Origin of the sequence: Nakamurella panacisegetis (assembly GCF_900104535.1) — a bacterium.
Lineage (GTDB): Bacteria > Actinomycetota > Actinomycetes > Mycobacteriales > Nakamurellaceae > Nakamurella > Nakamurella panacisegetis.
In genome coordinates this window covers 3,653,949-4,115,321 of record NZ_LT629710.1, presented here as the reverse complement: position 1 = coordinate 4,115,321, position 461,373 = coordinate 3,653,949, and the positions used below count along the sequence as shown (strand labels likewise).

The 461,373-nt window shown below is 68.5% G+C and carries 402 protein-coding genes, 2 tRNA genes, 1 other RNA gene, 23 pseudogenes, 2 riboswitches and 5 other annotated features (2 of these 435 running past the window's edge); of the genes and pseudogenes, 148 read left to right on the top strand and 280 right to left on the bottom strand.

Features of this window, described 5'->3' with window-relative positions:
- Both BLS97_RS18470 and BLS97_RS18465 read left to right on the top strand, forming a co-directional pair.
- Positions 1–117: the final stretch of a thymidine kinase gene (locus tag BLS97_RS18470; protein WP_090478814.1), read on the top strand. The gene continues 573 nt to the left of window position 1, outside the view; 117 of the gene's 690 nt are visible here — the last part of the coding sequence; its start codon lies beyond the left edge, outside the window; it ends in the stop codon at positions 115–117.
- Between the two features lie 438 nt (positions 118–555).
- On the top strand, positions 556–897 hold the full coding sequence (locus BLS97_RS18465; protein WP_090478812.1) for an RNA polymerase-binding protein RbpA: 342 nt from the start codon (positions 556–558) through the stop codon (positions 895–897).
- Positions 898–987: 90 nt separating this feature from the next.
- On the opposite strand, the gene BLS97_RS18460 is transcribed toward BLS97_RS18465, so the two are convergent.
- The 7 genes from BLS97_RS18460 to BLS97_RS18430 all read right to left on the bottom strand — a co-directional run bounded on the left by BLS97_RS18460 (position 988) and on the right by BLS97_RS18430 (position 10,623).
- Positions 988–1,779, bottom strand: a complete 792-nt coding sequence (locus BLS97_RS18460) for a polyprenol monophosphomannose synthase (RefSeq protein ID WP_197676263.1) — start codon at positions 1,777–1,779, stop codon at positions 988–990.
- Positions 1,780–1,866: 87 nt separating this feature from the next.
- Complete coding sequence (gene lnt, locus BLS97_RS18455) at positions 1,867–3,570, bottom strand: apolipoprotein N-acyltransferase (protein ID WP_090478809.1); 1,704 nt, start codon at positions 3,568–3,570, stop codon at positions 1,867–1,869.
- Between the two features lie 55 nt (positions 3,571–3,625).
- A complete protein-coding gene (locus BLS97_RS18450) occupies positions 3,626–5,257 on the bottom strand; it encodes an amidohydrolase (RefSeq protein ID WP_090478806.1) in 1,632 nt (543 codons plus the stop codon).
- Positions 5,258–5,304: 47 nt separating this feature from the next.
- Entirely contained in the window at positions 5,305–6,657 is a 1,353-nt protein-coding gene (locus BLS97_RS18445; protein WP_090482609.1) for an MDR family MFS transporter, read from the bottom strand.
- Between the two features lie 164 nt (positions 6,658–6,821).
- A complete protein-coding gene (locus tag BLS97_RS18440; RefSeq protein ID WP_090478802.1) occupies positions 6,822–8,936 on the bottom strand; it encodes a prolyl oligopeptidase family serine peptidase in 2,115 nt (704 codons plus the stop codon).
- 38 nt (positions 8,937–8,974) lie between these two features.
- On the bottom strand, positions 8,975–9,469 hold the full coding sequence (locus tag BLS97_RS18435) for an Lrp/AsnC family transcriptional regulator (protein ID WP_090478799.1): 495 nt from the start codon (positions 9,467–9,469) through the stop codon (positions 8,975–8,977).
- A complete protein-coding gene (locus tag BLS97_RS18430) occupies positions 9,466–10,623 on the bottom strand; it encodes a M24 family metallopeptidase (protein WP_090478797.1) in 1,158 nt (385 codons plus the stop codon). The genes BLS97_RS18435 and BLS97_RS18430 overlap by 4 nt, the downstream gene beginning before the upstream one ends.
- Before the next feature lie 129 nt (positions 10,624–10,752).
- Between BLS97_RS18430 and BLS97_RS18425 the strand changes: the two genes are divergently transcribed.
- Positions 10,753–11,700, top strand: coding sequence for a 5'-3' exonuclease (locus BLS97_RS18425; RefSeq protein ID WP_090482606.1), 948 nt, complete (start codon positions 10,753–10,755; stop codon positions 11,698–11,700).
- 65 nt (positions 11,701–11,765) lie between these two features.
- Here the strand turns inward: BLS97_RS18425 and BLS97_RS18420 are convergent, their stop codons facing one another.
- The 21 genes from BLS97_RS18420 to arc all read right to left on the bottom strand — a co-directional run bounded on the left by BLS97_RS18420 (position 11,766) and on the right by arc (position 40,949).
- Positions 11,766–12,731, bottom strand: a complete 966-nt coding sequence (locus BLS97_RS18420; protein ID WP_090478794.1) for a DUF4333 domain-containing protein — start codon at positions 12,729–12,731, stop codon at positions 11,766–11,768.
- A gap of 181 nt (positions 12,732–12,912) precedes the next feature.
- A complete protein-coding gene (locus BLS97_RS18415; RefSeq protein ID WP_090482602.1) occupies positions 12,913–15,729 on the bottom strand; it encodes a DEAD/DEAH box helicase in 2,817 nt (938 codons plus the stop codon).
- Positions 15,730–15,815: 86 nt separating this feature from the next.
- Positions 15,816–16,802, bottom strand: coding sequence for a twin-arginine translocase subunit TatC (gene tatC, locus BLS97_RS18410; protein WP_231988185.1), 987 nt, complete (start codon positions 16,800–16,802; stop codon positions 15,816–15,818).
- 165 nt (positions 16,803–16,967) lie between these two features.
- Complete coding sequence (locus BLS97_RS18400; RefSeq protein WP_090478786.1) at positions 16,968–17,948, bottom strand: helix-turn-helix transcriptional regulator; 981 nt, start codon at positions 17,946–17,948, stop codon at positions 16,968–16,970.
- A complete protein-coding gene (locus BLS97_RS18395; RefSeq protein WP_090478783.1) occupies positions 17,945–19,015 on the bottom strand; it encodes a helix-turn-helix transcriptional regulator in 1,071 nt (356 codons plus the stop codon). The genes BLS97_RS18400 and BLS97_RS18395 overlap by 4 nt, the downstream gene beginning before the upstream one ends.
- Before the next feature lie 73 nt (positions 19,016–19,088).
- Positions 19,089–20,447 (bottom strand): Pup--protein ligase, encoded by a 1,359-nt coding sequence (pafA, locus tag BLS97_RS18390; RefSeq protein WP_090478780.1) that lies wholly within the window; start codon positions 20,445–20,447, stop codon positions 19,089–19,091.
- Between the two features lie 10 nt (positions 20,448–20,457).
- Positions 20,458–21,657 (bottom strand): hemolysin family protein, encoded by a 1,200-nt coding sequence (locus tag BLS97_RS18385; protein ID WP_090478777.1) that lies wholly within the window; start codon positions 21,655–21,657, stop codon positions 20,458–20,460.
- Complete coding sequence (locus tag BLS97_RS18380) at positions 21,654–23,090, bottom strand: hemolysin family protein (RefSeq protein WP_090478774.1); 1,437 nt, start codon at positions 23,088–23,090, stop codon at positions 21,654–21,656. The genes BLS97_RS18385 and BLS97_RS18380 overlap by 4 nt, the downstream gene beginning before the upstream one ends.
- A 172-nt stretch (positions 23,091–23,262) precedes the next feature.
- Positions 23,263–25,845, bottom strand: coding sequence for a CHAT domain-containing protein (locus tag BLS97_RS18375; protein WP_090478771.1), 2,583 nt, complete (start codon positions 25,843–25,845; stop codon positions 23,263–23,265).
- A gap of 127 nt (positions 25,846–25,972) precedes the next feature.
- Positions 25,973–28,561 carry a CHAT domain-containing protein gene (locus BLS97_RS18370; RefSeq protein WP_157695519.1) on the bottom strand — a complete coding sequence of 863 codons (2,589 nt, stop codon included), beginning with the start codon at positions 28,559–28,561 and terminating at the stop codon, positions 25,973–25,975.
- 10 nt (positions 28,562–28,571) lie between these two features.
- Positions 28,572–29,072 carry a carboxypeptidase regulatory-like domain-containing protein gene (locus BLS97_RS18365; protein WP_157695518.1) on the bottom strand — a complete coding sequence of 167 codons (501 nt, stop codon included), beginning with the start codon at positions 29,070–29,072 and terminating at the stop codon, positions 28,572–28,574.
- Positions 29,069–29,767 (bottom strand): RNA polymerase sigma factor, encoded by a 699-nt coding sequence (locus tag BLS97_RS18360; RefSeq protein WP_090478761.1) that lies wholly within the window; start codon positions 29,765–29,767, stop codon positions 29,069–29,071. The genes BLS97_RS18365 and BLS97_RS18360 overlap by 4 nt, the downstream gene beginning before the upstream one ends.
- On the bottom strand, positions 29,767–31,374 hold the full coding sequence (locus BLS97_RS18355; protein WP_157695517.1) for a S8 family serine peptidase: 1,608 nt from the start codon (positions 31,372–31,374) through the stop codon (positions 29,767–29,769). Before BLS97_RS18355 ends, BLS97_RS18360 begins: the two co-directional genes overlap by 1 nt.
- 108 nt (positions 31,375–31,482) lie before the next feature.
- A complete protein-coding gene (locus tag BLS97_RS18350; protein ID WP_157695516.1) occupies positions 31,483–32,907 on the bottom strand; it encodes a S8 family peptidase in 1,425 nt (474 codons plus the stop codon).
- An 84-nt stretch (positions 32,908–32,991) separates the two neighbouring features.
- Positions 32,992–33,882: a proteasome subunit alpha gene (gene prcA / locus BLS97_RS18345; RefSeq protein WP_090478752.1), complete on the bottom strand. Its 891-nt coding sequence runs from the start codon at positions 33,880–33,882 to the stop codon at positions 32,992–32,994.
- A 55-nt stretch (positions 33,883–33,937) separates the two neighbouring features.
- A complete protein-coding gene (prcB, locus tag BLS97_RS18340) occupies positions 33,938–34,768 on the bottom strand; it encodes a proteasome subunit beta (protein WP_090478749.1) in 831 nt (276 codons plus the stop codon).
- Positions 34,769–34,771: 3 nt separating this feature from the next.
- A complete protein-coding gene (locus tag BLS97_RS18335; RefSeq protein WP_090478745.1) occupies positions 34,772–34,969 on the bottom strand; it encodes a ubiquitin-like protein Pup in 198 nt (65 codons plus the stop codon).
- 152 nt (positions 34,970–35,121) lie between these two features.
- Positions 35,122–36,633 carry a depupylase/deamidase Dop gene (gene dop / locus BLS97_RS18330; RefSeq protein ID WP_090478741.1) on the bottom strand — a complete coding sequence of 504 codons (1,512 nt, stop codon included), beginning with the start codon at positions 36,631–36,633 and terminating at the stop codon, positions 35,122–35,124.
- A gap of 75 nt (positions 36,634–36,708) precedes the next feature.
- Complete coding sequence (locus BLS97_RS18325; protein ID WP_090478737.1) at positions 36,709–37,347, bottom strand: TetR/AcrR family transcriptional regulator; 639 nt, start codon at positions 37,345–37,347, stop codon at positions 36,709–36,711.
- A 45-nt stretch (positions 37,348–37,392) separates the two neighbouring features.
- Positions 37,393–39,093, bottom strand: a complete 1,701-nt coding sequence (locus BLS97_RS18320; protein ID WP_172832302.1) for a serine/threonine-protein kinase — start codon at positions 39,091–39,093, stop codon at positions 37,393–37,395.
- 125 nt (positions 39,094–39,218) lie between these two features.
- A complete protein-coding gene (arc, locus tag BLS97_RS18315; protein ID WP_172832391.1) occupies positions 39,219–40,949 on the bottom strand; it encodes a proteasome ATPase in 1,731 nt (576 codons plus the stop codon).
- Positions 40,950–41,227: 278 nt separating this feature from the next.
- On the opposite strand from arc, the gene BLS97_RS18310 reads away from it, so the two are divergent.
- Entirely contained in the window at positions 41,228–42,121 is an 894-nt protein-coding gene (locus tag BLS97_RS18310) for a hypothetical protein (RefSeq protein ID WP_090478731.1), read from the top strand.
- A gap of 25 nt (positions 42,122–42,146) precedes the next feature.
- Here the strand turns inward: BLS97_RS18310 and BLS97_RS18305 are convergent, their stop codons facing one another.
- A complete protein-coding gene (locus tag BLS97_RS18305) occupies positions 42,147–43,016 on the bottom strand; it encodes a tRNA (adenine-N1)-methyltransferase (protein WP_090478728.1) in 870 nt (289 codons plus the stop codon).
- 34 nt (positions 43,017–43,050) lie between these two features.
- Positions 43,051–44,205, bottom strand: a complete 1,155-nt coding sequence (locus BLS97_RS18300; protein ID WP_090478725.1) for a site-2 protease family protein — start codon at positions 44,203–44,205, stop codon at positions 43,051–43,053.
- A 119-nt stretch (positions 44,206–44,324) separates the two neighbouring features.
- Here BLS97_RS18300 and BLS97_RS18295 point away from each other — a divergent pair, with 119 nt between their 5' ends.
- Positions 44,325–45,116: a thioesterase family protein gene (locus BLS97_RS18295; RefSeq protein ID WP_197676262.1), complete on the top strand. Its 792-nt coding sequence runs from the start codon at positions 44,325–44,327 to the stop codon at positions 45,114–45,116.
- 58 nt (positions 45,117–45,174) lie between these two features.
- Here the strand turns inward: BLS97_RS18295 and hisG are convergent, their stop codons facing one another.
- From hisG to uvrA, 4 genes and pseudogenes are all read right to left on the bottom strand, one after another.
- Positions 45,175–46,020: an ATP phosphoribosyltransferase gene (gene hisG / locus BLS97_RS18290; RefSeq protein ID WP_090478719.1), complete on the bottom strand. Its 846-nt coding sequence runs from the start codon at positions 46,018–46,020 to the stop codon at positions 45,175–45,177.
- Between the two features lie 100 nt (positions 46,021–46,120).
- Positions 46,121–46,384 carry a phosphoribosyl-ATP diphosphatase gene (locus BLS97_RS18285; RefSeq protein WP_090478716.1) on the bottom strand — a complete coding sequence of 88 codons (264 nt, stop codon included), beginning with the start codon at positions 46,382–46,384 and terminating at the stop codon, positions 46,121–46,123.
- Between the two features lie 102 nt (positions 46,385–46,486).
- Complete coding sequence (locus BLS97_RS18280; protein WP_090478713.1) at positions 46,487–47,656, bottom strand: GNAT family N-acetyltransferase; 1,170 nt, start codon at positions 47,654–47,656, stop codon at positions 46,487–46,489.
- A 348-nt stretch (positions 47,657–48,004) separates the two neighbouring features.
- A pseudogene (uvrA, locus tag BLS97_RS18275) lies at positions 48,005–50,840 on the bottom strand (excinuclease ABC subunit UvrA); the annotation flags it as partial.
- A 155-nt stretch (positions 50,841–50,995) separates the two neighbouring features.
- Between uvrA and BLS97_RS18270 the strand changes: the two are divergent.
- Together BLS97_RS18270 and BLS97_RS18265 are read left to right on the top strand one after the other, a co-directional pair.
- Positions 50,996–52,042: a Gfo/Idh/MocA family protein gene (locus tag BLS97_RS18270; RefSeq protein ID WP_090478707.1), complete on the top strand. Its 1,047-nt coding sequence runs from the start codon at positions 50,996–50,998 to the stop codon at positions 52,040–52,042.
- Between the two features lie 48 nt (positions 52,043–52,090).
- Positions 52,091–52,786, top strand: coding sequence for an MBL fold metallo-hydrolase (locus BLS97_RS18265; RefSeq protein WP_090478703.1), 696 nt, complete (start codon positions 52,091–52,093; stop codon positions 52,784–52,786).
- Positions 52,787–52,867: 81 nt separating this feature from the next.
- Here the strand turns inward: BLS97_RS18265 and BLS97_RS18260 are convergent, their stop codons facing one another.
- The 3 genes from BLS97_RS18260 to BLS97_RS18250 all read right to left on the bottom strand — a co-directional run bounded on the left by BLS97_RS18260 (position 52,868) and on the right by BLS97_RS18250 (position 57,382).
- Positions 52,868–54,445, bottom strand: coding sequence for an MFS transporter (locus BLS97_RS18260; RefSeq protein WP_197676261.1), 1,578 nt, complete (start codon positions 54,443–54,445; stop codon positions 52,868–52,870).
- 206 nt (positions 54,446–54,651) lie between these two features.
- Positions 54,652–55,335, bottom strand: coding sequence for a TetR/AcrR family transcriptional regulator (locus tag BLS97_RS18255; protein WP_157695515.1), 684 nt, complete (start codon positions 55,333–55,335; stop codon positions 54,652–54,654).
- A 106-nt stretch (positions 55,336–55,441) separates the two neighbouring features.
- Entirely contained in the window at positions 55,442–57,382 is a 1,941-nt protein-coding gene (locus BLS97_RS18250) for a S9 family peptidase (protein ID WP_090478696.1), read from the bottom strand.
- A 116-nt stretch (positions 57,383–57,498) separates the two neighbouring features.
- Between BLS97_RS18250 and BLS97_RS18245 the strand changes: the two genes are divergently transcribed.
- Both BLS97_RS18245 and BLS97_RS18240 read left to right on the top strand, forming a co-directional pair.
- Positions 57,499–60,462: an alpha/beta fold hydrolase gene (locus BLS97_RS18245; protein WP_231988183.1), complete on the top strand. Its 2,964-nt coding sequence runs from the start codon at positions 57,499–57,501 to the stop codon at positions 60,460–60,462.
- A complete protein-coding gene (locus BLS97_RS18240) occupies positions 60,459–61,412 on the top strand; it encodes an ABC transporter permease (RefSeq protein ID WP_197676260.1) in 954 nt (317 codons plus the stop codon). The genes BLS97_RS18245 and BLS97_RS18240 overlap by 4 nt, the downstream gene beginning before the upstream one ends.
- 12 nt (positions 61,413–61,424) lie before the next feature.
- Here the strand turns inward: BLS97_RS18240 and BLS97_RS18235 are convergent, their stop codons facing one another.
- The 5 genes from BLS97_RS18235 to rpsA form a co-directional block, all read right to left on the bottom strand.
- Entirely contained in the window at positions 61,425–61,865 is a 441-nt protein-coding gene (locus tag BLS97_RS18235) for a VOC family protein (RefSeq protein WP_090478693.1), read from the bottom strand.
- A 52-nt stretch (positions 61,866–61,917) separates the two neighbouring features.
- On the bottom strand, positions 61,918–64,098 hold the full coding sequence (uvrB, locus tag BLS97_RS18230) for an excinuclease ABC subunit UvrB (protein ID WP_090478690.1): 2,181 nt from the start codon (positions 64,096–64,098) through the stop codon (positions 61,918–61,920).
- Between the two features lie 83 nt (positions 64,099–64,181).
- Complete coding sequence (coaE, locus tag BLS97_RS18225; protein ID WP_090478687.1) at positions 64,182–65,129, bottom strand: dephospho-CoA kinase; 948 nt, start codon at positions 65,127–65,129, stop codon at positions 64,182–64,184.
- Positions 65,130–65,573: 444 nt separating this feature from the next.
- Positions 65,574–66,314 (bottom strand): hypothetical protein, encoded by a 741-nt coding sequence (locus BLS97_RS18220; RefSeq protein ID WP_090478683.1) that lies wholly within the window; start codon positions 66,312–66,314, stop codon positions 65,574–65,576.
- A gap of 185 nt (positions 66,315–66,499) precedes the next feature.
- A complete protein-coding gene (gene rpsA, locus BLS97_RS18215; protein ID WP_090478680.1) occupies positions 66,500–67,963 on the bottom strand; it encodes a 30S ribosomal protein S1 in 1,464 nt (487 codons plus the stop codon).
- A gap of 267 nt (positions 67,964–68,230) precedes the next feature.
- On the opposite strand from rpsA, the gene BLS97_RS18210 reads away from it, so the two are divergent.
- On the top strand, positions 68,231–69,052 hold the full coding sequence (locus BLS97_RS18210) for a class I SAM-dependent methyltransferase (protein WP_231988182.1): 822 nt from the start codon (positions 68,231–68,233) through the stop codon (positions 69,050–69,052).
- Between the two features lie 21 nt (positions 69,053–69,073).
- Here the strand turns inward: BLS97_RS18210 and BLS97_RS18205 are convergent, their stop codons facing one another.
- Together BLS97_RS18205 and polA are read right to left on the bottom strand one after the other, a co-directional pair.
- Positions 69,074–69,667 carry an ASCH domain-containing protein gene (locus BLS97_RS18205; protein ID WP_090478676.1) on the bottom strand — a complete coding sequence of 198 codons (594 nt, stop codon included), beginning with the start codon at positions 69,665–69,667 and terminating at the stop codon, positions 69,074–69,076.
- Positions 69,668–69,726: 59 nt separating this feature from the next.
- On the bottom strand, positions 69,727–72,579 hold the full coding sequence (gene polA / locus BLS97_RS18200) for a DNA polymerase I (RefSeq protein WP_090478671.1): 2,853 nt from the start codon (positions 72,577–72,579) through the stop codon (positions 69,727–69,729).
- A 98-nt stretch (positions 72,580–72,677) separates the two neighbouring features.
- Between polA and BLS97_RS18195 the strand changes: the two genes are divergently transcribed.
- Complete coding sequence (locus BLS97_RS18195) at positions 72,678–73,106, top strand: hotdog fold thioesterase (RefSeq protein ID WP_090478667.1); 429 nt, start codon at positions 72,678–72,680, stop codon at positions 73,104–73,106.
- A 64-nt stretch (positions 73,107–73,170) separates the two neighbouring features.
- Here the strand turns inward: BLS97_RS18195 and BLS97_RS18190 are convergent, their stop codons facing one another.
- From BLS97_RS18190 to BLS97_RS18165, 6 genes are all read right to left on the bottom strand, one after another.
- Positions 73,171–73,887, bottom strand: a complete 717-nt coding sequence (locus BLS97_RS18190; protein ID WP_090478664.1) for an ABC transporter ATP-binding protein — start codon at positions 73,885–73,887, stop codon at positions 73,171–73,173.
- Positions 73,884–74,801, bottom strand: a complete 918-nt coding sequence (locus tag BLS97_RS18185; RefSeq protein ID WP_090478661.1) for an ABC transporter ATP-binding protein — start codon at positions 74,799–74,801, stop codon at positions 73,884–73,886. Before BLS97_RS18185 ends, BLS97_RS18190 begins: the two co-directional genes overlap by 4 nt.
- Positions 74,798–77,077 carry a branched-chain amino acid ABC transporter permease gene (locus BLS97_RS23605; RefSeq protein ID WP_197676259.1) on the bottom strand — a complete coding sequence of 760 codons (2,280 nt, stop codon included), beginning with the start codon at positions 77,075–77,077 and terminating at the stop codon, positions 74,798–74,800. Before BLS97_RS23605 ends, BLS97_RS18185 begins: the two co-directional genes overlap by 4 nt.
- The gene (locus tag BLS97_RS18175) at positions 77,074–78,021 is read right to left on the bottom strand and encodes a branched-chain amino acid ABC transporter permease (protein WP_090478656.1); all 948 of its coding nucleotides are present in this window, start codon (positions 78,019–78,021) and stop codon (positions 77,074–77,076) included. The genes BLS97_RS23605 and BLS97_RS18175 overlap by 4 nt, the downstream gene beginning before the upstream one ends.
- A 160-nt stretch (positions 78,022–78,181) precedes the next feature.
- Positions 78,182–79,426, bottom strand: a complete 1,245-nt coding sequence (locus tag BLS97_RS18170) for a branched-chain amino acid ABC transporter substrate-binding protein (RefSeq protein WP_090478653.1) — start codon at positions 79,424–79,426, stop codon at positions 78,182–78,184.
- Positions 79,427–79,784: 358 nt separating this feature from the next.
- Positions 79,785–80,369 carry an ANTAR domain-containing response regulator gene (locus BLS97_RS18165; protein ID WP_090478650.1) on the bottom strand — a complete coding sequence of 195 codons (585 nt, stop codon included), beginning with the start codon at positions 80,367–80,369 and terminating at the stop codon, positions 79,785–79,787.
- A gap of 225 nt (positions 80,370–80,594) precedes the next feature.
- Here BLS97_RS18165 and BLS97_RS18160 point away from each other — a divergent pair.
- Positions 80,595–80,668 (top strand) — tRNA-Leu (locus BLS97_RS18160).
- Positions 80,669–80,788: 120 nt separating this feature from the next.
- Here the strand turns inward: BLS97_RS18160 and BLS97_RS18155 are convergent.
- The 11 genes from BLS97_RS18155 to BLS97_RS18105 form a co-directional block, all read right to left on the bottom strand.
- Positions 80,789–81,949: a cation:proton antiporter gene (locus tag BLS97_RS18155; RefSeq protein ID WP_090478645.1), complete on the bottom strand. Its 1,161-nt coding sequence runs from the start codon at positions 81,947–81,949 to the stop codon at positions 80,789–80,791.
- The gene (locus BLS97_RS18150; protein WP_231988181.1) at positions 81,946–82,854 is read right to left on the bottom strand and encodes an acyl-CoA thioesterase; all 909 of its coding nucleotides are present in this window, start codon (positions 82,852–82,854) and stop codon (positions 81,946–81,948) included. The genes BLS97_RS18155 and BLS97_RS18150 overlap by 4 nt, the downstream gene beginning before the upstream one ends.
- Before the next feature lie 132 nt (positions 82,855–82,986).
- Positions 82,987–84,405 carry a pyruvate kinase gene (gene pyk / locus BLS97_RS18145; RefSeq protein WP_090478642.1) on the bottom strand — a complete coding sequence of 473 codons (1,419 nt, stop codon included), beginning with the start codon at positions 84,403–84,405 and terminating at the stop codon, positions 82,987–82,989.
- Between the two features lie 240 nt (positions 84,406–84,645).
- The gene (locus BLS97_RS18140; protein ID WP_090478637.1) at positions 84,646–86,097 is read right to left on the bottom strand and encodes a glutamate synthase subunit beta; all 1,452 of its coding nucleotides are present in this window, start codon (positions 86,095–86,097) and stop codon (positions 84,646–84,648) included.
- On the bottom strand, positions 86,090–90,673 hold the full coding sequence (gltB, locus tag BLS97_RS18135; RefSeq protein WP_090478635.1) for a glutamate synthase large subunit: 4,584 nt from the start codon (positions 90,671–90,673) through the stop codon (positions 86,090–86,092). Before gltB ends, BLS97_RS18140 begins: the two co-directional genes overlap by 8 nt.
- Positions 90,674–91,009: 336 nt before the next feature.
- Positions 91,010–92,125, bottom strand: a complete 1,116-nt coding sequence (gene lgt / locus BLS97_RS18130; RefSeq protein WP_090478630.1) for a prolipoprotein diacylglyceryl transferase — start codon at positions 92,123–92,125, stop codon at positions 91,010–91,012.
- Positions 92,122–92,928 carry a tryptophan synthase subunit alpha gene (trpA, locus tag BLS97_RS18125; protein WP_090478627.1) on the bottom strand — a complete coding sequence of 269 codons (807 nt, stop codon included), beginning with the start codon at positions 92,926–92,928 and terminating at the stop codon, positions 92,122–92,124. The genes lgt and trpA overlap by 4 nt, the downstream gene beginning before the upstream one ends.
- Complete coding sequence (gene trpB / locus BLS97_RS18120) at positions 92,928–94,238, bottom strand: tryptophan synthase subunit beta (RefSeq protein ID WP_407938068.1); 1,311 nt, start codon at positions 94,236–94,238, stop codon at positions 92,928–92,930. Before trpB ends, trpA begins: the two co-directional genes overlap by 1 nt.
- Before the next feature lie 193 nt (positions 94,239–94,431).
- The gene (trpC, locus tag BLS97_RS18115) at positions 94,432–95,262 is read right to left on the bottom strand and encodes an indole-3-glycerol phosphate synthase TrpC (RefSeq protein WP_090478620.1); all 831 of its coding nucleotides are present in this window, start codon (positions 95,260–95,262) and stop codon (positions 94,432–94,434) included.
- Between the two features lie 127 nt (positions 95,263–95,389).
- The gene (locus BLS97_RS18110) at positions 95,390–96,127 is read right to left on the bottom strand and encodes a Trp biosynthesis-associated membrane protein (protein WP_090478616.1); all 738 of its coding nucleotides are present in this window, start codon (positions 96,125–96,127) and stop codon (positions 95,390–95,392) included.
- Between the two features lies 1 nt (position 96,128).
- Positions 96,129–97,724 carry an anthranilate synthase component I gene (locus BLS97_RS18105; RefSeq protein WP_090482580.1) on the bottom strand — a complete coding sequence of 532 codons (1,596 nt, stop codon included), beginning with the start codon at positions 97,722–97,724 and terminating at the stop codon, positions 96,129–96,131.
- Between the two features lie 74 nt (positions 97,725–97,798).
- On the opposite strand from BLS97_RS18105, the gene BLS97_RS18100 reads away from it, so the two are divergent.
- Positions 97,799–98,560, top strand: a complete 762-nt coding sequence (locus BLS97_RS18100; RefSeq protein ID WP_090478611.1) for a GNAT family N-acetyltransferase — start codon at positions 97,799–97,801, stop codon at positions 98,558–98,560.
- A gap of 22 nt (positions 98,561–98,582) precedes the next feature.
- On the opposite strand, the gene hisI is transcribed toward BLS97_RS18100, so the two are convergent.
- The 6 genes from hisI to BLS97_RS18070 all read right to left on the bottom strand — a co-directional run bounded on the left by hisI (position 98,583) and on the right by BLS97_RS18070 (position 103,366).
- On the bottom strand, positions 98,583–98,912 hold the full coding sequence (hisI, locus tag BLS97_RS18095) for a phosphoribosyl-AMP cyclohydrolase (protein ID WP_090478607.1): 330 nt from the start codon (positions 98,910–98,912) through the stop codon (positions 98,583–98,585).
- Positions 98,909–99,697, bottom strand: a complete 789-nt coding sequence (gene hisF / locus BLS97_RS18090; RefSeq protein WP_090478604.1) for an imidazole glycerol phosphate synthase subunit HisF — start codon at positions 99,695–99,697, stop codon at positions 98,909–98,911. The genes hisI and hisF overlap by 4 nt, the downstream gene beginning before the upstream one ends.
- A 96-nt stretch (positions 99,698–99,793) precedes the next feature.
- Positions 99,794–100,513 carry a bifunctional 1-(5-phosphoribosyl)-5-((5-phosphoribosylamino)methylideneamino)imidazole-4-carboxamide isomerase/phosphoribosylanthranilate isomerase PriA gene (gene priA, locus BLS97_RS18085; protein WP_090478601.1) on the bottom strand — a complete coding sequence of 240 codons (720 nt, stop codon included), beginning with the start codon at positions 100,511–100,513 and terminating at the stop codon, positions 99,794–99,796.
- Positions 100,514–100,519: 6 nt separating this feature from the next.
- Positions 100,520–101,746, bottom strand: coding sequence for a THUMP-like domain-containing protein (locus tag BLS97_RS18080; RefSeq protein ID WP_172832301.1), 1,227 nt, complete (start codon positions 101,744–101,746; stop codon positions 100,520–100,522).
- Positions 101,743–102,528: an enoyl-CoA hydratase/isomerase family protein gene (locus tag BLS97_RS18075; RefSeq protein ID WP_090478598.1), complete on the bottom strand. Its 786-nt coding sequence runs from the start codon at positions 102,526–102,528 to the stop codon at positions 101,743–101,745. Before BLS97_RS18075 ends, BLS97_RS18080 begins: the two co-directional genes overlap by 4 nt.
- A gap of 37 nt (positions 102,529–102,565) precedes the next feature.
- Entirely contained in the window at positions 102,566–103,366 is an 801-nt protein-coding gene (locus BLS97_RS18070; protein WP_231988577.1) for an ABC transporter ATP-binding protein, read from the bottom strand.
- A gap of 109 nt (positions 103,367–103,475) precedes the next feature.
- On the opposite strand from BLS97_RS18070, the gene glgX reads away from it, so the two are divergent.
- The gene (gene glgX, locus BLS97_RS18065) at positions 103,476–105,638 is read left to right on the top strand and encodes a glycogen debranching protein GlgX (protein WP_090478590.1); all 2,163 of its coding nucleotides are present in this window, start codon (positions 103,476–103,478) and stop codon (positions 105,636–105,638) included.
- A gap of 73 nt (positions 105,639–105,711) precedes the next feature.
- Here glgX and glgP read toward each other — a convergent pair whose 3' ends face one another.
- Positions 105,712–108,291: an alpha-glucan family phosphorylase gene (gene glgP, locus BLS97_RS18060; RefSeq protein ID WP_090478588.1), complete on the bottom strand. Its 2,580-nt coding sequence runs from the start codon at positions 108,289–108,291 to the stop codon at positions 105,712–105,714.
- Positions 108,292–108,588: 297 nt separating this feature from the next.
- Between glgP and BLS97_RS18055 the strand changes: the two genes are divergently transcribed.
- The 6 genes from BLS97_RS18055 (at position 108,589) to BLS97_RS18030 (ending at position 118,849) form a co-directional block, all read left to right on the top strand.
- On the top strand, positions 108,589–110,622 hold the full coding sequence (locus BLS97_RS18055; RefSeq protein WP_090478586.1) for an alpha-1,4-glucan--maltose-1-phosphate maltosyltransferase: 2,034 nt from the start codon (positions 108,589–108,591) through the stop codon (positions 110,620–110,622).
- Between the two features lie 95 nt (positions 110,623–110,717).
- Positions 110,718–112,514, top strand: a complete 1,797-nt coding sequence (gene treS, locus BLS97_RS18050; RefSeq protein ID WP_090478583.1) for a maltose alpha-D-glucosyltransferase — start codon at positions 110,718–110,720, stop codon at positions 112,512–112,514.
- Positions 112,515–112,518: 4 nt separating this feature from the next.
- Positions 112,519–113,955: a maltokinase N-terminal cap-like domain-containing protein gene (locus BLS97_RS18045; RefSeq protein WP_172832300.1), complete on the top strand. Its 1,437-nt coding sequence runs from the start codon at positions 112,519–112,521 to the stop codon at positions 113,953–113,955.
- On the top strand, positions 113,952–116,213 hold the full coding sequence (glgB, locus tag BLS97_RS18040; RefSeq protein ID WP_197676257.1) for a 1,4-alpha-glucan branching protein GlgB: 2,262 nt from the start codon (positions 113,952–113,954) through the stop codon (positions 116,211–116,213). Before BLS97_RS18045 ends, glgB begins: the two co-directional genes overlap by 4 nt.
- 151 nt (positions 116,214–116,364) lie before the next feature.
- Complete coding sequence (locus tag BLS97_RS18035; protein ID WP_090478581.1) at positions 116,365–117,498, top strand: neutral zinc metallopeptidase; 1,134 nt, start codon at positions 116,365–116,367, stop codon at positions 117,496–117,498.
- A 124-nt stretch (positions 117,499–117,622) separates the two neighbouring features.
- Positions 117,623–118,849 carry a chloride channel protein gene (locus BLS97_RS18030; protein WP_157695514.1) on the top strand — a complete coding sequence of 409 codons (1,227 nt, stop codon included), beginning with the start codon at positions 117,623–117,625 and terminating at the stop codon, positions 118,847–118,849.
- Between the two features lie 42 nt (positions 118,850–118,891).
- Here the strand turns inward: BLS97_RS18030 and BLS97_RS18025 are convergent, their stop codons facing one another.
- The 3 genes from BLS97_RS18025 to BLS97_RS18015 form a co-directional block, all read right to left on the bottom strand.
- Entirely contained in the window at positions 118,892–119,833 is a 942-nt protein-coding gene (locus BLS97_RS18025) for a tetratricopeptide repeat protein (RefSeq protein WP_090478575.1), read from the bottom strand.
- Positions 119,830–120,711: an exonuclease domain-containing protein gene (locus BLS97_RS18020; protein WP_090478572.1), complete on the bottom strand. Its 882-nt coding sequence runs from the start codon at positions 120,709–120,711 to the stop codon at positions 119,830–119,832. The genes BLS97_RS18025 and BLS97_RS18020 overlap by 4 nt, the downstream gene beginning before the upstream one ends.
- Before the next feature lie 208 nt (positions 120,712–120,919).
- The gene (locus tag BLS97_RS18015; protein WP_407938067.1) at positions 120,920–122,671 is read right to left on the bottom strand and encodes an acyl-CoA mutase large subunit family protein; all 1,752 of its coding nucleotides are present in this window, start codon (positions 122,669–122,671) and stop codon (positions 120,920–120,922) included.
- A 155-nt stretch (positions 122,672–122,826) separates the two neighbouring features.
- Here BLS97_RS18015 and BLS97_RS24280 point away from each other — a divergent pair, with 155 nt between their 5' ends.
- Entirely contained in the window at positions 122,827–123,339 is a 513-nt protein-coding gene (locus BLS97_RS24280; RefSeq protein WP_090478569.1) for a MarR family winged helix-turn-helix transcriptional regulator, read from the top strand.
- Positions 123,340–123,348: 9 nt separating this feature from the next.
- Here the strand turns inward: BLS97_RS24280 and BLS97_RS18005 are convergent, their stop codons facing one another.
- From BLS97_RS18005 to BLS97_RS17990, 4 genes are read right to left on the bottom strand one after another with little or no spacing between them, the layout of a single operon-like run.
- A complete protein-coding gene (locus tag BLS97_RS18005; protein ID WP_231988179.1) occupies positions 123,349–124,413 on the bottom strand; it encodes an ABC transporter permease in 1,065 nt (354 codons plus the stop codon).
- A complete protein-coding gene (locus BLS97_RS18000) occupies positions 124,410–125,312 on the bottom strand; it encodes an ABC transporter ATP-binding protein (RefSeq protein WP_090478566.1) in 903 nt (300 codons plus the stop codon). The genes BLS97_RS18005 and BLS97_RS18000 overlap by 4 nt, the downstream gene beginning before the upstream one ends.
- Positions 125,313–125,351: 39 nt before the next feature.
- Positions 125,352–126,302 (bottom strand): methylmalonyl Co-A mutase-associated GTPase MeaB, encoded by a 951-nt coding sequence (gene meaB / locus BLS97_RS17995; protein ID WP_090482563.1) that lies wholly within the window; start codon positions 126,300–126,302, stop codon positions 125,352–125,354.
- A 17-nt stretch (positions 126,303–126,319) separates the two neighbouring features.
- Positions 126,320–127,504 (bottom strand): acetyl-CoA C-acyltransferase, encoded by a 1,185-nt coding sequence (locus tag BLS97_RS17990; RefSeq protein WP_090478563.1) that lies wholly within the window; start codon positions 127,502–127,504, stop codon positions 126,320–126,322.
- Between the two features lie 74 nt (positions 127,505–127,578).
- Between BLS97_RS17990 and mce the strand changes: the two genes are divergently transcribed.
- A complete protein-coding gene (gene mce, locus BLS97_RS17985) occupies positions 127,579–128,043 on the top strand; it encodes a methylmalonyl-CoA epimerase (RefSeq protein ID WP_090478560.1) in 465 nt (154 codons plus the stop codon).
- A gap of 65 nt (positions 128,044–128,108) precedes the next feature.
- Positions 128,109–129,671, top strand: a complete 1,563-nt coding sequence (locus BLS97_RS17980) for a coiled-coil domain-containing protein (protein ID WP_157695513.1) — start codon at positions 128,109–128,111, stop codon at positions 129,669–129,671.
- 34 nt (positions 129,672–129,705) lie between these two features.
- On the opposite strand, the gene BLS97_RS17975 is transcribed toward BLS97_RS17980, so the two are convergent.
- From BLS97_RS17975 to BLS97_RS23985, 3 genes are all read right to left on the bottom strand, one after another.
- Positions 129,706–131,319 carry a hypothetical protein gene (locus BLS97_RS17975; RefSeq protein ID WP_090478554.1) on the bottom strand — a complete coding sequence of 538 codons (1,614 nt, stop codon included), beginning with the start codon at positions 131,317–131,319 and terminating at the stop codon, positions 129,706–129,708.
- Entirely contained in the window at positions 131,295–132,140 is an 846-nt protein-coding gene (locus BLS97_RS17970; RefSeq protein ID WP_090482560.1) for an ABC transporter ATP-binding protein, read from the bottom strand. The genes BLS97_RS17975 and BLS97_RS17970 overlap by 25 nt, the downstream gene beginning before the upstream one ends.
- 141 nt (positions 132,141–132,281) lie before the next feature.
- On the bottom strand, positions 132,282–132,479 hold the full coding sequence (locus tag BLS97_RS23985; protein ID WP_231988178.1) for a hypothetical protein: 198 nt from the start codon (positions 132,477–132,479) through the stop codon (positions 132,282–132,284).
- A 172-nt stretch (positions 132,480–132,651) separates the two neighbouring features.
- Between BLS97_RS23985 and BLS97_RS23020 the strand changes: the two genes are divergently transcribed.
- Entirely contained in the window at positions 132,652–133,419 is a 768-nt protein-coding gene (locus BLS97_RS23020) for a hypothetical protein (RefSeq protein ID WP_157695512.1), read from the top strand.
- Between the two features lie 43 nt (positions 133,420–133,462).
- Here BLS97_RS23020 and BLS97_RS17955 read toward each other — a convergent pair whose 3' ends face one another.
- From BLS97_RS17955 to rpsB, 5 genes are all read right to left on the bottom strand, one after another.
- A complete protein-coding gene (locus BLS97_RS17955) occupies positions 133,463–134,296 on the bottom strand; it encodes a phosphatidate cytidylyltransferase (RefSeq protein ID WP_090478545.1) in 834 nt (277 codons plus the stop codon).
- A 29-nt stretch (positions 134,297–134,325) separates the two neighbouring features.
- Positions 134,326–134,883: a ribosome recycling factor gene (frr, locus tag BLS97_RS17950; protein WP_090478543.1), complete on the bottom strand. Its 558-nt coding sequence runs from the start codon at positions 134,881–134,883 to the stop codon at positions 134,326–134,328.
- 42 nt (positions 134,884–134,925) lie between these two features.
- Positions 134,926–135,690: a UMP kinase gene (gene pyrH / locus BLS97_RS17945; protein WP_090478540.1), complete on the bottom strand. Its 765-nt coding sequence runs from the start codon at positions 135,688–135,690 to the stop codon at positions 134,926–134,928.
- Between the two features lie 134 nt (positions 135,691–135,824).
- Positions 135,825–136,643, bottom strand: a complete 819-nt coding sequence (gene tsf / locus BLS97_RS17940; protein WP_090478537.1) for a translation elongation factor Ts — start codon at positions 136,641–136,643, stop codon at positions 135,825–135,827.
- Between the two features lie 213 nt (positions 136,644–136,856).
- Positions 136,857–137,765 carry a 30S ribosomal protein S2 gene (rpsB, locus tag BLS97_RS17935; protein WP_090478533.1) on the bottom strand — a complete coding sequence of 303 codons (909 nt, stop codon included), beginning with the start codon at positions 137,763–137,765 and terminating at the stop codon, positions 136,857–136,859.
- Positions 137,766–138,128: 363 nt separating this feature from the next.
- Between rpsB and BLS97_RS17930 the strand changes: the two genes are divergently transcribed.
- Complete coding sequence (locus tag BLS97_RS17930; protein ID WP_090478530.1) at positions 138,129–138,674, top strand: M23 family metallopeptidase; 546 nt, start codon at positions 138,129–138,131, stop codon at positions 138,672–138,674.
- Between the two features lie 77 nt (positions 138,675–138,751).
- Here the strand turns inward: BLS97_RS17930 and BLS97_RS17925 are convergent, their stop codons facing one another.
- Positions 138,752–139,723: a tyrosine recombinase XerC gene (locus BLS97_RS17925; RefSeq protein WP_269457458.1), complete on the bottom strand. Its 972-nt coding sequence runs from the start codon at positions 139,721–139,723 to the stop codon at positions 138,752–138,754.
- 125 nt (positions 139,724–139,848) lie between these two features.
- On the opposite strand from BLS97_RS17925, the gene BLS97_RS17920 reads away from it, so the two are divergent.
- The gene (locus BLS97_RS17920; protein ID WP_090478527.1) at positions 139,849–142,410 is read left to right on the top strand and encodes a hypothetical protein; all 2,562 of its coding nucleotides are present in this window, start codon (positions 139,849–139,851) and stop codon (positions 142,408–142,410) included.
- Positions 142,411–142,463: 53 nt separating this feature from the next.
- On the opposite strand, the gene BLS97_RS23015 is transcribed toward BLS97_RS17920, so the two are convergent.
- The 12 genes and pseudogenes from BLS97_RS23015 to BLS97_RS17870 all read right to left on the bottom strand — a co-directional run bounded on the left by BLS97_RS23015 (position 142,464) and on the right by BLS97_RS17870 (position 154,086).
- Positions 142,464–142,610 (bottom strand): hypothetical protein, encoded by a 147-nt coding sequence (locus BLS97_RS23015; protein ID WP_157695511.1) that lies wholly within the window; start codon positions 142,608–142,610, stop codon positions 142,464–142,466.
- A gap of 191 nt (positions 142,611–142,801) precedes the next feature.
- Positions 142,802–143,302, bottom strand: coding sequence for an Lsr2 family DNA-binding protein (locus BLS97_RS17915; protein WP_197676256.1), 501 nt, complete (start codon positions 143,300–143,302; stop codon positions 142,802–142,804).
- Between the two features lie 446 nt (positions 143,303–143,748).
- Positions 143,749–145,050 (bottom strand): DNA-processing protein DprA, encoded by a 1,302-nt coding sequence (gene dprA, locus BLS97_RS17910; RefSeq protein ID WP_090478524.1) that lies wholly within the window; start codon positions 145,048–145,050, stop codon positions 143,749–143,751.
- Positions 145,044–145,643 (bottom strand): annotated as a pseudogene (locus BLS97_RS24595) (ATP-binding protein); the annotation flags it as partial. The gene dprA and the pseudogene BLS97_RS24595, both read right to left, overlap by 7 nt.
- A 145-nt stretch (positions 145,644–145,788) precedes the next feature.
- Entirely contained in the window at positions 145,789–146,862 is a 1,074-nt protein-coding gene (locus BLS97_RS17900; protein WP_157695510.1) for a hypothetical protein, read from the bottom strand.
- A 340-nt stretch (positions 146,863–147,202) separates the two neighbouring features.
- Positions 147,203–148,201 (bottom strand): IS481 family transposase, encoded by a 999-nt coding sequence (locus BLS97_RS17895; protein ID WP_090482552.1) that lies wholly within the window; start codon positions 148,199–148,201, stop codon positions 147,203–147,205.
- Positions 148,202–148,516: 315 nt separating this feature from the next.
- A complete protein-coding gene (locus tag BLS97_RS17890) occupies positions 148,517–148,726 on the bottom strand; it encodes a DNA-binding protein (protein WP_231988176.1) in 210 nt (69 codons plus the stop codon).
- A gap of 208 nt (positions 148,727–148,934) precedes the next feature.
- The gene (locus BLS97_RS23010; RefSeq protein WP_157695509.1) at positions 148,935–149,105 is read right to left on the bottom strand and encodes a hypothetical protein; all 171 of its coding nucleotides are present in this window, start codon (positions 149,103–149,105) and stop codon (positions 148,935–148,937) included.
- Positions 149,106–149,291: 186 nt separating this feature from the next.
- Positions 149,292–150,173 (bottom strand): GmrSD restriction endonuclease domain-containing protein, encoded by an 882-nt coding sequence (locus BLS97_RS17885; RefSeq protein WP_197676255.1) that lies wholly within the window; start codon positions 150,171–150,173, stop codon positions 149,292–149,294.
- Positions 150,174–150,346: 173 nt separating this feature from the next.
- Positions 150,347–151,595, bottom strand: a pseudogene (locus tag BLS97_RS17880) (IS3 family transposase).
- Positions 151,184–151,312, bottom strand: a sequence feature (AL1L pseudoknot). (Overlaps the previous pseudogene by 129 nt.)
- A 220-nt stretch (positions 151,596–151,815) precedes the next feature.
- Complete coding sequence (locus BLS97_RS17875; protein ID WP_090478515.1) at positions 151,816–152,886, bottom strand: IS630 family transposase; 1,071 nt, start codon at positions 152,884–152,886, stop codon at positions 151,816–151,818.
- A gap of 546 nt (positions 152,887–153,432) precedes the next feature.
- Positions 153,433–154,086, bottom strand: coding sequence for a GIY-YIG nuclease family protein (locus tag BLS97_RS17870; protein ID WP_090478511.1), 654 nt, complete (start codon positions 154,084–154,086; stop codon positions 153,433–153,435).
- Between the two features lie 8 nt (positions 154,087–154,094).
- Here BLS97_RS17870 and BLS97_RS17865 point away from each other — a divergent pair.
- Positions 154,095–154,495, top strand: a pseudogene (locus BLS97_RS17865) (transposase); the annotation flags it as partial.
- Here BLS97_RS17865 and BLS97_RS24660 read toward each other — a convergent pair.
- From BLS97_RS24660 to fdxA, 4 genes and pseudogenes are all read right to left on the bottom strand, one after another.
- Positions 154,494–154,693 (bottom strand): annotated as a pseudogene (locus BLS97_RS24660) (IS30 family transposase); the annotation flags it as partial. The pseudogenes BLS97_RS17865 and BLS97_RS24660 sit on opposite strands and share 2 nt — an antisense overlap.
- Positions 154,694–154,819: 126 nt before the next feature.
- Positions 154,820–155,242 carry a hypothetical protein gene (locus BLS97_RS17855; RefSeq protein ID WP_090478506.1) on the bottom strand — a complete coding sequence of 141 codons (423 nt, stop codon included), beginning with the start codon at positions 155,240–155,242 and terminating at the stop codon, positions 154,820–154,822.
- Between the two features lie 3 nt (positions 155,243–155,245).
- Positions 155,246–155,944 carry a helix-turn-helix transcriptional regulator gene (locus BLS97_RS17850; RefSeq protein WP_090478502.1) on the bottom strand — a complete coding sequence of 233 codons (699 nt, stop codon included), beginning with the start codon at positions 155,942–155,944 and terminating at the stop codon, positions 155,246–155,248.
- Positions 155,941–156,285, bottom strand: coding sequence for a ferredoxin (gene fdxA / locus BLS97_RS17845; RefSeq protein WP_090482546.1), 345 nt, complete (start codon positions 156,283–156,285; stop codon positions 155,941–155,943). Before fdxA ends, BLS97_RS17850 begins: the two co-directional genes overlap by 4 nt.
- A gap of 179 nt (positions 156,286–156,464) precedes the next feature.
- Between fdxA and BLS97_RS17840 the strand changes: the two genes are divergently transcribed.
- The 6 genes and pseudogenes from BLS97_RS17840 to BLS97_RS17820 form a co-directional block, all read left to right on the top strand.
- Positions 156,465–157,031, top strand: a complete 567-nt coding sequence (locus BLS97_RS17840; RefSeq protein WP_090478498.1) for a universal stress protein — start codon at positions 156,465–156,467, stop codon at positions 157,029–157,031.
- A gap of 175 nt (positions 157,032–157,206) precedes the next feature.
- Positions 157,207–158,970, top strand: a complete 1,764-nt coding sequence (ctaD, locus tag BLS97_RS17835) for an aa3-type cytochrome oxidase subunit I (RefSeq protein ID WP_090478494.1) — start codon at positions 157,207–157,209, stop codon at positions 158,968–158,970.
- 66 nt (positions 158,971–159,036) lie between these two features.
- Positions 159,037–159,477 (top strand): annotated as a pseudogene (locus tag BLS97_RS24590) (universal stress protein); the annotation flags it as partial.
- Between the two features lie 124 nt (positions 159,478–159,601).
- Entirely contained in the window at positions 159,602–159,949 is a 348-nt protein-coding gene (locus tag BLS97_RS23975; protein WP_231988174.1) for a hypothetical protein, read from the top strand.
- Between the two features lie 1,350 nt (positions 159,950–161,299).
- The gene (locus BLS97_RS17825; protein ID WP_090478490.1) at positions 161,300–163,300 is read left to right on the top strand and encodes an aconitate hydratase; all 2,001 of its coding nucleotides are present in this window, start codon (positions 161,300–161,302) and stop codon (positions 163,298–163,300) included.
- 327 nt (positions 163,301–163,627) lie between these two features.
- Positions 163,628–163,987 (top strand): annotated as a pseudogene (locus BLS97_RS17820) (DUF488 domain-containing protein); the annotation flags it as partial.
- Positions 163,988–164,367: 380 nt separating this feature from the next.
- Here BLS97_RS17820 and BLS97_RS23600 read toward each other — a convergent pair.
- The 7 genes from BLS97_RS23600 to BLS97_RS17790 all read right to left on the bottom strand — a co-directional run bounded on the left by BLS97_RS23600 (position 164,368) and on the right by BLS97_RS17790 (position 171,660).
- Positions 164,368–164,556: a globin family protein gene (locus BLS97_RS23600; protein ID WP_197676254.1), complete on the bottom strand. Its 189-nt coding sequence runs from the start codon at positions 164,554–164,556 to the stop codon at positions 164,368–164,370.
- 1 nt (position 164,557) lies between these two features.
- Complete coding sequence (locus tag BLS97_RS24585; protein WP_197676253.1) at positions 164,558–164,746, bottom strand: globin domain-containing protein; 189 nt, start codon at positions 164,744–164,746, stop codon at positions 164,558–164,560.
- A 724-nt stretch (positions 164,747–165,470) separates the two neighbouring features.
- On the bottom strand, positions 165,471–167,810 hold the full coding sequence (gene metE / locus BLS97_RS17810) for a 5-methyltetrahydropteroyltriglutamate--homocysteine S-methyltransferase (protein ID WP_090478479.1): 2,340 nt from the start codon (positions 167,808–167,810) through the stop codon (positions 165,471–165,473).
- 272 nt (positions 167,811–168,082) lie between these two features.
- Positions 168,083–169,318, bottom strand: coding sequence for an NAD(P)/FAD-dependent oxidoreductase (locus BLS97_RS17805; protein WP_090478476.1), 1,236 nt, complete (start codon positions 169,316–169,318; stop codon positions 168,083–168,085).
- Positions 169,319–169,320: 2 nt separating this feature from the next.
- Complete coding sequence (tal, locus tag BLS97_RS17800) at positions 169,321–170,454, bottom strand: transaldolase (RefSeq protein ID WP_090478471.1); 1,134 nt, start codon at positions 170,452–170,454, stop codon at positions 169,321–169,323.
- A gap of 88 nt (positions 170,455–170,542) precedes the next feature.
- Entirely contained in the window at positions 170,543–171,196 is a 654-nt protein-coding gene (gene folE, locus BLS97_RS17795) for a GTP cyclohydrolase I FolE (protein WP_231988173.1), read from the bottom strand.
- A complete protein-coding gene (locus BLS97_RS17790) occupies positions 171,193–171,660 on the bottom strand; it encodes a hypothetical protein (RefSeq protein WP_090478465.1) in 468 nt (155 codons plus the stop codon). Before BLS97_RS17790 ends, folE begins: the two co-directional genes overlap by 4 nt.
- A gap of 91 nt (positions 171,661–171,751) precedes the next feature.
- Between BLS97_RS17790 and BLS97_RS17785 the strand changes: the two genes are divergently transcribed.
- Positions 171,752–172,459 (top strand): helix-turn-helix transcriptional regulator, encoded by a 708-nt coding sequence (locus BLS97_RS17785; protein ID WP_090478460.1) that lies wholly within the window; start codon positions 171,752–171,754, stop codon positions 172,457–172,459.
- A gap of 29 nt (positions 172,460–172,488) precedes the next feature.
- Here BLS97_RS17785 and BLS97_RS17780 read toward each other — a convergent pair whose 3' ends face one another.
- A complete protein-coding gene (locus tag BLS97_RS17780; protein WP_407938066.1) occupies positions 172,489–173,043 on the bottom strand; it encodes a DUF2249 domain-containing protein in 555 nt (184 codons plus the stop codon).
- Between BLS97_RS17780 and BLS97_RS23970 the strand changes: the two genes are divergently transcribed.
- Genes BLS97_RS23970 through BLS97_RS17770 form a run of 3 tightly spaced genes read left to right on the top strand, consistent with a single transcriptional unit; the run spans position 172,945 to position 174,244 of the window.
- Positions 172,945–173,214, top strand: coding sequence for a hypothetical protein (locus tag BLS97_RS23970; RefSeq protein ID WP_231988603.1), 270 nt, complete (start codon positions 172,945–172,947; stop codon positions 173,212–173,214). The two genes, BLS97_RS17780 and BLS97_RS23970, sit on opposite strands and share 99 nt — an antisense overlap.
- Positions 173,163–173,939, top strand: coding sequence for a helix-turn-helix transcriptional regulator (locus tag BLS97_RS17775; RefSeq protein WP_157695507.1), 777 nt, complete (start codon positions 173,163–173,165; stop codon positions 173,937–173,939). The genes BLS97_RS23970 and BLS97_RS17775 overlap by 52 nt, the downstream gene beginning before the upstream one ends.
- A gap of 8 nt (positions 173,940–173,947) precedes the next feature.
- Complete coding sequence (locus BLS97_RS17770; RefSeq protein WP_157695506.1) at positions 173,948–174,244, top strand: hypothetical protein; 297 nt, start codon at positions 173,948–173,950, stop codon at positions 174,242–174,244.
- A gap of 207 nt (positions 174,245–174,451) precedes the next feature.
- On the opposite strand, the gene BLS97_RS23005 is transcribed toward BLS97_RS17770, so the two are convergent.
- A complete protein-coding gene (locus BLS97_RS23005) occupies positions 174,452–174,652 on the bottom strand; it encodes a hypothetical protein (protein WP_157695505.1) in 201 nt (66 codons plus the stop codon).
- A gap of 125 nt (positions 174,653–174,777) precedes the next feature.
- Between BLS97_RS23005 and BLS97_RS17765 the strand changes: the two genes are divergently transcribed.
- A complete protein-coding gene (locus tag BLS97_RS17765; protein WP_090478446.1) occupies positions 174,778–177,642 on the top strand; it encodes a helix-turn-helix transcriptional regulator in 2,865 nt (954 codons plus the stop codon).
- Here BLS97_RS17765 and BLS97_RS17760 read toward each other — a convergent pair.
- The 7 genes from BLS97_RS17760 to BLS97_RS17730 form a co-directional block, all read right to left on the bottom strand.
- Positions 177,614–178,348 (bottom strand): hypothetical protein, encoded by a 735-nt coding sequence (locus BLS97_RS17760; RefSeq protein ID WP_090478441.1) that lies wholly within the window; start codon positions 178,346–178,348, stop codon positions 177,614–177,616. The two genes, BLS97_RS17765 and BLS97_RS17760, sit on opposite strands and share 29 nt — an antisense overlap.
- Positions 178,345–179,556: a zinc ribbon domain-containing protein gene (locus BLS97_RS17755; protein ID WP_157695504.1), complete on the bottom strand. Its 1,212-nt coding sequence runs from the start codon at positions 179,554–179,556 to the stop codon at positions 178,345–178,347. Before BLS97_RS17755 ends, BLS97_RS17760 begins: the two co-directional genes overlap by 4 nt.
- Positions 179,553–181,058 carry a S53 family peptidase gene (locus BLS97_RS17750; RefSeq protein ID WP_157695503.1) on the bottom strand — a complete coding sequence of 502 codons (1,506 nt, stop codon included), beginning with the start codon at positions 181,056–181,058 and terminating at the stop codon, positions 179,553–179,555. Before BLS97_RS17750 ends, BLS97_RS17755 begins: the two co-directional genes overlap by 4 nt.
- A gap of 113 nt (positions 181,059–181,171) precedes the next feature.
- Positions 181,172–183,580 (bottom strand): hypothetical protein, encoded by a 2,409-nt coding sequence (locus BLS97_RS17745; RefSeq protein WP_090478433.1) that lies wholly within the window; start codon positions 183,578–183,580, stop codon positions 181,172–181,174.
- Positions 183,577–184,965, bottom strand: coding sequence for a hypothetical protein (locus BLS97_RS17740; protein ID WP_157695502.1), 1,389 nt, complete (start codon positions 184,963–184,965; stop codon positions 183,577–183,579). Before BLS97_RS17740 ends, BLS97_RS17745 begins: the two co-directional genes overlap by 4 nt.
- A 399-nt stretch (positions 184,966–185,364) precedes the next feature.
- Positions 185,365–186,375: a YeiH family protein gene (locus tag BLS97_RS17735; protein WP_090478425.1), complete on the bottom strand. Its 1,011-nt coding sequence runs from the start codon at positions 186,373–186,375 to the stop codon at positions 185,365–185,367.
- A gap of 138 nt (positions 186,376–186,513) precedes the next feature.
- Positions 186,514–188,277, bottom strand: coding sequence for a chloride channel protein (locus tag BLS97_RS17730; protein ID WP_090482540.1), 1,764 nt, complete (start codon positions 188,275–188,277; stop codon positions 186,514–186,516).
- Positions 188,278–188,469: 192 nt separating this feature from the next.
- Between BLS97_RS17730 and BLS97_RS17725 the strand changes: the two genes are divergently transcribed.
- Together BLS97_RS17725 and BLS97_RS24580 are read left to right on the top strand one after the other, a co-directional pair.
- The gene (locus BLS97_RS17725) at positions 188,470–188,889 is read left to right on the top strand and encodes a MarR family winged helix-turn-helix transcriptional regulator (RefSeq protein ID WP_090478420.1); all 420 of its coding nucleotides are present in this window, start codon (positions 188,470–188,472) and stop codon (positions 188,887–188,889) included.
- A gap of 284 nt (positions 188,890–189,173) precedes the next feature.
- Positions 189,174–189,494, top strand: a complete 321-nt coding sequence (locus tag BLS97_RS24580) for a DUF2180 family protein (RefSeq protein WP_090478416.1) — start codon at positions 189,174–189,176, stop codon at positions 189,492–189,494.
- A 378-nt stretch (positions 189,495–189,872) separates the two neighbouring features.
- Here BLS97_RS24580 and BLS97_RS23965 read toward each other — a convergent pair whose 3' ends face one another.
- Positions 189,873–190,115, bottom strand: coding sequence for a hypothetical protein (locus BLS97_RS23965; protein ID WP_231988172.1), 243 nt, complete (start codon positions 190,113–190,115; stop codon positions 189,873–189,875).
- A gap of 127 nt (positions 190,116–190,242) precedes the next feature.
- Positions 190,243–190,509, bottom strand: a pseudogene (locus tag BLS97_RS24575) (recombinase family protein); the annotation flags it as partial.
- A gap of 184 nt (positions 190,510–190,693) precedes the next feature.
- Between BLS97_RS24575 and BLS97_RS17710 the strand changes: the two are divergent.
- The 3 genes and pseudogenes from BLS97_RS17710 (at position 190,694) to BLS97_RS17700 (ending at position 194,367) form a co-directional block, all read left to right on the top strand.
- Positions 190,694–192,072: pseudogene (locus BLS97_RS17710) on the top strand (Mu transposase domain-containing protein).
- Positions 192,069–192,902, top strand: a complete 834-nt coding sequence (gene istB, locus BLS97_RS17705) for an IS21-like element helper ATPase IstB (protein WP_090478411.1) — start codon at positions 192,069–192,071, stop codon at positions 192,900–192,902. Before BLS97_RS17710 ends, istB begins: the two are co-directional and overlap by 4 nt.
- A gap of 19 nt (positions 192,903–192,921) precedes the next feature.
- A complete protein-coding gene (locus BLS97_RS17700; RefSeq protein WP_090478408.1) occupies positions 192,922–194,367 on the top strand; it encodes a sensor domain-containing diguanylate cyclase in 1,446 nt (481 codons plus the stop codon).
- On the opposite strand, the gene BLS97_RS17695 is transcribed toward BLS97_RS17700, so the two are convergent.
- The 10 genes and pseudogenes from BLS97_RS17695 to BLS97_RS17650 all read right to left on the bottom strand — a co-directional run.
- A protein-coding gene (locus tag BLS97_RS17695) for an IS3 family transposase (RefSeq protein ID WP_231988056.1) occupies positions 194,330–195,579 on the bottom strand; the annotation gives its coding sequence in 2 pieces (ribosomal slippage) (positions 194,330–195,294 and positions 195,294–195,579; 1,251 coding nt in all). The two genes, BLS97_RS17700 and BLS97_RS17695, sit on opposite strands and share 38 nt — an antisense overlap.
- Positions 195,167–195,295 (bottom strand) — a sequence feature (AL1L pseudoknot). (Overlaps the previous gene by 129 nt.)
- Before the next feature lie 49 nt (positions 195,580–195,628).
- Positions 195,629–196,138: pseudogene (locus BLS97_RS17690) on the bottom strand (helix-turn-helix domain-containing protein); the annotation flags it as partial.
- Between the two features lie 243 nt (positions 196,139–196,381).
- Complete coding sequence (locus BLS97_RS17685; protein WP_407938065.1) at positions 196,382–196,963, bottom strand: DUF1345 domain-containing protein; 582 nt, start codon at positions 196,961–196,963, stop codon at positions 196,382–196,384.
- 80 nt (positions 196,964–197,043) lie between these two features.
- Positions 197,044–197,448 (bottom strand): DF family (seleno)protein, encoded by a 405-nt coding sequence (locus BLS97_RS17680; protein ID WP_197676249.1) that lies wholly within the window; start codon positions 197,446–197,448, stop codon positions 197,044–197,046.
- Between the two features lie 469 nt (positions 197,449–197,917).
- Positions 197,918–199,312, bottom strand: coding sequence for an Nramp family divalent metal transporter (locus BLS97_RS17670; RefSeq protein WP_157695499.1), 1,395 nt, complete (start codon positions 199,310–199,312; stop codon positions 197,918–197,920).
- A gap of 263 nt (positions 199,313–199,575) precedes the next feature.
- Positions 199,576–201,180, bottom strand: a complete 1,605-nt coding sequence (gene thiC, locus BLS97_RS17665; protein WP_090478388.1) for a phosphomethylpyrimidine synthase ThiC — start codon at positions 201,178–201,180, stop codon at positions 199,576–199,578.
- A gap of 15 nt (positions 201,181–201,195) precedes the next feature.
- A riboswitch (TPP riboswitch) is annotated at positions 201,196–201,307 on the bottom strand.
- A gap of 67 nt (positions 201,308–201,374) precedes the next feature.
- On the bottom strand, positions 201,375–202,184 hold the full coding sequence (locus BLS97_RS17660) for a thiazole synthase (protein WP_090478385.1): 810 nt from the start codon (positions 202,182–202,184) through the stop codon (positions 201,375–201,377).
- A gap of 1 nt (position 202,185) precedes the next feature.
- The gene (gene thiS / locus BLS97_RS17655) at positions 202,186–202,386 is read right to left on the bottom strand and encodes a sulfur carrier protein ThiS (protein WP_090478382.1); all 201 of its coding nucleotides are present in this window, start codon (positions 202,384–202,386) and stop codon (positions 202,186–202,188) included.
- The gene (locus BLS97_RS24570; RefSeq protein ID WP_407938024.1) at positions 202,377–202,766 is read right to left on the bottom strand and encodes an FAD-dependent oxidoreductase; all 390 of its coding nucleotides are present in this window, start codon (positions 202,764–202,766) and stop codon (positions 202,377–202,379) included. The genes thiS and BLS97_RS24570 overlap by 10 nt, the downstream gene beginning before the upstream one ends.
- A gap of 119 nt (positions 202,767–202,885) precedes the next feature.
- Positions 202,886–203,698 (bottom strand): annotated as a pseudogene (locus BLS97_RS17650) (FAD-dependent oxidoreductase); the annotation flags it as partial.
- On the opposite strand from BLS97_RS17650, the pseudogene thiE reads away from it, so the two are divergent.
- Positions 203,586–204,240 (top strand): annotated as a pseudogene (thiE, locus tag BLS97_RS24565) (thiamine phosphate synthase). The pseudogenes BLS97_RS17650 and thiE sit on opposite strands and share 113 nt — an antisense overlap.
- A gap of 706 nt (positions 204,241–204,946) precedes the next feature.
- On the opposite strand, the gene selB reads toward thiE, so the two are convergent.
- From selB to BLS97_RS17630, 3 genes are all read right to left on the bottom strand, one after another.
- Positions 204,947–206,710 carry a selenocysteine-specific translation elongation factor gene (selB, locus tag BLS97_RS17640; protein ID WP_090478379.1) on the bottom strand — a complete coding sequence of 588 codons (1,764 nt, stop codon included), beginning with the start codon at positions 206,708–206,710 and terminating at the stop codon, positions 204,947–204,949.
- Positions 206,701–207,999: an L-seryl-tRNA(Sec) selenium transferase gene (selA, locus tag BLS97_RS17635; RefSeq protein WP_090478376.1), complete on the bottom strand. Its 1,299-nt coding sequence runs from the start codon at positions 207,997–207,999 to the stop codon at positions 206,701–206,703. The genes selB and selA overlap by 10 nt, the downstream gene beginning before the upstream one ends.
- Before the next feature lie 41 nt (positions 208,000–208,040).
- Positions 208,041–208,134 (bottom strand) — tRNA-Sec (locus BLS97_RS17630).
- A 100-nt stretch (positions 208,135–208,234) separates the two neighbouring features.
- Here BLS97_RS17630 and selD point away from each other — a divergent pair.
- A complete protein-coding gene (gene selD / locus BLS97_RS17625; protein ID WP_090478373.1) occupies positions 208,235–209,242 on the top strand; it encodes a selenide, water dikinase SelD in 1,008 nt (335 codons plus the stop codon).
- A gap of 9 nt (positions 209,243–209,251) precedes the next feature.
- Here the strand turns inward: selD and nrfD are convergent, their stop codons facing one another.
- The 4 genes and pseudogenes from nrfD to BLS97_RS24265 form a co-directional block, all read right to left on the bottom strand.
- Positions 209,252–210,301: an NrfD/PsrC family molybdoenzyme membrane anchor subunit gene (gene nrfD / locus BLS97_RS17620; RefSeq protein ID WP_231988168.1), complete on the bottom strand. Its 1,050-nt coding sequence runs from the start codon at positions 210,299–210,301 to the stop codon at positions 209,252–209,254.
- Positions 210,298–211,197, bottom strand: coding sequence for a 4Fe-4S dicluster domain-containing protein (locus BLS97_RS17615; RefSeq protein WP_090478370.1), 900 nt, complete (start codon positions 211,195–211,197; stop codon positions 210,298–210,300). The genes nrfD and BLS97_RS17615 overlap by 4 nt, the downstream gene beginning before the upstream one ends.
- Positions 211,194–214,514 carry a formate dehydrogenase gene (fdh, locus tag BLS97_RS17610; protein ID WP_269457457.1) on the bottom strand — a complete coding sequence of 1,107 codons (3,321 nt, stop codon included), beginning with the start codon at positions 214,512–214,514 and terminating at the stop codon, positions 211,194–211,196. Before fdh ends, BLS97_RS17615 begins: the two co-directional genes overlap by 4 nt.
- A gap of 80 nt (positions 214,515–214,594) precedes the next feature.
- A pseudogene (locus BLS97_RS24265) lies at positions 214,595–214,822 on the bottom strand (DJ-1/PfpI family protein); the annotation flags it as partial.
- A gap of 318 nt (positions 214,823–215,140) precedes the next feature.
- Here BLS97_RS24265 and BLS97_RS17595 point away from each other — a divergent pair.
- The 4 genes from BLS97_RS17595 (at position 215,141) to BLS97_RS17580 (ending at position 218,458) form a co-directional block, all read left to right on the top strand.
- On the top strand, positions 215,141–215,455 hold the full coding sequence (locus BLS97_RS17595; protein ID WP_090478356.1) for a TetR/AcrR family transcriptional regulator: 315 nt from the start codon (positions 215,141–215,143) through the stop codon (positions 215,453–215,455).
- Positions 215,455–215,754 carry a hypothetical protein gene (locus BLS97_RS17590; protein WP_157695498.1) on the top strand — a complete coding sequence of 100 codons (300 nt, stop codon included), beginning with the start codon at positions 215,455–215,457 and terminating at the stop codon, positions 215,752–215,754. Before BLS97_RS17595 ends, BLS97_RS17590 begins: the two co-directional genes overlap by 1 nt.
- A gap of 448 nt (positions 215,755–216,202) precedes the next feature.
- On the top strand, positions 216,203–216,973 hold the full coding sequence (locus BLS97_RS17585) for a GAF domain-containing protein (protein WP_157695497.1): 771 nt from the start codon (positions 216,203–216,205) through the stop codon (positions 216,971–216,973).
- A 660-nt stretch (positions 216,974–217,633) separates the two neighbouring features.
- On the top strand, positions 217,634–218,458 hold the full coding sequence (locus tag BLS97_RS17580; protein ID WP_090478345.1) for a GAF and ANTAR domain-containing protein: 825 nt from the start codon (positions 217,634–217,636) through the stop codon (positions 218,456–218,458).
- Here BLS97_RS17580 and BLS97_RS17575 read toward each other — a convergent pair.
- Positions 218,444–219,796: pseudogene (locus BLS97_RS17575) on the bottom strand (ISL3 family transposase). The gene BLS97_RS17580 and the pseudogene BLS97_RS17575 sit on opposite strands and share 15 nt — an antisense overlap.
- Before the next feature lie 311 nt (positions 219,797–220,107).
- Here BLS97_RS17575 and BLS97_RS23000 point away from each other — a divergent pair.
- On the top strand, positions 220,108–220,269 hold the full coding sequence (locus BLS97_RS23000; RefSeq protein ID WP_157695496.1) for a hypothetical protein: 162 nt from the start codon (positions 220,108–220,110) through the stop codon (positions 220,267–220,269).
- Between the two features lie 4 nt (positions 220,270–220,273).
- A complete protein-coding gene (locus tag BLS97_RS17570) occupies positions 220,274–221,137 on the top strand; it encodes a DUF72 domain-containing protein (protein ID WP_090478342.1) in 864 nt (287 codons plus the stop codon).
- On the opposite strand, the gene BLS97_RS17565 is transcribed toward BLS97_RS17570, so the two are convergent.
- The 3 genes from BLS97_RS17565 to BLS97_RS17555 form a co-directional block, all read right to left on the bottom strand.
- Positions 221,123–221,305 (bottom strand): hypothetical protein, encoded by a 183-nt coding sequence (locus BLS97_RS17565; RefSeq protein WP_090478339.1) that lies wholly within the window; start codon positions 221,303–221,305, stop codon positions 221,123–221,125. The genes BLS97_RS17570 and BLS97_RS17565 overlap by 15 nt on opposite strands.
- A 563-nt stretch (positions 221,306–221,868) precedes the next feature.
- The gene (locus BLS97_RS17560; protein ID WP_197676246.1) at positions 221,869–222,696 is read right to left on the bottom strand and encodes an MIP/aquaporin family protein; all 828 of its coding nucleotides are present in this window, start codon (positions 222,694–222,696) and stop codon (positions 221,869–221,871) included.
- A complete protein-coding gene (locus BLS97_RS17555) occupies positions 222,693–223,544 on the bottom strand; it encodes an HAD family hydrolase (protein ID WP_090478336.1) in 852 nt (283 codons plus the stop codon). The genes BLS97_RS17560 and BLS97_RS17555 overlap by 4 nt, the downstream gene beginning before the upstream one ends.
- A gap of 1,012 nt (positions 223,545–224,556) precedes the next feature.
- On the opposite strand from BLS97_RS17555, the gene BLS97_RS17545 reads away from it, so the two are divergent.
- From BLS97_RS17545 to BLS97_RS17530, 4 genes are all read left to right on the top strand, one after another.
- Positions 224,557–224,979: a hypothetical protein gene (locus tag BLS97_RS17545; RefSeq protein ID WP_090478327.1), complete on the top strand. Its 423-nt coding sequence runs from the start codon at positions 224,557–224,559 to the stop codon at positions 224,977–224,979.
- 325 nt (positions 224,980–225,304) lie between these two features.
- Complete coding sequence (locus tag BLS97_RS23940) at positions 225,305–225,802, top strand: hypothetical protein (RefSeq protein WP_231988166.1); 498 nt, start codon at positions 225,305–225,307, stop codon at positions 225,800–225,802.
- 451 nt (positions 225,803–226,253) lie between these two features.
- Positions 226,254–226,937, top strand: a complete 684-nt coding sequence (locus BLS97_RS17535) for a TetR/AcrR family transcriptional regulator (protein WP_090478321.1) — start codon at positions 226,254–226,256, stop codon at positions 226,935–226,937.
- A gap of 183 nt (positions 226,938–227,120) precedes the next feature.
- A complete protein-coding gene (locus BLS97_RS17530; protein ID WP_090482531.1) occupies positions 227,121–228,290 on the top strand; it encodes an IS30 family transposase in 1,170 nt (389 codons plus the stop codon).
- 73 nt (positions 228,291–228,363) lie between these two features.
- On the opposite strand, the pseudogene BLS97_RS17525 reads toward BLS97_RS17530, so the two are convergent.
- From BLS97_RS17525 to BLS97_RS17485, 9 genes and pseudogenes are all read right to left on the bottom strand, one after another.
- Positions 228,364–228,684 (bottom strand): annotated as a pseudogene (locus BLS97_RS17525) (alcohol dehydrogenase catalytic domain-containing protein); the annotation flags it as partial.
- Positions 228,685–229,012: 328 nt separating this feature from the next.
- Positions 229,013–229,291 (bottom strand): hypothetical protein, encoded by a 279-nt coding sequence (locus BLS97_RS23585; RefSeq protein WP_197676245.1) that lies wholly within the window; start codon positions 229,289–229,291, stop codon positions 229,013–229,015.
- Between the two features lie 716 nt (positions 229,292–230,007).
- Positions 230,008–230,772, bottom strand: coding sequence for a TetR/AcrR family transcriptional regulator (locus BLS97_RS17515; protein WP_090478318.1), 765 nt, complete (start codon positions 230,770–230,772; stop codon positions 230,008–230,010).
- Complete coding sequence (locus BLS97_RS17510) at positions 230,772–231,905, bottom strand: YihY/virulence factor BrkB family protein (protein WP_090478315.1); 1,134 nt, start codon at positions 231,903–231,905, stop codon at positions 230,772–230,774. Before BLS97_RS17510 ends, BLS97_RS17515 begins: the two co-directional genes overlap by 1 nt.
- An 84-nt stretch (positions 231,906–231,989) precedes the next feature.
- On the bottom strand, positions 231,990–232,577 hold the full coding sequence (locus tag BLS97_RS17505) for a DUF3618 domain-containing protein (protein WP_090478311.1): 588 nt from the start codon (positions 232,575–232,577) through the stop codon (positions 231,990–231,992).
- Complete coding sequence (locus tag BLS97_RS17500; protein WP_407938064.1) at positions 232,574–232,975, bottom strand: phage holin family protein; 402 nt, start codon at positions 232,973–232,975, stop codon at positions 232,574–232,576. The genes BLS97_RS17505 and BLS97_RS17500 overlap by 4 nt, the downstream gene beginning before the upstream one ends.
- A gap of 89 nt (positions 232,976–233,064) precedes the next feature.
- Positions 233,065–233,874 (bottom strand): hypothetical protein, encoded by an 810-nt coding sequence (locus BLS97_RS17495; protein WP_090478307.1) that lies wholly within the window; start codon positions 233,872–233,874, stop codon positions 233,065–233,067.
- Positions 233,875–233,921: 47 nt separating this feature from the next.
- Positions 233,922–234,734 (bottom strand): DUF2382 domain-containing protein, encoded by an 813-nt coding sequence (locus BLS97_RS17490; RefSeq protein WP_090478304.1) that lies wholly within the window; start codon positions 234,732–234,734, stop codon positions 233,922–233,924.
- Positions 234,735–234,821: 87 nt separating this feature from the next.
- The gene (locus tag BLS97_RS17485; protein ID WP_090478301.1) at positions 234,822–235,001 is read right to left on the bottom strand and encodes a hypothetical protein; all 180 of its coding nucleotides are present in this window, start codon (positions 234,999–235,001) and stop codon (positions 234,822–234,824) included.
- Between the two features lie 283 nt (positions 235,002–235,284).
- Between BLS97_RS17485 and BLS97_RS17480 the strand changes: the two genes are divergently transcribed.
- Together BLS97_RS17480 and BLS97_RS17475 are read left to right on the top strand one after the other, a co-directional pair.
- A complete protein-coding gene (locus BLS97_RS17480) occupies positions 235,285–235,470 on the top strand; it encodes a CsbD family protein (protein ID WP_090478298.1) in 186 nt (61 codons plus the stop codon).
- 348 nt (positions 235,471–235,818) lie between these two features.
- Positions 235,819–237,414 (top strand): serine/threonine-protein kinase, encoded by a 1,596-nt coding sequence (locus BLS97_RS17475; RefSeq protein ID WP_157695494.1) that lies wholly within the window; start codon positions 235,819–235,821, stop codon positions 237,412–237,414.
- 97 nt (positions 237,415–237,511) lie between these two features.
- On the opposite strand, the gene BLS97_RS17470 is transcribed toward BLS97_RS17475, so the two are convergent.
- Both BLS97_RS17470 and BLS97_RS17465 read right to left on the bottom strand, forming a co-directional pair.
- Positions 237,512–237,859: a hypothetical protein gene (locus BLS97_RS17470; RefSeq protein WP_157695493.1), complete on the bottom strand. Its 348-nt coding sequence runs from the start codon at positions 237,857–237,859 to the stop codon at positions 237,512–237,514.
- Positions 237,849–238,721, bottom strand: coding sequence for an AI-2E family transporter (locus BLS97_RS17465; RefSeq protein ID WP_231988164.1), 873 nt, complete (start codon positions 238,719–238,721; stop codon positions 237,849–237,851). Before BLS97_RS17465 ends, BLS97_RS17470 begins: the two co-directional genes overlap by 11 nt.
- Before the next feature lie 369 nt (positions 238,722–239,090).
- On the opposite strand from BLS97_RS17465, the gene BLS97_RS17460 reads away from it, so the two are divergent.
- The 4 genes and pseudogenes from BLS97_RS17460 to BLS97_RS17445 all read left to right on the top strand — a co-directional run.
- Positions 239,091–240,065, top strand: coding sequence for a DDE-type integrase/transposase/recombinase (locus BLS97_RS17460; RefSeq protein ID WP_172832296.1), 975 nt, complete (start codon positions 239,091–239,093; stop codon positions 240,063–240,065).
- A 217-nt stretch (positions 240,066–240,282) separates the two neighbouring features.
- A complete protein-coding gene (locus BLS97_RS17455) occupies positions 240,283–240,789 on the top strand; it encodes a PAS domain-containing protein (RefSeq protein ID WP_157695492.1) in 507 nt (168 codons plus the stop codon).
- A pseudogene (locus tag BLS97_RS17450) lies at positions 240,753–242,001 on the top strand (IS3 family transposase). The gene BLS97_RS17455 and the pseudogene BLS97_RS17450 overlap by 37 nt, the downstream one beginning before the upstream one ends.
- Positions 241,037–241,165: a sequence feature (AL1L pseudoknot), on the top strand. It overlaps the preceding pseudogene by 129 nt.
- A pseudogene (locus BLS97_RS17445) lies at positions 242,002–243,729 on the top strand (putative bifunctional diguanylate cyclase/phosphodiesterase); the annotation flags it as partial.
- Positions 243,730–243,789: 60 nt separating this feature from the next.
- On the opposite strand, the pseudogene BLS97_RS24560 reads toward BLS97_RS17445, so the two are convergent.
- A pseudogene (locus BLS97_RS24560) lies at positions 243,790–244,080 on the bottom strand (ATPase); the annotation flags it as partial.
- A 176-nt stretch (positions 244,081–244,256) separates the two neighbouring features.
- On the opposite strand from BLS97_RS24560, the gene BLS97_RS17440 reads away from it, so the two are divergent.
- Together BLS97_RS17440 and BLS97_RS17435 are read left to right on the top strand one after the other, a co-directional pair.
- Positions 244,257–244,898, top strand: a complete 642-nt coding sequence (locus BLS97_RS17440) for a maleylpyruvate isomerase family mycothiol-dependent enzyme (RefSeq protein WP_269457454.1) — start codon at positions 244,257–244,259, stop codon at positions 244,896–244,898.
- Between the two features lie 247 nt (positions 244,899–245,145).
- A complete protein-coding gene (locus tag BLS97_RS17435; RefSeq protein WP_090478274.1) occupies positions 245,146–245,880 on the top strand; it encodes a GAF and ANTAR domain-containing protein in 735 nt (244 codons plus the stop codon).
- Positions 245,881–246,713: 833 nt separating this feature from the next.
- On the opposite strand, the gene BLS97_RS17430 is transcribed toward BLS97_RS17435, so the two are convergent.
- Positions 246,714–247,256, bottom strand: a complete 543-nt coding sequence (locus BLS97_RS17430; RefSeq protein ID WP_090478270.1) for a hypothetical protein — start codon at positions 247,254–247,256, stop codon at positions 246,714–246,716.
- Positions 247,257–248,757: 1,501 nt separating this feature from the next.
- Between BLS97_RS17430 and BLS97_RS17420 the strand changes: the two genes are divergently transcribed.
- Positions 248,758–249,144 carry an EAL domain-containing protein gene (locus BLS97_RS17420; RefSeq protein ID WP_090478264.1) on the top strand — a complete coding sequence of 129 codons (387 nt, stop codon included), beginning with the start codon at positions 248,758–248,760 and terminating at the stop codon, positions 249,142–249,144.
- 196 nt (positions 249,145–249,340) lie between these two features.
- Here BLS97_RS17420 and BLS97_RS17415 read toward each other — a convergent pair whose 3' ends face one another.
- The 3 genes from BLS97_RS17415 to BLS97_RS22995 all read right to left on the bottom strand — a co-directional run bounded on the left by BLS97_RS17415 (position 249,341) and on the right by BLS97_RS22995 (position 251,101).
- Positions 249,341–250,105, bottom strand: a complete 765-nt coding sequence (locus BLS97_RS17415; protein WP_157695491.1) for a DUF4386 domain-containing protein — start codon at positions 250,103–250,105, stop codon at positions 249,341–249,343.
- Between the two features lie 246 nt (positions 250,106–250,351).
- The gene (locus BLS97_RS17410) at positions 250,352–250,609 is read right to left on the bottom strand and encodes a DUF2188 domain-containing protein (protein WP_090478258.1); all 258 of its coding nucleotides are present in this window, start codon (positions 250,607–250,609) and stop codon (positions 250,352–250,354) included.
- A gap of 321 nt (positions 250,610–250,930) precedes the next feature.
- A complete protein-coding gene (locus BLS97_RS22995; RefSeq protein WP_157695490.1) occupies positions 250,931–251,101 on the bottom strand; it encodes a hypothetical protein in 171 nt (56 codons plus the stop codon).
- A 255-nt stretch (positions 251,102–251,356) separates the two neighbouring features.
- On the opposite strand from BLS97_RS22995, the gene BLS97_RS23935 reads away from it, so the two are divergent.
- On the top strand, positions 251,357–251,701 hold the full coding sequence (locus tag BLS97_RS23935) for a transposase (RefSeq protein WP_231988163.1): 345 nt from the start codon (positions 251,357–251,359) through the stop codon (positions 251,699–251,701).
- Positions 251,623–252,678, top strand: a complete 1,056-nt coding sequence (locus BLS97_RS17405) for an IS3 family transposase (protein ID WP_331710777.1) — start codon at positions 251,623–251,625, stop codon at positions 252,676–252,678. The genes BLS97_RS23935 and BLS97_RS17405 overlap by 79 nt, the downstream gene beginning before the upstream one ends.
- Positions 251,656–251,787: a sequence feature (AL1L pseudoknot), on the top strand. Its footprint overlaps the gene before it by 132 nt.
- Here BLS97_RS17405 and BLS97_RS17400 read toward each other — a convergent pair.
- The 5 genes from BLS97_RS17400 to BLS97_RS17380 form a co-directional block, all read right to left on the bottom strand.
- A complete protein-coding gene (locus tag BLS97_RS17400) occupies positions 252,572–253,375 on the bottom strand; it encodes a DeoR/GlpR family DNA-binding transcription regulator (protein WP_090482525.1) in 804 nt (267 codons plus the stop codon). The genes BLS97_RS17405 and BLS97_RS17400 overlap by 107 nt on opposite strands.
- Before the next feature lie 451 nt (positions 253,376–253,826).
- Positions 253,827–254,849: an aldo/keto reductase gene (locus BLS97_RS17395; protein ID WP_090478253.1), complete on the bottom strand. Its 1,023-nt coding sequence runs from the start codon at positions 254,847–254,849 to the stop codon at positions 253,827–253,829.
- Between the two features lie 78 nt (positions 254,850–254,927).
- Positions 254,928–255,977, bottom strand: a complete 1,050-nt coding sequence (locus BLS97_RS17390) for an alcohol dehydrogenase catalytic domain-containing protein (RefSeq protein WP_090478250.1) — start codon at positions 255,975–255,977, stop codon at positions 254,928–254,930.
- Between the two features lie 42 nt (positions 255,978–256,019).
- The gene (locus BLS97_RS17385; RefSeq protein ID WP_090478247.1) at positions 256,020–256,802 is read right to left on the bottom strand and encodes a carboxymuconolactone decarboxylase family protein; all 783 of its coding nucleotides are present in this window, start codon (positions 256,800–256,802) and stop codon (positions 256,020–256,022) included.
- Between the two features lie 3 nt (positions 256,803–256,805).
- Entirely contained in the window at positions 256,806–257,219 is a 414-nt protein-coding gene (locus BLS97_RS17380; RefSeq protein ID WP_090478243.1) for a (R)-mandelonitrile lyase, read from the bottom strand.
- 128 nt (positions 257,220–257,347) lie between these two features.
- Here BLS97_RS17380 and BLS97_RS17375 point away from each other — a divergent pair, with 128 nt between their 5' ends.
- Positions 257,348–258,262: a helix-turn-helix transcriptional regulator gene (locus tag BLS97_RS17375; protein WP_090478241.1), complete on the top strand. Its 915-nt coding sequence runs from the start codon at positions 257,348–257,350 to the stop codon at positions 258,260–258,262.
- Between the two features lie 80 nt (positions 258,263–258,342).
- Here the strand turns inward: BLS97_RS17375 and BLS97_RS24555 are convergent.
- Positions 258,343–258,555 (bottom strand): annotated as a pseudogene (locus tag BLS97_RS24555) (MmyB family transcriptional regulator).
- Between the two features lie 204 nt (positions 258,556–258,759).
- On the opposite strand from BLS97_RS24555, the gene BLS97_RS17370 reads away from it, so the two are divergent.
- A complete protein-coding gene (locus tag BLS97_RS17370; protein WP_090478237.1) occupies positions 258,760–259,650 on the top strand; it encodes an aldo/keto reductase in 891 nt (296 codons plus the stop codon).
- A 91-nt stretch (positions 259,651–259,741) separates the two neighbouring features.
- On the opposite strand, the gene BLS97_RS17365 is transcribed toward BLS97_RS17370, so the two are convergent.
- Positions 259,742–260,035, bottom strand: coding sequence for a sugar phosphate isomerase/epimerase family protein (locus BLS97_RS17365; protein WP_090478234.1), 294 nt, complete (start codon positions 260,033–260,035; stop codon positions 259,742–259,744).
- Positions 260,036–260,426: 391 nt separating this feature from the next.
- On the opposite strand from BLS97_RS17365, the gene BLS97_RS17360 reads away from it, so the two are divergent.
- The 7 genes and pseudogenes from BLS97_RS17360 (at position 260,427) to BLS97_RS17330 (ending at position 268,009) form a co-directional block, all read left to right on the top strand.
- Positions 260,427–261,122 carry a response regulator transcription factor gene (locus BLS97_RS17360; protein WP_090478230.1) on the top strand — a complete coding sequence of 232 codons (696 nt, stop codon included), beginning with the start codon at positions 260,427–260,429 and terminating at the stop codon, positions 261,120–261,122.
- On the top strand, positions 261,119–262,543 hold the full coding sequence (locus BLS97_RS17355) for a HAMP domain-containing sensor histidine kinase (RefSeq protein WP_090478226.1): 1,425 nt from the start codon (positions 261,119–261,121) through the stop codon (positions 262,541–262,543). Before BLS97_RS17360 ends, BLS97_RS17355 begins: the two co-directional genes overlap by 4 nt.
- A 24-nt stretch (positions 262,544–262,567) precedes the next feature.
- Positions 262,568–263,644 carry a lysylphosphatidylglycerol synthase transmembrane domain-containing protein gene (locus BLS97_RS17350; protein ID WP_090478222.1) on the top strand — a complete coding sequence of 359 codons (1,077 nt, stop codon included), beginning with the start codon at positions 262,568–262,570 and terminating at the stop codon, positions 263,642–263,644.
- 108 nt (positions 263,645–263,752) lie between these two features.
- The gene (locus tag BLS97_RS17345) at positions 263,753–264,679 is read left to right on the top strand and encodes an ABC transporter ATP-binding protein (RefSeq protein ID WP_090478218.1); all 927 of its coding nucleotides are present in this window, start codon (positions 263,753–263,755) and stop codon (positions 264,677–264,679) included.
- Positions 264,676–265,512, top strand: coding sequence for an ABC transporter permease (locus BLS97_RS17340; protein ID WP_090478215.1), 837 nt, complete (start codon positions 264,676–264,678; stop codon positions 265,510–265,512). The genes BLS97_RS17345 and BLS97_RS17340 overlap by 4 nt, the downstream gene beginning before the upstream one ends.
- A gap of 865 nt (positions 265,513–266,377) precedes the next feature.
- Positions 266,378–267,625 (top strand): annotated as a pseudogene (locus tag BLS97_RS17335) (IS3 family transposase).
- Positions 266,661–266,789, top strand: a sequence feature (AL1L pseudoknot). It overlaps the preceding pseudogene by 129 nt.
- A 177-nt stretch (positions 267,626–267,802) precedes the next feature.
- Entirely contained in the window at positions 267,803–268,009 is a 207-nt protein-coding gene (locus tag BLS97_RS17330; RefSeq protein ID WP_157695489.1) for a hypothetical protein, read from the top strand.
- Here BLS97_RS17330 and BLS97_RS17325 read toward each other — a convergent pair.
- Together BLS97_RS17325 and BLS97_RS23930 are read right to left on the bottom strand one after the other, a co-directional pair.
- The gene (locus tag BLS97_RS17325; protein ID WP_231988561.1) at positions 267,987–269,540 is read right to left on the bottom strand and encodes a recombinase family protein; all 1,554 of its coding nucleotides are present in this window, start codon (positions 269,538–269,540) and stop codon (positions 267,987–267,989) included. The genes BLS97_RS17330 and BLS97_RS17325 overlap by 23 nt on opposite strands.
- Before the next feature lie 10 nt (positions 269,541–269,550).
- Complete coding sequence (locus BLS97_RS23930) at positions 269,551–270,624, bottom strand: ATP-binding protein (RefSeq protein ID WP_090482522.1); 1,074 nt, start codon at positions 270,622–270,624, stop codon at positions 269,551–269,553.
- 296 nt (positions 270,625–270,920) lie between these two features.
- On the opposite strand from BLS97_RS23930, the pseudogene BLS97_RS17315 reads away from it, so the two are divergent.
- Positions 270,921–271,283 (top strand): annotated as a pseudogene (locus tag BLS97_RS17315) (ABC transporter permease); the annotation flags it as partial.
- Between the two features lie 250 nt (positions 271,284–271,533).
- Positions 271,534–271,803, top strand: coding sequence for a hypothetical protein (locus BLS97_RS17310; RefSeq protein ID WP_090478199.1), 270 nt, complete (start codon positions 271,534–271,536; stop codon positions 271,801–271,803).
- Here BLS97_RS17310 and BLS97_RS17305 read toward each other — a convergent pair.
- From BLS97_RS17305 to BLS97_RS17290, 4 genes and pseudogenes are all read right to left on the bottom strand, one after another.
- Positions 271,764–271,994, bottom strand: coding sequence for a Panacea domain-containing protein (locus tag BLS97_RS17305; RefSeq protein ID WP_090478195.1), 231 nt, complete (start codon positions 271,992–271,994; stop codon positions 271,764–271,766). The genes BLS97_RS17310 and BLS97_RS17305 overlap by 40 nt on opposite strands.
- A gap of 202 nt (positions 271,995–272,196) precedes the next feature.
- Positions 272,197–272,424 (bottom strand): annotated as a pseudogene (locus BLS97_RS17300) (peptidase); the annotation flags it as partial.
- 25 nt (positions 272,425–272,449) lie between these two features.
- The gene (locus BLS97_RS17295) at positions 272,450–273,118 is read right to left on the bottom strand and encodes a hypothetical protein (RefSeq protein WP_157695488.1); all 669 of its coding nucleotides are present in this window, start codon (positions 273,116–273,118) and stop codon (positions 272,450–272,452) included.
- A gap of 50 nt (positions 273,119–273,168) precedes the next feature.
- Positions 273,169–273,402: a dihydrofolate reductase family protein gene (locus BLS97_RS17290; RefSeq protein ID WP_090478184.1), complete on the bottom strand. Its 234-nt coding sequence runs from the start codon at positions 273,400–273,402 to the stop codon at positions 273,169–273,171.
- Between the two features lie 32 nt (positions 273,403–273,434).
- Here BLS97_RS17290 and BLS97_RS23925 point away from each other — a divergent pair, with 32 nt between their 5' ends.
- Positions 273,435–273,620, top strand: a complete 186-nt coding sequence (locus BLS97_RS23925) for a hypothetical protein (protein ID WP_090478179.1) — start codon at positions 273,435–273,437, stop codon at positions 273,618–273,620.
- A 231-nt stretch (positions 273,621–273,851) separates the two neighbouring features.
- On the top strand, positions 273,852–274,730 hold the full coding sequence (locus tag BLS97_RS17280) for a ZIP family metal transporter (protein ID WP_090482519.1): 879 nt from the start codon (positions 273,852–273,854) through the stop codon (positions 274,728–274,730).
- 142 nt (positions 274,731–274,872) lie between these two features.
- On the opposite strand, the gene BLS97_RS17275 is transcribed toward BLS97_RS17280, so the two are convergent.
- The gene (locus tag BLS97_RS17275) at positions 274,873–275,715 is read right to left on the bottom strand and encodes an oxidoreductase (RefSeq protein WP_090478174.1); all 843 of its coding nucleotides are present in this window, start codon (positions 275,713–275,715) and stop codon (positions 274,873–274,875) included.
- 7 nt (positions 275,716–275,722) lie between these two features.
- Here BLS97_RS17275 and BLS97_RS17270 point away from each other — a divergent pair.
- A protein-coding gene (locus BLS97_RS17270) for an IS3 family transposase (protein ID WP_090482516.1) occupies positions 275,723–276,885 on the top strand; the annotation gives its coding sequence in 2 pieces (ribosomal slippage) (positions 275,723–275,990 and positions 275,990–276,885; 1,164 coding nt in all).
- On the opposite strand, the gene BLS97_RS24550 is transcribed toward BLS97_RS17270, so the two are convergent.
- The 5 genes from BLS97_RS24550 to BLS97_RS17240 all read right to left on the bottom strand — a co-directional run bounded on the left by BLS97_RS24550 (position 276,800) and on the right by BLS97_RS17240 (position 282,284).
- Complete coding sequence (locus BLS97_RS24550; RefSeq protein WP_407938063.1) at positions 276,800–277,111, bottom strand: oxidoreductase; 312 nt, start codon at positions 277,109–277,111, stop codon at positions 276,800–276,802. The genes BLS97_RS17270 and BLS97_RS24550 overlap by 86 nt on opposite strands.
- Positions 277,112–277,227: 116 nt before the next feature.
- On the bottom strand, positions 277,228–279,000 hold the full coding sequence (locus BLS97_RS17260; RefSeq protein WP_157695487.1) for a pectate lyase family protein: 1,773 nt from the start codon (positions 278,998–279,000) through the stop codon (positions 277,228–277,230).
- A 464-nt stretch (positions 279,001–279,464) separates the two neighbouring features.
- Positions 279,465–279,761 carry a hypothetical protein gene (locus BLS97_RS17250; protein WP_090478162.1) on the bottom strand — a complete coding sequence of 99 codons (297 nt, stop codon included), beginning with the start codon at positions 279,759–279,761 and terminating at the stop codon, positions 279,465–279,467.
- 463 nt (positions 279,762–280,224) lie between these two features.
- Positions 280,225–280,785 carry a SigE family RNA polymerase sigma factor gene (locus tag BLS97_RS17245; protein ID WP_090478158.1) on the bottom strand — a complete coding sequence of 187 codons (561 nt, stop codon included), beginning with the start codon at positions 280,783–280,785 and terminating at the stop codon, positions 280,225–280,227.
- A gap of 305 nt (positions 280,786–281,090) precedes the next feature.
- Entirely contained in the window at positions 281,091–282,284 is a 1,194-nt protein-coding gene (locus BLS97_RS17240; RefSeq protein WP_231988159.1) for an epoxide hydrolase family protein, read from the bottom strand.
- Between the two features lie 77 nt (positions 282,285–282,361).
- On the opposite strand from BLS97_RS17240, the gene BLS97_RS17235 reads away from it, so the two are divergent.
- Entirely contained in the window at positions 282,362–282,970 is a 609-nt protein-coding gene (locus BLS97_RS17235) for a TetR/AcrR family transcriptional regulator (RefSeq protein ID WP_172832295.1), read from the top strand.
- A gap of 72 nt (positions 282,971–283,042) precedes the next feature.
- Here the strand turns inward: BLS97_RS17235 and BLS97_RS17230 are convergent, their stop codons facing one another.
- A complete protein-coding gene (locus BLS97_RS17230; protein ID WP_090478141.1) occupies positions 283,043–283,969 on the bottom strand; it encodes a LysR family transcriptional regulator in 927 nt (308 codons plus the stop codon).
- Positions 283,970–284,098: 129 nt separating this feature from the next.
- Here BLS97_RS17230 and BLS97_RS17225 point away from each other — a divergent pair, with 129 nt between their 5' ends.
- The 5 genes from BLS97_RS17225 to BLS97_RS17205 all read left to right on the top strand — a co-directional run bounded on the left by BLS97_RS17225 (position 284,099) and on the right by BLS97_RS17205 (position 289,955).
- A complete protein-coding gene (locus BLS97_RS17225; protein ID WP_090478136.1) occupies positions 284,099–285,043 on the top strand; it encodes an NAD-dependent epimerase/dehydratase family protein in 945 nt (314 codons plus the stop codon).
- A 551-nt stretch (positions 285,044–285,594) separates the two neighbouring features.
- The gene (locus BLS97_RS17220; RefSeq protein ID WP_090478132.1) at positions 285,595–286,356 is read left to right on the top strand and encodes an SDR family oxidoreductase; all 762 of its coding nucleotides are present in this window, start codon (positions 285,595–285,597) and stop codon (positions 286,354–286,356) included.
- A gap of 9 nt (positions 286,357–286,365) precedes the next feature.
- On the top strand, positions 286,366–287,190 hold the full coding sequence (locus BLS97_RS17215) for a helix-turn-helix transcriptional regulator (RefSeq protein ID WP_090478129.1): 825 nt from the start codon (positions 286,366–286,368) through the stop codon (positions 287,188–287,190).
- Between the two features lie 239 nt (positions 287,191–287,429).
- Positions 287,430–288,713, top strand: coding sequence for a multidrug effflux MFS transporter (locus tag BLS97_RS17210; RefSeq protein ID WP_090478124.1), 1,284 nt, complete (start codon positions 287,430–287,432; stop codon positions 288,711–288,713).
- A gap of 231 nt (positions 288,714–288,944) precedes the next feature.
- Positions 288,945–289,955, top strand: a complete 1,011-nt coding sequence (locus BLS97_RS17205) for a glycoside hydrolase family 26 protein (RefSeq protein ID WP_090478120.1) — start codon at positions 288,945–288,947, stop codon at positions 289,953–289,955.
- 30 nt (positions 289,956–289,985) lie between these two features.
- Here BLS97_RS17205 and BLS97_RS17200 read toward each other — a convergent pair whose 3' ends face one another.
- The 7 genes and pseudogenes from BLS97_RS17200 to BLS97_RS17175 form a co-directional block, all read right to left on the bottom strand.
- On the bottom strand, positions 289,986–291,173 hold the full coding sequence (locus tag BLS97_RS17200; protein ID WP_090478117.1) for an alkaline phosphatase family protein: 1,188 nt from the start codon (positions 291,171–291,173) through the stop codon (positions 289,986–289,988).
- Between the two features lie 116 nt (positions 291,174–291,289).
- Complete coding sequence (locus tag BLS97_RS17195) at positions 291,290–292,921, bottom strand: M28 family peptidase (RefSeq protein WP_172832294.1); 1,632 nt, start codon at positions 292,919–292,921, stop codon at positions 291,290–291,292.
- A 243-nt stretch (positions 292,922–293,164) separates the two neighbouring features.
- Entirely contained in the window at positions 293,165–293,374 is a 210-nt protein-coding gene (locus tag BLS97_RS23920; RefSeq protein WP_231988158.1) for a DUF4260 family protein, read from the bottom strand.
- Positions 293,375–293,426: 52 nt separating this feature from the next.
- Positions 293,427–293,579 (bottom strand): annotated as a pseudogene (locus tag BLS97_RS24545) (hypothetical protein); the annotation flags it as partial.
- The gene (locus tag BLS97_RS17185) at positions 293,572–294,153 is read right to left on the bottom strand and encodes a TetR/AcrR family transcriptional regulator (protein WP_090478110.1); all 582 of its coding nucleotides are present in this window, start codon (positions 294,151–294,153) and stop codon (positions 293,572–293,574) included. The gene BLS97_RS17185 and the pseudogene BLS97_RS24545, both read right to left, overlap by 8 nt.
- Positions 294,146–294,973, bottom strand: a complete 828-nt coding sequence (locus BLS97_RS17180) for an alpha/beta fold hydrolase (protein ID WP_090482513.1) — start codon at positions 294,971–294,973, stop codon at positions 294,146–294,148. The genes BLS97_RS17185 and BLS97_RS17180 overlap by 8 nt, the downstream gene beginning before the upstream one ends.
- 146 nt (positions 294,974–295,119) lie before the next feature.
- Entirely contained in the window at positions 295,120–295,494 is a 375-nt protein-coding gene (locus BLS97_RS17175; protein ID WP_090478105.1) for a nuclear transport factor 2 family protein, read from the bottom strand.
- Between the two features lie 131 nt (positions 295,495–295,625).
- Between BLS97_RS17175 and BLS97_RS17170 the strand changes: the two genes are divergently transcribed.
- Together BLS97_RS17170 and BLS97_RS17165 are read left to right on the top strand one after the other, a co-directional pair.
- Positions 295,626–296,585, top strand: coding sequence for a helix-turn-helix transcriptional regulator (locus BLS97_RS17170; RefSeq protein WP_197676239.1), 960 nt, complete (start codon positions 295,626–295,628; stop codon positions 296,583–296,585).
- A 204-nt stretch (positions 296,586–296,789) separates the two neighbouring features.
- Positions 296,790–297,914 (top strand): TIGR03118 family protein, encoded by a 1,125-nt coding sequence (locus BLS97_RS17165; RefSeq protein ID WP_090478102.1) that lies wholly within the window; start codon positions 296,790–296,792, stop codon positions 297,912–297,914.
- Between the two features lie 365 nt (positions 297,915–298,279).
- Here BLS97_RS17165 and BLS97_RS17160 read toward each other — a convergent pair whose 3' ends face one another.
- Positions 298,280–299,032 carry a GAF and ANTAR domain-containing protein gene (locus tag BLS97_RS17160; RefSeq protein ID WP_090482507.1) on the bottom strand — a complete coding sequence of 251 codons (753 nt, stop codon included), beginning with the start codon at positions 299,030–299,032 and terminating at the stop codon, positions 298,280–298,282.
- A 407-nt stretch (positions 299,033–299,439) separates the two neighbouring features.
- Between BLS97_RS17160 and BLS97_RS17155 the strand changes: the two genes are divergently transcribed.
- Positions 299,440–299,622 carry a hypothetical protein gene (locus BLS97_RS17155; protein WP_090478098.1) on the top strand — a complete coding sequence of 61 codons (183 nt, stop codon included), beginning with the start codon at positions 299,440–299,442 and terminating at the stop codon, positions 299,620–299,622.
- Between the two features lie 977 nt (positions 299,623–300,599).
- On the opposite strand, the gene BLS97_RS17150 is transcribed toward BLS97_RS17155, so the two are convergent.
- Positions 300,600–301,034: a hypothetical protein gene (locus tag BLS97_RS17150; RefSeq protein ID WP_157695486.1), complete on the bottom strand. Its 435-nt coding sequence runs from the start codon at positions 301,032–301,034 to the stop codon at positions 300,600–300,602.
- 150 nt (positions 301,035–301,184) lie between these two features.
- Here BLS97_RS17150 and BLS97_RS17145 point away from each other — a divergent pair, with 150 nt between their 5' ends.
- Positions 301,185–303,224: a bifunctional polysaccharide deacetylase/glycosyltransferase family 2 protein gene (locus BLS97_RS17145; RefSeq protein WP_197676238.1), complete on the top strand. Its 2,040-nt coding sequence runs from the start codon at positions 301,185–301,187 to the stop codon at positions 303,222–303,224.
- A gap of 55 nt (positions 303,225–303,279) precedes the next feature.
- Here the strand turns inward: BLS97_RS17145 and BLS97_RS17140 are convergent, their stop codons facing one another.
- Positions 303,280–304,320: an ABC transporter ATP-binding protein gene (locus BLS97_RS17140; protein ID WP_090478089.1), complete on the bottom strand. Its 1,041-nt coding sequence runs from the start codon at positions 304,318–304,320 to the stop codon at positions 303,280–303,282.
- Complete coding sequence (locus BLS97_RS17135; RefSeq protein ID WP_090478084.1) at positions 304,304–305,320, bottom strand: ABC transporter ATP-binding protein; 1,017 nt, start codon at positions 305,318–305,320, stop codon at positions 304,304–304,306. Before BLS97_RS17135 ends, BLS97_RS17140 begins: the two co-directional genes overlap by 17 nt.
- 208 nt (positions 305,321–305,528) lie before the next feature.
- Between BLS97_RS17135 and BLS97_RS17130 the strand changes: the two genes are divergently transcribed.
- From BLS97_RS17130 to BLS97_RS17100, 7 genes are read left to right on the top strand one after another with little or no spacing between them, the layout of a single operon-like run.
- Positions 305,529–306,737, top strand: coding sequence for a dipeptidase (locus tag BLS97_RS17130; RefSeq protein ID WP_090478081.1), 1,209 nt, complete (start codon positions 305,529–305,531; stop codon positions 306,735–306,737).
- Positions 306,737–308,383 carry an ABC transporter substrate-binding protein gene (locus BLS97_RS17125; protein WP_090482504.1) on the top strand — a complete coding sequence of 549 codons (1,647 nt, stop codon included), beginning with the start codon at positions 306,737–306,739 and terminating at the stop codon, positions 308,381–308,383. The genes BLS97_RS17130 and BLS97_RS17125 overlap by 1 nt, the downstream gene beginning before the upstream one ends.
- Positions 308,384–308,408: 25 nt before the next feature.
- Complete coding sequence (locus BLS97_RS17120; RefSeq protein ID WP_090478078.1) at positions 308,409–309,371, top strand: ABC transporter permease; 963 nt, start codon at positions 308,409–308,411, stop codon at positions 309,369–309,371.
- Positions 309,368–310,303 carry an ABC transporter permease gene (locus BLS97_RS17115; RefSeq protein WP_090478073.1) on the top strand — a complete coding sequence of 312 codons (936 nt, stop codon included), beginning with the start codon at positions 309,368–309,370 and terminating at the stop codon, positions 310,301–310,303. Before BLS97_RS17120 ends, BLS97_RS17115 begins: the two co-directional genes overlap by 4 nt.
- Before the next feature lie 13 nt (positions 310,304–310,316).
- Complete coding sequence (locus BLS97_RS17110) at positions 310,317–311,507, top strand: M24 family metallopeptidase (RefSeq protein WP_090478070.1); 1,191 nt, start codon at positions 310,317–310,319, stop codon at positions 311,505–311,507.
- A 41-nt stretch (positions 311,508–311,548) separates the two neighbouring features.
- On the top strand, positions 311,549–312,409 hold the full coding sequence (locus BLS97_RS17105) for an alpha/beta fold hydrolase (RefSeq protein WP_090478067.1): 861 nt from the start codon (positions 311,549–311,551) through the stop codon (positions 312,407–312,409).
- Positions 312,409–313,407, top strand: a complete 999-nt coding sequence (locus BLS97_RS17100) for an Lrp/AsnC family transcriptional regulator (RefSeq protein WP_090478062.1) — start codon at positions 312,409–312,411, stop codon at positions 313,405–313,407. The genes BLS97_RS17105 and BLS97_RS17100 overlap by 1 nt, the downstream gene beginning before the upstream one ends.
- Positions 313,408–313,541: 134 nt before the next feature.
- Here the strand turns inward: BLS97_RS17100 and BLS97_RS17095 are convergent, their stop codons facing one another.
- Positions 313,542–314,210 (bottom strand): TolB family protein, encoded by a 669-nt coding sequence (locus tag BLS97_RS17095; RefSeq protein ID WP_197676237.1) that lies wholly within the window; start codon positions 314,208–314,210, stop codon positions 313,542–313,544.
- A gap of 290 nt (positions 314,211–314,500) precedes the next feature.
- A complete protein-coding gene (locus BLS97_RS17090) occupies positions 314,501–315,529 on the bottom strand; it encodes an NAD-dependent epimerase/dehydratase family protein (RefSeq protein WP_090478057.1) in 1,029 nt (342 codons plus the stop codon).
- Between the two features lie 173 nt (positions 315,530–315,702).
- Between BLS97_RS17090 and BLS97_RS17085 the strand changes: the two genes are divergently transcribed.
- Positions 315,703–316,785: a LacI family DNA-binding transcriptional regulator gene (locus BLS97_RS17085; RefSeq protein ID WP_090478054.1), complete on the top strand. Its 1,083-nt coding sequence runs from the start codon at positions 315,703–315,705 to the stop codon at positions 316,783–316,785.
- A gap of 59 nt (positions 316,786–316,844) precedes the next feature.
- Here the strand turns inward: BLS97_RS17085 and BLS97_RS17080 are convergent, their stop codons facing one another.
- Genes BLS97_RS17080 through BLS97_RS17065 form a run of 4 tightly spaced genes read right to left on the bottom strand, consistent with a single transcriptional unit; the run spans position 316,845 to position 322,407 of the window.
- Positions 316,845–317,816, bottom strand: coding sequence for an ABC transporter ATP-binding protein (locus BLS97_RS17080; RefSeq protein WP_090478051.1), 972 nt, complete (start codon positions 317,814–317,816; stop codon positions 316,845–316,847).
- Positions 317,813–319,738: a dipeptide/oligopeptide/nickel ABC transporter permease/ATP-binding protein gene (locus BLS97_RS17075; RefSeq protein WP_090478047.1), complete on the bottom strand. Its 1,926-nt coding sequence runs from the start codon at positions 319,736–319,738 to the stop codon at positions 317,813–317,815. Before BLS97_RS17075 ends, BLS97_RS17080 begins: the two co-directional genes overlap by 4 nt.
- Positions 319,739–320,773 carry an ABC transporter permease gene (locus BLS97_RS17070; protein WP_090482497.1) on the bottom strand — a complete coding sequence of 345 codons (1,035 nt, stop codon included), beginning with the start codon at positions 320,771–320,773 and terminating at the stop codon, positions 319,739–319,741. It abuts the gene before it with no gap.
- 29 nt (positions 320,774–320,802) lie between these two features.
- Entirely contained in the window at positions 320,803–322,407 is a 1,605-nt protein-coding gene (locus BLS97_RS17065) for an ABC transporter substrate-binding protein (protein ID WP_231988559.1), read from the bottom strand.
- A 434-nt stretch (positions 322,408–322,841) separates the two neighbouring features.
- Here BLS97_RS17065 and BLS97_RS17060 point away from each other — a divergent pair, with 434 nt between their 5' ends.
- The 12 genes from BLS97_RS17060 (at position 322,842) to BLS97_RS17005 (ending at position 335,010) form a co-directional block, all read left to right on the top strand.
- Positions 322,842–323,675 (top strand): RraA family protein, encoded by an 834-nt coding sequence (locus BLS97_RS17060; RefSeq protein WP_090482494.1) that lies wholly within the window; start codon positions 322,842–322,844, stop codon positions 323,673–323,675.
- Positions 323,672–324,829 carry a mandelate racemase/muconate lactonizing enzyme family protein gene (locus tag BLS97_RS17055; protein WP_090478039.1) on the top strand — a complete coding sequence of 386 codons (1,158 nt, stop codon included), beginning with the start codon at positions 323,672–323,674 and terminating at the stop codon, positions 324,827–324,829. Before BLS97_RS17060 ends, BLS97_RS17055 begins: the two co-directional genes overlap by 4 nt.
- Positions 324,830–324,866: 37 nt before the next feature.
- Positions 324,867–325,739, top strand: coding sequence for a fumarylacetoacetate hydrolase family protein (locus tag BLS97_RS17050; protein ID WP_231988156.1), 873 nt, complete (start codon positions 324,867–324,869; stop codon positions 325,737–325,739).
- 8 nt (positions 325,740–325,747) lie between these two features.
- The gene (locus tag BLS97_RS17045; RefSeq protein ID WP_197676234.1) at positions 325,748–327,253 is read left to right on the top strand and encodes an aldehyde dehydrogenase (NADP(+)); all 1,506 of its coding nucleotides are present in this window, start codon (positions 325,748–325,750) and stop codon (positions 327,251–327,253) included.
- 38 nt (positions 327,254–327,291) lie between these two features.
- Positions 327,292–328,260 (top strand): aldo/keto reductase, encoded by a 969-nt coding sequence (locus BLS97_RS17040; protein WP_090478030.1) that lies wholly within the window; start codon positions 327,292–327,294, stop codon positions 328,258–328,260.
- Positions 328,257–329,261: a Gfo/Idh/MocA family protein gene (locus tag BLS97_RS17035; protein ID WP_090478027.1), complete on the top strand. Its 1,005-nt coding sequence runs from the start codon at positions 328,257–328,259 to the stop codon at positions 329,259–329,261. The genes BLS97_RS17040 and BLS97_RS17035 overlap by 4 nt, the downstream gene beginning before the upstream one ends.
- Before the next feature lie 88 nt (positions 329,262–329,349).
- Complete coding sequence (locus tag BLS97_RS17030) at positions 329,350–330,039, top strand: bifunctional 4-hydroxy-2-oxoglutarate aldolase/2-dehydro-3-deoxy-phosphogluconate aldolase (protein ID WP_197676233.1); 690 nt, start codon at positions 329,350–329,352, stop codon at positions 330,037–330,039.
- Between the two features lie 34 nt (positions 330,040–330,073).
- Entirely contained in the window at positions 330,074–331,264 is a 1,191-nt protein-coding gene (locus tag BLS97_RS17025) for a mandelate racemase/muconate lactonizing enzyme family protein (protein WP_090478021.1), read from the top strand.
- Positions 331,265–331,313: 49 nt separating this feature from the next.
- Positions 331,314–332,255, top strand: coding sequence for a sugar kinase (locus BLS97_RS17020; RefSeq protein WP_090482491.1), 942 nt, complete (start codon positions 331,314–331,316; stop codon positions 332,253–332,255).
- A gap of 83 nt (positions 332,256–332,338) precedes the next feature.
- Entirely contained in the window at positions 332,339–333,442 is a 1,104-nt protein-coding gene (locus BLS97_RS17015) for a zinc-binding dehydrogenase (RefSeq protein ID WP_090478018.1), read from the top strand.
- Complete coding sequence (locus BLS97_RS17010) at positions 333,430–334,242, top strand: SDR family NAD(P)-dependent oxidoreductase (RefSeq protein ID WP_197676231.1); 813 nt, start codon at positions 333,430–333,432, stop codon at positions 334,240–334,242. The genes BLS97_RS17015 and BLS97_RS17010 overlap by 13 nt, the downstream gene beginning before the upstream one ends.
- Before the next feature lie 138 nt (positions 334,243–334,380).
- On the top strand, positions 334,381–335,010 hold the full coding sequence (locus BLS97_RS17005; protein ID WP_197676230.1) for a peptidoglycan-binding domain-containing protein: 630 nt from the start codon (positions 334,381–334,383) through the stop codon (positions 335,008–335,010).
- A 76-nt stretch (positions 335,011–335,086) separates the two neighbouring features.
- Here BLS97_RS17005 and BLS97_RS17000 read toward each other — a convergent pair whose 3' ends face one another.
- From BLS97_RS17000 to BLS97_RS16980, 5 genes are all read right to left on the bottom strand, one after another.
- Positions 335,087–335,920 carry a DNA/RNA non-specific endonuclease gene (locus tag BLS97_RS17000; protein WP_090478012.1) on the bottom strand — a complete coding sequence of 278 codons (834 nt, stop codon included), beginning with the start codon at positions 335,918–335,920 and terminating at the stop codon, positions 335,087–335,089.
- Between the two features lie 62 nt (positions 335,921–335,982).
- Complete coding sequence (locus BLS97_RS16995; RefSeq protein ID WP_090478010.1) at positions 335,983–336,231, bottom strand: hypothetical protein; 249 nt, start codon at positions 336,229–336,231, stop codon at positions 335,983–335,985.
- 402 nt (positions 336,232–336,633) lie between these two features.
- A complete protein-coding gene (locus BLS97_RS22990; protein ID WP_157695484.1) occupies positions 336,634–336,780 on the bottom strand; it encodes a hypothetical protein in 147 nt (48 codons plus the stop codon).
- 157 nt (positions 336,781–336,937) lie between these two features.
- Entirely contained in the window at positions 336,938–337,225 is a 288-nt protein-coding gene (locus BLS97_RS16985) for a putative quinol monooxygenase (protein ID WP_090478004.1), read from the bottom strand.
- A 29-nt stretch (positions 337,226–337,254) separates the two neighbouring features.
- Complete coding sequence (locus BLS97_RS16980; protein ID WP_090482484.1) at positions 337,255–338,085, bottom strand: helix-turn-helix transcriptional regulator; 831 nt, start codon at positions 338,083–338,085, stop codon at positions 337,255–337,257.
- A 221-nt stretch (positions 338,086–338,306) separates the two neighbouring features.
- Here BLS97_RS16980 and BLS97_RS16975 point away from each other — a divergent pair, with 221 nt between their 5' ends.
- Positions 338,307–339,194, top strand: a complete 888-nt coding sequence (locus BLS97_RS16975) for an SDR family NAD(P)-dependent oxidoreductase (protein WP_090478001.1) — start codon at positions 338,307–338,309, stop codon at positions 339,192–339,194.
- A 25-nt stretch (positions 339,195–339,219) separates the two neighbouring features.
- Here the strand turns inward: BLS97_RS16975 and BLS97_RS16970 are convergent, their stop codons facing one another.
- Positions 339,220–339,882: a TetR/AcrR family transcriptional regulator gene (locus BLS97_RS16970; RefSeq protein ID WP_090477998.1), complete on the bottom strand. Its 663-nt coding sequence runs from the start codon at positions 339,880–339,882 to the stop codon at positions 339,220–339,222.
- Positions 339,883–339,944: 62 nt separating this feature from the next.
- Between BLS97_RS16970 and BLS97_RS16965 the strand changes: the two genes are divergently transcribed.
- Positions 339,945–340,250, top strand: coding sequence for a hypothetical protein (locus tag BLS97_RS16965; protein ID WP_090477994.1), 306 nt, complete (start codon positions 339,945–339,947; stop codon positions 340,248–340,250).
- Between the two features lie 246 nt (positions 340,251–340,496).
- Here the strand turns inward: BLS97_RS16965 and BLS97_RS16960 are convergent, their stop codons facing one another.
- The 8 genes from BLS97_RS16960 to BLS97_RS16925 form a co-directional block, all read right to left on the bottom strand.
- Positions 340,497–341,531: an aldo/keto reductase gene (locus tag BLS97_RS16960; protein ID WP_090477989.1), complete on the bottom strand. Its 1,035-nt coding sequence runs from the start codon at positions 341,529–341,531 to the stop codon at positions 340,497–340,499.
- Positions 341,532–341,694: 163 nt separating this feature from the next.
- Positions 341,695–343,749, bottom strand: a complete 2,055-nt coding sequence (locus BLS97_RS16955) for a hypothetical protein (RefSeq protein WP_090477985.1) — start codon at positions 343,747–343,749, stop codon at positions 341,695–341,697.
- Positions 343,746–344,363, bottom strand: a complete 618-nt coding sequence (locus BLS97_RS16950) for a prepilin-type N-terminal cleavage/methylation domain-containing protein (RefSeq protein ID WP_157695483.1) — start codon at positions 344,361–344,363, stop codon at positions 343,746–343,748. The genes BLS97_RS16955 and BLS97_RS16950 overlap by 4 nt, the downstream gene beginning before the upstream one ends.
- Positions 344,360–344,827 (bottom strand): prepilin-type N-terminal cleavage/methylation domain-containing protein, encoded by a 468-nt coding sequence (locus tag BLS97_RS16945; protein ID WP_090477979.1) that lies wholly within the window; start codon positions 344,825–344,827, stop codon positions 344,360–344,362. The genes BLS97_RS16950 and BLS97_RS16945 overlap by 4 nt, the downstream gene beginning before the upstream one ends.
- Complete coding sequence (locus BLS97_RS16940) at positions 344,824–346,029, bottom strand: type II secretion system F family protein (RefSeq protein WP_090477976.1); 1,206 nt, start codon at positions 346,027–346,029, stop codon at positions 344,824–344,826. The genes BLS97_RS16945 and BLS97_RS16940 overlap by 4 nt, the downstream gene beginning before the upstream one ends.
- Before the next feature lies 1 nt (position 346,030).
- Positions 346,031–347,812 carry a GspE/PulE family protein gene (locus tag BLS97_RS16935; protein ID WP_197676228.1) on the bottom strand — a complete coding sequence of 594 codons (1,782 nt, stop codon included), beginning with the start codon at positions 347,810–347,812 and terminating at the stop codon, positions 346,031–346,033.
- The gene (locus BLS97_RS16930) at positions 347,809–348,939 is read right to left on the bottom strand and encodes a type IV pilus twitching motility protein PilT (protein WP_197676227.1); all 1,131 of its coding nucleotides are present in this window, start codon (positions 348,937–348,939) and stop codon (positions 347,809–347,811) included. Before BLS97_RS16930 ends, BLS97_RS16935 begins: the two co-directional genes overlap by 4 nt.
- Before the next feature lie 106 nt (positions 348,940–349,045).
- Complete coding sequence (locus BLS97_RS16925) at positions 349,046–349,384, bottom strand: competence type IV pilus major pilin ComGC (protein ID WP_090477968.1); 339 nt, start codon at positions 349,382–349,384, stop codon at positions 349,046–349,048.
- 394 nt (positions 349,385–349,778) lie between these two features.
- Between BLS97_RS16925 and BLS97_RS16920 the strand changes: the two genes are divergently transcribed.
- On the top strand, positions 349,779–350,570 hold the full coding sequence (locus tag BLS97_RS16920; RefSeq protein ID WP_090482478.1) for a prepilin peptidase: 792 nt from the start codon (positions 349,779–349,781) through the stop codon (positions 350,568–350,570).
- A 321-nt stretch (positions 350,571–350,891) separates the two neighbouring features.
- On the opposite strand, the gene BLS97_RS16915 is transcribed toward BLS97_RS16920, so the two are convergent.
- The 3 genes from BLS97_RS16915 to BLS97_RS16905 form a co-directional block, all read right to left on the bottom strand.
- Positions 350,892–351,341: a hypothetical protein gene (locus tag BLS97_RS16915; protein ID WP_090477965.1), complete on the bottom strand. Its 450-nt coding sequence runs from the start codon at positions 351,339–351,341 to the stop codon at positions 350,892–350,894.
- A 15-nt stretch (positions 351,342–351,356) separates the two neighbouring features.
- Positions 351,357–351,701, bottom strand: coding sequence for a hypothetical protein (locus tag BLS97_RS16910; protein WP_157695482.1), 345 nt, complete (start codon positions 351,699–351,701; stop codon positions 351,357–351,359).
- A 110-nt stretch (positions 351,702–351,811) separates the two neighbouring features.
- Entirely contained in the window at positions 351,812–352,546 is a 735-nt protein-coding gene (locus BLS97_RS16905; RefSeq protein ID WP_090477958.1) for a VOC family protein, read from the bottom strand.
- A gap of 54 nt (positions 352,547–352,600) precedes the next feature.
- Between BLS97_RS16905 and BLS97_RS16900 the strand changes: the two genes are divergently transcribed.
- Entirely contained in the window at positions 352,601–353,350 is a 750-nt protein-coding gene (locus tag BLS97_RS16900; RefSeq protein ID WP_090477955.1) for a hypothetical protein, read from the top strand.
- 5 nt (positions 353,351–353,355) lie between these two features.
- Here BLS97_RS16900 and BLS97_RS16895 read toward each other — a convergent pair whose 3' ends face one another.
- The 9 genes from BLS97_RS16895 to rpsP all read right to left on the bottom strand — a co-directional run bounded on the left by BLS97_RS16895 (position 353,356) and on the right by rpsP (position 358,928).
- Positions 353,356–353,721 carry a YraN family protein gene (locus BLS97_RS16895; RefSeq protein WP_090482477.1) on the bottom strand — a complete coding sequence of 122 codons (366 nt, stop codon included), beginning with the start codon at positions 353,719–353,721 and terminating at the stop codon, positions 353,356–353,358.
- Positions 353,722–353,847: 126 nt separating this feature from the next.
- Positions 353,848–354,168, bottom strand: coding sequence for a DUF2469 domain-containing protein (locus tag BLS97_RS16890; protein WP_090477952.1), 321 nt, complete (start codon positions 354,166–354,168; stop codon positions 353,848–353,850).
- A gap of 135 nt (positions 354,169–354,303) precedes the next feature.
- A complete protein-coding gene (locus BLS97_RS16885; protein ID WP_090477949.1) occupies positions 354,304–355,026 on the bottom strand; it encodes a ribonuclease HII in 723 nt (240 codons plus the stop codon).
- Positions 355,023–356,183, bottom strand: coding sequence for a signal peptidase I (lepB, locus tag BLS97_RS16880; protein ID WP_090482473.1), 1,161 nt, complete (start codon positions 356,181–356,183; stop codon positions 355,023–355,025). Before lepB ends, BLS97_RS16885 begins: the two co-directional genes overlap by 4 nt.
- A gap of 113 nt (positions 356,184–356,296) precedes the next feature.
- Positions 356,297–356,644: a 50S ribosomal protein L19 gene (gene rplS / locus BLS97_RS16875; RefSeq protein ID WP_090477946.1), complete on the bottom strand. Its 348-nt coding sequence runs from the start codon at positions 356,642–356,644 to the stop codon at positions 356,297–356,299.
- Positions 356,645–356,767: 123 nt separating this feature from the next.
- Positions 356,768–357,571: a tRNA (guanosine(37)-N1)-methyltransferase TrmD gene (gene trmD / locus BLS97_RS16870; protein WP_172832386.1), complete on the bottom strand. Its 804-nt coding sequence runs from the start codon at positions 357,569–357,571 to the stop codon at positions 356,768–356,770.
- A 64-nt stretch (positions 357,572–357,635) separates the two neighbouring features.
- The gene (gene rimM, locus BLS97_RS16865; RefSeq protein ID WP_090477940.1) at positions 357,636–358,148 is read right to left on the bottom strand and encodes a ribosome maturation factor RimM; all 513 of its coding nucleotides are present in this window, start codon (positions 358,146–358,148) and stop codon (positions 357,636–357,638) included.
- Between the two features lie 97 nt (positions 358,149–358,245).
- Positions 358,246–358,485, bottom strand: a complete 240-nt coding sequence (locus BLS97_RS16860) for an RNA-binding protein (protein ID WP_090477935.1) — start codon at positions 358,483–358,485, stop codon at positions 358,246–358,248.
- Positions 358,482–358,928, bottom strand: coding sequence for a 30S ribosomal protein S16 (rpsP, locus tag BLS97_RS16855; protein WP_090477932.1), 447 nt, complete (start codon positions 358,926–358,928; stop codon positions 358,482–358,484). Before rpsP ends, BLS97_RS16860 begins: the two co-directional genes overlap by 4 nt.
- Positions 358,929–359,270: 342 nt before the next feature.
- Here rpsP and BLS97_RS16850 point away from each other — a divergent pair, with 342 nt between their 5' ends.
- A complete protein-coding gene (locus BLS97_RS16850) occupies positions 359,271–359,966 on the top strand; it encodes an RCC1 domain-containing protein (RefSeq protein ID WP_197676225.1) in 696 nt (231 codons plus the stop codon).
- A 36-nt stretch (positions 359,967–360,002) separates the two neighbouring features.
- Here BLS97_RS16850 and BLS97_RS16845 read toward each other — a convergent pair whose 3' ends face one another.
- The 22 genes from BLS97_RS16845 to nadA form a co-directional block, all read right to left on the bottom strand.
- The gene (locus BLS97_RS16845; RefSeq protein WP_090477929.1) at positions 360,003–361,079 is read right to left on the bottom strand and encodes an amidohydrolase family protein; all 1,077 of its coding nucleotides are present in this window, start codon (positions 361,077–361,079) and stop codon (positions 360,003–360,005) included.
- A gap of 3 nt (positions 361,080–361,082) precedes the next feature.
- The gene (gene ffh / locus BLS97_RS16840; RefSeq protein WP_090477925.1) at positions 361,083–362,642 is read right to left on the bottom strand and encodes a signal recognition particle protein; all 1,560 of its coding nucleotides are present in this window, start codon (positions 362,640–362,642) and stop codon (positions 361,083–361,085) included.
- 9 nt (positions 362,643–362,651) lie between these two features.
- Positions 362,652–364,997, bottom strand: a complete 2,346-nt coding sequence (locus tag BLS97_RS16835) for a [protein-PII] uridylyltransferase (RefSeq protein WP_090482468.1) — start codon at positions 364,995–364,997, stop codon at positions 362,652–362,654.
- A gap of 19 nt (positions 364,998–365,016) precedes the next feature.
- Positions 365,017–365,355, bottom strand: coding sequence for a P-II family nitrogen regulator (locus tag BLS97_RS16830; RefSeq protein ID WP_090477921.1), 339 nt, complete (start codon positions 365,353–365,355; stop codon positions 365,017–365,019).
- Positions 365,352–366,767, bottom strand: coding sequence for an ammonium transporter (locus BLS97_RS16825; protein WP_231988155.1), 1,416 nt, complete (start codon positions 366,765–366,767; stop codon positions 365,352–365,354). Before BLS97_RS16825 ends, BLS97_RS16830 begins: the two co-directional genes overlap by 4 nt.
- Before the next feature lie 163 nt (positions 366,768–366,930).
- Positions 366,931–368,412, bottom strand: a complete 1,482-nt coding sequence (ftsY, locus tag BLS97_RS16820; RefSeq protein WP_090477914.1) for a signal recognition particle-docking protein FtsY — start codon at positions 368,410–368,412, stop codon at positions 366,931–366,933.
- A gap of 12 nt (positions 368,413–368,424) precedes the next feature.
- A complete protein-coding gene (locus tag BLS97_RS16815; protein WP_090477910.1) occupies positions 368,425–371,475 on the bottom strand; it encodes a bifunctional [glutamine synthetase] adenylyltransferase/[glutamine synthetase]-adenylyl-L-tyrosine phosphorylase in 3,051 nt (1,016 codons plus the stop codon).
- Positions 371,472–372,215: a type 1 glutamine amidotransferase gene (locus BLS97_RS16810; RefSeq protein ID WP_197676224.1), complete on the bottom strand. Its 744-nt coding sequence runs from the start codon at positions 372,213–372,215 to the stop codon at positions 371,472–371,474. The genes BLS97_RS16815 and BLS97_RS16810 overlap by 4 nt, the downstream gene beginning before the upstream one ends.
- Positions 372,212–373,009, bottom strand: coding sequence for an exodeoxyribonuclease III (locus tag BLS97_RS16805; protein WP_090482462.1), 798 nt, complete (start codon positions 373,007–373,009; stop codon positions 372,212–372,214). The genes BLS97_RS16810 and BLS97_RS16805 overlap by 4 nt, the downstream gene beginning before the upstream one ends.
- A 41-nt stretch (positions 373,010–373,050) precedes the next feature.
- Complete coding sequence (locus tag BLS97_RS16800) at positions 373,051–373,557, bottom strand: hypothetical protein (RefSeq protein WP_090477907.1); 507 nt, start codon at positions 373,555–373,557, stop codon at positions 373,051–373,053.
- A gap of 118 nt (positions 373,558–373,675) precedes the next feature.
- Positions 373,676–377,005 (bottom strand): error-prone DNA polymerase, encoded by a 3,330-nt coding sequence (locus tag BLS97_RS16795; protein ID WP_090477901.1) that lies wholly within the window; start codon positions 377,003–377,005, stop codon positions 373,676–373,678.
- A complete protein-coding gene (locus BLS97_RS16790; RefSeq protein WP_090482458.1) occupies positions 377,005–378,747 on the bottom strand; it encodes a DNA polymerase Y family protein in 1,743 nt (580 codons plus the stop codon). Before BLS97_RS16790 ends, BLS97_RS16795 begins: the two co-directional genes overlap by 1 nt.
- Before the next feature lie 244 nt (positions 378,748–378,991).
- Complete coding sequence (locus BLS97_RS16785) at positions 378,992–379,729, bottom strand: hypothetical protein (protein ID WP_090477898.1); 738 nt, start codon at positions 379,727–379,729, stop codon at positions 378,992–378,994.
- A gap of 10 nt (positions 379,730–379,739) precedes the next feature.
- Complete coding sequence (gene hisH / locus BLS97_RS16780) at positions 379,740–380,378, bottom strand: imidazole glycerol phosphate synthase subunit HisH (protein ID WP_090477894.1); 639 nt, start codon at positions 380,376–380,378, stop codon at positions 379,740–379,742.
- A complete protein-coding gene (locus tag BLS97_RS23270; RefSeq protein WP_172832293.1) occupies positions 380,366–380,518 on the bottom strand; it encodes a hypothetical protein in 153 nt (50 codons plus the stop codon). Before BLS97_RS23270 ends, hisH begins: the two co-directional genes overlap by 13 nt.
- A complete protein-coding gene (hisB, locus tag BLS97_RS16775) occupies positions 380,515–381,120 on the bottom strand; it encodes an imidazoleglycerol-phosphate dehydratase HisB (RefSeq protein WP_407938062.1) in 606 nt (201 codons plus the stop codon). Before hisB ends, BLS97_RS23270 begins: the two co-directional genes overlap by 4 nt.
- Positions 381,114–382,217: a histidinol-phosphate transaminase gene (locus BLS97_RS16770; RefSeq protein WP_090477886.1), complete on the bottom strand. Its 1,104-nt coding sequence runs from the start codon at positions 382,215–382,217 to the stop codon at positions 381,114–381,116. Before BLS97_RS16770 ends, hisB begins: the two co-directional genes overlap by 7 nt.
- The gene (gene hisD, locus BLS97_RS16765; protein ID WP_090477883.1) at positions 382,214–383,530 is read right to left on the bottom strand and encodes a histidinol dehydrogenase; all 1,317 of its coding nucleotides are present in this window, start codon (positions 383,528–383,530) and stop codon (positions 382,214–382,216) included. Before hisD ends, BLS97_RS16770 begins: the two co-directional genes overlap by 4 nt.
- Positions 383,531–383,593: 63 nt before the next feature.
- Positions 383,594–384,322, bottom strand: coding sequence for a carbon-nitrogen hydrolase family protein (locus tag BLS97_RS16760; RefSeq protein ID WP_090477878.1), 729 nt, complete (start codon positions 384,320–384,322; stop codon positions 383,594–383,596).
- On the bottom strand, positions 384,319–385,215 hold the full coding sequence (gene nadC, locus BLS97_RS16755) for a carboxylating nicotinate-nucleotide diphosphorylase (RefSeq protein WP_090477871.1): 897 nt from the start codon (positions 385,213–385,215) through the stop codon (positions 384,319–384,321). Before nadC ends, BLS97_RS16760 begins: the two co-directional genes overlap by 4 nt.
- Positions 385,212–386,804, bottom strand: coding sequence for an L-aspartate oxidase (locus BLS97_RS16750; RefSeq protein ID WP_090477867.1), 1,593 nt, complete (start codon positions 386,802–386,804; stop codon positions 385,212–385,214). The genes nadC and BLS97_RS16750 overlap by 4 nt, the downstream gene beginning before the upstream one ends.
- Complete coding sequence (gene nadA, locus BLS97_RS16745; RefSeq protein WP_090477864.1) at positions 386,801–387,814, bottom strand: quinolinate synthase NadA; 1,014 nt, start codon at positions 387,812–387,814, stop codon at positions 386,801–386,803. The genes BLS97_RS16750 and nadA overlap by 4 nt, the downstream gene beginning before the upstream one ends.
- A 41-nt stretch (positions 387,815–387,855) precedes the next feature.
- Here nadA and BLS97_RS16740 point away from each other — a divergent pair, with 41 nt between their 5' ends.
- From BLS97_RS16740 to BLS97_RS16730, 3 genes are all read left to right on the top strand, one after another.
- On the top strand, positions 387,856–388,548 hold the full coding sequence (locus BLS97_RS16740) for an NUDIX hydrolase (RefSeq protein WP_090477861.1): 693 nt from the start codon (positions 387,856–387,858) through the stop codon (positions 388,546–388,548).
- 90 nt (positions 388,549–388,638) lie between these two features.
- Positions 388,639–389,340, top strand: a complete 702-nt coding sequence (locus BLS97_RS16735) for a response regulator transcription factor (protein WP_172832292.1) — start codon at positions 388,639–388,641, stop codon at positions 389,338–389,340.
- A gap of 5 nt (positions 389,341–389,345) precedes the next feature.
- Complete coding sequence (locus BLS97_RS16730; protein WP_090477849.1) at positions 389,346–390,365, top strand: sensor histidine kinase; 1,020 nt, start codon at positions 389,346–389,348, stop codon at positions 390,363–390,365.
- Here BLS97_RS16730 and BLS97_RS16725 read toward each other — a convergent pair.
- Together BLS97_RS16725 and dnaE are read right to left on the bottom strand one after the other, a co-directional pair.
- Complete coding sequence (locus tag BLS97_RS16725; RefSeq protein WP_157695481.1) at positions 390,343–390,900, bottom strand: DUF2567 domain-containing protein; 558 nt, start codon at positions 390,898–390,900, stop codon at positions 390,343–390,345. The genes BLS97_RS16730 and BLS97_RS16725 overlap by 23 nt on opposite strands.
- Complete coding sequence (gene dnaE / locus BLS97_RS16720) at positions 390,897–394,418, bottom strand: DNA polymerase III subunit alpha (RefSeq protein ID WP_090482452.1); 3,522 nt, start codon at positions 394,416–394,418, stop codon at positions 390,897–390,899. The genes BLS97_RS16725 and dnaE overlap by 4 nt, the downstream gene beginning before the upstream one ends.
- A 164-nt stretch (positions 394,419–394,582) precedes the next feature.
- On the opposite strand from dnaE, the gene BLS97_RS16715 reads away from it, so the two are divergent.
- Positions 394,583–396,199 carry a hypothetical protein gene (locus tag BLS97_RS16715; RefSeq protein WP_157695480.1) on the top strand — a complete coding sequence of 539 codons (1,617 nt, stop codon included), beginning with the start codon at positions 394,583–394,585 and terminating at the stop codon, positions 396,197–396,199.
- A 35-nt stretch (positions 396,200–396,234) separates the two neighbouring features.
- Here BLS97_RS16715 and BLS97_RS16710 read toward each other — a convergent pair whose 3' ends face one another.
- Genes BLS97_RS16710 through metF form a run of 4 tightly spaced genes read right to left on the bottom strand, consistent with a single transcriptional unit; the run spans position 396,235 to position 400,277 of the window.
- Entirely contained in the window at positions 396,235–397,116 is an 882-nt protein-coding gene (locus tag BLS97_RS16710; RefSeq protein WP_090477842.1) for an RluA family pseudouridine synthase, read from the bottom strand.
- A 37-nt stretch (positions 397,117–397,153) separates the two neighbouring features.
- Positions 397,154–397,789, bottom strand: a complete 636-nt coding sequence (gene lspA, locus BLS97_RS16705) for a signal peptidase II (protein WP_231988153.1) — start codon at positions 397,787–397,789, stop codon at positions 397,154–397,156.
- Between the two features lie 58 nt (positions 397,790–397,847).
- Positions 397,848–399,359, bottom strand: a complete 1,512-nt coding sequence (locus BLS97_RS16700) for a potassium/proton antiporter (RefSeq protein WP_090477834.1) — start codon at positions 399,357–399,359, stop codon at positions 397,848–397,850.
- 9 nt (positions 399,360–399,368) lie between these two features.
- Complete coding sequence (metF, locus tag BLS97_RS16695; RefSeq protein WP_090477831.1) at positions 399,369–400,277, bottom strand: methylenetetrahydrofolate reductase [NAD(P)H]; 909 nt, start codon at positions 400,275–400,277, stop codon at positions 399,369–399,371.
- A gap of 35 nt (positions 400,278–400,312) precedes the next feature.
- Between metF and BLS97_RS16690 the strand changes: the two genes are divergently transcribed.
- On the top strand, positions 400,313–401,449 hold the full coding sequence (locus tag BLS97_RS16690) for a polyprenyl synthetase family protein (RefSeq protein WP_231988152.1): 1,137 nt from the start codon (positions 400,313–400,315) through the stop codon (positions 401,447–401,449).
- A 13-nt stretch (positions 401,450–401,462) separates the two neighbouring features.
- Here BLS97_RS16690 and BLS97_RS16685 read toward each other — a convergent pair whose 3' ends face one another.
- Positions 401,463–401,834 (bottom strand): Rv2175c family DNA-binding protein, encoded by a 372-nt coding sequence (locus BLS97_RS16685; protein WP_090477828.1) that lies wholly within the window; start codon positions 401,832–401,834, stop codon positions 401,463–401,465.
- Positions 401,835–401,935: 101 nt separating this feature from the next.
- Between BLS97_RS16685 and pknB the strand changes: the two genes are divergently transcribed.
- Entirely contained in the window at positions 401,936–404,134 is a 2,199-nt protein-coding gene (gene pknB / locus BLS97_RS16680) for a Stk1 family PASTA domain-containing Ser/Thr kinase (RefSeq protein ID WP_090477825.1), read from the top strand.
- A 20-nt stretch (positions 404,135–404,154) separates the two neighbouring features.
- Here the strand turns inward: pknB and BLS97_RS16675 are convergent, their stop codons facing one another.
- From BLS97_RS16675 to BLS97_RS16665, 3 genes are read right to left on the bottom strand one after another with little or no spacing between them, the layout of a single operon-like run.
- The gene (locus BLS97_RS16675; RefSeq protein ID WP_090477822.1) at positions 404,155–405,543 is read right to left on the bottom strand and encodes a class II 3-deoxy-7-phosphoheptulonate synthase; all 1,389 of its coding nucleotides are present in this window, start codon (positions 405,541–405,543) and stop codon (positions 404,155–404,157) included.
- A gap of 10 nt (positions 405,544–405,553) precedes the next feature.
- Positions 405,554–406,081: a polyadenylate-specific 3'-exoribonuclease AS gene (locus tag BLS97_RS16670; RefSeq protein WP_231988151.1), complete on the bottom strand. Its 528-nt coding sequence runs from the start codon at positions 406,079–406,081 to the stop codon at positions 405,554–405,556.
- A 16-nt stretch (positions 406,082–406,097) separates the two neighbouring features.
- Entirely contained in the window at positions 406,098–406,859 is a 762-nt protein-coding gene (locus BLS97_RS16665; RefSeq protein WP_090482446.1) for a lysophospholipid acyltransferase family protein, read from the bottom strand.
- 221 nt (positions 406,860–407,080) lie between these two features.
- Between BLS97_RS16665 and BLS97_RS16660 the strand changes: the two genes are divergently transcribed.
- Both BLS97_RS16660 and BLS97_RS16655 read left to right on the top strand, forming a co-directional pair.
- Positions 407,081–407,881: an alpha/beta hydrolase gene (locus BLS97_RS16660; RefSeq protein ID WP_090477818.1), complete on the top strand. Its 801-nt coding sequence runs from the start codon at positions 407,081–407,083 to the stop codon at positions 407,879–407,881.
- Positions 407,878–408,447 carry a hypothetical protein gene (locus BLS97_RS16655; protein WP_090477815.1) on the top strand — a complete coding sequence of 190 codons (570 nt, stop codon included), beginning with the start codon at positions 407,878–407,880 and terminating at the stop codon, positions 408,445–408,447. The genes BLS97_RS16660 and BLS97_RS16655 overlap by 4 nt, the downstream gene beginning before the upstream one ends.
- A gap of 16 nt (positions 408,448–408,463) precedes the next feature.
- Here the strand turns inward: BLS97_RS16655 and BLS97_RS16650 are convergent, their stop codons facing one another.
- The 9 genes from BLS97_RS16650 to BLS97_RS16610 form a co-directional block, all read right to left on the bottom strand.
- Positions 408,464–409,495, bottom strand: coding sequence for an ROK family protein (locus BLS97_RS16650; protein WP_090477812.1), 1,032 nt, complete (start codon positions 409,493–409,495; stop codon positions 408,464–408,466).
- Complete coding sequence (locus tag BLS97_RS16645) at positions 409,492–409,875, bottom strand: hypothetical protein (RefSeq protein ID WP_090477809.1); 384 nt, start codon at positions 409,873–409,875, stop codon at positions 409,492–409,494. Before BLS97_RS16645 ends, BLS97_RS16650 begins: the two co-directional genes overlap by 4 nt.
- Complete coding sequence (locus BLS97_RS16640; RefSeq protein ID WP_090477806.1) at positions 409,872–411,254, bottom strand: ArsA family ATPase; 1,383 nt, start codon at positions 411,252–411,254, stop codon at positions 409,872–409,874. Before BLS97_RS16640 ends, BLS97_RS16645 begins: the two co-directional genes overlap by 4 nt.
- On the bottom strand, positions 411,251–411,688 hold the full coding sequence (locus BLS97_RS16635) for an SRPBCC family protein (protein WP_090477801.1): 438 nt from the start codon (positions 411,686–411,688) through the stop codon (positions 411,251–411,253). Before BLS97_RS16635 ends, BLS97_RS16640 begins: the two co-directional genes overlap by 4 nt.
- Before the next feature lie 44 nt (positions 411,689–411,732).
- Positions 411,733–412,527: a metallophosphoesterase family protein gene (locus BLS97_RS16630; protein ID WP_090477798.1), complete on the bottom strand. Its 795-nt coding sequence runs from the start codon at positions 412,525–412,527 to the stop codon at positions 411,733–411,735.
- A 28-nt stretch (positions 412,528–412,555) separates the two neighbouring features.
- Positions 412,556–413,680, bottom strand: a complete 1,125-nt coding sequence (locus BLS97_RS16625) for a glycosyltransferase family 4 protein (RefSeq protein ID WP_090477795.1) — start codon at positions 413,678–413,680, stop codon at positions 412,556–412,558.
- 190 nt (positions 413,681–413,870) lie between these two features.
- A complete protein-coding gene (locus BLS97_RS16620) occupies positions 413,871–415,184 on the bottom strand; it encodes a C40 family peptidase (RefSeq protein WP_090477792.1) in 1,314 nt (437 codons plus the stop codon).
- A riboswitch (cyclic di-AMP (ydaO/yuaA leader) is annotated at positions 415,183–415,339 on the bottom strand. (Overlaps the previous gene by 2 nt.)
- 232 nt (positions 415,340–415,571) lie before the next feature.
- Positions 415,572–415,718, bottom strand: coding sequence for a hypothetical protein (locus tag BLS97_RS16615; protein WP_231988149.1), 147 nt, complete (start codon positions 415,716–415,718; stop codon positions 415,572–415,574).
- 131 nt (positions 415,719–415,849) lie between these two features.
- A complete protein-coding gene (locus BLS97_RS16610) occupies positions 415,850–417,178 on the bottom strand; it encodes an NYN domain-containing protein (RefSeq protein WP_090477786.1) in 1,329 nt (442 codons plus the stop codon).
- A gap of 227 nt (positions 417,179–417,405) precedes the next feature.
- Between BLS97_RS16610 and BLS97_RS16605 the strand changes: the two genes are divergently transcribed.
- Together BLS97_RS16605 and BLS97_RS16600 are read left to right on the top strand one after the other, a co-directional pair.
- Positions 417,406–419,160, top strand: a complete 1,755-nt coding sequence (locus BLS97_RS16605) for a DEDD exonuclease domain-containing protein (RefSeq protein ID WP_231988148.1) — start codon at positions 417,406–417,408, stop codon at positions 419,158–419,160.
- Between the two features lie 83 nt (positions 419,161–419,243).
- Positions 419,244–419,525 (top strand): Lrp/AsnC family transcriptional regulator, encoded by a 282-nt coding sequence (locus BLS97_RS16600; protein ID WP_090477783.1) that lies wholly within the window; start codon positions 419,244–419,246, stop codon positions 419,523–419,525.
- Positions 419,526–419,587: 62 nt separating this feature from the next.
- Here BLS97_RS16600 and trpD read toward each other — a convergent pair whose 3' ends face one another.
- Both trpD and BLS97_RS16590 read right to left on the bottom strand, forming a co-directional pair.
- Positions 419,588–420,649: an anthranilate phosphoribosyltransferase gene (trpD, locus tag BLS97_RS16595; RefSeq protein ID WP_090477781.1), complete on the bottom strand. Its 1,062-nt coding sequence runs from the start codon at positions 420,647–420,649 to the stop codon at positions 419,588–419,590.
- 3 nt (positions 420,650–420,652) lie between these two features.
- Positions 420,653–421,063 carry a response regulator transcription factor gene (locus BLS97_RS16590; RefSeq protein ID WP_172832291.1) on the bottom strand — a complete coding sequence of 137 codons (411 nt, stop codon included), beginning with the start codon at positions 421,061–421,063 and terminating at the stop codon, positions 420,653–420,655.
- A gap of 203 nt (positions 421,064–421,266) precedes the next feature.
- On the opposite strand from BLS97_RS16590, the gene ctaE reads away from it, so the two are divergent.
- Genes ctaE through qcrB form a run of 4 tightly spaced genes read left to right on the top strand, consistent with a single transcriptional unit; the run spans position 421,267 to position 425,450 of the window.
- Positions 421,267–421,881: an aa3-type cytochrome oxidase subunit III gene (gene ctaE, locus BLS97_RS16585; protein WP_090477774.1), complete on the top strand. Its 615-nt coding sequence runs from the start codon at positions 421,267–421,269 to the stop codon at positions 421,879–421,881.
- A gap of 58 nt (positions 421,882–421,939) precedes the next feature.
- Positions 421,940–422,719: a cytochrome bc1 complex diheme cytochrome c subunit gene (qcrC, locus tag BLS97_RS16580; protein ID WP_090482437.1), complete on the top strand. Its 780-nt coding sequence runs from the start codon at positions 421,940–421,942 to the stop codon at positions 422,717–422,719.
- Positions 422,716–423,840 carry a cytochrome bc1 complex Rieske iron-sulfur subunit gene (qcrA, locus tag BLS97_RS16575; RefSeq protein WP_090477771.1) on the top strand — a complete coding sequence of 375 codons (1,125 nt, stop codon included), beginning with the start codon at positions 422,716–422,718 and terminating at the stop codon, positions 423,838–423,840. Before qcrC ends, qcrA begins: the two co-directional genes overlap by 4 nt.
- Positions 423,837–425,450 (top strand): cytochrome bc1 complex cytochrome b subunit, encoded by a 1,614-nt coding sequence (gene qcrB, locus BLS97_RS16570; RefSeq protein ID WP_090477768.1) that lies wholly within the window; start codon positions 423,837–423,839, stop codon positions 425,448–425,450. Before qcrA ends, qcrB begins: the two co-directional genes overlap by 4 nt.
- Positions 425,451–425,574: 124 nt before the next feature.
- Here qcrB and BLS97_RS16565 read toward each other — a convergent pair whose 3' ends face one another.
- The 6 genes from BLS97_RS16565 to ctaC all read right to left on the bottom strand — a co-directional run bounded on the left by BLS97_RS16565 (position 425,575) and on the right by ctaC (position 431,188).
- A complete protein-coding gene (locus BLS97_RS16565; RefSeq protein WP_090477764.1) occupies positions 425,575–426,699 on the bottom strand; it encodes an iron-siderophore ABC transporter substrate-binding protein in 1,125 nt (374 codons plus the stop codon).
- A 10-nt stretch (positions 426,700–426,709) separates the two neighbouring features.
- The gene (locus tag BLS97_RS16560) at positions 426,710–427,513 is read right to left on the bottom strand and encodes an ABC transporter ATP-binding protein (RefSeq protein WP_090477760.1); all 804 of its coding nucleotides are present in this window, start codon (positions 427,511–427,513) and stop codon (positions 426,710–426,712) included.
- Entirely contained in the window at positions 427,510–428,547 is a 1,038-nt protein-coding gene (locus tag BLS97_RS16555) for a FecCD family ABC transporter permease (protein ID WP_090477755.1), read from the bottom strand. Before BLS97_RS16555 ends, BLS97_RS16560 begins: the two co-directional genes overlap by 4 nt.
- Positions 428,544–429,542: a FecCD family ABC transporter permease gene (locus tag BLS97_RS16550; protein WP_157695479.1), complete on the bottom strand. Its 999-nt coding sequence runs from the start codon at positions 429,540–429,542 to the stop codon at positions 428,544–428,546. The genes BLS97_RS16555 and BLS97_RS16550 overlap by 4 nt, the downstream gene beginning before the upstream one ends.
- Positions 429,543–429,746: 204 nt before the next feature.
- Complete coding sequence (locus BLS97_RS16545) at positions 429,747–430,214, bottom strand: cytochrome c oxidase subunit 4 (RefSeq protein ID WP_231988147.1); 468 nt, start codon at positions 430,212–430,214, stop codon at positions 429,747–429,749.
- Positions 430,214–431,188: an aa3-type cytochrome oxidase subunit II gene (gene ctaC, locus BLS97_RS16540; protein WP_090477749.1), complete on the bottom strand. Its 975-nt coding sequence runs from the start codon at positions 431,186–431,188 to the stop codon at positions 430,214–430,216. The genes BLS97_RS16545 and ctaC overlap by 1 nt, the downstream gene beginning before the upstream one ends.
- Positions 431,189–431,516: 328 nt before the next feature.
- Between ctaC and asnB the strand changes: the two genes are divergently transcribed.
- Positions 431,517–433,436: an asparagine synthase (glutamine-hydrolyzing) gene (asnB, locus tag BLS97_RS16535; RefSeq protein WP_407938061.1), complete on the top strand. Its 1,920-nt coding sequence runs from the start codon at positions 431,517–431,519 to the stop codon at positions 433,434–433,436.
- Positions 433,437–433,460: 24 nt separating this feature from the next.
- Here the strand turns inward: asnB and BLS97_RS16530 are convergent, their stop codons facing one another.
- The gene (locus BLS97_RS16530) at positions 433,461–434,405 is read right to left on the bottom strand and encodes a carbohydrate kinase family protein (RefSeq protein WP_090482430.1); all 945 of its coding nucleotides are present in this window, start codon (positions 434,403–434,405) and stop codon (positions 433,461–433,463) included.
- Positions 434,406–434,619: 214 nt separating this feature from the next.
- The gene (locus BLS97_RS16525) at positions 434,620–435,009 is read right to left on the bottom strand and encodes a HesB/IscA family protein (RefSeq protein WP_090477746.1); all 390 of its coding nucleotides are present in this window, start codon (positions 435,007–435,009) and stop codon (positions 434,620–434,622) included.
- Between the two features lie 152 nt (positions 435,010–435,161).
- On the opposite strand from BLS97_RS16525, the gene BLS97_RS16520 reads away from it, so the two are divergent.
- From BLS97_RS16520 to hmgA, 4 genes are read left to right on the top strand one after another with little or no spacing between them, the layout of a single operon-like run.
- Positions 435,162–435,794: a DUF3043 domain-containing protein gene (locus tag BLS97_RS16520; RefSeq protein WP_090482426.1), complete on the top strand. Its 633-nt coding sequence runs from the start codon at positions 435,162–435,164 to the stop codon at positions 435,792–435,794.
- Between the two features lie 2 nt (positions 435,795–435,796).
- Positions 435,797–436,099: a DUF2087 domain-containing protein gene (locus tag BLS97_RS16515; RefSeq protein WP_197676221.1), complete on the top strand. Its 303-nt coding sequence runs from the start codon at positions 435,797–435,799 to the stop codon at positions 436,097–436,099.
- Between the two features lies 1 nt (position 436,100).
- On the top strand, positions 436,101–436,694 hold the full coding sequence (locus BLS97_RS16510) for a TetR/AcrR family transcriptional regulator (RefSeq protein WP_090477739.1): 594 nt from the start codon (positions 436,101–436,103) through the stop codon (positions 436,692–436,694).
- A 21-nt stretch (positions 436,695–436,715) separates the two neighbouring features.
- Positions 436,716–438,011, top strand: a complete 1,296-nt coding sequence (gene hmgA / locus BLS97_RS16505) for a homogentisate 1,2-dioxygenase (protein ID WP_090477736.1) — start codon at positions 436,716–436,718, stop codon at positions 438,009–438,011.
- A gap of 43 nt (positions 438,012–438,054) precedes the next feature.
- Here hmgA and BLS97_RS16500 read toward each other — a convergent pair whose 3' ends face one another.
- Positions 438,055–439,461, bottom strand: coding sequence for a glucose-6-phosphate dehydrogenase (locus tag BLS97_RS16500; protein WP_090477732.1), 1,407 nt, complete (start codon positions 439,459–439,461; stop codon positions 438,055–438,057).
- Between the two features lie 157 nt (positions 439,462–439,618).
- Between BLS97_RS16500 and BLS97_RS16495 the strand changes: the two genes are divergently transcribed.
- Entirely contained in the window at positions 439,619–440,605 is a 987-nt protein-coding gene (locus BLS97_RS16495; protein ID WP_090477728.1) for a GlxA family transcriptional regulator, read from the top strand.
- 70 nt (positions 440,606–440,675) lie between these two features.
- Complete coding sequence (locus BLS97_RS16490; protein ID WP_090477724.1) at positions 440,676–441,314, top strand: DJ-1/PfpI family protein; 639 nt, start codon at positions 440,676–440,678, stop codon at positions 441,312–441,314.
- Position 441,315: 1 nt separating this feature from the next.
- On the opposite strand, the gene BLS97_RS16485 is transcribed toward BLS97_RS16490, so the two are convergent.
- Positions 441,316–441,687 carry a glyoxalase superfamily protein gene (locus BLS97_RS16485; RefSeq protein ID WP_090477721.1) on the bottom strand — a complete coding sequence of 124 codons (372 nt, stop codon included), beginning with the start codon at positions 441,685–441,687 and terminating at the stop codon, positions 441,316–441,318.
- 85 nt (positions 441,688–441,772) lie between these two features.
- On the opposite strand from BLS97_RS16485, the gene BLS97_RS16480 reads away from it, so the two are divergent.
- A complete protein-coding gene (locus tag BLS97_RS16480; protein ID WP_090477718.1) occupies positions 441,773–442,759 on the top strand; it encodes a helix-turn-helix transcriptional regulator in 987 nt (328 codons plus the stop codon).
- On the opposite strand, the gene glnA is transcribed toward BLS97_RS16480, so the two are convergent.
- On the bottom strand, positions 442,737–444,077 hold the full coding sequence (gene glnA, locus BLS97_RS16475; protein ID WP_090477716.1) for a type I glutamate--ammonia ligase: 1,341 nt from the start codon (positions 444,075–444,077) through the stop codon (positions 442,737–442,739). The genes BLS97_RS16480 and glnA overlap by 23 nt on opposite strands.
- A 77-nt stretch (positions 444,078–444,154) precedes the next feature.
- Between glnA and BLS97_RS16470 the strand changes: the two genes are divergently transcribed.
- From BLS97_RS16470 to BLS97_RS16460, 3 genes are read left to right on the top strand one after another with little or no spacing between them, the layout of a single operon-like run.
- Positions 444,155–445,180 carry an alpha/beta hydrolase gene (locus BLS97_RS16470; protein ID WP_090477713.1) on the top strand — a complete coding sequence of 342 codons (1,026 nt, stop codon included), beginning with the start codon at positions 444,155–444,157 and terminating at the stop codon, positions 445,178–445,180.
- A complete protein-coding gene (locus BLS97_RS16465) occupies positions 445,177–445,923 on the top strand; it encodes an esterase family protein (RefSeq protein WP_090477709.1) in 747 nt (248 codons plus the stop codon). Before BLS97_RS16470 ends, BLS97_RS16465 begins: the two co-directional genes overlap by 4 nt.
- A 13-nt stretch (positions 445,924–445,936) precedes the next feature.
- On the top strand, positions 445,937–447,184 hold the full coding sequence (locus BLS97_RS16460; RefSeq protein WP_090477705.1) for an ATP-grasp domain-containing protein: 1,248 nt from the start codon (positions 445,937–445,939) through the stop codon (positions 447,182–447,184).
- A gap of 4 nt (positions 447,185–447,188) precedes the next feature.
- Here the strand turns inward: BLS97_RS16460 and BLS97_RS16455 are convergent, their stop codons facing one another.
- From BLS97_RS16455 to BLS97_RS16440, 4 genes are all read right to left on the bottom strand, one after another.
- Entirely contained in the window at positions 447,189–448,916 is a 1,728-nt protein-coding gene (locus tag BLS97_RS16455; RefSeq protein ID WP_197676220.1) for an alpha/beta hydrolase, read from the bottom strand.
- Positions 448,917–448,994: 78 nt separating this feature from the next.
- Complete coding sequence (locus tag BLS97_RS16450; protein ID WP_197676219.1) at positions 448,995–449,960, bottom strand: DMT family transporter; 966 nt, start codon at positions 449,958–449,960, stop codon at positions 448,995–448,997.
- Positions 449,961–449,995: 35 nt separating this feature from the next.
- A complete protein-coding gene (locus tag BLS97_RS16445) occupies positions 449,996–450,196 on the bottom strand; it encodes a hypothetical protein (RefSeq protein WP_090477702.1) in 201 nt (66 codons plus the stop codon).
- 4 nt (positions 450,197–450,200) lie between these two features.
- Complete coding sequence (locus tag BLS97_RS16440) at positions 450,201–451,667, bottom strand: RNB domain-containing ribonuclease (protein WP_090477699.1); 1,467 nt, start codon at positions 451,665–451,667, stop codon at positions 450,201–450,203.
- A gap of 70 nt (positions 451,668–451,737) precedes the next feature.
- On the opposite strand from BLS97_RS16440, the gene BLS97_RS16435 reads away from it, so the two are divergent.
- The gene (locus BLS97_RS16435) at positions 451,738–452,004 is read left to right on the top strand and encodes a hypothetical protein (RefSeq protein WP_090477696.1); all 267 of its coding nucleotides are present in this window, start codon (positions 451,738–451,740) and stop codon (positions 452,002–452,004) included.
- Between the two features lies 1 nt (position 452,005).
- Here BLS97_RS16435 and BLS97_RS16430 read toward each other — a convergent pair whose 3' ends face one another.
- Positions 452,006–453,868: a phospholipase C gene (locus BLS97_RS16430; protein WP_231988145.1), complete on the bottom strand. Its 1,863-nt coding sequence runs from the start codon at positions 453,866–453,868 to the stop codon at positions 452,006–452,008.
- 380 nt (positions 453,869–454,248) lie between these two features.
- On the opposite strand from BLS97_RS16430, the gene BLS97_RS16425 reads away from it, so the two are divergent.
- The 4 genes from BLS97_RS16425 (at position 454,249) to BLS97_RS16410 (ending at position 456,751) form a co-directional block, all read left to right on the top strand.
- Complete coding sequence (locus tag BLS97_RS16425) at positions 454,249–454,656, top strand: VOC family protein (protein ID WP_090477693.1); 408 nt, start codon at positions 454,249–454,251, stop codon at positions 454,654–454,656.
- On the top strand, positions 454,653–454,931 hold the full coding sequence (locus BLS97_RS16420) for a hypothetical protein (protein WP_090477689.1): 279 nt from the start codon (positions 454,653–454,655) through the stop codon (positions 454,929–454,931). The genes BLS97_RS16425 and BLS97_RS16420 overlap by 4 nt, the downstream gene beginning before the upstream one ends.
- 46 nt (positions 454,932–454,977) lie before the next feature.
- Positions 454,978–455,425, top strand: an RNA gene (gene rnpB, locus BLS97_RS16415) — RNase P RNA component class A.
- 72 nt (positions 455,426–455,497) lie between these two features.
- Entirely contained in the window at positions 455,498–456,751 is a 1,254-nt protein-coding gene (locus tag BLS97_RS16410; protein WP_090477686.1) for an SLC13 family permease, read from the top strand.
- Between the two features lie 6 nt (positions 456,752–456,757).
- On the opposite strand, the gene BLS97_RS16405 is transcribed toward BLS97_RS16410, so the two are convergent.
- The 3 genes from BLS97_RS16405 to BLS97_RS16395 are packed head-to-tail and all read right to left on the bottom strand — an operon-like array spanning position 456,758 to position 459,492.
- Positions 456,758–457,885, bottom strand: coding sequence for a bifunctional RNase H/acid phosphatase (locus BLS97_RS16405; protein ID WP_231988144.1), 1,128 nt, complete (start codon positions 457,883–457,885; stop codon positions 456,758–456,760).
- Positions 457,879–458,604 carry a zinc ribbon domain-containing protein gene (locus tag BLS97_RS16400; protein ID WP_090477678.1) on the bottom strand — a complete coding sequence of 242 codons (726 nt, stop codon included), beginning with the start codon at positions 458,602–458,604 and terminating at the stop codon, positions 457,879–457,881. The genes BLS97_RS16405 and BLS97_RS16400 overlap by 7 nt, the downstream gene beginning before the upstream one ends.
- A 30-nt stretch (positions 458,605–458,634) precedes the next feature.
- The gene (locus tag BLS97_RS16395; RefSeq protein ID WP_090477675.1) at positions 458,635–459,492 is read right to left on the bottom strand and encodes a Nif3-like dinuclear metal center hexameric protein; all 858 of its coding nucleotides are present in this window, start codon (positions 459,490–459,492) and stop codon (positions 458,635–458,637) included.
- 75 nt (positions 459,493–459,567) lie between these two features.
- Between BLS97_RS16395 and BLS97_RS16390 the strand changes: the two genes are divergently transcribed.
- The 3 genes in view from BLS97_RS16390 to BLS97_RS16380 are tightly spaced (at most 49 nt apart) and all read left to right on the top strand, a layout consistent with a single transcriptional unit that may run on beyond the window.
- On the top strand, positions 459,568–460,056 hold the full coding sequence (locus BLS97_RS16390) for a low molecular weight protein-tyrosine-phosphatase (protein WP_090477671.1): 489 nt from the start codon (positions 459,568–459,570) through the stop codon (positions 460,054–460,056).
- Entirely contained in the window at positions 460,053–461,045 is a 993-nt protein-coding gene (locus BLS97_RS16385) for an SURF1 family cytochrome oxidase biogenesis protein (protein WP_090477666.1), read from the top strand. Before BLS97_RS16390 ends, BLS97_RS16385 begins: the two co-directional genes overlap by 4 nt.
- Positions 461,046–461,094: 49 nt before the next feature.
- Positions 461,095–461,373, top strand: the 5' portion of a protein-coding gene (locus BLS97_RS16380) for a glycoside hydrolase family 76 protein (protein WP_090477663.1). Its footprint extends 822 nt past the window's final position; only the first 279 of its 1,101 coding nucleotides appear in the window; its start codon is at positions 461,095–461,097; its stop codon lies beyond the right edge, outside the window.

Genomic DNA, 461,373 nt, shown 5'->3' with positions numbered 1-461,373 from the left:
GTGGCCGATACCGAGGCCGCGGCCGCGGTTCACTACAAGGTCCTGTGCCGGCGACACCATCGGCAGGGCGACCTGGGGCCGACCGCCGGAGCCGGTACGTTCCCGCTCGACAGCTGATCACGCGCCAACATCGGGGCCGCTACGCGACGACCTTCGACCTGACGGTCCTATTTCCAGACCGACCGGATTCCGGTCCCGGTGTGGAACCCATCACCATGTGCGGCGGTTCCTGGTACTGTGCGCCCGCTTGCGGTCGGCAGTGCGCTAACGTTCAAGGTCGCCGCTCATCGTGGGGCCGCCTTCGACATGGTCAGATTGCCGGGGGACGACAGGCGTGACGGACGACCGGATCGGTCGTCACATCATCGGGCGACGAGGGAACCATGTCGCAATTCCGCCGGCCGCCGGACCATCCGACGGTCGATCGGGAACGAACCACCCTCTGACAGCGTTACCACTCGGTAGCGCCCCAAAGGGCAACCAGCCGGTGAATTTTCGCCGGCCCCGGAACCACGCTCTTGCGTGGCCCCGGACGAACGATGCGAAAGGAACACCATGGCTGACCGCGTCCTACGCGGAAGTCGCCTCGGAAGCACCAGTTACGAGGCTGATCGCAATCACGACCTGGCACCGCGCCGCACGGCGACCTTCCGTTGCCCGAGGGGCCACGAGTTCACCGTACCGATGGCCGACGACGCCGAGGTTCCGGCGGTCTGGGACTGCCGGATGCACGGCCTCGAGTCCGCTCTGATCGACGGCTCGGCTCCCGAGGGCAAGGCGGTCAAGCCGCCGCGTACCCACTGGGACATGCTGCTGGAGCGTCGCTCCATCGCCGAACTGGAAGAGATCCTGGGTGAGCGTCTGGCCGAGCTCAAGGCCCGTCGTACCGCTTCCTGAACCAGAACGGCCAACTAGATCGGCCCCGCTCCGGACTTCCGGAGCGGGGCCGATCTGCATCTGGGGGTCGATCTCGGGCGGAGCCGCCGATCAGCGGCTGACCCGCTCGCCCGACCTGCTGAACAGCCCCTTGATCTGCTGCCAGCGATGCGCCGCACCCCAGAGCGTGACCTTGATCAGGGCCTCACGGACGATGTTCCCGCTCATCTTGGACACACCGATCTCGCGCTCGGTGAAAGTGATCGGCACCTCCACCACCCGGAATCCGCCCAGGATGGTCCGCCAGGCCAGATCGACCTGGAAGCAGTAGCCGTGGGAGGCGACCTCGTTGAGCGGAATGGCCCGGATCACCTTGGCCCGGTAGGCCCGGTAGCCGGCCGTGATGTCCTTGACCGATACGCCGAGGGCGAGCCGGGAGTACAGGTTTCCGCCCTTGGACAGCAGCTCCCGGCGTTTGGGCCAGTTGACGACCGAACCGCCCGGGACGTAGCGCGATCCGATCACCAGGTCCGCGTGATCCAGTGCGGTCAGCAGCCGCGGCAGTTGCTCGGGTGCGTGCGACCCATCGGCGTCCATCTCCACCAGCACGTCGAAACCGTGATCGAGGCCCCAGCCGAAACCGGCGAAGTAGGCCGGCCCGAGGCCGTTCTTCTCGGTGCGGTGCAGCACGGCGATCCGGTCATCCGCGGCGGCCCGCTCGTCGGCGATCAGACCCGTCCCGTCCGGGCTGCCGTCGTCCACCACCAGGACGTGGACATCCGGCACTGCGGCCCGGACCCGGTCCAGGATGCGGGGCAGATTCTCCCGCTCGTTGAACGTCGGGATGATCACGAGAACCCTCTCGCCGGTCTCGTTCGCGTCGACGCTTTCCTCGGAACTCACGGGTGTTGTTTCTCCTTCGAGGGCGTTGTCGAACAACCGCCCGATGACCGTCGTGTACCTGCCGCCTTGCCAAGCCAGGTTCCCAACCTATGCGGTCGCGGGACCGGGGGACGACTCGGCGCCCGTCGAATCGCCGGTGCCGGAGTTCCGACGGCGGCGTTCCCGCACCGTCACGAAAGCCAGGCCGGCCAGGAAGCCGATGGCCAGCACCCATTCCAGCGGACCCCCGATGACCGTTCCCGGCGTCGTGGCCGAGATCAGGGGCACCGAGGCGTCCATGTAGCCGGCGGTGAACAACCCGATGGAGGACTCCACGCTGCCGTCCGGCCGGATCACCGCCGACACCCCGCTGGTCGAGGAGATCAGCACCTCCCGCCCGTGTTCCACGGCCCGCACGCGACTCATCGCCTGCTGCTGGTAGGTCTCGTTGGTGTAGCCGAAGGTGGCGTTGTTGGTCTGCACCACCAGGACCTGCGCCCCACCCTTGACCACGTCGCGGACGATGCCGTCGTAGACCACCTCGAAACAGATGACGTCGCCGATCTTCACGCCGTTCATGGTGAGGTTGCCGGGACGCCGCCCGGGCAGGAACTCACCCTGCTGCAGGTCGACCTTGGCGGAGAAGATCCGGAAGAACGACCGCCACGGCATGTACTCGCCGAACGGCACCGGGTGCATCTTGCTGTAGGTCTGGTCCGACAGCTTGGCCGCCGGGCCGGTCACCGGATCCCAGACGATGCCCATGTTGTAGCTCTGCCCCGGCTGGCCGGCGCCGACCACCGCTCCGACCAGGGTGGGCACACCGATGTCCCTGACCGCCTGATCGATCTCGGCGAACGCGTCGGAATTGGTGTACGGGTCGATGTCGGAGGCGTTCTCCGGCCAGATGACGAGCTCCGGTTTCGGCGCCGTCCCCGCCCTCACCGCCGCCGCCAGCTTCTGCGTCTCCTTGACGTGCATGTCGGTGACGGCCCGCCGGCGGGCATTGAACTCCAGCCCGGGCTGCGGCACGTTCCCCTGGACGACGGCGATCGTCTTGTGGGGCGCGTCGGACCCGCTCTGCTCGGTCCGCAGGCCCACGACGCCCAGCACGAACGGCACGGCGACCAGCATCACCGGCGCCAGCAGCAGCATGGGGCGCAGGTGCCGGCGGTGGTTCCAGACGGCACGGGCCAGGCCGCTGAGAGCGAACCCGGCCAACGCGGTGAGGAAGGCCAGCCCCGAGGCCCCCAGGAGCGACGCGGCGGGCAGCAGCGGGCCGTCGGGCTGCGAGTAGGCGATGCCGCCCCAGGGGAAGCCGCCGAACGGGAACCTGGCCCGCAGCGCCTCAGCGGCGATCCAGGCCGCGGCGGCCCAGATCGGCCACAGCGGAAGGCGGCGCGACGCCGACGCGATCAGGGCACCGACGGGCATGGTCAGCAGCGCCTCGGCCACCGCCAGCGCGGTGGCCACCGGCCCGACGTACACCGTCGTCCAGTTGAGCAGCGGGAGGTAGAAGGCCAGGCCGAACAGAAGGCCGAGGCCAAGGGCCGGCCGGAGCCGGCGGCCGTGCACCGACAGGCCGAGCAGGGCCAGCCCGACGGGTGCCATCCACCACAACGTGGTCGGTGCGAAGGACAGATTGAGCGCATAGCCCCCGACGACGGCGGCCAGGACACGCAGTCCGCCCACACCGAGCAGCGAAGCCTTCCACCGGTGCAGGCGGCCGGGATGGCCCGACTGCTGCAGCCGTTTCCGGGTTAGCCGCACGAGGTCGGCGGACGGGGCGCGATCGACCGCGGGAGATGCCACCGGATCAGCGTAGTGCGACTCGGGTGATCAACTCGTCAGCCCGGAGATGATCTCCTCAGCCGACGGATTCGGTGAGGTCGGCCAGCAGGCCGGTGTCGAACGCCACCCGTCCGCCGACCAGAGTGGCGAGGGTGGTCGGGAGGCCCGCCCCCGGGGTGAGGTCCGGCAGCAGCGGAACCCGGGATCGCGGGTCGGTCGACCATCGCGCCACCCGCGGGTTCGCCGCCGGGCGCACCAGCTCGCCCGCGGCGAAGATCGCCAGGTGGGCCGGAGCGCCCACCGCAATGGTGCCCACTCCCCGGTCGGTGCGGCCGGCGGCCCGGTGGCCGCCGCGGGTGTGGGCCGTGAACGCGGCGCGGGGCGACAGGCCGGACCCGGCGGTGTGGTGATGGACCGCGGCCTGCACGGCCTGCCACGGCCGGGCCGCGGTGACCGGGGCGTCGGAGCCGAGGGCCAGGGCGACCCCGGCCGAGGCGAGGGCGGCGAACGGGTTCATCGGGCGGGCGCGGTCGGCCCCCAGCCGGCGGGCGTACATGCCTTGGTCTCCGCCCCATTCGGCGTCGAACATGGGTTGCACGCTGGCCACGGTCCCGGTCGCCGCGAACGCGGCGATGGCCTCGGCGTCGGCCATCTCGGCGTGCTCGATGCGGGGCACCACGCCGGCCAACTTCACCGTTCCGTTCGGGCCGAGCCGGTCGATCGCCCGGCGCAGGGCCCGGCCGACCGCGCTCACCCCGTCGTCGCCGATCGCGTGGAAGCCGGGCTGGACGCCGGCCACGGCGCAGGCCCACAGATGGTCGGTCAATTCGTCGTCGCTCAGGTACCGGGTGCCACAAGCCTGCGGGTCGTCGGCGTACGGAGAGGTCAGGGCGGCCGTCCGGGAACCGATGGCCCCGTCGACGGACAGATCGCCGGCCAGCGCCACGGCCCCGGTCAGACGCAGCAATGCGGTGGCCTCCGCCGGGTCGGCGACCGCCGAGGCCAGGTAGCCCAGCACCGAGATCGGCACGTCCAGCGCCAGCAGGGAAGCCAGGTCGGCGCGGCCGGGCTCGTCGCCGCTCGCACACTCGTGCACCTCGACGATGCCGGCCGCGGCCGCCGCCGTCAGGAACGCCGTCTGGGCCTGCGTGCGGCGCTCCGGGGTGAGCAACGCCTTGGCCCGGTTCCGGACCGCGTGGTGGGCGCCGCGGGTCGGCGGGATGTCGGGATGGAGGGCGAGATCGGGCAACCCGGCCGCCAGTGTCGTGCTGACCAGGGCGGAATGCACGTCGACCCGGCTCAAGTAGGTCGGGCGGTCCCCGACCGCGGCGTCGATCTCGGCCCGCGTCGGCGGCCGGTTCTCCGGCCACCGGGTCTCGTCCCAGCCGTGTCCCCACACCAGGCCTCCGGGCTCGACGGCGTTCGCCGCGCTCGCGATCCGGACCAGGCAGTCCGCGAGGGTCGTCGCGGCCGACAGGTCGAGGCCGATCAGGGCCAGACCGGCGTCCGTGCTGTGCACGTGGGCATCGACGAATCCCGGTGCGACCAGGGCACCGTCGAGCTGAACCACGTGGTCGGGGCGACCGGCCATCTCGACCGCGTGTTCCCCGCCGATCCAGCTGATCACCCCGTCGGTGACGGCCAGGGCGGTGGCCTCCGGGTCGGCGGCGGTGTGCACGCGCCCACCGCGGAACAGGGTCGTCGTCATCGGGTCACGCTCGTTCGTCCGGTGCTCACCGGGTCAGTCAAGCACGATCAGACGACCACCTGATTCCGGCGGGCCGGCAGCAGGACGGAGGCCAGCACCATGACGGCGCAGGCGACCACGATGGCGACGAACACGTGGTGGGACGCCACATTGACGGCCGCGGCCGACTGGTCGGGGTGGCCGGAGGCGTTCAGAACGGAGTTGGCCAGGGCACCGAACAGGGCCACGCCGACGGCGCTGCCGATCGATCGGCTGAACATGTTGGTCCCGGTCACGACGCCGCGCTCGGCCCACCCGACGCTGGACTGCGCGGCGACCAGCGTCGGGCTGGCCACCAGTCCGAGTCCGACCCCGATGACGAAGCAGTCGATTCCGACCGTCCAGATCGACGAGTGCCGTCCCAGCCCGACGGTCAGCGCCGTCCCGGCCAGAGCCACCGCGCCGCCGATCAGCACGGTGGACCGGAACCCGATGCGCAGGTAGAGCCGGCCGGCCAGGGAGGCCGCGATCGGCCAGCCGATGGTCAGGGTGGCCAGCGCGAACCCCGCGACCAGCGGACCGGCGCCGAGCACGGTCTGGACGTAGGTCGGGACATAGGAGGTCAGGCCCAGCAGCACCGCGCCGACGGCCAGCGAGACGGCGCTGCCACTGACCAGCACCCGGCGCCGGAAGATCCACAGCGGGAGGACCGGTTCGGCGGCCCCGCGCTCCACGAAGACGAACGCCGTCAGCGAGAGCAGTCCGATGACGAAGACGGAGATGCCAACGGCGGAGTCCCAGGCCCAGCTCTGACCGCCTTCCAGCAGGCCCAGGATCAGCAGGGAGCAGCCGACGGTGAGCAGGACGGCACCGAGGTAGTCGATCCGGTGCGGCTGGCGGACGACGTTCTCGTGGAACCGGCGCCACAGCATCCACCCGGCCAGGAAGCACATCGGGATGTTCACGAAGAAGATCCACCGCCAGGAGACCCACTCGCTGAACACACCGCCCAACGCCGGCCCGACGACGGCCGAGATGCCCCAGACGCTGGCCAGGTAGCCCTGCACCCTGGCCCGCTCCTGCAGGGTGTAGATGTCGCCCACGATGGTGATGCTCATCGGCTGCACCGCCCCGGCGCCGAGGCCCTGCAGGGCCCGGAACGCGATCAGGGCCGGCATGCTCCAGGCCACCCCGCACAGGATCGACCCGACGAGGAACAGCCCGATTCCCAGCAGGATCACCGGCTTCCGGCCGAACATGTCGGCCACCTTGGCGTAGATCGGCACCGACACCGCCTGCGCCAGCAGGTAGATCGAGAACAGCCAGGGGAACTCGGCGAAGCCACCCAGGGTCTTCACCACCGAGGGGACGGCCGTGGCGATGATGGTCGAGTCCAGCGCGACCAGGGAGGTCGCCAACATCAAGGAGATCAGCACCGGGCCCCGTTCGGAGCGGAACCCGACCCCGACGGGGACGTCGGTCGGACTGGTCTTCTTGTCGGTCGTCGTCACAGTCGGGGCTCGTTCGTCAGCAGGATCTCGGACATTTTCCCCATGCTAACGAAGCCCGCCGGGCCCGATGACCCTCAGTCCGACCTCAGCCCGGTCCACCGCGCGGCGAAGGCGAGCTGATCGGCGTACTCCTGGGCCAGCGCCCGGGCCGGCTTGCCCACGCCGTGCCCGGCCCGGGTGTCGATCCGCATCAGCACCGGACCCGGGCCGGCCTGGCAGAACTGCATCTGCGCCCCGAATTTCAGCGAGTGGGCGGGCACCACGCGGTCGTCGTGGTCGCCGGTGCTGATGAGCGTCGGCGGATAGCGGACACCCTCCCGGAGCGCGTGCAGGGGCGAGTAGGCGTGCAGCACCGGGAAGTCCTCCGCACGGTCGGGGCTGCCGTACTCGCTGGTCCAGGCCCAGCCGATGGTGAACCGGTGGAAGCGCAGCATGTCCATCACCCCGACCGTGGGCAGCGCCGCGGCGAACAGTTCCGGCCGTTGCGTGATGGCCGCGCCGACCAGCAGGCCCCCGTTGCTGCGACCGTGCACCGCCAGCTGGGCGGCACTGGTGGTGCCGTCGGCGATCAGGGCCTCGGCGCACCCGTACAGGTCGTCGAAGACCCGCTGCTTGTGCTGCCGCATGCCGGCCTCGTGCCAGGCGGTGCCGAACTCTCCCCCGCCCCGCAGGTTCGCCACCACCAGCACGCCGCCCGCGGCGATCCACCCGGCGAACAGGGCCGAGAAGCTGGGTGGCACCGCGATGTCGAATCCGCCGTACCCGTACAACAGGGTCGGGTGGGGTCCGGGCGGCAGGTCGGCCCGCCGGACGACGCTCATCGGTACCGGCGTTCCGTCGGACGACGGCGCCGTGCGGCGCTCGGCGGTCACCTCGGGCAGCACGACCGCTCCGGCCGGGCGCGGCAACTCGGTGACGACGCCGTCGGTGGTGATCCGGTAGTTCCGGGCCCGGTGGTCGAAACCGGTGGTGCCGACGAAGATCTCCGTGTCCGACGCCCGGGATCGGAGCGCGGTGAAGGACACCAGATCCCCCAGCTCGGGGGCGGCCACGACGACGCCGCGGCGGTCGGTGATCTCGAGTCGGGACGCGGTGTCCACCGACCAGACGGTGACGAAGGTGTCACGGGCCATGGCCACGTCGGACAGGATCCGGTCCGGCGTGCCGCTCAGAATCGTCCGCCAGGGCGCGTCCGGGTGCTCCAGATCGACGGCGACCAGACGGCCGGCCGGCGCGTGACGCTCGGTCCGCAGGTAGAGCACGTCGCCGTCGGCCCCGACCACCGAGTGGGCGTCGGCCAGCTCCGCGACCACCGGCGTCTCATCCGGACGCACCCGGCTGCGGCCATCGGCATCGGTCTCGATCCGCCGGACCGTGATCGTGGTCCGGGAGTCGGTGCCGGGCGAAGCGGTGAGCACCAGCCAGCGCCCGTCGTCGCTGACCCACGGGCCGACCATCCACTCCTTGGCCTCTGGCCTCGACCAGATCACCTCGTCGTCGGCCTGGGGCTGCCCGAGCCGGTGCAGGGCCAGTTGCCCGACCCCGGTCTCGTCCGTGTAGGCCCCGGAGTCGGTGGCGTCGTCGGACGGCACCGAGACCTCCGGGTAGTGCCAGTACAGGAACGAGGCGCCGTCGGGCATCCAGATCGGGTCGAGCCACTTCGCGCCGTCGAGCCGGTCCGGCCGTTCGGTGCCGGAGATGACGTCAACCAGCGCGATCGTCTTCCAGTCGGATCCGGCGTCGGAGCGGGTGTACCCGGCGAGGGTGCCGTCGTCGCTCACCTGGAGGCCGGTCAGAGCGGCGGTGCCGTCGGCGCTCCAGGTGTTCGGGTCGATCAGCAGGTGGCCGTTCCCCACGCTCAGTTCGTCCAGGGACGTGGACGCGAACACCTGATCCTGGTCCAGGTGGCCCGGATTGGCGATCATGAAGTAGTGGTCACCGCGACGCCAGGGCACGCCGAAACGGGGCGCGGTCAGCAGGTTCGTCATGTGGGAGGCGAATGCGGCCTGGGCCGGCAGCGTCGCGAGATACGGCCGGGACAGCGCGTTCTGGGCGTCGACGAAAGCCACCGTGCGGGGGGCATCCGGATCCTCCAGATACCGATAAGGGTCGGCGACCGTGATGCCGTGCAGTACGTCGCTCGTGTCGTCGCGGTCGGTATGGGGGTAGGTCAGAGCATGATCGGGCATGGCTCGATCAGATCACGCCCGGCCGTCGCGACGGTGCGTCAGGTGTGCTCGGCCCGCGTCGTCGACTCGGGGGTCGCACCGCCGACCGTGATCGGGCGGTCCTCGAACGGGGTGGACAGCACCACCGTGGTGCGGGTCGACACGTTCGCCGTGGCCCGGATCTGGGCCAGCAGGGCCTCAAGAGCGGACGGCGACGCCACCCGTACCTTGACGATGTAGGACTCGACCCCGGCCACCGAGTAGCAGGCCTCGATCTGCGGCAGCGGGAGCAGGCGCTGCGGGTAGTCGTCCGGTTCGGCCGGATCGATCGGGGTCAGCGAGACGAAGGCGGTCAGCGGCAGGCCGATCTGTTCACCGTCGATCCTCGCCGCGTAGCCGCGGATCACGCCCCGTTGTTCCAGCCGGCGTACCCGCTGGTGCACGGCCGACACCGACAGCCCGACCTTGTCGGCCAGTTCGGTGTAGGAGCAGCGGCCGTCGGCCGCGAGGACCGCGGCAATCCGGGCGTCGATGTCCTCGAGCATGCCGCTCATCCCCCCACGGTCCGCAGGGCTTTGTCGGCCCGGTTCATCAGGATGGCCCCGTCTGCACCGACGACCACGACGTCCTCGATGCGCACGCCGAATCGACCCGGTAGATAGATCCCCGGCTCGATCGAGAACGCCATGCCGACCTCGAGCGGCAAGGTGTTGCCGGAGACCATGTACGGGTGCTCGTGCACCTCCAGGCCGATGCCGTGGCCGGTGCGGGTGATGAAGTACTGGCCGTACCCGGCCGCCTCGATCACGGCGCGGGAGGCCCGGTCGATCGATTCCGCCGAGACCCCAGGGCGGACGGCGTCGATGCCGGCCTGTTGGGCTCGGCGGACGATCTCGTAGATCTCCTCGACGTCCGGATCGCTCGACGGACCGGCGACGCGGTAGGTCCGGGTGCAGTCGGAGTAGTACCCGGTCCGGTTCGGGCCGCCGATGTCGACGACCACCGGGTCACCCGGCTCGATCACCTTTTCGGACGCCTCGTGGTGTGGGCTGGCCCCGTTCACCCCGGACGCCACGATGACGAACTCGGCCTGCGTGTGGCCCTCCTCCACGATGGCCGCGGCGATGTCGGCCGCCACCTCGGCCTCGGTGCGGCCGGCGCGGAGGAACTCGCCGACGCGTCCGTGGACCCGGTCGATGGCGGCACCGACCTCGGCCAGGGCCGCGATCTCGTCCTCCTCCTTGCGCATGCGTAGCTCGCCGATCGCCTCGCCGGCCAGGGTCAGCTCCGAACCCGGTACGGCCCAGGAGATCCCGAGGGCATGGACCGCGGGCATGTGGTAGTCGACGGCCAGTACCCGGGCGCCGGCCGGAAGTAGCGCGACGAGCACCTGGTACGGATCCATGCCGTCGGTCCAGGTGCTGAACGGAACCCCGAGATGCTCGATCGGGCTGCCGGTCCAACCGGGCCGCTCCAGGGCCGGAACCACCATCTGCGGATCACCCTCGACCGGAACGACCAGCGCCGTCAGGCGTTCGTGCGAGGGCACCGAGTGGCCGGCGAAATAGGCCAGATCGGCCCCGGGCGAGATGATCACCACGTCGGCTCCGGCCTTCGCGGCCTGGGCGCCGAGGCGGGTCAGGCGATCGGCGAAGGCCGACTCTCCCCCAGCGGTGGGAATTCCTGCGGGAACCGAATCGGCGGACATGATCGGCAGCTTAACCGGCCGGTTGGACGGACTTATTGCCGTGGTCACCCCGACCGTCCCCCCGGATCCACCGGGATGGGTCGTTCCTCCGGCCGCGAGGTGACCCACGGGCCGGTAACGTCCCCGGACATGCTGCAACTGTTGGACTTGGCGGGCATCTACTTCCGGGCGTTCCACGGGGTGCCGGCATCGACGGTCGGTCCGGACGGGCGTCCGGTCAACGCCATCCGGGGGACCCTGGACATCGTGCGGCGGGTGATCCTGGACGGCCGACCGACCAGGGTCGTCGCCTGCCTCGACCTGGACTGGCGACCGGCCTGGCGGGTGGAGCTGATTCCCACCTACAAGACCCACCGAGTGGCCGAATCGGACAACTCTCAACCTCTGCTAGACGGTGGGACCGCCGTCGAGCAGGTACCGGACGAGCTGGCTCCGCAGATCCCGGTGTTGCTCGAGGTGCTGTCCGCGGTCGGTATCGCCATCGCCGGGGCGCCCGGTTTCGAGGCCGACGACGTCATCGGCACTCTGGCCGCCCGCGAACGCCGTGACCCGGTCGAAGTCGTCACCGGCGACCGGGACCTGTTCCAGTTGGCCCGTGACGAACCGACTCCGGTGCGGGTGCGGTACATCGGGGCCGGCATGAGCAAGGTGCAGGTGCTCGACACCGCCGGCGTGGCCGCCAAACACGGGATTCCGGCCGGGCGGTACCCCGACTTCGCCGCGCTCCGCGGAGACCCCTCCGACGGGCTGCCGGGCGTGCCCGGGGTGGGCGACAAGACGGCCGCCGGTCTCGTCAACTCATTCGGCTCCATCGAGTCACTGGTCGCGGCGCTCGTCGACCCCTCGTCGTCGATGACGCCCTCCCAGCGGGCCAAGCTCACCCCGGCCCTGGCCTACCTGCGGGTGGCCCCGAAGGTGGTCCGGGTGGCCACCGACGCCGGCGTCACGATCACCCCGTCCGGTGACGGGCGCCTGCCCGGTACCCCGGTCGATCCAGACCGGCTGGTGGAGCTGGCCGAGCAATACGGCCTCCATTCACCGGTGGCCCGGCTGATCGACGCCCTCGGGCGGGCGTAGACACCGCCGAACGACGAACGGCCCCACGCCGTCTGGCGTGGGGCCGTCGGAGGTCGGGCGCGGGGTCAGTTGGGGACGCCGACCTGGTACTTCCCGCTCGAGTCCTGGATGGTGTTCTGGATCGACTTCGTGGTGCCGTTGATCGTCGCCGTGCAGGTGAACGTGGCGCCAACGGTCACCTTCACGTCGGACGGGCAGGACACACCGGTGACGCCGGTCATGCCGTATCCGGCCGGCGGAGCCGACGTCAGGATCTTGGTGATGTCAGCCTCGACCTTCGTGTGGTCGAAGACCTTCTTGTTCAGCACACCCGGGTACAGGAACAGCACGACCGCGGCGATGGCCAGCACCACGACCGCGGCGCCGACGCCGATCATCAGACCGCGGTTCGACTTCTTGGCCGGCGCGGAGCTGCTCGGCTGGCCGTACCCACCGGGCTGGCCGAAGCCGCCCGGCTGGTTGTACCCGGCCGGTTGTCCGAAGCCGCCCGGCTGGCCGTAGGCCCCCGGCTGGCCGTACTCCTGAGTCCCCCCGTAGGTCGGAGCACCGGCCGGCTGGCCATAGCCCGGCTGGTCGTACGAGGGCGGGGCACCGTAGGTCGGGGCGTTGCCGTAGCTACCGGGCTGTCCGTACGCCGGCTGGGCGGGCTGGCCGTAATCGGCCGGCTGCCCGTACGCCGGCTGAGCCCCACTCGGTGCTCCGGTCGGCTGGCCGTAGCCGGGCTGCTGCCCGTAGGCGGGCTGGCCATAGGTCTGAGGCTGTCCGTAGTTCGGCGTCGGCTCGGCGGGCGGTTGCCCGTAGGCCGGCTGGCCGTAGGTCGGCGGCTGTCCGTAGCTCGGCGGTTGGCCGTAGGTCGGCGGTTGCTCATTCCCCTGGGCGCCACCCGGCGCCGGATACCCCGGCTGCCCGTACTGCGCCGGCTGCGCGCCACTGTCCGGAGACGCCGGCGGACCCGCCGGTGGCTGCTGCCCGTACCCCGGCCAGCCCTGCGCGGGATCCTGCTGGCCCGACGGACCGTATGGCGAGCTCATGCCTTGCCTCCTGTAAACAGTTCACGCAAACTCGACGTCACACCGGTGATCCAACCACGGCCGAGGCCCGCTGACATGGACCGGGCCGCGAACGGCCGAAAAATCTGGTGCGCCCTATGACATCAGGAACGTACCGGCTGGCGTGATCGCTGTCAGGCGCTTGGTGATACCCGCCGTGGCATCACACCGCACCCAGGGCGACCACTCCCCGGCGCAGGGCGGTCAGCGCGGCCCGGGCGGTGCCGGCCAGGGGCGGATCGGCCACCGTCCTGACCTGATCGAGCAGGTCGATCACCTGTCGGCACCAGCGGACGAAGTCTCCGGCCGACATGTCGGTCCCGGTGGCGTTGGCCACCTCGAGGGCGTCGGTCAGCGTCTCGCCGCGCGCCCAGGCACCGACCGCCGCCGCGAAACCGGCGTCCGGGTTGCGAGTGGCGGGCAGCCCCGCCGCCGCCTCGTCGGCACTGATCTCGGTCCAGATCCGGGTGGTCGCACTCACCGCGTCGGAGGCGGCACCCCCCGGAAGTCGCGGCGCTCCAACGCCTTCCCGTCGCGCTTCGAACACCAACACCGACACCACCGCGGCCAGGTCGGCCGGCCCGAGATGGTTCCAGACGCCGCGTTGCAGGCACTCGGCGACGACCAGGTCGCTCTCGGACCAGATCCGCGACAGCATCCGGCCGGCATCGGTCAGCTCGTCGCCCGTGACGTAGCCCCGGCGGTCGAGCAGCGCCAGAATCCGGTCGAGGGCATCTCCGAGGGAGTTCCGGGAACCCGCCACTCTCGACTCCAGGGCGGCGTTCTCGGTGCGCAGCCGCAACCATCGCCGCGCCCACTGCAGATGGTTGTCCCGATCGGCGCATCCGTGCACCGGGTGGGACCGCACCGCCTTCCGCAGGGCCACCAGGTCGATGTCGTCGCCGAGCGGACGAGGCGTGTTGTCCCCGGCGGACAGGCGCCCGCCGGTCGAGGCGGCACCGATCGCCGAGGCGACGTCCCGCCGCACTGCGGGCGACCGGTGGTCGACGAACTTGTCCAGCTTGATCCGGCCCAGCGGCGGGACCGACCCCCGGAAGTCGGCCGCGGTCAGCCGGCCGGCCCACCGTCCGGCGGTGATGACCAGAGGCCGCACGACGTCGTCGGCGCCGACGCCGGGGTCGAGGACGACGGCCAGACCCGCGCGTCGGCCGGACGGAATGGCGATCACGTCGCCTCGCTTGAGTGACATCAGGTCGTTGGTGGTCGCGTCGCGACGGCGCGCCGCACCCGCCTTGGCCTGGGTCTTCTCGTGCGCGTTGAGTTCGTTCAGCAGGTCCAGGTACTCGGCCACGTCGCCCAGGTGACAGGTCATCGCCTTGAAGTGCGACCGGATCGCCTCATCGTCCCGCTTGACCTGCCGGACCAGCCCGACCACGGCGGAGTCGGCCTGGAACTGGGCGAAGGACTGCTCCAGCAGTTCCTTGGCCGCCACCCGGCCCATCCGATCGGTGAGGTTGACCGCCATGTTGTAGCTCGGGCGGAACGAGGACCGCAGCGGATAGGTCCGTTTGGAGGCCAGCCCGCCGACCACGTGGGGGTCCATCCCGGGTGACCAGAGCACGACGGCGTGGCCCTCGATGTCGATCCCGCGCCGGCCGGCGCGTCCGGTGAGCTGGGTGTACTCCCCCGGAGTCAGGTCGACATGCCCCTCGCCGTTGTACTTGACCAGTTTCTCCAGCACGACCGTCTTGGCCGGCATGTTGATGCCGAGGGCCAGGGTCTCGGTGGCGAAGACGGCCTTGACCAGCCCGGCCACGAACAGTTCCTCCACCGTCTCCTTGAACGCGGGCAGCATGCCGGCGTGGTGGGCCGCGATCCCGCGTTCCAGTGCCTCCCGCCAGTCCCAGTAACCCAGGACGGCCAGATCGGCCTCGGGCAGGTCCGCCGTCCGCCGGTCGACGATGGCGCGGATCTGGACCCGTTCCTTCTCGCTGGTCAGGCGCATCCCGGACCGGACGCACTGCTGCACCGCGGCGTCGCAACCGGCGCGGGAGAAGATGAACGTGATGGCCGGCAGCAACCCCGACCCGTCCAGCCGTTCGATCACGTCGACCCGGGACGGCGGGCGCCAGCGCGTACCGCCCTGCGCTCCGCCGAATCCGGCCCGGCCGCCCCGGTTGCCACGGTTGTCCCGGTTCCGGCCGCCGGCGAACCGTTCGGCCAGCGCTTCGGCGTCCGACACGGCTCTGGCCAGTGCGGGTTCGATGCGGATCCGGGCTCCAGGGCGGGACGGGTCGTACGACTCGCTGGACGTGCTGAACAGGTCGTACAACCGGCGGCCGACCAGCATGTGCTGCCACAGCGGCACCGGACGGTGCTCGTCGACGACCACCGTGGTGTGCCCGCGGACGGTCTGCAGCCAGGCGCCGAACTCCTCGGCGTTGGACACGGTGGCCGACAGGCCGACCACCTGGACCGCGGTCGGCAGGTGCAGGATCACCTCTTCCCAGACGGCACCGCGGAACTTGTCGGCCAGGTAGTGGATCTCGTCCATCACCACGGCCGTCAACCCGTCCAGGTCGGGTGATTCCGCATAGAGCATGTTGCGGAGGACCTCGGTGGTCATCACCACGACGTCCGCGTGCGAGTTGATGGAGGTGTCGCCGGTCAGCAGACCGACCCGGTCGGCGCCGTACTCGGCGACCAGATCGGAGAACTTCTGGTTGGACAGGGCCTTGATCGGGGTGGTGTAGAAGCATTTGCCGCCGGTGGCCAGGGCCCGGTAGACGGCGAACTCGCCGACCACGGTCTTGCCGGCGCCGGTCGGGGCGCAGACCAGCACTCCGCGGCCCTCTTCCAGGGCGCGGCAGGAGTCCACCTGGAACGGGTCGAGGCGGAACGGCCGGCCGGCCGCGAAGTCGGTCAGGTATGGATGTCTCGCGCGGTCGCGGGATCGGGCGTAACGCTCGGCCGGCGACTCCGCCTCGTCATGGTCGTCGGGCGCGGGCTCGACGACCACGCCTCCCGGCTCGTTTCGCCGGAACTCGTCGCCGGTCGGGTCGTCCGGTTGCGATCGTCGCGCCCGTTCCGGTCCGCGCTGCCCGCTCACGTCGCGTCGCCGAAGTCCGGGGCGCTCGGGTCGTTCACCGTGATCGGAGTGGGCGCGGGGACCGGAGCCGGTCGTTCCACCGGAGGCGATGCGGCCGTGCCTCCGTGGTCGCCGGCCGTGGTGGGATCGGGCGACGCCTCGTCGTCCGACAGGTCACCGAGCCCCTCGGCGGCCAGTCGCGCGCCCTTGCGTTTGTCGTGCACCTTGGTGACCTGGACCGCCACCTCGTACAGGATGACCAGCGAGAGGGCCAGCGCCGACATGGTGATCGGGTCGTTGCCGGGCACCACCAGGGCCGCGAACACCACCAGGCCGAAGATCGAGTAGCGCCGGGCCTTCGCCAGCTTCTCGCCCTTGATCAGGCCGATGATGTTCAGCATGATCAACATCAGCGGCAGTTCGAAGGAGACGCCGAAGATGATGAGCATGGCCATCAGGAACTGGAAGTACTTCGATGGGTCCAGGCCGCTGACCACGCCGCTGCCGGCGAAGCCGAGGAGCACGGTCAGGCCCTCGCTGATCACGAAGTAGGCCAGGACGGCGCCGCCGGCGAACAGGACCGCCGCGAACGAGACGAAGATCCGGGCGAACTTGCGTTCCTTGTCGTACAGGGCCGGAGTGACGAACGCCCACAGCTGGTACAGCCAGACCGGGCAGGACAGCACGGCGCCGACCATGAACGCGGCCTTCAACCGGATCTGCAGCGGGCTGAAAACGTCGGTGGCCAGCAGGGCACACGCGTGGCCGGTGACGGCGAGCCGCTTGTCCGCCGGCACCTTGCAGTAAGGGCCGGTGAGGATGTCGCCGAGGTTCGCGATGTGCAGGGACGGGATGGCGACGGTGTACCAGATGAACCCGACCAGGGTCCCGAGGAACAGGCCGACGGCCGCCCAGAACAGCCGCTTCCGGAGCTCGTACAGGTGCTCCATCAAGGACATCGTGCCGTCAGGCTTCGGCTCGTCCTTCTTACGGCGAAGCAGCACGGACAACTCCTCGGAAGACGATCGGACCGACCGGGTCCGACCTCGATGATGCCATGGCCGGGGATCCGGCCAGGGTTGGGCGCCCGGTGTCGGCGGCGCCGGAGCCGATCCGGCCGGCCGGCCGGGGCGCGGACGCCAGGCCGCCCAGGTCGGCGAACGGCACGGTCAGCGGTAGGCGGCCAATGCCTGGGCCGCCCGCTCGGCCACCTGAACGGCCAGGTCCGGGCGGTCCTCGATGACCGCGGATCCGCCCAGGGAGAGCACCAATCGCACCAGCCACTCGTCACCTCCGCCGCGCAGCCGCACCCGCAGGCCACCGTCCCGCCCGTCAACCGGTTGCCGGCCGCGACCGGCAACCGGCAACTCGACGGCGTCCTCGGTCTGGTAGTACTCGGCCACCCAGCGCGCCGCCGGCTCCAGCCGCAGAGTCACCGGTGGGATCTGCGGATCGGGGTGGAACATCTTCTCCGGAATGTCGGAGTCGACCCACAGCTGCCCCTGGGCCGGCTCGTCGAGCACCCGGATCTCCTCGATCCGGTCCACCCGGAAGTGCCGCACCGCATCGGCGGCATGGCAGTAACCCTCCAGGTAGGAGTGGCCGTCGGTGACCAGCAGCCGGATGGGGTCGACGATCCGTTCGGTCAACGCGTCCCGGGACGCGGTGTAGTACCGCATCCAGATCTGCCGCGACTCGTCGATCGCCTGCCGCACCGCACCCAGCGCCGGGGCCGCGTCGGCCGCGGACACCCGGACGGCGTCGGCCGTCTGCGCCCCGGCCTGCTCCAGCTTGGCCAGCGCTGAGTAGACGGCGTCGGCATCGACCAGGCCGGGCAGGTCGGCGAAGGCGCGCAGCGCGACGGTCAGAGCGACCGCCTCGTCGGAGGTCAGGCGCACCGGCCGTTCGATACCGGCGTCGAAAGCGATCGAGACGGTGCCGCCCTCCTCGTCCAGCACGACGTCGATCAGATCGTCCGGGTAGTAGCCGGGCAACCCACAGACCATCAAGAGATCGAGGTCGGCGCTGATCTGCTCGGTCGACACCCCGAACTCAACGGCCAGGTCGGCCAGGGCGACCCCGGGACGTCGGGAGATGTACGGAACCAGGCCCAGCACGCGGGCCAGACGATCGGTGGCCGTCTCGCTCACGAGGCCACCTCCGGAACGTCGAGCCGCACGTCCTCCGGCTCGAACCGCGGCATCGCCTCCGGGTCCATTCCCGGGGCCGAGCCGGCCGCCCCGACCAGCAGCCGGATCACCGCCTCGCGCAGGTCCGGCGGTTCGACCACGAGCACGTCGGGACCCTGGCCGGCAATCGTCCGGGCCGTGTCCCAGAGATGGGCGAACGGCATCTGCACCACGTCCCAACCGGCGTGGCGACCGGCCGGGTCCAGGTCGATCGACGGCGTCGCGTCAGCGGTCGTCGTGGCCCGACGCCGCAGTCCGGCGGCCGAGCCCGGCTTGATCACAAGCGTGGTCGTGCGACCGGCCGGCAGTTCGACGCTCCCGGCGACCAGGGACAGGAGGTCAAGGCCGGCCGGGGCGGAAGCGACGCCGGCGCGGCCGACCGCTTTGACGCTCCCGGCGATCCGGGACAGCCGGAAGGTGCGGCGGGCCTTGCGGTCGGTGTCGAACCCGACCAGGTACCAGCGGCCCTTGTACGACACGAGTCCCCACGGCTGGACGTTGCGGCCGACCGGCGCACCGGCCGGATCCTTGCGATAGTCGAAGGTGACGGCCCGTCCGGCCCGCACCGCGGCGTAGAGCGGGGCGAACGACGGATCACCGGTCCGCACCCGCGGCTGCAGCAGACCGGCGGCCGAGCTCTGATGATCGTCGTCCTGGTCGCCTGGGGCCGCATCGCGGATCTTGCGGATGGCATTGGATCCCGGCCCGGCCAGTGCCGTCGTCTCCCAGAGCCGGGCCGCGAGCCCGAGGGCGGCCGTCTCGGCCGGTGTGAACGACAGCTGCGGGAGCGAGAACTCGCCGGGCAGGATCCGGTAACCGTCGGACCCGTCATCGGGCGTCTGCAACGGGATGCCCAGATCCCGCAGTTCGGTCTTGTCGCGCTCGAACGTCCGGAAGAAGGCTTCCTCGGTCGGCGCGTCGCTGTACCCGGCGACCTTGTCCCTGATCCAGTTCGCCGTCCGGAAGCGAGGCGAGTTCACCAGGGCGATCACCAGGTTCAGCAGTCGTTCCGCTTTCGCCGTCGCCACGTACTCCAGCCTTCCACAACCTGCACCGCCCGCTCGTCATCTCGGCGGTTTGCGGGGTGCCGGAGGCAGCCGCCTACAGCGACTCGATCAGTTTGGTGACCCGATCGTCGGTGTTGCGGAACGGGTCCTTGAGCAGGACGGTCCGTTGCGCCTGGTCGTTCAGCTTCAGGTGGACCCAGTCGACCGTGTAGTCGCGGCCGGCGTCCTGGGCCGCCGCCACGAATTCGCCGCGCAACTTCGCCCTGGTGGTCTGCGGGGCGACGGTCGTCGCGGCGGTGATCTCGTCGTCGGTGACGATGGTGGCGGCCAGGCCCTTGTTGACCAGCAACGAGTGCAGCCCGCGACCCGGCCGGACGTCGTGGTACGTCAGGTCGATCTGCGCGATCCGCGGATCGGCGAGATCCATCCCGTGCCGGGCGGCATAGGAGTCGATGAGCTTCTTCTTGATCACCCAATCGATCTCGGTGTCGACCCCCGACAGATCGCCGGTCTCGACGCCCTTGAGCGTGCGGCCCCACAGATCGAGCACCCGCTCGGAGATGGGGTCGGTGCCGCGGGTGGCGACGAAGTCAACGGCCTTGCTGTAGTACTCCATCTGCGCGTCCAGCGCGGAGATCTCGGCCCCGGAGGCCAGCCGCACCGTCCGGCGGCCGGTGACGTCGTGCGAGATTTCCCGGATGGCCCTGATCGGATTCTCGAACGTGAAGTCCCGCAACGGGATCCCGGCCTCGATCATCTCCAGCACCAGCGCCGCACTGCCCACCTTCAGGAACGTGGTGGTCTGGCTCATGTTGGAGTCGCCGACGATGACGTGCAGCCGCCGGTAACGCTCGGCGTCGGCGTGCGGTTCGTCCCGGGTGTTGATGATCGGCCGGGAGCGGGTGGTGGCGGAGGAGACCCCCTCCCAGATGTGGTCGGCCCGCTGGGACAGGCAGTACGACGCCCCCCGCGGGGACTGGAGCACCTTCCCGGCGCCGGCGATCAACTGCCGGGTGACCAGGAACGGGATCAGCCCGTCGGCGATCCGGGAGAACTCACCGGCCCGCGCGATGAGGAAGTTCTCGTGGCAGCCGTAGGAGTTGCCGGCCGAGTCGGTGTTGTTCTTGAACAGATAGATGTCCCCGCCGATGCCCTCCTCGGCCAGCCGGGCCTCGGCGTCGACGACCAGGTCCTGGAGAATCCGCTCGCCGGCCTTGTCGTGCGCGATCAGGGTGAGCAGGTTGTCGCACTCGGCGGTGGCGTACTCCGGGTGGGAACCGACATCGAGGTACAGACGCGACCCGTTGCGCAGGAAGACGTTCGAGGACCGCCCCCAGGAAACCACCCGCCGGAACAGGTACCGCGCCACCTCGTCCGGGGAGAGCCGACGCTGCCCGTGGAAGGTACAGGTGATGCCGAACTCGGTTTCGATGCCCATGATCCGCCGCTGCATGGCAAGAACCCTATGCCCCCGGACGTTGCGTCCCGGAAGGGTCCTGGGCCGGATGCACGGTCGGGCCGGATGTCTGCGGTCGCCGACGAGTGCTGTCGCGGACCTCTCCGATCAGCTCCTCGATCACGTCCTCCAGGGTCACCAACCCCAGCCGCGCCTCCGGCAACGGCTGCTCGGGCGGCCCGGCCGAGGTCGCCGCGATGGCATCGAGCACGGCGACCGGGTCGGCCGTCGACTCCGGCACGGTGACCGGGACCGGTGCCGCCACCTGGGCCAGGTGGGCACCGAGCCGTCTCATCCGGTCGAGGGCGAGCCGGAGGTCGGTTCCGGTGACGACCACCGGGAGGGGACGGATGCGTCCGGCCGGCACCGGCTCGTCGCGGTGCTCCGGCGGGATGTCGATGACGTCGCGGATGTGCACGTAGCCGACGAACTTCCCGTCGTCGCCCCGAACCGGGAATCGGGAGAACCCGGTCCGGGCGCACGCCTGCTCGATCTCGGCCGCTGTGACGCCGGTCTGCACGGACACCACGTCGGCGTCGGCCAGCAGCACCGAGTCCACCTTCGCGGTGTCGAACTCGAGGGCCGAGGTGATCAGGTCGTGTTCCTGGCGGTCCAGCAGACCTTCGGATCGGGATTCGGCGACCAGACCAGCGACCTCGTCCCGGGTGAAGGCCGAGGCGACCTCGTCCCTTGGCTCCCGGCCGAGCATCCGGACCACGCCATTGGCCACGTGGTTGAGCCCACGGACGATCGGGCCGAGGAACAGGGCGATCGCCCGCAACGGCGGGGCCAGCAGGATGGCGGTGTTCTCCGGTCCGGCCAGCGCGACGTTCTTCGGGACCATCTCGCCCAGAGCCACGTGCGCGGACACCACCAACAGCAGGGCGACCACCAGGGCCACCGGGTGCAGCGCCGAGGCGGGCACCCCCATGGCGTGGAAGACAGGCTCCAGCAGGGTGGCCACGGCCGGTTCACCCAGCGCACCGAGCAGCACGCCACAGACGGTGATGCCCAGCTGGGCGCAGGCCATCATCACCGAGATGTTCTCCATCGCCTTGAGGGTGGCCCGCGCGCGAGCGCTGGTCACCGCCCGTGGCTCGATGACGGTCCGCCGCGCCGAGATCAGCGAGAACTCGGCCGCGACGAAGAAGGCACTCAGCGCCAACAGGAACACGACGAGGGCGATCAGGCCCCAGGTCCCGTTCATCGAAGTTCGCCCTTGTCGTCGACCTGGGCCACGGCGGACAGCACCACCGATTCGATCCGGCGACGGCCCCGGGCCGCGACGGTCAGCCGGACCTTGACCACCCGGGGTAGGTCGTCCAGGGCGTTGACCGGAATCGGGACGTCGTCGGCCGACCCGTGCACGCGAGCGGTCAGCACGCCCAGCGAGACATCGGCCAGCACGGTCGCCGTCACCTCCACGGTGTCGGCGCTCTCGGGCATCCGGCCCAGCCGGGCGATGACCAGGCCGGCCACCGTTTCGTAGGCGCTGGACTCGGGCAGCGTCACCCCGGTGATCTCGGCGATCTGGTCCGGTCGCAGATCGCCCGGGAGCAGCCAGGTGCCGTCGTGCTGCCGCATGGCCCGGCGGTCGCCCATGTCGTGCTCGTCGGTGATCTCGCCGACCAGTTCCTCGACCACGTCCTCGAGAGTCAGGATCCCGGCCGTCCCGCCGTATTCGTCGGCCACCACGGCCATCTGCAGACCCTGCTCGCGCAACAGGTCGAGCAGGTCGTCCAGCGGCAGCGTGGCCGGGACGACGGGCACGTCGACCATCACCTGTTCCACTCGCACCCCGACGCGATCGTCCGGGGCGACCGCGACCGCCCGTTTGAGGTGGACCAGGCCGACGACGTCGTCCGAGTTCTCCCCCGACACCGGGAACCGCGAGTGGCCGGTCTCGGCGGCCGCCTCGATCACCGACTCCACCGGATCGGTGGCCTTGACGAACCGCACCCGGGGCCGCGGGGTGAGCACGTCCGCCGCAGTCTTGCCGGAGAACGAGATCGATCGGGCCAGCAGGCCGGCCGTCTCCCCCGGCAGCGTCCCCTGCGCGGCGGAGCGGCGGACCAGGGACTGCAGCTCGTCGGGCGACCGGGCCGACCGCAGCTCCTCCTGGGGTTCGATGGAGAAGATCCGGAGGACGCCGTTGGCGATGCCGTTGAGCGCCCAGATCAGCGGGCGGAAGATCAGCGTGGAGACCCGCAGCGGCGTGATGACGGATCGGGCGGTGCCCAACGGCTCGGCGATGGCCAGGTTCTTGGGGACCAGTTCGCCGAACACCATGGACAGCACGGTGGCGATGACGAGAGCGGCCACCACCCCGATGGAGTTCGCCGCCGCAGCCCCGATTCCGATGGCCCGCAACGGATCTGCAATCAGGCGGGCCAGCGACGGTTCCATCACGAACCCGAGGGCCAGGGTGGTGACAGTGATCCCGACCTGGGCGCCGGAGAGCTGGGTGGACAGGGACCGGAGACCGACGAGCAGTGACTTCGCCTTCGAGTCGCCGGTCGAGGCCCGTTGGGCGACGGTGGCCCGGTCGACCGTGACCAGGCTGAACTCCGCGGCCACGTAGATGGCCGTTCCGGCGATCAGCAGCAGGCCGACCGCGAGCAGGACGATCTGGGTGATCAACGCCGACCCTCCCGCGGACGAGAGCGGTCACCGGGCTTCGATATGTGAGTGTCCATGGGCTTGCCGGTCAGAATACCGGGCGGGCCACGGAGCACCGGCCTCCGACAACGACGGCCCGGCCCGCGTGCACGCCCCGGCGACGGCGGCCGAGACGGTCGGGTCGGGCCGCGGCTCAGGCGCCGACCCCGAAGCAGGTAAGAGCGACGGACCCGCCGTCGACGTCGGCGATCGCGGTGGCCAGGGCCCGCGCCGGGCCGTCTCCGGCGATCAACCGCCGGTGGTAGGCCAGCATGGTCGGCGCGGCCACGTCGTCGGCGATCCGGCTCACCCCGGCGATCACCGTCGAGACCCCGCTCCGCAACAACGCCGCCGCCAGCCCCAGCGGTTCCCCACCGGGCCGGTCGTCGTCGCTGCGTCCGACATCGCAACTGGAGAGCACCACGTGATCGGGCAGGGACGGGTTCGGCGCGATGTCGTAGCCGTACAGCGGTCCGTCGGCCAGCTGCACCCACGAGAACAGCGGAGACTCCACCTCGTGGTGCCCGTGGGCCGCGATGTGCAGCACACCCCCGTCGGGAATGGCCGCGAGCATCCGAGCCCCGGTGGCGTTGTCGTCGACCAAGGACGACGCATCCGGGTAGAGCGCGGCGATCTGCTCGGCTTCCGCCGCCGCATTGGACACCTCGGGTCCGGCCACGGTCAGCACCCGACGTTCACCGAGCGAACGCCCGGCCATCGCGCCGGTCACCGACGCCGTCACCGACACCGGCCGGCCGGCCAGGCTGGGCAACAACCCCCACGGCACCGTGGTCAGCACGCCCAGCCCGGTGATCAGCACCGGGCCCGCGCCGATCAATTGCTCGATCGGTCCGATCAAGGCGCCGGACAACCGCCCGAGACCGCCGGTCAGCGAGCGCCCGGCCACATCGCGGACGGGCTGGGGTATCCGCGGCATTGCCAGCAGGTCCAGGTCGGCCCCGACCCGAAGCGTCTGCTGCGCGATCTCGTCGAATCGGCCCAGCTGCCGAAAGGTGGCTCGTCGTGCGGTGATGACCAGGGCGTGCAGCACCCCGTCCCCCCGGATGTAGGCGATGACCGTCGGGTCCGTCGGGTCCGCGGCCAGGCGACGCCGGACCGCGGCCAGGGTGAGCGGACGACGGACGTCCCCGCCGCCGGACGCCGACCAGGCCAGGGTCTGTACCTGACGTCGCTGTTGTCGGACCCTGGCCTCCAACGCGGCGTCGCGACGGCCGGTCAGCACCGCTTGCCGGGCTTGCTGGTACCCGGCGCGGAACTCCCCCAGCTCGCGGGCGAATTCCGGGTCGGCCGGCGGACGGACCGCGCGGAGCCGGGAACTCACGCCGCGCGCCCGCTCCAGCCATTGGAAGATGGCCGCCGGTGAGCCCGTCTCGACCGCGGTCCGCAGACCGAGACGGGCCAGTTCCCGACCGTGCACCGCCGCTGCCGCCTGCAGGTCCTGGGAGCCGAAGGTGGCCTGGAAGTGCGACAGGTCGTCCAGGCCGCGGCGGATGTGGGCCAGTCCGGCCCGCCGGTCGCCCATCGCCAGTTCGACCTGGCCGTCGAGCAACCGGCCGTGCAACCGGGTGGCCAGCCGCGAGCCGGACCGGCGACGGACCTCCTGGGCCAGTGCCGCCGCCTGCGCTACCTCCCCGGCGTCCAACAGCGCTTCCGCGGCCAATAGCCGCGCCGTCTTGGCCTCCTCGACCAGACCGACCGCGTCCAGATCCGCCACCAGCCGGGCGGCGTCAGCAGCGTCGGCGCGGGCCCGTCGGAGCGACCCGGCCCGGTTCGGTTGCTCCCGGCGTTCGAGCCGGCGTTTGGCCCGGACCGCCTGGAGACGCAGGGTGCGGGCGGCCAGGGCGGCCGAGGTGTTGCCCCGCCGGCGCGCGGTCTGCTCGGCCCGCCGGGCGGCGATCGAGGCCGCGTCCGGATCGCCGGCCAGCAGGTCCAGTTCGGCGCGCACCGAATAGGCATCCACCAGGTCGGCCGTTGCCCGGTTGGCCCGGAAGAAGCCCAGGGCCTGGTCGACGTGCTCACCGGCCGCTTCGATCAGCCCGGCGGCGGCCAGGACGCGCGCCCGGTCCAGCGGCGACACCCCGTCCTGCGCGGCCCGCGGCCACGCGGCGGCCGCCGCCTCCATCGCCGACAATGCGGCCGGGAGGTCGCCGGCCAGGTACCGCACGAAGCCGAGATTGTGGTCGGCCATGAACGTGATGTCGCCGCGATGGAGCTCGCGGGCGATAGCGCCGGCGGCGGCCGTGTCGGCGGCCGCCTGCGCCAGCCGGCCGGCCACGATGTGGAGCAGCCCGCGGTTGATCAGCGCCCCGGCCAGATCCTCGAGCGCTTCCGGGGTGGAGGACACACGCAACTGGGCCACCGCCGCGTCGAGATCGGCCAACGCGGCATCCGGGCGACCGGTGCGGACCATGATCAGACCTCGGGCCACCCGGACCGCCGGCAGTACGGCGTCGGCCGTCGCGGCGGCGTCGAGCAGTTCCCGGGCCCGATCGGTGTGCCCCAGCTCGGAGTTGTTGTAGGCCAACGCGATCAGGATTCGGGACCGCAGCACCGGGTCCGGCGCCTCGTGTTCGTCGAGCCGACGCAGCGCCCGCTGGGCCAACCGGAGACCGAGCGACCACTGACCGTCATCACTGGCCGCCCGGGACTGCGACCACAGGGAGAACGCCGACTGCTCATGCCGATGGAGCGAACCGCGCGGTACGACCGGATTCACCCATCCAGTGTCACAGACGACGCAAGCCCTCCCATCTGGCCCAACCGGCGATCCGACACGTGGCTCCACGCAGGCCGAACGGCGCTGCGCGCCAACACGCTCCCAGCCGGACGAATTGGTTCCCCGCTCAGGAGCCGGAACCGAAGCAGTTCATCGGGGCCGGGGCCCCGTCCGCGGTGGCGATCGCCGTGGCCAGAGCAACGGCCGGACCATCGCCGGCCAGCAGGCGCTCGTGATACACGATCATGGTCGACGCCGCCACGTCGTCGGCGATCCGGCTGACCCCGGCCACCACGGTCGACACGCCGCTGCGCAGCAGGGCCGCGGCCAGTCCGAGCGGCTCCCCGCCCGGTCGGTCGTCGCTCCGGCCGACGTCACAGCTGGACAGGACCACGTGGTCGGGCCGGGTCGGGTTGGGAGCGATGTCGTACCCGTAGAGCGGGCCGTCGGCCAGTTGGATGGAAGAGAACAAGGGGCTGTCCGGCTCGTGATGGCCGTGTGCGGCGACGTGCAGCAGCCCACCGTCGGGCAGTTGCCCGAGCACGGCTTCGCCGGTCGCGTGCGCCCCGACCAGCAGACCGGCACCGGCATGCATGGCGGCGATGGCCGCCGCCTCGGCGCCGCCACCGGGCACGTCGGGACCGGCGACGGCCAGGACCCCGCGCAGATGGGCCCGGCCCGGCCGGCCGACGTCGGCCATGGCCGCCGTCACCGACGAACTCACCGACACCGGTCGTCCGACCAGGGAAGGCAGCAAGCCCCACGGCAGTGTCGCCATCGGCCCCACCGCGGCCACGATCACCGGCCCGTCGGTCATTCCCGTCCGGACCACGTCCAGGAGTTCGGCGTCCAGGTGGGCCAGTGCGGTCTGCAGCGACTGCCGGCCGACGGTGAGAACCGGTTTCGGTATGCGCGGCGCCGCCAGGAGGTCGAGGTCGGCCGCGACCCGGCGGATCAGGCCATGGAGGTGCGGCCAGTCCCCGAGCCGGTGGTGGGAGGCCCCGCGACCGGTGATGACCAGGGCGTGGGTTTCCTGCACGCCGTGCAGGTAGGCGATCACGGTCGGCCCGGACGGGTCGGCGGCCAGCAGCCGTTGTACGGCGGCCAGCGTCAGCGGGCGCTGGGCGGTGCCCGATCCGCTGACCGTCCAGGACCGGGTCCGGACGTGACGGCGAAGATCGGCCACCCGCCGCTCCAGGACGGGGTCCCGGTGCCCGGCGACCGCCGCCGTCCGGGCCTCGATGGTGGCCAGCCGGAGTTGTCCCAGTGTCTCGGCCAGTTCACGATCGGCCGGCGGATGCACGGCCGGAAGCCGGGTGCTGACGGCCCGCGATCGTTCGAGCCATTGCAGGATCGCCGCCGGCGAACCGCCGGACAGCGCGGTGCGCAGGCCGAGGCGGGCCAGGGCGGCGCCGTGGATGGCCGCGCCGGACTGCATATCCTGTGATCCGAACCGGCTCTGGAAGTCGGCCAGGTCGTCCAGTCCCCGGCGAACGTGCTCCAGACCCTGTGGCTGGCGCCGACGTCGCAGCTCGAGCTCCGCGGAGACCAACCGGATGTGCAGACGGGTGCCGAGCGGGACGTCCCGGGCGACCGGACCGGCTGCCGTCGCGGCGTCCAACGCACCGTCCGGATCACCGGCGTCCAGCAGCGCCTGGGCGGACAGCAGGTGCGCGACGGCCGCGTCGGCCGGCAGCCCGGCGTCGGCCAGAGCGGTCGCCAACTGCGCCGCACGGCGCGCGGCGGCCTTGGCCGTGGTGGCCGAGTTCGGGCGGCCGGACCGGGCGGCCGCAGCGGCCTTCAGTTCGGTCAACTCGGCCAGCAGGGCGGCATTGGGGTTGCCGCGCTTGGCGTTCAGTCGCCTGGCCTGCCGGGCCCGGGTCTGGGCACGCTGCCATTCCCCTTGCAGCAGATCGGTCTCGGCGGCGACGATCAACGCATCCGGCAGTTCGCTGAGGGCCTTGTTGCGGTCGAAGTCGCGCACGGCGATGTCGCCGAATTCGGCGGCCTCGGTGACCAGTCCCGCGGCCAGCAGCACCCGAGCCCGGTCAAGAGCGGGCATCCCGATCGGAGGGTCCTCGAGCGCCCTCTGGGCCGCGTCCATCGACGCCAGCGCGCCCGGCAGGTCGCCCGAGAGGAACTGGATGTACCCCAGGTTGTGCGCCGCCATGTGGACGCCCCAGGCATCGCCGGCCGCGTGGGCGGCCGCCCGGGCTTCGGCGGTGTCGGCCTCTGCTTCGGCCAGCCGACCCGCGTTCATATGCAGCCACCCGCGGTTCAGCAGGGCCGTGGACAGCAACCGGGGATCGGCTTCCCGCAGACCCGGGACCGCCTGGTCGAAGGCGGCCAGTGCCGCCGCGTCTTCGCCCGCCCGCATCAGCACCATGGCCCGGGTGCCGTCGATCGCAGGTCGCTGCGTCGGGTCGGTGGACTCGGCCTGCGCCAGCGCGGACATGGCCCGGGCCAGATCCCCGAGACCGGAGTGTTGGTACGCCGACGTGATCAGGATCCGGGCGGCGAGGGCGGCCCGGTCGGCCGATCGGTTCAGCTCGGCCGATCCGTTCCGGTCGGCCGACAGGACGGCGAGAGCACGATCGCAGAGGGCGAGCGCGCGCGCCGGCCTCCCGGCGTCACCTTCGGCCCTGGCCCGACCGAGCAGGGTCTCGACCGTCGCCACCAGGTCGGACGGTCGACGCTGAATCGAGCGGGCGGTCACCCACCCAGTTTCACAGGTGCAGGGCGGGCGTGACCACCGGGATCCGGATCGCCGGGTCGGAGGCGTCGGTCGGGTGCAGCACCAACTGCACCGAGCCCGATGGAACGGACTCGAAGACGAAGCGACCGGTCTCGTCGCACTCGGCGGTCAGGGTCTGCCCGCCCGTGCGGAGTTCGGCGTGCAGACCGCCGCCGGGCGCGGCCCATCCGTCGAGTCGCAACGCATGTCCGGGCTGGCTCTGCACCGAGATCATGACGGTCAGGTTCTCGCTGGAGAACGTGACGCGTTTGGCGTGCTCCACCGAGCGGGTTCCGGCCGCCCCGGCGAGGATGAGTTCGGAGTCGACCAGGCGAGCCACTTCCGCATCGAGATCGCCGATCTGCAGCCCGAACAGGATCAGATCCGGGAGCACGGCCGGCATCGGGTCGAGCGTGTCGTAGATGTCCACCAGGTCCCCCAGGATGTCCAGGTCACGCTGATCCATCGGATCGCCGTGTGCGGTGTCGTTCATGACCATTCCTCCCCCTGCAACCGAGTGCGGAGCTTGTCCAGGCAGCGGCCGCGGGTCGGGCCGATGGATCCAACGGGCATGCCCATGTCGTGGGCGATCGCGGCGTAGTCCGGCCGCGGCGCGAACGCGATGACGGCCAACAGCCGTCGGCAGCGTTCCGGCAGGGCCGACACGTGGGCCCACAGCCGACGCTGCTCGTCCGACAGCACGGCCGACTGCTCGGCCGATTCGGCGCTGGGCAGATCCTCGTCGGTGGGTTCGGTCCCCGAGCGCTGAGCGACCAGTGCCCGATCCCGCCAGGCCTGCCGGCGGAGCGTCACGGTGAGCCAGCGCACGACGGCCAACGGGTCGGAGATCGATTCACCGCGCCGGACCAGGGCCAGGAAGGTCTGCTGGACACTGTCCTCGGCCTCGGCGGTGGACAGGCCACACTGACGCGCGGTGTGCCAGAGCAGCGGACTGACCAATCGCACCAGACGGTCGATGCCACCGGGAACACCGAGGCGGTAGTCCTGGAAGGCCAGGGCCGCCTGGGTCACCAGATCCCCGAGATCCCGCGGGTTGCTGGTGGCGGTGCGCTGCGCCGGCACCGGGGCCGGCGCGACCGCGTCGGCCCCGCCCGTCTGGCTGTCCAGCCGCGCATCGCCCGTTGGTTTGTCCGAACCCGCCACCAACTCACTCGCTTCGGTCGTCATCACTGCTCCGATCGCTCGACCGACCGGGCCGGAACAAGCTTCCGCCGGTCGGCCACATCCTTCGGGCACCCGTGCCGGACGAGACCGGCCAGGAACTCACCGGCCAGCACCGGCGCGGCGAAACTGGTACCGCTCCAGGTCGCGAACCCACTGCTGAACTGATCCGGGTCTATCGTTCCACGACGCTCCCCGTTCGGACCGATCAGACCGGTGTCGGCGGCCCATGCGCCGGCCAGGTGCACCGGTGCGGTACTGACCACGTTGGCCCCGGGCGCTTCGCCGTTCACCCAGCATCCATCGTTGGAGAACAATGCGACCGATCGGTCGGGGTTCAGCGCGGCCACCGACAGCAGGGGCAGGGCTCCGTCATGGGTGAATTCGGGGTGGTCGGAGAACGCGGCGGGGTATGACCGGCGATCGGTGCAGTCGTTGCCGGCGGCGGCGAAGGTGACCACCCCGCGAGCGGCCAGGGTGACCAACAGGTCCTTCAGACCGGCCGTGAACGTGAGGTCGTCGGTCGTCTCGACGTAGTAGCCGAGCGAGAGCACCAGCGCGTCGACACTCCCGGGGTGCTGGGCCAGGCGAACGCCGAGTGCCGTCAGCGCTTGGGTCAATTCGTCCTCGGCGACCACCCCGTCGCCGCCCATGATCCGCACGGCGGTGATCTCGGCGTCCGGGCAACTCTGCCGGAGCAGACCCGCGATGAAGGTGCCGTGGCCGGTGTGGGTGTTCAACAACCCGGTCAGCGGATCGGCCACCGCCCCAGCGCCCTCGGGATCGGTGGCGCCGACCACCGGGTCATCGACGTCCAGCCCGATCGGGTCGCCGTTGTCGAGGGTCAACCGGCGTTGCACCGGATAGGCGTCGAACCACGGATGCTCCCCGGCGCCGGTGTCCATCACCACCACCTGCGGCCGGCACGAGCCGGGTGCCGGCTGCGGCGGCGCCAGTACAACGCTCACCGGGCCGTGGCCGCCGGAACCGCCCTGCAGGTACTGGTCGACACCGGACGACATGCCCCTGGTGTACGGATTCCCGCCGATCGCCGCCATCCCCCTGGTGTACGGGTCGCCTCCGATCAGGGACATGCCCCGCGTGTACGGGTTCCCCGAGATCGACGCCGCCGCGAACATCAGGTGATCGAGCCCGACGAACCCCACCAACTCGGCATCGCCGGCGGCCCTGACCGCCTGGAGCAGCGGCCAGACGTCGATCGCGGGGGCGGGACCGTCGGCCGAGGATTCGAACCGGACGGGCACGACGAGCGGGGTTCCGGTCTGCTCGGCCAGGCCCAGCAGACGGGCGAATCGATTGTGGGCCGACACGTCCACCGATGATCCGTCGCGGTCGATCTCGACGAACGGATCCGGCCCGGACCGGCGGAGACCCAGGTCCGTGGCCAGTGCGGCCACGGCGTCGATGCGAGCCGTGACCGTGGCCCGATCGGCGCCGTTGACCAGCAGGGTGTCGCCCCGGTAGACCGTGACGGTCGGGGCGGCCCCGCCCGGAAGCCGGACGGCGGTGGCCGGATCGAGGACTCTGGCCTCGTACCGGGCGAACGGATCATTCGGGGCGGACGATCCGGGCGTGGCGGCCGGGTCGGTCACAAGGTGCCTCCGTAGCGGTTGCGCAGCTGCAGGTGACGCCGCACCGGGCGGCATTCGACGACTAGGAGCGGACCGTCACCGGTCTGATACATGCTGTTCCGGCAGAAACTACCTGACGTGCGTCCGCCGGACACCCCGGCCGATCGGGACCAGCCGCGCACGCTCGGCGATCGGTGGAAATCCGGCCTCGGCCAGGGTGCGGAGATACTGGCCGGCCAGGACGGGCGCCGCGAACGAGGTGCCACTCCAGGAGGCGAATCCGTTCCCGAAGGCATCCGGGTCCACGCCGCCGCGCGGACGCCCCTGGGGCCCGCGAACGTGCACCCCCGCTCGGGCCGAGCCATCGCTGGTCACCGGAGCGGTCGAGACGAGATTGACGCCGAGCGCCTCGGCGGTCACCCATGGCCCGTCGTTGGAGAACAGGGCCACGGATCCGTCCGGATTCAAGGCCGCGACCGAGACCAGCGGCACCACGTCCGGAGCGGCGAAGTCCTCGTCGACCGCGAACGCCGCGGGGTAGGACGGTCGGTCCGTGGCATCGTTTCCGGCGGCACAGAACACCGCGACGCCCAGCCGGCCCAGCTCGACCAGGATCCGCTTCAGTGCCGTGTTGTAGGCGAGATCATCGGCCGTCTCGGCGTAGTAGCCGAGGGACAGCACCAGCGCGTCGGCCCAGCCAGGCTCCTCCCGCTGCCGGTCGGCCAGCAGGGTCAGGGCATCGGTCAGCGTCGATTCGGCGACGATGCCGTCCGCGCCCATCACGGCCAGGGCGACGATGTCGGCCTCGGGGCAGGCCTGACGAATGAGCCCGGCGATGAACGTGCCGTGGCCAGAATGACTGGCCAAGGTGCCGAGCAGTGCATTCGCGACCGCTCCGGTGCCGTCGGCGTCGATGCCCTTGATGGACGCCGGGTCGATCTCGGGCCCGATCGTCCGGCCGTCGTTCATGGTGACCACCGTCTTGGCCGGATACGCGGTGAACCACGGGTGGTCACCGAGCCCGGTGTCCAGCACCACCACTCGGGGCGCACGTTCCGGACTCCCCGGCCGCGGCGTCGGGACGACGAAGTTGACCGGCCCGCGCCCGGCGTACCCGGAGTCGCCGTATCGATCCAGGCCCGTCCGACCGTGACCGATGGCAAACGGGTTGCCGCCGAACTGTTCCGCCGTCGTCATCAGGTGATCCAGGCCGACGCCCGCGGCGACCTGGGGATCGACGTGACGACGAAGTTCGGCCACCACCTCCCGGGAATCGATCGGGCCGACCGAGGACTCGGCTGGGGCCAGCGAGACACCGGAGCGTCCGGCCGACACCACCCAGTCCCGGCGGGCGGCCACCTCGGTCACGGCCCGGCGGATACGTTCGCCCGCTTCGTCGTCCGGTGCGTGCAGCACCAGTCCGGTGCTTCGGTAGGCCGTCGCGGCCTGGGGCCATTCTCCGGTCGGGGTGCTTCCGGGCTCGGTGATGCTGCCGTGCCAGCGGTCCAACGCGGACCGACGTCCGGCGTGGGGGCGGGGTCCCGGACTGGTCACCATCTGTCCTTGCGGTCGGCGGAACACGGGCGGAGAGTCGTCCGGTGGCTGCAGGAGCCGAGCCGCCGGGTCCCTGATACCCGGCTAGTGGTCCGGCTGTTGCTCGTCGGCCGGCGGTCCGGGTTCGGGCGCGGTGTCGGCCGGGGCCGCGTCCGCGGCTTCCGCCGGTCCAACGGGCTCGGCCGATTCCGCCGGTTCCGTCGGTTCGGCGGGTGTCGCGGCCGGCTCGGCCGACGGCGGGGTCAGCAGCTGGTCGAGCAGGTCCCGGTCCAGACGACGAAAGGTCCGTTCGGGGACCGTGCGATCCAGTACAGCCACCTCGAGCTGGCCCGATTCGAGCTTCCGTGGGGCCCCCTCACCGCCCGCGCCGAGTGCGCTGACCGCGGCGGCCAAGGCGGTCGGCAGGTCCCACCCGGCCCGGAAGGACTTCTCCATGGCCGACGCGACCGGCTCGGTCACGCCGCCCATGACGACGTACCGGGTCTCCTCCATGATCGAGCCGTCGAAGGAGATGCGGTACAGCTGGTCTCGCTGCCCGGGGGCGCCCAGACGGGTCTCCCCCGGCGCCGGAACCGGTTCCCCGACCGAACGGGCCACTTCGGCCACGCACAGTTCGACCTCGTAGGGCTTCTGGTGTTCGGAGAAGATCGAGCCCAGCGTCTGGGCGTAGGCGTTGGCCAGCCAGCGCGCGGTGACGTCGCGACGGTCGTAGGAGTAGCCGCGCACGTCGGCCAACCGGATCCCGGCCGTCCGCAGGTTCTCGAACTCGTTGTAACGGCCGACCGCGGCCAGACCGATGCGGTCGTAGATCTCGCTGACCTTGTGCAACGTGGGCGAGTGGTTCTCGGCCACGAACAGCACACCCGCCGAGTAGGTGGTGACGACGACACTGCGGCCCCGGCCGATGCCCTTGCGGGCATATTCGGACCGGTCCCGCATGAACTGTTCGGGTGAGGCATAGACGGGCATCGTCACGGTGCTGGGACTCCTGGGTGTCGATCGGTTCGCGAGCGGGGCGGACGGACTCGGCTCAGCCGCCGGGGTTGATCATCCGGCCGGCGACCACCGACTCGGACACGGCCCCGACCTCGGCCTCGGGGAGACGACGAGCTCCGGCCGCCGTCACGACGATGACCATCGGATAGATCTTGCGAGTGAGATCCGGGCCGCCGGTGGCGCTGTCGTCGTCGGCCGCGTCGTACAGCGCCTCGACGGCCGCCTTGACCGCCACGTCGAGCGAGGCACCGCGCTCGAACCGCTTCTTCAGGGCTGACCGGGCGAACATCGACCCGGAGCCAACGGCGTAGAAGTCGTATTCCTCGTACCGGCCACCGGTGATGTCGTAGGAGAAGATGCGCCCGGCCTCGGAGGTCGGCACCCGGTCGATGTCGAAGCCGGCGAACAGCGGCACGACGGCCAGCCCCTGCATGGCCACCCCGAGGTTGCCCCTGATCATCGTGGACAGGCGGTTCGCCTTGCCGTCCAACGACAACCGGACGCCCTCGATCTTCTCGTAGTGCTCGAGTTCCAGTTTGAACAACCGGACCATCTCGACGGCCAGACCGGCGGTGCCGGCGATTCCGACCGCCGAGTGGGAGTCGGCGACGAACACCTTCTCGATGTCCCGCTGGGCGATCAGATTGCCCATGGTGGCCCGGCGGTCACCGGCCAGCACGACACCGTCGGCGCAGGTGAGGGCAACGATCGTGGTGCCGTGGGGTACCTGATCGGCCACCGGGTGCGCACGGTTACCCGGCAACAGATGTGGTTCGGCCTTGGCCAGGAATTCGGTGAACGAGCCAGGGCCTGGGGTCAGATAGGCCGCCGGGACCGCCGCGATCGGCCAGCTGGAATCCTTCAAAGCTCACTGCCCGCCCTTTTGCACGTACGAACGGACGAAGTCCTCGGCATTGGACTCCAGCACGCCGTCGATCTCGTCCAGGATGTCGTCGGTCTCCGCCGCGAGCTTCTCCCGGCGCTCCTGACCGGCCGCTCCGCTCGCGGCGTCGCCGTCGTCGTCGGAATCCCCGCCGCCCTGCCGCGTGGTCTGTTCCTGTGCCATGTCGATCTCCCAAATCTAGGGCGCCGCACTGCGTGAAAGACGAGAGGATACGGTCCGTTCGTCGGCGCTGTGTTCGACTTTACCCAGCCACCCCGACTGCGCCTCGGCGCTGCCGGACACGACCGGGTAACGCCCGCGCCGGAGCAGTCGGCTCAGGAGCGCTTGGTGAGGGCGTCGACCAACTCACCGGCGTCGGCGGCGGCGTCCAGCAGGGCCCCGACGTGCGCCTTGGTCCCGCGGGTCGGATCCATGGTCGGTATCCGGACCAGCGACTCCCGGCCGACATCGAAGATCACCGAATCCCAGGACGCCGCCGCCAGCCGGTCCGGGTACTTGGAGACACAGCGCCCGCGGAAGTAGGCCCGGGTGTCCTCGGGCGGAACCGTCATCGCGGTCAGGATCGCCTCGTCGGTGAGCAGCCGCTTCATGGCGCCGCGGGAGGCCAACCGGTTGTACAGGCCGCGGTCGAGCCGCACATCGGCGTACTGCAGGTCGACCAGGGCCAGCCGGGATGCCCCCCAGGCCAGCCCGTCCCGGCTCCGGAAACCTTCCAGCAGGCGGAGCTTGGCCGGCCAGTCCAGGGTGTCGGCCAGCCGCATCGGATCGTCCGCGAGCTTGTCGAGCACGTCGGCCCACGTGGCCAGGACGTCCTTGGTGTCCGCGTCGACGTCGTCGCCGTAGGTGTGCGCCACGAAGGCCCGGGCCGCCTCCAGGTACGCCATCTGGATGTCGACGCCGGTGAACGACCGTCCGTCGGCCAGTTTGACCGTCGTCTTCAGGGTCGGGTCGTGGGAGATCTGGTGTACCGCGGACACCGGATGTTCGAGTTCGAGCGGCATCGGCCAGCCCGCCTCGATCATCGACAGCACCAGGGCGGTGGTGCCGACCTTGAGGTAGATGGACGTCTCGGCCAGATTGGCGTCACCGATGATCACGTGCAGGCGCCGCCAGCGGTCCGCGTCGGCGTGGGGTTCGTCGCGGGTGTTGATCAGGCCGCGCTTGAGCGTCGTCTCCAGCCCGACCTCGACCTCGATGTAGTCCGACCGCTGGGCCAGCTGGAACCCCGGCGTGGCCCCGGACGGCCCGATCCCGACCCGGCCCGCTCCGGCGAAGACCTGCCGGGACGCGAAGAACGGCAGCAGACCGGCGATGATCGACGGGAAGGGGGTGTCCCGGCGGCACAGGTAGTTCTCGTGCGTGCCGTAGGACGCGCCCTTGCCGTCGGTGTTGTTCTTGTACAGCTGCACCGCCTTGGCTCCGGGCACCGACGCCGCGAGCATGGCCGCCTGCTCCATCACGCGCTCCCCCGCCTTGTCGTACAGGACGGCGTCGAGCGGGTTGGTCACCTCGGGCCCGGAGTACTCCGGGTGGGCGTGGTCGACGTAGAGCCGGGCCCCGTCGGACAGGATCACGTTGGCCGCGCCGATGTCGTCGATGTCCGGTTCGGATCCGCCGAACAGCGAGGACAGGTCGTAGCCGCGGGCATCGCGCAGCGGTGACTCCACCTCGTAGTCCCACCTCGGCCGCCGGGCCCGGGGCGCGGCCACCGAGGCGGCGTAGGCCAGCACGATCTGAGTGGAGGAGATGACCGGGTTGACGCCCGGCTCCCCCGGGACGGAGATGCCGTACTCGACCTCGGTGCCCATGATGCGGCGTACGGTCATGCGTTCGCGTCCTGTGCAGTCATGACCTTGAATCTAGTGCCCCGGGCCGAGAGCCGGCCGTGGCCGTGGTGGGCGTCAGGCCGTGATGTTCGGCTCCTGCGGCAGCGCCGGACGCCCCCAGCCGGCGAGCAGTGAGTTGATCACCATCCGCAGGGTGGCCGGCATGTCGACGGCCGCCGGGTCCAGCAGCCATTGGACCTGCAGTCCGTCCATGACGGCGATCACCGCCGACGCGCCCCGCTCCAGCTCCGCCTCGCCCACCTCGATGCCGCCGACGATCCGGAGGGCCTGGTACACCTCGGACCGCAGGTCGGCGAATCGCGTCCGGAACCAGCCCTGGGCCGGGTGTCCCGGCGTCACCGACTCGGCCGAGAGGACCGTGTACGCCTGGACTATCCCGGACCGCGTCGTGTTCAGCCGCGCGGTGTCGATCAGGTGCGACAGGAACGCGGCGCCGGTCAGGGTCTCGCTCCCCGGGCCATCTTCGATGTCCCTGTCCCGCAACACTTCCACCAGCAGCCGTTCCTTGCTGCCGAAGTGGTGGAGCACGCCCTGGTGGGTGATGCCGACGCGCTCGGCGATCTCGCCCAGCGACCCGCCCCGGAAGCCGCGGGAGGTGAAGACCTGTCGGGCCGCCTCGACGATCTCGGCTCGTCGCCGGGCGGCGCGGGCCGTCACCCGTGGTGTGCTCGTGCCCCCGGTTGGCTCGGTCATGCGCCCCACCTTGCCATGTCCGCTGACCGCGCGGTCAGCGGTCGATCAGCCGGCCCTGACCGAGCCGGTGACCTCACCCGCCCCGTCGCGGCTGGCGACGCAGTAGAACGCGCGATCACCCTGGGCGAAGGCGAGTTCCCGAGGCGGGACGACGTCGATGTTGAAGGTCCCGTGCACGTTCGCGCCCACGTAGGACTTGAGCGCCTTCTGGGTGCAGATCTGCTTCACCACCTTGTCCTTGGCCACGTCGTCGTCGTACGGCGTCGGGGTGGACGGGTCGAGCAGTCCGGCTGCGTAGGCCTCCCAGTAGTGCGGCTCGGAACAGGGGATCTGGCGGGCCGTCTTGGTGCCGCTGATGTCGACCAAGCCGCCCCAGCAGGAGCCGGCGACCGGAACGGAAAGCGATCGGGCCGAGCTCGCGATCGGGGTCGGCGACGCCGATCGGGCACTCGAACTCGTTGGGGCCGTCCGGGTCGGCGACGGGGTACCGCGCGTCACCGGCGATGTCGCCGAATGTGTCGGGGCGAGGCCGCTCAGGTCCGTGACCAGCGCGTGGGTGCGCGCGGACGTACCGGCCGAGGCGACTCCGCCGGTCGAGGAGCGGCCGCCGAACACGACCAGCCCAGCGACGAACAGGATCGCCACCACGGCCGCGGCGGCACCGATCCACCGCCGGCTCCGAGGCGCGCGGGTGTCGGACTCCCGCGGCGCCGCTTCCGGTCTCGCCGCAAAGAGGCCGAGGGGGCCGGACGAGGACGGGTCCGGGTCGCGCCCGCCGTCCGATCCGACCGCCGGTACGCCGGGGTTGCCGGTCGTGAACGGCCTGGTGTGCGGCGTGCCCACCGGGATGACGGACGATGCCGGGCGTCCGGCCTTGACCAGGGCCAGATCATCCCGCATGGCCGCAGCCGACGGGTACCGGTCCTCCGGCCGGAACGCGGTGGCCCGCCAGATGATCGGCATCAGGGTGGCTGCATCCGGTGCGTCGGGCAATGGCAGCGGATCGTTCAACAGGAACAGCAGACGCGCCAGCGGCGGTGCTGTGCCGGAGCGGTCGCTTCGCGGGGCCCGTCCCAGGAGCAGCGCGTAGAGCGTGGCCCCGAGGGAATAGATGTCCATGGCCGCGGTCGGGTCGGAACCGCTGAACGCTTCGGGCGGCGCGTACGACGGGGTCAGCGACTCCATCGTCACCGAGAACCCCTCGGCCGCCCGCGGCAGAGCCGCGAGGCCGAAGTCGGCCAGGGCGCTGGAGCCGTACCGGGAGATCAGGATGTTGCCCGGCTTGACGTCCCGGTGCAGGATGCCGTCGGAATGCGCCGCGGCCAGCGCGTCGGCGATGGCGAGCCCGACGTCCACCACCTCGGAGGCGGGGACGGGCCCGGATCGCCGGATCCGGTCGGCGTACGAGCCGCCCGGATACAACTCCATGACCAGGTACGGGTGGGCATCGGCAGTGGTGCCGCCGTCGTACACGGTCACGATGTGCGGATGGGCCGAGACCGCGCCCGCGGCGACGATCTCGCGGGTGAACCGTCGCTTGTCCCGATCGTCGAGCAGCCGACGGTCGTCGACCTTCACGGCGACGTCCCGATCGACCGAGAGCTGCCGGGCCCGGTAGACGGCGGCGTAACCGCCCCGGCCGATCTTCTCCTCCAGGCGCACGCCGGGCACGACCGGGAGCACGTCGTCCGGCACCGGTGAGGAGAAGTCCGGGGTCCATCGGCCCGTCGGATCGTCGGTGGTCACCGGACATCCCGGGGATGACACAGCCCGCGGTCGACACTGTCGGTCGCGGGCTGGGTCATGTCGAGCACTCTACAAAGGGCACGCCGTTCACGGGCCCGATTCGCGTTGTCCGCTACAGGTATTGGCTAGAGGTACTGGCCGGTGTTCGATGCCGTGTCGATGGCCCGCGACCCCTCGGACTGCTTACCCGAGACCAGCGTGCGGATGTAGACGATCCGCTCGCCCTTCTTGCCCGAGATCCGTGCCCAGTCGTCCGGGTTGGTGGTGTTCGGCAGGTCCTCGTTCTCGGCGAACTCGTCGACGATGGCGTCAAGGAGGTTGGTCACCCGCAGACCGCCCGAGCCCACCGCCCCGGCTTTCTCCAGGCGTTCCTTGATGGCCGACTTCTTCGCCCGGTCCACGATGTTCTGGATCATGGCGCCGGAGTTGAAGTCCTTGAAGTACAGGACCTCCTTGTCGCCGTTGGCGTACGTGACCTCGAGGAAGCGGTTCTCGTCGGTCTCGGTGTACATCCGCTCGACGGTGTGCTGGATCATCGCCTGCACGGTGGCCTGGCGGTCGCCGCCGAACTCGGCCAGATCGTCCGGGTGGATCGGCAGGCTGGGCACCAGGTACTTGGTGAAGATGTCCCGGGCCGCTTCGGCGTCGGGGCGCTCGATCTTGATCTTCACGTCAAGGCGGCCGGGCCGCAGGATGGCCGGGTCGATCATGTCCTCGCGGTTGGAGGCGCCGATGACGATGACGTTCTCCAACCCCTCGACGCCGTCGATCTCGCTGAGCAGCTGCGGGACGATCGTCGTCTCGACGTCGGACGAGACGCCGGTGCCGCGGGTACGGAACACGGAGTCCATCTCGTCGAAGAAGACGATGACCGGGGTGCCGTCGGAGGCCTTCTCGCGGGCCCGCTGGAAGATCAGCCGGATGGTCCGCTCGGTCTCGCCGACGTACTTGTTCAGCAGCTCCGGTCCCTTGATGTTCAGGAAGTAGCTGGTGATGTGCTCGACCCCGCGGGCGGCGGCCACCTTACGGGCCAACGAGTTCGCCACCGCCTTGGCGATGAGCGTCTTGCCGCAGCCGGGCGGACCGTAGAGCAGCACGCCCTTCGGGGGACGCAGCTGGAACTCGCGGAACAGCTCGGCGTGCAGGAACGGCAGTTCGACGGCGTCACGAATCTGCTCGATCTGCCGGGTCAGGCCGCCGATGTCGCTGTACTCGACATCCGGCACCTCCTCCAGGACCAGATCCTCCACCTCGGCCTTGGGCACCCGTTCGTAGGCGAAGCCGGCCTTGGTGTCCACCAGCAGGGAGTCACCCGGTTTCAACGCGATGTCCATCAGCGGCGAGGCCAGGTTCACCACGCGTTCCTCGTCGGCGTGGCCGACGACCAGCGCCCGCCCGTCCGAGATCAGTTCCCGCAACGCGCAGACCTCGCCGACCAGCTCGAACGCGCCCGCTTCGACCACGGTGAGCGCTTCGTTCAGTCGCACCTGCTGCCCACGGCGCAGGGCCGGGATGTCGATGGACGGCGACACGGTCAAGCGCATCCGACGCCCACCGGTGAACACCTCGACGGTGCCCTCCGGGCCGGAGCTGAGGTAGACGCCGTAGCCGCTGGGCGGCTGAGCCAGCCGGTCGACCTCCTCCTTGAGCTGCAGCAACTGGGTACGCGCCTCGCGCAGGGTGAGGACCAACTTCTCGTTGCGCTCGGTCAGGGCATTGATCCGGGTCATCGATTCCGACAGCTGACGCTCCAACGGGCGCGTGTCCATCGGGGCAACGGCCAGGCGGCGGCGAAGCTGGGCCACCTCGTCGTTGAGCACCCTGATCTGCGCGCTGAGCGCGGCCGGGCTCTGCACATAGCCGTGCTCCGGCCCGCGGTCGTCTCGTGCTGGTTCGTACTGGCCGCTGGAGTTGTCGCCGTCGGTCACATCGCCCTCCCGTTTTTCGTGGGCTCGTAGATCACTCAACCCTACCTGCGCGCCGCGGCCCGGATCGGGACCACCGCTCACCGGGACGCCCGCGCGGCCCGGCAGCCGATCGACGGAACCGCCGGCGATGTGGGGCCGTCACAGCCCCAGACGGCCGACCTCTCCGGTCGGCGCGGCAGACCCAGGGAAGGGCAGGGGCGACAACGATGAGCGGACCGTGGAGTGGCTACGGGCAGACGTCCGACGACGGGTGGGGCCGCCCGACGCACGAAGGGCACCTCAGCGGACATGGACAGCAGCCGGCGACCAACGTCTGGCCGGCGGCCCCGTCGGGGGCGCCCTCGTACGGCCAACCGCCATCGGCGTACCTGCCCTATGGGCCGCAGCCGACCGGGCAGCAGCCGTACCACCAGCAGGCGTGGAGCCAGCCGTCCTACGGAGGGCAGTTCGGACCGGGCCCGATGTGGGGCGGCGAGCCGGCGGCCGCCCCGCGCAACAACCGCCCGCTGCTGATCGGCCTGCTCACGGTGGTGGTGGTCGCGGCCGCGGTGGTGATCACCGTGCTGATGACCAGGAAGGGGTCGACCTCGGCCACACCACCGGCGGTTCCGGTGCCGGTGGCCACCACGTCGAGCTCGACCGGAGCCCGTCCGATGCCCGATCCAGCCGGCCCGGCCGCAACCGGGACCACGAACGCCCCGACCACCGAGGTCGCCGCCCCGCCCGGGACCACGGAGGCGAACCCCCCGGCTGATCCGGGGACGGACACCACGTCCGATCCGGGGACGGACACCACCACCGACGGCGGCGACACCTCGACGAATGATCAGAGCGCTGCGCTCGGTGCCGCCACCGCGTTCGCGGCGGCGGTGAACGCGCACGACCTGGCGGCCACCCAGGCGGCCTCCTGCCCCGCCCTGGCCGCCGCGGTGACGCAGTCCGACCTCGACTCCATCACCCGCATCCGGATCACCGGGGCGCCCGTGCTCACCGGACGGAGCGGCCGCGTGCCGATCTCGGTCACCGACACCGGCGGCACGCAGACCGACAGCCTCCCGGTCCGGGCGGAGGACGGAACCTGGAAGGTCTGCAAGAGCTAGCAGCGCGCCAGGCCTGCGGACGTGGCTACCGCGTGCTCATGGGCCGGCGCTGCGGCTTCGGTGCGGTGAATCCGGGCGCCATCCGGCGGGTGGTCAGCAGGAACGCGGTGTGGCCCTGCATCCGGTGTTCCGGCCGCACGGACAGCCCGACCACGTGCCACGGTCGGTGCAGCGACTCCCAGGCATCGGGCTCGGTGAAGCCACCATGGTCGCGGAGCGCCTCGGCCACCTTCGACAACTGGGTCGTGGTGGCCACGTACACCGTCAGGACCCCACCCGGGACCAGCGACGCGGCGACCACGTCGATCATGGACCACGGTTCGAGCATGTCCAGCACGATCCGGTCGACCTCACCGGTGTGCTCGGCCATGTCGGCCACCTTGATCTCCCAGTTCTCCGGGCGCGCACCGAAGAACCGGTCCACGTTCTTGATTGCGTGGTCGGCGTGGTCCTGCCGCACCTCGTACGAGAGCACCGACCCGGTTGACCCGACGGCCCGAAGCAACGAGCAGGTCAGCGCCCCGGACCCGGCGCCGGCCTCCATCACCCTGGCACCCGGGAAGATGTCTCCCCAGTGCACGATCTGGGCCGCGTCCTTGGGATAGATCACCGCCGCGCCGCGCGGCATCGACAGCACGTAGTCGGTCAGCAGCGGACGCAACGCCAGATAGTCGGTCTTGCCGGCCGACGTGACGACCGATCCTTCCGGCTGCCCGATGAGAGCATCGTGCTCCAGCGCCCCGCGATGGGTGTGGAAGGTGGCGCCCGTCTCGAGCACCATCGTGTACTTACGGCCCTTCGGATCGGTCAACTGGACACGATCCCCGACTACGAATTCCCTGCTCACAGCACTCCTGTCAAAAACGGACACCCAGAGCACGCGCTCGGGCGACATCCCCCGCCACTGCGCTCGCCCTGACGACGAGTGCCTATCGACGACGGCGCCCGCTCAGTATCCGGGCGATGTCGGCCGAGAGCACAACTCCGGCCGGACGGCCGTCGTCGTCGACGAGCAGGAAGTGCCGGGAACGAACCGTGCGGAGGCGCGCGGCCACGTCGGCCGGCTCGTCGTGACTGAGGATCACCATCTCCGGCGTGATCGGTTCCGCGACCATGGTGGCCGGGGCCTGCGGTTGCGTCCGGGCCAGGTTGATCGCCGCCTGCTCGTCCATCAGGCCAACGGCCACACCGTCGGTCCCGGTCAGGATGACGGCGCGGCCGGCGGCCACCTGATTCGCCAGCTGCACCGGCGATTCGGTGGGCAGCTGCACGACGGCGCGGGCCAGTCCGGCGATCGTCACGTCGGCCGGCCACTTCACGGCCCGGTCCGAATTCTGTTCCGACGCCGCCCCGACGCCGACGAACAACGCCATGACGACGGCGATGCCACCCTGCAACACGGCGGCCTTGGTCGATCCGGCGACCTCGACGATCCCCCAGACGATCAACGCGACGGCGATCAGGTAGCCACCCGCGACCGCGGACAGGGTGCCGAGCCGACGACGTCCGGACGCCTGCCAGACCCCGGCCCGCAGGACCCGGCCGCCGTCCAGCGGCAACGCGGGCAGCACGTTGAAGATGGCGACCACTAGGTTGGCCAGCGCGAGCTCGATCAGCAGCAACCAGGTCACCGTGTGCGGGGTCGTGCTGCCGATCAGCAGCCCGAACACGCCGGCCAGGATGAACGAGACGCCGGGACCGGCCGCGGCGATCACCGCCTCCTCCTTCGGGGTGTTCGGCAGGCGTCCCAGCTCGGACACCCCGCCCAGCAGGTAGAGCCGCACTTCCAGTACCGGTACGCCGAGCGAACGCGCGGCCAGACAGTGCCCCAGCTCGTGGGCCAGCACGCTGACACCGAGCAGCACCCCGAGCCCCACGGCCACGGCCACGGCCGGACCGGTGGTGATCCCGGGAATGGCCTGTTCGACCACCGGGGTGGCCAGGATCGCGACGATCAGCACCGAGATCAGCCAGGACAGGGACAGGACGACCGGGATCCCGCCGATGCGTCCGAGCGGGATGCCGAAACTGCGGCGCGCCCCGCGAGGCACGGGCCGGGCGACGCGGTTCGATTCGGCGGACACCCCAGCAGGGTAGTCGGCACGGCGGATCCACCGGCTCCCGCTTCACCGCGCCGGCTATGGCGTGGAGGCCGGGCCGTAGCCGTCCGGGGCCCGCTGGGTCACGCTCTACCCTGGGCCCGGTGAGCTCATCCCCGGCCCGCCCGACGGCCTACTACGAACCCATCGACGACGGGCGGTTCCGGTCCACCACGCACGCCCAGGGCGCCTGGTCGGCCGACCAGCAGCACATGGCTCCGGTGTCCGGTCTGCTGACCCATGTGCTGGAAACGTGCTCCCCCCGAGACGATCTGATCATGTCGCGGGTGGCCTTCGACATCCTCGGGTCGATCCCGGACGGCGAGGTCGAAGTGGCCGCGACGGTGGTGCGCGCGGGCCGCACCATCGAGCTGCTGGAGGCCGAGATGACGGCCGGCGGACGCGCGGTGGTACGAGCGACCGCCTGGCGCCTGGCCCGGTCCGACACCTCGTCCATCGCCGGGACCGAGATCGACCGCATCCCCGGCCCCGACGAATTGGAGCCGTTCGACATGGCCGCCCTCTGGCCGGGCGGGTACATCCGGTCGGTCGAGGTCAGGGCGGCCGACGAACGTCGGCCCGGGCGGGCCACGGTTTGGATCCGCCCGAAGTTCGACCTGATCGACGGCGTCGAGGCGTCGGACACGGCCCGGCTGTTCGGTGTCATCGACACCGCCAACGGCGTGGCGGTCCGGGCCCGCCCGGACCAGGTGCTGTTCCCGAACACGGACCTGACGGTGCACCTGTTCCGTCGCCCCGAGGGGGAATGGCTCGGGCTGGACACCGACGTCACCTTCGGGCCGGACGGTCTCGGCCTGACGTCGAGCGTCCTGCACGACGTGCGGGGCCCCGTCGGCCGGTCGGCCCAGACCCTCACGGTGCGGATCCTGGGCTGATCACCGGACCATGGCCGGCCCGGGACCGGACACATGGACGCCGGTCCCGGTCCGTGGCCTACAGGCGGCAGGACCGGATGTCGGAGGCGAGGATGGCCTTGGCGCCGAGGGCGGCCAGGGCATCCATCACCGGGTTCGACTTGCTCCGCAGCACCATCGCGCGGACGGCCACCCAGTCCGGGTCGGCCAACGGCGCGACGGTCGGCGATTCCAGGCCGGGGGTGATCTTGGTCGCCGCGGCGAGCAGCGCCTTCGGGCAGTCGTAGTCGAGCATCAGGTACTGCTGGGCGAACACCACGCCCTGCAGACGGCTGATCAGCTGCCGGGCCGCAGCCGAGACGTCACCCTCGGCCCGGGTGATCATGATCGCCTCGGAGGCGCAGATGACGTCACCGAACGGGGCCAGCGCGTGCTGCCGAAGGGTCCGGCCGGATCCGACGACGTCGGCGATCGCGTCGGCCACGCCCAGCTGGATCGAGATCTCCACCGCGCCGTCGAGCCGGATGACGTCGGCCGACAGACCCCGGTCGGCGAGGTTCTGCCGGACCAGGTTCGGATAGGCGGTCGCGATCCGCAGGCCGGCCAGGTCCTGCACCTTCCAGTCGCGGCCGGTCGGCGCGGCGTAGCGGAAGGTGGAGTGCCCGAACCCGAGCCCGAGCTGTTCGGTGACCGGGGCGCCGGAGTCGGCCGTCAGGTCGCGGCCGGTGATGCCCAGATCGAGTTCTCCGGACCCGACGTAGATGGCGATGTCTTTGGGGCGCAGGAAGAAGAACTCGACGTCGTTGGCGGCGTCGATCACCGTCAGGTCACGCGAATCGTGCCGCTGGCGGTAGCCGGCCTCGCGCAGCATGTCGGTGGCCGGCTCGCTCAGCGTGCCCTTGTTCGGAACGGCAACTCGCAACATGGATGGACGCTCTCTGTTTCGGGTGGGACGGGAGGGTGGGGTCGCAAGCGGGCCCGATGCGGACCGGTCGGCGCGGTGGAGCGCCGACGGCAGCACGGCCCTACAGATGCTTGTAGACCTGCTCCAGTCCGATACCGCGGCCGATCATGATCACCTGGGCGCGGTAGAGCAGCTGCGAGATCTCCAGAGCCAGCGCCTCGTCACTCTCGTGCTCGGCGGCGATCCACACCTCACCGGCCTCTTCGAGCAACTTCTTGCCCTGGGCGTGCACCCCGGCATCCAGGGCCTCGACGGTGCCCGAGCCCTCCGGACGCTCGCTGGCGCGGTCCAGCAACTCGGCGAACAGGGCGTCGAAGGTCTTCACGATGACCTATTCTCCCAGACTCCGGCAGTGCCTGCGCTCACCGGCTCCGGCGCCTCGCTCCGCCCACCCGGAACGCGGGTCAGAAGTAGTCGAGAACGCGGGTCAGAAGTAGTCGAGAACGGCCGGCCGGGGGCCGGCGAACGCGGCATCCAGCACGGCATCGCCGGCCCGGGTGCCCGCCGCCAGTAGCCCGCCTCGGCGCAGGGTGGCGGCTGGCACTCCCCCGGCGTAGAGAACGGCCAGTCCGCTCGGCGTCACGACGCAGGCCTCGTCATCCGGTTCGACCGATTCCAGCCGCGCCTGGCCGCCGTCCACCACGAGCCGGTACGACCCGGAGTTCCACGGACAGACGGGATCGTCGAGGGACAACGGCACGTCGGCGGTCAACCCGGTCGGCCACCCGCGAGCGGCGACGGCGCCGGCCACGTCGACCACCCGCAACATGTACGGCCGTACCTGCTCCACCGAGAATCCGGTACCCGGGATGAACCAGTGGATCGGGTCGGTGCCGGAGGTGCGGATCCGGATGGTCGGGGTGACGGCGTCGAACGACCCGACCACGGACAGCAACGCGCGGTACCCGTCGGCCGTGGTCGAGAGCAGGTCGACCACCGTCAGGGCGGCGGTCCCCGAGTAGCCGGTGCCGCGGTTCCAGCTGACGTACCCGACCACCCGGCCGTCCGCTTCGGCCACCGTGCACCCGTCGGTGGCGGCGATCGGATCGGCACCGGAGAAGGAGTCGCCGTCCCGGCTGAGCAGGCCGGAACCCTCGGCCGCGACCGCGGCATACACGGCGTGGACGGCGGCGGCATCGGCCCCGGTGGCCCGGCGGACCGTGGTGTGCGCGGCCCGGATCCCGCGCAGCGCCGCGGCCGGGAAGGCGGCGTCGGTGAGTTCGGCCACCTGCTCGAAGCCCAGCGACCGGTACAGCGCCGGGGCCGTGCGGAACAGGGTGGAGATCACCGCACCCCGCTGCCGGGCCTGATCCAGCAGGTGCGTCATCACCCGGCGGGCCAGTCCGCCGCCGCGGTACTCCGGGGCGACCGCCACCCCGGCGACGCCCGCCGTCGGAACGCGGCGGCCGCCGATCCAGGAGTCGTAACTTCGGTCGTTGGCCTTGGCGGCCAACACCTTTCCATCGAACAGTCCCCAGCGCCGGATGTGCGGACCGATGGTGAACGCGACCTGACCTCCGGTCGGAGATCCGAAGGCGTGGTGACTCATCAGGGTCGAACTGGCCTCGTCGGCCTCGGTCAGCAGTCGCAGTTCCATCGTCGGGACGCTACCGCCGGGCCCGAGGACGCGGCCCGACGGGTGGCGGCGCCGTGCCTCCGGTTCAGCGCAGTTTGGCCGCCCGTCGGCGGGCCTTGGCCGCGGCGGCCTTCGCCTCCGCCATGTCCGCGGTGACCACGGGCGCCGGGATGGTGACGGTGGCCATGGTGCGGGTCGCGGACTTCTTGGCCGGAGCCTTGGGGGCGCTGCCGTTCGTCTTGGCCGTCGCTCTGGTCACCGGGCCCTTGGTCGCGGCAGCGACCGCCTTGACCGGGGCCTTCTTCGCCGGGGTGCGTCCGTTGACCGCGCCGTCGGTCGGAGCGCCCCGGCCGCGAAGGATTCCGGCCAGGAATTCACCGGTGAACGAGTCCGGGTTGGCGGCGATCTCCTCCGGCGTGCCGGTGGCCACCACCAGGCCACCCCCGGATCCGCCTTCGGGGCCCATGTCGATGATGTGGTCCGCCGTCTTGATCACGTCGAGGTTGTGCTCGATGACGATCACCGTGTTGCCCTTGTCGACCAGCCCGTTGATGACGATCAGCAGCTTCTCGACATCGGCGAAGTGCAGACCGGTGGTCGGCTCGTCGAGGACGTACACGGTGCGTCCGGTTGACCTCTTCTGCAGCTCGCTGCCGAGCTTCACCCGTTGCGCCTCGCCACCGGACAGGGTCGGTGCCGGCTGGCCGAGCCGGACGTACCCGAGGCCGACGTCGACCAGCGTCTTGAGGTGCCGGTGGATCGCCCCGATCGGCTGGAAGAACTCGGCCGCCTCTTCGATGGGGGTGTTCAGCACATCCGCGATGGACTTGCCCTTGTAGTGCACGTCCAGGGTTTCGCGGTTGTAGCGGGCGCCCTTGCAGACCTCGCACGGCACGTAGATGTCGGGCAGGAAGTTCATCTCGATCTTCAGGGTGCCGTCGCCGGAGCAGGCCTCGCAGCGCCCGCCCTTGACGTTGAACGAGAACCGGCCCTGCTGGTAACCGCGGACCTTGGCCTCGGTGGTCGAGGCGAACAACTTCCGGACGTGATCGAAGACGCCGGTGTAGGTCGCCGGGTTGGATCGCGGCGTGCGTCCGATCGGCGACTGGTCGACCCCGACCACCTTGTCCACCAGGTCAAGGCCGGTGACGCGGGTGTGCCGGCCGGGCACGGTCCGGGCGCCGTTGATCCGATTGGCCAGCACCGAGTGCAGGATGTCGTTGACCAGCGTCGACTTGCCCGACCCGGAGACGCCGGTGACCGCGATGAGGGTGCCCAGCGGGAAGTCGACGGTGACGTTGCGCAGATTGTTCTCCCGCGCCCCGACGACCGTGAGCTTGCGGGCCGGATCGATCGGTCGCCGCACCGGCGGCACCGCGATCTCGCGCCGGCCGGACAGGAACGCGCCGGTGATCGACTCCTCCGAGTCGATCAGCTCCTGCACCGGGCCGGACACGACGACCTTGCCGCCGTGCTCGCCCGCACCGGGACCGATGTCGACCACCCAGTCCGCGGTGCGGATGGTGTCCTCGTCGTGTTCGACGACGATCAGTGTGTTGCCGAGGTCCCGGAGCCGGGTCAACGTCTTGATCAGGCGGTGGTTGTCCCTCTGGTGCAACCCGATCGACGGCTCGTCGAGGACGTACAGCACACCAACCAGCCCGGACCCGATCTGAGTGGCCAACCGGATCCGCTGGGCCTCGCCGCCGGACAATGTCGCGGCGGCCCGGGACAGGGACAGGTAGTTCAGCCCGACGTCGAGCAGGAACCCGAGCCGGGCCGCGACCTCCTTCAGCACCCGCTCGGCGATCATCCGGTCCCGCTCGGAGAGCACCAGGCCGGGGAAGAAGTCGAACGCCTCCTTGATCGACATGCCGGCGAGCTGCGCGATGTTGACGTCGCCCTGCTCGCTGTGCTCGATCGTGACGGCCAGGATCTCCGGCTTGAGCCGGGTGCCGTTGCACACCGGGCACGGCACCTCCCGCATGTACCCCTCGTACTTGTCGCGGGCCCACTCCGAGTCGGTCTGCTGGGCCCGCCGCTCCAGGAACGGGATGGCCCCCTCGAACTCGGCGTAGTAGGAGCGCTGCCGGCCGTACCGGTTGCGATAGCTGACGTGCACCTGGTCGGACGACCCGTTCAGCACGGCCTTGCGGGCCGCGGCCGGCAGGTCGTCCCACGGGGTGTCGACCGAGAAGCCCATGATCTTGGCCAGGCCGTCGAGCAGGCGGACGAAGTACTCGCTGGTGGTGCCGACCGACCACGGGTGGATCGCCCCTTCGGCCAGCGACAGGCGGCCGTCGGGGACGACGAGCTCCGGGTCGACCTCCTTGCGGGTGCCCAGCCCGGTGCACTCCGGGCAGGCGCCGAACGGCGAGTTGAACGAGAAGGCCCTCGGCTCGAGCTCGTCCAGCGCCAGCGGGTGATCATTGGGGCAGGCCAGGCGCTCCGAGTACCGGCGCTCGCGGCCCGGATCATCTTCGTCGAGATCGACGAATTCGAGGATCACCACTCCGTCGGCCAGTCCGAGCCCAGTCTCCACCGAATCGGTGATCCGCTGCTTCGCACTCTCCCGGATCACCAACCGGTCGACGACCACCTCGATGGAGTGCTTCTCCTGCTTCTTGAGCTTCGGCGGTTCGGTCAACTGGTGGACCGTTCCGTCGATCCGGGCCCGTGAGTAGCCCTTGGACTGCAGGTCGACCAGCAGGTCGACGTACTCGCCCTTGCGCTCCCGGATGACGGGGGCCAGGACCTGGAACCGAGTGCCCTCGGGCATCTCCAGCACCCGGTCGACGATCTGCTGCGGCGTCTGCTTGGAGATGATCTCGCCGCAGACCGGGCAGTGCGGATGCCCGACCCGGGCGTAGAGCAGACGGAGGTAGTCGTAGATCTCGGTGATGGTCCCGACGGTGGACCGCGGGTTCCGCGAGGTCGATTTCTGGTCGATCGACACCGCGGGCGACAAACCCTCGATGAAGTCGACGTCCGGCTTGTCCATCTGCCCGAGGAACTGGCGGGCGTAGGACGACAACGATTCGACATAGCGTCGCTGACCTTCGGCGAAGATGGTGTCGAAGGCCAGGGAGGACTTGCCCGAGCCCGAGAGGCCCGTGAAGACCACCATCGAATCCCGGGGCAGGGTGATGTCGACGTTGCGGAGGTTGTGCTCGCGGGCGCCCCGCACGATGAGGTGATCAGTCACGATTCCCCATGCTAGGTGCGACCACCGACAGCGCCTCATCGACGCAGGTCAGGCCGGTGACAGTGAGTTGTAGCCCTCAAGTCGGGGTCGACGGGCACCGGCGGCCGGTCCACCGGGGTGCCGACCCGCACCACCGGACCGGGCAGGATGAGCGCATGACGATTCCCCCCGTGCGCTGGGCCCTGGTCGGATACGGATCGGGCGGCCGGGTGTTCCACGCTCCGATGCTGGCCGGCGCCGACGGCGTCGAACTGGTGGCCGTCGTCACCGGCGATCCCGGGCGACGGGCCGAGGTGGCCGACCGGTTGCCATCGGCCCGAGCCGTGTCGGACCTGACCGAACTGCCCGACCTCGGGGTGGCCGCGGTGACGATCACCACCCCGCCGGCCACACACACGGACCTGGCTCACCGGGCGCTGGATCTGGGCCTGGACGTCGTGGTCGACAAGCCGTTCGCGCTGACCGAGGCGGCGGCCCGGCGCCTCGTGGACCATGCCCGAGACGCCGGGCGAATGTTGACCGTCTATCAGAACCGGCGCTGGGACACGGATTTCCTGACCGTCCGCCGGTTGATCGCGGACGGCCGGCTGGGCCGGGTGCACCGGTTCGTCTCCCGGATCGACCGGCTCCGTCCGGTGCGGCCGGGCTGGGCCACCGCGGTGAGCACCGGAGGCGGCACGCTGCTCGACCTCGGTCCGCACCTGATCGACCAGGCCCTGCAGTTGTTCGGTCCGGTCGCCCGGCTCCACGCCCAGTTGCGCGCGATCCGGCCCGGCAGCGGCGCCGAGGACGAGGTGGAGCTGCACCTCGAGCACGCCGGCGGGGTGTTCTCCACCATCGCCGCCGGGATGGCCAGCGCGGCGGAAGGCCCGCGACTCCAGGTCAACGGGGACCGGGGCGGGTATCTGGTGGACGGGTTCGACGTGCAGGAGGCTCAACTCAAGTCCGGCGCCAGCCCCCGCACGCTCGGTGACGCGTGGGGCGTCGAGCCGCCGTCGGGCTTCGGCCGACTGACCACAGCCGACGGCACGGTGGTGGTGCCCTCCGAACGTGGTCGCTGGGACTGGTTCTACCCGGCGGCGGCCGCCGCCGTTCGCGGCGAGGGTCCGGTACCGGTCGATCCGAACGACGCCGTGGCGACCGCCCGGATCATCGACCAGGCGCGCATCTCGGCCGCAGAGCACCGCGTCGTCGAGGTCTGACGCCAACCTCCGGCGGAGCCCGGAACACCGCGTTGTAGGTTTGGCCCCATGAGCTCAACCGCCCATGACGACGGAACTCCCTTGTACACCGGCCATGTCGAACCGCGGGGTGAACCATCGACCCGCCGTCTCGGCGCGATCAGCATCACCAAGATGTCGGTCGGCCCGACGGACAACAACGTCTACCTGTTGACCTGTCTGGAGACCGGTGACGCCCTGCTGGTGGACGCGGCCAACGACAGCGAGCGCATCGCGGATCTGCTCGGGGTCGGCCCGGACCGCCCGCGTCTGCGGAGCATCGTCACCACGCATTCCCATCGGGATCACTGGCAGGCCCTCGGCGCGATCGCCGGCCAGACCGGAGCCAACCTCTACGCGGGCGCTCCCGACGCGGCGGATCTGCCGGTCCCGACCGACGTACCGCTGGGCCAGGGCGACGCGGTACCGCTCGGGTCGTGCCAGCTCGAGTCCATCGCCCTGCGCGGGCACACCCCGGGCTCGGTGGCCCTGCTCTACCAGGACCCGGGTGGCACGGCCCACCTGTTCACCGGGGATTCCCTCTTCCCCGGCGGGCCGGGCCGGACCACGTCCCCGGCTGATTTCGCCTCCTTGATGAATGACCTGACCAAACGGGTCTTCGACCGGTTGCCCGACGACACGTGGGTGTATCCCGGGCACGGCGATGACACCACCCTCGGCGCCGAGCGCCCACACCTCGCCGAATGGCGGGCCCGGGGCTGGTAGGCGAAAACAGAGAGGGCCGGTGGCCGGAGTCTCCTCCGGCCACCGGCCCTCTCGTTCTCTTGGCGATCGGTCAGCCGACCGTCAGGCCATGGCCAGACCCGGCTCGACGGCCGCAGCGTCCGTCTTGCTGGCGTTGATCAGCAGCAACGACGCGACCGTGGCCAGAGCGAACAGACCCGCGGCCCAGGTGAAGGCAACGCTGTACCCGTGGGTGCTGGCCGCGTTGATCAGCACCATGGCCTTCTGTGCCGCACTATCCGGAACGGCCGCCGCGGCCGCGAAGGCGTTGGGATTCGTCTGGTAGAGCTGCACGGCGGCACCCGTTGCCGCGCTGTCGATGTGGCCGGCGATGTACGCCGTGGTGGCACTGACGGCGAATGTGCTCAGCAGGGCCGTTCCGAGCGAACCACCGATCTGCTGGGTGGTGTTGACCATCGCACTCGCCACACCCGAATCCTTGGCGTCGACCCCGTGCAACGCCACGTTGGTGGTGGACATGAAGATGAAGCCCATGCCCACGGACATCAGCAGCACGGCCGGCAGGATGGTGCCCACGTAGCTGGAGCTGAGCGTCAACCGGGAGAGCACGACCAGGCCGAGGACACCGAGGATGAGACCGGCCGGTACGACGATCTTGGCTCCGACCTTCAGCACCAGCTGTGACCCGACACCGGCACCGATGATGACTCCGGCGCTGAACGGCAGGAACGCGACGCCGGACTGGACCGGGCTCCACAGCTTGACGCCCTGCAGGAAGAAGGTGAGGAACAGGAACACCGCGAACAGACCGGTGCCGACCAGCAGGCCAACGACATAGGCGCCGGCTCGGTTGCGGTCCTTGAGGATGCGCATCGGCAGGATGGCATGCGGGTTGCGGCTCTCGAGCACCACGAACAGCACCAGCAGGACGACCGCCCCGACCAGCCAGCCCCAGGTGCTCGGCGATGACCACGAATGAGAGGCGGCCTGGTTGAAGCCCCAGACCAGCATGCCCAGCCCGATGGTTCCCAACAGGGCACCCAGGACGTCGTAGCTCCCCTGCCGTTCGGTGTTCGACTCGTGAAGGTAGATCGAGGTGCCGATGATGGCGACCACAGAGATCGGGACGTTCACCAGGAGGCACCACCGCCAGGTGGCGTACTCGGTCAGCAGCCCGCCGAGGACCAGACCGACGGCGGCGCCGCCGCCGGCGATCGCGCCGAACACGGCGAACGCCTTGGCCCGCTCCTTCGGGTCGCGGAACGTCACCGTCAGCATCGACAGGGTCGACGGGGCCAGCATGGCCGCGAAGACGCCCTGCAGGGCGCGCGCGCCGGCCAGCATCACGAAGTCCTGGGCGATGCCACCCAGGGCCGAGGCCAGGGCGAATCCGCCGAGGGCGATCATCAGGATCTTCTTGCGGCCGAGGTAGTCACCGATGCGGCCACCGAGGAGCAGCAGGGCACCGAAGGGCAGGGCGTAGGCGGTGACGATCCACTGCCGGTTGGCGTCGGAGATGTGCAGCGCGGTCGCGGCATCGGGCAGTGCGATGTTGACGATGGTGGCGTCGAGCACCACCATCAGCTGTGCGATGCCGATGACGATGAGCGCCAGCCATCGCTTCGGATCGAGGTCGCTGACGGACCCCGATTTTTCCAGGTCAGTCGTCGGACTGGTCACACGGGACTCCTTGTCGAGAGAGACAGTTCAGCAGTCGAGCTGAACCGAGAACATCATGTCGGTGAGCACCGACAGTCGCTTACGGCCGACATCGGCCCGGGTCTTGCTGCCGCTGACCGCGTCGTCATGGCACCGAAGCAGGGAACTACTCGTACGTCGAACCGGGCAACTGGATTTCGACAATCGCCCGGAAAATCAGGTGGGAATCAACTCGTCGGGATGGCCCCGGCGTGCCGGATCACCGGCATCAGCACGTCGTCGACCAGGTGCTGGACGTACCCGGCGTCGACGCACTTCGCGTCGACCCCGGTGCGGGCGCAGAACTGGGCCTGCGCGACCTCGAACACCAGAGCCGCATCGACCGGCCGTCGCACTTCTCCGCGGCGGAAGGCCCGGTCGAGCAATCCCTGCAACGCGGCGAACTGGGCATCACGAAGGGTTTCGCGAAGGGACGCCGCAAACGCCTCGTCGTCGGAGGCGGCGTAGACCAGGCTCTTGAGCGCCGCCGTGTTGGCTGACAGCAGGACCGGATCCTGCAACTGGCGCTGCATCCGGGCCACGATGTCGTCCCGCAGGCTCCCGGTGTCGATCAGGACGTCGTCCATACCCTCGAAGACCCGGCGCAGCGCATCGACCACCAGATCGTTCTTGTTGGACCAGCGGCGGTAGATGGTGGCCTTCGAAGCTTTCGCGCGCGCCGCCACGGCATCCATCGTCACGGATTCGTAGCTCGTCTCGTTCAACAGCTCGACCACGGCTTGACAGATCGCGGCCTCGCGGCCGGCACCACGGCGAGTGACCGTGCTGACCGGACAGCCGAGCTTCCCGATGGCCGCGAAACGGGACGACGCCGCTCGCGGCACGTTCGCTAGACCGACGATCTCCGACATGAACGAAACGGTACCGTTCACATCCGGCCCGCGTACGTGCTTTTCACATCTTGTGAGCTAGTTCACTGCGGACGCGATCCCGAGCCTCCGAACAGGCCACCGACGGTCAGGGTCGTTCCACCGGTAGGTACCGCTCCCACCAGGCGAGGATGGCCTCGAACCGCTGCAGGCGATGACGCGGTCGCCCCGACCGGGACAACTCGTGCCCCTCGGACGGGAACAACAGCATCTCCACCTCGGCCCCCCGCTTCTTCAGGGCGACGTACAGTCGCTGGCCCTGCTCGAGCGGACACCGCCAATCATGTTCGGAATGGATGATCAACAGCGGGAGCGAGATGTCGTCGGCGTAGGCCAGAGGCGAAGCCTGCCACTGGGTCTCGCGAGTCGGACCGGCGTACACCTCGGCGAAGTAGTGACCGATGTCGCTCGACCCGGCGAAGCTGTCCCAGGCGTTCACCGCTCGCTCGCTGATGGCCGCGGTGAACCGGTCCGGGGCGTGCGACGCCAGCCAGGACGTCATGAATCCGCCGTACGAACCGCCCATCACCCCGACCCTTGACGCATCGAGGTCGGGCCGGGCCAGGGCTGCGTCGAGCAACGCCAGGACGTCGTCGGCGTCGATGGTGCCCAGGCGCCCCAGCACCGACCGGCCGTGCTCGTGCCCGTACCCGGCCGAGCCGCGGGGATTGGGCAGCACCACCGCGTACCCGGCTCCGGCATACACCTGGGCCTCGTCGAACAGACCCCATCCGTAGGCGGCGTGGGGGCCGCCGTGCACATCCAACAGGACCGGATGCGGCCCCTCCCCCGACGGCAGCACCAAAAAGCCATGAACCGGATAGCCGTCAGGGGCGCTGGCCGTGATCTCGATCTGGCGGGCCAGCCCACCGGCCCGGACCTCGGCGCCCAGTTCGGTGAGCACCCGTTCCGACCCGGCGAGCGCACCGTCCGGCGCCAACCCGACGGTGATCACCTCGCCGGCACTGCTCGGGTCGGCCACCACCGCGGCCAGCACGCCCTGCGCAGCGGCAAAGGCCGAAACCACCCGCGGGCCGCCGAGAACCACCGGCAGGTCCTCGAGGTCGAGTCGGTCCGCCGACAGCGCCACGGTGCGTACACCGACGGTGCCCCGGTGAAGCACCGCGACCAGCATGTGGTCACCGTGCCGGACCGGCCGGCAGGTGCCGTCGACCTCGACGTCGCAGCCGGTCATCCGCCGGGGCGTGCCGGCGCCGGACGGGAGCGTCCACAGCGCCGTGGTCCGCCCCGACGAATCGATTCCGGCAAATTCCGCCCCCAGGTAGTACAGGTCGCCATCGACCGCGACCGCCTGTTCGGCGTTTCCCGGAAGCACACACAGCAACTCCCCGGGAGACGGCTCGGAGCCCCCGGGATCCGCGGCGACCACCGCGAACTCGGCCTGCGGAAGGTCGGGGCGGGCCGCCCGGACGTACGCCAGGCGATCCTGGTCCAGCCAGACCGGGACGCCCCGCAGATCCGGTTCCCGGGTGACGGCGACCGGCTCGCCGTCCCGGTCGCCGGAGAGATCGAGGACGAAGATCTGATCCGGCTGGTCGAGCAGGAAGCCCCGGCCGTCGCGCCGGTAGGAGAGGCGGTCGATCAGTCGGGGCGCTTCGGCTTCGGCGCCGACCTCGGCGTCGGTGCCGTAGCGACCCGTCTCGGGCACCGCGGTGACGTAGGCGATCCGATCACCGGACGGCGAGAAAGTCGGGTGCTGCACCGACATCGGGTGAGAGGTGAGCTTCGTCGCCTCGCCGCCGTTCAGGTCGATGACGTGCAACTGCGCGGGGCCGGTCGCCGGCGAACGGAGGAAGGCCAAGGTGTGCCCGTCCGGTGACAGCACGGGGGACGTGTCCCGCGGACCGAAGGTGAGGCGGCGCCCTCCGGCCGCTCCGAACTGCCACAACGAACCGCCGTAGCGGTCGGCGTCCAGTTCGCAGGTGGCGACAGCGACGAGTACCTCCCCGTTCGGAGTGATCGCGGGTCGACCGGGGATCTTCAGCTGGGCGATGTCATCGGGTCTCACACGGACGACCGTATCCCGCAGGGACAGTCACCGTCCGCCGCCGCTCTCTGGCACCCTTGACTGATGCGCCCCTTGATCATCGCCGCCGCGTCCACCACCCGGCCGCGCAGGTGAGGGTGCGCCTGGACCGTCTGCTCGCCGGTCGGACCCGGAAATTGCTCGCCTCGCTGGTGGCCCTGGTGATCGTGGCCGCCATCGTGCTCGTCGCAACACCGAAGAACGCCGAACCGTCGTCGGCCGTCCGGACGCAGGACGAGACGATCTCGGTGCCCGGCGGGCCGGGGGTCACCGGCCAGGTGAAGATCGACGCCACGCTCTACCTGCCGCCGGGATCCGGACGCGCCCCGGCCGTGCTGATGGCGCACGGTTTCGGTGGATCGAAGCAGTCCGTTGCCGGCGACGCCAGAACGCTGGCCGCTCGCGGTTTCGTGGTCCTTGCGTATTCCGCCCGTGGATTCGGCCACTCGTCCGGTCAGATCGCACTCGACTCGCTCGAATACGAGGTCCCCGACGCCCGAGCGCTGGTCAGCTGGCTGGCCACTCGCCCAGAAGTGCAGCTGGACGGGCCGGGTGATCCTCGGGTCGGTGTCACCGGCGCGTCCTACGGTGGGGCGCTGTCCCTCATGCTGGCCGGAACCGATCCCCGCATCGATGCCGTGGCCCCGTTGATCACGTGGAACAACCTGGCCACCGCGCTGTTCCCGAACGCGGTCGCCCCGCCCGGCGCCGTCGCCGACGGGACCCCGGCGCAGGCCGACGGCAGCTCGAACGGAGTATTCAAGAAGTCGTGGGCGGCGAATCTGCTGGCCTCCGTCATCTCCGGATCCGCTCTGAGCGGCGCGACCAGCACGACGGCGCCCAGCGACAACGGCGACGCCGGGTTCGGCCGGGGAAAGTCCACCACCGCGGCACCGCCGGACCCGAACGCCGGATCGGTCACCGACGGCTCGGCCTCCTCGTCGGCGACCACCACCGGCTGCGGCCGGCTGATGCCGGCTCTGTGCGCGGCCTATTCGACCGCCGCGCAGACCGGCATGCTCGACTCGACGCTGTCCGCCCTGCTGGCCCGCTCGAGCCCCTCCGCGGTGGTCGGCCGGATCACCGCCCCGACCCTGCTCGTCCAAGGCGAACGAGACACCCTCTTCGGGCTCGACCAGGCCGACGCCAACGCCCGCGCCATCGCCGCCCGCGGCACCACGGTCGCTGTGACCTGGTACAACGGCGGTCACGACGGCGGTAGTCCGGACCAGGTGACCCAGGACCGGATCACCAACTGGTTCTCGTACTACCTCTCCGGGATCGGCGCCAAGCCGTCAACGGCGTTCTCCTACAGCGTCGATGGCCCGCTGTCCGACACCGGGGTGGCCCGGACCCGGACGCTGCAGGTGCCGGCCTATCTGGGTGTGTCTGGAGCGGCCCGGACGCCGGAGGTAGCGATTCCGCTCACCGGCGCGACCCAGACCGTGCTGAATCCACCCGGCGGCGCACCAGCCGGGATCTCCGCCATCCCCGGCTTGTCCGCGTTGGCCGGCAACGCCTTGTCAGCGTTGTCGTCCGGTATCCCGGGCCAGGTGGCCCGGTTCACCTCGGCTCCGCTGAAGGCCCTGACGGTGATCGCCGGGACACCAACGGTGTCGGTCTCGGTCTCGTCCGTGTCGCTTCCGCAGAGCGCCGGGTCCGACCGTTCCGGTGCCGTCCTGTTCGCGTCGATCAGCAAGATCAGCGCCGGCGGTGTGCGAACCCTGGCCGGCAACGCGGTCGCGCCCGTCCGCCTGACCGGTCTTCCGGCCGACGGCAGCTCCAGGACCGTGACGATCAACCTCCCGGCCGTGGCCCTGCAGGTCGAGGCCGGTTCGCGGATCGAGATCACCTTGACCACCACCGATCAGGCGTATGCCGGGCCGACTGCTCCGGCGGTGTACCGCGTGGGGCTGGCCGGCAACGTCCACGTCGTCACCGTTCCCGAGGTCGGCGGGATCCGGGTGTCGGCCGGAGACATTCCGGTCGGCACGCTGGTGGCCCTGATCGTTCTGGCATTGATCGCCGTCGTGGCGCTGGTTCTGGGTGGCCGGGTCCGTACCCGCCGCCCGGCGCCGGCGGCCGCCGGTGCGCCGTCACCGTCGCCGGCGGACCGGTTGCCGTTGGTGATCACCGGGCTCGGAAAGTCGTATCCCGGGGGCGTGGCCGCGGTGACGGACGTCACCTTCACCGTGGGGGCGGGCCAGGTCCTGGGGTTGCTCGGGCCCAACGGGGCCGGCAAGACGACCACCCTGCGGATGGTGATGGGTCTGATCACCCCGACCTCGGGGGAGATCAGGGTGTTCGGCCAGCGGGTGCGCCCGGGGGCCGAGATCCTGGCCCGGATCGGGAGTTTCGTGGAGGGATCCGGTTTCCTGCCGCACCTTTCCGGCCGGGCCAACCTCGACCTGTACTGGCGGGCGACCGGGCGTCCGCGGGCCGACGCCCACCTCGACGAGGCACTGGAGATCGCCGCCCTCGGCAAGGCGATCAACCGCAAGGTCAAGACGTACTCGCAGGGCATGCGTCAACGATTGGCCATCGCCCAGGCCATGCTCGGACTACCCGACCTGCTCCTGCTCGACGAGCCGACCAACGGCCTTGACCCGCCCCAGATCCATGCCATGCGCGAGGTGCTCCGGGGATACGCCGCGACCGGACGCACGGTCCTGGTCTCCAGCCACATGCTTTCCGAGGTCGAGCAGACGTGCAGTCATGTCGTGGTCGTCCATCAGGGCCGCACGATCGCGGCCGGGACAGTGGCCGACATGGTCTCGGCCTCCGGTGACATGGTCTTCTCGGTCGACGATCCGGACCGGGCGATCACCGTGCTGAGATCCCTGCCCGGCGTGCGCGCGGTCGAGCTGGACGACCCCGACCTGGATCGGCGGGATGGTGGTCTGCTGCGCGCCGATCTCGGGTCGTGCCGGCCGGCCGACGCGGTCAGCGCGCTGGTCGGAGCCGGGGTGGGAATCAGGACGGCGGCCCCACGGAATCGTCTCGAGGACGTTTTCCTCGAATTGGTCGGCGCCGCCGACCCCATCGCCGGAGGTTCCCGATGACGAACGACCAGGCCCGTCCGGGCGCCGCCCATCGTCACGACCACTCGGGCGACGTGGCCGCCAGCACGATGGCCTCCATGGGACCGCCGCTCCCGGCCACTGCCTCTGGTGTACCGGCCGGTTACCGGGCCGGGCACACCCTGACCGTGCGGGTGGAACTCATGCGTCAGTTGCGCCGGCGGCGCACCCAGCTGTCCCTCGGCTTCATGGTGATCCTGCCGCTGATCCTGCTCGTGGCGTTCTCCTTCGGCAGCAGCAACTCCAACCGTTCCAGCACCAGCACGTCCTTCGTCGACCTGGCCAAGTCCGGCGCGGGCAACTTCGCCCTGGTGGCCCTGTTCTTCTCGGCCAGCTTCCTGCTGATCGTGGTGATCAGCCTGTTCTTCGGGGACACGATCGCATCGGAGGCGTCCTGGTCGTCGCTGCGGTACCTACTGGCGATGCCGGTACCCCGGGTGCGGCTCCTGCGTCAGAAGATCCTCGTCGCCGGATTCCTGTCCGTCTCAGCCCTGGTCATCCTGCCCACCACGGCCTACGTCGTGGGATTGATCGCGTATGGCAGCGGGCCGTTGTCGACGCCGATCGGCGACCAGTTCGACACCGGGACCGGACTGCTGCGCCTCCTGGTGGTCGTCGGGTATCTGGCCGTCCAACTCACCTGGGTGGCCGGGCTGGCCTTCCTCCTGAGCGTCGTGACCGACGCGCCTCTCGGTGCGGTCGGCGGAGCCGTACTGCTGTCCATCCTGTCGCAGATCCTCGACCAGATCACCGCGTTGGGCGGCATCCGCAACTGGCTCCCGACGCACTACTCGCTGGCCTGGACCGGGGCGGTGGTCGACCCGATCCGCTGGGACGACATGATCCGCGGCGCCTTCGCCGGACTGGCCTATGCGCTGGTGTTCGTCCTGATCGCGACGCTCCGGTTCCGGCGCAAGGACATCACCAGCTGAGCGGCGGGCAGGCTACTGCACGCAGAACTCGTTGCCCTCCGGATCAAGCAGCACCATCCAGCGGTCGCCCCATTCGCCTTTGCGTTCCTCGACCACCGTCGCCCCGACACCGACCAGGCGTTCGACGTGCCCCTGGACCGTTTCCCAGCGCACCTCGGGGTCGGCGATCCCGCGGCCTACACCGACATCGATGTGCAACCGGTTCTTCACTGCCTTGGCCTCGGGCACCTTCTGGAAGAACACCCGAGGCCCCGGGCCGTGCGGGTCGACGATCGCGCTGGCGTCGTCCCACCGGTCCGGCGGGACGTCCGAAGCGATCAGCGCTTCCTCCCAGGTCTCGAATCCGGGCGGCGGATCGTCGAGTCGGTATCCGAGGGCCACCGACCAGAATTCGGCGAGCACAGCCGGGCTCTTCGCGTCGATCACGATCTGGACCTGCACAGCGTTGCTCATGCCCAACTCCCTGTCCCGCACCGAGGTGGTGTCGTTCGGACGATGGCCGCCGTCACCGGGCTCCGACGCCAGCCGCGTCCATGTCCCTGATCTCCTTCTTCAACTCGTGGATCTCGTCGCGCAACCGGCCGGCGAGTTCGAACTGCAACTCGCGAGCCGAAGCCATCATCTGATCGGTGAGCTGCTGGACCAGATCGGCCAGTTCCGACCTTGCCATCCCAGCCGTGGAGTGACCGGCGAACACGCCCGAACTACCACCGACCTCTCCGGGCGCCTTCCGTCCACGGGAGGCGTTCCGTCCGGACCCACCGAGCTTCACCTTGGACCCGGAGGCGGTGATCTCGGCCGTATCCTCGGCCTCGGCGTACACCTGGGCCAGGATGTCGTTGATCTTCTTCCGCAGCGGCTGAGGATCCAGGCCGGCCGCGAGGTTGTAGGCCACCTGCTTCTCGCGCCGACGGTCCGTCTCCTCGATCGCCCGAGCCATCGACGGGGTGATCTTGTCGGCGTACATGTGCACCTGGCCGTTGACGTTGCGGGCGGCGCGGCCGATGGTCTGGATCAGTGCCGTACCGGACCGCAGGAACCCCTCCTTGTCCGCGTCGAGGATGGCCACCAACGACACCTCGGGCAGATCGAGACCTTCGCGCAACAGGTTGATGCCGACCAGCACATCGAACTCCCCCAGCCGGAGCTCCCGGAGCAATTCGACCCGACGCAGGGTGTCGACCTCCGAGTGCAGATACCGAACGCGAACGCCCATCTCCAGCAGGTAGTCGGTGAGGTCCTCGGACATCTTCTTGGTCAGAGTGGTGACCAGGACCCGCTCGTCCACCTCGACCCGCTTGCGGATCTCACCGATCAGGTCGTCGATCTGCCCGGTCGTCGGCTTGATGATCACCTCGGGGTCGACCAGGCCGGTCGGGCGGATGACCTGTTCGACGAACTCGCCGCCGGCCCGACCCAACTCGTACGGCCCCGGGGTGGCGGAGAGGTACACCGTCTGCCCGATCCGGCCGGCGAACTCCTCCCAGGTCAACGGACGGTTGTCCAGGGCCGACGGCAGCCGGAATCCGTGATCGACGAGCGTGCGCTTCCGCGACGCGTCCCCTTCGTGCATGGCGCCGATCTGCGGAACCGTGACGTGGGACTCGTCGATGACCAGCAGGAAGTCTTCGGGGAAGTAGTCGATCAGGGTGGCCGGAGCGGTTCCGGCGGCGCGCGCGTCGATGTGCCGGGAGTAGTTCTCGATCCCCGAACAGAACCCCACCTGGCGGATCATCTCCAGGTCGTAGGTGGTTCGCATCCGGAGGCGCTGCGCCTCCAGGAGGTCGCCCTGCTTCTCCAGTTCCGCCAGCCGGCCGGCCAGTTCGTCCTCGATGGCGGCGACCGCCTTGGCCATCCGCTCCGGACCGGCGACATAGTGCGTGGCCGGGAAGATCCGCAGGCCCGGGACCTCTCGCACGATGTCCCCGGTGAGCGGATGCAGATAATAGAGCTTCTCGATCTCGTCGCCGAAGAACTCGATCCGGATGGCCAGTTCCTCGTAGGCGGGGATGATCTCGACGGTGTCGCCGCGGACCCGGAAGGCGCCGCGCGTGAAGGCCAGGTCGTTGCGCGAGTACTGGATGTCGACCAGCGCACGGAGGAGGGCGTCCCGGTCCATCTGCATGCCGACGTTCACCGGCAGTGAGCGATCCAGGTACGACTGCGGGGTACCGAGACCGTAGATGCACGACACCGACGCGACCACGATCACGTCGCGGCGGGAGAGCAACGACATGGTGGCCGAGTGCCGTAGGCGTTCGACGTCGGCGTTCACCGACGAGTCCTTCTCGATGTAGGTGTCGGTCTGCGGGACGTACGCCTCGGGCTGGTAGTAGTCGTAGTACGACACGAAGTACTCGACGGCGTTGTTCGGGAACAGCTCCCGCAACTCGTTGGCCAGCTGGGCGGCCAGCGTCTTGTTCGGCGCCATGACCAGAGTCGGACGTTGCACCTTCTCGATCAGCCACGCCGTCGTCGCCGACTTGCCCGTACCGGTCGCCCCGAGCAGGACGATGTCCTTCTCGCCGGCCTTGATGCGGCGCTCGAGCTCGGCGATCGCCGTCGGCTGATCGCCGGCCGGGCGATAGTCACTGATGACCTCGAACCGCGCATTGCTGCGCGGAATGGCCCCCACCGGTCGATGTTCGGAGACGGCGAGTACTGGATGTTCGGTCGCGAATGCCACGTTTCACAGGCTACGCGGGGGCACCGACAGTCACCTGTGACCGAGCGTCGCCCCGGCCTCCGGCCCCGGTCTGCCGAACCGTTCTACCTCACCGTGAAGTAGAGATTGAGACTTCGTCCTGGGTCGGCGTTTCCGTGCGCGACGTCGAGCCGTCCCGGCGCCGGCTCCGGCGCGTCGGGCCGCCGCGGGAACCCGGCCTCGGCGAGCGCCGGTGCCCACGATTCGACCTGGTCCCGCCCGACCACCCCGACCTCCAGTTCGATGCAGTCGATCGCCGGCTGACCGGGACGCGACGTCGGTCCGACGTGACGGACCGGGCCGGCTCCGATGACTCGTTCGATCCGGTCCGACAGGAGTGCGGCGGCAAGCGGCCATTCCGGCCGGTAGGCGACCACGGAACCGTCACCGTCCGGCGCCACCCGGTGGGCATCGACGTTGGCGGCGAACTGGACCAACCGCGACCACAACAGGTCGGTCTGACGCCGGGCCTGGACCGGTGATCCGCCGTTGTCGATCCAGACGTCGCACAGAGACCGCCGGAGTTCGTCATCGATCTGGGTCGCCATCCGGGCCCTGGCATCGGCCTCGGTCAGGCCCCGATCGATCAGCCGGGCGACCCGGACGTTGTCCGGTGCGCGGACACCGACCACCAGGTGGAAGGCGGCGGCTACGTCACGGTTGGTGACCAACGGGATGTCGTTGACGACGACGCTGCCGGGGGGTGCCGCGGCCCGGAGGGCCTCGAACCGGGCCCGCACCAACGGGTGCGTGATGCCTTCGAGGTCTTTGCGCGCCCCGGCATCGGCGAACACGATGGCCGCCAAGGCGGCGCGGTCCAACGACCCGTCGCCGGCGATGATCGCCGACCCGAACCTCTGCTCGATGGCCAGCAGGCCGGGCGTGCCGATCCCGACCACCTCGCGGGCCAGCCGGTCGGAATCGACCACCACGGCACCCCTGGCGGCCAGCATCCCCGCGACCGTCGACTTGCCCGCCCCGATACCGCCAGTCACCGCGACCGTGATGGTCATCTCGTCCCTCCCTGCACTTAACGCCCACACGACACACCGAACGACATCCGACTGCGCCTTCAGACTCTCACGTAGCGTGATCAAAGGCTCTCGTGGGCGCTCTGATCGCGTCGATGATGCTCGACCCAGCGGGCTGGACCGGACCGCACCAGTAGGAGGACATCGTGACGAGTACCGTCGCCGCACCGCTCGTTCGAGGACGACACCGTCTCGGCCGCCCCGGGCTCGTCCATGTCGCCACCTTCGTCCAGGTCGTGTACCGGAGTGTGTTCACTTCCTGGCGTCATCCGGCGCGGCACCGCGCATACGTCGTACCGCGCCCCGTGACGGCAACACCGGCACCGCTCGCCGCGCACTGAACGACGCTCGCCCGGCCTTCGAGCCGGTCCCGACCGACAAAGAGCAAGGGGCCGACCCGCGGGCCGGCCCCTTGCTCGGCGTGGGTCAGCCGTTCTTCACCAGCCGAGTCAACACCTGGCCGGCCAGGTCCGGCAGACCACTGGTCAACTTGGCGTCACTGGCCAGCTTGTCACTGACGGCCAGGGACAACGTCCACGTGCCGTACTGCATCTCGATCACGCCGCCCGCCTTGAGCTGCAGCGAACTCGGATATCCCTCGATGGTCGGCGTGGTGACCTTCGCGCCCGCGTCCTGCGCCGCCGCGACGTCGACACCGATCTGCTTCTTGGCTGCGGCGGCCGACGAGTACTGGGTCAGCCGGACACGAACCGGAGCGGTCTTGCCCTTGTCCGTGCTGCCGTAGAGACAGCGGATGGCGCCCGTGGCCCCTCGGTCCCCGGCGCCGAGCCGGATGCGGTTGGTCGCGCTGCCGATGGTGGCGCCGATGGCCGCCTTGACGTCGTCCGCGGTCAGCAGATCGGTGCAGTCCGCCTTCAGTGGGTCGAGCTTCACGATCGGGGCCGCCGTGACACTGGTCTTGGTCGGGCTCGTCTTCGTGGGCTTCGGTGTGGTGCTGCTCGCCGGAGCGCTGGTCGAAGGCTTGGCCGAGGTCGGCGGACTGCCCACGACCACGCTCGAGGTCGGCTTCGACGCGGCCGCCCCGCTGGTCACCGTGTTGACCACGGTCACCGTGCGTTTGGTGGTTGATCCAGAAGTGCATCCGGCCAGGGCCAGCGCCAGGGCCAGCGTGGAAACGATTCCGATGTGTCGGGCAGTTCGGTACATGGCAACCACGCTAGGCCGCGAGCCGGTCAAACCTCGGTCAACCCGCCGTCCTCTCGGTGGCCGATGTCGGCAGATCCATCCGGTCCGGTTGATCGGCACAGCAAGAGGCGGGACCGACCTGATGGTCGGCCCCGCCTCTTGCTGCTGATGTCGATCACACCCGGCCCATCACGGCCGGGACGCGATCAGTTGCCCGCGAGCTTCTCGCGCAACTTGGCCAGCGCCTCGTCGTCGACCAAAGACCCGGCCGGGGCCTCAGCCGCGGCCTCGTCGGCCGAAACCGTCGCGGACGAGTAGTTGGCCGGCTCGGCCGCCTCGGCGTCGGCCTTGATGGCCGCCGCGATCTGCTTGAGGTGCGACTCGTAGACGGCGTGAGCGTCGGCGTACTGCTTCTCCCACGCGTCCCGCTGGCTGTCGAAGCCTTCCAGCCATTCGCCGGTGGCCACGTCGAAGCCCTCCGGCGGCAGGAAGTTGCCGGCCTCGTCGTAGTGGTCGACCACGCCGTACTGCGCGCGGACCTCGTCGAATTCGGTCTCCGGGGTGATGCCCTCGTTGGCCTGCTTCAGCGAGAGCGAGATCCGGCGACGCTCGAGGTCGATGTCGATGACGCGGACGAAGATCTCCTCGTCGACGGTGACGACCTGCTCCGGGATCTCCACGTGGCGACCGGCCAGCTCGGAGATGTGCACCAGGCCCTCGATGCCGTCGTAGACGCGGACGAACGCACCGAACGGAACCAGCTTGGTGACCCGACCCGGGACGATCTGGCCGATGGCGTGCGTGCGGGCGAAGTGACGCCACGGGTCTTCCTGGGTGGCCTTGAGCGACAGGGAGACGCGCTCACGGTCCATGTCGACGTCGAGAACCTCGACGGTGACCTCCTGGCCGACCTCGACCACCTCGGACGGGTGGTCGATGTGCTTCCAGGACAACTCGGAGACGTGCACCAGACCGTCGACGCCGCCGAGATCGACGAATGCGCCGAAGTTGACGATCGAGCTGACGACACCCTTGCGGACCTGGCCCTTGGCCAGCTGGTTGAGGAACTCGCTGCGCACCTCGGACTGGGTCTGCTCGAGCCACTGCCGCCGGGAGAGCACGACGTTGTTGCGGTTCTTATCCAGCTCGATGATCTTGGCGTCCAGCTGACGGCCGACGTAGGGCTGCAGGTCGCGGACGCGGCGCATCTCGACCAGCGACGCGGGGAGGAACCCACGGAGGCCGATGTCGATGATCAGGCCGCCCTTGACGACCTCGATGACGGTGCCCGAGACGACGCCGTCTTCTTCCTTGATCTTCTCGATCGTGCCCCAGGCCCGCTCGTACTGCGCGCGCTTCTTGGACAGGATGAGTCGGCCTTCCTTGTCCTCCTTCTGGAGGACGAGGGCCTCGACGTGCTCGCCGATCTTGACGACCTCGTTGGGGTCGACGTCGTGCTTGATGGACAGCTCACGCGAGGGGATGACACCCTCGGTCTTGTAGCCGATGTCGAGCAGAACCTCATCGCGGTCGACCTTGACGATGATGCCTTCGACGATGTCGCCATCGTTGAAGTACTTGATCGTCTCGTCGATGGCAGCGAGGAAGTCCTCGGCCGACCCGATGTCGTTGATGGCGACCTGCGGGGCGGTGCGGGTGGGTGCGGACATGTGTTGGGTTGCTCCGACGGGATGGGTTGGTGGGCGGGATTGCCCGGCTACTACGGCCGCGCGGACCGGGTGGACACGCACGGTGCGACCTGGGTCGATGTTGTGGAGCCGGCCCGGATCGAGACCCGGGACGACCGTGAAAGTTGCTGCCTACTCCATTCCGAGGCAGCCAGAACCCACATCGCAAGGGTCAGCTTACGCCAGAACGGGTCAGCGACAGGCATCACCCCGGCCGGAGCGAGCCCGGCCAGGTGTCAGGATATCGGCGTGAGCGAATCCGTCGGCCGTCAGCTGGGACCCACCCGACCGCGCCGGCGGGCGGCCGACCAACCGGTGTCCCGCTCGGCGAACCGCCGGTGGTGGGACGCGGACGCCGACGACTACCACGCCGAGCACGGGGCCTTCCTCGGTGACGCCGACTTCGTGTGGTGCCCGGAGAACGTGCGGGAGTCCGAGGCGCACCTGCTCGGGGACGTGACCGGGCGGCGCGTCCTGGAGATCGGCTGTGGCTCGGCACCGTGCGCGCGTTACCTCCGCCGTGAAGGTGCGGAAGTGGTCGCGTTCGACCTGTCGGCCGGGATGCTGCGGCATGCGACCGATGCTTCCGGCCGCACCGGCATCACCGTGCCTCTGGTGCAGGCCGATCTGTGCGAACTTCCGTTCCGGGACGGCAGCTTCGATATCGCGTTCAGCGCTTTCGGGGCGATTCCGTTCGTCGCCGATTCGGCCGGGGCGATGCGGGAGGTCGCCCGGATCCTGAAGCCCGATGGCCGGTTCGCCTTCTCGGCCACCCACCCGATGCGCTGGATGTTCCCGGACGATCCGGGCCCGAGGGGCCTGACGGTGATCCAGTCGTATTTCGACCGCTCCCCCTACGTCGAGGTGGACGCGGACGACGTACCGGCCTACGTGGAGCATCACCGGACCCTCGGGGATCGGATCCGGGAGCTGGTCGCGGCCGGATTCGTCCTCCAGGACCTGATCGAGCCCGAATGGCCGGAGGACTTCGACGGGGTCTGGGGCCAGTGGTCGCCCGAGCGCGGCGAGTTGTTCCCGGGGACGACGATCTACGTCTGTCGTCTCGGCTGACCGCTAGCCCGCCCGGGACCGCTAGCCCGCCCGGGCCGCGTCGTGCCAGGCGAGGTAGGCCGCTCCCCGTGGGGACAGCTCGTACCCGACGTCCAGGCTGATCGTCAGTCCGAGCGCCTTCATCTTCCGGATGTCGGTCTTCATCGGCTGGAGCTCGCGCTCCAGCCGGGCGGCCAGCACCTTGGACACGACGGCCGGGTTGTCCCGGATCCACCCGAGGATGAACCGGGTCCACGGGCCGGTGGGTTTGGCTGCGTCGAGCCGGTCCAGGGCCGCGTCGATCTTCCGCAGCTGCGCCTCGTCCGGCAGCTGTTCGCGCAGTTCCCACCGCGGATCCGGGCCGGCGTAGTGGAGGGAGATCTTGAAGATCCGGTCCTGGGGACGCTTCATGAGCCAGCGCGTCAGGGACGCCACCGACTGCTCGCCGGACGCGATCGCATCGGCCTCGGTGATCGACTCCACGCTCGGCACCTCCTCCACCGCGTCGATGGCGATCAGCCCGAGCTTCGTCAGCTGCCGGCCCCCCGCTCTGGCCCGCGGGACGTCCCATCGGCGGTAGACGTGCGTGACGCGCCCATCGACGATTCCTTGGACCACGAGGTTGGGCAGCAGCACGCGGCACTCCTTTGCTTCCGGCTCGGCGTACCCGACGGGCGGCGGTCAGCGGGTAGCGATCAGTGGGCGGCCGCGTCCCAGTTGCGGCCGACCCCGACCGACACGTCGAGATCGACGTCCAGCGGGAAGGCTCCGGCCATCTCCTCCCGCAGGGCCGCCGTCACCGCGGCCTGCTCCCCCGGCGCGACCTCGCAGACCAGTTCGTCGTGCACCTGCAGCAAGAGCCGGGAGGTCAGCCGCTCGGCGTCGAAACGGGCTTGCACGTTCAGCATGGCCACCTTGATGATGTCGGCGGCACTGCCCTGGATCGGCGCGTTGAGCGCCGCCCGCTCGGCCAGTTCCCGCCGCTGGCGATGGTCACTGGTCAGGTCGGGCAGATAGCGCCGTCGTCCGAAGAGCGTCTGGGTGTAGCCCTCCAGTCGCGCCGTGTCCACCGCCCTTCGCAGGTAGTCGCGGACGCCGCCGAACCGGGCGAAGTAGGCGTCCATCTGCTCCCTGGCCTCCTCGACGCTGATCTTCAGCTGACCGGACAACCCGAAGGCGGACAGACCGTAGGCCAGGCCGTAGCTCATCGCCTTGATCCGGCGGCGGAGCTCCGGCGTGACCTCGGACGCCGGGACGCCGAACGCACGGACGGCGACCGCGGTGTGCAGATCCTCACCCGACCGGAAGGCTTCGATCAGCCCTTCGTCCTTGGAGAGGTGGGCCATGATCCGCATCTCGATCTGCGAGTAGTCGGCGGTGATCAGGTTCTCGTAACCGGCCCCGGGCACGAAGGCGGCCCGGATCTGCCGGCCCTCGTCGGTCCGCACCGGGATGTTCTGCAGGTTCGGTTCGGTGGACGACAGACGGCCGGTGGCCGCCACCGTCTGCAGGTACGTGGTGTGGATCCGACCGTCCTCGCTGACCGCCTTCAGCAGCCCTTCCACCGTCGTCTTCAGCTTGGTGACGTCGCGGTGGCGCAGCAGGTGGGTCATGAAGGGGTGTTCGGTCTGCTCGTGCAGCCAGGTCAACGCATCCGCGTCGGTGGTGTAGCCCGTCTTGGTCTTCTTCGTCTTCGGCATGTTCAGCTCGTCGAAGAGCACCACCTGCAGTTGTTTCGGCGAACCGAGGTTCACCTCGTGCCCGATCTCCGCGTACGCGGCAAGGGCGGCGGTGTTCGCCTCCGACTCGAATGTCGAGCGCAGGTCCTGAAGGTAGGGCACGTCGACCGCGATTCCGGTGCGCTCCATCCGCCCGAGTACGGCCATCACCGGAAGTTCCATGTCGGTCAGCAGTGCCTGCTGACCGCTCTCGGCCAGCGAGGCTTCCAGAGCGGACGCCAGATCGATGACGGCCAGCGCCTTGATCATCTCCTTGCGGTCCTCCTCGGCGTCGAGGTCAGGCACCGCTCCGTCGGTCTCGAAGGACAACGTGAGCTGCTCGGGCTGGGGCGCGTCGTCCCCGGGGGCCGCGTCCAGGGTGCGGTGCAGGTACCGCTGGACCAGGTCACCCAGGTCGAACGCCCGCTGACCGGGGAGGGCCAGGTACGCGGCCAAGGCCGTGTCGCAGGTGATCCCGTTCACCGCCCAGCCACGGCCGAAGAGAGCGTTGACCGGCGTCTTCAGGTCGTGTCCGACCTTGTGCCGGTCCGCGTCGGCCAGCCAGGCCGCGACCGCGGAGTCGTCGTCGGGGTCGAGGGCGGTCACGTCGATCACCGCGCTGGTCCCGGCCGCGTCGGCCACGGCCATCGTGCTGACGTCACCACCACCGGGGGCCCACTGCCCCCGGATGGACAGCCCGACGGTGCCGGTGGCGTGGGCGGCCAGCCAGGGGCCGACCTGCCCGGGCCGCAGCCGGACGCCGCTGATGTCGAACCCGGCCGTGCTCGTGACATCGGCCTGCTCGAACGTCTCCAGCAGACGTTCGCGGAGCACCTTGAACTGCAGGTTGTCGAAGATCTCGTGCACGGCCTCCCGGTCGTAGGGCCGTGCGACGAGGGCCGCCGGATCGGCCGTCAGGTCGACGTCGCGCACCAGCTGCGTCAGCCGGCGGTTCTGCAGCACACTGGACATCGCGGAGCGCAGGGCGTCACCGGTCTTGCCGGGCACCTCGTCCACCCGGTCCACCAGTTCTCCCAGCGAGCCGAAATCGCGGATCCACTTCGCGGCTGTCTTCTCCCCCACCCCCGGGATACCGGGGAGATTGTCCGATGGGTCGCCGCGCAGGGCCGCGAAGTCGGGGTACTGAGCCGGGGTGAGACCGTACTTGTCCATCACCTCTTCGGGGGTGAACCTGGTCATGTCGGACACGCCTCGCTTGGGATACAGGACCGTCACCCCCGGGGTGACCAGCTGCAACGCGTCGCGGTCCCCGGTGCAGATCAGTACCTCCATGCCCTCGGCCTCGGCCTTGGTGGTCAGGGTGGCGATGACGTCGTCGGCCTCGAAGTTCTCCGCCGTCAGCACGTCGATGCGCAGCGCCGCCAGTACCTCCTTGATCAGCTCGACCTGACCTTTGAAGTCGGCCGGCGAGGTCGAACGGTTGGCCTTGTAGTCGGCGAACTCCTCGCTGCGCCACGTCTGCCGGGAGAGGTCGAACGCGACCGCGACGTGGGTGGGACGTTCGTCCCGCAGCAGGTTGATCAGCATCGAGGTGAAGCCGTACACCGCGTTGGTCGGCTGCCCGGTGGTGGTGGAGAACTTCTCGACCGGCAACGCGAAGAAGGCGCGGTAGGCCAGCGAGTGCCCGTCCAGCAGCAACAACAGCGGCGAAGTGCGCGGGGCGGCGGCCTTCGAGGCCGCGATCTTCGCCTCGGCCGGGGTCTGCCCGCGGGGGGCCTTCCGGCCCGGGGGGTTCGGACGCGCCACCGGCTTCTTGGGCGCCGCCGGCTCGGCGATCGTGGATTCGGTACCTGGTGCAGCAGTGGCCATCACGCGCCCGAGTCTAGGGTTAAACACCGACAGGGACCCGGGCCGCAGGCTCGGCGACCTGACATCGTCGACGCAGGGCAGACCTGGAGCGGAATCTGATGACCGAGGCAACCACGGACGGCTTGACCGTCGAGCAGGCGAACGCGATGCGCGGCGAACTGGCCGAACGCATCGGCATCGAATTGACCGAGGTGTCCACCGAGCGGGTGGCCGGGCGGATGCCGGTCGTCGGGAATCGGCAGCCGTTCGATCTGCTGCACGGCGGCGCGACCGCGGCGCTGGCCGAGACGCTCGGCTCGTTCCACGCCCAGGTGGCCGCCGGCCAGACCGGCACCGCGGTCGGGATCGAGCTGAGCTGTTCGCACCACCGCGCCGCGCGGGACGGCTACGTGTACGGCGTCTCGACCCCGTTGCAGGTCGGCCGGACCGTCGCGTCGTTCGAGATCGTGGTCAGCAACGAGGACCGGCAGCGGGTGTGCACGGCCCGCCTGACCTGCATCATCCGTCAGACCGTGAAGCCGACCTGAGCCCGGAACGGCTGCTGCCCCGCACCGGGGACGGAGCGGGGCAGCAGCCTGAGGATGAACCGACCTAGGAGGCGATCTCCTCGCCGAGGTAGGCCGCCCGTACCCGGTCGTCGGCCAGCAGGTCCTGGCCGGTACCGGTCAGCACGATCTCGCCGGTCTCCAGCACGTAGCCGCGGTTGGCCAGGCCGAGGGCCTGGGTGGCGTTCTGCTCGACCAGCAGCACCGTGACGCCTTCGCCGTTGATCTCCTTGATGATGTCGAAGATCTGTTTGACGATCAGCGGGGCCAGCCCCATCGACGGCTCGTCCAGGAGCAGCAACCGGGGCTTGCCCATCAGGGCCCGCCCGATGGCGAGCATCTGCTGCTCGCCGCCGGACAACGTCCCGGCCTGCTGCTTGTAGCGCTCCTGCATGCGAGGGAAGAGCTCCAGCACGTGCTCGAGCACCTTCTCGTCCGGCTTCTTGAACCGGAAGGCCCCCATCTCCAGGTTCTCCGCCACCGTCATCAGCGGGAACACGTGACGGCCTTCCGGCACGTGACAGATCCCGAGGTGGATCAGCTCGTGGGCCGGGATGCCGTCGATGCGCTGGCCGTCGTACCGGATCTGACCCAGGGCCGGGCGGAGCATGCCCGACACGGTCTTCTGGGTGGTCGTCTTGCCGGCGCCGTTGGCTCCCAGCAGCGCGACGATCTCGCCCTCCTCGACCTCGAAGCTGACGCCCTTGAGCGCCTTGATCGCGCCGTAGCGCACCTCGATGTCGTCGACCTCCAGCAGACTCATGCCTGACCCTCCGTCACGTCGTTGGCGCTGAGTTCGTTCTTGTCGAACGAGATCAACGCGGGCCCGGCCGACGGGAGGTCGCCATGAGCGAGCTCGTCGGCGGCCTCCTCTTCACTGCTGCCCAGGTAGGCGGCGATGACGGCCGGGTTCTTCTGGATCTGCTCCGGCGTGCCCTCGGCGATCTTCTGGCCAAAGTTGAGCACGATCAGGCGGTGGGCGATCGACATGACGAGCTTCATGTCGTGCTCGATCAGCAGGACCGACACCCCGTCGTCCTGGTTGATCTTCGTGATCAGCGCGGCCAGATCCCGCTTCTCGGCCGGGTTCGTCCCGGCGGCCGGCTCGTCGAGCAGGATCACGCCGGGGTTGGTGCCCAACGCCCGGGCGATCTCGAGCCGCCGCTGCTCACCGTAGGCCAACGACCCGGCCAGCTCGTTGGCCCGCGAGGTGAGGCCGACCTCGTGGAGCAACTCGAACGCCCGCTCGGAGCTCTCGCGCTCCTCCCGTCGCTGCCAGGGCATGCCCAGCATCGACGCGATCGGGCCGGACCGCTGACGCGTCTCGACGCCGACCTTGACGTTCTCCAGAGCGGTCAGTGCCGGGAACAGCCGAATGTTCTGGAACGTCCGGGCGACGCCGAGCCGGTTGACGACGTGCGTCTTCTGGCCCAGCACGCTGACCGGGTGGTCACCGACCCGGGCGGCGAGGTTGATGCTCCCCTCCTGGGGGGTGTACACGCCGGTCAGCGAGTTGAACAGCGAGGTCTTGCCGGCACCGTTGGGACCGATGACGGCCAGGATCTCGCCCCGGTACATCTTCATGGAGACGTTGTTCAAGCTGGTCACGCCGCCGAACCGGAGGGTGACCGAGTCGATGTCGTAGATGACATCCCTGGTATCTGTTGCGACGCTCATGCCTTCGCTCCCAAACCTTCGCCCTCGGGCACGGCTGTGACCTCTGAACTCTCGTCCGCGTGCAGGCCTTTGAGTTCGGCCTGCCGGCGCCGGGCCGGTATCAGACCGCCCGGACGGAAGATCATCATCAGCAGGACGATGAGACCGATCCAGATCTGGCGGTCCTCGGCCGGCACCTGATCCTTGAGGAACTCCGGGAGCCAGGTCAGCACGGCGGCGCCGGCGATGGCTCCGGGCAGCGAACCCATGCCACCGAAGACGACATAGGCGACCACCAGGATCGAGTTGTTCAACACGAAGTTGTCCGGGTTGAAGTAACCGACCTGACTGGCGAAGAACACACCCGCCAGGCCCGAGGTCGACGCACCGATGGCGAAGGCCATCAGCTTGACCCGGGTGGTGTTGATACCGGTGGCCTGGGCGGCGATCTCGTCTTCGCGGATGGCCGCCCAGGACCGGCCGACCCGCGAGTTCTCCAGCCGGCGGAACAGCACGACGACCACGACCACGAGGAACAGCAGCAGATACCAGTACTGCAGGTAGCTCTGACCCCACGTGATCTTGAAGAACCCGAGGTTGATGACCGGGTGCGGCACCGACGGTGAGGGCCCGCGGGTGGAGTTGGTCAGGCCGTCCGAGTTGACCGCGGAGATCCGGATGATCTCACCGAATCCGAGCGTGACGATGGCCAGGTAGTCACCTCGCAGCCGCAGGGTCGGTGCGCCCAGGAGTACGCCGGCTATCACACAGAGCAGGATCGCGAACGGGATGGCCAGCAACGGCGACATGTGCAGCCATGACGGCGGCTTCACCGGCAGGGACCCGACCAGATACGCCGTGGTGTACGAACCGATGGCGTAGAAGCCGATGAAGCCGAGGTCGAGCAGACCGGCCCAGCCGACGACCACGTTCAGGCCGACCGCGAGCAGCACGTACACCCCGATCTCGGTGACCAGCACGTTCTGCCAGAAACCGTTGGCCGTCGGCGGGTAGAACAGGGCGGCCGCCGCGGCCACCACGAACAGCGTCTTGGCACCACCCGGGGACTTCAGGAAACCGCCGCCGATCGCGTCGGAGGACTTCGAGCGGCGGACCACCGACGGCAACCTGACCGTACCGACCGACGCGACGATGTACCCCGCCCCGGCCAGCAGCAGGAACGTGGCCGCTCCCATCCAGCCGCCGGCCCCGAGGTTCTGCCACGGGCCGGTCGAGGAGTCGAGTCCGAGCGTCGCGCCCAGCGAGCTGATCAGATAGAGCACGTACACGGTGACCAACATCGCGACCAGCCCGACCCCGGCGGTGATCCACCCGAGCATGCGGCTGCGCAGGTAGGTCGCGGCGACGGCCAGCACAACGGTCACGGCGAACAACGCCCAGCCCAGCCAGGACAGGTAGGCCCCGGCGATGGGGGCGAGCCCCTTGCCGGTGAGCATCGTCGAGGTGTCGGTCAGCGTTGCGTTCTTGGCCAACGGGGAGAACCAGGTGGCCGAGCCGAAGCCGAGCACACCGACCACGACCCCGACGCCGGCCAGCGGAAGGCCGGGCCGGAATCCCATCACGGTGTCGGCGAACGCCTTGGAGTCGGCGATCTGCGACTGCGACAACGCCAGCGTCACCGCAGCTGCGACCACCGCCAGGTAGGCGAAGATGGTCGCGCCGCTGCCGAGGGAGTGATCGACCGCCTTGCCGACCTTGAGCACGTCGGCGTGCGCGGTGTAGGTCGCGTAGATGCCGAACAACGCGATGGCCACGGTCAGCCAGCCCAGCACGCGGAGCCCGAGGATGATCCCCACCCCGCACACCACCAGGACGGCGACGATCAGGGTCCAGGACAGCCACCCGAAGTAGGCCCGGGTGATCGGGCTGACCTGCGAGCTGGCCTTGACTCCGTCGGCCAGCGGCCCGAACTTGCCGAGCTGGTCGTACCAGTTGAGCAGGCTGTGCGCGGCGATCAGCGAGATCACGCCGATCAGCAGCGGCCGGACTCCGGGCCGCACCAGGAACGGCACGACCGACGGCCAGAACGTGATGGCCAGGAACACCAGCACGCCGATGGCCAGGAAGACGAACACGCGGGGGCTGAACACGGCCTGCCGGAAGGCCAGGCCGATGTCCTGGAAGTTGCCCTCCTGCGGCCCGATGATGACGGCCAGCACGATTCCCAGGGCCAGACAGGCCAGCAACCGGGTGACGATCGGGTTCTGGAAGAAGGTGGCGACCGGGTTCTTCGCGCCGACGTTCTTCGTCACGGGGCTCTTGCTGATCGACGTCATGCCGCACGTCCAAGGCGCTCGCCCAGCAGACCGGTCGGCCGGAACACCAGAACGCTGATGAGCAGCACGAATGCCACTGCATCGGTCCATTTGATGCCGATCCAGGGGCTCGACCACCAGGGGAAGGTCGGGATCAGGTTCTCGATGACGCCGAGCAGGAGTCCACCGATCATCGCCCCCCGGATGTTTCCGATGCCGCCGAGCACGGCCGCGGCGAAGGCCTTGATCCCTGGTTGGAAGCCCATGGTGTTGGACAGGGAGAACGCGGTGCCGAACAGGAACCCGGCGGCACCGCCCAGAGCACCACCGATGACGAACGTGCGCGAGATGGTCTTGTCGATGTTGATCCCCATCAGAGCGGCCGTCGGAGCGTCCTCGGCCACGCCGCGGATGCTGCGGCCGAGCTTCGTACCCGACACCAGACGGTCGAGAAAGATCATCATGATGACGGCCGACACGATCAGGATGACCTGGATCAGGTCGATGTGCACCTGGCCGACGTCGACGACGTGCTTGTTGATGTCGAAGTAGGACGGGAACGAGTTGTTCTGCAGACGGCCGAACAGCTTGCCGGCCAAGGCCGACAGGAAGAAGGACATTCCGATGGCGCTGATCAGGAATGCGAGTTTCGGAGCTCCCCGTCTTCGAAGCGGCCGATAGGCCACGCGTTCGAGCGACCACGCGACGGCGGCGCCGGTGGCCGCACCGGCCACCAGGCCGAGGACCAGGGCCACGACGACGACCCAGGTGGGTGTGTCAGCGCCGCTCCCGACGATCCAGTGCACGATGGCGTAGCTGCCGAAGGCTCCGGACATGAACACCTCGCTGTGCGCGAAGTTGATCAGCTGGAGGACGCCGTAGACCAACGTGTAGCCGAGCGCGATCAGCGCGTACATCGAGCCACGGGTCAGGCCGGCAATCAGGTAATTGAAGAATTCGGTCATCGGGAGAGGTCAACCTTCCAGGGGCCGATGAGAAGTAGGACGGGACCAGGCCGAGCGTTGTCCGGCAGTATGCACGAGAGGTGCCGCCGGTCCGCGGATGCAGACCGACGACACCTCTCATCACTTGCTTTGTCGTGCCGGAGCATTCACTGCTGGGCGATTACTTCTGGTCCTTGATGTTGCCCAGGAGCACGATCGCGCCGTTCTTCTGCTGGTACAGGTTGACGGTCTGCACCGAGGCGGAGACCTCACCCGACTTCTCGAACTTGACCTCGGTGGTGATGCCCTTGTAGTCCAACGCGTTGACCGCGGTCTCGACGCTGGCCTTGGTGATGGAACCGGCGCCCTTGGCCGCCTTGATCGCTTCGATCAGGGCGTTGGTGGCGTCGTACGCCTCCGGCGAGTAGGTCGACGGCGGGGTGTTGAACATCTTGGTGTACGCCGCGGTGAAGGCCTTGGCCGCCGGAGCCGTGGTGGCGTCGAGGCAACCACAGGTGAAGTACCAGCCGTTACCGGCCGCACCGGCGCCGGTGGTGAACACCGACGACTTGCCACCGTTGCCGGTGACGGTCAGACCCTTGTAACCGGCCGCCTTGAGCGCCTTGGCGAACAGCGCCGCCTGAGCGTCGTAACCGCCGTAGAACAGGGCGCCGGCACCCGAGGACTGCACGGCCTGAGCGGAGGCGGTGTAGTCGGTCGTCTTGGCGTCGACACCCTGGCGGGTGACCTTGACGCCCTTGGCCGTCAGTTCCTTCTCCATGGCGTCGGCGACGCCCTTGCCGTAATCGGACAGATCGTCGATGACGTAGACCGTCTTGATGCCCTTGGTGGCCAACCAGTCGGCGCCCTGGGTGCCCTCCACGTTGTCCGAGGGGACGATGCGGTGGAAGGTGGTGAAGCCGAGCGTGCTCAGCGTCGGGTTGGTGGCCGACGGGGTGATCATGGCCAGACCGGCGTCACCGTAGGTCTTGCCCACCGCCTTGGTGGCACCGGAGAAGCTCGGCCCGATGACGCCGACGACGGCGCTGTCCTGCAGGATCTTCGCGGCCGCGGCGGGAGCCTTGTCCGGGGCGCCCTGGTCGTCCGACTCGATGCCGGCCAGGGTGAAGCCGAGCTTGCCCGAGGCGTTGGCCTCGGAGATGGCCAGGCGGAAGCCGTTGACCTCGTTGATGCCGAGCTGCTGGTTGTCGCCGGACAACGGTCCCTGGAACGCGATCTTGATCGTGGTGCCGCCTCCGCCGAGCCCACCGCCGGCGGCGGCGCTGGACGGGGCCGAGCTGGCCGAGGCCGACCCGGAACTGGCGGCCGGGGCGGCGCTCGATGCCGGGGCACCGGGGCTGGCGGCCGGGGCGGCCGATGAGGACGAGCTCGCGGTGCTGGAGTTCGAGCACGCGGCCAGAGCCATCGCACCCACCACTCCGATTGCGGCGATTTTCGCCAGAGAACTACTCCGCACTGACGTTTCTCCTTCGTTTGTCGACCTTCGAATCGAAGATCGGACTTTCTAACGGACATAGCGGACGGGGATCAGCTATGTGTGTCACACAAGCCGGGCCACCGCAAGGGAGGACGGTAACGCTTTCGCGGCTATGTGGAACCGGTCCGGCCCACCGCGAGACCGATCGTGACCAAATCGCGTCCAACCAGCACACGGCCGTAACATTTGCGGGCGCCCGGCTGCCGTGCCACGTCCTTGCCTCCGGGCCCGCGATTTCGCCGCAGGGCCTGCACCCAACTGGGAGCAGGCCCGACGGCGATCGACGTCAGGCCTTCGCACCCAGCCCGTCGAGTACGGCCTGGGCGACGGCCTGCATCGACGTGCGGCGATCCATCGCCGTCCGCTGGATCCAGCGGAACGCCTCCGGCTCCGTCATCTTCTGGTTCGTCATCAGCAGGCCCTTCGCCCGGTCGATCAACTTCCGGGTCTCCAGACGCGCCGTCACATCGGTGACCTCTTCACGCAGGGCCACCATCTCGGCATAGCGCGCCACCGCCAGTTCGATGGCCGGCAGCAGATCGGCCGGCGAGAACGGCTTCACCAGGTATGCCATGGCCCCGGCGTCCCTGGCCCGTTCGATCAGATCCCGCTGCGAGAACGCGGTCAGCATCACCACCGGGGCGATCTGCCCGGCGACGATCTCCGCCGCAGCGTCGATGCCGTCCTTCTTCGGCATCTTGATGTCCAGGATCACCAGATCGGGTTTCAGCTTGATCGCGAGCGCGACGGCTTCCTCGCCGTCGCCGGCTTCGCCGACCACCTCGAACCCTTCCTCCGCCAACATCTCGGCGAGGTCCAGCCTGATCAGGGCCTCGTCCTCGGCGATGAGAACGCGACGCGGACTGGTCATCAGCCACCTCCTGCGTTTGTGCCCGGTTCTCGGACTGGGCCGCGAATTCGGCCGCGCAGGGAGCCTACCGAGGCGATGTAACTCCTGTGTGACGGTCAGCCTCCGCCAGGAGGCGAAACCGCCCCATCCGGTGTGACGATCGACTCCGCCTGACGGGTCGCAAACGACGAGTCGAATCCACGGTCGGAGGGCAGGTAAGCTTCCCCCGACCCGCTCGCGGGTCCTGCCCCCGTATCCCAATTGGCAGAGGAAACGGATTCAAATCCCGTGCAGTGTCAGTTCGAGTCTGACCGGGGGCACTGTGACAGGCCGGCCCGTCAACGACATGCCGACGCGTCAACCACGTGGCGGCACGTCCACCACCGGGCGCCGGCCGGTCCGGGCCGTCGCAGCCACCGCCGAGACCACACGCCGGGTCTTCAGCCCTCGGATGCGGGTGAAGCCGGCCCCGGCCCTCGGGGTGGCCGGGCCGCGAACGCGGAGGCCACACTGGTCACCGCGATGCTCACCAGCGCGGCCGCCAGGATCGCGCCGCCCTCCCCCGGCGCCAATCGACCGGTGTTCGTGCCGATCGTCACCGCCGCCACCGGCACCCCCAGCTGCGCTCCGGCCAACAGGGCCAACGGCAAGGGCTGACCGGCCAGCACGACCGCGGCGTGCACGCCGGCCGTTCCCAGGGCCAGCAGACCGGCGACCAGCAGCATCTTCGGGTGGCCGCCGATCGCCCGCAGATCGAGCGAGGCGCCCAGCCAGACGAAGAACACCGGGGCGAGGAACCCGTCACTGACCGAGAACAGTTGTTTGGCGAGCCTTCTGGGCTCACCCAGGCTGGCGAGCACGATCCCGGAGACGAACCCGGCGAGCATCACCGACACCCCGACCGCCTGGGCCAGCCCGGCCAGCGAGAACAGGATGATCAGGTTCCAGCGGAGCTCGAGGCCGAAGTGCCGGCGCTTGGACAACTGCTGCAGACGACGAAGGGTCCCGGTCCGGGCGATGACGGTCATCACCCCGGCCACCACGGCGCCGGCCGCGATGACGGCCAGTGCCCCGGCCGCCGCGCCGAGTGCCTTGGACGGGTTCTCGGCCAACGGCAAGGCCACGATGCACACCGTGTCGGCCGCCGCCACCTGCACCACGGTGGCCGTCACCCGGCTCCCGGTCAGGGCGGCGCCGTCGATCACCGGCATCACCAGCGCGGCCGAGCTCGAGGCCAGCAGCACCGCGTACAACAGCCCGTGACCGGTCCCGGCCACCCCGGAGATCAGCAGTCCGATGGGAACCGCCAACACCCCGACCCGGGCGGCGAGCAGCAACCCCCGGCCCAGCTGAGAGCGGAGGGTCGCGTTCCGGACCGGCACGTGGCTGCCCGCCACCAGCATGACCAGGGCAAAACCGACCGTGGCCAGGAACGACAGCACCTGGTCGTCGGGATGGACCCAGCCGAACCCGGTACGCCCGACGACGACGCCGAGCACCATCTCACCGACCACCACCGGTAGCCGGAGCCGGGCCGGCGTGGCCAGCAGCGGGCCGACCAGCCCGACGGCCAGTACCACCGCCAGGCCGACCAGCGTCATGCCGGCGCGACCCCCACCCGGACCAGTCCCTCTTGCACCACCGTGGCCAGCATGGCGCCGTCGGCCGCGAAGAAGTGCCCCATCGCCAGCCCGCGAGATCCCGAGGCGCTGGGCGAATGCGTGTCGTAGAGCACCCAGTCGTCGACCCGGATCGGGCGGTGGAACCACATCGCGTGATCGAGCGAGGCCAAGGAGAGCCTCGAGGTCGACCAGCCCAGCCCGTGGGTGGCCAGGATCGAATCGAGCAGGGTCAGATCGGACAGGTAGGCCAGCATGCACACATGCAGGAGCTGATCGTCCGGAAGGGCGCCGAAACTGCGGAACCACACCTGATTCCTGACCTCGGACCGGGGCTCGGCATCACTCGCCCACGGCGGATCGTTGACGTAGCGGACGTCGAAGGGGCGCGGAACCCGGCCCAGGCCCGCCGGCTGGGGCGCCGCCTGCATCCGCTCGGCGAAAGTGGGAAGGGTCTCCGGCCGCGGCACGACCGGCATCGGGTCGCTGTGGTCCACCCCCGGCTGGTCGAGCTGGAAGGAACTGGACAGGGTGAAGATCGGTTTGCCGTGCTGGATGGCGATCACCCGGCGGGTGGTGAACGACTGCCCGTCCCGGGTGCGGTCGACGTCGAAGACGATGGGAACGCGCGGATCGCCGGGCCGCAGGAAGTAGGCGTGCAGCGAATGCACCCGTCGATCCGGTGGGACCGTACGTCCGGCCGCGGTCAGTGCCTGGGCCGCCACCTGTCCTCCGAACACCCGCATGGTCGAGTTCTCGGGCGACACGCCACGAAAGAGATTGTCCTCCAGGCGTTCCAGGTCGAGCAGCCGGATCAGAGCGGCGGTGGTGGCGCGGCCTTCGGCCTCGGACCGTTCCGCTGCGGGCGGTGAGTCGTTGTCATTCACGCCGATCACCGTATCGGCCCCCGGGTCGGCCGTCCGCCGGACGGTGCGGGGCGCCCGGCCGGCCGCGGGCGGAAATCACAAACGGCGGGCCCCCGGGATTGGGGGGCCCGCCGCGCGCGAGGATTCGGACGGTCAGTCCTTGTAACCCAACCGGTGCACCCGGATCAGGTTGGTGGAACCGGCGGTGTTGGGCGGCGAGCCGGCCACGATGATCACGGTGTCGCCCTCGTGGTAGCCCGGAACCTGCAGCATGGCCTCGTCGACGAGCTCCACCATGAGGTCGGTGGAGTCGACCGCGGCGACGTGGAACGTCTTGGTCCCCCAGGTCAGCGCCAGCTGGTTGCGCGTCGCCTCCAGCGGCGTGAACGCCAGCAGCGGCAGGTGGGTGTGCAGCCGAGCCAGGCGGCGGATGGTGTCCCCGGACTGGGTGAAGGCCACCAGGGCCTTCGCCTCGAGGCGCTCCCCGATGTCGCGGGCGGCGTAGGAGAGCACTCCGCGCTTCGTTCGCGGCACGTGGGTCAGCGGCGGGACGCTGGTCGTCTCGGCCTCGACCGCTTCGATGATGCGAGCCATGGTGGCCACCGTGATGAACGGGTACTTGCCGACCGACGTCTCGCCGGAGAGCATCACCGCGTCGGCGCCGTCGAGCACCGCGTTGGCGACGTCGGAGGCCTCGGCCCTGGTCGGACGGGAGTGCTCGATCATCGAGTCGAGCATCTGGGTGGCGACGATGACCGGCTTGGCGTTCTCGCGGGCGATCTGCACCGCGCGCTTCTGCACCAGCGGGACCTGCTCCAGCGGCAATTCCACACCCAGGTCGCCACGGGCGACCATGATGCCGTCGAAGGCCAGGACGATGGCTTCGAGGTTCGCCACCCCTTCCGGCTTCTCCAGCTTGGCGATGACCGGGACGCGCGTGGCGCCGACCTCGTCCATCACGGCGTGCACCAGGTCGACGTCGGCCGGCGAGCGGACGAACGACAGGGCGATGAAGTCGACCCCCAGCGACAGCGCGAACTTCAGGTCCGCGATGTCCTTCTCGGACATGGCCGGGACGGAGACGTTCATCCCGGGCAGCGAGATCCCCTTGTTGTTGGAGACCGGCCCGCCTTCGGTGACCGTGCAGTTGACGTCGTTGCCGTCGATCGTGGTGACGACCAGTCCGACCTTGCCGTCGTCGATCAGCAGACGATCGCCCGGACGGGCGTCGTTGGCCAGCCCCTTGTAGGTGGTGGACACCCGGTCCGCCGTGCCGATGATGTCGTCGACCGTGATGGTGACCTGGCTGCCGGTCTCCCAGTTGTGCGGGCCGTCGGCGAACCGGCCGAGCCGGATCTTCGGGCCCTGCAGGTCGGCCAGGATGCCGACGGTCTGGCCCAGCTTGAGGGCAGCGGACCGCACGTGACCGTGCACGGCCTGGTGGTCGGCGTAGTCGCCGTGACTGAAGTTCATCCGGGCGACGTTCATGCCGGCCTCGATCAACGAGGTGATTGCTTCCTCGGAAGAGGTGGCGGGGCCAAGGGTGCAGACGATTTTTGCGCGACGATCCATAGCTGCAGCCTAGCGGTTTTCTGAACCGATTCCGTCATCGGGGTCACAGCACCCCGGGGAGTTCGGCAACCTGTCGCCGTACGGACATCCCCTGTGCCCGAATGCCGTTCGCAGGCGACCCGATTCCCCCCGGCCTGGACCGGTCGGCGTGGATCAACTTCGCCGGTTTGGGACTGGAGTGACGGAAGTGTTCACTTTCGTCCAGGCCTGCGAAGTTGATCCACGCCGGGGTGGGGGCGGTCAGCGCAGGGCGACGGCGGTGGGCTCGAGGGGGTCGGGCAGGGAGGAGCCACCGGACAGGTAGGCGTCCACGCCGGCGGCCGCGCTGCGACCCTCGGCGATGGCCCACACGATCAGTGACTGCCCGCGACCGGCGTCGCCGGCCACGAAGACGCCGGGCATGTTGGTCATGTAGTCGTCGTCCCGGTTGACGGTGCCCCGGCCGGAGATGTCGATGCCCAGCTCGTCGAGCAGACCCTCGCGCTCCGGCCCGACGAACCCGAGCGCCAGCAGCACCAGGTCGGCCTCGATGTGCTTCTCGGTGCCGGCCGACGGGATGAAGCCGCCACCCACCCGCTTGCCCTCGACCAGGTGAATGCCCGAGACACGCCCGTCGACGGACTCGAACGACGTCGAGTTGACCCCGAACACGCGCTGGCCACCCTCTTCGTGGGCGGCCGAGGTGCGCAGCAGCAGCGGGTACACCGGCCACGGGGTGGACGGATGACGGGTGACCGGGGGCTGGACGTGGATGTCCAGCTGGGTCACCGACGCGGCACCCTGCCGGAGCGCGGTGCCGTAGCAGTCGGCCCCGGTGTCGCCGCCGCCGATGATGACGACGTGCTTTCCGGCCGCATCAAGGGCGGGGACGGTGCCCGCGGTGCCTTCCAGCACCTTGTTGGCCTGCACCAGGTAGTCCATGGCCAGTTCGACCCCGGCCAGCTCGCGGCCCTGCACCTGCAGCTCCCGCGGGACGGTGGAGCCGGTGGCGATGACCACGGCGTTGAAGTTGCGCCGCAGGTCGTTCACCGACAGGTCGGTGCCGACGGCGCAGTGCGTGATGAAGCGGACGCCCTCGGCGCTCATCTGCTCCAGCCGCCGATCCAGCACAGCCCGGTCCATCTTGAACTCCGGGATGCCGTACCGCATCAGGCCGCCGATGCGCCCGTCGCGCTCGAACACGGTCACCTCGTGACCGGCGCGGGCCAGTTGCTGGGCCGCGGCCAGGCCGGCCGGCCCGGAGCCGATGACCGCCACCTTCTTGCCGGTGAAGATCGCTGCCGGACGGGGCGCCAGGCCGCCGCCGGCGATGGCCCGGTCAGCGATCTGCTGCTCGACCACCTTGATCGACACCGGGTCGTCCCCGATGCCGAGCACGCAGGATCCCTCGCACGGCGCCGGACACAACCGTCCGGTGAACTCCGGGAAGTTGTTGGTCGCGTGCAACCGGTCGGAGGCATCGTCCCAGCGGCCGGTGCGGACCAGTTCGTTCCACTCCGGGATCAGGTTGCCGAGCGGACAACCCTGGTGGCAGAACGGGATTCCGCAGTCCATGCAGCGGGCGGCCTGGATCTTGGTCTCGCCCTCGCTGAACGGTTCGTAGACCTCGTTCCAGTCGCGCAGCCGCAACGGCACCGGCCGCCGGGCCGGGGTCTTGCGGTCGTACTTCAAGAAGCCGCTGGGGTCAGCCACGGGTCGCCTCCATGATCAGTTCGTCGGCGTCGACGCCGGTTTCCTCGGCCTTGGCCTGCAGTTCGAGCACCCGCTTGTAGTCCCGCGGCATCACCCGCGAGAAACGGGCCGACTCGGTCTCCCAGGAGTCCAGCAGTCGCCGGCCGATGGGCGAGCCGGTGTACCGCACATGGTCGGCGATGACCTCGCCGAGCCAGACGAATTCGTCCAGCTCCAGCGGTTCGACGTCCACCAGCTCCTTGTTGATCCGGGCGTGATCGGCGTCGAGCAGGTAGGCGATGCCACCGCTCATCCCGGCCGCGGCGTTCCGGCCGGTACGGCCGAGGATGACCACCCGCCCGCCGGTCATGTACTCCAAGGCGTGGTCGCCGGTGCCTTCGGTGACCATCAGGGCCCCCGAGTTGCGGACGGCGAAACGCTCGCCGACCCGGCCCCGCAGGTACAGCTCGCCCGAGGTGGCGCCGTAGCCGATGGTGTTGCCGGCGATCACCTGGGTCTTCGCCCCGGGCGCCTGGGCCGGCGAGTTCTCCGCCGGCCGGACGACGATCCGACCGCCGGACAGCCCCTTGGCCACGTAGTCGTTGGCGTCCCCGGTCAGGGTCAACGTGATGCCCCGGGGCAGGAACGCGCCCAGCGACTGACCGGCGGTTCCGGTCAGCGCGATCCGGATGGTGTCCTGCGGCAGCGCCTCCGGACCGAAGCGGCGGGTGACCTCGGAGCCGAGCATCGTTCCGACCGTGCGGTCGACGTTGCGGACGTCGAACTCCAGCTCCACCGGCGAACCGTCGTGCAGGGTCTGCGCACACGATTCGATGAAACGGGCGTCCAGGGTCTGACTCAGGTCGTGCTTGGCCGGGTTGGTGCATCGGTGCCCGGCGTCGACATCGGCCACGGCCAGCAACGGCGCGAGGTCGAGGCCGCGGGCCCGGTGGTGGTCGACCGCCGGGGCGATGTCCAGCAGCTCGGCGTGGCCGACGGCCTCGTCGATCGACCGGAATCCGAGGGCGGCCAGGTACTCGCGCACCTGCTCGGCCAGGAACAGGAAGAACGTCTCGACGAACTCCGGCGTGCCGGTGAACCGCTCGCGCAGCACCGGGTTCTGGGTGGCGATGCCCACCGGGCAGGTATCCAGGTGGCAGACTCGCATCATGACGCAGCCGGCCACCACCAGCGGCGCGGTGGCGAACCCGAACTCCTCGGCGCCCAGCAGAGCCGCGATGACCACGTCCCGGCCGGTCTTGAGGCCGCCGTCGGCCTGCAGTCGCACCTGTTCGCGCAACCCGTTGAGCCGCAAGGTCTGCTGCGCTTCGGCCAGGCCGAGTTCCCAGGGCTGTCCGGTGTGCTTGAGCGAGGTCAACGGGGCGGCGCCGGTGCCGCCGTCGTACCCGGCGATGATGACCAGATCGGCGTGCGCCTTCACCACACCGGCGGCGACCGTGCCCACACCCGGCTCGGCGACCAGCTTGACCGACACGTTGGCCCGCGGGTTCGCGTTCCGCAGGTCGTGGATCAGCTGCTTGAGATCCTCGATCGAGTAGATGTCGTGGTGCGGCGGCGGCGAGATGAGCCCGACGCCGGTGGTGGCGTGCCGGGTCTTGCCGATCCACGGGTACACCTTGTTGCCGGGCAGCTGGCCGCCTTCACCCGGCTTGGCCCCCTGGGCCATCTTGATCTGGATCTCGTCCGAGTTGACCAGGTAGGCACTGGTGACGCCGAACCGTCCGGACGCCACCTGTTTGATGGCCGATCGGCGCCGCGGGTCGAGCAACCGCTCGATGTCCTCGCCGCCCTCGCCGGTGTTGGAGCGTCCGCCGAGCCGGTTCATCGCGATGGCCAGCGTCTCGTGCGCCTCGATCGAGATGGAACCGTAGGACATCGCCCCGGTGACGAACCGCTTGACGATGTCCTCCACCGGCTCGACCTCGGTCAGCGGGATCGGCGTCCGTACATCGGTGCGCAGGCCGAACAGGCCGCGGAGGGTCCCACCCTTGCGGGACAGCTCGTCGACCGTGTCGGTGTAGCGGCGGAACACCGACACCTGCTTGGTCTTCGTCGCGTGCTGCAGCAGGTAGACCGTCTCCGGGTTGAACAGGTGGATCTCCCCTTCGCGCCGCCACTGGTACTGGCCGCCGATCTCCAGACCGCGGTGCTCGCGCACCGCCGTGTTGGACACGAAGGCCAGGGAGTGACGCTCCAGGATGTCGGCCGCGATGACATCCAGGTCGCTGCCGCCGGTGCGGGAGGTGGTGCCGGTGAAGTACTCGCCGAGCACGCTCTCGTCGATGCCGAACGCCGCGAACACCTGGGCCTGCCGGTAGGAACCGACGGTGGAGATGCCCATCTTGCTCATCACCTTGAGCACGCCCTTGCCGAGGGCGTAGATGGTGTTCTTGACGGCGGCCGCGGGACGGACGTCGCCCAGCAGACCGGCGACCGCCAGGTCCTCGGCCGACTCGAGCGCCAGGTACGGGTTGACCGCGCCGGCGCCGTACCCCAGCAGCAGGGCGACGTGGTGGACCTCGCGGGCGTCGCCGGTCTCGGTGATCAGCGCGACCTTGGTGCGGGACTTCTGCCGGACCAGGTGCTGGTGGACGGCCGAGGTGAGCAGCAGCGACGGGATGGGCGCGCGCTTGGCGTCGCAGTCCCGGTCGGACAGCACCAGGATGCGCGCACCGGCCTCGATGGCGGCGTCGGCCTCCCGGCGGCACCGCTCCAGGGCCGCGCCAAGGGCCGCTCCCCCGCCGTCGACCTCGTACAGGCCGGAGATGACGGCGGCGGCGAAGCCCGGCATGTCGCCGTCGGAGTTGACCCCGATCAGCTTGGCCAGGTCGTCGTTGTCGATCACCGGGAACGGCAGGGAGATCTGCCGGCACGACGACGGCGACGGGTCGAGCAGGTTCGCCTCGGGCCCGATGACGCTGGACATGCTGGTGACGATCTGCTCGCGGATGGCGTCCAAGGGCGGGTTGGTGACCTGCGCGAACAACTGTGAGAAGTAGTCGAACAGCAGCCGCGGCCGGGCCGACAGGACGGCTTCGGGAGTGTCGGTCCCCATCGACCCGATCGCCTCGGCCCCGGTACGCGCCATCGGGGTCAGCAGCATCCGCAGGTCCTCCTCGGAGTACCCGAAGACCTGCTGACGGCGCAGCACGGCGTCGTGGGAGGTGATCACGTGCTCGCGGGCGGGCAGCTCGTCCAACGGGACCAGCCCGGCGTGCACCCACTCGGAGTACGGATGTTCCGCGGCCAGTTCGGCCTTGACCTCGGTGTCGTCCAGGATGCGGCCGGCCACCGTGTCGACCAGGAACATCCGGCCCGGCTGCAGCCGGCCCCGCTCCACGATCTTCTCCGGCGGAATGGACAGCACCCCGGCCTCCGAGGCCAACACGACGGTGTCGTCGCTGGTGAGCCACCACCGTCCGGGACGCAGCCCGTTGCGGTCCAGCACCGCGCCGAGCAGTCGCCCGTCGGTGAAGGTGACACAAGCCGGGCCGTCCCACGGTTCCATCAGGGAGGCGTGGAACTCGGCGAAGCCCCGGACCGCCGGGTCCATGGTCTCGCGGCCGTTCTCCCAGGCCTCCGGGATCATCATCAGCACGGCGTGCGGCAGGGACCGACCGCCCAGATGCAGCAGCTCCAGGACCTCGTCGAAGGAGGCCGAATCGGACGCCTCGGCCGAGTTGATCGGAAAGATCCGGTTCAGATCTCCCGGGATCAGGTCGCTGGCCAGCAGTGACTCACGGGCCCGCATCCGGTTCCGGTTGCCGCGCACCGTGTTGATCTCGCCGTTGTGCGCGATGAACCGGAACGGGTGGGCCAGCGGCCAGGCCGGGAAGGTGTTGGTGGAGAAGCGCGAGTGCACGACGGCGATCGCGCTCTCCACCCGCCGGTCGCGGATGTCGTCGTAGAAGTCGGGCAGTTGCTGGGTGGTCAGCATGCCCTTGTAGACCAGGGTGCGGCTGGACAGCGACGGGAAGTACACGTCGATGCCCTGCTCGGCGGTCTCCCGTTCCACGCGCTTGCGCAGCGGGTAGACCAGGCGGTCCAGCTTGACGCCGAACGGTCGGTGGCCGGCCTGGTCCTTCGGGCCGGCCAGGAACAGCTGCTCGAACACCGGCATGACGTCGAGCGCCATCTTCCCGACGCCGGAGCCGATCGGGTCGGTGGGGACCTCACGCCAGCCGATCACCTCGAGGTTCTCCTCGTCGGCGATCCGGCTGATCAGTTCCTTGGCCCGTGCTCGCTCCGAGTCGTCCTGCGGCAGGAACGCCGTGCCGACCGCGAACGCGCACCCGTCGGGCGAGTTGGCCCCGGTGACGACGGGCAGATCGAAATCGACGACGGCACGCAGGAAACCCTCCGGCACCTGGAACAGGATCCCGGCCCCGTCACCGACGGCCGGGTCGGCGCCGGCGGCGCCGCGGTGCTCCAGGTTGATCAGGGCGGTGATTCCATCGGCCACGATCTTGTTGCTGCGACGGCCCTTGATGTCGGCGACGGCGGCCACGCCGCACGAGTCGCGTTCGAATGCTGGGTCGTACAGGCCCTGGGGACCCGGAATTGCCGAGTACTTCACGGCAAGCCTCCCGTCGTCGACGCTGCCGCTTCTTCCGCTCCGTCAGGAGGGGCGAAGGGCAGCAAGTGGTGATGTGAGTTTCTCGGCAGTGCGAGGTGGAGCGCGGTGCTACCGCCCACCGGGAACGCCTGGAGTAGGGCAGGGCGACATCAGTGGGATCACCGCCGACGTGCCAACCGGGACCCAGCGACGATGGTGGCCGCCGCGTCGGCCGAAACGAACCGGCTCTGGGTCACCAGGACGACGGTGGCCTAGTTAACGGCAGATTACAGGACTCGCGCAAAACAAACATCACCGCTGGGCTTTCCCACAGGTGATCCTGGCCGCTCGACGCAACTATTCCGCGTCAGGACGCTGATCAGCGGTGCTACCGGCCGGTATTTCCCCGGCGGCGCCCGTTTCGGGCGTCGATTGCTCCGAAACGGTGGTCTTGACACGCGGTTCGTCGCTCGGTTCGCCGTCGTCCCGGGGCCGGGCCGCCAGGTCGGAGTCCGCCTCGCCGCCGGTCCCCGATCGGTCAGGTTCCACCTTCGGTGGCCGGCCCTGGAGCAGCGCCGGATCCTCGCGCCCGACGTGGCGGCGCACGAACAGGACGACCACGGCTACCACGAACATGATGATCGAGGTGAACACGTTGATCCGCAGGCCCAGGAAATGGTTCGCCGTGTCGATGCGGAGCATTTCGATCCAGCCGCGGCCGAGGGTGTAGCCGGCGACGTAGAGCCAGAACACCTGCCCGCGGCCGAGCCGGAACTTCCGGTCGGCCCAGACCAGCACGGCCGCGATCAGCAGGTTCCACAGCAGTTCGTAGAGGAAGGTCGGCTGGTAGGTCCCGCACAGCACGGTCGGGGTGGCCTTGATGTAGTCCGTCGGGAATTCCGGCACGGCCGGGCACTGGGCGAGAGTGCCGGCCACACCGCCCGGCGTCCGCAGGTAGACGTCCAGACCCCAGGGCAGAGAAGTCTTGGCGCCGAACAGCTCCTGGTTGAAGTAGTTGCCCAGGCGGCCGATGGCCTGGGCCACGATCACACCGGGGGCGACCGAGTCGGCGAAGGCCGACAGCGGCACCTTGTAGTACCGGCACCCCAGCCAGGCCCCGAACCCGCCCAGCGCGATGGCCCCCCAGATGCCGAGACCACCGTCCCAGATCGCGAAGGCCCGCCACGGGTTCTTGCCCGGGCGGAAGTACAGCTCGTTGTCGGTGATGACGTGGTAGAGCCGGCCGCCGATCAGGCCGAACGGCACGGCGAACACCGCGATGTCGGTCACGCGTCCCGGCCGACCGCCCCGGGCCACGAACCGCCGGTTGCCCCACAGCACACCGACCACGATGCCGATGATGATGCAGAAGGCGTAGGCCCGCAGCGGCAGCGGCCCGAGGTGGAGCACCCCGCGCGGCGGCGACGGGATGTCGGCCAGGTAGGTGACCCCCTGGGTCAGGAGGCCGTTCATGCGCCGGCCGTCGCGGTGGTCCGACGGGCCGAGCGCACGCCCTCGGCCAGGTCGGCGGCCAGGGCCGCGACCGCGGCCGGGCCTTGCTCGGCGGCCGAGGTGAACGCCGATCCGACGATCACGGCATCGGCGAACCCGGCGATCTGCGCGGCCTGCGCGCCGGTCCGGACTCCGAGCCCGACGCCGATGGGCAGATCGGTCAGCGCGCGGCACCGGGCGACCAGATCCGGCGCCGAGGACGACACCTGGTCACGGGCCCCGGTGACGCCCATGGTGGAGGCGGCGTAGAGGAAGCCGCGGGTGGCCGCGGCGGTGACGCTGATCCGTTCGGCCGAGGACGACGGCGCGACCAGGAAGATCGGGTCGATACCGTGCGCGGACGTCGCGGCCAGCCAGGGGCCGGCCTCGTCGACGATCAGGTCCGGCGTGATGACCCCGAGGCCGCCGGCGGCGGCCAGGTCGCGGGCGAAGTTGTCGACCCCGTAGGCCAGGATCGGATTGAAGTACGACATGACCACCGCCCGTCCACCCGCCTCGGTGATCCGGCGAACAACGGTGAAGGTGTCGCGGAGGCGGAAGCCGTTGGCACGCGCGGTTTCCGCGGCCGCCTGGATGACCGGGCCGTCGAGTACCGGGTCGGAGAACGGCACGCCGACCTCGACCAGGTCGCAGCCACCGGCGATCATCGCGATCAGTGTGTCGGCCGACGCGTCGACCGTCGGGAAACCGGCCGGGAGGTAGCCGATCAGGGCGGCACGCCCTTCCGCGCGGGTGGCGGCGAAGATTTCCTGCAGTCCGGACATCACTGCGCTGCTTTCGGGTCGGACGGGGCGGTCGGGGCGTTGATCAGTTCGACGTCGGCGATGGCGTGCGCCGGCGTGGCCGTCTCGGCCGAGCCGAGGCCGAACCACTCCATGGCCGTCTCCATGTCCTTGTCCCCGCGGCCGGACACGTTGATCAGCACGATGCCGCCGGGCCCGATCTCGCGGGCCAGGTCCAGTGCGCCGGCCACGGCGTGGGCCGACTCGATGGCCGGGATGATCCCTTCGGTCCGGCTCAGCAGAGCGAACGCGTCCATGGCCTGGGTGTCGGTGATGGACCGGAACTCGGCCCGGCCGATCTCGGCCAGGTGGGCGTGCTCCGGGCCGACGCCGGGGTAGTCGAGGCCGGCCGAGATCGAGTGCGACTCGATGATCTGGCCGTCCTCGTCCTGCAGCAGGAACGACCGCGCGCCGTGCAGCACGCCGACGCTGCCGCCGCTGATGGTCGAGGCGTGCCGGCCGGTCTCGATACCGTCGCCGCCGGCCTCCATCCCGACCAGCCGGACGTCGGCGTCGTCGAGGAAGGCATGGAACGCGCCGATTGCGTTGGAGCCCCCACCGACACAGGCGACGACCGCGTCCGGTAGCCGTCCGGTCAGGTTCAGCACCTGCTGGCGGGCCTCCAGCCCGATGATCCGCTGGAAGTCCCGGACGATCAGCGGGAACGGGTGCGGTCCGCCCACGGTGCCGAACAGGTAGTAGGTCGTCTCCACGTTCGTCACCCAGTCGCGGAACGCCTCGTTGATGGCGTCCTTCAGAGTGGCCGAGCCGGAATCGACCGAGATCACCTCCGCGCCGAGCAGGCGCATCCGGGCCACGTTGAGGGCCTGCCGCTCGGTGTCCACCCGACCCATGTAGATCGTGCACTGCAACCCGAGCAGCGCAGCGGCGGTGGCCGTGGCCACGCCGTGCTGGCCGGCGCCGGTCTCGGCGATCACCCTCGTCTTGCCCATGCGTTTGGTCAGCAGCGCCTGGCCGAGCACGTTGTTGATCTTGTGGCTGCCGGTGTGGTTCAGATCCTCCCGCTTGAGCAGGATGCGGGCACCGCCGACGTAGGCGGTCAGTCGCTCGGCGTCGGTGACCGGACTGGGCCGCCCGGCGTAGTCCTGGGCCAGCCGGTCGAGTTCGGCCAGGAAGTCCGGGTCGAGGCGGGCCTTGCTGTAGGAGTCCCACACCTCGTCGAGCGCGCCGACCAGGGCCTCGGGCAACCAGCGACCACCCATGGTGCCGTAGTAGCCCCGCTCGTCGGGGTCGTGGCTGGTGCCGCCGATCCCATCGGACGGCCGGGGCAGCCCGTCGGGCCGGGGCGGGCGGACGCTGCTGGACGGCGTCTGAACTGGTGAATCACCGTTGACGGTCACGGACGAATCGGCTCCAAACTCGGTCGGTCATCGCTGCGGCCGACCACTCCTCGGCCACTCGACATACTGCCGCACCGCGGAGCGCCTTCGTGACCGGTGACCGGTCCGGCGCCGTGCGAACCGGTCAGCGGGACGGCCGCGGGCAGGACGGGTGGGAACCCGCGGTGACCAGATCGGCCACTGCGGCGCGCGGGTCGCCGCTGGTCACCAGGCCTTCCCCGACCAGGACGGCATGGGCGCCGGCGCCGGCGTAGGCCAACAGATCGGCGGTGCCGCGGACACCGGATTCGGCGATCGTGATGACGTCCGACGGCAGCCCGGGCGCGATGCGCGCGAACACGTCACGGTCCACGTGCAGGGTGGTCAGATCGCGGGCATTGACGCCGATGACCCGGGCTCCGGCGTTGAGCGCCCGGTCGGCCTCGTCCTCGGTGTGCACCTCGACCAGGGCCGTCATCCCGAGGGACTCGACCCGTTCCAGCAGGCCGTGGAGCACCGGCTGGGGCAGCGCGGCCACGATCAGCAGCACGATGTCGGCGCCGTGCGCCCTGGCCTCGTGCACCTGATAGGGCGAGACGATGAAATCCTTGCGCAGCACCGGGATGTCGACCGCGGCCCGGACCGAGTCCAGGTCGGCCAGGGAGCCCCCGAAGCGGCGCCCTTCGGTCAGCACGGAGATGGCTCTGGCCCCTCCGGCGGCGTACGCGACGGCCAGGGCCGCCGGATCGGCGATGCTGGCCAGCCGTCCCTTGGACGGGCTGGACCGTTTGACCTCCGCGATCACCCCGACCCCGGGTTCCCGCAGGATGGCCAGCGCGGGCAACGGAGCGGGTGCGGCCGCGGCGGCCGCCTTGACCTGGGCCAGCGGGACGGCGATTTCCCGAGCCGCGAGATCCTCCCGCACACCTTCGAGAATCGCGTCCAGCACGCTCACCGGCTCGTCTCCTTGTGACAATCAGGGGCCTGCGGCCGAGGAATCCGGGTGAACCGGACCACCTTCGATCCTGCGGACCCTCCACGCCGCCGAGGAGTCGGAGCGCGGGCGGTTTGTCCCGACGGATCAGTGATCCGTCGCACCTATGTTAGCCGCCCCGGGTGATGTCGTCCGACACCCCCGGTCGAGCGGGCGGACGCGAACGGGTCGGATCGCCGTCCTCGGTCGGGTCGGGCTCGGCGGTCGGGTCGCCGGTGTCCGCCCGCCGGCCCGATCCGGTGGGGTCCAGACCCGCGTCCAGCGCTTTCCACCAGCTCACCGCGACGTTCGGGTCGGACGCCGGATCGAGCTCGGCCACGGACGGTGCGCCGGTCCGGCGTCTGGTCGGCGCCTCGTACCGGGCGCCGAGTCCCTTGCGGCTCCCGTACCCGAGGACGACCAGCACTCCGGCCGTGGCGATCAGCCCACCGCCGAGAACACCCAGCAGCGGACCGATGACATGCACCTGCGGAGCGCCTGACGATTCGGCCGGCCGGGTCAGGTCGGTGGTCAGCACGGCCGGGGCGGAGACCAGGCCGGCCACCGACGCCGCCGCCGACCACAGGCCGCCCAGCAGCAGGAGAGCACCGACGCCCCGGCGCAGCATCCCGGTGGTGGCCAGCGCGGCGCCCAGCCCGGCCAGAGCCATGAGCGCGACCGGCAGCAGCAGCGAATCGGTACGCGAGCCGGTCGCCTTGGTGGTCAGGGCGCCGGCCAGGGCATCGACGTGGGTCTGGGTCCACCAGGTCAGGCCGGACGCCGAGGCTGCGGCCGCGGCCCCGAGGATGACCAGGAGGCCCAGGACAGCCGGCCGTCGGCGGCCCGCCCGCGCATCGGGTGACGTCATGTCAGTTCGTCCCGGCCGGACGCAGGGTGCCGGCGGCGGCCACGGCACGGATGACCGCGGCCGCCTTGTTCTGGCACTCCGCGTCCTCGTTGGCCGGTACCGAGTCGGCCACCACCCCGGCCCCGGCCTGGACGTGGGCCACGCCGTCGATCAGCACGGCGGTACGGATGGTGATGGCGGTGTCGGCGTCGCCGGCGAAGTCGAGGTAGCCGACAACTCCCCCGTAGATGCCCCGGCGGGCCGGCTCCAGGTCGTCGATGATCTGCATCGCGCGCGGTTTGGGCGCGCCGGAGAGCGTCCCGGCCGGGAAGCAGGCGGTCAGCGCGTCGAAGGCGGTGCGGCCGGGCGCCAGCAGGCCGGTCACCGTCGACACGATGTGCATGACGTGGCTGTACCGCTCGATGGTGAAGAAGTCGACCACGTTGACCGTGCCCGGGGAGCAGACCCGGCCGAGGTCGTTGCGGCCCAGGTCGACCAGCATGACGTGTTCGCTGCGTTCCTTCTGGTCGGCCAGCAGGTCCTTGGCCAGCAGGACGTCGTCCTCCTCGGTCGACCCGCGGGGGCGGGTCCCGGCGATCGGGTGCATGGTGACGTGACCGTCCCGGACGGTGACCAGGGCCTCCGGCGAGGAACCGACCACGGCCAGGGGCCGGCCACTCGGGGTCGGCAACTGCACCAGGTACATGTACGGCGAGGGATTCGTGGCCCGAAGGACCCGGTAGATCTCCAGCGGCTCGGCCGCGGTCGGTACGTCGAACCGCTGCGACAGGACGATCTGGAACGCGTCGCCGGCGCGGATGTGCTCCTTGGCGACCTCGACCATCTGCTGGTAGTCGGTGCCGTCCGTGCGACGGGTGAACACCGGCTCGGGCTGCTCGAACACCCCGGCCGGCAGGACGGCGGGGGCGGCCAGCGCCGTGGTCATGGCGTCCAGCCGGGCGACCGCGTCGTCGTAGGCCGCGTCGACCCGTTCGTCGGTGGCGTCCCAGTTGACGGCGTTGGCGATCAGCGTGACCGCGCCCTCGTGGTGGTCCAACGCGGCCAGATCGGTGGCCAGCAGCATCACCAGTTCCGGCACCTTCAACTCGTCGGGCGGTCCGCCGCCGTCGGTCCCGATGCGTTCCAGCCTCCGCACGATGTCGTACCCGAGGTAACCGACCAGCCCACCGGTCAACGGCGGCAGCCCGGCCAGCGGCTCGGTGTGCAGCAGGCGCAAGGTCTCGGCCAGTGCGAGAAGCGGGTCACCGTCGTCCGGCAGTCCGACCGGCGGCGTGCCGAGCCAGTGCGCCTGTCCGTCCAGTTCGGTCAGGGCGGCGGCGCTCCGTACCCCGACGAAGGACCAGCGGGACCAGGACTTCCCGTGCTCGGCCGATTCCAACAGGAACGTGCCGTCCCGGCCGGCGGCCAGCGTGGCGTACAGGCCGACCGGGGTGACCGAGTCGGCCAGCAGTCGCCGGGTCACCGGGATGACCCGGCGGTCCGCGGCGAGCGCCCGGAACTGCTCCCGGGTGGGCCAGACGTCGCCGAGTGAAGCCGAGCCCCGGCCGGTTGCGCCCGCCGAGGGCGGGCGTTCTTGCGTTGCCGCTGGAAGTGCCATGCCGGTCATTCTGCCGCCTGCGGCGACACGGTCCGGTCCATGCCCGATCGGCGGGCCGCCCTAGGCTTCGGGGAATGCGCCCCGCACCCACCGTTCTCGAACTCGAGTCCATCGCCGCCCACGGATGGCGGGGCACCACCGTCCGGCGGCTGGGCGGATGGCTGTTGCGCTCCGGCGGCGGCTTCACCGACCGGGCGAACTCGGTGCTGCCCATCGGATCTCCGGGGTGCGACCTCGACCAGGCACTGGGGGTCGTCCGGTCGTTCTACGCCGAGCAGGACCGGCCGGCCAGGTTCCAGCTGCCCGACGACGAGCCGGGTTCGCCGCTGGCCGTCCTCGACGGGCAACTGCGGGACCGTGGATGGAGCGGGTACACCAGCGTGGCCGTGATGACCGCCGCCGTCCCCGACCTGCTGGCGGCCTGTCCCCCGGTGCCCGGCCTGCCCGCCGCCGAATTCTCGCCGACACCGACCGCCGACTGGCTCGACGGCTACCACTACCGCGGAAAGCCGTTGCCGCCCAACGCCGTCGCCGTGCTGGTGGAGGCGGACGGCCCGGTGTTCGCATCGGTGACGGACGAGCGTGGGCAGGCCGGGGTGGCCCGGGGTGTGATCACCGACGGCTGGCTCGGCGTCACGGCGGTCACGGTGGACCGGGCGCGCCGGCGTTCCGGCGTCGGGCGTCACCTGATGGGCGAGCTGAACCGTTGGGCCGCGGCGAACGGCGCGCACAGCGTGTACCTCCAGGTCGACCGGGAGAACACCGCCGCGCTGGCCCTGTACGACCGGCTCGGCTTCACCGAGCACCATCGCTACCACTACCGGGTGTCCCCGTGAGGGCCGCCCGCCGGAGCTGACCTCAGCCCAGCAGGCCGTCGTCGAAGCAGGTGCGGCTTCCGGTGTGGCAGGCGGCGCCGGTCTGATCGACCAGGACCAGCAGGGCGTCCCCGTCGCAGTCGTGCCGCACCTCGACCACCCGTTGGGTGTGCCCTGACGTCTCGCCCTTGACCCAGTACTCGTTCCGGGACCGGGAGAAGTACGTGGCCCGCCGGGTCTCCACCGTCCGGCGGACGGCCTCGGCATCCATCCAGGCCACCATCAGGATCTCTTTGCTGTCGTACTGCTGCGCCACGGCGCAGACCAGCCCGGCCTCGTTGTATTTCAGTCCGGCGATCTGCTCGGCCGTCATGACGCCCCCACCTTGATGCGCCGGACCGGGAGGCCGGCGGCGGCCAGTTCCGCCTTGACCTGGTCGATGCGGAAGGTCCCGAAGTGGAACACGGATGCGGCCAGTACGGCGTCGGCCCCGGCTGCGACCGCCTCCGGGAAGTGACCGAGCGTCCCAGCTCCACCGGAGGCGATCAGGGGCACCGAGACGGCGGCCCGGATGGCGGCCAGCATGGCCAGATCGAACCCGGCCTTGGTGCCGTCGGCGTCCATCGAGGTGAGCAGGATCTCCCCGGCCCCGGCCTCCTCGGCCCGGCGCGCCCAGTCCAGGGCGTCGATACCGGTCCCCTTGCGGCCGCCGTGGGTGGTGACCTCGAAACCGCTGGCGCACCCGGGGTCGGCGGTACGTCGCGCGTCGATGGCGATGACCACGCACTGCGACCCGAAGCGGGCCGCCGCCTCGGACAGGAACTCCGGGCGGGCCACCGCCGCAGAGTTGATCGACACCTTGTCGGCCCCGGCCCGCAGCAACGCGTTGATGTCGGCCGTGGTCCGTACCCCACCCCCGACGGTCAGCGGGATGAACACCTGCTCGGCGGTCCGCCGGATCATGTCGTAGGCGGTGTCGCGGTTGTCACTGGTGGCGGTGATGTCCAGGAAGGTCAGCTCGTCGGCCCCCTCGGCGTCGTAGAGCCGGGCCATCTCGACCGGGTCCCCGGCGTCGATCAGGTCGACGAAGTTGACCCCCTTGACGACGCGTCCCTCGGACACGTCCAGACACGGGATCACCCGGATGGCAACACTCATCGTGATTCCTGGCCCTTCGCGCCCGCGTTCATCGCCGCTCCTGCCTCGTCCTCGCGGCGAGGCTCACCCGCCGCTCCGCCAGCGTAGCCGCGGAGCTCAGGCGACGGCGGCGAGCGCCTCGGGCAGGGTGAAGGCCCCCGCGTAGAGCGCCTTGCCGACGATGCTGCCCTCGACCCCGATCGGGGCCAGCGCGGCCAGGGCCACCAGGTCGGCCAGCGAGGACACGCCGCCGCTGGCCACCACCGGGGCCTTGGTGACCGAGCAGACCTGCTGCAGCAGTTCGATGTTCGGCCCGCGGAGGGTGCCGTCCTTGGTGACGTCGGTGACGACGTAGCGCGAGCAGCCCTGCTGGTCCAGCCGGGCCAGCACCTCCCAGAGATCGCCGCCGTCCTGGGTCCAGCCCCGCGCGGCCAGCGTCGAGCCGCGGACGTCGAGCCCCACCGCCACCTGGTCGCCGTAGCGGGCGATGGCCGAGGCGCACCAGTCCGGGTTCTCCAGCGCGGCGGTGCCGATGTTCACCCGGGTGCATCCGGTGGCCAGCGCGGCCTCCAGGGACGCGTCGTCCCGGATGCCACCGGAGAGCTCGACCTTGACGTCCAGGATGCCGACCACCTCGGCCAGCAGGGCGGCGTTGCTGCCGCGCCCGAAGGCGGCGTCCAGATCGACCAGGTGGATCCATTGCGCACCGTCGGCCTGCCAGGCCAGCGCGGCGTCCAACGGCGCGCCGTACGTGGTCTCGGTACCGGCGCGGCCCTGGACCAGGCGCACGGCCTGCCCGTCGGCAACGTCAACTGCGGGGAGGAGTTCGAAGGTCACGAGCGATCAGCCTACGGGGCCGACCGGGGCAGTCCCGACCCGTGCGCGGCACCAGAACGCCCACGCCCGGTCCCCGATCCGCGCGATCACCAGGGTGTGGGCCACCGTGGTGGCCCTCGTCATCGTCGGCCGGAGGCGTTTGCGCAGTTCGTCGGGGATGACCGGGGTGCCCCGCTGCTTGATCTCCAGGGTCCCGGTCCCGTCCCGGCGGATCCATCCGCCGACCGTGGCCACCGTGTAGGGGGCGGCGTCCAGTACCTGGAATCCCCGGACGCCGGCCGGAACGGCTGGTCCGGACAGGTACGCCAGGTGCGGATCGAGCTGGGTCAGGCCGTGCCGGGCCGCGTAGTGCCGGACCAGGTGCGCCCGGACCACGGCCGCGTCCGGATCGACGATCCAGGAGCCGACCAGCGCGTCCGGAGCCGGCCCGGCCGGGATGTCGTCCGGGTCGTCGCTCGTCACCTGGACGTGCCCCCCGTCCGAGGTCAGCATCGTGGCCCGTCGGGCCACCAGGGCCAGTTCGGACGGCCAGAGGACGGCCTCCCGGGCGCCGCCGTCGAGGGAGACGACCTCCACCTCCCCGGGCCGGGCCAGGGTTTCGTAGTCGATCCCCGGCGGCAGCCGCAGCACCGGCGGCCGGGCCGCGTGCACACGGTCGAGGTCGGCCACCGACGGCATCGTGTCCACCGAGGTGATCCGACGTCCTCCGGCCTCCCGGCGGGCCGGGTCGGCGTACGGGAGCAGGCCGCGGTCGACCCTGGCCAGCGCGTCGGCCACCAGCACCGGCGACCCGAGTCCGGACACGGTCAGGTTGTGGGCCGCCATCCGCACCCGGATCGGGTCGAGGTCGGAGCCGATGGCCGGTGCACAGCCGGGGATCAGCGCGGCCAGGTCGGAGCCGATCGAACAGGTCAGATCGTGCACCGGGAAGCCGCGCAGCCGCCGCGCGCGGTGCTGGGCGACCGGAAGTGGGGTGGCCTGTTGCAGCGCTTCGTCGGTGAACAGCCAACGCGAGGCCCCGGGGCCGAGCTTGTCCGCCGCCCGTCGCCGCAGGCGCACGGTCTCGGCCACGGCGGCGGCCGCGCCGCCGACCAGGCGGCGCAGCGCGGTGAGGTCGGTCAGCAGGCTGGCCTCGGTCAGTGGCCGGTCCGCCGCCCCGGCCAGGGCATCCGCCCCGGCCGCACTGGTCAGGTAGTCCAGATCGGACCGGCTGAACCGGTAGCCGGCACTCACGCTCCGGTGAAGGTGGCCTTGCCCGGCCCGTCCTGGAGGAACGACCGCATGCCGGCCTTCTGATCGGCGGTGGCGAACAGTGCCGCGAATCCGGCGCTCTCGATCTCCAGCCCGCCGGCCAGGTCGGTGTCCATGCCGTCGTCGATGGCCCGTTTGGCCGCCGCGATGGCCAGGGTCGCCCCCGCGGCCAGCCGGCGGGCCATCTTCATCGCGGTGTCGAAGACCTCCCCGGCCGGCACCGACGCGTTGGCCAGGCCGATCTCGGCCGCCTCTGACCCGGTCACCGACCGGCCGGTGAAGATCAGTTCCTTGGCCAGGGACACGCCGATCAGCCGGGGCAGCCGCTGGGTGCCGCCGGCCCCCGGGTACACGCCGAGGGTGATCTCGGGCAGGCCGATGCGGGCGTCGTCGGCCACCACCCGGAAGTCCGCGGCCAGGGCGAGTTCACATCCCCCGCCGAGCGCGTATCCCGTGACCGCCGCGATCACCGGTTTGGGCAACCGGGCGACGGCGTCGACGGCGGCGGTCAGGGTCGCCCCGAATCCGGCGATGGTCTCCGGTGTCTGCTCGGCCATCTCCTTGATGTCGGCGCCGGCCGCGAAGGCCCGCTCGCCGCCGTAGACCACGACGGCCCGGATATCGGTGCGCCCGGCCGCCTCCCGGGCCACCGCCAGCAGGTCGGCGTGCACCTGGGAGTTGATGGCGTTGACCGGCGGCCGGTCGAGCCGGATCACCCCGACGGCGCCGTCGACCTCGAGCCTGACGAATTCGGTTTCCGGCACAACGACCTCCGCGCGGGATGGATGGGTGAGGTGATCTCTAGTTGGCGTGGGCGAAGAACCGGCCGTCCCGCCGGTCCAGCAACAGGGGCATGCCGAACGTCTCGGACAGCGCCGAGGCGGTCAGGGTCTCCTCGATCGGTCCGGCGGCGACCACCCGGCCCTCGCGCAACAGCAGCAGGTGGCTGAACGCCAGCGGAATCTCCTCGACGTGGTGGGTGACCAGCACGGTCGCCGGGGCCGCCCGGTCCAGAGCCAGCCGGGACAGCCGGGCCAGCAGGTCCTCCCGCCCGCCGAGGTCGAGCCCGGCGGCCGGTTCGTCGAGCAGCAGCAGTTCCGGGTCGGTCATCAGGGCCCGGGCGGCCAGGGCCCGTTTCCGCTCGCCCTCGGACAGCGTCCCGTACAGCCGGTCCGCCAGCCGCGAGATGCCCATGGCCTCCAGCAGTTCGCGGGCCCGGTCGAAATCCATCTCGTCGTACCGTTCCCGCCACCGGCCGAGTACGCCGTACCCGGCCGACACGACGACGTCGATCACCGTCTCCTCCGCCGGGACCCGCGCGGCCAGCGCGGCGGAGGACAGACCGATCCGGGACCGCAGCGCCATCATGTCGACCGCGCCGAGCCGTTCACCCAGCACGTGCGCCCGACCAGACGTCGGGTGCATCTGGGCGGCCGCGATCTGCAGCAGGGTGGTCTTCCCGGCGCCGTTGGGCCCGAGGATCACCCACCGATGGTCGGCGTTCACATTCCAGCTGAGGCTGTCGAGCAGGAGGGTCTTGCCGCGGCGGACCGTGATGTCCCACAAGTGCAGGACGGAATCGGCGCCGGGCCGGATCGTCATCGTCACGCGGGCCATTGTGTCCTACCAGGAAGTGGTTCCGGTGTGCGGCGTTCCACGCCGCGCCCCACCCCTGTCATCACCTGACTGGCCGAACCGGGAGAATCACCGCATGTCGTCCGTCACCCAACCCGCTCCTGTCCACCCGGTACCGACCCGCGCGCCGGCTCCGGTCCCGGCCGGATCGAGTCCGTTCCCGGGTGAGCCGTTCCCGCTGGGGGCGACTCTCACCGACCGGGGCACCAACTTCGCCGTGGTCGCCGACGGGGCCGAGTCGGTGGATCTGTGCCTGGTCGACGCACTGGGCGACGAGCGGTCGATCGCCATGCAGGACCGGCGGTACGGGATCTGGCACACCTTCCTGCCGGGCGTACGGTCCGGGCAACGGTACGGGTACCGGGTGCACGGCCGGGACCACAGCAAGATCCTGCTCGACCCGTATGCCCTGCGGATCGATTCCACCGACTACGACCTGATGGCCGCATCCGCCGCAGGGGTCGACACCCTGGGCAAGGTGCCGCTGGGCATCGTCGTCGACCCGGTCCGGGCACGGCCCGGCCGGCCACGCATTCCGTGGGAGCACACGGTGGTCTACGAGGCGCACGTGGCCGGCCTGACCCGCCTGCACCCGGGGATCCCGCCCGCCCTCCGCGGCACCTACGCCGGCCTGGCCCACCCCGTGATGGTCGACCACCTCCGTCGTCTCAACGTCACCACGCTGCAGTTGCTGCCCGTTCACGCCCATACCGCCGAGCCCGGCCTGTACGCCACCGGGCGGAAGAACTACTGGGGATATTCGACCCTGTCGTTCTTCGCCGTGCACCCGGGGTATTCGTCCGCGCCCGGCCAGGAGCTGGCCGAGTTCGTCCATCTGGTGGACACCATGCACGACGCCGGGATCGAGGTCATCCTCGACGTCGTCTACAACCACACCTGCGAGGGCGGGCCGGATCTGCCGGTGGAGCTGTCCTGGCGCGGGCTGGCCCCGGACACCTACTACCTCGAGCCGGGCCACGACCTCACCGGGACCGGCCTGACCCTCGATCCGCGCTCCCTCACCGTCGTGCGGATGGTGACCGACTCACTGCGGCACTGGGCCACCACCCTGGGCGTCGACGGGTTCCGGTTCGACCTGGCCTCGGTCCTGGGACGACCGGGCGGCGGCGCTTTCGACGCCGGCTCGGCGCTGCTCACCGCCATCGCGGCCGACCCGGTCCTGTCCCGCTGCAAGCTGATCGCCGAACCCTGGGACGCCACCGGCGAGGGATACGCCGTCGGCCGGTTCGGGGCCCAGTGGGCCGAATGGAACGACCGCTTCCGCGACTGTGTGCGGGACTTCTGGCGGGGTGTCGGCGGGGTCCGGGAACTCGGATACCGCCTGTCCGGCTCGGAGGACCTGTTCGGCGGGACCCGCGGACCCTGGGCCTCGGTCAATTTCGTGACCGCCCACGACGGCTTCACCCTGCGCGACGTCGTCACGTACGCCAACAAGCACAACGAGGCCAACGGCGAGAAGAACCGCGACGGCACGGACAACAACCGGTCGGCCAACTACGGAGTCGAGGGACCGACCGAGGATCCGGGCATCGCCGAGATCAGAGCCCGGCAGGCCCGGAACATCGTCGCGACGATGCTGCTGGCCACCGGCACCCCGATGCTGCTGGCCGGTGACGAACTCTGGCGCACCCAGCAGGGCAACAACAATGCCTACTGCCAGGACAACCCGGTCAGCTGGGTCGACTGGTCCGGCCTGACCGCGCCGGACGACGGCGGCGACTCGGAATCGGCCCGGATGCTGGCCTTCGTCCGGCGCACCCTGGCCGTTCGGGCCGAGTCACCGGCGCTGCACCAGGGCGAGTTCTTCGAAGGCCGGGCCCCGGTCGGCGGGGACGGGGTGGCCGACCTGGTCTGGTTCGGGCCGAGTGGGCGGCCGATGACCGACGCCGATTGGTTCGACGCGGACCGGCGCACGCTGCAGATGTGGTTGGACGGAGCCGACGTCCGCGGCCACTCCCCGATCGGCGGAGTGCTCACCGACTACTCGTGGTTGCTCGTACTGCACGCTGACCCAGAACCCATCGAGATCGTCCTGCCCGGGGCGCCCTACGGCGAGGCGTACACCCCCGTGCTGGACACCGACGGGCCGACCGGCGCCCCGGTGGATCCGACTCCGCTGTCGGCCGGGGTCGAGATGACCATGCCCGGACGGACGTTGTGGCTCTTCCGCGCTCACCGCACCTCCGAGGACGATATGCACCTCAAGGACGGCGACTGACCGGGGAACGAACGCTGCGCGGGTCCGAGAGGAACTCGGACCCGCGCAGCGGCGGGGTGGGACCTGGACGAGATCAGGCGGTGGTGACCAGCCCGAGTTCGGCCGAGGACGCCAGCAGGTCGTGCTTGGGCAGAACCCGAACGGTGTATCCGACGGCCCCGGACAGGGTCAGCGGGAGCTGAGCCTCGTAGCGGTCACCCTCGGCGTCACCGACGAACGTCATGGTCGTGGTGACGATGTCGTGCAGCTGCTCGGTGGCGTCGACCCGCCCGGTCACCGCCTGCACCTGGACGTCGTCCGGCGTGAGGCCACCCAGGTCGAGCGAGGCCCGCACCGTCATCACGTTGCCCAGCGACGGCTCTGACCCGATGCCCGAGGTGTCGACGCTGGTCACGCGGATGCGCGGCCAGGCCTCCCGGACGGTGTCCTTCCAGGCCGACAGGCTCTTGGCCACGGTCAGATCGGCCGTGGTGGCCCGGCTGAAGGTCGCGGCCGGCGAGTAGTACTGGTTCACGTAGTCGCGCACCATCCGTGTCGCCTGCACACGCGGGCCGAGGTAGGACAAGGTGTGCCGGACCAGGTCGACCCAGCCGTCGGGCCGCCCGTCCGCCCCGCGGCTGTAGAACAGCGGCGCGACCCGCTTCTCGATCAGTTCGTACAGCGCCGACGCCTCGAGGTCGTCGCGGCGGTTCTCGTCGGCGACGCCGTCCGCCGTCGGGATCGTCCAGCCGTCCTGGCCGTCGAACAGCTCGTCCCACCAGCCGTCGGAGATCGACAGGTTCAGCGACCCGTTCAGGGCGGCTTTCATCCCCGACGTGCCGGAGGCCTCCTGCGGTCGGATCGGGTTGTTCAGCCAGACGTCGGCGCCGGCGCAGAGCACCGAGGCCATGCCCATGTCGTAGTCGGGCAGGAACGCGATGCGGTGCCGGATTCCGGCGTCGTCGGCGAACCGGACCATCTCCTGCATGAACCGCTTGCCGTACTCGTCGGCCGGGTGCGCCTTGCCGGCGATGACGATCTGCACCGGGCGATCCGGGTTGAGCAGGATCGCCTTCAACCGGGCCGGGTCACGCAGCATGAGGGTGAGGCGCTTGTAGGTGGACACCCGACGCGCGAACCCGATGGTCAGGATGTGCGGGTCCAGGATCGTCTCGGTCCAGCCCAGTTCGGCGGTGGAACTGCCGCGCAGCAACCAGGACTGCTTGACGGCCGAACGGGCCATGGTGACCAGGCGGCCCCGCAGCGTCTGCCGCAACTCCCAGAGGCGCTCCGAGCTGACGCGCCCGGCGGCCGGCCAGTCGGAGGCCGAGGCCAGGTCCTGCCAGTCGGACATATCGCCGGCGACGTCGTACATCTCCCGGGCGGCCCACGTCGGCAGGTGGACGCCGTTGGTGACCGATCCGATCGGCACCTCGTCGGGCTCGAAGCCCGGGTAGAGGCCGGCGAACATCTCGCGGGACACCACGCCGTGCAACTTGGCCACGCCGTTGGCCCGCTGGGCCAGCCGCAGGCCCATGTGCGCCATGTTGAACCGGGACGGGTCGTCCTCGGCGCCGAAGGCGATGACCTCGTCAACCGGCAGGCCCGGCAGCAGTCGCGACTGGCCGTCGCCGTCGCCGTCGAGGTAGTGACGGACCAGGTCGACCGGGAAGCGGTCGATGCCGGCCGGGACCGGGGTGTGGGTCGTGAAGACCGTGCCCGCACGCACCGCCGAAACGGCCTCGTTGCAGGTCAATCCGTCGGATTCGATCAAGGACCGGATGCGCTCGAGGCCGAGGAAGCCGGCGTGGCCCTCGTTCATGTGGAAAACCTCCGGCGCCGCATGGCCGGTGGCTTCGGTGAAGGCGTTGACCGCGCGGACGCCGCCGACCCCGAGCAGGATCTCCTGCTTGATGCGGTGGTCCTGGTCGCCGCCGTACAACCGGTCGGTGGTGGACCGCAGCTCGTCGTCGTTCGCCTCGTTGTCGGCGTCCAGCAGCAGCAGCGGCACCCGTCCGACGCTGGCCTGCCAGATCCGCGCGGTGAGCTGCCGGCCTCCGGGCATCGGGACGGTCACCGACAGCTGCTCACCGTCGGCCCCCAGCACCCGCTCGATCGGCAGACCCTGCGGGTCGTGGGCCGGGTAGTGCTCCTGCTGCCACCCGTCGGCCGACAGCGACTGCCAGAAGTAGCCGTAGCGGTACAGCAGGCCGACACCGATGATCGGGACGCCGAGGTCCGAGGCGGACTTCAGGTGATCCCCGGCCAGGATGCCAAGGCCGCCCGAGTAGATCGGCAGCACCTCGGAGACCCCGAACTCCATCGAGAAGTAGGCGATCGCGCGCGGCAGGACGACGCCGGGCGGAGCGGTGTCGATCTGGTGCTGGTACCAGCGCGGCTCGGTCAGGTACGACTGCAGGTCGCCGGCCAACCCGTGCATGCGGTCCAGGAAGTGATGGTCCTGCGCCAACTCCTCCAATCGGGCGACAGACACCGCACCGAGGAGCTTGAGCGGATCGCCCTCGAAGCGCTCCCACAGCCCGCGGTCGATATCGGCGAACAGGTCCTGGCTGGCGGGGTGCCAGGACCAACGAAGATTACGAATGAGCGCCCCGAGCGGCTGAAGCGGCTCGGGCAACTGGGGGCGGACGGTGAACCGTCGAAGAGCCTTCACGGGGGCAATCTAGCGGGTCCGACCCCGTTCGCGAATTTCATCCGGGTACTTGTTCAACCAAATGTAACCAATGTGCGGGATCGTCCTCCTGATCGATTCAGCATCGACCCTCCCCGGACCGGCAGGTGGAGGCCCGACACGCCGCAGGTTGCGCACGGGCGGGTGTTGCGGGGACCGTGCGAACGGACGGAGCGAGCTCGAACGGTCGCCCGTCGAACGGGACATCATCCGAACGGGCGACTCGCCTCGGTAGGCGGGACCGTCCCCGGGCTGGGTCCTCCCGGGTAGGTTGACGCCGTGGCCGGACGAATCGGATTGATAGATGTTTCCCCGAGCGTGGCCGGGGGTCGTTACCCCGCCAAGGCAGTGGTCGGAGGCGTGATCGAGGTGGCGGCGACCGTGTTCCGGGAGGGACATGACGCCGTGGCCGCGAACGTCGTCTTCAAGCCGCCGCCGGGCGCCGTCGACCGCAGCACCCCCGGTCGGCGCAAGGCCCCACCGGCGGTCGTGCCGCTGCAGCGCATGGTGCCGGGCGTTCCGGGCACCGACCGGTTCCACGCCCAGGTCACACCCGACCGGCAGGGCACCTGGAGCCTGGTCATCGAGGCCTGGAGCGACCCGTTGGGCACCTGGCGGCACGCGGTCGAGGCCAAGGCGGCCGTCGGGCAGTCGGGCGAGGAGATGGCGAACGACCTGGAGACCGGCGCGCTGCTGCTGGAACGGATCGGACGCCGCCCCCGGCAGCGCTACGCCGCCGCGATCAAGTCCGCCGTCACCGCGTTGCGAAACCGGTACCTGCCGGTGGCCGAGCGCATCGGACCGGCCCTGTCCGGCGAGCTCTGGCCGGTGCTGGTCGCCGATCCGATCCGGGAGTTGATCACCCGCTCCACCCCGGTCCAGGTGTGGGTCGACCGCCCGCTGGCCGAGTTCGGTTCCTGGTACGAGTTCTTCCCCCGTTCCAGCGGGGCCCAGGTCGACGCCGACGGGCTGCCGCTGCGGCACGGAACCTTCGCCGACGCGACCGCCGAACTGCCCCGGATCGCCCGGATGGCCTTCGACATCGTGTACCTGCCGCCGATCCACCCGATCGGCGAGATCAACCGCAAGGGCCGCAACAATCCGGCCGAGCCCGGCGGCACCGTCAACCCCGACCCGCGTGACGTCGGGTCACCGTGGGCCATCGGATCCGCGGCCGGCGGCCATGACGCGGTGCACCCCGAGCTGGGCACGATCGACGACTTCGACGACTTCGTCTCCGCGGCCCGTGAGCTCGGACTCGAGGTCGCCCTCGACCTGGCCCTGCAGTGCGCCCCCGACCACCCGTGGGTGTCCGAGCACCCGGCCTGGTTCACCACCCGTCCGGACGGGTCGATCGCCTACGCCGAGAATCCCCCCAAGAAGTACCAGGACATCTATCCGATCAACTTCGACAACGACCCGGCCGGCCTGTACGCCGAGGTGCTGCGGATCGTCCGGTTCTGGATCACGCACGGCGTCACCGTGTTCCGGGTCGACAACCCGCACACCAAGCCGATCAACTTCTGGGAGTGGCTGATCGGCCAGGTGCACGCCGACCACCCCGAGGTGATCTTCCTGGCCGAGGCCTTCACCAAGCCGGCCATGATGCACGAACTCGGCCGGATCGGGTTCACCCAGTCGTACACGTACTTCACCTGGCGGACCGGCAAGCAGGAACTCACCGACTACGGCGTCGAACTGGTCAACTCGGCCGATCACATGCGGCCCAACTTCTTTCCCACCACCCCCGACATCCTGCACGCGTCGTTGCAGTTCGGCGGCCAGGCCATGTTCGCCATCCGGGCCGTGCTGGCCGCCACCATGTCGCCCAGCTGGGGCTGCTACTCCGGGTACGAGTTGTTCGAGCACGAGGCGGTGCGGCCGGGCAGCGAGGAGTTCCTGCACTCGGAGAAGTACGAGCTGCGTCCGCGTGATTACCAGGCCGCGCTCGACCGCGGCGAGTCGCTCGAGCCGTTGATCCAGCGGCTGAACGAGATACGCCGGGAACATCGCTCACTCCAGCACCTGCGGGGCCTGTGGTTCCACGGCGTCTCCAACGACTCGCTGCTCTGCTATTCCCGACGGGACGAGGCGACCGACGACGTGATCCTGGTCGTGGTCTGTCTGGTCTCGACCGGATCGCATTGGGGCCAAACCGATCTGCACCTTCCGGCACTCGGTCTGAACTGGGGCGAGAGCTTCCAGGTGGTCGACCAGCTCTCCGGCGACGTGTACCACTGGACGGGGCGCGACACAGTCGGTCTGGAGCCGGCCAGCCGCGTGGCCCACATTCTCACGGTGCGGCGATACTGACCGCTTCCTCCGACCCGGTTGCCCCCCGGCTGTCCTGGGTACTGCTCGAACAAAACCGCCGCACGTCCGCAGGCAACGCATCAAGGAAGGTGGGCATGACCGAGTCCGTCGGACGCGCCGTAGCGCACACTGATCACCAACCGGGTCCCGACCCCGGCCACAGCGCCCTGTCGACCGACCCGGAGTGGTACAAGCGGGCCGTCTTCTACGAGGTGCTGGTCCGCACCTTCTTCGACTCCAACGGCGACGGCACCGGCGACATCCGCGGCCTCATCGAGAAGCTCGACTACCTGGCCTGGCTCGGGGTCGACTGCCTGTGGATCCCGCCGTTCTACGACTCACCGTTGCGGGACGGCGGGTACGACATCCGCGACTACCGCAAGGTGCTGCCCGAATTCGGGACGGTGCAGGACTTCGCGGCGCTGATCCAGGCCTGTCACGAGCGCGGCATCCGGATCATCACCGACCTCGTGATGAACCACACCAGCGACAGCCACACCTGGTTCCAGGAGTCGCGCAACGATCCCGACGGTCCGTTCGGCGACTACTACGTCTGGGCCGACCACGACGCGGGCTACCCGGACGCCCGGGTGATCTTCGTGGACACCGAGCCCAGCAACTGGACGTTCGACCCGGTCCGCAAACAGTATTTCTGGCACCGCTTCTTCGCTCATCAACCCGATCTCAACTTCGACTGCCCGGCCGTCGGCGACGCCATGATCGACGTCATGCGCTTCTGGCTCGACCTGGGCGTTGACGGGTTCCGGTTGGACGCCGTGCCCTACCTCTACGTCCGTGAGGGCACCAACGGCGAGAACCTGCCGGAGACGCACGCGTTCCTGAAGCGCTGCCGCAAGGTGGTGGAGGACGAGTATCCCGGCCGCATCCTGCTGGCCGAGGCCAACCAGTGGCCGTCGGACGTCGTCGACTACTACGGCGACCCGGCCGTGGGCGGCGACGAGTGCCACATGTGCTTCCACTTCCCGCTGATGCCGCGCATCTTCATGGCCGCGCGCCGGGAGTCGCGGTTCCCGATCTCGGAGATCCTGGCCCAGACGCCGCCGATCCCGTCCTCGGCCCAGTGGGGGATCTTCCTGCGGAACCACGACGAGCTCACCCTGGAGATGGTGAGCGACGAGGACCGCGACTACATGTGGAACGAGTACGCCCGCGATCCCCGGATGAAGGCCAACATCGGCATCCGCCGCCGCCTGGCCCCGCTCCTGGACGGCGACCGGAATTCCCAGGAGCTGTTCACCGCCATGCTGTTCAGCCTGCCCGGATCCCCCTGCCTGTACTACGGGGACGAGATCGGCATGGGCGACAACATCTGGCTCGGCGACCGGGACGGCGTCCGCACGCCGATGCAGTGGTCCCCCGACCGCAACGCCGGCTTCTCCCGGTCCGATCCGGCCCGGCTGTACCTGCCGGCCATCATGGATCCGATCTACGGGTTCCAGACGGTCAACGTCGAGGCCCAGATGAACAGCACGGCATCCCTGCTGCACTGGACCCGCCGGATGCTCGAGATCCGCAAGCGGCACCCCGCCTTCGCCCTGGGCGAGTTCTCCGACCTCGGCGGCTCCAACCCGACGGTGTTGTCCTACATCCGCACCTACGCCCCGACGGACGCGGACGGACCGACCGGCGAGGCCGGCACCGTGCTGTGCGTCAACAACCTCTCCCGTTTCCCGCAGCCGGTGGAATTGGATCTGCGGGAGTACAACGGCGCCGTCCCGGTCGAACTGACCGGTGGGACCCCGTTCCCGGCCATCGGTGAACTGCCCTACCTGCTGACCCTTCCCGGGCACGGCTTCTACTGGTTCGACATCACGCGGCCGGACTCCAACCCGTATGGCGAACCCGAATACAACGGACAGGAGGTGTCCTGAGTCGATGAATGACGAGGCACCTGGCAACCACCCGACCGCGACCGCCACCGAATATCGGGACCCCGAACAGCACGTCGGAGGAGGCGCCGACGGGCTGGCCCTCCTGCTGGCCCAATGGTTGCCCGGCCAGCGGTGGTTCGCCCACAAGGGCGAGGCGCTCACCGCGGTCACCATCGAATCAAGGACCCCCATCGGGCAGTTCGACTCCCGCGAGGTGGAGCAGGTTCTGTTCACGGTGCCCTCCCCCGGCGGACCCCAGCTGTACCAACTCTGGGTCGGCTGGGCTCAGCACCACCCGGAGCGGTTCGCGCACGTGCTGATCGGCGAGGTCGACGGCCTGTTCGCCTTCGACGCCCTGCACGACGCCGACGTGTCCGGCGCTGTCCTGCAGAACATCGCGGACGGCGTCAGCCTCGGCGACATCGACTTCGTTCCGGAGCCCGGCGCGACGATCGACACCTCGGTCGGCGGGCTGGTCATCGGGGCCGAACAGTCCAACACGTCGATCGTGTACGGCAGCTCCAGCATTCTGAAGGTGTTCCGGCGGTTGGAGCCGGGCCTCAATCCCGACGCCGAGGTACACCGGGCGCTGCAGGCCGCCGGGTCGTCGCACATCGCGCCCGCGCTGGGCGTGATCGAAGGGCCGGTGGCCGGTGAACGCACCACGCTGGCCCTGCTGACCGGATTCTTCGCCAACAGCGCGGAGGGCTGGGCCATGGCCACGGCCAGCGTGCGCGACCTGATGGCCGAGGGTGATCTGCGGGCCGACGAGGTCGGCGGCGACTTCGCCGCGGAATCGCTGCGGCTGGGACGGGCCATCGCCGAGGTGCACCAGGACCTGGCCCGCGCCTTCGGGACGGCGGAGCTCGATGCCGACCAGGTGGCCGAGCTGATCGGGTCGATGGTGGCCAGCGCGGAGGCGGTCGGCGCCCATGTCCCGTCCATCGGCGAGTTGCTGCCGGAGATCCGGACTGCCTTCAGCCGGGCCGATCGCGCCTCCGGCGGTGTCCGGGTCCAACGGATCCACGGTGATCTGCAGCTCGGTCAGACGCTCCGGACCCTGACCGGTTGGGCCATCATCGATTTCGAGGGTGAGCCGTCCAAGCCGCTGGCCGTCCGTCGGGCGATGCACTCGCCGCTGCGGGACATCGCCGGCATGTTGCGGTCCTTCGACTACGCCGCGAACCACTCCGGAGGTGCGTCGGACTCCCAGCACGCCTACCGTGCGCAGGAGTGGGCGGCCCGTAACCGCTCCGCATTCTGCGACGGGTACGCCGCCGTGTCCGGAGAGGATCCGCGCGACATGGGTTCGTTGCTGGCGGCGTTCGAACTCGACAAGGCGATCTACGAGGTCGCCTACGAACACGGACACCGGCCCAGCTGGGAACCGATCCCGCTCCAAGCAGTCGTCAGACTCATCAATACCGGAGGTCAGAAGTGAGCAGTCCCAGCACCTCGAGCGAGCCGGGGGTTCCGCCGGTCGTGTCAACGCCGCCGGTCACCCCGGCGGCGCCGATCGGCCCGAGCATCGACGAGTACGAGAAGTTGATCGGCGGGGACACCCACAATCCGCACGGCATCCTGGGCGCTCATCCGCAGCCGGACGGCAGCACCGTCATCCGGACCCTGCGCCACCACGCCAAGTCGGTGACCCTGCTGACCGAGGGAACCGAGACCCCGCTGGAGCACGTGCACGGCGGCGTCTTCGCGGTCACCGTTCCCGGGCCGCCGACCGACTACCGGTTGCGGGTGGTCTACGCCGGTCCCGACGGTGACATCTCGTACGAGGTCGACGACCCGTACCGCTGGCTGCCGACCCTGGGCGACATCGACCTGCACCTGATCGGCGAGGGCCGCCACGAATTCCTCTGGACCGTCCTCGGCGCGCATGTCCGCAGCTACGACACGCCGATCGGGAGCGTCACCGGCACCTCGTTCGCGGTGTGGGCCCCCAGCGCCCGCGGTGTGCGGGTCACCGGCGACTTCGACCACTGGTCCGGGGCCGGGCAGCCGATGCGTTCGCTCGGCTCGTCCGGTGTGTGGGAGGTGTTCCTGCCCGACGTCGGGGCCGGCACCCGCTACAAGTTCCAGATCCTGGGCCAGGACGGGGTCTGGCGGGAGAAGGCCGACCCGATGGCCTTCGGCGCCGAGATTCCCCCGGCCACCGCTTCGGTGGTCACCACGAGCAGCTACACCTGGACCGACGACGCCTGGATGGAGCAACGCCGTGCGGCGGACCATCTGGCCGGCCCGATGTCCATCTACGAGATCCACGCCGGTTCCTGGCGCACCGACATCGGCTATCGGGAGATGGCCGACGCCCTGGTCGCCGACCTGGCCGAGACGGGCTTCACCCACCTCGAGTTCCTGCCGTTGGCCGGGCATCCGTTCGGCGGTTCCTGGGGTTACCAGGTCACCTCCTACTACGCCCCCGACCCGCGGTTCGGGTCGCCCGACGACTTCCGGTACCTGGTGGATCGGCTGCATCAGGCGGGCATCGGCGTGATCCTGGACTGGGTGCCGGCTCACTTCCCCAAGGACGAATGGGCCCTCGGCCGGTTCGACGGCACCTCGCTCTACGAGCACGCCGACCCCCGCCGCGGCGAGCAGCCCGACTGGGGCACCTTCGTCTTCGACTTCGGCCGTCGGGAGGTGCGTAACTTCCTGGTCGCCAATGCGCTGTACTGGCTGGAGGAGTTCCACCTGGACGGCCTGCGGGTCGACGCGGTGGCCTCGATGCTCTACCTGGACTACTCCCGCAACGCCGGCGAGTGGCTGCCCAACGTCTACGGCGGGCGGGAGAACCTGGACGCAGTCGCCTTCATCCAGGAGACCAACGCGACGGTCGGCAAGCGCGTCCCCGGCGCGATGATGATCGCCGAGGAATCGACGGCGTGGCCGGGCGTGACCCGGCCGACGTACCTGGGCGGCCTCGGATTCCACCTGAAGTGGAACATGGGCTGGATGCACGACACCCTGGGCTACATCGCCCGGGACCCGATCTACCGGGCGTGGCACCACAACGAGTTGACGTTCTCGATGATGTACGCCTACACGGAGCAGTTCGTCCTCCCGATCTCGCACGACGAGGTGGTGCACGGCAAGAGTTCCCTGTGGGGCAAGATCCCCGGCGACGAGTGGCAGAAGGCGGCCACGCTCCGGGCCTACTACGCCTACATGTGGGCCCACCCGGGCAAGCAGCTGCTGTTCATGGGCCAGGAGCTCGGCACCCCCTGGGAGTGGAGCGAGACGGTCCAGGTGCCGTGGCAGCTCAAGGACTACCCGATCCACAACGGCATCCGCAGCCTGGTCGGCGACCTGAACCGCACCTACAAGGCCACCCCCGCGCTGTACACCCAGGACTTCAAGCCCGAGGGTTTCCGGTGGATCGACGCTAACGACCGGGACGGAAACGTGCTGGCCTTCCTCCGCTGGGGATCGGACGGGTCCTCCCTGGTCTGCGTGGTCAACTTCTCCCCCCAGCCGCACGCGGGCTACCGGGTCGGACTCCCGTTCAGCGGGGTCTGGCGCGAGGCGGTCAACACCGACTCCGCGATCTACGGCGGGTCCGGTGCCGGCAACATGGGCGCGGTCGTCGCCTCCGACCAGCCCTGGCATGGTCTGCCCAGCTCGGCCACGCTGACCGTCCCGCCGCTCGGCGCGCTCTGGCTGGTGCCGGAGTCGGCGCCGCACGGGTGATCCCGGGTCCTGCCTCCTGACGACCAGACGCTCAGCGCCGCGCCCGGCCTTCTGGCTGGGCGCGGCGCTGTCGGCGACGCTGGCCCTGCTAGCGGCGATCGCGCTGCCCTCCCCCGGATCGCTGGCCGGGTCGGCGCTTCCGGCCGAGACCGTGGTCGGCTTCGAGGGCGCGACCCCGCTGGCCGTGCGCCACGTCGGTCCGGTGACCCCCGCCGGCAGCGGCGACGACGCCGTGGTGGCCGGCGTACTGACCGACTTGAACACCTATTGGTCGGCCACCCTGCCGACCGCCTTCGGGCACGAGTTCGCCCCGCTGACCGGTGGCTACGTGTCGATCGACTCGTCGGCGGACGCCGGCCGGTCGTGGTGCATCACGTCGCCGTCCCAGATCGCCGGGAACGCCTACTACTGCCCCACCGGTGATGCGATCGTCTACGACTCGGCCGGGCTCGTCCCGGTTCTGCTGGGTCACTACGGAGCAGCCGGGCTCACCGCTTCCTTCGCCCACGAGTTCGGCCATGCCATCCAGGCCCGGATCGGGCCGACCGCCGCCCAGCGCACCGCCGACCCGACCAAGTACCCGAGCCTGCTGATCGAGGCCCAGGGCGACTGCTTCGCCGGGGCCTTCCTGGCCGAGGCGGTGGCCGGCCGGACCGCCCACGTGCGTCTGCCCGAGCCGTCGATGGTGCGCGCCGTCGCTCCGCTGCTGGACTTCGCCGACCCGGTGACCGTCCGCGTCGACGATCCGACCGCTCATGGCCTCGCCCTGGATCGGCTGACCGCCGTTCTCGACGGCTACCGATCCGGCGCCGCGGCCTGCCATGCCCTGACCAGAGGAGCCCTGCATCCCACTCTCGGGCGGGCCGGTCTGACCGACACCCCACGACCGCATCGATTCGCCTCCACCGCCGCGGCGCTGGCCGCCGGCCGGCCGGCCATGCTGGCGCTCGCAGCCCGGCTCCCGGCCGCAGCGGGTTCCGCGGCCGCGGCCACCCCCTCGGCCGCCGATCTGGCCGCGGCCGCGCCGTACGGGCAGTTCGCCGCGGCCGCCGCTCTGGCCCTGTCCATCGGACGTGCGACCAAGGGCACCGCCGTGGGCGCCGCCTGCTTCGCTGGTGCCTGGACCGCGTCGGTGTTCGGACACGCGGCAGACGGCGCCCTCGGCTCGTGGGGTGGTGACGCCGACGAGGCGCTGAACATGCTTCGCGCCCGGCCGGACGCCACCATCGGTGAGCTGGCCGGTTTCGCCGATGGCTTCGCCCGGGGACTCGCCGCCTGCCGGTGACCGCCGGGCCGGCGCCATCGACGCGTCCCGAGGACGGCCGGCGTCCTCCGCCGGTGCGCACCGGCCGCCGGCGGTCGTCCGACGCGCCCAGTTCCACCTCCGGCGTCCGGGGTACCGTCCTCGGGTGGCCGACCCGACTACCGCTGCCCGGCTCACCCCCCGTCTGCTGGTGGTCGCCACTCTCGCCGGCGCGTTGGCCGGGGTCGGCGGGGTGCTGCTCACCCTGCTCCTGCACCTGGTTCAACACCTGGCCTTCGGTTACACGGAGGCGACGTTCCTGACCGGAGTCGAACGCGCCTCGAACCTCCGCCGCATCCTCGCCCTGACCATCGGCGGCGTCGTCGTCGGCAGTGGGTGGTGGGCGCTGCGACGCTGGCAACCGCCGGTCGACCCGGTCGAGAAGATCCTGGAGGCCGGCGGGCGCCCGGCCATCGGCCGCACCACCGCCGAGGGGGTGCTGCAGATCGCCGCCGTCGGGTTCGGCGCCTCGTTGGGCCGGGAGGGAGCCCCCCGCCTGGTCGGCGCGGCTCTGGCCGGGTGGCTGGCCGACCTGATGCGGCTCCCCGCGCGGCAACGGCGCACCATCCTGGCCTGCGGGGCCGGAGCCGGCCTGGCCTGCGTCTACAACGTGCCGCTGGGCGGCGCCGTGTTCACCCTGGAGGTGCTGCTGGTCTCCGCCGCCGCCGCCGACGTCCTCCCGGCGCTGCTGAGCGCCGCCGTGGCCACCGCCATCGGATGGCCACTGCTCGGCGACGATCCGACCTACGCCGTGCCTGGGCAGAGCCTGCACACCCCGGAGTTGCTCCTGGCCGTGATTCTCGGTCCGGTGGCCGGACTGGTCGGCGGCGGCCTCCGGGCCTACGCGGCCGCCTGCCGGCGATGGGCACCATCCGGGTGGGGGCTGCCGCTGGTGGTAACGGTCGGCTTCGGTCTGCTCGGAGTGGCGGCCATCGCCTACCCGGCGTTGCTGGGCAACGGCAAGGGCCTGGCCCAGCTGGCCTTCGACGGTCAGCTGGCCATCTCGGCGGCCGTCGTGTTGCTGATCCTGAAGCCGGCGGTCACCGGGGCGATGCTGGCCACTGGAGCGAACGGCGGACTGCTCACCCCCGCGCTGGCCACCGGAGCGGTACTCGGGGCGCTGGGCGGCGAGGGCCTCACCCAGCTCTGGCCGGGCTCCCCGATCGCCGCCTGCGCACTGATCGGCGCGGCGGCCGTCCTGGCCGCGGCCCAGCGGGCCCCACTGTGCGCGGTCGTGCTGGTCATGGAACTGAGCGGCACGGGTCTGGCCCTGCTCGTCCCGATCGGGCTGGCCGTGGCGCTGGCCGCGGCGGTCGGCCGGGCTATCGCCTGAGGGCCGGCCAACCGCGGCTCGGCGAATCCGCCCGTCCGGTGATCAGTACAACGCCGCGGCCAGCGCGCGTCGCGCCTGCTTGACCTGGTCGTCGTCGACCGCGAACAACCCGAACAGGGAAAGGAGATGCTCGCGAGCGGCCGTTCGCTCGTCCCCGGCGGTCCTCTTCACGACGCCGATCAGGCGATCGAAAGCCGCCTGCACCTCGCCCGCGGAGACCTGGATGTCGGCCGCATCGCACTGCAGCGGAACGTTGTCCGGATCGGCGTCGGCGGCCGCGACGGTGTCTGCCGGGAGGGCGTCGGTATGGGCCAGGAACAGGGTCTGGGCCAGGGCCGCCGTGGCCCGCTCGTTGCCCGGCTCCTCGGCCAGGATCTGTTCCAGCTCCGTGCGCGCCGTCTCGTAGTCGGCCACCATCAGGGCATCCTCGGCCGCCAGGAATCGAGGGTCCTCCTCCGGCGCGGCTGGTCCCGGTTCGATCCCGGCGGCATCCTCCGCGGCCTTGATCCCGGGCAGCCGGTCCCGCAGCGCGTCCAACAGGCCGGTGATCCAGGTCCGCACCGACTTCTCGTCGGCCGGGCCGGCGTAGGCGTCGACCGGCTGGCCGCCGGCCACGGCGATGATGGTGGGGATCTCGCGAGCCTGGAAGGCCTGGGCCACCCTCGGGTTGGTGTCGACATCGATCCGGGCCAGCACCCACGCACCGTGACCACCGTCGACGACGTCATTCAGGATGGCCGACAACGACGCCGACAGCGCGGATCGGGCCGACCACAGATCGAATACGACCAGTACCTCGGTCGAGGCCTGCACGACCTCTCCGAAGGTGGCCTCGGTGACGTCGATGTTGTACTTCGACGGCGGCTTCGCATCGGGCGCGGGCGCGGCGCCCGGAGCGGGGCGGTTGGCCAGCGCGGACAGGTCGATGGCACCGGCGAAGGCCGTGGACAGGGCTGCTTGCTGGCGACGATCCGGACGGGTCATACAAGCATTTTCACATGTGCCGGGCTTCGGCCCGACATCCCGGTCAGCCCGAGGAACGGGTCGTGGACCACTGTGGCCGCCGCCGTCGGCTCGGGCGCGCGGTGCCGACCGGCCGGCTCGGGCGCGCGGTGCCGGCCGACGACCGGCCGGCGCAGAGGCCACGAACGGTCGATCTCCACATCGGCCCGGCCCTTCGATCGCAGGTGCGCCTGCAGGTGCACCGCCCAGTCGAAATGCCATCCGACCTGGGCGCTGTGCATGGTGTGGGCGTCGGCCGCCTCGATCAGCCGGTGCCGCTCGGCGATGGCCCGGGCCACCGAGACGGCGGCGATGGCATCTCCCAGCGCGGAATGGGCGTCGCGGGCCTCGGCCCGGTAGTGCTCGGCGGTGGCGCCGAGCGTCCGCTTGCCGGCCCGGAATCGGTCAAGGCCGCGGTCCATGACCAGCGGGTCGACCACGTGCGCGTCGGTCCACCACGTCCGGGTGGCCAGACGCGGCAGTCGCGATCGCGCCGCCTCGGCATCGAGCAACGTCAGGTCGTAGGGAGCGTTGAAGATGACCACCGGCGAACCGGACCGCCACGCGGCCTCCAGCTCGCCGATGATCTCGGCCACGGCCACGGACGACGCCTGGCCGGACGCCCTGGCCTGACCGGTGGTCACTCCGTGGACGGCGGTAGCCGCCGGCGGGATCGGAACGCCCGGATCGACGAGCCAGCTCATGGAGCGCTGCACGCGGCCGTCCGGCCCGACGTGCACCACGGCCGCGGTCACGATGCGATCGGTGGTGGTGTCGACGCCGGTGGTCTCCAGGTCGAATCCGACGAGCGTGCCCGCATGCCACGCCGGGCCCTGCGCGAAGGGATCCTCGCCGCTCATCTCACGCCTCGCCGTCGCTGGTACCCGCTGGTCGGATCGGGCGGCTGCCCGGCCCGCAGCGGTGCGAACGCTCGGCCCCGCTGATGGGCTGGACGTTACGCGTGGCCCCCGACAGACGAGGTGAACGACACCGGGGCGTCCCCACCCGGCCCCCCGGCCGAGCGGACGCCCCCCGACCGAGCGGCACCGGGGCGGGCGCGCCGGCCGATCAGATGCGGGCCGGCTCCGTGTAGGTCCCCCACACACCGCGCAGGGCATCGCAGATCTCGCCCAGGGTGGCCTCGGCCTGGGCCGCGATCAGCATGGGCGGAATCAGATTCGTGCGGCCGGACGCGGCCGTCACCAGGTCGCGCAGGGCCGTGTCGACCGCGTCCTGGTCCCGGGCGGCGCGCCGTCGGGCCAGTTCGGCCCGCTGCTCCACCTCGACCTGGTCGGAGATGCGCAGGATTTCCAGATCGTCACCGACGCCGCCGGTCAACGTGTTGACACCGACCATCTTCTTGCGGCCGTCCTCGACCGCCATCGCGAAGTCGAACGCGGCGTCGGCGATGGCGCCGGTGAAGTAGCCGTCCTCGATACCGGCCAGGATGCCGCTGGTCATCTCGCCGATCGGGTACGAGCCGGACGGAACGGCCTTGGCCGCCCGTTCGCGGATCCCGGCGAAGATGGCCTCGGCCTCGGCCTCCATCCGGTCCGTCAGGGCCTCCACGTACCAGCTTCCGCCGAGCGGATCAGCGACGTTGGCCACCCCGGACTCCTGCATGATCACCTGCTGGGTGCGAAGCGCGATCTGGGCCGCCTTCGCGCTGGGCAGGGCCAGAACCTCGTCCAAGGCGTTGGTGTGCAACGAGTTCGTCCCGCCGAGCACCGCGCTGAGGGCCTCGATCGCGGTGCGGACCACGTTGTTGTCGGGCTGCTGTGCGGTGAGCGACACCCCGGCCGTCTGGGTGTGGAACCGCAGCCACTGGGCCCGCGGGTCGTCGGCGCCGAACCGATCACGCATCCAGCGGGCCCAGATGCGGCGGGCGGCCCGGAACTTGGCGATCTCCTCGAAGAAGTCGACGTGGGCGTCGAAGAAGAAGCTCAGACCAGGGGCGAAGGCGTTGACGTCCAACCCTCGGGACAGGCCGAGCTCCACGTAGGCGAATCCGTCGGCCAGGGTGAAGGCCAGCTCCTGTGCGGCCGTGGATCCGGCCTCCCGGATGTGGTAGCCGGAGACCGAGATCGGCTTGTAGGCCGGGATCTCGGCCAGGCAGTACTCCATCAGGTCGCCGATCAGCCGCAGATGCGGCTCGGGCGCGAAGATCCATTCCTTCTGCGCGATGTACTCCTTGAAGATGTCGGTCTGTAGCGTCCCGTCGAGGCGGCGCAGGTCGACCCCCTGCCGCTGGGCGGCGACCAGGTACATGCAGAAGATGGGCACGGCCGGCCCGGAGATGGTCATCGAGGTGCTGACCTGGCCGAGATCGATGCCCTGGAAGAGTCGCTCCATGTCGGCCGCGGAGTCGATGGCGACGCCGCAGTGACCGACCTCGCCGACCGCCCGCGGGTCGTCGGAATCACGGCCCATCAGAGTCGGCATGTCGAAGGCGACCGAGAGACCTCCCCCGCCTTCGGCGAGGATCATCCGGTAGCGCTCGTTGGTGTCGGCCGCGTTGCCGAAGCCGGCGAACTGGCGGATCGTCCACGCCTTGCCCCGGTAGCCGGTGGCATGCAGCCCGCGGGTGAACGGGAACTCACCCGGCCAGCCGATCCGGTCGAAGCCGGCGATCGAATCGGAGTCGGCCGGCCCGTACACCGGTTGCACCTCGAGCCCGGACAAGGTGGTGAAGTCCGCGTCGCGGACCCGGCCGGCCTGCGCGGCCGCGTCGAACCGGGCCTGCCACCTCCGGCGTCCGGCGGCGATCGAATCCGTCGGGCGGGTCTCCCTCGTCGTGGGGTCGGTACCGGTTGTCACCACTGCGCCGTTCACGACTGCCGCCTCTCCCGCGGACCGGGCGGATCGACATCGATCCGCCAGCAGTCACAAGGATATCCGACTGTCGGAGATCCAAGCATTGCCGTCGGGGCGGCCAGCGATGCCGGGCGGAGGGTCGTCTTGCTACCGTCGCCTGCATGACCTCGAACGCCCCGTCGCGCGCACTGCCCTTCGACCCCATCGCGAAGGCGGCACAGACCTGGGCCGAACGGATCGGCCCGAACGGCGCGATGGCCGCGGTGACCAACATCATGCGGGTCCAGCAGATCCTGCAGGCCAGCGTGGACGAGGCGCTCAAGCCCCACGGGCTGACGTTCGCCCGCTACGAAGCCCTGGTGCTGCTGTCGTTCTCCCGCCGCGGATCCCTGCCGATGCGGATGATGGGTGAGCGGCTGCAGCTGCACCCGACCTCCATCACCAACATCGTCGACCGCCTGGAAGCCGACGGCCTGGCCCGGCGGCTGCCGCACCCGAGTGATCGCCGCACCACGCTGGTCGAGCTCACCGACGCCGGGCGCGAGCGTCTCGGCGGGGCCACCACCGCCGTCACGTCGGCCAACTTCGGCCTCTTCGGGCTGGAGCCGGAGGAGTCCGCGGCGCTGTCCGAGTTGCTCACCAAGGTGCGCCGCTCGGCCGGGGATTTCGCCTGACGGCCAGGATCAGGCGCTGTCCCACCGGAACAGCCGGCTGGCCAGCGCCGTGACCACGACCGCGAAGGCCAGCAGGATCGCGATCGGGACCAGAGCCGACGCCGGACCCTGGCCGCGGACCATCACGTCCTTCATCCCGGTCACCAGATAGCCCAACGGCATGAACTTCGACACCGTCACCAACCAGCCGGGCGCCGATTCGATCGGGATGAACGCACCGGACAGGAACGCCATCGGCAACGTGATGAGGTTGGCCAGTCCGCTACCGCCCTCCGCTGTCTTGGCCACCGCCCCGACGAACAGGCCGATCGACAGGAAGGCCATGGTTCCGGCCAGCACGAGCGGCACCGACATGTACCAGGCGCCCCGGAGCTGCAGACCGAGGAACGGCAGCATGGAGAACCCGACGAAGATGATCAGTTGCAGCACCGCAACCGCCAGCGAGACGGCCACCCGGGAACCGATCACGGTCGAGGTCCTCAGCGGGGCCAGCCGCAGCCGGCGCAACACCTTCTTCTCGCGCCAGGTGATCAGGGTCATCGCCGCCCCGAACACCGCCCCGACGGAGACGCCGTAGGCGATCATCTGCGGTGCGATGTACTGGATCGCCTTCAACGACAGGTCCTCGACCTGGGCCGTCGCCAACTCGTACCGGGCCGGGACACCCGTGACGGCCAGGTTGGTCTGGTTGATGAAGGCGGAGAAGATCCCCTGCACGGTGGCCGACGCGACCTGGTCGGCGTTCGAGTAGTGCAGCACCAGCCGGTTGCCCTGCTGCTCGACGGCCGCCGTGATGTCCCCCTTCCGGACGGCCGCCAGCGCGTCATCGATCGACGACGACCTGGTCAGGGTCACCGTCTGACCCAGCGCGCTCCTGGCCGCCGCGGGCAGCGAATCGATCACCGGGACGGGGCCGACCTCGACCACCTTCGCCTTGGACGACCCGCTGCTGGTGAAGACGAGCCCGAAGATGATGATGAAGAACATCGGGAACAAGATCGTGAAGAACACGGTCATGCGGTCCCGGATGAACCCCTTGAACATCGCGGCCGACAGGGCTCTGAAGGCGGTCACGCTCGGTACTCCCGTCCGGTGAGGTCGAGGAAGACGTCTTCCAGGGTGGCGCCACGCACCTGCAGGCCGCTCAGGGCGTCGACATCGGCCAGGGCCGCGAGGACCGGACCGGGCCGCCAGGTGGTGACGACAGTCCACTGGCCGTCCTGTTCGGCCCGCTCGACGTGCGGAACGAGGGCCAACTTGTCCGGCGTCAGGGCGGAGGTGTCCACCGAGATGCGAACCGGGGCGTTCAGCTGACGGACCAGGACGGCCGGACGGCCCATCCGCAGGATGCGCCCGCGATCCATGATGGCCACCCGATCGCAGAGCGACTCGGCCTCGTCCATGTAGTGAGTGGTCAGCACGACCGTCTTGCCCCGGTCGTTGATGGCGCGCAACAGGTCCCAGAGATTGCGTCGGGCCTGCGGGTCAAGCGCGGCTGTCGGTTCGTCGAGGAAGACGACGTCCGGATCGTGGACCAGGGCGCAGGCGATCGACAGTCGTTGCGCCTGGCCGCCGGACAGCTTCTCCGCTCGCACTCCGGCGCTCTCGGTCATGCCGACCAGCTCCAGCATGTCGGCCGTTCGGGAGGACGGCAGTCCGTACAGCGCCGCGAAGGTCGACAGTTGCTCGGCCGCGGTGAGGCGCTCGAAGAAGGACGTGGCCTGCAGCTGCACCCCGATCCGCGGCAGCACCGCCAGGTTCCGCGGCCACGAGTTGTGGCCGAGCAGTTGCGCCTGTCCGGAGTCCGGCTCGCGGAGGCCCTCGATGATCTCCAGCAGGGTCGTCTTTCCCGCCCCGTTCGGCCCGAGGATGCCGAAGAACTCCCCGTGTCGGACGGAGAACGACACCGAATCGACCGCGCGCAGATCCTGATAGGTCTTGACGAGGTCTCGCACGACGATCGCGTCGATCATGCCCACATCTAAGCGATGGCGACCCGTACGACACAAGGCTCAGACAAATGGCTGCCCGGCGATCCAGGCCCACAGGACCGCCGCGCCGGAGTGCGCGTCATCGCCCTGTTCCGCCATTCGGGCCGCACCGTTCTCGAGCTCGGCTCGACCGTTCGGTCCAGCCAGAAGCCGGTGCACATGGTCCAGCACGACCGTTTCGATCGCCACCGCAGCCCGATCTGATCGCCTTCGCTCCCGCAGACCGGTCTCCGCCGAGAACGTTGAATGTGCACGGATCTGGACCAGCAATTCCGGAATGCCGATGTCGGCGGTGGCCGTGGTCGTCAACACCGGAATGCGCCAATCTCCGCGTCGGGCCGTTCGGGCGCGGCCGAGGGCAATCATGGACTTCAGTTCCCGGACGGTGGCCGCCGCGCCTTCCCGGTCTCCCTTGTTCACCACCAACAGGTCGGCGATCTCCAGGATGCCCGCCTTCGCCGCCTGGATGCCGTCGCCGGCTCCGGGCGCGACCACCACCACCACGGTGTCGGCCAGCCGGAGCACGTCGACCTCGTTCTGGCCGACGCCGACCGTCTCCACCAGCACCACGTCGAAGCCGAGGGCCGACAGCAGATCGACCGCGCCCGGAGTGGCCGAGGAGAGACCGCCGAGGTGCCCACGACTCGACATCGAGCGGATGAACACCCCCGGGTCGGTGACGTGTTCGGTCATCCTGACCCGGTCACCGAGCAAGGCTCCCCCGCTGAACGGGCTCGACGGATCGATCGCCAACACCGCGACCGTCCGGCCGGAGCGGCGCAACTGCCCGATCAGGGCCGCGGTGATGGTCGACTTCCCGACGCCCGGCGGCCCGGTCAGGCCCCAGACCGCCGCCTCCCGCGGCCGGCCGGCCAGCGCTGTCGACACCTCCCGGGCCGACCGCCCGCCCGACTCGACCCGGCTGATCAGTCGGGCCACCGCCCGCACCGATCCGCCCAGGGCGGCCGTCACGAGCTCCGGCGCCGAGGTCACCGGCCGGGTACGGAGATGATCAGCGCATCACCCTGACCCCCACCGCCACACAGCGCGGCCGCGCCCAGACCGCCACCGCGGCGGCCCAGTTCCAGGGCCAGATGCAGGACGAGCCGCGCGCCGGAGGTGCCGATCGGGTGCCCGAGCGCGATGGCTCCGCCGTTGACGTTCACCCGGTCCTCCGACACCTGCAGATCCCGGGCGGAGGCGATGCCGACCGCCGCGAACGCCTCGTTGATCTCGATCAGGTCCAGGTCGGCAACATCGACGCCCGCCTTCCGGGCGGCGGCCCGGATCGCGTTGGCCGGCTGCAGCTGCAGCGACGAGTCGGGACCGGCCACGACCCCGTGTGCCTCGATCTCGGCGATCCACCGCAGCCCGGCCCGCTGGGCCCGCTCCTTGCTCATCACCACGACCGCGGCCGCGCCGTCGGAGATCGGGGAGGCGGATCCCGCGGTGATGGTCCCGTCCGCCCGGAAGGCCGGCCGCAGGCGGCCAAGGACCTCGACCGTGGTCTCGGGCCGGATCCCCTCGTCGGAGTCGACCACCACGTCCCCCCGGCGGCCGTGGATGGTCACCGGAATGATCTCCTGCGCGAACAACCCGGATTCGGCCGCGGCGGCGGCGCGCCGATGCGACCGGGCCGCGAACTCGTCCTGCTCCAGCCTGGTCAACGGTTCCCGGTCGTTGCGCTGCTCGGTCAGCGCCCCCATGGCCTGGTCGGTGAAGGCGTCACGCAGTCCGTCGAAGTCGGTGTGGTCGAGCAGCGTGACCTCGCCGAACTTGTACCCGGCGCGGGATCCGGGGAGCAGGTGCGGCGCGTTGGTCATCGACTCCATGCCGCCGGCCACCACCACTTCGAACTCGCCGGCCCGGATCAATTGGTCGGCCAGCGCGATGGCCTCCAGTCCGGACAGGCACACCTTGTTCACGGTGAGGGCGGGCACGTCCATGCCGATCCCGCCGGCCACGGCGGCCTGACGGGCCGGGATCTGTCCGCACCCGGCCTGCAGCACCTGTCCCATGATCACGTACTCGACATCCCCGGCCGGGACCTGGCTCCGGGCCAGGGCGCCGGCGATCGCCGCGCCCCCGAGCTGGACCGCGGTGGCCCCGGCCAGTGCGGAGGAAAGTCGTCCCATCGGCGTGCGAGCGCCGGCAATGATCACCGTTGATCCCATGCCGCAAACGCTACCGCGTCGCCCGGGGCCCACTGCCGGGTGTGGTGACGGCATCGGGCGATACCGTTCTGGGCATGTCCGACGAACCCACCTCTCCGCTCGCCGGCGCCGACATCATCGGCGTCGACCACGTGGGCCTGGCCGTTCCCGACCTCGACGTCGCGATCGCGTTGCACACGGGTCCCCTTGGCGGGGTGCTGAGCCATCGCGAGACCAACGTGGACCAGGGTGTCGAGGAGGCGATGATCTCGTACGGCTCGGGGGCCCAGATCCAACTGCTCGCCCCGCTGACCCCGGAATCGACGATCGCGAAGTTCATCGGACGCAACGGGCCTGGCCTGCAGCAGCTCGCCTACCGGGTGATCGACATCGAAGCTGTCTCGTCCCGGCTCCGGGCCGCCGGTCTGCGCCTGCTGTATCCGGCGCCGCGGCTGGGCACGGCCGATTCACGGATCAACTTCGTCCACCCGAAGGACACCGGCGGTGTGCTGGTCGAGCTGGTCGAGCCGGCGGCGGGGGCGACCCACCGGCCTACCTGAGCACCTCACGTGAACATCACCGCCGCGTCCGTCGTCCACGCCGCCACAGATGGGAGACTGAGGGCATGACTTCTGGCGACTGGCTCCCCGCACAGGCACCGTTCGATCTCGTGCGCCGCGGCTACTCACCCGAGCAGGTGACGGCCCACCTCGAGCGGCTGGAATACGACCTGCGCATCACCACGGCCAACCGCGACGCCACCAACCAGCGGCTCAGCGAGCTCGGCGCGCAGCTGGCCGCCGCCCAGGCCGAGGCGGACACACTCCGCGCGCAGCTGGACCGCAGCGCGCTGGAGCCGGTGTCGATGGCCAACCTGTCGGACCGTATGCAGCGGATGATCCGGCTGGCCGAGGAGGAGGCTTCCGAGATCCGGGCACGCGCCGAAGCCGACGCCGATCGGCTGCGGGGCCAGCTGGAGACCTCCCTGTCCGAGGCCGCCGCCGCGCGGGCCGCTTTCGACTCGGAGCGCGAACACACCCGGCGGCAGCTGGCCGAACAGGTCCACGGGTTGATCGCCGAGGCCACGACGGAGGCGGAGGAGACGACCAGCACCGCCCAGGAGGAGGCAGCCCGATTGATGCAGGAGGCCAACGCCGAGGCCGACCGCACGATCACCGCCGCCCGGGAGCATGCCCAGCAGACCGTGGACCAGGCTCACGCAGCGGCCGAGGCCGAACTGGCCGCGGCCCAGACGGAGGCACAGCGACGCGTCGCCGACGCGACCACCGCCGCCGAGCGGCTGACCGCCGAAACGGCGGCCGAACGCGAGCGCCTCGACGCCGAGTCCCTGGCTCACCGCACCGAGGTGAACGAGGACTTCGAGATCACCATCGCCGACCGGCGCCGGGATGCGCACCGCGTCATCACCGAACGCGAAGAAGCGTCGACCGCCACCGCCCGCACCCTGATCGCTGACGCCAAGGCCCACGCCGAAGCCCTGGTGGCGGCCGCCACCGCGGAGGCCGAGAGGCTCATGCAGCAGGCCACCACCTACTCGAATGCGCTGGTCAATCGGGCCGCCGCGGAGTCGCACCAGCGGGTCGCCGACGCCGACGACGCGGTCCTGGCCCTGCAGAGCCTGCGTGACCGGCTGACCGACCAGCTGAACTCGCTGGCCGGCCACCTGGATCACATCCGCGAGCTGGCCGGGTCTGCCCCGGCCATCATCACGCCGCCGTCGGTCGAACACGACCGGCCGGTGACCGGCCAGTTCCCGCTCGACCCGGCCGGTCGTCCCACGCCCGTCGATGTCCCGATGCCGGTGCTGGGCGGCGACGCGCCCACAGCGGAAGCAGGTCCCAGCGCGACGGCGGCCGCAGCGGAGGTAGAGCCGGCCGACGCGGAGCCATCCGAAGCAGCTCCGGCCGCGGAAACGTCGGACCTGGGCGCCGAAAGCTCCGGGGTCCGAGAATCGGGCGCGACGGACACCGTCGTCGATGCCGACGCGTCATCGGCGCCCCACACCGTCACGACCGCCGCCAACCCGGACGCGGATGCCCTGACCCCATCGGATCCCCGTCCCGTGGCCCACCCGTCGCCGGCCAACGGCCAGCCGTCCGGTGACGAATCGTCCGGGAGCCCCGACGCCACGCATCGCGGTCGCTTGAGGAGCCGCGGCCGGCGCTGACCTATCGGGCGCGCCGACCCCACAGCCGCGGAACTCAGCTCCGATCGCCCACGGCCACCGTGGCCAGTATCTCGGGCATGCGAGCCAGATAGATGCTCGCCGCTCGCGCGGAGAGCAGGACGATGGCGACGGCGCCGGTCAGTGGTCCGACGAGCAGGGCCGCCCATCCGAACGCCGGTGACACCTTCACCGCGAGCACCACCAGCGCGGCCGAGGGCAGGGCGATCACCGCCGCTCCGCCGACGGCCGCCAGGACGGACCCCGTCGTCCGGGCCTTCTGTCCGGGGATGCTGTTGGCGAACATGGACTTTCGGCTCTGCCGCATTGCGTAGGGCAGCCGGGCCGAGGTGTAGCCGGCGCTGGCCACCGACCCGCACATCAGGGCCAGACAGACGCCGATGGCCGGAGGCACCCACTGCAGGTCGTGCCGGATCACGGCCTGCACGATGACGGCGGCCACCACCACGACCGTCCCCGGCACGATGGCGAACAGCGAGTGCCCCAGCACCTCGCCGCGCGCTCTTGTCCGGTCGGCGAAGGCCACCATGTGCAGCCACAGTCCGGTGCCCTCGACGGCGTACTGGTTCCCGGCCTGCATTCCGATCATCGCCGCGGGAAACGCCACCGCGAAGAGCGATCCGTGTCCGGGTACCACCAGCAGCGGCCAGACGACGGCCAGCGCGGCCACCGTCACCCAGGGGATGCGCCGCATCGGATCGCGCCACGTCAGCCGCCGGTCACGCGCCATGATCAACAAGATCATGCCGCGCAGGGAACTGGCCACGGCTTTGCGGCCGTCGGTCCGGCGGACGGGGGCCGACCCCTCCGACGTCGAGGGCGTCGTGGTGAGGCTGGTGCGCAGGGCCCGGTTCCACCACCACCAGCCGAGGCCGATCCCCACTGCTGCCGTGACCAGCCCAGCTAGCAGCCGGCCGACGTTCCCGTCGTGCACGAAGGACGGCAGGGCGGCGAGGGCGCCGTTCGGACCCCATTCCAGGGCGCGCGACACGACGCGGGCCCCGTTCCCGATGCTCGATCCCCGGGCTCCCTCGGTCCCTGACACCGACGCCCGGTTCAGGGCCAGCGAGAAGCCGAAGTAGACCAGAAAGATCAGCGATCCGAGGACCATACCCAGATCACGGCCCCGGCGCCCGGACATCAAGCCGGACATCGCCGCCGACGCAGCCCGGGAGATCACCACGCACAGCAGCAACTGGGCGCCCGCGGCGATCAGGGCGATCGGAAGCAGAGCCCAGGTCGAGGACAGCGCGACCGCCGTTCCGATCAGCACCACGACGTTGGCCACCGGCAGGTACCCGATCACGGAGGTCACCAGCAGGCCCCGCTGCAGAGTCGCCGTACTCAGAGGCAGCAGCGCGAACATCGCCGGGTCGACCGTCTCGTCCACACCGAAGGCCACCAACGGCGCCAACACCCAGGACACCATCTGGACGGTGAACAGCGACACGGCCAGGGTGCGTGCCACGTCCGGTTGGCCGCGCAGGGAGACCAGGCCGACGACGACGGCGGCCAGCGCGACCACGGCCGCGCACCAACCGACGATCATCCAGGCCTTCATGGCCCCGGAGGCACGCCGGAACCGGCTGCTGACCAGATGCCATTTCAGGCCGGCGAAGACCCCAACCACTCCAGACCCCCCGTTCCGATGTCGTCCGCCCCGACCAGGTGCATGAATGCATCGTCCAGGCTGGCCGCCTCGCCGCGGACCTGAGCCAGCGGTCCGTTGGCGACGATCCGGCCCTTGTTCATCACCGCGACGTGGCTGGACAGGCTCTCGACCAGGGCCATGACGTGCGATGAGAAGATCACGGTTCCGCCGCCGGCCGTGTAGCGGGTCAGCACCGTCCGGATCACCCGGGCCGACACCGGGTCGACGGCTTCCAGGGGCTCGTCCAGGAGGAGGATCGGCGGTGCGTGCAGCAGGGCCGCGGCCAGCGTGATCTTCTTCCGCATCCCGGTCGAGTAGTCGGCGACCAGCTTGGATCCGGCCTCGTCCAGATCGAGCACGGTCATCAGTTCGGCCGCCCGCGCGTCCACCGTGGCGGCCGGTAGCCCGCGTAGGCGGCCGAGGTAGGACAGCAGTTCCGGACCGGACAGCCGCTCGAAAAGGCGCAGTCCGTCGGGCAGTACGCCCATCTTGGTCTTGGCCGCGACCGGATCCGCCCACACGTCGACCCCGGCCATGATCACCCGGCCGCCGTCCGGGCGGAGCAGCCCGGTCACCATCGAAAGGGTGGTGGTCTTGCCGGCCCCGTTCGGGCCGACCAGCCCGAAGAAGGAGCCGATCGGGACGTCCAGGTCGATGTGATCCACCACAGCCCGCCCGTCGTAGATCTTGGTCAGCCCCCGGATCGCCAGCGCCTGCCCGCCGACCTCGGCCAGGATCGCGTCCGGCCGTGGATAGCTGGGCACGACCGCGATCCGGTCGGTCGGCGGTCCGGTCGTCATCGTCATCTCCCCGTGTCGATTCCAGTTTCTCCCATCGACCCTGCCACACCCCGCCGTCATCGCGCAGAACCCGCCGGTGGGAGTTCGTCCCGGGTCACGCACCGGCGTGGCCCACCGCGACACCGGCCGGTCGCGACCGCACTACCAGCCGACCGGGCGCGGTCCGCCACGTCCGACCCGCCGCTGCCAGCAGGCCGTGTGCCAGTGCCGCCGGTCGGAGACGCCACCGACGTCGTCGGCCACCCACTCCGGCCAGACCACCAGGTGGGGGGTGCCCGGCGGGATCAGCTGCTGACATCCGGGGCATCGATACGCCTTCACCGCTGCCGCGCCGGTCACCGTCCTGACCAGGAATTCACCGTCACGTGTCGACTGACGGCTAGCCCAGCCGGCTCCGCCGGGACGGGGTTCGCGGGAGGATCCGCGGGGTCGGTCGGAGCGTCGTGGCACCGGGAAACGGTACCCGTGTGCGACAGTGACGATCGCGGGTCACCACGAAGGAGGGGGCACGGTGCAGAGACGAACTGGCTTGGCCCTGACCTCGGCTGCCCTGAGCATCACGGTCGGAGTGCTGATCGGCGCCGTCGTCACCGTCGGGAAGAACGCCCGTACCCAGTCCTACGCCGATCCACCGGCCGCGTCCTCGGCCCCGTTCTCGTCCGACCTGCCGCTCTCGTCCTTGGCCGACCCGGCATCCTCAGGCAGCGGAGAGTTCGATTCGAACGTCCTCACGCCGAGCCCGGCCGACTCCGGGCCGGTCACGCCGGCCATCTCGGTGGCACCGACGTCCGCCTCGGTCCCGGCGGTCACACCGGCGACCAAGAGTGCCAACGTCACGATCACCCCGCGGACCAGTCGGCTCCCGACGACCACCGCGGCGGTACCGAAGACGACAGTGATACCGAGAACCACAGCGGCCACCAAGGCCACCGCCCCACCGCGGACGACAACGAAGCCGAGCCCGACGACACCGACCACCCGCACCACCGCACCGACCACCGCGAGCACCACGAAGCCGACTACTTCCTCCGGCACCGCCCCGGCCGGGTCACCGACCCCTGGGCAGCCATGTTCTCCGCTCGGGGCGAAGGGCACGACGTCGGCCGGCTACAACGTGTTCTGCCAGCGCAACTTCACCACCGGCACTCTGGCCTGGCGGGCCGTCGTCAACAACGGCGGGTGCCTGAACCAGCAGATGAGAGGGATCGGCGTGGACGGTCGGTCCTATGCCTGCCGCGCCGCCGGACCGAGCATGGACCGCTGGCGCCCGGTGGCCTGACGCTCAGTCGTCGGGAGCGATCAGACCGGGATGACCCGGGCGATCAGACCGGGATGAACAGCGTGAGCAGCACCCAGGCGACGACCGCCGAGGGAAGAAGCGAGTCCATCCGGTCCATCACGCCGCCGTGACCGGGCAGCAACGTGCCCATGTCCTTGACCCCCAGGTCCCGCTTGATCAGCGATTCGGCCAGATCCCCCATGGTCGCCACCAGCGCGAGTACGCCGCCCACGATCAGTCCCTGCCACCACGGGTGGTGCAGAGCCGGCATCAACGAGACGGACAGTGCCCCGCCGGCCATCGCGGCGACCACCGAACCGCCGAAGCCCTCCCAGGACTTCTTGGGTGAGATCGTCGGGGCCATCGGGTGCCGACCCAGCAGCGCCCCGGCGGCGTAGCCGCCGGTGTCCGACGCGACCACCATGATCAGGAAGGCCAACACCCGGGCGTGGCCGTCGTGCGGGGCGACCAGCAACGTGGCGAACGAGGCGAACAGACCGAGGTAGACGCCCAGGAAGACGGATGCGCTGACGTCGCCGAGGTAGCCCTCGGCCCCCTTGGCGAACCGCCAGGCCATCACGGCCAGGGCGGTCAGCGCGATCCCGACGACCTGGGCGTCGTGGCCGTACCACCAGGCGAACGCGATCGTGGCCGCCGCACCGACGGCCATCGGGATCCAGGCCAGGGTGATGCCGCGGGCCTTGGCCAGCGTTGAGCGCATCTCCCAGATCGACGCGACCACGGCGGCGATGATGATGACGACGAACAACTGCCGCAGCAACAGCAGGCAGGCGACGATGACGACGCCGAGTCCCAGCCCGACGGCGATGGCCATCGGCAGGTTGCGCCCGGCCCGGGACGCCGCCGGTGCGGTCACGGCAACCTCCGGTGATGTCGAGCCACTCATCAGACCTCGAGCAACTCGGCTTCCTTGTGTTTGACGAGTTCGTCGATCTGCGACACGTAACGATCGGTGACGGACTGCAGTTCCTTCTCCGCCCGTGCGCCGTCGTCCTCCCCCGCTTCGCCGTCCTTGACCATCTTGTCGAGTGCTTCCTTGGCCTTGCGGCGGATGTTGCGGACCGAGACCTTGGCGTCCTCGCCCTTGGCCCGCGCGGTCTTGCCGAGCTCACGGCGACGCTGCTCGGTCAGCTGCGGGAAGATGATACGGATGATGCTGCCGTCGTTGCTGGGGTTGACGCCCAGGTCGGAGTCCCGGATCGCGCGTTCGATCGAGCCGAGCTGGCTCATGTCGTAGGGCTTGATCACCGCCATCCGCGCCTCCGGGATGGTGATCGAGGCCATCTGCTGCAGCGGGGTGGGGGCACCGTAGTAGTCGATGACGATGCGGCTGAACGTGTTCGGGTTGGCCCGGCCGGTGCGCAGCGTGGCCAGATCCTCCTTGGCGACCGACACCGCCTTCTCCATCTTTTCCTCGGCGTCGAAGAGTGTCTCGTCGATCATCTGACGTGCCTTTCCGTTGCTGCTGCTGACCGCTGGGGTGACTTACTTGGTCCGCGGAGTGGACACCAGGGTGCCGATGGGCTCGCCCCGGACCGCCTTGCCGATGTTGCCGTCTGTGAGCAGGTTGAAAACGATGATCGGCATCGCGTTGTCCATGCAGAGGCTGAAGGCGGTCGCGTCGGCGACCTGCAGGCCGCGTTCGAGCACCTCGCGGTGGGTGATCTCGGCGAACATCCTGGCGTCGGGGACGACCCGCGGGTCGGCGTCGTAGACGCCGTCGACCGCCTTGGCCATCAGGACCACCTCGGCGCTGATCTCCAGCGCGCGCTGGGCGGCCGTGGTGTCGGTGGAGAAGTAGGGCATGCCGACTCCGGCGCCGAAGATGACGACGCGGCCCTTCTCCAGATGCCGCTCCGCGCGGCGCGGAATGTACGGTTCGGCGACCTGACCCATGGTGATGGCGGTCTGCACGCGGGTGTCGAGATGGTGTTCCCGCTCCAGGAAGTCCTGCAGGGCGAGACAGTTCATCACGGTGCCGAGCATTCCCATGTAGTCGGCCCTGGCCCGGTCCATGCCGCGGCGGTTCAGTTCGGCCCCGCGGAAGAAGTTCCCTCCGCCGATCACCACCGCCACCTGCACGCCGTCGCCGACGACCTCGGCGATCTGCCGGGCGACCGCCGACACCACGTCCGGATCGACTCCGACCTGGCCACCGCCGAACATCTCACCGCCGAGCTTCAACAACACGCGGCGGAACGGCCGGCGATCGCTGAGAGTCTCCGGGACTTCGGATTCGGTCTGCGTCATCGTGGGCCCTTCTTCCACCGGCGAATCATCACGTGCTGAGGTGTTGCAGTCGGGGCCGGTCACGTGGAACGGCCACCGGCCCCGACTGGGTACTACTAGACCACGCCGGACCGAGGGTCCGGCAGCGATGCAGGTCAGGCGGTGCCGACCTCGAACCGGACGAACGCCGTGACGTCGACCCCAGCGGCCTCGAGGACCTGGGCGACGGTCTTGTCCGAGTCGCGGACCGACTTCTGCTCGCCGAGCACGGCCGCCTTGTAGAAGCCGCTGACGCGACCTTCGACGATGCGCGGCAGTGCGGCTTCCGGCTTGCCCTCTTCGCGGGCGACACCCTCGGCGATGCGCTTCTCCTGCTCGATGACCTCGGCCGGGATCTCCTCGCGCGAGACGTACTTCGCGCTCAGGGCCGAGACCTGCATCGCGGCGCCGCGAGCGGCCTCCGCGTCGTCACCCGTGTACTGGACCAGCACGCCGATGGCGGCCGGCAGGTCCGCCGACCGCTTGTGCAGGTAGACCGTGGTCTGGCCGTCGAACTTGGCGACCCGGTTGAGCACCAGCTTCTCGCCCAGACGCCCAGCGGCGTCGGCGATCTCGTCCTCGACGGTGCCCCGGCCCATGGCGGCGGCCAGCACGGCCTCGACGGTGACGTCGCCGGTCAGGGCGTCGGCCGCCGCAGCGATCCGGTTGGCCAGGTCCTGGAAGTCCTCGTTCTTGGCCACGAAGTCGGTCTCGGAGTTCAGCTCGATCAGAGCGTTGCCCGCAGCGGCGACCATGCCTTCGGCGGTGGTCCGCTCGGCCCGCTTGGACGCGTTCTTCGCGTTCTTGATCCGGAGGAATTCGATGGCCTTGTCGAAGTCGCCGTCGTTCTCCTCCAGAGCCTTCTTGCAGTCCATGAATCCGGCTCCGGTCAGTTCCCGGAGCTTCTTGACGTCGGCAGCGCTGTAGTTCGCCATCTTGGGGCGCAATCCTTTCCTGTGCTCATTCAATGACCGGATCATTCACCGTAGTAGACACGTCACCAACCGCTGCCGCCTGCACTGATCACGTCCCGGGCCGCAGCCCGGTCTCGCTGGATCAGCTGTGAGTGATCCTCTGGGGGTGCTTCACGCAGAAACCCGCCCGCGCTGCGTCCACTGGCGTGAACGGCAGCGCGGGCGGGTGGAAAATCAGTTCTGAGTCGGATCCACGGCGACCGCGACCGGCTCGACCGGAGCTTCCGCCGCGGCCGGAGCAACCGCAGCGACCGGAGCAACCGGCGCTTCAGCAGCGGCCGGCGCAACCGGCGCTTCGGCGGCGTCGGCCGCCGGAGCAGCTGCCTCGTGGGTCTCGAGCAACTCGCGCTCCCACTCGGCCAGGGGCTCCTCGCCGGCGGCGACGGCGGCGCCACCGGAACGGGCCAGCAGGCCCTCGGCGACGGCCTCGGCGACGACCTTGGTCAGCAGCGCGGCCGACCGGATGGCGTCGTCGTTACCCGGCACCGGGTAGTCGACCTCGTCCGGGTCGCAGTTGGTGTCCAGCACCGCAACGACCGGGATGTTCAGCTTCCGAGCCTCGCCGACGGCGATGTGCTCCTTCTTCGTGTCCACGATCCACACGGCCGACGGCACGCGGGTCATGTCGCGAATGCCGCCCAGCGTCTTGGCCAGCTTGTCCTTCTCGCGGGTCATCAGAAGGATTTCCTTCTTGGTGAACCCGGTGAATCCGCCGGTCTCCTCCATGGACTCGAGGTCCTTGAGGCGGAGCAGACGCTTGTGCACCGTCTGGAAGTTGGTGAGCATGCCACCGAGCCAGCGCTGGTTGACATACGGCATCGAGACGCGGGTCGCCTGCTCGGCGATCGCCTCCTGGGCCTGGCGCTTGGTGCCGATGAACAAGACCGTTCCGCCGTGGGCGACGGTCTCCTTGATGAACTCGTACGCCTTGTCGATGTACGTCAGCGTCTGCTGAAGATCGATGACGTAGTTGCCGTTGCGCTCGGTGAAGATGAATCGCTTCATCTTCGGGTTCCAGCGCCGGGTCTGGTGTCCGAAGTGGACACCAGCGTCCAGCAGCTGGCGCATGGTGACGACAGCCATGGCCGTCCTCTCGTGCTCGGCGCACCCACAGCTCCTCGCGGACGAGGGAGTTCTGCGGTGCGCGGTTTCGGTTGTCGCGCTCGACCGGCGGTCGGGCGCCCTGACGTCCTCGGTGGGCACCACCCGCCGGAGCGGGACCACGGTGCATGCCGGCCGGTGTCGGAAAGTTCTCCCGACGGGGGCAAAAGGGCGTGCGTAGTCGGCCGATGAGAACATCGGTCGCCCGTCCAGCGTACGTGATGGGGCTGGACAGGTGTGAATCGTCGCCCCCGGACCCCTGGCGGCTGTCCACACACCCGTCGGTTGTCCACATCCTGGGCGTCGTCCTTGGGCGAAACGGGAAGTTCGGACCAGGCTCACGGCATGCGCCGTCGTCGAACCCTGACGGGACTCGTCCTGCTGGTCCTGGTCCTTCCGGTCATCACCACACCGGTGGCCGCCGATACGCCGTCGGCCGACGCGCCACCGAGGCACCGGGTGGCGGACAGCACCCCCGGTTTCGTACTCCCGACGCCCGGGCCGGCGGACATCCGCACGCCGTTCCGGCCGCCGGCCACCCGGTACGGCCGCGGACACCGCGGGGTCGACCTCGCCGGCACGGTCGGGTCGCCGATCCGGGCGGCCGGCGATGGCACGGTTGTCTTCGCCAGGAGCCTGGCCGGCCGCGGCGTGGTGTCGATCGACCATCCGATCGGGCTGCGGACCACCTACGAACCGGTCGCCGCGGTGGTGACCGCCGGCCGGCACGTCACCGGCGGGTCGGTGATCGGAACGCTCGAGGCCGGTCATGCATCGTGCGAACCGGTCTCGTGCCTGCACTGGGGCGCTCGGTTGCCCGATGGGTCCTACATCGACCCGATGGGGCTGATCACCGGCCTCCGGGTGCGACTGAAGCCGTGGGATCCGTAGTTGCGCGGCACGGTCGCATCCCGCCCTTGGTCGCCGCCGTCGAGGGGGCCGTGGCGGGATCGCCGAGCTCCAGCCGATCAGGCCCGCGGGTGCGCCTGTCGGTAGACCGCGGCGAGCCGGTCGGAGGAGATGTGGGTGTAGATCTGCGTGGTGGCCAGGCTGGCGTGCCCGAGCATCTCCTGCACAGCGCGCAGGTCGGCTCCGCCGTCCAGCAGGTGGGTGGCACCGCTGTGTCGCAGTCCGTGCGGTCCGATGTCCGGGGCGCCCGGAACCTGCGCCGTGCGGGCATGGGTCAGCGTGCGGACGGCGCGCGGATCCATCCGGCCCCCGCGAACGCCCAGGAAGACGGCAGATCCCGATCCCACCCCGGCCAGCACCAGTCGGCCGTGGTCGAGCCACTGGGCCAACGCCCGGTCGGCCGGCACCCCGTAGGGCACCGTGCGTTCCTTGGCTCCCTTGCCCAGGACCCGTAGCACCCGTCGGCGCCGGTCGATGTCAGTCAGGTTCAACCCGGTCAGTTCGGACACCCGGATCATGGTGCCGTACAGCACTTCCAGTACGGCCTGGTCCCGTTCCCGCAGAGCAGTGGCTTCCGGTGACTGGTCCTCCGGCGCCGCGTTCGCGGATGGATCGAGCATGGCCTCGGCCTGCTCGGGCTGCAGGATCGGCGGCAGGGATCGCGTGGCCCGGGGAGAGGACAGGCGCGTGCCGGGGTCATGCTCGGCCAGTCCGGCGCGCACGGACCAGGCGGTGAAGGACCGGGCGGCTGCGGCGCGACGGGCCAGTGACGTCCGGGCGGCCCCGGTACTGCGCAACCGGGCCAGCCAACTGCGGAGGGCGGCGAGATCGAGCTCGGCGACGGTCGGATCGGTCTGCGCGCAAAGCCGGGAGAGGTGTTCCAGCAGCGCGGCGACGTCCGCCGTGTACCCGGCCACCGTCGCCGACGAGAGGTTCCGCTCGGACCGGAGATGACGGGTGTACTGCGCCAGTGCCGCGGACAGCGCCGGCGGCAGCTCGCGGATCGTCGATTCGGTGCTGCGGCGGGCCACCGGTCCACCGTGCGCGACCGGCCGCACGCGCGTCAACCCGCCGCGCCGCGAGGTATCAGGGGCCGTTTCATCACGTCCTGTCAGAGAGGTGTTTCCGGACCTGAGCAGCAAGGACGGTGACGACGGTGAGCAGGATCCTCGAACTGCGCATTCACGGGGTCAGCGGCACGCCCCCGGAGGAGATGCTGCAGACCGAACGCGGGCGGAGCCTGACCGCGGACGACGTGGTCCGGGTCGACACCGACCCGGTGGTCGCCTTCTACCAGCGCAAGGATCCGCCCTACGGGCCGGATCACGTGCTGGAGGCCTACAACTGGTCCTCCCTGACGTCCGGAACGTGGGTCAAGGGCCTCTGGCTGCTGTTGGTGCCGTTCGGGCTGGTGAACGCGGCACACTTCATGCTCCCGCGATACCGAAGCAGCGAACCACCGGCCAGGGAGGCGCACCGTTCCCCCACTGGCCCGGCACCCGACTCCCGTCGCTCCGCTCGCGCGGACGACGAATGGTCGGTGGGTCGTGTGTCACAGGTGGTCGCGGAGGCCGCACTCCGAATGCTCGGCCTGGTTCAGACGCTGGTGTTCGCCCTGGCCGTGGCCGAGGCGCTCATCGACCTGGTGGCGTGGCAGGCCAAGGGTGACCGCGCGTGGTTGTTGACCGCCGTCGTGCTGACCGGCCTGGTCGCGGTCCTGGTGTTTTTGTTCGGGGCCCGGGGGCGCACCCGACGAGCGTCGTTGGCACCCCCGTCGTCGATGAATCCGCTGGCCAGGCACACCGGCCTGGCCGCCGCGGAATTCGAGTTGGGTGACCCGGACATCCCGTCGTTGACCCGCCTGCATCTCGGGGCGGTCGGAGCCATGCTGGGCTGGCTGTGTTTCACCGCCTGGTCCGATCTCGACGGCGACCCGGTCTCCGGCGGCTGGATCCGCACCCATGGGGCGGTCATCTGCGCGTGGACCGCGGTGGCCATCGCCGCCGCCGTCCTGCTGATCGGGAACCCCCACCGCGATGCCGTCCGCTGGCGTGCGGTCGCCGTGCGAGCGGTCGGCTGGGTGGGCGCAACGGTGGGGGCAGCCGGGTGGCTGTTCGGCGCGTACACCCTGTTGGCCGTCGACATCTCGCCGGCCAACCGGCGCTCGTCGTTGCCCGGCATCGACGCCCTGACCCGGATCGCCCTGTTCAGCAGCGTCGGCGCGATTGCTGTGCTCACCCTGGCCTGTGCGGCGATGGCCGCCGCCGGTCGGTCCCTGGCCGGCCGGGGACCGTGGCGGCGGTACTTGTTCGGCCTGACCAGTCCGGTGCTGGCCAGCGTGGGAACGTTGCTGGGAGTCGGGTTCGGTGCCGCGGTGGTCCTGACCGTCAAGTGGATGGTGGAACTCGCGCTGCCCAGCGGCGCATCGGTGGAACTCCCGTCGCTGTATCCGCGAATCGCCGGGGCCTGGGCGCTGAACCTGGGTCAGGGTCTGCTCGCCGCTCTGGTCCTGTTGCTGCTCTGGTTGTTCCGGCGCAAGCGGTTCCAGGAGGCCGTGCGGCTCGCCCACAACGTCGAACCGCGGCCGCCGGGACCCCCGGTGGGTTCGACCGCCATCCGCCGGATCGCGTTTGCCTGGTGGGCCGCGCGCGTCAAGATGCACGTCCAGTGGATGTTCTGCGTGTTCGCGGCGGTCGGGTTGGTACTGAGCGGACTGGCCGTGAACGCCGCAATCAACACCGGGTCGGCGGGCTGCAGCACGCAATCCCCCGCGGTGGCCACCCTCGGATCCGCTGTGCCCTGCGGCGCCCAGTCCGGATCGGCGCTGGTGGTGATCGGGACCGTGACGCTGATAGCGGTGGCGGTCGGCCTGGGGTACCTAGGGTGGAAATCCGTGCGCAACAGCCATTGGCGGCGCAGTGCCAACGTGGTCTGGGACGTCGTCGCGTTCTGGCCGCGGGCGGCGCATCCGCTGGTGCCGCCGCCGTACACGGCGGTCGCCCTGGATCGCCTGCGGGCGCGGCTCTACTTCTACCTGGGTCGGTGCGCCGATCCCGCTGCTCACGCCGGCCAACCATGCACATGTCCGAAGGCCGCCGCGCCGGTGGACAACGTGCTGCTGGCCGCTCACAGTCAAGGCAGTCTGCTGGCGGTGGCCGCCCTGGCCGAACTGCGGTGGGCCACCGGAAGCAAGGACCCCGACGATGGGATCCGTCCGGGCGAGATCGGGCTGCTCACCTTCGGTTCGCAGTTGCAGTTCGCCTACGCTCGGGGCTTTCCGCGGTACGTGAACGTCGACCTGCTACGTGAGTTGGTCGCTCTCCGGGCGCAGGAATTCCGTTGGCTGAACCTCATGCGTGAGACCGATCCGGTCGGCGGGCAGGTGCTGAGCGATCGCCGGACCATGTCCGGCGAACCCCGATCGGACCGGCTCGACAACGACGGCGAGATCCTGGACCACCCGGACCGTGGCGCGCCGGGTGGCGTCCGCGTCTGCGGCGACGAATGGCGCCTGCTCGATCCGGCCATCGGCCCGCTCGGGGAAGCGCCGATCATGTTGCGACACAGCGGATACTTCCTCGACCCGAACTGGGACGCGGCCATCGCTGCGTTGACACCGTCGCTACCCCGGTCGAGAAATCCGGTCCCGACGCAGGCCAGCGGCTCGCCTGATGTAGCGACCGGGACGCGGGTCTCGGCGCGACCGTTCCCGCCATGAGGCTCTGACGGGAGGTCCCGAGGTGAGGCCCTGCTGGAACGGCCCGCAGTAGCTCAGCGGTGTCCGGACAGCTGCCGGTCGCGCATCTCGATGAGCTCGTTGCGCATCGAGGAGGTGGAGTTGTTGATCATCCGCCACATGTTGCGCTCGCGACGGGCGGTCTCACGACGGGCGGACAGGGACTTCAAGACGCTGGACATTGCGGGTAATCCTTCGTGCTCTGGTGCGAGGTGTTCGCGGGACCCGGCGCCCGGGCTCGGGCGGCGGACGATCATCGGCATCTGCTGACAACAAGTCAGACGTCTGGATCGTCCCGGGTTTGCGTTCACCGACCTGTGTTCCCCAGCACATCCCGGTGACGGGAGGGTGAACAACAGCTGAACGCCGGCGGTCAGGAGCGGTGGGCCGCGTCGAACGCCTCGATGATGGCGGCGGCGATCCGGCCCCGATCGCCGACGGTGTACCCGTTCGCATTGGCCCAGGTCCGGATCGCCTCGCGCTGTTCGCGGCCGACGCTCGGGGTGGCGGAGAACGCCTTGTTGGAGCTTCCGGCCGGGCGCCCGCGCCGCTTCGGCTCGGTCGAGCCGTCGGCCCGCTGGTAGGCCTCGGCGCCGGCCAGCACCTCGGACACGTCGTTCGTGAACAGCTTGTCGAACTCCTCCCGGTCGAGCACGATCCGCTCGGCCGGGGTGTTGGGCAACGCCAGCTCGATGGTCACCAGCTCGCGGGCGGTGTTCTCCAGCCCGGCGACTTCCAGCACGTACGCATCGAGCCGGACCGGAGCGTCGATGAGCGGATGCTGGAGCACGCGCAACTCGGCGACTTCCTCGGCTTTGGCGATCTCCTTGCCGGTCAAGTCGCTGCTGATGATTTCTACGCGCCTGCGGGCCACCGGGACTCCTGTCGTGAATGAAGATCAAGTCTGTCCGACACTAACACGATCAATTGTGTCGCCATCGGGCCACCCGACAAAGCAAATCAGAAGTAACTATTGCGGCGACGCGCCGGGTGTTCCCGGGCGGCAGCCTCAGGACGGGGAGCGTCCACCGGCCCGCCAACGCGCCCGGGGCGAAGCCCGCCGGGCACGGCCCGCGCCATCCCGATCCCGTCCACCCGGGCCGAACTGGGCGTACGGCGGGCCGGGAAACCCCGACGTGCGACGAGTGTCGGCCACGACGCCGGCTCGTGGCCACTTGTGCCGCCGACCTTCCTCTGGCCCCGGCCAGTGACCGGAGCGGCGGCCATGGGGCTCTCATTGCCGTCGGCTGAATCGTCGTTCGTCATTGTGGCCGGATTGGTGTGTCAATTGCCCGGCCCGTCATCCCGGGCGGAACCCATTCATTGATCGGATTGTCGTTTGCGCCGCCATGCACCGTTCTGCCGCCGGACCAGATCGTGGAGCTCGAGCACGGTCAGCGCCGCGATGACGTCACCGGATGGGATGGCCGATTCGACGGACAGCTGGGTGACGGTGCGCGCGGCCCTGGCCGGCAGCGCGTCGTACACCTTGGCGATCCCGGGCTCCAGACCGTCCGTGGGGTGCCGTTCGGTCGGACGAGGGGGCTCAGTCGGGAGCATCAGCGGCTCGAGCCCGACGTGCCGGTTGAACGCCTCGACGCGCTCCCGCTCCCCCAGCGTCGCCAGCACATCCTCGGCACTGGTCACCAGCAGTGCCTTCCCGGAGGCCAGCAGCAGATGGCACCCCACTGACAACGCCGAGGTGACCGGCCCCGGCACCGCCATCAGGACCCGGCCGAGACCGTCCGCGGCGCCGGCCGTGGACAACGTTCCAGACCGCCGTCCGGCCTCCACCACCACCGTCCCGGCCGACAGCGCCGCGATCAGTCGATTGCGCACCAGGAACCGGTGCCGCGCCGGCGAGAACCCGGGCGGGTACTCACTGATCACCGAACCGACCTGCGCGATCCGGTCGATCAGTGCGGCGTTGGCCACCGGGTAGGCCCGGTCGATCCCACAGGCCAGCACCGCGATCGTCGGGGACTCCCGGTCATAGGCCATGGCACCCCGATGGGCAACCGTGTCGATCCCGAACGCAGCCCCGGAGATCACCGTCAATCCCGCGTCGGCGGCGCCCATCGCGATGTCCGCCGCGACCCGCTGGCCGTATGCGGTGTTGGCCCGGGAGCCCACGATCGACAACGCATCGGCGGGCAGGTTCGTCAACCGCCGCCCTCGCACGTACAACGCCACCGGTGGTGCAGCGTTCTTCACCGCGTTGCTCGCGGCCATCAGGAAGGACACGAAGGCCGCCTCCGGCCATTCCGGGTCGCCGGCCCCGATCAGGCGCGCGCCAACGGCTTCGGCCGCCGCCAGGTCGGTGTCGATCAACGCTTCCAGCTCGGCCGCGATGAACTGCTCGGTCCGCGCGGCCGTCGGCAACAGGACCGACCGCGGCGCCCGACGATCCCGGATCGCCGTCCAGGCGGCCCGGGCCCCCACCCGCTCCACATAGCCGGCCAGGGCCGCATCCGGCGGCTCGTAGGCCCGCAGCAACCCGGCCCAACTGCGACGCAACTCTTCCTCCGCCTCCGGCGGCCGGCGACTCGTTCCGATCTCCGTCGTCACGTCCCGGCCCGAAAGCAGGACCGGATCCTGCTGCGAGCCATCGTGTTTCACCACATGTTCTCCCCAACTCGCAACGACAGAGCCCGATTCACATCGAAAGCCGTCGGCCGCTCCCGCCCGGCCAGATCGGCGCTGGTCAACGCCAGCCGCAACACCCGGTCGTACCCCCGGCCGGTCAACCTCCCGGCGCGCACCGCCCGGTCCAACAGGTCGGCCTCCCCGCGTCCGGGGCGCCAGAGTCGGCGAATGGTCGGCCCCGGCACTTCCGCGTTCGTGGCGAACCGGCTGCCTCGCCAGCGATGTCGGGCCCGCTGCCGGGCCTGCGCCACCCGCTCTGCGATCACTGCCGAACTCTCCTGGTCCTCGTGGGAGGCAACCAGCGCCCGCGGGTCAAGGGCGGCCAGATCCACCCGGATGTCGACCCGGTCCATCAGCGGCCCGGACAGCCTCGCCAGGTACCGCCGCCGTACGCCCGAGGCGCAACTGCAGTCCACGTCCTTCGCCGCGGCGCACGGGCATGGATTCGCGGCCAGCACCAGTTGGAACCGCGCGGGGTATCGCACCGCGCCCGATGCCCGGGCCAGCATCACCGTCCCCGATTCCATCGGCTGCCGCAGTGCGTCCAGCACGGTGGGTCTGAACTCCGGTGCCTCGTCGAGGGAACAGAATTACACCCATGACCGTGATCGACTGAGAAGGGACCACCCGGAGGACCAACGTCTCCGGACGATCTTCGCTACTAGCCACGAAACCCGACGACTGACGTCATGTTCAGGGCGCGGGCCGGCTTGATCAGATGTGGGCGACCGGGGTGGGGACGTCTCCCGGCCCCATGCCTGCGCAGGGGCCGGTCGCGATGCTGTTGGCCACGGCGTAGGCAGACGCCACTGCCTTGTTCACGACATCGACGGCCGAGTTTGCCGTCGTCTTGGCTGCCGCTATGGCGCTCTGAGCAGCGCTGATGGAACTGGCTGCATCGCCGGACGCCGCGACGCCGTCTGTGGCCAGTTGCAGGTCAGCACGTTTCAGGTCTTCGATGTCCCTCTGCGCCAGGCCGATGTCGTTCATCAGCGTCGTGCTCACATCGTTGTACACAGTGGTTTGCGCGTCGTTGTAGACGGTGGTCGCTGCATCGTTGTAGACGGTGGAGCTGGCGTTTGTGCAATTGTCTCCGCCGCCGGCCTTTGCGTCGGTGCGGGTCTGCGCCAGATCCGCCGCTGTCGTCTTGACGTCGTCCGCGAGCCTTGAGAGGTCATCGACGAAGACGGCGTCCTGGGCGAGCGCGGTGATTGCGTTCTGTTCAGCCTGCTGATCACGGGAGATCTGCTGCTCCGCTGCAGCGGCAGCTGCCGCGGAGGCCGCTTGCTCCGCGGCCACCGAGGCGTTTGATGCTGACTCCTGCTGCAGCTGGGCTGCACTGGCCTGTACGGCCTGCACGCCGGCGTTGTAGTCGGCCGTCGTCCCTGGCCGGTACACCTCGACCTGCAGGGTCCCGTCCGTCTGCGGGATCGAGAGGCTGAGGGTCTCCCCTACCAGCTCGCCGGAGACAGTTGATCCAAAACCATGGGAGAAGGTCAAGGTCACCGAGGACCCGCTGATCGTTCCGCTGAACGATGCCGAATCGGTCGTGAGCGTCGTCGCTCCGGGCAGGAGCAGGGTCTCGCTGTAGGTCCCCGCCACCGTCTCGCCGGTGACCGTCCACCCAAGAAACTTCGCTCCGTTGCTGAAGTGCGCCACCCAACCTCCGATGGAAGCCTGGTTCTGCGGAGGTTGGGTATAGGTAGCGGTTGCCGGGTTCGGCGGCTTCTGTGTTGCAGCCGAGTGCGGCTGCGTGATGCGCGCCGGGGGAACCTTGGCTGAGACCATCAAAGAGGTGGTGGTCGACGTAGCCCTGACCAGGGAAGATGCGGCGTCAATGGGTGCTGCTGCCCGAGCCGACATTCCTGTCTCCGTGGTCGAGCATGCTCCAAGCATCGTCAGCCCGAGAACCCCTGCGACGAGGGCTCTGATGGCACGGGTTGAACGCATTGGGAGCTCCTTCGTGGCCCCGCCCATCGGAGTCGTCCAGACGGTATCCCGCTCCGACCTGCAGGTGTCCACCGATCACCAGGAATCCCCCGGTAGTGGCACGTCCGCGGCCTTGCTAGACCGGGCCAGGTCCATGCACCCACGCGGGACGGCACAGAAGCAATGCTTGAGAATCGGTCTAGATGTTGAACCCCGACAGGTTGGTGACGACCTGAGTCCGGCGGATCGGCGGGAGGCCTCGTAGTGCGGTGTGCGGTCGATGGTAGTTATAGCGATGCAGGAACCCCGGTATCGCCGCGATCCGCTCCTGGTCGTTGTTCCAGGCGCGGGCGTAGAGGCATTCCTGGGCCAGGGTGCGGTTGAACCGCTCGACCTTGCCGTTGGTTTGCGGCCGGTAGGGCCGGGTGTACTTGTGGGTGATCGCATCGTCGGCCAGGGCGGCGTTGAAGATGCGGGAGCGGTAGCAGGAGCCGTTGTCGCTCAGCACCCGGCGGATCGTCTCGATGCCGTGGGCGGCGAAGAACGCCTTTGCCCGCAGCCAGAAACCGACTGCGGTGACGGCCTTCTCGTCGTCGAGTGCCTCGGTGTAGGCCAGCCGGGAGTGGTCGTCGATCGCGGTGTGCAGGTAGCAGTACCCGATCCGCGGACGGCGCTGGGACTTCTTGTGTCCGACGCTGCCGCGGCCGTGCGCCCACCAGCCGCCGTCGGGGATCCGGCCGACCTTCTTCACGTCCAGGTGCACCAGGTCACCGGCCAACGGATGCTCGTACCGGTTTTTGGGCTGCTGCCGCAGGTCGGCTCCGGTGACGTCCAGGTCCGCCAGCCGGGACACGCCCCGCCGCACCAAGATCCGGTGCACCGTCCAGGCGTGCATCGTGATGCCGAACTCGGCGAGCTCCGCGGTCAGCATCACCGGCCCGAGCTTCATGCTACGCCGCAGGTACTCGACCAAGTCTTCGATCTGCGGGTCGGTCTGTCCCGGACACGACGCAGGGCGGGAGGACCGGTCGTGCAGACCGTCGAGGCCGCATTCCCGCCACCGGGCATGCCACTTCGCCAGGGTTTGCCGGGCGATGCCGGCTTCGGCGGCGACGTGGCAGATCGGCCGGCCAGAATCGACGCGCTCGCACAGGCGTCGGCGGCCTTCCGCGGTCAGCGGGGCGTTACGGTGGGACACGAGGGTCTCCTGCGTGGTTCTGGTGTATTGCTTGGTCGCTTCACACCACACCAGGGGACCCTCACCCATCCCCGGAACCCCGTCACCTCGGCGTGTCACCAACCTCCGGGGGTACAACATCTAGACGTGAACAATGAAGGTCTCTTGTGGCTGGTGATCGGTCATGATCACGGGTGATCGCTCGCGCCTCGTCGAGTGAACCAAAGTGCACCCATGGCCACCAGCAACTCGTTAGCTCTCGGTCATCCGTCAGTCACTAGGTCAGTCGCTCACCGTGCAGCGGCCCCCTGGGCCGCCAGCGACGCGGCGACCTGGTCAGGGCTGCTGCTCGGCGGGTAGATCACGGGGCAGATCACCCAGCGACGCGGCAGTCCGCTGGTAGGCCTGCTCGATGTAGCACTCCAGGCGACTCCGTTCCACCCGCCACTGGTTGCGGCCACCGATCTGGATACCCTGCAGGTCCCCGCACCGCACCAACGCGTAGGCCTGCGACAGGGAATTGTTCAGCTCCGCGGTTATCTCCAACCCTCCCGAGCATGTCCGGCACATAGCCCACGCACCGATTTGCTCTTTCGAGAGGGATTCTGAGCCCATTATCTTCAGTGTCGTCGGCACGGGCGGCCAATTCTGTGGCTGCCCTCAGGGCCGGGCGGGCATGATGCTCCGTATGACGGATCAGCCACCGCGTGACGCCGGCGAGGTACGTCCGCCAGCGTCAAGAATCGATCCGCAGTCACGCCAGCACTCCCGTCTCAGTCACAACGGGTCCCGTCGACGACATGTCCAGCACACGCAGCAGCAGGTCCCAGCCCTGATCGCCTCGACGACTGGACATAATCTCGGCCGCATCGGCCAACGTCAGGAACCGGACGGCGGGCGCGGCCCAGTGGTGGACGTGCTCCATGGTCGGTGAATACCCCCCCCGGGGGCCGGATCCCCATCCGTCCCCCTGCACAGCCCTGCTGCCACCGGCGGGTACCGGGAAGGTTGAGTTCAGGCAGCTAGCTACTGGCCCTGGCGACAAGGATGGGTGATCCTTCGCGGGGGCGTACTCGAGAACAGCGGCTCGCGCACGGGACGCGTCCGGTTCTTACTTGTAGAAGATGGCGACGCCGCCGTGGTGCGAGCATGCACCTTGGTGGTGCGCGGCAAACGAGTACGTCCCGTCGTTGCATTTCGCCGTTGCCCCAGCGGGGGCCTCCGGCAGGGTCGGCGTCGGTGTGGGGGCGGCTGCGGATGAGCTCACTCGTGGCGCGGGCGGCGGGGCAACCGTGGTGGACGGGGGCGGTGTGGTGCTGGGCCGCGACGAAGTCGCGGCCACCGTCGCCGTCGGCGGGGCACCAGCCTCGGCCGGCACCGTTTGCGCGGGACAGCTACTCAATACCCCAGCGATGGCGTCGTGCTCGGCCGAGGTGACCCAGAGACCGTAACGGGCCTTGACCGCGACCTGCCGCGCCACGTACGCACACCGGTACGCCTTGTTCGGCGGCAGCCACGTAGCCGCGTCCCCGTCGCCCTTCGCCTCATTGGTCGGCCCGTCCACGGCCAGCAACTCCAACGGATCGTTGGCCAGATCAGTGCGGACCCGAACAGTCAGACTCTGCGCCCCCGTCTGCCAGGCGTCCCCCAGCGGCACCACGTGGTCGATTTGGATGGCGGTGGAGGTGCCGGCGCCGCGGATGAACGGGATCATCCGGGATGTGTAGGGATCGGTGAGAGTCCCGGTCAGCACTGTGCAGTTCCGGGTGCCCGCCTTGTAGACGACGCCGGTGAGGTCCCGTCCCAGGATGTCATTGCGGGTGTCGCACCCGTTGTGGCCCAGAAGATCATCGTTCGCGTCCGTCCACGCGGCACCGAACTGCGTCCGGCTGTAGCCGGTCATCGGGGCCCGCCCCTTGACCTTCAACTGTGCCAGCACCACCAGCGCGGTCCGGCTCCCCGCCTGCAGTGTGTCCGCTGGTGCGGCGGTCACCGAACTTCCACCGCTGGTGGCTCGGGGGCTTGTGCCGGACGTTACCGCTGCAGTCGACCTGCGCGGCGCGGTCGTAGAACCGGCGGTCGGCCCCGTCGGCGGCGTTGGCTCGGTTGATGAACCCGCTAGTTCGGCGGCTGAGGTCCTTGAACCACCCCGGCATGTCCGGACACCTACGGGTTTGAGAGCGCAGCGGTTTGCTGGGCTCTGATTTGAGCGTAGTGGGCCTGCTCGAGTTCGACCGGTGGGAGGTCGCCGTTGTGCTCGTACAGGCGGCGGTGGTTGAACCAGTCGACCCATTCCAGGGTGGCGACTTCGACCTGCTCGACGGTCCGCCACGGGCCGCGGGGCTTGATCAGCTCGGTCTTGTAGAGCCCGTTGATCGTCTCGGCCAGAGCATTGTCGAAACTATCCCCGGTGCGACCAACGGAGGCGTCGATGCCGGCGTCGGCCAGCCGCTCGGTGAACGCCACAGACGTATATTGAGATCCGCGGTCGTTGTGGTGAATCAGCCCCGAAAGGTCCTGCACCCCTTCACGTTGCCGGGTCCAGATCGCGTGCTCGATGGCGTCCAGGACGAGTTGCGCGGTCATCGTGGTCGCCGATCGCCACCCCACGATCCGACGGGAGTAGGCATCGATCACGAACGCCACGTACACCCACCCGGACCACGTCGAAACATACGTGAAGTCGGCCACCCATAGGCGATCTGGCGCCTCCGGGTCGAAATGACGATCCACCAGATCACTGGCCCGTTGCGCTTGCGGGTCGGCGATAGTGGTGCGTTTGACCTTGCCCCGACGAGCCCCGACCAGACCGAGCCGGCGCATCAGCCGCTCCACCGTGCACCGGGCCACCGCGGTGCCTTCCCGGTTCAGCGTCAACCACACCTTCCGCGCCCCGTAGACGCCGTAGTTCTCCGCATGCACCGCACTGACCTGCGCGGACAGCGCCTCGTCCCGGACAGCGCGGGCGGAGGGCTGCTGGTGGGTGCGGTCGTAGTAGGTGGACGACGCGATCTTGCAGCCGTGCTCGGTGAGCACCCGGCAGATCGTCCCGACGCCGTATTCCGCCTTGTGCTGATCGATGTAGCTGATGATCACTTCTGTCGGCGGTCGAGCTCCGCCGCGAAAAAAGTTGACGCCGACTTCAATATCTCGTTGGCCCGCTTCAACTCTCGGTTCTCCGCCCGCAACTTCCGCAGCTCCTCCGCCGCCTCGGAGGACACCCCCGCCGTTTGCCGGCATCGACCTCGGCGCGGCGGACCCAGTTCTGCACCGTCTGCGCAGTCCCGATCCCCAACTTCGCCGCGACCGACTCCACCGCCGCCCACTCCGACCCATGATCGGACCGGATCTCCGCCACCATCCGCACCGCCCGGTCCTTCAACTCGGCCGGGTACCGCTTCGACGTACTCGCCATGACTCCATCTTTCCTAACAAGAGGAGTGTCCGGACATGCCGGGGTGACTCAGACGTACGCGTGTCAATGTATCCGACGGTCCCTACTGCGGGTCGAGCACCTGGTTGCGTCTTGACTGGCCACCTATAGTTGACAGATGAGGAACATGAATCAGAGTAGCCAAAATCTGCTCCGACTTGGCTTGCTGGAGGCAGTCCTCCGCGGAATCCAATACCGGGATCTAGTGTCGCGTGAATGATGTTCTTTGACCTCCGGTGGCGTGGGGCAGGATTTCGTCTGCGGTTTTGGTCCAGGTGAACGGGTGGCAGTTCTCGTTCCACGCGTCGATGAATCTGGTGATGGCGGCTTGGAGTTCGGTGACGGAGTGGAAGACGCCGCGGCGGATGGCTTGGCGGGTGATGATGCCGAAGAAGATCTCGACCATGTTCATCCACGATCCGGAGGTCGGGGTGAAATGCAGTGTCACGCGCGGGTTCTTGGCCAGCCAGGCGTTCACGGTTGGATGTTTGTGAGTGGCGTAGTTGTCGACCACGATGTGCAGATCGATCCGGGGGTAGGCCTTGACGACCTTCTTCAAAAACAGCAGGAACTCATCGGAGCGATGGCGGGGATAGCAGGCTTGAGTGACCTTGCCGGTGGCGATCTCCAACGCGGCGAACAAGGTGGTGGTGCCGTTGCGTTTGTAGTCGTGGGTCCACCGCTGGGCCAGGTCTGGTCGGATCGGCAGCATCGGCGCGGTCCGGTCCAGTGCTTGGATCTGCGACTTCTCGTCAATGGAGAGAACGACGGCCTTCTCCGGCGGGTCGAGATACAGCCCGACGACGTCGCGGACCTTGGCCTCCAGTTCCGGGTCGGTGGAGAACTTGAACGTCTCCAACTTCCACGGTTTGAGGCCCCACCGCTTCCAGATCTTGGCGACGGTGACGTTGGAGATGCCCAGCTGTTTGCCCAGGATCCGGCTGGACCAGTGGGTGATGCCCAGCTCCGCCGGCGGCGGCGCCAGGGTGGCGTTGACGATGTCCAAATCGTCGATCTGGGCGGGCCGGCCGGGCTTGTCCCGATCGTCCAGACCGGCCAAACCCTCAGCCAGATAGCGGTTCCGCCACGCGATCACCGTCGGCTTCGTGGCCCCGACCCGCTCCACGATGTCGTTGGTGCCCAGGCCCTCGGCGGCCAGCAACACGATCCGGGCTCGCCTGACCAGACCCGCCGGCGTGCTGGGTGCTCGCAGCCAGGATTCCATCACCGCACGATCAGAGTCGGACACCACCGGGACCGGGTTTCTGGGCATGCGCCATTCTCCCAGAAACCCACCAATAAGTAAAGCCATATCGCTAACGCGACACTAGTTGATCAGGCCGTTTGGACCTACTCGGAGCGTGACGAGCTGTTGAGGGCTTTGGCCAGACCGCCATTGGTATTCGATACGTCCCAGGCCAACGCCGTACTGGGGGTGCCGGTGGGCGATCGCAATCCCGTTAGGGTGGCGCAGCTGGAGCAGGACCTGAGAGAGCTACGCTCGGCTCTAGACGAAGACGGCGGCTGACCGAGGACGCTCGGGTCACTCGTATCAGCCGTTGTCCGGGTCCGTCAGCGGCGGCGCACGGGGCCAGATCTAGTCAACAGCCCCCACCTCGGCAAGGCGGGCCCGTTTCGGCTATCCGAGACCCGCACGCGTCTCCGGCCTTGACCGAGGACAGGATCGTCTTGATAGCCAAGTGCGCTTCGGTCCCAAGTGTGGTGACACGCCAGCGCATACCGCTCAGGCCTTCACAGGCGGCCCGCTACCGGATCGGCCCTCCGGCCGCGTCCTGTGGCGACGGGCGTCCGATGGCTCCTAGTTCCGGTTCAGCCCGTACCGACGGGTCAACAGCGCATCTTTGAAATGGGACTCCGCCTCGTCGATCTCTGCGGAAGGCACGCTCGGCCCGAAGACCCGCAGGATGCTGAATTGAAAATGGGCAGCGTGCGCGGAGTTCAGCCCAGTCAGCTCCTTGAGTGCGATGTTGCCGCCGTGGCCATCTCGGGCGTACGCCGACCAGCGGCCAAGGATCCTCTCTCCCCCGTCGGCCTTGCCGACGTAGAGCTGCCCGGTGCTGGTGTCGGCAATCAGGTAGATCCCCTGCACGGAGCCAAGGGCAGTGCGCCACCCGCCATATCGGGCGTCTGAGATCACCGACTGCAGTTCGGCGTAGGTGATGAGCACCCGGTCGAACCCTGGGAACAAGACCACTTTCGGGTCGGCGATCTCGATGATGGGCAGCACTGCCGCGGCGTGCCCGCTCTTGCGCCAGTTGATGGTGTCGGTCGACCACTCCACGACCAGTCGGCCGATCAGAGCCGACAGCAGTCCGGACGGCTGCAGGTCGAAGTACCTGGAGGTGCTGGTGCGCTCGGACAGCACCTCGCCATGGTTTTCGTAGGCGACAAGCAGCCGGGACCGTCGACCGCCGTCGGCCATGAAGATCAGCCAGTGTCGCGGCGGCGCCAAGTTCTCCGATGGGCGTGCTCACCGACGTCCGCAACCGCGGCGTGAAGGACGTGTTCTTCCTGGTCTGCGACGGCCTGAAGGGCCTACCAGAGGTCGTTGGGAGCGTGTGGCCGCTGACCGCGGTCCAGACATGCATCATCCACCTGATCCGCAACACGTTCCGCCTGGCTTCCCGGAAGGACTGGGATGCGCTGAGGCGGGATGTGAAACCCATCTACACCGCGGTGAACGCCGCCGCGGCCAGAGCGGCGTTGGACGACCTGGCGGAGCGGTGGGGCAAGCGGTACCCAGCGTTGATCCGGCTGTGGGACAACGCCTGGGCGGAGTTCATCGGAGTTCCTGGAACTACGACGTAGAGATCCGCACCGTCATCTGCTCGACCAACGCCATCGAATCGCTCAACGCCCGGTGAGAGCCTTGTGGGCGGCCAGTTCCATCCCGCGGTCCCAGGTCAACGCTCGGCGTAAGGAGGGATCCGGACGGGAGTAGACCTCGATCACAGCGGGCACCACACAGCAGTGGTGTGCCGCCTGGGCAGCTTGACCAGGATGAGGAACCGGGACCGGCGGTCCACCAGCGTGGCGACCCGGCTGTTCGAACCGACGACCGGGGTAACGCCACCAGCGACAAGGCATCGATAGTTGATCGCAACTCTGGAACGCCGAACTCCAACTACTGCCGGATGGCGGTGGCGATGGGTGCGATTGCTGACGCGATTCGGACTTGTCGCTGGTCAAGGCACCGCGTTCAGAACTGCGCCGAGCGTCATTAGCGTGGCGACCTTGGTGCATTCGAGGGCGATGTAGCTCAGGTGCAGCCGTGAGGATGGCACGGGGCGCCCGGCTATCATCTGCTGGGTGCGGCGGTCTAGGCGCGGGCGGAGCATGCCGAGCTGGACGGACAGGACTGCTGCGACGACGCCGAGCAGTATCCACCCCGCCGGATCGGTGCCGAGTATTGCCACGGACCCGAGGACCACGATGGCCAGCGCGATCTCGGCGATGTTCAGGGCGCGGAACACGATCCGGCCGATGCCGAGGCCCAGCGGCAGGGTGATGCCCGGTGCCTGGAACTTCAACGGCGTCTCGAGAAAGGAAATGGCCAGCACCATCCCCAACCAGGTGAACGTTGCGGCGATGGCGATGAGCTGCCACATCTGTCATTTCACCTCAGTTGCGGACGTGGGTGGTGATGGAACGCTGAGGTGGATGGCGCACAGCTCAGGTTCGACGAACGGTGTCAAGGTGACCTCGGTAGGCGGTCCGCCGAGTTGGGTGAACGCGCCACGTAGCAGTCCAAGATGGATCCCACACACCACATCGGGTTGCTGCCGGGCGACGTCGCGGTAGGGGCAGCCGCGGAGTCTGATCTCCTGGGTCTTTCCCACGGATTCGATGGGTTCCGGTTGGAAACTCATGGCGGTCAGCATTGCGGTGACCTGGCGGGTGGCGTCAGCGTGGTCGACGGCACCGCTGGTCGGTGGGATCAGCCTGGCCGCCCACTGACGGCCGGCCTTCTCCGCTCGGCGGCGGCGGACCTGCGTGGACCCGCCGAGGTGTGCAGCGAGCAGGGCGGCTAACGGCTGATAGCCATCCTTGCCGGTGTCCGGCAGGGGCACGGCGGTGTATACCGTGCGGGGCCTGCCCGGGGTGCTGCGCGGCTGGGTCGCGGCGACGATCAGCCCTGCGGTCAGGAGCTGTTCGAGATGGAAGCGGACAGTGGTGACGTGCAGGCCGGTGGCCTCGCCCAGTTCGTACCCGTCCAGCGCTGCGGGGCTGTCGCGGAGCAGTTGCAGTACTCGCCGCCGCGGTGCGGAAGTGATCTGCCCGCCTTCAATGCTGCCGGGCCCGGCGGTCATGCGCTCGGTGGCGGATAGCGGGCCACCAGCGGGGTGTCGACGGCAAGGCGTCCCACCTTCGTAGCTCCGCCTGGGGATCCGAACGCTTCGGTCTGTCCGGGGAGTGGCTTTTCGAAGAAGTGGGTGTTGTCCGCGATGAAGGCCGACCATTCAGGCGGGACGTCGTCTTCGTAGAAGATCGCGTCGACCGGGCATACCGGTTCGCAGGCACCGCAGTCGACGCACTCGTCGGGGTGGATGTACAGGGCCCGGTCTCCCTCGTAGATGCAGTCGACCGGGCACTCCTCTACACAGGCCCGGTCCAGGACATCGATGCAGGGTTCTGCGATGACGTAGGCCACACGGTCACTTCCTTCCACGGTCATTGACGAGGGTCGTCGTCCAGCATAGTTTAGAGGAGCGCGCTCCTGAATATTAGCTCGCGACGTCGTCGTGATGAAAGCATGCGGCCGGCTTCCCTTCACGTATCGCATCCAACGCCACCCATGGGCCGGCCGGCCGGATACAGCTGGAGGAACGGATGGCTACCAAAGTCCCCCGACAGGGAACTCGCACCGGTGTCGGACATCGAGCGTGCACCAATCCGCGTCGGTCCGGGTCGCGGATCGTGGTCGGAGTCGACGGCTCCCCTTCCTCGATCGAAGCGGTGCGATGGGCCGCGCACCATTGCCAGGTCATCGGAGCGCAACTGCAGGCCGTGATGAGCTGGAGCCCCGGCACCGTTGAGACCTCGCCGCTCGGGCCCGAGAGCGACCCGGCCGCGGATGCCCGCGACACGGTGAGCATCACCCTTGACCACGCATTGGGTGCCCGTGCAGACACGGTCGAGGTGCGAGTCGCCCAGGGGTCGCCGAGCGAAGTGCTACTCGATGCCGCGGCTGGGGCGAACATGCTGGTCGTCGGCTCTTCCGAACGCGCCCGAAACGACAGGTTCATTTCCGATTCCATCGGCGGCCACCTGGTTGCGCACTCGTTGTGCCCCGTGGTGATCGTGCGCTGCGCGCACCTGCGGTTCCATTCCGGCCCGGACGAGCGCGATGGCCTGTTGGAGTCGTGGGAGTACACGGTGTGGCCGGCCCACCGATGAGCCTGTCCGGAGGGGACCAACAAACCCTGGAGCACAGAGAGCGCGGGCTCCTGCACTCGCACGTCGCCGACTGCCTCACCACCGGCCCGTTCTGGCCACCCTGGCCATTGCCGCCGAGCCCCCGCTTCGTCGCGGGAAGCATCGCCCCGATCGCGGGCGAACGGAAGGATACGAGATGACCGCTGTGGCACCGCGTCCGGTGGTATCTCGTGTGTATCCGGGCGGCCGGACACCCCCGGGGAAGAAGCTATTGGGCTATCTGAAGACCACCGATCCGAAGGTGATCGGGGTGATGTACATCAGCACCTCGATCGTCTTTTTCATGGTCGGTGGGGTGATGGCGTTGCTGATGCGGGCCGAGCTGGCCCGGCCCGGCCTGCAGTTTTTGACGCAGGAGCAATACAACCAATTGTTCACCATGCACGGCACGATCATGTTGCTGTTCTACGCCACCCCGATCGTGTTCGGATTCGCCAACTATGTGCTGCCGCTGCAGATCGGCGCCCCGGACGTGGCTTTCCCACGGTTGAATGCGTTCTCCTACTGGTTGTATTTGTTCGGCGCGTTGACCGCGCTGACCGGGTTCGTCACGCCCGGCGGAGCGGCGGCGTTCGGGTGGACCGCATACACACCACTGTCGAACGCGGTGAACTCCCCGGGCGTCGGCGGCGACCTGTGGATCATGGGTGTCGCCATTTCCGGGCTCGGCACCATCCTGGGTGCGGTGAACATGATCACCACGGTGATTTGCCTGCGGTGCCCGGGGATGACGATGTGGCGGATGCCCATCTTCACGTGGAACGTGCTGGTCACCGCGATCTTGACGCTGATCGCGTTCCCGGTCCTGACCGCGGCCCTGCTCGGGTTGGAGGCTGACCGAAAGTTCGGATCCCACGTGTTCGACCCGGCCAACGGCGGAGCCATCTTGTGGCAGCATCTCTTCTGGTTCTTCGGCCACCCCGAGGTCTATATCGTGGCGATCCCGTTCTTCGGCATCATCACCGAAGTCATCCCGGTGTTTTCCCGGAAACCCGTTTTTGGCTACCGCGGCATGATCTACGCCACCCTGTCCATCGCAGCGTTGTCTTCTGCGGTGTGGGCGCACCACATGTTCGCCACCGGCGCGGTGCTGCTGCCGTTCTTCTCGTTCATGAGTTTCATGATCGCCATCCCCACCGGCATCAAATTTTTCAACTGGATCGGCACCATGTGGAAAGGGCAGATCACCTTCGAGACACCGATGCTGTTCGCCGCCGGGTTCATGGTCACCTTCCTGTTCGGCGGACTGACCGGCGTGATCCTGGCCTCCCCCGCCTTGGACTTTCACGTCACCGACACCTATTTCGTCGTTGCCCATTTCCACTACGTGCTGTTTGGCACCATCGTGTTCGCCACCTTCTCCGGGATCTACTTCTGGTTCCCGAAGATGACCGGCCGCTTTTTGGACGAGCCGTTGGGAAAGCTGCATTTCTGGCTGACGTTCGTCGGCTTTCACACCACCTTCTTGATCCAGCATTGGCTGGGCAACATGGGCATGCCGCGTCGCTACCCGGACTATCTGCCCACCGACGGGTTCACCATGCTCAACACCATCTCCACTATCGGGTCGTTTGTGCTGGGTTCCTCGATGCTGCCGTTCGTCTGGAACGTGCTGCGCTCCGTACGCTACGGAGAGGTGACCACCGCCGATGACCCGTGGGGGTACGGCAACTCCCTGGAATGGGCCACCAGTTCGCCGCCGTCGCGGCACAACTTCACCTCCTTGCCCCGGATCCGCTCCGAACGCCCGGCGTTCGAACTGCACCACCCGCACATGGTCGCCCGGCTCCGCAGTGAAGCCCACCCCCACCGGGACTGGCACGGCCTGCAGGACCTCGAATCCAGCACTCCTGTTCAGGGCATCGAACCCACGATCGACGCCACCTCACCGACGGCTTGACCCACTCCACGTCCCGAAATCCACTCACGGCTTTCAGCCCGAGGCCCCGCAGGAAAGGACACGAAGATGAAACGACGCGACTACAGGTCGCAGATGCCCCCGCGCGAGGAGCGACCAGTCGCCTGGACGCCGCGCGTTGAGATGCAAGGAATCACAGGAGCTGCCCGCCCGCCGCGGATCGTGGTAGGGGTGGACGGTTCGGCCGCGTCGATCGACGCGCTGCGCTGGGCAGCGCGACGGGCAGAGCTCACCGGAGGCACGGTCGAATCGGTGATCAGTTGGCAGCTGCCCCTCTACGGCGCCGAGTTCGGCGCGGCCGAAGTCGACTGGGCCGGTACCGCCCGCGAAGCGCTGGGCCTCGCCGTCTCGCAAGCTCTCAATGCCGGCTGCTGCGTCATCACGCGGGTTGTGCGCGGCCCTCCCGTGGACGTCCTGCTCCAGGCCGCCGCCGGAGCCGATCTGCTGGTCGTCGGCACACGGCGGCTCGGCGCGCTGCTCCGCATCCTGTCGCAATCGGTGAGGAAACGCGTCGTCGCGCACGCCACCTGCCCAGTGGTCGTCATTCATCACCGTCGACCGAAACCTGCTGGCCGGCCACGAGCACCAACCGCCAGCCCCATCAGGGTTGACGATGACTCACTTCGACGAGTTGACCCGGGACCCGGCAGCTGTATGGCTCTCCGCGCACGAGCGAGGAATCCTCGACCAGCTCGAACTGGTATTCACCGACCGCCGACCGTCCGCCGGGCCAGCCCTGACCCGCCGACCGGGACGTACCTCTGCGCACCCGTCCCCGCTGCTGCTCGGACTACTGCCAATCACACTCCTGCCCAGCATGGTCCCCATCGCCACAGTGCTGGGTGCCCTCGCCAGCGCCAGCGGACGGCTACTGCTGGGCAGTGCCCTCTATCTGCTGTGCTCCGGACCCGCCGATCCGGGACCGGCATCCGATCGGCACACCGACAGCGGCCGGACATGACCTCCGGCGCGCTGTGTCCGGTCGGACAACGGGTCATCGGAAGCACCCGACCGATCGGCAGTCGACGGGGATCTCCGGGGAATGTCGACAGCCAGATGGTGTTTGCGGCGATGGACCCGACAGCCGCGTCCACTTTCGCCGCGTTCGGCCAGCGACAAGAAGGCGGGAACCAGTACTTTCAGACCATCGAAAATCCGGTCGTGCCGACACGACGCTACACTTTCGCGCGCTCCCACGCGGAACTGAGTAGGCGATTACGGTAACCCCGATCCGAACGACGGAAAGCTGCCGACTAAGGTATAGTGATAGTAAATACCTAGACGGACTGCTCGACTGTTGCGAAATCACCGCAGCAGAGCGTCCCCGTATCACCTCGCGCGCCGGGAACGACACGTGCAAGCTGCAGCCACCACCACGTTGCACGCCCGCCCCGCCTGCCCGCCCCCCGTTCCGGTAACCCCGGTCCGGGGGGCACCCAGCCACCCCATCGCCTCAGCAGCGACCGCAACACCCGGGCCAGTGTAAAGGAAACGACATGACAGCACCATCGAAAGCCAACGAATCAGGCACATTCGTCCTCGAGTGCACCGGAACGCCACCCGCCGAAAGACCATCAGGGCCAGCGGCGGGCACCGGCGGAGTCTTCGCGACCCAAGGTAGTCGGGTGGTGTGCCGATAGCACCGCACCCACCGGATTGTCCACGCCCGGGTGCGTCCATCGACGGGCAGGGGCGCATCGTGACGGCCGAATTGCTCCGGTACGGCGACTGCTGAACGAGCAGCGGCTCAGCCGATCCAGAAACGCAGCAAAGAAAGTAGAAAAGGCGGAAATGGTCCCTCACCGTGACCACATTCCGAGCGCTGGTGCGGAGAAACACTCGTGCTCTCCGATTCCGTCCGCGACGCTTTCAGCAATCCAGAAATACCGACTCGGCAGGCTCAACATTTTGTAACAGCAAGAGCATGGCTAGAACATGAAAGGTGATGCGATCATGGTTCAGACAGCATCGAGCGCACGGGCCCATCGACGGGCCGTGAAGGTCGAACGCAGAACCGGCGCCCCATGGATACCGTCCCCCCGATCGGCCCTCCGAGAGTCAGGCCCGACACCGCCGATCTCACCAGCTCACATCACCGAGTTGGCCCGACGCCGGAGCCTCGCCGAACAGCAAACCACTGACATCGCGGCCGGCTGGTAGCCCCGACCGGCTACATCGCCACCCGCGCCACGGCCCGCGGACTCGCCCCAGCGCCGCACGCCGTGGCTCCTCACCGTCGCCCGGACTTCAGCAAGCCAGATCGATTCTCGCCCTGCCCCCCGAATGGCACCGAACTCATCGGAGATGAACCATGGGACAAAATCTCGCTCGGAAACTGATCGGCGCACACCTGGTCTCGGGTCAGATGACAGTGGGTCAGGAGATCGGGCTGCGGATCGATCAGACCCTCACCCAGGACGCCACCGGCACCCTGGTGATGCTCGAACTGGAGGCCATGGGGCTGGACCGCGTCCGCACCGAGGTGTCCGTGCAATACGTCGACCACAACTTGCTGCAGACCGACAGCAAAAACGCCGAGGACCACGCGTTCCTACAATCGGCGTGCCAACGTTTCGGACTATGGTACTCCAAGCCGGGCAACGGGGTTTCCCACCCCACCCACATGCAACGCTTTGGGGTCCCAGGCAAATCCCTGGCCGGTTCCGACAGCCACACCCCGGCCGCGGGCTCGCTGGGCATGCTGGCGATCGGTCTCGGCGGCTTGGAGGTCGCCACCGCGATGGCCGGCGAACCGATCTACCTGCAGATGCCCACCATCTGGGGCGTGCGGCTGACCGGCGTGCTGCCACCCTGGGTGAGCGCCAAAGACGTCATCCTGGAGATGCTGCGCAGGCACGGCGTCAAAGGCGGCGTGAACCGCATCATCGAATACTACGGGCCCGGCCTGGCCGGGCTCACCGCCATGGACCGGCATGTGATCGCGAACATGGGCGCCGAATTGGGTGCCACCACCACGGTTTTCCCGGCCGATGACCAGGTTCGAGCGTTTCTGAGGGCCGAACAACGCGAGCACGACTTCGTGGAAATACTCGCCGACGCGGACGCCACCTACGACGCCGACGACGAGATCGATCTGGCGCAGTTGGAACCGCTGATCGCGTTGCCCAGCTCACCCGGCAATGTCGTCCCGGTCCGCGAGGTCGACGGCCGCAAGGTGGCCCAGGTCGTGATCGGTTCGTCGGCCAACCCGGGCTTGCGCGATTTCGCCGTCGTCGCCGCCATCGTCCGCGGGCGGCAGACCCACCACGACGTGTCATTCGACGTCAACCCCTCTTCCCGGCAGACCCTGCAGGAGCTGACAAGAATGGGTGCCACCTTCGATCTGCTGGCCGCCGGCGCCCGGCTGCACCAATCCGGGTGTATGGGCTGTATCGGCATGGGCCAAGCCCCCACCGTCGGCGGCAACAGCCTGCGCACCGTCCCCCGCAACTTCCTCGGCCGCTCCGGGACGGTCGACGACTCTGTCTACCTGTGCTCACCCGAGACCGCCGCCGCCGCCGCCGTCACCGGGTACATCACCGACCCTCGCGACCTTCCGCGGCTGCTTGGCATCGCGTATCCGCACCTTGACCTGCCCACCCAGTCCAGCGTCAACACGGCCATGCTCGAGCCACCGACGGAATCCCAGATCGGACTTGTCGCCCTGGTGAAGGGCCCGAACGTCTCGTCCTTGCCCTCCTTCGGGCCGTTGCCCGACCGGATCGAAGCGCCCGTCGGCCTCAAGGTCGGCGACGACGTGTCCACCGACGAGATACTGCCGGCCGGAGCTCGGGTCCTGCCCTACCGCAGCAACATCCTCAAACTGGCCGAATTCACATTCGGCGCACTGGATGACACCTACCCGAGCAGGATGAAGGCCACCAGGGACGGTAGCGGCCATATCGTGGTCGGCGGCGCAAACTACGGGCAGGGATCCTCCCGGGAACACGCCGCGATCACCCCCCGTTACCTCGGTCTGCGCGCCGTACTGGCGGTGTCGTTCGCCCGCATCCACTGGCAGAACCTGACGAACTTCGGAGTCCTCGCCCTGGAATTCCTCGACCCCGGCGACTACCAGAAAATCGCCGCCGGCGACGTCCTGATCCTTCAGGACATCAGGTCAGCGCTGCGCTCCGGCGACACCGCCATCAACGTGCACAACGCAACCCGTGACCAGCACTACACAGTCAGGCACCGGCTCTCCGATCGGCAAATCGCGATGGTCCTGGCCGGCGGGCTGCTGCCCTGGCTGCGACAACAGAAAGGGGGCGCTTTCGAGGAGCCCAGTAGCAGCACACCGACATCAGTTTGACCGTCACGAATCTCGTCTTCACCCGGCGGCACACCCTCCACGATCAGCCAGAAACAGCGCTCCCTACCGTGAAAGTTCATACCCCAAACAAGGGCGGTGAGAATGTGAACCTCGAACGCGACGCGCCCAGCTGCGCCGATCCCCGGCTGGCCCAGCACCGGGCCGGCCGTACCGCCCGCGACGAGGGTGGCGACCCGGCGTGCTGGCTGGCATGGACCTGCCAAGAATGCGGCGCATTCGTCGGCGCGGACCCACCCGAGATCTGCCCACGCTGCGGCGAGCGCCTTGCCTGACCGCGGCACTCCATCACAAACAGGAGGTTCATCGATGAGCGTCCACCCCACGGTGCAGGTACGCCGGATCTACGCCGAACCTGCAAGCGACGACGGCGTCCGAGTACTCGTGGACAGGCTGTGGCCACGAGGCATCAGCAAGTCAAAAGCGCATCTGGACGAATGGTGCCAGCAGGTCGCTCCCTCCACGCAGTTGCGCACCTGGTATCGGCACGACCCGGCCAAGTTCTTCGAGTTCGCCAGCCGGTACCGAGAAGAACTGGGCGAACCCGAACGGGCTGACGCCCTGGCCCACCTGCGGGACTTGGCCCAGCAACCGCTGACGTTGCTCACCGCGTCGAAGCTTCCCGCCATCAGTGAGGCCGCCGTGCTGGCCGACCTGTTGACCTCACAACCCACCACAACCACTCCCCCCAACCGGCCGCCGGAGCGATTGCCGGCCGCAGCCCCGAACACGTTTTCGCCAGCATCCAACGGTCAATCGACCAGGCCGGCGAGTACCTCAACCAATTGCCCTCCGCCGCGTTCTACCGCACCCCCACGTCCCAGCAGAAACGACGCACCCCAATAAATGACGCTGCGAGTTGACTGTACCCTGGCCGGCAACAGCCACCCCGGCCGCCACCGTGGGTGCGCCGGCTGGAAGGCCGGCCGGTGCACCCACGGTCGACCGAGATTCGCACCGCGCCCTGATTGGCCCATGGGGGACGATCCGCTCGACTTCATCACGGTCTGCAGTCCGCTTGGCACTTGATGTGGTGGCCTGACGAACGGTCAGATTGAGCTGGGCTGCTTCACCGCGACCTCGGTGACGATCTCCGCCCGGAGCGGAGCAAGGGTGGCCCCGATTTGATCGATGAACTTGGCGGGCACGCCCAGACCGGCGAGGGTGTCAACGATATGGTTGACCACAGCATCGAAGTCAGCGTCGGCGATGTGGAGTCCGGCGTGTACGGAAGCCATGTCACGTCCTACGTACGGCTCGGCGCCCCGGCCGCGGCAGCGATGAATCGCCGTTGATGCGACTTGAGCTTGTGCATGTCGATCTCCGAAAGGAACGGTGCCAGTTGGGGTCTGCGAGGATGCGAACGTAGAAGTCGTCGACCGCTGCGCGGACGGCCGACGCGCCGCCGATGTTCTCATAAATGCTCATAGTTTGCCCGACTCTCTTGCGATGGCTCTGAGGGTGGATTGCTATTCCGGTGGTTCCGCAGTTGTTGTGCAACTGCGGTCACCCTAGGGACGGGATGTTGCCTCCGTCGTTCCCCCTGGAGACACCCTCGTGTCGTTCTCCGCACAGCTCCGCTGAGGTCGTTGTACGCTCGCGGTCCTGGGCGATGCGCGGGTCAGCGAGACCCCGGCCGCGTTGGCGCCCGTTGGAAAGGGCCCGAGGTCCTGCACCTCGACCTCCTCCCCCCGACCTACCGGACGGGCGACCGTCCGCTCTCGGCTGCCAGGGCACCGCCGGCCACACCGCCCGCCGGCGCGCTGGCGATCGGCAAGCAGATACCAAGTGCGTCGGTGAAGGCCGTTGCCAGCAGTACTGTTTCGTCCTCCGAGAATCGCTTGACGGCGAGCCTCGCCGGACGATGGCTCCCACTGGTTCTCTTTTCGCGACCCAGAAGGCATAGACCATGACAGCCGCGACGGATTGCTGGTGCGGTGCCCTCGGCGGCAGCCGCGCCCCCGGCAGCGCCCGAAGGCGCACCCCGCCCATCAAACGGCCCAAGAGTGTCGGCCGCAGCGTCGAGGGTGACGGTTGACCGCAGTCGCAGTCAAGTCACCGGGGACGAACGGCGCATCGGGTCTGCCCCGAGTCCGGCTGGTCTTCTGGGTGTGCGTGGAGGAACCCCTTGCCACGCACACCCAGAGCTGACTTACCCGAGCTGCGTTCGAACTGTGGTGGTCGCGGCGACCATGTTGCTCAGGCTTGCTTGTACTTCGCGGTATCCGCGGGTCTTGAGGCCGCAGTCGGGGTTGACCCAGAGCCTTTCTGGTGGAAACTCTTTGACGATGCGTGCAAGTCGGGCGGCGATTTCTTCCGTTGCGGGCACTCGTGGGGAGTGGATGTCCCACACGCCCGGCCCGATGTCGTTGGGATAACCGGCTGCGGCGAAGTTTTTCACGATGGCCATGTCTGATCGGGCGGCTTCCAGGCTGATGACGTCGGCGTCCATCTCGGCGATGGTCGGCAGGATGTCGTCGAATTCGGCGTAGCACATGTGGGTATGAATCTGGGTTTCGTCGTCGGCACCGGAGGTGGTGAGCCGGAACGCCTCTACCGCCCACTTGAGGTATTCGGCGCGGCCGGCGGCCCGTAGCGGCAGGGTTTCGCGGAGTGCTGGTTCATCGACCTGGATCACGGTGATCCCGGCCGCCTGCAGATCCTGGACTTCGTCCCGCAACGCGAGGGCGACCTGCCGCGCGGTGTCCGCCAGGGGCAGGTCGTCGCGGACGAACGACCAGGCCAGCATGGTGACCGGACCGGTCAGCATCCCTTTGACCGGTGCGGCGGTGAGGCTTTGCGCGTAGGTGGCCCATTGGACGGTCATGGGTGCCGGTCGGGAGACGTCGCCGACGATGATCGGGGGTCTGATGTAGCGGGTGCCGTAGGACTGCACCCACCCGTCGGTGGTGGCAAGGAACCCGGTCAGCTGCTCGGCGAAGTATTGCACCATATCGTTGCGCTCCGGTTCGCCGTGGACCAGCACGTCCAATCCCAGATCGGTCTGCTGTGCTATGACGGATCGGATTTCGGCGCGCATGGCCTCGTCGTAGGTGTTCGCATCGATCTGACCGGACCGCAGCAAGGCACGGGCTCTTCGTAGCTCGCTGGTCTGCGGGAAGGATCCGATGGTGGTGGTCGGCAGGGCCGGCAAGACCAGGTGGCTCTGTTGCGCGATGTGTCGCTGCGGGTAGCGGCCTGTGCGGTGCAGGTCCGCGTCGGTGACAGCGGCGGCGCGGCGGCGGACCGCGTCGACGAAGACGATCGGCGAGTGAGCCCGCTCGACCAACCGGGTTTCGCTGGCCATGAGCTCGGCGACGGTGGTGCGACGGGCAGCGTCAAAGCCGGCGGCGAGAAGGGTGATCTCGTCGAGCTTCTGCCGGGCGAAGGCCAACCAGGTGCCGATCTGCGGGTCGAGGTTTCGTTCCAGGGCGAGGTCGATGGGGACGTGCAACAGCGAGCACGATGCGGCGACGTCGACCTGGTCGGCCAGCCCGCGGAGAGCGGCGAGGGTGTTGAAGGCCTCGGTCAGGTCGGTTCGCCAGATGTTGCGTCCGTCGATGATGCCGGCGACCAGCCGTTTACCCGGTAGACCGCCGATCGCGGTGAGATGGATCAAGTTCGCGGCTGCAGGTCCGGTGAAGTCCATTGCCAAACCGTCGATCTCGGTGGCAGCCAGCACCGGGAGTGCGTCGCCGAGCTGGTCGAAGTAGGTGGCCAGGAGCAGCTTCGGGCGGTCCTTGATGGCGGCGAGAGTGCGGTAGACGTGATCGACCTGCGCCAGGACCGCCGCCGGTTGGTCGATGACCAGGATGGGTTCGTCGATCTGTACCCACTGCGCACCAGCCTGGTGCAGACGGCCCAGGAGCTCGGCGTACAACGGGACAATCCGCTCCAGCAGGGTCAGTGGATCGAACTGGGCGTTCCGGCCGGGTGCGGCTTTCGCCAGTTGCAGGAAGGTGAGAGGGCCGAGGATGACCGGCCGGGTGATGACTCCGGCGGTTTTGGCCTCCAAAAATTCGGCGAGCGGCTTGCTCGGGTCGAGGACGAACACGGTGTCTTCGCCCAGCTCGGGGACGAGGTAGTGGTAGTTGGTGTCGAACCACTTCGTCATTTCCAGCGGAGCGACGATGGCGGCACCGCGGGCCATCGCGAAGTAACGGTCCAGCCGACCGGCCGGTGTCCTCACATCAGGCACGGCGTCGACGTGCCGGCGGGGAATGGCTCCCAGCATCCAGGCAGTGTCCAGAACGTGGTCGTACAGGGAGAAGTCGTTGCTGGGAACTTCGTCGAGCCCGGCCTCACGCATGTCGGTGAGGCGTTGGAGACGCAGGTCGCGGGCCGCGGCGAGCAGAGTGTCGGCGTTGCTGCGGCCGGCCCAGTAGGCCTCCACCGCCTTTTTCAGTTGCCGGTGCGGGCCTTGCCGGGGATAGCCGTACACCGTCGCGGTGCTGCCGCTGCGGCTGCGGGTAGCGGTCGGGTTTTCTGACACGAGAACTCTCCTTCGCGAATTCACTGTGACCGCGCGGGATACGCCCGGTGCGCCGATCCGACTGCCGCGCACTTCGGGATGCGGATTCGGTGATGCGTCCAGGGCCTACCCAGGAGGTCACAACCAACAGTTCCGCGGCTGCGGAACAGACATCTAGTAGGTCTTCGGGCACGGCTGGCAACGTCAGGACGGTCAGCTCACAGATCGGCCGCAAGCAAGAAGGCAACGCCTACTCGGGTTGAGAAGGGTTCCTGTGTCCGGTGTTTCGTGCGTCATTGGGCGATGAATGATTCCAGTGGTCTGCCGGGATCGGCCAGGTGATCGGGTAGGACGGGTGCTCCGGCGCGGATCAGCGCCTGGATCTGGTCGGTGACGTCCCAGATGTTCACGTTCATCCCGGCCAGTACTCGGCCTTCGCGGAGCCAGAACGCGAGGAATTGCCGCTGCGCGACATCTCCCCGGAAGACGACCTGGTCATAGCCGTCGGGTTCGACGTAGCCCACGTACTCCATACCGAGGTCGTATTGGTCCGTGTAGAAGTACGGTATGCGGTCGTAGGAGACGTGCTGGCCGAGCATCGCCTTGGCCGCAACCTGTGGTTGGTGCAGTGCATTGGCCCAGTGTTCGACCCGAATGTGTTTGCCGAGCAACGGATGGAAGGCGTTGGCGACGTCGCCGGCGGCGTAGATGTCGGGATCGGAGGTCTGCAAATGCTCATCGACCAGGATCCCGTTGTCGACGGTCAGTCCGGACTGAAGGGCCAGTGCGGTGTTGGGGGCGATGCCGGCTCCGATGATGACTGACTCGGCCTCGATCCGGGTCCCGTCTGACAGGCGGATGCCGTCCACGTGGCCGTGGTGGCCGGTGATCTCGGCGATCTGGACGCCGAGGCGTAGGTCAACACCGTGGTCGAGGTGGAGGTCGGCGAAGACCTGCGCCACTTCGGCGCCGAGCACACGTAGCAGCGGAAGCGGCGCGCTGTCCAGGACGGTGACGTGCACATCTGCGGCACGCGCGGCCGCGGCGGTTTCCAGCCCGATCCACCCGGCGCCGATGACAGCGACCCGGCCGGTGGTCTGCAGCATCGTTTTGATCGAATCGCTGTCCCTCATCCGGCGCAGGTAGTGCACCCCGTGGAGCTCGACACCAGGAAGTGGCAGCCGCCGCGGTGAGGACCCGGTGGTCAGCAGCAGCTTGGCGTACCGGACCTGGCTGCCGTCGGCCAGCGATACCCGGTGGGCGTCCCGGTCGATGCCCACCGCGGCAAGGTCGAGGCGCAGGTCGATATTGTTGTCGAGGTACCACTGCCGTGGGTGCAGGTAGACCGTTTCACGGGCGGCGTTGCCCAGCAGGTAGTCCTTGGACAGCGGGGGCCGTTGATAGGGGAACTCGATCTCGTCGCCGATCAACACGATCCGTCCGGGAAAGCCTTCCTCACGAAGGGTCTGCGCGGCGCCGGTGCCGGCCTGGCTCGCCCCGACGATCACAAACCTTTCCTCTGTGGCCATGGTCAGCTCTCCTTTGAGTCGGCGGCAGGGTCTTGAAGCTGCAGCGCACGGCCCAGTTGGTGGCCCAGTGCACTCCAACTCGTGTCGAAGGCGGCGACGGCCTGGTCCTCCAGGGTCTGCACCACGTCGTCGTAGTCGATCCCGACGCTGCGCAGGCTGTCCAACGTCTTTTGGGCGGCGTCGCCGTAGGGATGTATCGAATCCGCAGGTACCTCACCGTGATCGGCCACTGCACGCAGGGTGCGCTCCGGCATCGTGTTGACCACGCCCGGAGCGACCAGCTCGACGACGTAGCGGGTGTCGGGGTAGGTCGGGTCCTTCACCGACGTCGAGGCCCACAGCGGACGTTGCGGGCGGGCACCGGCGGCAGCCAACGCCTGCCACCGCGGCGAGGAGAAGACCTGCTCGTAGCGTGCGTAGGCGACCCGGGCGTTCGCGATCGCCGCCCTACCTCGCAGTCGAGCTGCCGCTGCGGAGCCGATGCGCTCCAGCCGCCGGTCCACCTCGGTGTCCACGCGGCTGACGAAAAATGAGGCCACCGACGCGATCTGGGACAGATCACGCCCGGCCAGATGAGCCGCTTCCAGCCCGTCGAGGAACGCTGCCATGACCTGGTCGTAACGGTCCAGCGAAAAGATCAAGGTGACGTTGATGCTGATCCCCTCGGCCAAGCACGCCGAGATGGCCGGAATCCCCTGTCTGGCTGAGGGAATCTTGATGAACAGATTGGGCCGGTCCACCAGCCACCACAACGCCCGCGCCTCGGCGATGGTCGCTTCGGTGTCGTAGGCCAGCCGGGGATCCACCTCGATCGACACCCGCCCGTCCAGGCCCTCGGTGGCCTCAAATACCGGTCGCAGGACATCGCAGGCCCGGCGCACATCGGAGGTGGTCAACGCCCGCAGCGCCTCGGCAACGCCCACGCCGCGGACCGACAAGTCGTGGATCTGTGAGTCGTAGGTCTCCCCATCGGCGATCGCCGAGGCAAAGATCGTCGGATTGGTCGTCACTCCCACCACGTGGCAGGTGCGGACCAACGTCGCCAAGCTGCCCGACTCGAGGCGGTGCCGGCTCAGGTCGTCCAACCAGATGGAAACACCCGCGTTGTTCAGCTTCGACAACGGGTCTGAATTCATGACTTATCCCTTCAAGCTCAGGGTGGAACAGGACCCAGCGGCAGACGGACAGGAAGGTGGGTCGGCACTCTCGCCCCTCGGTGAGCGGTTAGCCATGGCGGCCCCCGGAGGAGGGGCGTGGCACGGCGAGGGCGAAGAATTCAGCGCGGGAGGCGGCGTCTTCTCGGAGTTGACCTCGAAGTGCCGAGGTGGTCGTCCTCGTACCGGCGGCCTGCACCCCCCGGATCGTCATGCACAGGTGCTCGGCCTCGATGATCACGCCGACGCCGCGGGGGTTGAGGTTCACGAACAGCCAGTCGGCGACCTGTTGGGTCAACCGTTCCTGGACCTGGGGGCGGCGGGCGAACAGTTCGACGACCCTGGCCAGCTTGGACAGGCCAAGAATGTGCGCGCCGGGAAGGTAGGCCAGGTGGGCGACGCCGACGAACGGCAGCACGTGATGCTCGCAGACCGAGTGGACCGGGACGTCACGGACGACGACGAGTTCGTCGTAGTTTTCGTCGTTGGGGAAGGTGGTGAGGTCGAACGGCCTCGGCCGGAACAACTCTGAGTATGCCTGCGCCATGCGGCGTGCCGTGTCCCGCCGGCCTTCGGTGGCCAGGTCCACTCCGAGCGCGGTCAGGAAGTCCGTGGCGGCCCGCTCCGCGGCGGCCAGGTCAACGTGCGCCGGGGGGTGGACGACCCGCAACGGAACGCGTCGTCCGCCGCCAGTCGCTGCAACGTCCAGCTGCGCGGATGTCACCGGGTCCCTTCCCCAATTTCGGCGGGGTTGTTGGCGCTGCGACGGGCCGGGCGGAAAGCAGACGCCAGCCGGGCCAGCGCGAGGGCTGCGATGAACAGGCCGAAATCGCGCAGGGCGACGTCGTAGAAACCGGGCAGCAGCAACATGTTGACGATGATGCCGGCCAGCCACGCTGCGACGACATACCCGCCGATGAGCGGCCTGACCGCGACCAGTAGTCCGGCGACGATCTCCACCACTCCGACCACGAGCATCGCCTGGTGCGCGTTGCCCGGGACCAGGTCATCGATTCTCGGGGCGAGATAGTGCTCCCAGTTGGTGAGCACGTTGAAGAACTTGTCGAGGCCGAACACCACCGGCGCGACGGTGAACACCGTACGCAGCAACAGGAACGCCTGGAAGGTGGGATCGTGTCGGTCAACCGGCCGGGTCGTCGGCGCGGTGGTGATCGTGTGGGTGTGCATCGTTGCCTCCACGTGTAAGGGATAGTATGACTGACGTTAGAAGGCTAACCTTCTTAAGTCAAGTGCTGTTTCCGTTAGAGAGGGGTGAGCGGTGGATCCGGACGACTTCGCGGAGCGAGTGTCGGGGGTGGCGGCCCTCGCCGACCCGATCCGTCGTGACCTCTATCTGTATGTGGCCGGCCAACCCGAACCGGTCAGCCGGGATGCGGCCTCCGCCGGGGTGGGAGTGCCGCGCCCGACGGTGAAGTTCCACCTGGACAAGTTGGTCGAGCAAGGGTTGTTGGCCACCGAGTTCAAGCGGCTGTCCGGGCGGACGGGGCCCGGCGCCGGGCGGCCCACCAAGCTGTACAAGCGGTCGGCGCACCAGGTGTCGGTGTCGCTACCCGAACGTCGCTACGACCTCGCCGGCCAGCTGATGGCGCGGGCGATCGACGACTCCACCCGCGACGGGACTGCCGTCGTCGGGTCGCTGCACCGGGCCGCCGCCGACCTTGGGGTCACCGTGGCCCAGACGGTCCGCGCGGAGGCCGGCCCGACACCCACCGAGGCGCAGGTGGTCACGTCGATGTGCGCTGCCCTTGCTCACTACGGCTACGAGCCTCGGCGCGGACCCGGAATCATCACGCTGGTCAATTGCCCGTTCGACGCACTCGCCCGTGAACACACCAAACTGGTCTGCGGGATGAACCTGGCGCTGCTCGATGCCACAGCACGACACAGCGCGGCCACCCTGACCGCGAGGCTTGACCCGGCCGCCGGCCGCTGCTGCGTGGTGCTGGACACCGGACCAGCCGCCTGACAAACGACCGGAACCGGTGCGGTCGCCGCTCACCCCGGTGTTCGCTGCCGGCTCGGGGCACTGCCGATGCTCAGCGCAGGACGCCGCTGATGCACCGAGAAGTAGCTCAACCCGAGTGCGCCCGCTGTGATGGATCGCTGCGACCGGCGCGGCAGCCACACCAGTGCGTCGACAACCAAAGGCACGGTGCCGGTCTCGGTCAGCAATTCTCCGTCGCCTTCCACGATCACGATGAGGACGTCCAGATCAGGTCCGATGTGTTGGGCGATCTGATCCCCGGGCGGCAGATGGACGACGTTCGCATCCAGTTGCCGCTCACCGACCTCCAGCCTCCACACGGCCCCGCCAGCATCGGCTGCCGTCGCGTTGGTCACCACCGCTCGAACGTCGCACAGCTTTCGTGGCAGATCGGTGGAGCTGAGTTTGGTGATTCGGATGCGCCACACCGGACCGGATTCGAGATATTCCCACCCGTAGGACTCAGGATGATCACGGTCGAACTCCTGCCTCAAATGCCGGGGATCGTGGCCGTTGATGAGTACGAACGATTCAGCGACCGGGAGCGCCGCGAATTCTTCGAAGATCTGCCCGTGCCGTTGCGGCTTCGGAACCTGCCGCACATCCAACTCGACCATGGTCATCGCCCTGACCTTCCCTCGTCATTTGACTATTCCTACATGTGCATTTTGTGTAAACTACCACCATGGAGCCGCCGAAGCCAGGCCAGGATCGCCGACCGGACCGCCGCCAACTGATCCTGGACATGGTCCGGGCCTCGGCCACCCCGCTGAGCATCCCGGTCATCGCCCAGCATCTCGGCGTGCATGTCAACACGATCCGTTTTCACCTCGACGCCCTGACTGCTGCCGGGCGCGTAGAGAAAGTCCTCGGCGATATCGCCGGTCCGGGACGGCCACCAATCCTGTATCGGGGCCGCCGTGACATGGACCGAACCGGACCGTCGAACTACAAACTGCTCGCCACCATGCTGACCAGCCACCTCGCCGCAACCGGAAGCACGGCCGCCGCAACCGCGACGGAACTGGGCAGAAACTGGGGGCCCTACTTGATCGGCCCATCCGCGCCCGCCAGCACGACAAGCAGCAGCGCGGCCGTCGCCCGATTGACAGCCCTGCTCGATGAACTCGGATTCGACCCGGACACCACGAGCAGTCCCCCGGTCAATCAGATACGTCTGCGACATTGTCCGTTCCTGGACCTGGTCGGCGATCACGGCGACATCATCTGTGCCCTGCACCTGGGCCTCATGCAAGGAGCGATGACAGCATTGACCGACGGTGTCGCCGTGGAACGGCTCGACCCGTTCGTCGAGCCGAACCTGTGCATCGCGCACCTGAGGGTGACCGCCACCGACGGTGGCCGCAGCCGTTCTGGAGCACGGATCGATGTGCCGGCCCCTGCTGCTTCCCGCCGTCGGTTCCCCCCATCCGGACATGCACACCCCGCCACAGAAAGGTGATGCCCAAAATGGTGAACGAGATATCGAACATCCAAGCGCTCGACGGGCAGACGTACCTAGCCTCCGTCACCGATGAAGAGGCAACCGTCGACATCCGAATCAGCGTCAGCGCGGCCGGGCTTGAACGCATCGGAATGGCGGCCGGTGATGAGCCGCGCATCGTGCGGGAAACCCTGGCGTACCTGCTGGACCGCCAACGCGCCGATGAACTACCCGACACCCTGGACCTGGAAGACGTCATCGCCGCCTACGACGACTACACCGATGACATCCACCGACGGGTTGCCCGCTCCGCCCAACGTTGAACACCTCACCTGAAGTTGTTCGACTGGTTGGGACTCTCCGGAACAACTCTGGCCACGGTGATCACTCCGCCTACTGCCTATCCGCAAGGTGGTCCGGCGGGACCCGACCGACCGAGTACCCGCGGCGCGACCATCCGACGGCAACGTTCGCCGTCTGTCACACCACTCGGAACCGGGCACTGCGGGCCGCTTCTGGCCGCCGACCAGCTACCCGCCGTCGCTGGCCGGGTCGACCGGTGCGGTGACTGCACCACTGTGCGCAGCTCGGAGGTTGTCCAGGATCGAGCTGAGCTCCAGCCAGCCGTAGAACGGCCAGCGATAACCGCTGCCTTCCTGGAGCGTTCCTTTGATGGTGCCGTCGGCCGCCTCGAGATGCAGCAGCACGTCGAGAGAAGTCGGCAGGGGCATACCAGACACAGTGGCCCGTCTACGGCCCGGCGCGCCCCAGGGGGCACCCTAGGATCGTGTTGAGCGCTGGGGTGTCGGAGCGCCCCGGTCGACTGGCCGGATGCCGGCCGCTGTGGGGAGCTGTGATGGCCGGAGGTGAGGGAAAAGTGCTGGGTTCTGGTCCTCCTGTTGACCGCGACAGCGAACTGGCCGCCCTGGCTGCGGTGCTGGATGCAGCCGGCGGCGGTGCCGGGGAGAGTGTGCTCGTCGAGGCAGCGGCAGGACTGGGTAAGTCGCGACTGTTGGAGGAGGCGGCGACATTCGGGCATGCCCGCGGCCTCACGGTGATCCGGGCCAGAGCTAACCTGGGCGACCGGGATTACCCGTTCGGGTTGATCCTGCGGCTGTTCGAGCCGTTTCTGGTCAAGCTGTCCGCCGATCGGCGTGCAGCGGTGTTCGCGGGCTCGGCGGAACTGGCGGTGCCCTTGTTGGCTCCCGCGGGCCGAATGCCGACGGAGGGTGATGGAGCGATCCGCCCGCAGGCCGCGGTGCTGCACGGTCTTTTCTGGTTGGTGCTCAACATCGCCGCGCAGCGTCCGGTGCTGCTCACCGTGGACGACGTGCAGTGGGCCGATGAGGCGAGCCTGCAGTTTCTGCTGTACCTGGCGGAGCGGATCGAGGACCTGCCTGTCGCGCTCGTTGCCGCTGCCCGACCGCGGCGCTCGCCGGAGGCCGCCGTGCTGACTGCGCTGCGTTACAGCCCCGCCCAGACCCGGCTGTCGCTGGCACCGTTGTCCGTCGCGGGAATGACGGAATTGGTGCACAGGAGCCGGCCCGCGATGGACCCGGTGACCTGCGCGGCCTGTGTCGAGGTGGCCAATGGAAATCCCTTCTACCTGCGAGAGACGTTGCTGTCGCTGGATGACGCCGCTCCGGATTTCACGGCCGAGCGGATCCGGGATCTGGGTGGCGCGTCACTCGCCCGGGTGGCCCTGTTCCGGTTGTTGCGCTTGGGGCCGGGGTCCGTGTCGTTGGCCGGCGCGCTGGCCGTACTCGGCGAGCAGAGTCCGCTGGCCGTGGTGGCGCAGCTGGCCGGGCTGAGCACCGGCGATGCGGCAACGGCGGCGGACGAGTTGGCCGATGAGCAGTTGATCTCCTCCGGCGTTGAGTTGGAGTTCCTGCATCCGCTGATCGGGCAGTCGATCTACGCGGAGATCCCACCGGCCAGGCGCGCCGTCGACCATGCCGCCGCAGCGGTGTTGTTGCGCCGGTCGGGCGCACCGGCCGAGCGGGTCGCCACCCAGTTGTTGGCCTCGCCCGCCGGGATGCTCGACTGGGCCGTCGCCACGTTTGAGTTGGCGGCGGAGCGGGCGATGGCGCAGGGCGCCCCACACAGCGCCGCCAGATACCTGAGCCGGGCAGTCATCGAAGCAGGGGGCGACACGGCGAGGCGGGTCGCGCTGCTGATCGCCCTCGGCTGCGCACAGACGGCGGCGGGCCTGCCGGCGTCGGTGGAGAACCTGCGGGCCGCGTTGGCGGAACAGCGTGACCCGATGCGCTGGCTGGAGGTGGCCCGGTTGCTGTCGCGGGCGTATGCGCACAGCGGGGAACATCAGGTTGCCGCGCAGGTGCTCGAGGAGGCACTGGAACGCGTCGGGCCGGGCACCGAGCAGCTGCGGGCCGGCCTGCTCGCCGACTATCTGACCTATTCGGCGTTCTCCACCGAGCAGCGGCAGCGGTCGATCACGCGTGTCACCCCGCTGCTACGGGAACCTCCGGACAACTCCTCGCCGGAGTCACGGTTGATACTGGCCGCGTTGGCGATGCGGTCCGGGCAGTCCTGGCAGCCGAACCCGCAGACGATCGACCTGGCCTATCGGGCCTGGGACAGCGGTGCGCTGCTGGCGACCGAGGGACCGGATGGGTCCGGTTGGCTGATGACGGCGTGGGCCTACGAGCTGGCGGAGGACAGCCCGGCAACGTTGTCGGTCTGCGCCGCGGCCATCGCCGCGGCCCGGGTCGTCGGATCAATCGATGCGTTCGCGGCCGGGAGCTACTTCCATGGTTACGCGAGCCTGCGTTTGGGGCGCATCATGGACGCCGAGGCCGACGCAGACCAGGCCATCGAGGTGGCCGGCAACGGCCGGCACCGCTACCTGGTGTCGTCACTAGTGCTGCGCGCCAACGTATCGATCGAACGTGACGATCTCGCCGCGGCCGAGCAGGCGCTGCGTGCGGCGGAGAAGTTGACAGACAGTCGCAGCATGCTGGACCTGCCGTGGCTGCTGGACTCGCGGGCCAGGTTGGAGTTGGCCAGGCACCGGCCAAGCGCGGCGCTGGAGCACTTCCAGCAGGCCGGGGCTCATCTGATGCAGGAGTTGAAAGTCGAGCACACCGTGCTGCCGTGGCGCTCGGGTGCCGCGATGGCTGCGCTGGCCGTCGGCGACACTGCGCAGGCACAGCAGCTGGTGTCGGACATCCTCGCGGTTGTCGAACGCAAGGATGCCTTGATCACCCGTGGACGGGGCCTGCGGGTGCAGGGGCTGCTGCTGGGTGGCTCGGCCGGTCTGGCGTTGCTGGCCGACAGCGCCGAGCTGCTCGCCGGTACGTCGGCGGAGCTGGAATACGGATATTCCCTCGCCGAACTGGGCGCAGCGCTGCGGCGGGCCGGCCACCGCGTGCAGGCGCGGCGGCCGCTCACCCTGGCCAACGCGATCACCGCACGACTGGGTGCCGAGTTGCTGGGTCGCCGGGTCCGTGACGAGCTCGCCGCCGCCGGCGCCCGCCCGCCGGCACCGGCCAACCACCGCACGCTGACCCCCAGCGAGCATCGGGTCGCCGACCTGGCGTTGCAGGGCCTGACAAACAACGAGATCGCCCAGGCACTGTTCGTCACCCCGAAGACTGTCGAATACCACCTGCGGCAGATTTACCAGCGTCTGGGTATTGGCCGCCGCCACGAACTGGGCGCCGCGATGGCCCTCATCGGGCCGGATCTCCCGCCCAACTGAAGCTGTTGATCAGCTGATCGAGGTCGCCGGCGACTGCCATGGCGACACCGGAGGGGTGGCCATCCCACGGTCCGGTGTCCGGGTCCCATGGTTGATACGGCCCGATCGCCTCGCCGACCAGCGCGACGTCGCCCTTCACCGAGGCCATCACCACCAAGGACTGCGGTTGGTAACTGCCGTCCGAGCTCTGCGGGATGATCTCGTCCACCTCGCCGTAGCCGAGCTGGTAGCCGACCATCGCGTTGGTCAGCTGGTACCGCTGGGTCGCATTCGGGTAAGCCTGCTGCACCAGCGCGGTGACCACTTGCTGCGCTGTTCGGCCACCGGCCGCCGTCCCGAACATCCGCAGCGCACCACCCGCACCGGTCAGTCGTTCATCGGTGACACCCGAGGCGTCTGTGCCCGCGTGCCAGTCCGGCGATTCCGGGTAGTACTCCACGGTGAAGGAGTTGTCCGCTCCGGCGAACACCGGCAGTCCGTCCTGCGGGGTGCCCTGCGGCGGGCTGCCGCACTGCGGCGGACAGTGGTAGATCGCCACCGCGGGGGCGACCAACGCCGCGATGCCGGCCACGGCACCGATGGCCACCAAGAGTCCGATCCCCAGGAACAGCAAGACCCGTCGGTGCGAGGTGTGACACGCGATCCCGGAGCCCGTTACCGCAGGCGTCATCGACATCGCCGGGTAGGTCGGCATTTTCACGGTCACGGCAGATCCCCTCTGCTGGTCGGGTCAAGAATCTCGACGGTCCGGTCCAGCCGCAGCGCGGCTCGGGAAGACCGGGACGTTGCCCGCCTGGCGACGCCGCAGTGCGGACAGAACGGCATTTGCGGCACCAGGTTCAGGCACTGCTGACAGAAGGCCGGCGGGCCGGGCACGGGAGGGTGGTGTTCGTGCAGCAGCATCGCGTGCATGCCGAGCCGGAGCCCGATGAGCAGCAGCACGCAAACAGCCGCATGCAGCCCGAACAGGCCGACCTCGGCGGGCTGCCACAGATCGATCAGGCCGAGGCCCGCGTAGAGCGCCACGATGACGGCCGCCGCGACGACCGGTGAGGTGAGGATCCGGCCTGGGTGCACCGGATCCCGCCGGCTGACCCACAGGGCTGCGCCGAACAGCCCACCGGCGCAGGCGGCGGTCAATGGCACGGTCACGCCCTGCAAACCGGCTTCCACCAGCAGGCCCTGCACCGGACGACCATGCGCCACCAAGCCGGCCTTCAGTTGCGGTGCCAACCTGGTCACGGTGGCGGCGGCGGCGAACGCGAGAGCCGCGGCCGAACCGAGCACGAAGCCGTCCAGACCCTCGGCGTCTGCCCGCCGGCGCAGCCGCCACAGGGCTATCGGCAGCAGCATGACGATGACTCCGCCGACCGGGATGGCGATCCCGACCGTCCAGATCTGTTCCTGATTCCGACTTCCGCCGAGACGATCGCCGAAGGAACTGGCCACCGGGTTGGCCGTGAGTTGTGACCACCCCCAGCCGAGCAGGGCGCCGAACGCGGCGATGCCGATGACGACGCTGCGGGACAGATCGGCATAGACGTCCGATTCCTGTAGATACAGCTGGAACAGCAGCGGGAATCCCACTGCGCTGACCGCGACCACCGGTGCCTGCAACCGGAATACGGCGAGCAGGGCCAGCACGACGACGAGCATGGCCAGTCCGGCCCGGAACGGCGCGTGCGAGCGGTGCGGTAGATGCGGGAACAGTGAGCTGACCACCGACAGCCGCAACACGTGTTCCTGCGGTGCGGCGGCGTAGGAATGCAGACGGCCTCGGCGGCCGCCGATGTAGTGACCGGCCAGGTGATATCCGCAGGCACCGCAGTAGGCACCTGGTTGCGCCTGCTCACCACACCCCGGGCAGGCTGGCGCTGAAGGTGAAAGCCCTTGCGCCGATTCGGGAGTCGTCATGAGCCACCCCTTTCTACGGTCAGCAGATCCTGGCTGAGGTTCCACACGTCAGGACTGCCGATGCCGGTGACGAGGTCATAGCCGGTCCCGGCCAGATCGACCGCGTTACCGCCCAGCAGAATGTCGTGAAAGGCTGGCAGGGCCGCCCCGTTGGTTACCCGGTAGAGCAGCGGATTGAGCGCACCGAGGACCTGCCCGCCCTGCGCGAGAAGATACTGATCCATCAGGACGGTGAACGCGGCCCACAGTGGCGTGGCCAGGGACGTTCCGCCCCCCGGAGATACACGGCCGGCGATGACGTTGCGCAGACCGGTCGCCGGGTCGGCCAATGCAGACACATCCGGCAGCAGCCGGTGGGTCTGGTCGCGGGCCGCGGCGACGCCGTCGGTCTGCTGCCAGGACGGCCGCGGGAAGAGCCCGGATACGCCGCCGCTGGAGCCTTGCGAGAGTGCCGAGTAGTCCCAGGCCTGCTCACCGAGCCAGCGGCCGGACACGTCGACCGTCAGACGAGTGCCGCCGACGGCCGTCATCGCCGGCAGCGAGGCCGGCATGCCGACTCCCACGTCCGGTGGCGTCGGCGGCCCGGCGATATTGTTGTTGGCAAATCGGCACTCGAGCGAGCCGGTGTCGCCGGTGGAGGCGAACGCCGAGGTGCCGTGCGCCTGGGCGTGCACCAGCTCTTCCTCGAGCGGTTCCAGATCGGCGGTTGTATACAAGCCTTCGCAGTCCGACAGCGACAGACTCCAGATCGCCCCCGGGAACTGCTGGTCCGCCGAGCGGAACGCCGAGCTCATCACCGCGGCCAGAGATCCGTCGCCGAACGAGAGCAGGTTGACCACCACCAACCGCGCGCCAGGAGCCACGGCGTGCACTGCCTCCAGATCCATCGGAGTCTCGCCGCCCTTTGCCGGCGGGCCCGGCATGCCACCGACCAGCACCGGTGTGAAGTCCGGCAGCCCGTTCGCGGTGGAGAAGGCATCGAGATCGGCTTGGGAAAACCCGTCGAGCTCGAAGAAGACGACGGTCGTGCCCTGACCGGTGTACCCGGCGGCAGCCAGCGGACCCACGTCGTACGCCGTTCGCAGCTGCGCAGCGCTGAGCAATCCGTCGGACGACCCGCTCGCCGCCGGGGCGCCGGCCGCACCGGCGGTCGCCGCCCCCACCCGGTAGTTCATGATGCGCCCGACCGCGCTGACCTCGCCGGCCACCTCAGCAGGCACCGGGATCGACTCCCCTGTCGCATAGAACCGCTGGCCGTCGTGGGCGCGATAGTCATGCACCGGGACCCGGAACGCCTGGGCGAGGGCCGCCGCCGACCCGTGGATCGACGCCCAGTCATCGCCCGGGTGCCAGTCGACGCTGACCCCGTGCTGGCCGGCCCAGGCCGACAGCACCTGCGGGCGGTCGCGCCGATGCAGGCTCACCACCGCACCGACGTTCGCATCGACGGCGGGCCCGAGGTCGGTCGAACTCAGCAGTAGCGCGGCAAGGGGCCCACCCACCTGCACTACCTCAACAGCGGTCGGGTCCGGTTGGCTGCAGCCGGCCGTTGTCACAGCGAGCACGCCGCTGCACAGCAGAGCACATGCGCGGTTGACGAGGCTCCGTCGTGTGGTCATGACGCCGCCCCGTCGAGCCGCCCGGCGTCAACGCTCCGGTTGGTGACCATTTCGCCCGCAGCGGCTCGGCTCGCGGGGTCCGGGGGAAGGTCGGCGGTCTCATGATCTCGGGGTTCCCGTTCGCCGAAGGTGTGCAGCAGGAACAGCAGGATCATCAGGGGCATCGCCAAACCGAACAGCCCGGATTTGGTGATCGACTCCGGCTCGAATATCACCTCGGGCAGTGGTAGTCCCGACCCGAGGCCCCGCTGGCCGGAGAAGAACACCACCGCGCAGGCCAACAGGATCGCGTAGCCGAGAAACACCAGGACGCGGCTGGACCGAGGCACCCACCGGCTCGCGTGGTTGGTCATCGATTCACCGGACATGATGACGTCCCAGCTGATCGCCAGCAACACGATCACCGCGGCCCACACGGAGATGCGGTTGGCGGCCAGCGCATGGTTGTACAGCACTTCCACCCCTCGCAGCGCCAGCAGCCCGCCGGCCAGGCCGGGGAGAGTTGTCGGCAACCGCCGGGCCCACCGCCGGGTACTTCTCCGCGCGATGGCCAGCAACACCAGACCGGCAACAGCGACCGCGGCGAGCACTCCCGGCTGGCCCGGCGTCGGCCAGGCCGTCGCCGGTCCCAGCAGCACTCGACCGATCGAGTCGGCGTCGTAGCACAGGTCGAGAACCGCCACAAAGCAGAACAACATCAGCCCGGCACGGGTGCGGCCGGTCCAGCCGCGGGTGCGACCCGCCAGCAGCGCCAAACAGATCAGGGCCAGCAACACCGTCAGAGCATCGGCGGTCACGTTGAGACGATCACTGCTCGTCTGCTGCGCCTGGGCCGGTGTCACCTCGTCGGCGGTGCTGGGAATCTGCGCGGACGGCGCGCCTGGTGGCCGGAAGCTGTTCACCATTGCCGCCAGGTACTGCTCCGCGCCTTGCGGGTCCGAGCCCGTGGCGGCGCCGATGAACAGATAGGCCGCCGACCCCTCGGGGTTCCGAGCCAACCATCCGACGCTGAGGGTCCTGGGAGAAGCCGGCGTGAACTCCAGCCGTTGCAGGGTGCCCACGGTCTCGACCGGTCCGAGCGGTGCACCCAGCCCCGCGGTCAGGGCCCGCAGACTCGCCGGCCCTGGAATGGGTCCCCCGATGAGCAGCACGAGAGCGCCGAAGGCGACCGAAGAGTTCGTGTACTGCTCGAACGTGGGTGTTGCATCGACCTGCCAACCCGCCGGCACCAGCAGGGTTAAGCCGGTCGGGCTTGTCCGGGAGACCACATTTGCGGCGGCAGTGAACTCGCCCGCCGTCGAGACCTCCGGCGTCGGCTTTGCGATGATCTGCCCCTGCAGCAGACCTGCGACGTCCGGGACGATCGTGGCGACAATCGCCGCGACCACCAGCACGACGGCGAAGTTCAGCGTCTCCGGCCAGGCCCCGCTGCGCAGCCGGGGCAGCCGCCAGATCGCCAGCAGCACGAGCACCGCGACGGCGAAGATCAGCGCCGACTGGGTGATCCGGGCCAGACGATGCGCGGTCGTCTCGGGATCCATCGTCCAGGCGACGGCCAGCAGGGCGACACACAGGGCCGCGGGGATCACCACCCGACTAACGTTGGCCAGCGACTTCGGCCGGCCGGCCGCGGTGAGCAGTCGCTGACCGGTCAGCTGCCCCCATTCGCCGAAGTCGATGGCCGCGACGAACAGGATGGGCGTGGTCAGCAACGCCAAGCCGCCCATCAACAGCGTCACCGAACCCGGAAAGTTGGTCAGGCCGTTCAGCGTCGGACTGGCCAGCCGCAGGATCAGCAGGTAGCCGCCGAACACCACGCAATACACGACCAGCAGGACCAGCCGCAGCACCCGATCCTGCGGTGCGTCGCCATGGCGGTGCCGACGCCACAGGGTGGCACCGATCGCAACCAACCAGATCGCCAGCAACAGGCCGCGGGTGGCCCACGTCGCCCACCTGGGCAAGACAGCCCGCAGGCCGACGCCCAGGACGCCGGTGTAGAACCCCAGCGCCCCGGTCACCACCGCAACGGCCAACAAACCGACCAGCCGGTGCGCCAGCACAACACCGGTGGTCAAATAACCGAAGCCGATCGCCAGCAGGCACAGCGCCGCGATGAACAGCGGGGTGCTCAACGTCGTTTCCACTCCACCGCTGGGCAGCAGAACGACCTTCGAATGACCGACGTCGCGCAGCGCGACCAGCAGCGCCGCACCGACCAGGCTGGCCGCAGCGCCCGCCGTGGCCAGCCGCAACGGCCGGTCCATGGTGCGAACCGACAGCCGACGTTCAGCGAAAGTGGCCCGCAGCCCCGGTACGTCATGCTCGGCCGACTCACCCACGGCCGCCCCGATCGCCGTTACCTCGTGGTCGACCGCACCAGGCGGCGTTTCCTGTTCGGTCACTGCGCCGGCAACGCAGTCACGGCGATGTTGTCGTAGAACAGATCCGTTCCCTTACCGGAGGCCAGCACGCCGTACCCGGGACCCGGGTCCACCGGCCCCGCGGTGTCGGACTTACCGGGATAGTCCACGCTGAGGGTCGGATGACCATTCACCGACAAAGTCAGATGGGCGTTGCCGCCTCCGGTCTGGGCGCAGCTGATCTGCAGGTGGTTCCAGGCCACGCGGCCCACGGGACTGGCATGCACCACACCGGCGGCGAGTTTCTTGGTGGCGAAGACGGCCCCGTTCTGACCGGCGGCGAAGAACACCAGGGTGGCATCGGCCGCGGTCACGATGAACGCGTACGCCCCGTCGCCGCCGCCGGATATTGCCGTGTTCCAACAGGACAAACCGAAGCCGGGGTTCTGTCCGGCGATCCCGGTGGTCCCGACGTCGGCGGCGACGGTCACGCCGTAGTCGGGCGACACATCGACGATGCTGTGCGGAGAACTGATCATCGCGATGCCCGCCGCCCGCTGGTTCAATCGATATGTTCCGCCTTCATAGGCAAGAAAGTTGGCATAGAAATCCGTCGTATTGGCCGTTGCCCAGCCCCCCACGCCCTTGTCGAAGGTGTCGCACCAGTGGGCACCCGACGGGCATCCCTGACGCCCAACGACGGCGGCCGGCACGGACGTGCTACTGGCGGCAACCGCAGACCAAGCCCAGAACTGCTGAATCTGATCCAGCCCGGAGGTGTCCGGGGTGGAGGCTGCCAGATCCGCCGAGATCCCGAACGAGAGGTCGTACAGCAAGCCACCGTGTACCACCGCTATCACCACCACCGCCGACTTGCCGTCGGCGCTCACCGCCGCCAGGTCGAACGCCGCCGCGCCGGCCACCGTCGTCGCCGACGGCCCGGCCTTGATGGTGTAGCCCTCGGTGGTCAAGGTGCTCGCCGTTGCCTCACCGATCGCCGGAGCGGTCGCGGTCGTCGGCTTCGGGTCCCCGATGGTCAGCGTTCCGCCGTCGGCCGCCTGCAATATCAGGCCCGACGCCGTCGACTGCTCGGTCCAGCCCTCGGGGATCCTTGAAGTGAAGCCGTTGCCCTGCAACGATTTCCCCATCAGCCCATTGGTTGGGGACGGAATCGTCGCAGGTCCAGAGGAAACCAGTGGGGAGGAAACCGGCGGCGACGAAACCGGGGCCGACGGCATGGCAGGGCTGGACGACGCTGTCGACAACGGCACGAGCAGCGGATTCGTCGACGGCACGGAGCCGACGGTCGAGCCGGCAACCGGTTGACCCGATGTGCCAGCACACCCTGTCGCGGCCGCCAGCAGAGCAACGAACACGACCGCACGCATCCGCATGCCGCACCGGCATACCCTTAAGTTGGCGCGCATTGGCGTCCTTTCAACGAATTTCGTATGCTCGAATCAGGGCACGATTCCACTGCTGACACCAGGACCGCCCCAGGGTGACACCCCAGGATTTCCCGCAGCACAGCCCTGACGGCAGATCAGCTCAGCGGAGCCGCCGCACCATCAATCGCCGCAAGCACCGCAGTAGACAAAGGGAACTGACGGCATTTTTGCCGATCAGCGGTAGGTGCGTTGTCGACATCCGCACCGCTTCTCACCATCGCCAGTTGCCACCGAGTGGGCCCGAATACACCCGGGCCGGCGGCAGTGGCGGGCGGACCAGGAGATCTTGAAACCTCTTCGGTATCCGGCTCATCATCAACCGTCTCCCCGGATGCGCTCAACTGGCCTGGTCATTGATCATCGCGGCAGCCCGGTGTGTCACAGACCCGCCAGTCGGACCCCTGCGTAGGCGACCCCGGCGATCAGCACCCATGAGGTGAGCGCCAAGGCCAGTGAGCGGCCACCGGTCCGCAGCAGAGTCGGCAGATGGATGCCGGTGCCCAACGCGAACAACGCCGCCACCAGCAGCGTGCCCTGAACGTCTTTGGCTACGGACAGAGTTGCCGGTGACACTGCGTTGAGGCTGGCGATGGCGACGGCCAACAGAAACCCGGCGACGAACAGCGGCACCGGCGGCCGTATCCGAGCCCGTGCGGTGTCGGGGCTGCGGTGCCGCCTGACCAGCGCAACCCCGGCGACCATGGGAGCCAGCAGGATCACTCTGGTCAATTTCACCACCACCGCGGCGGTCAGCGCGCCTGGAACCCGGTCGGCGGTGGCCACCGTCTGTCCGATGTCGTGCACGCTGGCCCCGACCCAGGACCCAAAAGATGCCGCATCCAGGCCCAGGGGCTGCCGCAGTAACGGCAAGGCGACGATCGCCAAACTTCCGCACAGGGTGACCAAAGCGATCGCCGTGCTGGTGTCCTGCTCATCACCATCCGCGACCGGTTCCATCGCCGCGACCGCGGAAGCCCCGCAGATCGAAAATCCTGTCGCGATGAGCAGACTGCGCGCCGGCGGAACACCGAACCACCGGCCCAGCAGCCGGGTTCCGGTGAACGTCAGGCCCACGGTCACCACGACCACCGCCAAGCCCAGGCCGCCCAGGTGCAGCAGCTGCGGCACGGAAAGTTGCAGGCCCAGCAGCACCACCGCGACCCGTAGGAAGTGGCGTGCCGCCAGTTGCGTGCCGAGCCGCAGGAACGGCCGATTCAACCCGACATTGGTGACCAGCGCGCCGAGAAGCACCGCGACCGAGGTCGGATTCAACGCTGGAACGAGCGCTGCGACTGCGTAGGCGCACGCAGTGGCTGCCGCAGTCGCCAGCACACCGGGGACGAAACCCCGTACCGACACCAGGCCTGGTCGTCCGCCCGGTGAGCTCATATCGGCCACTGTGCCCAACCGGATCGAAGGTGCGGTAGCCCCCAAACCCTTGTCGGCGCACAAGGTTTACTTGTGCCTACGCGGTGATGAGCGTCGGAGGTAGATCGAGTGTCGTACGGGCTGGCAGCTTGAGCGGGGCTACGCAGCGGGCGTCGACGGGCGCCGCCGAGGGCGGATGACCCGCAGGTGCAGGACCCGTGCGGTGTCCCGGGCTTCTTGTAGGTCGCGTAGTCGGCCGGCGAGCAGCATGGTCAGGGTGATCAGGCCGACGATGCGAGTCGGGTCGTCCCGGTCGACCACCGGCATACGGTCGACGGCGTGCTCGGCCATGGCCGTGGCGACGGCCCGCAGAGTCTGGTCGGGATGGGTGACAACAGGGTCGGTCAGACCGAGGTCGGCCACGGTCAGGCAGTGGTCGTCCTGGTGCACTGCGGTCTCGAGCTGGCTGCGCGTGACAACAGCGATGAGCCGGTCGGTGTCGCCCACAACCGGGTAGAGCAGTTGGCGGCGCGCATTGACGGTCGCCGGGTCGATGTCGGAGATCGCGGCGAGCGCCTCCTCTGCGGTCAGATGTGCCTCGAACGTGAGGATGTCACGCTCCATGACCTCACCGATGAAGAGGATCTCCAAGGGGTCGACGTCGTACTCACGGGAGAGGTGGTAGCCGCGGCGGGCGATCTTCTCGGTCAGCACCGATCGTTTCAGCACCAGTACGGACACGGCGTAGGCGGTCGTCGCGCCGATGATCAGTGGCAACAACGCGTCGAGACGGTGCGTCAGCTCGATAGCAAAGACCACCCCGGTGAACGGTGACCGCATCACGCCACCGAGGACGCCGGCCAAACCGATCAGCGCCCAGAAGCCGGGGCCCACAGCTGGAAAGACGTGACTTTCCATTGTGCCCAGCGCGCCCCCAATCATGAACATTGGCGCCAGCACACCACCGGACGTGCCCGATCCGAGCGACAGGGACCAGATCAAGGTCTTGATCAGAAGGATGCCGGCGACCAAACCGAGGCCGATGCTGCCGTCCAGTTCGGCGCCGATGATGTTGTACCCGACGCCCAGGGCTTCCGGGACGATCAGCCCGCCGATGCCGATGATCAGCCCACCGATCGCGGGCCACCACATCCAGTGCACCGGCAACCGGCGGAACGCGTCCTCGGCTGCGTACACCAGTACCGTGGCCACCAGCGCCAACAGCCCGGCAGCGATCCCGGATACCACGCACAGCGCGAAGACGCCGTAGGTCAGATGTAGGACACCGACCGCAGGGAACAGCGCTGTCGTCCCGAGCAGCGGCTGGCGGACGATGGCTGCGACACAGACCGCGACCGCCACCGGCACGTAGCTGCGAGGACGCCACTCGAACAGCAATAGTTCAACGGCCAGCATCAGGGCGGCGAACGGTGAATTGAAGGTGGCCGCCATCCCGCCTGCGGCTCCGGCCACCAAGAGTGTCTTGCGCTCGTCGGCGGTCAGTCGCAGGAACTGCGCGAAAAGGGACCCCACTGCACCACCCGTCATGATGATCGGCCCCTCGGCGCCGAACGGACCACCGGTCCCGATAGCGATGGCGGCCGAGACCGGCTTGAGCAGGGCAACCCTGGGTTGGACCTTGCTGCCGCCCAGCAGGATCGCCTCGATGGCCTCTGGCATGCCGTGGCCTCGGATTTTCTCCGAGCCGTATCGTGCCATCAGGCCGATCACCAGACCGCCGGCCACCGGCGCGAGCAACACCACTGCGGGATTGTGATGCCCCGAGCCGGGGGCGACAAGCGCCGTGCCCAGGCGACCGTAGAACACCGCGTTGGTGATGAGACCGATCAGTCGTAGGAGCGCCCACGACACGCCGGCGCTGGCTGCGCCCACCGGCACTGCCAGCGCGGCGATGGCCAGCATCCGCGAGGACACGGTGAAGTCGCCCAGGTGGCTGACATCGCGACCCGGCGCCGGTCCCACGTCGACTCCGCCGGAGGGTATTGGATCCGCCTCGCGTGACCGCAATTTATGTCGTGACACGAGGTGAGAGTGTATCGTGAGACGATGTGAGAAGCTATTCGGGCGGGCACGCCGACGAAGCAGAGGTGAACGATGTCAGGACGCCGTCAGATCGGCGACGCCGACTACACCCGTCTGCTCACCGTCCGCACCGCGCTGCGCCAGTTCGAACGATGGAGCGCCGCGCAGGCAACCGGCCACGGCCTCACCGCCAGCCAGCATCAGCTGATGCTCGCAATCCGTGGGCACCCCGGCGACCACGGGCCCACCATCAGCGAAGCAGCCGAGTACCTGCTGATCCGGCAGCACTCCGCGGTCGAACTTGCCGACCGCTCCGAAGCCGCCGGCTTGATCATCCGCACCAAGGACTCCAACGATCACCGTGCCGTTCGACTGCAACTCTCGGCCCAGGGAGCACGCACCCTGGAGGCACTCACCAGCGCGCATCTGGAGGAGATCGACCGCCTGATCCCTCTATTCGAGTCCATGATCGACACCCTCACGATCCCCTGAAACCAGGCCGTCCGCTCCCAACACCGCCTAGCGGGCCCAAACCCGACCGGCCGATCTACCGGCACCTGTTCGAGGGGCCCTTGGGCCCGGCACCCGGCCGCATTCACTTTGGTTCGACGGACCCAGTGGTCGACGCGCCGTCGCAACAGCAAAGCCGGATGGTTGCCGTTGCCCTGGAGATAGTTCGCGCCGAATGTCCTCGAGTCTCAGACCTCGGCCCGTCGGCACACCCTCCTTAACCCGAGAAGGTCGCCTCCAGGTGACCGATCTTCAGCTGTGGGACAATGAAATATGCTTCGTGTCAACATCTTCGACTGTTAGCGATCGGCTCGGTTTGCAGTTGTCATTCTTATTCAATGAGGTGTGTAATGAACTGCTTTGAATGCTCGGCCAGCGGGTTGTCGGTGCAGGCTGTAGGTACATGCACCAGCTGCGGCGCCGGGGTATGCGCGGATCACCTGCATCTGGATGCCCACGAGTTGGCCCACACCAGCAGCCCAGGTACCTACATCCCCAAGTTCACTCGTGCACTGACCTGCAATGACTGCGAGAAGGTCTTGTCAAACCGGCAAGGATCGTGGCCCATGGCTGCAATGCCGATGTGATGTCACAACTTTCGCAGAATTGATCGGGCGCCGGCCCGCGGAGTCTGATCCCGCTGCCCTGGGGTCTATCCATCCTGTTCGCCTCAAGCGTCCGACACCGCGTACCTCTGCCCGACCGCAGGCTCGGCAGGGCTTCGGATCGACCTCACCCAGACCGCCCGATCAACCGATCCATTCGCCTTTGCAGACCGGGTCATCGTCAATGGCGCATGCCTTCCGCAAGCCATCAGCCGCCCGGCTGCAAGGAGCTACAGAAGAGGGCCGCCCGCACTGCAAGCCATCTCAGGAGGATGCGGACGGCCGGCGCTTGTCCGGGATGGCAGAACTGCTGTCCCGGTAGTTCTCGCCGTACAGGGTGACAGCCCGGGCCGCGACGCCCTAACTCGCCGCCGTGAGGGATCCGGTCGCTGTCCACGGTGCGAGGTAGATCTGCGGGCGCAGCTGGTCCAGTTTCAGGACGGTCTTCATGGTCGCGGCCGGGGCGAACGCTGCCGTACTCGCGGCGGGGATGGCGGGGGTGGCCGCGGCGGCGGCCGGAGCCAGGATGACGGACGCCAGGAGCGCGCCGGTGATAAGGGATGCTGCGGGAAGGACGCCCAGGAGGCGCTGTTTCGTGGTCACCGGCGCGGCTCAGCTGGGCGATTTCTGCTTCCTGCGCGGGCGTCAGGCTGGGCTTGCGGCCGGGCAGCTGGCCCGAGCTGCGAGCGGTTCGCCAGCCCTCGGTGGCGCGCTGGGCGGCCAGGTCGGCGTCGAAGTCGGCGGCCACACTGATCACGCCGATCAGCGGCTGGTCGGATTGGCGCAGGTCGAAGGTGGCCGGACCGACCTGGAGCGTGATGTTCTGTTCGGCGAGCCGAAAGAGCACCTGACCCAATTCGGCCAGACTCCGGGCTAGGCGTGAGAGTTTGGTGACCGCGAGGGTTCCGCCTTCGCCGGCGGCGACGATCGCGGCGTCGAGCGCGTCCGCCGGCAGGTTGAGACCGATCCTCCCGATGTCGAAGAAGCATTGCTGCACGCCGTGGCGAGCCCTGCTGCCGCAGGCCGGGGTGCGGATCAGTGCTGGTGATGGCGCTCACCTGAACTTCCCCAGACCTGCTCACTGAAATTCCCCACCTGCGTGGCTCCCGCAATCGAGGCGGGGCCCTCCCGATGCTGGCGGTCTCTGACCACACACCAGCTACTCGGAAGGGCCCCGCCTCATGCTCACACAGGAGGACGACGTGGACATCCATGCACTACGAAAACGAGGGTGGACGATCTCGGCGATCGCCCGGCATGTCGGCCGGGACCGCAAGACCGTCCGGGCCTATCTGGACGGGAAACGGCAGGTCGGGAAGCGGGCGCCCGCCGCGCAGGACAGCTTCACCCGGTTCGTCGACTACTGCTCGGCCCGGCTGACCGAGGATCCGCATCTGTGGGCCACCGCGTTGTTCGACGAGGTCGTGAAGCTCGGCTACGAGCGGTCCTATCCTTCGTTCACCCGGGCGTTGCGGCTGCGGGGGGTGCGGCCGGCGTGCGAACCGTGCCACCCCACCAAGGGCCGCCCGGCTGCGGTGATAGAGCACCCCGCCGGTGAGGAAACGCAGTGGGACTGGGTGGAACTCCCTGACCCGCCGCCGGGGTGGGACGGCTACGGCAAGAAGGCGTTTCTATTGGTGGGGGCGCTATCTCACTCCTCTAAGTGGCGCGGGGTGCTCTGTGAGTCGATGCAGCAGCCGCAGCTAGCCGAAGCCCAACACCAGGTCGCGATGAAACTCGGTGGCCTCACCAAGGACTGGCGGTTCGATCGGATGGCGACGGTGGTGCAGCCGGGTTCGGGGACGGTGACGGCCACCTACGCCCCGATCGCGAAACACTTCGGGGTGCGGGTGCGGCCGTGTCCACCCCGGCGCGGCAACCGCAAAGGCGTTGTCGAGAAGGCAAACCACACGGTCGCGCAACGGTGGTGGCGGTCGCTTCCCGACGAGGTCACCGCCGCGCAAGCCCAGACGTCGTTGGATCAGTTCTGCGCATCGGTCACCGACCAACGAAAGCGGGTCGATGCCGACGGCAATCATTGCCCGTCGCCGATCTCGCCTCACGGGAACCGCTGCGGCCGGTCCCGGCGACCCCGCCGATCGCGGTGGCGTCAGTGAACCGCAAGGTCTCCGCGCAGGCATTGGTGTCCTTCCGCGGCAACACCTACTCCGTCCCACCCGTGCACGTCGGTCAACAAATGAGTGTGACCCACCGACTTGGCGCGGCCACCATCTCGATCATCACCACCACGGGGGTGACCGTCGCCGTTCACGCCCGCAAACCCGACGGCGCCGGCGTCACCGTCCGCGCCGAAGCGGACGTGACCGCGTTGAACACCGCCGCACTGACAGCGTTCACCACCGCCGCACCGCACCGCTCCAAACGGCGGATCCCACCCGGCCCGGCCGCCCGCGAAGCCGCCGCGCTCTTACGCGGCGAACAGTCGGCCCCGACCAGGCCGACCGGCTCGGTCATCGATCTGACCCAATACGCCGAGGCGGCCGCCCGCCGCCGCACCCTACCCACCGACCCCACACCCGTTGCGAAGGAACAAAAATGACCCCAACCACAAGCGAGGCCAGCCGCTACCAACAGCTCCGAGACCACCTGAACTACCTGCGGCTGCCCGACGCCGCCGCGGCCTTGCCGACCGTCCTGGACCAAGCGAAAACCGAGAAGCTCTCCCCAACGGCCACCCTGGAACGACTATTCCGCATCGAAGTGGACGCCACCGAAGCCCGCCGGTTAACCGGGCGGTTGCGGTTCGCCAACCTGCCCAGCCCCGCCACCCTCGAGGACTTCGACTACGAAGCGCAACCCGGCGTCGACCCCGCTCTGATCCGCGACCTCGCCTCCAACCGCTACCTTCAGACCGCGACGAACATCCTGCTCATCGGCCCGCCCGGCGTCGGCAAGACGATGCTCGCCGTCGGATTGGCCCGCAAAGTCGCCGAAGGCGGCCACCGAACCTACTTCACCAACGCCGCCGACCTGGCCGCCCGCTGCCACCGAGCCGCCATCGAAGGCCGGTGGGCCACCACCATGCGGTTCTACGCGGGTCCGGCGTGCTTGGTGATCGATGAGCTGGGCTACCTGCCACTGCCGGCCGAAGCGGCGTCCGCACTGTTCCAAGTTGTCAATCAGCGGTATCTGAAGTCCTCGATCATCATGACGACCAACCGTCCAGTCACTGAATGGGGTCAGGTGCTCGGCGACAACACCGTTGCTGCAGCACTTTTGGATCGCCTACTACACCGGTCAGTGGTCATCGACATCACCGGAGAGTCCTATCGCCTGCGCGACCACCAAGCCCGCACCGACAACCTCCGCCGCACCGTCCAACCAGCAACCGCTACGCTTGACCGGTCACCAAGTGGCCAATTTCGCTGAGCGAGACTGGGGAATTTCGGTGAGCGCCATCATCGGGGCCCATCGTCTCCATCAGGTGATCATCGGGGTCCATGGCGCCCCGCAGATCGCCCAGACGGTGCAGGCGATCACCGACGCGGTCGTCACGTTCGCCGGGTTCGACGTGGCGGCCTTAAGTGTGCTGGGCTCGGGTGAGGTGCTGGAAATGGTCGCCGTGTCCGGCAGCGAGGAAGCCCGCAGTTTCCTGCTGGGAACGAAGAAGGCCCGCCAACTCTACGAGGATGAGTTCGCTGTCGCTGACGTGTGGGGCAAACTGTTGTTCGTACCGCACGGCAGGGTCAGCGACGCCAGCGGAAGAGGTTGGATCCCGCCGTCGCCCACGGGGCGGACCCGGGGTCGCCGATGGCACCCTCTGGACGCGTTGTACGCACCGCTTCACTCCCCCACCGGAACCCTCGTGGGGGTGTTGTCGGTGGACCTACCGATCAACGGCCGGCGGCCGGGTCGACGACAGCGTGAGTTGCTGGAGATCTTGGCGCTACAGGCCGGAGCGGCCATCGACAACGCCAACATCACCGAACAGCTGCGGGCTTCTGAACGCTTGTTCCGCCGGTCCTTTGACCGCGCCGGCATCGGCATGGCGCTGATCTCCCTAGCCCCGGACAACTACGGCCGGTACCTACGGGTCAACCCGATGTTCTGCCGCATCGTGGGACGGGAGGAGAACGCAATACTCCAGCTCACCAGCGCGCAACTCACCCACCCCGATGACCAAGCAGAAGACGTGCGGCAGCTGCGGGCCCTGCACACCGGGACCGAATCGATGTACCAGCGGGACAAGCGATACATCAAAGGCGACGGCACACCTGTATGGGTCACCATCACCGTCAGCTCCTCCGGCAGCCCCAACCGGACCGCGGACTACGCCATCGGACAGATCGAGGACATCACCCACCGCAGAGAACAACACCAAGCGCTCCAACACCAAGCCCAACACGACCCCTTGACCGGCCTGGCCAACCGCACAGCGTTGATCACCCGGCTCCTTGAAGCGGTAACCACCGCGCAGCACACAGGATCAACCGGAGCTGTACTGTTCATCGACCTAGACGGATTCAAAACCGTCAACGACCGGCACGGACACCCCACCGGAGATCAAGTCCTCACCATCGTCGCCGACCGGATCGCCGCAGCCGTACGACCAGAGGATCTTGTCGCCCGGATCGGCGGCGACGAGTTCGTCGTCGTCGCCGACAACCTGACAACAACCCACACACACCAGCTGACAACAAAAATCATCACCACCATAGGTGCCCTGATCACCCTCCCCGGCGGCACCCGCCTGCAAGTCCAAGCCAGCATCGGCTACACCCCAATCCACCCGGCCGGCCACCAAACACCACAACAACTGATCGCCGAAGCTGAACCACCCCGGCATGTCCGGACACCTACGGGTTTGAGAGCGCAGCGGTTTGCTGGGCTCTGATTTGAGCGTAGTGGGCCTGCTCGAGTTCGACCGGTGGGAGGTCGCCGTTGTGCTCGTACAGGCGGCGGTGGTTGAACCAGTCGACCCATTCCAGGGTGGCGACTTCGACCTGCTCGACGGTCCGCCACGGGCCGCGGGGCTTGATCAGCTCGGTCTTGTAGAGCCCGTTGATCGTCTCGGCCAGAGCATTGTCGAAACTATCCCCGGTGCGACCAACGGAGGCGTCGATGCCGGCGTCGGCCAGCCGCTCGGTGAACGCCACAGACGTATATTGAGATCCGCGGTCGTTGTGGTGAATCAGCCCCGAAAGGTCCTGCACCCCTTCACGTTGCCGGGTCCAGATCGCGTGCTCGATGGCGTCCAGGACGAGTTGCGCGGTCATCGTGGTCGCCGATCGCCACCCCACGATCCGACGGGAGTAGGCATCGATCACGAACGCCACGTACACCCACCCGGACCACGTCGAAACATACGTGAAGTCGGCCACCCATAGGCGATCTGGCGCCTCCGGGTCGAAATGACGATCCACCAGATCACTGGCCCGTTGCGCTTGCGGGTCGGCGATAGTGGTGCGTTTGACCTTGCCCCGACGAGCCCCGACCAGACCGAGCCGGCGCATCAGCCGCTCCACCGTGCACCGGGCCACCGCGGTGCCTTCCCGGTTCAGCGTCAACCACACCTTCCGCGCCCCGTAGACGCCGTAGTTCTCCGCATGCACCGCACTGACCTGCGCGGACAGCGCCTCGTCCCGGACAGCGCGGGCGGAGGGCTGCTGGTGGGTGCGGTCGTAGTAGGTGGACGACGCGATCTTGCAGCCGTGCTCGGTGAGCACCCGGCAGATCGTCCCGACGCCGTATTCCGCCTTGTGCTGATCGATGTAGCTGATGATCACTTCTGTCGGCGGTCGAGCTCCGCCGCGAAAAAAGTTGACGCCGACTTCAATATCTCGTTGGCCCGCTTCAACTCTCGGTTCTCCGCCCGCAACTTCCGCAGCTCCTCCGCCGCCTCGGAGGACACCCCCGGCCGTTTGCCGGCATCGACCTCGGCGCGGCGGACCCAGTTCTGCACCGTCTGCGCAGTCCCGATCCCCAACTTCGCCGCGACCGACTCCACCGCCGCCCACTCCGACCCATGATCGGACCGGATCTCCGCCACCATCCGCACCGCCCGGTCCTTCAACTCGGCCGGGTACCGCTTCGACGTACTCGCCATGACTCCATCTTTCCTAACAAGAGGAGTGTCCGGACATGCCGGGGTGACTCACCACGGCCTTCTGCGGTGGGTTGAGGTAGAGCCCGACGACGTCGCGGACCTTGGCGTCCAGTTCCGGGTCGGTGGAGAACTTGAAGGTTTCCTGACGCCATGGTTGCAGGTTCCATTCCCGCCAGATCCGGGCAACCGAGGCGAAGGAGATCCCCAGCTGCGCGGCCAGCAGTCGCGCTGACCAGTGGGTCACCCCCAACGACGGCGGCGGCGGTTTCAAGGTCGCGACCACGACCGCAGCGTCGTCGATGACCGGCGGCCGCCCCGACCGGTCCAAATCCTGCAACGCTGCGATACCACCGGCGGTGTAACGGTTCCGCCATTCCAGCACCGTCGGTCGGGATACGCCTACCAGCTGGCTGATCGCTACGTTCGGCATTCCTTCCGCGGCCAGCAACACGATCCTGGCCCGCTGCGCCACCCCGGCCCCAACCGTCGTGGCCCGCAGCAGGGCGGTCAGCTTCGGTTCGTCACCAGGACGCAGGACCAGCGGGGCAGCGATCGACATGACCCATTTTCTCAAACACCGACAGTAAAGTCACTTCCGACACGCGACACTAGCTTAGAAGCCCTCCAGAATGTCACCAACGACGCACCGCCGCCCAGCAACGGCAGGGGCAGGTCGGCGGCGTCCATGCCGCTTCAGAACAGTCGAGTTGACCGTGCGACCTCCTCTGCCAAGCTCAGCCGCGGCGGGACACTGGACGCCGCGGCCCAACATCCGACTGCGCTGGCCGCCGCGGGGCGTGATCTATTTGCTGAGGCCGGCGACCAGGTTGATGGTGGTGGCAATGATGACCGCCCCGAACAGGAAGGACAGCAGCATGTGCCGCAGCGCGGTACCGCGGATCGGCTTGGTCTTGAGGTCCGTGTCCGACACCTGGAAGGTCATCCCGATGGTGAACGCCAGGTAGGCGAAGTCGGAGTACTGGGGCGGGTCGTCCTGGTTGAAGTCGATCCCGCCGTCGCTGCCGGTGTAGTACAGCCGCGCATAGCGGGTGGTGAACACGGTGTGCACCGAACTCCACGCTGCGGCGACCGCCAAGATGCTCGCCCCGGCCTGGATCGACTTGTTCCCCGAGCCGCCCGCCAGCAATAGCCCGACCGCGAGGAGGCTGGCCAGCGACGCGCCGATCATCGTCACCTCGGTCAGGCCACGGCCGGGATTCTCGGTGGTGGCATGCCTGGCCGTCGCCGCCGCATCCATCGGCCAGAGGGAGTACCACATCCACACCAGGAACACCGCCGCCGCGGCGATCCAGCCGATCAACACCCCGTATCGCCAGGTCCCCGGGATCGACACACCCACGCCCACAGCGACGCCGATGACCATCGCAGTCAACAGCCGCGTTCGCGCCGACACCCCGTTACCCCGCCCGCGGTGCGGCAGATCCCGCCGACCGTCGCCGGTGATCATCGGCCGGAGGTGATGTCGGTGATGGCGGGTGCGGCTTCACTGCGCTGCCGCTGTTCCTGCGAGGGCGCCGACGTCGGCACGGCAGGAAAGCTCGGCTGGGCTGCTCGGGTCAGCGCTGAGCTGAGCGCGGCCCGGGCCGGCAGCCCGGCCGGGCCGTCCACGCCCGGATAGAGGCGGCACGCCAACGCCGGCCGCTGCCCAGGTTGAGGAAAAGGATCAACCCCGTCGATGAGGATCGTGGGCGAACCGAGAAAACGCAGCTGCTGCGCCTGCTCCGCGGTGCTCACCGTCACGGTAGAGACCGCAGCGCCCACGCGCAGATCGGCAAGCACCTGCTGCAACAGCGCATACGCCGGATCAGTGTGCCGACATCCAGGCACAACCAGCAGTTCAACCTTCATGTTTGACATCGTCCCTACTCACGGTTCACGGGAGCTACTCGGCTCGCCCACTCATGCGGACTTTTCATCGCGGTGACCAGGCCGATTACTCGGCCCGTCGTGTTTGTGTCCGACCGGCTCGTCCGGGGCGCCCTGGTCGACCGGGGTGGTCCCGGTGGTCTTGACGATCATTCATCCGGCGGCCTGGTGGACGCTGACGTTCTGGTCATCATCATCGCCGCCACTGCCGCCGGTGATGCCCGGCAACGTCGGCGATCAGGGCCGTCAGGCCAAGGCCGCGCCGGTAGGGCAGCCAGCGGCGGTCACTCTCGGCGATGGCTGAGCACCCGGGATTGTTTCGCACGAGGGCCTGCGCTGCGGCGGGCTCGTAGGCCACGCGGAGTCAGCCAGTGCGGCTCAGCGGTCGCCATGAGCGGGGCCCCATACGACGAGCGAAAATTGCGGCCGCGCCCGGCCGGGCCGGCCGGGGTCAGCCGCCGACGATGAAGCTGGTGATTGCGGCGGTGGTCATGGGGACCATGGTGGCCCATCCCAGCGTTGTTGCGATCCGTCCGTTGCGGTGGGGGCCCATGATTGTCCTGCTGCTCGAGATGAGCATCACCAGGAGAAGGAAGGGCGCGGCGGCGACACCGTTGATGTAGGCGCTGATGACCAGGAGCTGAACGGGGTCGACGTGGGCCAGGGTGAGAGCGGTGCCCCCCAGAGTTCCGACGGCGACGAGGCCGTAGAACACGGGGGCCTGGCGGACCGAACGAGAGAAACCGAACCGCCGGCCCAACAGTCCTGCCATACCAGCGGCCCCGGCGCCGGCCAGGACTGGAATAGCGAGCATTCCCGAGCCGATGAATCCCAACGCGAACAGGGCTCCGGCCCAGCGGCCGGCCAAAGGTTCCAGCGCCTTCGCTGCGTCGGCCGCGCTGTTCAGGTTCGTGGTGCCGTGGGCGTGCAGCGTGGCCGAGGTCGACACGATGATGGCGAACATGACCAGGTTGTTGAACGCCATCCCGGCGATGACATCCAGCCTGGATGCGCGAAGCTTGCGCCGTGATTTGCTGCTGTCACGTTCGGCCAGCGGAACCGCGCGTCGTCCCTGCTCTGGCTCGTCTCGCATGTCCTCGAGGCGGTGCGCCGATTGCCAGAAGAAAAGGTAGGGGCTGATGGTGGTACCCAGCACGGCCACCAGCAACGTGAGGTAGGTGGGATTGAGCTGCATCTGGGGGACAAAGGTGCCCCGCAGCACTTGCCCGGCCGGTGGATGCACCAAGATGGCGACGACGAAATAGACCAGTAGCGCGGCGCAGAGCACCTTGAACACCAGGGCGATCCGGGCGAACGAACCGAACATCACCAGGGCCGTGGTCGCGACGCCGGCCACAAGGGCCCAGAGCCAGGTGGGACCGGCATGCAGCAAGGTCATTCCGGATCCGACCGCGACCAGGTCGGCGGCGATGTTCAGTGCGTTTGCGGCGAGCAGGCCGATCAGCAAGGCCCCGAAGAAGATCCGCGCCGGTCGACTTCGCCATCGAATGACGACCAGCTCGCCCAGGCTCTTGCCGGTGGCCAGCGCCGTACGATCGCAGATCTCCTGCACGGCCGCCATCAGCGGAAAGGTAACAAGACTGACCCACAGCATGCCGTAACCCTGGGCCGCGCCGGCCTGGCTGTAGGTGGCCACGCCGGAGGGGTCGTCATCGCTCGCCCCGGTCACCAGGCCGGGACCAATGGCGCGCAGGTAATACCGCCAACCGGTCCGGTGCGGACCCTGGGTCAGATCGACCTCACTCCGCAGTTGCGAACCTTCGGCGTCACCCTTCCCAGCGGCCGCAGGCACCAACTCTGCAGAGGAGTCGGCAGCGTCAGGCACAGCGTCTCCTTTCCTGCGACTCCGAAGGTTTCTCGGGGTTCTGGACCACATCGCGGAACCGTACACCGTAGACAGGCCTCAGATGCCGGCGACGGACTGTCAATTTTAAATGGTGGATCTGGTGCGACCGAGAGGTAGCAGATCATCGCTGACACCATTGACGCTGTGACGACTGATGAGGGGGTGGACCAGCCGCAGGCCCCCGGAATCGAGCCCTTCGAGCGTTGCTGTTCAATGTGGCGGCGCATGATGATAGTGGTCGGCTAGGCCAGTGGGAGATAGAGCTTTGCGCCGGCCTCCTTGAATTCGGCCGACTTCATGGCCATTCCCTGGGCGGCGAGATCCTTGAGTTCGTGGGAAATCTTCATGGAGCAGAATTTCGGTCCGCACATGGAGCAGAAGTGTGCAGTCCTGGCGCCGATGGCGGGGAGGGTCTCGTCGTGGTAGGAGCGGGCCTGGTCCGGGTCGATGGCCAGGTTGAACTGGTCCTCCCAGCGGAATTCGAACCGGGCCTTGGACAGCGCGTCGTCCCAGACCTGCGCGCCGGGGTGATTCTTGGCGAGATCACCGGCGTGGGCGGCGATCTTGTAGGCGATCATCCCGGCTTTGACGTCCTCGCGGTTCGGCAGTCCGAGGTGTTCCTTGGGAGTGACGTAGCAGAGCATCGCGGTGCCGTGCATGGCGATCACCGCGGCGCCGATGGCCGAGGTGATGTGGTCGTAAGCCGGGGCGATGTCGGTCGTCAGCGGCCCGAGGGTGTAAAAAGGCGCGTCCGAGCACCACAGTTTTTGTTTGTCGACGTTCTCCTTGATCTTGTGCAAGGGGACGTGGCCCGGGCCCTCGTTCATCACCTGCACGTCGTATTCCCACGCGATCGTGGTCAATTCACCCTGGGTCCTCAGTTCGGCGAACTGCGCTTCGTCGTTGGCGTCGGCGATGCTGCCGGGCCGTAGACCGTCGCCGAGGGAGAACGCGATGTCGAATTGGGCGAAGATTTCACAGAGATCCCGGAAGCGGGTGTAGAGGAAATTTTCCTCGTGCCGGGCCAGTGCCCACGCAGCCATGATCGATCCGCCGCGCGAGACGATCCCGGTGACCCGGTCGACGGCGAGCGGAACGTGTGCCAGCAGTACCGCGGCGTGGACTGTCATGTAGTCCACGCCCTGTTCGGCCTGCTCGATCACGGTGTCTCGGTAGATCTCCCACGTCAGCAATTGCGGGTCGCCGTTGACCTTCTCAAGCGCCTGGTAGAGCGGAACGGTCCCGATCGGGACCGGGGAGTTCCGCACGATCGCCTCGCGGATGCGGTGGATGTGCTTGCCGGTGGACAGGTCCATCACGGTGTCGGCGCCCCACGTGCACGCCCAGCTCATCTTGTCGACCTCTTCGGCGATGCCGGAGGACACCGCTGAGGTACCGATGTTGGCATTGACCTTTACCAGGAACTTCTCGCCGATCAGCATCGGCTCGGATTCCGGATGATTGATGTTGTTGGGCAGAATCGCGCGGCCGGCAGCGATCTCGGCGCGCACCGCCTCCGGGTCCATCTGCTCGCGGATCGCGGCGAACTCCATCTCGGGCGTGATGATGCCGCTGCGGGCATAGTGCAATTGCGTCACGCGCCGGCCGGCCCGCGCCCGCCGGACCATCCGTCCCTCGTTGGCGGGCCCCACCGCCGGGGCGGTGTCGACGTCGCCGCGTTCGGTGATCCAGCCCAGGCGCAGTTCCGGCAGACCCATCGTAAGGTCACCGCCAGGTCCGGAGGTGTCGTACAGCAGGACCGGCGGTTCGCCGCCCGACAGTTCCACCCGGGTGAACGGCACCCTCAGGTCCGGGCGTGAACCCTGTTGATAAACCTTGCTTCTCATCGAATGGGTTGCAGACGCCATCGGATCTTCCCTTCCTGCGCCGGCATTATCCGGATCAGGTTCGGCGGTCGGAGGCTGGAGTGCCTCCCTCTCAGCCCGGACTTACCGGGCTCCCGCGGGTCATTGGTGCTCACTATGCCAGAGCTACCGGGATCGTGCATCCGGCGGCCCCGATATTCGTTTGATCTGCGGTGCTACAGCATTCCTTCCAGCATGCCCTCGTACGACGAGGATGCCTCGGCCGACCAGCGGCGCGGGATACGGCCCGCGAGATAGGAATCCCGGCCGGCGCAGGCCGCCAGCCGCATGGCCCTTGCCATCCGGATCGGTTGCGCGGCCCGGGTGACGGCCGAGGCGACCAGCACGGCATCGCAGCCCAGTTCCATCGCCTGGACCACATCAGCAGCCGAGCCGATACCGGCGTCCAGGATGATCGGAACCCCAGCGCCGGCAACGATCTGGGCGATGTTGTGGGGGTTGGCGATACCGAGCCCGGAGCCGATCGGGGATCCGCCGGGCATCACCGCCGCGCAACCCACCTGCTCCAACCGCCGGGCCAGGATCGGGTCGTCGTTGGTGTAGGGCAGGACCACAAACCCGTCATCGACCAACTGTTCGCACGCGGCCAACAACTCCAGTCCGTCCGGCAGCAGGGTGTGTTCGTCCGCGACGACCTCCACCTTGATCCATTGGGTTTCCAATGCCTCGCGGGCGAGTCGGGCCGTCAGCACCGCTTCGGCGGCGGTGCGGCATCCGGCCGTGTTGGGCAGCACCCGCACACCGACTTCGCGAAGGACGTCCAACACCGATCCGGTCGCATCGGGTCCGATCCGCCTCATCGCCACCGTCGTCAGGTCGGTGCGGGATTCGCGGAGGATTTCGCCGAGGCCGGCCAGACTCGGGGCGCCGCCGGTGCCGACGATCAACCGCGAGGAGAACGTCAGGTCGGCAATGACGAACGGATCCGGCTCGGTCGACTCCGTCAGGACATCGAGGTCTCTCATCTCAGCCGCCCTGCACTGCGGTCAGCACATCGAGTCGGTCGCCATCGCGAAGATCCACCGCGGGCCATTCGCCCCGGGGTACGACCTCGCCGTTGTGGGCAACGGTGATCCCGGACGTCTTGGTGCTGATCGTGTGCACCACGTCGGCCATGGTCAGGCCGTCGGCCAGGTCGGCGGGTACCCCGTTGAGCATTACCTGCATCGCTGATCTCCCTCGTTCGTCGGTTTGTCGGTCTTGGGAAACCGATCCGGTTGGAAGGGCTCCCATTGTGGTGCTAACGGGCCGCCGGCGAGCAGGGCCGTCACTGCGACCGCGGTGGATGCTGACAGCAGGATCCCATTGCGGTGATGGCCGGTGGCCAGAATCAGGCCCGGTTCGGTCTCCCCGAGCAGCGGCCCGTTGTCGGGCGTGCCGGGCCGCAGACCGGCCCGCATCTCCGCCATCTCGAATTCCGAGGAGATCGGCAGGAGCTCGTATGCGTTGCGCAGCAACTCGAACACACCGCCGGCGGTGACCACGGTGTCGAAACCCTGCTGCTCCTGGGTGGCGCCGAGCACCACCTCGCCCCCTGCCCTGGGCACCAGATAGACCTCCTGGCCCTGACCAACGCGCGGAGGGTGTGTGTGAGCACCGGACCTGCGGCCAGCAACCTCGGGGGGATCTGCAACCGAAGAATCTGGCCTTTGACCGGATGGATCGGATACCCGGACAACCGACCGGACTGCGCGCCGGCGCAGAGCACCACCGTCGCGGCCGGCAGCTGTTCCCCGGAGTCGGTGGTGACGCCGCTGACCCGACCACCGGTCCGGTCGAGCCGGCTGACGGTGCCGGTCACCATTCGCACACCCCGGGCCGCGGTGGCTCGCTGCAGCGAACGCAGGTACCGCCGGTTGTCGACCGACAGGTCGCCGCCGGCCAGCACACCGCCGTTGACACCCGCGGCCAGGAATGGCTCCAGTTTCCTGGTCGCGCTTCCGGTCAGTGTTTGGGTGGCCCAGCCCAACGAATTGCGGTAGGCGCTCATGCGCGCCAGCGCAGCCTTGTCGCCGGTGTTGAAGGCCACGGCCAGCGTGCCCTCGGTCCGCAGACCGACCGACTCACCGGGCAGCTCATCCAGGGCCTCGGCCAACACACGGAATTCGGCAACCGCAGCGACGTTGAGCTCCACGAGATCCTGCTCGCCGAAACCGGCCTCGCTCAGCGGAGCGAGCATCCCGGCCGCGGCCCAGCTCGCACCGGCCGCGCCACCCGGGTCGACGACGGTGATTTCGGCCCCGGCCTCGGAGAGCCGGAAGGCACAGGCCAGTCCGATGACGCCACCGCCGACGATCACCACATCACCACGGGGACGAGACACCCTGGCAGCGTAGGGCGTCGCGGCTTGCTGGTTGGATGCACCAGTGACCCGATCCCGCCTTGCCGACGCCCGTCTGTATCTGTGCACTGACTCCCGCCGCCGCCAGGGTGACCTGCCCCAGTTCCTGGACGCGGTTCTGTCCGGCGGCGTCGACATCATCCAGCTACGGGAAAAGCACCTGGAAGCGGCCGAGGAGCTGGAGCTGCTGGCCGCGTTCGCCGATGCCTGCCGGCGACACGGAAAACTACTGGCCGTCAACGACCGCGCCGACATCGCCGCGGCGGCCGGGGCCGACGTGCTGCACCTGGGTCAGCGGGACCTGCCCCCCGCTCTGGGCCGCCGGATCGTCGGGCCGCAGATGATCATCGGCCTGAGCAGCCACAGCTTCACCGAGGCCGCAAACGCCGCGCAGCACCCGGATGTCGACTACTTCTGCTTGGGACCGATCTGGGCCACCCCCAACCAAGCCCGGGCGCCCCCACACCGGCCTGCAACCGCACCGCGAACTCGCCCAGACGCGGCCGACCCGTCCGTGGTTCGCCATCGGCGGGATCGACGAGGGCAACCTCGACCAGGTCCTGGAAGCCGGCGCCGACCGGATCGTCGTCGTCCGGGCCATCACCGACGCCGACGATCCCCACTCCGCTGCCGCGCGATTCGCCGCCCGAATGGCCGGCGCGCACCCCCCCGGCGCCTGAGAAGCGCTGCAGCGCAGCCACTGTCGGACGCCATGTCACGGCGCGCTCCGACGCGTCGTCGGCCGGTGGGTCCCACGCGGCGCCGGCCCGTAGATGGCGTCGCCGCCGAGCGGCTCACTGGCGCGCAGATCGCAATGATCCACCGTCATCGTCTGGCTCATCGGTCTACGCCCACTTGGCAAAGCCGCCTGGCGACGCGCCGGATCCTCATCCACACCGGCCCTACCGGTCAGGCCGACGGCAAAGCCTGAAGCGGGTCGCGATTGCCCTGATGCGTAGCAGGCTGGCGCGCCACCATCGGGCCGTTGCGGTCTACCGCTCCCGTTGTCTCAAGTCGGACCGTGTGCGGCGGTAGTCCTTGGACGAGGAATCATTGTGACCGGCGATCCACCGATCAATCTCGACGATCCGGGCGTTGAGTGCGTCAACCCGCAGCGTCTACTTCGTCCAGTGCCCGTCCCGCTTCGGTCAGGTCGTTGAGCGCGACCTGGCGTGCTGCCAGGCCGGCGGTGTAGGTCTGCCCGCACGGCAAGACCACCCCGGCCCTCGGCGCCGAGCGTTCGGTAGGGCCGACGAGTAGCTCATCCGCCGTGGCCGGGTCGACGACAGTCGGGTGGACCGGGGGCGGTCCGATAGGGGCTGCCCGGCGAGCGGCGCCACCGCCGTCCAGATCATCCGCGCCGCGCCCAAACCGCGCCTTTCCGATCTACTCCCTGACAACAACGATCCGCGACCCTGGCGACAACGATTTCGTCCGGCCGACACGGTCCAGATATTCCAGCAGCGGCACCGCTACCCGCCTGGTGGTCCCCATTGATGCGCGAGCGGCGCTGGTCGAGAACGGCTGCGGCAGCCGCGCCAGCTCGATCATGACGGTCGTGAGAGTCTGTGGGAGGAGCACGATGTCGTCGGTGAGTCGTACGATCCGACCGGCCGCTTCGGCCGCTGCCAACTGGGCGCGGCCCAGCTTCAACCGCTGGAGCTCGGGACGGTCGGGCACGTCGAACGGATTGCACCGCAGCCGTTCCTCCACGCACCTCATCGCCGCCTCTGCCGGTCCCAGTGACGGAACCGACCCGGGTCGCGTCACGCGGCCATCCCGGATCTCCAGTCCGGCATCTACAGCCAACTGGGGAAGCCACGAACCGTCGGGAAGGTTGGCAGCGCGACGTGCGGCTTCCAGCGGAAGTCCGGGGTGCAGTGGGTACTTGTCGTCGTTGGCACGCACGGCGCGGACGAGTTGGTCGGCCCAGCGTTCCCAGCCGGTAGGGTCGACCAGCCAGGCCCCCTCGACACGCACGCCCTTCCAATCAGTGGTGTCAATTCCTGCCCGCTCGAGGTCTCGCGCGAGGACCGCCCCACGTCGTCTGACCTCTCCGGCCAGTGACGGCGGTCCCTTGATCGCGTCGAGGAGGGCTCCCCGCGCGGCCGCGGCGCCCCGCCGGCGGAACTCCGGCGGCGCCACATCGGCCACCTCGACCCCGCAGACGATGCGGCCCTGGCCTGGATCCCGAAGGATGCCACGGTCTCCGGGCTCCAAAGGCAGCGGAATTGACGTTGTCAGCCGCGCCGTTCGCTGTCCGAGCTGCCGCAGTCGGACCGTGAACGCGCCGCTGCCGATGTGCAGAACGAGGCTCGTCGGCAGGTCTGGGGTGTCGACGTTGGTTCGGACGTCGACCACTGACGTCGGGATCCAGGCATCGGGCGTCAGCAATGCCGAACCGCGGTGGATCTCTCGTGCTCCAACGTTCCGCAGATTGATCGCAACCCGAGCTAGGGCGTCCACCCGCTCCTGCGGCCGGCCCAGACTCTGCAGGCCACGAATGCGGACCGGGTGCCCGTTCAGGTGGAGGGTGTCGCCGACGGCCAAGGACCCGGCGGACAACGTACCGGTCACCACGGTTCCACTGCCCCGGATGCTGAACGATCGGTCCACCCAGAGACGCACCCGTCCATCGGTCCTCGGCGTCGGTAGTCGAAGCGCCATCCGAGCCAGCGCATCACGAAGCTCGTCCAGACCCGCGCCGGTACGGCCCGAGACGGCAACCGCCTCGACGGCACTGAGGCTGGAACCGGCCATCTTCGCCAAGGCACTCACCGTCGCCGGCCCCGGATCGGCCAGGTCGGCTCGCGTGACCACCAGCAGTCCGTGCTGCACTCCGAGCGCGTCCACAGCTTGCAGGTGCTCGGCGCTCTGCGCTCGCCAGCCCTCGTCGGCCCCGACGACCATCATCACCGCCGGTGCCGCGCCGACCCCGGCCAGCATGTTGCCGATGAATCGCTCGTGCCCCGGCACATCCACAAAGGCCACAGTCGGACCCTGCGGAAGCGTCGTCCAGGCGAAGCCGAGATCGATCGTCATCCCGCGGGCCTTTTCCTCCGCCCATCGGTCCGGTTCCATCCCGGTCAACGCCCGCACCAGAGTCGATTTCCCGTGGTCGACGTGTCCGGCGGTGGCGATCACGTGCACGGCAGGCCGATACGACTTCGAGCTTGTTGCACTGCACCGATCAGCGCGTCGTCCTGGTCGGCCGGCACGCACCGCAGGTCGAGCAAGAGGCGCCCGCCGGCGATCCGCCCGACGACGGCCGGATCGCCGACCCGAAGCACGGCGGCCAGTTCCGCCGGGAGCGCAACCGCCCAACCGGGTAGCGTCACCCCGGGCCCTCCCCCGCCACCGACGGCACCCTCGGATGGAACAGCCGTCGCACCCAGTCCGGCCGCGACGACCTCGGCGCGCCGCCGGAGCTGGTCCGACTTCACGTGCAGTGCGCGGGATGCCGGGGGCTCCGGACCTCGCAGGGTCGCCTCCAGTGCCGCCAGAGTGAGCTTGTCGCATCGCAACGCGCGAGCCATCGGGTGCCGTCGCATCAACTCGACGACATCGGCGCGACCGAACACCAGACCGGCTTGGGGCCCACCCAACAGCTTGTCACCACTGCAGGTCACGACGGCCGCACCCGAAATCAGCGCGCTGGAAACATCTGGCTCGTCCGGCAGGAGTGGCTCTGCTTCGAGCAATCCGCTACCGACGTCGGCGATGACGTCGACGCCCAGGGTGGCCAGCTCGGCCGTGCTCACCGATCCGGTGAAGCCTTCGATCCGGAAGTTGCTGGGATGGATCTTGACCACACACCCGGTGTCCGGACCGATCGCCTCGGCATAGTCGGCGAGGACCGTCCGGTTGGTGGTACCGACTTCGCGAAGACGCGCGCCGGCGGACGTCATCAGGTCTGGCAACCGGAAATGGTCCCCGATCTCCACCATCTCGCCGCGACTGATGACGATCTCGCGACCGGCGGCCAAGGTGGTGACGGCCAGCAGGAGGGCAGCGGCGCCGTTGTTGACGACCACCACCGACTCCGCGGCCGGCACCGCGATGGCCAAGGCGTCCAAGGCTCCTCGGCCGCGGGACGCCCGCACCCCTTCGGCCAGGTCGAACTCGACGTCGACGTACCCGGATGCGGCGACGACTGCGTCCACTGCGGCTGCCGACAAACAGGCCCGGCCGAGGTTGGTGTGGAGCACCACTCCGGTTGCATTGATCACGGGCGTCAGGGTGGACGCGCGCGCCGGCAGCCGATCGAGCACTCGTTGGACAGTCTCGTCGATGGGGACCGTGCCGGCCCTCACCTGGGAAAGAATCTCCGTGACAACGGCCTTCACGGCTCTGCTCCCCAGCCGGTTCGTGGCTGACCGTAGCCGGGGATCATTCACCACCGTATCGGTGCGTGGGATCGCCCGCCGTGGGTCGGTCATAGCGGTATCCCTTTCACTTCAGGGCAGTCGTCGAACGATGTGCGGAGGCGGACGGGAATCGAACCCGCCGAACCGAGATACTCGGCTCCACCGGTTTTGAAGACCGGGAGGGCCACCAGACGCCTTTACGCCTCCGCCGCTCACCGTAACCTTCACCGGATGGAAAAACACCCTTGGGCCTTGCCGCGGAAGGAGCCGTCCGACTGATCCGGCCGGACATGGGTACCTTTCGGTCATGACCGCCCGATCGACCCTGCCGGCTTCTTCCCGGATCCGCTTGACCCAGTACGCCAGCGGCGGTGGCTGCGCGTGCAAGATCCCACCTGGGGAGCTGGAGGAGATCGTCCGCGGGCTGACCGGCGTCGGCTCCCCTGACTTGCTGGTCGGCCTCGACGATGGTGACGACGCGGCCGTGGTGCGGTTGGACGACCGGACTGCCATCGTGCACACCGCGGACTTCTTCACGCCGGTCGTCGACGATCCCTACGACTGGGGCCGCATCGCCGCGGCGAATGCCCTTTCCGACGTCTACGCGATGGGCGGCCGACCCGTGGTCGCGGTCAACCTGGTCGGTTGGCCGCGCTCGTTGCTCCCGACAGAGTTGTTGCACGAGGTGCTGCGCGGTGGGTTGGACGTAGCCAAGGGGGCCGCCTGCCACGTCGGCGGCGGCCACAGCATCGACAGCCCGGAGCCGCTCTACGGCATGGCGGTCACCGGCATCGTCGACCCGAATCGGCTGCTGCGCAACGATGCCGCCCGCGCCGGGACGCCGATCAGTCTGACCAAACCGCTAGGGGTCGGAGTGCTGAACAATCGGCACAAGTCGACTGGAGAGGTGTTTCCGCAGGCCGTCGCATCGATGGTCGCCCTCAACGATCGGTCATCACAGGCAGCCGTCGATGCCGGCGTGACCGCGGCGACCGACGTCACCGGGTTCGGTCTCCTTGGCCATCTGTTCAAGATGGCCCGGGCGTCCGGAGTCTCGGCCGTCATCAACTCCGGCGCCGTTCCGTACCTGGATGGGGCGAGCGCCGCCGTCCGCGACGGGTTCGTCAGCGGAGGCACCCGCCGCAATCTGGGTTGGGTCCTCCCTCATCTGACCAGCACGGTCGGCGAGGACGAGTTGTTGCTCCTGGCCGATGCACAGACCAGCGGCGGCCTGCTGATCGCCGGGGAAATCCCGGGGGCGCCGGTGATTGGCGAGTTCGTGGCGTCCGAGGAGTTCACCGTTCGGGTGTGCTGACCGCCGAGGTCAGCTTTCTCGGGCGTCGAGTCGTTCCCGTTGCGGCACAACGGTGTACTTCGGATCGCGAGCCGATTCTTGACCGGCGTGAAAGATTCCGAAACGGGTGCAGGCCGACCCGGCCAGCAAGGACAGCCCCGCCAACGCCGACACGACGCGGTTCCGATGGCCGACCGCGGCCGCAACCGCACCGACCACGGTCAACGTTTTTGAAGTGCGCATCAGACGTCCCGCGGTGCCACGGTGGAGTGGCTCCGCGGCCAGTCCCATCGACGGCTCCATCAAGTGCTCGGCCAGCAACTCCAGTACTGCCCCTCCGACGGCAAGACGCCGCGCCGGCCCGGCATCGGCCAGCGTGGCCCCGATCAGACCCAGTCCGCCCGACGCGGCGGCGGCCGAACCAACGAAGACGAAAGGAAGCTCGCGGTGGGCCTCGTGCCAACTCGGGGTAGCCGTGTCGGACAGAAGCACCGCGGTGTAGGAGGCAACGGCCGGGGCGGCCAGACCGGCCGCCCAGCCGGCCGGGCGGGCCGCCGCGGTCAACACACGACGCAGTGGCGCGGGCACACCGGTGAACATCGCGGCGATCTCGGCCGCCCCGGCCAGTCCGGCGAGTGGGCCGTACCCGGTGAGGATCCAGGTGCCGACCGACATCGGCGACGTGTGCTTGGCGACGCGCAGCATGTTGACGAACCTCTCCGGGCGCCCGAGGTCGTGGACCAACGCCGCGAAGCTCAGACCGATCCCGACAGTGGCGCCGAGCCGGCCAGTGCGGCGCAGCGAAGCGAGACCGGTCAGCTCCGCCCCCGCGGCCAACAGGGACGATCCGGCGGCCAACCCGCCGAGGAACAGGTAGGCCGGAATATCGGCCTCCCAGGGCGACGCCTTGACCACCGGACGGCCGTAGTAGGACGTGAACACGGCGTCCGGCACCATCTTTCGCTCGCCGCCGCCCCGCCCACCACGACGCCGACCTTTGCCGTCGCGCCGGCTCCCGTTCTCCCGTCGGGCCCCGATCCCGGCCCGCGCCGCTGTCAGGTCGTCCGGCGGGCTGCTCATCTCCGCCGCCCGAGGAATGCTCCGACCGAACCCAGCAGGAGGGTCGCGGCGGCCAGCGCGGCCCGACGCCACATATCGGGCAGGTCCCGGGTCGTGACAACCGGATCGGGTGGCAGTCCGTAGACCTCGGGCTCGTCGAGCAGGAGGAACATGGCGCCGGCGCCGCCGATCCCGTCGTCCGGGTCCGCCCCGTACAGCCGTGCCTCGGCCACCCCGTCGGCGTGCAGCGCCGCCACCCGCGCTGCCGCGCGTTCGCGGAGCTCGTCGACATCGCCGAACTGGATGGACTCGGTCGGGCAGGCCTGCGCACAGGCGGGCGTCTGTCCTGCACCGATGCGGTCGTAACACAGGGTGCATTTCTGGGCGATACCAACGTTTTTTTCCGTCTTCTCCCCGATGCGCCGGTCGATCACGCCGAACGGGCAGGCCGGGACGCAGTATCCGCACCCGTTGCAGATGTCCTCCTGCACCACCACCGTGCCGAACTCCGTCCGGAACAGCGATCCGGTGGGACAGACATCAAGGCACGCGGCGTTGGTGCAGTGTTTGCAGACGTCGGAGGACATCAGCCACCGAAAGTCGGTCCGTTCCTGGGCATCAGCTTCGGCTCCGGGGAGGTTGAACGATGGCATGCCGAGGTCCACCGACGGCTTGGTCGGCGCCGACTGCTCGATGAACGCAACGTGGCGCCACGTGCTGGCGCCGAGCGCGCCGGTGTTGTCGTACGACGACCCGAGCAGGTCCAGGCCGTCCTCGGGCACGCCATTCCACTCCTTGCACGCCACCTCGCAGGCCTTGCACCCGATGCAGATCGAGGTATCGGTGAAGAATCCCTTGCGCGGCGGCGGATCGGCCCATCCCGAGCGGATCGCCGGATACGGCAGCGAAATCGTCATGACGTCCCATCCTGTTCGCCCATCGGCGTCCGCTGGTCGTTGCCGGTGTAGACCGTGATGCCGGCCCGCTTCTGGTAGCTCTTCACGAACTTCAGCAGGGCCGGCCCAGTAGGACGCCGTCCGGGCTGGATGTCACACGAGGCCACTTTGCTCTCCTGGATGTGCACGTTCGGATCAAGAGTCACACCGAACAGATCATTGGCGGAATCGCCGCTGACCAGGGCGTCACCGCCGACACCCCAGTGATACGGCAGACCGACCTGGTGGACCGTATGCCCACCTATCCGTAACGGCACCACTCGATCGGTCACCATCACCCGGGCCTCGATCGCGCTCCGGGCGGTGACGACGGTCGCCCAGCCCATGTGCTCGAGCCCGCGCTCCCGGGCCAGGGCCGGGGAGATCTCGCAGAAGAACTCTGGCTGCAGTTCCGACAAGTAGGGCAGCCAGCGACTCATACCCCCGGCCGTGTGATGTTCCGTCAGCCGATAAGTGGTGAACACGTAGGGGAAGACCTCGGCTCCGGCGGCTCGACCCGACGGATTCTGCAGGTTGTCGGTGCGCCGGAACACCTGTCGGGTCGGGTTGGCCTGCTGCCGGTAGAAGGCATTACTCACCGGCGATTCCTGCGGTTCGTAGTGCGACGGCAGCGGCCCGTCGAGCAGTCCGGTCGGCGCGAAGAGCCATGCCTTCCCGTCGCCCTGCATGACGAAGGGGTCGTCACCGGACAACCCTTCGGGACCTCCGGTCCCCGGCTCCGGGCGGTAATCGGGGGCCGTGGTGGGCGGGAAATCCGGCACATCGTGGCCGGTCCACCGTTTCTTCTCGGCGTCCCACCAGACCAGGGCCTTGGCCTCACTCCACGGTTTGCCGTCCGGATCGGCCGATGCCCGGTTGTACAGCACCCGACGGTTGGCCGGCCAGGCCCAGCCCCAGTCCGGGGCGACCCACGACTGCTGCTGCCCGGGCTTGCGGCGGGCGGCCTGGTTGACGCTGCCGGCGTACACACCGGTGTAGATCCAGCATCCGCCGGACGTCGAGCCGTCGGCCTTCATCTCGGTGTAGGCGGTCAGCAACTCACCTTTCTTCTCTCCGGTCAGGTGACGGCCGTTGATCTCCTGGAGCACGGCATCCGCCGATGGTTCACCCTTGTCGTCCACCGGGTAGTCCCAGACCAGATCTTGCAGGGGCTTGTCGCGATCCAACTCCGATTTGGCCACCTTTTCCTTGAGCATCCGACCCAGGTGATAGAAGAAATGCAGATCGCTGCGGCAGTCGCCCGGTGGCTCGACGGCTTTGTGGTGCCACTGCAGCACCCGTTGGGTCTGGGTGAACGAACCGTCTTTCTCCACGTGCGAGGCGGCCGGGAAGAAGAACACCTCGGTACCGATGTCTTTTGTCACGAGTTCGCCGGTGGCGATCTCGGGTGAATCTTTCCAGAACGTGGCTGATTCGATCATGTTGAGGTCACGGACCACCAGATACTTCAGGTGGGACATGGCCAGCCGCTGCATCTTCCCGTGTGCCGATCCGACGGCCGGGTTCTGCCCGAGGAGCATGTAGCCCTCGACCTTGTCATCCAGCATGTCCATGACCGTCCGGTACGTGCCGTGATCGCCGGTGAGCCGCGGCAGATAGTCGAAGCAGTAGTCATTGTCGGACGTCGCCGCGGCACCCCAGTAGGACTTCAGCAAACTGACCGTGTACGCGTCGGCCGCCGTCCAGAAGCCCTTCTGCTTCGGGCTGGAAATGGTGGCCAAGTAATCCCTTAAATTCTCGTGCTCGCCAACCTTCGGCATGGGCAGGTAGCCCGGCAGCAGGTTGAACAATGTCGGAATGTCAGTGGATCCCTGGATGCTTGCATGTCCACGCAGCGCGAGAATGCCACCACCCGGGCGGCCCATGTTGCCCAGCAACAGTTGGATGATCGCCGCACCCCGGATGTATTGCACGCCGACCGAGTGGTGGGTCCAACCGACCGAGTAGACCCACGCCGTGGTCTTGTCTCGACCGCTGTTGCGGACGACCGCCTCGCACACCTTGCGGAAGTCAGCAGGCGAGACACCGCACACGTCCTGCACCATTTCCGGCGTGTACCGGGAGTAGTGCCGTTTGAGCACCTGGAACACGGTCAACGGATTCTGCAGGGTCTCGTCCCGGTGCACCCGGCTGTGTTCGAGGTTGGCGCCGTGACCACCCATCTCATGGCCGGCCCCGCGCTCGGTCTGCGAATGTTCGTCCGTGGCCGCACCGGAGTTCTCGATATCCTCCTCTTCCCCACTGGACGTCGAGGTCACCTCCGCCCCCTCGTACTGCCAGGATGCCGTGTCGTAGGTGCCGGTGGTCGGGTCGTAGCCGGAGAACACTCCGTCCAGGTCGTCCACATCGACGAAGTCGTCACGCAGGATCGTCGCCGCGTTCGTGTAGGCGACCACGTACTCCTTGAAGTAGGAATCGGTGGACAGGATGTAGTTGACGATGCCGCCGAGGAAGGCAATGTCGCTGCCGGCCCGGAGCGGGACATGCTGATCCGCCACCGCCGAAGTCCGAGTGAACCGAGGGTCGACATGAATCACCGTGGCGCCCTTGGCCTTGGCCTCCATCACCCACTGAAATCCGACCGGATGGCACTCGGCCATGTTCGAACCCTGGATGACGATGCAATCCGCGTTAGCCAGGTCCTGCTGGAATCCGGTGGCACCGCCGCGGCCGAAAGAGGCTCCCAGACTGGGAACCGTGGCGCTGTGTCAAATACGGGCCTGGTTCTCGATCTGCACGGCACCCATTGCCGTGAAGATCTTCTTGATCAGGTAGTTCTCCTCGTTGTCCAGGGTGGCACCGCCCAGCCCGGCAATACCGAGAGTCCGACGCAGCGGCCGGCCTTCATCGTCCGTGTCCTGCCAGGTCCGCGCCCTGGTGTCGGCCACCCGATCGGCGACCATTTGCATGGCCGCGTCGAGGTCCAGCGATTCCCACTCCGTGCCGAACGGCCGTCGATAGAGGACCTTCTGCTGGCGACCTGGTGAGTTGACCAGCTGTTCGCTGGCCGAGCCCTTCGGGCACAACCGTCCCCGGGAGATGGGAGAGTCGGGATCGCCTTCGATGTGGACGACCTTCTCGTCCTTGACGTAGACCCGCTGACCGCAGCCGACCGCGCAGTACGGGCAGATGCTCTTGACCACGCGGTCCGCGGTATCCGTCCGTGGCTGAAGCGATCTGGTGTGTTCCGACGTGACGGCGGACCCGCGCCCGGACCCATCGGCGCCGGTCAACTGACGGACGACGGGCCACGAGAGGAACGTTCGCTTGAGGTCCATCTGTCATCACCACCTTCGTCGGTCAGGACTGTCTGACCATTATGCAACCAGGCCGCGCCGGACGACCACCGGATCAGTTATTACTTGGCGAATGTCTGCACCAAGGCCGCGTCGAAGGCGTCCAGGTCGTCGGGCTTTCGGCTCGTGATCGATGTGAATCCGGCCTTCGGGCAGTCGACGACCTGGCTGTCCTGCCATTCGCCGCCGGCATTGCGGATGTCGGTCTGCAGGCTCGGCCAGCTGGTCAGATCCTTGCCCACCATCACGCCCGCCTCCACCAGAGTCCAGGGGCCGTGGCAGATCGCGGCTCTCCACCAGCAGCTTTCACCGTCTTCGACGGGCTGGTCAGTCCACTTCCTTGACGCCGGCGTTGGCGACGAGAATGGCATTTGCGGGCAGGCTGCTCTACCGACAACACCGTGCCAGATACCGCCCGCCACCACGGTCAATCAAACAGATATCTGCAGCCGGCAGGCGACGCCGTCGATGCCGCCGCACAAGTGGGTCACCGGACCAGGCCACCTGCATCTCTTGCTACCTGGCACCGCGCTCTTTTTGCCGTTGGGATCGGACCTTGTGCGCGTTGATGTTCAATGTGTTCAGAATGCTGACCTCGAGGAGCAGGTGTGAACGTGCCGATCAACCCGTCGACCCGGCCAGGGTTGTCCCGGGACCGGATCGTGGATGCGGCGATCCGGCTCGCTGCCGCTGAAGGGGTGAACGGTCTGTCGATGCGTCGATTGGCCACTGAATTAGGTGTGCAGGCGATGTCGCTGTACCACTACGTGCCGAGCAATGCCGCCCTCCTGGTGTTGATGGCTGACCGGACCGTCGCCGCCCTTCCTGACCCGGACCCGAACCGGACGTGGGAGGAGCAGCTTCTGGCAATGCTCCTGGCGGCCTATCGCGCCGGGGTGGGGAACCCGGCGGTGTGCCGGTGATGGCGTCGGCGTTACAACAGCCGCTGGAAGTGGAGCGGGTATCGGTCGAGGAGGAAAACCCATCCACGTTGATCCTCATCGGCCGGGTCGAAACGGTCCTGGCCGGATCGGGGCTGCCCGCATCGCTGCGGGCCAGCGCCCGCCACGGACTGATCGCCCTCATCGTCGGCGCGATCGTGCTGGCCGTTGACGGTCTGCTGCCCGGGCATCCCAGCGAACCAGTCGACGCCGCCGGCGCCGAGACGGCGCTGCGGGACAGTTTGCAGGCGTTCATCGGTGGGCTCACTCTCAGCTCGTAACGCCGGACCTGGTTTCGACCGGTAGCCGCGGATCTGGTCCGTCCCGTACGGAGCGACAGCGGAAGCCGCACCGACATGCCCTGCGCTGGATACGCGATGCAATCGCCCGGGCCAGTTCGGCCACTGGTCAGGTCGCCGGTTGGCCATGGGTGGCTGGTCGGCGAAGCGGGCATTGGCTGACCGGGAGTACTCCTACGTTGTGCTGGTTGCTCCTGGGGCCGTCGTCGGTTCAACAGCGCAGCCGACGGCTGCTTCCAGCCGTCGCCATCGGGCTGGGCAGACGCCTTCGGCCCGGGTGGAAGAATGGTTGCTGGGGATATCGCTGTAAGGCTGTCCGCGGTGGCTACGTTGGGGTTGGTGCCCTGCTAGGCCGGGATTGCATCGCAGTACTCAAACGGTCTCCGACCTGTCGGCAGTCACGATGCGACACCACTGGAAGAAGCCAGCCATGGCCAATACCCACGCCACATCCCCACCCGCGTCTCCTCCCGAGTCGGCGGCGTTGATGCGCGCCCTGGCCGCCCACCCACTCGAGATGGCTCACCTCGTCCACGCGTTGCACCGCCGGGCTCTCGATGCGGACATGCTGCTGGACCTGATGGGCCGGATCGGCCGGGAGGCGGTGCGGCTGCTGCCGGACGTCGGTTGGGCCGGCATCACCGCCCAGTTCGACGGCCCGCCGATGACCGCGTCGCACACCGACACCCGAGTGCTGATCGTCGATGAGCGGCAATACCAGGCGCAGGACGGTCCATGCCTGCGGGCGACGCACACGGGCATGGCGGTGGCCATGACCGCCACCGAGCTGAGTCGGGTGTGGCCGCAGCTGGCTCAGGTTGCCCGGCAGGTCGGGGTGCAGGCCATCTTGGCGTTACCGCTGTTCGCCAACGGCCGCTCCGTCGGCGCGTTGAACCTCTACAGTTCCCGCAGCCTTGTGCCCACCCCTGACCTTGACCTGCTCATTGTCCTGACCGAGTACGCCGGCCGCGGCCTGACTGATTTTCAGAACTCCGATCCCGCCCCGTCAGCCGATGAGGTACTGCGCCGCACCGTCGCCGACTGGGTCGAGGTGGAGCGCGCTATCGAAGTGCTCACCCGGACCTACGGATTCGGGGTCGACTGGGCCCGGGAGGTGCTGATTGACCTCGCCCAGGACTGGGGCCGCACGGTCAGCGACCAGGCCGCGCACGTCATCAGCGACAATCCGGCGCCTGACTGACCCATCGCCCAGAAGGGACACATTCCCGAGATCCCGCATGAGCCGTGTGGCAGGGCGATCCTTGCGGGTCAGCGGCAGCCGTGGGTGGCGAGCCGTTCGATCATCGTTTCGAGCGCTTCTTCGAATTGGTCGACCGCGTGGTCGCGGCATAGCAATGGCCGGGGCCGTTGCAGCAACGGGGAGTCGTGAAGGTGGGATGGGTGGGCGGGCCGGGGTCGGGCTGGGTAACCAGGCCAACGTCGGCGTGACCCCCCTGGCGCGCGCTGCCGCCGCACACCTTGCCGCTGACCACCCAGCTACGTAGTTTGTGCAGCCGAAGACGGCCGGATCGACCTACCGCCAGCCGCCTCGTACGATGTAAGATCTGTCAGACTCGACACCCGTCGGTGTCAAGTCGGACCGCACATAGAAGTCCACCTCGGATCTGGACGAAGGAGTCAATGATGACTGCTCAACTGTCGGCCCAGGCTGCTGATCACGCCGTCTTGGCAGCGGAGGCCCGCCGCTGAAGCTGCCGATCCTCGCCCCGTGCTGCCGGTGACGTCCGCCAGCCGGTGGCCGGTCCAAGCGGAGTCAGGGCCGAATCGGTGCGACAGGTCGATATGTCAATGCTGGACCTGTTCTGGATGTACTTGAGCTGAACGTGAGGAGCGGTGAGACGTGGCGGAGTCCGTTGATGTCGAGGTGGCGAACGCTCGCGGCCGGATGTCGGAGATGGACGGCTACCCCCACCACTGGGTCGGTCCGTTCCCGACCCCAGGCACACCGGCCGGCGCCGACCCGACCGACTCACCCGGGGCGTTCGGGGCGGCCCTGGCCGAACTGGCGTTGACCATCAAACGGCAAGGCGCCGGCACCGACGACGACGGCAAAGCATTGGCGGTCATCGCCGAAGGGGCCGTCTCCGCGATCGGCGGTGCCCAGCACGCGGCCGTCGTTGTCCTCACCGCGGCAGGACAGTTGGAGGCGCCGGCCGCCCATGGTGACCTGCCGGCCCTGATCCTTCAGTTGCAGAACGAGATCGGGGAAGGACCGACGTTGGATGCGGTCACCCAAACCGGACAGATCGTGCTCCGCGACGTCCACACCGACACCCGATGGCCGGCGTTCACCGCCGGGGCGCGGCAGTGGGGAGTACGGAGCATCCTGTGCACCCCACTGGCAGTGCAGGACGAAGTGTTCGGCTCGCTCAGCCTGCTCTCCACCCAACCCGACGCATTCGACTCCGAATCGGCAGTGCTGGCCGCCGTGTTCGCCGCCCACGCCACCCTGGCCCTATCCGGTGTCCGCCAAGTGCGGCACCTCAACGCCAAGGCCGACAGCCGCGACATCATCGGCCAAGCCAAAGGCATCCTCATGGAACGGCACAAACTGACCAGTGCCCAAGCTTTCCAGACCCTGATCCGGCTCTCCCAGAACCACAACATCAAACTCCGGGCCCTGTGCGAGCAGCTGACAAGCACCAGTGAACTACCCGGCGACTAGAGTGGGTCTTTGCTCGTCGGGCTTGAGCCTGGTTGCCGCCCGGCGTGATGCGCGGGTGCAGGCGAATCGTATCCGGCGTTTGTGGTTGGTCTGGTTGCGGAAGTCGAAAGCGGTCCGGCCGACGTGTTTGACGATGCAGTTGTAGCCTTCGGCCCGGCCGTTGCTGATGCCGGTGAAGATCCCCTCGATATGGAGGACCGCCAGTCGTCGACGGTCTGGGCGAGCCGGCTGATCTGCGGGATGTCGATGTTGTCGGCGGCGAACATTTGGAAGTCGGTGAGCCGCCGCCAGAGCGGCGCCCAGTCGGGGTCGGTTCCGGCCAGCTTCAGTAGATGCCGGGGCAGTTCCTTTGCCTGCCAACACTTCCGCAACCCGCCCGACGGGTCGGCGGCCTTCATCGCCTGGTGCATCTTCACCCGCTCCGAGTCGGTGAGGTTCTCCCCGGCGCGTAACAGCCGGTTGCGTTGGGCCCACTCGGGGTCGATCTTGCGGCCTCGCCGGCCGCGGCGGCTCCAGGCCAGTTCCCGCCGGTAGTCGGTGACCGCCCGGTTCGCCAACGCCACCAGGTGAAAGCGGTCCAGGATGACCAGCGCGTGGGGCAGTGCCTCTCGCACCACCTTCGCGTAGGTCGCCGAGGTGTCGATCGCGACGTGCGTGATCCCGGCCCGCCATTCGTCGCTCTGCTCTTCGATCCAGTCGATCACCGACTGAGAGCTGCAGCCGTTGATCTGCGCGAACAGTCCACCGGACCCGCTCATGTCGACCAGGCCGGTGTCGAACCGATCCACCCACATCTTCACCCCGGCGTCGGTGTCCACCTCATAGCGGCCCTTGCCGCGGCGGGTCTCGTCGATGCCCAGCACGGTCACCGCAGGGGGCCCGGCGTCGCCCGGGGCGAGGGCTTCGGCGAGGGCGATGAACGCCCGGTGGGCAATCGGCCACGCCACCTGGTGCTCGCCGCCGACGCCGGACACCGGCCGCTGGTGATCACCGATCGCCTCACCGATCCGTCGGCGGAGCCGGGCCGTGAGCCGCGACCGGGCGGGGATCGCCCACAGCGATTCGGTGAACGTCTTACGTTCACACCAGGACACCTTGCAACGCCACTTCCGTTTGCGCCACAACAGGATCGGCACATCGGAGCCGACCACGACATCGCGGGGTCGGGTGGTCACCCAGCCCTTTCGGTGAGGTGGATTGCTCCCCGCAGGCCGGGCACCACCCGGCCAACTCCGGGCTGGTGCAACAGCGCACGACCCGACGGCCGTCGGCGTTCAACCGGACGTCGACGACCTGCAATCCTTCGATTCCTAAAAGCAGTGAACTACCCTGATCCATGCTGTCCGGGGCTCTCGAGCTGGCGCTGGCCTCGGCCTGTCATCTTCCTGCCCAGGGAGCAGCGAAAGCTCGGCGTGTTTTTCGGCAGCCTTCGCTGCAGCGTGTTCCCGGGCAACCTCGTGCAGTTTCACCGGGCATCGAGACGAGCTTGGGCGAAACAGCGAACTCAAGGGTGAGCTTCGGCGGCTCGGGCAACCAGGACTGATCGCGTGGGCGCTGTGGTCGATGCGGTCGGCCGACGGCTGAAAGTTGGCTCGCCGGGTACTAGCACAGAACCCCACCGACTCAACGATCCGATCGAGGAGAAAGTCATGAGCAGCACACCACGGCCGGAACAACCGACACAGGCCGTTTCGCCCGGTGCTGATCCGACCCAGGACGAGGAGAACGGTCAGGGTCGGAGCGACATGGTCGACCCGTCGCAGGCCGCCGGCGCCGAATTCGCGCCCGACCCCGACGCGGAACGACAGTGACATCGTGGTTCGACGTGGACCTACCGAGTTTCGGATCGGTACCTCCGGATGGCGGTACCCGCACTGGCGAAACAACTTCTATCCCCCGGGCCTGGCTCAGAAGAACGAGCTGGCGTACCTGGCCGAGCACTTCAACACGGTGGAGTTGAACGGTTCGTTCTACTCGCTCCAGCGGCCGAGCAGTTATCGGCGATGGCGGCAGGAGACTCCGGACGGGTTCGTGTTCGCCGTCAAGGGTGGAAAGTTCATCACGCACAACAAGAAACTCCGTGACGTCGCTCCTCCGTTGGCCAACTTCTTCGCGTCCGGACCACTGGCGTTGGGAGAGCGACTCGGCCCGTTCCTGTGGCAGCTGCCGCCGGCGCTCCGGTTCGACGCCGAACGGATGGAGGAGTTCTTCGAACTGCTTCCGGGCGATGTCGGGGCGGCCGTCGAGTTGGCTGCCAAGGCCGAGGAGCGGGTGATCTCGCGCTTCAAGGCGGAGCCGGGAGCGGCGCCCGATCTACTGGGGCCGGATACCGCACTTCGTCATGCCATCGAGGTGCGGCACCCGTCGTTCGAGGTCGAGTCGTTCTACGATCTGTGTCGGCGTTTCGGGATCGCGATCGTCCTAGCCGACAGCGCCGGTCGGTTCCCGGTGATCGACCAGTCGACCGCCGAATTCTCTTACATCCGCTTGCACGGTTCGCAGCAGTTGTACTCCAGCCGCTATACGGACGAAGAAATCCGCCTATGGGCCGAGAGGATCGGCCGCGCCAGTGGCTCGGGCACCTACTATGTCTACTTCGACAACGACTTCGAATCCAATGCCGCTTTCGACGCGCGACGACTCATTCAGAGCCTGCCGTCGACATCAGACGTCGCCTGAGACGACCCGGGCGATCCATTCACCGCCACCACCACGAATGAGGCGGTAGTGAGCATCGCGGTACGGCACGGTATCGCCGGCACCGGCTTCGTCGGCCGGCAGTTCGAACTGCTCCCCGTCATGCTCCCCGCCTCGTACGGTGATCTGCAACGGACTCGGTTCAGTCATCTTCTCAACGTAGTCCAGCAGACCTCCGGCTGCGACGGGATCACCTGTCGCAGTCGGCGGCGACGGAGTCCTGTACCGGTACCTCACCACTACGGCTGCCTCCCACGCCCACCAGGCACCAACGCCCTTCCCGGCGCAAACCGGTTATAGCGCACGATGTCCGGTGAGAAGTCGGCGCAACTCACCAGGCCCGGGAGGATCCCTCCTGTTCCCGTCGTCACCATCTGAACGTTCCCTGCCCCGCGCGCCGGAGGGTTCACCGCGGCTGCAAATTCAGGGTCCTCACCGCATCCGTAGTCCGTTGCCGTGGAATCAGCGGCTCGGCTCCCGCGGCTCCCACCCTCACAGGCAGGACCTCTCACGACGCTGCAAGCTCCGCCTCATCCTGGAGACCGTCCAGTTGCTTCCCCATGAGGGCCTTCGACACTGGGCTTCGATCCGGACCGCACTCACACCGGCAGAGCAACGACGAGCACGAACCAAGATGACCCCATCCCAAGATGACCCCATCACGAGGTCACCTCCCGCTCTTCAGGGCCGCACGGTAGTCCAGGCTCAGCGCTTCAGTGGCCTTGCGCGGCTTTGCGGGCGGCGGGGTCTCCGCCGGGTCCGCGCAAGACGTAGGCCAAGGCCACCGCAAGCGCCGCCCCGCAGAGGGGACCGGCCAGATAAGGCCAGAGCTCGTCAACGTTCTCTCGCACGATGTCGGGGCCAAGAGAGCGGGCCGGGTTCATCGACGCCCCGCTGACGGGGCTAGCCCATAGGCCAGCTAGGACGATGTAGCCGCCGACGCCCAGGGCCGCAAGCGGGCCGATGTTCTGCGCCGTCGAAGCGGTGCCAAGAATGACGCTGACCAGGCCCAGGGTGAGCACGGCCTCGATGATGAATGCCTGGGTGCTGCTGAAACCGGGTTTGGGCAGCGTCGCCCCGACCTCGCCGATGGTTCCGAAAGTGGCCCGCAGCAGCAAGCAGGCAAGCGCTGCACCAGCGATCTGCGCCGCGACGTACCCGGGCACGCGGCGCCACTGGAAATCCCGGCGCAACGCGAACGCGACGCTGACCACCGGATTGAGGTGCGCGCCGGACACCGCCCCCAGGGACAGGATCACCGCCATCACCAGCAGACCCGGGGCTGTGACACCGGCGACCCGGCCGATCCCACCCGTCTTGGCGTCCAGGACGGCGCCACCGGCACCGACCAGGACGAGCAGGAATGTCCCGAACAACTCCGCCACCAGCCGCCGCCACTCCTGGCTCAGGTCGGTGAAGTCACGAGCCCAGGCGGGTTGCCGTTCCAGCAGCTCGGCGATGTGGGCGCCGTGCCGCTCCCGCAGCGCCGGCAAGGACCCGCGGGGCGAGTCGGCGGCTGGGCGTGACTGGTCTCCGCTCACTGGACACCTGCGGTGGCCTCGGATGCCCAGATGCGGGCGAAATCCGTGCGCATGCTCAACACCGTCCACCGGTCGCCGGCCGCGGCGTCGAGCACTTGCTCATCAGCGTAGGCGTACTCGCGGACCGAGTCGTCGTGATGGACGACGAGGGCATAGCGGGCGGCGCGGAGCATTTCGATGTCGCCGGCGGCGTTGCCGGCCGCCAGCACCGGCTGGGTGCCGGTGCGGTCCCACAGGTGCACGGTCTTACCGGGTCCGTCGTCGAAGGGGATCGGGTTCGGCGTGCGCACCAGCCGACCGTCGACGTAGTCGATCCGGACCTCGGAGCCGATGATCTGCTCGCGCCGTAAACCCAGGGCTGAGTCGGCGATGACCCGCAGGAAGTCCCGGGAGCTGTCGGTGCAGACAAATACGCTGAATTCGAGAGCGCAGAGCAGCCTGATCAGTTCCAGCATCGGCTGATACACCAAGCTCGGATATGTGCGGCGAAAGCGCGGGTGCGCGGCCCGATCCAGGAACTCTCTCGACCGCTCTCCATAATTCTGGACCGTCCGGCCGGCGAACAGCACACCCAAACCACGCAGCACGTCCGCGCCGCTGCCCTCTGCGGCGGCACGGCGAACACTCTCCGGGCTGTCCGGGCGGCAACACTCGGCGAGGAACTGCGCCAACGCAGTCCGCGGCTTCTCACACGCCAGGGTCCCGTCGAAGTCGAAGGCGGCCACCCGCTCCGCGACGGCGATCATCGCCGGCCCGCAGCTGACCTCGCGCAGAAACGCGAGCAGCGACTGCTTCGGCGGCCCATCGCGCCAGGACGGGAGCGCACCCTCCAGGATGTCGTCGGTCATGCCGCGAGCCGCCGCTCAAGCTGCGGAGCGTGTGGCGCTTTGCCGAGGAAGCCGCATGCACACCATCCTGCCGGTTCCGCAACCCGCCCGCGCATCGAGGTGGCGCGAACCCGTTCAATTCCTCGGCTGTGAGATGGGTGGGTGTGGATGTTGCTGCGGCCCGGTGCACATCTGCACATAATCCGAACAGACATCTTTGAAAAGGCTCAGCAGGCCAACCTCCTGCTGATCCGACCCGCCCATCGCGGAGCGTTCCGTCTGCCCGACGATCGCGATCACCGGGACGTGGTGGCAGACCCACATCGGCTCATGCCAACGAAATGGAAAAGCGTAAACCTCCACCCTTTCTACGCCCTGAGCTCCGCGAGGTGGGGTTGGATCGGGCGACGTGAAATTCGATCGCGAACCGACATCGGGCGGCCAAGCGGCGAGGCCAAGTTTTCCGCCGATCAGGTAGTCGGCGGCGTTGTGAGCCGAACTGCTCGCTGACGGTTGGGCTTACCTGCGGTCGCCATGCACGGCGCGGCGGGCCACCGCCGAGCTTGAGGCCTTTGGTGATGCACCCCGGGACGGCCGGGACGGAACACCGCGACCGGGTACCGCAGCGCCGGGTTGCTGGACGATTCCACTCGAAGGGGTGTCTCAGGCCGTAACGCGCGCCCCGATAGGATGACTGTGTGTATAACGACTCCGCCGCCGTCACTCTTGATGCAACCCGTTGGGATGGCCGGGGTGGTATCGATCGGGAAGTTGTTGCTCGGTACGAGGACCCGATCTCCGGATACACGTTTGTAGTGGCCACGTCGGCGGCCCAACCCGCCCTCTGGCTGGCCTATATCGCGGGCGCCCTGGCCAGCTATAGCCGGCACGACGTCGCGGCGGTGCTCGAATACGACCAGGTCGCGGACGGATCGAGTACGGCGATGTTCTTCTGCGCAACCGATGACACAGGTGCCGTCGTCGGCGGAATGCGAGTCCAAGGTCCCTACGCCAGCCCCGACAAGCCCATGCTTTGCAGGAATGGGCCGGCCGCGAAGGCGCCGCCGCCCTGCACGCCGAGATCAACGCGCGCCTGCCAGGCGGGGTCATCGAGATGAAAACCGGCTGGGTCGAGGACACCGCCGCCCATCGACGTGACCTGACTGATGCTCTGGCCCGGATTTTCGTCCACGCTTTACGCCTGACCGGCGCCCGCTACGCCCTGGGCGCCGTCGCCCAACATGCCGTCCGGCGTTGGCAGACCACCGGCGGAGTCAACAGCCAAGGGGTACACCCGGTGCCCTACCCCGACGATCGGTACCTGACCGTACCGATGTGGTGGGACCGTGACACCTACGCGCAGTTGGCGATCGCCGACCAACTCCCCCGGCTGCTGGACGAGTCCGCCCAATTGGACCGATCGAGGATCCACCTCGAAGCCATCAGCTCGCGGTAGCAGTGAGCCCCTGGATCGCGATCAGGGACGAACACCGCCCGGCACAGCTCCACCGCAGCGCGTGCGCCATCCCATCGCCGCCCGAGTCGGGCCGCCCAGCCCACCCCCCTGCGGATGCGACACGACGTAACTGGTTCCGGGTGACCAATCGGACCTCTTGCGTGTGCCCGCCCAGAGTACGTCCGCGTCGATTCTGTGCTTCTCGAAGGAGAACCCAAGACGCCCACAGGCTTACGCCGTAGGTGTGAACGCGCGTGATTTGCGACCCCGTTGGAGTGGAGTCGTCTTGGATCCGCCTCGACGGGCAGTCGGAGGGTATCTTTGAGTGAACCTGGATGGAGCGGCAAAATCGATTCCCGACGGAGAAGGACGGTGGCCGATCGTGGAGATTCGACGCAACGCCGTGGTGCGGTTCTTGTACAGCAGCGGGCTGGTGCGCCTGGCCGGGCGGGCGCAGCGGGAACTGCCCGCGCGTTTCGACAGCGAGCAACAGCAGCAAGTTCTACGGGACCTCGGCGTCGATGCCGCCACCGTCCAGCGTGCTTTCCCGACACCACCCCAGATCGTGCGGTCCGCCGTCCCGCGGCCCCGACCGTCTTTCGACAAGCAGGCTACGGCCTCCGCGCCCCTCGGGCCACCGCCCGATGAAGCCGCCTCTGCCGGCATTCAAACAACCGCCGCCACCTTCACCTCCGCCGCCGACGAGGATCTGACAGCACGGGCACTCAGGTCCTGGCTCGCCGAATCCCCCACCGCAACCCGCCCCACCGAGCGCGGCGTGCCCGCCCGAATCAGCGGAACAGAAGCCATCCAAGCCGGCTGATAGCCAGACCACGTCGGTGAGGCGTAGCTGAGCATGATCGCCCCCTTCGCTGGCTCGATGACGGCGCGGCCGTGCGCCGAGTGTTCGACCACCTCGTGCACGACGTCCTGGAGTGCAACCGTTCGGATTCGGTGACGCCCAAAAAAAATGGCCTGCATCTGTTCCGACCGCCACCACGAGTCGGTAGCCGCGTTGTAGGTGTAGCGGCCCATCGGTTCGTCGAACCCGCCGTCGAGCGGGCTGGCGTCCGCAGAGTCATCAAAAGGTCCCTCGCCTTCCACGTGTGCGATAATCGAGGTGACAGTTCAACCTTTTCACGACATGAAATACCCTCGACGGTGTCGATACGCCAGCCGGGCACCGCACTGTGCATAGATTGTGCTGCACAGCGGATTGGGTACCCTGGGCTCACACATAAGCGTCCGGCATCAGAAGGGGAAGGCGGCGGGTGATGGCCAAGAGCGACACCGGTGGTGCGGGTCCGCTGGACCGGGCCCGGATCACCACCGCTGCAATTGCCCTGATCGACGCCGAGAGCGCGCACGCTCTGAGCATGCGCAAACTCGGCGCCAGCCTGAGCGTCGAGGCCATGGCGATCTACCACTACTTCACCGGCCGGGACGAGGTCCTCGACAGTGTCGTGGAGACCGTCATCAACGAGCTGCACGACGACCCGGACCTGCAAGTCCACGCTGCGCACTGGGAGGAATACCTCTACCGGACAGCCCATGCGGTCCGAAGGATCGCGCTGGCCCACCCGCAAGTGTTCCCGCTGATCGCGACCCGGCCGCCCGCCGCCCCGTGGATACAGCCGCCGCTGCGGAGCCTGCGGTGGATCCAGACGTTCTTGCAGGCTCTGCAGGCCTGCGGGTTTGCCGACGAGAACGCCGTGGCCGTCTATCAAGCATTCTCCAGCTTCCTGCTCGGCCACCTGCTTCTGGAGGTTTCCGCCCTAGGCGCCGACGTCGGTCCAGTCGAAGAAGCGCAACCAACCCCGCCAGACGCATCCGACCTCGACGACTACCCGCTGCTCAAACGCCTGGAACCGCTGCTGTCCCGGGACCGTGGCGCGGAGGAGTTCGAGGAAGGGCTCGAGGCGCTCATCGAGCGGCTCACCAGCCGCGGCAAACGCTGACCACATCTCCGGCGATGTAGCAGCGGTGGGTGAAGGTGATTCCCGTCGGCTGCGCTGCTGAACCGACGGGCACGCGAGGAGCGCACCACTCGTGCTACTGCGATCCTCATCGTGATCCGTACCCGTACACGGTGGGGGGCGGTTTCTAGCGAACGTCGTGAATCCTGACGAGTGGAGTACGACATGCCTGGATTCGCTGCCAACAAGATGCCGGCTGCGGTCAAACGACGATATTTTGAGCTGATCCGAACTGGCCTGTCCGGGGCTGCGGCGTCGGAGATGGTCGGCGTGTCCTTGAGCTGCGGATCGCTGTGGTTCATCGACGCTGGCAGCGTGAGCTATGTCGATACGCCGATCAGCAACCGCTACCTCAATCAGGACGACCGGATCGAGATCGCCGACGGGCTGGCCCGGGGAGAGCCGGTGAAGTCGATCGCTGCCCGCATCGGTCGCAGCTTCCAGACCGTTTATCGGGAGATCGCCAGGAACAGCAAGGCCGACGGCAGATATCAGCCGTGGTTCGCCCACAACCAAGCCCACGAGCGACGTCGGCGACCCAAGCCGCACCGATTCGCCGCGGACGACCAACTTCGCGCAGTGGTCGCCGGCAAGCTCAAGACCCGATGGTCGCCGGGACAGATCAGTCGATGGCTGCGGCGCAGCTACCGCAATCGACCCGATTGGCACGTCTGCGCCGAGACCATCTACGCGGGCGTCTACCGCGGGCTGATCTGCGCCGCGACCCCTAGCAACCTGCGTACGGCCCGTATCTACCGCCACCGCAGAGGTAGGGGCCGAACCCGTGAAGGCGCGATGAAGCAGTTGACCAAGATGAAGTCGATCTCAAACCGGCCGGCCGTGGTCGAGCGTCGCGGTCAGGTCGGTCACTGGGAAGGTGACCTCATCATCGGTGCGGGACAACGGTCTGCGATCGCAACACTGGTCGAACGCAAGACCAGACACACCGTCCTGGTCCCACTGCCCGACGGACATTCGGCCCAATCCGTCGGTGACGCACTGATCGCTGTGTTCGCCGGCATGCCACCAGCGCTGCGTCGCACACTGACCTGGGACCAGGGCAACGAGATGATTCACCACGACCGGATCGAACGGGCCACCAAGATCAAAATCTACTTCGCGGATCCACACTCACCCTGGCAGCGAGGCAGCAACGAAAACACCAACGGCCTCTTGAGACAGTACTTTCCGAAGGGCACCGACCTCTCGCTCATCACCGCCGCCCACCTCGCTCAGGTAACAGCGGAAATGAACTCGCGACCACGCCTGTGCCTGGCGGATCGCACACCAGCACAGCTCATGCGACGCTGGGACCGCCGACTGGCAACTCAATGATTCGCAACGTTCGCTAGAAACCGCCAGGGCTCACTCATAAAGGACACGCATCGAGCCGCAGTTGTGAGCTGAAAGTCGCAGGCGGGCGAGATTGCAACCCTCGCTGGCACATCCAGCAGTGACCGCAGGAAATGTTGAACGGCACCACCACCCGATCTCCGACCGCGATATCGGTGACCCCGGAGCCGATTTCCTGCACGATACCCATCGGCTCGTGGCCGAGGATGTCCCCAACCGAGAGGTACGGGCCGAGCACCTCGTACCAGTGCAAATCCGAGCCGCAAATGGCAGTCGAGGTAATCTTCACGATCGCGTCGGTCGGTTCCTTGATCATGGGGTCCGGCACCTCGTCGATGCGGACGTCCCGTTTACCATGCCAGGTCACTGCTTTCATTCAGTGCCTCTTTCCGTGTGGTCTGCCCTGTCGTTACCCGAAAGCTGAATGCTTCATTCCGGGGGGGGTCGTCGGTGCTCGGCCAGGTAAGCCAATCGACGCAGGGACTCGGTGTTGCGGCGGTGCAGAAGCGCCGGCCACGCTCAGACCGAATGGTGCACCTGGGACCCCGCTGCGGGCCAGGTGGCAGCGACGTCTCGGATGCGGGACGCGCCGACAACCCATAGGCCCAGCAACCAACGGTCGGACAGCACAGCGAACACCGAGGCCCGTGAACAGGCCATATCCCGGGAGGACATCGACATTGCCTGTCTCCTTTCATGCTGGATCAGATCTGCCGCTCGGATGCCTGCTGGTCGGTGAGAGCGCTGTACCCGGCGGCATCGACGCGGCGGTGGAAGCGAGTGCCCAAGGCTCCGCCCAGCAAGGCGCCCAAGAGCGCGGCCAGGATGGCGGCGCCGATGGCGACCAGGCCGACGGTGGTGACGTCGCCTTCGTCGACCGGGATGCGCGGGAGGTTCAGTTGGGCCAGCACGTTGTACTTGGACCCGCCGATGGCGGCGACGGCGGCGATGATCGCGGAAGTGACGATCGCCCACAACCACACAGCTAGACCTTGTTTGACGCCGTTGAACCGGGCCATCCGGCCGGCGACGTAGCCGCCGCAGTAGGTAGGCCACGAACAAGATCACCAGCAGTACGATGGCCCCGACCAGTCCGACTGTTTTGGCGGTCCCGGTGGCCTTCTGCGCTTCCTGGACGGCTTTGTCGACATTCGCTGTGCTGGTGATACCGAATGCGACGCCGACGGCGGCCAGGATCGCCAGCAGCAGGACGGCCAGACCGGTGGCGGTGAGCCAGCCGAAGAACGTCGACCCAAATTTGATGCCCCCGAACTGGTCCCGCTCGCGGGCCAGCACTGTCTCCGAGGTCGGGATGACCGCTGGTTCGGCTCGGGCCAGGCGCACCGTTTCTGCTGATTGAGGTGGGCTGTCCTGGAGTACGACGGCATCACCGGTAGCAGTTACCGGCCTGGCCGGGTGCTCGGGCGGGAGCGGCTCGGCGGGCTGGTTCGATGACAGAGAATTTTCGCGTTGCCATCCGGTGTCCGAGCTGGCTGCGCTGTAGCGCGGCGCGGCAGTGCTCGGCCCTTCCCGCAACCGCTCGTCGGCGTGCTCGGTCGGGCCCCCTTCGCCCAGAGGTGCTTCGCCGCTGTCGATTTGCGGTGGGATCGCTTCGGGATCCATGGGTGTGCTCATATCTCGCTCCGATGATCTAGTGGATCGTGTGTGTCGTCAGCCGGGCTGCGAACGCGCAGACCGGTCAATCATGTCGCCGACGTTGTTGGGCAGATGCCGGCTTCATCAGGTCCAGCCGATCCAGCAGCATCTCGAGGGTGACCTCGAACTCTTCGGCGGCGTGGTCTTCGGTCAGCTCCTTCTCCAGGCTCAGCAGCACCGGGTAGTTGCTCAGGTCGGCCGGGTCGGCCCGTCCGGGGGGTTCCTGCTCGATGGGGCTCGTCTCGGCGCCATGCGTGGACACCTCCAGGAGCAAATGTCCGAGTAGAAGGCTGGAGAATGCGCGGTAGGCCGCGACCGATGCCGCCGGGCCGAAGCCGCAATCGCGGAGGGTTTGCAGGAACGATTCCATCCACCGCAGGCTCCGCAGAGGGGGTTTGACCCATGGAGCCGCCGGCGGCCGAGTGGCGATCAGCGGGAACAGCAGCGGGTGGGCCAGAGCGATGCGGCGCACACCGTGGGCCAGACGGACTAGGTAGTCGGGCCAGTTGTCGGTGTGCAGGTGCACGTCCGGGTCGCCGTAAAGCTCGTCGATGACGTGCTCGACCACCGCGTCCAGCAGCGCTTCACGACTGGAGATGTAGTGATAGAGCGCCATAGTCTCCACTCCGAAGACCTGGGCAACGCGGCGCAAGGTGAATTGCCGCAGGCCCTCGGTGTCGATCACCTGGACGGCCGCCAGGATGACCTTCTGCCGGGTGATGGTGTCGCGGTTGGTGACCGGCGTCCTCGGTGCAGCCGCTGCACCGAGGGTTTCGGGGGAGTCTGGATCTGCGCCGGCCGTTGCCATCAGTGATGTCCGTCGCGCGCCAGGGACGAATCGCGCTCGCCTTGCCCGGATGGCGAGTGCAATGTTCGGGTAGCCGGCCGCCGTGAACTATTGGCTGGGCCGTCACGGATGGCGCGAGCCTCGGCGATTTCCTTTTCGTCTTTGGCGGCGAGTTTGTCGCTGGCTTTGGTGTCCCGGGGTGGGAGGTGCAACGACTCCTCCGCGGCGATCCCGGCCTGCAGCTGTCGCCCTCGTTCGATCTCGGCGTCGATCTCGGCGCCGAACAGCAACGCCAGGTTGGTGATCCAGAGCCACAGCAAGAACACGATGACGCCGGCCAGAGAGCCGTAGGTTTTGTTGTAGCGGGAGAAGTTGGCGACGTAGAACCCGAAGCCGACCGACGCCACAATCCAGACGAGCACGGCGATGACGGCGCCGACACTGATCCACCGAAACTTCGGTTGCTTGATGTTCGGTGTGGCGTAGTACAGGACCGCGATGACCGCAATGACGACAACCAGGATGATCGGCCACTTGCCGATGTTCCAGACGGTGACCGCAGTGCCGCCCAATCCGATCGCCGCGCCCACCGCCCGCGCGATAGGCCCAGACACGACGAGGACCACCGCAACCAGCGCGGCCAGGATGACCGCGATGACGGTGACGAGCAGCATGACCGGGCGAAGTTTGTAGAACGGCCTGCCCTCGTCGATCTCATACACCCGGTTCATCGCGCGACCGAACGCCCCGATGTAACCCGAGGCCGACCACAACGCCCCAGCCAGGCCGATGATCAGGCCGATGCCGCCGGCATGGCTGGAGCTGAGCTGCGTCACGGTGCCCTGCAGGGTGTCGGCGGCGCTGGGGGCAACGTCTTTGACGATGCCCATGAGTGCGTCAGTGCCGCTGGGGCCCTGGTTGAACAGGCTCAGTAGGGAGATGATGGCCAACAGGGCGGGGAACACGGCCAGTACGGCGTAGTAGGTCAATCCGGCGGCCAGGTCGGTGCACTGGTCCTTGGAGAATACCCGGATTGTCTTTTTCAGGATGAACTTCCAGGATCTTTTGGTCAGATCACCCAGATCATCGGGTTTGCGGTCGTCGTCCGGGTCCGGTGCGGTCTGGGCCTTGCTCCCGCTGCTGTGCTGGTTCATCGTCGTCTCCGAAGGTGTGGGGTGAAGGCGAAGGGCGGGACCGGCGAACCGGCCCCGCCCGCGGAGTTCAAGTGACCGCCGGGATCAACTGTCCGATACGTGTTGCTGCACGGTGTCTTTCGCGTCCTGCGCCTGGCCCTTGACGTCATCGACCGCGGAACTGCCTTCGTCCTTCACTGTGTCGACGGCGTCCGATGCGGTGGTCTTCACCGACTCCAGCGCATGTTGAGCCGGTTCCTGCAAGTTGCCCGCGGCCTCCTTCGCCGTCGAGGTCAGCTGATCGACCAGGGGCTGCGCCTGCTCCTTGATCGCGGCGGCGGCTTGCGCCTCTGGCTTTGACGCCGGGATCAGGGCGGACAGCAGCATCCCGGCGCCGAACGCGATCAACCCGGCGGCCACCGGGCTGCCCTTGGTATGCTGGGCCACCATCCCTGGGGCGTCACTGACCGCGTCGCCAGCCGAGGACATCGCGCCGCCGGTGGAGCTTTTCGCGGTGTCGGCGGCGCCCATGATGTGGTCCTTGACCGTCATGACTCTACCCTTCACTTTGTCCCTTTGACGTTTGGCGATCTGCGCCGGGCTGACCTTCTCGCCGAGTTCGTTGACGTCGCTGGACAGGCCGGCCCGGGTCTGTTCGATCTGGGCGCGGATGACGTCGGGGTCGTTGCTCATCGGTTCTCCTGTTCGTTGCCCTTGACCGCGTTCGGAATCTTGCCGAGCGTTTCACTGGTGCGATCCAAACCGCGGATCGCGGAAAATTCCTTCTTGCCCATCAGCGCCATCACCGCGGCGGCAATGCCCCACAGGATGGCGACGATCAACGCCGACCACCCGTAGCCCAGATGATCACCCAACGCCCACCACAATGAGATCGACAGGAACAACAGCACGAAATGTCCGGCCCCGCCGGCGCCTGCGAACAGCCCGGTGCCCTTTCCAGCGCGTTTTGCGGACTGGGTCAGCTCTGCCTTGGCCAGTTCCACCTCCTGCCGCATCAACGTGGACAGATCGGTGGTGATCTCGCTGATCAACTCGCCCAGGGACCGCGGCGTGTCGTTCGACGTTTCGATCGGCGACGAGCCCCCTGGTTCGGCGGCCCGGTAACCCTGCGGCGGGTACAGGCCCGGATCCGGGGCGGCGTGCCCCCCGTTCGGGGAACTCACCGGCCCTCCCGCAGATCCTCGACCGACTTGCCGGTCCAGTCCGGGACCGCGCCGGTCCCGTAGAGGTCAGTGCCGTCCGGAGAGGAATGGGCACCGCCGGCGCTCAGCGCACTGGGCTGGACGCCGCCGACTGCGGGGCGGGCCACATACCCGGGTTGCCGAGGAAGCGCAGGGGCCTTGGGCGCCGTACCAACGCTGTTGCCCAACTCGTCCGGGTCGGCGGCCAAACCGCGCGCCAGCCGGCCCGCGACCAAGCCGGCGCCCAAGGCGACCGCCAGGAACATTCCCGGACGTTGCCGCGCGAAGCTGCGAACCTCGTTCAACACGTCGCCGGGCTTGCGACCCTCGAGCCACCCAGCGATCTCATGCGCCTTGTCCGCCGCTTGATGTGCCAAATCGGTCGCCACGCCGGGCTGATCAGATCCCTGGGCCATCGACTTGAGCTGGTCACCGACCGCATGCAAACCATCGGCCAACTTTTCCTGCTGCACCTGAGCCTGGTCCGACAATTCGGACTGGGCCTGGTACAGCATGTGTTTGGCCTGCCGTGTCGCTTCAGCGGTGACCTGCTGCACCTGTTCCTTCGCCACTCCGGCGACCTGCTGGGCCGCTTCACCGGCACTGCCGGCGACGTTCGCGGCCTGGTCCTTGGCGACGTCGGTGGTTGACGGTTCATCACTGGACGACGTAGCCCTCGAATGGGAGGGGTTCAGGTCATAGGTGCTGGGCGGTGGGGTGGCGTAGGCACCGGCGATCGGGTTCTGCCCGGCTGGGGGGTAGGTTCCGAAATCCTGGCTGCTGGTCATCTCAGGGTTCCCTCTCTGGTGGTGGTGGACGAGATGGGCGGTGGGGGTCAGCGGTTCTGCGTGCGGGCGTCTGGGTCGACGGTGGTGGTGCCGTCTTCGACCTCGACCTGCTCCTTACGGACTTCACCGGAGACGTTCTGGTTCTCGGTGACCGTCTCGGTGCCGATCTTGACCCGCTCGACCGGGACTGCCTCGGTGGAGATAACGGGCTGCTCGGCGTGCAGCACCACTTCGTGTTCCTCCTCGGAGATGGCCGGGCCATCAACGGCGTCACCGCGGCTGGCGTCGGTGATCGGCTCCCGCTCGATGCGGACCTCCTCGTGGGAGACCGGGACGGAGACGGTCTGCTGCTCGGTCACCACGTACTTACGGAGCCGGGCCCGGCCGGCCTCGACCTGCTGGGTGCCGACATTGAGGTGCTCCTCGGAACGGGTCATCGCCTCGTCGGTGGTGGGGCCGGACGTGTCGTAGCCGTGGGCGCCGCGGGTGTTGCCCCTCGCGTATTCGTTGTTCGTACCGGTTTCGGCGTATGTGCCGGCGGCGCCGCCGAGGTATTGGCCGTAGTAGGAGTACAGGGACTGCTGCTCGTCGGGGTCCAGATGCGAGGAGTCCGGAACGTCCGGCGCATCCTTCACGACGGACTTGTCGAACGGCAGCACCAGGTTGTCGCCGTCGAAGGTGGAGCCGCGCAGCGGTGCGAAGTTCTCCTTCATGCCGAACAGGCCGGTGTTGACGGTGATCCAGTCCGGTTGGCCGGACTCGTCGTTGACGTAGACCTCGCCGACCGAGCCGATCTTGTCGCCCTGCGGATCGACGGCGGTCTTGCCGACGTAGGCTTCCGGGCCCTGTGCGTAAGTCATGGTGATGCTCCTTTGTGTCCGCCCTCTTTGGGCATGGTTGAACTGGGAATGTCCTGCTGGGAAAATGGTGAAGAACCGAATGGCGGGTTAGAACAGGTTGCCGAACTGGCCGAGCAGCTCCTTCGGGTCAATCCCGAACTTGGACAGCAGGCCGGCGTGCTGGTCGGTGTCAACCTGGTCCGGAAGCTCGGCGGCAGCCTGGTCGGCCTTCCCGGACTGTCCCGTGTCCTTCAGGAACTGAAGGATCTGGTCCTTGCTGATGTTCACTCGGTTCTCCCGTCTGGCATCCCGTCGATGACGGAGTGGTCGGTCTCACTCGAACGTGTACGTCCCTTGATGCCCGTCCGTTTTACGCCCTAAACCGCGACATGGGTAAAATTTTCGGACAGGTGCAGACTCTTGATGCAGGTCCACGCCGTACGTCCTACCTGCCCTCGATACGAACCCGCGGAGTTTTGCTCCTGGCCTTGTCGGGAAACGACTTCCCTGGGACGCGGGTGCGTCTTTAGTTCGCAGTCCAACCCAGCACACCAGACAAAGGAGTCTCGAGATGACGATGGGTGACAAGATCAAGCACACCGCCGAGGAAGCCGGCGGGAAGGTCAAGGAAGGTGCCGGGCGTGCCACCGGCAACGAGCAGCTCGAAGCCGAAAGGAAAGGCGACCAGGCCTCGGCCAACATCAAGCAGGCCGGCGACAAGGCCAAGGGCGCCGTCGATGACGCACTGGACCGCTGAATCAACCACAGGTCGCTACCAGAACACCCGGACACTCGGCGCAACTAAACGGTGACCACGGGAAAGGTCGCCCCACGATGCCATCCACGGCAACGGGGGGCGACCTTCGTCGAGGAGGCGTAGAGCCAGCGACCTCGTCGCCATTTCATTCGCAGCCAAGGATCGCTCCGTGCACAAACCGCAGATTCGCCGATACGGGTGGGGCAAGGACGCCAGGCGACGATGGCCTGGCGGTACGCCCTCAGTGGGTGCTGCGGTAGGCGCCGAACGGATCGAGATAAGGCGGGATGTGGGTGCCGACCGAGGTGACCGAGAGGAATGGTTGAAATGCCGGTTTACCCTGTAAAGGTGAGTGACCCGCTGGAACCGACGCAATCCCATCCTGGGCCGATGGCGTCCTTGGCCGGCGTATCGGAGGGGACCGTCCTTGACGGTCGGTACCGGCTGGAGGAGCTTCTGGGCCGCGGAGGTACCGCCGAGGTTTATCGGGCGACCGATGAGCTGCTGGGCCGGGCGGTGGCGGTGAAGGTCTTCGATTCCCGGCTGACCGATCTGAACACCGTCGTGCGTCAGCGCAACGAGATGCGGGTGCTGGCGACTCTCAATCACCCGAACCTGATCGCGGTGCACGACGCGCGCATCGCCGGTGGCTCCGGAACTGAGGCACTGGTTACTCCCGCTTCCGGAGTGACGTCGTCGGGCCACACGTATCTGGTCATGGAGCTCGTGCCGGGATTGACCTTGGCCGACCTGCTGTCCCGTGGTCCGCTGCCGACGACTGAAGTCGCGCGCCTTGGGTTTGTCCTGGCGGCGGTCCTGACGATGCTCCACAGCGGTGATCTGGTCCACCGGGACATCAAGCCAGCGAACATCCTGGTGGCCGACTCGGGTCAGATCAAGCTGGGCGATTTCGGGCTGGCCCGCATCCTCACCGCCGAGAACCGCCTGACGACCGGCGCGGAGGTCATGGGCACCGCCGCCTATTTCAGCCCGGAACAGGCCCGCGGCAGCGAGGTCGGTCCGTCGGCCGACATCTACTCGCTGGGTTTGGTGCTGCTGGAATGCCTCACCGGCGCCAAAGAATTCCCCGGACAACCGGTAGAAGCCGCGGTGGCCCGGCTGCTGCGCGACCCAGTCGTGCCCGACGACCTGACACCGCCGTGGCCGAAACTGCTGACCGCGATGACCGACAGCAACCCGGCCCGGCGGCCCACCGCAGCCCAAGTCGCCGACACCCTGCAGCAGCACTTCGAGGCCACCCCGGCCGGTCATCATCCACCGGTGTCCACACTGCCCGCCCAGGGGCCGGAGTCGATGGAGGCCGCCACCGCCGGGTGGTCCACTTCGCTGAGCCCGTTCATGCTCACCGGCGACACGGTCCCGGCGCGACGCCACCGCCGACGCGCCGGCCTCCTCCTAGCCAGCGGGACCGGAGCCGCAGCCATCGTGGCCGTCAGTCTCATGATCGCGCAATCGGACGCGACCACTCCGATCAGCACCCCCACGGTCGTCGGGGCCACCACCCGGACCCCGTCGACTGCCGGATCCCTACCGGGCCGGGTAACCGCGGTGACCCACTCCCCGGCAACCACCAAACGGCCCAGCACCGAACGGGCCATCTCACCGGCCGGGCCCACGTCCCCAAAATCCGTTCCGCCGGCCCGGTCCACCAGCGTGCAGGAGGTAGCGGTGGTGACCTCGGGAGAGCACTCGCCAACGCGCAGCTCGGCGACACCGACAACGCCTCAGGCCAGCAACCCTGCTGCTTCGCCGGCTGTGACTTCCACCCAGCCGATCCCACCGGCGCCGGTCACCTCGACACGGCAGTCCACGCCCACCACATCGAGCGCCCCAAGCAGCGCCAAGAGCACGCCGCCGACGACCAAGGCGCCGAAACGTACCACTGCGGCACCAACGACTAAACCGAAGAAGCCCAAGAAGTAGCCCGGCACCCCCGAGCGAGCCGGGCGGAAATACGGCTCGCTCGCCGGTTGACACTCCCCTGTGCCAGCGGCCCTTCGAAAAGCGCCGGGGTAGCCGGTTACTGGCTGGTGCGGGCCGTGAATTGGCCTGGGGGCTCGGTCGGGCTGATCAGCCAGACGCGGACGTCTTTGCCGCCGTGGTCGACGTCTTTCTCGTGGAACCGGACTACTGAGCCGGTGATGCTGCCGGAGCCGGTGACTAATCGGTCCTGACCAGTTGCTTGAATGGTGAAAGCGGCTTCGCCGACGAAGTCGGGAAGTTCATGCGGTGTGCGGCCGTTGACTGCGATGACATCGAAGGCCTGCCCGGCAGGTACCGGATCGGGAGCTTGAAACACCATGCGATTCCTTTCGTTTCGGCTCAGTGCGAGCACTGCCGGCGTCACACCGGCCGGTTCAGGCTTCATCCAGGCGAGGGATGAGTATCTCCCTGATGATGAGCAGCACGGCGGCGGCGACCGGGATGGCGACCAGGGCGCCGATGACGCCCAGCAGCGCGCCGCCGACGAGCACGGCGACGATGGTGAGCAGGGCAGGCACTTTCACGGCCCTTCCAATGATCCGCGGGATGAGGTAGTAGTCCTCGAGCAGCCGGTAGATGATGAAATAGGCGATCGTGTCCACGCACAATGGTACGGAGACGGTCAACGTAACGGCTGCGACGATGACGCCGGCGATGGTGGAGCCGGCGACCGGGATGAGGTCGAACAGGGCGACCATCAGCGACAGCAGCAGCGCATAGGGCACGGAGAAGGCCATCAGCCAGGCGAACGTCAGGCCGCCGGCGATGACGGAGATGATCAGATTGCCCAGTACGTAGACGCCGACCTTGGCCAGGATCTCGTCGCCGATCAGGATGACCCGGGGCCGACGGGTGTGCGGGACCATCCGATAGGCCAGGGTCCGGATCCTTGGCATGTCTGCGAGCAGGTAGGCCGTGAGGACCAGCACGATCAGCGTGTCGGTCAATGCGGAGAACACTGCCTTGCCGGCGACGAGGATCCCGTCCACGCTGACTGATGGAGGCGCAGCAACTGCGGCCCGCAGTTTGTCGATGAAGTGGAATCGATTGTTGAGCCGACCGATGAAGCTGTTGTGGGCCTGGGCGTGCTGCAAATAGGTCGGGGCGTTGTCGATCAACTGCTGCCTTTGGGTGATCAGTGGTGGGATCGCGGCGGCGAGGAAGCCGCCGACTACGCACAGAATCAACAGGAGCATCAGGACAACACCGGCCCATCGGGGCCAGCGGTGCTCGACCAGCCAGGACACGGCCGGTTCCATGCCGATGGCCAGGAACAGGGACAGCCCGATGAGGACGATGTGTCGCCCGCTAGGAGGAACATCTGGATTCCAGCGTAGGTGACGGCCACGCCGGCGGCGGCACTCATGCCGATGAAGAACGGCGACTTGTGGTTGAACCGGCGGCCGATGCGACCCATCGGTTGTTCGGGGGTGCTGATTTCGGCAGCGACCGCTTCGGCTTCTGCGACCGGACCTTCAAGGGCCACTTCGTGGGGCTGGCCGGCGGACTGAGGCCTCTAGCCCTTCCTGACCACGGGTTGAGGTGACAGGTTCCCCGCTGGGCGGGGTCACGGGTGAGAGCCTTCGGTTGCTTCGGTGACCAGAAGGAGAACACCCGTGACCCCAGAACAGATCATCTCCCATCGACGTACCCAGGTACTCGTCCAGGCCGGAAAGGTGGGCGTGGCGGAGGCGTGCCGGCGGGCCGGTGTGTCCCGGCAGTCGTACTACCGGTGGGCCAGCAGGGCGTCCAAGTACGGCACGGCGGCGTTGCTGCCCAAGACCCGCCGTCCGCCGGTGATGCCTAACGCGATGACCGCCCAGGAGGTGTCCACGGTGTTGGCCGTGGCCATCGCGAACCCGACCCTGGGGGCGCGGCAGCTGCTGCGCCACCTGGCCAACCAGGACGTGCAGCGCTCGGCTTCCGGGGTCCAGAAGGTCCTGCACCGCCACCAGCTCGGTGCCCGCCGGCAGCGGGTCGCTGCGCTGGCCTGGATCACCGCCGCCGAGCACGGGCAGGTCACCGACGCCGCCCTGCAGGGGCCGTTCGGGTTTTGCCTGGCCGCGGCCCGGCCCGGGATGAACGTGGCGTTGGACAGCTTCTACGTGGGCACACTTAAAGGTGTGGGAACGATCTGGCAGTTCACCACGATCGACATCTGCACCCGCTGGAGCATCGCCTCGCTGATCGTCGGCGACAAGACCGCCGCCGGCGCGGCGACGTTCCTGGATCATCTGATCGTCGAGTTCGACCGGATCGGCGTACCCGTCACCGGCGTCCTCACCGACAACGGTCCGGAGTTCACCGGCCGCGACTTCCGCGACCACGCCGCCGACCTCGGCGTCACCCACCACCGGATCCCGCCGCGCTCGCCGAACCACAACGCCGTCTGCGAACGGGTCCAGGGCACCCTGCTGCACGAGTTCTACCGGCCGTTTTTCCACCGCGCCCGCATCGACCGGGTCGCCGACCTGGACGCCGGTCTGCAGCGGGCGCTGCACGACTACAACCACCACAGACCCAACCACGGCGCCTACATGAAAGGACAGACCCCACGGCAGATGCTCAACGAGAAATCCGCGGCCAAATAGACTCACCAACCACGACCGATGGCACACCCCACCTGTCACCTTCACCCGTGGTCCGGAAGCTCTAAGTTGGAGGCTCCGGCACGCAAGCCGTCCACGATCGAACGGCGGAGGAACTCTGAGGGCCGCTTCTGATCGCTTTTGCATTCGGTTTCGGCTGGTACGTTTCCTGTGCTGTCGCGGCCAACCGGGGCGGCGGCCGTGGGGGAAGGGGGTCCGGGTGTCTGCTGACGCCGACAGTGCAAAGGAACGCGACCTCACGCAGCTCGTCGAGAGCCTGGACGCGTTGCCCGATGCACTACTGCTCCTTGACGCTCACGGGGTCGTGACGTGGGCCAGTTCGGCCACCTCCGACGTGCTGGTATGGGCGCCGGCCGAACTCGTACGGCGGTCGATCGCCGTCGTGGCGCTGGAGGAGAACATCGAGCAGCATCGGCACCTGCTGGACGAGGTGCTCCGAACGGGTAGGGCGGTGGCCTTCTCGGCGCAGCGGCGACGCGGCGACGGGCAGATCGTCGAGGTCTGGGTGTCCATGGGTCCGATACGTGATGCCGCGACCGGGGAGACGGTCGGTACCTGTGCGTCCGTGCGGCGCGTGACCCCAGAGGTACGGTTGCAGACCCAGCTGACGCCGCAGGATGAGTCACCCCGGCATGTCCGGACACTCCTCTTGTTAGGAAAGATGGAGTCATGGCGAGTACGTCGAAGCGGTACCCGGCCGAGTTGAAGGACCGGGCGGTGCGGATGGTGGCGGAGATCCGGTCCGATCATGGGTCGGAGTGGGCGGCGGTGGAGTCGGTCGCGGCGAAGTTGGGGATCGGGACTGCGCAGACGGTGCAGAACTGGGTCCGCCGCGCCGAGGTCGATGCCGGCAAACGGCCGGGGGTGTCCTCCGAGGCGGCGGAGGAGCTGCGGAAGTTGCGGGCGGAGAACCGAGAGTTGAAGCGGGCCAACGAGATATTGAAGTCGGCGTCAACTTTTTTCGCGGCGGAGCTCGACCGCCGACAGAAGTGATCATCAGCTACATCGATCAGCACAAGGCGGAATACGGCGTCGGGACGATCTGCCGGGTGCTCACCGAGCACGGCTGCAAGATCGCGTCGTCCACCTACTACGACCGCACCCACCAGCAGCCCTCCGCCCGCGCTGTCCGGGACGAGGCGCTGTCCGCGCAGGTCAGTGCGGTGCATGCGGAGAACTACGGCGTCTACGGGGCGCGGAAGGTGTGGTTGACGCTGAACCGGGAAGGCACCGCGGTGGCCCGGTGCACGGTGGAGCGGCTGATGCGCCGGCTCGGTCTGGTCGGGGCTCGTCGGGGCAAGGTCAAACGCACCACTATCGCCGACCCGCAAGCGCAACGGGCCAGTGATCTGGTGGATCGTCATTTCGACCCGGAGGCGCCAGATCGCCTATGGGTGGCCGACTTCACGTATGTTTCGACGTGGTCCGGGTGGGTGTACGTGGCGTTCGTGATCGATGCCTACTCCCGTCGGATCGTGGGGTGGCGATCGGCGACCACGATGACCGCGCAACTCGTCCTGGACGCCATCGAGCACGCGATCTGGACCCGGCAACGTGAAGGGGTGCAGGACCTTTCGGGGCTGATTCACCACAACGACCGCGGATCTCAATATACGTCTGTGGCGTTCACCGAGCGGCTGGCCGACGCCGGCATCGACGCCTCCGTTGGTCGCACCGGGGATAGTTTCGACAATGCTCTGGCCGAGACGATCAACGGGCTCTACAAGACCGAGCTGATCAAGCCCCGCGGCCCGGGCGGACCGTCGAGCAGGTCGAAGTCGCCACCCTGGAATGGGTCGACTGGTTCAACCACCGCCGCCTGTACGAGCACAACGGCGACCTCCCACCGGTCGAACTCGAGCAGGCCCACTACGCTCAAATCAGAGCCCAGCAAACCGCTGCGCTCTCAAACCCGTAGGTGTCCGGACATGCCGGGGTGGTTCAGGATTCCCTCAGCGCGGTGCTGGGCCGCCGGTCCTCCGACGTTGCGCTAATTGCCAACCCTGACACCGAGATCACCTTCATCTCACCGTCGGTCGTCGACGTGCTGAGTTTCACCCAGGAACAGCTCGTCGGTGTCGAGGGCTTGGGCCTGGTCCACAGGGACGACCTCCACGGTGCGGAGTCGTTCGTGACCCGGGTCCTGTCCTCGCCCGGCACTGTCGAGCGCATGACCTTTCGGATCACCAACGCGTACGATGAGTGGCGCTGGATCGAGGAGACCCTGACCAACTGCATCGACGTCCCCGGTGTCGAGGGTCTTGTGGCCAATGTCCGTGACGTGACCAACGAGGTGGAGGCACGGTCTGCGCTTACTGCATCGGAGCGTCGGTACCGCACCATTGTCGAGACCGCCCAGGAGGGCGTGCTCGTGCTCGACAGCGGGTCTCGCATCCTGGTCGCCAACCACAAGGCGGCCGAGATGCTCGGGCATAAAAGGAGTCAGCTCTTCCGTAAAAAGCTGACCTCATTCGTCGACGGGACAACCAAGGAGGAGTTGAGGCGAAAGGTCCGATCGCGCGAAGCAAGAGGACACGAACGCTTCGAAATGACCTACCCACATCCGGACGGCCGCAACCGGATCTTCCAAATAGTGGCTTCCCCTCTCTCGCTCGATGCGGACGGCGCCGCCGGTTCGCTGGCCATGATCTCCGACGTCACGGACGCGAGACTTCTGGAGACCGAGCTGCGGCACCTTGCCCTGCATGATGCGCTCACCGGCCTGCCCAACCGTGCACTGCTCGCGGACCGGCTCTCCATGGCGCTCTCGCGCCAGGAGTTGACTCCGAACCGGCCTGGTGTCGCGGTGCTATCCATCAACGTGGACGGTTTCAAGCTAATCAACGACGTGCACGGGCACGAGTTTGGGGATGCGATGCTGGCGGAGGTAGCGCATCGGCTGAGCAGCGCGGCTCGGCCGGGAGACAACGTCACCCGCACCGGTGGCGACGAGTTCTTGGTCGTCGCCGAGGGGATCCGTGCCGAGGGGGCCCTCGCACTGGCAGAGCACCTGCGCAAGACGCTGCTCGAACCGATGGCCGCGTTCGGCGTCACTGTGTACGTGGACGCCAGCGTGGGTGTCGCGGTGGGCCCAGGGTTGTCGTCGTCATGCCTGCTCAGGTCGGCTGATGATGCCCTGCGCCGGGCGAAAGCGCGCGGGCGTGGTCGCGTGCATGTCCATGATCCGGCCGGTGACATGGACACCGGGCGGCGGCTGCAGGTCGCGAACGCGGTGCGCAGGGCGCTGGACTGCGACGAGTTGACGTTGGGTTACCAGCCAATCGTGGACCTGACCGACGGTCACGTCGTCGGGGTGGAAGCCCTGCTGCGCTGGGTGCATCCCGAACTGGGCCCAATATCGCCACCCGAGATTGTGGCGATCGCCCACTCCATCGGACTGGCTGAACGCCTGGACGAGTGTGTCCTGGCAAGGGCCTGCACCGACATGACCGAGCTGAGAGAACGCAGCGCGGGGGCACACCTCAAGCTGTCCGTGAACCTGAGCGCACAAAGCTTCGAAGGCGCAAAATTGCTGCAGATGGTGATCGACGCCGCCCGGCTCGCCGGATGGCCTCTCGGTCAGCTAACCCTCGAGCTGACCGAGGGGGTTCTGATGAGTGACACCGAGGCGGCCGCCACGGTTCTGGCGCGGTTGGGCGAGCTCAACGTGTCCGTGGCCTTCGACGATTTCGGAACCGGGTACAGCCTCGACCTCGCTCGTCCGATCGAGGTCTGTCTCGATCTGCCACGTCGGCCCGATATACCAACTGAACACGAGCTTGTCCGGCCGATCGAACACGAGCACCCGCGCCCACCGGCACGCGCTTCCATCGGTGCCCGGGTCAATGATCGCGCCACCTGCCCGAGGCTCGAGCACCGTCTCGGCGATCGGCGCCACCAGCAGGTTGTGCTCGGGAGGCTTGAACTCGCCGAACCGCTCGGTGAACAGCGCGAAGGCTTGCGCCTGAGTGAGCGGAACAGTCACCGACCGCAGCACAGTCGCGCTCGAAACCCCACTCGGCACTATGATTCCCGTGCCTGGACCCAGCGGGCGAGTTCGACCGGACCCGGGCCACCGGAGGACCATAAGCGGAGCCCACACCCGACTGGTCCGCTGTTCCTCGTCGACCGACTCCTGGCCGCCGAGACCCACTGAAATCGGAGCACATCACAATGGCGAATCCAACATGGGATCTCATTCACGCCGAACGCCGCCAGTTGGTCAACGACCTGCGGACGCTGACGCCGGAACAGTGGCGAACGACATCGTTGTGCCCGGACTGGACCATCCACCAGATGCTCGGTCACATTGTTGCCCTAACCAAGCAGACACCGCCGAAATTCTTCACCAAACTTGCCGTCTCCGGCTTTCGGTTCGACAAAATGGTGGCCGCCGACGTAGCGAAGCAGTCGGCAGGCACGCCCGCGGATACCCTGGCCGAACTGACCCGGCACATCACCGACACCACTGCCCCGCCCGGACCGGTCGATTCCTGGGTCGGCGAGATGGTCGTGCACGGCGCCGACATCCGGCGGCCACTGGGTCTGACATATGTCCCCCCGGTCGCCACCACACGTCAGGTAGCCGACTTCTACAAGAACTCCAACCTGCTCATCGGATCGAAGCGCCGGATCAACGGCGTCCAACTGATCGCCACCGACACCGACTGGACGCACGGCATCGGCCCGAAGGTACAGGGTCCGATCCTGTCCCTGGTGCAGGCAATGACCGGCCGCTCCGTAGCGATAGCCGATCTCACAGGTGAAGGCGTGACGCTTCTGTCGGCCAGGATGGCCCCACATACCTCGGACTGAAGGCTCAAACCCCCGCCGTTCATCCCAGGCCCATCGATCCCCGCCGGGACGGGGTCGAACGTCCACCGCGATGACCGATCACTCCCCGAAATCGGGCATCCGTTGAGTCCGGCCACCCGCATGGCGTGACGTGTGAGAATCCACCGTTAACAAACTCGACATGTCGGACCTGTTCATCGGTCGGTAGGGTATCGATGGCCGGTCCAACAAGCCGCCGGCGCCAGGTGGTGCGACGCGAGGTAGCCCGTTGTCCGACATTGCTTCCAACCAGCCCGACGCCGCACACGGCAGGCGACCAGGATTCGCCGGTGAAGTGGCCCGGTACGCGCTGTCGTTCAGCGATGAAGAACGCGATGTGGACGACACTCTGGTCCACATCACCCAAGGTGCGGTCAGGTTGATCCCCGGTGCGCAATTCGCGGCAGTGTTGATACCGATGCGCCCTGGACGGATCGACCCCCAAGTCATCCTGGGAGACGGTCTGCCGGACGTCGTGCTGAACCTGCAGAATGCGGCCGGTCAGGGTCCTTGCCTGGAGGCGATCGACACCGGCCGGCAGATCTCCGTCGGCAACGTCGCCACTGAGTCCAGGTGGCCGCAATTCTCCCGACCGGCCGGCGCAGCCGGAATCGCGTCGATCTCGTCCACACCCATGATCGTCGAACGACACACCATCGGCGTCCTGACGTTGATTTCCACCGTCAGCGACGCATTTGACGACGAGTCCAACAGCCTGGCGCGGATCTTCGGTGCCCACGCCGCCATCGCCCTGTCAGGTGCGCGGCTCACTGCGAACATGACGGCCGCCCTGTCCAGCCGCGACATCATCGGCCAGGCCAAAGGCATCCTGATGGAGCGGTTCAAGGTCACTCCGGACGTAGCGTTCACCATGCTGGTCAAGGCGTCCTCGCACACCAACGTGAAACTGCGCACCCTGTGCGAGGACCTGTCCTCGACTGGCCACTTCCCGAACCCAAACTGAGCGGCGCCCAACTCGGGGCCACGACCACCTACCGCCCCGCGGTTGAGATCGCCGCTGAACGGGCATCCTGACGGTCAGGGCCTAGACGATTCCGGAATCGCCGAGACTCCAGGCTCTCGCGGTTGAAAACTCACAGGCGCGAGAGCCGAACACACCCGGCCGCCCACTGTGCCGGGTGCAGGCGATCGGAGGGCTGCGTGGTGGTCTTGTGACCGGCCAAGCGTTCAACCACAGCGAAAACCTCACCCGGCCGCACCGGGCCCTCGAGTCACACCGGCCAGCACGCTCGGGATGGACGCCCAGCCGTCGCCGATTCGAACATGACCTCTGACCCACTCTCGGCGCTCGTTCCTCAGGCTGACGAGGATCGATATTTTAGGGCATCAGCAGGTCGCGGAGGCAACCCGCTCAGCTCCATTCTTCCGGGTTGTCCTGGTAATACCGCGCGCGGAACGTCGATTAGAACGTACCGTGCAGTCGTGACGTTGAACCCGGGTAGTCCTCGACGTGCTCATAACTACGCTCCACCCTCGAATGAAGGATCGGCTGGCTCGATCGGCCGTTGATGATAGCTCGCGCCGATCGCGCAAAAAAACGGAAAGATCCAGCCGGAGGAAGTCGAGTACTTCTCGCGACCTCTCCGCTTACCGGGTCAACCGGGCGCGACCGAAAATCGATTGCCCATCACAGCATTAACATCAGATCTCACGGGGATCGGCACACACCAGTGGCGCACCCGGATTTCGGTGCTGGCCGGAAATCGACTGGGCCCGGCGGCATCAGTGCCGGGTAGGTTGACCCTGGCGCGTAAAGCACGCTGGCATCGGTCTCAATCAAGCCGGTGGGATCTGTCTATTAGGCATCGCACGGGGCCCTCGTAGAACGTCCTCGGCGGCGCACTCCAGACTCCGCTTGGAGAGAGCGGCAGCGATTTGCAGGTAAGAAATGGCTTGCCCTTCGTCCACATGGCAGCGGCCCATCAGCAGGTCGCGGGCTTCGGCGACGACCATCGGCGCGCGCTCAGCAGTGCCGGCGACGAGGGACCCTGACGATCGGTCGTCCAACGAGGATGCATCCGCGAGGCCAGTACGGGCGATGACCTCATCGGCGACATCCCCCGGCAGGTCCGTCTCGGCCGCTTCCTGCTCGGCTCGCTGTTGATTGACCTCCACACGCGCGGCCTGCCAGGCGGACCAATGGCCGGAAACCAGCGCCCACAAGGACAGGGCCGAAACATAGACGACGCTTGAGAGCCACCCCATAATCATAGAGACCGGAATCATCGCGATCCAGAACAAGGTGAGCCAGCCGTTCACCCGGCGCATGAGGATCGGATCGCCCTGCACCGACGCCCACAGAGACTTCAGCGCGGTCACTGCACGCCCCTGGAGGTCGAAGCGCTGACATCTATGACTCCGTCCTGGTCGATCCGCGTGGCTCCAGTCACCGGGCCAACGAGGGCTATCGACTCGTCCCGGTGCCGGAGGCCATCGTCGAGACGGACCGCCACACGCCGCGGATTCTGCTGGTCCCCGTCCTCCCCGGTGAACCGAACCTCCGCGCGGTCGCGATGTCCGACACATGCGAGCAGCCCGGCGCGGCCGCCCCGCCGCACGGGAGAGGCCTGGCCCGGGTCGTCCTCCGGCACATACCTCGTCCGGGTGAAGGGCGCGATCGCGCCGAAAGATCGACCGCGAGCCACCGGATGCGACTCGATGAACACCATCAACTCTCCTGACCACTCAGCCACTGCGGGATGCACATACTCTACTACCGGGTCAGTAGTGGATCACGTTTTCCGCAGTTGCGCTATTCGATCAGGAGAGCAGGACAGCCCCGTAACGGTTCGAGCGCGACTGCAGCAGCGTTGGGCCGCAGCGGCCTGCAGGCGCCCCCACCCCCGGGGAACCAGAGCGGGATCAAATCACTTGCAAGGGAACGCTTCTCATCAGTGCACGTTACCCCCTGTCGTCGATCGCACGCCCAGCTCATCCAGTATCCAAAAGGTCAATCCGTCCGTTGATCCAACACATCGGCGTCCATGTCGCGGACCGCCGGGACCCTGGATCAAACCCCCTGACCAGAGCCGGACAGTTGCCGAACCGGGCAGTCCGAAACACGGGGCCGAGAATCCACTGGGCGAACCTGCAGATCAGGAGGCGGAGCGCCGCGCACTCGGTGCAGGATCACGACCCGAGCCATCAGGTTCCGGGCCCAGTGGGGATCGACCCGCAGCGCCCCGTCCAGTCACATCTGGGTCAGCATGCCGGCCACAGCCGTCAGGTCAGGATCTCGGCGACGGTGCGAGCACGGCCCGCCCGTCGGCGACCAGTCGGCACAAGGACAGCACCGTTCCCGGAGTACTCGGAGGTTCCCGAGGCCGGGGATCAGCAACGTGCCCCCGGTGCCCGGTCTGGCCTATAGGCCCAGACTATCGAATGTTGGGGTCGAACTCGCCCCAGACGCGCAGACCATCCCGGGACGGGGCCACCATGTTGCCCTCCGCAGCGCTCTCGGCGCGTAGCTCCGAGCTGAACGGATCGGCCGTTACCGGCGAGTCATCAACCTCGGGCGGGTCAATCTTGCCCTAGACTCGAGGCCAAATCGCCGCAACCCCAAACGCAGTGACGACCCGACTAAATCTAGGACACTTGATCACCCGAGATCCTCGGCTAAACTCAGGCGGCGCAGGGTCCTGCCCCCGCTTGACCCTGCGTTCCGCGGCAGACCTCCCCCCCGGGTTTGCCGCCAGCTGGCCCTTGCACTCATCGAGCGCAAGGGCCAGCCCCTTGTTGACGTCGCCAAGCCCGCGCACCGCCTAATGCGTCGAGGTGACCGAATCGGACGTCCTGGAGGACGCCGAAGCCGCACGCGGTACTGGGCCAGATCACCGCACTGGGGGTCCTGGTCGCGATCGACGACTTCGGAACCGGATACAGCTCGCTGCTGAAGCTGAAACGCTATCCGTCATCGCGCAAAGGAGACCGCCAGTTGGCCGCCGGACTCGGCCTGCATGCCGGCCTGCATGCCAGCGATGACGCAATCGTCGTCTGCGTCATCGGTCTCGCCCACGCCGTCGGCGCTATCTGCGTGGCCGAAGGCGTCGAAACACAAGAGCAATACTCTGCACTTCGGGTCATGGGCTGCGATCAGGCCCAGGGTTTGCTCTTCGGCCGGGCTGTCCCGGTCCGAGATCCACCCGGTGCGATCGCCCAGTGCCTCCTGGTCTGCGCCACGACGAACGGCGTCCGCGCTGACACGTGATGTCCCCTGTCGTCGGCGCAGCCTCGGCGTCGCTCCACCGCGCGGCCCACCCCAGAGCGTCCCAAAATTGCATGGGCCTGCCGGGATCGCCTCCCCAAACCGCGGTGTCGCACCTATGCTTCCCGAGCCAGTGCCCGAGGCCAACGGTCCCCGTGATGCATCCGTGTGCCGGGCCTGCGGTACACACTTGGACTGATCAACAGCTCGTCGTGGGCGGCCAAGGGCGCTGGTCAATCTGACCCCTCCTGAGACACCAACCGACCTTCCGACGACACGTCCCCTCCACCGGGCGGCGCTGCCTGCGTGTGATGCCCGTCAGGCGCGGGCAAGGGGGAAACGCGAAACCCCTGGCGATCAGCCAGATCGCGAGCACCATCTCCTGCACACCGATCGGAGCGGCCAACGCGAACTGCGGACCGGACTCCGCGGCAATCACCCGCAGCATCACCAGCACCGCCGCTACGGCCAAGGCGACCTCGCCGACAATGCCCCACACCGACAGCCACCTCGGCACGAGACGCGCCTGGTAGAGAACCAGGTAGTACAGCGATCCGCCGACGGAGAACGCCAGCAGCAGCGCCACGTTGCCCAACACTCGATACGCCGATAGGACGGTGTCCCCGACTGTGCGGTACTGAGACTGCGCGGGATCGCCGCCCACTCCGGCATCGTCACGGCTCAGGGTCACCAGCGAGAGCACCAACATCGCGCTCCCGAGGTAGTACATGCCCTCCACGATGCGGAACGCGACCGCGCCCGCAGCGAGGGCCTCGCCACCCCGCCGAACCACCAGGTAGAACGCGACGGCAACCGCCGGGGCAGTGAGCGCGGCGACTGAGGCCAGCAGCGCGCACGCCGCCCCCTGCGTGCTGTGCGCCGCGATCTGCGTGAGGTAATCCGAGGCACCCAGCGGCGCCAAGAGCGGTGCACTCGACAGGCTCGAACCCGTCGCCACGATCAACAGGACACCAGCCGCGGTCGCCGGTGGCAGCGGGACGCGCTGCGTCTGGTCCGCACCGTCCGCGTGCGACCTCGGGTTGTTGCCGTGCTGGCCGGCGGCGCCTGCAGAGCGACCCGAAGGACACGCCATTCGGGAGAATGGCGCACCTTGCCGATCCCGACGGCGGCGCCTCGGCCTTCACCGGACTACCTCCCCCCGCGCCCAGCATCCTCGTGGCCCGGGCCCCGACGCGGCAGACCGCTCGTCTCAGCGCACCGGGTGGGTTCCCGGATACGACGACAACAGCGGCTGCGGGTCGGCCAACTCCACAACTTCTCCAGTGAGCCGATGCAGGAACAGCCGGGCTGGGCCAGCAGCGTGCGCCAACTCTTCGATATGAGTGATCGCCGGCGCCAGCTTGGCATGAGTGTCGAAGATGGTGTGCCCGTGCCGGCAGGCCCAGGTACCGTCATCCAGCTCGATCACCCGATAGAACCATGGCATCACCAGAAGATAGGCATCCACTCATCCCCCCAGCTAGGGACGAAGGTCCCAAATCGTGGTCATAGGCCGCCGCCGTCGTTGCGCGCCACCATCCATCGACCCCGGGCGGCTGGGACCGTAACAAGACCATGAGGCCCCCTGGGCCGGATCCGGGGGCGACCGGCCCACAGCGAACCCGCCCTGTGGTCCGATCCCGTCGTGCCACCGACGGGGCCAGGGCCCCCGATCCCCACGCCCTGCCATCAAACGGCGAGTCTGGGGGGTGTCGGGTGATCTGCACTGACGCACGGCACCCCGGAATCCGGGCGCTTCGAACGGATCCGGTGGACCCGGAGTTGTGTGTCATCGGGTAGCGATCCCCTCACCGTCCGTGGCGCCGCGAACCGCCACCGTGCCGATCCGGGTCAGTGATCCGCCCGAGTTGATGGCGAATTCGTCCACCAGACCAGCCGCCCCGGTCTGCACATACAGGTATCGCCCGTCACCCGAGGCCGCGGCAACGGATCGGTTCACTCAGCTGGTAAGCCGTGGGCCCGGAACCTTCGTCCCTCCATCTGCACGTTAACAAACACGAACATATGTTCGATACTGTGGTGACATGGCCGACTACATGAACGAAGCGATCCTGGCAGGTCCCCGTTTTGTAGGCCGGGCAGTGCTAGAGCCTTGGGGTTGATGGTTCGATCTCACAGCCCACCGGTTGGTGGGTGTGGGTGAACCGCACTGGCTCCGGTGGAGACTCTTGACCTTGGGAACGAGGATGGAGTCATGGGATCTGAGGTTTCACCGGGCAAGCCGACCACCCGTCGGTATGCGCCTGCGGAGAAGGAGCAGGCGGTCCGGCTGGTCCGGCAGTTGCGCTCCGAACTGGGCACCGATCAAGGGACCGTGCACCGGGTCGCGCGGCAGCTCGGTTACGGCGCTGAGTCGGTGCGGTCCTGGGTGCGGCAGGCCGACATCGACGACGGACGCAAGCCGGGAGTGTCGACCAGCGAGGCGAGCCGGATCGCCGAGCTGGAGCAGGAGAACCGAGAATTAAAGCGCGCCAACGAGATTCTGAAGCGGGCAGCCAGTTTCTTCGGGGCGGAGCTCGACCGCCAACACAAGAAGTAGTCGCGTTCATCGACGCCAACCGCGCCGAGTTCGGAGTCGAGCCGATCATCACCACGCTGGCCAGCGCCGAGGTGACGATCGCTCCGAGCAGCTACTACGCCGCCAAGACCCGGCCGCCCTCAGCGCGCCAACAGCGGGACGAGCAGCTGATCCCGCAGCTGCGCGCCCTGTGGCAGGGCAACTATCGGGTCTACGGCGCTCGGAAACTGTGGAAGGCCGCCCGTCGGGCCGGGGCACGACATCGGTCGGGACCAGGTTGCCCGGCTGATGCGCGCAGCCGGGATCCAGGGTGTCCGCCGCGGCCGGCAGATCCGCACGACCCGCCCGGACCCGGGGCGCCGCGGCACCCGGACCTGGTGAAACGGAACTTCACCGCGAAGGAACCGAACCAGCTGTGGGTGACCGACCTGACGTATGTCCCGACGTGGTCCGGCGTCGCCTACGTGTGTTTCCTGGTCGATGTGTATTCGCGGATGATCGTGGGGTGGCGGGTCGCGGGCCATATGCGGACCGAGATGGTCCTGGATGCGATCGAGATGGCCCGGTGGAGCCGCGGCACCCGGATCGACGGGTTGCGCTGTCACAGCGACGCCGGCAGTCAATTTACATCCATCCGGTACGGCGAGCGGCTGGCCGAGATCGGTGCCACCCCGTCGATCGGGACTGTCGGGGACTCGTTCGACAATGCGTTGGCCGAGACCGTGAACGGTTACTACAAGGCCGAGTTGATCTACGGACCCGGACGACCCGGACCGTGGCGGACCGTCGAAGATGTCGAGTTGGCGACCCTGGGCTGGGTGCACTGGCACAACACGGCCCGGCTGCACGCTACCTCGGCGATCTACCACCAGCAGAGTACGAAGCCACGTTCTACGCTACGAAACGGACCGACCAACCCCTGGCCGGAATCCAATAGCTCGAGCCTCCATCAGACCCAGTGCGGTTCACATCGACCGAGCGGAGTCCGCGGTCGGTGACCAATGCGTCGAACTCACCGACGTCGGCGAAGCGGGCGAAGCTGTCGACCCCGAACTTGACGTGGACGCCGACCAGCAACCGGCGCCGGGAAACATCCATGACCTTGCGCTTGATCGCGGAGATGGTCGGTTCCGGTGTGGTCAACCCGCGTTCAGGGGAGATGCCGTTGGTACCCATGATCGCGAGATCCACCACCAGCGCAGAAAGCATCTCGATCACCCAATGCCCGACCGTGCCCAGGGTTCGTCCGCGGACGTTGCCGCCGAGCATGATGGTGATCCCCTCGGCCGCGGACAGCGCGGCGGCGACCGGCAGCGACGGGGTCACCACCGTCAACGGGCGCCGCGAGTTCGCGAGCAGCTCGGCGACCAACTGCGGGGTGTACCCCTCGTCGATGTACACCGACTGGACCTCCCCGATCCGTTCCATAACGGCCGCAGCGATCCGGCGCTTCTCTGGAACCATGTGGGAGGACCGATACGCCAACGTGCTCTCGAATCCGGCCCCGTCCAGCGGATACGCCGCGCCGTGTATCCGGCGGACCAGTCCGTCCTGCTCCAGCACGGTCAGGTCCCGCCGGATCGTCTCCGTCGCCACCCCGAGCCGGGCGGCCAAGTCCGTGACCTGGACCTGGCCGTGCTCGCGTGCGAACGCGATGATCTCCCGCCTCCGCTGCGCGTTCGGTGAGTTGCCCACGCTGGCCACCTTTCGGGATTGCGCGAGCCCTTAGGCCGGCCCGTTGCCATGTCCTGTCCAGGATGCGGCGGCCATCCGGGCGAGTCGAATGCGTATAGGCACGCCTGATCACCCGTTTCCTGCCCGATTCGAGCGTTTCATGCCCGATCGCTACCCGCCCGCTCAGCGCCGGCGTCAGGTAGGAACACTCTTAACCACAACCGCTTGGGCCTTTCTGCCGGCCGTGCAGCGGGCCCAGGGATGGGGTCGGTCGGCCTCGGAAGAGGCTATGTCTTGTGGTATCGGGCACCAGTTGACCGCCCGATGTCCGCCCGAACGCGTCCGATGGCGCGGGCAACTACTCGCACTCGCGCGAAGCAGGCCGCGAGGCACGGCTCGTCCGCTCCGCCTGATCGAGGTCGGCACATTGGCTACCAGCCAGGAGCGCGGTTCAGAGGTGACTCGGAGTGGGTCAGTAGCTCCGACGTCGCGCAGATGGATCGAGTTCTATCTGGCCGTAGCTGTTGTCGTCGGCGTTGACGGTGACGCCCGGTGCGACCAGTTCGTCGATGCGGTCCAGGACCTCGGGGGTCAACCGGACGTCGGCGCCGGTGAGCTGAGACTCGAGTTGCTCCATGGTGCGCGGGCCGATGATCGCGGAGGTGACGGCGGGGTGGTTGATCACGAAGGCGATGGCCAGGTCGATCAACGTCATGCCGTGCTGCTCGGCCAGAACGGCCAGATTTTCGGCGATCTCGAGTTTCCGCTGGTTGGCTTCGCTGGTCATGTCGAAGCGGGCCTTCGGGCGCGCCGCGGAGGTTGGGGTGCCGGCGTTGTCTTTGCGCCAGCGGCCGGACAGCCAGCCGCCGCCCAGTGGGCTGTAGGTCAGGATGCCCATGCCGTGCCGGCGGGCGGTCGGCAGCACGTCGGATTCGATGCCGCGCACCATAATGGAGTATGGCGGCTGCTCGGTGACGAGCCGCTCCAACCGGCGGTCACGTGCGGCCCATTGGGCCTCCACGATCTGACTGGCCGCGTAGGACGAGGACCCGATGTAGCGGACCTTCCCCTGCCGGACCAGGTCGGTGAGCGCGCCGAGGGTCTCCTCGATGCCCGTGTCCTGACTGGGGCGGTGCACCTGGTAGAGGTCGATGTGGTCGGTGCCCAGGCGGCGCAGGGAGTCCTCTACCGATCGTATGATCCAGCGGCGTGAGCCGCCGCGGTGGTTCGGGTCCTCGTCCATCGGCATGAAGAATTTGGTCGCCAGGACGACGTCGTCGCGTCGTCCGGACAGCGCCTTGCCGACGATCTGTTCGGATTCACCACCGGAGTACACGTCGGCCGTGTCGACGAAGTTGATCCCTACGTCGAGGGCGCGGTGGATGATGCGGATCGAGTCTGCTTGATCGGCGTTGCCCCAGGGGCCGAACATCATGGTGCCCAGGCATAGCGGGCTGACCGAGACGCCGGTCCGGCCCAGCATCCGGTTCTGCATGATCGATGAGTCCTTTCGTGAAGCGTTCGCGGATAACAATGGCCGGGGGCCCGAGGATGCTCACCCCGGGAGGTCTACCTAGAGCTTGATCATCACCTTGAGTGCTTCTCGCGCGTCCATGGCGGCGTAGGCCTGTGGGGTGTCCTCGATGCCGACGGTGCGGTCGAAGACCCGGCCCGGGTGGACGGTGCCGTCCAGCACGGCCGGAAGCAGTTGTTCGATGTAGGCCCGGACCGGGGCCGGTCCGCCGGTGAGGGTGGTGTTCTTGCCGAAGAACGACCAGCCGATCGGGCCGTCCTGGTACTGCGGGACGCCGACGCGGGAGATGACCCCGCCGGGGCGGACGATGCCGATGGCCTGCTGGAAGGCCGGCAGGTGGCCGACGGCTTCCAGTACCTTGGTGGCGCCGCCCTTGGTGAGCTCCAGGACGGCGTTGATCCCTTCGTCGCCGCGGTCGGCGACGACGTCGGTGGCACCGAATTCGCGGCCAAGGTCGGTGCGGGCCCGGTGGCGGCCCATCAGGATGATCCGCTCGGCACCCAGCTGTTTGGCCGAGAGCACGGCCAGCAGTCCGACTGCGCCGTCTCCGATGACCGCGACGGTGTCACCCGCGGTGACGCCGGCCCGGTGGGCGGCGTGCCATCCGGTGCCGTACACGTCGGACAAGGTGAGCAGGGACGCGAGCAGGCCGCTGTCGGCGGTGGCCGGGTCGACGCCGGGGACCTTGACCAGGGTGCCGTCGGCCAGCGGAACGCGGGCGGCTTGGGCCTGCCCGCCGCTGGTGCCCAGGTCGTCGTCGTTCCAGAAGCCGCCGCGAACGCAGGAGGTTTGCAGACCGACTCGGCAGAATTCGCACACCCCGCAGGAGATCGCGAACGGGGCGATGACGAAGTCACCTACGGCCAGCGTCGTCACAGCGGCACCGACCTCGGTGACGACACCGATCAGTTCGTGGCCGATGCTCTTCCCGGCCGGGTTGTGCGGGGCCGAGTGGTAGGGGTGCAGGTCACTGCCGCACACACAGGCGTGGGTGATCTGCACGAGGGCGTCGGATGGTTCGACGATTCTCGGGTCGGGGGCGTCGGTGACGCGGACGTCGCCGGCGCCGTAGATGAAAGTTGCGCGCATCGGGGTTCTGCTTTCGGTGTCGGTGGAGTCAGTGGCCGACGGTCAGTCGGTGGCTGGCGGCGTGATGTCGTTGATGGCGGCCAGTGCGTTGAGGGTCCGGGGGTACCCGATGAACGGCACCAGCACGGTCAAGACAGCCAGCAGCCGCGCGCGGGTGTTGCCGACGTTGAGGTTGCCGCTGACGTGTCCGCGGATCTGGGCGTCGGCGCCGCCGATCGCGGCGAGCATCGAGAACGTGATCAGCTCGCGGGTCGGCAGGTCCAGGCCGCCGCGTGCGACGGTGTCGCCGAAGCAGTTGCCCGTCAGGTACCGCTGGAAGTGTTTCGTGTCAGATGCCGCGGCGGCGTGCATCTGATCGACGCGGCCCGTGCCGACGATCTGCTCCTGCACCACATGGCCACGGAACTGTCTGCTCTCCGGAGTGCTGGTGGCCTTTCCGGGCAGCGGCAGTTCGACGCCGGCGGCTGTGAGGATGTCGTTGACGGCGTGCAGGTAGTCATAGGCCCGGGCCATCCCCACGTAGGCGACGGCCTGGTAGACCACCTCCTTGAGCTCCACCGGAGTCACCCCGGCGTTGGCCTGTCCGGCGGCGGCCAGCACCTTGAACTCGGCGAGTCCCCCGGCGGCGAGGACCGCGGCCAGCTGCACCAGCAGCCGGGTGTGCAGGTCGATACTGTCGTCAAGCTCGGCTGCGTCGGCGAGGACCTCGGCGAAGGCGAAATTGTCGAAGTAGCCGATGAGCTCGGGATCGGTCCTGGCCAGTGTCGAGACCAGGTCGCCAAACAGCTGGTCGTGATAGGCCTTCGCCGTGTCGTTGATCGTCATGGATCAGACCTGCCCGGCGGTGTGTGCTGCGGTGTATTGCTCGTCGGTGACCGGCTCCAGCCACGTGGTCGCCTCACCCGCGCCAGCGGCGTCGAGAATGGCGTAGTGGCACATCATGTTGGTCTGCGTGCCGCCGTGGAAATGCTCCTCCCCGGCCGCGGTCCACACGCTCTCCCCCGCCCGCAGCACCACCGTGTGCCGGTCGCGGGTACTGACCAGACCGACGCCGTCGGTGCACACCAACAGCTGCCCGTTGGCGTGCCGGTGCCAGTTGGTGCGGGCCCCCGGGGTGAACCGCACCAGTCCGACGGTCAGCCGGGACGTGCCGTCACCGCCGAAGACCGGGTTCAACCAGACATCGCCGGTGAAGTTCGCCGCCGGCGTCTTCACCGTCGCCGCCACTGGGTTCTTGTTCATGTCTCTCCTCGAGTGAGTGCACTGCTGTCAGCAAGTCAAGCCCGGACACTTCGACCCTGGGAGTGTCTGCCCTTCCAGGTAATGCCAGTGCCTCCTTGGCGGTCACGAACGGGCCTACCGTGAACCGCATGGACAACCATGCCGAGATCCGCGAGTTCCTCGCGTCGCGCCGCGCCCGGATCACTCCGGCTCAGGCCGGCCTGCCCGCCTACGGCGGCAACCGGCGCGTCAAGGGCCTCCGACGGGAAGAGGTCGCGCTGCTCGCCGGCGTCAGCATCGACTACTACGTCCGGTTGGAACGCGGCAACCTCGCCGGCGCCTCCGAGCAGGTCCTCGACAGCATCGCAGAGGCGCTGCACCTCGACGACGCCGAACGCGAACACCTGCGCTCGCTCGCCCTCGCCGCCGCTGCAACCGCCCGGCGGCCCCGCGCCGCGTCGGGACCGCTGCGGCCCGTGATCCAGCAGGTCCTCGACGCCATCACCGACGCGCCGGCCTGGGTCCGCAACGCCCGCCACGACATAATCGCCCTGAACGTCATGGGCGAAGCCCTGTACGCACCGGTCCTGAACTCGGCAGCCGCCGGGGCCACCGCCAAACGCCCCGCCAACACCACCCGCTTTGTCTACCTCGACCCCGCGGCCCGCGAGTTCTTCGTCGACTTCGACCGCATCGCCACCGACGCCGCCGCCATGCTCCGCCTCGAAGCCGGCCGCCACCCGCACGACAAAGAACTCATCACCCTGGTCGGGGAACTCTCCACCCAATCCGAGCTGTTCCGACAGCACTGGGCCGCCCAGAACGTCAAGTTCCACCGCAGCGGCCGCAAACGCCTCCACCACCCGGCCGTCGGCCCACTCGACCTCAACTTCGAGGCCATGGAACTGCCATCCGACCCAGCTCTGCAGCTCAACATCTATACCGCCGACCCTGGCACTCCCACCGCCGACGGGCTCAGACTGCTCGCCTCCTGGGCCGCCACCCGCACCGCCGAATCGACCGCACAGAGCACTAATGGCGCACGTTCAGCCACCAGGGACTAGCCCGCCGCACACGGCGAGCTAGACGGACCGGTCGGTGTCGCCGGCCATGCGCGGGGCAGACACCAAGCCCTGAACCGGTCCTAAGGATTTCGGCCCGCCTCGATGCGTAGCGCCGCCACGTTATCTCGGGCAATGACCTGCCAATCAGCGTAGAAGCCTTGCGATCGCGGATCGAGGAACAGCTATCGCGCGAGGTTCGGAGGCTGTGCTGCGGATTCGAACAGCTCGGTCATCAAGGCCGCGGCGAGCGCGTTAACGGCCAGAATGTCGAACCGGCCGTTACGGACAAACACTCCGGCAGATGGGCGGGTCGCTCGGGGTGGCTGTCTTCGGCGCCATCGTCGACGTCAGCGCCTCGTTCGGCCACGGACAGCGAGTCAGCTACGTCACCACCGCGGTGTTGATCAGCGCGACCGCCGTCGCCACGCTGACCCTGCGCCCGCCCGCGGGCATCGACCGATTCCACCCCAGCGCAGTCACCACGAAAGGGCTAAGTCATGAGCACAGCAGCACAGATGATCACCTTGAACAACGGGGTCACGCTCCCAGCGATCGGCCTCGGGGTGTTCCAAACGCCTCCGGATGAGACTCGCGGCGCCGTGACCGCGGCCTTGGACGCCGGTTACCGCCACATCGACACCGCCGCCGCCTACGGGAACGAGCGCGAGGTCGGCGAAGCGGTGCGTGCGTCCCAGGTCGTCCGCGGCGCCATCTTCCTGGAAACCAAGGTCTGGATCAGCGACTACGGCTACGACGAGACCCTGCATGCGTTCGACAAGAGCGCCGGCAAACTCGGCGTCGACCAGATCGACCTACTGATCCTGCACCAGGCGCTGCCATCGGACTTCGACAAGACCCTGAAGGCCTACCGAGCGCTGGAGACGCTGCTGGACGAGGGCAAGGTCCGCGCCATCGGGGTGAGTAACTTCATGGTCGAGCACCTGTCGAAGCTATTGGAGAAGGCTCAGGTCGTGCCGGCGGTGAATCAGATCGAATTGCACCCGTACTTCCAGCAGCCTCAGGTGCAGGCCCTGGACGCCGCCCACGGCATCCTGACGCAGGCATGGTCGCCGATCGGTGGCATCACCTTCTACCGCGAGGGCGCACACACCAGCACGCTGCAGGATCCGACCATCGTCGAGATCGCGTCGGCGCATGACAAGAGCGCGGCGCAAGTCATGCTGCGCTGGCACCTGCAGCAGGGACGCTCGGTCATTCCGAAGTCCACCAAGCCGCATCGCATCGCCGAGAATCTTGCTGTCTTCGACTTCGCCCTCAGCAGCCGGGAGATTGACGCGATCGACGGCCTCGACACCGGTCAACGCGGCGGCCCCGACCCTGACGCCATCACCCTGGCGAATTTCGGCCGCCCGATCCCGGAAGCCTGACGACGATGGCCGAGACGCGAGGCAAGGACGCCGTCGTCACGGGCGCATCATCGGGCATCGGCGCGGCCACCGCCCGGGCCCGCGCCGGCCGTCATCGGGGCGCCCCGAGGACGTCGGTCGCACACGTGTAGCTTGCTGCGATCCCGTCGAAGATGTCCCCGGCATACTGGTCGAACTCCAGCACCGGGTACTCCAGGCTCGGCACCGCGTCCAAGATCGCCCGGGCGGGGAGGTCTCCCCGTCCGAGCGGTACCTGATCCGCTGTCGTTCCGGCCCGCGGACCGTCCGTCAGGTGCAGCGCGACCACCCGCTCCTCCAGCCGCCCGAGAAGTGCAGGTACGTCCTGGCCGCCCATCATGGCCCAGTACGTGTCAAGCTCGAGCACGCCGGGTGCAGCATCTCGACGAACACCTCACAGGCGGACTTGCCGTCGATGATGTTCTCGAATTCCCAGGCGTGATTGTGGTAGCCGACCCGCATCTTCCGCGCGGACGCAACGGGCACGGCGCGCGCCAGCCCGTCGGCGATCGTCCGTATCCCTTCCAGGGTCGCCCAGCGCCCCGCACCGACCAGAGCGATTCACTTCGCGCAAGACCCTTTCATTTAGATAAGAACAATCGGGGCCTACGCATCACCATGATCGCGAACCCACTGGCTCCATGATCTTGTTTCTTGCAGCACCGAACGAGGGGCCCGCTCCGACTGGGCAGGCGCTGCGGGGTGTGAACTGGGTAAGAGAGTCGCCCGGGGTGAGCATCGTGCTCCACCATGGATAGATGGCCCACCGACTGCTGCTAGCCGACGACGATCGCGCGATCCGGGAGTCGCTGGAACGCGCCCTGGAGTTGGAGGGCTATGCGGTCGTTAGCGTTGCCGACGGGGTCGAAGCGCTGTCCGCTGTTCGCCGAGAAACCCCGGACCTAGTCATCCTCGACGTGATGATGCCAGGGATAGACGGTCTGGGTGTCTGCCGAGTGATCCGCGCCGACGGGCTGCGGGTACCGGTGCTGATGCTCACGGCCCGGGTCGAATTGGACGCTCGGGTTGCCGGACTGGACGCCGGCGCCGACGACTACCTGGCCAAGCCGTTCGAGCTCGACGAGCTCCTGGCCCGGTTACGTGCGCTATTGCGGCGAGCGCCGACCGAACCGTCCACTCCGGCGGGCCAGTTAGTCCTGGGTGGTCTGCGGATCGACACCGACAGCCGACGGGTGTGGTGGCACAGTCACCAGCTGGACCTGTCAAAGACCGAATTCGATCTCCTGGAGCTGCTGGGCCGCAACGCAGGCGTCGTGCTCACCCACTCGGCGATCTACGATCGAATCTGGGGCTATGACTTCGGCCCCGATTCAAAGAACCTGGCCGTGTACATCAGTTATCTGCGTCGCAAGTTCGACATCGCCGGGGCGCCGGCCCTGATCCGCACCGTCCGCGGCGTGGGGTACAGCCTCAACGGATCGGGCGCACGATGACGTTGCGGCAGAAATTCGTCGCTGCTTTCGCCGCCGTCGCCGCAGTCGTGGCCGTGACGATCGGCTGGGTCGCCTACGGCACCACCGAACATGCGCTGCACAACGAGATCAACGTGTCGTTGGTGTCGGCGGTCAGCACGCTGGCGGCGGGCGGGTCACTGTCGAGCATCTCGCTCGAGGGCACCCAGGGGGCGCCAGGGGACCAACAACACCATGGAGACGGACCGAGCACGATGTCCGAAACCGCACAGTCGGTGAGTGTCACCGGTGCCGTGACGCACCTGTCCGGAGTGACCGTGGCGTTGCCCGTGAGCCCGCGCGCCTTGCAAATCGCCCAAGGTTCGACGGCAGGACTGCGCACCATCGACCAGGTCGTCGTGGGGAACACCACCTACCAGGTGCTCACCCAGTCGCTCGGCGGCACCAAAGGCGCCGTGCAGGTGGGGCGGGACCTGAACGAGGCCGCCCGGGTGCTGCGGAACCTGGCCGTCGTCACCGTGCTGGTCGCTCTAGCGGTCCTGCTGGTGGCCGGCGCGGCCGGGTGGTGGCTGGCCCGCCGGCTCACCCGCCGCCTCACGGCACTGACCAGCATGGCCGAAACGGTCGGCCAGCACGGGAGCCTGGACGTCGCATTCGCCATGCCCGGTCGGGATGAAGTCGGCCGGCTCAGCTCGTCGCTGCAATCCATGGTCGGCGAGCTGTCGAGGTCGAAGCAGGCGCAACAGCGACTCGTGCAGAACGCCGGCCATGAGCTGCGCACTCCGCTGACCAGCCTGCGCACCAACGTCAGCGTGCTGCGGCGCCTCGCCGAGCTATCCCCCAACTCACGGCAACGGCTGCTCGATGACGTGGACGGCGAGACCAGGGAACTGACCAACCTAGTCAACGAACTGGTGGAGTTGGCGATGGACCGCCGCGACACCGAAACGGCCGGCCCGATCAACCTGACCGCCCTGGCCAAGAAAGTGGCTGCGATGTTCGAACACCGCAGCAAACGGCCGATTCTGGTCCACGCCGACACCGATACCGAGGCCGAGGCCGAGGCCCACGTCATGATCATCGGTCGCCCGAGAGCGTTGGAGAGGGCCATCTCCAACCTGTTGGATAACGCCCTCAAGTTCGATACCGGAGGCGGCCCCGTCGACCTTCGCATCACCGGTGACCGCATCGAGGTGTCCGACCGCGGACCGGGAATCTCCTTGCCCGACGCGACCAGGATTTTCGACCGTTTCTACCGGGCCGACACTGCCCGCAGCATGCCCGGATCCGGTCTAGGACTGGCCATCGTCGCCGAGGTGGCCGCCGCCCACGGCGGCGCGAGCTACGCGCAACCTCGACCCGGCGGCGGCGCGCGGATCGGTTTCACCCTGGGCGCAGAAACGTTCTTACCAAACTCCAACCCGCAACCAGCGATCACTTAGGACCGCCACGGCATCGTCAACCCCATGCCCGAAACGACGGTTGACCAGCGCACCGCAGCCACTGCTGCAGCCACCGTCGAGCCGGCACCATCCCGTGGCACGGTGGGTCGCCGGATCGCCGTCGGCGTCTTCGTGCCGGCGACTCTCGTCATCTACCTGGTGACCGCCGCACCGACGCTCACCGCCGGGGTGGGCAGCCTGGCCAGCGCCTCACTGATGTGGCTGCTAGCAGGGCTCACCGCCACTCTCGGTTCAATGCTCGCCTTCGCCGCACTGCGCACCCGCACCCTGGCCGTTGGTGGCTCCCGCGTGCGGTTGCGGCGAACCCTGGCGGTCAGCTACGGAGCCGGCGCCGTGCACACCACATTGCCGGCCGGGGCCGTTTTCTCCACCGCCTACGCCTACCGTCACCTTCGGGCCTGGGGCGCCTCGACATCGGCGACGACATGGTCCATGGCCATCACCGGCCTGCTATCGACGCTGACCCTCAGTGGGATCGGAGTACTGGGTCTCGCGCTCACCGCCGGCACCGGCGGGTCCATCGCCATCCCGATCCTGGAGATCGCACTGGGCCTGGCGACGGCGATCGCCCTGGTTCAGACTGCACACCACCCCGCCCACATCGTCCGATGGGCCCACCGGGGTTTGGTCGGCATCAACCGGCTCCGCCGCAAGCCCGTCCAGACGGGCGCCGCGCGGCTGTCGGAGATCGTCGCCGATCTGCGGGTCATCCGACCATCGGCCCGGGACTGGCTGGCCGCCGCGATGCTGGCGTTGGCGAACTGGGCCATGGACCTGGCCTGCCTTGCTGCGTGCTGCGCAGCGGTCGGCATCCACATCACCTTCCCCGCGCTGCTTCTCACCTACACGGCCGGCATGGCCGCCGGTAGTCTCCTGCCACTGCCGGCCGGACTGGGCGCCGTCGAGACGGCGATGACTCTGGGCATCACCATGGCCGGCGCCGCCGCCGCACCCGCATTGGCCGCGGTCCTTCTGTACCGGCTGCTGTCCACCGGAAGCGTCGTCGTCCTCGGGTGGCTGATCGTCGCCGCCCAGCAGGTCCACACCGGGCCCGATGACTCGGCCCACCGCACCACCTGATCTTCGCAGGGACGCGCAACCAAACCCATGCTCGGACGCGCCTCGCCCTCACCTTGCCTCACCCCCGATCCCGCACCCCCACCGACTCACCACAGACAGGCAATCACCTTGATCCAAGCCCAATCGCTGACCAAGACCTATGGCCAGAAGACCGTGGTCGACCGATTGAACTTCACTGTCCGTCCCGGAATTGTCACCGGATTTCTGGGACCAAACGGCGCGGGCAAGTCCACCACCATGCGGATGATCCTCGGCCTGGACCGTCCCACCGGCGGACTGGTCACCGTCAACGGCAAGCTGTATGCGGATCTGCCCGCCCCTCTACACGAAGTGGGCGCACTACTGGAAGCCCGCTCCGTACACACCGGACGATCCGCCTACCACCACCTGCTCGCGCTGGCCAAGACCCACGGCATCACCACCTCCCGGGTCCAGCAGGTCATCGACCTCGTCGGGCTCAGCGACGTCGCCCGCAAGCGGGCCGGCGCGTTCTCCCTGGGCATGGGTCAGCGCCTAGGCATCGCGTCGGCCCTACTCGGCGACCCCGGCACCCTCATCCTGGACGAGCCGGTCAACGGATTGGACCCCGACGGGATTCTCTGGATCCGCAACCTGCTCAAGAACTTGGCGGCCGAGGGCCGCACGGTGCTGGTCTCCAGCCACCTGATGAGCGAGATGGCCCAAACCGCGGACCATCTCATCGTCATCGGCAAGGGCAAGCTCATCGCGGACCTACCCATCGCGGAGCTGATCGCATCCTCGTCGCGGGCCAGCGTCCTGGTTCGCACCCCCCGAACATCCGACCTGCAGCGCCTTATCACCACCGCCGGCTACACAGCCGCCGATCACGAAGGACGGCTACAGGTCACCGGGCTCACCGCGCAACAGATCGGCGACCTCGCGCTGGCCAACCACATCGCCCTCCACGAACTGACCCCGCAGCAAGCCTCTCTGGAAGAGGCATTCATGGCCCTGACCAGCGAATCCGTCGAATACCACGGCGGCACCACCCTCGGCGAGAAGAGCGCAGCATGACCACCACCCACGACCAACCCACGCGCGCGCCGCAACGCTATACACCCCAGGCGAATCCGGCGCCTGTCACCCTTCCCCGGGTGCTCAGTTCCGAATGGGTCAAGCTCCGCTCGCTGCGATCCAGCTGGATCACCATGATCCTGGCCGTCGCGGGCCTGGTCGTCGTCGCCATCGCCGGCGGCATCCTGACCAACCAGGACTGGTCCCACATGCGCCCCCGCGAACTCGCCCGCTTCGAACCCATCGGCCAGTCACTCACCGGCATCAACTTCTCTCAACTTGCCATCGGCGTCCTCGGAGTTCTTTTCATCACCGGCGAATACGGCACCGGCATGATCCGATCGTCGCTGGCCGCAGCACCCAGACGGCTACCCGTGCTGTGGGCCAAGGCCATCCTGTTCGCGACCGTGACCTTCGTCCTCATGGAACTCTCGGCCTTCCTCGCCTTCCTGACCGGCCAGGCCGCCCTGGCCAGCCACGGCACCACCCTGGCCGCGGCCGGAGCGCTGCGGGCGACGGTCGGAACCGGCCTGTACCTCACCGTGGTGGCCCTGCTCGGCGTCGGCCTGGGCTTCATCATCCGGTCGACCGCCGGCGGCATCGCCGCCCTGTTCGGCCTTCTCCTCGTCCTACCCGGGATACTGGCGATCCTGCCGCAGACCTGGCAGGACAACATCGGCCCCTACCTGCCAAGCAACGCCGGAGCTGCGATCTACACGGTGAAGCCGGACACCACGAGTCTGTCCCCCTGGACCGGCTTCGCCGTCTTCTGCCTCTACGCCGCAGTCGCGCTCGGCGTTGCTGCCCTGGTGCTCAAGCGGCGCGACGCCTGACCGGAGGGCACGCATTGCGGTGAACGAGATCGGTGCAGGAAGCGCTTGACCTACGCCGCCCTCCCAGCGCCGACCCTCAGTCAGCGACACCGGGACACCGACGCGAGCCTCGCCGCCGAGTCCGGCGTCAGCAGGATGTCCTATTGAAGACGGCGCCCGCCCGCCCGTGCGAGCGTGCGTGCGTGCAGCGCGAACACGATGTTGGACGCCGCCGGGATACCCCGATGACTGTCAGCGCGATGGCAGACGTCGGGGTCGCTGGACACCTTCCCGCATCGGGCGGGGCCCACGCATCAGGAGGTCGGTGTGATCATTCCGCTAGGTACTCATACGTGCGGCGGCGAACGCGCCGAGCAGGGCGTCTTCCAAGGGCCGCCGCGTGGTGGCTGGCGGTGCTGATCCGGCCTGCGTCGGCGGTGGCCCAGCTGCAGCAACCGCGGACCCTACGACGGCGGCTTTGGCTCAGCCAACGCCGCGTAGGAGGACTGAGGGGCCCGGGAAGCGCTCGCAGTTGCGGTCCCTCGCCGGCAGCGCGACCGCCAGAGTTGCATTGGGTGAAGATGATCTTCAGCGCCTGCGTTGGCTGTCACTTTGCCCCCCGGCCCGGCGGCTTGCGCCGGGACATGGCAGCCACCTGGCGGCGGCGATGGCCCTGCTCGCCCGCGACCGCAAGCCGCGCAACCGATCTCCGCGCCCGCGGTCGCCATTGGGCTGAGTTACGTTTCAGGACTCAGGTGCACGTTTACTGCACGTTTTCAAACCATCAGAAGGTGATTTGCGGTGATGGGTGGTGACCGTAGATTTCGGGTCGCCATGAGTCACCCCGGCATGTCCGGACACTCCTCTTGTTAGGAAAGATGGAGTCATGGCGAGTACGTCGAAGCGGTGCCCGGCCGAGTTGAAGGACCGGGCGGTGCGGATGGTGGCGGAGATCCGGTCCGATCATGGGTCGGAGTGGGCGGCGGTGGAGTCGGTCGCGGCGAAGTTGGGGATCGGGACTGCGCAGACGGTGCAGAACTGGGTCCGCCGCGCCGAGGTCGATGCCGGCAAACGGCCGGGGGTGTCCTCCGAGGCGGCGGAGGAGCTGCGGAAGTTGCGGGCGGAGAACCGAGAGTTGAAGCGGGCCAACGAGATATTGAGTCGGCGTCAACTTTTTTCGCGGCGGAGCTCGACCGCCGACAGAAGTGATCATCAGCTACATCGATCAGCACAAGGCGGAATACGGCGTCGGGACGATCTGCCGGGTGCTCACCGAGCACGGCTGCAAGATCGCGTCGTCCACCTACTACGACCGCACCCACCAGCAGCCCTCCGCCCGCGCTGTCCGGGACGAGGCGCTGTCCGCGCAGGTCAGTGCGGTGCATGCGGAGAACTACGGCGTCTACGGGGCGCGGAAGGTCTGGTTGACGCTGAACCGGGAAGGCACCGCGGTGGCCCGGTGCACGGTGGAGCGGCTGATGCGCCGGCTCGGTCTGGTCGGGGCTCGTCGGGGCAAGGTCAAACGCACCACCATCGCCGACCCGCAAGCGCAACGGGCCAGTGATCTGGTGGATCGTCATTTCGACCCGGAGGCGCCAGATCGCCTATGGGTGGCCGACTTCACGTATGTTTCGACGTGGTCCGGGTGGGTGTACGTGGCGTTCGTGATCGATGCCTACTCCCGTCGGATCGTGGGGTGGCGATCGGCGACCACGATGACCGCGCAACTCGTCCTGGACGCCATCGAGCACGCGATCTGGACCCGGCAACGTGAAGGGGTGCAGGACCTTTCGGGGCTGATTCACCACAACGACCGCGGATCTCAATATACGTCTGTGGCGTTCACCGAGCGGCTGGCCGACGCCGGCATCGACGCCTCCGTTGGTCGCACCGGGGATAGTTTCGACAATGCTCTGGCCGAGACGATCAACGGGCTCTACAAGACCGAGCTGATCAAGCCCCGCGGCCCGGGCGGACCGTCGAGCAGGTCGAAGTCGCCACCCTGGAATGGGTCGACTGGTTCAACCACCGCCGCCTGTACGAGCACAACGGCGACCTCCCACCGGTCGAACTCGAGCAGGCCCACTACGCTCAAATCAGAGCCCAGCAAACCGCTGCGCTCTCAAACCCGTAGGTGTCCGGACATGCCGGGGTGGTTCATTCCCGAGCGGCGTCCACATTCGCCAAAACCAAACCACGTGTATTCGAAGTGCAGCAACCGACCGACGACCTCCATCAAGCCGCCGTCCCAGCCATCGGAACGGGAGCCATCCGCGCCCCCTACGCAAGGTTGGATCGCCGGTGTCCCACCGTGCCTGCATTTGTCGCAGCGGACAGTCGCGACGACTACTTGGCCGGCTGGGTCGCCGGCCAAGCCGCCGCGCAGCTCGACGGGCCGTTGCCCGATGAACTCGCGCGAGACGTCGTTTCTATCCTCGAGATATCCATCTCGCCGACCACCGGTCAGGCAGCGCTGCAGCACCAGAGCACCTCGGTCACTGTCGTACGCGCGGGCTGACGCTTAATCGGTCAGCCACCGGCCCACGGCCGGGCTGCGCGTCGATCCGCTCAATGACCCGCGCCAGCAGCCGACGTCGTTGGCCAAGATCCATGTCCGGCCAGCGGCTGGCAAGGTCCGCCTGCAAGATCACCGGCAGATCATCGATCTGAACGGCATCCAGACGACCCTCGAGCTTGTCAATGCGAGCCTGAACCTCCGCCAGCAGCCCCACCAGCACACTGACCATCGCGCCCTTGTATTCCCGGCTGCCCTGCTGGCTCAACAAGGCGTCACGCTCCGCGCGGGCCGTGTCCAGGTCGGTAACCAGCCCGTTGTTGGGGTTGCTGGCCTGCCGGGCAGCCGCAGCCTCGGCGCGGGCCTTGGCCAGCCGCTCGTCGGACAGATACGCGAAAAGCCAGCCCTCCACGAAAGCCTCGGCCCTATCCGCTTGCACGGCAACGGCCTTGGCGCATGTGCCGGCACCATTGCGGAGGTTGGCGTGGCACCGATACACATACGTGCGCACGTTCGACCCGTCAGCGTGCTTGTAGTTCTTCTGGTGACCATAGAGCCGGTTGCCGCACTGACAGAACATCAGCCCTGTCAGGAGCCATTCGTGCGACCCCCACGGCCTTCGCGTCTGCGACGTCGAGGCTGCCTGAAGTGCGCGCAACATTCGCATCCAAGTCAGCCGGTCACACACCGGCTCTTGCCCGATCACCGGCTCCCCAGACTGGTCACGTGCAATATGATTGAGCAGATCGATCTGGACGCCGCGTTGATGCTCGGGCACCTGCCGCATCCGATAACCGACCATCCGCGGCGAGATAAGCGCTCGATACACACTGGCCTCGTACATCGGCATCCCGGCCGCGGTCGTGATCCCGAACTCGTCCATCCAGTGACGGGACACGCTCATTAGGCCCGAGCCCGCCAGCACCATCGGCACTGCAGCCTGCAGCGCCGCGAACTCCACAGGGTGGGGCACCAAGCGCACCCCGCTACGGCCCAATGCGTCGGTCTCTCGGTGACCAGGCATCCACCCAAACGGGCGTCTCCCGCCGTGGTGAAAGCCCGCTTCAGCGGCGTGGGCCTTGGCAGCGCGCTGGCGCTCGCTCATCGTGTCCGTCTCGACCTCGGCCAATAGTGCTTTGATTCCAGTAATGAGCTTTGCTCCAGCGGTTGCTGTGTTCAGCTCATCGGAGGCGTCCTGGTGCGACACCAGTGTCACGCCGCGCGTCTGGCATTGCCCGATCCACTCGATACACCGCGAGGCGACCCGATTGGTGCGGTCAAGTTTCCAAAATGCCACTGCAGTTACTCGACCGGCGTCGATGTCGACGTTCAATGCATGCCAGCCCTTGCGGGTCCGCACTGCGGAAGCGCTCGCGGAGTCATTGTCGACGTACTCACCCATGACCGTCCAGCCCCCCTCGGCGGCCAACTTGCGGGTCAGGTCGATCCGCTGCCGTTCGATCGCGTCCTGGCCGTCCTTGTGGTACTTGGACAGACGCAGGTACAGGCAGATCGGCCTACTCCCCGCATTCACGGTCGCTCGGTCATAGCCCCGGAAAGCTGGATACGACACCGTCCGGATCAATCGCCCCGGCCGGCGCAGAAACGACCGCTCCTCCCCGGTCTCCGGGTCTGTCGTCACACCTTCGACCGTGCCATCCGACAACTGGTTCGTCATGGGTGTACTTTACATCGCTCGACTCGTCGAGGAACAGCACACCCCGGTGGGCCAGGCTGGCACTGCCGGGACGGATGAACGACGAACCGCCGCCGATCAGCGCGGCCAGAGACGCCGAGTGATGCGGTGCGACGAACGGCGGCCGGGTGATCAACGGCCCGTCGTCATCGAGTTGCCCAGCCACCGAGTGCACCGCCGTGACCTCCAGCGCCGACTCCTGATCCAACCTCGGAAGCAGACCCGGCAACCGGCCGGCCAACATCGTCTTGCCCGCCCCCGGCGGTCCGATCATCGCCAGGTGGTGACCGCCCGCCGCCGCCAACTCCAACGCCGCCCTGGCCTCCGGCTGCCCCAACACATCGACCATGTCGGCCATCGGCGGAAGCTCCGGCTCGACACCAGGCCGCGGCAACTGCAACCGATCCGGCTCCCCGTTGAAGTAGCCGATCAGATCGGCCAGGCAACTCACGCCACGCACCTGCACGCCACCGGCCAGCACCGCCTCGGCGAGGTTCGGCGCCGGCACGATCGCCGCCGCCCGACCCGCCGCCTTCGTGGCCAGCAAACTCGGCAACGTCCCTCTGGTCGGCAACACCCGCCCGTCCAAGCCCAGTTCGCCGAGCAGCACCAACTCACCCGGCGCATGGATCGGGATGATCTCCGCCGCCGCCAACACCGCCACCGCCATCGCCAGGTCGAAACCCGCTCCCCGCTTGGGCAATGCCGCCGGCGACAACGCCAATGTGATCCGCTTCTCCGGCCACCGATGACCCGAGTTCACCACCGCCGAACGCACCCGATCCCGCGCCTGCGTCACCGCCACGTCGCCCAACCCGATCACCGTCGTCGCCGGCAACCCATTGGCCAGATCCGCTTCGACCTTCACCAACTCGCCCGACACCCCCGACAGCGCCACCGCCCACGTCGTCGCCAACGCCACACCCATCACCCCCCACAGCCACCCGCACCGAACCAGAACCCATACGACTGCACCGACAATGCCGCGTCCTGCCGCCGGCAACACCGCGGATCGAAAGAATGTGGACAACTCACGGCCTGGGGACAAGCCGTGCCCGTGGACCACGGAGGCGCTGGCGAATTGCTGTGTGGCGGCCTCGGGTCCGGCGCCACCGACAGCCCGGTCCGGGCCCGCCCACGGTCAGAACGCTTGTGGCTAGCGACACCCGTCGCCGGACGACTCACCGACGGTCCGCGGCCTCACCGGCGTCCATTTCGGGGGCCGTCGCCCTGCTCGTCGGCGCCGTCGGAGTCGCCAACATCATGATCATCTCCGTCCTAGAACGCCGAAGCGAGATCGGGCTGCGACGAGCCCTCGGAGCAACCAAAGGCCACATCCGCATCCAATTCCTCGCCGAAGCCATCTTCCTCGCACTCATCGGAGGCGCCGTCGGCGTCGGCCTCGGCGTCCTGTCGACCGCCATCTACGCCTCAACCAAAGGCGGCTGGGCCGTCGTCATACCGACCATCGCCTGGGCCGGCGGCCTCGGCTCCGCGGTCCTCATCGGCGCCGCAGCCGGACTCCTACCCGCCCTACGAGCAGCACGCATGTCACCCACCCAAGCCCTGTGGGCCATCTGAACACGCAACCCCGACACGCTGAGCCCTGGTGGGCCGGCGGGAAAGGTGCCGTGGTGACTACGACGCTTGATGCTGTGAACGCGAGGAAGAAGTCGGACCTGACCGCGCAGGCTGCCGCGGCGGCGGAGCAACGTCCTGGAGCTGTCGCGTCAGGCACGACCGGTCGCTGCGAACAATTCCTCCTCGCCCGCCGCGTCGCCACGGTCTACCCTGACGGAAGAGCCTTACCTTCAGATCGGATTGGACGCAGATGAGCCGTCTATACACGCTGCTGAATGCGGTGCTGCTGATCGGCGGTGTAGCCGCGCTCGCCTTCACAGCGTGGCCACTCGGAATCGTTCTGGTGCTGCTCGGCGGAGCTGGTCTGACCATGGAGATCCGGGCTCGGCGGCCGGCTGTGCATGTCGTGCTCGACAGCGGTCCGGACGCCACCATGCAGAAAGCCCTGGCCCGTGCTTTCACCACGACCAACGCCGCCAATCAGGCACGCTCCGGCATGGAATTCACCGCCGGCCTCTGAGTCACAGCCCAGCGGACGGCGACCGACTCGATGTAGGGGCCATCGGGGCTGGCCAGTATCGGCTCGTCGAACATGGGCTGGCCGGTGATGGCCAGATTGCATGCTTGCGACGGGTACAGCAGGGCCTGCAGTTTCGGCAGATCGATGCTCTCTCCGCCAGCATCGGACTGGGCGACGATGTAGTCGGCCACCTCCAGCGCGGTCGGCGTCGGTCGAGCCTGTCGACCGGATAGGGCGCCGTCGCGGCGGTCTTCACCTCGCTCACCGCAGAATGCACCCGACATGCATGAAGGGTGCGTGGGTGCGGTGCATCGAGCAGCATCGTGCCGCTTGTGCGCCGATGCAACGCGGCATCGCTTGTCGATCATGGACGGCGGTTCGGTGGCTGGTTCATCAGGCGGCCAGCAGCAGGGCCAGCACCGCGGTGTCGGCGTCGTCCATCGGGTCGATGCCGGAGCAGGCCCGCATGGAAGCGACCTGTCCGCTGTGGTCGGCCTCGACCCAGCCGGCGTGGTGCTCCAGGCTGAGGTATGGGATCCCCGGCAGCAGCAGGCATCCGGAGGTGACGTCGGCGTATTCGGGCAGCGAGGGGACGGTGGCGGCTTGAGTCGTCTCCCCCGGCACCGGTCTTCAGGATCTGCCGCCCTCAGCCCGCGCCGCCCGTGTTCATGAGCTCATGCGCCAATTTCCCCTTCATGACGTTGAGAATCCGAAGATCTCGGCTGGATAGGTGATATTTCGCGGCCTGGCCGTAGAGCGTCACCAACTCGTTCAAGAGCTGCCACCGGCTGTCTCCGCCGTCACCCACGTCGTAGACCATTCGCTGCCGAGCCATCTGCATCAGGGCGTCGCCAGCCGTCGCATCCGCGGCCGACAGGCCCGCCAACATATATGCCTCGACGCCTTTCGCGGCGCCGGCCGCAGCAAGCTCCGCCGCCTCCCCAGCCGACGAACTAGCGGCTGAGACCACCGCACCGATTTCGATGCCCCCAGCTGCCGCTCCTGCGTCGGTGCGGTACATCGGCAGGTCACGCGACGGCAGCATCCCACCACTGGGCTTGTGGGGTGCGAAACCCTGCGATGCCGCCCTCAGCATGTCCAGGGTGCTATCGGACTTCGGCGGTGGTGGAAGGCTCAGGGATTGGAAGTACTGGCGTTGTGCCTCGTGGGCCAGCTCCGCCTGCAACACGGCGGGGTTGGGCCGGGTGGCCTGTTCCTGAACATGACGCTCAGCGATCATGGCGTTGTAGGCGGCCGCAAGTGGGAAATGCGGGTCACCAAATGCTGGAGTTACCTGCGGAGGCGGCGTCGACATCTCCCGATGATCCCGTCTGCAGACCCGGTTTGCAGCGTGAAGGGCAGGGTTCACCCGCGTTGCGGGTCTGCGTCGACCAGTCGCCGGTCCTTGCCCGGCAACGCGGCGCGGCGCCGGTAGCTGGCGAAGGCGTACCCGACTTGTTCTGTCGACTCCACGCACTGCCAAGTCCGCAGCTCTACCAGGGGGAACTTCACCGCGGCATCCTCGAAGAACTGTGAGACCCAGGTGATCTCCAGCCGGCCAGCCAGCCCGATGGTTTGGGCGTAAGACCTGCCCGCCACCGACTGCCACCGCGCAATCTGGGCCGGCGAGGGTGATCGGGACGATCTTCTGGTCGATCAGTGTGGTCGTTCACATCGTCCTGGTTGTGGCCGGGATATCGCTTGGCCTCCAGGAGATCTGGTGGCTCACCTTGAGCGTGGCCCTCGTGGTTCAAAGCGGTGTTTCGCTCGTCTGGCACCGCCGAGAGCGCACCGCCGGTCGCTTCGAAGTTGACTGACGCGCCACTGGCGCCCGCTCGATTCGACTGCCGGGACCGCGCCGAGCGGAAGGATGGTCTGGCTGTCCGAAGGACGATTCGGCCCATCCGTGCAGCGCCGGCTCCAGCAATGGGCGTCCTCGGCGTGACTCAGCGCGGCGCGCCCCATTTGTCGGGGCCCTCTCGCGCTGCTGTTCCGGCCCGAGGGCGACCCTTAGGTTTCCCTTACCTATCCATGTCATGCTGGTGGGTATGAACTTGCCGATGACGCTGCTGCTCGGATTGATCGCGGGCGCAACCATCTTGCTGGGCCTGCCGGTCGGTCGGCTGCGACATCCGGCACCCGGGGTGCGGGTCTTACTGACCGCCACTTCCGTCGGCGTGCTCCTGTTCATTTTTTGGGACGTCCTGTCCGCTGCGTGGGCACCGATCGACGCCGCCCTCGGCGCCGTCCACGACGGTCACGGCGGCCTGGGCCCCGTTGCCGGCTACGGCAGCCTCTTCGCCGGTGGTCTGGCCGTGGGTCTTCTTGGCCTGGTGGCCTACGACCGCTACATGGCCCGCGCCGGGCAACGCGGCAAGCGCAGCGGACCGGGTGCCATGGCCCGGTCCGAGCACTCCCCACGCACACAGACGCCCGTGATCGCCGGGTGGTCATCCGGGCAACGATTGTCGCTGCTGATCGCCGTCGGCATCGGACTGCACAACTTCGCCGAAGGCCTCGCCATCGGCCAGGCCGCCGCCAGCGGTGCCATCACCCTGGCCACCGTGCTGGTCATCGGTTTCGCTCTCCACAACGCCACTGAAGGATTCGGCATCGTCGCGCCGCTGACCGCCGACACGGACACCGCCGGCTCCGACGGCCGACCCAGCTGGGGCTTCTTGCTCGGTATGGCCGCCATCGGCGGTGGCCCCACGTTTGTCGGCACCGCCGTCGGACACAGCTTCAGCTCCGAACCGGTCAGCGTCGTCTTCCTGACTTTGGCGGCCGGTTCCATCGCTTACGTCATGGTCCAACTGCTCGGCGTCGCCGCCCGCGCCAAACGCAGTGACCTGGTCGCCTACGGTCTATTGGTCGGCCTTCTGGCGGGTTTCATCACCGACGCCGTCGTCTCGGCCGGCGGGGCGTGAAGTGGCCGTCGCAAACGACCAGTTGCGAGGCGGCTTTGGACGCGTTCGCGAACACCGTCATGACCGTGATCGAAAGACGCGAAACCAGCGCTGACACACCGCCTGTCGCGAAAGGCTTCCACGCCATAGGACTCTGGAGGGCTCAGGCGGTCAACCGCGGATAGTCGGTGTAGCCATCAGCGCCGCCTGCGTAGAAGGTGGTGACGTCCGGCTCGTTCTCCGGGTGGTCGCCGGCCCACCGCTCCACCAGATCGGGATTGGCGATGGCCGCCCGGCCCACGGCCACCACGTCGGCAAGACCCTGGTCGACGAGCTGCTGCGCCTCCTGTCGCGTTGTCATTGCACCGAACCCGGTGTTCAGCATGATCGGGCCGTTGAAACGCGCCGCCAGGTCACGGACCAGTTCGGAATCGGGTTCCCGGTGCAGCACGCTCAGGTAGGCCAGGCCCAACGGAGCCAAGCCCTCCACCAGCGCCCGGTAGGTCGCCGCGACATCCGCCTCGTCGGTCTCGGCGACATCCTGGATGTTGTGGGCCGGAGAGATGCGGATGCCCACCCGCCCGGCGCCGACCTCGGCGGCGACCGCTGCCGTCACCTCGACCACGAACCGCGCGCGCTCGGCGGGCCCACCGCCGTATCCGTCCGTGCGCTGATTGGACGCCGACGAAAGAAATCCGTGCAGCAGGTAGCCGTTTGCCGAGTGCACCTCCACCCCGTCCATGCCCGCGTCGACCGCCCGGCGGGCAGCGTCCACGAACTCCTGCCGCACGATGGACAACTCCGCCGTCGTCAGCGCGTGCGGCACCGGGTAGGGCGCCTTTCCCGTCGGCATGTAAACGTCCCCTTCGATGGCGACGGCGCTGGGGGCCACGATCCGGTCGGTCCCGGTGATGTCCGGGTGGGAGACACGTCTGGCGTGTCCCCGGTGGATGAGGCCGAGTTGATTTAGAGTCCTGTTGCCCCAGGTGAGGGGCAGGAAGGACATGATCGGGATGGCTGGTAGGAAGCGTCATTCGGCGGAGGACATTGTTCGCAAGCTGCGCCGGGCGGATGAGTTGACCGCTGCGGGGAGGACGATGGAAGAGGTCGCCGCGGAGCTGGAGGTGTCGGCGCCGACGTTGTACAACTGGCGCCGGCAGTACGGCGGGTTGGACGGCGACTCCGCGAAAGAACTCAAGGACCTCCGAGAACAGAACAGCCGACTGAAGCGGCTGCTGGCCGAAGCGGAGCTGGAGAAGGACGCCTTGCGGGAGGTGGCCAAGGGAAAATTCTGAGCCCGGCAGTGGCACGCCGCGCGGTGGACATGCTCATCGACACAATGAAGCTGTCACAGCGGTTGGCGTGCAAAGCTGTTGGGCTCAACCGGTCCACCTACCAGCGCCGCCCGATCGCCCAAACCCCCGCGGACCCGGACGCTGACCTGCGGGCCTGGCTGCGCCGCTACGCCACCCAGCACCCGCTGCACGGGTTCCGGCGAGCCTGGGCTGCGTTGCGGCACGACGAGGGCCGGCAGGTGAACAAGAAAAAGGTCCACCGCCTCTGGATGGACGAAGGACTGCAGGTGAGGATCTACCACCCCCGCAAACGCGTCGGCATCAACAGCGTCCCGCAGATCGCGGCGGACGCGCCGAAGGTGGTGTGGGCCATCGACTTCCAATACGACTCGACCGTCGACGGGAAGGCCATCAAGATCGCGTCGATGATCGACGAACACACCCGGCAGTCGATGCTGCACATCGTCGAGCGGTCGATCACCGCCGACCGCCTGGTCACACACCTGCAGCAGGCGTTCGACGAGTGCGGCGGCCCACCCCAGGTGCTGCGCATGGACAACGGCCCCGAGTTCATCTCCGATGCACTGCAGGACTTTTGCCGCAACAAGGTCGGCCTGATCTACATCCCGCCCGGCACGCCCTGGAACAACGGGCACATCGAATCATTCAACAACCGACTCCGAAGGGAATGCCTGAACCGCAACCACTGGACGAACCTCCGAGAAGCCCGAGTGGTCATCGGCGACTTCAAGGAAGACCACAACCATCGGCACCGCCACTCCGCGCTGGGCTACCTCACACCCGCCGAGTACGGTGCCCAGTGCACCCACACCCACCAACCGGTGGGCTGTGAGATCGAACCATCAACCCCAAGGCTCTAGCACTGCCCGGCCCACAAAACGGGGACCTGCCACGTCCGGCATTCATCAGCTGCATCACGACGACTCCGCGTTGCTCGTGGACGGCGCCGGCCACCCGGGCCCAGCCGGCCGCCTGTTCAGCGGTGACAATGCCCGGCTGGCCGGAATAGCCACGTGACTCGGTACTGGGGTACGTCCCCTCGGTGACCAACAGCCCCAGGCCGGCGCGCTGCCCGCCATCGACCACAGCAACCTGGCGCGTCACGCTATTCCAGAGACCGTGGTGGCGCGGGCCACAGCCGGAAGCCAGCAACCTCGGTGCGCCCCAAGCGCCGCCCCGCCGGTCCGCGCGCCGCGAGCGGGTCAGTTGCTCGTGCCATTGGAGTAGAAGGTGATGTTGCTGGGGCCCTGGTACGTCGGCGTGACCGCTGCGCCGACTCCGTTGATGACGTGGTCGATCGTTCCGGCCTGGTTGAGCGAGATGGTGAGAATGTCGTGCATCACGACTCCAGGAGTGTCGGGTACCTCGAAGCCGTTCGCGGAATGCAGTGAGGGGTTGACGTTGGTGTAGATGTAGCTGCCCAGGCCGTAGGCGACGTGGGACCGGACCGAGTCGGCGACTTTGTAGGCGGGGTAGCCGGGCTCGCCCTGGTGGCTCCAGAGGGCCTGGTTCGGTGCGTCGTAAGGCAACTCGTTCTGGAAGAAGATGGTCTCGCCGCGCTGGCCGTTCCACAGGACGTTGTACTTCTGGTAGTGCTCGGCGAACAGACCCGTGGCGGTGACGTCGTCGCCGTTGATCACGACCCCGTTGTCGGCGGTGTTCACGGTCCATCCGACGTCGCTGGCGTTCTGGGCGTGGTCGGCGCGCCAGGACCAGATGTCGTCGAGGATCGTGTGGTCGGCGTTGACGACAAGACCGGTCTCCACCCGACCGACATGGGCGCCGCCGACGCGGAAGAAGACGTCCTGCAGTGCGGTGGGATTCGCCGAACGGGAGGTGTGCAGGCTGCCGTGGCCATCCCTGTGGTGACGCTGATCCCCGACCTGCAGGAGCGCGGACGACTTCTTGACCCCGGCGTCGAAGATCAGCCCCGCCACGTCGATGCCCGGAACATCGGCGGTGGTCATCCCGATGTTGCCGGCGTCCGGTTCGATGGTCGCCAGGCCCAGGCCGAGGACAACGGTGTCAGCACGTTTGACGTCGATAGCGCGATCCGTGTGGTAGACGCCCGGTGTCAGCAGCAGGTTCTTGCCCCGGGCCAGTGCCGAGTTGATCTTCGAGGTCGAGTCCCCGGGCTGGGCCACGAAGAAGCTGCTCAGCGGGAGGGAGCGACCAGGGGTCTGGCCGGATTGCCACGTGGTGCCCCTGGAATTCGTCTGGGCCGAGGGGACGAAGACCCGGTAATGCCCGTCCGCGTCCAGGTACAGGTACGGCTTCTCCTTGGAAACCGGGGTCGTGGCCAGGGTCGTGTAGGGGTCTGCGTTCGAGCCGTCAGCCTTCTTCGTACCGAAGCTCTGGGCCGGGGCGCCGAGGTCACCGGAGAACACCTGATTCCAGACGCCGTTGCTCCACCCGCCCATGGCGCTATTACGCACGTAGAACTGCTGTTGGCTGCCGTTGACGGGCGTGTCGCTGCCGAAGGAGGAGTCGGCCACGAAGCCCCCACTGGCGTAGTTCGGCCCGGTGCAGTAGTCCATGAACGTGGTGTGGCCGGTGATGTCCACCCGCCGCACGGGCGAGGCCTGGGACACGGCCCAGAACTCGGTGTTGGCGTAGCACCCGTTGGTGCTGTGATTGCCACCTGGACCGGTGACCGCCAGATGCAGGTTGGCAAGGGAACGCCAGAAGTTGTCCAGCGCCCCAGAGCCGTCACCCTGGTTGTAGACGTCGATCGAACCGTTGATCGTGACATCGTCGGGGTTGAGGCCGAGCCCGGCGACCTCGGTGTAGAAGCCGACCTGGAAGTTGAGGGGCTGGGCCACGCTGCCGTAAGTCCCTGGCTTGAACAGCAATGCGTAGCGCTGGGTTCCGAACTGGTTCAACATCTGCTGGTCGGCGACCGCGTCGACCGTCGCCTGGATCTGGGCCGTGGACATGCTCGGGTCGAAGACGATGACATTGGGGCCCAATGTCATCGAGCTGGCCGAAGCTGTCGACCCCGCGGGGCTCGGGGTTGCGGAGGCGACGCCCGTCACGCCGGCGGTCGCCAGGGCCACGGAAACCAGACAGATGGCGCCCCGCCCCAGGCTGGACGGCCGGGTCCGGAAGCGGTAAGTAGCCGAATCACGCCCTGATCGCGCAAAGATCACGGACATCTCCAATCGGGAAAGGACTGATCCCCGGAACTGTACGACGGAGGCCGCGGCGGCGCCCGTGGAACTTCCGGTCGGACATCCCGTTCCGGCATCGCCGCCCCGGCCGAGCTGCCAAGCGAAACACGACGGCGTACAACCGATCCCCCCACGGCGTGCGCTTCCGTAGACGGTTCCGCTGTCGTTCACCTCCGCGACCGACAGTCCGGACCAACCGGGGCAGTAGTGACGTTTCAGGCCCCGGCCGGTCACCGCTGACTCTGTGGTGCGTTCTCTTCTGACTGCGGCTACTTGCCCGGTCGTGCGGCTGGTGGAGTGGCCCACACGGTCGCCGTCGGCTTGTCCGCGGTATTTCCCGCGATCTTGACGCCCGGCGCGACGCTGGAGATCCGGACCACCGGGCCATTGCCTCGTGCTGCCTGCTCGGCCGCCGGGGCGGCGGCCGTTGCGTTCGGTTGACCTTCGTTCGGGGTGGGTGCCGGGGCGGTCGCGCCGGCATTGCCGGTCAGCAGGACCAAGGTCAGGCCGGTACCGACGATCAGCGTGGCCGCGCCCGCGGTGATCTTCGCTCGTGTGGTGATCATGTGCATGCTCCCTCATCTTCAACGGCGGGTCTCGCGCTCTGCGCCCGCTGACTACTACACGCGGGTCGGCCCGATCCTGTTGCAGTCGGCCACATGTCAATGGCTAGGAAGCACCGGTGTGCTCGGCGACATGGTGGTGACGGGAGACGGTACGGAGTCTGTCCCGGCAGGAGACGAGGCGGACAGGCGGCTACTGCCGTGCACGGTCGTCAGTGGGGCGAGGGGATGGCTGGCGGACGGCACCGGTCCCGGACTGGCAGGTGGGGTGCTGGGGTTGCTCATCCGCCCGGTCAACGCGACCGCGACCACAAGGATCACCACGGACGCGGCAACCAGTACCGGACCGAGCAGGCGCATCGGATGTCGGTGGCTGCGCATTCCTGCGTCCCGGATATCGGAGATTGTCAGGCTGGAATGCACGCGATCACCCCGGCGCCGCAACATCTCGCGGAGCCGGTCCGGCCTATCGTTCATCTCTGGGCCCCTTCGGGTCGGCGGCTACAGCGGGTGCGACGCTCCGACTGGACGGCCTTGGCCTTTGGGGCGGTTCGCCATCGATGCGCAGCGCGGCTAGTCCACGGCTGATGTGCGCCCGGACGGTTCCTGTTCGGCAGTTGAGGCTTTCGGCAATCTCGGAGTCGGTCAGATCCTGGTAGAACCGCATGATCAACGCGGCGCGTGGTCGAGCGGGCAGAGCTTGCAGCCGTTGCCACAATTCCTCGTCCGGACCGTCGAGCCAAGGATCAACCGGAGTGTCCGGCAGGCGGTCGCCGACTGCATCAATGTGCCTGGTACTCCATCGGCGACGCCAGGAGAGGTGTTCGTTGGTGACGGCGCGACGCGCGTACGCCAGCAAGTTGCCCTCTCCGTCCGAGAGCTGGTCCCAGCGCAGGTAGATCTTGACCAGAACGTCCTGCACCAGATCTTCGCCCTGTGCCGTTGAGCCGGCCAGGAGGGCCGCGTACCGCACGAGTCCGGCCTGTTGGAGCTGAAAGAAGTCGTCGAACGTACCTGCTCGCCCCACTGTGGCGGGCCCTCCCCTCGCAGTGTCATCGACGGTCGCCTAATCCAACCCAACCTCGGCTGAGCATCCGTTCCGTCCCTCTCACGCAGCCGGCGGCCCATCTGTTGCACTCGAGTCCTCCGGGCGGCTCAGCTCCCTCCCGCTGCTTTCTGGTTCAGGACCCGCACCCTGCCGTGTACGGCGGTGGCCAGGTCCGTGCCGCCTGACCTTGTGACCTGAACGGGCCGTGACCATACGATGTTTCGGGCCGCCTGGCGGCCGGTTGCTTGAGCCAGGACAGGGCGCTCATGAAGGTGCTCGATCGGTCAGCGCAGCAGCGCGAAGGTGGCGCGCACGTCGTTGACCAGAACCTCGGGCTGTTCGAGGGCGAAGAAGTGCCCGCCGTCCGTGGGTTCATTGAAGAAGATGACGTCGGCGTAGCGTCGCTCAAGTTGCCGACGGGACCGTCGAACCGCTTCTTTCGGCGGCATGGTGAATCCGACCGGGGTCGTGATCGGGTCCTCGATCCGGGCCGGGGATGACCACCCCGACTGGTTCATCTCCCAGTACAGGCGCGCCGCACTGGGGCCTGAGTTCGGCAGCCAGTAGAGCATGATGTCGTCGAGCATCTCGTCCAGGGTGAAGGAGCCTTCCGCGTCGCCCGGTGTTCCGCAGGTGTCCTGGAACATCCCGTAGATCCAGGCCGCGAGCCCTACCGGTGAGTCCGCGAGAGAATAGCCGATGGTCTGCGGACGGGTCTGTTGTTCCTTCGCGTAGCCGGAGAGGTTGTCCCAGAAGTCTTTCGCATCCGCGAGAGCGGCGCGCTCTTGGGTGGTGGCGTCCTGGATCTCGTCCGGGGTGGGGCCGAACATGGCGAAGTTCAGGTGTGAGCCGATGAACCCGGCTGGTGTGAGTTTCGCGATCTCGTCGGTCACCGCGCAGCCGAGGTCGCCCCCTTGAGCGCCCCATCGGTCGTAACCGAGACGGTCCATCAGCGTGATCCATGCGCGGGCGATTCGCGGGATGCCCCAGCCGGTCTCGGCAGGCTTGGCGGAGAATCCGAACCCGGGAAGGTTCGGGATGACCAGATGGAACGCTTGACGAGGGTCACCACCGTGCGCGGCGGGGTTGCTGAGAGGACCGATCACTTTGCGGAACTCCAGCACCGAACCGGGCCAGCCGTGCGTGAGGATCAACGGAAGGGCGTCGGCCTCGGGCGAGCGGACGTGGAGGAAGTCGATGTCCAGGCCGTCGATCGTGGTCCGACTCTGACCCCAGCCGTTCAACTCGGCCTCCACTGCGCGCCAGTCGTAGTCCTGGCGCCAGTGGTCGGTGAGAGCCTTCAGCTTCGCCACCGTCGGTCCCTGGCTGGTGTCAGCGACCGTCGAGCCCTCCGGCCAGCGAATATTGTCCAGGCGGCTTCTCAGATCAACGATCTGTTCATCGGTCACCTGCGTGGTGATGGGGGTGATCTGCGTGCCCATGGATAAGTGCCTCTCTCTTTGTTCGCGAGTCCACATCGGCGGGTCGTGCTGGGTCGACGCCGGCCAGTACCGTACGATACGGTATCGTACACATGCCGGAGAGGAGAGGTTTCTTGTCAGATGCAGCCACCAGAGCGGTTCCCGCGGGATCGCCGTTGCGGGGGGCCGCACGTGAGCAGGCCATTCTCGATGCGGTGATCGAGCTGATCGGAGAGGTCGGCTACGAAAAGGTCACGATCGACGCGATCGCAGCTCGAGCCCGATCCTCGAAAACGACCATGTACCGTCGCTGGGCCGGCAAGGCTGGAATCGTCGCAGACGCACTCAGCAGGCGGGCCCAAGGAAGCGAACCCGAGGTTCCCGACACCGGGTCCCTCCGACAGGACCTCCTGGCGACCGTGCGGCAGATCGCGCAGACCCTCGTCGGACGCCAGGGACCGTCACTGATCGGGCTGCTCGAAGCAATCCGGGACGACGCCACACTTCGCGACCTCATCGGCTCCCAAGTCACCGAACGGAGCCACAGCGTCGGGCGCACCATCTGCGCCCGGGCCAGATCGCGAGGCGAGAAGGTCGATGTCCACCGATCCGATGTCGTACTCGAACTCGCGTTTGCGCAGGTCTTCACCGAGACGCTGTTCCACGGCGGCGTTCCCGACGCTCCTGTCCTGGAACGCCTTGTCGACCACGTGCTCCTGCCACTACTGCAGCGCTCGGTCTGAGCAATCTGCGGCCGCGGCCCGGTTCAGCCCGGCGGTGCGCACCCCGAATGCCCCCTACCGGTACAGGTTCGGTCACGGGTGAGCGTCGCGGTCGGCGCCGGCCAATTGCCGGACGACGTCGCGGGGAACGCGTACTCCGCGGGTGCGAAGGTCAGCGATGAAACAGGCGGACAGCGGATCCGGCTGCGCCGGCGTCACCGCGATGAGCTGCCTGACCCACCGGGGCGAGAACGACCGAATACTGGCCGGGAGGCCAGCGCTCACCGCGCTGACCGGCGTGATCGACAGGCCCATCCCAGCGGCGGCCAGTTGCGGCGCAGCCGTGGTGATCGAGGTTCTCATCACCGGTTCGGGCCGCACCCCCGCCTCCGCCAGTGAGCGGTCCAACCAGTCGCGCAGTCCGTTGTCCGGTGCGAAGTGCACCAGGGCAACACCATCGAGCTCCTGCAGACGTACATCGCCCGGCCGGGCCAGACGGTGATCGACCGGTGCCGTCAGGACAATTTCCTCCTCGGCGATCCTGCTGGTCACGTAGCCCGACGGGACCGGCGCGGGCAGCAGCCCGATGTCCACCGCCCCACTGTCGATGAAGCCGAGCAACTCGGCCAGCACGGCGGACTCGCGCAGGCTGACCACGACGTGCGGGCGCCGGCGGTGCCAGTCGCGCAGGACCGGCGCGACGAGCGGCACGGTGAGGCTCTGGGCGCACGCCACGCGCAGGGTTCCACCCGTGCCGTCACCGACCGCGCGGGCCGAGAGCACCGCCGACGCAGCCGCTTCGAGCGTTCGACGGGCGTGCGGGATGGCCGCGTTGCCGGCGGGGGTCAGGCTCACCCCGCGCGGCCGGCGATTGAACAGCGGGGTCCGTGTCTCCCGTTCCAGCTCGGCCAGTTGATGTGAGACGGCAGGTTGGGTCAGGTGCAGCAGTCGCGCGGCTTCGGTGATCGATCCGCAGTCGGCGACAGCGACCAGACACTCGAGCGCACGGATGGATGCCATGCACTGAACTTATGGCATGGCTCAGAACTATGAATCCTGCGATGGGAAGCTCTGGCCGCGGCAGGGTGCTGAACCACCTGGGGCGCCCGAGCCGGGCCCTCGCACACAACGCACATCAGGAGGTTCGACATGGCGCACGTCTTCGTGACGGGTGGGTCAGGATTCATCGGGCAGGTACTCATTCGTCGGCTGGTCGACAACGGGCACGACGTAAGAGCTCTCGTCCGGAGCGAGACGGCCGCAGCCACGGTCGCGGCCCTGGGAGCAACGCCCGTGCCGGGGGTGCTGACCGAGCCCGACACCTGGCGCGACGCGGTGTCAGGCAGCCAGGTGCTGTTCCACCTCGCGGCCGAGACCAACCTCGACGCCGACCTCGCGAGACACCGACTGGTGACCGTCGACGGGACCAGGGCCGCACTGGAAGTCGCACGAGAGGCCAAGGTTCCCCGCTTCGTGAACTGTGGCAGCGAGGCCGCACTGCTTGCCGGCGATCCCTTGGTCGATCTCGACGAGACCGCACCGCTGCGACCGGACTCGCCTGCACCGTACTGCGCGGCCAAGGCGCAGGCCGAGACCATCGTGCTGGACGCGAATACTGAAGACTTCACCACGGTCTCGATCCGTCCCCGATTCGTCTGGGGTGCCGGGAGCCCCGTGACCGACGGTTTCGCCGCCATCGCAGCGGCCGGGCAATTCGCGTGGATCGACGGAGGCCGTCACACGACCGATATCACCTTCGTCGACAACGCCGTCGAGGGCTTGCTCCTGGGTTGGCAGCACGGCAAGCCGGGCCAGGCTTACTTCGTCACCGACCAGGAACCCGTCGAGTTCCGCGAGTTCATGCAGGCCGTATTCGACATCTACGACGTCGACACTCCTATCCCAGACATCGATCTCGACACCGCAGCCGAAGTCGTTCCGGTGCCCGCCCGCTGGTTCATCGGGCAGACCTGCACTCTGCGCACCGACAAGGCGGTCAACGACCTCGGCTACCGACCCATCGTTTCCCGGGCAGCAGCACTGGACACGCTGCGTCGGTCCCGACACCCCGAGGCCACATCCGCTGGTCGCTGAAGAAGCAGCCGAGAAGGAGCGCCACCGTGCGACCTGCCGAATTCGACCACCCGTCCGTGACCAACCAGTCCACGCTGGCCACGCCTGATGACTGCCGCCGTTGTCGCGGACCCGATGGAGCAGAAACCAGGGAGCTGCTGACCGCAGGTCATCAGTGTTTTGCCGGATCAGGAAGTCCATCCACCGGACCGGGCTGGACGAGGTGTCCACGCCGATCGGTCGTCGTGACCGATCGTGGCAGGGAACGGTTTCGCCCGGCGATCGACCTGCTCATCGCCCTGACGGGAATGCGAGTGCGCGAAGCGCGGCCCACGATGCCGGCCAACCGATCTCGCTCTGTGCGATCGCCGGCAACTCACTGACTCCACGCTGGAACTCTGACGGACGGGACGTGCTGCGGCCGTGACGCTCGCACGCCCGTGCTTCCGCCATCGGGCTGAGCAGATACCCCACCGTCATCTTTGCGGTCACCGACAGTTGGCCGGGCTCTGGGCTTCCGGGGTCCTCGCAGGGCCTCCCCACAGTGTGACGCGCCCGCTTACGGTCGAGCCATGGATATCACCTCTCGTTCGGTTTTCATGGTTGGCGGTACCTCGGGGATCGGCCTGGAACTAGCTCGTCGGTTCCGGGCCGCCGGCAGCGCCGTCGTCGTCGGCGGGCGGCGCGCCGACCTGCTCGTGCAACTCGCCGACGAAGGTCTCGGCACGGTCGAGATCGACGTCACCGACGCGGACTCCGTCATCACTGCGCGCGATGAAGTGCTGCGTATTCTTCCCGGCCTTGACACGGTCATCACCATGGCCGGCATCGGCCGCCCCGAAGACCTCCGCGACCCGGCCCACTTCACCACGACCGAAACGACCATCGCGATCAATCTCCTGGGCACCATCCGGGCCATCGACGCGTTCACCCCGCACCTACTGGAACGCGGGCGGGGCACGATTATCACCGTCAGCTCCGGGATCGGATTCCTCCCGTTCCCGCTGATGGCCACATATGGCGCGACCAAGGCGGCCATCCACGCCTACAGCGAGGCGTTGCGTGCCCAGCTGGCCGGTACCGGGGTCGACGTCGCTGAGCTCGTGCCGCCGGCGGTGGCGACGCATATGGGGTCAGGCAATCCACACGCCCTTGCCCTGGACGCCTACGGCGCGGAAGTCATGGGCCTGCTCGCCCAGGACCCGACGCCCCACGAGATCCTCGTGCAGGGTGTGCTCATGCATCGCTGGGCCGAGCGCGATGGCACCTATGCCGATCTCGTGGCACAGCGCTCGCAGGCCCTGGCGATGCTGCCCGGCCGGTCACCGGCCTAACGTGTTGGTATGACCGCCGACATCGAGGCGAATCGGCTCGGAGCGTACCTGCGGGCCCGTCGCGGGCTTGTCTCTCCGCAGCAGGCCGGCATCCCGTCCGGCGGGGTCCGACGGGTACCCGGCCTACGCCGCGAAGAGGTCGCGATGCTCGCGGGCATGAGCGCCGACTACTACCTCCGGCTGGAACGTGGCCGCGACGCCCATCCCTCCACTCAGGTCCTCGACGCGCTGGCGCGCGTGCTGTGCCTCGACGACGTCGAGCGGGACTACCTGCACGGTCTCGTCACGCCGCACACGCGGCGGCGTCGCCGGACTCCCGAGCGGGTTCCGGCCCGGCTGCACCAACTGCTGGCTGCCGTCGGAGTGCCCGCGTTCGTCGAAGGGCGGGCGTTCGACGTGCTCGCAGCCAACGAGATGGCAATAGCCCTATCGCCACGGCTGCGACCTGGCGAGAACCGGCTCCGCTCGCTGCTTCTGGACCCTGAGGAGCAGGTCTTCCACAAGGACTGGGAGGCGTCCTCGGCCCACTTCATCGCCGCGTTCCGAGAGTCGGTCGGTGACAACGTCGGCGATCCTCGGTTCATCGAACTCGTCGGCGAGCTCTCACTGGCCAGCGGTCGGTTCCGGGAGCAGTGGGCCCGTCATGACGTGCGGGCGCTGACCGGCGGCACAACCACGGTGAACCATCCGGTGGTCGGCGAACTCCACCTGCACCGTGACAAGCTTCCCACCGAAGGATTGTTGCTGGTGCTGTACTACGCCGATGCGGGCAGCGAGAGCGCCGAGAAGCTCGCACTCCTTTCGTCCCTCGTCGAGCCTCGAAGGACAATCTGATCGCCCACCTCGTTGGCGCACAGAGCACCTCGTTGGCGCACCGAGCACCGTGAGCAACGCAGTCGAGGCATCCAGACGAGCCGGGAGCTTGTGCTCGTTGGCCATGAGGTCCTGCGTGAGGGAAGCCACAGATCGCCGGAACGAGGCGACTTCGGAATTCCTGTTGCTTCCGGTGGTTGACAGTTGAAGGCGCAGCGCGGCCCTCACATCTTCGACCATCACCACAAGGAGGGTCACCAATGGCCAGTTCCACATTCTCGACCTCGACCTCTACAAATTTCGACGACCGGCCCGCCAAGCTGACCCATATCGGCGGCACCTTCATCTTGCTGCTCGGGGCGCTGACCGCGATCGGACCGTTCACCATCGACATGTATCTGGCGGCGTTTCCTCAGATCACCACCGATCTGGGCACCCGGCCGGCGGCCGTGCAGCTCACCATCACCGCCACCCTGATCGGACTGGCTCTGGGGCAACTGTTGCTCGGGTCGGTCGCGGACGCCATCGGCCGGCGCAAACCGATGCTCACCGGCCTCGGCCTGTACATCATCGCGTCCGTTGGCATCGTCTTCGTCACTTCTGTCCAGCTGCTCACGGCGCTGCGGTTCCTGCAGGGACTCGGTGCAGCCGCCGGGATGGTGCTGTCCATGGCGATCGTCCGTGACCGATTCGAAGGCATCCAGGTCGGCAAGGCCATCGCCCGGCTCATGCTGGTCGTCGGCGTCTCACCCTGCGTGGCACCCCTCGTCGGTGCCCAATTCCTGCGCCTGGGTTCCTGGCGGGACATGTTCATCGCCCTGGCCGCAGTCGCCCTGGCCCTCCAGCTGGTCGCGATCTTCATGCTGCGTGAGTCCTTGCCCACGCACCTGCGCCGGTCCGGTGGCGTCGTGGCGGCCGTCCGGTCCTACGGCGCGCTCCTGCGCAATCCGATGTTCCTGGGTCTGGCCCTGCTCAGCGGATTCACCATGGCCTCTCTGTTCACCTACGTCTCCTCCGCCAGCTTCGTCTTCCAAGAAGGATTCGGGCTGTCAGCAACACAGTTCGCCATCATTTTCGCCGCCGGCGGGGTCACTTTCACCGCCGGGACTCAGCTCAACGGCCTTTTACTGGGCCGGGTAGCGCCCGAACAGATCCTGCGTGGAGCGGTTCTCGGAGCCCTGGTCATCACCGCGACAATGGTCATCACCTCGGTGATCGGGCTAGGGGTCTGGCCGCTCATTCTGCTGCTGGTCGGGAACATGCTGGCCGTTGGCCTGCTGCTGCCGGCCATCAGCGCGGTCGCCCTCGATCGCAACGCCCACCGAGCCGGCAGCGCCGCCGCCCTGATCGGTGCCACACAGTTCGGGATCGGCGCCGCGACCGCACCCCTCACCGGGCTGTTCCCGGAAGGATCGCCAACCGCCATGGCCTCCGTCATGCTCGCTGCGACCATGGTCGTCGTGGCCATCATGTTCACGATTCGACCCGCTATGCGCCGCACCACCACCCGAGAACGCAGCCTCGCCCGCTCGAAAACCCTGTGAGCAGGCCGAGAACGCCGAGATTTCGACGGACACCCGCTGGTATCCCACCGGCCACCGCGGCCGCGAACCCGGAGGTCACGACCTCCTCCCTGGCCCGCTCCCCCGGCGCGCGCTCTTGCTTTCGAGCCTCATGATCACCTAATGTAGTCAGCAGATCACGCACAGTGGATCACAGTCCGCGACGACAACACCGGAATCGCGTGCGACAACAGAGCGCTGAAGAGGATTCCGATGTATCACCGCACCGACCCGGCCAAGCGTCGACCGCGTGTCGGGCGCCGGCTGACCGCGGTGCTGGCCACGATGACCGCCATGCTGTTGGTGACCACGGCTCTCGCGCCGCTGGAGCGGGCCGTGGCCGCGGCCTCCACGGCGTCGCCCCGGATGGTCGGTGTTACGTTGCCCGGCGCTCCGACGGACCTCACCGCGCTCAACGCCCTCACTGTGGAACTCGGCCGCAAGCCCACCACCGTGATGTGGTACCAACAGTGGGCCGGACAGCCCTCGTTTCCGACCCAGGGCGTCCGCCAGGTCGCGGCCTGGGGAGCGACGCCGGAAATCACCTGGGAGCCGTGGGATCCCTCCGCCGGCATCAACCAGCCCTCCTACAGTCTCGCCCGGATTTCCTCCGGCGCATTCGACAGCTACCTCAACCAGTGGGCGAAGGCCGCTCGCCAGTGGGGCTACCCGCTCCGATTGCGGTTCGCCCACGAGATGAACGGCACCTGGTACCCGTGGGCCGAGAGCGTCAACGGCAACGCTCCGGGCTCATATGTCAAGGCGTGGAACCACCTTCGGGAGGTCTTCGCCAAGCAGGGCGCGACCAACGTGAGCTGGATCTGGTCCCCGAATGTCTCTTACGCCGGGAGCACCCCACTCTCGGAGCTGTTTCCCGGCGCCGCCAATGTCGATGAGGTGGCGCTCGACGGCTACAACTGGTCGACCCTGCAGTCCTGGTCGACATGGACCAGCTTCGCCGACGTCTTCAACTCCAGCCTGGGTGAACTGCGCCAGTTGAGCTCACTCCCCATCAGCATCGGCGAGGTCGGGACTCCCGAGATCGGCGGCGACAAGGCGCAATGGATCACCGACATGTGGAGCACTCTCGCCGCAGCGCCGGACATTCGCGGATTGGTGTGGTTCGACTTCAACAAGGAAGCCGACTGGCGAATCGACAGCTCCAGCGCGTCCGCGTCAGCCTTCAGCACCGGTATGACGCCCTACCTCAACGGTCCGGCCTGACACTTCTGGTGAGGGTGACTCTCGTTCGGGTCACCGCAGCACCGGAGGCCTGGGTGGGGTCGGTCGGACGATTCCGTCGGTGGGTGCGGGCAACGCGGCGCCGTCGAGGGTGCTCAGCGCGGGCATGAGCTGGTTCAGCGGTCCGGGCCAGGGCGCCGGTGCGATCGGCGTCGGCGTGGGAGTCGGCGCGGTCGGTTGGACGATCGCCGTCCCGGGGATCGGGGGTACGGGCCGGGTGAGAGTGGAGTCGACCCGGCCGACCATGGTCGGAGCGCCATCGACGCGGGCGACACCCATCGGCGGCAGGCCGAGCACGTCGATGATGGTCTTCGGGATCGAGGCGTGGGAGTGCCACTGCGGATCGATTCCCTGGGCGACCTTGCCCCCGAACATGAGCAACGGGATCCGGGACCCGCCGATCGCAGTGAAGCCGTCCGGGTGCAGGGCATCTGGCAACGTCTCGATGACGGGTGCCGGAACGGAGTCAGCGTAACCGCCCCAGTCGTCCCAGGTCAGTATGAAGGTCGTGTTGTCCCAGCCGCCACCGTCGATGACGGCCTGAATCCGGTCCCAGACCAGGTTCTCTCCCTTGGTGACATACGTCGGGTTGCTCGTGGCGGGCGGATGTTCGTCGAAGCCGGCTGGACTCCAGACATAGCAGATCTGCGGCAGAGTCCCTGCTTTGGCCATCGGGATGAACTCGGCCGGACGGTGAACGTGGGTGTTGCCCGGGGTGGTGACCAAGGATGTGTAGAACTTGGTCGGGTAGCCGCTCTGGTCCGGAAACGCGGCCCACGACACACCGGCGGCGTCGGCGGTGGTGAAGATCGAGGGAAGGTTCCAGACTGGGGCGGTTCCGACGAAGGGCGGATTCTTGAAAGTGGGCGTCTGCCCGCCGATGGCCAGCATGTGTCCGGGGGTGGAGTTCGTCCCGGCCCCGAAGTGGTGATCACTGAAGGTGAATTCCTTGGCCAGACAGCTGTACAACGGGATGACGGTGTCGTTGTCGATCTGCGCCTGCAGCGCCGGGTAGTCGCCCATGGCGTAGTGCACCCAGGCGTTACGGTCGTGCGGTTGGTCGAAGTTGGGTGGGGCGGGCAGCAGGTTGCCGTGGTTGGCAACCGCGGCCCCCCACTGCGCCATGGTCGGGAAGTAGAAGTCGGGCGTCTTGTTCTCCTGGAGGAAGACGACGACACGGTGTCCGGGGATCGCCGTCACGGGAACTCCTTCTCATCCAGTGGCCCGCGGTGTGCGGGTCGCCCCGGTACCGGCTCCGGGTACGTACCCACCCCGGCACCGACAGTCCACCGGAATCGGTCAGGCCGCGCGGCCGGTCAGCTGTTCACCAGCGCCTTCCTCGGCGATACCGCACGTGGGGTTGAGTTCTTCTTCAGGTGTCCGCCCCCGCTCTTGGTTGAGTCGAAGACCTTTGTGTCATAGGCCATGTGGCCGACCATGTTGGCGAACGTCTTTGACATCCAGGTCAGCACGGCGGGGTCGTTGTTGCCGATGTTGTCGCACCAGCGGAATGGATTGTCCACGCAGCCACCGTCGTCACCCGGCACGGTGCCCTCGAAGTTGCCCTGGTAGCCACCGAAGAGCGCGACATCCGAGGCAAGCTTGCAGCAGTCCTGGCCGGTGAGGACGCCGCTGGCCGGGATTCCGGCCTGCTGGAACACGAAGGCATCGGTGCCGTCGGCGGAGAACAGGATGTGGTTCTTACCGATCGAGTTGAGGTAGTCGATCCCGTAGTCGCGACCGATCGCCGACGGAGCCCAGATACTCGGCGACATCGGAGTCCCGGGGGTCCGTCCGAACAGATTGACCCCGTCTTTCGGGTCAAGGACGCCCGCGACGTAGTTCGGCGTACCCAGGACGTCAGCATCCAGGTCGAACTTGATCTTCGCCAACTCGCTCGCGGCAAGGTTGCTGACGTAGTAGTTCGAACCGAGCAGCCCGAGTTCCTCGCCTCCGAACCAGATGAAGCGCAGTTTGTTGCGGGTGTTGGTGTTCTTCAATTGCTGCGCAATGTCGAGGATCGCCGCCGACCCGGAGGCATTGTCGAGCATGCCGGCTCCATAAATGGCATCGAGATGAGCGTCGATGACCAGGATGTTGTTCGGGTCACCGCCCCTCGAGTCGGCGATGACATTCCAATCGGATCGGTTCGGGTCGTCGATGAGCTTGACGTCGACGGTGAGTACCGGGGCTGAACCCGGCACGTACTGCGCCAGGAGTTGGGTACCTACGGCATAGGACGTGAACAGGACCGGAATCTGCTCCGTGCCCGCAAGCGAGCCGTTGAAGAGGCTGGTTCGACCGGGGTTACCCTCGTTGAAGATGATGGCTGCCGAGGCACCGGCGGCCTCAGCGTTCGCCACCTTCTGGGCAAAGGTGCAGGTGCCGCGCTGGATCAGAGCGATGTTGCCCGGAACGAACCCGGCGAAGTCGGAGGCCTGGCAGCCACTGGCGGAGCTGGGAGCGGGCGTCGCCGGGACCACGATCCCGCCGGCGGGTTGCACCTTCGCGGTGGTCGAACCGGCAACGTGTGCAGGGTTGAAGTCTGTACCGAGCCCGAAAGAATGCCCCGTCGACTCGTCCCGCATCACCGGCGTTCCGACGAAGCTGAAGTAGTGAAATTTGTACTCCTGCAGTGTTACGCGGTAGCCGGCTGCTCTCATCACGCGGGCCACGTAGTCGGCCGAGGCCTTGTACCCGGGCTCCCCCGAATTACGGGACGGATGGCCGTCGGGACCTGGATTTGCATCCGCAATCTGCTGAAACTTGACCATATGAGCCCAGAGGTCGCCTTTGGTGACGCAGGCGACCAACTTCTCCGGGGTGTTGTTGACCCGGTGCGCACACGCGGTCGGGTTGGCGTCGTTCGAGGTTGCCGCGGAGGCACTCGAGGCGGAAATGGGCAGACCGACGGCCACCGTCAGCGTGGCGACGGTGGCCAGCGCCATCCGCCATCCTCGACGTCGTCCAATTCCTGGGCTCATCGTGATGCTCCCTCGCTGACGGAGATCCCGTCGACGTCATTGTCGACGGGGCCCTCGGATGCTACTACCGCTGCACATATTCCGACATACGGCCGAATGGGCGCACATCCCCATCCCGGCACCGCGGTCGCGCCAATTCATGGTGCAGTTCGACGAGGCACGATGCCCACCGCGAGACGATCGTTCGACCTTCGTCGGCGGGCCGGGTCAGGCCGCTTGTCGTTGTGGCCCGCCAAGATGGGTGCGCTGGAAATCAGTGTCGTACTTCAGCCCCAGGGCCATCGCCCGGTCCAGGCCGATGTGGGCGAGCCACAACAAGCCGATCGCCAGAATCAGCGGGTGATGCCATTCCAGAGCAGCCAGGCACATCAGGATCGGCAGGCCCTGCGAATGCGCGAAGTTGTAGGCAGGCAGCACCCATTCGCGTGCCGCCCACGTAGCCGATCATCAACAGATCGGGGGTCAGAATCAGTACGGCGAGCCACCACGATTGGTGGGTCGCTCCGAAGAGAAGGAGCGCGGCCAGCAATTCGACCACGGCCTCGCTCCGCAGCCACCGCAGGGGCTTTCCGGTCACGGCCGGATCGCTGTCCGGATTGGGCACGGCGCGCACGCTAACCATCCTTCGTGGTCGCCGGCCAAGACTTGAAGGTCTGGGCCAGGGCGGCGATGACGCGCTCGAAGCTGCGGTCGACATCGGTGGGGAGCCCGAAGCCGCCGGCTCGTTCGAGGCTGACGAAACCATGCAGAGTGGCACGCAGGGCCCGGACCGCATCGATCGCGTCATCGCCGGTCAGGCGGTAGTCGGCCAGTCCGGCCAGCGCGATGTTGAGAATCGCATTGCTCGCCTTCACATCCTCCTCGTCGGCTGGCTCGGGAGCGCGGACCGTCGCCGCGTACCGGCCGGGGTGGGCCTTGGCCCAGTTCCGGGCGGCGTCGAACATCGCCGTGAGTGCCTGCGCGCCGGCCTTTCCGGCCGCCGCCCGGGCAAAGACGTCCGCCAACTCGTTCTTGGCACGGATGGACAGCAGGCGCCGCAGTGCATCAATCCCGGCGACATGCTTGTACAGACTGGGCATCCGTACGCCGAGGCGAGGTGCGATGGCGGCCAGCGTCAGGTTGGGCAGACCCACCTCGTCGGCGACCGCTTCGGCCTCCTCGACCACCCGAAGTGTCGTCAGTCCGGCCCTAGGCACGACGCACACCGCTGATGAAGGTCTGGATCGCCGGAGCGACCAGATCCGGTCGCTGGGCCTGTGGGTAGTGACCCGACTCGGGCACCATCAGGACCGTGCCTTTGAGCTGGTCGGCGATCCACTGGGCCTCCACCGCGGGGTCGGGGAAGTCCGGGTCGGCCTCGCCCATGATCACCAGCGTGGGGGCGGTCACCGATCTGAGGGCGTCGGCGGCGGCGTCATGGCTGGTGTGAGTCGTGAGTGAGAACGCCTTGGCATGACCTGGCTTCCTCATCGCGGCCGAGACATCGGCGCGGTACTGCGCGAAGTCATCCGGCTTCCGGCCGGCGTACAACTTCGGCAGGTAGGCATTCCAGGACAAGCGCGCCCACAGCGGCGCCATCAGGATCCGGAACTCGAGGCGCTGCAGGGCCGACGCCGCGGCCGGCCGAACGAACGGGCCGACCAGGACAAGCCCCGCGACCAGTTCAGGTCGAGCGGCCGCGACCAGCACCGCCGACCCGGCGGCCAGGGAGTTGCCGACGACGAAGGCCGGTCCGCCCAGCTTCTCGATCAGTGCCGTCACATCGCCGGCAGTGGCCTCGTCGCCGTAGCCGTCGAACTCGGCGCTGCTGTCACCGTGACCGCGCAGATCCATCGACGCCACCCGGTATCCGGCGGCAACCAGGACGGGCGCCAGGAAGCGGTAGCTCGACCGCAACTCCCCCATCCCCGGGACACACACAACGAGCGGCCCGTCGCCGTCGACCTCGTACGCCACGTCTCCGTCCGGACGAGTGAGGATGCCGATCTCCGTGCCGCTACTCATGCTGTTGCTCATGTCGGATCCGTTCTCCATCTGTTGGTGCTGATCTCACTCCTGAGTTGGTGTCGACCTAAAGCTACATGTACTAGCTTGTACGTGCAATGCCATAGCCGTGGCGCTCATAGCTCGGGAGAGCGACGGCACCGGAGTAGTCGACGTCGTCAGTTCGCCGCCTGGGCCGCACGAGCCGCTGCCTCGTACGGGACTCGGTCGAAGATGAAGCGAATGTGCGTGATCCGGCCGTCGACGACAGTGAAGTGGCCGGCCGACGGTGCACTCGGCACCGGGACCGTGTCGTTGTCGTAGAGCAGGATCGCCTCGTGATCATCGCCAAACGAGGCGACCAGCTCGGAATGCTTCAGCAGCTTGGAGAACGACTCCAGGAATGCCCGGTAGCCGACCGCGCCCTGGATGCGTCCGGCCGGCGCGTCGCAGACGATCTCGTCCGCCAGGAAGCTCATGGCGTGATCGATGTCCTTGGCTGCCGATGCCTGGAAGTAGGCCAGTGCGGTCGTCAGTGCGGTGCCGTGGGTCATGTGACTCTCCTCGATGTTGTCTGGTGTTGACCGGCGCCAGTCTCACTCGGATAGCGGACATCTAACGTCCTGAATTGCGTCCATGCTGAGAAATGTCCATGCCGGGGTGTTGCGTCACCCAAAGGAGATCCGTGCTCGACCCGTCCGCTCGCCTGCTCGCTCTGCTGTCCCTGCTGCAACTCCGGCGGGAGTGGACCGGGCAGGAACTGGCCGACCGCTTCGACGTCGATCCCCGGACGATCCGTCGCGATGTCGACAAGCTCCGCGAGCTCGGCTACCCGGTACACGCCACGCGGGGTGTGGCCGGCGGCTACCGACTCGCCCCCGGAACCCGCATGCCGCCCCTGCTCCTCGACGACGCCGAGGCGGTGGCCGTCGCCATCGGCCTGCGAACGGTCGCCGCCACGTCGATCGCCGGCATCGAGGAGACCTCCGTCAGCGCCCTGACCAAACTCGATCAGGTCCTGCCGGAACGCCTGCGCAAGCGCGTCAGGGCCCTCGGTGCCGCCACCTCGGCCGTGCCGCTGGGCGGCCCGTCAACGGACGTCGAGGTGCTCGCCACGCTGGCCGCAGCGTGCCGAGACTCGCAGCGAGTCCGGTTCGCCTACACGGCCGGTGCCGGTTCCCAGCGGTACGCCGAGCCGGCCGCGCTCGTGCACAGCGGCTTCAACTGGTACCTGGTCGCCTTCGATCTCGATCGACAGGACTGGCGCGTCTTCCGACTGGACCGGATTCGAGGCGAGGTCCGCCGGGCCGACCGAGGCCGCCCCCGCGAAGTGCCCGGCGGCGATCCGGCTGCTTTCGTGCAAGCGCGCGCCGGCCGCAGCGGCGGGCTCGACGCCGCCCCGGCCCGGATCCGGGTACAGGCGACCGCCGCGGCAATCCGCGGCCGGGTCGCGCCCGATTCGGTCACCGTTGCACCGGACGGTGAGAACTCCTGTCTGGTCAGCACTGTCGGGCCGTGGTCGATCACGTTCCTGATCTGGATGACGTTGCTGGACGAGCCAATGGAACTCCTCGGACCGCCGGACTTCATCGACGCGGCCAAATCGTTCGTCAACCGGCTGGCCGGAGCCCTCCCCGCCGAGTGAGCGAGCCCGAACCGGCGACCGGTGCAGCCCGTGCCGCTCCTGGCCCGGCAACCTCGCCGGGTCCGCACCACCCAGTCACCTGAACCTTTCCTGTGCGGCCGGCGTGAGGTGCAGTGACGGGCGCCGGAGCCGAGACCTTCCGGACTCGGCTGCGCGCGAGTCGCGCCCGGCCGGCGACCGTACCCATCGACGGAAGGACGGTCAATGATCCGGAAATCAGGACCCTCGAGGGCGTGGACAGCGGTGCTGGCCGCCGGGGTGATCATGGTCGGACCCGCTGCATCGGCATCGGCCCAGGACCGTGAGCACGACCACGACCCGGGCTTCGTTCAGAAGAACCTCGTTTCCGACGTGGCCGGTCTGGCCGCTCACACGGACGCGAACCTGAAGAATCCCTGGGGCATCTCGTTCCTACCGGGCTCTCCGCTGTGGATCTCCGACAACGGCGCCGGCGTCAGTACGCTGTACGACGGTGCCGGGGTCGCCACGCCGCTGGTCGTGACGATTCCCGCCGCCGCATCCTCCGCGCCATCCGGCGGAACCCCGACCGGCACCGTCTCGAACCCGGCCGCCGCCGGCTTCGTCGTAAGCGAGAACGGCGTTTCGAGCCCGAGCCGGTTCCTGTTCGCCACGGAGGACGGCACGCTGGCCGGTTGGAGCCCGACGGTTGACCGGGGCAACGCCATCACGGTGGCCGATCGGTCGACCGTCGTCGATCCGGAGGGTGACGTCGGGGCGGTCTACAAGGGATTGGCCATGGCCAGCACGCCGGCCGGACAGTTCCTCTACGCGACCAATTTCCGGTTCGGTCAGGTCGAGGTGTTCGACCGCAACTTCACGCTGGTGCGGACCTTCACCGACCCCGACCTGCCATCGGGCTACGGGCCGTTCGGCATCGCCACGATCGGCGGCAACCTCTTCGTCACCTTCGCCAAGCAGGACGCCCAGAAGCACGACGATGTGGCCGGATCAGGACTGGGCTTCGTCGATGTGTTCAGTCCCGGAGGAAAACTGCTGCAGCACTTCGCCTCTCACGGACGACTGAACTCACCGTGGGGTGTCACCAAAGCGCCCGCGAGTGTGCCCGGTATCGGCGGCGACATCCTGGTCGGCAACTTCGGCGACGGCCGGATCAACGTCTATTCACCTCGCGGGCACTTCGTTCGCGCCTTGAGCGATACCCGCGGACATCCGATCACGATCTCCGGTCTGTGGGACCTGAAGTTCCCGACCGGCGCGCTCAACGTCACACCCGGGGCGCTGTACTTCACCGCGGGAATCAACGGGGAGGCCGACGGCTTGTTCGGAGAACTGATCGCGGCCCGCTGAATCGGACGGGATCGCTGGGCGGCCGCCGTGACCCTCACCGCGGCCGCCGCACGGTCGCCGACGCCAGACGTCCGGACGGTCTCCAGGGTGGGCGAACCGCCCCGGAGATCGTCCTCAGACGTCGCGGCGTTGCCGGGAAGTCGAGGCACCGGTGAACCGCAGGGTCACCTCGGCGGCGCAGGGTCAAGCCAGCGGTGTCACCCCAAGCAACGCGGCCGCCAGCAGCAAGGACTCCACCGGCAAATCCGATCGCCACCGCCGCGACAACGCGACCACTACGAGTGTCAGCACACACAAGGCCGCCCGAACGGTGGACGCCCCCGTCGGCCGGATCGGCTCCGAACGGGCCGATCCGCCTGCACTCGTCAGATGCTCAAGGTGCCGGTGTGGGCCAGGTTGGCAGCGACCTCGTACAACTTGCGGTTTGTCTGCTGGCTGGCCTTGGCCAGCAGGAGGAAGGCCTGCGCCGGAGTGATCTTGAAGCGTTCCATCAAGATCCCCTTGGCCTGGCCGATGACATCTCGGTTGACCAGGGCCGACCGCACGTTCTCCAGCTCCTGGGCGTCGGCGAGCGCGATCGCCGCGTGGGAGGCGAACAACAGCCCCACATGTTCGGATTCGTCGCTGAACGCTCCCTGCTCCGTGGCCAGAATGTCCAAGGAGCCGAGGGTTTCCCCCGTGACGAACAACTGGAAGCACACCACGCTGCGCGCGCCCAGCTCCCCAGCCCGGGCCGACAGCTGGGGCCACCGCGGCTCGCTGGCCAGATCATCCACCCGCACCGTCTCCTGTTCGAACAGCGCGTCCAGACACGGGCCCTGTCTGGTCTCGGACTGCAGGACGTCGAACAGGCGCGCCCGTTCGCTGCTCGCCGCAGCCGATCGGGCGTTCTTCCGCTGCTGGGCGACAGTGATCGTGGCGTCCTGGGCACCAGGGACCATCTCCACCACGGTGAATACGATGTGATCCATCACCTCCTGCGGAGTGGAGAGCCGCTGCAGGTCCCGGGCCAGCACGGTCAGCTGCTCGGCCAGGTCGTCGTCGCCGACCCGCGTCCCGGTGTCGTTGATCGACGGTTGCCCCGCGGTGGCGGATGTCTCTACCTGCTGCGAAGTCATCAGCAACACCTCTTGCGATAGGGGGATCGGGGGCCGCACAAAGCGGCGGTCCGGATACCGACCTGAACACCAAATTCGTGTGTGCCCAGCACGGTCCACGGTTCGCAGCCAGTTCATCTCACCACATCCAGGGTGAACGCCAGCCCGCACCGGTTGGGGACGCGATGGGCACCGGGCCGACCAGGTGCTCACGTGGTACGCCCGGCCGGAGCGACCTCGAAACCACGGCGGGCCCTCCCGCCGAATGGCCAGGGGCATGGCATGCTGATAGAAGGGCCGGCTCACATATCGGCCGCCCGGCCGCGGCTGGGCCCTTCCGCCGCCGCTGCCTCACCAGGTCCGCCGGTGACAGGTCTTGCCCCTCGGCCGATGAACGTCGGCCGCAAATCCGTATCAGAAAGTAGATCGTGACTTCTCAGCACTCCTCGTCCGACGGCTTCTCGCCGCTGTTCTCCAACGTCACCGCCTCCCCCACCACGCCGGCCCAGGACCGGAGCGACACCTCCACCACTCGGAAACGCTCCGAGCCGAACGGTGACCACCACTTGACGTTCCTCGACCTGGCCGATTCGGACCCGGCCGACCGCTGACCCGGCCCGACCGACAAACCGGATCGGCGCGCACAGCGCTCGGCGAGTCGTAACGCGGCCCGCTTGATCCCGTGGTCACGCCTGTGCCGCGGATGCCGATTCACCGGTTGCCGAGGAATTCCGGACTCGTTCTTGGAATGCCGGATAGTCTCGGCCCGTTTGGGTATTGGACTCGACGAGGGGCGAAGATTACGTTGACGGCGTCTCTCCGGCTCTCGTCCGTTCAACAGCGCAGCTGGCGAGAGCCGTCAGGCGACCACCACGAGCAGACCACTTGCCGGTCGAGCCGGCGCTGGGCCTCTGAACTCGCACTGGCCGGACCGGGCTTGGACGTCCTGGCCACTCGACTTCAGTCCGGCCGTCGGTCGAACGGCAGCCGGAGCGGGCAGCCGGCGATGGCACCAGCGGGGACCGGGTCCGTCGACGAGCGGCAAGAAGGACGGGACCGGAGACTTACCTGGCCGACATGTGCGTTGGCCCGGTCTCGCGCCTGCGAATTGAGAGCAAACTCAGAAGTTCATCCCCCCACTGGGCCCGGTCTTCGTTCCTGGTCCCACATCTCCAGTTCATGGTCTCATTTTTGATCAAGACCGGGCCCCTCGGCGAGCCATTCATCCTGCCCATTCGCCCTTGGGTAAACCGCTAGACTATGTCGGCGCCCGAGCACCGGATACATGCGGCTCCGGCATTCTCACCGCCCGCTCCCGGCATATTGTTGATCAAGTCGTCTCATCGAGGAGGAACATCATCTCGCCCCAGCCGTCGAGCCGACCGGTCTTCTACGACGGCACCGCTCGTCGGCTACCGCGAACGAGATGGGCCATGAGAATCACGGCTTCGGCGGGTGTTGTCGGCGTCGCCCTGCTGACCCTGAGCACGGTCGGCGGCATTCCCCTCCCCGGACTCAACCCCCCGGTGCAGATCGGTCGGGGCGCACCGAGCGTCGCGACAACGTCGGCGACCGCGTCCAGCACTTCTCATGGCGTGGCCAGCAGCGGCACCGCGGGGCCGCGGCCCCCGTCAGGGCCGGCGGGCATCAAGTCGACGGTCCGACACACCGATCCCGCCGCGGCCGCGCCGTCCACGACCGGACCGGCGCCGACCAACCGGACGCCAGTTGCCCGACCGGCCGGTGCATCCTCGGTGCCCGCACCAGCAACGACGACGACCGTGCGCGCGCCGAACCCGGCCTCCATGCCGAGCCCACCCCAGCCGCGATTCTTGGGCGCGAAGGCCGCGTCCAGCAGTTCGACCGCGACGACAACGGCGACGGCGACGGCGACGACCCAGCCGCCCACCGGTCCGACCACGTCCACGTCATCGCCAATCGCGTCGTCGACCGGGACCACCAGCTCGACCAGCACAACCCCCCGACCAACCACGGCCACGTCGACAACACCGACCGCTTCCACCCCGACCTCCGTGCCGGTCGGAAGGGCACTCGGCACCACCAACCGACCGCCGCACCCGTCACATCCCGCCAAGCCTTGAGCAGCTGAGCGATGAACCGGAGAAGACCGCCGACGGTTATCCGAGCGCACTGGGTTCTGCTGGTCGTCAGCATGCTCACCCTGGGAGTGGCGCTGGCCGTGCACGGGTTCACCACCGGGAACCTCGGCGAGGGCGACAACGGGCCGTCAACCTCCAGTGCGTCCCTGACCACGGCAGTTGTCGGCGGTGGACCCGTCGTCAACTCCAGCGACCTCGCGTCGCCCGGGCTGTCCCCCGCCTCCCGCACGATCGCCCTGACCTTCGACGACGGTCCCAGCGAGTACACCACGGGGGTGCTGGACGTGCTGCGCCGCTTCCACGCCCGGGCAACCTTCTTCGTGGTCGGAAAGCAGGTGGCCGAACATACCGACATCGTTCGGCGGATGGTCGCCGACGGCAACGAAGTGGGTGTGCACTCCTTCACCCACCCAGAGCTGGGATCCGTCTCGGCCTGGCGCGAAGGACTCGAGCTCGACCAGACGCAGCAGGCGATCGCGGGAGCCACCGGCTACACGACGAATCTCCTTCGGCTGCCGTATTCGTCCAAGGTCGCGAACTTGACCCCGACAGAGCTATTGGCGCTGCGGCGGGCGGGCAACTACTGGGCGGTGTTCACCGACCTGGACACCAAGGACTGGACCCGCCCTGGCGTTCCGGCCATCGTTGCCGCGTCCGTCCCGCAGACGGGTGCAGGGGCGATTGTGATGATGCACGACGGCGGCGGGGATCGCAGCCAGACCGTCGAGGCGCTGACCGTGCTCATACCGAAGTTGCAGTCCAGGGGTTACCGTTTCGTCACGGTCAGCGAGTCAGTGGGCTTGGCGTCACCGTTCCGGTCCGCCGGCGTTCCCAGTCGACTGCGCGGCAGCGTGGTCATCGCGGCTGTCCGATTCGGTGATCTGGTCGCGTGGCTGCTCTCGGCCACCATGATCCTGGTCGCTGCGTTGTCGGTGCTGCGGCTGCTCTGCTTGGTGCTGTTGGCGCGCCGACACGCGCATTCGCGAATCGACGAGACCGCTGATCATCTGCCCACCATCAGCGTGATCGTTCCGGCGTTCAACGAAGAGGTCGGCATCGCCGCCGCCGTGAAGTCGGTGGCCGCCAGCGATTATCCCCGCTTCGAGATCGTGGTCGTCGACGACGGCTCCACCGACGGCACGGTGGCGGCCGTGAAATCCGCCGAGGTGCCCGGTCTGCGGCTCATACGTCAGGAGAACGGCGGGAAGCCGGTCGCGTTGAACACCGGCATCGCCTCCTCCTCCGGAGACGTTCTGGTGCTGATGGACGGCGACACGGTCTTCGAACCAGACACTCTTCGACGGCTCGTCCAGCAGCTGGCCACGCCGACGGTGGGAGCCGTGTCCGGCAACACGAAGGTCGGCAACCGCCATGGACTCCTGGGTCGTTGGCAGCATATCGAGTACGTCATCGGATTCAATCTCGACCGCAGGATGTTCGATGTGCTGCAGTGCATGCCGACAATTCCGGGAGCGATCGGCGCATTCCGGCGGGAGGTTCTCGAGCAGGTCGGCGGCCTGAGTTCAGACACTCTGGCCGAGGACACGGACCTGACGATGGCCATCTGTCGCGCCGGCTGGAGGGTGGTGTACGAGCCGCAGGCCGTGGCCTGGACCGAGGCGCCGGCCGGCCTGGGGCAGTTGTGGCGACAGCGATACCGCTGGTGCTTCGGCACCATGCAGGCCATGTGGAAGCACCGTCGCGCGGTGTTCGAGCGCGGCGCAGCGGGCAAGCTCGGTCGGCGCGGACTGCCGTACCTGCTGCTGTTCCAGGTTCTTCTTCCACTCCTGGCCCCCTTCGTGGACGTCGCCGCGATCTACAGCATCCTCTTCCAGAATTCAGGGGCGATCGCGCTCACATGGGCTTCGTTCCTGCTGCTGCAGTTCCTGGCGGCGCTGTACGCATTTCGGCTGGACCGCGAAAGCCCGAGAGTGTTGTGGGCGATCGTGACCCAGCAATTCGTGTACCGCCAACTGATGTACCTGGTGGTCATTCAATCGCTGACCACAGCGACCGCCGGTATCCGCTTCGGTTGGCACAAGTTGCGCCGTACCGGCAACCTCGATGCGGCACCCGCACCGTCGACTCCGTGACCTGAGACTCGCAGAACCAGAATCTGAGGACAGCCACTGATCGGCGCCGCCTGATTCAGCCAGCGGACATCACCCGCTCGGCGAAGTGACAGGCCGAGAGGCGACCCGGGCCGTCCTGCCCCGGCAGCGCCCGGAGCGCGGGTATCTCCTCCGCGCAACGCGCCTCCGCCAGCGGGCACCGCTCATGGAACCGGCATCCGGAGGGAGGATTCACCGGTGACGGAGGCTCGCCGGCCAGCACCAGCCGACGCCGGAGCCGGCCCCGCGAATCGCTGCCGACCGAAGGCGAGGCGGACAGCAGGGCCTGGGTGTAGGGATGGCCGGGGTTGTCGTAGATCGTGGCTGTCGGCCCGGTTTCGGCCAACCGCCCCAGATACATCACTGCGATCCGGTCGGCGACGTGTCGCACCACGGAGAGATCGTGGGAGATGAACAGCAGGGCGACCCCGAGCCGACGCTGCAACTCGCGGAGCAGGTTGATCACCTGTGCCTGCACCGACACATCCAGTGCAGAAACCGGTTCGTCGCAGATCAACACCTGCGGGTCGAGGACCAGCGCCCTCGCGATCCCGATCCGCTGCCGCTGTCCGCCGGAGAACTGGTGGGGGTAGCGGGTCATCATGTCCGTCGACAACCCCACCAGCGCAAGGAGCTCGGCCACCCGATCCTTGCGTTGCCGGGTCGAGGCCGATCGGGTTGCGGCCAACGGCTCGGCGATCAGATCCAGGACCGTCATCCGTGGATCGAGCGACGTGTACGGATCCTGGAAGATCATCTGCACCCCCTGGCGCAGGAGGCGGCGATCCGGCCGCCGGCCGGCGGTCACGTCCTGCCCCCGATAGGTCAGCGTACCGCCGTCCGGCTTCTCCAGTCCCACCAGCATCCGGGCCAGAGTGGACTTTCCGCAACCGGTCTCACCGACGATCCCCAGCGATTCCCCGGCCCTGAGCTGCAGGCTCACACCGTCGACGGCCGAGACCCGGGAGGGCGACAACCGCGACCCGACCCGAAAGGTCCGGCGGAGTCCGGCCGCTTCCAACACAGCCTCGCCCCGTCCGAAACGGACGTCCGGAAGCATGTCAGTGGGCTGCGACATCGGCCAACTCCTCGCTGCGATGACAGGCCGACGTCCGGCCGGGTTCTGAGTCCGCGAGCAGCGGCCGTTCCTGCCGGCAGCGTTCGATGGCCATTGTGCAGCGGGGATGGAACGCGCAACCGACAGGCACCTGCGCGGGGCTGGGTGGTGATCCGGGAATGGTCAACAGCTCGCGCCCGCGATCTCCGGCCTGCGGCACCGACCGCAGCAGCGCCTGGGTGTACGGATGACGAGGCCGGTCCAACACCTCTGCGGCAGGCCCGGTCTCGACGATCCGTCCGGCGTACATCACGGCCAGCCGATCCGCCACCTCGCTGACCACGCCGAGATCGTGCGTGATCAACAGGACACCCATACCGAATTCGACTCGGAGCCGATCGAGCAGCTCCAGGATCTGCGCCTGCACCGTGACGTCCAGCGCCGTGGTCGGTTCGTCGGCGATCAACAGGTCCGGCTGCAAGGCGATCGCCATCGCGATCAGGATGCGCTGACGCATGCCCCCGGAGAATTGATGTGGGTACTCGTCGACGCGACGATCGGGATCGGAAATGCCGACCGCCGACAGCAACTCGACAGCGCGCCGACGAGCCGACCGGCGCGAGGAATGTTCGTGCACGCGGAACAGCTCACCGAGTTGGTCACCGATGCTCAACACCGGATTCAACGCCGACAGAGCGTCCTGCATCACCAGGCTCATCCTTTGGCCTCGCAACGAGCGCCTGGCCCGAGCCGAGGCTCTCAACAGATCGGTTCCACCCAGGCGCATCTCGCTGGCTCGTACGGTCTGGCCGGGAGCAGTCAGACCCATCACGGCCCGGGCGGTCACCGACTTCCCGGATCCCGACTCCCCCAGCAAAGCCACGAGCTCGCCGCGCTGCACGATCAGATCGACCTCACGTACAGCGCGCAGTCGGCTCTCGCCGCTTCCGAAGTCCACCGAGAGACCACGCACCGTCAATGCCGGCTCGACCGCCGGGTCACTGTTGTCCACGCCACCCATACTGCCACCTTCCATATTGCCGCAATGTAACAATCCAGCCGATACCTTGCCGGGATTGCACATCAGATGCAGTATCAGAGCCGGAATCACTCGCTTAGCGGGGCTACGGCGCCGAAACTACCCCGGGTACGCGTCCCGGTCGGTGGTGACAGCCATCCTGCCCCCGTCAGCAGGACCACCGACGATCAACCTCCAGGAGGAGTTTGCCTTGCTCGAACCAGCAGATCGCTACACGGGATACACCGCCTACGACTACCTCGAGGCCGGAAAGGACTACCGCGCCTTCGAGTACGCCGAGCAGATCGGACGGGTTCCCGCCTACCAAGGTCTGAGTCTGACCTCCGAACAGCTGCTGCGCACCAGCTCGCTACTGGCGGAATCCACCGTCATCTCCCTGCACGAACACGTTCAGGCGTTCCCCAAGGACATGGGCTACCTGCGCGACCACATCCGACAGGGCCGCGAGCCCACCGCGTATCGCGGTCTGTCCCGGTCCGGGCTGACTGCGGTGTTCGACAACGGCATGGACGGCACCTGCTGCATCAGCAGCGACGCCGGCTGGAAGTACCAGGACGTCCTGTTCGACCTGGGGGTTCGGATGGCCGACATCGCCCATCAGGATTTCGTGATCAAGGGCGAAACCCTGGCCGACATCGAACACGCCAGAGCCACCGGGCGGATCGCCCACATCTTCGCCCTGGAAGCGGCGACCATGATCGAGAACGAGGTGGACCGCCTGGACGTGCTCTACGGATTCGGCGTCCGGCAGATGGGAATCGCCTATTCCGAGGCGAACACCCTGGGCAGCGGGCTCAAGGAACGTGGCGACGGCGGGCTGACCTACTTCGGTGACCGTGCCGTCGAACGGATGAACAAGCTCGGCATCGCCATCGACGTCTCCCACAGTGGTGACCGCACCGCCCTGGAGGTCATCGAGCGGTCCACCCAGCCGGTGTTCATCACACATGCCGGGGCCCGATCGGTGTGGCCGACCAATCGAATGAAGCCGGACGAGGTGATCAAGGCGTGTGCCGAACGAGGCGGAGTGATCGGAATCGAGGCGGCGCCGCACACCACACTCTCGCGGGCCCACCCGCGGCACAGCCTGGAATCGGTGATGGACCACTTCACCTATTGTGTGGAGCTTGTCGGCCTCGAGCACGTGTCCTTCGGCCCGGACACCCTCTTCGGTGATCACGTCGGCCTGCACGACGCGTTCGCCGCGAACCTGTCTCTCGGGCAGGCGCACGGCAACGTCGAGTACGAGAAGGTGCCCTACGTCGACGGTCTGGAGAACCCGGCCGAGGGCTTCTTCAACATCATCGGCTGGCTGGTCGAGCACAACTACTCCGACGACGACATCCGGGCCGTCGTCGGGGGCAACACCCTCCGAGTCCTGAAGGATGTGTGGATCTGATGAGGTACCTGACGCGGCGGCTCACCTTGACCGCCAGCGCTGTTGCGGTCACGATGGCGATCGCCGCCTGCGCCCCGAGCGCGCCGACGAGCCAGAGTTCGACCTCCGGCCCCGCCGGAAGCGCGACATCATCCGGCGGGACCGCCTCGGCGACCGGGGGCACCGTCAACATCGCCACGACCACCGACGTCGTGAACTACAACCCGTTGGTGGGCAACAGTCGGACCGACTACTGGATCACCAACCTGATGTATCCCCACCTGTTGACGATCGCCGCCGACGGCACCAAGCAGGCTTCTCTGGCCACGAAGTGGGGCTACACCAACCCCACCACCGGCTACTACGACATCCGCGGCGACATGACGTGGAGCGACGGCGTCAAGCTCACCGCCAAGGATGTGGCGTACACGATCAACGCGGTGATCAAGGACAAGCCGGCCGGCACCCTGTACGGCCAGCTGACCAACGTCAAGTCGGCGACGGCGACGTCGGACACCCATGTCGAGATCACCTTGATCAAGCCGGATTCCACCGTCGTCAACGAGGTGGGCTTCTGGGGCAACATCGTGCCGGAGCACGTGTTCAGCAAGGCCGGCAATGTGGCCAAGTTCGCGAATGACAACAACTGGGTGTCGGCCGGGCCCTTTGTGCTGACCAATGTGGTCAAGGGCCAGAGCTACACGATGGACGCGGTGAAGTCGTATCCCATGGCTGCCGGCGGGGCCGCGAAGGTCAGCAAGATCGTCTATCGGGTGTACCCGGATGTGAACACGGAGATCCTGGCCCTGCAGAAGGGCGACGTCGACATGATCGCCAACGCGATCCCACCCGCACAGGTGAAGAACCTGCAGAACTCCGACGGAATCAAGCTGGCCGAGATACCCGGCCTGGGCTACGCCCACATGACGTACAACATGAGCAAGGCACCGCTGGACAAACTGGCCGTCCGAAAGGCATTGGCGTACTCCGTCGACTACAACGCCATCCGGAACGTGGTCCTTCAGGGTCAGGGCGTGTCCACCGGGAGCAGTCCGATCATGCCGGTGCTCAAGACCTACTACGACGCCAGCCTCAAGGAGTATCCGTACGACCCGGCCCAGGCCCGCCAGTTCCTGACCGACGCCGGATACAAGGCGGACAGCAACGGCAAGTTCCCGCTCAGCTTCCGGTTGATCTACTCGCTGCAGGACGCCGTCACCTCACAGTGGGTGAACCTGGTCAAGGACGGAGCGGCCAAGGCCGGCATCACCATCACCCTGCAGGGCCTGGAACGCAACACATACCTGGCCAAGACGGCCGTCGGAGATTTCGACGTCTACGCCGGCAACTTCGCCATCATGGACGATCCGACCACCAACATGGCGCTGACCTACCTGAAGGACGGTTCGATCAACTACTCCTACGTCGACGACCCGGCGTTGTCGTCGCTGATCGAGAAGTCCAGGGTGGCGACTGATCAACAGACGGCAATCGGGCTGCTGCAGCAGGCGGCGAAACTCGTGCACGACAACGTCTATGACAACGTCATGTACACCCAGAACCTCTATGTCGCCTACCGCAGCAACATCAACGGGCTCGTCGTCAAGCCGAGTGAGTTGCTCTCCGTGGTCGATCCGGCGTCGCTGGCGCAGATCACCAAGTCCTGACCTCCGCCTCGAAAGGGTCGCCCGCATGCCGTTCGCCCTGTTTGTGCTCCGCCGTCTCGGCCGGGGACTACTGACCATCTGGTTCGCTGTGACCGTCACCTTCCTGCTCCTGAGGTTGCTGCCCGGTGATCCGGCCCTGGCCGTGGCCAATCCCAACATGACGGCGAGCATGCGGGCGACCCTGCTGTCCCAGTACGGACTCGATCAGTCGCTCATCGTGCAATATCTGAAGTATCTGTGGCAGCTGCTGCACGGCAACCTCGGCGTCTCGTTCGCACAGTCCGTCCCGGTCGCGGACGCCTTGATGAGCCGACTGCCGTGGACGCTGCTGCTGACGGGCTCCGCCTTGGTCGTGACCGTCGTGCTCGGTATCCCGCTGGGTGTGCTCGCGGCCTCCCGCCGCGGCGGATTCCTGGATCGGTTGGTTCAGATGGGAAGCGTCGTCGGGCAGTCGCTGTTCGTGCCGAGTGTCGGGGTGCTGCTGCTGTACGTCTTCGGATTGACGTTCCGGATCTTCCCGATCGGAGGTGCGTTCACCGACGGCGCCTACGGGATCGCCTGGTATCTCTCGGTTCTCACCCACCTGGTGTTGCCCTGCGCTTCGTTGGTTCTCATTCAGATCGGCTCCTACGTGCTGACCCTGCGAGCCACTCTGATCGATGCCCTCGGCGAGGACTACTGCACGCTGGCCACCGCGAACGGGCTCTCCGAGCGTCGTGTGCTGTGGAAACACGCGCTGCGGAACGCCCTTCTGCCGACCACCACGTTGATCGGTCTGCAACTCGGCTTCCTGGTCGGCGGGGCCGTGCTCACCGAGACCGTCTACGCCTATCCGGGGATCGGACGGGCCATCTACGAGGCGGTCACCCAGCTGGACTTCCCGGTGCTGCAGGGCGCCTTCGTGCTGCTGGCCGCGGCGGTGGTGGCCGCCAATATGATCACCGACATCGCCTACGGGCTGCTGGATCCGAGAGTGAAGACGGCATGACGACGCCCAAGACTCCCATCTCCGAGCGGTCAAGCATCACGTCGGGCGCTTCGGCGCCGGCCATCGCCGGGCTGGAGCCGGTCGCCACCGAACTGCCCGGTGCGGCTCGCGCCACCTGGCGCGCCTTCCGCCGAGAACCATTGGGCCTCATCGGACTTGCGGTGATGGGGTTGCTGATCGTGGTCGCGGTCGCTGCACCGTTGATCGCTGCCTATCCGGCCGGATACGGCGACACCGTGCTGGCCACCCCCTCCGGAGCTCATCTGTTCGGTACCGACAGTCTCGGCCGGGATGTGCTGGCCGAGGTGGTCTGGGGGTCGCAGCAGAGCATGCTGGTGGCTTTCGCCGCTTCGTTCATCGCCATCGCGATCGGCACCGCGCTGGCCATGATCGGCGCGTATTTCCCGCGCGCCGACGGTCCGATCGGGGTGTTGGTCGACCTGACCCTCTCGCTCCCGGTGCTGCCGCTGATGATCCTGGTGGCTGCGCTGGTCGGGCCGAGCACGGTCACCATCATCTGCGTGGTGGCCGCCTTCAGCTGGCCGGAGGTCACCAGGGTCGTTCGGTCGCAGGCTCTGGCCGTCGTCAAACTGCCGTACGTCGATGCGGCGCGGCTGATGACCACGTCACCGTTCTGGATCATCACGCGGCATCTGATCCCCGCCGTCACACCGGTCATCGTGGTGTCGGTGGTGCTGACCGCCTCCCGCGCGGTCCTGTCCGCCGCCGGACTGTCCTTCCTGGGCCTCGGGGATCCGAACACCTGGTCCTGGGGCCGGATCCTCTACGAGGCGCAGCAGTCGGGGGCCATGTCCAGCGCCTGGTGGCTGACGCTGTTCCCGTCGATCGCCATCCTCCTGCTGGTCCTGTCGGCCACCTTGCTGTCGATCTCCTACAACGACGCCCGCAATCCGCGGTCGCGTCGCCGCTGAAAGGAAGTCCGACGTGACGAGTACCGAAACCCGTTTCACGCCGCGGCTGTCCGCCGACTTCTTCGACCGCGTCCAGCAACTGGTTCGGGAAGACGCCGCGGCCGCGGGGTTCGCGGCGTTGTTCAGCGATGACCCGGAGGACGTCGCATACCTGACCGGCTTCTTCCACCATCCTTGTGAGCGCCCGGTGGCGGTCTGGGTGCCGGTGGACGGCGCCTGTGTGCTCCTGCTGCCCGAACTCGAGCGCGAGCACGCCGAATCCCAGCACGCCAGGGCCGAGATCGTCTCCTACGCCGAGTATCCCGGGGTTGTGCCTCCGTTCGCCGCGCTGGCCGCGGCGGTGGGCCCGTCCGGCATCGTCGGCCACGCCGTGTCCACGTCGTTCCAGCGGCTCGCCGCGGTCCGGGAACAGTTGCCGCAGTGGCAGTTCCAGCCGACCGAGCTGGTCGTCCGGGCCAGGTTCGGCAAGCATCCCGAGGAGATCGCGCTGCATGCCGAGGCCGCCCGGATCACCGATCAGATGCTGTCCGCCGGGGTCGCCCTCGTTGCCGACGCGGTGGCCGCGGGCGCCGCGTTGCCCACTGAGGCCGAGCTGGCCGCTCACGTCACGTCCACCGGGGTGCGCACCATGTACGCCGAGCACGACGACGTGGTGGTGGTCAGCCCGCTGGCCGGTGGATTGGTCTACGCCGGAGCCAACTCGGCCTACCCGCACGGCCTGCCGTCCGGCTACCGGCTGCGGGCCGGCGACACCTTCATGCTCTCGCTGGGCTGCGCCGTTGGTGGTCGTTTCGTCGAGGGCGAGCGAACCTTCCTCCTCGGCGAGCCGACGTCCGAGCAGGTTCGTTACTACGAGGCGGTGCGAGCGGCCCAGGAGATCGGCGGTCACGCCATCCGCCCCGGAGTGGCGTGCGCAGAGGTCAACCGGGTGTGCCTGCAGGTCATCCGGGATGCCGGGTTCGGCGGGTTCTTGCGACACCGGCAGGGCCACGGCATCGGGTTGGGCATGCACGAGCCGCCGTGGCTCGAGGACGGCGATCCCACCCTGCTCGCCGAGGGAATGATCGTCTCCAACGAACCCGGCATCTACATCCCGGGTCATGCCGGTTACCGGATCTCCGACTCCATGCTGGTGACGGCCGAGGGAGCCCGTCCGTTGACCTCGTTCCCCCGGGACCTCGCACACGCCGTCATCGCGGTCTGACCGGCGTCAATTCACTGCAGCACGACCTACTGGAGAGTGACATGTTCGTAGAGATCAACGGCAACCCGCTGGCCGTCGAGGTGATGGGACCAGAACGTGCACCCGTGTTGATCGCCCATCACGGTGCGCCTGGCCTTGGCTCTCGGTCGGAGCCACGCGCCAGCTTCGGTCGGTTGGCCGACACCTACCGGGTGGTGGTGTTCGACGCCCGCGGATCGGGCCAGAGCGGGGGCGAGGGGCCGTTCACCCACGAGCAGTGGGCCGCCGACGTCGACGGGCTGCGGGAGTGGATCGGGGTCGATCAGGTGATCATGGCCGGCGGCTCCTACGGCGGGTTCATCTCGCTGGAGTACGCCACCCGCTATCCCGATCGGGTGCGGGCCCTGGTGCTCCGCGACACCGCGGCCGATCACGCGCACGAGAAGCTCTCCAGGACGAATGCCCTGGCCTCCGCCCGGATCGAGGTGGACGTGGCAAAGCTGGACCGGATCAACGCCGGTCTGGTGCGCGATGACGAAGACCTGCGTGACTGCTGGCGGGAAATCTTGCCGCTCTACGATTTCAACTACGATCCGGCGAACGTGGAGGCCAAGGTGGCGGCGACCCCCTACCGGTATGCCACCCACAACTTCGCCTTTGCCCACAACATCCCGAACTACGACATCAAGCACCTGCTCCCATCGATCAGTTGCCCGACCCTGATCACCGTCGGCCGCACCGACTGGATCACACCAGTCAGCTGCAGCGAGACCATCCATGCCCTGATCCCGGGCTCGGAGTTGGTCATTTTCGAGGAGTCGGGGCATTCTCCACAGGTGGAGCAAGCTGAGGAGTGGACCGCCGCGGTGCGGGAGTTCCTGACCCGGGTCGACCAAGGCCGAGCCCCGGCGGACGTTCGTTGATGCGAGCATGGCCAACGTTGGACGAACTGGATCGCCGCATCATCGTGGCGCTCCAGCAGGACGGCCGCGCAAGTTGGACCTCGATCGCCGAGGTGTGCCAGTCCTCCGTGCCCACCGTGGCCAGGCGAGCCCAGCAACTCATCGACGAAGGCGTGGTGCGGATATCGGTCATGCCGGAGCTCGGCAGTTCCGGGCCGGTCGAGTCGTTCATCGTTCGGCTCGGCTGCCGACCGGGTTCGCAACTCGACGTCGCCGCGGCCCTGGTCCAGCGGGAGGAGGTGCGGTTCCTGGCCGTCGTCACCGGACCGGACGACCTGGTCTTCGAACTGGTGGTGCCCAAGGGCGCGAGCAGCTATCCGCGGATGATCAAAGAGATGCAGACGATCGACGGAGTGCAGCGCTGGCATTCGGATCTGCTGCTGCATGTGTACAAGGTGGCCCACGACTGGAGCAAGCAGCTGCTCGGCGACCAGGGCAACGACGTGCCCCCTCGAGAGCCGGCCGACTGCCAGCCGAGCCACCTCGACAGCACGGACCGCCAGATCATCGCGGAGCTTCGGGACGACGGCCGGGCCGGGTTCAAGGTGATCGCCGAGAGACTCGGGCTGAACGAATCCACCGTGCGCCGCCGATTCGATCGATTGCAGGAGAACGGCTGCGTGACGGTGCTGACCCTGATACCGGCGGCCGCTCTCGGTCTGGAATCGGAGACCCTCATGACGGTCCAGGTGAAGCCGGGAGCCATCGGCCTGGTGGCCGCGGAGCTCGCCCGGCACCGGGCCGTGCGCTATCTCGCCGCCACGCTGGACGGCAACGCCCTGCTGTGTGAGGTCATCGCCACCTCGACCCAATCACTGTTCGAGTTCATCACCACGGTGCTGGCCAAGCTGGACGGTGTGCTCGGCTGGAGCGCGTCGATGGAGTTGCTCTTCCTCAAGCGGGGATTTGTGGAGACGCCCTGGTGGCGCGACCAGACGGACCTGGTCGAGCCGGGCTGACCGCGAGCCTGGAGCAACCCGGCTCACCGCCGACACACGGTTGACTCGCGAACGCGAGGGTTTGACCTTTCCGCTTCAGGTCAACTTTGTCCGGCCTGGCCCCCGGAACGCGGCTCGATCTGCGCCGCGGCGCTTCATGGCCGGAACGGGTAGGCCACGTAGGCCAACCTTCTGGAGTCGGGAGACCAGCTGTTCACGTTCAGCGTGCCTTGACCCCCGTCCAAGCGCACCACATCCCGGGTGGCGCGCGTTTCGAGGTGCAACAGCCGGATCGTGACACGCCGATCGGGAGGGTGACCGACGGTGCCGGCCGGGAAACTCAGGTAGGCCGCGTACACGCCGTCCGGCGACACGTGAGGGAACCAGTTCACGCGTTCGTCGAAGGACAGCTGTTCGAGGTGACCACCTTCGAGGTCACTGCGAAATATCTGGGCGTGACCCGGCGTGGTGGAAGCGATTTCGGAGTTGAAGTACAGCCACCGACCGTCGGGCGAGAACTCCGGGCCATCCGCTGGCGAGAACCCTTCCCCCAAAAGCCTTTCAGTGCCCGCGCTCGTGTTGCGGATCCACAGGGACCGGGTTCCCGCCGGATCGTGGCCATGAGCCTCCGTTCCGACAAAGGCGATGGAATCTCCGTCCGGAGATATGCCGTGCAGATAGTGTCGGAACCTTCGGTCCGCCTGTTTTGGCCCGCTGATCCGCTGACCGACGCCTCCGTCCCACGGAAACTGCCAGATGTGCCCGTCCTGCGCGGAGGCGTAATGCCAACTGCCGTCGGGCGATACGAGGTGATCGTTGTTCAACGCCGGCAGACCTTCGACGTCGATGGGCTCCGGGCCGCCGCCGCGCTCGGTGGACACGCGGAACAGGCGGCCATCGGCATTGACGACGATCCACCGTCCCGACGGGTGCCAGTTGGGAGCTTCGAACAACCGACGGTCGGAGGACAAGAGAAGCTCGGATTCCCCCGTCATGACATCCAGGAGCCAGATCTCCGAGCGCTGACCGGGACGCAGTGTGCGGAAGTCGCCGGCCGCGACGGCGACTTCCGACGAACCGGCCGACCGGGCCTCACCGGCCTTCGGGTGTCGGCTCACGGAGCCAACTGTCGCAGGACGGTGAGGCTCTTGTGATAACCCTCGACGAGGCGGTCCAGGATCGAGTCGGTGGTGGGATCGGGTCCCGATCGGTCGGGGTGGGCCGCCCGCCACTGGAGGATTCGGCGAGCACCCTCCTCCCAGGTCACCTGCGGACGGAACGCCGGTACGAATGATCGGATCTTCGTGGTGTCGAAGATGCTCGAGTGGCTGAGATCACCCCGGATCAGTTCCGACCAGCGCCAGTCCGGGGCCGCCGTCGCGATCAGGTCTGCGGACAGATGGAGCAAGCGCGGCGCGACGTCGGCGGCCGCAGCGAGGATGCCGTGAATAGCATCCCAGGTCAGCACCTCGTCGGAGGTGATGTGGAATGCCTCGCCGATCGAGGCGGTCAGGCCGATCAACCCGATCAGCCCGACCGCGAAATCGTCGGCATGGGTGATGGTCCAGGGCGACGTACCATCACCCGAGACCACGACTTCGGATCCTCGCAGGATCCGGTCGACCACCGTCCAGTCGCCTGGGAAGGGCGGCCTGGCATCGTCGTAGGTGTGGGACGGCCGCACCACGGTGACCGGGAACTCCCGCTCGCGGAAGGCGACCATCAAAGCTTGTTCGGCTCCCAGTTTCCCCCTGGCATATGCCAGGAGCGGGTTGCGCAACGCAGTCGACTCTGTGGTCGGGAAGCGCGCGACGGGTTTGCGGTACACCGTGGCGCTGCTGATGAAGATGTACTGGTCGGTGCGCTCGGCGAAGATGCTCTCGGCCCGTTGCGCGTCTGCGGCTGTGTAGCAGAGGAAATCCACCACCGCATCGAAGTGCAGACCGGCCAGAGCCTGGCCCACGTCGTCCCCGCGGATGTCGGCGTGGTGCTGATGCACTCCGGGGGGCGGCGGCCTGAGCGTGGACGCACCCCGATTCAGGACGTGCACCTCGTCGCCGCGGCCCAGAGAGGCCACAACACAAGCAGCGCTGATCGTCCCGGTCCCACCTACGTACAGCACTCGCCTGCTGGTGCGGCTCACGGCATCCTCGCTCTCAACTCGGGTGAGGGTACCGACCGGCAGATTCGACCGGCGGTACGGGTGGTGTTGTTCCGTAACTCGGGGTAAGTTTCGGAGGAAGTTTCGGAAATGACCTGGAGCGTCACCTGGAATCGACCCGGCTGTGTCCGGCGAGCGTACGAACGGGAGGACCGGTGACCGTACTCGTCACGGAGTCTGAGGACCGCAAAGTCACAGTGGCCGACATCGCGGCGGCCGCAGGAGTCTCGGTGGCCACCGTCTCGAAGGTGCTCAACGACCGTCCCGACGTGTCCCGCAAGACCCGAGCCCTGGTGCAGGCGCTGCTCGAGCAGCACCAGTACGTTCGCACTCCCCGCACCAAGACCGGCAACGAGCCGGCCCCGCGTCGTCCGCCCGGTGGTGGCCTCATCGACATCGTCTTCAACGACGCCGGATCGCCATGGGCGGCGGAGATGATCAGCGGCGTCCAATCGGCTGCACGCGCGGCGCGTGTCTCGGTCGTCGTGTCCGTGCTCGGCCCGGGTAATGAGGACCGGCGACAGTGGGTGCAGGACGTGACCGATCGGGGCTCTCAGGGCGTCATTCTGGTGGCGAGTCTCTCCGCGGCCGACCGCGGCCGCGTGAGCCAGCTTGGCGTTCCGTTCGTTTCGGTCGACCCGGTCGGTGACTTCGACTCCGACCTCCTCTCCTTCGGCGTGTTCAACTGGGGTGGCGCGGCCACCGCGACGCAGCATCTCCTCGACCTGGGTCATCGCCGCATTGGCACCGTCACCGGCCCGATGCGCTACTTGTGCAGCCAGGAGCGTCTGGCCGGCTACCGGGCCACCCTGGAGCGGGCGGGCATCGAATCCGATCCAGCGCTCATCCGACCGGGCGACTTCCACTTCGAGTCCGCTGTGCGGGGAGCGACGGAACTGCTGCAGCTGGCCGACCCGCCCACGGCCATTTTCGCGGCGAACGACGAGCAGGCGCTGGGCGTCTACACCGCCGTCCAGCGTCAGGGCTTGCGGGTCCCGGAAGACCTCAGTGTCGTGGGCTTCGACGACGTCCCCATGTCGCAGTGGGTACTCCCGCCGCTCACGACGATCCGCCAACCGATCCGGGAACTGGCCGAGTTGGCCACCGGCGCGCTGCTGCAGACCGCACACAACGCGCCCACGGCGCCGACCAGGGCCCGCACGGAGCTGCCCACCACGCTCGTCGTCCGGTCGAGCACGGCACCGCCACGGCCTCGCCGGACGGCCAAGAGGCCCTGAGTCACCGGGCGAGTTCACCGAGAACGGTGCCGTGGTCGGGTGGCCGATGGGCCCGTCGGTCATCCGACGACCACAGGGCTCTCCGTCGACCGCGCCGGAGCAAAGTGGCAGCTGGCGTGGTGAACGCGATTGATGGCCTCCGGTAACGGGTTCTCGGTGTTGCAGACGGCGCGGTCGTCGCGGCGCAGCGGGCCGACCGGGCAACGCAGCCGGTACTCACACCCAGGACCGGGCGCCGGGGCAGAAGCAGAGCTGGCCTCGATCGCCGAATCCGACAGCAACCGATGTTGGCCGACTTCAGGCACTGCCGCAAGGAGAGAACGGGTATAGGGGTGCTGCGGCCGCGAGATGACGTCTTCCACGGTCCCCTCTTCGACGATGTGCCCGTCGAACATGACCGCGACGTCGTCGCACATGTAGCGCACCACCGCCAAGTTGTGGCTGATGAACAACATGGACAGCCCCAGTTCCGATTGCAGACGCCGCAACAGGTTCAACACCACGGCCTGGACCGAGACATCCAGCGACGCCGTGACCTCGTCGGCCACCAGCACCTCGGGTTCGGCGGCGAGGGCACGCGCAATGGCGACGCGCTGCCGCTGCCCCCCGGACAGCTGACCCGGCCGCGAGCGGCCGAGATCCGGATCCAGCGAGACCAGTTCGAGCAGCTCCTCGACCCTTCGGGAGGTGTCCCGGCCGCGGCCGGCGCCCAAACCCTCGGCGACACATTCGGCCACGGTGAACCGCGGGTCGAGTGAGCTGCGCGGATCCTGGAAGACCAGTTGCACGCGTCGGCGGGCCTGCCGCGCCGCACGCGCCGACACGACAGACAGGTCCGTATCGCCGATCGTGATGCGCCCGGTGTGCGGCGCCAGCCCGACCACGGCGCGCGCGGTCGTGCTCTTTCCCGAGCCTGATTCCCCGACCAGGCCCAGGACGCGACCGGGGGCCAGGTCGAAGGACACGTCGTGCAGTGCGACGACCGAACCGTAGCGAACGCCGAGATCCCGAACACTCAGTGCCGTGTTCATGCGGCACCCACCGCGTCGGCCGCTTCGGCCTGGCGCGATCCCTGGACGGAGCCGGTCAGGGGGTGCCAACAGGACGCTCGGTGGCCGACACCGACCTCGGCCAGCGGAGGGCGGGTACTGACGCAGGTGGCGTCGGCCCGCGGGCACCGATCTGCGAAGTAGCATCCGGGGAGGTCAACCCCGGGGCCGGGCATCCGGCCTTCCAGGGACGTGAGCGGAAGATCCTTGCGCGCGGTCATGGTCGGGCTGGCGGCCAGCAATAGTTGCGTGTAGGGATGCGCCGGCGCGGCGAGCAGCTGGGCCGTTGGCGCCTCCTCTACGACGAAACCTGCATACATGACCAGAATGCGGTCACAGATCTCCGAGACGACGGCGATGTCGTGGGAGATGAACAGAATGCTGGCGCCCGTCCGATCGCCCACCTGGGCGATCAACCGGAGTATCTGCCGCTGGACCGTGACGTCCAGGGCGGTCGTGGGCTCGTCGGCGATGAGCAGCTTGGGTTCGCCCATCAGAGAGATGGCAATGCACACCCTCTGCTTCATGCCGCCGGACAGTTCGTGTTGATGCTGCCGATACCTGCGTTCTGGGTCGGAGATCGCCACCCCGGCCAGGGCCTCCAGGGCTCGACGCCGGGCGGAGGGCTTGGGTTCGTGCAGGTGGGTCACTGCGGGTTCGATCAAATGGGTTCCAATCTTCAGGGCCGGGTTGAGCGCCTCGCCCGGGTCCTGGAACACGACCGACATCGTCCGGCCGAGTTCGCCGTCGGTCTGCCTGGTCGGTCGCAGCAGGTCGACGTCGCCGAACCGCAATGTCTGCGCCCGCACCGAGCCAGGGGCTTCGACCAGCTGCGCGATCGCCGACGTCGCAACGCTCTTGCCCGATCCGGACTCACCGACGATACCGACCGTCTCCCCCGCGGCGGCCGAGAACGACACGTCGCGCACCGGAGTGGTGACCGTGCCGTCGGCCGCGGTGTAGAGCACCTGCAGGTGCCGAACCTCCAGAAGTGCGTCTCCGCCGGACGTCGAGATCGCATCCGGCTCGGGGGTGGGAACGGCAGCGAGCGCGGCCTGGGTCCGTCGGCGGGACACGGCTTTGCGCCCACCGATGGAATCGGCCAGGCGCTCGCCCACCATGTTGAACGCCAGCCCGGCCAAGACGATGGCGACGGCTGGGCCGAGCGCCGCGCCCGGGGAGATGTACACCCTGGTGAGCCCGTCGCTGAGCAACCGGCCCCAGTCATAGGCCGGGGGCTGCACTCCGAGCCCGAGGAAGCTGAGGCCGGACAGCGACAGGATGGCCGTACCGATGTGAATGGTGGAGTACAGGATCACCGGCTCTGCGATATTGGGAAGGATGTGGCGGCGCACGACGAAGAACGGCCCGCGACCGAGCACTCTCGACGCGTCGACGTAGTCACGGCTGACCGCGGACGCCGTCAGGGTCTGGGTGATGCGGGCGAATCCGGGAGCGAAAGCCGCACCGACGGCCAGCACACTGCCCACCGAACCGATACCGAAGAGAACGGCGAAGAAGATCGCCAGGAGCAGCGCCGGAAAGGCGATCAGCAGATTGATGACCGCGCCGATCACCCGCCCCAACCGCCTGGAGACACCGGAGAGCAGTCCCAGAGCGATCCCGATCACCCCACCCACCAGGGTGGCCAGCACGGCCAGCACCAAGGAACTGCGGGTGGCGACCAGTGTTCGAGCGAGCAGATCTCGGCCCAGGTCGTCGGTTCCGAGCAGGTGACGGCCGCTCATCGACTGGTTGGCGTCGACCACCATCGTGGATTCCGCCGCCCGTCCCCAGATCAACGGCGCGGCGATGCAGAGAAAGATGAAGGTCAGCAGCAGGATTGCCGACGCGCCGCCCGGAAGTCGGGGCCGGCGACGGTTGCGCCCAGGAATGGTCGACATCTACATCTCCCCCACTCGGGATCGCGGATCGAGGACGCCGAGCAAGAGGTCGACCACGGTGTTGAGCACCAGGACGGTCCCTCCGAGGACGAGAAGCACACCCTGCACCAACGGAAAGTCCTTCTGCACCACTGCTTGTGCGATCACGGTACCGACGCCCGGCCAGGCGAAGACATTCTCGACGAGCACGGTTCCGGCGATCAGCCCGGACAGGATGAGCGTGCCGAAGGTCAGCGAGGCCGTCATCATGTTCGGGAGCACGTGCCGGAAGTACCGCAACGCGGTCGGCAGTCGCCGTGACTTCGCGGCCCGGACGTACTCGGTGTCCAGCACCTTGAGCGCTTCGACGCGGACGATGCGGGAGAGGGACGCAGCCGGACCCACGACCAGCGCGATCACCGGAAGGACGTAGGAACTCGCACCGACGTCACCCGAGGCCGGGAAGATCTTCATCGTGACCACGAACAGCACGCTCAGTACCGTGGCCAGGACATAGTCAGGGATCGAGTTCAGCAGTCCGGTGATGTTGACGAACAGGGCGCGAGTCGTGCGACCCCGACCACCGCGGGTCCGCACCGCGGTCAACAGACCGATCGGCATGGACAGCAGGATGACGATCAGGAAGGCGGGGACCGCGAGTTTCAGTGTGTTCGGGAACCGTTCGCCCAGGATCTGGGCGACGGAGGAATCGCTGACGATCGAATTGCCCAGGTGGCCGGTCAGAACGCCTCCGAGGTAGTGCAGGTACTGGCTCAGCAGCGGCCGGTCCAGCCCCAGGTCGTGACGGCGGAGTGCGACGAGCGCCGGCGTCGCCTGATCGCCGAGCGCCGCCTGGACCGGATCCCCCGGTATCAGGTGGATCATCAGGAACGTCGCCGTGATCAACACCAGCAATGAGACCGCCAGCCGGATGACGCGGCGCCCGAGGAAGATGGCCCACCGGTTCAGCGGCCGAGCTCTCCTCCTGACCGCCGAGCCCGGCGGCACCGGTGATCCGGCACCGCCGTCCGGCGTCAGCACGATCTCTGTGCTCATCACTTCTCCTGATGCGCTTCTCGCGAATGTTACTGGTACAGACGGATACTGGTCGGTACGGCGAACAGCCCGACCGTGCTCAGGGTCGCTTTCGATGCGTAGATCGGCCGATCACCGCTCGAGATCGGAACGACATCCGCCCTCTTGAACAACGACTTGTGCGCCTGGCTCCAGATCGCACAGGCCTGGTCGGCCGGCGCCGCAGCGGCCTTCGCCGACAGTTGCTCGAACTCGGTGTTGGCGATGGCACCGGCGTTGCGGCCGCCCTTGGCCGGCGTGGCGCCGCCGAAGAAGGTGGTTGCCATGTACGGGAATTCGACATTGATCGCGCTGTAGTAGATGTCGAAATCAGCGGTCGTGTACAGACTGTCCAGGAACGCCGCGTTGGTCAAGCCGACCAGGTTCGTGCCGATCCCGGCCGCCTTGAGCTGCTGGCCGATGAGCTCAACGGCCGAGGCGGTCTGCGGCGCGCCGGTCTGGTAGATGACCTTCAGCGTCAGAGACTTGCCCGCTTTCTGTCGGATTCCGTCACCACCCTTGGTCCAGCCGGCCGCATCCAGCGCCTGCTGTGCCTTCGCGAGGTCGAAACCGGGCAGTGCGCCGGTGGTCTCGTCACCAGGGCAGGCGACCGGCGCCTCCGAGATCAGATTCGTGGCCGCCGTGCCCTTGTTCGCCGTACTGACCGGCACCAGGTCGCTCAGATTCAGCGCCTGGGTGACAGCCACCCGCACTCCGGTATCACTCGTGATCCGGCCGGACGCTTCGTTGTAGTTGACCTCGCCCACGATGACCGGGATGTCGAATCGCTTGATCCCGGTCTGGCTGTCCAGCCGCGCGCGATCCGGCCCGGTGATCTGGGCCGCGTTGATCTGACCGGATATCAGTTGGTTGGCCATGGTGGACTCGTTGGCCACGAATGCGATCTTCACGGTCGACGGTGTGCCTGCGGCGGAGGTGGCGGCTCCGGCCGGGCCCCATGTGTAACCGGACCGAACCTGCATTGTGTAGTGGTCGCCGGAGACGTAGTCGGTGATCTTGTACGGCCCCGTGCCATTGGAGGCGTGATCCAGGCCGGCCACGTTCTTCAGCCCCGCGGGACAGACGATGGGAATGGCACCGGCGCCCTGCACCAGCGCTCCGAACGCGGTCTGGGTGGTGATCGTGACCGTGTTCTTGGTGTCGTCCGCGGCGGCCGAGTACTTGACCGGCAGGGACAGCGCGACCCACGGTGAAAGAGTTGCCGGGTCCTTGATGTAGTTGAAGTCGGCGGCGATGTCACTCGGTTTCAGAGTCGTGCCGTCGCTGCACGTCACCCCGGTCTTGATGGCGTAGGTGACCGAGGTACCCGTCGTGGTCCACGAACTCGCCAGTTGCGGAACCGGCTTGCCGTCCGCACCCCGACCGACGAGCGTGTCGTAGGCGAACGCGTAGACCTGACGGTTGAGACCGCCGGTGCTCTTGTAGGGATTGACGGTGCCCGGGTCCGACCCGAGCGCCAGCGTGAAAGTGCCGCCGCTGGCCAGGCCACCGGCGGGCGCCGAACTGTTCGTACTGCTGCTGCTGGTGCCGCCACAGGCGGCCAGCACCAGCGCGAACGCGGCGACACCGGCGATATTCCGGAACTGATGAGTCATCTCGATCAAGCCACTTTCTTGTAGGAACGCACGACAACGGGCGGTGAGAGTGGTGATGCCACGAACCAAGCGCTGAATGTTTCGGAGATTGTTTCGCTTCCGGGACGTTACGACCATCGAAACGCTACGTCAAGATCGGGCCACGAAGAAGTTCCGGATCGATGGTCGCCCGGCACGGACCGCGCGGCCGCGGCATCAACTTCTTGGTCTCCGCCACTGGCGTCAGGCTCATCGAGAGGTATAGTCCGACTCGGATTCCCGATGCACTGGACCGATAGCCGCGCTAGAGTCACCTGGCAGAGGCTGGTCGAAACTTGGCATCGCAGACGGGCCAGTCTACGAAACTAATTCGAAACTCGGTGGGCCATTCGGTCGCCGGTGGACAGCGTGGTCCCGGCGGCCGGCGGCCGTTCGAGGCGAAGAAGAGAGATCTCATGATGGAAACGCCCGGCATCGTTCGTCCCGATCCCGCCCTGGTCGCCGCACTGGCCGAGATAGGCAGCGCTACCGCAAGCGGAGAACTCAACCGCCTAGGAATCCGCAGCTCCCACATCGTCGGCCCGTTCTCGCACAGCCCGGGCGTCAGTATCGCCGGGCCGGCCCTGACCCTGCAGTTCATGCCCAAGCGTGAGGACCTGTATGAGGTCGACGAGTACGCGGAGCCGGAGAAGCAGCTGCATCGGCACGTCCTGTATCACGCCCAGCCGGGAGATGTCGTGGTGGTCGACGCACGCGGCAGCATGACCAGCGGGGTGTTCGGCGAGATGATGCTGACCTACTTCAGCGGACTCGGCGGGGCGGGAGTGGTCATCGACGGATGCATCCGTGACTTCGGGCGCGTGAAGGACCTCGGACTGGGATTGTGGCTCAAAGGTGTGACGCCCAACTTCCACTCGCAGACCGACATTTTCCCCACCGCGGTGAACGTCCCGATCGCCTGCGGGAACACCGTTGTCGTCCCCGGTGACATCATCATCGCCGATGACGACGGGGCGGTGGTGGTCCCGATCGCACTGGCTCCGCAACTGCTGGCCGCAGCGAGCGTGCACGCCGAATGGGAGGACTTTTCCCGGATGCGACTGTCGGAGGGGGGTGACCTGCGTCGCTACTACCCGCTGACCGATGGAGCGCGCCCCGAATACGACCAGTGGCGCCGGACGCGGGAGCACGACGACCGCGCGCCGGACGACGGGAACCGGCCCGCCCCAGTGCCGAGCGGAGCGGAGCAACAGGGCTCGGCCGTGGGCGGCGGGGCCGGCGCGTCATGAGGATCCGTGAAGTGGTGCCCTGGCTGATCCGGTCGCCGGTGTCGTACTGGGGCGAGTTCCTGTTCGTCGAGGTCCGCACCGACGAGGGCCTGAGCGGATGGGGTGAGGTCACCACCACGACGAGGGTGGCCAACCGAACCGTGGCCCGCATGGTGCGCGAAGTCCAGGACCTGCTCGTCGGCTCCGACCCGGGGCGGATCGAGCAGACCTGGCATCGATTGTTCCGAGCCTTCACGTACCTGGGCAGCCGCGGCGCGGCAACCCACCTGACCAGTGCCATCGACATTGCCTTGTGGGACATCCGGGGCAAGGCCCTTGGCCTGCCGATTCACGATCTGCTCGGCGGGCGCGTCCGTGACCGCCTACTCCTGTACACACATCCCGATCAGAGCCGCTTTGCCACCCCGGGGGGTCTGGCCGACGAGATCGGCCGGATTACCGACTCCGGGCACACCGCGATCAAGTTCGATCCATTCCCCCATCCACCGGGTGTGTCACCGGACAACGACGGGTATCTGGACGGGTCGTTGTCCCGGAATCTGGAGCGGCAGGCCGTGGAGACGGCGACCAGAATCCGTGAGGCGGCCGGCCCGGACGTCGAACTGCTGGTCGATGCCCATGCCCGGTTCGATGTACCGACCGCCATCCGTCTGGCCCGTTCGCTGCACGAGGCCGCTGATCTGCACTGGTTCGAGGAACCGGTGCCACCGGAGAGCCTGGCCGCTCTGCAGCAGGTGCGAGATCAGGTGACGGTGCCGATCGCGGTCGGCGAGCGGCTGCACACAAGATGGGACTTCGTCCCCGTTCTGCAGGCGGGCGTGGCCGATTTCGTCATGCCGGACGTCACCTGGACCGGCGGCATCAGCGAGCTGAAGAAGATCGCCACCCTGGCCGAGGCTTACTACGTCCCGATCTCACCGCACGATGCCGCTGGCCCGGTCAATCTGGTGGCCGGTGCCCACGTCATGGCCACGGTCCCCAACTTCTACCGGCTCGAGTCCAGCAGCTTCGACCTGGCGGTCTACAACGAGCTGCTCACCACCCCGCTACGCAACCCCGGCGGCTCACTCGAACTGCCCCATGGCCCTGGTCTGGGTATCGAGTTCGACATGGATCATCTCCGTGCTGCCGCCCTTGAAGGCTTCAGCGGATGACGAACATCCCGACGATCTCAACAACGTGGAGGACCCCGTGAACATCGTTCGGTTCCGACGCCCGGACGCCGCGCCGGAGGTCGGCGTGCTCTCTGATGGGCTGATCCGGCCGATCCGGGACGCTCCGTCGCTCGCCCACCTGTGGCAGCTGACGGCGACCGAGCTACGGGAACGGCTGACCTCGTCACCGGGCATCGACGGCGTGGCGATCGACGATGTCGCGCTGCTGGCACCGGTCGACGGCCGCACCGAGGTGTGGGCGTGCGGAGTCACCTACGAAACGTCGCGGGCGGCCCGGATCGAGGAGAGCGACCGGGCGGCCGACGTCTACGCGCTGGTCTACGACGCCGAGCGGCCGGAGCTGTTCTTCAAATCGGTGGCCTGGCGTGCGTCCGGACCGGGCGCCCCGATCGGGGTGCGAGTCGATTCAACGCTCGACGTGCCGGAGCCGGAACTGGCGGCAGTGGTCAACCGGTACGGCGAGATCGTCGGCTGGACCATCTGCAACGACGTGTCTTCGCGAAGTATCGAAGGGGAGAACCCGCTCTACCTCCCGCAGGCCAAGGTGTTTTCCGGAGCGTGCGGCCTCGGCCCCTGGGTGACACCCTGGTGGGAAGTGCCTGACCCGTACCGACTTTCCATTCACCTGGACATTCAGCGGGACGGTGTGACGACCTGGACCGGGGAGGCGAACACGTCGGCACTGCACCGGCGCATCGACGACCTGGTCGGCTACCTGTTCCGCGGTGATGTTCACCCGGACGGCGCGGTGCTCTCCACGGGGACCTGCCTGGTCCCGGCGGCACCGTTCTCACTGCAGCACGGAGATGTCGTCACCATCGAGATCCCCGGGGTCGGTTCGCTCACCAACCCGGTGGTCCGCGGATTCGTCGGTGCGGAGGCGTCATGATTCCCAGCGTGGACCCGCGAACCGGCCAGACCGCCGCTGAGCTGGATGCCGAGACCACTTCCGCCGACCTGGAGCGGATCACCGCGGCCGCGGCCGCAGCCACCCGGGAGTTGGCCGAACTGAGTAGGTCGGGCCGGGCCGAAATGCTGCGGTCCATGGGCCGCTCGTTGGAGCGGCACCGCGACGATCTGGTCGCCATTGCGGACCGGGAAACCGGACTGGGACCGGTCCGGCTTGGCGGTGAACTGACTCGTACTCGTTGGCAGCTGGACCTTTTCGCCGACGTACTCGAGGACGGCGGGTATCTCGAAGCGACCATCGACCACGCAGGTGACACACCCATGGGGCCGCGTCCAGATCTGCGACGCATGCTCACCCCGCTCGGGCCCGTCGCGGTTTTCGGTGCGAGCAATTTTCCCTTTGCCTTCTCGGTTCCCGGTGGCGACACGGCCTCGGCTCTGGCCGCCGGATGTCCGGTGGTGGCCAAAGTGCATGACGCGCACCCGTTGACGTCTGTGCGTTCCCAGGAGGCGCTGGCCGAAGGCGCACGCGCGGCGGGGGTGGAATCGGACGTCGTGTCGGTGATCTATGGCCGGCGGGCGGCCGGCGACCTCGTGCGACACCCGTCGATTCGAGCCGTTGGTTTCACCGGTTCGCTGAGCGTGGGCCGCGAACTGTTCGACGTCGCGGGCGCGCGACCCACCCCGATCCCGTTCTACGGCGAACTCGGCGCACTCAACCCGGTGATGGTGTGCCGCGAGGCGGCCCGGTCTCGCGGTGAGTCGATCGGCCAGGGGCTCGCCGCTTCGTTCACCCTCGGAGTGGGCCAGTTCTGCACCAAGCCGGGCGTGGCGCTGATCCCCGCGTCGTCCGATGGGGACGCTCTGCGCGACGCCCTGGTGGGGGCGGTCGAACAGCTGCCGGCCGGTGTCATGCTCAGCGAGCGGACGCGGAATGCGTTCGCTGGCGGGTCGGTGGCATTGCGGGAACACCCTGGAGTTCAGGTTCTGGCCGAGGGGGGCGGCGGCAAGGAACGCGGCTGGTGGGGCACCCCACTCCTGCTGCGCGCTGACGCACGAGGGCTCGACGGTCCGGTCCTGGATGAGTGTTTCGGCCCCGTCCTGGTGCTGGTCGAGTACGGATCGGACGATGACCTCCTGGCCCTTCTGGCGCGTTTCGGCCCGGCCCTGACCGGCACGGTGCACGCCGATGACGCTGACCGGCCGGTCGCCGCGCGGATCCTGCGGATGCTCCAGGACTCAGTGGGCCGAGTGGTGTGGAACGGCTACCCGACCGGGGTGGCGGTCTCCTGGGCCATGCACCACGGCGGTCCCTACCCGGCCACCACCAATCCGTTGCACACCAGCGTGGGAGCCACCTCGATCAGAAGGTGGTTACGCCCCATCAGCTTTCAGGACGTTCCGGACGCGCTGTTGCCCGATGAGCTGAGGGACCGGCCCACCGGCGGCCAGCTGCCCAGACGCGTCGACGGGCGTCTGCTCCTCGCCGATTGAGGCCCCTACCCGTTGTCTTACCGCACAGAAGGAACTTCATGACCATCGGTACTCTCACCATCGACGACGTTCTGGGCCGCCGTTCGCTCGGCCGGACGGGGCTGTCCGCTCCGCGGCTGGCCATCGGCACGAGTGCGCTCGGGAGCATTCCGCGCATCTACGGTTACGGAGTGGACGCCGAGCAGGCCGCGGTCACCCTGCGCGCCGTCCTGGCCGGGCCCATCCGATTCGTCGACACCTCGAACAGCTACGGCGCCGGCGAGAGCGAACGCCGCATCGGTGCTGCGCTGCGGGATCTCGGCGGATTGCCCGACGACCTGTTGCTGACGACCAAGGTGGATCCGGACGCCTCTGGTGACTTCTCGGGGGACAGGGTGCGGCGCTCCCTGGACGAGAGTTCCGAGCGATTGGGGCTGGACACCTTTCCCCTGGTCTTCCTGCATGATCCAGAGCGGATCACCTTCGAGCAGGCCATGGGTCCGCGGGGGCCGGTGGAGGCGCTGATCGCCCTCCAGGAAGAAGGCCGCATCGGCCGACTCGGAGTGGCCGGCGGTCCGATCGGGCTGCTCCGCAAGTTCGTGGCCACCGATGTGTTCGGGGCGGCTCTCTCGCACAACCGCTGGACCCTGCTGGACCGATCCGCCGGACCGTTGTTCGATGACTGCGCCGAGCGTGGTGTCGCGGTGTTGAATGCGGCCCCGTTCGGCGGTGGGCTGCTGGTGAAAGGCCCCAAGGCGGCCCCGAGGTATGCCTACCGGGAAGCGTCGGACGCCATCCGCGAGGGTGCCGCGCGGATGCAGCTGGCCTGTGAACGGGCCGGTGTGCCGCTGGCCGCGGCGGCTCTGCAGTTCTCGCTGCTCGACCCGCGGATCGACAGCACCGTGGTTGGAATCACGCGGCCGGAGCGCCTGGCCGAGACGTTGGACCTGGCAACCACAATCGTGCCGGAATCGCTGTGGGCGGAGCTGGAGCAGGCCTGCCCCGCACCGCAGACGTGGCTCGGATGACGCCGGCGGGGCCCCGGCTGCGGTGGGCTCTGGTCGGCACGGGCAACGTCGCGGCCAGGTTCGGACTGGATCTGCATCTCTCGGAGCGACACGAACTGGTCGCTGTCCACTCCCGTAGCCCGGAACGCGGTCAGGCATTCGCGGCCCGCGTCGGGGCGCCGGACTGGCACAGCGATCTGCACGAGATGTTCGGGCGTAGCGACGTGGATGCGGTGTACATCGCGGTGCCACACACCCTCCACCACGTGGTCGCGACCGCGGCCATCGACGCCGGCAAGGCCGTTCTGCTGGAGAAGCCCTTCACGGTGACCGCGGCGCAGGCCCGGGATCTGGTGGAACGGGCCCGGTCCCGAAGGACATTCCTGATGGAAGCGATGTGGACCAGGTTTCTGCCTCACATGGCGCAGATCCGCAGGCTGCTCAAGGCGGGCCGGCTGGGAGACATCCGCGCGGTCACCGCCGAGCACGGTGTCTTCTTCGCCCACAACCCAGCTCACCGGATGTTCGATCGCGCGCTGGGCGGTGGGGCGTTGCTCGACCTTGCCGTCTACCCGATCTCGTTCGCCTCGATGGTCCTCGGGACTCCCGAGGCGGTCTCGGCCAGCGCCACCTTCACCGACACGGGTGTCGACGCCCAGACAACGGTGGTCCTCGATCATCGCGACGGACGCCGCGCGACAACCACCAGCAGCATGCAGGCGTGGTTGTCCAACCGGGCCCTCATCGCCGGAGACGCAGCCCGGCTGGAGATTGACCGCAGTTGGCTGCACCCGAGTTCCTTCACCGTGACCGATCGCGACGGCCACACCGAAAGGCACGAATCCGCCCTGGAGGGCACCGGATACCGGTTCCAGGCCGACGAGGTTGCCCGAGGCGTCCTGGAAGGAAAGCTCGGCAGTGACGTCATGTCACTGGAGGAGACGTGCTCGATCATGGCGACCCTCGACGACGCCAGGGCGCAGATCGGTCTGCGCTACCCCGACGAATCGGGTCCCGCATGACGGCCACGTTCGGCCGGGCCGAGGGTGATCCGGCTTCGGTGTCGGAAACCTGCCCGTCCCCGGTCCGCTTCGTGCGCGCGGTGCTGACGTGAACGCGCAGAACGGCTCCCGTCAGGACCGACCCGGCGCAGCGCAGCGTGCGCAGGTGCTGGACCGCATCCACGACCACGGAATTGTCGCGGTCATCCGCGCTGGAAGCGCCGACAGCGCGCTGCGGTGTGCCGTCGCCGTGGTGGCCGGCGGAGTCGGGGCGATCGAGATCACCTACACCACGCCGGATGCGGCCTCGGCGGTGAAAGCGCTCCGACGTGAGTTCGGGTCCGAGGTCGTGGTCGGTGCCGGGACTCTGACCGCGCTGCCCCAGGTCGAAGAGGCGGCCGACGCCGGAGCGGAATTCCTGGTCAGTCCGGGTGTCCGCCCGCTCCTCGCCTCGGCCATGACCGAGACCGGCCTGACGACGCTCATGGGCGTACTCACTCCGAGCGAAGTACTGCTCGCGGGCGAGCACCGGGCCGACGCGGTCAAGATCTTTCCCGGCAATCTGGGCGGCCCGGCATTCCTGTCCGCTCTGCGTGGCCCCTTTCCCGAACTCCGCGCGGTACCGACCGGCGGCGTCGACTCGAACAACCTGGCGGCCTGGTTCGAGGCCGGGGCCTGGGCCGTCGGTGTCGGAGGCGAGCTGTGTCCTCGGCCGCTCATCGACCGCGGTGACTGGTCCGAGATCACTCGGCGGGCACGGCTTCACGCGGCTGCACTCGAACGGGTCCCGAGCCGATGACGACGCCCGCCCGCTCCCGGAATGCCGGCACCACATGAAGATCACCGGACTGCGCTGCGCGGTCATCGGGCAGCACCCGACGATTCGGGTGACGACCGATGAGGGTATCGACGGTTACGGGCAGGTCGAGGCGTACAAGCCGTGGCTCAAGCCGGTGGTCCTGCACTTCGGGCCGTACCTTCTGGGATCGGACCCCACGGATGTCGAACGCGTGATGCAACGGATCCGCCGTCTCGGAGGGACCAAACCCTGGGGCAGCGCGGTCAGCGCGATCGAGATGGCGCTGTGGGACATCGCCGGCAAGGCGGCCGGTGTGCCGGTGTACAAGCTCCTCGGCGGAAAGGTGCGCGACCGGGTGCGCGTCTACAACGGCGGCGTGCGCGCACCCATGACCGGTCAGCGGCCAGAGGACTACGCGCAGGCCGCGCGCTTCTACCGCGATGCACCGGAAGGCTTCACCATCGTCAAGGAGGGCATAGCCTTCCATGGCCCGATGGCCGCCGCCACGCCCGGCTTCTTCTACGGCGACCCTCGCACCGGACCCCCGCACCCGGACGGCGGGTTGCTCACCGAACGCGGGCTCGACCACGCGGTGGCCTGCGTCGAGGCCATGAAAGCCGAGCTCGGTGACGGCATCGGCCTGGCCCTGGACTGCGGTCCCGGGTGGACCGTCTCCGACGCCATCCGCTTTGCGAGTCGAGTGGAGCATCTCAACCTGCTGTGGCTGGAGGACCTGCTGTCGGGTGACTACACGCCCTGGAACGACGTCGCGGGCTACCGCGATGTCACGACGAGCACCAGCACGCCGATCCACACCGGTGAGCAGCTCTACCTGCGCCAGGGCTTCCGCGAACTGCTCGAGCAGCGAGCGGTCCGGGTGATCGGTCCGGATCCGGCCGACGTCGGCGGTCTGGCCGAGCTCAAATGGATCGCTGAATACGCCCACCTGCACGGTGTGTCGGTAGCGCCCCACGGCGTCTGGGACGGCCTCATCGGACTGGCCGCACAGGTGCAGGTCGGCGCAACCATGCCCGACAACTTCATCGCCTTCGAGTATCCCGTGGCTCAGCCCGCCTGGTGGTACGACATCGTGGACGGGCTACCCAACCCCATAGTGCGCGATGGTCACGTGACGGTCTGGGACCGTCCCGGACTCGGCGTCACCCTGGTACCCGAAGCGGCCGCGCGTTACCTCCTGCCGGAGGACCGAGACTTCTTCGCCTGAATTGGACCTGACCGGAATGGATGAGGTGTGCCCCTTGCTCGACCTTCGCATGTCCGACGTTGTCACCGTGGGCGAGACCATGGCTCTGATGGCCCCCGAGACCACGGGCGCGCTGTTTCACACACCTTTGCTCAGGCTCGGGATCGGCGGGGCCGAGAGCAACGTGGCGATCGGGCTGCAGCGGCTGGGCACCTCGGCCGCGTGGGTCGGTCGGGTGGGCAATGACAGCTTGGGCGATCTGATCGTCCGCGAGCTCACTGCGGAGGGCCTGCGCGTGCATGCCGTCCGGGATGCAAATGCACCTACCGGATTGATGATCAAGGAGCGGCGAACCCCACTCAATCAACGGGTTTGGTACTACCGATCCGGTAGCGCGGGCTCGCGATTACGACCCGGTGACCTCCCGACCGGACTCGTCGAATCCTCCCGGGTACTGCACATCTCCGGAATCACACCGGCCCTCTCGACCTCCGCCGCCGGCACCGTGGCCGAGGCGGTTCGCGCCGCCCGGGCGTCCGGCACCGTTGTCTCGTTCGATGTCAACTATCGGCGAGCCCTGTGGTCGCCGGAGACGGCGACCGCAGCCTGCCGGGAATTGGCCGCGCAGGCCGACATCGTGTTCGCCGGTGAGGACGAGGCGGCCATGCTCGTAGGTCCGGGCCCAGCCGCGGACCTGGCGCGCCGACTGGCTGATCTGGGCGCCGGCCAGGTCGTGGTCAAGCGCGGCGAACAAGGCTGCACTGCTGTGATCGACGACCGCTTGTACGACCAACCCGCCATTTCGGTCACCGTGGTCGACACCGTCGGAGCCGGCGACGCTTTCGTCGCCGGATACCTCCACCAATTCCTTCTGGGTGCCGATGTGCCGACGAGATTGCTGGCCGCCGTTCGGAACGCGGCGTTCGTGTGCCTCTCACCCGGAGATTGGGAGGGTCTGCCGCGTGACGGTGATCTGGCTCTTCTCACCGATGCCGAGGCAGTACAACGCTGAGATGATCCGCTCCCCGGCGGGCATCCGGGGTCAACCCGTGCCGCAACTTCCGAAGCATCATCGACGATCAGGGAGGTCACCGAATGCTGGCAGCAGTGCTGCATCAGGCCAAGAGCAAATTGACGATCCAGGACGTGGAACTGGATCCACCCGGGCCGGGGGAGGTCTTGGTCAAGGTCGAGGCGGCCGGCATCTGCCACACCGACCAGCACTACATCTCCGGTGATCTGAGCTGCCTGCTGCCGGCCGTGGTCGGTCACGAGGGTGCGGGACGGATCGAGTCGGTCGGCCCGGGCGTAACCCGTTTCGAAGCCGGCCAACGGGTGTGCATGACATGGCGGCCACGTTGCGGGGAGTGCCATTTCTGCGTCACCGGATATCCGGCCATGTGCGAGCGAGCGGTCGTCCAGTCGCGGTTCGGCGGACTGCTCGACGGCACCAGCCGCCTGCACGGTGGAGGATCGACCATCCACCACCTGCTGGGCGTCTCGTGCTTCGCCCAGTACGCAGTCGTGTCCGAACGCGCCGTCGTGGCCGTCCCGGACGACATCCCGTCCGAGATCGCGGCCATTGCCGGGTGCGCGGTGATCACCGGTGTCGGCGCCGTGCTCAACGTGATCGGTGCCTGCGCCGGCCGTTCGATCGCGATCTTCGGCGCAGGTGGAGTCGGGCTCTCCGCGGTCATGGGTGCGAAGCTCAGCGGGGCCAACCCCATCATCGTTGTCGACGTGGTCGCAGACCGGCTCGCCGCCGCCCGGACGCTGGGTGCCACGGCCGTGATCAATGCCGGTGAATCAGACGTCGGGCCAGAACTGGCCTCGCTGGTCCCAGAGGGCCTGGACTTCGCGATCGAAGCCGTCGGCCGTGGGGACACCCTGGCCGCCGCGTTCGCCTGTTTGCGCCCGCGCGGCACGATGGTTGCGGTGGGGCTCGGGCATCAGGATGCAGTGGTGCCGGTCCCGCTGAACCAGTTGGTCCAGCGCGAGAAGCGTGTGGTGGGGAGCCTTTACGGTTCGAGCAATCCGGTCGTTGATCTTCCTCGCCTGTTCGACCTCTACCGAGCGGGTCGATTGCCCCTTGATCTCCTGCTGGGACAGCGATATCGACTCGACGAGGTCAATCAGGCATATGCGGACCTGGCCTCAGGCGTCGTCGGAAGAGGGGTGTTGCTGCCGTGGAGCATCTGACCGGACCGAATTCCGGCATCGCGCGGCCTCCGCTCGGCGATTTCGCCTCGTACCCCAGTCTGGTCGGGCAGGTCGTATTCGTATCCGGCGGCGCATCCGGCCTGGGTGCGGAGTTTGTCGAGCAATTCGCTCGGCAGGGCTCGGTGGTCGCGTTCGCGGACGTCGACGACGCCGCAGCGGTCGCCCTGGCCGACCGACTGGAGCAGCTCGGTTTGCGCCGGCCGCTGTATCGCCACGCCGACGTCCGGATGGCCTCGGCCTACCAGGAGGTCCTGGCCGATATCGCCGCCGTCATCGGCCCCATCTCGGTACTGGTGAACAACGCGGCGAACGACGAGCGACATGACAGCACCGTGATCGACCCGTCCAAATGGTCGGACCTGCTGGCCGTGAACTTGAGCCACCATTTGTTCGCCATCCAAGCTGTGGCACCGGGCATGCGGGAGATCGGAGTGGGGTCGATCATCAATCTCGGCTCCGTCGCCGCTCACGCACCGTTCACCGGCATGCCGGCCTACATCGCGGCCAAGGCCGCGGTCGAGGGTCTCACTCGAACTCTGGCCCGTGAACTCGGCCCGGCCCGCATTCGGGTCAATTGCGTGATCCCCGGATGGGTCATGACCGTACGCCAGCTGCGGGAACGCGTCACCGAACAAACAGAACGCATTCTGGATGAATCCCAGTGCCTGCCCGGTCGGCTGATACCGGCCGATGTCGCTCGTCTGGTGCTCTGGCTCGGCGCCGCCGACAGCGGGATGTGCACCGGCCAGAACTGGGTCGTCGACGCCGGTTGGTCGTGACGGACTGAGGGCACGAGTCGGGACTTTCGGCTCTGGTCCGCCGCAAGAGCTCCCGCTAAGCCTGACTCCTATCGGCGCACGGCCTTTCCGCCAGCCGGGACGGAGCGGTCCGCCGCCTCAGGACGCGGAGGCGTGGTCATGAAGATCAGGATTCGCACACTCTTCGGGGTTCTCGCCTTGGCCGTGGGTCTGGTGTTCGCCGTGCCCAGCGCCGCGGCCAGTTCCGCACCCGCGGGACCTGGGCCGGCGGTTGTGACGATGGCTCAGGCAGCGGGTATGCCGAACGCCTCCGGTGGAGACGACACACCGGCCCCGCTGCCGGCGTGGCCGGTTGTCCGACGGGGCAGCGTCGGACAACCCGTTCGCACACTGCAGTACCTGCTCGACGCTCGAGGCGCGACGCTGGCGGTCGACGGCATCTTCGGCCCCAGGACGGACGCGGCTGTGCGCAGCTTCCAGAGCGCCCACGGTTTGGTGGTCGACGGAATTGTCGGGCCCCGGACCTGGCGGTCGGTGATCATCACGGTGCGCTACGGCAGTGTGGGCTCGGCCGTGAAGGCCGTACAGGACCAGGCGAATTTCCGCGGCGGCCGCGAATGGCCGCCGGTGCTGGTCGTCGATGGCGTCTTCGGGAGCAGGACCCGGTCCTGGGTCACCGCTTTCCAAACCGTTGCCGCGAATGACTTCGGGCATCTGAACGTCACGGTTGACGGTGTTGTCGGACCGGTGACCTGGCGGCTGCTGATCTCGGGCTATCTCTCGGGCTGAGCAGTCCCGCTGAGGGGCTGGCCCGGCCGGGTGGGGCCGCGGTCGGTAGGCCCTGCGCGGGAGCGGTGGTGGCATGTCAGCTGAGCATCATGTCGGATTGCTGATGCAATGGGATCCAGGCCCTGGCCGCGCCTTCGGCCCGCACAGGCGGAGCAACCAGCACATCAGCCGCGATCAGGTCCGGCATCGCCGAACCGGCCAGGTCGGCGATGTCCAGTATCGGCACCTGGAACGTCCTGAACGCCCCGATCGGGGGCGGCGCCCCCTCCCGCCCGGCTTCCGCGGCCAGGATCGGGCCGACCATCTCGGTCTGGTCCAGCACGTACCCGGCCGTGGCCAGGTGGTCGCCCTGCAGCCAGGCGGCGATCTTCCAGAAGCGCAGCGGCACCCGCACACCTCGATAGGCCGGATCATCGGCCGCGAGTACGGGGCCGGTGAACACCGACAGCCGCTGCTCATAGGTGGCGGCGTGCACCAGGAGATAGTCCTCGAGGCCGGCCCACAGTTCCGGCGACTGATTCAGTTGCGATGCCTGGGGTGCGGCGTTCGTGTAGTGGAATGTGTCGTTGTTGGCGGCCAGCGCGTCGGCCGTGCTCCCCCACCCGGGGTCACGCCGCCGCACCATATGGCCGCGGTCGAAGTCGTTCCGCACGTACAACTCCGGGCCGGCCTGCTGCTCCGCCGGAACGCGCGGGTCCAGCAGCCAGACGTCCTCCTTCCGCTCGATCTCGATCAGCAGGCCGCCGTGGACGTTGACTCCGGTCACGGCAGCCAGCCTTCGGTCGGTACGGAACAGAACGGTGAAATGCAGGTAGTCCAGGCGCACCGTGGGCGCCGCTGGGGTGGGCATGGGGGCCGGTAGGCCGAGAAAGCCGTCGTCGAACCCGGCGGCACACGCGACTCCAGACATCCTTGTTTCCCACTCTCAGAAATGGGCGGGCGGTGAACGCGCACCCGGCAGTCGGTGAGTACCTACAGGTCGGGGCTGACGCCGAAGACGATGACCTGGTGGCCGTCCCCTGACGGAACCTGTTTGCCGGCACCATCCTTCACGCTCTCGCGGCTGGACGGATGGTCCGTCCGGGCGGCGGACGGGGTGCGGGTGAGCATGGCGGTGGCGATCGCGGCGCGCGCGTTGATGGTCGCAACAGAGGCGCGCGCACGCGCCTGAACGTCGGATGCGAGAAGGTATCCGATCGCCAGAATGATGGTCGCGGACACGATGCCGGCAACCCACAGGGCTACGTGCTGGGCTTGTGGGTCCGTGGGCCATTTCGCCCTGACCTATCCCCAGGCCACAGCCACGGCGCCCGCCCCGGCGGTGGCCCACCACTTGGACATTGCGGTGGCGCCCGCCTCGATCACGGAGGATCAGTCTTCACGCTCATGACGATCTCCCGTCTGTCTGCCTGTCCCCTGTAGCTGTCATGGCAGCAGCTCCCAGCTCCGCCCCCGTAGGGGCCAAAGTCGGAAATGAACTGGGACCTTCGGCGGTCCGGTTCGACCATCAAGATCCATTGCCGCGGTCCAGGGCCGCCCACGTCCCGCTGCTACCGATGTTGCCCGACCGACCTTGCTCACCGAGGTTCACCGAGTGCGCCCGGCGGCCGCGGCTCGGCCAGGTCAGCCGATCCGGCCGCAGCCCAGCTGACGCACCCCCTGTGGGTCGTGATGGTCGAAGAACTGTGACTCCCCGGTGTCCCGGCCGGCAATCTCCGTCATCTGCGCATCGGTCAGGTCGAAGTCCTGGGAGGCGAGGTTCTGGGCCATACGCTCAGGGCGAACCGCAGGATCGGCATCTCGATGCCGTTGGTGTCCGGTGCCACCGGCAAACGCCTCGCGAACACCAGCCGCCTCATCTACCTCGACCCCGCGGCGGGCGACTTCTTCGTGGACTTCGACCGCATCGCTCAGTAGCTGCCGTTGATCACCTCGGCGTCATCGCCTCGACCCGGATGACGGGCTGGAGCTCGCGCACCCGGGCCAGGAACGCAGCCGTCGCCGGCCGGTCCTCGTGGGCGGCGTGGGCCGCCTTGTCCCGGTACACCTCGTAGAAGACCCGGGCCAGCGGCTCGTCGAGGACCGCGTGAGGGACGTACGTCAGAGTTCCCGGCTCGGAGGCCAGGATGTCCGGTACCGCAGCGCGCACCAGGCCGTCGAACGCCTCGGCCGCAGCCGCGTCGGGAAGATCGAACCGCACCACGAGGACGAACATGGTGCAATCATCGCATCCGGGCCGATGGGTCAGATCGAGGCGGCGACAACGGAGAGCAGGGCGAGCTTGCTGGCGCTCTCACTGCCTGGCGTCGCGGTGAATATGAGCAGGGTCTGACCCTGGTCCGGGTCCAGCAACGTCTGGCAATACAGGTCCAGCCGCCCGACCTCGTGGTGCTCCAACCGTTTCTCGCTCGAATAGCTGAGCCCCACCTCCTGGTCGGCCCACAACGAGGCGAACTCCGGGCTGCCCGCCTTCAGCTCGGCGACCATTGTCGCGGCGAGCGATCTGGGGCCGGATTCCGCGACGGCCTGACGCAGCTTCGAGGTATACGTGCGGCCGTGCAACTCGTGATCGTCGACGACATACACCTGGCGCTCGGCCGGGTCGGTGAACCAGCGGTAGACGGCGGAACGGGCCGGACCCGTGAAACGAGTCTGGTCGCCGAACAATGCTCGTGCGACACGGGTCTGGGCCAGGGTCTCGCCGATGGCGCCCATCACCTGCGCCGGCGTGTCGTCCAGCCGGTCCAGGACCCTCATCAACCCGGGACTGACATGGTCGCCGCGCGCGACCCGTCGCTCCACTCCGTGACCGATGAGCAGGAACAGGTGGTCCCGCTCGGCCAGCGTGAGACGCAGACCGCGGGCGATGGCCGCCGCCATCTGTTCGGACGGCTGCGGGCCCGTCCCTCTCTCCAGGCGGGCGTAATAGTCCGGCGACATCTGGGCGAGTGCGGCGACCTCTTCACGGCGCAGACCTGCGGTCCGTCGCCGCGGCCCCCGCGAAATCCCGACATCTTCCGGCTGCAGCGCCTGACGACGGGAGCGAAGAAAGTCGCTCAGTGCTCCACGATCCATCCCGGTCACCCCTGCCCATCCGCAGTGGGCCGCCGGCGATCAGCGGGCCCCACCTCGACTGTAGCCAGTGCGGGCACGTTATCCAGGACTTACCGATCAGTGCTTCAACGGGTCCTTGCTGCGGAATGGGAGCGGCCCTTGACTACCAACACAGGCCCGGCGAGACCGGGCACACGGCAGTCGAAAGCGGTTGCGAGCGTTGCCGCCGAAAGGAAGTAGACATGAGCAGGTGGAACCGATCGGACATGCACAACCTCAGCGGGCGGACCGTTGTGGTCACCGGGGCCTCGTCCGGGCTCGGGCTTCGCACGGCGACCGAACTGGCGGCAGCCGGCGTCCGCGTTGTACTGGCGGTGCGCTCATTGGCCAAGGGTCGGGAGGCCGCTGAATCGATCGCCGGCCGGACCGACGTTCGGGAGTTGGACGTCGCCGACCTGAATTCGGTGAATCGATTCGCCTCGGAGTGGACCGGGGACATCGATGTACTCGTCAACAATGCGGGGATCATGGAGGTGCCCTTTGCGGTCACGGCGGACGGCTACGAGTCACAGGCGGCCACGAACTACCTCGGCCCATTCGCTCTGACCAACCTCCTGCTGCCGCACATCACCGACCGGGTGGTGTTCGTCGGGTCCCAGCTCCACCGGATGGGCAAGATCCATCTCGATGATCTCGCCGGGACGGCACGACCGTACAAGAAGTCCGACGCCTACCGAGATTCCAAGCTGGCCATCACACTCCTGGGCCTGGAACTGCAGCGACGACTCGACCTCGCCCACAGCCCGGTCCGGGCCATCGTGGCCCATCCGGGCATCGCCTCGACGAACCTGTCCAGGCACGCCATGTCCGGCAAGATCACCCACGCTTTGCGGTTTCTGTTCAACGACATCCCGACCGCGTCACTCTCGTTGCTGTACGCCGCAACCGAGGACGTCCCCGGAAATTCCTATGTCGGCCCGCGCGGGCCCGGCGGCCTGAAGGGGCACCCCGTCCTCGGCCAGCCGGCGGCGGCCGGTCGGGATGGCAACCTGGCCGAGGTGCTCTGGTCGGCGACCGAACGACTGCTGGGCATCACCTTCAGCCCTTTGCCGTCGGGCGAGCTCGCATGAGCTGATGCGCGCAGCCGTCGCTGCGTCAGTTCCTGTCGAGCAGTATTCGGATCCAGGCGTCGGCCAGCCAGTGGGCGAACTGATCGGGAGTCCAGCCCCGTTCGCGGACGAGCAGGTCCCAGTATTCTGAGCCGTTCATGCTCCAGATGATGTCGGCGACCTGGCCGTCGCTCAGGTCGTTCCGCAGATCTCCGGTGGCGCGCAGTTCGGCGGCCAGAAGCCGCATGTTGGCGGCCCGGCGCCGGCCGATCTCGCTCCAGAGATGCGCACAGTCGGTGTCCGTGCCCGCGGCGTCGCGAAGGGCCAGGAACACCGGAGCCATGCGCTGCTGAATGGCGGCGATGGCCTGCGCGTAGATCGCGAGCTTGTCGATCGCGCGATCGGCCGCGCCGATGCGCTGGACGTAGTCACGTTGCTGGGCCGGCACGGGCTGGTCGGTGCCCGAGATCGCGACTTCCACGAGTTCACGGAGCAGCGCGGGTTTGCGGCCGACCGTGGCGTAGATCGTGTCGGGTGACACCTGCGCGCGTTCGGCGATGTCAGCGATGGTCGTCGCGACATATCCGTTGCTGACGAACAACTCTCGCGACGCGAGCAGCACCGCCCGCCGAGTCGCCGCGGCTCGCGCCATCCGCCGGGGGGCGTGATAGCTGCGCTTGGGTCCGGAAGGCTTGACCTCGTCAGTCATGCGTCGTACTCTCACCTCATTCATCCGAAAGCTATTCGGATCAATATATCAGGAGGCTCGGCATGGTCCACGCCTACATCCAGGACGTTCCGATCGACGAGGCGCTCTACCGCCGGATCATCGATGAGCTCGGACCGGAACCCTTGGCCGGCCAGTTGCTCCACCTGTGTGTTCGCGAGCCGGACGGGCGTCTGCGTTACATCGACGTCTGGGAGTCCGAGGAAGCCTGCGCCCGGGCGTTCGAGGAGCGAATCCACCCCGCCGTCGACGTGGCTTTCGGTGGCCACCGGCCGTCCCGTGAACCCGTGGTGCACAAACTCGATGTGCTGCACGCGGCCGGAGCGGGACTCGCACCGGCCTGGTCCTGACCGGCCATCGGTCGCCCGGCGGCCGGCGCGAACCCGATGCGGCTGAGTAAGTCCGCTGGATCGCGTCGACCAGTTCTGGCCCGCTTGCCCGCTCGCGGCGCCTCTTGTCGAACGTTCCGATGACCAACTCATCACGCAGAACCAGGAGCGGCCGGCCGACTCGGCGACACGAGGAATGCCTCGCTCGCCGTGAATGCCGGCCGGCCGCCCGAATGGATCAGCCCTGCGCGCCGCGCACTTCGACGGTCAGCGACCGCCGACGATGTTGCGGCTCCGTTGATCCGTTCCTGGCCCGCCGTAGGGGTAGTCAGCCGGAACCGGGTCGCTGGCCTTGTCCAGGGACGCCGTCTCCGCTTCGTCCAGGTGCAGGTCGGCGGCGCCCAGGTTGTCATCCAGTTGTTCGACCGTCCGGGCCCCGAGAATCACCGAGCACACCGCAGGACGGTCGGCCAGCCACGCCAGCGCGACCTGTGCCATCGACACACCCCGCGCGTCGGCGATGGCCTGGACCGCGTCGATGACCGCCCACGTCCGATCGGCCCCGGCGCGCCGGTCGTAGGCCTCGACGCCGCGATCCGGATTCTCGCCCAGCCGAGTGGCGCCGGTTGGGCGGTTGTCGCGGGTGTACTTGCCCGTCAACCAACCACCGCCCAGCGGTGACCAGGGCAGCAAGCCCAGCCCGGCGTCCAGACACGACGGCACGATCTCCCACTCGAGCTCGCGCACCAGCAAACTGTACTGCGGCTGCAACGTCACCGGCAGCTGCAGACCCAGCGCGGCCGCAGTGGCGACGGCCTTCTGCACCTGCCACCCGGTGAAGTTCGACAGACCGACGTACCGGATCTTTCCCTGGTGGACGAAATCGTCGAGGGTGCCGAGAGTCTCGGCCAGCGGCGTGAGCGGATCGAAGCTGTGCACCTGGTAGAGGTCCACACAGTCGACCCCCAGTCGTCGCAATGAGTCGTCCAGGGCCCGTTGCAGGTGCCGGCGAGTGAGCCCGAGATCGTTCGGCCCCTCCCCCATCGGGAACCGGCCCTTGGTGGCCAGCACCACCTGATCCCGCACGGATGCCGGACGATTCGCCAGCCACCGCCCGATGATCTCCTCCGAGGCACCCGCTCCGTACACGTCGGCCGTGTCGATCAGATTGCCGCCCACCTCCATGAATCGGTCCAGTTGAGCGTGCGCCACGTCCTCTGCACTCTCTCGCCCGAAGGTCATGGTGCCCAGCGTGAGCCGAGACACCGCACAACCACTCTGTCCCAGAAGTCGATATTCCATGTCTCTGTAATACTCCGTGTCGGTTGGACCCAAACATCGGGGTCGCGGTTCGCGCGGGGCATCCGGATGTTCGTCCCGCCCGGCACCTGCCGCTGGAAAGGCCGACTCAGAAAGGGACCGCCGCCTTGGAGCCGGTCAACTCCCGGGGCCACCGCACGCTCTGCTACCTGGACCCGGCCCAGCTGAGTACGTGGACCTCCCGTTGGCCGGCGGTGACCCCGGCCACCGGGTCGACGAAGGTCACCAGGGCCGTGAGGTCGGGGATGCCGGAGGTCGAGCAGGGCCCGAGACCGGAGCAGACGAAGGTGCTCAGGAATACCCCGAAGCCGATGCCAGGCGAATCGTCCGGGACCTCGATGACCGGGCCGGTGAAGGCCAGGCTGGCCGTCTCGAAGATCTTCAGCGATCGGGCCACGACCCCGAACCGGAAGACCTGCTCCGTGAGGTTGTTGAACGAGACGTCCAACGCGGCCAGCGGCGCATACGTCGTGCCCTGGATGTAGAACACGGTGCTGGGAGATTGGGCCGTGGAGATGAAGGCACAGATGCTGCTGGAGTTGGATACGTACGGGCCTTTGGTGATGCAGCCGCTCTGGGCCCGGAAGGCCGGGGCCGCGTACGTGAGGTCGAGCAGAATGGCGTCCACGCTCTCGGTCCCGGACTCGGCGATCGTGGCGGAATAGGTCAGATTCACCCCGGTGAAGGTGCCGTTGTGGATCTGGGTGGAGAGGGAGTTCAAGGCCGCCAAGGGCAGCGTCACCGAGTCCGTCCGGGTCACGGTACTGGTGACGGCGGGCAAACTGACCGCCGCCAGCGCCGTCCCGCCGGTGGGGGTGACCAGTAGGGTGCGGGTGTCGCCCGTGGTGCCGGCCGCCCCGGCGCTGAATGCGTGGACCACCCTCAGAGTGGCGGACTTCAGAGTCGAACCCGCCGGTATCGACCCAACGGCCGGGCCGAAGCCGCCGACTGTCATCGTGCCGGTGACGGCCTTCTTCGCGGTGACCTTGCCGTCCCACGTCGCAGAAGAATTGTCGACCGCGCCAATTCTCGGCACATTGGTGAACTGGCCGGCGTCCACGGTCGTGGTCATGTTGAGCCCGGTGACCGACGACGTCGACTCGCTGCCCGTCTTGAGGCCGTACATGACCACCGGGGGACGGTCGGCATGGTAGGTCCCGCAGAACTCGGCATTCACCTTGTTGTTGATGAACAACTGGCTGTCGTTGCCGAAGATGAACTGAACACCGAGAGCGGTCGCACTGTCGATCGGATTGACGCAGCCACCGGGAATGGTCGGTGTGGCCAGCAAACCGGCCGCCGTCGGGGTGCCCGCGATCAGGTTGCCGTTACTCACCGTCCAGACGTCGCCACCGGCCGTCGGGAGTGCCGGGTTCTCCGTGTTGTGGAAATCGAAGTAGTAGTTGCCCGGAGCGAAATACCAGGTCTTGTTGGTACACGTCCCGCCGGTCAGCGCGGTGAGGGCGGCGGCATCATCGTAGTAGCCCGGTTGCAGCGTGACGCTCGAGCCGCCGGGGCACGCCGGGACCGGCCGATAGACGGGCACGGAACTCGTCTCCGCCGCATAGTTCGGATCGACGTTCAACGCGCTCCCGGAGGATTCCTGGCAGGTCTTCGCGGTCGGCGGACTCGTGTCGGAAGTGACCGGACCGGTACACCCCGCCGCTCCGCCGCGGGCGTAGACACCGGTGTTGGTGGCCAGCGCGCTATTGGTGATGTTGATGTTGGAATTCGACATGACGACGCCGTGGACGTGCAAGCCGGCCCCGGTGTTCGATTTGACGTAGAGCCCATCCTCCCCGGCGATGTTGCCCAGGGTGAGGATGGCGGCCCCCGGACGGTTGCAGTTGGTCAAGGACGTGCACGCGACCCGCACCCTGGAGCCCGGGCTCGGTGCGCAGGTCACCGCGGCCGACCTGGCCGCGTAGAAGCCGGCGAGGTTCAACGTGCCCGACGCCCCGAAGCACTGACCTGATGTGCCGGTGAAGGTGGAGTTCCGGATGCTGTTCACCGCGGCCTTGGTGGCTCCGTCGGCGGCATACGCGACGGCGCCCTGATCGCGAAGTTGCACGGTGGCGCGGATGCTGGTGTCCGCGAACGTCAGCGTCGCTCCGATGATCAGGCCGAAGACGGTGACGATGATCAGCGCCACGATCAGGGCGGCACCGCTGTCATCACTGCAGCTGCGGGCCCGTTTCATGTCTGTCTCCGGTCTCCGGTGAGCGAGATGGCATAGAGCGCGGCGCTCGGCGGCGCGACCGAGAACGAGAGCCTCACGGTCTGCGGGAGCGGCAGGGCGTCGCAGGTCGACGAGCAGGTCACCGCCGGGCTTCCCACGACGTTCTGCGCGAGGGTCAGTTGCGAGACGAGAGAGCCGTCCACGCATCGGCTCCGCACCATCTGGTTGTCCCCGGCGACCGTCACCACCGCCCAGGACACGACCGCTCGGTGCAGGGCGGGCGGGCTGACCGTGTTGTCGTAGGCGTCGGACAGGAACCGCACCGTCGCGCCCGTGCCGCCGTCGCCACAGGTCGATCCGGCGTCCCCACTCGTCAACACCGACGTGGCCATCGGGGCCCCGCTCGCGGTGTAGTCGTGCACCCCCACCCCGGCGACGTCCTGGGCGAAGTAGGTCGCACTCAACTGCGCCGAATGCGAGGCGACCATTCGCGCCGAGGTCGCGTCGACGTTCCGGAGCACGCCGATGAAGGCGTTCGAGACCGGCAGCAGGATCAGGCCCAGGATGGCAACGCTGACCAACAATTCGATCAGGGTGAACCCGTCGTCGGTGGCGGCACTCCGCCGCGCGGTCATGTGCACGCCGGCTGGGGTGCGGGTCCGCACGGCTTGCGGATGATCAGATCCAACGTCTCCGACGCGCGACCGTCATTGCTGGAGATTTTCAGCGACAACTTCTGCAAACCGGTGTCCGGCGCGGAGCAGGTGGACGACCAGGTGGTCCCGGTCCAGTAGGCCACCGCCGTGACAGCGCTGAGGTAGCCCGCCGGTGGGACGTACCCGCTGGTGTAGGTCCCGGTGGTGGCGCAGGCGACGTACCCGCCGCCCCCACCGGCCACCGTCTTGTCGATCATCTCGGCGAAACTGCGAACCTCGGCCCCGGCCGTCGCCTCCTTGCGGTGCACGTCGGACAGCACGACGCCGGTGGCCAATCCGGACACGATCGCGACGACGGCGAGGCCGAGCAGCGTCAGGGCCACCAGCAGTTCGATCAGGGATTCGCCGCGCTCACCGTTGGCCGGGCCCGGAATTCGGCTCATGTCTTGACCTGGTTGAACACCCCGTACATCGCCGACACCAGCGCGAGGGCGACGAACCCGACGACCAGACCCATGGCGATGATCACGGCCGGCTCGAACAGCGCGGTCACCCGCTTGATCTTGTAGTCCAGCTCCCGCTCGTAGTACCGGGCCGCGACCTCGAGTTGGACGTCCAGACTGCCGGTCTCCTCACCGACCCGGATCATCTGGGCCGCAGTCGACGGGAAGAGTTTGGTGTCCGCCAACGGCTTCGCGAGGCCCTGACCCTCCAGCATCTGCTCACCCACCGCCGCCAGTGCCCGGTTGTAGACCAAATTCCGGAGGGACGCCGAGGACACGCTCAGCGCCTCGCTCAGGTTGACACCGGCCCCGATCATCGAGGACATCAACCGGCAGAACCGCTCCACGAGAGCGAACTGGACCGCATCGCCGATCACCGGCAGGCTCAGGGTGATCTTGTTCCACAGATGACGTCCCCCGTCGGTCTGCAACGCCAGCAGGAATCCGGCGAGGACGGCACCCAGCCCGATCAGGATCGCCCACCACCACGAGCCGAAGAAGTCGGTGACGGCCAGCAGCATGCGGGTGGGCAGCGGCAGTCTCGCGTCCAGGCTCGCGAAGAACACCTTGAACCGCGGCAGCACGAACGCGGCCAGGACGACGACCGTGCCGAGCGACATCAGCAGGATGATGCCCGGGTAGATGGAGGCGGACTTGATCTTCCGACGGGCCTCCAGATCACGTTCGAGATAGGACGCGAGCTGGTCCAGCACGGTGTCCAGCTGACCGGTCAGCTCGGCCGACCGCAGGATGCCGCGGTAGTAGTCCGGGAAGACCTTCGGATAGCGGTCCACGCAGTCGGACAAGGTCTCACCGCGCCGAAGAAATTCCTCGATGGTCGCCATCATCTTCTTGACCGACTTGTTGCCCGCGTCCTCGCCGAGCGTCGAGATCGAGTCCAGGAGCGGAAGGCCGGCCCGGATGAAGGCCGCGAGTTGGCGCGACAGGTGCATTACTTCTTCGCGCTTTATCTTCGGCTCGGTGATGTCCCGCTGCAGAAAGCTGGTCTGCTCGGTGACCCGTATCTCGCGGAATTGCTTTTCGAACAACGCGATCTCGGCCGCTTCCCGGCTGTCCGCCTTCTGAATGCCCTGCACGGTGCCGCCGACCGGGTCGGTTGCCACATAGGCGAAACGGGCCACGTCAGCCTCCCACCGCGTAGATGGACCGCATGATCTCGGACACCGTGGTGGTCCCGTTCTCGACCAAGCGGGCGGCCTCCTCCAGCAGGGTCCGCATGCCCTCGCAGCGAGCCACCTTGCGCATGTCGTCGTGCGAGCGCCGGTCCAGGATCATGTCCCGGATGGAGTCGGTGACGGTGAGCAGCTCGTAGACCCCGATCCGTTCGAGATAGCCCGTCTGGGCGCAGAAGTTGCAGCCTTCGCCGTGGAAGAACCCTTCGGCCGGGACCGCCCCGCCCGCCACCTTGAGGAACTCGAGTTCCTCCGGGGCCGGCTGATACCCGGTGCGGCAGTAGTGGCAGATCCGTCGGACCAACCGTTGGGCCACGATCGCGGTGATGGACGAGGCCACCAGGAAGGTCTCGATGCCCATGTCGATGAGCCGGTGAAGCGCCGAGACGGAGTCCGTCGCGTGCACCGAGGACAGCACGAAATGTCCGGTCAGCGCCGATTGCACGGCGATCCTTGCGGTCTCGACATCGCGGATCTCGCCGACCAGGATGACGTCGGGATCTTGGCGCAGGATCGACCGCAGGCCTCCGGCGAAGGTGATTCCGGCCTGCTCGTTGATCTGGATCTGGTTGATCGAGGGAAAGGTGTACTCCACCGGGTCCTCGATGGTCATCACGTTCTGGTCCGGGCTGTTGATCTCACCCAGCGAACCGTAGAGCGAGGTGGTCTTGCCGGATCCGGTCGGTCCGGCGCAGATCACCATGCCGTACGGGGAGTGCAGCAGCGCGGAATACCGCTCGGCCGTGTCCGCCGGCATGCCGAGCTCGGCCAGCCGGAACAGCGGACGGCTCTTGTCCAGCAGCCGCAGGACGACTTTCTCGCCCCAGATCGTGGCGGTGGTGGCCACCCGGATGTCGACCGCACGGCCTTCGATCTCCATGGCCATCTGGCCGTCCTGGGATCGCCGTCGTTCGACGATGTTCATGCCGCCGAGGATCTTGATCCGACTGACCACCGCCGGCCCCATCGACTTCGGCAGCATGAGCACGTCGTGCAGCGCGCCGTCGACCCGGTAGCGGACCCGGACGCGATCCTCCTGTGGCTCGATGTGGATGTCCGATGCGCGGTCGCGCAGGCCCTGGGTGATGACCTTCTGCACCACCTGGACCACCGGTGCATCGTCGCTGGCGATCGCGCTGTCCATGCGGGCGCTGTCCTTGCGGACGGAGTCCTGGACCTCGAACGCCTTGACCTGCGAATCCAGACCGGTCAGTGCGCGGTAGCTGTTCCCCACCGCGGTGAGGATCTCGGCCCTGGCGGCGAGCCCGAAGCTGACCGGCCGCGCGAGGGCTTCGCGAATCGCCGTCATGGCCGCCTCGGATGGATCCGCGATCGCGATCAGCACGTCGTCCGTTCGGATCTCGATGGCGATGGCGGTGAGCGCGCGCGCCTGCGCCTCGGTCAGCAACGCGATCGCGTCGGGCGCGGGTGTGACCCGCCGCAGATCGATCAGGGGCAATGACTTCTGCTCGGCGAGGACCCCGAGCAGCTCCCGGGCCTGCAGCGAGCCCAACTGGATGAGCACCTCGCCCAGCCGCTTGCCGCTTCTCGTGGCCGGTGCGGTCAGCGCCGTGGTGATCTGCTCGGCCGTGACAAGTTGGGCGGCCACGAGCATCTCGCCGATGCGGCGGCCGGCCGGGTCGACCGACAGGTCGGTGATCTCCCGCGTGACCGGCGCGGCCTCGCGAGCCGGCGCGGCCGGCGCCGGGGCCCGGTGGCGACTGAGTTTCATGCCGACAACACGCTCCCTTGCACGTACGCCGGGCGAGGCGCCTCAACATCTTTCGGGTACAGGCTGCGCGCGACGGCCTCCGCGTAGCTGACCAGACCACTCTGGACGAGACCGCTCAGCGACTGCTCGAAGGTGATCATGCCCTCCTTCTGCCCGGTTACCAGGCAGTTCCGCAGCTGGTGGCTCTTGCCGTCCTTGATCAGGTTGCGGACCGCCGGATTGGCCACCAGCACTTCGTAGGCGGCGATCATGCCGCCGTCGACGCGGGGCAGCAGGCGTTGGTAGACGATGCCGGACAGGGCGGCCGCCAGTTGAACCCGGATCTGCGACTGCTGCTCTCCCGGGAACACGTCGACGATCCGGGCCAGCGCCTGGGCCGTGTCGTTCGTGTGCAGAGTTGCGAACACCAGATGGCCGGTCTCGGCGATGGTCAGCGCGAAACGAATCGACTCCAGATCCCGCATTTCGCCGACCAGGAGCACGTCCGGGTCCTCGCGCAGTGCAGACCGGAGTGCGTCCGGGAACGACGCGGTATCGGTGCCGACCTCACGCTGGCTCACGATCGACCGGCGGTGGTGGTGGACGTACTCGATCGGATCCTCGATGGTGATGATGTGGCACGCCCGGTCGGTGTTGATCTGATGGATCATCGCGGCCAGGGTGGTCGACTTTCCCGAGCCGGTGGGACCGGTGATCAGCACCAGGCCCTGGTGCCGCCGGGTGAACTCGTTCAGCACCGAGGGGAGACCCAGCTGGGCCATGGTCGGGACGGCCTGCGGGATCAGGCGCAGCGCGATCGCGGTGTGGCCCTGCTGCTGAAAGGCGTTGCCGCGAATCCGGCCGAGATCGCGCCAGGAGAAGGAGAAGTCGAATTCTGCCCCGGGGACGTAGTGATCGAGTTGCTCGTCGCTGAGGATGGCGGCCAGCAGGCTCCGCGTGTCCTCGTCGGTCAGTACCGCGGAGCCGTGGACCGGGTGCAAGGCGCCGTGGACCCGGAGTTGGGGTGATGCCCCGACGGTGAGCAGCAGGTCGGTGCCCTTCGCCGACCACAGGGCCTCGATCAGCGCATCGACCATCGCTCGCGCCGGTGAGGGCGCGGCCGGTCCCGCGGTGTCTGGCTCCGTCATGAAGAATCCTCCCCGGATCTACTCGATGCTGGTGCTGGCGGGACTTGAAGTGCGCGGACCACGACGGGAGGGCGGGTGATTTCACCGGTCCTCCCGTCGTCAGCGGTCAGCAGCCTGCGCCTGCGGCCACGGTGAAGTTCTTCCCGGCGGCGTCGACCTTGTACGTGACGTCGGTCGGGACCGAGTGCAGGAACCCAGCCGTCTGGAGGTCGCCCATAGTGGCAGCGACCGCACCGATGGGCGATTGGGCGATGTACGCCTCTCCGGCCACGGTCACGGTCGATACGTCCGCGGCGCAGGCGGCGGCCTTGCCGCGGTCGGTGATGCCGCCGACGGAGAACACGACCACGGCGGACAGCACGCCGAGGATGACGATGACGATGAGGAGCTCGATGAGGGTGAAGCCTTCTTCTTCTTCCCTCATCTTGCGGGCGGTAGCGAGCATGACGGTCTCCTTCTTCGGCGGTTTTAGTGTGAGTCAGCACGGTGGAACGGGCTGGTGAAGAGTTGTCGCGAAACGTCGATGGGGCCGGACGGCCAAAGCACCGGACGGTGACTCCATCCGGAACGGGTCTGCAGCTCCGTCACTGGATCAGTCGCTGTACGTGTTCGGGAACTGTGACACACAGTGTCCGGAATGACTAGCGTGTTCACTCTTCAGAGTTTGTTAGCCATTTTCAGCCTAGTGCCTGGTCCTCACAGCGGCGACTTCTGCCGTGCATGGCTTTCCTAACGAGTCCGAGCATCGGCTATCCGTCATCACATTGGCATGCGTTGCCCGACAGCGACCGTCGGACAGGCAGGTTATGGTGTTGGCTCCAACCGGAACGGAGGCGACCGTGCCCCTGGTGGCAGTCCTTTCGGGCCTGTTCGGATTGGCGATCGGGTCTTTCCTGAATGTGGTGATCTATCGGACGCCGCGCCAGGAATCGCTGATTGCGCCCGCGTCGCACTGCCCGCTTTGCGGGGAGCCAATTCGGGCCAGGCACAACATTCCGGTCCTCGGCTGGCTGCTGCTCCACGGCCGATGCGCGGACTGCGGTTCCACGATCAGCGTCCGCTATCCCCTGGTGGAACTGACGACTGCCCTGCTGTTCGCCGGCCTGTGCCTGAGACTGTCGGCCCTGCAACTGCTTCCAGCATTGCCGGCCTACGCATACCTGGCCGCCGTCGGCGTGACGCTGGCCATGATCGACCTGGACCATCGACGGCTGCCCAACGTCATCATATTGCCCTCCTACGTGATCATTGCCGGCTTGCTGGCCGGCGCATCACTGTGGACCCACGACTGGTCGGCGCTGGCCCGGGCTGGAGCCGGCGGCGTGGCGTTGTTTGCCTTCTACCTTCTACTCGCGGTGATCCATCCCGCCGGCATGGGCATGGGCGACGTCAAGTTGGCCGGCATCCTCGGCGCGATTCTCGGGTACCTCTCGTGGGCCGCGCTGATTATCGGTGCCTTCGGCGGCTTCCTGCTCGGTGCAATCGTTGGAATCGCCGTCCTGGCCGCCGGTCGGGGCACTCGGAAGAGTGCGTTGCCCTTCGGTCCGTTCATGATCACCGGCGCCATTCTGGCCATATTTGTCGGAGATCCGTTGGCGCAGTTGTACCTGCGGGCGATGGGCCAAGTTTGAGCCGGCGGTGAACCAGGCCAACGGCGACGAAGGAACGACCTGGTCCACAGCCGGTGCGGGCCATCGTGGCCCATCTCCGACCGCGTCGCCCTCGTCGCTGTACGCCGCGATCCAGTGCGCCCCAGGCAATTCCGTCGTCGGCCCGCGTCGCACCGGCAGCTCGCACAAAGCACTTCCAAGCTGGATTTCTGGGACGTGAATTCACACCGGTGGCCTGGCCTGAGTTCTCAAGAGGCAAGGAGCGCCCGTCGTGCCCAACTCGAAAGTCGCGACCCGGAATCGTCACCTTGACCGGGCCCGCCGGCTCGACGCGGACATGTCCTACAACACGGACAACGCAGCCGCGACGACCAGGACGAGCCCGCCGACGAACACCACCCACTGCCCGATACCCAGCAATTTCGTTCCGGTCGAGCTCGCGGACGGCATGGGCACCACGCCGGTGGCCAGGCCGCGCTTGGCCCGGATCCGGGCCGCGGTGGCCGAATTCGGGTCGTCGGCCAGAACGGCCGACTCGGTCTGTGAACCCGTGATCGACCCGAGGACGAGGATCCCCAGCAGGATCGACAGGATCAGCAGGAACCAGGCGCCGCCGAGCAGTCGTTTCTCGGTGACCGACGCGATCAGCTGGCCGTCGGCCGGTTTGGGGAAGAAGGCGCTGTAGAAGGCCAGCGTCAAGGTCAGGACCCCGGTGGCCAGGGTGATCAGCTGCTTCGTCAGGTCGGTGGCCGCGTCGATGGAACGGGTCGTCCAACTGATGTCGTCAGCCATTGGTGCGCTCCCGCGTCACGGGCAGAACGGCCAGATGCACACGCCGATCCTCTGCAATGCCTCCACCGAGGACGGCGTGGTCGGCCTGATCGCCGGCGCCTCGTCGGCGTCGGTGCCGAATTCGTCGGCGAACCGATCTCCGTTCTGGGCCCAGGCCTCGGCCAGCCGGGACAGGTTCGGCGTCCAGGCCGCCGGCTGCTCGTCCTCCGGAAGCTCCTGAACGGCATCCAGTCCGTGCCGAACCATCGCCGCGATCGTCGGACCTACCGAGGAAGGTAGATGGGAGGGAACCCGTTTCAGGACGTAGTCGGTGGCGACCTTGGCGTCCATGGGTACTGATGGTCGTGGCGCGGTCGTCATGGTTGCCTCCTGCGGCCGATCCTGGCAGCGCCCCTCACCGGTGTCAACGCCGCCGTTCCGGTGCTCGCGTTCGTCCCGATCGGCCGGCCCGACCTGCGGTTCCGGACCGCTCAGACCTGACGGGCGGCTTCCCGCTCGTCCCGATCGGTCCAGGTGCACACGCAGACCTCGTTGCCCTCGACGTCGGCCAGCACCCAGAACGATCGGGCCGCGGCGTCGCTGACCAGCACGCCACCCGCGGCGAGCGCCGCGTCGACCCTGGGCTGCGCCTCGTCGTGGGCCACCGTGATGTCGAAGTGCACACGGTTGCGCTGGGGCCGGGGCCGGTCCATCTGCTGGAACCAGATCGCCGGCAGCTGTCCGGTCGGATCGACGATCGCGTCGGCCGGGTCGTCGTACCCCGGCTCGTCGGCGTAGGCCATCACGGCCTTCCAGAACGGGCGGACGGCGGGTATGTCCATCGCATCGATGGCCATCTCCAGCATCTGCACCGGACGCGACACCTCGGCCGCGGTCGCGCCGCCGGGCACCCCGCCGGCGGCGGTGACCGCGGCCGACACGGACCGGGCCAGGTCGACGTCGACCTCACTGACGAACCCGGACTTCCGGGTCTGCAACGACAATTCGAGCCGATCCGGTCGCAGGTCGAGCCGAAGATGCCCGTCGGCCCGGTCGCCGCACGCGGCCGTAGCCACATCGGCCAACCGAAGCGCGTCGGCCAGCGTTCCGACCGGCACCGAGGTGGCCAGAGTGCCCAGCAGGTAACGCCATCCGATGGCCTCGACGGCGATCGATGCGGCGGTCCGGGTCAGCGCGCGGTCGGACTTGCGAGGATCGTCGGTCATGGCTCCAGCCTGGCACAGCACCGTCGGAAGCGGGCACCTGCCATCCTTGGACCCATGGATCGGTGGTGGCAGCGTGACGTCCTGGCCGCGGGCAAGCTCCCGCTGATGCTCTGCTTCCTGGCCTTCGTGCTGACCTTCGCCATCACCAGGACCATCACCCGGTTGATCCGGGCCGGGCGGGGCCCGTTCCGGAACCAGGTCACCAGCAGCGGTGTACACGTCCATCACGCCGTTCCCGGCCTGGTCCTGCTCATCGTCGGCGCCTTCGTCGGCGTGAGTTCCCAGAATTCCGACGCCTGGACGGTGACGTCCGCGTTGCTGGTGGGCATGGGCACCTCCCTCGTCCTGGACGAGTTCGCTCTGCTCCTGCACCTCACCGACGTGTACTGGAGCAACGAAGGCCGGGTGTCGGTCGACATGGTGAGCCTGACCGCCGCCTGCCTGGGACTGGTGCTGGTCGGCGTCAGCCCGGTCGGGGTGACGCAGGTCGGCACCACCGAACTGGCCGTCCGCCTGGGCGGCGTAGCGGTGGTCACCCTGCACGCCGTTCTGGTGCTGGTCTGTGTCCTGAAGAGCAAGTACCGGGTCGCGTTGTTCGGCCTCTTCCTGTTGCCGGTGGCCGCGGTCGGCGCGACGCGGTTGGGGCGCCCCCGCTCGTACTGGGCTCGCCACCGCTACGGTTCCGCCCGGGCGGAGCGCGCCGCCACTCGCGCGGCCACCTTCGACCGGCGTTTCGCCCCGGTCCAACGTCGATGGGAGAACCTGATCGGCGGGCGACCCAGCCTGCCCGACCCGCCGCCCTGAGGCGTTCAGAACGCCTCCACGATGTGGGACAACTCCACGGTCCGGCCCGGGCGAGCGAGAACACCGACCACGTCGAACCGGACGCTCACCCAGGGGACCTTGCACTCGGCCAGATACAGGTGCGCCAGCCGCCGCAGCTTGCGGCGTTTGCCCCGGGTGACCGCCTCGAACGGGCTCCCGAATCCGTCGCCGCTGCGCGTCTTCACCTCGCACACCACGAGCCGACGCAGGCCGTCGGTGGCGACGATGTCGAGCTCGCCCTCCCTGCACCGCCAGTTCCGGGCCAGGATCACCAGACCCAGACCCTCCAGGTGCTCGGCGGCCAGGTCTTCGCCCCTACGGCCCAACTCGTTGCCGGCAATCGATGCCATGTCGCCCACCCCGTCGCTCCCGGCGGACCGGAACAGCCCGACCGGATTCCAGCCTGCGACGCGATCGCCGGGCGACCAAGTCACCTCAGACGAATGTGGACAACTCAGGTATATGGGGACAAACCGTCAGCCGAACGTCTCACCTTCGGGCAGGCGGAGATCGGGCTTGTCCAACTCCTCGACGTTGACGTCCTTGAACGTCACCACCCGGACGTTCTTCACGAACCGAGCCGGCCGATACATGTCCCACACCCAGGCGTCCGACATCCGGACCTCGAAGTACATGTCGCCGTCGGAATTTCGCACCTGCACGTCGACGGCGTTGCAGAGATAGAACCGGCGCTCGGTCTCCACCACGTAGGCGAACTGACCAACGATGTCGCGGTACTCCCGGTAGAGCTGGAGCTCCATCTCGGTCTCGTACTGCTCCAGATCCTCTGCACTCACGAACGGGCTCCTCTCAGGTCCTGCCTACTGCGGTCATCATCCCCGCATCGGATTCGCCGTCCAACTCCGCCGCCCGTTGCCGGCCCGATCATCGGACCCGCCGGGCGGTTCCGGCGATGCCGACCGACTCCGCCGTCACCGGCTGGATTCGAACTCGTCGACCAGATCGCCCGCGACCGGCAGCCGCCAGCTGCGGCGGTGCACCTCGCTGGGACCGTGTTCACGCAGTGCGGCAACGTGTTCGGCGGTCCCGTAGCCCTTGTTGACGTCGAACAGGTACGCCGGGTAGTCCGCCGCCAGCCGCCGCAGCAGACCATCCCGTTCTGTCTTGGCCAGCACGCTCGCCCCGGCGACCCCGGCGCAGGTCAGGTCGGCCTTGATCCGGGTGTAGACCGGCCCGGTGACGGTCGGCAGGTCCGGTTCCAGCGGTAGCGGCGGGATCTCGTCGTCGAACAGCACGGGCTCGGGTTCGGACAGATAGTCGTGATTGCCGTCCAGCAGGACCGCGTCGACCGGCCCCGGCAGTTGGGCCAGGGCCCGGCGCCCGGCCAGCCGCAGCGCGGCGATGATGCCGATGCGATCGATCTCGGCCGGGCTGGCGTGGCCGACGGCGTATTCACCGGCCCACCGGCGCACGGCCGGGAGCAGCGACTCGCGGGCCAGCGGGGTCAGCAGCTTGGAGTCCTTCAACCCCGCCGGAACGCGCCCGATCCGGGCTGTCACCACCACCACGCCGACCGTGACCGGGCCGGCCAGGGCACCGCGTCCCACTTCGTCCATGGCGGCGAGCCGGGTAACGCCGCCGCGGAGCAGCTCCTTCTCCAGCCGCAGGTGCGGCCGGGTGCTGCCGACACTCATGCCGTCCGGGCCGCCTTTCGTTCCTGTCGTCGGCGCTTCCGGCGGCGACGCCGGCTGGGCACCATGGCCAGCGAACCCCGGAGCCCCAGGGTCAGCAGGATGCCACCGGCCGCCGGGAGAGCCGCTGTCGGGCCGGATGCGATGGCCATGGCCTGGGGATCGATGTTGGGGTCTCCGATGGTCCGCCAACGAGAGGGCGGCATCACGATGAAGATGGCCTTGCCGATCACATCCGTCACCGGAATCGGCCGCCAGCAACCCTTCTCACCCCCGGGTTGGACGTAGGCCGCCGCCTGGGCCGGTTTCAGACCCAGGCACTCATAGGACGAGTCGGCCGAGGCCGACCGGTGGTCACCCATCACGAACAGTTGACCCGCCGGCACCTTGAACGGCGCGAAGCAACGGCGGGAGGCGTAGCTGGAGGCGTCCCCGCCGGTGGTGCAGTCCGCGACTCCGGGTTCGAAGTCCAGCGGCTCGTAGATGTACGGCTCGCTGAGCGGTTTGCCGTCAACCGTCACGTTTCCGGTTTTGTCGCAGCAGGCGACGGTCTGGCCGCCGACCGCGATCACCCGCTTGACGAAGTCCTTCTCGTTCGGCGGTGCGATGCCGACCACCGACCCGAGGGCGGACATGGCCTTACCGAACCAGGTGGTGGGGCCGGCCACCCCGGCCGTCTCGGGGGCCCAGGTGTCAGGACCTTTGAAGACGACCACATCGCCCTGGCGGGGATCGCGGAAGTCGTAGACGATCTTGCTGGCCAGGATCCGGTCTCCGCCGGACGGGACACCGTGCAGGGTCTGTTCCATCGAGCCCGACGGCACGTAGTACACCTTGGCCACGAAAGTCTGGATGAGGAAGGTCAGGGCGAACGCCACCACGACGAGAACGGGCAGCTCGATCCAGAAGGGCCGCTTGGCCTTCTTGTTCCGCTTGTTCGACTGTCGCCGCCACCGGCTGACGGCCTGTTCGTGTTCGTCGGGATCCTCGCCGTCGGCCGGGGTGTCGCCGGCCTCGCCCGCGGCGTGGGTGTCGGAGGTGACCACCCAGTCCTGCCACGGTCCCCCGGGCCGACCCGCCTTCGGCTTCGCAGTTGCTTCCGGGGCTGTGCCGCCGGCCGCGTCATCGCGATCGCCCGCAGCGGACTCTTGCTCGTTCATCATGGTCAGGCTACGGCTTCCGGCGGGAATTGGTTGACAGACGAACAGGCCGCCACCATCCGGTTCGGATGACGGCGGCCTGTCGGTGATGCGGTGGATCAGCGGCGCTGGGTTCAGCGGTCGCGCTTCTCCTTGATCTTGGCGGCCTTGCCGCGCAGCTCACGCAGGTAGTAGAGCTTGGCCCGACGGACGTCGCCCTTGGTGACCAGCTCGATCTTGTCCAGGTTCGGGGAGTGCACCGGGAAGGTGCGCTCGACGCCGACACCGAAGCTGACCTTGCGGACGGTGAAAGTCTCGCGAATGCCACCACCCTGTCGACGGATGACGTGGCCGGCGAAGATCTGGATACGGGAGCGCGAGCCCTCGATGACCTTGACGTGCACCTTGACGGTGTCGCCGGGCCGGAAATCCGGAAGATCGGACCGCAACGAGGCGGAGTCCAGAGCGTCCAGGGTGTTCATGATGTAGTTCCTTCTCTGAGTCCAAGACTCGGGGAATACGACGTGTCTCGTGGGCGGTCTCGGCGGACCCACGGCGGGCCAACCGGCAGTTGGTGGGATATGCCCGGCCAACTCACAACCCGCCTAGTCTGCCAGATCCGACGCCGGGGGCGAAATCGAGCGGCCGTGACCTGGCCGGATCCCCTCCTGCTCGAGGATCGACGAGTCGGCCCGATCCAGCGTCGCGGGGTCAAGGGCAGCGATCAGGTCCGGCCGGCGCCGGGCCGTGCGCCGCAGCGACTCGTCCCGCCGCCACCGGGCGATGGCCGCGTGGTGGCCCGACAGCAGCACCGGAGGGACCTCGAGTCCCTGATAGGAAAGGGGTCTGGTGTAGCTCGGGTATTCCAGCAGCCCGACGGACGCGTCGCCGAAGGAATCGGTGACGGCCGACAACGGGTTCCCCAGCACTCCGGGGATGAGCCGGGCGATCGCCTCGACCATCACCAGCACGGCCGCTTCGCCGCCGGCCAGCACGTAGTCACCGATCGACAGCTCCAGCACCTCGACCGTGGTCGCGGCGTGATCGGCGACCCGCTGATCGATGCCCTCGTAGCGTCCACAGGCGAAGACGATCTGCCTGCGGGTGGCCAGCTCGGCGGCGACTGACTGGTTGAACGGCCGACCGGCCGGGGTCGGCACCACCAGGGTGGTGCCCGGACCGGGCCGGACGACGTCGTCCAGGGCCCGGCCCCAGACATCGGCCTTCATGACCATGCCCGCTCCACCGCCGTACGGGGTGTCGTCGACGGTCCGGTGCCGGTCCGGGGCGTAGGCCCGCAGGTCGTGAACGGACAGATCGATCAGACCGTCGGCGATCGCCCGACCGAGCAACGACTCCCGCAGGGGCGACAGGTACTCCGGGAAGATCGTGACCACGTCCAACTGCAGCCGGGCCGACGCTTCCCCGCCAACGCGCTCGTCGCTCATCCGGACCGCATCCCGTTCCCGACCATCATGCGAACATGCCGTCCGGCGGGTCCACCGTCACCGTGCCGGCCGCCAGATCCACCACCGGGACGATCGCGCTGACGAACGGGACAAGTTCCTCGGTGCCGTCCGGGCGATTGATCACCAGGACCGGTGCGGCCGGCGGGTGCATGACGTCGACGACCTCGCCCAGGACCTCCCCGGTGGAGTGGTGGTGCACCGCCAGGCCGACCAGCTGGTGGTCGTAGAACTCATCCTCGTCCTCGGTCTCCGGGAGGGCCTCGGCGTCGACCAGCAGGTGGATGCCGCGCAGGGTCTCCGCGGTGTTCCGGTCGACGATCCCCTCGAAGCCGACGACCTGCACCGGGCCGGACCGTCGGGCGCCGGCGACGACGAGGACGGGCCGCGCGGCGGAGTCCGTCTGCAGACGGGAACCGACGGCGAACCGACGATCCGGGTCGTCGGTGAACGGGGTGATGGTGACCTCGCCACGAATTCCGTGGGCCCGACCAATACGGCCGACCTGCAACTGCGTCATCTGCTTCTCATTTCTGCTGCGGAAACGGCCGCACCCCGCGTCCGACCCACCGTTGACGGAGGGTGGCCGCGGGGTGCGGGTGAAACGAGGGACAGGATCAGCGGTCGGTGTCGACGACGTCGACCCGGATCCCGCGACCACCGACGGCCGACATGACCGTCCGCAACGCGGTGGCCGTCCGTCCGCCTCGGCCGATGACCTTGCCCAGATCGTCCGGGTGAACCCGGATCTGGAGGGTCCGTCCGCGGCGACCGGTGGTCAGGTCGACGTGGACGTCCTCCTCGTGATCAACAATGCCCTTGACCAGGTGTTCAAGGGCGTCGGTGAGCACGCTCACTTCTCGTCGGTGTCGGCGACATCTTCGGTCGCGGCGGCCGTGTCGTCCGAGGACTTGGCGGCCTTCTTCTTCGGCGTGGTGGCCGCCGGAGCGTCCTCGCTGCCGATAGCCGCGATCGCGGCCTCGTAGCGCGCCCGCTTGTCGACCGGAACCGGCTGCGGCTTCAAGGTGCCTTCGGCACCCGGCAGGCCCTTGAACTTCTGCCAGTCACCGGTCACCTTGAGCAGGGACAGCACCGATTCGGTCGGCTGCGCGCCGACGCTGAGCCAGTACTGCGCACGCTCGGAGTCGATTTCGATGACCGACGGCTCCATCTTCGGGTGGTACTTGCCGATCGCCTCGATGGCGCGGCCGCTACGGCGGGTGCGGGCATCGGCGACGACAACGCGGTAGAAAGGCTCGCGAATCTTGCCGAATCGAGCGAGCTTGATCTTGACAGCCACGGGTTGAAAAGCTCCTTGAACATGGTGGCGGATGACTCCGCCGAAGGGCGGGCGACCCGATCCGCGTGGGGTTAGCGGTCCGGAACGCACCAATGGCGGCCTTCGCAAGGAGAGAGGGGCCTTGCGACAGCCGTAACGTCGCTATTCTGCCACACCGGCGCCGCCGCGCCGACCGCCCGCGGGCCCGTGGCCGGAGAGGGGAATGCCGGTGTGGCCCGCAATGCCGAGGGAGACAACCGCTTGACCGAGCAGAGCCGATCCCCCCGGGACTGGCCACCCGCCCGGCCCGTGATCGCGGCCGGACGCCGGCACACCGTCGGAGTGAGGGCAGACGGTTCGGTGGTGACGGCAGGCATCCCCCAGGCGCCCGAGTGCCGCGTCGGTCCGTGGCGGGACATCGTCGCGGCGGTCGGCTGGAACGGGGACGGCCAGTGCGATGTCGCAGATTGGACGGGCGTCGTCGGCATTGCCGCGGGTTGGCGGCGCACCCTCGGGGTCCTTGCCGACGGCACCGTCCGCGCGGCCGGCCGGGCCCGGGAGGGGGCGTGCGACGTCGGCTCCTGGAGCGAGATCGTGGCCGTGGCCGCCGGGGACTGGCACTCCGTCGGCCTCCGCGCCGACGGGACCGCGACCGCGGTCGGCAACAACCGCCGGGGGCAGGGCGAGCTGAGAGCGTGGCACGGCCTGCGCTCGATCGCCGCCGGCTACCTGCACACCGTGGCGCTCACGCGGACGGGGCGGGTGCTCGCCGCCGGCGACGCGGCGGTCGGCGTCGACGAGGTGACCGGATGGCAGGACATCGTCGCCGTGTCGGCCGGAAGTCGCCACACGGTCGGCGTCGACACCCGCGGGAGGGTCTTCGCCGCCGGGGACAACCAGCGGGGGCAGTGCGACGTCGCGTCGTGGCGCCACGTCGTCGCGGTGGCCGCGGGCTCGGCCCACACCCTCGGGCTCCGCGCCGACGGATCGGTGCTGGCCGCGGGCAATGACGAGGACGGTCAGTGCGACACCTCTGGTTGGCACCTCCGGATCGACTGAGCGATCGGTCAGCTCCGGAGGGGCTGAGGCGGTCGGTCAGCCGGCCGGTCGGCCCGCTCGGATCACCATCGACGGCGACCTCAGGATCTCGACGTTCGCGGCCGGATCCTCGGGATAGATCACCAGGTCGGCCGAATCCCCCAGGTCCTGCGCACCGAGCCCGAGCCAGTTGCGGGCGTCATGGGTGGTGGCGTGCAGGACGGAGCGCGGATCGAGCCCGATGCGGCCCATGGCCGTCACCTCGTCGACGATCCGGCCGTGCTCGATGTACCCGCCGGCATCGGTGCCGGCGTGCACCGGAACGCCGGCCGCGGCGGCCGCGGCGAACGTGTCGTCGCTGCGCTCGTGCAGGTCCCGCATGTGCTTCGCGTACGCCGGAAACCGGGTTGCGGCATCGGCGAACATCGGGAAGTTGGCGATGTTGATCATCGTGGGGACCAGGTGTACCCGGCGTTGCACCATCTCGGCGATCGTCTCGTCGGTGAGGCCGGTGCCGTGCTCGATGCAGTCGACCCCGGCGGCCAGGAGGCCGGGCAGCGCGTCCTCACCGAACACGTGCGAGGTCACCCGGCAGCCGCCGTCGTGCGCGACCCCGATCGCCTCGGCCAGCACGTCGTCCGGCCAGAGCGGGGCCAGATCGCCGATGCTCCGGTCGATCCAGTCGCCGACGATCTTGATCCAGCCGCCGCCGTAGGCGACCTGACGAGCCACCTCGGCCGGCAGATCGGACACCTCGTCGAGATCGACCCCGAGATCACGGATGTACCGCTTCGGCCGCGCGATGTGCTGCCCGGCCCGCACCAGGATCGGCAGGTCGTCACGATCGGTCAACGGCCGGGTGTCGACCGGTGAGCCGCAGTCGCGGATGGCCAGCACGCCGGTGGCCAGGTCGATGCGGGCCTGCTGCTCGGCAACCTCGAGGGACACCGCACCCTCGGCCGAGTAGCCGACGTGGCAATGGGCATCGACGAACCCGGGCAGTGACCAGCCGGTCAGCTCGACCGCGTCCCGAACCGGGGTGTCGACGAAAACACCGCCGGCCATCCAGTATTCGACGCTCTCACCGGTGGCGGCGTCCCGGCCGGTGAAGTGAAGCGGGGCTGGCCTGGCCATCGGTTACTTCTTCGGGAACTTGAGCTGCGACGGGTCGAAGCCGGCCGGGAGCTGGTCGAGCCCGAACGCGGCCGGGAGCTGCGGGCCACCGGCCCCACCCAGACCCGGCATTCCGGGCATGCCCATCCCGGGCATACCCATCCCGGCCGGGAAGCCGCCCTTGATCTTCGGCGGCGTCGGACCGCGGCCGGACACCTTGCCCTTCTTACCCTTTCGCCCCTTGACGGCCTTGCGGTTGCTGGTCCGCGCCCCCGGGAAACCGAATCGGCCGGCCATCGCCGACATCATCTTGCGGGCCTCGAAGAACCGGTCGACGAGAGCGTTGACCTGGGAGACGGTCGCCCCGGACCCCTTCGCGATCCGGACTCGGCGCGAGGCGTTGATGATCTTCGGGTCCTTGCGCTCTCCCGGCGTCATCGACTGGATGATCGCCGCGGTCCGGTCGATGTCGCGGTCGTCAACGCCGGCCAGTGCTTCCTTCATCTGCCCGGCGCCGGGCAGCATGCCGAGCAGGCCGCCGATGGGACCCATCTTGCGGATCATCATCATCTGCTGCAGGAAGTCGTCGAGGGTGAAGTCGTTGCCGGCCAGCTTGGCCGCCATCTCCTCGGCCTGGTCGGCCTCGAAGTGCTGCTCGGCCTGCTCGATCAGCGTGAGCATGTCCCCCATGCCCAGGATGCGGGAGGCCATCCGGTCGGGGTGGAAGGTGTCGAAGTCGGCCAGCTTCTCGCCGGTGGAGGCGAACATGATGGGCACGCCGGTGATCTGCCGGACCGAGAGGGCGGCGCCACCGCGGGCGTCGCCGTCCAGCTTGGTCAGCACGACACCGGTGAAGCCGACCCCATCGGCGAAGGCCTGCGCCGTGTTGACCGCGTCCTGGCCGATCATCGCGTCGAGGACGAACAGGATCTCGTTCGGGTCCACGGCATCGCGGATGTCGGCGGCCTGCTGCATCAGCTCGGCGTCCACACCCAGCCGACCGGCGGTGTCGACGATGACGATGTCGTGCAGCTTGGACTTGGCGAACTCGATGCCGGACTTCGCCACCCCGACCGGGTCGCCGACCCCGTTGCCGGGCTCGGGGGCGAACACGGCCACGCCGGCCTGCTCACCGACCACCTGCAGCTGGGTGACGGCGTTGGGTCGCTGAAGGTCACACGCCACCAGCAGCGGGGCGTGACCCTGACCGCGCAGCCACAGCGCCAGCTTGCCGGCCAACGTCGTCTTGCCGGCGCCCTGGAGCCCGGCCAGCATGATGACCGTCGGCGGGTTCTTGGCGAACACCAGGCGGCGGGTCTCGCCGCCGAGGATGTCGACCAACTCCTCGTTCACGATCTTGATGACCTGCTGAGCCGGGTTGAGCGCCGCTGAGACGTCAGCCGCGGTCGCCCGTTCCTTGATCGCGGCGATGAACGTCCGGACCACCGGTAGGGCGACATCCGCCTCCAGCAGCGCGATGCGGATCTCGCGAGCGGTGGCGTCGATGTCGGCCGGCGTCAGCCGGCCCTTACCCCGGAGGGTGGAAAAGACGGTGGCCAGGCGATCAGAGAGGGTGTCGAACACTGCGTCAGGCTATCCCAGCGCCGCGACAACGGCCGCGACGATCTCCCGGCCCCGCGTCGGGCGCAACGGCGATCCGTCCAGTCCGACCAGGTAGAAGATGTCGACCGCCTCCGCCCCGTGGGTGTGCACGCGGGCCGAGGTGACGTTCACCCCGAGGCCGGACAGGGTCGAGGCCACGCCGGCCAGCAGGCCCGGCGAATCGTGGGCTCTGACCTCCAGCACGGTCGCCCGCTCGGAGGCGTTCTCGACGATCCGCACCGCGGGCGGCGCCGCCGTGGTCGGCTTGCGCGCCCTGGCCCGCTTGGCCAACCGGGCGGCGATGTCCAGCGAGCCGTCCAGCGCCTTGACCAGGTCGGCCCGCAGGGTGGACGCCTCCGGCGGGTCGCCGAACTCTGGGGTGACGGTCCAGGTCTGCAGGCCGGTCCCGTCGATGCTGCGGGCGGCCGCAGCGCGGACGGTGAGTCGATGAACGGTGAGCACGGCCGCCGCCGCGGCCAGCAGACCCGGCCGGTCGGGAGCCGCGACCGTCACTTCCAGGCCGGTCTCCCCGGGCCGGATCACCACGCCGGTACCGCCGGCCGCGATGAGTTCCTGTTCGGTGCGGCTCGGCTCGCCGGCGTCGGGCACCGGTTCCCCGGCCAGTACCGAACGGACCCGGTCGACCAGGTACCTGACCTGGCTCGCCTTCCAGGGCGACCAGGCGGCGGGCCCGGCCGCGGTGGCGTCGGACTCGGTCAGCGCGTGGAGCAGATCGAGCACGGCCGACGGCGATTCACTGCCCAACGCATCGACCACCCGAGCGACCGTGGCCGGATCGTCCGGATCGCGATGGGCGGCCGTCTCGGACAGCAGCAGGTGGTGCTGGACCAGCGTCCGGACGGTCTCGACGTCGGCCTTGACCACTCCGAGGCGTTCCAGCCAGCTCGGGATCATCTCCGCGCCGACCGTCGAGTGATCGCCGGGCAGGCCCTTGCCGATGTCGTGGAAGATCGCCGCCAGCAGCAGCAGATCCGGCCGGGACACGTTGCGCACCAACGCCGATGCGTTGACCGCGGTCTGCATCAGATGCCGGTCGACGGTGTAGATGTGGATGGGGTCCCGCTGCGGCAGCGATCGCAGGCGTTCCCAGCCGGGGAGCATCTCCGAGATCAGCCCGGCCTGGTCGAGACCCTCCCAGGCGGTGATCATCGGTTCACCCGCGCCGAGCAGGGCCAGGAAGGCGTCGAGCGCGACCGGCGGCCACGGCTCGGGCATGACGGGCCGGGTGCGGGCCAGCCGCACCACGGTGGCCGGGGAGACGGGCAACCCGGCCTGCGCGGCGGCCGCGGCCGCGCGCAGGGCCAGAGCGGGCGAGGTCGCCGGGTTGACGGTGCGGGCCAGTACGGCCTCCCCGTCCTGCTCGACGATGCCGTCGGCCAGTGGGGTCCGGTCCGGACGGCGGATCAGCCGGTCACCGGCGTCGGTGAACGCACCGCGTCCCGGGCCCTGGATCACCCGGCCGACCCGGTGCCAGGTCAGGTCGCTGGCGTGTACCACCGTGCGCCCGATGGCGGACACGTGCCGCAGCAGCATGTCCCGGTCGTCCAGGCCCATCAGCGTGGCCACGGCGTCCTGGTCCTGCTGCTGTAGGCGGTCGGTGGGGCGGCCGGTGACGGTCTGCACGGCGTCCCGCACGTCCAGCAGCGCCGAGCGGGCCTCCTCCAGACCCTGATGGGGACAGTCGGCCAGCCAGGAGGCGGCGACGGCCCGCATCACCACGAGGTCACGCAGACCGCCGCGGGATTCCTTCAGATCAGGGGTGGTGGCAAAGGCGAGTTCACCGCTGCGCTCGGCCCGTTCCCGGCAGGAGGCCAGCAGGGCGGGGAGGCGTTCCTTCGCGTCCGCTCGCCAGTCGGCCAGGACGCGACGGTGCAACGTGCTGGCCAACTCGGGATCGCCGGCGATGTGCCGCAGATCGAGCATGCCCAGCACGGCCGGCAGGTCCTGCCGGGCGATCTGGCGCGCCCCGCCGACCGACCGGACCGAATGGTCCAGACGGATGCCGGAGTCCCAGATCGGGTACCACAGCCGCTCGGCCAGCATCTCGGCGTACGACGTCGGGGTCTCGGTCGAATGCAGAAGTACCAGGTCGAGGTCGGAGAAGGGCGACAACTCACCGCGCCCGAAACCGCCCACGGCGACCAGCGCGACCCCGCCGACGTTGACGCCGGCGTCGGCGGCCAGGCCGGAGAGCCAACCGTCGGTCAAGCGGGCAAGAGCCCGGCGCCGGGCCGGACCGGTGATCCCGGTCCGGCCCAGCAGCTGGGCTCTCAGTTCAGTGAATCCGCCCCGTTCGGGATCGAATCTCGAATCCATCGGGGACATGATCACGTCGTTACAGGGCTTCCTGACCGCGCTCGCCGGTGCGAACCCGCACGACGTTCTCGACCGTGGTGGCCCATACCTTCCCGTCGCCGATCTTGCCGGTGCGGGCGGCCCGCACGACCACGTCGACCACGTCGTCCGCGTCCTCGTCGTCGACCAGGATCTCGACCTTGACCTTCGGCAGCAGTTCGACCGTGTACTCGGCACCGCGGTAGACCTCGGTGTGCCCGCGCTGCCGGCCGTAGCCGGACGATTCGGACACCGTCATCCCCTGGACGCCGAACGCCAGTAGCGCGGCACGGACCTCGTCGAGCTTGAAGGGCTTGATGACGGCGGTGATCAACTTCATGCGTGAACCTCCTTGCTGGCCGATGCATCAGCCAGGTGACCGGACGGGATGGCGCCGTTCGAGGACTGGATGTCGAACTCGTAGGCCGATTCCGAGTGCTCGTTGATATCGATGCCTTCGACTTCCACGTCCTCGGAGACGCGGAATCCGATCGTGAACTTGATGGCGTAACCGATCACCAAGGCCGCGATGAACGAGTAGGCGAACACGGAGGCGGCTCCGACCGCCTGCCGTCCCAGTTGCTCCCAGCCACCTCCGTAGAACACGCCGTTGTTGGCGAAGGAGTTGACGTCGGTCGAGGAGAAGAAGCCGATGAACAGCGTCCCGAAAATACCGCCCACGAGGTGGACGCCGACGACGTCGAGCGAGTCGTCGTAGCCCAGTTTGTACTTCAGGCCGACCGCGAAGGCACAGACCGCACCGGCCAGCAGACCCAGCACGATGGAGGCCCAGGGGGTGATGAAGCCACATGCGGGAGTGATGGCGACCAAGCCGGCCACGGCGCCGGACGCGGCGCCAACGCTGGTCGGCTTGCCGTCACGGAAGTACTCCACCAGCAGCCAGCCGCCGAGGGCAGCGGCCGTGGCGACCTGGGTGTTCATGAACGCCAGGCCGGCTAGGCCGTTGGATCCGACGGCCGAGCCGGCGTTGAACCCGAACCAGCCGAACCACAGCAACCCAGAGCCGAGCAGCACCCAAGGGACGTTGTGCGGACGCATCGGGTTCTTCTTGAAACCGACTCGCTTGCCGAGCACGATGGCCAACGCCAGAGCCGCGGCGCCGGCGTTGATGTGGACCGCGGTACCGCCGGCGAAGTCCTCGACCCCGGCGGCGCTCTGAACGCCGTCCTTCACCGGGGCCCAGAGGCTGGTGAGCCAACCCGGCGTCCCACCAAGGGCACCGAAGTCGAACACCCAGTGCGCGACCGGGAAGTAGACGATGATCGCCCAGAGAGTTGCGAAGATCGACCAGGACAGGAACTTCGTGCGATCGGCGATGGCGCCGGAGATCAGCGCCGGCGTGATGATCGCGAACATCAGCTGGAACGCGGCGAACACGATCACCGGGATACCGGTGCCGGTCCCCCCGAAGGCGACGATCTGACCGGCCGCGTTCGAAAGGTGACTCCACGAGAAGTCACCGAACAGGCCGCTGGTGGTCGAAGATCCGAACGCCAGCTTGAAGCCGAACAGCACCCACAGGATCGAGACGATGACGATGCAGATGAACGACATCATCATCATGTTCAGTGTGCTCTTGGAACGGGTCAGCCCACCGTAGAAGAAGGCGAGTCCGGGCGTCATGAGCAGCACCAGAGCGCTGCTGGCAAGCATCCAGGCGGTGTCGCCAGGACTCAACACCGGCGCCGGTGCTGCTGCGGCCAGCAGCGTTGTCGCTAAGTGCGGGACCATCAAACCTCCAGGCAGGGGGCGGAGTGGGATCGGGAGATCCTCGAACCGCCACAGCTTCGCCCGGAGTTGTTTCCTTCTGCGCCCGTTCATGTTTCACCCGGGTAAAGCAGGGCAAAATCACGTTTCGAGGGTGTTTCCGCACTGTTGCTGTCGCGTGTACTGCCTAGTCGCCGAGTAACGCGTCGACGAAGGCGGCCGGCTCGAACGGAGCCAGGTCGTCGGGGCCCTCGCCCAGCCCGACCAGCTTGACCGGGACCCCGAGCGCGCGCTGCACGGCAACCACGATGCCGCCCTTGGCCGTCCCGTCCAGCTTGGTCAGCACGATCCCGGTCACGTCGACCACCTCGGCGAACACCCGGGCCTGGACCAGCCCGTTCTGCCCGGTGGTGGCGTCGAGGACCAGCAGGATCTCGTCCACCACGGCCTGCTTCTCGATCACCCGCTTGACCTTGCCCAGTTCGTCCATCAACCCGGTCTTGGTGTGAAGCCGACCGGCCGTGTCGATGAGCACCGCATCGGCGCCGTCGGTGATACCGCGCCGGACGGCGTCGAAGGCCACCGACGCCGGATCGGCGCCGGCCTCGGCGCGCACCACCGTGGCACCGGCCCGCTCGCCCCAGGTCTGCAACTGGTCGGCGGCGGCCGCCCGGAAGGTGTCGGCCGCCCCGAGTACGACGGACCGGCCGTCCGCCACCAGTACTCGCGCGAGTTTTCCGGTGGTGGTGGTCTTGCCGGTGCCGTTGACCCCGACCACCAGCAGCACGGACGGTCGTCCGTCGTGCGGGAGCGCCTTGACCGTGCGATCGGGAATGTTGCCCTGCGCGTCGGTCTCCACCGCCTCGATCAGCACCCGGCGGAGCAACGCGCGGGCCGACACCGAGTCGGTGACGCCCTGGCGGGCCACTTCGGTCCGCAGCTTCTGGGTGATCTCGGCGGCGGCCCCGGCCCCCAGGTCGGCCATCAGCAGGGTGTCCTCGACGTCGGTCCAGGAATCCTCGTCGAGGGTGCCGGCGCCGAGCAGGCCCAGCAGCGACCGTCCGAAAGCGTTCTGCGATCGGGACAAGCGGCCGCGGAGCCGGCCCAGGCGCCCTTCGGTGGGCGCGATCTGGTCCAGCGCCGGCGGTGCGCTCAGTTCCTCGATCTGCGGTTCCTCGGCGACGGCCGGTTCGACCGGCAACTCTTCGAGCAGGATGGGCACGGCAGTCGGGACGTCCTCGTCGGGGAGCGGGACGTCCACCACGTCGGGTCGCACCGAATCGCGCGGGACCGCGGCATCGTCTCCGACCCCGGGCTGCCCGTCCACCTCCGTACGTTCCGGGAGCGAGGGCGTGGCCGGCGGCTCGACCACGGGCGCGGGCTCGGCCGGCGTCGGCTCGGCCGGCGTCGGCTCGGCGCGTTTCGGCTCGACGACCCTCGGCTCGGCCGCCTTCGGCTTGGGGGCCACGGCCGTACCGGAGCCGGCGCTGAACGAGATGGAGCTGCCGGCTTTGTAGGTGCCGGCCTTCGGCGGCGCCGGGCCGACCTCCGGCTTGCCGGCCGGCTCGATCAGGGTGATCCGCCGCCGGCGGGCCAGTGTCAGGCCCGTTCCGAGCCCGACGGCGAGTACAACGACGATCGCGATGACGATCCAGATCCAAGTAGCCACGCCGTCATTGTCTCAGGAGCTGTCGAACAACCGATCCACCACACGGCGGGCCCTGCGAGTGGCCCGGCGGTAGTCGTCAACGAACTCGCCAGGGTCACCGCCCTCGGGGTAACCGAGGGCCCGGGCGATACCCATCAGTTCGCGACCGTGAGCCGGGATCTGGTCCTCCGGCTTGCCGCGCACCAGCATCAGCGCATTTCTGGCCCGGGCCGCGGCCAGCCAGCCGCCGCGCAGGGCCTCGGCGTCGGAGTCGGTGATGATCCGCGCGGTCGCCGCCGCATCGATCGCCTCCAGGGTTCGGGTGATCCGCAGCTCCGGCACCTGGGCGGCGTGCTGCAGCTGCAGCAACTGGACCGTCCACTCCACGTCGGACAATCCCCCGCGGCCCAGCTTGGTGTGGGTGGTCGGATCGGCACCGCGGGGCAGCCGCTCGGCATCGACCCTGGCCTTGATGCGGCGGATCTCGATGACGTCCCTGCTGTCGAGACCGCCCACCGGGTAACGGAATTCGTCGGCCGCCAGGATGAAAGCGGTGCCGAGCTCGGAGTCGCCGGCGATGGGCCGGGCCCGCAGCAGGGCCTGCCGCTCCCAGGGAGCCGCGAACTTGTGCCAGTACGCGCGATACGCCTCCAGCGTGCGGACGAGCGGACCGTTCCGGCCCTCCGGGCGCAGATTGGCATCGACCAGCAGCGGCGGGTCCGGGCTCGGCCGTCCGAGCAGCCGGGCCATCAGGTCGGCCACCGCACTCATGTCGTCCATGCCGCCGCGGGCGTCCTCGCCGTCCAACGGTTCGGCCACGTAGATCACGTCCGCGTCCGAGGAGTAGCTCAGTTCGGCCCCGCCGAGCCGGCCCATGCCGATGACGGCCAGACGTCCGCGCACCCGGCCGCCGCGATCAGCGGTCACTTGTTTGAGCGCCGCCTCGTAGGCCGCTTGCAGCGAAGCCTCGGCCACACTGGTCAGTCCGGTGGCGATGTCGGCCACCTCGATCAGACCGAGCAGGTCGCCGCAGGCCAGCCGGAGCATCTCGTGCCGACGCGCCGATCGGGCAGCGTCGACCGCCTCCTGCGCGGTGTGCGCGCGGCGGGATCGGGCCAGCAGGGCGGTGCGGACGTCGTCGGGCTGGGGCGCCAGCAGCGACACGTCGTCGACCAGCAGGCGCAGCACCTCGGGCGCCCTGACCAGGAGATTTCCCACGAGTTTCGACCCGCCGAGCAGGGCGCCCAGTCGCTGCGCGACCAGACCCTCGTCGCGCAGCAACCGCAGGTACCAGGGGGTGTCGGCCAGTGCCTCGGAAACCTGCCGGTAGGACAGCAGACCGGCGTCGGGGTCCGGGCTGGAGGCGAACGTGTCCATCAGCACCGGGAGCAGGGTCCGCTGGATCGCCGCCCGGCGACTCACCCCGGAGGTCAGCGCGCGCAGGTGACGCAGCGCGGCGTCCGGATTCCGGAAGCCGAGGGCAGCCATCCGAGCGGTGGCCGCCTCCGTGGTCAGGCGCAGTTCCTCGCTGGGCACCGCGGCCACGGCGTGCAGCAGCGGCCGGTAGAAGAGTTTCTCGTGCAGCCGCCGGACCGACGCACTGTGCCGGTTCCGGTCCGCGGTGAACACCTCGGCCGCCGATGACGTGCCGGTCGCGGTGTAGCCGTCCGTCCGGGCCAGCCACTCCAGGTCGTCCTGATCCTCGGGCAGCAGGTGGGTGCGGCGCAGCCGCTGCAACTGCAGCCGATGTTCGGCGCGACGGAGGAAGGTGTAGGCCGCCGCCATCTCGGCCCCGTCGGTGCGACCGACGTACCCGCCGCGGATCAGCGATCGCAGCGCCATCAGGGTGCCGGGCAGACGCAGATCCTCGTCGGTCCGGCCGTGGACCAGTTGCAGCAGCTGGACGGCGAACTCCACGTCGCGCAGTCCCCCGGCGCCGAGCTTGAGTTCCTTGTCCTTGAGATCCTCGGGGATGTTCGCCTCCACGCGGCGCCGCATGGCCTGCACGTCGTCGACGAACGAGTCCCGCCCGGCCGCGCTCCAGACGCCGGGCGAAGTGATCGCGGCGAAGCCGGCCCCGACGTCCGGATCGCCGGCCGCCGGACGGGCTTTCAGCAAGGCCTGGAACTCCCAGGTGTGCGCCCACCGCTGGTAGTACGCGGCGTGGCTGGCCAGGGTGCGGACCAGGGCGCCGGCCTTGCCCTCGGGGCGCAGGTTGGCATCGACCTCCCAGGCCGCCTGCCCGCAGATCCGCATCATCCCGGAGGCGAGAGCCGTTGCCGTGGCCAGCATTCGGGTGTCGTCCGGGGCCTCTCCGCCGGCGGCGGGTGGGTGTTCGGCCGCGAAGATGACGTCGACGTCGGAGAGGTAGTTGAGTTCCTTGGCCCCGCACTTGCCCATCGCGATGACGGCCAACCGGACCGGTGCGACACCGGCCGGCAGAGCCGCCGCGGCCACCGACAACCCAGCCTGCAAGGTGGCGTCGGCCAGGTCGGACAGCGCCTGGCACACCGCGGGCAGTGCGGTGACCGGCAAGGACGACTCCACGGCGGGCGCCAGATCGTGGGCGGCGATGATCAGCAACTGCGAGCGGTAGGCCCGACGCAGGGCGAGCACGGCCGAGCCGCCGGTGACCGTCGCCCGCGCCCCCTCGGTGCCGGTGCAGACGGGATCGTCCGGATCGACGCCGACCGATCGGAAGACAACGGCGCGCATCGCGGCCGCGGTGATCAACTCGCCGGGCACTGCCTCCTCGGTGAGCAGGTGCCACTGCTCGGGGTTGGCCGCCAGATGGTCCGACAGCCCGGTCGATCCCCCCATGACGCCCAGCAGCCGGGCCCGGAACCGCGGGTTCTCGTGGAGTCGGCGCAGTAGCGTGGCCCCGTCCGGCGCCGACTGGAGCACCGCGGCCAGGTTGTGCACCGCGAGATCGGGGCGTCCGGTGCGCGAGATCGCGGCCAGCACGTCCTCCGATCCCGGCGCGGCAGAACTGTCGACGGCCAGACCCATGGTGCGCAGTTCGGCGGTGACGCGGGCGTCCTCCAGCCCGTAGCGGGCCAGCGTCCGGCTCGTCGGCCTGGTCATGATCCGTGGATGGGCAATCGATGCCCCAGCAGATGCGGTTCGTCCGCCGGCTGGGCGGCGAATCGGACGAACCGCGCGACGAAGTCACGCCAGACGGTGCCCATGGCGTCCTCGGCCTGGTCCAGCACCGGTCCGAGCCGTCCGACCGCTTCGCGTCCCTCGGTGCGACCCCAGGCCCGGAGGTCATCGGCCGACGGCTCGATGTGGAACTGCAGGGCCCAGGCCGCCGGACCGATCCGCCAGGCCTGGTTGGGGTAGCCGGTGGAGGACAGCAACAACACCGCCCCAGGCGGCAGGCTCGAGACCACGTCGTAGTGGTAGTGCATGACGTCCGGGGTCATCGGCAGCGCATCGAACAGCGGGTCCGCCTCGGCCGCGTCACGTTTGGCCGTCAGGTAGGCGCCGATCTCCGGGCCGTCCTCACCCCGGGTCACGGCGCCACCGGTGGCGACGGCGAGCAACTGCGATCCGAGACAGATGGCCAGGGTCGGGGTCCGCTGCGCCACCGCCGCGGCCAGCATCGCCTTGGTGGCCGGCAGCCACGGAGCCACATCGTCGTCGTAGGCGCCCATCTCGCCGCCGAGGCTGATCAATGCGTCGTATCCGGTCAGATCGGCCGGGAGTTCCTCGCCGGCGAACAGCCGTCGCACGTCGACGGTCGCGCCGGCCTCGGTCAGCCAGTCGCCCATCAGCAACAGCGGATCGGACGGATCATGTTGCAGCACCAGGATCCTGGTCACGGTTGCTCTCCCACGTCGACGATCACCGGCGCGTGGTCGGACGCGCCCTTGCCCTTGCGTTCCTCGCGGTCGATCCTGGCCGCGGTGACTCGTCCGGCGAGAGCGGCTGAGGCCAGGGCGAAGTCGATCCGCATGCCCTCGCGCCGGGGGAACCGCAGACGCTGGTAGTCCCAGTAGGTGTACACCCCCGGTCCGGGTTGGTGGGGCCGGACCACGTCCTGCAACCCGCTGCCGAGCAGGTTGGCGAACGCGGTGCGTTCGGGCTCGCTGACGTGGGTGTCGCCCTCGAAAGCGGCCATGTCCCAGACGTCCTCGTCGGTCGGAGCGATGTTGAAATCGCCGCACAGGGCCAGTTGTTTCGCCGGATCGGCGGTCAGCTCGGCCGCCACGAACCAGGCCAGAGCGGCCAGCCATTCGAGCTTGTAGTCATAATGCGGATCACCGAGACTGCGGCCGTTGGGCACGTACAGGCTCCAGATGTCGATGCCGCCGCAGGTGGCACCGATGGCCCGGGCCTCGGTCAGCGGAGGCTGGCCGAACGTGGGCATGCCCGGGAACCCGATGCGGATGTTCTCGATTCCCACCCGGGAGATGAGCGCGACGCCGTTCCACTGCGAGACCCCATGGTGGGCCACCTCGAAACCGAGATCGGCGATCGGCGCGGTCGGGAACTTCTCGTTCGGGATCTTGGTTTCCTGGATCGCGAGTACGTCGACGTCGGAGCGGGCCAGGAAGGCCAGCAGCCGATCCTGGCGGGCCCGGATCGAGTTGATGTTCCAGGTGGCAAATCTCAAGGGGGGCGAACCGGGCGGCGGGGTGGCGGACACGGCGGGCCTCAGCCCAGCACGGGACCGGTCGGCGGGGCGGGGACGAAGAAGGGCAGGGTCCATTCCGGGCGTGAATCCCCGTCGATCCGGGCCCGCCAGACCAACACGTTCCCGGCCGGCAACGGCAGTCCGGTGTTGAAGAACAGCACCACGTGCGAACGCGCCGGCAGGGCATGCCGGGGCACGCCGTTGCCGCGGAAGGTGGGTTCCTCCACCTGCAGGGTCTGGCCGAACCGCACGACGTTGGAGATCCCGCCGGGCGGGGCCGCGGCCAACTCGACCGGCGCCCCGTTGACGTCCTCCAGGACGACCTCGAACACGTACTGCTCGTTGAACACGGTCGGCGGGAAGTCCAGGGTCACCACCAACGCGAAGGCCGACGACAGCCCCGTGCCGTGGTCGCGCCCGACGAGCTGCAGGCCACCGCCGACGATCTGCACCTTGCCCAACTGATCGGCCACCGCATAGTCGGCCATCATCAAGGACACCGACGCCCGCTCGAACACCTCGCTCATGCCGAACCCCGGCTCGTCGCGCCGGCGCTCATCGGTTGACGAGCTCCGCGCTGTGCTGGCCCTGGTACCGGTCCCGATCGACGATGCTCGCTCATCCCTTGATGTTGCCAGACGCCGGTCACCGGAAATCCCGCGATGGCGTCGTGGCCACCAGGGCGAGCGGCGCGATCCGTTCGGCCAGCACCGAGAAGGCCGCCCCCTGCCGTTCGAGCATGCCTCTGACCAGCAAAGACGGTGATCCGCGAGCGACCTTCCGGTACTTGCTCCAGAACCCGGTCGAGCACACCACGTTGATCATTCCCGACTCGTCCTCCAGGTTGACGAAGATGATCCCGGAGGCGGTGGCCGGACGTTGCCGGTGCGTCACCATGCCCGCGACCAGCACCCTGGTGCCGTGTTCCATGGCCCCGAGGTCCGAGGCCCGCACCACCCCCAACCGATCGAGGGCTTCCCGGGAGAACTCGGTGGGATACATCTCGGGTGAGATACCAGTGGCCCAGATGTCGGCCACGGTCAACTCGATCTCGCTCATCCCGGGCAGCGACGGGGCGTCCAGACCGACCATCGCACCGGGCAAGGTGCCCGCTCTCTCCCCCGATGCGGCGCCGGCCGCCCACAGCGCACGACGGCGGTCGTGGCCCAGTGGTGACTCGCCGTGGAGGGTCAGGGCGTCGAGGGCACCCGAGGTGGCCAGCGCCTCCGCCTCGGCCGAGGTCAGGGTGATCGCCCTGGTCAGTTCGTCGATGTCCCGGTAACCGCCCTCCGGGCGGGCCGCCACGATCCGGTCGGCGAGGTCGGTGCCGACGGTCCGGACGCCGGCCAACCCCAGCCGGATGGCCGGGCGTCCGCCCGGGCCGGGCTCCAGATCGGCCTCGGCCCGGGAGGCGTTGATGTCGGGCCGCCTGATCGTGACACCGTGCCGGCGGGCGTCGGCCACCAGCGACTGCGGCGAGTAGAAACCCATCGGCTGAGCCCGCAGGAGGGCCGCGGTGAAGGCCGCCGGGTGGTGCAGTTTGAGCCACGACGAGTAGAAGACCAAGGAGGCGAACGAGAGGGCGTGGGACTCGGCGAACCCGAAGTTGGCGAAAGCCAGCAACCGTTCGTAGATGCGGTCCGCGGCATCACCGGTGATGCCGTGCAGATTGCTCATCCCGTCGTACAGCCGGGCCTTCATCTGCTCCATCTTGGCGGTGGACCGTTTGGCGCCCATCGCCCGCCGCAACTGGTCGGCCTCGCCGGCGTCGAACCCGGCCACGTCGACCGCCAGTTGCATCAGCTGTTCCTGGAACAGCGGGATGCCGAGGGTCTTCGACAGCGATCGCTCCATCACCGGATGGTCGTAGACCACCGGCTCCAACCCGTTGCGGCGCCGGATGTACGGGTGCACCGAACCACCTTGGATCGGACCGGGCCTGATCAACGCGACCTCGACCACCAGGTCGTAGAAGGTTCGCGGTTTCAGCCGCGGCAGCGTGGCCATCTGCGCTCGCGACTCCACCTGGAACACCCCGACCGAATCGGCCCGGCGGAGCATTTCGTAGACCGCCGGCTCCTCCAGATCCAGCTGGGCGAAGTCGACCTCGATGTGTTCGTGCCGGCGCACCAGGTCGACCGCGTAGTGCAGGGCCGAGAGCATGCCCAGACCGAGCAGGTCGAACTTGACCAGCCCGATCGCCGCGCAGTCGTCCTTGTCCCACTGCAGTACCGAACGGTTCGGCATCCGCCCCCACTCGACCGGGCACACCTCTCCGACCGGCCGGTCGCAGATCACCATCCCGCCGGAATGGATCCCCAGATGCCGTGGATAGTCCTGGATCTGGGCGGCCAGGGCTAGGACGTCGGCCGGGATGGTGTGCTCGTCGGCGGTCTGTTTCGCCAGTGGTGTCCACCCGTCGAGTTGTTTGGAGTAGGCGTCCTGCTGGCCCGGTGAGTGCCCCATCGCCTTGGCCATGTCACGGACGGCCATCCGTGGCCGGAACGTGTTGACGTTGGCCACCTGGGCCGCCTTCTCCCGGCCGTACTTGAGATAGACGTGCTGGATCACCTCTTCCCGACGATCGGATTCGATGTCGACGTCGATGTCCGGTGGCCCGTCCCGTTCCGGGGCGAGGAACCGTTCGAACAGCAGACCGTATTTCACGGCGTCGACGGCGGTGATGCCCAGCGCGTAACAGACGGCCGAGTTGGCCGCGGAACCCCTTCCCTGGCAGAGGATCTGCTCCTTCCGGCAGAAATCGACGATGTCGTGGACGATCAGGAAATAACCGGGGAAGTTGAGGTTGGAGATGATGCCCAGCTCCTTCTCGATCTGCGCGTAGGCATCGGGCCGCTGCTCCGCGGAGCCGTAACGCCGGGCCGCACCGGCCATCGTCAGTTCTCGGAGGTGGCTGTTCTCGTCGTGCCCGGCCGGCACGTCGAACGGCGGCAACTGCGGCGCAACGAGCATCAGGTCGAACGCACACTCCCGTCCGATCCGGGCGGCATTGGCGACCGCGGTCGGATAGCGGGCGAACAAGGCGGCCATCTCCGCCCCGGAGCGCAGGTGGGCCGCCGGGCCGGCCGGCAGGAAGGGATCGGCCTCGTCGAGGCTGCGCCGGGCCCGCACCGCGGCCACGGCACTGCTGAGCCGGGAGCCCTGCGGACGGGCGTAGTGGGCGCCGGTGGTCGCCACCACCTCGAGCCCGAGATCGGCGGCCAGCCCGGCCAGTTCGTCGTTGTCCTCGTCGTCGGTGGGTTGCTGGTGATCGGTGAGTTCGACCACCACATTGTCGGCCCCGAACCGATCGATCAGGCGGCGGATCTCGGCCCGGGCCAGTGGCGCCCCACCGAGGGCCAGGGCTCGGCGGACGCTGCCCTTGCGACATCCGGTGAGGATCAGCCAGTGCCCGTCGGCGGCGGCCGCGAGCTCGTCCAGATCGTAGACCGGGCGGCCCTTCTCGCCTCCCCGGAGCTGGGCCCGGCTGATCTGCTGGGCGAGGCGGCGATACCCCTCCTGCCCCCGGGCCAGGACCAGCAGATGACGTCCGACCGGGTCGGGGACGCCGAGCTGGCCGGTCGGCAGATCCAGCGAGAGTTCCGCACCGTAGAGGGTTCTCAGGCCCACCTCCTTGGCCGCCTCGGCGAACCGGACCACCCCGTAGAAGCCGTCGTGGTCGGTGAGGGCCAGGGCGTCCAATCCGAGCCGGGCCGCCTCCCGGGCCAGCGTCTCCGGCGTGGAGGCGCCGTCGAGGAAGCTGAACGCCGAGTGGGCGTGCAACTCGGCGTAGGGGATGACGACGGCCGGATCCCGAGGCGTCGGCGCTGGGACCGGTTGCCGAATCGGCGGCTGGTCGGCGGTGCCGGGGATGCGGCTGACGGTGGCCGGCGGCCCACGGCCCTTCAGGGGAGGAAGCCCGGACAGGGCCCGTTCCAGTTCGCGCCACGGCACCGGCGGGTTGGACCAACCCATCAGTCGTACACCCCCTCGACCTGCCACCCGTCGACGCCGAACAACAGCAGTAGGGCCGGGCCGGTATCGGGAAGTACCTGCAACCGTGCGCTGTGCCGGGCCGGGGCGCTGATGCCGGTACCGACCGGTTCCTCCGGGCGCGGGGACCGCGGCTTCCGGTAGTCGAGATCGCCGGGGGCCGGCCGATATTCGGCCCGAGCCGGTGACGGGGCCGGGGGCTGGATGATCTCCGGCCGGGCGGTCCACCACCGCTCGTCCAGCAGCCAGGGCCCGGCCCAGCTCTGGATCCAGCAGGGGTCGACCGCCTTTCCGTGTAGCCGCGACGGTGCGCCGCTGAGCATTCCCCGGTCGGTCACGACCACGGGCGAGCCGAGGTCGTCGAGCATTGTCACGGTGGTGTCGGGGCCGGCGAGCCGGGAGGGGGTGGGCGCCGGCAGCGCCCCTGGCCATGGCGCGGACGGATCTCGGGCCGGCACCTTCTCCTCACCCCAGGGCAGCAGGGTGATGCGCTCCCCCGGGCCCCGACCACCGGAGAGCACCGGGGTCAGAACCGATTGCGGACCGAGGAGACCCTGCACCCGGGCGAAGGCCCAACCGGCCCGCTGGTCGTCCTGACCGTCGGAGCCCCAGAGCCCGTACTGGACGAGCCCGGCTCCGATCGCCTCGATCGGTTCCAGCCGCAGCGACGTGATGCCGCCCGGCCCGGTGTCGTCATCGTCTTCCGTCCGTTGCCGGGTGCGGCCGGCCGTGAGCCAGCCGTCGAGTTGCCAGCGCAACCGATCCGCCGTCGCGGCCGGGGTGAGCGGCCGGGCGCACCGCCAGATCCGGGACAGGTGGCCGCCTCGGTCGGTGGTGGCGCTGATCGCCAGCCGGGTGCAGGCCAGACCGGCGTCGCCCAGCCGGGCGTGGAACCGTTCGGCCAGCGCCTTCGCGGCGAACGCGGCCGAGTCCACCCGTTCCAGCGGCGGATCGAACGGCTGCTCCACCGCGAGCTCCTCCGGGATGCTCCGACGCGACAGGCCCCGCTCGGCCTCCCCCTTGGCCAACCGGTGGGCGACGACGGCGTCAGCGCCGAAACGAGTGGCCACCTTCGCATCGGGCAGAGCGGCGAACGCCCCGGCCGTGTGGATGCCCAGCCGGATCAGCAGGTCGATCAGGTCCATCCGCTCCGGCGGGGCGATCGCCGGATCGCGGGCCAGCTCGACGATCGGCAGCCCGGCGCAGAAGGTGGCCGATCCGCCCCGGCTCACGATCTTGACCTGACGCGCCGCCAGCACGGCCACCGCCAACGAGTCGGCGATGCCGACCGAGCATTCGACGTCCAGCGCTTCCACGAGGTCGACGATCCGTTCGGCGGCTTCGGTTTCGCTGCCGAAGAACCGGGTCGGGCCCCTCGACGAGCAGGCCACCAGCCCCGGCCGGAGGATCTCGACTCCCGGCGCCACCGACTCCACCGCCGCGACCACCGGCTCGAACAGCCGGGCGTCCCGATCAGGGTCCGCCTTGAGCACCAGCAGATCGGGGTACCGCGACTGGGCGTCCCGACGACGTTGCCCGACCCCGATACCTTCGCTGCGGGCGGCCCGGTTGCAGGTCTGCACCCGATTGGCGTGGAACACGGCCACCGGTTCGGACGGCGACTTTCCGGCCTGTCGGGCACCGGCCACCGCCGGCCAGTCGGGGCACCAGATCACCAGGGTGCGGCTGCGTTCCGGCGCGATGTCCGTGGGTGCGGTGTTCATGACGCGGTGCACCCATGGGGCGGCTGGCGGGAATCGCGGAGGCCGAAGGCAGCCACCGCCCTTCGCATCTCAACCTGGTCGATCACCACGTCGCCCACCTCGCCACCACTCCTGAACCCAGCATATCGAACTGTTGTTCGACTCTTTTCCAAGACTAGACCCGGGGTACGACAGCCTCAAGACCACCGCTTCGTCACGAATGTCTGCCTTTCTTCCCCGCCGGACCGGCGGAGGGTCTGCCCGCTCAGCCGACCTCGGCGACCAACGGCAGGGCAACCGGCTCGATCCGTGGCACGGGGGTGACGGTCGACCTGGTGCTCCGCAGCAGCATGGCCACGCTGCCTCGACCCCGGGCGGCACCGCGCCCACTGACCTCGACCACCAGTTCCCGGTCCCGTAGCCGGCCATGACCGCGGCCGATCCCGGTCCAGTTCTCAATTCGGCTGCGCAGCACCAGTTCGGCTCCGGGCCACGGGCCGGCCGCCAGCAACACGGCACCGCTCTGCCGCAACCGGGCCCCCAGCACGCGCAGGCGGGCCGGGGGCAACACCTTGGGCGGTACGGCGGCGATGATGTCCACCCCGTCGGCGAGCACCGAGAGCACCTGCAACACATCAGGTCCGGGATCGGGGATCACCACCAGCCGGTCCAGGTCAACCCCCTGCTCGGCGGCGGCCAGCAGGGCGAGATCCGGCAGGCCGACCAACGCCGACCAGGCATTGGACGGAGCGGCGAGCAGCGCGAAGAGCAGGCTGGTCGATCCGCCGTCCCCGACCAGAGAGACCACGCCGCCGCGAGGCAGGCCCCCACGGGGCAGGACGTCGACCAGCGGCGCGGGCACGGCCAGTACCGACCCGGCCGCTGCCGTCCCGACCGACATCGACCCCACCGGGGCCGGTCCACCCGGCGCCGCGAAAGCAGGCAACGGCTCGATACCGACAGTGCGGCGTAACTCCGCGAGCACCTGTTGACGATCGAACACAAGTTCGATGTTACAGCGAATCGACCCAACGCCGCAGCACTTCGGCACCGGCATCCCCGGACTTCTCCGGATGGAACTGGGTGGCCGACAGCGGTCCGTTCTCCACCGCCGCCACGAACCGGTCGCCGCCGTGCTCGGCCCACGTCACCACCGGCGGCGTGAACGGCCGGGACACCTCGAGCTCCCAGCGGCGCACCGCGTAGGAGTGGACGAAATAGAACCGGGTCTCCGGATCAAGCCCGGCGAACAGCGTCGAACCCTCCCCGGGCAGCAGCGTGTTCCAGCCCATGTGGGGCACGATCGGGGCCTGCAGTTTCTCCACCGTTCCGGGCCACTCGCCGACGCCCTCGGTCCGTTCACCGTGCTCGACCCCGGCCTCGAACAGGATCTGCATACCGACGCAGATACCCAGTACCGGACGGGCCCCGGCCAGCCGCCGACCGATGATCCGCTCACCCCGGACCGCCTTGAGCCCGGCCATGCAGGCGGCGTAGGCCCCGACTCCGGGCACCACCAGACCGTCGGCGTTCAGCGCGGTCTCGAAGTCCGACGTGACCTCCACCTCGGCCCCGGTACGGCGCAACGCACGCTCGGCCGACGCCAGATTGCCCGAACCGTAGTCGAGGACGACGACCTTCAGACCAGCCACAGGATGCCTCCGGCCACACACATCGCCGCCATCACGGCCAGGATCACCGAGGCGACCCGGGAACCGTTGCGCCACAAGGAGAGTACGCCGCCGAGCAGGAAACCGCCGATGATGATCAGCACATAGGCGAACCAGTTCACAGCACGCCCTTGGTGGAGGGGATGCCACCGACGCGGGGGTCGGGCTCGCAGGCGGCGCGGAGCGCCCGCGCCACGGCCTTGTACTGGGCCTCGCAGATGTGGTGCGGGTCGCGGCCGTACAGCACCCGGACGTGCAGCGCGATCCGGGCGTGGAACGCGAGCGAGTCGAACACGTGCCGGTTCAGCACCACCGGATAGTTGTTGCCCACGGTGAACCCGAGGATCGACTCCGGCTCGCCGACGTGCACCGAGAACGGGCGGCCCGACAGGTCGACCGCGGCGTGGGCCAGGGTCTCGTCCATCGGGATGAACGCGTCGCCGAACCGCCGGATACCGGCCTTGTCCCCCAAGGCCTTGGCCAGGGCCTGCCCGAGCACGATGGCCGTGTCCTCGACCGTGTGGTGGGCGTCGATGTCCACGTCTCCGGTCGCCTTCACCGTCAGGTCGAACGAACCGTGCACCCCGAACGCGGTCAACATGTGGTCGTAGAACCGGACGCCGGTGGAGATGTCGACCTGGCCCGTGCCGTCCAGATCGAGATCGACCAGCACCGACGACTCGCTGGTGGCCCGTTCGATCCTGGCCCGACGATCGGTCACGATTTCTCCTTCAGAAGTGCACTCACGGACAGCAGGACATCGTTCTCGTGCTCGGTCCCGACGGTGGCCCGCAGGAATCCGGGCACGCCGTTGTCGCGGATCAGTACCCCGTGGTCCAGGAACGCCTGCCACACCGCCTGGGCATCGTCGAACCGTCCGAACAGGAAGAAGTTGGCGTCGGAATCGATCACCTCGTAGCCCTGGGACCGCAGCGCACCGGTGACCCTGATCCGTTCGGCGATCAACCGATCCACCGAGGCCAGCGTGTCGTCGCCGTGCCGAAGGGCGGCCAGCGCGGCCGCCTGGGTCAGCGCCGACAGGTGGTACGGCAGGCGCACCAGCAGCAGGGCGTCGACGACGGCCGGCGCCGCGGCCAGGTACCCGAGCCGGCCGCCGGCGAAGGCGAACGCCTTGGACATGGTGCGCGACACCACGACCTGGGCCGGGAACTCGTCGATCAGGGCGACCGCACTTGGCCGGCCGGAGAACTCGGCGTAGGCCTCGTCGATCACCACGATCCCGCCGGTGGCCCGCACCAACTGCCGGATGTCGTCCAACGCGATGGAACCGCCGGTGGGGTTGTTCGGGCTGGTGATGAACAACAGGTCCGGGCGCTGCTGCTCGATGATCCGCACCGCGCCGGGAACGTCGATGGTGAAATCGGCGGCCCGGGGCGCCGGGACCCAGGCGGTCTGGGTCCCGGTGGAGATGATCGAGTGCATCGAGTACGACGGTTCGAAACCGAGCGCCCGGCGACCGGGGCCGCCGAACGCCTGAAGGAGCTGCTGCAGGATCTCGTTGGACCCGTTGGCCGCCCAGACGTTCTGCACGGTCAGCGGCAGGCCGGTGGTCCGGGCCAGGTAGGCGGCCAGCTCACGACGCAGGGCCACCGCGTCCCGGTCCGGGTAGCGGTTGAGATCGGCGGCGACCTTGGCGATCGACTCCACCAGGTCGTCGATCAGCGCCGGCGACGGCGGAAACGGGTTCTCGTTGGTGTTGATCTGCACCGGTACGTCGAGTTGGGGTGCGCCGTACGGGCTCTGGCCGGCCAGATCGGCCCGCAACGGCAGATCCGACAGCCGGACGGTGCCGCCGATCACGTCGGAAGTCCGTCCGGGAACCGGGCGCTCACGGCCTCTCCGTGGGCCGGCAGGTTCTCCGCGGCCGACAGGGCCAGGACGTGCCCGGCCACCGCAGCCAGGGCGTCCCGCGAGTACTCGATGACCTGCATCTGCTTGAGGAAGGTGGTCGTGGCCAGTCCGGAGGAGAACCGGGCACAACCGGCCGTCGGCAGGACGTGGTTGGAGCCGGCGCAGTAGTCGCCCAGAGACACCGGCGAGAACCGGCCGACGAAGATGGCCCCAGCGTTGCGGATCCGCCGCGCCACCACCGGCGCGTCCGCGGTCTGGATCTCCAGGTGCTCGGCGGCGTAGGCGTCGGCCACCCGGATACCGTCCTCCAGGCTGGCCACCACGACGATCGCGGACTGCGGCCCGGTCAGGGCAGCGGTGACGCGGTCGCGGTGCCTGGTCCGCACCACCCGGTCGATCACCTTGTCCTCCACCGCATTGGCCAGCGTCACCGACGTGGTGATCAGCACCGACGCGGCCATCGGGTCGTGCTCGGCCTGCGACACCAGATCGGCCGCGACATGATCGGCGTCGGCCTTCTCGTCGGCCAGGATGGCGATCTCGGTCGGACCGGCCTCGGCATCGATGGCGACGATCCCCCGCAGCAGCCGCTTGGCCGCGGTCACGTACACGTTGCCCGGTCCGGTGACGACGTCGACCGGTTCGATGGTGGTGCCGTCGACGTCGATCGCGCCGTACCCCAGCATGGCGATGGCCTGGGCCCCGCCCGCGGCGTAGACCTCGGTCACCCCGAGCAGGCCGCACGCGGCCAGGACGGTCGCGTCGGGCCAACCGGTGCTCGACTGCGGCGGCGAGGTGACGGCGATCCCGACCACCCCGGCCACCTGGGCCGGGACGACGTTCATGACGACCGACGACGGGTACACCGCGAGGCCGCCCGGGACGTACAGACCGACCCTCCGGACCGGGACCCAGCGCTGGGTCACGGTGCCGCCGGGAGCGATCTGCGTCACGCGTTCGGTTGGGACCTGGGCCGTGTGCCCGATCCGGGTTCGGGCGATCGATTCCAGCAGGGCGGCCCTGACCTGCGGGTCGAGGGCGTCGACGGCCGCCGCGATGACCTCCTTGGGCACCCGCAGCGAGGCCGGCCGGAAACCGTCGAACTTCTCGGTGGCCTCCATGACGGCCGGGCAGCCCCGCTTGCGCACGTCGTCCACCAGAGGGGCGACAGCCGCCACCGCGGCCGCAACGTCGATGGCGGCCCGTGGCAGCATGTTGCGCACATTGCCAAGGCCCTGTCGCAGGTCGATCCGGCGCAGCATGTTGTGGAATTCCTCGTTTCGTTGCGGGAGCGACTCCAGCCTAAACGGCGCAGCGCGAAGTATTTACTCGTGCAACTCCACGACGGCGATGCCCGGGCCCGTCCCGAGCCGGACCACCTCGGTCCCATCCGGCCGCCACGCCCCGGACCGCCCGCAGGCCGGGCCACCGCCGGTGCCGCCCGAGTACTGGGCCAGCACTGCCCACATGCCCTGGTCGGTGGCGCGTTTCATCTGCTCGTCGATGCGGGATTCGGACCCGATCACGTACAACGCGCCGACCAGGTAGGCGTCGGCACCGGACCGGCGGGCGGCGATGGGATGACCGGCCACGGCGGCGTCGTAGCAGACCGCCAGCGCGAGCTTCCAGCCGCCGATCTCCAGCGAACCCCGGGCGTCGCCCGCGCTGAAGATCCCGATCTCGCCGACATCCAGGTGCTGCTTGGCGTAGATCACGCGGATCTCCCCCCGCGGGTCGATGTGCAGCACCCCGATCTGCGGCAGCGAACCGCTGGCCGTCGGCGCCCCGACCAGGGCGTGCACCCGCCGCTGTCGGCAGATGGCCGAGAGTGGCTGCAGCACCGGATCTTCCGGCGCGATCCGGATGCCGTGCAGGTCGATCACATCCGGCTCGTAGCCGGTCAGGGACAGCTCGGGAAACAGCACCACGGTGGCCCCGGCGTCGGCCGCGTCGGCGATCTGCCGGACGTGCTCGGCCACGGTGCCGGCGATGTCCCCCGGATGGGAGACGACCTGTACGGCGGCGATGGTCAGCGGTTCCCGGGCCGGGCTCACCGGAGATCGAGTCCGAGGTCGACGGCCGGCGACGAATGGGTCAGGGAGCCGACGGCCAGGTAGTCGACCCCGGTGGCGGCCACCGCGGCGGCATTGCCCACCGTGAGTCCGCCCGACGATTCCAGCAGCACACCGGGATAGCCGGCCCGGGTCCGGCGGACGGCCTCGGCGGTCTCGTCGATCGTGAAGTTGTCCAGCAGGATCAGCTGCGCCCCGGCGTGCAACGCCTCGTCCAGTTGCGTCAACGTGTCCACCTCGACCTCCAGCGTGATTTCCGGACGGACGGAACGTACCGCGTCGACTGCGGCCCGCACAGACCCGGCCGCGGCAACGTGGTTGTCCTTGATCAGGGCCGCGTCACCCAGGCTCATCCGGTGGTTGACGCCGCCGCCGCACCGCACCGCGTACTTCTCCAGGGCGCGCAACCCCGGCAGCGTCTTGCGGGTGTCCCGGATCCGGGCGCCGCTCCCGGCGACGGCGTCCACCCACTGCCGGGTCACGGTGGCGATGCCGGTGAGGTGGGTGAGGATGTTCAGGGCGGTCCGTTCGGCCGTCAGGATCCCGGCCGTCCGGCCGTGCACGGTGATCGCCGGTGTGCCTGGGACCAGCGACGTCCCGTCCGGCCGGAGCTCGAAGGAGAAGGATCCGGCGCCCAGGATCGAGTCGAACACCGCCATCGCCACCGGCCCTCCGGCCAGGATCCCGGCCTGCCGCGGCGTGATGTCGGCCGTCGCCGTCGCCCCTTCCGGGACGGTCGCTGCCGTGGTGATGTCCGGGCCGTCGGCGAAGTCCTCGTCCAGGGCTCGGTTCACCACCGCGGCGACCACCTGCTCGTCGAGTCCGGCGTCCTTCAGGGCGATGCGGGTGCGGTCGGACCAGTCTTCGGGAGTCATACGGTGACCTTTCGGAGATCTCGGACGTCGGTGTGCAGGACGCCGTCCCGCTGCTCGACCAGCACGGAGGTGGTCCACTCGGCGGAGGTGGCCGGGTGGTCCGTGCGGACATGGCAACCGCGCGATTCGGTACGAACCAGCGCGGCTCGAACCAGCGCGGTCGACACCAGAGCCAGGTTGGCCGCTTCGACGCCGGCCCGGGTCGGGTCGTCGGACGGCTGGGCGGAGATGGCGCCCAGTGCCCGTTCCAGGCCACTGCGGTCCCGGCCGATCCCGGCCTCCGCGCTCATCGCGGCCTGCGCAACGCCGCGCCCGGCGGGGTCCAGACCGGGCCGGGCCGGCACGGTCAGCGCGCCGGTCGGAGAGGCGTTCTGCAGGTCGGCGGGCAGTGCGGCCGCGGCGCGCTCCCCCATCACCAGACCTTCCAGCAGTGAGTTCGACGCCAGCCGGTTGGCCCCGTGCAGGCCGGTCCGGGCCACCTCGCCGACCGCATACAGGCCGGGCACCGTGGTGCGCCCGTACGGATCGGTGACAACGCCGCCGCAGTGGTAGTGGGCGGCCGGGGCCACCGGGATCGGATCGGTGGCCGGGTCGATCCCAGCGGCGGCACAGCTGGCCGACACCGTCGGGAATCGTCGCGCGAACACGTCCGGTGCTATCCCGGTGGCGTCCAGGAACACGTGATCCCGGACGCCGCCGGGTGCGGTGGCCAGCCGTCGGGTGATTGCCAGCGACACCACGTCGCGCGGGGCGAGATCACCCAGCGGGTGCACGCCGGCCATCACCCGGGCGCCGGTGACGTCGATCAGCACGGCGCCCTCGCCGCGCACGGCCTCGGTGACCAGCGGCCGGTGACCGGTGACGCCGGCCCCGGTGAAGAGCACGGTCGGGTGGAACTGCATGAACTCCAGGTCGGCCAGTGCGGCCCCGGCCCGCAGGGCCATGGCCAGGCCGTCACCGGTGGCCACGTCCGGGTTGGTGGTCGCCGCGTACAGGTGCCCGGCCCCTCCGGTGGCCAGAACGACGGCGTCGGCCCTGATCAACCCGATGGTGCCGTCGTCACCTAGGACGGTCACCCCGGCCGCGCGTCCGCTGACGTCGCGAACGACGTCCAGCACCTGGTGCCCGGTGAGCATCCCGGGCAGGCCGTCCGCGGCCAGCAGGCAGCGTTCGATCTCGGCCCCGGTGGCATCCCCGCCGGCGTGGATGACGCGGTTGGCCGAATGGCCGCCTTCGCGGGTGCGCATCAGCCCCATCGGGCCGGTGTCGAAGTGGGCGCCCCGCGCGACCAGCCGGGCGATGGCGGCCGGACCCTCGGTCAGGATCATCGTGACCGCCGCCGGGTCGGACAGGCCGACCCCGGCGACCAGCGTGTCCTCGATGTGCGCCCCCACCGTGTCCCCCGGATCGCGTTCGTCCCGGACGACCGCCACACCGCCCTGGGCCCAGTGGGTGTTGGCCTCGTCGGCCGCGCCCTTGGTCAGCACCAGAACGGACAGCCCGGCCCGTCCGGCCTCGATGGCGCAGGTCAGCCCGGCGACGCCGGAGCCGACGACGACGACCTGGGTGTGCGCCTCCCAGGCGATCATTCGCCACCGCCGGAGGATCCGATGGCGATCATCCGCTCGACCGCGCCGCGCGCGCGGGCCGCGGTGTCGGGATCCACGTGCACCTCGTCGCGCATCTCCAGCAGGGACCGCATCAGCTTGTCCGGAGTGATCATCTTCATGTAGCCGCAGGACGCCCGGTCGTTCACGGCCAGGAAGTCGATCCCCGGGGCGGCCCGCTTCAGCTGGTGGATCATGCCGATCTCGGTCGCCACCAGCACCTGGCGGGATCGGGATGCGCCGGCGGCGTGCACCATCTCGCCGGTGGACAGGATCTTGATCCGGTCCGGCTCCACCGCGCCACTGGCGGCCAGGTACAGGGCACTCGTGGCGCACCCGCACTCCGGGTGGATGTACAGATCGGCATCCGGGTGGGCCGCCGCCTTGGCCGACAGCTCGGCGCCGTTGATACCGGCGTGCACGTGGCATTCGCCGCCCCAGACCTTCACGTTGTCCCGCTGCAGGATCCGCCGCACGTGCGCCCCGAGGAACTGATCAGGACCGAACAGGACCGGGGTGTCGCGCGGGATCGAATCGACTACCTCGACCGCGTTGGACGACGTGCAGCAGATATCGGTCTCGGCCTTCACCGCGGCCGTGGTGTTGACGTAGGACACCACCACCGCGCCGGGGTTCTCCGCCTTCCAGGCCCGGAGCTCCTCCACGGTGAGGGAGTCGGCCAGCGAGCACCCGGCGGCGGCGTCGGGGATCAGCACGGTCTTCTCCGGGGAGAGGATCTTCGCCGTCTCGGCCATGAAATGCACGCCGCAGAAGATGATGGTCGACTGCGGCGCGGTGGCCGCGATCCGCGAGAGGGCCAAGGAGTCGCCGACGTGGTGCGCGACGTCCTGGATGACCGGCACCTGGTAGTTGTGGGCCAGGATCACCGCGTCCCGTTCCTCGGCCAGACGGTGGATCTCGGCCGTCCAGGCCGGGGAACCGGCCACCAGGTCAGAGCCGGGGACGAGTGCATCAACTGCTGGTGCCGACATGGCGTCCTCCTCATCGAGGTTTTCGACTTACAATCGAAAACATGGCCCATCGTACATACCTGGAAGTGCTGACCGCGGTGTTCAGCGTCCGGCTCGATGGCGACGGGATGGCCGGGCTGCAGGTCCTGCTCTGGCAGCGGGCCCAAGAGCCGGACGCCGGAAAGTGGGCCCTACCTGGGGGAACACTGCTGGACGACGAGGACGTGGACCACTCGGCTCGACGCCAACTGGCGGAGAAGGTGGACGTCACCCAGGTGTCGCACCTGGAGCAGATCGGTGTGTTCTCTGCGCCACACCGGGTTCCGGCCGCCCGTACGGTGGCCACCGGTGTGCTCGGCCTGGTGCCGTTGGATGCCGATCCGGGACTGCCGCCCGACACCGCGTGGCACCCGGTGGACGCGCTCCCGCCCACCGCGCTCGACCACGGCGACATCGTCGACCAGGCACGGGCCCGGCTGCAGGCGAAGCTCTCGTACACCAACATCGGGTTCGCCCTGGCGCCGGCCGAGTTCACCATCGCCGAACTGCGCCGGGTCTACGCCGCCGCGCTCGGGCACGACGTCGACCCGACCAACCTGCACCGCATCCTGATGCGTCGCGGCATGCTCGAGACCACCGGGACCACCGGCCCCCGCAACCCGGTCGGCGGACGGCCGGCCGCGCTGCACCGGTTCACCGTGGCCGAACTCCGGGTCACGGATCCGTTCGCCGCGTTCCGGCCGCCCGGCTGGTGACACCCGGGCGTTGCGGGCCACTTCTTACCGTTCGATGACCACCGGCCGCCGGACGTGCCGACCGGTTCCCCGGGCGCCTACGGTGCACGAGTGACGACCGTGCTGGTGGTGGATGACGACGCGACCGTGCGCGAGGTGGTGGCCCGCTACCTGACGCGGGACGGCCACCGGGTCCTGGAACGCGCCAACGGCATCGATGGCCTGGCCGCGGCCCGGTCCGAGCGACCCGACCTGGTGGTGTTGGACCTGATGATGCCCGGCCTCGACGGCCTGACCGTCTGCCGGGAACTGCGCAAGATCTCCTCGGTACCGGTGATCATGTTGACCGCCCTCGGCGAGGAATCGGACCGGGTGGTGGGCTTGGAGCACGGTGCCGACGACTACGTCACCAAGCCCTTCAGCCCGCGGGAGCTGGCGTTGCGGGTGGCCGGGGTGCTGCGCCGGTCCCGGCAGGAGACGTGGCCGGGGGCCGGGTTGGCCGACCTGACGGCAGTCGAGGACGGCGACCTCCGGATCGACCCGGTGGCCCGATCGGTGAGCCGGTCCGAGGTGCCGCTGGCCCTGACCATCCGGGAGTTCGATCTGCTGGCGTTCTTCCTCACCCACCGCGGGCAGGTCTTCACCCGGGCCGAGCTGATGGAGCACGTCTGGGGCTGGACGTTCGGCGACGAGTCGACGGTGACCGTCCACGTGCGCCGGCTCCGGGAGAAGATCGAACCCGACCCCGGCAATCCGGTCCGGGTGGTCACCGTCTGGGGAATCGGCTACCGGTACGACGAGGCGACGCCGTGACACCCATGTGGAACGACGTCGTGCACATCCTGCCCTGGGCCGCGGCCGCCTGCCTGTTCACCGTCGGCGTCGAACTCACCGTGCTGGCGCTGCTCCGGCGCCGGTCGGTCGCGGTGAACATCGCCGCCCTGGTGGGCGTCCCGATCGTCGCGGTGTTGCTGTTCGTGGTGTTCATCAGCGGGTTCATGTTCACCACCGAACTGCGGTGGACGGCGGTCACCTGCATCCTGATCGCGATCGCGGTGGTGCCGGCCGCGGTGATGCTGGGTCGGCGGATCGCCCTGACCGGGCTGGCCGCGGAGACCCGGCGGGCCGCGGAACGGGCCGGGGAGGCCTCGCGCCGGGAACTGGTGGCCTGGGTCAGCCACGACCTGCGGACTCCACTGGCCGGGATCCGGGCGATGAGCGAGGCGCTGGAGGACGCCGTCGTGGTGGACCGGGCCGAGGTCGCGGTGTATGCGCGGCGGATCAACTCCGAGACGGTGCGGCTGTCCGCACTCGTCGATGATCTGTTCGAGTTGTCCCGGATCAATGCCGGGGCGCTGAAGCTGGCCTTCCATCGCATCCACGTCCAGGAACTGGTCGCCGACGTGCTGGAATCGACCGCGGCGGCCGCCCGGCAACGCGGGATCACCGTGCGGGCCGAAGCCGACGGGCGCTGGCCGACGATCGCCGGCTCCGATGCCGAACTGACCCGAGTCCTGCGGAATCTGCTGGTCAACGCGATTCGGCACACACCGGACGACGGAGCGGTGACGGTGATCGCCGGGTCGGACGGAGTGGAGGCGTGGCTGGCCGTGCGGGACGAGTGCGGCGGAATCCCGGAGGCCGATCTGCCGAAGGTGTTCGACGTGGCCTTCCGGGGCGAGCCGGCCCGGCCCGCCGCCCAGGACCGGGCGACGACCGGGGCCGGGCTGGGGCTGGCCATCGCCCGCGGGTTGGTCGAGTTGCACGGCGGCCGGATCGCCGTCCGGAACGACGGCCCGGGCTGCCGTTTCGAGGTCAGGCTTCCGGCGGCGGTGTGACCCGGCCCAGGTCGGGATCCCCGTTCCAGGCGATCAAGAAGGTGTAGACGACCACGGCGAGACCGGGTTGCACCAGCAGGACCATGGCGTTGCCCAGCGTGGGCGCCGCATTGACCAGGGATGAGGCGGCGCTGGGCCCGACCGAGGCCGGGTCGACGCCGCTGACCAGGATCCGCCCCACCAGGTAGGCGACCAGCGCCCCGACCGCATTGGCTCCGGCCACCACCAGCACCATCGCGGTGCCGCGCACGGAGCGCCAGTGCCAGATCAGGGTGGCCGACGACACCGCCACCACCAGACCGACCAGACAGAAGATCGCGATCGAGGTGAACTGGTGATAGGAGGCGGTGGGCAGCGGCAGGTAGGTGCCGTCGGCGTAGACGACGAACTGCTCACCCGGCGCGATGAGTGACCACAGGATCGCCTGCAGCACACCGAGAACGGCCAGGACGGCGACCACGACTCCACCGGCCCGCCAGAGCAGCAACTCGCCGCGCAGTTGGTGGTGCGGCCGCGAACGCAGGGACAGGTTCACGCGAGGCAGTCCGCTCCGAGCAGGGCCTTGAGGTCGCCCATCAACGCCGAGGTCCAGGTCACCCGCAGTCCGTCGTCCAGGCGCAGGGTGGTGGCCCGGCTGCCGTTCATCAGCCGCAGGTGGACGGCCGTCGTCCCGGGGTGGTTCTGCAGCACCTCGCGGAGCCGATCGACCACCGGCGGCGTACAGCGGGTCGCGCTCATGGTCACCTGCATCGGGCCCTTGCTCGACGGACCGGACAGGTCGGGCACCACCACGCTCTGCGCGTGCAGGCTGAGCCGGTCGTCGGAACGGGACACCCGGGCCTTGACCAGCACCACCGCGTCCTCGGCCAGGCTCAGCGCGAACTCGGCGTACACCTTCGGGAAGAAGGCCACCTCGACCCCGCCGGCCAGGTCCTCCAGCTGGGCCGAGGCCCACGGATCACCCTTCTTGGTCAGCCGGCGCTGCAATCCGGTGAGGATGCCGCCGACGGTTACGGTCGCCCGGTCGGGCACCGTCCCGTCGATGATGTCCGGGATGGACGCGTCGGACTGGGCCGACAGGACATGCTCGATCCCGGCCAGCGGGTGCCCGGACACATACAGCCCCAACATCTCCCGCTCGAACCCGAGCAGCAACTTCTGGTCCCACTCGGTGTCCGGCACGTTGACCGTCAGAGCGCCACCCACGTCCTCGGCGCTCATCTCGCCGAACAGATCGAACTGACCGGCGGCCTCGGCCTTCTTCACGTTCATGAACAGGTCGATGCCCTCGGCGTGGGCCATCAACAGGCCCTTGCGCGGGTGCTTCATCGAATCGAAGGCACCGGCCTTGATCAGCGACTCAACGACCTTCTTGTTGCAGACGACGGCTTCGACCTTGGACAGGAAATCGGTGAAGTCCTCGTAGGGGCCCTTCTCCTTGCGGGTGGCGATCAACGAGGCCACCGCGCCGGCGCCGACGTTGCGGATGGCCGACAGGCCGAACCGGATGTCGGTGCCGACCGGGGCGAAGTTCTTCTCCGATGCGTTGACGTCCGGCGGCAGCACGGTGATGCCCATGTTCCGGCACTCGGCCAGGTAGATGGCCGACTTGTCCTTGTCGTCGCCGACCGAGGTGAGCAGCGCCGCCATGTACTCCGACGGATAGTTGGCCTTGAGGTAGGCCGTCCAATACGACACAAGGCCGTACGCGGCCGAGTGGGCCTTGTTGAACGCGTAGTCCGAGAACGGCAGCAGGATGTCCCACAGGGTCTGCACCGCAGCTTGGGAGAAGCCGCGTTCCTTCATCCCGGCGGAGAAGTTCGCGAACTGCTTGTCCAGCTCGGACTTCTTCTTCTTGCCCATGGCCCGCCGCAGCAGGTCGGCCGCGCCGAGGGAGTACCCGGCGACGTGCTGGGCGATGGCCATGACCTGTTCCTGGTAGACGATCAGCCCGTAGGTGTCGCCCAGGATCTCCGACAGGGCCTCGGCCAGCTCCGGGTGGATCGGGATCACCGGCTTGCGGTTGTTCTTGCGGTCGGCGTACTCGTTGTGGGAGTTGGCGCCCATCGGACCGGGCCGGTACAGCGCGCCGACGGCCGAGATGTCCTCGAAGTTGTCCGGCTTCATCGACCGCAGCAGGGCCCGCATGGGGCCGCCGTCCAGCTGGAACACGCCCAGGGTGTCCCCGCGAGCCAGCAGGTCGAAGGTCTTCGGGTCGTCCAGGGCCAGATCTTCCAGGACGATGGTCTCGCCGCGGTTGGCCTTGATGTTGATCAGCGCGTCGTCCAGGACGGTCAGGTTGCGCAGACCCAGGAAGTCCATCTTGATCAGACCCAGCGATTCGCAGGTCGGATAGTCGAACTGGGTGATGATCGCCCCGTCCTGCTCCCGCTTCATGATCGGGATCAGGTTCTGCAGCGGTTCGGACGACATGATGACGCCGGCCGCGTGCACCCCCCACTGACGCTTCAGCCCCTCAAGGCCCTTGGCCATGTCGACGACCTTCTTGACGTCGACGTCCTGTTCGACCAGGGCCCGGAACTCCGCACCCTCGGAGTAGCGGGCATCGCTCGGATCGAAGATCTTGGACAGCGGCACGTCCTTGCCCATCACCGGGGCCGGCATCACCTTGGTGATCCGATCGCCGACCGAGAACGGCATTCCCAGCACCCGGGCCGAGTCCTTGACGGCCTGCTTGGCCTTGATGGTGCCGTAGGTGACGATCTGGGCGACCCGGTCGTCGCCGTACTTCTCGGTGACGTACCGGATGACGTCGCCCCGTCGGCGCTCGTCGAAGTCCACGTCGAAGTCGGGCATGGAGACGCGCTCGGGATTGAGGAAGCGCTCGAAGATGAGCCCGTGCTGCAACGGGTTCAGGTCGGTGATCCGCATGGCGTAGGCGACCATCGAGCCGGCGCCGGACCCACGCCCGGGGCCGACCCGGATGCCGTTCTCCTTGGCCCAGTTGATGAAGTCGGCGACGACCAGGAAGTAGCCCGGGAAGTTCATGCCGGTGATGACGCCGATCTCGAACTCGGCCTGCGTCTGGCACTCCGGCGGGACTCCGTTGGGGAACCGCGCCGCCATGCCCCGCGTGACCTCCTTGACGAACCAGGTCTGCTCGGTCTCGCCCTCGGGGACCGGGAACCGGGGCATGTACGACGAGGACTCGTCGAACTCCACCTGGCAGCGCTCGGCGATCAGCAAGGTGTTGTCGCAGGCCGACTTCAGATCGAACTTGCCCTCCCACAGCTCGCGCATCTCGCGGGCCGACTTGAGGTAGAAGTCCCGGGCGTCGAACTTGAACCGGTTGGGGTCGTCCATCGTCTTGCCCGACTGCACGCACAGCAGGGCCTCGTGCGCGTCGGCGTCGGCCGGGTCGACGTAGTGCAGGTCGTTCGTCGCGATCATCGGCAGACCGAGGTCCTTGGCGATGCGCTGCAGCCCGGAGTGCACCCGCGTCTCGATGGACAGGCCATGGTCCATCAACTCGACGAAGAAGTTCTCCTTGCCGAAGATGTCCCGGAACTCCGCGGCCGACGCCAGCGCCTGGTCGTACTTGCCGATCCGCAACCAGGTCTGCACCTCCCCCGACGGGCACCCGGTGGTGGCGATCAGGCCCTTGGCGTACTCGTTCAACAACTCCCGGTCGGCGCGCGGCTTGTAGTAGAAGCCCTCCAGTGAACTGCGGGAGGACAACCGGAACAGGTTGTGCATGCCCTCGGTGGTCTCGGACAGCAACGTCATGTGGGTGTAGGCCCCGGCACCGGAGACGTCGTCGTCGCCGCCTTCGGACCAGCGGACACCCTTCTTGTGGAAGCGGGACGTGTTCGGTGTCAGGTACGCCTCGAGCCCGATGATCGGGTTGATACCGGCCGCACGGGCCTGCCGGTAGAAGTCGTAGGCGCCGAAGACGTTGCCGTGATCGGTCATCGCGATGGCGGGCATCTCCATCTCACCGGCCCGCTTGAACAGCTGGCCGAGCCGCGCCGCGCCGTCGAGCATGGAGTACTCGGTGTGAACGTGCAGATGGACGAAGGAATCGTTGGAAATCCCGGACAACTGACGGCTCCCTTCGATGTTCCTGACCGTCACGAGGACTGCCAATGCCTGACCGCCATCATCTCAGTTCGCGGCCCGGCGGCTGACCTTCCCCAGTTCTAACACGCCGCCCCGACAGTGCCCTGGGACAGTCGCGGCGAGTAGCGTTCCCGAGCGTGACGACACCTGATCTGCCCGCCGGACGACCCGTGCCCGACACCGATGACCTGCGACTGCTCGCCGAAATCATCAACAACGGCGCCATCGGCCTGCCCCAGGCGGCGTGGAACGCCCGCATGAGTCAGTCCGAGGCGGCGGCGAGGTTCGTCACCATGGCCGAGCGCGGTATGCCGCTACGACTGGTCGCCGAGGGCGACCGTCAGCTGCTCTGGCGGATCGCCCAGGCCGGCCCAGCCACCGGCGGGTTCCCGCTCCCCGATCAGACCGGTGCGGCGCCGGGCGGCCCGGCGAGCGGCGCCGTACCGGCCGCACCCCTGCCCCCTTCGGTGGCCGCGCCCGCTCCGTATCCATCGGCCGCCCCGGTCGGCGGCCCACTGCCGGATCAGGCTCCCCCGGTCGCCTACCCGCCGCCGTCGAGCCCCCCGTCGTCGGTACCGGGTCCACCGCTACCGCCCCCGACGCCGGTGGAATCCCAGCCGGTGCAGCAGTTGCCGGTCCCCTTGCCGCCGATGCCGCCCGCCCCCGTGATCGGGCTTCCCCCAGCCTCGGCGGTTCCCCCGCACGAACAGGCCATCGCCGGCGCCGTCCCACTGGGGCAGCCTCCGTTCGGCACCCCTCCCACCGGACCGGCATCGGCCGAACCCGCGGACGCGGGACCGGCCCCGACCCCCGAGCCGAGCGGCGAGACACCGGACGAGGCGGCCCCGCCCGCGCCGCCCGAGAACGGCACCGACCAGGCGGCGGAGCCGGACCGTGCGATGCCGGAGCAGTCGGCCGCCCCGGCCACGCCTGATGTCCCGGTGGTGGCGAGCGCCGCGGTCGAGACCTCGACCTGGGGCGTACCGGGGAGTTCGTCGTGGGCGCGCGTCGGCGACACGTCGTCCGCCGCTGAATCGTCGCCGGATCTCACGCAGGCCTATCCCCCGCCCTCTCGGTTCGACGAGCAGGACGAAGCGTCGGAGGGCCCCGGGTCGAATCCCGCGGGATCGCCGGTGGTGACACCGTTGCCGCCGCTGTTCCCGCCGTCGGTGCTGGCCGACTTCACTCCGCCGGAGCCGCACGACACCCAGTCCCGCCACGCGGTCCCCGGATCGATCGGCGCCGTGGAGCCCGAACCTGTTGCCGCGCAACCTGTTCCAGCCGCAACCCCGGCCCCGCAGCCGCCCCCCGGCTCGTCCCCGACCCGCCGCACGATGATCTCCGGGCAGCCGACGCAGAACGTCGCCGGGCTGTTCGGTGAGCATCTGGCCGTGTCGCTGCAGCAGATCATCGACCCGGCGGATCAGATCCTGGTCCAGGCCGGGTATCGCCTGGAGCCGGGCGAGCGAGCCCTGATGGTGCAGACCACCGTGGCCAACCAGGGACAGATCGACTACGAGTCGCTGCCCGACCTGTACCTGATGCTGAAGTCGAGCACCGGCGCGATCCTGCAGAAGGCGGCCATGGGCGTCGCGCCGTATCCGGCCCATCGGGTCGGTGTGCCGGCCGGGACGCACGCGTCCGGCTGGACCGTCTTCCTGGTCCCGGCCGACACCGAGGTCACCGAGGTGCGCTGGAGTGTTCGTCCCGACCTGGCCAACCGGACCGTGGTCTGGGGCTTCGGACCGGCCTGACCGATGCCCGGTCGACCGGATCCGGAGGGGCCGGATCAGCCCGCTTCCAGGATCGCCTTCGCCTTGATCAGGTCGGCCGGGTAGGGCGCGGTGAACTGGATCCAGCGACCGTCGTCGGGGTGGGCGAACGCCAGCTGGTAGGCGTGCAGCCACTGGCGGGTCAGACCCAGCCGCGCGGTCAGCACCGGGTCGGCGCCGTAGGTCGTGTCGCCGACGCACGGATGGTGCATGGCCGAGAAGTGAACCCGGATCTGGTGCGTCCGGCCGGTCTCCAGGTGGACCTCGACCAGGGTGGCCGACCGGAAGGCCTCGATCGTCTCGTAGTGGGTGATGCTGTCCCGACCACCGGCGACCACGGCGAACTTCCAGTCCGACTTGGGGTGCCGCCCGATCGGGGCGTCGATCGTGCCCGAGGTCGGATCCGGGTAGCCCTGGATGATCGCGTGGTAGATCTTCTCCACCGTGCGGTCCCGGAAGGCGTCCTTGAGGATGCTGTAGGCCCGTTCACTCTTGGCCACCACCATCGCGCCGGTGGTGCCCGCGTCCAGCCGGTGCACGATGCCCTGACGCTCCTCCGAACCGGAGGTGCTCAGCGAGACCCCAAGGGCGGCCAGGGCACCCAGCACCGTCGGACCGTTCCAGCCCGGGCTGGGATGGGCCGCGACGCCGACCGGCTTGTCGACCACCACGATGTCGGCGTCCTGGTAGAGGATCTCCAGGCCGTCGACCTTCTGCGGGATGACGGCCAGCGGCCGGTCGGGTTCGGGCAGCGTGATCTCCAGCCACATACCCGGAGTCAGCCGGTCCGACTTGCCGGCCGTCACGCCGTCGATCAGCACGCCACCGGCGTCGATCATGGTGCCGACGCTGGTCCGGCTGATGCCCAGCAGACGGGCCAGTCCGGCGTCCGCGCGCATCCCGTCCAGTCCATCCGGTACGGGAAGTTCACGACGATCAACCACGGTCTGCCTCAGTCTTCTTGTCCTTGGTGCGGTAGCCGTCCATGTCGATCCCGAAAATGGCGGTCAGTACGAGAGCAACGGCCCCGAGGGTGATCCCGGAGTCCGCGATGTTGAAGACGGCGAAGTGGCGCCCGTCCGGTTCGAACAGCGAGATGAAGTCGACGACGTGCCCGCGAAGGATCCCGGGTGAACGGAAGATCCGGTCGATCAGGTTGCCGACGGCGCCACCCAGCACCAGACCGAGCGCGATGGCCCAGGCCGTCGACCGCAGCTTGCTGGCCATCCGGATGATCACCACGACCACCCCGATCGCGACCAGGGCCAGGATCCAGGTGACACCGGTGGCCGTGGAGAACGCGGCGCCGGCGTTGCGGAACAGCGACAGGTAGACCAGGCCGCCCAGGATCCGCTTCGGTGGGGCGTCGGGGTCGAGATGCGCCACCACCAGCAGCTTCGTCACCTGGTCCAGCACGATGATCACCAGGGCCAGGACGGCGACGAGACCGATCCGGCGGGGACGCAGCGGCCGCGTCACGGCCGCCGGTGCTTCGGGACCGTCGGTGGACGTCAGGGCGTCGTCGTCCGGGGCCGTGGCGCGCGACTGCTCCGGCTCACTTGAGGAATTCACTCCCCCAGTGTCCCAAACATCCCGCCGGGCCATGACCGGTCGCGTACCGGAGGGCAGGTCAGGTGCGGGCCGGGTCTCCGCGTTCGCCGAACCAGGTGGCCAGTGCCCCGCCGCGGCTGACCGCCCGCAGGCGGCGTTCGGTCGCCGACCGGAATCGTTCGGGCGTCACGATCAGCATCTGGTCGCCGGCCTGCAGCCGCACCGTCGGCTCCACCGGGACCGGTGCCCCGTCCCGGACGATCAGGGCGATCACAGCGCTCGGCGGCAACCGCAGCTGCGAGACGTACACCCCGTGGATGCGGGAGTCCGGCGGCACCGTCACCTGCAGCACCTGGGCGTTCATCTCCTCCAGGGGCGCCGCCTCGACCTGCACCTCGGTGGCCTGACCGAGCTGGATGACGTCCAGTTTGCGCGCCACGAACGGCAGCGTGGTGCCCTGGACCAGGGTGTAGATGACGACCACGACCACGATGATGTTGACCATCGACCGTGACTGGGCGTCGTCGCGCAGCATCAGCGGGATCAGGGCCAGGACGATCGGCACCGCCCCGCGCAGGCCCGACCACGACAGGAAGGCCTGCTCACGCCAGGGCATCCGGAACGGCAACGCGGCGGCCAGTACCGACAGCGGCCGGGCCACCACCAGGACGAGCAACCCGATGGCCGCGCCCGGCAGCAGGGCGGCCGGGAGCTGGAACGGGTCGACGTACAGGCCGAGCAGGACGAACAGGCCGATCTGGGCGATCCAACCGAACCCTTCGGCGAACGACAGTGTCGACGCCCGGTGCGGCAACCGGGAATTGCCCAGGATGACGGCCGCGATGTAGGTGGCGAGGAACCCGGAGGCGTGCAGGTACTGACCGGCGGCGTAGGCACCGCCGACCAGGGCGATGGTGGCCAACGGGTACAACCCGGCGGCCGGGAGTGCCCCTCGGCGCAGGCTCCAGCCCCCGACGAATCCGACCGCGCCGCCCACCACCGCCCCCGCGAGCAACTCGTAGACCACCAGCAGCGGATCGGTCCAGCTGATCTGGGTCGTCCCGGCCAGGAGCAGAACCGCGATGACGACCGGGGCGTCGTTGAGTCCGGACTCCAACTCCAGCGCCGCGGCCAGCCGGGGCTTCACCCCGACGCCCCGCAGCACCGAGAACACCGCTGCGGCATCGGTGCTGGACAGGACAGCGCCCCAGAGCAGGGACGTCCGCCAGTCCAGCCCGAGGTGGCCGCCGAGCAGTAGATGGACACCGGCGCCGGCCACCGCGATGCTGACCACCACCGACACCGTGGCCAACGCCACACCGAGGCCGAGCGCCGGCCTGACGTTCGCCCATCGCGTGGTCAGGCCACCTTCGGCCAGGATGAACACGAGGGCGGCCAGCCCGAGCTGCTCGGTCAGGATCGTGTTCGAGAACTCCAGGCCCAGTCCACGGTTGCCCAGCAGCAACCCGATGCCCAGGTACAGCAACAGCGACGGCAGGCCCAGCCGCCGGGACAGCCGGATCGCGACCAGCGCCACGATCAACACCAGGGAGGACAGCCCGAACGCCCGTTGAACGGTATCCAGGTCCATCCTTCTCCCTCAGGTCTGCAATGCGGGTTCGCGATCGGGCGTACCGGCCATGCCCAGCGCGGCCAGCACCTCGAGCGTGGCCTTGGACCGGTTGAACGTGTAGAAGTGCAACGCGGGGGCGCCCTCGGCCAGCAGCTGATGGGACATCTGAATGGCGTGCTGCATGCCGATCTCCCGTCCGGCCGCCGCATCACCCTGCACGGCCAGCAGCCGCTCCGCGAGATCGGTCGGGATCCGCTGCCCCGACAGTTCGATGATGCGCATCAGTCGCGCATACGAGGTGACCGGCATGATCCCGGGAAGAATCGGCACGTCGGCGCCGGCGGCCAGCGCCCGGTCACGCAGACCGATGTAGTCCTGGGCCGAGAACAACATCTGCGTGATCGCGTACTCCGCACCGGCGGCGATCTTCTCGGCGAAGTAGCGGGTATCCGATTCCAGGTCGGGCGACCTGGGGTGCATGTCGGGGAAGGCCGCCACGCCGACGTGGAAGTCCCCGAGCGAGCAGGTCAGGGCGACCAGGTCGCTGGCGTAGTTCAGGCCCTGCGGGTGCGGGATCCACTCGGCCGACGGGTCCTCCCCCGGCGGGTCGCCCCGCAGGGCCAGGATGTTCCGCACGCCGACCGAGGCGTACGAGCCGATGACATGGCGCAACTCGGCCACCGAGTGCCCGACCGCGGTCAGGTGCGCCACCGGCAGCAGGGTGGTTTCGGCGGCGATCCGCTCGGTGATCCGGATGGTGCGATCCCGCCGCGACCCGCCGGCCCCGTAGGTCACCGAGACGAACGCCGGGCGCAGCGGCTCCAGTTTGCGGATCGCCAGCCAGAGCGTCGACTCCTCGGCGTCGTCCCTCGGCGGGAAGAACTCCACCGAGAAGTGGGGGCCAGGCGCGGCCAAGCGCTCGCGGACGGTCACCATGCGGTGCAGCTTATCGGCAATGCAGACTGGCACCTGTGCATCCCTCCGCGTCATCACCGCCCCACACCGATCCCACCGCCGCCGTCGAATCCGTCCTGACGGCCGAGCTGGCTCGGCGCCGGGCCGAGGTGGTGGCGATCGACCATCGGCTGGACGGCGACGTCGACCGGCTGATCGGCTACATCTCGGCCGGCGGCAAGCGGCTCCGTCCGCAGTTCCTGTGCTGGGGCTTCCTGGCCGCTCACCCGGAGGCCGAACGGTTCACCGCGGGCGACCGGCTGCCGCCCGGTGTGCTGCAGGCCGCCGCCGCGCTCGAGCTGATCCAGGCCTGCGCCCTGATCCACGACGACATCATCGACCGTTCGGACACCCGCCGGGGAAAGCCCAGCATCCACCGGTCGGTGCAGAAGCTGCACGCCGATCACGGCTGGTCCGGTGATGCCGAACACTATGGGCTCTCGTCGGCGCTGCTGCTCGGTGACCTGGCACTGGCCTGGGCCGATGACCTGTTCCTGGACGGGTTCGAGCAACTGGGTGGCCCGGCCGGGGCGCTGTCGGCCTGGCGAGCGATGCGGACCGAGGTGCTGGCCGGGCAACTGCTCGACCTGCGGATCACGGCCGACCGATCCGGAGATCCGGAGGTCGCGGCCGACGACGCCATGGTGGTCAACCGCTACAAGACGGCGGCCTACACGGTGGAGCGCCCGCTGCACCTCGGAGCGGCGCTGGGCGGCGCCTCGCCGGCGACGGTGACCGCGTTGCGCGAATACGGCGCGGTCATCGGGGTCGGCTTCCAGCTGCGGGACGACCTGCTCGGCGTTTTCGGTGATCCCGCAGCCACCGGTAAACCGGCGGGCGGCGATCTGATCGAGGGCAAACGCACGGTGCTGCTGGCTATGGCCAGGGCGGCCCTGCGGGACCGGCCGGAGCTGCTGGCCGAGCTGGACGCCGGGATCGGTTCCGACCTTCTCCCGGCTCAGGTCGACCGGCTGACCGACCTGGTGGCGGCGACGACGGCGCCGGCCGAGATCGAGACCAGGATCTCCTCTCTGTTCGACGCCGGGACCAGGGCGCTGGCCGGGCGGGACGAACAGGGCGTTCCGGTCGTGCACCCGATCGCGGCCGACAACCTGCTGCGACTGGCCCGGGCGGCAACGGTTCGCGACCGGTGAGTGCCTGGAGACGCTAGAAACCCGAGGCCTGCGCCCGGCGGTGTACTTCGCGGCCGCGGTTCTCGCGCAGCGCGGTGATCGGCCGGCCGGGCAGGGTGTCATCGGGGGTGAACAACCAGTCGATGATCTCCGGGTCGGTGTAGCCGGCGTCGGACAGCAACGTGATGGTCGACGGGAGTCCCTTGACCACCGCCCCGTTCTGGACGAACTCGGCCGGGATCCGCAGCACGCCGTCGACACGGGTGGCGACCAGCTGGCGTTCCCGCAGCAGCTGGTGCACCCGGGTGACGATCAGTCCGAGAGCGGAGGCGATGTCCGGGACGGGAACGAGCTTGGGCGGTCCGGAATCGGGGGTTCCCGACGCGGACGGGGAGTTGTTCGGCACCGGTCAAGGGTCCCATCCCGGACGGTCAGCCGTCGAACCGATGTCCGACGCGGGCGCCAACGGGCCGTGACGGGGCGCAAGTCCTCCTAGGATCGGGAGTCGTGAGCACCTCTGGCGGCGGGCGGACCCGGCCCACCCTGGTCGGGACCGTCCTCGACGGCCGCTACCGGGTCGGCGCCGTCATCGCCCGCGGTGGGATGTCCACGGTGTACCGCGGGATGGATCTGCGCCTGGACCGACCGGTGGCGATCAAGGTGATGAAGTCGTCCTTCGCGTCCGATCCGTCGTTCCTGACCCGGTTCGAACGGGAGGCCAGGACGGCGGCCGGCCTGGCCCACCGCGGCGTGGTCGCCGTCTACGACCAGGGCCGGGACGGCGACATCGTGTTCCTGGTGATGGAACTCGTCGACGGCGGCACCCTGCGCGACCTGATGCGGCAGTCCGGCGCGTTGTCGGTTCCGGTGACCCTGTCGATCCTCGAACCGCTGCTGGCGGCCCTCGGCGCGGCGCACGCGGGCGGCCTGGTGCACCGGGACGTCAAACCGGAGAATGTCCTCATCTCCTCCAAGGGTGAGGTGAAGGTCGCCGATTTCGGCCTGGTACGGGCGATCTCGTCACAGACCATGGCCACCGGCGACGTGATCCTGGGCACCGTCGCGTATCTCTCGCCCGAACAGGTCTCGACCGGGGCGTCCGATCCACGGTCGGACGTGTACTCGGCCGGCATCGTGGCGTACGAGATGCTGACCGGGCACACCCCGTACCTGGGCGACAACGCCATCTCGGTGGCCTACCAGCACGTTCACTCCGACGTCCCGCCGGTGACCGACGATGCCCCCGGTGTCCCGGTGGAACTGGACGACCTGATCCTGGCGGCGACCCGGCGTGACCCGTTCGCGCGCCCGCGCGACGCGTCGGCCTTCCTGTCGGCCCTGGTCTCGATGAGAGCCCGGCTCGGGCTGGCCCGGGCCGTCGTGCCGGTCCCACGGGTGGCCGCGCCGGCCGGCCGGCCGACGGGCACCGCGGGCCGCTCCGCGGCCACGTCGATCCGGACGCCCGCCCAGCAGACCCGCCTGACCGATCATCCGACCGTCGGGCCGGCCGGCCCGACCGGCACCCGGATGGTGCCCGGCGTCGGCGCGGGCACGGTCGATCTGCGGTCGGCCGTGCCACCCGAGCCCGATCAGCCGGGCCCGATCGTCCGCCGGCGCACCCCGTCGCGGCTGCGCCGATGGCTGATCGTCGCGGTCATCGTCCTGCTCCTGGGAACGGCGGCCGCCGTCGGCGGCTGGTGGCTGGGCAGCGGTCGGTGGGCCTACGCGCCGGCCGTGGTCAACGTCGAACAACAGAAGGCCGAGACCCTGGTGCGCAACGCCGGCCTCGTCCCGCACGTGTCCACCGAACCCAGCGACACCGTGCCGCAGGGCACGGTCGCGGGCAGCCGGCCGGCCACCGGGGCCCGGATGCTGCGTGGGTCCGAGGTCGACCTGGTCGTCTCGACCGGCCGCCCGGTGGTACCGGCCATCACGGCGGGAAGCACGGTGGCGCAAGCCGTCCTGACGATCAAGGACGCCGACCTGAACCCGGTCTACGGCGAGGCCACCGACGAGTACAGCAGCACGGTCCCGGTCGGTGCCGTGATCACCACCGACCCGCCACCGGACACCACGCTGCCGCTCGCGGCCGACGTGACCATCGTCCGATCGAAGGGCCCGGCGCCGGTCCCGGTGCCCGATGTGGCCGGTAAGGCCGGCGACGACGCCAAGAACGCGCTGATCGTGGCCGGATTCACCGTCGCCGCCGACAAGGACGTGTTCGATCCCGACGTCGATCCCGGGAGCATCACCGGCACCGACCCGGCGGCCGGCCAACTGGTGCCGGCCGGGTCCGCGGTGGCGCTGGTCGTCGCCACCTCGCTGGAGGTGCCGGTCGTGCGCGGCGAATCCCTGGACGCCGCCGCCGCCGATCTCCGGCGGTCCGGGTTCGTGGTGACCGTCGGACCGTCGGCCTACGACGGCGACGTCGACGGCGGTCTGGTCATCGGCACCGATCCGGCGGCCGGAGTCCGCGTCGACCCGGCGAACCCCGCCGTCACCCTGACCGGCTCCAACGCCGTATCCGTGCCCGACGTCACCAGGGGCAACGTCCAGCAGGCCAAGGACCAGCTGTCCGCCCTCGGCCTGCAGACCGCGGTGAGCGCGATGTTCGGCGCGTCCGGGTCATCGGTGATCGGGCAGGATCCGTCGGCGGGCAGCCGCGTCGAACCGGGTTCGACCGTCCGGGTCAGCGCCTTCCCGTAACCCCGTACCGCCGGAATCGGTCAGCTGCGGAGCATCTCGGCCACCAGGAAGGCCAGTTCGAGCGACTGCTGCGTGTTGAGTCGCGGGTCGCAAGCGGTCTCGTAACGATCGGCCAGATCGGCATCGCTGATCTCCTGCGCGCCACCGAGGCATTCGGTGACGTTCTCGCCGGTGAGTTCCACGTGGATGCCGCCCGGGTGGCTGCCGAGGTCGCGGTGCACCTCGAAGAAGCCCTGCACCTCGTCCACGATCCGGTCGAAATGCCGTGTCTTGTAACCGGTCGAGGCCTCGTGCGTGTTGCCGTGCATCGGATCGCACTGCCAGATCACCTTGTGCCCGCTGGCCTCGACCTTCTCGACGATCGACGGCAGCACGTCACGGACCTTGCCGTTCCCCATCCGGGAGATCAGGGTCAGCCGGCCCGGGGTGCCGTGCGGGTCGAGCCGTTCGACGTACTCGACGGCCTGTTCGGGGGTGGTACCGGGGCCGATCTTGAGGCCGATCGGGTTGGCCAGGATCTCGGCGAACGCAATGTGTGCACCGTCGAGTTGTCGGGTCCGCTCCCCGATCCAGAGGAAGTGCCCGGACAGGTCGTACAGCCGCGGGACGTCGCCGCCCGACTCCAGCCGGAGCATGGCCCGCTCGTAGTCCAGCAGCAGCGCCTCGTGCGAGGAGAAGATCTCCACCGAGTGCAGGCTGTGCGAGTCGGCGCCGCAGGCCGACATGAAACGCATGGCGCGGTCGATCTCGCCGGCCATCCGTTCGAATCGCTCGCCGGCGCGTGAATTGGCGACGAATTCCTGGTTCCACTCGTGCACGCTGGCCAGATCCCCCATGCCGGCTCCGGTCAGAGCCCGTACCAGGTTCATCGCGGCGGAGGCGTTGGCGTACGCCCGGACCATGCGGGACGGGTCCGGAACCCGGGCCTCGGGGGTGGTCTCCAGTGAGTTGATGATGTCGCCCCGGTAGGAGGCCAGACCCAGTGAGTCGATGTTGGAGCTCCGCGGTTTGGCGTACTGCCCGGCGATCCGGGCCACCTTGACCACCGGCATCGAGGAGCCGTAGGTGAGCACGACGGCCATCTGCAGCAGGGTCTGGATGTTGCCGCGGATGTGGGGTTCGGTGTTGTCGACGAAGGTCTCGGCGCAGTCGCCGCCCTGCAACAGGAAGGCCCGCCCGTTGGCCACGTCGGCCAGCTGGGAGTGCAGCCGATCGACCTCGCGCGGCACGGTGATCGGCGGGACGGCCTCGAGCAGCGCGCGGACGGCGAGCACCTGCTCGGGGTCGGGCCACTCCGGCTGCTGGGCCGCCGGCCTGGCCAGTGCCTTGTCCAGGTCGGCGCGAAGCGTGCCGGGGAGCGGGGGCAGGGTCGGCAGGATGTCCGCTGGGATATCGACTGTCCAGTTCACGTGCCTCAGCCTATTGGCTCGCCGGGGTGCTCAGCACCGCATCGGCCGCCAGCCAGCGGGCGTATCCGAGGCGGGCGTCGGCCAGGGCGTTGTGACGGTCTTTGCCCGGCTCCGGAATGGATGGGCAGCCGGCCGCCTCCCAGTGCTGCCGGATCTCCTTGGTCAGCTTCGGTACCTCGCGGGGCATCGCCGGCATGGCGCCCCACAGTTGACCGAGCACCACGTGGTCGTAGGCGGCGTACCAGGCCCACAACTCGATCGGCAGCCCCGGCGCCATCAGGAACGCAAACAGGTCGTCGCGGATGCGAGATCGGCTGCGCCAGCTGGGATCCGACGGTGACGGCAGCTTGCCGAGCACATTGCGCCGCACCCAGTTCCCGGCCGTGCTCGGGTCGAAATCGGTCGAGACGGCGTAGAACTCACGACCGTCCTGGGCGACCACGCCGATGGAGATCAGTTCGATCGTCCGGCCGTCCTCGATGAACTCGCAGTCATAGAAGTAGCGCGCGACCGGACCGGTCGGTGTTGCCAGAACCACGAAGAATGACCCCTCTTCAGCCGGCTTTGGTGCCGGGCAGCCGGGTCACGGTGCCGGGACCACGACCCTCCACCACGGCATCGACCTTCTTCGCGGCGCTCGCCTCGAGATCCGCCTTGACCTTGGCCGCATAGACGTCCACGTACTCCTGGCCGGACAGTTCCATCAGCCGGTACATGATCTCGTCGGTCATCGAACGCTCGACGAAGCGATCACCGGCCATACCCTCGTAGCGGGAGAATTCCAGCGGGCGGCCGAAGACGGCGGTGATGCGGTGAGGACGCCACATCTTCGACCCGATCGGGTTGACCCGGTCGGTGCCGATCATCGCCAGCGGCACCACCGGGACGCCGGCCTCCAGCGCCATCCGGGCGACACCGGTCTTGCCCTTGTACAGGCGTCCGTCCGGGGATCGGGTGCCCTCGGGATAGATGCCGAGGCACTTGCCCTCTTTGAGAAGACGGACGCCGGTCATCAACGCGTCGTGCGCGGCCGAGGCCCCGCCCCGATCGATCGGCACCTGCCCGACCCCGTTGAAGAAGATCCGCTTCAGGCGGCCCTTGAGACCCTTCTCGGTGAAGTACTCGCTCTTGGCCAGAAACGTCACCCGACGCTTGATGAACAACGGGGTGAAGAACGAATCGGCGACGGAGATGTGATTCCCGACCAGGATGACGCCGCCGGTGTCCGGTACATTCTCCGCGCCGATGACCTTGGCCGGGAAGAAGAGTCGAAGCACCGGCCCGATCAGCACATACTTGCAAAGGTAATACAGCACCCTGGAGCGCCCCTTCTCGTCACCGTTGCCGACCCGCACGGAGTTGTCTGCCACCGACTCGTTCCATCGCGATGTTCGCCCCACCGTACGCGCTCGGTCCCGTCCGCGCTGCCGGACTGGCCGGGGCACGGACGACATAGCGCGCGGCGATCTGGGAGGATGGAGTGACCGGTCGGTGGTCGGTGTCCCGCCACGCTTCGAGTGGATCTGTAGGAGGAACGATGGCATCGTCCCCGGACCGCGAATCCTCCCGTCCCTTTCGTCATCCGGGCGGCGACGTAGGGGTCCTGCTGTGCCACGGGTTCACCGGAAATCCGTCGTCGCTCCGTCCGTGGGCCGACCGGCTGGCGGCCGAGGGTTTCACGGTCGAATTGCCGCTGCTGCCCGGCCACGGCACCACCTGGCAGCAGATGAACCGGACGACGTTCGACGACTGGCTGGGCGCCGTCAGTTCCTCCCTGTCCGACCTGAACGCACGGTGCCGCTCGGTGGTGGTGGCCGGCCTGTCCATGGGTGGAACGCTCACCCTGCGCCTGGCCGAGCTGCACGGCAATTCGATCGCCGGGATCGTCCTGGTCAATCCGTCCGTCCTGAGCCTGCGCAAGGAGCTGAAACTGCTACCCGTGCTCAAACACCTGGTGCCCTCGCTCAAGGGCATCGCCGACGACATCGCCGCACCCGGCCGGTCCGAGTTCGGCTACGACCGGACACCCCTGAAGGCAGTCGACGCTCTGCGGAAGGGCTGGGCCTCCACGCGGACGGATCTGGCCCGGGTGACGGCCCCGGTGCTGCTGCTGCGGTCCCGGATCGACCATGTCGTCGAACCGGAGAACTCCACCGAGATCCTGGCCCGCATCGGCTCGACGGACGTCACCGAGATCGTCCTCGAACGCAGCTACCACGTGGCCACGCTCGACCACGACGCTGAACTGATCTTCGACTCCTCGGTCGAGTTCGTGCGGCGGGTGACCCACCCGTCGGCGGTGGCCGGACAGAACGCGAGCGAGGAGCAGACGACGTGAGCACACTGCCACCGGACGACGCCGACCCGACGAATCGTGAGCGGTCGGCCGCGGAGGTCGACGCCGAGTTCGCCGCTATCGTGTCGGGCATCGCGAGCGACATGGTGTGGGCGTCCACCCCGACCGAACTGGACGATGCCGCCATCGCCGAGGCGCCGGCCGTCGTCGATCTGACGAAGGACCCGGCGGCCGGGGCCGACGCGGCCAAGGAGCGGGAGCGCCGCCGCGCGCTGCGCCGGGCTCTGCGAGCCGAGGAGGTCGCCCTGTTCGAGGCCACCCAGGCCGAGGCCGCCGCGCAGATGCAGGCCGACGACGAGCACTTCGTCCCGCCCGAACCTCCGCCGGTGCCGAAACCGAAGCGGCGCACCGTGGTCGCCCTGCTGTTCATGGCGCTCGGGGTGTTCGTGCTGGTGCGGCCCGACCTCCTGCAGGTGTCGGCCGACGTGGCCCTTGTGCTCGCCCTAGTCTGTCTGGTCGGCGGTTTCGCGATGCTGATCTACGGCCTGCGGCCCCGGGCCGCCGATCCCGACGACGCCCAGGGCTGGGACGACGGAGCCCGGCTGTAGGACGGGCCTGGGCGCCTTACCGGATGACGACGCCCGCGGTGGGACCGGCCGGCACGGGCACCGGCTCATCGCCGACCGAGGCTCCGGCCAGCAGCGCGGCCCCGATGATGCCGGCGCGGTCACCGAACTTCGCGACCACGACCCGTGGTTCCGGCCGGTGCCCGGCCCCGGTGATCGCCGCCGACAGGTCAGCCCGGGCCGACGGCAGGTAGAGGTCGGCCGCGGCGGCGACTCCCCCACCGACCACGATGACCTCCGGATCCAGGATGTCGGTGGCCATGGCCAGGCCGACGCCCAGCCACCGGCTCAGGTCGGCCATGGCGCCCAGTGCCACCGCGTCACCGTCGGCGGCCGCCGCCGCGACCATGGTCCCGGTGATCGCGGACGGGTCCTGACGGGCCAGCGGACTGCTCGCCCGCACCGCCGCGTCGATCGGGTCGGAGTCGCCGACCGGCAGACCGTCCAGCAACTCCCGTGCCGTCCGGGCCAACGCCGTACCCGAGCAGTACCGCTCCCAGCAGCCGTTCTTGCCGCACGGACAGGACCGCCCGCCGGGGACGACCACCACGTGACCGAGTTCCGGGGCCACGCCGTGCGCGCCGCGGTAGATCGCGCCGTCGATCACGAGCCCCGCCCCGATTCCGGTGCCCAGCGCCACCAGCAGGGCGACCGGTGATCCCTGCGCCGCGCCCGCGCGGTACTCGGCCCAGGCGGCCGAGTTGACATCGTGGTCCATCACCACCGGCAGACCCAGTCGCGCCTCCAGTCGCGCGGCCACCGGATCGCCGCGCCAGGCCAGGTGCGGCGCGAACATGACCTGGGAGCGATCGGTGCTGACGAATCCGGCGACGGCCAGTCCGGCCGCCGACACCTGGTACTCGCCGGCCAGTTCGGAGATCAGGGAGGACAGCACGTCCTCGGTCTCGGTCACCGTGCGCGGGGTGGAGGCGCGCCGGGAGGCCACGACCTCGCACCGGTCGTCGATCACGGCCGCGCGGACGGAGGTGCCGCCGATGTCGATCCCGATGTTGTACCTGGTGCCGCTCATCGGATGTCGATCCGTTCCACACCCGGTGACGCCGGGCCACTCTGGTCGGGCGAAGCCGACGGGGTCGTCGACGGATCGGGCACGAGCGATCGGAGGGTACTGACCACCAGGATCGCGGTGTCCAGGAGACGGTCGCTGATCTCGGTCCGGTCACCCCGCAGCAGTTCGGCTCCACGGCAGATCGGGCACCACCCGACGCAGGCGTGCTCGGTCGGCGGTGTCCCGGCCGCGGGCGGCTCCGGCGCGGTCGGGCCGTCACCCACCTCGGCCCCGGCCTCGACCCGAACCGCCTTCATCCGGTCCAGCCGGGCCGCGACGGCGTCCAGCAGCTGACCGGCCTCATCGGCGAGGGCACCGACCTGGTGACCGGGCGTCGTCACGAGGCACCGGCCAGATCGGCCGTGACGCCGGTTCGAGGCTCACCCGAACGGCTCTGGGACGCGGGCCGGCCCTCCGACCATGGATGGTCCGTAGGTGAGGTCGAACGCCTGGTCAACGGTTCGGACAGCGCGGCCGGCCACCGATCGAGATCGGGGACGAACTCCACCACCAGGGTGTCCCCGGAGAAGCTGGCCCCGACGGTGCGGCAGCGTTGAAGGGTGGACGGCAGGCTGATGCGTCGGCGCAGCGGCCCGATGGTGATCACCAGGTCGTCGCCGGCCCGGCTGAGGCCAACGGCGCTCCGCTCGGCCAACGGCAGATCGATCAGCAGCCGGTACCGGCCGTCGCTGCCGTCGGTCCGGAGACTGGGTGCCGGGGCCGCTTCGGGAATCGGATCAAGCTCGTCGAACAGTTGCGCGGCAACATCTTCCAGCATCGACAAACCGATCGGCTCGACGGCCGACAGGCGGACCTGACGCAGCGGCAGCCGGCCGAAGGACTCCTCGATCAACGGTCGGCAGGCCTGCTGGGCGGCATACCAGGCGGCCATGAACTCCCCGCCGACGGCGATCTCCGGGAGCATCCGGTTCACCAGCACCGACTCCACCGCGAATCCGTGCAGCGCCAGTCCGGTCAGCAGCCGCCGGGCCTCGTTGATCACCACTCGCTCCGGTGTCACCACCACCCGGATCCGGGTGACGGCGGGGTCGGCCAGCATCGCCCTGGCGTCCGCCAGGTCGTCCAGCAGCCCGGTCAAGGCATCCGAGACCTGGGCCGCCGACGGGCCGGAACTCGCTCGACCGCCTGTCAGCCCGGCGAATCCGGCGGCCAGCGACCTCATCAATCGGGCCGGCGCACCCATCAGGCGGTCGGCGTAGAAGCGGATGGTCTCGGGCAGGGCCAGCAGCCGCAACGATTCTCCCGACGGTGCGCAGTCGACGACGATCACGTCGAACTGGCCCTCGAGGGCACGGCGGTGTACCTCCAGCAAGGCGATGATCTCGTCCGCACCGGGCAGCACGGTGAGTTCCTCGGCCTGCAGTTCAGACACCCCGCGGGCGGCCAGCACCCCGACCAGGTAACCACGGATGTCCGCCCACGCCTCTTCGAACCGGCCGCGGGTGTCGACCTGGGCGGCGAAGAGTCCGTCCACCCCGTTCACCGGTGCGGCGTCGGATCCGATCTCGAGGTCCAGGACGTCCCCGATGCTGTGCGCCGGGTCGGTGGACAGCAGGAGCGTCCGGTGTCCGGCGCGGGCCGCCGCGAGGGCGGTCGCGGCTGACATCGTCGTCTTCCCGACACCCCCCTTGCCGGTGTGCAGGACGATCCGGGTCCTGGTCGCGGGCCGGACGGCCGGCCGTTCGATCGTGTCGCTCACGCCTTCTCGACTCGTTTGCGCAGCTCCTTGAGGGCGGTGTCCATGATGGTGCGCTCCGCCTTGCGGCGCAGCGGGCCGATCAGGGGGACGTTCAGCTGCACGGTCAGCGAATAGGTGACCTCGGTTCCGCCGTCGACCGGACGCAACCGGTAGGACCCGTGCTGGGCCTTCTGCAGCATTCCGGAGACCAGTTCCCAGCTGACCGACATGCCGTCAGAGGCCCAGGTGTACTCGAGTTCGTAGGTGTCCTTGATCAGCCCGGCGTCCAGTCCGAACTTCACCCGCCGGGCGCGCGGCCCCTTTCCCGGATCGGTCACCTCGGCGTTCTTCACGGCCCCGGTCCATTCCGGGTAGGCGGTGAAGTCGGCGATGACATCCATGATCGCGCCCGCCGGCGCATTCATGGTCAGCGATGCGGTGGAAGAGTCGGCCATAAGACGAAAGATTACCCAGGCCGAAGGCCCCGGTCCGACCGTCGTCAGTCGAATTCGATGTCGAACGTCACCGGATGACGCTGGAAGTGCCCGACGTTGATGCATTCGGTTCGCCCGCGGCGCTGCCGCCGGGCCAGCGGCTGATGCACATGCCCGAACAGGGCGAAGTCCGGCTGGTGCTCGTCGATCGCCTCGAGCAGCGACGGGCCGTACATCTCCAGCCGTCCGGGAACCCGGTCGTACCGCAGGGCGACCAGATCCGGCGGAATGTGCGAGCAGAGCACGTCGACCGGCCCGAGCGATGCCAACGCTGCCTGGAACTCGACGGCCGGCCGGACCAGAGGACGCCAGGCCTGCTCCGAGGGACGCGGAACGAGGCCCGGCCGGGACGAGCCGCCGGCCACGAAGCCGAATCGGCGGCCGGCCACCTCGACGACCTGACCGTCGCGGTTGGGCAGCAGGTGACCGACCGATTCCTCCCATGCCGACTGGACATCCACGTTCCCCAGGATCAGCAACGCCTCCGGACCCACGGCCTGGTAGACCGCCCGATAGCGCCGGTCGACGACCTCGGCCAGGACGGCGGGCCCATCGTCAAGGGAGGCCCAGAGGCGATGGTTGTAGTCGCGCAGGGCCGGGAAGTCCCCGGCCACCCGCATGGCGGCGAACTGCCGGACCTTGTCCGAGCCGAAGATCGCCCCCAGGATGCCGTTCCCGTGATCGTGGTAGTCGACGTAGTCGAGCAGATCCCCCAGCACCACCAGCTGTTCGGCCTGCTCGGCCGCGCGGGCCAGAGCCTCGATGTTGCCGTGCACGTCGGATACGAACGAAACCCTCACAGCCAGCACGGTAGTTGGTCGGCCGCCGTCATCGGCTGAGCAGGTCGGCCAGGCGGTCGGCGCTGCGCTGCCAGTTCCACCGCTCGGTGATCCATTCCCGTCCCGCGGCGCCCATCCGGGCCGAACGTTCGCGGTCCAGGAGCAGGCCGCTAATGGCCTGGGCGATCCCGTCGACGTCACGGCCGCCGACGACCAACCCGGTCCGACCGGGCAGTACCGCCTCCGGCGCACCTCCGGAGTCACCCGCCACCACCGGCAGTTGCATGGCCGAAGCTTCCAGGAACACGATGCCGAGGCCTTCGACGTCCAGGCCTCCACCGCGAGTCCGGCACGGCATGGCGAACACATCCGCCGCGGCGTAGTGGGCGGGTAGCTCCGGCCAGGGCACGCTACCGACGAAGGTCACGTTCTCGGCCACGCCGACGTCGTCGGCCAGTCGGCGGAGCGCGTCGGCGTCCGGTCCACCCCCGACGACCAGCAGCACCGCGTCGGGGACGGACTCGAGCACCCCGGGCAGGGCACGGATCAGCATGTCCTGCCCCTTGCGGGCGACCAGTCGGGAGATGCAGGCGACGACCGGCCGTTGGCCCAGGCCGAGGGCGGACCTGACCCTCGTCCTGGCCCCCGGATCGGGCCGGAAGACGGTGGTGTCGACCCCGGCCGGCAGATACTCAAGGGCCGCGGTCGGCCCGAGCGCCGCCGCGATCCGGCGGCGCGCGTACCGGCTGACGAATGTCACCACGTCCACCTCCCGCCCGATCGCCCGCAGGGCCTGCCGGGATCCGGGCAGCATGGACCACCCGACCTCGTGTCCGTGGGTGCTGGCCACGGCCCGCACGATGCCGGCCCGACGCAAAGTCGGGGTCAGCAGGGCCAGCGGGGCCGCGGCGCCGAACCAGACCGCCTCCAGTCGGTGACGTTCGATCAGCTTCTTGGCCCGGCGGGCCACCGACGGCACCGGCAGCATCAGCGAGCTCGGGTGCCGGACGACCTCGAAGTCCTGGGCCGCGTCGAACTCCTCGGCTCCGGCCCAGGCCGGGGCGTAGACGACCAGGTCCGCCGCCGGCATCCGCACGGCCAGGGCCTGTACGTAGGACTGGATGCCGCCGGCTCGGGGTGGGAAGTCATTGGTGACGAGCAAGGTTCTACGCACTGCCACAACGTACGGGGTGCGAAGGTGCGGGGTGAAAGCCACTACCGGCTCGGCGGGTTCCCTGGCGCCGGCCTCGAGCCTTGGCCCGGGCGTCCTCACCTCCACTCGATACTGCGCCCCGCGCAACGACCGATTGCCCGGGGCCGGCCGATGCCGGCCACCGGGCAACCGATGGTGAGAGGTGGAGCGGTCAGCCCCGGGGGACGCGGTGACCGGTGGCGTCGGGGCCGGCCCGATCAACCGAGCGGATCACGATGCCCAGCTGCTCGTCGGCGGCACTGACAACCTGTCCGTTGCCGATGTAGATGGCCACGTGGCTGACCGGCGAGTAGTAGGTGACCAGGTCACCCGGCTGCAGCTGATCGAGCGGGACCGAGGGGAAGTTCGCCTGCTCGTAGCTGGTCCGCGGAATGCTGACGCCGGCCGAGGCCCACGCGGCGGTGGTCAGGCCCGAGCAGTCGTACGCGCTCGGCCCGTCACCGGCGTAGACATAGGCCTTGCCGACCTGCTGCAGAGCGAACGCGGCGGCGGCACGACCCGCGGCGTCACCGCCACCGGTGACGGGGCTGGAAGCCGAACTGCTGGCGGTCGTCGCGGAGGAGCCGGCCGAACTCGCGGAACTTGCGGGCGAGCTGGCGGAACTGGACGACGAGTTGCTGGACGTCGCGGACGGCGCCTGCTTCGCGGCGGCCGCCTGGGCCGCGGCGGCGGCCTGGGCCTCGGCCTGCAACTGGAGGGATTGCTGACGGGCCTGCGCGGCCGCGGCGGCGGCGTCGGCCTTCTCCTTCGCCGAGAGCTTTTCGTAGAGCTTCTTGTAGTTGGCCGCGGCGGCGTCGAGCGTTGCCTTCTTGCTGGTCGCGGTGGCGGCGGCGGTGTCAGCCGCGACCTTGGCCGCGTCGGCCCTGGTCTTCGCGGTCTCGGCGGCGACCTCGGCGGCGTCAGCCTGGGCCTTCGCGCTGGCCGCGGTGTTCTTGGCGGCGACGGCATCCTTCAGCGTCTTCTGGGTGTCTTCGGCGACCCGGTTCACGACCGTGGACTCGTCGAGGAAGTCATCGGCCGACTGCGCGGTGAGGATGACGCTGAACTGGCTGAGGTTCGCACCGCGGAAACTCGCGTTCGCGAACGCGTCGAGCTTGGCCTGGTAGGACGCAACATTCGCAGCGGCGGCCGCGGCTGACTTCTGTGACGTGGCCGCGATGTTCTTCGCGGTCGTCAGCTCGTCGCCGGCCTGCTGGGCGGCCTTCTCGGCCTTCGCCTGGGCCTCCTTGGCACCGTTCACCTGCTCGGCCGCGATCTCGGCCTGGTGGGAACTGTTCTCCCAGGCCGCCTTTGCGTCACTGGAGTTGCTCGGCGGGGCCGGGGTGGTGGCTGGCGTCGCAGAGGCGGGGACTGCCCCGGCCAGCGCGACACCGAAGGTGACGGCGACACCGACGAAAAGAGCCTTGCTCCGGCGGAATCTCCGGACACGCGTGGTTTGGTCGTGCGTCGCCAAGATGAGGCGCACCTTTCCTCCTCGACGCCTACCGGGTTAGCTGACGGATTCGGGCCAGGAAGTAGCCCTACCCGACCGTGGAACGAACCACGATCGGGATTCACCCCAACGAACCTGGGTCCCCGGTTCGGCGCTGTCGAAGGCGGCCGATTCGGCGTGATCTTCCAGGTCACCCGACTGGCGTCCTTCGCAGAAGATCTCGATCAGATTACGAGAAGGACACGCCTTAGTCCAGTCGGACGCTTGAAACTTCAACTCATTTTGGCCGGGGCCCGAACTTCGATGATCAACTGGCGGCAAACCGTGCGGAGACGCAAATCGTTACAACCGATTGAGTGACAAGGATCACTCCCCCGGGACGCAACCCGGCGGGGCGGGAAGGGAACCGCCCGGCCGACCTCAACCGGCCTGCCGCGACGAATGATCGACCGCCCGCACCAGCCGCAGAGGCGGCACCAGACCCGAGGCAGCCAGTACCCCAATCGCCCGCTCCTCATCCTCGTCCCATTCCATCCGGCTCGACGGCATACCGAGCAGGACCGTCACCACGCAACCCGAACACGCATCCCCTCGGACCGTGCAGCTGTCGCAATCGATGTGCATGACTCCACCTCCAGCAGCGGCCGGGCGATCCGGCGCGTTGAGCAGGACGTTAAGGGTCGGCACCGACAGCGGCCTCAGGCCAGCAGGGCGAGCAGGACCGTCGACGCCGCCGTCCGGGCGCCACGGCGGCGCACTCCGTCGGCGACCTCCCGATCCGAACTGACGACGACCACCACCCGCCCCAGCGGTTCGGCCGCGACCAGATCGCGGATCACGTCGTCGGCGATCACCCCGGGCGGGGAGAACAGCACCCGGATCCCCCGTCCCGGCGGGGCGGGTACCGCCACCGCGGCCCCGTCGAACACGATCGTCACCTCGGCCGCGGTGCGCGCGGACAGCGCCGCGAGCTGGCGTACCAGCCGATCTCGTTGTTGCGCCAGGGTCAGATCCGGGTATCCCGTCTTGGTGACGTTGTAGCCGTCGACGATCAGGTGCGCGGCCGGCAGAGCGAGCCAACTGGCCAGCCGGGCCGGCTCGGCGGTCGACTCGGGCGCCGTGACGGCGCCCGGCAGCCGCCCGGCCACCAGATCAGCCGGGTCACTGCCACCGCCGATGAGGTCCCACTCCCGACGCAGTCCGCTGACCGCGCCTTCCACGGTCGACAGCAGCAGGTCCAACCGGCGGTCCGCGGTCGCCTTGTGCTGACCGGTCTGCTCGCGCAAGCGTCCGAGCGTCTCCTGCGCGCGGTCGGCGCGCTCGGTGGCCGACCGCGCACGGTCCTGCCAGTTGCGCACCTCGGCCGCCAGGCGGATGTTCTCCGCGCGCAGCGAGCCCAGCTCGGATTCGACCCGCTCGGTGGTCTCGGTCGCGGCCAGTTCGGCCTGACGCAGCCGGGTGCCCTGTTCGCGGAGACGGCGGCGCAGCTTGTCCGCCTCCTCGGAACCTTCCGGGCGGGCCAGGATCTGGGCCTTCGCCTGGTCCCGTTCGGCGGCGGTGCGCTCAAGCTCACGTCGTAGCCGACGCACCGTGCGTCTCAGTTCGACCGTCTCGTCGGCGACTTCCGGTTCGCGTGGGATGCCGGCCAGCAACCGTTCCTCGTCCGGCAACCGCAGGAGGAAGGCTGCCGCCGCCGCTTCGGCCGGATCCTGGCGTTCGTCCGCGGAGCTCCTGGACGAGCGCGCCCGCTCGGCGACCGCGGCCCGAAAGCCGGCGTCGGAATCGATCGCCCCGGCCAGCGCCGGCGCGCCGAGGCGCGCGCGCTTGGCCGGGGTGAACCGGGCGACCCGGAGCAGCTGGTTCGGCGTCTGCGCCGGCAGCAGTTGCCCGAGCGTGTCGGCGGCCCAGCGGACCACCACCGACCGGACCGGAGCGGGGAGATCGGCGACACTCAGCCCGTCCGGCGTCGTCGATGGGGAAACGTGCGGCTCATCGGGGTCGGCGGACCGGCTGGGGGTCTGTGTCATCCGGCCGTCCTCCTCCCGTTCCTACCCGGTGCTCCGCGTAGGCACCGTTGACCTGTCATTGTGCCGCCCGCACGGCGGCCGGCCCCACCGTCGCAGTCGCCCTCCGCCTGGTCGCCGTCACGGCCCGGGTCAACCGACACCCTTCCCGCCACGAATGCGTCGCCACCTGCCGTACCAGCGTCCCTCACCCGACGTCGCTGTCGGTGCCCACGGTTAACGTCTGCCCCGTGAGTACCAGAGGTAACACTTCCCTGCTCGCCGGGCCGCCGTACGGGCAGCGGAGCTTCGACGAACTCGACGATCCACTGCGGGACGTGACGTTCGTGGTGGTCGATCTGGAGACCACCGGCGGTTCACACCTCACCGAGTCGATCACCGAGATCGGGGCGGTCAAGGTGCGGGCCGGTGCGGTGCTCGGTGAGTTCGCCACGCTGGTCGATCCCGGTCGGGCCATCCCGCCGCAGATCGTCATGCTGACCGGGATCACCGACGCCATGGTGATGAACGCGCCGACGATCGCCACCGTTCTCCCCTCCTTCCTCGAGTTCAGTCGGGGATGCGTACTGGTGGCCCACAACGCGGGCTTCGACATCGGGTTCCTGAAAGCGGCGTGCGACCGGCTGGGCATACCGTGGCCGGGAAACGCGGTGGTCGACACCGTGCGTCTGGCTCGGCGGGTGCTGTCCCGGGAAGAGGCACCGAGCGTCCGGCTCGGTCTGCTGGCTCCGTTGCTCGGATCGACAGTGGCCCCCGACCATCGGGCCCTCACCGATGCCCGGGCCACGGTCGACGTCCTGCACGCGCTGTTCGAGCGTCTCGGCCCACTGGGCGTGCAGAGCCTGACCGAGTTGCAGCAGCTCTCCCGGGACGTGTCACCGGCGCGCCGACGCAAGCGCACCCTGGCCGATCATCTGCCGGCCACGCCCGGGGTCTACCTGTTCAAGGGCCCGAACGGCGAAGTGCTCTACGTCGGGACATCGGTCAACCTGCGCCGCCGCGTCCGGTCGTACTTCGGCGCGGGTGAGACCCGCGGGAAGATCAAACAGATGGTCACCCTGGCCGAGCGGGTCGACTATGTCGAGTGCGCCCACGCGCTCGAGGCCCACGTCCGCGAACAACGGATGATCGCCATCCATCAGCCGAAGTACAACCATCGGTCGCGATCCCCCAACAAGGTCTTCTGGATCGTCCTGACCAGTGAGACGTTCCCGCGGTTGAGCATCGTCGCGACGCCTCCGGCTGACCGGCCGGGAGCGTTGGGGCCGTTCACTTCTCGCGCCGATGCGACCACGGCGGTGGAAGCGCTCCAGGAGGTGGTGCGGATCCGGCGATGCTCCCAGCGGCTCGGGCGCAGACCCACGGGATCGCCGTGCGCGCTGGCCGAACTGGGCCGGTGCGGCGCGCCGTGCGCCGGCCAGGAGGAAGCGGCGGCCTACGCGACTCACGTCGGGCGGATCTCCGCCCTGGTCGACGGAGCCTCGGACGAGGTGCTCGACGGTCTGCGGACGCGGCTGGAGAAACTGTCGGCCGAGGGTCGTTTCGACCAGGCCGCCGTCCTGCGGGACCGGCTTTCCGTGCTGGCCCAGGCGGTCGACCGCCGGCAGCGCCTGAGCTCGTTCGCGGGAATCGAAGAGTTGGTGACGGCCCGACCCTCGGCCCACGGCGGCTGGGAGCTCGCGGTGATCCGGTACGGCCGGCTGGCCGCGGCCGGGCGAGCCCGGCTCGGAGTCGATCCGATGCCCGTCGTCGACCTTCTGACCGCGTCGGCCGAAACGGTGGTGCCACGACCGGGACCGCTCCCCGGGGCCAGCGCCGAGGAGACGGCCACGCTGCTGCGGTGGGTCGAGGAACCCGGTACCCGTCTGGTGCACACGAGCGAACCTTGGCGCAGCCCGGCCCGCGGAGCCGGCCGTTGGCGGCCCTTCATGGCCGCCGTCGACCTGGCGCGAGCCCAACTGGCCGGGCCCACGTGGCGCCACTGACCCGGCGATCAGGGGCGGGCCGACCCGGGCGATAGCATCGCGGTGGCGCCGTACCGACCCGCATCACGACAGGAGAACTAACAATGGTGACAGCCATCGTGATGATCGACGTGGAGGCCGACCGGATCGGCGAAGCCGCCCAGGCCATTGCGGACCTGCCCGGCGTCGATCAGGTCTACTCGTGCGCGGGCGATGTCGACCTGGTCGCGATCGTCTCGGTCGCCGACCACGCGGCCGTGGCCGATCTGGTGCCGAGCCGGATCAGCAAGGTGCCCGGCGTGACCCGGACGGTCACCCACATCGCCTTCCGCTCGTATTCGCAGCGCGACACGGCCGACGCTTTCTCCATAGGGCTGCAGGACTGACGCCGCCCGTCCGCGAGCTCCGTGGAAGGAGACCGCCGAAACCCCGGCGAGATCGCCGGAGATCAGGCTCCGGCCGACAGCTCCGCGCCGACCTGCACCCATCGGGCCAGCAGAGCCGCGGCGGCACCTGACTCCAACGCGTCCGTGGCCCGGACCAGGCCCGCGGCGAGATCGGCCTCCAGATCGCCGGAAAGGCCGGTGTGAACGGCGATCGCGGCCGCGGAGTTGAGGACGACGGCGTCGTGCACCGCGCCCCTCTCCCCGTCGAACAGGCGCCGGGCCACCGCCGTGTTGAACGCGACGTCCCCGCCGACCAGATCCTCCGGGGCGGCCGGCCGCACTCCCAGCCGGGCCGGATCGACGACGGCCGTCCCGACCGTCCCGTCCCGCACCACCCACACCGTGGACGTCGTGGTCGTCGTCAGTTCGTCCAGCCCGTCATCGCCGCGGAAGACCAGAACCTCGGCCCCACGGGCGGCGAACACTCCGGCGATGACCGGAGCCATGGCCGGGTTCCCGCAACCGATGGCCGAAGCCGCTGGACGGGCCGGGTTCGACAGTGGACCGAGCACATTGAAGAAGGTGGGTACGCCGAGCTCGCGGCGGGTCGGGCCGGCGAACCGCATCGACGGGTGGAACACCTGCGCGAAGCAGAAGCCGATGCCGGCCCTGGCCACGGTGGCCGCAACCCCGTCCGGACCCAGCATGATCGGTACGCCGAGCCCCTCGAGCAGGTCGGCCGCCCCACATTTGCTGGACGCGGCCCGTCCGCCGTGCTTGACCACGGTCGCGCCGGCCGCGGCGGTCACGATGGCCGACATGGTCGAGATGTTGACCGTGTTCGAACGGTCGCCTCCGGTGCCGACGATGTCGACCGTCCGCCCCGGCACGTGCACGGGCACGCAGTGCGACAACATGGAGTCGGCCAGCCCCGCGATCTCCGACGCCGTCTCGCCCTTGGCCCGCAGCGCAACGGCGAAGGCGGCGATCTGGGCCGGAGTGGCTTCGCCGTTCATGATCCGGTCCATCGCCCATTCGGTGCGATCGGAGGCCAGATCGCGGCCGGCCAGAAGCGCACCGAGAATCTCCGGCCAGGTGAAATCCGCCGCCTGCGCAGAACCCACCGGTCAGACCGAGCCGGACGGCGCCCGAACCGGGGTGCGACGCAGCAGGGACGCGAGGGTCTCCGCGGCGATCACCGGGTCGAGTGGGTGGACCAGGACCTCGTCGGCCTTGGCCCAGGTCGCGAGCCACCGGTCGGCGGCCCGCCGCACGGTCAACATGATCGGCGGAATGACCGTCGCCTCCTGGTGGATCTGGCGCGAGATCCCGATGCCGCCCGTTGGCTGCGCCTCTCCGTCCAGGATCACCACGTCCGCCACCTGGTCGTCGATGGCCATCAGGACGTCGGCCACGCTCGCGCACTCCAGGAAGTCGATCCGCCCGACGTCGGGCGCCGGGCGTCGACCGACCGCCGTCATGATCCGTTCGCGCACGTCGGCCCGGTGGCTGTAGACCACAACAACGCGGTTGCTCATGGACACAGATCCTAGAGGTAGGCCGCGATCGGGACCGCGACCGGGTCGGTCGGCCGCGGCGCGCCGGGAACATCAATTTTTACAATGTGTCGAAGACGATTTACCCGCCCTGAACTGCACAGATGTGAAACCACCGCGAGATCACTGCGGATTTGCGTAGCCCCACGGGCGCAACCGTCGGGCGGGCAGTCCATAATCCACATGTGACGACAGCGACCGGCCGATCAGGGCCCCCCGCCATCAGCTCTCGCATCCACACGCTCAACCGCCCGAACATGGTGAGCGTCGGCGTGATCGTGTGGCTCTCCAGTGAGTTGATGTTCTTCGCCGGCCTGTTCGGCATCTACTTCACCGCCAAGGCGACGTCCACGACGGGCTGGCCGCAATCGCCGACCCATCTGGACATCCCGTACGCGTTGGTCAACACCCTGATCCTGGTGGCGTCGTCGTTCACCTGTCAGTTCGGGGTGTTCGCCGCCGAGCGGGGTGATGTCTTCGGTCTGCGCCGCTGGTACAGCCTCACCCTGCTGATGGGCTTCATCTTCGTGCTGGGCCAGGCGAACGAGTACCGCAGCCTGGTCGAAGAGGGCACGAACATGTCCACTTCGGCCTACGGGACGGTGTTCTACCTGACCACCGGCTTCCACGGTCTGCACGTGATCGGCGGTCTCATCGCCTTCTGCATCCTGATCGCCCGGACGAAGCTGTCGAAGTTCACCCCGGCCCAGGCCACCAGCGCCATCGTCGTGTCCTACTACTGGCACTTCGTCGACATCGTGTGGATCGGTCTGTTCGCCACCATCTACATCGTCAAATGATCCCGGTTCACATCCCGCAGTGCTCCGCCCGCCGCGATACGAGTACGAGGTGCCCCGCATGACCCGACGTACGAAAGCCACCCGCCGGATCACCGGTGGACTGGCGCTCCTGTTCGCACTGATCGCGATGGGATTCGCCTACTCCGCGATCGCGCCGAACCCCCAGGCCGCCTCGGCGGACACCGCCAACACGGCCGACATCGCCAAGGGCAAGGACATCTACCAGACGTCCTGCATCGCGTGCCACGGCTCGAACCTGCAGGGCGTGCTCGACCGCGGCCCCTCGTTGATCGGCGTCGGACAGGCGGCCACCTATTTCCAGGTGTCCACCGGCCGGATGCCGGCCACGGCCAACGGCGCACAGATGCAGCGCAAGACGCCGTACTTCACGGACGAGCAGATCAACTACCTCAGCGCCTACATCGAGTCCAACGGTGGCGGCCCCGAAGTGCCGAAGGGCAGCCTGGTGAACGCCGCGGCCGTGGCCAAGGGCGGCGAGCTGTACCGGTTGAACTGCGCGTCCTGCCACAACTTCACCGGCCAGGGCGGCGCCCTGTCCCAGGGCAAGTACGCCCCCAGTCTCGATCAGGCCACGGACCAGCAGATCTACGCGGCCATGCTGTCCGGCCCGGAGAACATGCCCAAGTTCTCGGACGCGCAGCTGACCCCGGACGAGAAGAAGGCCATCGTCACCTTCGTCCAGAACAACAAGGCCACCGTCGCCCCGGGCGGCTACTCGCTCGGCGGATTCGGTCCGGCCCCTGAAGGTCTGGTCGCTTTCCTCATCGGCATGGGCGCCATCGTGGCCCTGACTCTCTGGATGGGGGCACGGGCATGAGCGGCGGGGAGAACGTGGAGATCCCGTCCGACGACGAGCTCTCGAGGATGTCCACCGAGGATCGTGCGCGTCTCGGCGCCGCCCTCGACGGGGTCGAACTGGTCGAGTACGGCGAGCGTTACATTCCCGGTTCCCCGGCTGACCGGCGGGCCGAGCGCAGCGTGGCCCGCTGGTTCCTGCTGGCCGCCCTCTTCGGCGTCGCCTTCGTCGTGCTGTTCATCGTCTGGCCGGCCGGTTACCGTTCGGTCTACCAGGGTGACGAGCAGAACTGGTACGCCCTGTACACGCCGCTCATCGGTGCCACCCTGGGCGGCTCCATCCTGTTCTTCGGCATCGGCGTGATCGCCCTGGCCAAGAAGATCGCCCCGCACGAGGTGGCCGTCCAGCAGCGGCACATCGGCATGTCGGACGAGATCGACCGCCGCACCCTCGGAGCCGAGGTCGTCGACACCGTCGACAAGATGGGCCTGGTCAAGCGGCGCGGCGTGCTGAAGGGCTCCCTCGCCCTGGCCGGCGGTGCCCTCGGTCTGGCCACCTTGATCCCCCTGCTCGGCGGCGTCATCAAGAATCCGTGGGACAAGGGATCCGATTCCGATCTCTGGGTCACGCTATGGCGCCCGGTGAACAACAAGAAGGTCCGCCTGACGCAGATCGACGGCACGCCGGTCAAGCCCTCCGACCTCGCGGCCGGCTCACTGGCCACCGTGTTCCCCGGCGTCGCCGGTGGGGCCAAGGCCTCCGACTCGGCGGTCATGCTCTTCCGTCTCCGCTCCGACGCACAGGTCAGGATCCGTGACGGTCAGGACGGTTTCGAGTACGGGGACTACTACGCCTACTCGAAGATCTGCACCCACGTCGGCTGCCCGGTGTCGTTGTACGAGCAGCAGACCGGGCGCATCCTGTGTCCGTGCCACCAGTCGCAGTTCGACGTGCTGGACGGCGCGAAGCCGGTCTTCGGCCCGGCTACCCGCCCGTTGCCGCAGTTGCCGATCGAGCTCGACGACGAGGGCTACTTCGTTGCCCGCAGCGACTTCATCGAGCCCGTCGGCCCGGGTTTCTGGGAGTCGTACCAGGGTAAGAACAAGTGGGGATCGCACCCGAAGGGAAGCAAGACCTCATGAGTCGTCTGACCACCCGCACCAAGAAGAAGTCCGGCGGCCCGATGCAGGCCGCGCTCGACGGCGCGGACATCCGTTACCACGGAGCCCGTCCGCTGCGGACGGCGATGAACAAGGTCTTCCCGACGCACTGGTCCTTCATGCTCGGCGAGGTCGCCCTCTACTCGTTCCTGATCCTGCTGCTGTCGGGCGTCTACCTGACACTGTTCTTCGACGCGTCCATGGGCGAGACGATCTACAACGGCGTCTACGACAAGCTGCGTGGCGTCCCCATGTCGCTGGCCTACAAATCCACCGTCGACATCTCCTTCGAGGTCCGCGGCGGTCTGCTGGTCCGCCAGATCCACCACTGGGCCGCGTTGATCTTCCTGGCCTCGATGATGCTGCACATGGCGCGCATCTTCTTCACCGGCGCCTTCCGCAAGCCGCGCGAGGCCAACTGGATCATCGGCGTGCTGCTGCTGGTGCTGGGCATGGCCGAGGGCTTCCTGGGTTACTCGCTGCCCGACGACCTCCTGTCCGGTACCGGCCTGCGTGCCGTGTCCGCGTTCCTGCTCTCCATCCCGGTGATCGGTACCTGGGTCCATTGGGCCGTGTTCGGCGGTGACTACCCGGGGACCATCGTCATCGGGCGGTTCTACTCGCTGCACATCCTGGTCATCCCGGGCATCATCCTGGCCCTGATCGCCGTGCACGTGGCCCTCGTCTGGTTCCAGAAGCACACCCAGTTCGCCGGACCGCGGGCTACCGAGAACAACGTCGTCGGCGTCCGGGTGCTGCCCACCTTCGCGGCCAAGGGCGGCGGCTTCTTCGCCGTCGTCACCGGCATCATCGCCATCATGGCCGGGCTGTTCCAGATCAACCCGGTCTGGACGAACGGTCCGTACAACCCGGCGCAGGTGTCCGCCGGCGCCCAACCCGACTTCTACATGGGCTTCCTGGACGGCATGGTCCGCGTCTGGCCGGCCTGGGAGGTCCGGAACCTGTTCGGGCACTACATGATCCCGGCCGTCTTCTTCCCTGCCATCGGTGGCGCCACGGTCTTGATGATCCTGGTGATCTCGTATCCGTTCATCGAGAAGAAGTTCACCAAGGACTACGCGTTGCACAACATCCTGCAGCGCCCGCGGGATGTCCCGGTGCGCACCTCGCTGGGTGTTGCCTTCATCGGCTTCTACGTCATCAACCTGCTCAACGGCGCGAACGACCTGATCGCCTTCAAGTTCGACATCTCGCTGAACGTGATGACCTGGGTCGGCCGTATCGGCTCCATCGTGCTGCCGGTGATCTGCTACGTGATCACCTACCGACTCTGCCTCGGTCTGCAGCACTCCGACCGTGACGTCCTGGAGCACGGAATCGAGACGGGCATCATCAAGCGACTCCCCCACGGCGAGTTCATCGAGGTCCACCAGCCCCTTGGTGGCCTGGACGACCACGGCCACGCGATTCCGCTGGCCTACCAGGGCGCTCCGGTGCCGAAGCGGATGAACCAGCTCGGGTCGGCCGGTCTGGCCGTCAAGGGCATGTTCAACCCGGTGGACGAGAGCGGGAAGATCGACCACTCCGATCACGCCGGCCAGGGTTCGCTCGAGGTGGGCAGCGACCACTGATCGGCGCCGCACCACGGCGGCCGCGCCAGGGTCGTGACACAGGAGTCAGGATTCGCAGCACAGACCAGAAGGGCCCCACCGGATCAGATCCGGTGGGGCCCTTCTGGCGTCGGTCGACCGAACGTCAGGCGGCGGCCTTGGCCAGCTCGGGGACGATCTTGTCCAGCGCGTACGGCAGAGACAGCACGGACGCGTAGGAGAAGGCCGACGTGACGTCGGTATCGGTCACCCAGACGACGTGCCCGGCCTTCACCGCGGGCAGCGCCTTGTACAGAGCGTCGGCCTCGACCGCCTGACGCTGCTTCTCGATGTCCAGCATGACCACCACATCGGCGTCGATCTCCGACGTCCGCTCCCTGGACACCTCGACGTAGAACGCCTTGTTGCCCAGTGCGGCCACGGCCGGTGCCTGCTCGAACCCGAGCGCCGTCATCAGGTTCAGGCGCGGGTCGATGTCGGTGTAGGCGTACCAGCCCTGCCCGCCGCTGCGCGGCCAGTCGACCGAGACGGTCTTGCCCGCGAACGCGGGGTTGGCCGTCTTGGCCGCCGCTATCTCCGAGTCGACCGCCGCCAGCTTGGCCTTGATCTCGGACTCCTTGCCCATGGCGCGGCCGATCAGAGCGGCCTGCACGTCCTGCGGCACGCCGTAGTCGCTGTACCGGGCCGGCCGGACCAGCGTCGGGGCGATGGCGCTCAGCTGCACGTAGACCTCCTTCGTCACCTGACGGTTCAACCCGATGATCAGGTCCGGCTTCAGCGAGGCGACCTGCTCGACGTTCAGTTCGGCGGTCGGCGCGAACACCGTCGGCGTGGCCGACCCGAGCAGCGACCGGGCCCACGGGCCGACGCCGGAGTCGTAGCCGGCGATCCACTGCTGGATACCGACCGGGACCACCCCGAGAGCCAGGACGGTGTCGGTCTCGGTGTAGCCGATCACCACCACCCGCTTGGGTTCGGACGGTATGACGGTCGAGCCGAACGCGTTGGGGATCGTGACCGGGAACGACGCGGCAGCGGCCGAGGACGTGGCGGCCGGTGATCCCGACGCCGACCCAGCCGAAGACGCGGCCGACGACGCGGCCGACGACGAGGCAGCGGGAGCCGACGACAGGATCGGGGCGTTCGCCGAGGACGCGGGCCGATCGGTCGACCCGCCCGTCGCGTTCGAGCTGCTCGACGAGCTGCACGCACTCAGCAGGGCCGCCACCGCCAGGACGGCGGCGCCGGTGCGCAGAAGACGCAGGGACACAGGAACTCCTTCATTGAGGCCGGCGACGAGCCAGCGGGACTACAAGGGGGGTATGGGTTTCCGGGTCGTCGATGATCCGGCAGGGCAGGCCGAACACGGCCTCCACCAACTCGGCGGTCACGATCTCCGAGGGATGGCCCTCGGAGACGACCCGGCCGTCCGACATGGCGATCAGGTGGGTCGCGTAGCGGCAGGCGTGATTCAGGTCGTGCAGGACGGCAACCAGGGTCCGGCCGTCCCGAGCGTGCAGGTCGGCGCAGAGGTCGAGCATCTCGATCTGGTGGGCGATGTCGAGGTAGGTGGTCGGCTCGTCGAGCAGCAGGATCGATGTCTGTTGGGCCAGTGCGAGGGCCAGCGCAACCCGCTGGCGTTGGCCGCCGGACAACTCCTGAATCGATCGGTCGGCCAGCGCGGCCACACCGGTGGCCACCATCGCCTCGTGCACGATCTCCCGGTCGGAGGTGCTGCTGGGACGGAGGAAGCGCTGATGCGGGTGACGCCCCCGGGTGACCAGCTCGGCCACCGTGATGCCGTCCGGAGCCTGAAACGTCTGCGGCAGCAGTCCGAGTCGCCGGGCGACCTCCTTCGTCGGGTATGCACTGATCGCGGCGCCGTCCAGCAGCACCGTCCCGGTCAGCGGGGCCAGCACCCGGGCCAGGGACCGCAGCAGGGTCGACTTGCCGCAGGCGTTCGGCCCGACGATGACGGTGAATTCCCCGTCCGGGATGCTCACCGTCAGGTGCTCGGCCACCACACGGGACGGATATCCCACCGTGAGATCGATCGCGGCCAGTCGACTGGTGACGGTCGTCATCCGTTGCCCTTTCGCCACTGCTGGATCAGCAGGCCGGCGAGGTAGAGCCCGCCGATCAGACCGGTCGCGATGCCGACCGGAAGTTGGGTGGGCGCGAACGCCCGGGTCGAAGCGAGGTCGGCCAGCGCCACCAACAGACCGCCCAGCAGGGCGGCCGCAACCACCCCGACCCCCGACGACCCGGTCAGCCGGCGGGCGATCTGCGGGGCAGCGAGGGCGACGAACAGCAGCGGGCCGGCGGTGGCCACGGCCCCCGCGGTGAGCAGCACGGCGACGACGATGACCACGGCGCGAACCCGGGACGGGCGAACCCCGAGACCGATCGCGAAATCGTCGCCCATCTCCAGCAGTCCGAGCGGTCGACCGAGACCGGCGAGCACCGGAACGCCCATCAGCACCGCGCCCAGGACGGGCCACAACTGCGTCCACCCCCGGCCGTTCAACGATCCGAACAACCAGGCCTGCGCGGTGATCGCGTCGTTCAGGTCCGCCCTGACCAGCAGGTAGGAGTTGATCCCCCAGAGCATCGCGGTCAGCCCGATGCCGACCAGGATCAACAAGATGCCCGATCCGCCGTGGCGCATCGCGAGCAGCGTGACCACGAGCGCGGTGACCAGCCCGCCGCCGACCGCACCCGCCGCGACGGCTCCCGCTCCCCCGCCGAACACCAGGATCTCCAGCAGGGCACCGGTGGCGGCGCCGCTGGTGAAGCCGATGACGTCCGGGCTGCCCAGCGGATTGCGGGTCAGCGACTGGAACGCCGCGCCGGCAGCTCCGAGGGCGGCGCCGACGAACAGGGCACACAGCACCCTCGCTCCGCGCCAGTCACGGACGATCAGGTCGTTCGCCGGTGTGCCCTTCCCGACGACGGATTCGAGCACCTGGGAGAGCGGGATGTGCAGATCACCCGACGCCATGGCGATCAGCGCCATCACCGGCCAGGCCAACGCCAGCATCCCGACCACCAGGGCCATCCGGCCGCCGACCGGCGCGCGCCGCCTCGCGGCCGACCTCCCGGTGACGAGCGCGGTCATAGCGAAACCGGCTTCCGGCGGCGCACCAGGACGAGGAAGAACGGGGCCCCGAGGACCGACGCGACGATGCCTACCCCCACCTCACCGGGCCGGGCCACCACTCGTCCGACGATGTCGGCCAGCAACGTCACCAGCGGCCCGAGGACGCCGGCGTAGGCCATGAGCCAGCGGTTGTCCGGTCCGGTGATCGATCTGGCCAGGTGCGGCACGGCCAGGCCGACGAAGCTGACCGGCCCGACGGCCGCCGTCGCCGCCCCGGCCAGCAGAGCCACCAGGACGCCGCTGACCAGCCGCGTCCGGCCGAGCGAGACGCCGAGGGCCTGCCCCGCCTCGTCACCAAGGGCCATCATGTTCAGCGAACCGCCGAGCAGGACGGCGACCACCAGACCGACGATCACCCACGGGGCGGTGATCAGCAGGACGTCGGTCCCGCGGCCGGACAGCGTTCCGGTCATCCAGTACCGGTAGGCGTCGAACGTGGTCGGCGACAGGGTCAACAGAGCTTGGAGCACGGCCCCCAGCGCGAAGGTGATGGCCGTGCCGGCCAGGGCCAGCCGGACCGGCGTGGCCGCGCTCCGGCCGGCCGACCCGAGGATGTACACGGCCACCGAAGCCACCGCCGCCCCGACGAAGGCGAAGGGCAGGTACTGCACCGGCGTCGAAGCGGAGAACGCGCCGATCCCGACGACGACGGCCACCGCTGCGCCCGCATTGACCCCCAGCAAGCCAGGGTCGGCTAACGGATTGCGAGTCAGCGCCTGCATCAGCGCACCTGCTACGGCCAGGGCGACCCCGACCACGACGGCCAGCACCGTGCGCTGCAGGCGCTGACCGTTGACGATCACGTCGGCCTCGGAACCGTCGTGATGGAACAGCACACGGAAAACGTCGCTGGGTGACAGACCTTTCGACCCGATGAACAGCGACAGGGCCGCACACAGCACGAGGAGGACGACCAAACCGGCCAGGCCGGAGAATCCGCGGCGAGCGGTCACGGCGATCACCTCGACTGGTCAGCGTTCCCCCTACCGATCGGCACGGGTAAGGGTGACCTTATCTGGCAGAGGACAGCCTGGCCTAACCATCCCACGCAGACGGCCGACACCAGCAACGTGGGAACATTCACACCACGCACTCGGGCGGACGCAGAAGCGCCCGCCCCGGAGAGGCCGGGACGGGCGCTTTGCGGAGTTGCCGGATCAGTGGGCGGTCGGCCGCCGGTGGTACTCGAACAGCAGGCCGCAGACGGTGATCAGCAGGAATCCGATCGTGATGATCATGAGCCAGACCAGGAGGAACGCGGTCGCGACGGCCGTGAACGCGGCGGCCAGAGCCATCCCGAACGGCCAGTACGAACCGGGCGAGAAGAACCCGATATCGCCCGCGCCGTCGGACACGTGGGCATTCTCGTTGTCCTCCGGCCGGGCCTGCTCCAACCGCCTGGAGGCGAACATCAGGAACGTGCCGATGATCAGGGACAACCCCGTCGTCAGGGCGAGGGCGACAACGCCCACCGGTTCCACGGAACCGGCGAAGATCGCGTACAGCACCGTCGCCAGGAAGAAGAAGGCGGTCAGGGCGAGGAAGATCCAGGCCTCGACGTTCAGCCCACGCTTCGGTGGTGCGGCGTCCTCGATCTCGACCTCGGAAGCGTGGTCAACCGCCATCAGTTGCCTCCGGTGTTGAGTGAGGCGGATTTGGCCTCACGGTTGGGGTTGATCGGATAGGTCGTCGTCGACAGGGGCGCGCAGAGCGTCCCGCAATCGGAGTACTTCGCTCCGGTCGCGGTCAGCGCCTCGGCCGTGGTGTACGACTTGCCGGTGGCCGGGTTCTTGGTCTCGCGGTACTTGATGTACGCGTCGTAGATCTTCTGCGGTACGCCGCGCACCTCGAAGTTCATCGACGAGTGGTACGTGCCACACAGCTCGGCGCAGCGGCCGACCATGGCGATCGGCTTGTCGATGCTGTTCTGGAAGTGGTTGTCCGTGTTGTTCGCCGCGGGATCGGGGAACACGTCCCGCTTGAACAGGAAGTCCGGCACCCAGAACGAATGGATGACGTCCTTGGACTCGAGCTTGTAGTCGATGACCTTCTGCACCGGAAGGATCATGATCGGCACCTGGGTGGCCGTCCCGACCGTGTGGACCAGGCAGACCTCCTTGTCGGTGGCCGTGCAGGCGGGATTGTCCGGATCGGCGGTCCCGTCGTAGCTGAAGTCCCAACCCCACTTGAAGGCGGTGACGTTCACGCTGACATCGGGATTCGAGACCTTCTTCAGCACGAAGTTCTCGGTCGTCACCGCGAAGTAGAACAGCACCGCGACCATGACGAACGGAACGGCCGTGTAGACCAACTCCAGCGGCAGGTTCTCTTTCGTCTGCTTCGGGTACAGCGGTGAGTTCTTCTTCTTGCGATGGAAGGCGAAGGTCCAGAACATCAGCCCCCAGACCAGCACACCGATGGCCAGGGCCGCGATGAACGTCCAGGACCAGAAATGCTGCATCTTGGTCGCCTGCGGGGTCTGGCCGACCGGCCAACCGAACCGCGGCAGATCGTCCGCCGAACAACCACTGACCAGCAGGCCGGCCAGCGCCAGCGTGCCGGCGAGCAACAACCTCCGAGTACTACGAGACCGAGCCACTCGGGCGCCCTCCTAGAAGAACCGCGGCGTCACCGAGTGCGGTGGAGCCGTACTGCACGGCGCGCGTCCGGCCGTCTGACGCGCCTGAGATTACTCGACCGGTTGCCCGCTCTCCGTGCCAGGGCAGGCGTGGCGAGTGTCAGATCTACAACTTGTCGAAGACAGGGCAACAATATGCCAGCACAGATCTTTCCGACACCTCTCGCACGCGCGTCAGACATCCTCGTCGGCTCGCCCGACCGCGAGGCGACATCGGACGGCGGGCCTCCTACCGGATACTTGGGGCCAGCAGGTGTAACCGATCAACAGAAACTGGGTGACCGACCTCGTGTGCGGACTGATGGGCTTCCTCTCCTTGACCGGCCGGGCCGGGGATCGCGTGGAGGAGGTGGCCGCGGGCATGCGGTGCGCCCGTCATCGCGGCCCGGACGACGCCGGCACCTGGAACGACGACGACGTGGTGTTCGGGTTCAACCGGCTGTCCATCATCGACATCGCCCACTCGCACCAGCCGCTGCGGTGGGGGCCGCCGGAATCGCCCGACCGGTACGCACTGGTGTTCAACGGCGAGATCTACAACTACCTGGAGCTGCGGGAGGAGCTGGCCGCGGAGTTCGGTGCCCGGTTCCGGACCGAGGGCGACGGTGAGGCCATCGTCGCCGGCTTCCACCACTGGGGCAAGGCGGCCGTGTCGCGGCTCAGAGGCATGTTCGCCTTCCTGATCTGGGACACCGAGCTGCGGGTGCTGTTCGGGGCACGCGACCCGTTCGGCATCAAACCGCTGTTCACGGCGGTCACCCCGGACGGGATCGCCTTCTCCTCCGAGGAGAAGGGCCTGCGGGAGCTCACCGGGGCGGCCGTGGTCGACGAGGCCGCCCTGCAGCACTACCTCGTCCTGCAGTACGTCCCGGAGCCGGCCACGATGGACGTCGCGATCCGCCGCCTCGAGTCCGGGACGCATTTCACCCTGCGTCCGGCGCCGGGTGCCGCGGTGCACCCGGAGCGGTACTTCCACCCGACGTTCGTGCCGTCGAGGGTGACCGGGGAATCGGAGCGCAACGCGCTGTACCGGCGCATCGCCGACGTCCTTGACGATTCGGTGAAGGCGCACATGCGGGCCGATGTCACCGTCGGGTCCTTCCTGTCCGGCGGTATCGACTCCACCGCGATCGCCGCGCTGGCCAAGCGCTACAACCCCGATCTGCTCACGTTCACCACCGGCTTCGACCGGGAGGGCTTTTCCGAGATCGACGTGGCCGCGGAGAGCGCAGCGGCGATCGGCGTCCGGCACGTCGTCCGCAAGGTCTCGGAGGCGGAACTCACGGGCGCGCTGCCGCTGATCGTCTGGTACCTGGACGAGCCGGTGGCCGACCCGGCCCTGGTGCCGCTGTACTTCGTCGCCAACGAAGCCCGCAAACACGTCAAGGTGGTGTTGTCCGGCGAGGGCGCCGACGAGCTGTTCGGCGGGTACAACATCTACCGCGAGCCGGCCTCCCTGGCCCCGATGACGCGGCTCCCCCACCAACTGCGCAAGGGACTGGCCGCCGTCGGCCGGGCTCTGCCGCAGGGCTTCCGCGGGAAGGACATGCTGCGCCGCGGCGCGATCGACCTCGAGCAGCGCTACTACGGGAACGCCCGCATCTTCCGCGAGGAACAGTTGCCCGGGGTGCTGCTCACCTACTCCCCCGACCGGTCGTTCCGGGACGTCACCGATCCGATCTACGCCCGGTCGCTGGGCAGCGACCCGATCTCACGGATGCAGCACGTTGACCTGTTCACGTGGCTGCGGGGGGACATCCTGGTCAAGGCGGACAAGATGACCATGGCCAACTCGCTGGAACTGCGGGTGCCGTTCCTGGACCCCCGCGTGTTCGACGTGGCCCGGACGGTGCCACCGGAGCACCGGGTCCAGGGCGTCGCGACCAAGGTGGCGCTGCGCAAGGCGATGGAACTGATCGTCCCGCCGCACGTGCTGAACCGGAAGAAGCTCGGCTTCCCGGTACCGATCCGGCACTACCTCAAGGAGGGCTCGTACGACTGGGCCCGCAACATCATCACCAGCGCCCAGACCGAGCAGTACATCGACGCCGCCGCGGTGGTGAAACTCCTGGACGACCACCGGGCCGGCGTCGCCGACTACTCACGGCCCATCTGGACCGTGATCGTCTTCCAGCTGTGGCACGAGATCTTCGTCACCGGCTCGATCAAGCCGGAGATTCCGGAGCCGGTCTATCCCGTCTTCCTGTAGCCGACGAGCCGGCGGTGGGCGCCGTCAGACGGTGACGAAGCCCATCGCCCCGGCGATCTCCACGGCCGCGGTCTCGCCGTAGCAGTCGGCCAGGCGGGCCAGGGCGGCCGCCGGCTCGAAGCTGTACTCCTGCGTACCGATGGTCTCCAGCACCAGGGTGGCCATCAGCGAGCCGAGCTGCGCCGAGCGTTCGAAATCGAGGCCGCGGTACTGGCCGGCCACGAAACCGGCACGGAACGCGTCGCCGACGCCCGTCGGGTCGACCTTGGCCAGCTCCGGGACGACCGGGACGTGCAGCCGCGAGCCATCCGCGGCGACGATCTCGACTCCCTTGGAACCCAGGGTGGTGACCCGATGGCCCACCTTGGACAGCAGCTGCGCCTCGGTCCAGCCGGTCTTGGACAGCAGCAGCCCGAGTTCGTAGTCGTTGGAGAACCAGAAGGCCGCACCGTCGACCAGTTTGCCCGCGTCAACGCCGTCCATGCGGGCCAGCTGCTGCGAGGGGTCGGCGGCGAAGGTGAGACCGCGCTGGCGGCATTCCTCGGCGTGCCGCACCATGGCGGCCGGGTCGCCGGCGCTGATCATCACCAGATCGATCCCGGCGACCGCATCGGCCACCGGACCGATCTCGATCTCCCGGGACCGTGACATGGCGCCCGCGTAGAACGAACCGATCTGGTTCATCGCGTCATCGGTCGTGCACACGAAACGGGCCGTCTGCACGTCCTTGAACACGTGCACGTGGGTGCAGTCGACCCCGTGCCGGGTCAGCCAGCTGCGGTAGTCGTCGAAGTCGGCACCGACGGCGTCCAGCAGGACCGGGCCGACCCCCAGAAGGCCCATCCCGAAGCAGATGTTCGCGGCCACCCCGCCCCGACGGACGACCAGGTCGTCGACCAGGAAGGACAGGGAGACCCGGTCCAACTGGTCCGGCAGGAGCGAATCGGTGAACTTCCCGGGGAAATGCATCAGGTGGTCGGTTGCGATCGAACCGGTGACGACGATGGGCACGAGGCCCCTTTCACTTCAGTCAGCGCAAGCGGGCGGGCCCGACGCGCGGAGGGATCCTTCTCCGACGGAAACGACCTTACCGCCTGCGATCCCTACCGACACCGAACGAGCATCGGCCGCCTCCCTCGGAAAACCGAGGGGGCGGCCGACGAACATCTCGTGACCGGTCAGGTCAGTGGAAGGAATCTCCGCAGGCGCAGGAGTTCTGCGCGTTCGGGTTGTCGATGGTGAAGCCCTGCTTCTCGATGGTGTCGACGAAGTCGATCACCGCACCGTCCAGGTACGGCTTGGACATCCGATCGACGGCCAGGCCGATGCCGCCGAAGTCGACGAGCGCGTCGCCGTCCAGGCTGCGGTCGTCGAAGAAGAGCTCGTAACGCAGACCCGAGCATCCACCCGGCTGCACGGCGATGCGGAGAACCATCTCGGCGCTGCCGTCGCGGTCCAGCAACGCCTTCGCCTTGGACGCCGCGGTCTCGGTCAGCGTCACGCCGTGGGCAGCCTTGACCTGTTCGGCCGACTCGGTGGCCTGGACGGGGGCGTCGGTATTGGCGGTAGTCATATGACTCCCTCTCTCAATGATCTCTGGGGGGTCGTGCACCTTCGATGATGCCAGAGGGCGGACCGCACTGGGGTCGGTCGGCCCACTTCGCTGGTCCAACCGCACGTGTTCCGTGGGTATTCCCGGCTCCTGGAGTCAACTATTCTCGTGTGGTGAGCTTTCTTCGCCGTAAGTCGGCTGACCAGGCATCAGACGTTCTCGTCCCCCCGGTTCCGGAGGCTCCGACCGTCGGGAAGGGCCGACCGACGCCGAAGCGGAGCCAGGCGGAAGCCCGACGCGGGCCGGTCGCCCCACCGCCGAAGACCCAGCGCGAAGCCATCAAGCGGTCCAAGGAGGTCGGCAAGACGCTGACCAAGGACGAGAAGCGGACGCAGTCGAACCAGCGTCGCGAGCGGATGATGCGGGGCGACGACGCCTACGTGCTGCCGCGTGACCGCGGGCCGGTCCGGGCCTTCGTCCGGGACCTGACCGATGCCCGCCGCAACGTCGCCGGGATCTTGCTGCCGGTGGCGCTCCTGTCCTTCGTGATCCTGCTCATCCGCAACCAGACGGTGCAGCTCATCGGCCCCTTCATCCTGCTCATCGCCATCCTCGCGGCGGTGGTCGACGCGATCATCTTCGGTCGTCAGCTGAGTCGTCGGGTGGCCGAACGGTTCCCGAAGGGCGATCCGGCCGGGCTCTCCATCCGGCCCCGCGCGCTCGGTTTCTATGCGTTCAACCGCGCCTGTCTGATCCGCAAATGGCGCGTGCCGCGCCCGCGGGTCGGTCGAGGGGACGCTGTCTGACCGTGGGCACGGACGACCTGCGACGTGCCGCTGAGGCCCAACGGGAGGTGGTGCGCCAGCGGTACTTCGACCAGGACGGGCGGCTGCACACGATGCCCCGCAAGCAGTCGCGCAAGCTCGCGGTGCTCGACCTGATCGCCGGTCGCTTCATCCCCGGCGTGCACTACCTCGAGGTAGAGGTGAATCGCGAGCTGATCGGCCTCTACGACGACTACGTATCCCTGCGACGAGCCCTGATCGACTTCGGATTCATGGATCGCGCGGACGGCCGGTACTGGCGTTCCGGCGGCACCGTCGAGGTGTGAGATGAGCGCGGTGGAACCGGCCGAGATCGTACCCGGCCGGCGGCGCGGCGGCCGGCGGCTGCACATCGTCACGGCGGCCGCCGACCTGTTCGCGGCCGGCGGCTACCCGGCGGCCGGGATGGATCAGATCGGCGCCGCGGCCGGCATCACCGGTCCGGCCATCTACCGGCACTTCGATTCCAAGGCGGCCATTTTGGCCGCGGTGTTCGACGGGATCATCGACGCCGTCACCCAGCCCCCGGAAGGCTCGTCGGCCGAGCCGGACCCGGCCCGGGATCTGCTGGCCCTGGTCGGTGTGTACGCCAGAGCGGTGGCGTCGCGCCGGCGGCTGATGGGCGTGTTCGTCCGCGAGGTGCATCACCTCCCACCGGAACACCGGATCCGGCTCGCCGAGCGGCAGCGGACGCTGGTCCGGCAGTGGCGGTCCCTGCTGGCGGAGGTGCACCCGTCCTGGAGCGCCGAGGTCATCCGCGCAACCGTGCACGGCTGCTTCGGCATGCTCAACGCGCTGGGTACCTTCGACTCGGCGCTCACCGACGACGAACTGGCCGGGACGCTGATCGATCTGGCCCGGAGGATGCTGGTACTCGACTGACCTCAGCGGCGAGGAGAGAACATGGACGGGTACCAGTCGGGATTCGGCAACGGCTTCGAGACGGAGGCGCTGCCCGGAGCGTTGCCGGTCGGGCGGAACTCACCCCAGCGCTGCGCGTACGGCCTGTACGCCGAGCAACTCTCCGGCTCGCCGTTCACGGCTCCCCGCATCAGCAACGAACGGTCCTGGCTCTACCGGATCCGGCCGTCGGTGGCCCACGGCGGCCGGTTCGTCAAGTGCCCGCCGTCGAACTGGCGGAGCGCCCCCGACGACGAGTGTGACCTGCCGATCGGCCCGCTGCGCTGGGATCCGATGCCCATCCCGGCCGAACCCCGTTCGCTGCTCGACGGCATGTGCACCGTGACCAGCGGGGGCGACGTCGGTACCCACACCGGCTTCGCCAACCACGTCTACCTGATCAACCGATCGATGCGGAGCGAATACCTGTACAACGCCGACGGCGAGATGCTCTTCGTCCTGCAGTACGGCGAACTGCGATTCTGGACCGAGTTCGGGATCATCGACGCCGAGCCCGGCGAGATCGTGGTCATCCCACGGGGGGTGAAGTTCCGGCTGGAACTCGGCGGCGACAGCGCGCGCGGATACGTCTGTGAGAACTACGGCGGCACCTTCACCCTCCCCGAACGCGGACCGATCGGGGCCAACTGTCTGGCCAACCCCCGCGACTTCCTCACCCCGGTGGCCGCCTACCAGGACCGGGACGAGCCCTCCGCCATGTTCGTGCGATGGGGCGGGTCGTTGTGGCGCTCCGAGATCGGCCACTCTCCTCTCGACGTCGTCGCCTGGCACGGCAACTACGCGCCGTACAAGTACGACCTGCGCCGCTTCTCCCCGGTCGGTCCGCTGCTGTTCGACCACGCCGACCCGTCCATCTTCACGGTGCTGACCGGCCCGTCGGAGACCCCGGGCACCGCGAACGTGGACTTCGTGGTCTTCCCGGACCGATGGATGGTGTCGGAGAACACCTTTCGACCGCCCTGGTATCACATGAACGTGATGAGCGAGTTCATGGGCCTGATCTACGGCGTCTACGACGCCAAGCCGCAGGGCTTCGTGCCCGGCGGCATCAGCCTGCACAACTGCATGCTCCCGCACGGCCCGGACACCGAGGCGTTCGCGCACGCATCAACCGTCGAACTGGCTCCGGCCAAGCTCGAAGGCACCATGGCCTTCATGTTCGAAACCCGCTTCCCGCAACGGGTCAGCCGGTTCGCCTCGTCCTCACCGCAACTGCAGGCCGACTACGCCGACTGCTGGCTGGGCCTGGAGAAACGCTTCGACCCGACCCAGCCGTAACCCGGACAAGGCTGGCCGGGTGGCCGGTTCAGCCGCGTCGCGGTCACTTCCGGGCATCCAGGAACCAGCCGTGCGGTCCGGGGAGAGCCGAACCCTGCGCCGGGCCGGTGGAGCCCGGGGCATACGGATGCGGGGCCGGCCGGTGGTCCAGGATCGGCGCGGCGGCGTTCCAGGCGTGGGACAACCCGGCGCTGGTGGTGAACAGCGAGCGGTCCCCGATCGTCACGTCATGGATGAGGGACACGTAGGGCGGCAACGGATCGCCACCGACCACGTCGTCCAGCGACAGATCCACGTCCTGCAGGGTCAGGTCGAGGCCGGGGCCGGGATTCTTCACCACCACCGACAACGCCATCGATCCGTTGCCCTGCATCGAGAAGCTGAGCACCGTTCCGTCCCCGGGGATTCCGGACAGCGGGCCGTCCGGCTTGCGCATCACCAATGAGACGCGTTGACCGCTCTCGTGCAGGTACTTCCCGCTGCGCAGCAGGAACGGCACCCCGTGCCAGCGGTCGGTGTCGACCCAGAGCCGGACGGCGGCGTAGGTGTCGGTGGTCGAGTCGTCAGCCACCTCGGGCAGGTCGCGGTAACCGTCGGCCTGCCCCAGCACCACGTCCTCGGCGGCCAGCGGCCGAAACGAGGCCAGCACGGATTCCCTTGCGTCCTGCAGGTTCTCGGCCGAGAAGTCGATCGGCGGCTCCATCGCGACCTCGGCCGCCACCTGGAACAGATGGGTCACCACCATGTCCCGCAGGGCACCGGTGGCGTCGTAGAAGGCGGCCCGGTCGGCGACGTCGAGCACCTCGGGCACGTCGATCTGCACCTGGGTGACGTGGTCCCGGCTCCAGATCTGCTCCGTCATCCGGTTGGCGAACCGCAGCACGTGGATGTTCTGCGTGGCCTCCTTGCCCAGGAAGTGGTCGATCCGGTAGACCTGCTCCTCCTTCATCACCGAGAGCACCAGCTGGTCCAGCTCCCGGAACGACTCCGGGCTGGTGCCGTACGGCTTCTCGTACACCACCCGCGATCCCTCCAGCAGCTGGTGCGCCGACAAGCCCTTGGTGATGCCCTCGAAGGCGACCGGCGGGATGGCCAGGTAGTGGATGTAGTCCGCGTCCGGGCCCAACAGTTCGTGGGCCTCGGCGAGCACGTCCAACAACGATCCCGGATCGTCCTGGTCGAACCCGCCACCGGCGAACCGGAGCCGGGCCGAGAAATCGGACCAGACCTTCTCGTCGACCTTGATGCCGCCGAATTCCTCCAGCGCGCTCCGCACCCGGGTCCGGAAGTCCTCGTGCGCGACATCCCCGCGGCCGTTCCCGACCAGCACCCACGAGGTGGGCATGAGTCCGTGCTGGGCGAGTTGGTAGAAGGCCGGCAGCACCATGCGCTTGGCGAGGTCGCCGGTCGCGCCGAACAGCACGAACACGGTGGGCTGGTTGGACGGCATCTGCAGTTCCCCTTCGGCGTGACGAGATCGATCAGACTCCCGACCACTGTTCCCTATCCCCGGGTCGGGCCAACCATCCGGGGGGCGGTGGTGATCTGGCCGAAAACGTGGGGACTTTGTCATTTACGCCATGACGAAAGCCCGACAGGATCGAGGCATGACGGCTCCCCCTCCGCGCACCGTGATCTTCCTGGCCGTTCCGGACCTCCAGATCCTGGACCTGGCCGGACCGATGGAGGTCTTCCATGGGGCCGACCGGGTGGCCCGGTCCCAGAGCCGCGCCGGGTACGACCTGGCGGTGGTCAGCGCCTCCCCCGGCCGGCTGATGACGTCGGGCGGCCTTGGCATCCACGCCGAGGCCCTCCCGGACCCGGCCACGCCGATCGACACCCTGGTGCTGCCGGGCGGCGACGGCGCGCGGGCGACACCAACCGATTCCGCGGCCGTGTCGTGGATCCGGCAGGCCGCTCCGCACGCGCGGCGGATCGCCACCGTCTGCACCGGATCCTTCCTGGCCGGGCGGGCCGGGCTGCTCGACGGTCGGCGGGTCGCCACCCACTGGCAACGAACCGGCATGCTGCAGTCCGAGTTCCCGACCGCCGAGGTCGACCCGGACCGGTTGTACCTGCAGGACGGCGACCTGTGGTCCTCGGGCGGAGTCACGGCCGGCATCGATCTCGCCCTGGCCATGGTCGAACAGGATCACAGCGCCGAGACCGCGCAACTGGTGGCCCGTCATCTGGTGCTGTCGTGGCGCCGCCCGGGTGGGCAGAGCCAGTACGCCGTACCGACATGGGCCCCTCGTGGCCGGACACCGCCGATCGTCCGGGCCCAGAATCTGATCGATGCCGATCCGGGTGGCGACCATCGGGCCGCCGTGCTGGCCGCCACGGTCGGCATGAGCGAGCGGCACTTCGCCCGGGTCTTCTCGGCCGAGGTGGGCGAGCCGCCGGCGCGCTACGTCGAGGCAACCCGGATGCAGGCCGCCCGGACCCTGCTCGAGACCGATGACCAGACAGTCACCGCCATTGCCGCCCGCTGCGGCTTCGGCACGGCCGAGACGATGCGCCGCACGTTCATCCGCCGGCTCGGCGTACCGCCTGACCGCTATCGGGAACGTTTCCACCTCACCCGCAGTTCCTGAACGCACGCCGGGCGCCTCCGCCCACGTGACGGCAAACCGTGACCGCACCCCCCGAAAGGACCCCCAGATCATGCAGGTGGCCATCGCGTTGTTCGACCAGATGACGGCGCTCGACGCCATCGGACCCTACGAAGTGCTGCAACGGGTTCCGGACTTCGACATCACCTTCGTCGGGCACTCCCGCGGCGAGATCCGGACCGAGAACGGCATGCTCGGCCTGACCGTGGACGCGACCTTCGACGAGCTCCCCCACCCCGACGTGGTGCTGATGCCCGGCGGCATCGGCTCCCGGCGACTCATCGCCGACCAGGTGGTTCTGGACTGGCTCCGGACGGCCCATGCCAGCAGCCGACTGACCACGTCGGTGTGTTCCGGGAGCCTGGTCCTGGCCGCGGCCGGACTGCTCGCCGGGCGTCCGGCGGCGACCCACTGGAGCGTCTACGACGTCCTGGAGTCACTGGGCGCGGTGGCCACCGGTGAACGGGTGGTGCCGTTGTGGGACGAGCGCATCGTCACGGCCGCCGGCGTCTCCAGCGGGATCGACATGGGGCTGGCCGTCATCGCGCATCTGGTCGACGACGTGGCCGCGATGGCCGCGCAACTGGAGACCGAGTACGACCCGCAGCCGCCGTTCGACTCCGGGTCGCTGGCCAAGGCGACGCCGGAGGTGCGGCAGCGGGTCCGCGAATACGGCCGGGTCAGGAACTGATTCAGCGCCAGGCCGGCATCTGTTGCAGGGTCCAGGCGTTGCCGTCGGGATCGGCGAACCGGACGAACCGACCCCACGGCTGGTCCTCGACCCCGGTGACCTCGACCCCGCGGGCGCTCAGCTCGGCGCGGGCCCGATCGGCGTCGGCCACCACCACCTGGATGCCCTTGACCGAACCGGGCTCGGCCTCGGTCAGCCCCTGGCCGAAGGCGATCGAGCAAGCCGAACCGGGTGGGGTCAGCTGTACGAAACGGGTGTGCTCGTCGACCCGCTGGTCGACGTCGGCATGGAAACCGACCCGGTCCACGTAGAAGGCCTTGGCCCGATCGACATCGCTGACCGGCAGGATGATGAGTTCGATCTTGTAGTCCATCACTGCTCCCTCGCTCGTTGGTGGATCTCACCCTAGGAGCGAATCCGGAAGGTCTGCTTCCTCATTGCGGTGCAGACTGACCGGCATGCTGACCACCTCGGCGCGCCTGCTCAAACTGCTCTCCCTGCTGCAGACGCCACGCGACTGGACCGGACCCGAACTGGCGCAGCGTCTGGAGGTGAGCGGCCGGACGATCCGGGCGGACATCAACCGGCTACGCACCCTCGGCTATCCGGTGGACGCGACCCGGGGCGCCGTCGGTGGCTACCGCCTGGGCGCCGGAGCGCAACTGCCGCCACTGCTGCTGGACGACGAAGAGGCGATCGCGGTGACGCTCGGCCTGCGCAGTGCCACCGGCAGCGCGATCGCCGGTATCCAGGATGCCTCCCTGCGCGCCCTGGCCAAGGTGGAACAGGTGCTGCCGTCCCGGCTCCGCCGCCGGATCGCCACCCTGCAGGCCTACACGGTTCCGGTCCCCTATTACGGCACCGGGCCCACCGTCGACCCCGAGGTCCTGGTCACCATCACCGCTGCCTGCCGCGATCACGAGCAACTGCGGTTCGACTACACCGATCACGACGGAACGGCCACCCGCCGGAGGGCCGACCCGCACCGTCTGGTCAGCTGGGGACGGCGCTGGTACCTGGTCGCGTGGGATCCGGACCGCTCGGACTGGCGCACCTTCCGGGTCGACCGGATCTGTCTGAAGATCCCGAACGGACCGCGCTTCGTCGAGCGCGACCTGCCCCAACCGGACATCGCGGCGTATGTGGCCTCGCGGGTGTCGAACACCACCTGGCGGCGGCCGGCCAAAATCACCGTGCACGCATCGGCCGAGGTCGTGCGCGAGCGGATCAACCCGTTCATCGGCACGGTCGAACCGGTCGACGAACACACCTGCACCCTGACCACCGGCGTCGACGACCCGGCGGCCACGGCGGTCCATCTGGGACTGCTCGGGCACGACTTCACCGTCGTCGAGCCCCCGGAGCTCGTCGAACAGGTCCGGCAGCTGGCCGACCGTTACCGCCGGGCGAGCCCTACGTGCGCTACAGCGAGAGATACCGCTTGAGCTCGAACGGGGTGACCTGCCGACGATAGGCCTCGAACTCGGCCCGCTTGTTCCGCAGGAAGAAGTCGAAGACGTGCTCCCCCAACGCTTCCGGCACGAACTCGGACCGCTCCATCACGGCCAGCGCCGACTCCAGTGACGCCGGGAGCCGGACGTAGCCGAGGGCGCGGCGCTCGGTCTCGGACAGCGACCACACGTCGTCCTCGGCTGGGGCCGGCAACTCGTAGCCCTCCCGGATGCCACGCAGGCCGGCCGCGATGACGACCGCGAACATCAGGTACGGGTTGCAGGCCGAGTCGGGCAGGCGGAACTCCATCCGCTGGCTGGAGGACTTGCCGGGCGAATAGTTCGGCACCCGGATCAGGGCCGACCGGTTGGCCTGACCCCACGACGCCGTGGTCGGGGCCTCCTCGCCGATCACCAACCGCTTGTAGGAGTTGACCCACTGGCAGGAGACGGCGGTGATCTCGGCCGCGTGCTTGAGGACACCGGCCAGGAAGGCCTTCCCGGTGGCCGACATCTGGTACTCGTCGTCCGGGTCGTAGAACGCGTTGGTCTCACCCTCGAACAGCGAGAAGTGGGTGTGCATGGCCGATCCCGGGTGATCGGGGAACGGCTTCGGCATGAAGGACGCCTTCACCCCCTGGGTGATGGCCACCTCCTTCACCACGTACCGGAACGACATGATGTTGTCGGCCATGGTCAGCGCGTCGGCGTAGCGCAGGTCGATCTCCTGCTGGCCGGGTGCGCCTTCGTGGTGGGAGAACTCGACCGAGATCCCCATCGCCTCGAGGGTCTCGATGGCCCGGCGCCGGAAGTGCGGAGCGACGTCGTGGGACGCCTGGTCGAAGAAGCCGCCCTGGTCGGCCGGCTCCGGCGCCGACCCGTCGCTGGGCAGGTCCTTCATCAGGAAGAACTCGATCTCGGGATGGACGTAGCAGGTGAAACCCATCGAGGCGGCCTCGCCCATCACGCGGCGCAGCACGTGTCGCGGGTCGGCCCAGCTCGGGCTGCCGTCGGGCATGGTGATGTCGCAGAACATCCGGGCCGAGTAGACCTTGCCCTCCTCGGTCTCCCACGGGAGCACCTGGAAGGTGGACGGGTCGGGCTTGGCGATCATGTCGGACTCGTAGACGCGGGCGTAGCCCTCGACCGCGCTGCCGTCGAAGCCGATGCCTTCGGAGAAGGCACCTTCGAGCTCCGCCGGGGCCACGGCGACCGACTTGAGGTACCCGAGGACGTCGGTGAACCAGAGCCGGACGAATCGGATATCCCGCTCTTCAAGGGTGCGCAGGACGAACTGCTGCTGACGGTCCATGCCCACACCCTATGTACGCCGTATTTCCGGCTTGTTGCCCGGCCCCTTGTCGGCCGGGGCGCGCGTACCGTGTCCGGATGCGCGGCACCGTGATCTCGTCCAACGGCGTCGACTTCCGGCTGCCGGACACGGGGGGCGTCGAGGGCGTCCGGCTCGAGGTCGATTTCCCCCTCGGCCCCACTGACCTGGAGTTCCGCCGGTCCGGCGGGGAGTGGGCGTTGCACTTGCCGCGGCCCGCGGTCGATCGACTCGAGTACCGGCTCACCCTCCGGTCGGCCGGCGGGACCGCCTGGACCAGGGACCCGGAGAATCCGGCCCACGTCGCCAATCCGTTCGGCGACAGGTCCGAGATCCGGTTCCCGGAGTATCGCCCGCCCGTCTGGGTGTCCAGACCGGAGTCCGGCACCCGCCTGCGCGTCGGCACCCAGGCTGGGGGCCTCGGCGACCCGGTCCCGCTGACCGTGTGGTCCCCCGACGGCCTCGGCCCGCGGACGCCGGCGCCCCTTCTGCTGGCCAACGACGGCACCGACATGGCGACCCGCGGCTCGTTGCTCCGCTGGGCGACCCAGGCGGCCAACCGCCTTCGGTTCCGGGTCGCCCTGCTGGACCCGGCGGACGGGCGGCGGGACAGCTGGTACGCCGCGAGTTCGGACTACGCCGACCATCTGTCCGCTGTGATCCTGCCGGCCGTCCGCGAGCGGTTCGCCGTCTCGGCCACGGTCGGTCTGGGGGCCAGCCTGGGTGCGCTGTCCATGTTGTGGGCGCACCGCCGGCATCCCGGGCTGCTGCAGGGGCTCGCGCTGCAATCCGGTTCCTACTTCACGGCCGTCCACGATCCCCAGGAGAGCGGCTACTCCCGGTTCGGGCACATCTGCGCGGCGGTTCGCGAGTTGACGCAGGGGCCGGCCAGGCAGACCACGCCGGTGCTGGTCACCTGCGGCGCCGTCGAGGAGAACCGGGCCAACAACGAGCAGATGGCCCGCGCCCTGGCGGCGCAGGGATACCGCGTCGACCTGCGCCTGGTGCCCGACGCCCACACCATGATCGGATGGCGCGACGCCTGGTCCCCCGGCGTCGAACAGCTACTGGAACAGGTGTCATGACGAGGACCGAGTACCACCACCTGGACGCTCCCTCGTGGGACGGCCCGCGCGAACTCGCGGTGCACGGGCACTGGGGGCGCCCCGTCCTGTGGTTCCCGACCGAGGGGGGTGGGCCGTCCGAGTTCGAAGCCAACGGCATGCTCGACGCGCTCGGGCCGGCGATCGACGACGGCAAGCTCAAGATCTTCTGCGTGCCGTCCTACGACGACCACTCATGGTCGAACCGCGACCTGCGGCAGGGTGACCGGGCCCGCGCCCACCGACGGTTCGAGGACTGGATCCTCTGGTCGGTGGTCCCCTTCATCCGCGAGCAGTGCGGCGGCCGGGACGACATCGTCACCGCCGGCGCGTCCATCGGCGCGTTCCACTCCGTGCTGTTCGCGCTGCGCCATGCGCACGTCTTCCACCGGGCGGTGGGTTTCTCCGGTGCCTACGACCCGTGGGCCTGGCACGCCTGGGGCGACTCCGACGACGACACGTACCTCACCGATCCGGTGCAGTTCCTGCCCCGCACCTACGGCGGTCACCTGGAACACCTGCGGCGCAGCCTGTACCTGACCCTGGTTGTCAGCAGCGGCCGGTGGGAGGACACCACGGGGGCGAATGCCTCGACCCGGAAGCTGGATGCGATCCTCGGCGACAAGCAGATCCCGCACGAGATGCACGTCTGGGGACCGGAGTGGCCGCACGACTGGCCCAGCTGGCGCGCCCAGGCGGCCACCTATCTCCCACCCCTCGGCTGAGAAGGACACCCGCATGACGATGGCCGGACGAGATTCGACGAATCACCTCATCGGATTGCTGCTGGGCACGGAGGACGACTGGCCGCGCGCCTTCGAAACCCTGACCCGGCGCCTCGGCGCGGTGCACCACCGCGGAAGGGACCACCACGTCAGTACCGAACGGATCACCATCGAGCCGTTCGACCTGCGGGACCCGGTGCGGCACGACCTCGTCATCGACCGGTTGGCCTGGTGGTACTACCACCCCCGGGAGTGGCTGAAGAAGGCGGCCCTGGTCAACGACACGTACCTGTTGAACAACCCGTTCACGTTCCAGGCCATGGAGAAGCACTCCGCCTATTGCGCCATGATCCGGCTCGGCTTCGACATCCCGTCCACCGTGCTGGTGCCGTACAAGAACCCGCTCGACCACGAGAAGTGGGCCTACACCGCCGACACCTACAACCTGCCGTTCGAACTCGACACCGTGGCTGAACGCGTCGGGTACCCGATGTACATGAAGCCGTTCGACGGCGGGGCCTGGCGCGGGGTGTCCCGGGTCGACGACGTCGAGACGCTGCACCGGGCCTACGACCAGTCGGGCCAGATGCTGATGCACCTGCAGGCCGCCGTCTCCCCGTACGACGCGTTCGCCCGATCGCTGACCATCGGGCCGGAGACCAAGATCATGAAGTTCCGGCCCGAACTGCCGATGCACGACCGCTACGAGGTCGCGCATTCGTTTCTCGAACCCGAGGCCGGCATGGAGATCCTCACCCTGTCGCGCACCATCAACGCGTTCTTCCGCTGGGAGTTCAACTCCTGCGAGGCGTTGGTCCGGGGGACCACGGTCAAGCCCATCGACTACGCCAACGCCTGCCCCGACATCGCCGTCACGTCGCTGCACTACTACTTCCCGTGGGCCATCACGCAGCTGATCTCCTGGTCGGTGTTCTGCGCCGTCACCGACCGCCGGCCCCGGGTTGACACCACCTCCCGGGAGTGGTTCGACGTGGCCGACGACCCGGACCTGTCCTGGCACGACAAGCTCGGCCGGTACGGCCTTCTGGCCGACCAGTACTTCCAGGCCGACGAGTACCGGGAGTTCTGCTCCACCTCCCTGGCCTCGCTGCCCGCTCTGGTCCGGGACTGGATCGACTCGCCCGATTTCGACCAGCTGCTGGTCGAGACGGTGGCCGCGACCTACCCGGCGGCCGAGCACGAACGTTTCCTGGCCCACTTCCGCGGGCTCATGTCCCTGTGGGTCGAGGACCAGCGCTAGCCGGTCAGCTGCACGTGGTCCCGGCGGCCGGGAGCGTGAGGTTCAGCAGGTAGGCATTGCCGGCCGAGTTGACGCAGGTGCTGTTGGCCACGATGAACGCGGCGTGCCGGGTGCCCTGGTAGGTCAGCAGGTCGGCGCCGAGCTGTTGGGCCAGGTCGACGCCGTTCTGGTAGGGCGTGGCCGGGTCGCCGGTGGTCGAGATGACGAGCACCTTGGGCAGCCCGGGGACGCTCAGGGCCCCAGGCTTCAACGTCGCCGGCACCGGCCAGTAGGCGCACAGGTCGGGGATGTCGGCCGCCGGGTCGGCGCTGTCCTCGAACGGGGCGGCATCGGCCACTTGCTGGTTGACCTTGATGACTTCGGCCGGATCGGTGACGGCCGGGTCGTCGACGCAGCGGATCGCGTTGAACGAGTCCGGCTTCTCCGAGTACTTGCCGGACGAGTCCCGCTGGTAGTACTCGTCGGCCAGGGCCATCAGCTTCTCACCCTGCCCCGCCTTCAGGTCGGTGAGGGCTTTCTCCAGGTCGGGCCAACTGGAGTTGTCATACATCGCCTCGGCCACACCGAGGGTCGCGTCACCGTAGGACAGGACGCGGCCCTGGGGCAGCTTGAGCGGATTGGCCAACAGCGGACGGCTCATCGCCTGGAAGGCGGCGGTGGCCTTGGACGGGTCAGAGCCCAGCGCGCAGTCGGCGAGCTTCGCGCAAGCGGTGGCGAAGGTGACGAACGCCTGCTGGAAGCCCTTGGCCTGCTCCACCAACGACTCGGAAACGCTCCGGGTCGGATCGACCGCGCCGTCCAGGATCATCGCCCTGACGTTCTTCGGGAATTCCTCGGCGTACACGTAGCCGATGCGGGTGCCGTAGGAGAAGCCGACGTAGGTCAGCTTCGGGTCGCCCAGCACACCCCGCAGCACGTCCATGTCGCGGGCCACGTCACGCGTTCCGACGTTGGCCAGGAAGGTCTTACCGTCGACGTTCCCGGCGGCGGCCGTCTTGGTGACGCAGCCGGCGGCGTATCCCTTCAGCTGGGCCATCGCCGCGGACACCGCCGCCGGCGTGTTCGATCGGGCCGTCTGGGCCCGGGTGGCGTCGAGCTCGGCGTCGGTCTGGCAGACGATCAACGGAACCGACGATCCAACACCGCGGGGGTCGAACCCGACCAGATCGAACCGGGCGTTCAGCTGGGCGTCCAACCCGTAGACGGCCACCTGCGACACGAAGGACATGCCGGACGCGCCGGGGCCACCCGGATTCATGATCACCGACCCGATGCGGGCCGACCGGTCGGTGGCCACCTTGCGCAACACGCCGATCTTGATCGTGGCGCCGGTGGGGTTGTCGTAGGCCATCGGGACGGTCAGCCGCGCGCATTGCAGGGCCGGCTGCGCGTAGATCGACGCGTCGCCCGAGCTCGTGGCGTAGCTCGCGCAGCTCCCCCAGTCCAGCTGCTGACCGTAGAACTTCTCCAGCCCGGCCGGGACGACCCCGGCCGAACCGGTGCTCGTCGCACTGGGCGAGGTGCTGGACGAGGTGCCGGGCGTGGAACTCGGCTGGGTGATCGGCCCGGTCGGCACGCTGCCACTGGTGCTTCCGGAAACGGCCGACGCCTTACCGATGGTCGCCGATCCGGCGATGTTGGTCGCGCAGGCGGCGAGCAACATCAACAGGGCGACGACGGCGGCACCGTGAACGACGGAGCGGGGACGGACGGACCGGCGGTACGGGCGCATACGGTGATCATGACATTTCCCGCTGTGACCGCCGCTTCGCCCACCCGACGCACCGGGATCACTCAGGTGCCGCTCCGGTCACAGCAGCGCGGGCAGCGCGACCGGCGAGGGCACCACGGCCGGCTCGATCGCCTGGTTCCTGGCCTTCGTCTCGTGCCAGGACAGCCCGGTCACCGCGACCACGATGACCGCCGCGCCCACCAGCTGCGACCAGTGCAGGGAGCGGCCCAACATCAGACCGACGAAGGCACCGGTCACCGGATAGGCCAACTCGGCCAAGGTCGCCCGCGAGGCCGCCGTCCGGCGCAGACCGACGTAGTACAGCACCATGGCCAGCAGCCCGGGGACGATGGCCAACCCGACGACGGCCCAGGCGCTGCCCAGATCCGGAACCCAGAATGTGTTGCCGGACACCGCGACCAGGACGGCCGCCGTCGGCAATCCGAACGCGAAGCGCAGGGTGGTCAACTCGACCGGCTCGAGCTCGGTGGCCACCAGTCGGCCCAGGACGGTCCCGCCGGCCCACAACACGGCGGCGGCCAGGGCCAGCAGCACCACGCCGAGCCGGGAGACGGTGATGTCGAACGGATCCGGGAAGGCCAGCAGCCAGACGCCGACGACGGCCGGAACCGCGAACAACGCGAAGCGGGTGCGGACCTTCTCGCCCAGCAACGCCACCGCTCCCCCGATCGCGACCAGCGGCTGCAGGTGCTGCACCACTACCGGCGTCACGAAGTCGTTGTGCTCGCTGGAGATTCGGAAGGCGATCGTGAACAGGACCGTGGCCAGCGCGGAGGCGCCGGCCCCGATGGCCAGTACGGCCACCTTCCCACGCCGGTCCAGACGTCCGAACGCTCGCAGTGATCGGGGCAGGAACGGAAGCAGCACCAGCACCAGGACCAGGTGTTCGGCGAAGACCAGGGTCGGGGCCGACACCTGCTGGGCGAGGGACTGCCGGAAGATCGCGTCGGTGCCCCACAGTGCGGCACCGAGGGCGACCAACCAGGTCAGGTCACGGGCGCGGCGGCCCACGTGAATCGTCACGCCTCATGCAAGGCGTTTGGGTGGTGCCGAATTCCCTACCGCCCGGCCTCCCACTCACGATCCTCTTCGGACTTGCGCTCTTCGCGCTCGTGGATGGTCTGCAGCGCATTCGCCGCAGACTCCCGGTCCGGGAACGGTCCGAGCAGGTCCTTGGCCTTGCTCTGCCCTTCCGGCTCGACCTGGTGCGTCTTGATGTTGTAGTAGAAGGCCGTGTTCTGGCCGATCTCGTCTCCCATGGCTTCAGACTGCCACGAGGGTGACTGCTCCGCCGGGGATGGTGCGCTCGACCGGCGCGACCACGAACGTGTTCGTGTCCTGGTCGACCGAGACGAGCCGGACCGGGCCGATCGAACCTTCGGTGAGACCGGTCGCGGCACAGCGGGCCCGCACGGGCGGCTCGTGCAGCAGCACCGTCGCCTGGTTCTTGACCGTCTCCACCTGCAGCACCGTGGCCTGGAACGTCGCACCCTCGCGCCCGGTCAGCAGGAACACCGAGACCGCGCCGGTACACGCCCGCTCCAGATCCGACGCGCGCCGGCCCGAGGCCGCCATCACCGGCGACAGCTTCGGCAGGGCCTCGCGCACCCACGGCGGCACCGGGTGCCCGGCGCACAGGGCCAGACACACCTCCGTGGCGTACCGGTCGGCCAGCCGGCGAAGCGGAGCCGTGACGTGCGCGTAGATGCTGCCGACGCCGGCGTGCAGCGGTTGCGCCGGCACGGCACCGTCGAACGGTGTGTATCCGGCGCCGCGCAGCAGGTGCACCGCGTCGTCCAGGAAGGCGGCCACCGTCGGTCGGGAACTATCCAGTTCCGCGATGACGTCACCGGCCGGCACACCGTCGGGCCAGGGGATGCCGAGAGCGGCGGCCGACTTCCGGAGCAAGGCCACCTGGTCGGCCGAGGCCGGCGGAAGGGTGCGGAGCAACCCGATGCCGGCGTCCATCATCATCCGCGCCGCGCAGATGCCGGTCAGGAGGCTGATCTCGGCGTTCGCCTTCTCGATCTCGTTCTGGGCCCGCAGGCTCAGGGTCCAGTGCCCGACGGCATCCGGAACGACCTCCGCGTCGGGCAGGTCGAGACTGATCGCGTGACGGCGGCGGGCCGCCGCCTGACGCAACCGGCCGATCTCCGGCAGGGCGGCGATGGACGGATGCAAGCGGCCGGCGTCCAGGTCGGCCTGGACACCGAGATAGTCCAGCCGGGCGACCGATCGGACCAGGGCCCGCTCCACCCGGACATGCCCAGGTTCACCGGTCGGATCGAGTTCGATGCGCCACAGAGCGGCCGGGCGCACGAGGTCGGGCAGCAGGCTGGCCGCCCCCTCGGACAGCTCCCGCGGGTGCAGCGGCGTGGCCAGATCGGGACTGTAGAGGGTCTCCCCCCGGCGCCAGGTTTCGTCGTGCAGCGCCCCGGTCTCGCCGACGAACGACGCCACGTCGGCGATGGCGTAGTGCACGACGAACCCGGCCGGGGTCTTCTCAAGGTGCATCGCCTGGTCGAGGTCCATGGAGCCGATCGGATCGATGGTGACCAGCGGCAGATCGGTGCGATCGAGGGCCGGCTGCGGCGGATCCGCGGCAACGGCAACGGCTTCGGCGTCGGCGGCGGCCGGGTACACCCCGGGTATTCCCAGCCGCGCCCGGATGGCCGGGAAGTCGATGACGGCGGCGGTGACCCGCGGCGGATGAATGCGGCGGATCGGCATTGGGTCAGGGTACGACGCGGGGCCGCGGCCATCAGCGCCGCGGCCCCGATCCCGCCCCTAGTATGGACACATGATCGAACCACGGGTGTACGGGTTGGACGATCACCACTACCGGGCGGTGGGTGAGAACGGTGTCGCCGAGTTGGTCCCGACCGTCTGCCCGCTCGGGCATCCGCTGGGCGCCGACACCGTTCTCATCTCCTCCTCACCCTGCCTGTGCGCCGGCCGCCCCCACCGCACCTGGCGGTGCTGGGCCTGTGACGGAACGGCGAACGTCTCGGTGTGGGTCTGGCCGCCGTGTAGCCGTCATCCCGAATGGACGCCGTGGGCGGTCTGACTCAGGTGGGCTGACCGGTGGTCGGGTCCAGGAACAGCGTCGAGTTGTGACCACGCCGACCGGTGAAGTCGAACAGGCCGTTCAGTGAGCCGGCCAGTTGGTCGAACGAACCAGCGATCCCCGGGAGCCGCCAGTTGGTCTCGATGAATTTCAGGATCGAGGTCTGGTCGGTGAGGGTGTGGTCGACGTAGTTGTGCTTGGCCCATGGCGACACCACCAGCAGCGGCAGCCGTGGTCCGTAGCCGCACCGGCCGTTCTGCCCGGCCAGTGGCGTCACGCTGGTCGATCCACACACCCCGACCCCGGTCAGGAAGTCCTGCGGGCCGGGCGGCGTGGCCGCCGCCGAGGTGTCGGACGGGTTGTGGACCCCGCTGTAGACGTGGTCGTACCAGCCGTCGGAATCGTCGTAGGCGATCACCACGGCCGTACTGGACCAGTCCGGGGTGTGCTGCAACGCATTGATCTCGTTGGTGACGAACTGCTGCTCGTCCAGGGGATCGGAGTACCCGGCGTGCCCGTCCTGGTAGCCCGGGGCCTTGAGGAAGCTGACCGCCGGCAGGTGATCGGGCGACAGGTATCCGCGGGAGATGGCTCCGACCAGGGAGTCGAAATCGCTGGTGTCGTACTGGTGATTGGCCGTGTCGAACTGCGGCACCCCGGCCACCGTGGTCTGGGTGTCGGTTCCGATCGCAGCCAGCGAGGCCGGCGCCAGGTGGTGCGGGTTCGCGGTGGAGGCGTAGTACTGGAACGGCTCGTGGTGCGGGATGTAGTCGTCCTTGTTGCCGTAGTTGCTGCTGCTCGCCGCGGTCCCACCGGTCCCGCCGATACCGGCACCGATCGGGTGGACCGCGTTGCACAGGCCCTGGTCCGCCGCCGGGGCGACGGCGAACTTGCCCTTGAACTGGTCGGGGGTGAACACGCTGGTGGACTGGGTGCCCCCGGTCGCGGTCGCGAACGTGGTGGTCGTGCGGAAGCCGCCCTGGAACCAGCCCCAGCTGACCCCGGCGGCATTGAGGTTGTCGCCGACGTTCCTGCCGGTGAAGCTGACCGCATCGCGGGTCGAGCAGTCGTCGTAGTACGGCTGGGAGTCCGAGATCATCGTGGTGCCGCCGTGGCCGTCACTGATGGTGTTGCCGTTGGTGGCCGCTCCGTTGATCATGAGCCCGATTCCTCCGGTGTCCCCGGAGACCAGATTGATCGCACCCGGCGACGACGGCCCGAAGGTGGTGCCGAACGAGTTGTCGCTCATCGCGTAGTGCTGCGCGTAGTTCCACAGCGCGGTCACGGTGTTGCCGTCGTAGTAGTTCAGTACGTCGGCCGCGCTGCACGGGGCGCCGGTGCCGCTGACGCCCTTTCCGGTCCCGACGGTGGTGATGAACCGGTCCATCTTTCCGCCGTCGAATGCCTTCTGCTCGTCGGCGTAGGTGTGGTCCTGATCGCAGGTCAGTACGTCATTGATGTTCGCCGGGTCGAGACGCCGCGGGTTCACCTGATGACCGCTCGCGTCCGTGTTGGGATTGTTGGTCAGCAGGGTGCCGGTGCCACCGGCGCCTCTGGTGTTGGACAGGCCGGCGGCGCGCGGGGTGCGGTGGGCGGCCCGGAAGGTCTGGCCGGAGGTGTTCGTCGCATTCGGATAGGTGCCGAAATAGTGGTCGTAGGAGACGTTCTCCTGGAAGATCACCACCAGATGTTTGATCGGCGAGCCGCCGCCGTGACGATTGGCCGGAGCCGGAGCCGGAGCCGCGACCGTTCGGGCGCGGGTGACCGGCGTGGTCGCGTTGGCCGAGCTGACCACCGAGGCGGTCAGCAGCACGGCGGCGCCGATCGCGCCGGCCCGCCTCAGGCCGATGGGGAGTCTGGACAAAGCAGTACCTCCTGTTTCGTCGACCGGGTCGATCACGCGTATCGATCCACTTGCGCGAGCGACCACTGGGAATCTGGGTTCACGCCGCGATGCACTTGACGCACAACACGTATCGATGTCGGCCGCGCCTCCACGCGGTCACCCCGATCGAGGCTCGAGGGCGCCGGCGAAGGTTCGCCCGGGGAACGACCCGGCAGATCATCATCCTGGGGGCGCAGGTCGTCAACCCCCTCTTCCTGAATTTCCGGCGAACGGCCGCGGCTCCCGGCAGCCACCGTGCGCGCGGATTCGCTTGTCGCGCTTCCCGGTCGCTCCCTGCACGGCCCGACGATGCGGAGAGCGCCTTTACGATCCGCGGGCCGATCAGGGAGGGTGGGGGTATGAACTGGACCATCGAAGTCGTGAGCGTGCCGGTCTCGGATCTGGATCGGGCGAAGGCGTTCTACGCCGACCAGGTCGGCTTTGTCGTCGACCACGACATCAGCGTGAACGAGACGACCCGGTTCGTGCAGCTGACCCCGCCCGGGTCCGGCTGCTCGATCGTCATTGCCACTGGTATGGGCAACGACATGGTGCCCGGCTCACTGCGCGGTCTGCAGCTGGTGGTGCCCGATCTCGCGACGGCCCACGCCGAGCTCGTCGAGCGCGGTGTGGCCGTGAGCGACATCCAGATCCTGGGAGCGAACCCGTATCCGGTCCCCCATCCGTTGGACAACGTCGGCTTCGTCTTCTTCGCCGATCCGGACGGGAATGGCTGGGGCGTGCAGCAGATCTCCTCGCGCGCGTGACCGGCGCCATCGTGCTGGTCGTCCTCGGCGTCGCGCTCGCCGGGGTGGCGGGAATGGGCCTGGCCCGAGCCACCCCGGGCCGCCGGCTGACCCGACGCTCGGCCGGCCCGCGCACCCGGGCGGCCATACAGCTCTACCTCGGCGCCCTGCTCGTCGCCGCGGTCGGCGGCACCTGGCTGCACCTCGGCGTCCTGGGCGTGCCCGTGGCCGTCGTTCCGGTCGTCCTGTCCGGTGCTGTCCCGATCCTGCTGCACAACCGCCGCTTCCCGGCCTGACAGATGGTGAGCAGCCGCCCCGAGCGCCGGTAGAGTTCGGCCCGGACGAGTTGGTCGGGCGACCGCGTCGGAATCGATCGGCGTGAGCCGGTCGGAGCCGCCGAGGAAAGTCCGGGCTCCACAGGGCAGGGTGGTTGTCAACGGCAACCCGGCGTGAGCCGCGGGACAGTGCCACAGAGAACAGACCGCCACGCCAGGTCCGGCCGCGAGGCCGGATCCGGCGGGGTAAGGGTGAAACGGTGGTGTAAGAGACCACCAGCGTGCCGGGTGACCGGCGCGGCTCGGTAAACCCCACCCGGAGCAAGGTTGAGAGCACCGCCGGCGGCACTTCGGTGCCGACTACGGTGTGCGCAGACGTTCGAGGGCGGCCCGCCCGAGTCTGCGGGTGAACCGCTGGAGCGTGCCGGCGACGGTACGCCGAGATGGATGGTCGCCGAACGGGATCGCCGAGAGGCACCCGGGAACAGGACCCGGCTTACAGACCAACTCGTCCACCTCACGGTTGACGGAGCACCCCGCCCGGCACCGGTAGCGTCTCGCCTCGTGATCACCGAGAAGACAGCTGCGTGAGCCCGGTCGGGGCGAGCATCGTCGGCGTTGCGCTGCTCATCGGCACCCTGGCCTTCGCCATCATCCGGCCCAAGGGTCTGCCCGAAGCGGTCGCCGCCGTGCCGGCGGCCCTGATCGCGCTGCTCCTGGGCCTGATCAGTTGGCACACGGCCGGTGCGACGGTCGACCGGTTGGCCTCCACCATCGGTTTCCTGGCCGCCGTGCTGGTGATCGCGCACCTGTGCGACGTCGACGGTGTGTTCCGATGGCTCGGGACGGTCATGGCCCGGCGCAGCCGTTCCGACCCGAAACGGTTGCTGCTGTTGGTGTTCATCGTCGCCTCGCTGACCACGGCGGCGCTCAGTCTGGACGCCACGGTGGTCCTGCTGACGCCGGCCGTGCTGGCCACGATCAAGCGTCTGAAGGTGGCTCCGGCCCCGCACGTCTACGCCACCGCGCACCTGTCCAACACCGCGTCCCTGGTGCTTCCGGTGTCGAACCTGACCAACCTGCTGGCGTTCCAGGCGTCGGGCCTGACCTTTCTCGGGTTCACCGCGCTGATGGCCGGTCCGTGGCTCGTGGCGATCGCCGTCGAGTACGGCGTCTTCCGGCTGTTCTTCCGATCCGGTCTGCAACGGGACCAGGCGGCCGCCACACCGGAGATCAGGAACGTCTCGGTGCCGACGGTCACGCTGGTGCTCCTGGCCCTCATCCTGACCGGTTTCGCGGCCGGCCCCCTGATCGGCGCCCAGCCCGCCCTGGTGGCCGCCGTCGGCGCCGCGGTGATGGCCATCCGGGCGATCGCCCGCGGCCAGGTCGGACTCTGGACGGTGATCAAGGAGACCAACCCGCTGTTCCTGGCCTTCGTCGCCGCCCTGGGCGTCGTGGTCGACGCGGCCACCGGCCACGGCCTGCAGACCGCGCTGGGAAACCTGCTGCCGCTCGGCAGTGGCCTGCTGGACCTGCTGGCCCTGGCCGTCATCGCGGCCGTGCTGTCGAACCTGGTGAACAACCTCCCAGCCACCCTGGTGCTACTGGCCGCCCTCGGCCCCCACCCGCAGGCGGCGCCGGTGCTGGCCGTGCTGATCGGCGTCAACATCGGGCCCAATCTGACCTACACCGGATCGCTGGCCACCCTCCTGTGGCGGCGGGTGTTGCTGAGCCACTCCACCTCGCCGTCGCTCGGCCGGTTCACCCGGCTGGGCCTGTTGACCGTCCCCGCTTCGTTGGTGGCGGCGACCGTCGCCCTCTGGGCCGGCACGCAGCTGTAGCGATCCTCAGCCGGTGAGGTGCCCCGTCTCGTTGACCGCCCAGACCACAACGCCCCCGTCGACGTCGACGGTGAATCCGGACAGCGAGGCCGTGTCCACCCGGAGGCGGTAGGCCGCTTCGGAGGCCACCCCCAGGGCGCTGGTCAGCAGCATCTTGGTGGTCGCGGCGTGAGTCACCAACACGACGGTGTGCCCCCGGTACAGGCGGCCGACCTCCTCGATCAACGGCCCCACCCGATCGCGGATCTCGTCGAACGACTCCCCGCCGGGTGGCTGCGCGCCGGTGTCGGACCGCCACACCGCGAACTGCTCGGGCCACCGCCGCTCGATCTCGGCCGGCCGGAAGCCGGTCCAGTCACCCAGCAGGCCGTCCAGCAGGCGGTCGTGCACCACCACCGGGGCGTCGGCCGCCGCCCCGATGGCCTGAGCGGTGAGGCGACAGCGTTGCAGCGGTGAGGTCAGGACGACGCTGGGCCGCAGACCTTTGATCCGATCGGCCACCGACGACGCCTGACGGCGACCACGATTGGTCAGCGGCACGTCCTCACGTCCGGCGAACCGGCCGTCGGCCCCCCAGGTGGTCTCGCCGTGCCGGACGATCAGCACCCGCGTTGCTCCGGTCGGCAACGGACCGGGCAGCACCGCGGCCGGGTCGGTGATTTCAGCGGGCGCGCGCGCCCCCGAGTCGATCCCGGAGGCGATCGGGTCACGGCCGGCCAGCCCGGAGTCCATCGCCTCGTTGGCCAACCGGTCGGCGGCGGAGTTCTGGGACCGTGGGATCCAGGTCAGCGACCACGACGAGAAACCGGCGAGCAGCGCGGAGGCGGTGGCGGCCAACGGCTTCATGTCCGGATGCTTGACCTGCCAGCGGCCGGAGAGCTGTTCGACGACCAGCTTCGAGTCCATCCGGACGGCCACCTCGGTCGCGCCGAGGTCGCGGGCCGCGGTCAACCCGGCGATCAGCCCCGAGTACTCGGCCACGTTGTTGGTGGCCCGTCCCAGGTAACCGTTCCGTTCGGCCAGGACCGTCACCCCGTCGGCCGCCACCACCACCGATCCGTACCCGGCCGGCCCGGGATTGCCGCGTGAGCCGCCGTCCGCGTAGACGATGACCGACTCCGTCGCGCTCACCACCGGATGAGGATCGCACCGCATTCGGGACAACGCACGATGTCGTCGGACGGTGCGGCGGCGATGGCGCCCAGTTCGACCCGATCCAGGTCGATCCGGCAGGCATCGCACCGGCCTCCGTTGAGCTTCGCCGCCGCCACCTTTCCCGACTTGCGGATCCGCTCGTACATGGCCGCCAGCTCCGGGGGTAGTCCATCGGCCAAGGCGGCCCGGCCCGCCCGCTGCTCGCCCAGTTCGGCGTCGATCTCGGCGAAATGATCGTCCCGCCTGACCTCCGCCGCGGCCACCTCGGCCGACGCGGAGTCGAACTCCGCCTGCACCGCGGCCAGGGCGGTGTCGGCGGTTTCCTTCTGCTCCATCAGTTCGAGAGCCTCGTCCTCGAGCACGCCCTGGCGGCGGGCCAGGGAGGTGATCTCGTGCTGGAGGTTCTCCATGTCCCGGGCGTTGCCCGCGCCGGAGGCCAGCCGTTGCGCATCCCGCTCCGCGCGCGAACGGACCTGGTCGATCTCGTTGTCCAGCTTGCGGGTGGCCCGCTCCAGGTCGCTGACCTCGGTCTCGGCCATCACCTTGGAATTCCGCAGCTCGGCCAGCCTGGCCGACCCGGCGGCGATGACGGCCAGCTCCGGGAGGTTGGCGCGCCGGTGTTCGGCCGCGTTGATCTTCTGATCGAAACCGGCCAGGTCGAGCAACCGGCGTTGGACGAACGGATCAGCCTTCGGCACTGGGATGGTGGCCCTTCTTCGGTTCGGACATCAGAGGCGGTGCATGGTCCAAGGATCGGTCCGCAGCGCAGAAACGGTAGTGGTGACGCTACCCGCCGACCCACGGTCGGCGACACCGGAGTTGATCACCGATGCGGCGCCGGCGAGCCAGGGCCACTCGCCGGCCCAGTGCGGCACGTCGATGACGGCCGGTCGACCGGGATCGGCGACGTGCTCGGCCACCACGTGGTGCGACAGGTCGGACGTGACGACGGCGTCGGCGCCGACCCGGGCTGCGTCGGCCAGGAACCCACCACCCGCGCCACCGGACACGGCGACGGTGGTGATCAGGCGGTTCGCTTCGCCGGCCACCCGCACACCGGTCGCCGTGCTCGGCAGGGCCGCCGCGACCAGATCGGCCAGGTCGGCCAGGCGGATCGGGGTGGCCAGCTCGCCCACCCGACCGCTGCCGGTCCGCCCGGCCTGCGGGTGCCCGGGCGGCAGCACGCCCGGATCGTCCGGCAGCAGCGGCCGGGTCGACCGCAGTCCGAGCACCGCGGCCAGCGCATCGTTGACGCCGCGGACCGCCTTGTCGGCGTTGGTGTGGGCGGCGTAGTGCGCGATCCCGGACCGGATCATCCGGTGCACCAGGGATCCCTTCGCCGTGTCGGCCGCCACCGACTGCACCGAACGGAACAGCAACGGGTGATGCGTCACCAGCAGTTGCGCACCGAGCTGCTCGGCCTGCTCGACCACCGCGTCGTCGACGTCGACCGCCAGCAGCACACGCTGCACCGGTTCGTCTGGATCACCGCAGGTCAGACCGATGCCGGTGTCCCACGCCTCGGCCAGGGCGGGTGGATAGGCCGCATCCAGGACGGCGATCACCTCGCCGATGGTCACGGGCATCCGGGTGTTCCTCCTGACGGTGCTGCGGAGGGCAAGTGTGCCATTCCCGACGGGGATGTCGGTAAGAATGGAGAGGTGACGTCCCCTGCTCCCTCCCGACCGTTCCACGTCAGCGTGGTCTGCACCGGCAACATCTGCCGATCGCCGATCGGTGAGCAGATGCTGCGGGCGGCCCTGGTCGAGGCCGGTCTCGACCAGGCCGTGCGGGTCAGCAGCGCCGGCACCGGCAACTGGCACGTCGGCCACCCCGCCGACCGGCAGGCCCAGGCGGCCCTCCGCCGCGCCGGCTTCCCGGTCGAACATCGGGCCCACCAGATCACCGAGGACGAGCTGCGAACGATCGACCTGGCGCTGGCCGCCGACCGGGGACATGAGAAGGTGCTGCGCCGGATGACCTCCGACCCGGACAAGATCCGGCTGTTGCGGAGCTTCGACCCCGAGGCCACCACGGACGACGTACCCGACCCGTACCAGGGCCCCGACTCCGAGTTCGACGAGGTGGTGGCCATGACGGCGGCGGCGATCCCCGGGGTGCTGCGGGAGATCCGGCGGCGACTCGGATGACGGCCACCCTCCCCCGCGGCGCCTCCACGTCGAGTCCGGGTCGGTTCGCCTTCCTGCGCCGACCGGGCTGGATCGGGGCGATCGTCGGTGCGCTGGCCTTCACCGCGGCGTGCTGGCTGATCCTGGCTCCCTGGCAGTTCGCCCGGAGCGCGCAGAACGACGCCACGAACGCCCAGGTCAATGCGGCCCTGCACGACGCCGCGGTGCCGGTGCGGCAGTACCTGTCGACCACGGCCCAGCCGTCCGGTGAATCCACCTACAAGCTCGTCACGGCCACCGGCACGTTCGACACCGACCACGTCACCTACGTCCGGTTGCGGCAGGACAGCCAGGGCAATCCGGTGTCCGAGGTGGTGCTGCCGATGCGGCTGACCGATGGCAGCGTGCTGCTGGTCGACCGCGGCTACCAGTCGTTCGGCGACATCAAGGCGAACGTCCCGCTGCCGCCGGTCCCGACCGGCGTGGTCACCGTCACCGGCCGGGTCCAGGCGGACCAGACCGACCCGAGCAACCGGCAGCCCCGGTACGAGGCCGGCCTGCACCAGGCCTGGGCGGTGAACTCGACCGCGCTGGCCGGAATGGACGGCACCGCCGGGGCGAACGGCAAGGTGTTGCTGGGCTACATCCAGCTGGCCGCCCCGAGCCCGGGCGTGCTGCAGGAGATCGGTATGCCGCAGACCTCGGTCGGTCCCTACTTCTCCTACGCGCTGCAGTGGTGCGCGTTCGGCGGAATGGCGCTGTTGGCCATCGCCTACTTCATCTTCCGAGAGGCCACCGACCCCAGGGGACCCGACGAGCGGGACGTGGCCTACCCCGAGCGGTCGAGCTACCCGGCCGAGATCGCCGAAGCGACGGCACCGGCCGGTGCGGTCAGCTCCGTCCCCGCCGTCGCCGAATCGCCGCCGCCTTCGCCCGACCCCGGACCGGGTCGCCGCAAGGCCAGACGCGCCGCCCGTGACGGGTTCGATCGTTCCCAGCTGTTCGACTGACGACGCGCCGACATTCCGCGGTTCCAGCCGTCGCCGAAGGGGCACACCTGTGACCGGACCGGACTGGGCGCACCGGGCGCAGGCGGCCGAGTCCGCCGTGCTGGGCCGTCATCTGCGGACGTTGGGTCTGCCCGGTACCCGACTGGGCGTCGTATCGTGGCCGGCGGCGCCGTCCCACCGGGTGTTCCTGCGCTGGCATTTCTGGTGGCAGGCCCACCTGCTGGACTGCGCGGTGGATGCGTGGCTCAGGTCGCCCGATGCGACCCGCGGCCGCCGGATCCGAGTCATCGCGCGATCGATCCGGCTGCGCAACGGGGGCCGATTCACC

Bases quoted from the DNA above. Each gene is read 5' to 3' on its own strand.
- BLS97_RS18020 (WP_090478572.1), bottom strand. From the start codon at position 120,711: ATGAGCGGCGAGGATCCCTTCGCGCAGGGCCCGGCGTGGCATGCGGGC.
- BLS97_RS16500 (WP_090477732.1), bottom strand. From the start codon at position 439,461: ATGCCGTCCAACCAGCCCACCGTGTTCGTGCTGTTCGGCGCGACCGGC.
- BLS97_RS16440 (WP_090477699.1), bottom strand. From the start codon at position 451,667: ATGCCGATCCGCCGCATTCATCCGCCGCGGGTCACCGCCGCCGTCATC.
- BLS97_RS17220 (WP_090478132.1), top strand. From the start codon at position 285,595: ATGGATATCACCTCTCGTTCGGTTTTCATGGTTGGCGGTACCTCGGGG.
- BLS97_RS23015 (WP_157695511.1), bottom strand. From the start codon at position 142,610: ATGTCCAGCGTCTTGAAGTCCCTGTCCGCCCGTCGTGAGACCGCCCGT.
- ctaD (WP_090478494.1), top strand. From the start codon at position 157,207: ATGACCGCTGTGGCACCGCGTCCGGTGGTATCTCGTGTGTATCCGGGC.
- frr (WP_090478543.1), bottom strand. From the start codon at position 134,883: ATGATCGACGAGACACTCTTCGACGCCGAGGAAAAGATGGAGAAGGCG.
- BLS97_RS17765 (WP_090478446.1), top strand. From the start codon at position 174,778: ATGGCCGGAGGTGAGGGAAAAGTGCTGGGTTCTGGTCCTCCTGTTGAC.
- BLS97_RS17850 (WP_090478502.1), bottom strand. From the start codon at position 155,944: ATGACCGCCGGGCCCGGCAGCATTGAAGGCGGGCAGATCACTTCCGCA.
- BLS97_RS16480 (WP_090477718.1), top strand. From the start codon at position 441,773: ATGCTGACCACCTCGGCGCGCCTGCTCAAACTGCTCTCCCTGCTGCAG.
- BLS97_RS17990 (WP_090478563.1), bottom strand. From the start codon at position 127,504: ATGGGATCAACGGTGATCATTGCCGGCGCTCGCACGCCGATGGGACGA.
- BLS97_RS17005 (WP_197676230.1), top strand. From the start codon at position 334,381: ATGAAGATCAGGATTCGCACACTCTTCGGGGTTCTCGCCTTGGCCGTG.
- BLS97_RS17250 (WP_090478162.1), bottom strand. From the start codon at position 279,761: ATGATCACCACACGAGCGAAGATCACCGCGGGCGCGGCCACGCTGATC.
- BLS97_RS17385 (WP_090478247.1), bottom strand. From the start codon at position 256,802: ATGACGATCAACGACACGGCGAAGGCCTATCACGACCAGCTGTTTGGC.
- BLS97_RS23005 (WP_157695505.1), bottom strand. From the start codon at position 174,652: ATGCCCCTGCCGACTTCTCTCGACGTGCTGCTGCATCTCGAGGCGGCC.
- BLS97_RS16740 (WP_090477861.1), top strand. From the start codon at position 387,856: ATGGCCCATCGTACATACCTGGAAGTGCTGACCGCGGTGTTCAGCGTC.
- treS (WP_090478583.1), top strand. From the start codon at position 110,718: ATGACCGAGTCCGTCGGACGCGCCGTAGCGCACACTGATCACCAACCG.
- BLS97_RS18440 (WP_090478802.1), bottom strand. From the start codon at position 8,936: ATGCCCGATCATGCTCTGACCTACCCCCATACCGACCGCGACGACACG.
- BLS97_RS17495 (WP_090478307.1), bottom strand. From the start codon at position 233,874: ATGACCAGCAGCCAGGATTTCGGAACCTACCCCCCAGCCGGGCAGAAC.
- BLS97_RS17685 (WP_407938065.1), bottom strand. From the start codon at position 196,963: ATGGTCATCGGCGTCGCTGTGGGCGTGGGTGTGTCGATCCCGGGGACC.
- BLS97_RS17980 (WP_157695513.1), top strand. From the start codon at position 128,109: ATGACTTCTGGCGACTGGCTCCCCGCACAGGCACCGTTCGATCTCGTG.
- BLS97_RS17035 (WP_090478027.1), top strand. From the start codon at position 328,257: ATGACGCCGGCGGGGCCCCGGCTGCGGTGGGCTCTGGTCGGCACGGGC.
- BLS97_RS17040 (WP_090478030.1), top strand. From the start codon at position 327,292: ATGACCATCGGTACTCTCACCATCGACGACGTTCTGGGCCGCCGTTCG.
- BLS97_RS16970 (WP_090477998.1), bottom strand. From the start codon at position 339,882: ATGACTGACGAGGTCAAGCCTTCCGGACCCAAGCGCAGCTATCACGCC.
- BLS97_RS16385 (WP_090477666.1), top strand. From the start codon at position 460,053: ATGACGGCCACCCTCCCCCGCGGCGCCTCCACGTCGAGTCCGGGTCGG.
- BLS97_RS17225 (WP_090478136.1), top strand. From the start codon at position 284,099: ATGGCGCACGTCTTCGTGACGGGTGGGTCAGGATTCATCGGGCAGGTA.
- BLS97_RS18045 (WP_172832300.1), top strand. From the start codon at position 112,519: ATGAATGACGAGGCACCTGGCAACCACCCGACCGCGACCGCCACCGAA.
- BLS97_RS16460 (WP_090477705.1), top strand. From the start codon at position 445,937: ATGACGATGGCCGGACGAGATTCGACGAATCACCTCATCGGATTGCTG.
- BLS97_RS17075 (WP_090478047.1), bottom strand. From the start codon at position 319,738: ATGTCGACCATTCCTGGGCGCAACCGTCGCCGGCCCCGACTTCCGGGC.
- BLS97_RS17310 (WP_090478199.1), top strand. From the start codon at position 271,534: ATGAGCCGTCTATACACGCTGCTGAATGCGGTGCTGCTGATCGGCGGT.
- BLS97_RS23975 (WP_231988174.1), top strand. From the start codon at position 159,602: ATGACTCACTTCGACGAGTTGACCCGGGACCCGGCAGCTGTATGGCTC.
- BLS97_RS16650 (WP_090477812.1), bottom strand. From the start codon at position 409,495: ATGAGCGGCACCAGGTACAACATCGGGATCGACATCGGCGGCACCTCC.
- qcrC (WP_090482437.1), top strand. From the start codon at position 421,940: ATGACCCGACGTACGAAAGCCACCCGCCGGATCACCGGTGGACTGGCG.
- BLS97_RS16960 (WP_090477989.1), bottom strand. From the start codon at position 341,531: ATGGAATATCGACTTCTGGGACAGAGTGGTTGTGCGGTGTCTCGGCTC.
- BLS97_RS17535 (WP_090478321.1), top strand. From the start codon at position 226,254: ATGGCCAAGAGCGACACCGGTGGTGCGGGTCCGCTGGACCGGGCCCGG.
- BLS97_RS16525 (WP_090477746.1), bottom strand. From the start codon at position 435,009: ATGACTACCGCCAATACCGACGCCCCCGTCCAGGCCACCGAGTCGGCC.
- tal (WP_090478471.1), bottom strand. From the start codon at position 170,454: ATGAATTCAGACCCGTTGTCGAAGCTGAACAACGCGGGTGTTTCCATC.
- BLS97_RS17205 (WP_090478120.1), top strand. From the start codon at position 288,945: ATGTATCACCGCACCGACCCGGCCAAGCGTCGACCGCGTGTCGGGCGC.
- BLS97_RS24580 (WP_090478416.1), top strand. From the start codon at position 189,174: ATGAAATATGCTTCGTGTCAACATCTTCGACTGTTAGCGATCGGCTCG.
- selD (WP_090478373.1), top strand. From the start codon at position 208,235: ATGACCGCCCGATCGACCCTGCCGGCTTCTTCCCGGATCCGCTTGACC.
- BLS97_RS17350 (WP_090478222.1), top strand. From the start codon at position 262,568: ATGCCCGAAACGACGGTTGACCAGCGCACCGCAGCCACTGCTGCAGCC.
- istB (WP_090478411.1), top strand. From the start codon at position 192,069: ATGACCCCAACCACAAGCGAGGCCAGCCGCTACCAACAGCTCCGAGAC.
- BLS97_RS16985 (WP_090478004.1), bottom strand. From the start codon at position 337,225: ATGTTCGTCCTCGTGGTGCGGTTCGATCTTCCCGACGCGGCTGCGGCC.
- BLS97_RS17440 (WP_269457454.1), top strand. From the start codon at position 244,257: ATGGCGAATCCAACATGGGATCTCATTCACGCCGAACGCCGCCAGTTG.
- BLS97_RS23600 (WP_197676254.1), bottom strand. From the start codon at position 164,556: ATGGCTTCCGTACACGCCGGACTCCACATCGCCGACGCTGACTTCGAT.
- BLS97_RS17585 (WP_157695497.1), top strand. From the start codon at position 216,203: ATGGCCAATACCCACGCCACATCCCCACCCGCGTCTCCTCCCGAGTCG.
- coaE (WP_090478687.1), bottom strand. From the start codon at position 65,129: ATGACCATCACGGTCGCGGTGACTGGCGGTATCGGGGCGGGCAAGTCG.
- BLS97_RS18000 (WP_090478566.1), bottom strand. From the start codon at position 125,312: ATGATCGACGCGATCGTCGTGCGAGACCTCGTCAAGACCTATCAGGAT.
- lgt (WP_090478630.1), bottom strand. From the start codon at position 92,125: ATGAACGGCCTCCTGACCCAGGGGGTCACCTACCTGGCCGACATCCCG.
- BLS97_RS16555 (WP_090477755.1), bottom strand. From the start codon at position 428,547: ATGACCGCGCTCGTCACCGGGAGGTCGGCCGCGAGGCGGCGCGCGCCG.
- BLS97_RS16895 (WP_090482477.1), bottom strand. From the start codon at position 353,721: ATGGCATCGATTGCCGGCAACGAGTTGGGCCGTAGGGGCGAAGACCTG.
- BLS97_RS18280 (WP_090478713.1), bottom strand. From the start codon at position 47,656: ATGGAACTGCGACTGCTGACCGAGGCCGACGAGGCCAGTTCGACCCTG.
- BLS97_RS18235 (WP_090478693.1), bottom strand. From the start codon at position 61,865: ATGAGCAACGCTGTGCAGGTCCAGATCGTGATCGACGCGAAGAGCCCG.
- BLS97_RS17390 (WP_090478250.1), bottom strand. From the start codon at position 255,977: ATGCGCGCAACTTTCATCTACGGCGCCGGCGACGTCCGCGTCACCGAC.
- BLS97_RS17825 (WP_090478490.1), top strand. From the start codon at position 161,300: ATGGGACAAAATCTCGCTCGGAAACTGATCGGCGCACACCTGGTCTCG.
- BLS97_RS16395 (WP_090477675.1), bottom strand. From the start codon at position 459,492: ATGCCCGTGACCATCGGCGAGGTGATCGCCGTCCTGGATGCGGCCTAT.
- rplS (WP_090477946.1), bottom strand. From the start codon at position 356,644: ATGAACACCCTGGACGCTCTGGACTCCGCCTCGTTGCGGTCCGATCTT.
- BLS97_RS17065 (WP_231988559.1), bottom strand. From the start codon at position 322,407: ATGACTCATCAGTTCCGGAATATCGCCGGTGTCGCCGCGTTCGCGCTG.
- polA (WP_090478671.1), bottom strand. From the start codon at position 72,579: ATGGCCACTGCTGCACCAGGTACCGAATCCACGATCGCCGAGCCGGCG.
- rpsB (WP_090478533.1), bottom strand. From the start codon at position 137,765: ATGGCTGTCGTCACCATGCGCCAGCTGCTGGACGCTGGTGTCCACTTC.
- BLS97_RS18190 (WP_090478664.1), bottom strand. From the start codon at position 73,887: ATGAGTCTGCTGGAGGTCGACGACATCGAGGTGCGCTACGGCGCGATC.
- BLS97_RS18220 (WP_090478683.1), bottom strand. From the start codon at position 66,314: ATGTACCGAACTGCCCGACACATCGGAATCGTTTCCACGCTGGCCCTG.
- BLS97_RS17230 (WP_090478141.1), bottom strand. From the start codon at position 283,969: ATGGCATCCATCCGTGCGCTCGAGTGTCTGGTCGCTGTCGCCGACTGC.
- BLS97_RS18335 (WP_090478745.1), bottom strand. From the start codon at position 34,969: ATGGCACAGGAACAGACCACGCGGCAGGGCGGCGGGGATTCCGACGAC.
- BLS97_RS17875 (WP_090478515.1), bottom strand. From the start codon at position 152,886: ATGCCCAGAAACCCGGTCCCGGTGGTGTCCGACTCTGATCGTGCGGTG.
- BLS97_RS18255 (WP_157695515.1), bottom strand. From the start codon at position 55,335: ATGTCGGAGATCGTCGGTCTAGCGAACGTGCCGCGAGCGGCGTCGTCC.
- BLS97_RS17145 (WP_197676238.1), top strand. From the start codon at position 301,185: ATGCTCACCCTGGGAGTGGCGCTGGCCGTGCACGGGTTCACCACCGGG.
- BLS97_RS18185 (WP_090478661.1), bottom strand. From the start codon at position 74,801: ATGAGCGTCGCAACAGATACCAGGGATGTCATCTACGACATCGACTCG.
- BLS97_RS16435 (WP_090477696.1), top strand. From the start codon at position 451,738: ATGATCGAACCACGGGTGTACGGGTTGGACGATCACCACTACCGGGCG.
- BLS97_RS16930 (WP_197676227.1), bottom strand. From the start codon at position 348,939: ATGACGGAGCCAGACACCGCGGGACCGGCCGCGCCCTCACCGGCGCGA.
- BLS97_RS16795 (WP_090477901.1), bottom strand. From the start codon at position 377,005: ATGGGTTGGTCCAACCCGCCGGTGCCGTGGCGCGAACTGGAACGGGCC.
- BLS97_RS18110 (WP_090478616.1), bottom strand. From the start codon at position 96,127: ATGACGTCACCCGATGCGCGGGCGGGCCGCCGACGGCCGGCTGTCCTG.
- BLS97_RS17510 (WP_090478315.1), bottom strand. From the start codon at position 231,905: ATGAACCAGCACAGCAGCGGGAGCAAGGCCCAGACCGCACCGGACCCG.
- BLS97_RS17615 (WP_090478370.1), bottom strand. From the start codon at position 211,197: ATGACGATTTCGCTGCCGTATCCGGCGATCCGCTCGGGATGGGCCGAT.
- BLS97_RS17015 (WP_090478018.1), top strand. From the start codon at position 332,339: ATGCTGGCAGCAGTGCTGCATCAGGCCAAGAGCAAATTGACGATCCAG.
- BLS97_RS17180 (WP_090482513.1), bottom strand. From the start codon at position 294,973: ATGAGCAACAGCATGAGTAGCGGCACGGAGATCGGCATCCTCACTCGT.
- BLS97_RS17900 (WP_157695510.1), bottom strand. From the start codon at position 146,862: ATGGTCTCAGCCAAGGTTCCCCCGGCGCGCATCACGCAGCCGCACTCG.
- BLS97_RS16660 (WP_090477818.1), top strand. From the start codon at position 407,081: ATGGCATCGTCCCCGGACCGCGAATCCTCCCGTCCCTTTCGTCATCCG.
- BLS97_RS17530 (WP_090482531.1), top strand. From the start codon at position 227,121: ATGCCTGGATTCGCTGCCAACAAGATGCCGGCTGCGGTCAAACGACGA.
- BLS97_RS17355 (WP_090478226.1), top strand. From the start codon at position 261,119: ATGACGTTGCGGCAGAAATTCGTCGCTGCTTTCGCCGCCGTCGCCGCA.
- BLS97_RS17115 (WP_090478073.1), top strand. From the start codon at position 309,368: ATGACGACGCCCAAGACTCCCATCTCCGAGCGGTCAAGCATCACGTCG.
- BLS97_RS18365 (WP_157695518.1), bottom strand. From the start codon at position 29,072: ATGAACGACACCGCACACGGCGATCCGATGGATCAGCGTGACCTGGAC.
- BLS97_RS16975 (WP_090478001.1), top strand. From the start codon at position 338,307: ATGAGCAGGTGGAACCGATCGGACATGCACAACCTCAGCGGGCGGACC.
- BLS97_RS16530 (WP_090482430.1), bottom strand. From the start codon at position 434,405: ATGCATTTCCCCGGGAAGTTCACCGATTCGCTCCTGCCGGACCAGTTG.
- lepB (WP_090482473.1), bottom strand. From the start codon at position 356,183: ATGAACGAGCAAGAGTCCGCTGCGGGCGATCGCGATGACGCGGCCGGC.
- BLS97_RS18445 (WP_090482609.1), bottom strand. From the start codon at position 6,657: ATGTTGGCGACCTCCCTGGTCGCGCTGGACTCGACCATCATCGCCACG.
- BLS97_RS17135 (WP_090478084.1), bottom strand. From the start codon at position 305,320: ATGGGTGGCGTGGACAACAGTGACCCGGCGGTCGAGCCGGCATTGACG.
- BLS97_RS16560 (WP_090477760.1), bottom strand. From the start codon at position 427,513: ATGACGACCGTCACCAGTCGACTGGCCGCGATCGATCTCACGGTGGGA.
- hisD (WP_090477883.1), bottom strand. From the start codon at position 383,530: ATGCTGCGCCGGATCGACCTGCGACAGGGCCTTGGCAATGTGCGCAAC.
- BLS97_RS16445 (WP_090477702.1), bottom strand. From the start codon at position 450,196: ATGGGAGACGAGATCGGCCAGAACACGGCCTTCTACTACAACATCAAG.
- BLS97_RS16545 (WP_231988147.1), bottom strand. From the start codon at position 430,214: ATGGCGGTTGACCACGCTTCCGAGGTCGAGATCGAGGACGCCGCACCA.
- BLS97_RS16730 (WP_090477849.1), top strand. From the start codon at position 389,346: ATGTGGAACGACGTCGTGCACATCCTGCCCTGGGCCGCGGCCGCCTGC.
- BLS97_RS16485 (WP_090477721.1), bottom strand. From the start codon at position 441,687: ATGGACTACAAGATCGAACTCATCATCCTGCCGGTCAGCGATGTCGAT.
- BLS97_RS23000 (WP_157695496.1), top strand. From the start codon at position 220,108: ATGAGCAGCACACCACGGCCGGAACAACCGACACAGGCCGTTTCGCCC.
- nadA (WP_090477864.1), bottom strand. From the start codon at position 387,814: ATGTCGGCACCAGCAGTTGATGCACTCGTCCCCGGCTCTGACCTGGTG.
- qcrB (WP_090477768.1), top strand. From the start codon at position 423,837: ATGAGTCGTCTGACCACCCGCACCAAGAAGAAGTCCGGCGGCCCGATG.
- BLS97_RS16470 (WP_090477713.1), top strand. From the start codon at position 444,155: ATGCGCGGCACCGTGATCTCGTCCAACGGCGTCGACTTCCGGCTGCCG.
- rpsA (WP_090478680.1), bottom strand. From the start codon at position 67,963: ATGTCCGCACCCACCCGCACCGCCCCGCAGGTCGCCATCAACGACATC.
- BLS97_RS17105 (WP_090478067.1), top strand. From the start codon at position 311,549: ATGTTCGTAGAGATCAACGGCAACCCGCTGGCCGTCGAGGTGATGGGA.
- hisI (WP_090478607.1), bottom strand. From the start codon at position 98,912: ATGACGGCCGAGCAGATCGCCGGACTGAAATACAACGAGGCCGGGCTG.
- glnA (WP_090477716.1), bottom strand. From the start codon at position 444,077: ATGGACCGTCAGCAGCAGTTCGTCCTGCGCACCCTTGAAGAGCGGGAT.
- BLS97_RS17590 (WP_157695498.1), top strand. From the start codon at position 215,455: ATGGCGTCGGCGTTACAACAGCCGCTGGAAGTGGAGCGGGTATCGGTC.
- metF (WP_090477831.1), bottom strand. From the start codon at position 400,277: ATGGTGACCGTCCGCGAGCGCTTGGCCGCGCCTGGCCCCCACTTCTCG.
- thiC (WP_090478388.1), bottom strand. From the start codon at position 201,180: ATGAGAAGCAAGGTTTATCAACAGGGTTCACGCCCGGACCTGAGGGTG.
- BLS97_RS16935 (WP_197676228.1), bottom strand. From the start codon at position 347,812: ATGAAACTCAGTCGCCACCGGGCCCCGGCGCCGGCCGCGCCGGCTCGC.
- BLS97_RS23010 (WP_157695509.1), bottom strand. From the start codon at position 149,105: ATGGAGCACGTCCACCACTGGGCCGCGCCCGCCGTCCGGTTCCTGACG.
- BLS97_RS17125 (WP_090482504.1), top strand. From the start codon at position 306,737: ATGAGGTACCTGACGCGGCGGCTCACCTTGACCGCCAGCGCTGTTGCG.
- BLS97_RS16710 (WP_090477842.1), bottom strand. From the start codon at position 397,116: ATGCGCGCGGACGCCGGACTGGCCCGTCTGCTGGGCATCAGCCGGACC.
- pafA (WP_090478780.1), bottom strand. From the start codon at position 20,447: ATGCAGCGGCGGATCATGGGCATCGAAACCGAGTTCGGCATCACCTGT.
- BLS97_RS16635 (WP_090477801.1), bottom strand. From the start codon at position 411,688: ATGGCCGACTCTTCCACCGCATCGCTGACCATGAATGCGCCGGCGGGC.
- BLS97_RS18155 (WP_090478645.1), bottom strand. From the start codon at position 81,949: ATGACGCTGGTCGGCCTGGCGGTGGTACTGGCCGTCGGGCTGGTCGGC.
- BLS97_RS16815 (WP_090477910.1), bottom strand. From the start codon at position 371,475: ATGACCAGGCCGACGAGCCGGACGCTGGCCCGCTACGGGCTGGAGGAC.
- BLS97_RS16510 (WP_090477739.1), top strand. From the start codon at position 436,101: ATGAGCGCGGTGGAACCGGCCGAGATCGTACCCGGCCGGCGGCGCGGC.
- BLS97_RS16830 (WP_090477921.1), bottom strand. From the start codon at position 365,355: ATGAAGTTGATCACCGCCGTCATCAAGCCCTTCAAGCTCGACGAGGTC.
- BLS97_RS17470 (WP_157695493.1), bottom strand. From the start codon at position 237,859: ATGAAGCCTGAACCGGCCGGTGTGACGCCGGCAGTGCTCGCACTGAGC.
- rimM (WP_090477940.1), bottom strand. From the start codon at position 358,148: ATGACGCAGTTGCAGGTCGGCCGTATTGGTCGGGCCCACGGAATTCGT.
- BLS97_RS17070 (WP_090482497.1), bottom strand. From the start codon at position 320,773: ATGAGCACAGAGATCGTGCTGACGCCGGACGGCGGTGCCGGATCACCG.
- BLS97_RS18170 (WP_090478653.1), bottom strand. From the start codon at position 79,426: ATGGCTCTGGCCGCGTGCTCGAACTCCAGCACCGCGAGCTCGTCCTCA.
- BLS97_RS17930 (WP_090478530.1), top strand. From the start codon at position 138,129: ATGCGCCGTCGTCGAACCCTGACGGGACTCGTCCTGCTGGTCCTGGTC.
- dop (WP_090478741.1), bottom strand. From the start codon at position 36,633: ATGACCGTACGCCGCATCATGGGCACCGAGGTCGAGTACGGCATCTCC.
- BLS97_RS17100 (WP_090478062.1), top strand. From the start codon at position 312,409: ATGCGAGCATGGCCAACGTTGGACGAACTGGATCGCCGCATCATCGTG.
- BLS97_RS16455 (WP_197676220.1), bottom strand. From the start codon at position 448,916: ATGCGCCCGTACCGCCGGTCCGTCCGTCCCCGCTCCGTCGTTCACGGT.
- BLS97_RS17295 (WP_157695488.1), bottom strand. From the start codon at position 273,118: ATGTCGACGCCGCCTCCGCAGGTAACTCCAGCATTTGGTGACCCGCAT.
- BLS97_RS17855 (WP_090478506.1), bottom strand. From the start codon at position 155,242: ATGTGGCAGCTCATCGCCATCGCCGCAACGTTCACCTGGTTGGGGATG.
- BLS97_RS18385 (WP_090478777.1), bottom strand. From the start codon at position 21,657: ATGAACGGGACCTGGGGCCTGATCGCCCTCGTCGTGTTCCTGTTGGCG.
- hisG (WP_090478719.1), bottom strand. From the start codon at position 46,020: ATGTTGCGAGTTGCCGTTCCGAACAAGGGCACGCTGAGCGAGCCGGCC.
- BLS97_RS16925 (WP_090477968.1), bottom strand. From the start codon at position 349,384: ATGCTCGCTACCGCCCGCAAGATGAGGGAAGAAGAAGAAGGCTTCACC.
- BLS97_RS16945 (WP_090477979.1), bottom strand. From the start codon at position 344,827: ATGAGCCGAATTCCGGGCCCGGCCAACGGTGAGCGCGGCGAATCCCTG.
- BLS97_RS16980 (WP_090482484.1), bottom strand. From the start codon at position 338,085: ATGGATCGTGGAGCACTGAGCGACTTTCTTCGCTCCCGTCGTCAGGCG.
- BLS97_RS18240 (WP_197676260.1), top strand. From the start codon at position 60,459: ATGACGAACGACCAGGCCCGTCCGGGCGCCGCCCATCGTCACGACCAC.
- BLS97_RS16465 (WP_090477709.1), top strand. From the start codon at position 445,177: ATGACGAGGACCGAGTACCACCACCTGGACGCTCCCTCGTGGGACGGC.
- BLS97_RS22990 (WP_157695484.1), bottom strand. From the start codon at position 336,780: ATGGCCCAGAACCTCGCCTCCCAGGACTTCGACCTGACCGATGCGCAG.
- BLS97_RS17020 (WP_090482491.1), top strand. From the start codon at position 331,314: ATGTCCGACGTTGTCACCGTGGGCGAGACCATGGCTCTGATGGCCCCC.
- BLS97_RS18265 (WP_090478703.1), top strand. From the start codon at position 52,091: ATGAGCTCAACCGCCCATGACGACGGAACTCCCTTGTACACCGGCCAT.
- BLS97_RS17490 (WP_090478304.1), bottom strand. From the start codon at position 234,734: ATGACTTACGCACAGGGCCCGGAAGCCTACGTCGGCAAGACCGCCGTC.
- BLS97_RS17360 (WP_090478230.1), top strand. From the start codon at position 260,427: ATGGCCCACCGACTGCTGCTAGCCGACGACGATCGCGCGATCCGGGAG.
- BLS97_RS17165 (WP_090478102.1), top strand. From the start codon at position 296,790: ATGATCCGGAAATCAGGACCCTCGAGGGCGTGGACAGCGGTGCTGGCC.
- BLS97_RS17505 (WP_090478311.1), bottom strand. From the start codon at position 232,577: ATGAGCAACGACCCCGACGTCATCCGCGCCCAGATCGAACAGACCCGG.
- BLS97_RS16800 (WP_090477907.1), bottom strand. From the start codon at position 373,557: ATGAGCGAGGTGTTCGAGCGGGCGTCGGTGTCCTTGATGATGGCCGAC.
- BLS97_RS18175 (WP_090478656.1), bottom strand. From the start codon at position 78,021: ATGACCGAATTCTTCAATTACCTGATTGCCGGCCTGACCCGTGGCTCG.
- BLS97_RS17515 (WP_090478318.1), bottom strand. From the start codon at position 230,772: ATGGCAACGGCCGGCGCAGATCCAGACTCCCCCGAAACCCTCGGTGCA.
- tsf (WP_090478537.1), bottom strand. From the start codon at position 136,643: ATGGCGAACTACAGCGCTGCCGACGTCAAGAAGCTCCGGGAACTGACC.
- BLS97_RS18425 (WP_090482606.1), top strand. From the start codon at position 10,753: ATGCTGCAACTGTTGGACTTGGCGGGCATCTACTTCCGGGCGTTCCAC.
- BLS97_RS18310 (WP_090478731.1), top strand. From the start codon at position 41,228: ATGAGCGGACCGTGGAGTGGCTACGGGCAGACGTCCGACGACGGGTGG.
- trpA (WP_090478627.1), bottom strand. From the start codon at position 92,928: ATGTCCGGACTGCAGGAAATCTTCGCCGCCACCCGCGCGGAAGGGCGT.
- BLS97_RS16490 (WP_090477724.1), top strand. From the start codon at position 440,676: ATGCAGGTGGCCATCGCGTTGTTCGACCAGATGACGGCGCTCGACGCC.
- BLS97_RS17175 (WP_090478105.1), bottom strand. From the start codon at position 295,494: ATGACCCACGGCACCGCACTGACGACCGCACTGGCCTACTTCCAGGCA.
- BLS97_RS16425 (WP_090477693.1), top strand. From the start codon at position 454,249: ATGAACTGGACCATCGAAGTCGTGAGCGTGCCGGTCTCGGATCTGGAT.
- BLS97_RS23970 (WP_231988603.1), top strand. From the start codon at position 172,945: ATGATCACGGTCGAACTCCTGCCTCAAATGCCGGGGATCGTGGCCGTT.
- BLS97_RS17380 (WP_090478243.1), bottom strand. From the start codon at position 257,219: ATGAACAAGAACCCAGTGGCGGCGACGGTGAAGACGCCGGCGGCGAAC.
- BLS97_RS16835 (WP_090482468.1), bottom strand. From the start codon at position 364,997: ATGGATTCGAGATTCGATCCCGAACGGGGCGGATTCACTGAACTGAGA.
- BLS97_RS17000 (WP_090478012.1), bottom strand. From the start codon at position 335,920: ATGTCTGGAGTCGCGTGTGCCGCCGGGTTCGACGACGGCTTTCTCGGC.
- BLS97_RS18450 (WP_090478806.1), bottom strand. From the start codon at position 5,257: ATGACGACGACCCTGTTCCGCGGTGGGCGCGTGCACACCGCCGCCGAC.
- BLS97_RS17725 (WP_090478420.1), top strand. From the start codon at position 188,470: ATGTCAGGACGCCGTCAGATCGGCGACGCCGACTACACCCGTCTGCTC.
- BLS97_RS17680 (WP_197676249.1), bottom strand. From the start codon at position 197,448: ATGAAGGTTGAACTGCTGGTTGTGCCTGGATGTCGGCACACTGATCCG.
- glgX (WP_090478590.1), top strand. From the start codon at position 103,476: ATGTCGTCCGTCACCCAACCCGCTCCTGTCCACCCGGTACCGACCCGC.
- BLS97_RS17395 (WP_090478253.1), bottom strand. From the start codon at position 254,849: ATGCAGAACCGGATGCTGGGCCGGACCGGCGTCTCGGTCAGCCCGCTA.
- BLS97_RS17480 (WP_090478298.1), top strand. From the start codon at position 235,285: ATGACGATGGGTGACAAGATCAAGCACACCGCCGAGGAAGCCGGCGGG.
- BLS97_RS18105 (WP_090482580.1), bottom strand. From the start codon at position 97,724: ATGGCACTTCCAGCGGCAACGCAAGAACGCCCGCCCTCGGCGGGCGCA.
- BLS97_RS18430 (WP_090478797.1), bottom strand. From the start codon at position 10,623: ATGTCCGCCGATTCGGTTCCCGCAGGAATTCCCACCGCTGGGGGAGAG.
- BLS97_RS24585 (WP_197676253.1), bottom strand. From the start codon at position 164,746: ATGAGCATTTATGAGAACATCGGCGGCGCGTCGGCCGTCCGCGCAGCG.
- BLS97_RS16845 (WP_090477929.1), bottom strand. From the start codon at position 361,079: ATGGCCAGGCCAGCCCCGCTTCACTTCACCGGCCGGGACGCCGCCACC.
- BLS97_RS18435 (WP_090478799.1), bottom strand. From the start codon at position 9,469: ATGAGCGGCATGCTCGAGGACATCGACGCCCGGATTGCCGCGGTCCTC.
- BLS97_RS16900 (WP_090477955.1), top strand. From the start codon at position 352,601: ATGGATCGGTGGTGGCAGCGTGACGTCCTGGCCGCGGGCAAGCTCCCG.
- BLS97_RS17195 (WP_172832294.1), bottom strand. From the start codon at position 292,921: ATGGCGCTGGCCACCGTCGCCACGCTGACGGTGGCCGTCGGTCTGCCC.
- BLS97_RS18305 (WP_090478728.1), bottom strand. From the start codon at position 43,016: ATGTCGCCCGAGCGCGTGCTCTGGGTGTCCGTTTTTGACAGGAGTGCT.
- BLS97_RS18100 (WP_090478611.1), top strand. From the start codon at position 97,799: ATGCGCCCCGCACCCACCGTTCTCGAACTCGAGTCCATCGCCGCCCAC.
- BLS97_RS16950 (WP_157695483.1), bottom strand. From the start codon at position 344,363: ATGACCGCGCGGCGGAGTGCCGCCACCGACGACGGGTTCACCCTGATC.
- BLS97_RS16495 (WP_090477728.1), top strand. From the start codon at position 439,619: ATGACGGCTCCCCCTCCGCGCACCGTGATCTTCCTGGCCGTTCCGGAC.
- BLS97_RS16955 (WP_090477985.1), bottom strand. From the start codon at position 343,749: ATGAAACGGGCCCGCAGCTGCAGTGATGACAGCGGTGCCGCCCTGATC.
- BLS97_RS16610 (WP_090477786.1), bottom strand. From the start codon at position 417,178: ATGACACAGACCCCCAGCCGGTCCGCCGACCCCGATGAGCCGCACGTT.
- BLS97_RS17375 (WP_090478241.1), top strand. From the start codon at position 257,348: ATGGACAACCATGCCGAGATCCGCGAGTTCCTCGCGTCGCGCCGCGCC.
- BLS97_RS18360 (WP_090478761.1), bottom strand. From the start codon at position 29,767: ATGACGACCGAAGCGAGTGAGTTGGTGGCGGGTTCGGACAAACCAACG.
- BLS97_RS17055 (WP_090478039.1), top strand. From the start codon at position 323,672: ATGAGGATCCGTGAAGTGGTGCCCTGGCTGATCCGGTCGCCGGTGTCG.
- BLS97_RS16905 (WP_090477958.1), bottom strand. From the start codon at position 352,546: ATGACCGACGATCCTCGCAAGTCCGACCGCGCGCTGACCCGGACCGCC.
- hmgA (WP_090477736.1), top strand. From the start codon at position 436,716: ATGGACGGGTACCAGTCGGGATTCGGCAACGGCTTCGAGACGGAGGCG.
- BLS97_RS16750 (WP_090477867.1), bottom strand. From the start codon at position 386,804: ATGATCGCCTGGGAGGCGCACACCCAGGTCGTCGTCGTCGGCTCCGGC.
- BLS97_RS16910 (WP_157695482.1), bottom strand. From the start codon at position 351,701: ATGACGACCGCGCCACGACCATCAGTACCCATGGACGCCAAGGTCGCC.
- hisF (WP_090478604.1), bottom strand. From the start codon at position 99,697: ATGAGTGTTGCCATCCGGGTGATCCCGTGTCTGGACGTGTCCGAGGGA.
- BLS97_RS17240 (WP_231988159.1), bottom strand. From the start codon at position 282,284: ATGTGGACTCGCGAACAAAGAGAGAGGCACTTATCCATGGGCACGCAG.
- BLS97_RS17755 (WP_157695504.1), bottom strand. From the start codon at position 179,556: ATGACGACTCCCGAATCGGCGCAAGGGCTTTCACCTTCAGCGCCAGCC.
- BLS97_RS17565 (WP_090478339.1), bottom strand. From the start codon at position 221,305: ATGACTGAACCGAGTCCGTTGCAGATCACCGTACGAGGCGGGGAGCAT.
- BLS97_RS16915 (WP_090477965.1), bottom strand. From the start codon at position 351,341: ATGGCTGACGACATCAGTTGGACGACCCGTTCCATCGACGCGGCCACC.
- BLS97_RS17260 (WP_157695487.1), bottom strand. From the start codon at position 279,000: ATGACATTGGGCCCCAATGTCATCGTCTTCGACCCGAGCATGTCCACG.
- BLS97_RS17730 (WP_090482540.1), bottom strand. From the start codon at position 188,277: ATGCTGGCCATCGCCGCGCTGGCAGTGCCGGTGGGCGCAGCCAGCGCC.
- nadC (WP_090477871.1), bottom strand. From the start codon at position 385,215: ATGACTCCCGAAGACTGGTCCGACCGCACCCGCATCGCCCTGAAGGAC.
- BLS97_RS17210 (WP_090478124.1), top strand. From the start codon at position 287,430: ATGGCCAGTTCCACATTCTCGACCTCGACCTCTACAAATTTCGACGAC.
- BLS97_RS23935 (WP_231988163.1), top strand. From the start codon at position 251,357: ATGGGATCTGAGGTTTCACCGGGCAAGCCGACCACCCGTCGGTATGCG.
- BLS97_RS23605 (WP_197676259.1), bottom strand. From the start codon at position 77,077: ATGACGTCGATCAGCAAGAGCCCCGTGACGAAGAACGTCGGCGCGAAG.
- BLS97_RS16790 (WP_090482458.1), bottom strand. From the start codon at position 378,747: ATGAACACCGCACCCACGGACATCGCGCCGGAACGCAGCCGCACCCTG.
- BLS97_RS17770 (WP_157695506.1), top strand. From the start codon at position 173,948: ATGGTGAACGAGATATCGAACATCCAAGCGCTCGACGGGCAGACGTAC.
- BLS97_RS17555 (WP_090478336.1), bottom strand. From the start codon at position 223,544: ATGACCGACGACATCCTGGAGGGTGCGCTCCCGTCCTGGCGCGATGGG.
- BLS97_RS16590 (WP_172832291.1), bottom strand. From the start codon at position 421,063: ATGAGCAACCGCGTTGTTGTGGTCTACAGCCACCGGGCCGACGTGCGC.
- thiS (WP_090478382.1), bottom strand. From the start codon at position 202,386: ATGCAGGTAATGCTCAACGGGGTACCCGCCGACCTGGCCGACGGCCTG.
- BLS97_RS18420 (WP_090478794.1), bottom strand. From the start codon at position 12,731: ATGAGCTCGCCATACGGTCCGTCGGGCCAGCAGGATCCCGCGCAGGGC.
- BLS97_RS24280 (WP_090478569.1), top strand. From the start codon at position 122,827: ATGACCTCGAACGCCCCGTCGCGCGCACTGCCCTTCGACCCCATCGCG.
- BLS97_RS17775 (WP_157695507.1), top strand. From the start codon at position 173,163: ATGGAGCCGCCGAAGCCAGGCCAGGATCGCCGACCGGACCGCCGCCAA.
- BLS97_RS18325 (WP_090478737.1), bottom strand. From the start codon at position 37,347: ATGACCGAGCCAACCGGGGGCACGAGCACACCACGGGTGACGGCCCGC.
- pyrH (WP_090478540.1), bottom strand. From the start codon at position 135,690: ATGACGCAGACCGAATCCGAAGTCCCGGAGACTCTCAGCGATCGCCGG.
- BLS97_RS17140 (WP_090478089.1), bottom strand. From the start codon at position 304,320: ATGTCGCAGCCCACTGACATGCTTCCGGACGTCCGTTTCGGACGGGGC.
- selA (WP_090478376.1), bottom strand. From the start codon at position 207,999: ATGACCGACCCACGGCGGGCGATCCCACGCACCGATACGGTGGTGAAT.
- BLS97_RS18025 (WP_090478575.1), bottom strand. From the start codon at position 119,833: ATGACCCGTCCGGATCGTCGCCAGCAAGCAGCCCTGTCCACGGCCTTC.
- mce (WP_090478560.1), top strand. From the start codon at position 127,579: ATGTCCGACGAACCCACCTCTCCGCTCGCCGGCGCCGACATCATCGGC.
- qcrA (WP_090477771.1), top strand. From the start codon at position 422,716: ATGAGCGGCGGGGAGAACGTGGAGATCCCGTCCGACGACGAGCTCTCG.
- BLS97_RS16825 (WP_231988155.1), bottom strand. From the start codon at position 366,767: ATGGTCCCGCACTTAGCGACAACGCTGCTGGCCGCAGCAGCACCGGCG.
- BLS97_RS17060 (WP_090482494.1), top strand. From the start codon at position 322,842: ATGATGGAAACGCCCGGCATCGTTCGTCCCGATCCCGCCCTGGTCGCC.
- BLS97_RS17160 (WP_090482507.1), bottom strand. From the start codon at position 299,032: ATGACTTCGCAGCAGGTAGAGACATCCGCCACCGCGGGGCAACCGTCG.
- BLS97_RS16700 (WP_090477834.1), bottom strand. From the start codon at position 399,359: ATGGACCTGGATACCGTTCAACGGGCGTTCGGGCTGTCCTCCCTGGTG.
- BLS97_RS17080 (WP_090478051.1), bottom strand. From the start codon at position 317,816: ATGAACACGGCACTGAGTGTTCGGGATCTCGGCGTTCGCTACGGTTCG.
- BLS97_RS17840 (WP_090478498.1), top strand. From the start codon at position 156,465: ATGGCTACCAAAGTCCCCCGACAGGGAACTCGCACCGGTGTCGGACAT.
- BLS97_RS18165 (WP_090478650.1), bottom strand. From the start codon at position 80,369: ATGACCAGTCCGCGTCGCGTTCTCATCGCCGAGGACGAGGCCCTGATC.
- BLS97_RS17120 (WP_090478078.1), top strand. From the start codon at position 308,409: ATGCCGTTCGCCCTGTTTGTGCTCCGCCGTCTCGGCCGGGGACTACTG.
- BLS97_RS16965 (WP_090477994.1), top strand. From the start codon at position 339,945: ATGGTCCACGCCTACATCCAGGACGTTCCGATCGACGAGGCGCTCTAC.
- BLS97_RS18195 (WP_090478667.1), top strand. From the start codon at position 72,678: ATGACCGAGGCAACCACGGACGGCTTGACCGTCGAGCAGGCGAACGCG.
- BLS97_RS17735 (WP_090478425.1), bottom strand. From the start codon at position 186,375: ATGAGCTCACCGGGCGGACGACCAGGCCTGGTGTCGGTACGGGGTTTC.
- BLS97_RS16885 (WP_090477949.1), bottom strand. From the start codon at position 355,026: ATGAGTGTCGGCAGCACCCGGCCGCACCTGCGGCTGGAGAAGGAGCTG.
- BLS97_RS16600 (WP_090477783.1), top strand. From the start codon at position 419,244: ATGGTGACAGCCATCGTGATGATCGACGTGGAGGCCGACCGGATCGGC.
- pyk (WP_090478642.1), bottom strand. From the start codon at position 84,405: ATGGATCGTCGCGCAAAAATCGTCTGCACCCTTGGCCCCGCCACCTCT.
- BLS97_RS18270 (WP_090478707.1), top strand. From the start codon at position 50,996: ATGACGATTCCCCCCGTGCGCTGGGCCCTGGTCGGATACGGATCGGGC.
- BLS97_RS17215 (WP_090478129.1), top strand. From the start codon at position 286,366: ATGACCGCCGACATCGAGGCGAATCGGCTCGGAGCGTACCTGCGGGCC.
- nrfD (WP_231988168.1), bottom strand. From the start codon at position 210,301: ATGAGCAGCCCGCCGGACGACCTGACAGCGGCGCGGGCCGGGATCGGG.
- BLS97_RS17805 (WP_090478476.1), bottom strand. From the start codon at position 169,318: ATGGCCACAGAGGAAAGGTTTGTGATCGTCGGGGCGAGCCAGGCCGGC.
- BLS97_RS17280 (WP_090482519.1), top strand. From the start codon at position 273,852: ATGAACTTGCCGATGACGCTGCTGCTCGGATTGATCGCGGGCGCAACC.
- BLS97_RS17660 (WP_090478385.1), bottom strand. From the start codon at position 202,184: ATGAGAGACCTCGATGTCCTGACGGAGTCGACCGAGCCGGATCCGTTC.
- BLS97_RS18465 (WP_090478812.1), top strand. From the start codon at position 556: ATGGCTGACCGCGTCCTACGCGGAAGTCGCCTCGGAAGCACCAGTTAC.
- BLS97_RS18070 (WP_231988577.1), bottom strand. From the start codon at position 103,366: ATGACGATCCGGCCCGGCGCCGATTCCGTCCTGCACTTGTGGGACATC.
- BLS97_RS17740 (WP_157695502.1), bottom strand. From the start codon at position 184,965: ATGCGCGCCAACTTAAGGGTATGCCGGTGCGGCATGCGGATGCGTGCG.
- BLS97_RS17340 (WP_090478215.1), top strand. From the start codon at position 264,676: ATGACCACCACCCACGACCAACCCACGCGCGCGCCGCAACGCTATACA.
- BLS97_RS17970 (WP_090482560.1), bottom strand. From the start codon at position 132,140: ATGACGACCGGACCGCCGACCGACCGGATCGCGGTCGTGCCCAGCTAT.
- BLS97_RS17370 (WP_090478237.1), top strand. From the start codon at position 258,760: ATGAGCACAGCAGCACAGATGATCACCTTGAACAACGGGGTCACGCTC.
- BLS97_RS17025 (WP_090478021.1), top strand. From the start codon at position 330,074: ATGAAGATCACCGGACTGCGCTGCGCGGTCATCGGGCAGCACCCGACG.
- BLS97_RS17790 (WP_090478465.1), bottom strand. From the start codon at position 171,660: ATGCACACCCACACGATCACCACCGCGCCGACGACCCGGCCGGTTGAC.
- BLS97_RS17275 (WP_090478174.1), bottom strand. From the start codon at position 275,715: ATGTCCTTCCTGCCCCTCACCTGGGGCAACAGGACTCTAAATCAACTC.